Raw genomic sequence first — 417015 nt, forward strand, 5'->3', positions numbered from 1 at the left:
AGAAAAAAGACCCGGCTGTACGAGATCCTCGACACGGACGAGTTCGCACCGTATCGGAGCCGACTCGCCGACCGCGTCCCGGCCGTGCGCCGATACGCCGAGCGCGGCCGGGTCGTCGTGGCCTTCGCCGCGTGCGGCATCAGCTTCGGCCTGAGCGCACACGGCTTCGCCGCCGGGGTGCGCCTCCCCTTCCTGGACGGGGACCCCGCGCTGTGGGTCCTGGTGTGGTGGCCCGTCTGGGGTCTGCTCGCGCTCTGTGCGGCGGCATGGCCCGACGAGCGCACCCGGCGCTGGCGGCGCTTCAACCGATACTGCCGGCGAGTGGCCGACACCGCCCTGGAGGGCCTCCCGGACCGGACCCGCCGCGCTCTGGGCAAGGGGGCGTTCCGGCGTACCCCGCCCCGTCCTCGGCGCGCGCAGGGACCGGCCCGGTCGAAGCGTGACGCTCCGCATCAGGGTGGGGGGAGCGGCTGGTCCGACGACACCGGTACGAGCTCGTGCGGTGGCGGCTGCGGTGGCGGCGACTAGGGCCTGTCCTCGCCGGACGCCTTGACGAGGTCGTTCGCGGCGACGAGGCCGAGCCCGGGCGCGGCCTCGCGCAGCGCCTTCACCGCGCGTACCTGGTCATGGACCGGATCGGCGTCCGCCTCGCGCAGGGTCCGCCGTACCCATTCCCCCGTCCGCTGCTCGTCCGTCAGCGCCCGGTGGCGTTCGACGATCCGCAGCGCCTCCTGGAGCCCGGCCCGCGTCGACGGGTCGGCCGTTTCCAGCGCGGTGACGAGGTCCGCGTGGACGTCGTCGGCGTCGTGGAGGAGTACGAAGGGAAGGGTGCGCTTGAACACCATGGAGTGATGGGTCCTTTCTTCGGCGGTGCGATGAAAACATCGTATTCGCCGCCTTGGTGCACTCGGCGGGCGACGGTCTCCGTACGCCGCGTTCCTCTTCACGCCCCCGCGAGGTTCTCCTCGGCCGGGGGCAGCGCCCGGCACAGGGCGTCCAGTGCGCCGGGGTAGTCGCGTTCGGGCGGGGTGGCGTAGCCGACGACGAGCCCGTCCCGGCCCGCCGGGGCCAGGGGATGGCGGTACTCGTCCAGCCCTTCGACCGCCAGCCCCTGCCAGGCCGCCGCCTTCACCACCGCCCGCTCGCTCCCCGGCGGCAGCTCCAGCACGGCGTGCAGCCCGGCGGCGACCCCGCCCACCCGGACCTGCGGAGCGCGCTCGGCGAGCACCTCCACCAGCCGGTCGCGGCGACGGCGGTGCCGCTGCCGCATCCGCCGCACATGGCGGTCGTACGCGCCCGAGGCGATGAAGTCCGCGAGGGTGAGCTGCTCGGTGGCGCTCGACCACTGCTCCCGCTCGCCCTTCGCCGCCGCGATGTCGTCCACCAGCGCGTCCGGGAGCACCATCCAGCCGATCCGCAGCGCGGGGGAGAGGCTCTTGCTCACCGACCCCAGCAGCGCCACCCGCTCCGGATCCAGCGACTGGACGGCCCCCACCGGCTGCCGGTCGTACCGCAGCTCCCCGTCGTAGTCGTCCTCCACCACCAGCCCGCCCGTGGCCCGCGCCCAGTCCACGACCGCGGCCCGCCGGCCGGACCCCAGCGGACCGCCGGTGGGGAACTGGTGCGCCGGAGTGAGCAGTACGGCCCGCTCCCGGCCGAGCCCGGACACCTCGGCCCCCTCCGCGTCGACCGCGAGCGGCGCGGTCTCCACCCCGGCGCCGGTCAGCAGTCCCCGGTGGAAGGGGAGTCCGTACGCCTCGACGCCCCACCGCCCGCCGACCGTCCGCGCCAGCAGCCGCAGCGCGTGCGCCACGCCCGAGCAGAGCACGATCCGCTCCGGATCGGTCCGCACCCCGCGCGCCCGCGCCAGATACCCGGCGAGCGCCTCGCGCAGCTCCGCCCGCCCGCGCGGATCACCGGGCCCGAACGCGTCGTCGGGCGCGGCGTTCAGCGCCCGCCGCGCCGAGGCGATCCAGGCGGTACGGGGGAAGGCCGCCGGGTCGGGCTTCCCCTGCACCAGGTCGTACACCGGCCTGCCGACCCGGTCGGGGGCGGTTCGCACCCGTACCGGCGCGACGGGCTCGGCCCGAGCGGCGACCCGGGTGCCCGAGCCCTGGCGGGCGGTCAGCCAGCCCTCGGCGACCAGCTCGGCGTAGGCGTCGGCGACCGTGTTGCGGGCGACGCCCAGATCGGCGGCGAGCGAGCGGTAGGGCGGCAGCCGGGTGCCGGGGGCCAGCCGGCCGCCGCGTACCGCCTCGCGCAGCGCCCGCATCAGCACCGCCCGCCGGCCGCCCGGACCCGACAGCTCCAGATGGAGATCGGCCCCCAGGACCTCCGCCGAATTGACCCATGAATCTTCCATGAAAATGCACCCTACGACCGGTCGCCCGCGATCCTAGATTGGTACCCATGACGACGACACAGAACCCCGCCACCCCCGCCGCCCGCATCGACTTCGCCCGCCGGGCCCCCAAGGTCTTCCGCGCGGTGATCGGCCTGGACGCGGCGGCCCGCGAGGGCCTGGACCCGACCCTCGTGGAGCTGGTGCAGATCCGCTCCTCGCAGCTCAACCACTGCGCGTACTGCCTGCACCTGCACACCGGCGACGCCCGCAAGGCGGGGGAGAGCGAGGAGCGCCTGCACATGACGGGCGTCTGGCGCGAGGCCAGGCACTTCTTCACCGAGCGGGAGCAGGCGGCGCTGGCCCTCACCGAGGCGGTCACCCTCATCGCCGACGGCGGCGTACCGGACGCGGTCTACGCGGAGGCGGCTGCCCACTTCGACGAGCGGGAGCTGGCCCAGCTGCTGGCCCTGATCGTCACCATCAACACCTGGAACCGGATCGCGCTCGCCACCGGCAAGGTCGCGGGCACCGACGAGCGCTGAGCCCGGTCGGCCCGGTCGGCCTCAAGGCCCGAGCTCTTGGTTCTCAGCCTCAGCCTCAGCCTCAGCCTCAGCCTCGGCCGAGGGCGTCCCGTACCGCCTCCGGTGTGCGCGCCACCACCGCCGTGCCGTCCTCCGCGGTGATGATCGGCCGCTGGATCAGCTTCGGATGCCGCGCCAGCACCGCGATCCACCGCTCGCGCGCGGCCGGCTCCCGCGCCCACTCCTTCAGCCCCAGCTCCTTCGCCACTGGCTCCTGGGTACGGGTGATCTCCCACGGTTCGAGCCCGAGCCGCTCCAGTACGCCGCGGATCTCCTCCTCGCTCGGCACATCCTCCAGATAGCGCCGCACGGTGTACCGGGCGCCCTCCGCGTCGAGCAGTTCGAGCGCGCCCCGGCACTTGGAACAGGCGGGATTGATCCAGATCTCCATGCCGCCACGGTACCGCCCCGAAGCCCATAAACACCGTCTGGCCAGGGCCGATTGTCAGTGCCTGGAAGTAGAATGGGGAGTAGTTCGGGAGGGTCCCGCCACCGTGCCTGGAGGTTTGCCGATGGCCGTAACCAGAGTCATGACGAAGCCGACTGAACCAACCACGACGACCACGACGACGACCACCGTGCGCACCACCCGGACGGTGCGCACCACCCGCGCCGCCGGGTGCGCGCCCCTCGCCAAGAAGCCGCTTCCGGCCGGCCGGCCGCGCGAGTGGTATGTGACGCACAACCGCAGGCTGAAGGCGATGCGTCTGGCGATCGCCCTGCTCGACTCGGGGGTCCACCCCCCGGCGACGGCGGACAACCGGCGGATCCGCGAGGCCGCCGATCTGATCGGAGTGCACCCGCCGTCCGACGCCACCTGCCGGATGGTGCGGGCGCTGATCCGCTACGGCCGCTGATTCCTTTCCGCACTCCCGCACGCTCAGCCGCTGCCGCCCCGGTGTCCCCGGGCGGCAGCGGCTGTGCGTGGAAACCCCCTCAGACGGGCTGTTCGGCCGCCCAGGTCACCCGCACGGCATCGCCCACCGAGAGGACGCCGTGCCGCAGGACGGCGGCCTTCGCCCCGAAGCTCACCTTGTTCTCGTACTCCGGCTCCCGCCGGTAGGTGGCGAGCGTCCGGATCGGCTCCGGCCCCGAGCGCACCCCGGTGACCTGGTCGACCATCGGGACCGCGCATCGCATCGCCCGTACCGAGTGGGCGAGTTCGGCGGTGCCGATCACCAGCCTGCGCATCCGGTCCTCGTCGTGCGGCTCGGCGCAGCCGTCGAGCACGATGTTCGGCCGGAACCGGTCCATCGGCACCGGCCGGCCGCCCCCGGCCACGATCCGGGCGTTCAGATCGTCCAGCGAACGCCGGGAGGCGATCAGCAGGGCGTGCGCGTCGGCGAAACCGACCTTGCCGGGCGTCTCGCCCCAGCCGTCCCGGTCGAAGCCGGGCGGCACCCGTACCAGCCGGGACGGCTTCCCGAGCACCTCCGAGAACCACTCGGCCGCCGTGTCCCCCTGATCCGGGACCTCGCCGACGGACCGCCCGAACAGGGTCACCGCCCGCCGCTCGGCATCCGGTTCGACCTCCACGACGACGCTCTCCACCCCGTCGGCGGACAGCCGCAGCCGGGCCCCGCCGTCGAGCACCTCGGGCCGTACGGCCGCCAGCGAGGGCAGCGTCCGCTGACTGCGGAAGGAGCCGTCCTCGGCGTCCACCGCCATGAAGACACGGTCGTGCAGCAGGCCCATCTCTCCGACGGAGGCCGAGTTCACCGCCGTACCGGCGCAGCCCTTCACCGGGTAATAGATCAGCTCTCGTACCGTGATCGCGGGGTCAGAGGCGGGCACGGAGACGCTCCTTCACGGGCGGCCATTCGTCGGCGAGGATCGAGAAGTACACCGAGTCCCGCCAGCTTCCGTCCGGCCGCCGCCGATGCCTGCGCAGCACTCCCTCGCGCCGCGCGCCGAGCCGGGCGATGGCCGCCTGCGAGCGCTCATTGAGATGATCGGTCTTCAGCTGCACCCGGCCCATGCCCAGTTCCTCGAACGCGTGCGTCAGCAGGAGCAGCTTCGTCTCCGTGTTGACCGCGGTACGCCAGTACTCCCGGCCGTACCAGGTCCAGCCGATCTCCAGCCGCTCGTCCACCGCGTCGACGTCCAGGAAGGTGGTCCAGCCGACGGCCCGCCCGCCGGCCAGATGCATCACGGCGAAGGGGACGTACTTCCCCCGCTCGGCCTCGGCGAGCACCTCGTCCAGCCGCTCGCCCAACTCCTCCCGCGTGCGCGGAGTCGGCCCGCCCTGCCAGCGCCAGATCTCGTCGTCCCCGCCGCCGGCGTCGAAGAGATCGGGCAGATGGGCCCTGGTGAGCGGTTCCAGACGGACATGGTGGCCGGTGAGAACGGTCGCGGAGGGCGGCGTGGCGGACATGGCTCAAACGCTAGCCGCTTCCTGTACTAGCTGCAAACATTTTTCACACTAATACAAAGGTGATTGCCTCGGTGCCTCGGTCCCTCAGCGCCTCCGTGCCTCCGTGCCTCAGTGGTCGATTCCGTCGATCAGCTCCCGCGCCCCCTGCCGCAGCAGCGCCACCGCCACCGACGTCCCGAGCGTCGCCGGATCGAGCGGCCCCGCCCACTCGTGCGCGTTCAGCACCCGCTTGCCGTCCGGCGTGAAGACCTTCGCCCGCAGCGACAGATCCCCGCCGCTCTCGGCCCGCGCGTACCCCGCGATCGGCGAATTGCAGTGCCCCTGGAGCACATGCAGAAACATCCGCTCCGCCGTCGCCTCCCGGTACGCCGCCCGGTCGCCGAGCCCGCTCACCACGTCGATCGTCGCCTCGTCCCCCTCCCGGCACTGGAGCGCCAGAATCCCCGCCCCGATCGGCGGGCACATCACCTCCGGCGAGAGCACCTCACTGATCACATCCGTACGCCCGATCCGCTCCAGCCCCGACACCGCCAGCAGCAGCGCGTCCGCCTCCCCCGCCGCCAGCTTCTCCAGCCGCCGATTCGCGTTCCCCCGCATCGGCACACACTCCAGCCCCGGATGCGAAGCCGCCAGCTGCGCCACCCTCCGTACCGACGACGTCCCGATCCGCGTCCCGTCCGGCAGCTCGTCCAGCGTCAGCCCCCCACCGTGCACCAGCGCGTCCCTGACGTCGTCCCTCTCCAAAAACGCCGCGAACACCGTCCCCGCCGGCAACGGCCGATCCGCCGGCACATCCTTCACACAGTGCACCGCCACATCCGCCTCCCCCGCCAGCAAAGCCGCGTCCACCTCCTTCGTGAACGCCCCCTTGCCCCCCAGCCGCCCCAGATCCCCCATCCACCGATCCCCCGACGTCGTCACCGGCACCACCTCCGTCCGGACCCCCGGCCGGTACCTCCCCAACTCGGCCCGCACCCGCTCGACTTGCGCGAGCGCCATGGGGGAGGAACGGGACACGATCCGAATCAGCTCAGGCTCAGACATGCCGCACACCCTAGGGGGTACGAGGCGCTCCCCGGCTCATTCCGGCGACACCCGGGCGACGGGCGCGCCGCCTCCCCGGCAGGGGGCCGCCGGCCGTTCGTTCAGCCGTTCGTCCGGCCGTTCGCCGTCGTCTGTCGCGGCAGTAGAATCTCCGCCACGCGAAGCGAGGGGGCGAAGTGGCTTCACAGATAGTCTCGTACGAACTGGACGACGGAACGGTGGTCCGGTTCGAGGCCGAACCGGCCGGTGACTGGCATCCCGTGGCCGCCGACGACATCGTCGGCCGCGTCCGGGACGCCGCCGGTCCGGCGGTCGACGCCGCCCGAGCGGTACTGCACCGGGTCGCCGAACTCCGCCCCGACCAGGTCGAGGTGAAGTTCGGCCTCAAGGTCAACGGCACGGCCAACTGGATCGTGGCCAAGGCCGCGACGGAGGCCAATTTCGAGGTCACCCTGACCTGGCAGCCACGGCCCGAGCCGGACCGGGAACCGCCTCGGGCATGAACGCGCCCCCGTCGGGCGGCCGACCCGGCCGCGACACCTGGGTCGCGTCCATCCACCTGACCGAACGGGACGGGAAACCGCTCGGCACCGGCATCCTCATCGACGGACGGCGGGTACTGACCTGCGCTCATGTGGTGGAGACGGCCTGGAAGAGACAGCCGGAGCTCTGGATCGCCCTCCCCAAGGCGGAGGAGGCCGTCACCGGCCGCGTCCGGATCTCCGGGATATCGCTGCCGCCGGATCCCGACCACGAAGTCCAGGACGTCGCCGTGCTGCGCCTCGCCGAAGAGGTGCCCGCCGCCCTGGCGGCGCGGCTGCGGCGGCCGACCGCCGAGGCTCTCGTCGGCGCGGCCTGGCGGTCGTTCGGATTCCCCGACGGCGTTCTCGGGAACTCCGCCGGCGGATCGGTGGGCGAGGCCCTCGGATACGGATGGATACGCCTCGACACCAGCGAACTCCGGTACCCGGTCAAGGGCGGGTACAGCGGAGCGGCCGTGTGGTCACCGGACTATCAGGCCGTGGTCGGCATGGTGGGCCAGGCGCACGCCACGACCGGCGACGCCCGCGCCCTGACCATCCGTGCCCTCGACCGGTTCCTGCCCGACCAGCAACTGCGCCGGCTCACCGACCGGTCGGCGGAAGGCGACCCCGAGACCGCTTCGGCCTCATGGGACTGGTCCCTCGGAGCCGACCCCGAGACCGGACGGCACTGGAACCCGCGTGCGCGGGGCGTGAGCACGGAAGCCGAACGGGGCTTCCGCTTCCGGGGCCGTGCCACCGCGCTGCGGTCCATCGCCCAGTGGCTGGAAGGAGCCCCGCCACGACGCCAGGTCCTGGTGGTCACCGGGGCACCCGGCGTCGGCAAGTCCGCGGTCCTGGGCCGGATCGTCACCACGGCCGACGAAGGGGTCGCCGCGTCGCTGCCGCCCGGCGACACCGCCGTACGCGCCCCCCTGGGCTCTGTCTCCTGCGCGGTGCACGCCAAGGGCAAGACCGCCCTGGAGGTCGCTCAAGAGATCGCGCGCGCCGCTTCGGCACCGCCGCCGGCCCAAGTCCTCGATCTGCTCCCCTCGCTGCGGGAAAGCCTGAGACAACGCCCCGAACGCCCCTTCACCCTGATCGTCGACGCCCTGGACGAAGCCGGCACCCCCGACGAAGCGCGCGCCATCATCCGCCGGATCGTGGTCCCGCTCGCGGAGACCTGCGCGGACCTGGGCGCACGCGTGGTCGTCGGCACCAGGCGCCGGGACCCTGCGGGCGACCTGCTGGGAGCCTTCGGGCGTACGGCCCGGCTCATCGACCTCGACACGCCGGAGTTCTCCACCCCCGAGGATCTCACCGCGTACGCGCTGACCACCCTCCAGCTGCACGGCGACGAACGCCTCGGCAACCCCTACGCCGACACCGCCGTCGCTCTCCCCGTGGCCGCCCGCATCGCCGGTCTCGCCGACGGGAATTTCCTGGTCGCGGGCCTTGTGGCCCGCGCCCATGGAGTCCATGACGAAGAGGCCGTCCACCCGGAGAGCATCGTCTTCCCCGTCACCCTGGACGCCGCACTCCGCGAGTATCTGCGCCTGCTGCCCGACGTCGGCACTCTCCCCGCCGAGAAAGCCCTCACCCCGCTCGCCTACGCCGAGGCTCCCGGGCCGACCATGGCCCTCTGGCGCACCGCCCTGAACGCCCTCTTCGGCACCGCTCCCCCCGAGAGCGACCTCTTGGCGTTCGCCCGCTCCTCCGCCGCGAACTTCCTGGTCGAGACCGCCCGAGAGGGAGCCGGCGACGCCACCTTCCGGCTCTTCCACCAAGCACTCAACGACTCCCTGCGCGCCGCCCGCGCCGACGTCGCCTCCACCACGGGAGACGAACGCGCCCTCGCGTACGCCTACATCGCCGAGGGCACGAGAACGGGCTGGGCCGATGCCCCCGCGTACCTCCTCCGCTCCCTGCCCCTCCACGCCGGCCGAGGAGGAGCGATCGACCGCCTCCTGGCCGAGGACGACTACCCCCTCCACGCGGATCTGCGCCGGCTGATCCCCCAGACCCGCCTCGCCACGACCGACCACGGCCGCGCCCGCGCCCGGCTCCTGCGACAGACCCCCCGCGCCCTCGACGCCCCCGCCCCCGAGCGCGCCGCCCTCTTCAGCGTGACCGAGGTACAAGAACGCCTCGGCACCACCTACCGCACCGGCACCGCCGCCCGGCCCTATCGAGCCGTGTGGTCCACCGCCGCCCCGTCCAGGGAAGTCGCCGTCCTCGAAGGCCACACCAAACAGGTCACCGCCCTCTGCTTCCTCCGCCCCGGCGGCCGCAACCTCCTCGCCAGCGCCGGCGAGGACGCCATCCGCCTCTGGGACCCCGACACCGGCGACGCCCTCCGTACCCTCAACGGCTACTCGGGCTGGATCAGTTCACTCTGCGCGGTCGAGACAGCCGATCGCACCCTCCTGGCCGGCGCGGGCCAGGAGGGCACGGTGTGGCTCTGGGACCCGGACACCGGAGAAATCCTCCACACCCTGAGAGGACACGACGCGCCGATCGATCAGCTGTGCACTGTCCACACCACAGACCGCGCACTCCTCGTCAGCCGTGGACGCGACCGACGCGCCATCGTCTGGGACCCGGCCACGGGCAACACCGTGCGCGTCTTCCGGACCCGGAGCCGCGACATCAGGGCCATGTCCCCCATCGAGTTCGAGGGCCGCGCCGTTGTCGCCCTGCTGACAGCGCATTCGGAGAACCGCTCCCAGGTCCGGCTGTGGGATCCCGTGACAAGCGAAACCGTCCGCACTTTTCTCACTGGCAGTGCCCTGCATAAGAAGCTGGCGGCAGTGCCGTGTCAGGGCCGCTCTCTCCTGGCCATCAGCGAAGGCGTCACGGAGCACGCGACCATAACCCTGTGGGATGCCTCGACCGGCCGGGTTTTTCGCGCACTCGATGATGCTGAACAGGATTCCCCCTATAGCGTTATGGGCGTCCGGGTAGCGGGCGAATCTTTCGTGGTCGCCGGTTATGGCCATGAGGAGAGAGGCCAAGTCGTCGTCTGGAACTCGGCGACCGGTCGGCGGACCCACCGGCTGGAGGGCCACGGCGGCTGGGTGGGCGCCCTGTGCGCCGTGGAGTCGGGGGGAGAGACACTCATCGCGAGCGCGGGGCAGGACTGCACAGTGCGCCTGTGGGACATCCGCCGTTCCCCCGAGTCGGACCTGTTCGACGGTCCAGGCAGCTGGATCGCCTCTATGTCCGTGCTGGAAGTCAACGGGTGGGCGGCTGTGGCCAGCAGCGGAACACCTGGGGCGGTCCCCCTCCACGATGCGGCCACCGGCACACTCATCGACCGGATCAGCACCCTCCACGCTCGGGTCGTCAGTCTCCACACCACGAGCATCAACGGTCGCGCGGCCCTGGCCATCGCCAGCAGTGACGCGGAGGAGGGCGCGATTCAACTCTGGGACTCCACCACTGGCGAGGTGGTCCGCACTCTGGCGGTCCCAAAGATCGGCACAGTGTGCCCGGTCGAGATCGGCGGACGTCCCTGTATCGCCATCGCCAGCAGAAACAAAGGGGTCAATGAACTCTCTCTGTGGGATTTCTCCACAGACGAGATCATCTCCCGCATCACAGGTGAGGAGGAACTGATACAGGATCTCTGCGCACTGGAAGCCGGTGGTCGTGTCCTCGTCGCCGTATTGAAGGAAACCGTTGAGTTTCGCCCTGGAGGATTCCACGAGGGTGCCCTCCACTTCTGGGACCCGATCCTCGGCGAACTGGGCCGACCCACAGCGATTTCCGACGCCGCCTTCGGATTCCTCTGTGTCCTTGAGGCCGGGGAGCGGGCCATTCTGGCAATTGCCACACATCGGAGAGACAACAATCACGACCAAGTGGGCACCGGGGCGGTGTGTGTGATCGACCCTGTCAGCGGCCGAATTCTCCATGACCGGGAACTCCACAACGGGTGGGTCAACTCCATCAGTCCCGTGAAGTTCGGCACCTGGTCCGGCATGGCGAGCGCTGGCCAGACCGAGAGATCAGTCCGGCTGTGGTCCGCCGACGGCCTGCGAAAGAGGATGGACATCCCCGTCCGCCGCGAGGTCTCCTCCGTCGTCCAGGCCGACGGTCATCTCGTCTTCGGCCTGGGCGACGGCGGTCTGATGGCCGTACGCCTCACCGAGGAGGCCTGAGCAGCGGCGAGGGCCGCCACCCCGACGGGGGTGGCGGCCCTCAAATACTGTGCTGTGGCCTGCGGCTTAGAGGTCGAAGTACAGCTCGAACTCGTGCGGGTGCGGGCGCAGCTGGATCGGGGCGATCTCGTGGGTGCGCTTGTAGTCGATCCAGGTCTCGATGAGGTCGGAGGTGAAGACACCGCCGGCCTGGAGGTACTCGTTGTCGGACTCGAGGGCGTCGAGGACGGCGGGGAGCGAGGTGGGGACCTGGGGGACGCTCGCGTGCTCTTCGGGGGAGAGCTCGTAGAGGTCCTTGTCGATCGGCTCGGCGGGCTCGATCTTGTTCTTGACGCCGTCGAGGCCCGCGAGGAGGAGGGCGGAGAAGGCGAGGTAGGGGTTGGAGGAGGGGTCCGGGGCGCGGAATTCGACGCGCTTGGCCTTGGGGTTGGAGCCCGTGATCGGGATCCGCATCGCGGCGGAGCGGTTGCGCTGGGAGTAGACCATGTTGACCGGGGCCTCGAAGCCGGGCACGAGGCGGTGGTAGGAGTTCACCGTGGGGTTGGTGAAGGCCAGGAGCGAGGGGGCGTGCTTGAGGATGCCGCCGATGTAGTAGCGCGCGGTGTCGGAGAGACCGGCGTAACCCTGCTCGTCGTAGAAGAGCGGCACGCCGCCCTGCCAGAGCGACTGGTGGACGTGCATGCCCGAGCCGTTGTCGCCGAAGATCGGCTTCGGCATGAAGGTGGCGGTCTTGCCGTTGCGCCAGGCGACGTTCTTCACGATGTACTTGAAGAGCATCAGGTCGTCGGCGGCGGCGAGGAGGGTGTTGAACTTGTAGTTGATCTCGGCCTGGCCGGCCGTGCCCACCTCGTGGTGCTGGCGCTCGACCTGGAGGCCCTGACGGTCCAGCTCCAGGGAGATCTCCGCGCGGAGGTCGGCGAAGTGGTCCACCGGCGGGGCGGGGAAGTAGCCGCCCTTGTAGCGGACCTTGTAGCCGCGGTTGTTCTCGACCGCACCGGTGTTCCAGGCGCCGGCCTCGGAGTCGATGTGGTAGAAGCTCTCGTTCGCGGAGGTGTTGAAGCGGACCGAGTCAAAGACGTAGAACTCGGCCTCGGGGCCGAAGTACGCGGTGTCCGCGATGCCGGTGGAGGCCAGGTACATCTCGGCCTTCTTGGCGATGTTGCGCGGGTCGCGGCTGTACTGCTCGCCCGTGATCGGGTCGTGGATGAAGAAGTTGATGTTGACCGTCTTGTCCCGGCGGAAGGGATCGACACGGGCCGTCGACAGGTCGGCGCGGAGCGCCATGTCGGACTCGTGGATCGCCTGGAAGCCGCGGATCGAGGAGCCGTCGAAGGCCAGCTCCTCGGTCGGGTCGAACGCCGCGGCCGGGATCGTGAAGTGCTGCATCACGCCAGGCAGGTCGCAGAATCGAACGTCGATGAACTTGACGTCCTCGTCGGCGATGTACTTCTTGACGTCGTCGGCGTTCTGGAACATCCAACTCCTCCTACTCCCGTCCCGGGCGGGGCGGGTTTGTACAGCTCGGTCGTGCGGCCAGTGCGGTGGCGCGCGCAGCCCCGACCTTAGGCAGACGGGATTTCTCCAGCATGACCCATTTGTTTCGCACAAGTTAACCGGGGCGGTACGGGGCGGCGGCCCGGCGCGCCGGGGCGTTCCGCCCGGAAGCGGGACCGGGCGGAAGGAGGGGAAACCGGGCGCAGTACCGTGGACGGGTGGACAACAGGCAAGTAATCGGATCGTGGCTCTCGGGGCCCCGCGCGGCGGCCGAGGAGATGGGCGCCGACTTCGGGCACCGGGGCAAGCGGCTCGGTCTGCCGGAGGCAGGACCGGGCTCCGTGGCCCCTCTCGGACGGCGCTTCGGCGCCCTTTTCATCGACTGGGGGCTCTGCTTCCTGATCGCGTACGGACTTCTCGCCGACGGCGACCGGCAGGCCGCGGGAAACTGGGCCCTGGCCGTCTTTCTCGTACTGAACCTGCTCACCGTCGGCACCGTCGGCTTCACCCCCGGCAAGCGCATCCTGGGCCTCGCCGTGATCTCCGCGGACGGGGGCAGGCTCGGCATCGGGCGGGTCGTGGTGCGCAGCGTGCTGCTCTGCCTCGCGATCCCGGCCCTCATCTGGGACCGCGACGGGCGCGGGCTGCACGACCGCCTCTCCCGTGCCGTACAGGTGCGGATCTAGCAGGAGACGCGGAGACGCTGGAGACAGCGAATGGCTGAGGGGCTCCCGGAATCCGGGAGCCCCTCAGCCATTCGTCAGTCAGTCGGACGCGCGGACGCGTCAGCGGGTCTTCGGGCCGCCGCGCGGCATCCGCATGCCCTTGGGCATGGGCCCCTTCGGCATGGGCATATTGCTCATCAGGTCGCCAAGTGCCCGAAGTCGGTCGTTCGCCGCCGCCACCTGCGCGCCGGAGAGCACTCGCGGCAGCTTCAGCATGGTCGTACGGACCTTCTTCAGCGGTACCTGGCCCTCTTCGGTGCCCACGATGATGTCGTGCACCGGCACGTCCAGCACGATGCGCGCCATCTTCTTCTTCTCGGCCGCCAGCAGAGACTTCAGCCGGTTCGGGTTGCCCTCGGCCACGAGCACGATGCCGGCCCGGCCGACGGCGCGGTGGATCACGTCCTGGCTGCGGTTCATCGCGACCGCCGGGGTGGTGGACCAGCCGCGTCCCACGTTCTGGAGAACGGCGGCGGCGGCGCCGGGCTGGCCCTCCATCTGGCCGAAAGCCGCCCGCTCGGCGCGGCGGCCAAAGATGATCGCCATCGCGAGGAACGCCAGGAGGAAGCCCAGAATGCCCAGATAGATGGGGTGGCCGACCCAGAAGCCGATCGCGAGGAAGACACCGAAGGTGACGATTCCCACAGCCGCGATGATCAGACCGACCTTGGGGTCGGCCTTTCGGGTCATCTTGTAGGTCTGAGCGATCTGCTTCAGTCGCCCCGGGTTCGCAGCGGCGTCAGCGCCGTCTGATTTTGCCTTCCTCGCCATAACCGGAAGTTTACGTGGCCTGTGGGGCGGTACCAGCCACGGCCTCCAGTACGTGCTGGGCCTCGGCCCGGTCCCTGGCCCGGCCGCGGTCCTCCAGGACCGCCGACCAGGCATTGCGGCGCGCGGTGCGCTGTCCGCCGCCGAGAAGCAGGGACTCCACGGCGCGCAGGGCGCCGGTGATGGACGGGCTGGCGGTCGGTGCGGTCTGCATGGCGGAGGCCCCCCTCTGGATACCTGAGATCCGGACACATTCGGACACTGGGATCAGGTTTACCCGTTGGTGTTACCAGGGGGTGACCGACCGGTCAAACGTGGATGAAACCATGACGCCGCGCCGCATCGTGCCCGGTGAACACAGACGCGGCCCGTACGCCGCCCCGACCTGCGGGGGGAGTGCGGACCGCGCCATGACCAGCCCTTACCGGGCGGTAGTCGCTTGTGCCCGAATTCACACGGTGGTGGCCGGCTGCACGGTGCCGGCCGACTGGCCGCGCCGCTCCATGGCCTGGCCGAAGAGCCGGCCCGCCCGGTACGAGGAGCGGACCAGCGGGCCCGACATCACACCGGAGAAGCCGATCTGGTCGGCCTCGTCCTTCAGCTCCACGAACTCCTGCGGCTTCACCCAGCGGTCCACCGGCAGATGGCGCGCCGACGGACGCAGATACTGCGTGATCGTGATCAGCTCACAGCCGGCGTCGTGCAGCTGCCGCAGCGCGTCGGTGATCTCCGCGCGCTCCTCGCCCATGCCCAGGATCAGATTGGACTTGGTGACCAGCCCGGCCTCACGGGCGCGGGTGATGACCTCCAGCGAGCGGTCGTAGCGGAAACCGGGACGGATCCGCTTGAAGATCCGGGGCACGGTCTCGACATTGTGCGCGAGCACCTCGGGCCGGGACGAGAAGACCTCGGCCAGCGCCGCGGGCATCGCGTTGAAGTCCGGTATCAGCAGCTCGACCTTGGTGTGGCCGCCCTCGCGCTCCGACGTCATGGAGTGGATCTGGCGGACGGTCTCCGCGTACAGCCACGCGCCGCCGTCCTCCAGGTCGTCGCGGGCGACGCCGGTGATGGTGGCGTAGTTCAGGTCCATGGTGACGACCGACTCACCGACCCGGCGGGGCTCGTCCAGGTCCAGCGCCTGCGGCTTGCCCGTGTCGATCAGGCAGAAGTCACAGCGCCTGGTGCACTGGTCACCGCCGATGAGGAAGGTCGCCTCGCGGTCCTCCCAGCATTCGTAGATGTTGGGACAGCCCGCCTCCTGGCACACCGTGTGCAGCCCTTCGCCCTTCACGAGCGCCTGCATCTTGGTGTACTCGGGGCCCATCTTCGCCCGGGTCTTGATCCACTCGGGCTTGCGCTCGATGGGGGTCTGGGCGTTCCGGACCTCCAGGCGCAGCATCTTGCGTCCGTCGGGTGCGACAGCGGACACGTCGGCGCCCCTTTCTGCTATCGCGGCATTCGATTCTGCGGCGCACACCAGGGTACGCCCGTCAATTGTTCGGCCCTACGTCCGGCCAACCCCTACTCGCCGGGGCGCATTCCTCATCACACGCTCTACACGGCGCTCTCCACCCGCCTCGGGCGGAGATCGGCGTTCTCCAACACCGACCTCAGCTGTCGCTCCACCACCGGCAGCACCTCCGCGATGGTGATCTCGCGGCCCAGCTCGTTCGCCAGCGAGGCCACCCCCGCGTCGCGGATCCCGCACGGCACGATCCGGTCGAACCAGGTGTTGTCCGGGTTCACATTGAGGGAGAAACCGTGCATCGAGACACCCTTGGCGATCCGGATGCCGATCGCGGCGAGCTTGCGGTCCTCACGGCGCTGGCCGGCGTTGGAGGGGGCGTACTCCGGGCCGTTCAGCCTGGGGTCGAACTCCTCGTCCGTGAGTCTCGGGTCGAAGTCCAGCGACAGCCCGCCGAGCGCCGGGCGCTCCTCGACCGGGTCGCCCAGCACCCACACCCCGCTGCGGCCCTCGATCCGGCTGGTCTCCAGGCCGAACTCGGCGCAGGCCCCTATCAGGGCGTCCTCCAGCCTGCGGACATGGGCGACGACATCCACCGGACGCGGCAGCTTGAGGATCGGATAGCCCACCAGCTGCCCCGGGCCGTGCCAGGTGATCTTGCCGCCGCGGTCCACGTCGATGACGGGCGTGCCGTCCAGGGGGCGCTCGCTGTCCTGCGTACGCCGTCCGGCCGTGTACACCGGCGGGTGCTCCAGCAGCAGACAGGTGTCCGGGATCTCGTCGGCGAACCGGGCCGCGTGCACCTCGCGCTGCCTCTGCCACGCCTCCTGGTACTCGACCGCTTCCTCGCCGAAGCCCAGCCGGACGAACCGCAGCTCACTCACGGCACTGCCTCCCTAAGAACCTTCACCGTGCACTTGTCGCGCCCAGCCACTGTACGGCGGTGAACCCGGCCGTGACGGCCGAGGGCGGGCCGTCAGTGTTCACCCGGTTGCTCACACGATCGGATGAATGTGCGGCCGACCCGGCAGTACGCAGGGCAAAGGCCGCTAAATTCGCGCCGTTCCATGAGGGCTGCGACTGGCCCGGAAGGCAGGAGACCGCACAGCTGATGACGGAACGACCCTCGCAGCGCATCCCCAATCGGCAGCTCGCCGCACTCATCCAGGAAGCCGGATTCTCCAACGCGGGCCTCGCCCGCCGAGTCGATCAGCTCGGGCTGGAACACGGTCTCGACCTGCGCTACGACAAGACCTCCGTGACCCGCTGGCTCCGCGGCCAGCAGCCGCGCGGCACCACGCCCGCGCTGATCGCCGAGGTGTTCACCCGACGGCTCGGCCGCCGGCTCTCCGCCCAGGACCTGGGCCTGGACGCCTGCGCACCCGTCTACGCCGGTCTGGAGTTCGCCGCCACGCCCGAGGAGGCGGTGGACATCGTCAGCGGGCTCTGGCGCAAGGACTCGGGCAGCCACGCGGAGCTGCGCAAGATCGCCTTCACCCCGGCGGGCCTCGTGGTGCCCAGCCGGGACTGGCTCATCGGCCGGGCCGACGAACGGGTCGGCCGGGCCGCCGAGCAGGCCACCGGGAGAGTCCCCGCACAGGGCGCGCCCGGAGTGCCCCGCCCCCGGCCCGCCGAGCGCGGCACCGACCGGAGCCCCGGACAGCGGGTCTCCGGCGGAGACATCGCCGCGCTCCGATCGGTCGGCGAACTCTTCCGCACCCTCGACCACGCCTACGGCGGGGGCCACGCCCGCCAGGCCCTCGTCCGCTATCTGGAACACGAGGCCGAGCCGATGCTGCGCGGCACCTACGGGGAGGTCACCGGCCGCAGACTCTTCGCGGCCGTCGCCGATCTGACCCGGCTCGTCGGCTGGACCTCGTACGACATCGCCGCCCACGGACTCGCCCAGCGCTACTTCGTCCAGGCGCTGCGGCTCGCCCAGGCCGCCGGGGACCGCGCGTACGGCTCCTACGTCCTCGTCACCATGGCCCGCCAGGCCGTCTACCTCGGCCACGGGCGGGAGGCCGTCCAGCTCACCCGGGTCGCCCAGCAGGGTGTGGGCCCCGCGGCCCCGCCGGTGGTCCAGGCGCTGCTGCACGCCGTGGAGGCGCGCGGACACGGGGTCCTCGGCGACGCCAGGGCCTGCACGGCCTCCCTGGTCCGCGCCGAACGGGCGCTGGGGGCCGCCAGGCCCGGGGACGACGTGCCCTACTGGGCGCGATTCTTCGACGAGGCGCAGATGGCGGACGAGTTCGGGCACTGCTACCGCGACCTCCAGCAGTACCGCCAGGCCGTCCAGCACGCCGAACGCTCCCTCCAGCTCCGCCCCTCGGCCCTGGCCCGCAGCCGGCTCTTCTGCCGCGTGGTGCTCGCCTCCGCCCGGCTGGGCCTCGGCGAGCTGGACCAGGCCTGCGCGCTGGGGGCCGAGGCGGCCCTCCAGGCGGCCGACATGAGGTCGGCCAGGGCGCTGGAGTACGTACGCGACTTCGAGCGGAGGCTGGAGCCGTACCGGGACGCGGCGGCGGTGCGGGGGTATCGGGATCGGGTGGCGGCGCTGGGGTAGCGCCTCCGGCGGGGTCCGGTGTGGGGCCGCACGTCCGGTGCGGGTCCAGGTCGGGGCTCCGCCCCGAACCCCGCGCCTCAAACGTCGGCGGGGCTGGGATTGGCTTCTCTCGCCCTGAGTCCCGCGCCTCAATCGCCCCCTGGTTTTGCCGGGGTCCAGGCGGGGGAGCGGCCGCTGAGGGCGATGACGTGGTCGAGGAGGGGGGCGTCGGCGGGGACGGGGACGGCGGGGCCGAAGTTGGTGCCGCGGAGTGGGTCGTCGTCCCCGGCGGCGGCCAGCAGTTCGTACGAGACGCGCAGGCTCGCCTCCGGCAGGGCGTAGGGCTGGCCGGTGGCGCGGGCGAGGTCCCAGCCGTGGACGATCAGCTCGTTCAGGGCGACCTGGCCGGCCACCCGGGCGGGCAGGGTGACGCCACCGGCGCGGGTGGTGCCCTCCCAGGCCCCGGGGCCGGACCAGGCCGTCGCCAGCTCCCCGAGCCGCTCGGGCAGGGCGGTCCGCCAGTCGTCGTCCAGTGTCGGCAGGGCGCTGTCCGGGGCGGTGTCCGTGGTGGGTCCCAGATCCTTCAGGGCGGTGTCCCGGAAGGCCGACGCCAGCCCGGTGAGATGCCCGAGCAGCTCTCGTACCGTGTAGCCGGGGCAGGGCGTCGGCTCCCCGAGCCGCCCGTCCGGCACCCCGTCGAGCAGACGGGCCACGGCGTCGGCGGCGGGCCGGAGGTCGGGCGGCGGGTTCTGTGCGGTCGATTCCATACGCTGATGACTTCCCGGCCGGGAAGAATCATCACGGTGCATCCGCCGCTCAGGCCGCCCGGGCGCGCGGGCGGGGCTCGCGGGGGCGGAGGGCGAAGTCCTGGAGGACGGCGGTGGCCGCGCGGCGGGCGGAGAGCAGGGCTCCCTGGACCGTGCTGGTGCCCCGGTGGTCGCCGCACACATAGAGGCCCGCGAGCACGCGTACGGGCCGGTGCAGGTCGTACGGGGGCTCCATGGCCGGGACGGCGTACGGGTCGTGGTGGACCGCCAGCAGCTCCCAGTCGTCCGTCGGCGTCCCGTACACCCGCGCCAGCTGCGCCGACGCCCGCCGCGCCAGCTCCCGCGAGGGCGCGCCCAGTACCGTCGAGGTGATCAGCGCCCGGCCGTCCGGCGCTCGGCCCGGATCCACCTCGCTCATCACCGCCGTGTGCGACACCGGGCCCCCGCCGTCCGCGTCCAGCACCAGCGCCGCGCCCGTCGGCGGCGGGCACGGGGCCGTGTGGTGCACCACCGTCACCGGGTGGAACGCCGGCACCCGCAGCCCCGGCAGCAGCTCGGCCGCCTCCCGCGCCCCGGTCGCCAGCACCAGCGCCCGGCAGGACAGCTCGCCGTGCTCCAGGGTGCGCACCCGGTTGATCGCGGTGTCCGTCACCCGTACGCCCGTCAGCACCGTGCCCTCCGGCAGCGCAGCCGCCAGCCGCGCCGGCAGCTCGGCCGAGCCGCCGGCGGGGACGCACAGCCGCCCCCGGGCGAAGCCGCGCAGCGCCAGATCGGCGCAGCGGCTCGATGTTGTCAGCTCCGGATCGCACAGCAGCGCGGACAGCAGCGGGCGCAGCACGCCCTGGACCGTACGGGGCGGCAGGCCCCGCACCGACAGCGCCTCGGCGGCCGTACGCTCCGGGCGGGCCGCCAGCCGCTCCGCCGAGGTGCCCGCGAGCCGGACGAGCGAGGCGCGGAGTCTCGCCTCGTCCAGCGGCCGGGGGGCGCTTGCCAGGGCGCGTGCCACCGTCAGTGCGCCCCTCGCGCTTCCGGGCTCTCCGGTGCGGCGGACCGTCTCCCCGAAGCGCTGGAGCCGCCCCCCGCTGTGCACGAGCACCCCCGGCGAGAACGGGCGCAGCCCCACATTCACCAGGGCGGCCACCCTGCGCAGCTCGCTGTACGAGGTGCTGAGCAGCTGCCCGGTGTGGTCCAGCCGGAAGCCGTCGGTCTCCTCGGTCGTCAATCTGCCGCCCGGACGGGGGGCGGCCTCCAGAACGCTGACACTGACGCCGGCTCTGATCAGCCGGTGGGCGGCGGCGAGGCCGGAGATGCCGGCCCCGACGATGATGACGTCCGCATGATCCGCACTGTGAGCGGTGCTGATGAGCACGTGCCCTCCCGGAGGTCGGCGCGGCGGGGGCGGCGCGGGGCCGCCCGGAGAGCCGGGGTTCGCACTGAGGGTAGGGAGGGGGTGGGGGGTGGGGGTGCGCGCATGGGGTGGGGCAACGGAGCGCGGGGGGCGCGTTGCGCCTCCGGCGGGGGCCGGTGTGGGGCCGCACGTCCGGTGCGGGTCCGGGTCGGGGCTCCGCCCCGAGCCCCGCTCCTCAAACGCCGGAGGGGCTGATTTTGCTAGTGGCGGGCCAGGGCGGCGGTGAGGGACTGGGTGATGGTGGGGAAGGCGAAGGTGAAGTGGGAGGAGAGGAGTTTGGTGGGGAGGGCGCGCTGGCTGCCGAGGATGTCGGAGGACATGTCGCCGAGGGCGAGGCCGAGGAGGGCGCCGGGGACGGGGAGGAGGGTGGGGCGGTGGAGGAGGCGGCCCATGGCGGCGGTGATCTCGCGGTTGGTGGCGGGGGAGGGGGCGGTGCAGTTCACCGGGCCGGAGAGGGCGGGGGTGTCGAGGATGTGCCGGAGGGCGGCGACCTCGTCGTGGTGGGAGATGAAGCTCCAGTACTGGCGGCCGTCGCCCAGCCGGCCGCCGAGTCCGGCGCGGAACAGGGGGAACAGCCGGGCCCAGGCACCGCCCTCGCGGGAGACGACCAGGCCGGTGCGGGCGAAGACGGTGCGGATGCCCGCCTCCTCGGCGGGGGCGGCGGCCTCCTCCCACTCGACGCAGACGTTGGGGAGGAAGCCGTCGCCGGGCGGCGCGCTCTCGTCCACCGCGCGGTCGCCGGTGTCGCCGTAGTAGCCGACCGCGCTGCCGCACAGCAGCACCTCGGGCGGGGTGTCCAGCCGGGTGACCGCCTCCGCGAGCGCGGCGGTGCCCAGCACCCGGCTGTCCCGGATCTCCCTGCGGTACGCATCGGTCCAGCGGTGGTCGCCGATGCCCGCGCCGGAGAGGTTCACCACGGCTGTGCAGCCGTCGAGCCCGGCCGTGTCCACCGTCTGCCGGAGGGGGTCCCACTCGACCTCGGCCGCCGACCGCGCGGGGCGGCGGACCAGGGCCACCACCTCGTGGCCGTCCGAGCGCAGTGAGCGTGCCAGTGCTGAGCCGATGAGTCCGGAGGAGCCCGCGATCGCGATCCGCATGAAAACATCCTGCCCCCTGGCCACCCCGTGACACAGTTGTCCCATGCGGGAGACACGGGAGGCGGCACCGGTGACGCCGATACGGACGAGGCAGGGCCTGCCCGACGACGAGCAGGCGCTGAACCGGCTCGACCACGACAGCTGGTCGACCCTGCACGCGGTGCTTCCGCGTCCGGTGCTCGGCGCGCCGTTCTTCGACCGGCATCCGCCCGGTGAGTTCATCGTCGCCGAGGACGCGGCGGGCACGGTCGTCGGCTACACCCGGATCACCCCGCCCACCCCGCTCGCCTGCAATCGGCATGTGCGCCAGGTGCAGGGGCTGGCCGTCGCCGCCGCCGCGCGCGGGCAGGGGGTCGGCCGGGCGCTGGTGAGGGCGGCGTGCGAGCGGGCGCGCGAGGAGGGCGCGGTCCGCGTCACGCTGCGGGTGCTGGGGCACAACGCGCCGGCGCGCGCCCTGTACGAGTCCGAGGGCTTTGAGGTCGAGGGCGTGCTGCGGGGCGAGTTCTGGATCGCCGGCCGGTATGTGGACGACGTGATGATGGGCCGCGCCCTGCTCTGATTCCTGCAGCGGACGGTCAGTCGTTGCCGAAGCGCTCCCACAGCCGGGGGAAGCGGCCCGCCAGCGCACCCTCGTCGTCGAAGTCGAAGGGGGTGCCCGCAGGCTCCGCGCTCTGCGCGGTGATCCCCAGATCCGGTGCCACGACCCCGGTGAGCTGCTCATACGCCTCGTCCGCCGCGTACCCCAGCTCCTCGCCGTCGCCGTCGATGTCCTCGTCGAAGTCGTCGAGCAGCTCGGCGAGCGCGTCCGGCTCGTGCAGCGCGCCCTCGAAGATCTCTCGGCCCTGGCCGATCAGCCAGCAGCGGAAGTAGTCGAAGACGTCGTCGCTCGCGCCGTCGAGCAGCACGGCCGCGGCGCCCCACAGATCCCAGGTGTAGGCGCGGTTGTAGCGGGCCTCGAAGTGGCGCGCGAAGTCCAGCACGGAGTCCGGGTCCAGCCGCATCAGCCGCTCGACCAGCAGATCGGCGTGTTCCTCGGGGTCGCCCTCGGCGGCCTCGCGGGTGGTGTCCACGATCTCCCAGAACTCCGTCTCGTCCATCACGGGTCCAGCATCGTGGCTGGAGGGGGCCCGCGCACGCGGAGCCGCCGAAATACCGGTCCCGGGAATCCGCCGGGAATGGCGGACAGAAGATGTCGGGTATCCGTGCGACGGTCGCTCCCATGAAGGAAACGACGAAGAAGAAGACGACCGCCGGACCGCTGTCGGGGAGGGTGGCGCTCGTCGCCGGAGCCACCCGGGGCGCGGGGCGGGCCATCGCCGTACAGCTCGGAGCCGCCGGCGCGACCGTCTACGCCACCGGTCGCACCACCCGTGACCAGGTCAGCGAGATGGGCCGGGCGACGGAGACCATCGAGGGGACGGCCGAGCTGATCGAGGCGGCGGGCGGCCGGGGGATCGCCGTCCCCACCGACCATCTGGAGCCCGAGCGGGTGCGGGAGCTGATCGCCCGCGTGGAGCGGGACCACGGCCGGCTCGACATCCTGGTGAACGACGTCTGGGGCGGGAACTCCCTGCTCGACTTCGACACCAGGATGTGGGACGTCGATCTGGACAGGGGGCTGAGGATGCTCGATCTCGGCGTCCGCAGCCACATCATCACCAGCAGTATCGCCCTGCCCCTGCTGGTGCGCCGCCCCGGCGGGCTGGTCGTCGAGGTCACCGACGGCACCTCCCGCACCAACAAGGACTTCCGCGAGAACTTCTACTACGACCTCGCGAAGAACGGCCCGATCCGGATGGCGTACACCCTCGGCGAGGAGCTGAAGTCCGTGGGCGGCACGGCGGTGGCCGTCACCCCCGGCTTCCTCCGCTCCGAGGAGATGCTCGACTTCTTCGGGCTCACCGAGGAGAACTGGCGCGAGGGCATCGAGAAGCAGCGCCACTGGGCGCTCTCCGAGTCCCCGGCCTACCTCGGCCGGGGCGTCGCCGCGCTCGCCGCCGACGGGGAGCGGGCCCGCTGGAACGGGCGGTCGCTCGACAGCGGACAGCTCGCGAGGGAGTACGGCCTGACGGACACGGACGGCAGCCGGCCGGACGTGTGGGGCTTCCTGCTCGCGGAGAGGGCGGGAGGGACGCCGGACCTCGCGGAGTACCGCTGACGAGCGGATCAGGTGCTCTCCTCCGTATGCCGGTACAGCTCCGCCGCCCGCCGCGCCGACTCCCCGAACCGCTCCCGCAGCTCCGCCGGCTCCAGCACCTCCAGCTCCGGCCCGAGCCCGTACAGCTGCGCGTACGCCACCTCGTGGGACTCCACCGGCAGCGTCAGGGTCACCCGGCCCCGCCCGTCCGGCTCGCCCGCCGCCGCCAGCGCGGCGCGGGCGGCGGCGCGGTCCACGGCGTACGGCAGCCGCCGCGCGCCCTCCTCGCTCACCCGTACGACGATCTCGGACCGGAGGAGCGAGCGGGCGAACTGGGCCGCCCGCTCGTCCCAGAAGCCCGGCAGATCGAACTCCTCGTCCCGCTCGAAGCACCCGCCCTCCGGCTCGACCGAGCCGAACCGGTCCAGCCGGTACACCCGGAAGGAGCCCTCCACCCGGGCGCACAGATACCAGACCCCCGCCTTCAGCACGAGACCGTACGGCTCCATCTCCCGCGTCACGTCCGCGCCCCGGCGGTCGCGGTACGCGGCCACGATCCGCCGGTCCTCCCAGACCGCCTCGGCGACGTCCGCCAGCAGCGGCGGGGTCTCGGGCTCCTGGTACCAGCCCGGGGCGTCCAGATGGAAGCGCCGGGCCGCGCTGCGCGGGGCGTCGCTGAGCGAGGGCAGCAGCGCCGCCGACACCTTCAGCCGGGCCGCCGACGCCGCGTCCTCCAGACCCATCTCGCGCAGCGCGCCCGGCAGACCGGAGAGGAAGAGCGCCTCCGCCTCACTGCGGCCCAGACCCGTCAGCCGGGTGCGATAGCCGCCGATCAGCCGGTAGCCGCCCGTCCGGCCCCGGTCCGCGTAGACCGGGACCCCGGCCTCGGAGAGCGCGAGCGCGTCCCGGGTGACGGTCCGCTCCGAGACCGCCAGCTCACGGGCGAGCTCCGGACCGGTCATCGAGGGCCGGGACTGGAGCAGAAGCACCATCTTGATCAGCCGGGCAGCGCGCATCCCCCCATGATGACCGCCCCGCGCCCGGCCGTCAGACCAGCCGCTCCTGAAGCTCGGTGACCCACCGGGAGCGGTCCTCGGGGCATTCGAGGGTCACCTCGCGCGCGTACCCCGCCGCCCGGTGCCCGCCCGCGTCGATCCAGCGGGCCAGGGTCTGGGCCGTGGCCAGCACCTCGTCCATCGAACCCCGGTGCACGATCGTCGCGGCGCGCTCCAGCGCCGGGAGATCGACCACCGTGAAGCCGTCCGCCGGGCCCGGGGGCACCGAGGACGAGACCGTCACGGCCGCGTGCACCAGGATCGCGCCCTCGCCCTCCGGCGCGTCCTCGTAGTGGGCGATGCCGGGCCCGACGGGCGTGATCCCCGCCGCCTCCAGCCGCGCGAACAGCTCGCCGTACAGCGGACCGATCACCGGGCCGATGTGCTCGGGCGCGTAACTGGCGGAGACGGCGGTCAGCTCGGCCACCCGCACCGGGGGAACGCTCTTCACAATGACGTCGTCGCTGGGCATGTGCCCCTCGCTCTCGATCGAACGGAGCCTCGCCTCGACCTGGCCCAGCCTGGCCGCCGCCTCGGCGGCCGTCTGCTCCAGCTCGGCCCGCCGCAGCATCAGCATCCCGCGCAGCTCCTCCGTGCTCACCCGCTCCTCAAGGATCCGCCCCACCTGTTCCAGGGTGAAGCCGAGATCCTTCAGGGCGATGATCCGGTTGAGCCGCGCGAGCTGCGCCGCCGCGTAGTGGCGGTAGCCGCTGAACGGGTCGACGCGCTCGGGGCGCAGCAGCCCCAGCGCGTCGTAGTGCCGCAGCATCCGGGGCGAAACCCGGCCGTGCCTGGCGAAGTCTCCGATGGTGAACATGATGTCCTCACTCCAGGGCTTCACACGGGGTCAAGGTCAACACGGAACCCGGGAAACAGCCCGGAAAACAGCGATCACCCCGGGCCGCCGTCGCGAGGACGGCGGCCCGGGGTGATCACCTCATGGCTGTACGAGGTGCGTACGGGGTGCTCAGAGGCCGTAGCGCTCCCGAGCCTCCTTGACCACCGAGGCCGGGACCTCGCCGCGCCGCGCCAGCTGCGCCAGCGCCGCGACGGTGATCGACTGCGCGTCCACGCCGAAGTGGCGGCGGGCCGCCACCCGGGTGTCCGAGATGCCGAAGCCGTCGGTGCCGAGCGAGGACCAGTCCTGCTCCACCCACTGGCTGATCTGGTCGGGGACCTGACGCATCCAGTCGCTCACCGCGAGGACCGGGCCCGGGGCGCCTTCCAGCGCCTTGCGGATGTACGGGGTGCTCTGCTCGCCCCGCAGCAGCGCCTCGTCCGACTCCAGCGCGTCCCGGCGCAGCTCGCCCCAGGAGGTCGCGGACCAGACGTCGGCCGTGACGCCCCACTCGTCGGCGAGCAGGCCCTGGGCCTCCAGGGCCCAGTGGATCGCCGTGCCGGAGGCCAGCAGCTGGAGCCTGGGCGCGCTCGCGGAGGCGGGCACGCCCTCCTTGAAGCGGTACAGGCCCTTGAGGATGCCCTCCTCGACGCCCTCGGGCATCGCGGGCTGCGGCTTGGGCTCGTTGTAGACGGTGAGGTAGTAGAAGACGTCCTCAGGGTTCTCGCCGTACATCCGGCGGAGACCGTCCTTGACGATCACGGAGATCTCGTACGCGAACGCCGGGTCGTAGTTGAGCGAGGCCGGGTTGGTGGCCGCGATCAGGTGCGAGTGGCCGTCCGCGTGCTGGAGGCCCTCACCGGTCAGCGTGGTGCGGCCGGCGGTCGCGCCGACGATGAAGCCCTTGCCGAGCTGGTCGGCGAGCTGCCACATCTGGTCGCCGGTGCGCTGCCAGCCGAACATCGAGTAGAAGATGTAGAACGGGATCATCGGCTCGCCGTGCGTCGCGTACGACGTGGCGGCGGCGATGAAGTCGGCCATGGAGCCGGCCTCGGTGATCCCCTCGTTGAGGATCTGGCCGTCCTTGGCCTCCCGGTAGTACATCAGCTGGTCGCGGTCGACCGGCTCGTACGTCTGGCCCAGCGGGGAGTAGATGCCGGCCGACGGGAAGAGGGACTCCATACCGAAGGTACGGGCCTCGTCGGGGACGATCGGGACCCAGCGCCTGCCGGTCGTCTTGTCCCGCATCAGGTCCTTCACCAGGCGTACGAACGCCATGGTGGTGGCCATCTCCTGCTTGCCGGAGCCCTTCTCCAGGGCCTTGAAGGCGCGCTCCTCCGGGGCGGGCAGCGCGACGGCGTGCACCCGGCGGGCCGGGGCGGGGCCGCCGAGGGCCGCGCGGCGCTCCTGGAGGTAGCGGACCTCGGGCGAGTCGGCGCCGGGGTGGCCGTAGGGCACCACACCGCTCTCGAAGGCGCTGTCGGCGATCGGGAGGTCGAGCAGGTCGCGCATGCCCTTGAACTCGTCGATCGACAGCTTCTTCATCTGGTGGTTGGCGTTCTTCGACTCGAAGCCCTTGCCCAGGGTGAAGCCCTTGACGGTCTGCGCCAGCACCACGGTCGGCGCGCCCTCGTGGGCGAGCGCCGCGCGGTAGGCCGCGTACACCTTGCGGGCCTCGTGGCCGCCGCGGGAGGTGTAGAAGCACTCGGCGATCTTCGCGTCGGTCAGCAGCTTCGCCAGCTCGGCGAGGGCCGGCTCCGCGCCGAAGAAGTGCTCGCGGATGTACGCGACGTCACGGGTGGCGTACGTCTGGAACTGGGCGTCCGGGACGGCGCGCAGCCGGCGGACCAGCGCGCCCGTGGTGTCGAGCTGGAACAGCTCGTCCCAGGCGGAGCCCCACAGCGTCTTCACGACGTTCCAGCCGGCGCCGCGGAACTGCGCCTCCAGCTCCTGGACGACCCGGAAGTTCGCGCGGACCGGGCCGTCGAGGCGCTGGAGGTTGCAGTTGATGACGAAGGTCAGGTTGTCGAGGCGCTCGCGGGCCGCCAGCGCCAGGGCAGCCGTGGACTCGGGCTCGTCCATCTCGCCGTCGCCGAGGAAGGCCCAGACGTGCGACTGCGAGGTGTCCTTGATGCCGCGGTTGTGCAGATAGCGGTTGAACCGCGCCTGGTAGATCGCGGAGAGCGGGCCCAGACCCATGGAGACGGTGGGGAACTCCCACAGCCAGGGCAGCCGGCGCGGGTGCGGGTACGAGGGCAGACCCTCGCCGCCCGCCTCCTGGCGGAAGTTGTCGAGGTGGGCCTCGGTGAGCCGGCCGTCGAGGAAGGCGCGGGCGTAGATGCCGGGGGAGGCGTGGCCCTGGATGTAGAGCTGGTCGCCGCTGCCGTCCGCCTCCTTGCCCCGGAAGAAGTGGTTGAAGCCGGTCTCGTAGAGCCAGGCCGCGGAGGCGAAGGTGGCGATGTGGCCGCCGACGCCGAGCCGGGAGCCGCGCGTCACCATGGCGGCGGCGTTCCAGCGGTTCCACGCGGTGATCCGCGCTTCCAGCGCCTCGTCACCGTCGAGTGCGGGCTCGGCGGCGGTGGGGATGGTGTTGACGTAGTCCGTCTCCAGCAGCCGGGGTATGGGAACCCCGGCGGTCTCGGCGTGCTGGAGGGTACGGCGCATCAGGTACGCGGCGCGATGGGTGCCGGCGTGCTGGGCGACGGCGTCGAGGGAGGCCGCCCACTCGGCGGTCTCCTCGGCGTCGCGGTCCGGGAGCTGGTCGAGCTCGCTCGGAAGCTTGGCTACGGGGTCGGTCATGTCGCCGCCTTCCGGACTGGGGGGAAAGTTAAAGGGGCCATGTCTGGCAGGACAGGGCGACGGGCCGGGTGAAGCCCAAAGGTGACTGTAAGCCGCTGATCGATGATCGATCAAAGTATTCGGAGGTAAAAGTTCTCCGGAGAGCGAAATTGGCATTCCGTGCCCCGAAACAGGGCACCGGGTGCCGTAGTGGCGGTACCGGTCACGGTCGGGGCGCGCAGCCGAGGACATGGGCCTTGACCAGGGCCCCGATGGCCGGGTCGCAGCGCTGGAAGGCCTCCACGAGCGCCTGGTGCTCCTCGGCGTACGACTGCTGCACGGTGCCCAGCCAGCGGATCGACAGGGCCGTGAAGACCTCGATGCCCAGCCCCTCCCAGGTGTGCAGCAGCACCGCGTTCCCGGCCGCGCGGACCAGCTCCCGGTGGAAGCCGACCGTGTGCCGCACCTGGCCGGCCGAGTCGCCCGCCCGGTCCGCCGCGTACAGCGCCGCGACGTGCGGCTCCAGCGCCGAGCAGTCCCGGGCCAGCCGGTCGGCCGCCAGCTCGGCGGCGATCTGCTCCAGACCGGCCCGTACGGGATAGCTCTCCTCCAGGTCCGCCGCCGTGAGGTTGCGGACCCGGACGCCCTTGTTGGGCGCGGACTCGATCAGCCGCAGGCTCTCCAGCTCCCGCAGCGCCTCCCGGACCGGCGTCTGGGAGACCTGGAGCTCGGTCGCGATACCGCGCTCAACGATCCGTTCACCCGGCTTCCAGCGTCCGCTGACGATCCCCTCCACGATGTGCGCGCGGATCTGCTCGCGCAGCGAATGGACGACGGGCGGGGTCATGTGGGGGCTCCTTCAGGGCGGGTACAGCCCACCGATTATCCCCTTCGTGGGGGTAGGGCATGTCTGCCCTGCGGGGTGGCGGGCGGGAAGAACGCGAGACGCCCCGCCCGGAGTGTTCCGGGCGGGGCGTGGTGTCACATGGCCGACTGGGTCTACAGACCCAGCTCGATCTCGAACTCGCCTGCTTCGAGGATCGCCTTGACCGTCGTCAGGTAACGGGCGGCGTCCGCGCCGTCCACCAGACGGTGGTCGTAGGAGAGGGACAGGTAGGTCATGTCCCGGACGCCGATGACGGTGCCCTCGGCGGTCTCGATGACCGCCGGGCGCTTGACCGTCGCGCCGATGCCCAGGATGGCCGCCTGGTTCGGCGGCACGATGACCGTGTCGAAGAGCGCGCCGCGCGAACCGGTGTTGCTGACCGTGAAGGTCGCGCCCGCGAGGTCGTCGGGGCGGATCTTGTTGGAGCGCACGGCCCCGGCCAGCTCGGCGGTCTTCTTGGAGATGCCGGCGATGTTCAGGTCGCCCGCGCCCTTGATGACCGGCGTCATCAGACCCTTCTCGGAGTCCACGGCGATGCCGATGTTCTCCGAGTCGAAGTACGTGATGGTGCCTTCGTCCTCGTTGATCCGGGCGTTGATGATCGGGTGGACCTTCAGCGCCTGGGCGGCGGCCTTGACGAAGAACGGCATCGGGGAGAGCTTGACGCCCTCACGGGCCGCGAAGCTGTCCTTGGCCTGGGCGCGCAGCTTCATCAGCTTGGTGATGTCGACCTCGACGACCGAGGTCAGCTGCGCCTGGCTGTGCAGCGCCTTCATCATGTTGTCGCCGATGAGCTTGCGCATCCGGGTCATCTTGACCGTCTGACCGCGCAGCGGGGACACCTCGAGGGCCTTGGCGGCCTTCGGGGCGGCGGCCGACGGAGCGGCGGCGGGAGCGGCCGGAGCCTGGGCGGCGGCCTTGGCGGCCTCCGCGGCGGCGACGACGTCCTGCTTGCGGATGCGGCCACCGACGCCGGAGCCCTTGACCTCGGACAGGTCCACGCCGTTCTCCGTGGCGAGCTTACGGACCAGGGGGGTCACGTAGGCGTCGCCCGAGGAGACGGCCGGGGCCGGAGCCGGGGCGGCGGGCGCGGGGGCGGGTGCGGCTGCCGGAGCGGGGGCCGGTGCGGCGGGTGCGACCTGGGTCGGAGCCGGAGCCGGAGCCGGAGCCGGAGCCGGAGCAGCCGGAGCCGCGACGGGTGCCGGAGCGGCCGGGGCCGGGGCCGGGGCGGCGACAGGCGCGGGGGCGGCGGCGGGTGCCGGGGCGGCCGGTGCGGCGGGAGCGGCCGGAGCCGCGCCCGGAGCGCCGATCACGGCCAGCTTCGCGCCGACCTCGGCGGTCTCGTCCTCGCCGACCACGATCTCCAGCAGCACACCGGCGACGGGCGCGGGGATCTCGGTGTCGACCTTGTCCGTGGAGACCTCGAGCAGCGGCTCGTCGGCGTCGACGGAGTCGCCGACCTCCTTGAGCCAGCGGGTGACGGTGCCCTCGGTGACGCTCTCGCCGAGCGCCGGGAGGACCACGTCCGTGCCGGTGGCACCGCCGGCCGGGGCGGCCGGGGCCTCGGCCTGGACCGGGGCCGGGGCGGTGGGAGCCTCGGCGGCCGGTACGGCCTCCGCGACGGGCGCGGGGGCGGGGGCGGCGGCCGGCTCGGCGGCGGGGGCCGGAGCCTCTTCGGCGGCCGGGGCCGGGGCCGCCGCGGGGGCGCCCGATCCGTCGTCGATGACGGCCAGCTCGGCGCCGACCTCGACCGTCTCGTCCTCGGCGACCTTGATGGACGCCAGGATGCCGGCGACCGGCGAGGGGATCTCGGTGTCGACCTTGTCGGTCGAGACCTCGAGCAGCGGCTCGTCGGCCTCGACGCGCTCGCCCTCGGCCTTGAGCCAGCGGGTGACAGTGCCCTCAGTGACGCTCTCACCGAGCGCCGGAAGGGTTACGGAAACCGACATGGTTTCAGTTGCTCCTTACGAAAGTGCGGAAGTGGTCGTCGCGCGCCAGGGGCTCAGTCATGGGCGTGCAGAGGCTTGCCCGCGAGCGCCAGGTGGGCCTCGCCGAGCGCCTCGTTCTGCGTCGGGTGCGCGTGGATGAGCTGCGCGACCTCGGCCGGCAGAGCCTCCCAGTTGTAGATCAGCTGAGCTTCGCCGATCTGCTCGCCCATCCGGTCACCGACCATGTGGACGCCGACCACGGCACCGTCCTTGACCTGGACGAGCTTGATCTCGCCCTGGGTCTTGAGGATCTTGCTCTTGCCGTTGCCGCCGAGGTTGTACTTCAGGGCCACGACCTTGTCCGCGCCGTAGATCTCCTTGGCCTTGGCCTCGGTGATCCCGACGGACGCGACCTCGGGGTGGCAGTAGGTCACCCGGGGCACGCCGTCGTAGTCGATCGGAACGGTGGTCAGACCGGCGAGCCGCTCCGCCACCAGGATGCCCTCGGCGAAGCCGACGTGCGCGAGCTGGAGCGTCGGGACCAGGTCGCCGACGGCCGAGATCGTGGGGACGTTCGTCCGCATGTACTCGTCCGCGAGGACATAGCCGCGGTCCATCGCGACGCCCTGCTCCTCGTAGCCGAGGCCGGCGGAGACCGGGCCGCGGCCGACGGCGACGAGCAGCACCTCGGCCTCGAAGGTCTTGCCGTCCGCGAGGGTGACGCGGACGCCGTCCTGGGTGTACTCGGCCTTCTCGAAGAAGGTGCCCAGGTTGAACTTGATGCCGCGCTTGCGGAACGCGCGCTCAAGAAGCTTGGAGCTGTTCTCGTCCTCGACCGGGACCAGGTGCTTGAGACCCTCGATCACGGTGACGTCGGCCCCGAAGGACTTCCACGCGGAGGCGAACTCGACGCCGATGACGCCGCCGCCCAGCACGATCGCGGACTGCGGGACGCGGTCCAGCTTCAGCGCGTGGTCGGAGGAGATGATCCGGTTGCCGTCGATCTCCAGACCCGGCAGCGACTTCGGCACGGAGCCGGTCGCCAGCAGGATGTGACGGCCCTCGACACGCTGGCCGTTGACGTCGACCGAGGTCGGCGAGGAGAGGCGGCCCGCGCCCTCGATCACGGTGATCTTGCGGGAGGCGATCAGACCCTGGAGTCCCTTGTACAGGCCCGAGATCACCTCGTCCTTGTACTTGTGCACGGCCGCGACGTCGATGCCCTCGAACGTGGCGCGGACACCGAACTGGGCCGACTCGCGCGCCTGGTCGGCGATCTCGCCGGCGTGCAGCAGAGCCTTCGTCGGGATGCAGCCGTGGTGCAGGCAGGTGCCGCCGACCTTGTCCTTCTCGATCAGGGCGACGTCGAGACCCAGCTGAGCTCCGCGCAGCGCCGCAGCGTAACCGCCGCTACCGCCGCCGAGGATCACTAGGTCGAAAACGGTGCTGGCGTCGTTCGCCACGTCACGTCCTCCATGCATGTGCGCCGGGCACCGGGGCCCCCTCACCCGGGGGAAACCGGCCGTTCGGCTGGTGTGCGGCCGATGTCTCGTCGGCCCTTAGGTCGGGCCCTGTCCTGCCGAGGACCCATCTTCGCACTTGTTGCGGAAAGACGGGACGCGGGGCCGGTCTCTTGTGGCGTCTGATCGATCACCTCAGGAGTTACTCACAGGTAATAACATTCCGGCGGCCGGGCCGATTCCACCGGAAGGGATGTTTCATCCACAGCGAACGGCGTTTTCGGGACACGCCGACCACGCCGGACCGCGCCGGACCGCCCGCTCACGCGGTACGGCCCCGCCCGAGCCGGGGCGGGGCCGTACCGAGAGGCACCGTGAGGCACCGAGGGTGACTCCGGGTGACTAGCCCAGCTCGCCGTCGGCGATCCGCTCGGCCAGCCGCACCAGGGTGCGCACCGAGGAGCCGGTGCCGCCCTTGGGGGTGTAGCCGAACGGCGCGCTCTCGTTGTACGCCGGGCCCGCGATGTCCAGGTGCGCCCAGGCGATGTCCTCGCCCACGAACTCCTGGAGGAAGAGGCCGGCGACCAGGCCGCCGCCCATCCGCTCGCCCATGTTGGCCATGTCGGCGGTGGGGGTGTCCATGCCCTTGCGCAGCTCGGGCGGGAGCGGCATCGGCCAGGACTGCTCGCCGGCCTCCTCCGCCGTCTCGTGGACCGCGGTGCGGAACGCGTCGTCGTTGGCCATCACGCCGAAGGTGCGGTTGCCCAGCGCGACCATCATCGCGCCGGTCAGCGTCGCCACGTCCACGATCGCGTCGGGGTGCTCCTCGGAGGCCTTCCACAGCGCGTCCGCCAGCACCAGCCGGCCCTCGGCGTCGGTGTTGAGCACCTCGACCGTCTTGCCGCTGTACATCCGCAGCACATCACCCGGGCGGGTGGCCGAGCCCGAGGGCATGTTCTCGGCGAGCGCGAGCCAGCCGGTGACATTGACCGCGATGCCCAGCCGGGCGGCGGCGACGACGGCCGCGAACACGGCGGCGGCGCCGGCCATGTCGCACTTCATCGTCTCGTTGTGCCCGGCGGGCTTCAGCGAGATGCCGCCCGAGTCGTAGGTGATGCCCTTGCCCACCAGGGCGAGGGTCTTGGCGTCCTTGTGGTGGGTGTAGCTCAGCTTCACCAGGCGCGGCGGGTTCTGCGAGCCCTGGCCGACGCCCATGATGCCGCCGAAGCCGCCCTTGAGGAGGGCCTTCTCGTCGAGGATCTGGACCTTGATCCCGTGCTCCTTGCCGGCGGCGGCGGCCAGCACGGCGAAGGCGTCGGGGGTGAGGTCGTTCGGCGGGGTGTTGACCAGGTCGCGGGCGCGGTTCAGCTCCTCGCCGATCGCGACGGCGCGCTCGGCGGCGGCCTTGAACGCCTTGTCGCGCGGCTTCGCGCCCAGCAGGGCCACCTCGGCGAGCGCCTGCTTGGGACCGCCGCCCTTGGCGGCCTTCTTCCCGCCGCCCTGGTACGCGGTGAAGGCGTAGGCCCCCAGCAGCGCGCCCTCGGCCACGGCCCCGGCGTCCTCCGCGTCCTCGATCGGCAGGGCGAAGCCGGCCTTCTTGGACCCGGTCAGCACCCGGGCGGCGGTGCCCGCGGCCCGGCGCAGGGTCTCCAGGCCGTAGGTCTCGTCCTTGCCCGGCAGGGTTCCGAGGCCGACCGCGAGGACGACCGGGGTCTTGAAGCCGGAGGGCGAGGGAAGCTTCGTCACCTCGCCCTCGGAGCCGGTGGCCCCGAGGGTCTCCAGTACGGCGGCGAGCTTTCCGTCGAACGCCTTGTCCACGGCCTCCGCGCCCGGCGCGACCACCGGGCCCTTGGCGCCCTTCGCGATGCCGACGACGAGGGCGTCGGCGCGCAGCGTCGCAGCGCCGGCAGTGCTGAGAGTGAGAGCAGTCACGGTGGTGAAATCTCGCTTCCGTTGAGTTTCCAGGGCCTTTGGGGGCCGTTGGGGGGATAGGTCAACACCCCGCCAGGGGAAAAGCGTACGCGCGGTCACGTATCCCGATCACGGCGGAGCCGCTTCCCCGCCCGGCCCGGGCCGCCCCCGGAGGCGCTGAGCGGCCGTTCAGCCCAGGGCCAGCGCCACCAGCGCGACCGTCGCCGCCGTCTCGGCGAGAGCGCCGAACACATCGCCCGTCACCCCGCCGAACCGGCGCGCACAGTGACGCAGCAGCAGCTGGGCCCCCGCGAGCCCGGCCAGGACCGCGACCGCCTGGTGCACCGCGCCGTACCCGCCCAGGAGCGCGCCGGCGCCCGCGCAGCAGGCGGTGACCAGCGCGGTGACGGCCAGGGCGGTGCGTACGGGGACGGTCTCGGCGACCGCCGAGCCCAGGCCCCCGGGGCGGGCGGCGGGGATCCCCGGGCGGGCTGCGAGGGTGAGGGCGAGCCGTGCGGTGACCCCGGCGGTCACGGCGGCGAGCGCGCCGTGGGCCCAGCCTCGGTCGTACAGCTGCGCGAGGGCGGCGACTTGGGCGAGCAGGACGAACAGCAGAGTGATCACGCCGAACGGTCCGACGTCCGACTGCTTCATGATCCGCAGCGCGTCCTCGGCGGGCTTCCCGCTGCCCAGGCCGTCCGCGGTGTCCGCGAGCCCGTCCAGATGGAGCCCCCGGGTGAGAACGGCGGGCACGGCGACGGCCGCGACGGCGGCGAGCGCGGACCCGGCCCCCAGCAGCTGGAGCGCCCCGCCCGTGACCGCGGCCGCCAGACCCACCACCAGACCGGCCAGCGGGGCGCAGAGCATGCCCGCCCGCGCGGCCTCGCGGTCCCAGCGGGTGAGGCGGACGGGCAGCACGGTCAGGGTGCCGAAGGCGAAACGTATCCCGGTCAGACCGCTCACACCGCTCACACCGCTCACTTCACTCGCTCGGGAATCGCCGGGAGCCGCCCGGGGCGGGCGGTCCACCGGCGAAGCGTAGCCCGCCCCTCTCCCCCCACAAGCGGTAAATTGCGCATACCTTTCACAAGGGGGCATTTCGCTATGGGGCGCTGGTTCCAGGAGAACATCACCGAGGCGGGGAAGCTTCCGTTGCTGCTCGCCCTCGCCTCCTTCGTCCTCACCTTCCTCATCACCCGCACCATCACCCGGCTGATCAGGGCGGGCATCGGCCCCTTCCGTGACATCACCGCGGGCGGGACCCACATCCACCACGCGGTGCCCGGGGTGGTGCTCACCGTCGTCGGCGGCTTCGGCGCGGTGGGCAGCGGACGGCAGGGGGTCACCGCCGCCCTCTGCGCGGTCGTCTTCGGGATCGGCGCGGGCCTGCTCCTGGACGAGTTCGCGCTGATCGTCCACATCGACGACGTCTACTGGACCGAACAGGGCCGCCAGAGCGTGGAGGTCGTCGTCCTCACCGCCGCCCTCGTCCTGCTGGTGCTCAGCGGCTTCTCCCCGCTCGACGTCGACTCGCTCAGCCCCGCCGAGCGCCAGGACCGCGCGAACCTCGCCCTCACCCTGGGCCTCAACTTCCTTCTCGTGCTGATCACCCTGGCCAAGGGCAGGCCGAGAACGGCGATCATCGGCACGCTCGTCCCCTTCGTGGCCCTCTTCGGCGCGCTCCGGCTGGCCCGCCCCGGCTCGCCGTGGGCCCGCCGCTGCTACCGCTCCCGGCCGCGGGCCCGGGCCAGGGCGCTGCTGCGCGCCTACCGCCACGACCGCCGCTGGGACGGGCCCCGCCGCCGGTTCCAGAATCTGCTCGGCGGTACGCCCGACCCGCCCGCCGCCCGGGAGTGACGGCCTCTCCCGAAGCCTCCTCGGTTCAGCGCCGGGTCCCCAGATGTCTGCGGTGCAGCCACTTCGGCAGGCCGGGGGCCTCCAGGAAGCCTTCGGCGCGGCCCGCCGCCACCCCGATGCGCAGCAGGTCGGCGCTCTTCTCGAAGAGCAGGAAGCGGGGCTCCCAGATGGGCCGGTACTTGGCGTTGGCGCGGTAGAGCGACTCGATCTGCCACCAGCGGGAGAAGAAGCCGAGCAGCGAGCGCCAGAGCCGCAGCACCGGGCCCGCGCCGAGCCGGGAGCCGCGTTCGAAGACCGAGCGGAACATCGCGAAGTTCAGTGAGACCTGGGTGACCCCGAGTCCGCCCGCCCGCTGGAGCAGTTCGATGACCATGAACTCCATCAGGCCGTTCTCGGAGTCCCGGTCACGCCGCATCAGATCGAGCGAGAGCCCGCCGGGGCCCCAGGGCACAAAGCTCAGCACGGCCCGCAGGACGCCCTCGCCGTCGGTGCATTCGAGCATCACACAGCGGCCGTCCCCGGGGTCGCCCAGCCGTCCGAGCGCCATGGAGAAGCCGCGCTCGGTCTCCCCGTCGCGCCAGTCGTCGGCGCGTTCGAGGAGCACCGCCATCTCCTCGGCCGGGATCTCCTCGTGGCGGCGGACGCGCACCTCGTACCCGGCGCGCCGCACCCGGTTGTACGCCTGGCGCACGGTCCGCATGGCCCGCCCCTCCAGGGTGAACTCGGCGATCTCCACGATCGCCTCGTCGCCCAGCTCCAGCGCGTCGAGACCGTGCCGGGCGTAGACGGTGCCGGCCTCCTCGCTCGCCCCCATCACGGCCGGGGACCAGCCGTGCTCGCGCGCCTGGGCGAGCCAGGGCTCGATCGCGCCCGGCCAGGCCTCCGGGTCGCCGATCGGATCGCCGGAGGCGAGACTCACCCCGCCGACCACCCGGTAGGCGACGGCGGCCTTCCCGGTGGGGGACCACACCACGCTCTTCTCGCGGCGCAGCGCGAAATAGCCCAGCGAGTCGCGCTCGCCGTGCCGGGCGAGCAGGGCGCGCAGCCGCTCCTCGTCCTCCTCGGTGAGCGGATCGACGGTACGGCGGGAGCGGAAGGCCGCGTACCCCACGGCGAGCAGCAGCGCGGTGGAGGCGGTGTTGATGACGACGTCGACCCAGCCCGGGGTCTCGATGCCGGTGATGTGGTTGTCGTTGGCCGCGAGCGAGATCAGCCGGAGCACCCCGTACCGCCAGCGCTCCAGGAAGGTGGAGCCGGTGTCGGCGGTGTTCGTGACGGTGACCAGCAGGGCCGCCAGCAGTGAGGTGACCAGCAGTCCGACGGTGGCGACGGCCGCCGCGAGCTTGGGGTTGGAGCGGTCGCCGATCGCGTAGAACTCCCGCCGGCCCAGCAGCAGGGAGGCGACGAAGGCGGCGGTCAGGGCCAGTGAGACCCAGTTCTGCGGATGCCGGCGGAAGCCGTCCTCAAGTGCCAGGGCGAGGGCGAAGAGCAGCAGGAAGCCGCCGCCGAGCACCAGGTTGAGGATCCAGGCGGCCCGCTTGCGGCGGCGCATGGTGACCGCGAGGAAGAGGGCGAGGACACCGGAGGCGAAACCGGCGGTGAGCAGGTACGGGGTGAAGTACTCGTCCACGTTGTGGCGGCGCAGGTCCTGGCCGAGCGAGACCCAGACGGCGCTCAGGACATTGATGAACGCCGCCCCGCGCAGGTACCAGACGGCGAAGGAGGCGGCGCGCCGGGAGCGGGCGGTGCTCCGGGCGGCGGGGCCGGGCGCGGGCTGCGAGTTGCTGGACAAACGGACCTCTCCCATGAAATGCGATGATATGGGGCATCGCTGGGCGTGAGAGGTGAGGGTACGGCCGCCACCGGACCGGCGGCGGCCGTACCGACGTGTCCGTCAGTCCGTGTCGATCCCCGTCGGAGCCGAAGCCGCGTCGGACCCCGGTTCCGTTTCCTGCTCCTGCTCCTGCTCCTGCTCCTTCGCCGGTTCCGGAGCAGGACGCTCCGGCAGCTCGGCCCCCAGCGCGGCCGCCGCCCGGACGAGGGGGAGCGCGAGCAGCGCCCCGGTCCCTTCCCCCACAGTGACGCCGTGGTCCAGCAGCGGGTTGAGCGCCATCCGGTCCAGCGCCTTGGCCTGCGCCGGCTCACCGCTCAGCTGCCCCGCCAGCCACCAGTCCGGCGCACGGAACGCCGCCCGCTGAGCGACCAGCGCGCACGCGGCCGAGACCACCCCGTCCAGGATCACCGGCATCCGGCGCACCGCGCTCTGGAGCAGAAAGCCGGTCATGGCCGCCAGATCCGCGCCGCCCGCCGCCGCCAGCAGCTCCAGCTGATCGCCGAGGACCGGCCGGGCCCTGCGCAGCGTGTCCCTGATCGCCGCGCACTTGCGCATCCACGCCAGATCGTCGATGCCCGCGCCGCCCCGCCCGGTGACCACCGAGGCGTCGGTGCCGCAGAGCGCGGCGATCAGCGCCGACGCGGGGGTGGTGCCGCCGACGCTCAGATCGCCCAGAACGATCAGATCGGTCCCGGAGTCGGCCTCCTCGTCGGCGAGGGCCATCCCCAGCCGCACCGCCCGCTCGGCCTCGTCCGCGCTCAGCGCGTCCTCGACGTCGATCCGCCCGCTGCCGCGCCGCACCCGGTGGCGGACGATCTCCTCGGGCAGCAGCGCCGGATCGCAGTCCAGCCCGGCGTCCACGATCCGCACCGGCACACCGGCGGTCCTGGCCAGCACGGCCACCGGGCTCGCGCCGTCGAGCACGGCGCGGACCAGCAGATGCGCCGTGCCCGCCGCCCGGCCGGAGACGCCGAGACCGGCGACCCCGTGGTCACCGGCGAACAGCAGCACCTTCGGCTGCCCGACGGGCTTCACCGGCACCGACGCCTGGGCGGCCGACAGCCATTCGCCCAGCTCGTCGAGCCGGCCGAGCGCGCCGGGCGGCACGGTCAGCCGCTCTCTGCGTTCCTCGGCGTCCCGCCGGACACCGCTGTCGGGACGCTCGATCAGTTCGGAGAAGTCATCGAGATTCAGCCTGCTCATTCGCCGAACAGTACCGGGTGCGCGCGGGCTCAGTTCCGGAGTACCAGAGCCTGCCCGGCGACCACCAGCAGCACCTGTTCGCACTCGGCCGCGAAGGCCGCGTTGAGCCGGCCCAGCTCGTCCCGGAAGCGGCGGCCCGACGCGGTCGCCGGCACCACCCCCGAGCCCGCCTCGTTGGTCACCGCCACCACCGTGCGCGGGCTCTGCCGCACGGCGGCGATCAGCTCGGCGACCCGCTCCCGCAGGGCGCGCTCCCCCCGGGCCCGCCACTCCTCGTCGTCCCACGCGCCGGCCCGATCCATCGCGTCGGTGAGCCAGAGCGAGAGACAGTCGATCAGCAGCGGGGAGCCGTCCTCGGCGAGCAGCGGGGCCAGCTCGCAGGTCTCGGAGGTACGCCAGGACCCGGGCCGCCGCTCCCGGTGCAGCTCCACCCGGTCCGCCCACTCCGCGTCGCCCTCGCGCCGGCCGCCGGTCGCCACGTACAGCACATCGGGGAAGGCCTCCAGCCTGCGTTCGGCCTCCACCGACTTCCCCGAGCGGGCCCCGCCGGTCACCAGTGTCCGGCGCGGTACGTCGGGCACCGCGTGGTACTCGCCGACGATCAGCGTGGTGCCGTCGGGCACGGTGCGCGCCCCGGCGGCGGCCAGCCTGCGGTCCAGCTCCGGCCCCCCGGGCACATCGTGGTCGATGTGCACCGCGATGAGATCGGTCGTCGCCCCGATCGCCCCCGACGCGCGCAGCCTGGCGATCGCGTCCGGCCGGCCCACCACGTCCGCGACCACCATCTCGTACGCCGCCAGCCCCTCCGCCAGCCCGGCGGGCGCGCCGCCCGGCGGCAGATACAGCAGCCGGTCGCCCTCCGGCGAGGTCACCTCGTACCCCGTCCCCGGATTGTCCATCGCCACGGCCCGCACCCGGTGCCCGCTGATCAGCGTCAGCACCCGCCCGTCCGGCACCCGGCCCGCCGACGGCAGCCCCGCCGGCACATCCACGGCCGGCCCGTCGTGCGGATGCGTCAGCAGCACCTGCCGTACCCCCACGAGCGAATGTCCGGCCCGCGCGGCGGCCAGCGCCGCCCCCGGCGTCAGATCCAGCAGCAGCGCCCCGTCCACCAGCAGCGCGGTCGCGGCCCGCGCCCCGGGCCCGCGAGCGGCGGCGCACACGGCGCACGGGCAGTCGGGCCGGGGGAGACCGGCCGGGGCGCCGGTACCGAGCAGTGTCAGTTCCACACCCTGATCCTCCCGCTTCCCCGCGCCCCCCGCGCCCCCGGCTACGCTGCGTGCGGGACAGAGATCACCTCAGACCCCCAAGGAGGCGGACATGGCATGGACGTGGCAGTTCGAGAAGTCCGACGGGACAAAGGTCCAGCCGGCGGTCGAGCCGGAGGAGTTCACCACACAAGGAGACGCCGAGTCCTGGATCGGTGAGCACTGGAAAGACCTCCGCGACGGCGGCGCCGACCAGGTCACCCTCTCCGAGGACGCCACCCGGATCTACGGCCCCATGAGCCTCCACACCGCCGAGTAACCCTCTCCTGCTCCGGCCCGGCCCCCCACTGTTGGGGGCTGGGCCAATAAATGAAGCCTCGCTCGGTCCACTCCCTGCGAAGCCAGGGGGAGTTTGAGGCGCGGGGGTTCGGGGGCAGCGCCCCCGACAACGGCCCGCACCATGACACCGGGTCCCCGAGAGCCCCAGGCTCTCAGACTTCTCCCAGCGTCACCTCCGCCGTCCTCTCCTCCCCGTCCCGCACATACCCCACCACCACCTTCTCCCCCGGCTCGTCCGACGCCAGCGCCTCCGCCAGCCCGGTGATCGACGTGATCTCCGACGACCCCACCTTGGTGATGATGTCGCCGGCCCGCAGCCCCGCCTTGTCCGCCGCCCCGCCCTTCACGACCTCCACCACCGCCGCCCCGGCGGGCTGGTAGCTGTCGTCGAGCACGGTCCGCGCGGTGATCTCCAGCGCGGCCCGTCCCGAGTGGGTGACCTTCCCGTTCTGGATGATCTGGTCGGCGACCGTCGTCACCATCGACACGGGGATCGCGAACCCGATCCCGGGCGCGGCCCCCTCGCCCAGCTCCGGATCGGTCGCCGCCAGGGTGGGGATCCCGATCACCTCGCTGTCCAGATTGACCAGCGCGCCCCCGCTGTTCCCGGGGTTGATCGCGGCGGACGTCTGCACCATGTTCCCGATCGTCGCGCCGGTCCCGCCGTCGGTGGCGCTCTCGCTCACCGTGCGGCCGATCCCGGAGACGATCCCCTGCGTCACGCTGCTGGACAGCCCGAGCGGCGACCCCATGGCGAGGACGATCTGCCCCACGGCCACCTTCGACGAGTCGCCGAAGGCCGCGGGCTTCAGCCCGGCGGGAACCCGTTCCAGCTTGATGACCGCCAGGTCCTGCTCCGGGTAGGAGGAGACGAGCTTCGCGGTCAGCGGTTCCTCGCCCGTCGCGACGGTGACCAGGAACGACCGCCCTTCGCCCACCACATGGGCGTTGGTGATCACATGGCCCTTGCTGTCGTAGACGATGCCCGACCCCAGGCTGTTCCCGGCCTCGATCTGCACCACGGACGGCAGCACGTTCTTGATGACGGTCTCGTAGTCGGTCTGGAGCTCGTTCACCGAGGAGGGCGGGGCCGCCCGGGTCGAACTCTCCATCCGCTGCCACGAGGACGCCTCGGTGCGCTCCGGCGCGGGAGTGCCCGAGCAGCCGCCGATGAGGACCGCCGCCGCACAGACCCCCGCGGCCGACGGCAGCAGCCGCCGCCGGAGACCGCGGCGGGCGGTGCCGCGCGAGAGGGGGCGAGGGGATATCTCCATGACCGGAGTATCCCTTTCGCCCCTGTATGTCGGCATGTTGGGCGCCGCCGAACCGGTGACCGGGACCCCTCGGTGTCTACGGACATCCGGCTGCGGAGATCCGACGACCGGCGGTTCAGACCGCGCTCTCGGGCACCGTCGCCAGGAACTGCGTCGCCGCCAGCTCCCCGTACAGCGGATCGCCCGCCACCAGCTCCTGGTGCGTCCCCACCGCGCGCACCCGCCCGGCGTCCATCACCACGATCCGGTCCGCCAGGGTCACCGTCGACAGCCGGTGCGCCACCACCAGCACCGTCACCTCCCGCGACACCTCCGCGACCACGTCCCGCAGCGCCATCTCATTGACCGCGTCCAGCTGGCTGGTCGCCTCGTCGAGCAGCAGCAGCCGGGGCCGCCGCAGCAGCGCCCGCGCTATCGCCACCCGCTGGCGCTCGCCGCCGGAGAGCTTGGAGCCCCGGTGTCCCACCACCGTGTCCAGCCCCTCCGGCAGCCGGTCGACCAGCGCGTCGAGCCTGGCCCGTACGAGCACCTCGCGGATCTGCCCGTCCGTGGCGTCCGGCGAGGCGAAGACCAGATTCTCCCGGAGCGTTCCGGCCAGCACCGGGGCGTCCTGCTCCACATATCCGATGGACGCGCGCAGCTCGGCGGTCGGCCAGTCGCGCACATCCCGGCCGTCGATCAGGATCCGGCCGCCGTCGGCCTCGTAGAACCGCTCGATCAGCCCGAACACGGTCGTCTTGCCGGCCCCCGAGGGGCCGACGAACGCGGTCATCCCCGCGCCGGGCACCTCGAAGGAGACCCCGTGATGGACCGGCGGAAGATCGTCCCGGTAGCGGAAGGAGACGTTCTCGAACGCGACCGAAGCCGCCTGCCCGGTCTTCCCCGCCGGGGTGGTCCGCCCGGTGCTCTCGGCGCTCTCGGTCTCCTCCGTGCTCTCGGTCTCCTCCGTCTCCAGGCGCTCCGCCTCCACGATCCGCGCGATGGCCGCCGAGCCCTCCTGGTACTGGGTCGCCGCCTCCACCAGCTTGGACACCGGGTCGATCAGATAGAAGAGGAAGAGCAGGAACGCGACCAGCGTCGAGACGGAGATCGCACCGGAGGCCACCCGCGCCCCGCCGATGCCGAGCACCGCGAGGAAGGAGACCTGCACCGCGAGCCCCACCGAGGACCAGGCCACCGACTCCCACTTCGCGGAGCGGACGCCGTGCCGCCACGCGTCCTCGGCCGCCGCGCCGATGATCGCGGTCTCGCGCTCCTCCGCGCCGGACGCCTTGAGGGTGCGGAAGGCCCCGAAGGCCCGCTCCAGCCGGGTGGAGATCTCGCCGACGGCCTCCTGCGAGCGGGTGGCGGCCTGGGCGATCTTCGGCATCACGAGGCCGACGCACCCGCCGATCAGCACGATCACCCCGAGGGTGACGCCGAGCAGCACCATGTCCATCATGCCCATCATCACGACGGTGGCGACGGCGGTGAGACCGCCGGTGCCCGCCGCGACGATCGACTGGGTGGTGACCGCGCGCAGCAGGGTCGTGTCCGAGGAGATCCGGGACATCAGATCGCCGGGCTGGGACCGTTCCATCTCCGGCAGCTTGAGCCGCAGCAGCCGTCCGATCAGGGTGCGGCGGGCGGCCAGCACCACGGATTCGGCGGTACGGCTCAGGATGTATCCGCCGGTCGCCTCGATCACCGTGCCGAGCACCACCAGCGCGGTGAGCGCGATCAGGATCCCGGTGACCGACTCGTCCTGGCTGAGGCGGTCCACCAGTTCCTTGGCGGCCAGCGGCTGCATCAGCCCGGTGACCGCGCCGACCAGCGCGAAGACCGCGCCGAGCGCGACCAGTCCGCGGTGGGGACGGAAGTGGGCGTACAGCGCCCGCCAGGTCTCCCCGGCGGAGAGCCCCGGGGTCGTGGGGCCGTTCTTCTCGGTCGTCGTCTCGTTCTTCTCGGCGGTCTGGGCCGGGATCTCTGCTCTGCTCACTTGAGGGGGGACGCGAGGGAGCCGCCGTTGCCTGACTCCCTCGCGGAAATCACCGAAATCACCGGTGGGGCGGACGGGACTTCAGGAATCCCGGGCCCCGCACAGATGCAGCAGCGCCGCCACCCTGCGGTACGGGTCGGTCCGCCCGGCCCGGTCCTCGGCGGCCAGCAGCCGCTCCAGCGTGTCCCCGTCCGGCACGGGCGCGTCCGCGCCCCAGCCGGTGAAGACCCGTACGCCGTACCAGGCGTGCAGCGGGGCGGCGATCCCGGCGAGCGTCGCGGTGAGCGCCTCCAGCCGGTCGGCGCGCACCGCCGCGCCGCGCCGGTCGGTGCCGGGGTCGGCGTCGAGCGCGGCCAGCGCCCCGTCCCAGTCCCCGGCCAGCCCCGGCCCGAGGGCCAGCGCGTCGGCGTTCCGTACGAGGAGGGAGAGCAGCCCGCGCGGGGCGAGCATCCGGGCCATCCCGGCGAGCGTGGCGTCCGGGTCCTGTTCCTGCGACTCCATCAGCACACGGTGGCAGAGCACCACGTCGAACGCGCCGGGGAGGAAGTGCACACCGGTGTCGCGGCAGTCGCCCTCGACCAGCCGGACCCGCTCCCGGATGCCCTCGGGCTCGGTCGCCAGGGCCTCCCGCGCCGCGCCGACCAGGGCGGGGTCGGACTCCAGCCCGGTGACCTCGTGCCCGGCGCGGGCCAGCCGCAGCGTCTGCACGCCCCGGCCCATGCCGACGTCGAGGATCCGCAGCCGCTGGCCCACCGGGAAGCGGGCCGCTATCTGCTCGTCGAGCCGCCGGGCGAGCAGCTCCTGCCGGACGGCCTCCAGCAGACCGCCGGGGGCCTCCCCGGGGCCGTCGGCGAACGGGGTGGCCACCGGGGTGCCCGGCACCGCGTCCACGGCGCCGGGAGCTTCCGTACTCAGGGCCGCTCTCCGCGCTTGACCTGCGGCTTCGGCAGCCGGAGCCGGCGCATCTGGAGCGTACGCATCAGGCCGTAGGCCACCGCGCCGCGCTTGGGCTCGTCCGGGAAGCGCAGATTCAGCTGCTTCTTCAGCCGGAGGCCCAGACCGATCGAGTCGATCACGATCATCGCGATGACACCGAGCCAGATCAGCAGCGCGATGTTCTGGAGCTGACCCACCTGGATCATGCTCAGGATCAGGATCAGCACCGCGAGCGGCAGGAAGAATTCCGCGACGCAGAAGCGGGAGTCCACGTAATCACGGGCGAAGCGGCGCACCGGACCCTTGTCGCGCGTCGGGAGATAGCGCTCGTCACCACTGGCGAGCGCCTCCCGCTGCCGCGCCAGGTCCGCGCGCCGGGCGTCGCGCTGGCGGCGCATGGCCGCCTTGCGGTCCAGCGGCTGGGTGGCGGCACGGCGGCGCTGGGTCTGGGCCTCACTCCGCTTGGGGGTGGGGCGGCCCTTCGGGGCCTCGGGGTCACGGGACTGCTGGGAGAGGTCGGCCGTCACCTTGTCGGTGGGGACCTTCTCTGTCTTGGCACGGCTACGGAACACAAAGCCCAAGGGTACGGGGTGGGGCGCGGGTACCCAACGCCGGAGGGGAACGATCCGGCAACGCCCCGTCCCCCCGGCGGCCCGGAATCCGGCCGGTGACAGCCGTACACAGGCCGGTGACAACCGTACAAAGGTGGGTATAGGGCAAGGAAAGCCACGAGAAAATGGTCATGCTTCCGTGTTTGCCCCGGGTCTCCTGAGGGGTTCCCTGACGGTCGTCTACTCCTTGCGCCGGATCAATGGCACCGCGCAGTCGTCCTTGGGGATGAGCGCATCCGCGTCCGAACAGTGCGGTAATGGATGCAGGGCCCGTACTGTGGGTTCTGGAGTGCTGAAGCTGTAGTCCGTCAGAAGGGGGCGCGCGAAGCCCATGAGCGGTGTCATGAAGCGTATGGGGATGATCTTCCGCGCGAAGGCGAACAAGGCCCTGGACCGGGCCGAGGATCCGCGCGAGACCCTTGATTACTCGTACCAGAAGCAGTTGGAGCTGTTGCAGAAGGTGCGCCGGGGAGTGGCCGATGTGGCGACCTCCCGCAAGCGCCTCGAACTCCAGCTCAACCAGTTGCAGGGGCAGTCCGCCAAGCTGGAGGACCAGGGCCGCAAGGCGCTGGCGCTCGGCCGGGAGGATCTGGCGCGCGAGGCGCTCTCCCGCCGTGCCGCCCTCCAGCAGCAGGTCAGCGATCTGGAGACCCAGCACCAGACGCTCCAGGGCGAGGAGGAGAAGCTCACCCTGGCCGCCCAGCGGCTCCAGGCCAAGGTCGACGCCTTCCGCACCAAGAAGGAGACCATCAAGGCCACCTACACCGCCGCCCAGGCGCAGACCCGGATCGGCGAGGCCTTCACCGGCATCTCCGAGGAGATGGGCGATGTGGGTCTGGCGATCCAGCGGGCCGAGGACAAGACCGCCCAGCTCCAGGCCAGGGCCGGCGCGATCGACGAGCTGCTGGCCTCCGGCGCGCTCGACGACCCGACCGGGACGGCCAAGGACGACATCGCCGCCGAGCTGGATCGCATCTCCGGTGGTACTGATGTAGAGCTGGAGCTCCAGCGGATGAAGGCCGAGCTGGCGGGCGGCTCCGGAGCCTCGAAGCAGGCCATCGAGGGCGGCGACGGCACCGGCCAGGACGCCCAGGGACAGCGGAACGGCACCAGGCCCAACTTCGACAAGCAGTAGGGACTCGTCATGATCGTACGGATCATGGGGGAGGGGCAGGTGAGGCTGGCCGACGGCCACCTCGCCGAGCTCGACAAGCTCGACGACGAGCTGCTGGCCGAGGTGGAGCGGGGGGACGAACCGGGCTTCCGGCGGACCCTCACCGCTCTGCTGGACCGGGTCCACGACCTCGGCGAGCCTCTTCCGGACGACGCGCTGGAGCCGTCCGGGCTGATCCTCCCGGGTCCGGACGCGACCCTGGCGGACGTCCGGGCGATGCTCGGCGACGAGGGCCTCATCCCGGACCCGGCCGGCTGACCGCCCACCGGGGCCGCACCGGGACCGCACCAGGACTGCCCGCCCACCACCCGTTCGCACCCGTCCCGCCCACCCGGCGGAGCGGGTGCGACACGCCGTAACCTTGCCCGACGTGACCTCACTCGCCACCGGGCTCGCCCGCACCCAGCGCTGGCTCCGCTCCCACCCGATGGCCTTCGACGGCGCGCTCGCCGTCGTCGTGCTGGTTGCCATGATCGTCGGCTCGCTCGCCGTCAGCGGGGTGCACGGACCCCAGTTCGGCAACCGCACCCCCGACGTACGCAGCGTGCTCCTGATGGTCGTCGTCTCCGTCGCGCTGGTGCCGCGCCGCCGCAACCCGATGGGCGTCCTGATCTTCACCAGCGCGCTGTCCGCCCTGGAACTGAGTTTCGGCGACCCCTCCGCCCCGGTCGCCATGAGCGCGGTCATCGCCCTCTACACCGTCGCCTCCCGCACCGACCGGCCCACCACCTGGCGCGTCGGACTGCTCACCATGACCGGGCTCACCGGCAGCGCGATGTTCTTCGGCTCCACCCCCTGGTACACCCAGGAGAATCTGGGCATCTTCGCCTGGACCGGCATGGCCGCGGCCGCCGGGGACGCCGTCCGCAGCCGCCGCGCCTTCATCGACGCCATCAAGGAACGCGCCGAACGCGCCGAGCGCACCCGCGAGGAGGAGGCCCGCCGCCGTGTCGCCGAGGAGCGGCTGAGGATCGCCCGCGACCTCCACGACGTCGTCGCCCACCACATAGCCCTGGTCAATGTGCAGGCCGGCGTCGCCGCCCATGTCATGGACAAACGCCCCGACCAGGCCAAAGAGGCCCTCTCGCACGTCCGCGAGGCCAGCCGCTCCGCCCTCAACGAACTCCGCGCCACCGTCGGACTGCTCCGCCAGTCCGGCGACCCCGAGGCCCCCACCGAACCCGCCCCCGGCCTCGGTGTGCTCGACGAACTGGTCACCACCTTCCGCCAGGCGGGGCTGCCGGTCGAGGTGGCCCGCGCCGACGACGGCATCCAGCCGCCCGGCGCGGTCGACCTCGCCGCGTACCGGATCATCCAGGAGGCGCTGACCAATGTGCAGAAACACGCGGGACCGGGGGCCCGGGCCGAGGTGAGCGTCATCCGGGTCGGCCGCACCCTGGAAGTCACCGTCCTCGACGACGGCGGCCCCGAGGACGCCCCGGCCCTCACCCCCGTACCGGAGACCGCCCGGGAGAGCGCCCCGGAGACCGAGGGCGGCCACGGCCTCCTCGGCATGCGCGAGAGGGTCGGCGCGATCGGGGGCCGCCTCAGCGCGGGCCCCCGGTACGGCGGCGGCTTCCGGATCCAGGCGATACTGCCCCTCACGGCCCGGACGGGAGACGACGGATGACGATCAGGGTGCTGCTCGCCGACGACCAGACGCTGCTGCGCAGCGCGTTCCGGATCCTGGTGGACTCGGAACCCGACATGGAGGTGGTCGGCGAGGCCGCGGACGGCGCGCAGGCCGTCGCCCTCGCCCGCTCGGAACGCGCCGACGTCGTCCTGATGGACATCCGGATGCCCGGTACGGACGGACTCGCCGCCACCCGCGCGATCACCGCAGATCCGGAGCTGGCCGGGGTCCGCGTCGTCATGCTCACCACCTTCGAGGTGGACGAGTACGTGGTCCAGTCGCTCCGCGCCGGAGCCTCCGGCTTCCTCGGCAAGGGGGCCGAACCCGAAGAGCTGCTCAGCGCGATCCGCGTCGCCGCCGGCGGCGAGGCCCTCCTCTCCCCGGCCGCCACCAAGGGGCTGATCGCCAAATTCCTCGCCCAGGGCGGCGACTTCGACGACGACCAGCGGTCCGAGGCGTACTCCCAGCGGCTCGCCGCGCTCACCGTCCGCGAACGCGAGGTGCTCGTCCTGGTCGCCGGGGGCCACTCCAACGACGAGATCGCCGAACGCCTCCGGGTCAGCCCGCTCACCGTCAAGACCCATGTGAACCGGGCGATGGCCAAGCTGAGCGCCCGCGACCGCGCCCAACTCGTCGTCATAGCCTATGAATCGGGTCTGGTCCGCCCAAGGGTGGAGTGAATCTCCCGCGCTGTGTACTGCGGTTGCGGTATGAGCGGCATAAGGAAACGGGACCTGGGGCCGACGGACGGGCCCTTCTCATGGCTGATCGTATAAACGCGGGCCCCGATCCCGCCCGCCATGCCTGCCGCGCACGCCACAGAAGAGAGTCCCCAATGTCCTGGCTGTCGAAATTCAGCCTGTCGCAACGCGCCCTCATAGCGCTGATCTCGATCGTGGCGATCGCCTTCGGAGCGATCGCCATACCCCAGCTCAAGCAGCAGCTTCTGCCCTCCATCGAACTTCCGATGGTCTCCGTGATCGCCCCCTACCAGGGCGCGTCTCCCGATGTGGTCGAGAAGCAGGTCGTCGAGCCGCTCGAAAGCTCCCTCGAGGCTGTCGACGGCATCAAGGGGATCACCTCCACGGCGAGCGAGGGCAGCGCCGTCATCATGGCCAGCTTCGAGTACGGGGACGGTGCCAAGCAGCTCGTCGCCGACGTGCAGCAGGCGGTGAACCGGGCCCGCGCCCAGCTGCCCGACGACGTCGACCCCCAGGTCGTGGCCGGCTCCACGGACGACATCCCCACCGTCGTCCTCGCCGTCACCTCCGAGAACGACCAGCAGGCCCTCGCGGACCAGCTGGAGCGGACCGTCGTCCCCGCCATCGAGGACATCGAGGGCGTCGCCCAGGTCTCCATCGACGGCGTCCAGGACCTCCAGGTCTCCGTCACCCCCGACGACCGGGCGCTCGCCGCGGCGGGTCTGAACACCGCCGTACTCGCCGAGGCGCTGAACGCGGGCGGCGCGACCGTCCCCGCCGGCTCCTTCGACGAGGACGGCAAGAGCCGCACCGTCCAGGTCGGCGGCGGCTTCACCAGCGTCCAGCAGATCGAGAACCTGCGCCTGGCCCCCGCGCCGCCCGCCAAGGGCGGACCCGTACGCCTCGGCGACATCGCCACGGTGAAGCAGACGCCGTCCACCGCCGTCTCCCTCACCCGCACCAACGGCAAGCCGAGCCTCGCCGTCCTCGCGACCATGGACAACGACGGCAGCGCCGTCGCCATCTCCGAGGCGGTCCAGGAGAAGCTGCCCGAGCTGCGCAAGGACCTCGGCGACGGCGCCGAGATCAGCGTCGTCTCCGACCAGGGCCCGGCCGTCTCCAAGTCGATCTCCGGCCTCACCACCGAGGGCGCGCTCGGCCTGCTCTTCGCCGTGATCGTGATCCTGGTCTTCCTCGCCTCGCTCCGCTCCACCCTGGTCACCGCGGTCTCCATCCCGCTCTCCGTCGTCCTCGCGCTGATCGTGCTCTGGACCCGGGACCTCTCGCTCAACATGCTCACCCTGGGCGCGCTCACCATCGCCATCGGCCGGGTCGTGGACGACTCGATCGTGGTCCTGGAGAACATCAAGCGCCACCTCGGCTACGGCGAGGAGCGCCAGGCCGCGATCATCACCGCGGTCAAGGAGGTCGCCGGAGCGGTCACCGCCTCCACGCTGACCACCGTCGCCGTCTTCCTGCCGATCGGGCTCACCGGCGGCATGATCGGCGAGCTGTTCGGCTCGTTCTCGCTCACCGTCTCCGCCGCCCTGCTGGCCTCGCTGCTGGTCTCGCTGACCGTGGTGCCGGTGCTCTCGTTCTGGTTCCTCCGCGCGCCCAAGGCCGTGCGCGGCATGGACCCGGACGAGGCCCGCCGTGTCGCGGAGGAGAAGGAGGAACGCAGCAAGCTCCAGCGGGCGTACGTCCCGGTGCTGCGCTTCGCGACCCGCCGCCGGATCACCAGCGTGGTCCTCGCCGCCGTCGTCCTGGCCGGCACCTTCGGCATGGCCGGACTGCTGAAGACCAACTTCTTCGACCAGGGCGAGCAGGAGGTCATGTCCATCAAGCAGGAGCTGCCCCCGGGCACCTCCCTGGCGGCCTCCGACGCCGCAGCCGCGAAGGTCGAGAAGGTCCTCGCGGGCATCGACACGATTGAGAACTACCAGGTCACCATCGGTTCCTCCGGCTTCATGGCGGCCTTCGGCGGCGGTACGGGAGCCAATCAGGCCTCGTACCAGATGACGCTGAAGGACGCGGGCGACTACGAGCGGACCCGCGACCGCATCGACACCGAACTCGGCGCGCTCAAGGGCATCGGCGACACCACGATCGCGGCGGGCGACGGCTTCGGGAACCAGGACCTGAGCGTCGTGGTGAAGGCCGCCGACCCGGAGACCCTCCAGAAGGCCGCCGAGGCGGTGCGGAAGAAGGTCGCCGGACTCGACGATGTCACCGACGTCCAGAGCGACCTGGCCCAGAGCATCCCCAGGATCTCGGTCAAGGGCAACGACAAGGCCGTCGAGGCGGGCTTCAGCGAGGCCGCCCTCGGCATGGCCGTCGGCCAGGCGGTCCGGGGCACCCCGGCCGGCAAGGCCGTGCTCGGCGACACCGAGCGCGACATCGTCATCACCTCGGCCAAGCCCGCCAAGACCATCGAGGAGCTGCGGAAGCTGCCCCTCGGCCCGGTGAAGCTCGGCCAGATCGCCGAGGTGAAGCTCGCGGCGGGCCCGGTCTCGATGACCCGGATCGACGGCGCCCGCGCCGCGACCATCACCGCCAAGCCGACCGGCGACAACACGGGCGCGGTCTCCACCGCGCTCCAGGCCGAGCTGAAGTCCCTCGACCTCCCCGAGGGCGCGACCGCCGCCATCGGCGGTGTCTCCGAGGACCAGGACGAGGCCTTCGGCTCGCTCGGCCTGGCGATGCTGGCGGCGATCGCGATCGTCTTCATGCTGCTGGTCGCCACCTTCCGCTCGCTGATCCAGCCGCTGATCCTGCTGGTCTCCATCCCCTTCGCGGCGACCGGCGCGATCGGCCTGCTGATCCTCACCGGCACCCCGATGGGCGTCCCGGCACTGATCGGCATGCTGATGCTGATCGGCATCGTGGTCACCAACGCCATCGTGCTGATCGACCTGATCAACCAGTACCGGGCCCAGGGGTACGGAGTGGTCGAGGCGGTCGTCGAGGGCGGGCGGCACCGGCTGCGCCCGATCCTGATGACGGCCCTGGCGACGATCTTCGCCCTGCTGCCGATGGCGCTCGGCGTCACCGGCGAGGGCGGCTTCATCGCCAAGCCGCTGGCGGTCGTCGTGATCGGCGGTCTGATCAGCTCCACGCTGCTGACCCTGCTGCTGGTGCCGACGCTGTACGCGATGGTCGAGCTGCGCAAGGAGCGCCGGGCGGCCAAGAAGGCCGCCAAGCGCGGCGGGCCCCCGGCCGGCCCGCGCGACCCCGGCGCGCCGGCGGCGGCGGAGCCCGCCCCCGCCAACGCCTGACCGAGCACGGACGCCCGGCCCGGACCCCCCCCGTGGGGGGGTCCGGGCCGGGCGCTTTTCCGGAAGGGACGGCCTACGGCAGCGCGAGCATCCGCTCCAGCGCCAGCTTCGCGAAGCTCTCGGTCTCCCGGTCGACCTGGATCCGGTTGACCAGCGAGCCCTCGGCGAGCGACTCCAGGGCCCACACCAGATGCGGCAGATCGATCCGGTTCATGGTCGAGCAGAAGCAGACCGTCTTGTCGAGGAAGACGACCTCCTTGTCGGGGTGCGCGTTGGCCAGCCGGCGCACCAGGTTCAGCTCGGTGCCGATCGCCCACTTCGACCCGGCGGGAGCCGCGTCCAGGGCCTTGATGATGTACTCCGTCGAGCCGACCTCGTCCGCCGCCGCCACGACCTCGTGCTTGCACTCGGGGTGGACCAGCACCCGCACCCCCGGAATCCGGGCGCGCACATCCTCGACCGACTCCAGCGAGAACCGGCCGTGCACCGAGCAGTGGCCGCGCCAGAGGATCATCTTGGCCGCGCGCAGCTGCTCGACGGTGAGCCCGCCGTTCGGCTTGTGCGGGTTGTAGAGGACGCAGTCGTCCAGCGAGAGGCCCATGTCCCGGACCGCGGTGTTCCGCCCGAGGTGCTGGTCGGGCAGGAAGAGCACCTTCTCGCCCTGCTCGAAGGCCCAGTCCAGGGCCCGCTTGGCATTGGACGAGGTGCAGATGGTGCCGCCGTGCTTGCCGGTGAACGCCTTGATGTCCGCCGAGGAGTTCATGTACGAGACGGGGACGACCTGCTCGGCCACCCCGGCGTCGGTCAGCGTGTCCCAGCACTCCGCGACCTGCTCGGCCGTGGCCATGTCCGCCATGGAACAGCCGGCGGCGAGGTCCGGCAGCACGACCTTCTGGTCGTCGGAGGTGAGGATGTCCGCGGACTCCGCCATGAAGTGGACACCGCAGAAGACGATGTACTCGGCCTCCGGCCGCGCCGCCGCGTCCTTCGCCAGCTTGAAGGAGTCGCCCGTGACATCGGCGAACTGGATGACCTCGTCACGCTGGTAGTGGTGACCCAGGACGAAGACCTTCTCCCCGAGCTTCTCCTTGGCGGCGCGGGCGCGCGCCACCAGGTTCGGGTCGGAGGGGGAGGGCAGATCGCCGGGGCACTCCACGCCGCGCTCGCTGCGGGGGTCGGCCTCCCGGCCGAGCAGCAGCAGAGCGAGCGGGGTCGGCTGTACATCGAGCACGTCCTGCGACTCCGTACGGGTCTGGGCGGTGGTCACGACACACACCCTTTCTATTTTCTGTACAGACCTTTTCGTCTATTTGACGTTATCTATCATAACCGCTTCATGTCACTTTGACGATGCCCATAGCGTCGATGTGACGCACCCCCGGTCCGCCGTGCGGCACCCCCGGCGGGAGCGGTGTGCGAGCATGAAAGGGAAAGAACGCCTCCGGCCCCGGAATGAATCCGCGGCCGAGCCGGTTGCCATTGTCGGCAAGCAGTCTCCGTATTCCCCCGCCTCCGCTGGGGAGACCCATCCCGGGAGTGATGAAGCAGATGTCCGTATCGGACGAGACCACCACCGTGAACGACGGCATCCTCCTCTCCGACGCCGCCGCGGCCAAGGTCAAGGGCCTGCTGGACCAGGAAGGCCGGGACGATCTGGCGCTGCGCGTCGCCGTTCAGCCCGGTGGCTGCTCCGGCCTGCGCTACCAGCTCTTCTTCGACGAGCGTTCGCTCGACGGCGACGTCGTGAAGGACTTCGACGGCGTCAAGGTCGTCACCGACCGGATGAGCGCTCCCTACCTCGGCGGCGCCTCCATCGACTTCGTGGACACCATCGAGAAGCAGGGCTTCACCATCGACAACCCCAACGCCACGGGATCCTGCGCCTGCGGGGACTCCTTCAGCTAAATCCTCGCGCTGAACGGCGGAAGGCGGCGACCCCCGGTCCAGGGGGCCGCCGCCTTCCGCCGTTCGGCGTTGGGGTCGGATCCGGTCAGCCGGACGCCCGGGCGACCTTCTCGCCGCTGTCCGCGTCCACGACCTCGCGACCGCCCAGCGGCTTCTCCAGCGTCACCGTCTTCCTGATCTCCTTCGCCAGGGCGATGCAGGCCTCACCGGGCTTCTGCTCCGGCTCGATGATCCGCACCCGCACCCGGTCGCCGCTCTCCGCGGCGGTCACCCGGTACTCGCCGCACACCCCGCCCCAGAAGGTGACGGTCAGCGCCCGTCCCTCCGCGCTGTACGACAGGATCCGGCCGTCGCCCGTGGCCGGGGCCTCGGCGGAGGGGCTCTCCGGCGAGGGCACGTCCTTCGGCGGCACCGACGGCTCCCGCAGGAACGCGGGCTCCACCGCGGGCTCGGCCACCGTGTACGCGGGCATCGAGCCGCCCGGCTCCGCCCGGAACAGCCAGGACGGCACCAGCACCGGCCGCCCGTCCGCGTACTGCGCGGAGAGCGCGAAGGACGCCCCGGTCACCTTGATCACTTTCTTGGCGGGCGGCGCGGCCGGAGCGGTCCCCGCCTCGCAGGGGCCCTCCTCCACCGCGGCCGTCCCCGCCCCGCCGCCGTCCAGCGGCACCGCCGACGCGCAGGCCCGCGGCCCGCACGGGACGTCGTGCCCCGAACCGCCCCCGCCGCCCGGCAGCCGGGGCGCGCAGCGGGGATCCCGTACGGCGGAGTCGGCGCCCGGGCCCGCGTTCAGCCGCTCCAGCGTCTCGGCGGCGGAGAGCACCGGGTACTCCTCGCCCCTCACCGGCGGCTTCAGATTGCCGGCGGCGCGCACCACCCGCCCGTCCGCGTCGATCTGGAGATCGGTCGACCAGCCGTACGTCGCCAGCCCGCCGACCACCGGATCGGCGTTGACCACCCGGAGCGAGCCGATCGTCTGCCGCGCGTCCAGCTTCGCGCCGTCCTGGCCGAGCGCCTTCAGCACCGGGGCGGCGGCCTCCTTCGCGGTCCGCTCGTCCGGCGGGGTCCCGGTGTCGCCGGTGCTGTCGAGCTCCGGGCACTCCTTGCCGCCCCGGCAGTTGTCGCCGCCGGGGGAGAGGCTGTACGTCCAGCTCCCCGGCGCGGCCGTGTCGACCCGGAGCACGGGATCGGCGCCGTCGCCACTCGCCCCGATCGTCCACTGGGGGCCCGCCGAGCGAGGCGTCCCCGGCAGCTCCAGCGCCTCGGCGAGCCGGGCCACCTCGGGCCCGGAGACCGTGCCCGTCGCCCGGTGGACCGGGGCCCGCTCCGGGCCGGCCGGCAGCTCGCCCTCGACCGTGTACCGGGGCCCTCCCGAGGGGTCCGGCTCCCCGGGCGCGATCCTGCCGCCGTCCCGCTCGCCCGAGCCGATCCCGAGCCGGGGCGGGGTACTGTCCGGCGCGCCGCTCTTGGCGTCCGCACGGCCCCCGTCCCCGCTCGCGCCGAACCCCGCCGAGGCGAAGTAGGCACTGCCGCCCCCCGCGATCAGCACCGCCGCGGCCACGGCCGCGATCAGCCGGGGACGCCTGCGGGGTGGACCGTCGTGCGTGTTCTCCGTACTGCTCACCGCATCGCTCCTTGTCTCCGTCCCGGCGACCCGGGGCGTGGGTGGGACGGAGCAGAGGCGCGCCCGGTTCCCCGGACGCGTCTGACGGCGCCGGCGCCGTGCGGAACTCCCTCAGTCGCCGTACTCGGACATGGCGTCGACCAGCCGGGCCGAGGCCGCCGAGACGACTACACCACGGATACGGGACGCGGGCACGGGCACGGGCGCGGCGGTCGCGGGAACCACCCAGTGGGGTGCCATCCGGACGCAGTCACCCCGCAGCTGGGACAGAGTGAATTCGGACTCGCGTACGACAGGGGAACGGCGAGAGTTCGTCATATCTGCACCGTACGCACCAGGGAACACGGTAAAAAGACCTACTATCGGGTAGTTTCGCCCCATCGGCTGTCCCACCGGGAACGGGTAGCGTTAAGCGTCATCCACACCCCGCCACAGGAGCGCATCGCCGTGCGAATCGCAGTCACCGGCTCCATCGCAACCGACCATCTCATGACCTTTCCCGGTCGTTTCGCCGATCAGCTAGTCGCCGACCAGTTGCACACGGTCTCCCTCTCGTTCCTCGTCGACACCCTCGATGTGCGCAGGGGCGGTGTCGCGGCGAACATCTGCTTCGGCATGGGCCAGCTGGGCACCGGCCCGATCCTGGTCGGCGCGGCCGGCTCGGACTTCGACGAGTACCGCGCCTGGCTCGACCGCCACGGCGTGGACACCGGATCCGTGCGGATCTCCGAGGTGCTGCACACCGCGCGCTTCGTCTGCACCACCGACGCCGACCACAACCAGATCGGCTCCTTCTACACCGGCGCGATGAGCGAGGCCCGCCTCATCGAACTCCAGTCCGTCGTCGAGCGCACCGGCGCGCTCGACCTGGTGCTGATCGGGGCGGACGACCCCGAGGCGATGCTGCGCCACACGGAGGAGTGCCGCTCGCGGAACATCCCCTTCGCCGCGGACTTCTCGCAGCAGATCGCCCGGATGAGCGGCGACGACATCCGCACCCTCCTGGAAGGCGCGACCTACCTCTTCTCCAACGAGTACGAGAAGGGGCTCATCGAGTCCAAGACCGGCTGGAGCGACGACGAGATCCTCGCCAAGGTCGGCCACCGGGTGACCACGCTCGGCTCGCGCGGAGTCCGCATCGAGCGCATCGGCGAAGAGGCCATCGAGGTCGGCTGCCCGGCCGAGGACGCCAAGGTCGACCCCACCGGAGTCGGCGACGCCTTCCGCGCGGGCTTCCTCTCGGGTCTCTCCTGGGGCGTGGGCCACGAGCGCGCCGCCCAGGTCGGCTGCATGCTCGCCACTCTGGTCATCGAGACCCTGGGCACCCAGGAGTACACCCTCCGCCGCGCCCACTTCATGGACCGCTTCAAGAAGGCCTACGGCGAAGAGGCCGGCGCCGAGGTCGAGCGCCACCTCGCCTGACGCCCTCACGCACGATTTCCCCCCGGGCCCGGCGGCCCGGGGGGAGGCTCCGCGTCGAAGACGCCCTACTCGGCGCGCCGCACCACATGGGCCGCGCCCCGCTCCCTCTCCTCGGCCCCCAGGTACTCCTGGCCCCGCATCCCGCACCACGCCGGGATGTCCAGCCGGGCCGCCTCGTCGTCCGAGAGCACCGTCACCGTCCCGCCGACCGGCACCCGGCCGATCACCTTCGCCAGCTCGATCACCGGGATCGGACACCGCTTCCCCAGCGTGTCCACCACCAGCGACGGCGGACCCGCTTCCGCGCCGCCCGCCGCCCCCGCGCCCACCGGCGCGCCGAGGCGCTCCCGTACCGAGGAGACCGCCCCGGGCAGCACCGCCAGAAAGCGGTCCACCTCCTCGGCCGGGGTGCCCGGCGGCAGCGACACCCGGACATTGCCCTCGCTCAGCACCCCCATCGCCCGCAGCACATGGCTCGGTTCGAGCGTGCTGGAGGTGCAGGACGAGCCCGACGACACCGAGAAACCCTCCCGGTCCAGCTCGTGCAGCAGGGACTCGCCGTCGGCATAGAGACAGGAGAAGGTGACGAGATGGGGGAGCCGGCCCACCGGGTCGCCCACCACCTCGGCGTCGGGCACCAGCTCCGGCACCCGGGCGCGGATCCGGTCCACCAGGGCCCGCAGCCGTACCGCCTCCTCCCGCGCCTCGGCCCGGACCGCCCGCAGGGAGGCCGCCGCCGCGACGATCGCCGGGATGTTCTCGAAGCCGGGGGAGCGCCCCGACTCCCGCTCGTCCGCCGGTCCCCGCGGCGCGAACCGCACCCCCTTGCGGACCGCCAGCAGCCCCACCCCGGCCGGGCCGCCCCACTTGTGCGCGCTCGCGGTCAGCAGCGACCAGTCACCGCCGACCGGGCCCCAGCCCAGCGACTGGGCGGCGTCCACCAGCAGCGGCACCCCCGCCTCCCGGCAGACCCCGGCCACCTCGGCCACCGGCTGCTCGGTGCCCACCTCATGACTGGCCGACTGGAGACAGGCCAGCGCCACCCCCTCGCCCAGCGCCCCGGCCCAGTCGGACACCGCCACTCGGCCGTACCGGTCGACGGGCACCCGGACCGCCTCCTCGCCCGCCGCGTGGAGCACCGAGGAGTGCTCCACCGCCGAGACCACCACCCGCCGGCCGATCCGCCGGCGGCCCGCCACCGCCCCCGACACGCCGAGGTGGACCGCGTGCGTCCCGGACGGGGTGAAGACCAGCTCGTCCGGCCGGCACCCGACCGCCTCGGCCGCCGCCTCCCGGGCCGCGTCCAGCAACAGCCGGGCCCGGCGGCCCTCGCGATAGAGCCTGGCCGGGTCGGACCAGCCCTCGTCGAGGGAGGCGGCCAGGGCCTGGCGGGCCACCGGGTGCAGAGGGGCTGAGGACGCGGCATCGAAGTAGGACACCGCGCCACGCTAACCCCCGGCGGCCGAGGGAGCGTCAGATGCCCGTCCCAGGCTCCGAAAACCTTGGCGAATACCCGAGCGATTCCGAGGGGAAAGCCCACGTTATCCAGGGGGATTCCACCCCTTCGGGGGGGCGGACGGCGCGTTGGGCACCCTCCCCGCGCGACCCCAAATAGCGTCCAGTAGGGTTTGGTCCGCATAAACATCCAAACCCCTGCCCGCGTCAGGGCCGGCGACCGACCAGCGAGACGGCCGCATCCCGTCGCGCGGGCCGAGACTCTCGGGAAGGCGCTACGTGAGTCCCAACGGCTCCGACCGCTCGTCGCGGCGCCCGATGCGGCGGAAGCTGCCGCAGGCGCTGACTGCGGGCCTGATCCTGGTTACCGCGACCGGCTGCGAATACACATGGGAAGACTTCCCACGCCTCGGCATGCCCACCCCGGTCACGGAAGAGGCGCCGATCATCCTCTCCCTGTGGCAGGGATCCTGGGCTGCGGCGCTCGTCACGGGCGTTCTGGTGTGGGGTCTGATCCTGTGGAGCGTCATCTTCCACCGGCGCACCCGCACCAAGGTGGAGGTACCTCCGCAGACCCGGTACAACGTGCCCATCGAAACGCTGTACACGGTGGTCCCCCTCATCATCGTCTCGGTGTTCTTCTACTTCACCGCACGTGACGAGTCGAGGCTGCTCTCCCTCTCCAAGGAGCCCGTCCACAACATCAATGTGGTCGGCTACCAGTGGAGCTGGGGCTTCAACTACATCGAGGATGTAGAGGGCTCCAAGGGCGATGCCAAGACCGACAAGCACCTGAACGCGATTCCGGACAAGTACATCAAGGACCTCCCGGCCAACGCCGGCGGCGTCTACGACTACGGAATCCCGGGCACCCGCAATCCTCAGAACGGAAACCCGGGCCCGACCCTGTGGCTCCCCAAGGGGGAGAAGGTCCGTTTCATCCTGACCTCCCGTGATGTGATCCACTCCTTCTGGGTGGTTCCCTTCCTCTTCAAGCAGGACGTCATCCCCGGGCACACCAATGCCTTCGAGGTGACGGCCACGAAGGAGGGCACCTTCATGGGCAAGTGCGCCGAACTCTGCGGCGTCGACCACTCCCGGATGCTGTTCAACGTCAAGGTCGTCTCCCCGGAGCGCTACCAGCAGCATTTGAAGGAGCTGGCCGAGAAGGGGCAGACCGGCTACATCCCGTCCGGCATCGCTCAGACGGACCCGGCCAAAAACGCGGAGAAGAAGCAACTGTGAGCATCCTCAACGAATCTCAGGGTGCCGCCGCAGCAGCTGACGACTCATACGAGAACGAGCTGCCGGTACGGCGCAAGCAGCCGGGCAATGTGGTGGTGAAGTGGCTCACCACCACCGACCACAAGACCATCGGTACGCTTTACCTGATCACTTCGTTCGTCTTCTTCTGTGTCGGCGGAGTGATGGCGCTCGTCATGCGCGCCGAGCTGGCCCGTCCGGGCACGCAGATCATGTCGAACGAGCAGTTCAACCAGGCGTTCACCATGCATGGCACGATCATGCTGCTGATGTTCGCCACCCCGCTCTTCGCCGGGTTCGCGAACTGGATCATGCCGCTGCAGATCGGCGCGCCCGATGTGGCGTTCCCGCGGCTGAACATGTTCGCCTACTGGCTCTACCTCTTCGGTTCGCTGATCGCGGTGGGCGGCTTCCTCACCCCGCAGGGCGCGGCCGACTTCGGCTGGTTCGCCTACTCCCCGCTGTCGGACGCGGTCCGCTCGCCGGGCGTCGGCGCCGACATGTGGATCATGGGTCTGGCTCTCTCGGGCTTCGGCACCATCCTCGGCTCGGTCAACTTCATCACCACGATCATCTGCATGCGCGCACCCGGCATGACGATGTTCCGTATGCCGATCTTCACCTGGAACGTGCTGCTGACCGGTGTTCTGGTCCTGCTCGCCTTCCCCGTGCTCGCCGCCGCGCTCTTCGCGCTGGAGGCGGATCGGAAATTCGGCGCACACATCTTCGACGCGGCCAATGGCGGCGCGTTGCTGTGGCAGCACCTCTTCTGGTTCTTCGGCCATCCAGAGGTGTACATCATCGCCCTGCCGTTCTTCGGCATCGTCTCGGAGATCATCCCGGTCTTCAGCCGCAAGCCGATGTTCGGTTACTCGGGCCTGGTGGCCGCCACGATCGCCATCGCCGGTCTCTCGGTGACGGTGTGGGCGCACCACATGTATGTGACGGGCGGCGTGCTCTTGCCGTTCTTCTCCTTCATGACCTTCCTGATCGCGGTACCGACCGGTGTGAAGTTCTTCAACTGGATCGGCACCATGTGGAAGGGGTCGCTCTCCTTCGAGACGCCGATGCTCTGGACGATCGGCTTCCTGATCACCTTCACCTTCGGTGGTCTGACCGGTGTCATCCTGGCCTCGCCGCCGCTGGACTTCCACGTCTCGGACTCGTACTTCGTGGTGGCGCACTTCCACTACGTCGTCTTCGGCACCGTCGTCTTCGCGATGTTCGCCGGCTTCCACTTCTGGTGGCCGAAGTTCACCGGCAAGATGCTGGACGAGCGCCTGGGCAAGATCACCTTCTGGACGCTGTTCATCGGATTCCACGGCACCTTCCTGGTCCAGCACTGGCTGGGCGCGGAGGGAATGCCGCGGCGTTACGCGGACTATCTCGCGGCCGATGGATTCACCGCACTGAACACGATTTCGACCATTAGCTCGTTCGTGCTCGGAGCCTCGGTTCTTCCCTTCATGTACAACGTCTGGAAGACGGCGAAGTACGGAAAGAAGATCGAGGTGGACGACCCGTGGGGTTACGGCCGTTCGCTCGAATGGGCGACTTCCTGCCCGCCGCCGCGGCACAACTTCCTCACTCTTCCGCGGATCCGTTCCGAATCCCCGGCCTTCGACCTGCACCACCCCGAGATCGCGATTGTCGACCAGCTCGAAAATCGCGGTGAGGTCGACAAGGCTCTCGTCGGCGGGAAGGGTGCGGCGAAGTGAAGATCCAGGGAAAGATGTTCCTGTGGCTCAGCGTGTTCATCCTCGCTGTGGCCATCCTCTACGGCGTCTGGTCGAAGGAGCCCGCGGGCACCACCGCGCTCTTCCTCGCGTTCGGCCTGACCGTCATGGTCGGCTACTACCTGGCCTTCACGGCCAGGCGGGTGGACGCCATGGCCCAGGACGACCAGGAGGCCGATGTCGCGGACGAGGCCGGCGAGGTGGGGTTCTTCTCCCCGCACAGCTGGCAGCCGCTCGCGCTGGGCATCGGTTCGGCGTTCGCCTTCCTCGCCGTGGCCGTGGGCTGGTGGCTGATGTACTTCTCGGCCCCGCTGATCCTCTTCGGGATCTTCGGCTGGGTGTACGAGTACTACCGCGGCGAGAACCAGAACCAGTGAGCCCCCGGCTCCACTGATCGCCGCACCGCCCGCGCGAACCCTCGCGCGGGCCGCGCAGACGGTCCGGGCCCGGATCCCCCGCTTCACTCGTGCGGGGGATCCGGGCCCGCCCGTTTGTACGCACTCAACGCGCCGCTGTGGTGTGATTTTCATACCGTGAAGCTATGAACCAGACGCCGCGCCTCAGCTCAGTTCTCCGCTGCACCCTGCTGGTCCTGGCCCTGGGGTCGGTCGTCACCGCGTGCGGTGAGACGAAGAGCCACCCGCTCTCGGCCAAGCCCTTCGACGCCGCGCGCCAGATCGTCTTCAACACCCCGCAGGGTTCCGCGAAGGCCAGCCCCGACAAGCCCCTCGAGGTCACCGTCGCCGAGACCGAGCGGACGGGCGCCCGGATCACCGATGTCACCGTCGTCGACGACTCGGGCCACCATCTGGCGGGCGAGCTCGCCGCCGACGGCAGCCGCTGGCGTTCCACCGGAGCCCTGTCGGCCGGCGCGAAGTACACCGCCAGGGTCGCCACCGAGGACAAGAAGGGCGCTCCCGGCACCCGTACGCTCGGTTTTGAGACATCCCCGGCCAAACGGCAGCTGACCGTGGGTTTCGGCCCGGAGGAGGGCACCTACGGCGTCGGGCAGCCCATCATCGCGGAGCTCAGCGCGCCGATCGAGGACCGCGAGGCCAGATCCGTGGTCGAACGCGCCCTCAAAGTTGACTCGAAGCCGTCGGTCGACGGCGCCTGGCACTGGGTCAACGGCGAGGTGCTGCACTTCCGGCCCAAGGACTACTGGCCGGCGGGCGCGAAGGTGACCGTCTCCAGCAACCTCCAGGGCGTCAAGGTCTCCCACCAGCTGTACGGCGGTGCCTCCGACCCCCTCAAACTCACCATCGGCGACCGGGTCGAGGCCTACACCGACGCCTCCTCGCACTGGATGACCGTGCTCCGCAACGGAGAAGTGATCAACACCATTCCGATCACCACCGGGAAGCCCGGCTTCTCCACCCGCAACGGCACCAAGGTGGTGCTCGGCAAGGAGTACTTCGTCCGGATGCGCGGCTCCAGCGTCGGCATCGGCGGCTCCGAGGCCTACGACCTGCCGGTCTACTACGCCACCCGGGTCACCTGGAGCGGCGAGTACGTCCACGCCGCGCCCTGGTCCATCGGCTCCCACGGCTACGCCAACGTCAGCCACGGCTGCACCGGCATGTCCACCGGCAACGCGGCCTGGTTCTACGAGACCGTGCGCGAGGGCGACCTCGTCCATGTCATCAACAGCGTCGGCGACGAGATGGACACCTTCGGCAACGGCTACGGGGACTGGAATCTCTCCTGGGCCGACTGGCGCAAGGGCAGCGCCCTCGTCGGCGCGGTCAGGGACGGCAGCAGCGCCACCGACGTGGCACGGCTGCGACCCCGTATCTGAGCCCCCCCTGAGCCCCCCGAGTCCCGCGGAGGCCCCCTGGAGCCCTCCTGGCGCCCCTGAGGGCCCGCGACGGCCCGTCAGACCGCCGTGCCCGCGCGGGAAGGCGTCAGGCCCCCACACCGAGCCTCTCGCGCAGCAGGGCGGCCAGCGCGTCCGCGAACTCCACCGGGTCCACCGGAAGCGTCACAGCGGCCTCCGCGCGGCTCCAGGTGGCCAGCCAGGCGTCCTGGGGGCGGCCGATGAGCAGCAACACGGGCGGGCAGTCGAAAATCTCGTCCTTGATCTGCCGGCAGACGCCCATCCCGCCCGCGGGCACGGTCTCGCCGTCCAGCACACAGACGTCGACCCCGCCCTCCTCCAGCCGCTCCAGCACCGCCGGGAGCGTCGCGCACTCGATGAAGGCGACGGGGGGGACATCGGCCGCGGGCCTGCGCCCGGCCGCGAGCCGTACCTGCTCACGGGTGTTGGCGTCATCGCTGTAGACCAGCACGGTGGCGGTCGGCTGCATTGTTCCTCCGCGTCGTTGGGTCCCTCTGGATCAGGTACCGGTGGCCCGGATGCTACTCGCTCACCCTGTTCGCAAACAGCGGTTCGGACACCCTGGCGATGGGCCGTTCGGGCCGGACGGGGGCGGCTGACACACCGAACGGCACCCCCCGGAGTGAGGGCGGGATAAGCGACCGACATAATGTCGGTCGTGGCGACAGCAACGACAGTAGAAACCGGGCACGCGCACCCGTCGGTCAATCGGCCGAACCTCGTCAGCGTCGGAACCATCATCTGGTTGAGTTCCGAGCTGATGTTCTTCGCGGCCCTCTTTGCGATGTACTTCACTCTGCGCTCGGTAACGGGTGCCGAGTTCTGGTCCTCGAAGGCCGACCTTCTGAACTTCCCGTTCTCGGCGACGAACACCACGATCCTGGTGCTCTCCTCTCTCACCTGCCAGCTCGGCGTATTCGCCGCCGAGCGCGGCGATGTGAAGAAGCTCCGCACGTGGTTCATCATCACGTTCATCATGGGCGCGATCTTCATCGGCGGTCAGGTCTACGAGTACACCGAGCTGGTCCAGCACGGGATCTCCCTCTCGTCTGACCCCTACGGCTCGGTGTTCTACCTGACCACCGGCTTCCACGGACTGCATGTGGCAGGCGGACTCATCGCCTTCCTGCTGGTCCTGGGCCGGACGTACGCGGCCAGGAGATTCACCCACGAGCAGGCAACCTCCGCCATCGTCGTGTCCTATTACTGGCACTTCGTCGATGTCGTCTGGATCGGCCTCTTCGCCACGATCTACATGATCAAGTAACGGGCGTGGGCGTTCGCGCCCGAAGCAGACACAGTCCAGAAGCATCGACGCAGAAAATCCTGACACCGGGGTAATCCGTGAAAAAGCTCTCCGCACGACGACGCCATCCGCTGGCGGCGGTCGTCGTCCTACTCCTCGCGCTGGCGGCCACCGGGGGGCTGTACGCCGCGTTCGCGCCTGCGGACAAGGCACAGGCCGAAGAAACCTCCCAGTCCCTCGCCATCGAGGAGGGCAAGAAGCTGTACACCGTCGGCTGCGCGAGCTGCCACGGAACCGGCGGCGAGGGCACCACTGACGGTCCCTCCCTCGTCGGCGTCGGCTCGGCCTCCGTCGACTTCCAGGTCGGCACCGGCCGTATGCCGGCGCAGCAGCCCGGTGCGCAGGTGCCCAAGAAGAAGGTCATCTACTCCCAGGCCGAGATCGACCAGCTCGCGGCGTACGTCGCCTCGCTCGGTGCCGGTCCGATCACGCCGACCGAGGACCAGTACAGCCCCAAGGGCGCCGACGTCGCCAGGGGCGGCGATCTCTTCCGTACCAACTGCGCCCAGTGCCACAACTTCACCGGCAAGGGCGGCGCGCTGACGGAGGGGAAGTACGCCCCCACCCTTGAGGGCGTCAGCAACAAGCATCTCTACGAGGCCATGCAGACCGGCCCGCAGAACATGCCTTCCTTCCCCGACGGCGTCATGCCGGAGAAGGAGAAGAAGGAGATCATCGCCTACGTCGAGACCATGAACGACCCGGACAAGGCGTCGAGCCCCGGCGGTCTGACGCTGGGCGGGCTCGGTCCCGTCAGTGAGGGTCTGTTCGCCTGGATCTTCGGTCTGGGTGCGCTGATCGCAACCGCCGTCTGGGTCGCGGCCCACACCGCTAAGGCCAAGAAGTCATGAGTAGCCAAGACATTCCAGAAGAGAACCTGCCGGCTGAGCAGGGCACCGCGCACGGCGCGGCAGGGCACGGCGGCACCGCCGTGGCCCAGCGTGTGGACGAGGACCCGTTCCACGATCCCGGACTGCCGGCCCACAAGCCGCGCATCCAGGACATCGACGAGCGGGCCGCCCAGCGCTCCGAGCGCACCGTGGCCCTCTTCTTCACGCTCTCGATGCTGTCCACGGTGGCGTTCATCGCCGCCTTCGTGGCCTTCCCCGTCGACAAGCTCGTCTACATCTGGCCCTTCGGCCGGGTGAGCGCGCTGAACTTCTCGCTGGGCTGGACGCTCGGCGGGGCCCTCTTCTTCATCGGGGCGGGCGCGGTCCACTGGGCCCGCACCCTGATGTCCGACGAGGAGGTCGCGGACGAGCGGCACCCCATCGAGGCCTCGCCCGAGGTCAAGGCCAAGGTTCTGGCCGACTTCGCGGCGGGCAACGAGGAGTCCGGCTTCGGCCGTCGCAAGCTGATCCGGAACACGATGTTCGGCGCGATGGCGCTGGTCCCGCTCACCGGAGTGGTCCTTCTGCGCGACCTCGGTCCGCTGCCGGAGCGCAAGCTCCGGGTGACGCTCTGGGCCAAGGGCAAGCAGCTCATCAACATGAACACGCATGAGCCGCTGCGTCCCGAGGACATCACCGTCGGCTCGCTCGTCTTCGCCATGCCCGAGGGCCTGAAGGACGACAGCCACGACTTCCAGAAAGAGATCGGCAAGGCCGCCCTGATGATCGTCCGGATCCGTCCGGACGACATCAAGGACAAGCGAGAGCTCGAGTGGTCCCACGAGGGCATCGTGGCCTTCTCCAAGATCTGCACCCATGTCGGCTGCCCGATCAGCCTCTACGAGCAGCAGACCCACCACGTGCTCTGCCCGTGTCATCAGTCCACCTTCGACCTCTCCGACGGAGCCCGGGTCATCTTCGGCCCCGCCGGTCACCCCCTTCCGCAGCTGCGGATCGGTGTGAACGCGGAGGGCAACCTCGAAGCGCTCGGCGACTTCGACGAGCCTGTCGGTGCGTCCTTCTGGGAGCGCGGATGAGTACTGCAACTGAGACCAAGCGCCCCGAGCGCAAAGCACCCGCCGGTGAGCGGGTCGCCGACTGGGCGGACGGCCGGCTGGGGATCTACTCCCTGGCCAAGGCCAACATGCGCAAGATCTTCCCGGACCACTGGTCCTTCATGCTCGGTGAGATCTGCCTCTACAGCTTCGTGATCATCATCCTCACGGGTGTGTATCTGACGCTGTTCTTCACCCCGTCGATGAACGAGATCGTCTACCACGGCAGCTACGTCCCCATGCAGGGCGTACGCATGTCCGAGGCCTACGCCTCGACGCTGGAGATCAGCTTCGACGTCCGCGGCGGTCTGCTCATCCGGCAGATGCACCACTGGGCCGCGCTGATCTTCGTCGCCGCGATGATGGTCCACATGATGCGCGTCTTCTTCACGGGCGCCTTCCGCAAGCCGCGCGAGGTCAACTGGCTCTTCGGCTTCCTGCTGCTCTTCCTGGGCATGTTCACCGGTTTCACCGGTTACTCGCTCCCGGACGACCTGCTCTCGGGCACCGGCGTCCGCTTCATGCAGGGCGCGATCCTGGCCGTGCCAGTCGTGGGCACGTACATCTCGATGTTCCTGTTCGGCGGGGAGTTCCCAGGTCACGACTTTGTGTCCCGGTTCTATTCGATCCACATCCTGCTGTTGCCGGGCATCATGCTCGGACTGTTGGTGGGCCATCTGATCCTGGTCGTCTACCACAAGCACACGCAGTACGCGGGTCCCGGCCGTACCGAGAAGAACGTCGTCGGCATGCCGCTGCTGCCGGTCTACATGGCCAAGGCGGGAGGCTTCTTCTTCCTGGTCTTCGGCATCATCGCGGTGGTCTCCGCCGTCGCCACGCTGAACCCGATCTGGGCACTCGGCCCCTACCGGGTCGACCAGGTCTCCACCGGCGCGCAACCCGACTGGTACATGGGCTTCGCCGAGGGTCTGATCCGTGTGATGCCAGGCTGGGAGATCAACGCCTTCGGCTACACACTCGCCCTGGGCGTACTCATCCCGCTGATCGCCTTCCCGCTGGTGCTGGGCGCGATCGGGGTCTACCCCTTCATCGAGTCCTGGATCACCGGGGACAAGCGCGAGCACCACATCCTGGACCGCCCGCGCAACGCCCCGACGCGTACGGCCTTCGGTGTGGCCTGGCTGACCGCGTACTTCATCATGTTGATCGGCGGTGGCAACGACATCGTCGCCACGCACTTCAACCTGTCGATCAACGCGATCACCTGGTTCGTCCGGATCTTCTTCTTCGCCGGACCGGTCATCGCCTTCATCGTCACGAAGCGCATCTGCCTCGGGCTCCAGCGCCGCGACAGGGACAAGGTGCTGCACGGACGCGAGTCCGGCATCATCAAGCGACTGCCGCACGGTGAGTTCGTCGAGGTCCACGAGCCGCTCAGCCAGGGTGAGCTGTACCGCCTCACCGCGCACGAGCAGTACAAGCCGATCGAGATCGGCCCGACCGTGGACAAGAACGGCGTGGAGCGGAAGGTCTCGCTCGTCAAGAAGACGCAGGCCAAGCTCAGCCAGAGCTTCTACGGCGAGGGGAACCAGATTCCCAAGCCCACCGCCGAGGAGTACAAGGAGATCACCAGTGGCCACGGCCACCACTGATCGCCTGATCTGATCGTTACGATCGCCACAGCCAAGAGCCCCGTCCAGGCAATGGACGGGGCTCTTGGCCGTCCCCGGGGCTGGATAGGGTGGAGACCTACCCCTTATCCCCAGATGGACCCTGGAGCGGACCATGAACGTTGTGACCCCGGCAGGCGGCGACAGCGTGGCGGACCTCTCCTGGCCCCTCGTGCTGAACTCCCTCCTCGACCAGCACGACCAGAGCGCGGACGCCACCGCCTGGGCGATGCACCAGATCCTCAGCGGCGCGGCCACCGACGCGCAGATCGCCGGGTTCGCGGTGGCGCTGCGCGCCAAGGGCGAGACCGTCGCGGAGATCTCCGGCCTGGTCCGGACGATGTACGAGCACGCGCGGCTCATCGAGGTGCCGGGCCCCAGCGTCGACATCGTCGGCACCGGCGGCGACGGCGCGAAGACGGTCAACATCTCCACGATGTCCGCGATCGTCGTCGCGGGGACCGGTACGAAGGTCGTCAAGCACGGCAACCGGGCGGCGTCCAGCGCCTCGGGGGCCTCGGACGTCCTGGAGAAGCTCGGCGTCAATCTGGAGCTGACCCCCCAGCGGGTCGCCGAGGTCGCGGAGGAGGCGGGCATCACCTTCTGCTTCGCGGTCAAGTTCCACCCGGCGCTCCGCCATGTGGCGGCGGCCCGCAAGGAGCTGGGCATCCGCACCACCTTCAACTTCCTCGGCCCGCTGACCAACCCGGCCCGGGTGAAGGCCCAGGCCACCGGTGTCGCGGACGCCCGGATGGCACCCATCCTCGCTGGCGTGCTCGCCGAGCGCGGATCCTCCGCGCTGGTGTTCCGGGGCGACGACGGGCTGGACGAGCTGACGACGACGGCGACGTCCCGGGTCTGGGTGGTACGGGACGGCTCGGTGCGGGAGCAGTCCTTCGACCCGAGGGACATCGGGATCCCGCTGGTCCCGGTGGAGGCCCTGCGGGGCGCGGACGCCTCGTACAACGCGGAGGTGGCCCGCCGCCTCCTCGCCGGGGAGAGGGGGCCGGTCCGTGACGCGGTCCTGCTCAACTCGGCGGCGGCGCTGGTGGCCCTGGCGCCCTCGGACGCCTCGCTGGAGGACCAGCTCGCGGCGGCGGTCACCCGCGCCGCCCACTCCATCGACTCCGGCGCCGCCGCCGCCGCCCTCGACCGCTGGGTCGCCGCCACCAGCGCCTGACGCCTTCCCGCGCGCCCAGGGCCCCCGCCGGCTTCCCAAGCCCGCGGGGGCCTCTCCGTGTGCGGACCGTCTTGGGATGCGGAACGGTCTTGCGCTGTCGCGTTCCGCTGGCATACGGTTCCGGCAGGTCATGAGCGACAGCGACTACGGCCCCGGCCCGCTGTCCGGCAACCCTCCGTCCGTGGCGGGGTGCCCCGGGTGAAGACCAGGCCGTAGGCAGCGAGGTCTGCGGCAAGCGCGGACCCCTGCACGCCCTGGGGTCCTGGTCCTCAAGGGAGCAGTCTCGTGAGCAAGCGAATGCGATAGGGCTGTACGCCCCTTCTTCAGCACACCCTCCACGCGCGGCCTCCGCCGCGCTCCCCGAGGTAATCCCCGGCACGCCGCACGGCGATTCCGCACATCCGCGGCCGGGTCCAAGAAGCCATTCCGCCTGTCCTGCCGGGAGATATCGCCATGTCCGCACGCCCGAACACCGCCGTCGACACCACCGTGAGCACCCCCCTCGCCGTCCTCGGCCGCGATGTGACGGTCCCCCTCGTCACCGGCGGCGAAGTCACCTACGCCGCCCTGGACTACGCGGCCAGCGCCCCCGCCCTCCAGCGCGTCTGGGACGACGTCGCCGCGTACGCGCCCTACTACGGCAGCGTCCACCGGGGCGCGGGCTACCTCTCCCAGCTCTCCACCGACCTCTTCGAGAACAGCCGCCGCACCGTCGCCGAGTTCCTCGACTGCCGCGAGGGCGACCAGCTGGTCTTCACCCGCTCCACCACCGACTCGCTGAACCTGCTGGCCGCGGCGCTCCCCGCCGGCTGCCAGGTCTTCGTCTTCGAGACCGAGCACCACGCCTCCCTGCTCCCCTGGCGCGACGCCGAGGTCACCTACCTCAACGCCCCCCGCACCCCGGCCGAGGCCGTCACCACCCTGGAGCGCGCCCTCGCCGACCGCGACCCCTACGGCCCCGCCCTGGTCTGTGTGACGGGCGCGTCCAATGTGACCGGCGAGCTGTGGCCCGTACGGGAACTCGCCGCCGCCGCGCACGCCCACGGCGCGCGCATCGTCCTGGACGCCGCCCAGCTCGCCCCCCACCACCCGCTCTCCGTCCGCGAACTCGACGTCGACTGGGTCGCGTTCTCCGGACACAAGCTCTACGCGCCCTTCGGCTCGGGCGTGCTGGCCGGCCGCGCCGACTGGCTCCAGGAGGCGGACCCCTACCTCGCCGGCGGCGGCGCGTCCCGCAAGGTCGCGCGCCGCGCCGACGGCGGTGTCGAGGTCGAGTGGCACTCCACCGCCGCCCGCCACGAGGCCGGTTCGCCCAATGTCATCGGCGTCTACGCCATAGCCTCCGCCTGCAAGGCCCTGACCGAGGCCGGTTTCGACGAGCTCGTCGCCCGTGAGCAGCGGCTGGTCGGCCTGGTCCGCTCCGGTCTCGCCGAGGTCCCCGAGGTCAGGGTGCTCTCGCTCTTCGGCGACGACGCCCCCAGGGTCGGCGTGATCTCCTTCGTGGTGGAGGGCTGGAACAGCTCCCACTTCGCCGCCGCGCTCTCCGCCGAGTACGGCATCGGCGTCCGCGACGGACTCTTCTGCGCCCACCCCCTGGTCCGCACCCTGCTCGGCAGCGACCCGCAGGACCCGGGGGAGTGCGGCGCGCCGGAGAGCGAGCCGGGCGAGCGCTCGCTCAACGCGATCCGGGTCAGCTTCGGCGCGGGCACCCCCGAGGAGCACGTCGAGCGCTTCGTCCGCGCCGTCAAGGAACTCGTCGCCCAGGGCGCGCGGTGGAACTACCGCACCGAGGACGGCCGGTGCGTCCCGGACACCGCCTCCGCGTGAACCGGTAGCCGGGTCCCGATCAGAATCATCCGCAGGGCACGCTCGGTCGCGTCGGTGAGGAACTCCCCACCGCGCCCGAGCGCCTCCGTGAGCGAGACCGGCGCGGGCAGGATCGAGCTGTACGCGTCCACCCCCGAGGAGCGCACCAGATGCGCGCCCTCCCCGATGGTGCCCGCCAGCGCCAGCACCTCGCGCCCGTAGAGCTTGGCGCGCCTGGCCACCTCGGCCGGCACCTTGCCGCGCGGGGTCTGGTGGTCGAGCGCGCCCTCGGCGGTCAGCACCAGATCGGCGCGGGCCAGCCGGGCGTCCAGGTCCAGATGGTCCAGGAGGACGTCGAAGCGCGGCAGCAGCGCGGCGCCGAGCGCCGCGAGCCCCGCGCCCAGACCGCCGGAGGCCCCGGTGCCGGGCCCGTCGTACAGATCGGTGCGGACCGCCAGATCCCGGGTGAGCACGGCCGCCCACCGCTCCAGGCCCGCCGCGAGCAGCTCGACCTGCGCGGGCGTCGCCCCCTTCTGCGGCCCGAAGACCCTCGCCACCCCGCGCTCGCCGCACAGCACGTTGAACGGGTTGCAGGCGACCCGGATCTCGGTCCGCGCCAGCCGGGGATCGAGCCCGGAGGCGTCGATGCGCGCCAGCCGGACCAGCTCCCGGCCGCCGCGCGGCAGCTCCCGGCCGCTCTGGTCGAGCAGCCGCGCGCCGAGCGCCTGGAGCGCCCCGGCCCCGCCGTCCGAGGTGCCGGAGTCGCCGCAGCCGACGAGGATCCGCCGGACGCCGGTGTCGAGCGCGGCCGAGATCAGCTCGCCCACGCCATAGGTCGTCGTCGCGCCGGGATCGCGCAGCTCACGCGGTACGAGGGAGAGGCCGGCGACCGCCGCCATCTCCACCACCGCGGTCTCCTCCCGGTCGCCCAGGAGCGCGAAGTGGGTGTCGATCGGCTCGCCCGTCGGCCCGGTGGCCCGCAGCCGCACCAGCCGTCCGCCGGACGCGGAGGCCAGCGCCTGCGCCGTGCCCTCGCCGCCGTCGACGAGCGGGATCAGATCGATCTCGGCGTCGGGCACCACCCTGCGTACGCCCTCGGCGATGGCCTCGGCGGCCGACTGCGCGGAGAGGGACTCCTTGAAACCGCTGGGGGCGATCGCGAATCGGGTCAGCATCGTATGAACTCCTGACAGAGGGTTGAACAGAGGGTTGAGGTTCGGGGGCGGCCGTCAGCGGAGCGGTACGCCGATCAGCGGCCAGACGGCGACCGCGAACAGCAGCACCAGCGCCGCGGTCATCGGGGCCAGCACGGCGGAGAGCCGGAGCAGATCGCGCGGGGTGTACGTGGGGGTCCCGGGGATCTCGGCGAAGAGGGTGACCGGCTTCGCGGAGGCGGGCAGGGTGTGGCAGAAGCCCGCGGCGGCGGTGGAGGCGAGGGCGGCGGCGACCGGGTTGACCCCCGCGCCGACGGCCGCGGCTACCACCAGCGGCACCAGGACCGAGGATCTCGCCGACCGTGACTGGAGCACCAGGTGCGCCATGGTGGAGACACCCACCACCACCGTGAGGAACAGCCACGGCGGCAGATCCAGCGGCACCCCGCCGACCAGCCACTTCGCGGCCCCGGAGTCGGCGAGCGCCACACCCATCGCCATGGTCGCCGCCATGAACAGCAGCAGCGACCACGGCACGGTCTTGAGCGCGTCCTTGAGCCGTACGGTGCCCAGCGCCGGCGATGCCGCCACTATGGCCCCGATCAGCGCCACCACGGCGGGCGGCACCCGGTGCAGCGGCTCGCTGCACCACAGGACGACCACCGTGCCCAGCAGCAGGGCGCACCGGGTCTCGGCGGCCTCCAGCGGTCCGGTGACCGGCTTGTCGCTGTGCTTCTGGATCTCCTCGGCGGTGATGTGCACCGGACCCCTGCGGTCCTCGCGGCGGGTCGTGGTGAACAGCACCGCCTCCGCCGCCAGATGGGAGGAGACCACGGCCAGCGGCAGTCCGATCATCAGCCACTCGGTGAAGCCGATGCGCTCCCCGGCGGCCTCCCACAGCACCGACACGGTGATCAGATGCGCTCCCGCGCCGATCAGCGTGGCGACCGCCGACAGCAGGATGACGGTGGGGAAGAGCAGCGCCAGCATCACCACCAGCCGCTTGCGGTCCGACAGGGCCTTCGCCAGCGCCAGGAAGACCGGCATGGCGAGCGCGGCCCGCCCCGAGGTCGCGGGCACCGCGAAGGCGGTGACCACCAGCGCCGCGGTGGTGAGATGGACCAGCTGCCGCACCGTGCGCGCACCGCCGACCAGGAAGGCGGCGGCCCGCCCGGCGAGCCCGGTCCTGGCCACCGCGGCGGCCAGCACGAAGGCGCAGATCAGCAGCCACACGGTGTCGTCGCCGAGGGTGCCGAAGAGCTCGTCGCTGCTGATCACCCCCGTCGCGGTCAGAGCGAGCCCCGCGCCCAGGGCGATATAGGTGTCGTCGATCGGCGTGCCGATCCAGGCGCAGGTCGCCAGGGCGAAGACGGCGAGGGTGATACGGGCGTCCCCGCTCAGCCCCGGGAAGTTTCCGGGGACGATGAGCAGTGCGCAGATGCTCAGGGCCACGCACAGGGTCGCCGCTTGTCGCAGGTTCAAGGTCACATGGAAGAGATTTCACCCGGGCGGTGAGGGCTCCATGAGCACTTGATGAAAGGAACTTCACGCGGCGGGCCCGGGGACGAACGGAAGAAGCCCGGGGCTCCTCCGCCCCGGGCCCGTCCCGTCTCGTCCCCCACCGTCCGCCCGCTCACTCGGGCAGCCGGTATCCCATCCCCCGTACCGTCTCGACCCGTCCGGCCCCCAGCTTCTTGCGCAGGGCGCGGACATAGACGTCGACGATGTTGGAGCCGGGGTCGAAGTCGTACCCCCAGACGTGCGACAGGATCTGCTCCCGGGAGAGCACCTGCCCCGGGTGGCGCAGAAACAGCTCCAGCAGGACGAACTCGCGTGCGGTGAGATCCACCGTCCGCTCGCCCGAGCGGGCCCGCCGGGTGCGCAGATCGAGCGTCAGCTCGCCGTTGCGCAACACCGTGACCTCGGGCGCGCCCGCCGCGGTGCGCAGCCGCAGCCGCACCCGGGCGAGCAGTTCCTCGAAGCGGAAGGGCTTGGTCATCCAGTCGTCCGCGCCGCCCTCCAGGCCGGCCACGGTGTCCCGTACCGAGTCCCGTGCGGTGAGCACGATCACCGGCACCGAGACCCGGGCCTCGCGCAGCTGGCGCAGCACGGTGAAGCCGTCCTTGCCGGGCAGCCCGATGTCCAGCACGACCAGATCGAAACCGCCGGTCACGGCGTAGTCGTAGGCGGCGTCGCCGTCGCCGACGACGGTGGTGGTGAAGCCGTTGGCCCGCAGCCCCTTCTCCACGAAGGAGGCGATGCGTTCCTCGTCCTCGACGATGAGTATCCGATTCACAGGGTCGCTTCTCTCTGGAGTGCGAGGACGAAGGTGGCGCCGCCGCCTTCGGTGGGGCGCAGTTCGACCCGTCCGCCGTGGCCCTCGGCGATGGCCTTGACGATGGCGAGCCCGAGCCCCGCGCCGGTGGCGCGCGCGCCGCGCCGGGCGGTGCCGCGCCGGAACCGTTCGAAGATGACCTCGGCGTCCTGCGGCTGGACGCCGGGGCCGGTGTCGGCGACGTACAGCTCGATGCCGTCCTCCCGGCTGCGGGAGCCGATGGAGACCCGTTGGCCGGGGACGGTGTGCTGGACGGCGTTCTGGGCGAGCTGGACCATGGCCTGGGTGATCCGCTGCGCGTCGACGTGCACCTCGGCGTCGGCGACCCCGGCGAGGGTCCACTCCCGTTCGCCGAGCGCGCGCGCCTTGACGAAGACGTCGGCGGTCAGCTCGCCGAGCTGCACCGGCTCCGCGGAGACGAAGTCGGGCCGTTCGGCCTTGGCGAGCAGCAGCAGGTCCTCGACGATGCGGCTCATCCGGTCCAGCTCCTCCATGACGATCCGTACGGTCTCCTCCCGGTCGACCGGATCGTCGCCCATCAGCTCCAGATGCCCGCGGATGATGGTGATGGGGGTGCGCAGCTCGTGGCCGGCGTCGTCGACGAACTCCCGCTGCGCGGCGAAGGCCCGTTCCAGCCGGTCCAGCATCGCGTTGAACGTTTCGGCGAGCGCCGCTATGTCGTCGCGGCCCTCGACCGGGATCCGCCGGGTCAGATCCTGTTCGGTGAGCTGGGCGGCGGTGGTGCGCACCAGCCGTACGGGCTGGAGGATGCGGCCGGCGACGGCCCAGCCGACACCGGTGGTCATCAGCAGGGCCACCCCGGAGATGGCCAGCAGCATCAGGAAGATGTCGTTGGCCTTGTCCTGCTCCCCCTTGGGGTGGATGGCGACGACGAAGGCCGCCGACTCGTGGCCGGGGCCGGAGTCGATCACCACCTTGGCCCAGCGGACCTCGCCCTGCGGGCGGTTCAGGGTGCCGGTGGCGTGCGGGGACTCGAAGACGGCGGCCAGTGAGGCGGAGTCGTCGGCGAGCGGCTTGTAGGCCCTGGCCTCGCGCTCCTGCGCCTTGCTGGCCGGCCCCATGCCGGCCCGGCCGACCAGGCCGAGCAGTTCCTCGTCCGGGTCGGCGTACTGGCGGGCGAGGAAGACCCGCAGCAGCGGGTTGGGGTCGCTGAACTTCTTGCCGTCGCTGGGGTCGACGCCCTGGGCGACGAAGTTGGCGAACTCAGCGGCCTCCTGGACCAGGAGGCCGTTGATCCGATGGTCCACATCGCGTAGCAGTACGGAGCGGGTCGCCGTGGCCACCGCGCCCAGGGCCACTGCCATGACGAGCAGCAGCCAGAGCAGGATGCGCAGCCGTGCGGAGACCCAGCGGCGTACGGGGTCAGCCGTCGTCACCGAAGTCGTCGCCGCCCGGGCCGTCGTCGCCCTGTCCGTTGCCGTCGTCGTCGTTGTCGTCGCCGCTCGGGGGGTTCTCGCGCACCGGGGGCCCGGAGACGGTCTCGTCCACCGGCTGGGAGGGGGTGTCGGAGCCGGGGCCGGGCTGCTGGGTGCTGACCGTCTCGTCGCTGGGGACGGGGCGGGGGGAGGAGGGCCCCGAGTCGGCGGGGCGGGGCTCGGTGGGCTCCTCCGGGGTCACCGAGGAACCGGACGAACCCGCCGGGGTGCCCGTCGGGAGCTCCACCTTCGGGGGAACCTTGCGGTCGTCCGGGCTGTCGGTGAGGGCGTAACTGGTCACCGCGATACCCAGGGGGATCGCGACGACCGCGGCGAGTGCCGCTATGCGATGAGAGAAGACCATGTGTTCGATACTGGCCAGATCATGAGAGAAGCTGGATGAGACGAAGATGAGGAAGTCTTCATCTTGGGGGTTCGGGGCTCAGGAATCCAGCCCAATCGCGAACGCCGCCTCCAGATCGTGCTGCGAGTAGGTGCGGAAGGCCACATGGGTGTCGGTCGCCTCCACCCCGGCGATCTTGCTGATGCTGCCCGGGATCACCTCGGCCAGATCGTCGTGCCGGGCCACCCGGACCATCGCGATCAGGTCGTACGTACCGGTGACGGAGAAGACCTCGCTGACGCTGTCCAGGGCGGCGATCGACTCCGCGATCTCGGGGATCCGGTCCACGCTGGTCTTGATGAGCACGATCGCGGTGATCACGGCTTGCTTTCTCCCTCGGTGGCCGCTGCTGGGGACTTCACTCTAGCCCCACGTCCAAAACGTCCCCATGCGTAGAGGAATCCGGCCCCGAATCCCACCAGATGCGCGAGATACGCCACTCCCGGCCCGCCGCTCCCCGCCCCCGAGGCCGCCAGCCACTGGAGCGCGAACCAGAAGATCAGCACGATCCAGGCGGGGAAGCGCAGCGGCAGGAAGAAGAGGAACGGGAAGAGACTGGTGACCCTCGCCCTCGGGAAGAGGAAGAGAAAGGCCCCGAGCACCCCCGAGATCGCCCCCGACGCTCCCACCAGGGTCTGGTCGGACCCGGCGTTGGCCGCCGCGTAGGCACAGAGCGCCACATAGCCCGTGACCGTGTAGAAGAGGATGAACTCCGGCTGACCGAGCCGTTCCTCGGCCATCGCGCCGAAGACGTAGAGGAAGAGCATGTTGCCGAGGAGATGCAGCCAGTTTCCGCTGACGAAGAGCGCGGTGAAAGGTGTCAGCAGAGTGCCGGGGTCGCCGCTCATCAGTTCGGCGGGGATCACCCCCCAGCGCTCGAAGTACGCGCTCTGGGCCGCCAGCAGCGCGTCCCCCGTCCCGTAGGACGGATTGAGCCCCGAGACCGGGGAGACCAGGAAGACCGCGCAGCAGACGGCGATCACGCCGTATGTCACGGTGGGCCCCGTCGCCGCACCCCGGATCGCGCCCAGGGCCACACCCCGCCAATCGACCATGGACAGATGATGGCGTAGTGGAATGGAACGGTACAGAGTGCCTCGCCGTGTCCCCGGATACCCGCGAGGCCATAGAGTTACGGGGAGTACACCCGCAGTTCGACGGCGCACCGCGGCAACCGGAAAACCGCACAACGGAAGAGGACGCGACTATGACGACGGTTCCCTCGCCGACCGCTGACACCCGCTGGCGTTGCACACTCTGTGGCAATCTCACCCGTTTCGATGTCACCCGCTCGTCGAAGGTCGTCGAATACGTCCATCTGGACCTGGCCGGAGAGCCCAAGGTCGAGGAGCGCGAGGTGCTCAGTGAGACCATCGAGTCCGTGCGCTGTCGCTGGTGCAACGCCGTGGACAAGATCGAGTTGGTGGACCGGCCGGGCGCGGACTCCTGACGGAGCCCGCGCGAAGGGTAGTGGGCCCCGCGCGAGCGCGGGTGTTCCGGGTAGTGGGGTGACGGATTGTGGAGCAGCCTGACAGCGGCGCCGAACCGGCCGGTGCGGCCGGTGACGCCGCCGAGGCGCTCGACCGGCCGTTGCCGGAAGGCGTCCGGCGCCGAGTGGTGGCACTGGTCTCGGACGCCTTCGGCGGTCTCACCGTCGGAGAACTCCCGGCCCAGTTGCGGCAGTACGCCCGGTTCACGCCCTCCCGGCGCGCCAAGTTCGCGGGCAACGCGATGGCGGCGGCGCTGGAGAGCGACCCGCTCTTCCGGCAGCGCATCGGGGAGCGGCTGACCCAGGTCCAGTCCGAACTGTGCGCCGCGCTCGCGGCCGGCTCCCCGCCGGCCGCGGCCGACCCCCTCGATGTGGCCGCCGCCGCCTATGTGCTGAGACCCACCGGCTGGGTGAAGCTGGTGGCCGCCGCGGGCGAGGAGGCCCAGCGCGCGGACGCCGAGCGCGCCGACGAGGCGGGCCGGCGCGAGCTGGAGCGGCTCCGCGAGGAGCTGACGGAGGCGCGCGGGCTCACCAAGAGCGAGACCGAGCGGCTCCGCACCGAGCTGGACGCCTCCCGCAAGGAGGCGGAGTCGCTCCGCCGCAAGGTGCGCAGCGCCCAGAGCGACATCAAGCGCGGCGAGGCGGCGCTGCGCCGGGCCGCCTCCGAGATCGAGACGGCCAGGGCGGAGTGCTCCGCCCAGGTGTCGGCGGCCGAGAGCGAGACCCGGCGGCTCAGGGCCCGTCTCGTCGAGGCGGAGGCCGCCGTGGAGGCGGGCCGCCGGGCGGCCCGGGAGGGCCGCTCGATCGAGGACATGCGGCTGCGGCTGCTGCTGGACACCGTGCTGGACGCGGCCCAGGGGCTCCGCCGTGAACTGGCGCTGCCGCCGGTCTCCGTCCACCCCGCCGACACGGTCGACGCCGTCGAGCCCGGCCGGATGTCCCCCAAGGACATCGCGGCCCGCGCGCTCTCGGAGACCGATCCCGCCCTCCTCGACCAGCTGCTGGCGCTGCCGCAGGCGCATCTGGTGGTCGACGGCTACAACGTCACCAAGACCGGCTATCCGACGATGCCCCTGGAGAAGCAGCGGCTGCGGCTGCTCGGCGGGCTCTCGGTGCTGGCCGCGCAGACCGGCGCGGAGATCACCTGTGTCTTCGACGGGGCCGAACTGGCCGCGCCGGTCCTCCTCGCGCCGCCGCGCGGGGTGCGGGTGCTCTTCTCCAAGCCGGGGGTGACCGCGGACGAGCTGATCCGTCAGCTGGTCCGCGCCGAGCCGCCGGGGCGGCCCGTCGTGGTGGTCTCCACCGACCGCGAGGTGGCCGACGGGGTGGCCAAGGCCGGTGCCAGACCGGTCGCTTCGGCGCTGCTGCTGAGGCGGCTCTCCAGGGTCTGACCGCCCGTCGGCCGTCGCCTCGGCCGTCGCCTCGACCCTTGCGTCAGCTCCTGTGGTCAATCGGGGCTGATGTCAACTCCCATGCCCAATGACCGTATTCGTTCGCATCTGAACGGGACGTAGCGTCAAATGCTCATCACTACGGGTGTGAAACGGGTAAAGAATGCGTGTCCGACCGAGATTTTTCCCCACAGGATTTGAAGTGATCACAAGTGGGTCACTAGTGTCGGGCCTCGAACCTTCGCGCGGTTGATCACCCATCCGGGGTGGCAGCGGAGGACCGCCGAGTCCGTGCGCCTCAGCCGTTTCCCGGGAGCTGTGGGCGCGGAGCCGGGAAACGCCTTCACTCCCGGCAGGCGGCTTCGAGGAAGAAGGAGCCGTCCTTCGTGGCGTCCCACCGTCGTCCCAAGCAGCCGAGCCGCGCCCGAGTGACCGTGCTCACCGCGACCGCGGCCGCCGCCGTCGCCCTGACCTCCCAGACCGCTCAGGCCGATCCCAAGCCGAGCAAGGCCGAGGTCAAGGAGAAGGTCGACAAGCTCTACGACGAGGCCGCGCAGGCCACGGAGAAGCTCAACGGCGCCAAGGAGCAGCAGGGCAAGCTCCAGAAGCAGGTCGACAACCTCCAGGACAAGGTCGCCCGGGGTCAGGACGACCTCAACGAGCTGCGTGACAGTCTCGGTTCGGTGGCCAGCGCGCAGTACCGCTCCGGCGGCATGGACCCGGCCCTTCAGCTCTTCCTCTCCTCGGACCCGGACGACTACCTCGACAAGGCCTCCGCGCTGGACCAGCTCGGAGCCAAGCAGACCGAGGCGATCACCGAGATCCAGGACAAGCAGCGGACCCTCGCGCAGCAGCGCAAGGAGGCCCAGGGCAAGCTCGGCGACCTCTCCGACACCCGCAAGGAGCTCAGCTCCAAGAAGCAGGAAGTCCAGTCCAAGCTGGGCGAGGCGCAGAAACTCCTCAACACCCTGACCGCGGCGGAGCGTGCCGCGCTCAAGAAGGAGGAGGACGAGAAGGCCGCCAAGGCCCAGCAGGCCGCGGAGAAGGCCCAGGCCGCCGAGAGCGACCGCGCCACCGGCGGCGACGAGGACCGCGCCAGCCGTACCGCCGACCGCCCGTCCACCGAGAAGGCCAAGCCCGCCTCGGGCCGCGCCTCCTCCGCGTACGCCGCCGCCCAGAGCGTGCTCGGCAAGCCCTACGTCTACGGCGCGTCCGGCCCCAGCTCCTTCGACTGCTCCGGCCTGACCTCCTGGGCCTTCGCCCAGGCCAACATCTCCATACCCCGCACCTCCCAGGCGCAGACCGGCATCGGCACCCGGATCAACTCCCAGAGCGATCTGCAAGTCGGCGACCTGGTCTTCTTCTACTCGGACCTGCACCACGTCGGCTTCTACGCGGGCAACGGACAGGTCCTGCACGCGCCGCGCACCGGCACCGTGGTCCGGTACGAGGCCATGAGCAACATGCCGTACATGTTCGGGGTCCGCGTCTGACCCTCCACGGTCCGGACCCCGGGCGCGGCCGTTCATGCCGCCCATTCGGGGGAATTCCCGATCCGCTCGCTGACGCCGCGCCCCGCCGGTGACCTGTGGTCTCCCGGCGGGGCGCGGTTGTGCGCGCCGGGCGATGTCTTTGGTCACCGTGTGGTCGCCCGACTACTGTCTGCCGCGCAACAGCCCTCGTACGGCGTTCGCGTCCGCTCCGTCGTGCACGGTGTGCCGCACCCGTACGCATTCCTCGCACATGCGGAAGGGAGCGCGGTCAGTGGCGTCCCATCGACGGCCCTCACAGTCCGGTCTCACTCACAGTGCCAAGGTCACCGTCCTGTCCGCCGCCGCGGTCGCGACGGCCGCCGCGGCGTTCGGAGGCGTGCCGGCGAGCGCGGATCCGCACGGCGGCTCCGCACAGACGGCACAGGCGCGGGTGGACCGGCTGTTCGAGGAGGCGGAGAGCGCCACCGAGCGGTACAACGCGGCGGACGAGCGGTCCGTGAAGCTGCGCCGGACGCTCTCCCGGGCCCAGGACGGCGTGGCGCGCGGCCAGGAGAACGTCAACCGGATGCGGCAGGCGCTCGGTTCGGTCGCGGGCGCGCAGTACCGCTCCGGCGGCATGGAACCCGCGCTCATCCTGCTGTTCTCCTCCGACCCCGACAGCTATCTCTCCAGGGCCGAGGCGCTGGAGCGCCTCGGCGAGCGCCAGAACGCCGTACTGCGGGAGTTCCGCGTGGTCCACCGCGAACTGGTCCAGGAGCGCTCGGAGGCCGCCCGCGCCCTGGCCGAACTGGAGCGCACCCGCGCCGCCGTGGCCCGCAGCAAGCGCGTCGTGGAGCGCAAGCTCGCCGAGGCGCAGCGGCTGCTCAACACCCTCACGGCGCGCGAGCGGGACAAGTTCACCCGCTCCTCCCGCTCCGACCGGGACCGGGCCGCCCCCGGGGCCGTCGGCGCGCAGGCCGCCTCCTCCCGGGCCGCCGCCGCGCTCGGGGCGGCCCGGGCCGCCGTCGGACGCCCCTATGTGTGGGGCGCCAACGGGCCCTCCGGCTTCGACTGTTCGGGCCTCACCCAGTGGTCGTACGCCCAGGCGGGCGTCGCACTGCCGCGCACCTCCCAGGCGCAGCGCAACGCCGGCCGTCAGGTCTCGCTCGCCGAGGCCCGGCCCGGTGATCTGATCACCTACCGATCCGACGCCAGTCATATCGGGATGTACGTGGGCAATGGCCAGGTTCTGCACGCCCCCTACCCGGGGGCCTCGGTCCGCTACGACCCGGTCGGGATGATGCCGGTCTCCGGGGTCACGCGCGTCTGACCGGTGCCGGGGTTCCGTACGATCGGCAGGGTGGCGGACGACAGGCGCGCGCGGCGCGCGAGGGGACGTGCCGGGGTGGGCCTCGCGCTCGTCGCGGCGGTGCTGGCCCCGGTGCTGCTCGCGGGCTGCGGCGAGGCCCCCGGGGACCGGGCGGGCGCCCCGGCGGAGATCCGGCGGGTGCTGGACGCCCGGGCCGCCGCCGTGCTCGCCCGCGACGAGCCCGGCTACCTCGCCGCGCTGGACCCCGGCGCGGACCGGCTCCGCACCGAGGAGCTGCGGCTTTTCCGCAATCTGACGGAGGTGCCCCTCGCGTCCTGGGAGTACCGCCTCGGCGAGGTGCGGCAGCACGGCGGGCGGGCGACCGCCGAGGCCGAGCTGCGCTACCGGATCTCCGGCTACGACTCGGGCCCGGTCACCGCCCCCCGCACCCTGGAGCTGGCCCGCCGCGACGGCCGCTGGCACCTCACCGCCGACCGCGCCGCCGACGGCGGCGTCCAGCAGCTCTGGCACCAGGGCCCGGTCCGTGCGGTACGCGGCGAACGCAGCCTGATCCTCGGCGTCGGCCACGACGAGGCCCGCCTCACCGCCCTCGCCCGCACCGCCGACCGCTCGGTCCCCGCCGTCTCCGACGCCTGGCCCACCCGCTGGGCCGGCCGGGTCGTGGTGCTCGCCCCCCGCTCACTGGAGGCCATGGGGGCCCTGCTCGGCGCCCCCGCCGCCGGATACCGGGGCATCGCCGCCGTCACCACCGGCGAGACCGGCGCGACGGGGGACGCCCCCGCGGACCGCGTCATCGTCAACCCGGCGGCCTACGACGCCCTCGGCGATTTCGGCAAGCGCGTCGTGATCACCCACGAGACCACCCATGTCGCGACCCGCGCCCACACCTCACCCGCCACCCCCCTGTGGCTCTCCGAGGGCTTCGCCGACTGGGTCGCCTACCGCGACACCGGCCGCACCGCCGTCCAGACCGCCCCCGAACTCCACCGCGCCGTCCGCCGCGGCGACCTCCCTCCCGCCCTCCCCGCCAACGACGACTTCGCCTTCGGCGGCTCCCCCCAGACCCTCGCCCGCGCCTACGAGAGCGGCTGGCTCGCCTGCGAACTCATCGCCGACCACTGGAGCGAGACCCACCTCACCGACTTCTACCGCGCCCTCACCCAGGCCCCCAACCCCACCACCGCCCTCCCCTCCGCCCTCACCACCGTCCTCTCCACCACCCCCGAAGCCTTCACCGCCCTCTGGCACGACTACCTCCGCCAACGCCTGTCCGACAGATAAGAACCACCCCCGCCGGGACAGTCGATCTCCACCTGGCCAGGTAAAAATCAGCCCCGCCGGGGCGTTCAATAAACGGGTGCCTCAATTTCAGCCTCGCCGGCGTTTGAGGCGCGGGGGCTCGGGGGCAGCGCCCCCGACCAGGACCCGACACTCACGGACCGGCCGAGCCCCCGCCCCGCCCCCCTCACCCCACAGCCGCAAACACGCCACCACCCCTGCCCCCACCAACACCCCATTCCGCACCCCCACCACCCCCACCCCCAGCACATCCCCCTCCACCACATGCGAGAACCAGATCGGAAACTCCAGCCCCGTCACCCCCGTGGCCCCCACCACCATCCCCACCGGCAGCGCCATCCTGCTCGCCCGGAACGTCATGCACACTGCCCCCAGCCCCACCAGCCACACCATGTACTGCGGGCTGATCACCCGGCTCGTCGTGGTGAACAGCAGCACCCCGGTGAAGGCCGCGTCCGCCGCCGTCGCGGGCCCGAAGACCCGCGCCCGCCACCGCCAGAGCAGCAGCCATCCGAGCGCCCCCGCCGCGAGCGCCAGGGCCAGCGCCGACACCAGCGGGACGTACGGGCCGAGGAACTCCACCGAGCCGTAGTGGAGCATCACCCGCCCCTCCCACCCCAGCCACCGGCCCGCGTGGAAGACCAGCGCCCCCAGCGACTCGACCTCCGTGCCCCGGTCCCGCTGCGCGGTCAGAAAGCCGAGCGAGCCGGGCATCGACACCAGGAACACCAGGGCCAGCCCGCCCCCCACGGCCGCCGCCGCCCCCACCGCCCGCCGGGTGACCGCCCCGCGCTCCAGCCCCGTCAGCAGCAGCACCGGCCAGACCTTGAGCAGTGCCCCGAACCCCACCAGCGCCCCCAGCACCCGGGGCCTGCGGACCCCGGCCAGCAGCGCGGCCACCGCGACGGCGGTCACCATCAGGTCGTAGCGGGCGTACACCGTGGGCCCGAGGAGCGGCACCCCGGCCGTCCACACCCACACCCCGCAGGTGCGCCGCCCGGCCCGGCCGCCCGCGTACCGCAGCAGCCCGTACACCAGCGCGTCGCAGGCGAGCGTCAGCAGATAGAAGGTCCCGGCGTAGCCGAGGAAGGGCAGGGGCACCGCGCCCGGGGCCAGGATCACGAGCGCCGCGCCGGGCGGGTACTGCCAGGTGACGTCGGAGCGGGGGAAGACGCCGGTGCGCAGGATCTCGTACCAGCCCTGGTAGATCACCGAGACGTCGGCGGTGACATCCGGCCCGGGGTAGGGGATCGCCTTGAAGACGCACAGCAGCAGTGCCGTCCGGGTGAGGACCCACACCGCGAGCCGGGCACGGCCGGAGGCGTCCGTCATGAGCGGCTCATCCATTCCTGTGGATCACGAGGTGCCCATGATGCGGCGCGGCCCCGGGCCGCCGCGATCGGACAGGGCCGTTCGGAGCCCCGCTCCGACTTCGGTACTGTCGGCGGACCATGCACAAGACCTTGATCGTGACCAACGACTTCCCGCCCCGCCCCGGTGGAATCCAGGCGTTCCTGCACAATATGGCTCTCCGGCTGGACCCGGAGCAGCTGGTCGTCTACGCCTCCACCTGGAAGCGCGGCCGTGAGGGCCTGGACGCGACCGCCGCCTTCGACGCCGAGCAGCCGTTCACCGTGGTGCGCGACCGTACGACGATGCTGCTCCCCACCCCGCGCGTCACCCGCACGGCCGCCGGGCTGCTCCGCGAGCACGGCTGCGAGTCGGTGTGGTTCGGCGCGGCGGCCCCGCTCGGACTGATGGGACCGGCCCTGCGCCGGGCGGGCGCGCGTCGGCTGGTCGCCACCTCGCACGGCCACGAGGCGGGCTGGGCCCAGCTGCCCGCCTCCCGGCAGCTGCTGCGCCGGATCGGCGAGGGCACGGACACGATCACCTATCTGGGGGAGTACACCCGCTCCCGGATCGCCGCCGCGCTGACACCGGAGGCGGCAGCCCGCATGGTCCAGCTGCCGCCGGGCGTCGACGAGAAGACCTTCCACCCGCACTCGGGCGGCGACGGGGTGCGCGAGCGGCTCGGCCTCAGCGACCGTCCCGTGGTGGTCTGCGTCTCCCGGCTGGTGCCGCGCAAGGGCCAGGACACCCTGATCCTGGCGATGCCCGAGATCCTGTCGAAGGTCCCGGAGGCGGTGCTGCTGATCGTGGGCGGCGGACCGTACGAGAGCGAGCTGCGCAAGCTCGCCCGGGAGACCGGGGTCGACGCCTCCGTGCGCTTCACCGGGGCGGTGCCCTGGGCCGAGCTGCCCGCCCACTACGGAGCCGGCGACGTCTTCGCGATGCCCTGCCGCACCCGCCGGGGCGGCCTGGACGTGGAGGGCCTGGGCATCGTCTATCTGGAGGCCTCGGCCACCGGCCTCCCGGTCGTCGCCGGAGACTCGGGCGGGGCCCCGGACGCGGTGCTGGAGGGTGAGACCGGCTGGGTGGTACGCGGTGGTTCGGCCGGGGAGTCCGCCGAGCGGATCGTCGCACTGCTCCAGGACCCGGAGCTGCGCCGCCGGATGGGCGAGCGGGGCCGTGGCTGGGTCGAGGAGCGATGGCGCTGGGACCTGCTGGCCGAGAAGTTGCGTACGCTCCTCTGAAACCGGCCGGGCAGCTGTACATGACACGCCGCTGAGCTGCGTAAAGCCATTTTCTGACGGGAATTCAGCCTCCTCGCCCCCAGGGATGGGCAGCGGGCCGGTTCTCGCCCATGATCTCTTCATGACCTCACATCTGACGCGCCGTCACCTCCTGGGCGCCGCCGCCCTCCAGACCGCCGCCGTCCTCGGCTTCACCCGGGTCGGCCTCTCCTCCGCCTCCGCCGTGGAGCCCCCGGCCACCGAGCGCGCCCCCGCCGTCGTCGTCGGCTCCGGGTACGGCGCGGCCGTCGCCGCGCTCCGCCTCGGCCAGGCCGGAATCCGTACCGTCGTCCTGGAGATGGGCCGGCTCTGGGACACCCCCGGCCCCGACGGGAAACTCTTCTGTCCCACCATCAGGCCCGACCGGCGCTCGATGTGGTTCCGCACCCGCACCGAGGCCCCCCTCGCCTCCTTCCTCTGGCTCGATGTGGTCAACCGGAAGATCGACCCCTACCCGGGGGTGCTGGACCGCGTCGACCACGGCGACATGTCCGTCTACGTCGGCCGGGGCGTCGGCGGCGGCTCCCTGGTCAACGGGGGCATGGCGGTCACCCCGCCCCGCGACTACTTCTCCGAAGTCCTGCCGCAGGTCGACGCGGAGGGGATGTACGGCACCTTCTTCCCGCGCGCCCGCCGCATGCTCGGCGTCAACGACATCGACCCCGCCTGGTTCGAGTCCACCGAGTGGTACCGCTACTCCCGGGTCTCGCGCGCCCACGCCCACCGGGCCGGTCTGAACACCGTCTTCGTCCCCAACGTCTACGACTTCGACCACATGCGGCGCGAGGCCTCGGGCCAGGCCCCCAGGTCGGCGCTGGCGGGCGAGGTCCTCTACGGCAACAACCACGGCAAGCGCTCCGTCGACAAGACCTATCTCGCCGCCGCCGTCGCCACCGGCAATGTCACCATCGAGACGATGAGCCGGGCCCGTGCCGTCAACCGGGGCCGCGAGGGATACGTCCTCACCGTCGACCGCTCCGACATCCACGGAAAGGTGATCGAGACCAAGGAGATCGCCTGCACCCGGCTCTTCCTCGGCGCGGGCAGCCTCGGCACCACCGAACTCCTGCTGCGCGCCCGGGAGACCGGCGCGCTCCCCGACCTCGACGCCGAGGTCGGCCGGGGCTGGGGGAACAACGGCAATGTGATGACCGCCCGCGCCAACCACCTCTGGGACACCGTCGGAGCCAAGCAGTCCACCATGCCGGTGATGGGCATCAACGACTGGGACAACCCGGTCAACCCCGTCTTCGCGGAGATAGCCCCGCTGCCGATGGGCCTCGAACACTGGATCAGCCTCTATCTGGCGATCACCAAGAACCCGGAGCGCGGCCACTTCACCTACGACGCGGCGACCGACTCCGCCAGGCTCAACTGGCACCGCTCGCAGAGCGAGCCCTCGGTCAGGGCCGCCAAGTCCCTCTTCGACCGGATCAACCGGGTCAACGGCACCGTCTACCGCCACGACCTCTTCGGCCGCAACCGGGCCTTCGCCGACGACTTCACCTACCACCCGCTCGGCGGCTGTGTGCTCGGCCGGGCCACCGACGGCCACGGCCGGGCCAAGGGACACCCGGGGCTGTATGTCGTGGACGGCTCGCTGGTGCCCGGCTCCATCGGGGTCAACCCCTTCGTCACCATCACCGCCCTCGCCGAGCGGAACATGGAACGGATCATCCAGGAGGACATCGCGGCAGCCTGAGACGGGCCGTCCGGAACGAGCGGAAGGGCCCGGGGCGGCGGCCCCGGACCCTTCCGCCCGTACGTGTACGGTCAGCCGCGCCCGCCGGACGTGTCCGTCCGGTAGATCGCCTCGATCTCGTCGGCGAAGTCCTTCGCCACCACATTCCGCTTCAGCTTCAGCGACGGGGTGATGTGACCGGCCTCCTCGGTGAAGGACGAGGCGAGCACCCGGAACTTGCGCACCGACTCCGCCTTCGAGACGGCCGCGTTCCCGTCGTCCACCGCCCGCTGCACCTCGGCCAGCAGCTCCGGATCGTCGCGCAGCGTGGCCGCCGTCGCACCCGCCGGCTTGCCGCGCCCGGCGGCCCACCGGCCGAGGAACTCCTCGTCCAGGGTGATCAGCGCGCCCACGAACGGCCGCCCGTCGCCCACCACCATGCACTCCGCCACCAGCGCGTGCGCCCGGATACGGTCCTCGATCACGGCCGGAGCGACGTTCTTGCCGCCCGCCGTCACCAGGATCTCCTTCTTCCGGCCGGTGATCGCGAGATAGCCGTCCTCGTCCAGGGTGCCGATGTCCCCGGTGTGGAACCACCCGTCGGCCAGCGCCTCGGCGGTCGCCTCCGGGTTCTTCCAGTACTCCTTGAAGAGATGCTCGCCGTGGAGCAGCACCTCACCGTCGTCCGCGATCCGCACCACCGAGCCGGGCAGCGGCTGGCCGACCGTGCCGATCTTCTGCCGGTCCGGCGGATTGAACGCGGTCGCCGCGCAGGACTCGGTCAGCCCGTACCCCTCCAGCACCGTGAAACCGACGCCCCGGAAGAAGTGCCCCAGCCGCTCGCCCAGCGGAGCGCCGCCCGAGATCGCGTGCTCGATCCGCCCGCCGAGGACCGCCCGCATCTTGCTGTAGACCAGCTTGTCGAAGATCCGGTGCTTGATCCGCAGCCCCAGCGAGGGCCCCCGCGCGCCGTCCATGGCCCGGCTGTAGTCGATCGCCGTCTGCGCGGCCTTGTCGAAGATCTTGCCCTTGCCGTCGGCCTGCGCCTTGGAGCGCGCGCCGTTGTAGACCTTCTCGAAGACCCTCGGCACGCCCAGGATCAGCGTCGGCTGGAAGGTCGCCAGATCATCGGTGAGATTCCGGATGTCCGCGACACAGCCCAGCCTGATCGGGGCCATGATCGCGGCCACCTCGACCAGCCGGCCGAAGACATGGGCGGCGGGCAGGAAGAGCAGCACCGAGCACTCACCGGTGCGGAAGAGGGGCTTGAGCCGCTCGACCGCGTTGCCGCACTCGGCGAAGAAGCTCCGATGGGTCAGCACACAGCCCTTGGGCCGGCCCGTGGTGCCCGAGGTGTAGACGATCGTCGCCGGATCGTCCGCCTTGGCGACCGCGCTCCGCTCGTCCACGGTGGCGTCCGGGACCTCCGCGCCCGTGGCGACCAGATGATCCACCGCGCCCGACTCGATCTGCCAGACCTCGCGCAGCTCCGGCAGCCCCCCGCGCACCGACTCCACGGCGGCGGCGTGCGCGTCGCTCTCCACGATCGCCGCGACCGCGCCCGAGTCCGAGAGGATCCACGAGACCTGCTCGGCCGAGCTGGTCTCGTACACCGGCACGGTCACCGCGCCGGCGCTCCAGATCGCGAAGTCCAGCAGCACCCACTCGTACCGCGTACGGGACATCAGAGCCACCCGGTCCCCGGGCGACACCCCGGCCGCGATCAGGCCCTTGGCCGCCGCGCGCACCTCCGCGAGGAACTCGACCGAGGTGACATCGGTCCAGACGTCGCCCACCTTCCGTCCCACCACCGCCACATCGGGGTGCTGGACGGCGTTGCGGCGGATCAGATCCGTCAGATTGCCGTCCGAAGGGACCTCGTACAGGGCCGGAAGGCTGAACTCGCGCAAGACTGCTGCTCCTCATCGGGCGCCGGCGCCACGGCTCTGTGTGTGATGCACCGGTTTGCGGTCCAAGATCGGGCAGATGCTCGTCCGGAGGCGAGCACGGCGGGACTGCCCGGACGTTACCCACCAGTACCGCTTACGGATAGGGGGCTCCGGCCAGATGTTCTCTGCGTCACACGTGTATGACAGTACTTCGCGCAGGGTAGTCCACACCCCCGCTCCGCAGGAAGAACGACCGGCCCGCACCCCCTGTCCAGCGGCGTCACGGGCGACAGGGAGTGTCTTCGAAGTGGCGTCGTCCTCCCGTAGGGAGGGTCTGGCGGGGTCTGGTGCGTGCGATCGCAAGGCGGAGGAGGGAGTCGACGCGGAGCGTCGGCGACCGACGACAACGCGGCGAGCGGGCGTGCCAGGGCACGCCAGGCAGGCGAGACTTCGAAGACACGACCTAGGGTGATCGTCATGCGAGGCACCCGAGTGAATGTGGTCAGCGATGTACACGGCAACGTCCAGGCTCTCGCCCGCGCCGGCGAGGGCGCGGACGCGCTGATCTGTCTCGGCGATCTGATCCTCTTCCTCGACTACGCCGACCACTCGCGCGGGATCTTCCCCGACCTCTTCGGCGTCGAGAACGCCGACCTCATCGTCTCCCTGCGCACCGCCCGCCGCTTCGACGAGGCCCGCGAGCTGGGCCGCCGCCTCTGGGCCGAACTCGACGTGGACCGCGACACCGCCATCGAGTCCGCCGTCCGCGTCCAGTACGCCGAACTCTTCGCCGCCTTCCCCACCCCCACCTACGCCACCTACGGCAACGTCGACATACCCGCCCTCTGGCCGGAGTACGTCCGCCCCGGCATCACCGTCCTCGACGGCGAGCGCGTGGAGATCGGCGGCCGGGTCTTCGGCTTCGTCGGCGGCGGGCTGAGCACCCCCATGCGCACGCCCTACGAGATCTCCGACGAGGAGTACGCCGCCAAGGTCGAGGCCCTCGGCGAGGTCGACGTCCTCTGCTCGCACATCCCGCCCGAGGTGCCCGAGCTGACCTACGACACCGTCGCCCGCCGCTTCGAACGCGGCAGCCCCGCCCTCCTGGACGCCATCCACCGCACCCGCCCCCGCCACGCCCTCTTCGGCCATGTCCACCAGCCGCTCGCCGCCCGTATGCGCGTCGGCGCGACGGAGTGCGTGAACGTCGGCCACTTCGCCGCCACCGGCCGGCCCTGGACCCTGGCCTGGTGACCTCGCCCGGCCCCGGTCCGGGCCCCAGGGCTGCGGCCCGGCCGCCGGGCGGGGCGCGATAGCCTGCACACCACACCATTCATCCCCAGGGCAGTACCGCACTGTTGAGGAGCCGCAGCGATGGCGGAACACACCAGCTCAAGCATCACCATCGAAGCGGCGCCGGCCGACGTCATGGGAGTGATCTCCGACTTCGACCGCTACCCCGACTGGACCGGCGAAGTGAAGCAGGCCGAGGTCATCTCCCGGGACGGCCAGGGCCGCGCCGAGCAGGTCAGGCTCGTCCTGGACGCCGGAGCCATCAAGGACGACCACACCCTCGCGTACACCTGGAACGGCGCCAACGAGGTCAGCTGGACCCTGGTCAAGTCCCAGATGCTGCGCGCCATCGACGGCTCGTACACCCTCACCCCCGTCGGCGGCGGCGACCGCACCGAGGTCACCTACCGGCTCACCGTCGACGTCAAGATCCCCATGCTCGGCATGATCAAGCGCAAGGCCGAGAAGGTCATCATCGACCGCGCCCTGGACGGCCTGAAAAAGCGCGTCGAGAGCGGACCCGCCGCCTGATGCGCAAGGTCCTCGTCACCGGCCTCGGCGGCGCGGGCCGCACCACCGTCGCCGCGGCGACCGCGCTCGCCGCCGCCGGACCGGGCAGACGCGTCCTGCTTCTCTCCACCGACCCGCCCGCCGCCCTCGGCACCCCCGCCGAAGGCACCCCGACCCGGGTCGCCGAAGGGCTCTGGGCCGCCCGCGTCGACCCCGGAGCGGACTTCCGCACCGAATTCCTCTCCCTCCAGAAGCGCCTCTCCGCCGGACTCGACCTCCTCGGCACCGCCAGGCTCGCCGAGGAGGAGCTGACCGAACTCCCCGGCAGCGACCAGTTCGCCCTGCTGCGCGCGCTCACCGCCGCCGAGACCGGCGGCTGGGACCTGGCCGTGCTCGATCTGCCGCCGGTCCGCGAGACCATCGCCCTGCTCGCGCTCCCCGCCCAGCTGCGCCGCTACCTCCGCCGGCTGCTGCCGCCCGAACGCCAGGCCGCCCGCGCGCTGCGCCCGGTCCTCGCCCAGCTCGCCGGGGTCCCGATGCCCGCGAGCTGGCTGTACGAGACGACCGGCCGCTGGGACGACGAGCTGGCCGCCGCCCAGGCGCTGATCGAGTCCCCCGGGACCACGCTGCGCCTGGTCGCCGAACCCGGACCGGCCGCCGCCGCCGCCCTGCGCACCGCCCGCACCGGGCTCGCCCTGCACGGAGTGCGGGTGGACGCGCTGGTGGCGAACCGGGTGCTGCCCCGGCACTCCGCGGACACCTGGCTCGCCGCGCTCGCCGCCCAGCAGGAGAAGACCCTCCAGGAGTGGGGTGCGGAGTGGGCCGGGCAGTGCCCGGTGCGCGAGCTTCCGCACCTGGGCCGCGACCCGCACGGCCCGGACGATCTCACGGCCCTCGCCGCCGCCCTCCCGCCGCTCCCCGGCGACCCGCCGGACCAGGCGGACGGCCTCGGCATCGAGGACCGGCGGACCGAGGACGGCACCCTCGTCTGGTCGCTCCCGCTGCCCGGGGCGGAGAAGAAGGACCTCGGCCTGGTCCGGCGGGGCGACGAGCTGATGCTGCGCGTCGGCCCCTTCCGCAGGATCGTTCCGCTGCCCTCCGCGCTGCGCCGCTGCGCCGTCTCCGGAGCCGCGCTCTCGGACGGAATGCTCAGGGTCCGTTTCACCCCCGACCCCGGGCAGTGGCCCCGCACCCCGTGACACCGCGTGCCCCGGGGCGCTGAACGGTCCGCGCCCGTTCGGGTACCGTCGAGCGTACGAGAGACCACAGCCGACCACCTGTGCAGGAGTACGCCATGAGCGATGCCACCGAGCGCCCCGACGTCGACGCCGACGCCTGGGCCGAGGCGTGCGCGGAAGACCTCGCCGCCGAGAGGGCGCGCCGCCGCGCCGAGCACGGCGAAGTGCCCGGCTCCGCCGCCGAGGAGCTGCGCAAGCTGCTCGGCACGGTCGCCGACAAGGTCTCCGAGTTCCAGACCTCGCTGCCGGGGATGGCGGCGCAGACCGCCGTGCGGCAGTTCGTCAGCCAGGCCAAGTCCGCCGTCGAGCCGGTCATCGAGCGCAACCCGCAGGTCTTCGACCACCTCGCCGCCGCCGGGGGCGAGCTGCTCGCCGCCTACCGCTCCGCCGTCGAGGGCCATGAGCGTCGCTGGACGCAGGGCAGCGGCGGCACCGGCACCGGTACCGCCGCCGGCGCGGACAGCGGCTCCGAGGGATCCGCCGCCCCGGGCCCCCGCACCCCGCGCGACGAGGACCCGGGCCCCGGCGAGAAGATCGATCTCGACTGACCGGTACGGGCTTTCCTCTCTTGATCAAGAGGGGTGCCGCCCTCGGGTACGGTTGGCCGCAGCGGGGCTCGACCGGGAACTGAGGGACACATGGGACTCACCATCGGCGTCGACATCGGCGGCACGAAGATCGCGGCGGGCGTGGTCGACGAAGAGGGCGCCATCCTCGAAACGCACACGGTGCCCACACCGGCCACCCCGAGTGGCATCGTCGACGCGATCTGCGCGGCCGTCGCCGGAGCCGGCAAGGGCCATGACATCGAGGCCGTCGGCATCGGCGCGGCGGGCTATGTGGACGACAAGCGCGCCACCGTCCTCTTCGCGCCCAACATCGACTGGCGGCACGAGCCCCTCAAGGACAAGGTCGAGCAGCGGACCGGGCTGCCGGTCGTCGTGGAGAACGACGCCAACGCCGCCGCGTGGGGCGAGTACCGCTTCGGAGCGGGCCAGGGCCACGAGGATGTCATCTGCATCACGCTCGGCACCGGCCTGGGCGGCGGGATCATCATCGGCAACAAGCTCCGGCGCGGACGCTTCGGCGTCGCCGCCGAGTTCGGCCACATCCGCGTCGTCCCGGACGGGCTGCTCTGCGGCTGCGGCAGCCAGGGCTGCTGGGAGCAGTACGCCTCGGGCCGCGCCCTCGTCCGGTACGCCAGGCAGCGGGCCAACGCCACCCCGGAGAACGCGCGGATCCTCCTCGGCCTCGGCGACGGCACCCCCGACGGCATCGAGGGCAAGCACATCAGCGCGGCTGCCCGGCAGGGCGACCCGGTCGCGATCGACTCCTTCCGTGAACTCGCCCGCTGGGCCGGGGCGGGACTCGCGGACCTCGCCTCCCTCTTCGACCCCTCCGCCTTCATCGTCGGCGGGGGAGTCTCCGACGAGGGTGAACTCGTGCTGGACCCCATCCGCAAGTCCTTCCGCCGCCGGCTGATCGGTGCGCAGTGGCGTCCCCACGCCCAGGTGCTGGCGGCACGGCTGGGGAACAGGGCGGGGATGGTCGGCGCGGCCGACCTGGCCCGTCAGGGGTGAGGGTTTGCCGGGCCCCCGGACGGGCTCGCTGTGCGCGTCCTGGTTGTTTGCGTCGGCCGTGCCCGGTGCGGACCCAATGACCTGGGACGGACTGAGTCCGGGGCGGTGCGGGCATGGTGAGCGTTCTGCCTGAGTCCGGTGTCGCGGCGGACGGTTCCGCCGTGGTCCGGGTGCTCAGTTACAACGTGCGGTCGCTCCGGGACGACGAGGAGGCGCTGGGGCGGGTGATCCGGGCCTGTGGGCCGGACCTGGTGCTGGTGCAGGAGGCCCCGAGGTTCTTCCGGTGGCGGAGGCACGCGGCGAGGCTGGCGGCCGGGAGCGGGCTGCTGGTGCTGGGAGGCGGGGCTCCGGCGGCGGGGCCGTTGTTGCTCTGTTCGCCGAGAGTGGCGGTGGAGCGGACGGAGGATGTGCTGCTGCCGCTCACCCCGGGGCTGCACCGGCGGGGGTTCGCCACGGCTGTCGTACGGGTCGGGGGAGCGCGGATCGGGGTGCTCGGCTGCCATCTGAGCCTGCGGGCCGAGGAGCGCCTCGCTCAGGCCGGGCTGCTGCTGGAGCGGCTCGCGGCGATGGGGGTGCCGCACACGGTCGCCGCCGGGGACCTGAACGAGACCCCGGGCGGCCGGGGCTTCCGGCGGATCGCCGCGGAGCTCCAGGACTGCTGGGCGCTCGCCCCCTGGGGAGGCGAGCACACCTTCCCGTCCGAGGCCCCGGACCGGCGCATCGACGCGGTCTTCGCGAGCGGGGGCATCGAGGTACTGGGCTGCGGGGTCCCGCTGGACCTTCCCGGCGTCAGCAGGGCGGACCTCGGCGCGGCCACCGACCACCTTCCGGTGCTGGCCGCGCTGAAGGTGCCCGCCGTGCTCTGACCCGGCCCGCCGGTCCCCGAAACCGGTCCCGAACCGGTCCCGCGGCCGTTCTCAGACCACCGCGCCCCGGCCCGGGTCCTCATGGTCCTCGTCGTCGCCGCTGGACATCCGGGCCACCAGGGTCACGAAGCCGCCCAGGAAGCCTCCGACGCACAGCGAGGTCAGCCACCAGGTCATGTCCCAGCGGAACAGCACCGCGAACAGCATCAGCACCGGCCCGCCGATCACCCCGAGCCAGGCGAACTTGGCCGTGGTGTCCGCCTCCGGCAGCGGGGGCGGCTCCGGGGGTACGAAGTGCCCCTCGTCGCTCGCGTCGAGATCGTCGTCCTTGGGCGGGGAGAGCTGGAAGTCCCTGGGGCCGCCGCCGCCCACGCCGGGGGCGAAGATCACCGAGCTGCCGAGCGCGGGCCCGTCCGGACCGGGCTCCGGCTCGGGATCGGGCTCGGGCCGGTTCTTCGGTGTCTTGTTCACCTCGCCCTCGAGCAGGGCGAGGTCCTCCACCGACTTGAACGGCTTGGCGCCCGGCGGGTCCACCGGCTCCTCGCCGTAACCCGCGACGATGGCGGCCCAGGCCGCCTCCTCGTCAATGGGCTGCGGCTCACGGTCCGCGTCATGCTGCTCAGCCACCGGCGCTGCTTCCCTTCGTCGCGACACTTGGAGCGAACCGGCCGACGAACGCGTGACTCTCCTCGAAAATCCGCTCCGCATCGTGGTCCAACGTCGCGACGTGGTAACTCTGTTCCAACAGAACCTCCTTGACATCCGTCGAGGAGACCCGGCCGAGGATCCGGGCGGAGTCCGAGGGCGGCACCACATGGTCCTCGGGGCTGTGCAGCAGCACCATCGGCTGGGTCACCTGGGGCAGCTCGGAGTCGACCAGCCGCAGGAAATTCCGCAGGGAGTGGGCGGCCCGCACCGGCACCCGCTCATAGCCGACCTCGGTGGTCCCGGGCCTGGCGATGTCATGGGCCAGCCCCGGGGCCGTACGCACGAAGTGCCGGAGCACGGGCAGCGCCACGGAGGCCACGCCGTGGACCTTGTTGGCCGGATTGACCACGACGATGCCGCGCACCGCGTCCCCGTGCTTCGCGGCCAGCCGCAGCGTCAGCGCGCCGCCCATGGAGAGCCCGAAGACGAAGACCTGGGAGCAGCGCGCGAGCAGCTCGCGCAATTCCCGGTCGACCTCCGCGTACCAGTCCTGCCAGCCGGTGAGCTGCATGTCCTGCCAGCGGGTGCCGTGCCCGGGGAGCAGCGGCAGGGACACGGTCAGCCCGCGCTCCGCCAGATATTCGGCCCAGGGGCGCAGCGACTGCGGTGAACCGGTGAATCCGTGACAGAGAAGGACGCCGACCTCTCCGCCCTCATGGCGGTACGGCTCGGCTCCGGGAAGGACCGGCACCGGGGTCTCCTGTTCTGTGCGTGACGTGGGGCGTAATGCGGGGACGGAAAGCTCCAGGGTGTATCTCACCGTACGCGACCGCACTGACACCGACCAGGTCCGGAGGGCCTCCGGCGCGGGGATACCCGCTCACCTCGGGTTAAGGTCTGTTCGACAGCAATAGGAGGCATTCGAGTTGATCTACGGTGCAATGAAGTTCTCTCTTGGGGGCTCGCTCAAGCTTGCCTTCAGGCCCTGGGTGGAAGGGCTGGAGAACATTCCCGTCGACGGCCCGGCGATCCTCGCGAGCAACCATCTCTCGTTCTCGGACTCCTTCTTCCTGCCGGCGGTCCTCGACCGCAAGGTCACCTTCGTGGCCAAGGCGGAGTACTTCACCTCGCCCGGGGTGAAGGGCCGGCTCACCGCCGCCTTCTTCAAGGGCGTGGGGCAGCTCCCGGTGGACCGCTCGGGCGCGCGGGGGGCCGCCGAGGCGGCGATCAAGGCGGGCATCGAGGTCGTCGAGCGCGGCGGGCTCTTCGGCATCTACCCGGAGGGCACCCGCTCCCCGGACGGCCGGCTCTACCGGGGCAAGCCGGGCGGTCTCGGCCGGGTCGCGCTGGCCACCGGAGCCCCGGTCATCCCGATCGCCATGATCGACACCGAGAAGGTGCAGCCGCCCGGCAAGGTGGTTCCCAAGCTGATCCGCCCGGGCATCCGCATCGGCAAGCCCCTCGACTTCAGCCGGTACCACGGCATGGAGGAGGACCGTTACATCCTGCGCTCGGTGACCGACGAGGTCATGTACGAGATCATGAAGCTCTCCGGCCAGGAGTACGTCGACATCTACGCCACGGTCGCCAAGCGCCAGGCGGCCGAGGCCGAGAAGGCCGCGAAGGCCGCCGCCAAGGCGGACAAGGCGGAGAAGCACGAGCGGTCGCACCAGCACGGCGACAGTGGCAGCGACGGCAACAGGGACCGCCCCGCCGCCTAGCGGCACACACCGTCCGGGGGGACGCATGGGGAATTCGGCCAAGCGCGAGCGGGTCGTGCGGATGTCGGTGGAGCAGCCGCTGTGGCGTGCGCTCACCGCCTATCGCGTACTGACCATGAGCTACGCGGTCCTGCTCTTCGCCTTCGACCCGGAGCGCTTCGAGCGCCCCTGGGTCGCGGCCGGTTTCCTCGCGGTGATGGTCCTGTGGACGCTGGCCACCCTCCGCAGGGTGTCCGGCGCGGACCGCTGCACCAAGCGGTTCCTCGGGATCGATCTCACCATCGCGCTCACCGGCATCCTGCTCACCCCGGTCGCCGACGCCCAGGCCCAGCAGTTCGACGGCCCGACGCTGCCGTCGATCTGGACGGCCGGGTCGGTGCTGGCGTTCGCGATCAAGGGCGGCTGGCGGTGGGCGGGCTTCGCCTCCTCCTTCGTCGCCGTGGCCAATCTGATCCAGCGCGGTGAGCCCAGCCGGGACACCATCCACAATGTGCTGCTGGTCTGGGTCGCCTCCATCGCCATCGGCTATGTGGTCGAGGTCGCCCGCGCCTCCGAGCGCACCCTCGCCCGCGCCCTGGAGATCGAGGCCGCCACCCGGGAGCGGGAGCGGCTCGCCCGGGACATTCACGACAATGTGCTCCAGGTGCTCGCCATGGTGCAGCGGCGCGGCACGGCCCTCGGCGGCGAGGCGGCCGAGCTGGGGCGGATGGCGGGGGAGCAGGAGATCGCGCTGCGCGCCCTGGTCTCCAGTGGGCAGAGCGCCCCGGTCCGGGCCCCCGCCGACGGCGAGGCGGACGGCGGCGCCCGCACGGTCCTGGTGGACGAGGAGCCGGTGCCCGAGGACGACGCCGTCCACGATCTGCTGCCGCTGCTCGCGCGCAGCGCGGGCCCCCGGGTGACGCTCTCCGAGCCGGGCGCGCCCGTGCCGCTGCCGGCCGCCGCCGCGCGGGAGCTGGTCGCCGCCGTGGGGGCCGCGCTGGACAACGTCGAACGGCACGCGGGCGGGACGGCCAGGGCCTGGATCCTGGTCGAGGACTACCCGGACGAGGTGATCGTCACGGTCCGTGACGACGGTCCGGGCATCGCCGAGGGGCGGCTCGCCCAGGCGGAGGGGGAGGGGCGGCTCGGAGTCGCCCTCTCGATCCGGGGGCGGCTGCGGGAGCTCGGCGGCTCGGCCGAGCTGTTCTCGATCCCGGGCCAGGGCACGGAGGTCGAACTGAGGGTCCCGAGACCCGCCGGGGCGGCCGGGAGGAAAACGAAGACGGAGCAGTCCCGGGGGAAGGCGGACGAGAGATGACGGACCAGACGGACGGACACCCGGTCAGGGTGATGGTCGTGGACGACCACCCGATGTGGCGGGACGCGGTCGCCCGCGATCTGACCGCGGCCGGTTTTGACGTGGTGGCGACGGCGGGTGACGGCCGGCAGGCGGTCCGCAGGGCCAGGGCCGCCGTGCCGGAGGTCCTGGTGCTCGATCTGAACCTCCCGGAGCTGCCCGGGGTGCGGGTCTGCAAGGAGCTGGTCGGCGAGCTGCCCGGACTGCGGGTCCTGGTGCTCTCCGCCAGCGGCGAGCACGCGGATGTGCTGGAGGCGGTGAAGTCCGGCGCGACCGGCTATCTGCTGAAGTCGGCGAGTACGGACGAACTGGTCGACGCCGTGCGGCGGACCGCCGTCGGCGAGGCGGTCTTCACCCCCGGCCTGGCGGGCCTGGTGCTCGGCGAGTACCGCAGGCTCGCCTCCGAGCCCGCCCACTCCGCCGACGAGCCCAAGGCCCCCCGGCTGACCGACCGGGAGACCGAGGTGCTCCGGCTGGTCGCCAAGGGGCTCTCGTACAAGCAGATCGCCGAGCGGCTGGTGATCTCCCACCGCACCGTGCAGAACCATGTGCAGAACACCCTCGGGAAACTCCAGTTGCACAACCGCGTGGAACTGGTGCGCTATGCGATAGAGCGCGGACTGGACGACGCCGACGTCTGACCACTCCTTCGGCTGTACGCCATGCCGAATGCCATCCTCCGTTCGGCTGAATTGCCGAGGGTGCCCGAAGTCGCTACGGGACTGGTCCGGGGCGGAACCGCCCCCGCAAACCACCCATTCGGGAAAGAAAATGACCTCCCGCGCCATGCCGGAGTGACCTGGATCACCATTAGCGTGACCGTCACAGGCCCATCAGGCGAAGGGAGTATCCAATGCGCGTCGGAGTGCTGACCGGGGGCGGCGACTGCCCCGGTCTCAACGCCGTGATCCGCGGCGTCGTCCGCAAGGGCGTCCAGGAGTACGCGTACGAGTTCGTCGGCTACCGCGACGGTTGGCGGGGGCCTCTCGAAGCCGACTCGGTCCCGCTCGACATCCCGGCCGTACGCGGCATCCTGCCCCGTGGCGGCACCATCCTCGGCTCGTCCCGCACCAACCCGCTCAAGGCGGAGAACGGGATCCGCCGCATCAAGGACAACCTCGCCAAGGACGAGGTCGACGCGCTGATCGCGATCGGCGGCGAGGACACCCTCGGCGTCGCCGCCCGGCTGCACGACGAGTACGGCGTCCCCTGCGTCGGCGTCCCCAAGACCATCGACAACGATCTGTCCGGCACCGACTACACCTTCGGCTTCGACACCGCCGTCTCCATCGCCACCGAGGCGATCGACCGGCTCCACACCACCGCCGAGTCGCACATGCGGGTCCTGGTGGTGGAGGTGATGGGACGGCACGCCGGCTGGATCGCCCTGCACTCCGGGCTCGCCGGCGGGGCCAACGCCATCCTCATCCCGGAACAGCGCTTCGACGTCGCCCAGGTCTGCGACTGGGTGACCTCGCGCTTCAAGGCCACGTACGCCCCGATCGTCGTCGTCGCCGAGGGAGCGATGCCCCAGGACGGCGACGTGGTCCTCAAGGACGGCACCCTCGACTCCTTCGGGCATGTGCGCCTCTCCGGTGTCGGCGAATGGCTCGCCAAGGAGATCGAGAGGCGGACCGGCAAGGAGGCCCGCACCACCGTCCTCGGCCATGTCCAGCGCGGCGGCACACCCAGCGCCTACGACCGCTGGCTCGCCACCCGCTTCGGACTGCACGCCATCGACGCGGTACGGGAGGGGGACTTCGGCAAGATGGTCGCCCTCCGGGGCACCGACATCGTCCGGGTGCCCATCGCCGACGCCACCGCCCGGCTCAAGACGGTCGACCCCGCGCTCTACGCCGAGGCCGGAATCTTCTTCGGCTGACGCACCGGCTCTCCCCGAGGCGCTCCCGAGCTGTGGGCCGTATATTCGCGAATGTCCGGTATCGCAGATGCGCGGCCCACAGCACACCCGCGAGGAACCGCCCTCCGGGAACACGGGAGACGTCGTGGACATCCTCGCCTTCGGGGTACAGGCCGACGAGCGGCCGCTGATCGAGAAGGCCTTCGCAGGGCTCCACGACGTCCGCTGCGTCGAGGTCTTCCTCACCGAGGACACCGCCCCCATCGCGGCCGGCCACGAGGCCATCTCCACCAGCGTCAACGCCGACCTCGGCGCGGCCGTCCTCCAGACCCTCGCCGTCGGCGGCACCTCGATGATCGCCCAGCGCTCCACCGGCTTCAACAACATCGACCTCGCCGTCGCCGAACGCCTCGGCATCTCCGTCGCCCGGGTCTCGTACTACTCGCCCTACTCGGTCGCCGAATTCGCCTGGACCCTGGCCATGGCCGTCAACCGCCGGATCGTCCGCGCCTCCGCCCGCACCCGCGACTTCGACTTCCGCCTCGACGGACTCCTCGGCCGGGATCTGCACGGCCGCACGGCCGGAGTCCTCGGCACCGGGAAGATCGGCGAGGCCTTCGCCCGGATCGCCCACGGCTTCGGCATGCGGCTGCTCGGCTGGGACCTGACCGAGAACCCCGCCTGCACCGCCCTCGGCATGACCTACACCGACAAGGACGAACTCCTCGCCACCGCCGACCTGATCAGCCTCCATGTCCCGCTGCTGCCCGCCACCCACCACCTCATCGACCGCGAGGCGCTGCGCGCGATGAAGGACGACGCCATCCTCGTCAACTCCAGCCGGGGCGGCCTCGTCGACACCGACGCGCTCGTCGGCGAGCTGCGCCGGGGCCGTTTCACCGGGGTGGGGCTCGATGTGTACGAGGCCGAGGCCGGGCTCTTCTTCCTCGACAAGTCCCTGGAGGCGATCCAGGACGACACCCTGGCCCGGCTGATGACCTTCCCCCATGTGCTGGTCACCTCCCACCAGGCGTACTACACGAAGGACGCGGTCGGCCAGATCGTCGAGGCGACCGTCCGCAATGTCACCGACTACGCGGCCGGCCGCCGCACCGAGAACTTCCTGGTGCCGGCGGCCGACCCGGCGTCATGAGAGGGGCAGCGCCGCCCTTCCCAGCAGCTCCGACACCACCCGGGGACCGTCCAGCGTCAGCACCGACTCCGGGTGGAACTGCACCGAGGCGAACCCGGCCGCCCGCAGCGCGTGCACCTCGCGGGTCACCGGATCGCACGCCACCTCCACCCCGCGCGCCGCCAGGGCCGCCTCCTCCGGCTCCTCGCAGCGCGCCGTGAAACTGTTGTAGAAGCCCACCGTCTCCTGGCGCCCGAAGAACCCGATCCGCTCCTGCGCCCCCTGGTACGGGGCCTCCTTCCGCACGATCCCGAGCCCCAGCTCCGCCGCGATCAGCTCATGGCCCAGACACACCCCCAGCAGCCCGTGCCCGTGCCCCCGGAGCAGCTCGGCCGTGAGACCGCGGAGAAAGCGCATCTTCGGATCGTCCGCGTCCGCCGGATCGCCGGGACCCGGCCCCAGCACCACCGGCCCGAGGTGGCCGAGCGCGGCCGAGCGCAGCCCCGGCTCGTCGTACCGCCGCACCGTGACCTCAAGCCCCGTCGAGCGCAGCAGATGCGCCAGCATCGCGGTGAAGGTGTCCTCGGCGTCGATCACCAGGGCGTGCCCCCGTACCTCGTCGCCGCGTTCCCCCATCCGCAGCCAGAACGGCGCGAGCGAGGCCCGCCGCCCGTCGAGGGCGGCCCGCACCCGGGGGTCGTCCGCGAGCCCGGCCGGCTCCGCGCCCCGGACCGCGGCCCCGGGCGTCACACCCAGCGCGGCCAGCACCCCGGCCGCCTTGGCGTGGGTCTCGGCGACCTCGGAGGCCGGGTCCGAGTGGCGTACCAGCGTCGCGCCGACCGCCACCCGCAGACCTCCCCGGGCGTCGATGTCGGCGGTACGGATCAGGATCGGCGAGTCCAGGCTCTGCCCGCCGTTCGCGTCCCGGCCGATCAGCGCCAGCGCCCCCGCGTAGTAGCCGCGCCCGCCGCTCTCGTGCCGCTCGATCACCCGGCAGGCGTTCTGCACCGGCGATCCGGTGACGGTCGCCGCGAACATGGTCTCCCTGAGGACCTCCCGCACATCGAGCGAGGACCGGCCGCGCAGCTCGTACTCGGTGTGAGTGAGATGGGCCATCTCCTTGAGCCGGGGCCCGACGACCACCCCGCCCAGGTCGCCGACCGTGCACATCATCTTCAGCTCCTCGTCCACCACCATGGACAGCTCGTCCCGCTCCTTGGGGTCGTCGAGGAAGCGCAGCAGCGCCTCGGGGGTGGGGCCGCCGGCCGGGTGCCGGAAGGTGCCGCTGATCGGGTTCATCACCACCGTCCCGCCCTCCCCGGACGCGCCGCCCCCGCCGCTCATCCGCACATGGACCTCCGGGCTCGCGCCGACGAGGGTGCGCTCGCCGGTGTGCACGACGAAGGTCCAGTACGCGCCGCGCTCACCGGCCAGCAGCCGCCGGAAGAGCGCCAGCGCGTCGGCCCGTCCGAAACCGTCGATCCGCCCGGTGAAGGTGCGCCGGATGACGAAGTTCGCCCCCTCGCCCCCGCCGATCTCGTCCGCGACGACCCGGCGGACGATCTCCTCGTACTCCCCGTCCCCGACGTCGAACGCGCCGCCCGCCACCCGCACCGGGTGCGCGGGGAGCGCCGCGGCCACCCCGGCCAGCGGCAGTACGGCGGTCTCGGACGGGAGCAGCACGCTCAGCGGGGTCCCGTCGTCCCGGACGTCGAAGCCGCGCTCCCTGATCTGCCGGAACGGGATCAGGGCGAGCGCGGGCCGCTCGCCGACGGGGATCTCGGCGAGCGTCTCGTACGTCAGCACCGGGCCGGTCAGCAGCTCGACGGTGTCCTGGTCGTGCCCCGGGGTGCGCCGGTGCAGCAGGGCGAAGGGGCGGTCGTCGGAGAGGAGGCGGGCGACGGCGGCAGCGGCCTCGGTCTCGGTGTCGATTGCCGGGAGAGACATCCGGTGTGTTCCTTCCAGTGGGGGAGGAACGGCCGGTTTCCCTGGGAAACACCGAAGGCCGCCCCTCGGGCGGCCTTCGCGAAGTCTTCAGTGAGTACGCGCGATCAGTGGGCCGCCGGATGAGCGGTCCACCACCAGTTCTGGTTCAGCTGGATCTGATCGGGGTGCGCGAACATGCGGCGAACCCTACCCCACCCGCCACACGGTGCCCGGAGCGATGGAATGTGCGTCTCATTTACTGGTCCGTTTGGGGTATGCGCGGTGTCACCACGTACTGTGGTCCGTGTGACCGTGAACGCTAAGACTCCCCCCGCAGGTGGCAACACCTGGCGAGACCTGCCCGCGGCGCAGCAGCCCGAGTACCCGGATGCCGAGGCTCTGCGCGATGTGATCGCCGAGCTGGAGAGCTATCCGCCGCTCGTCTTCGCAGGCGAGTGCGACCAGCTGCGCGCCCGGATGGGAGCCGTCGCCAGGGGCGAGGCGTTCCTCCTCCAGGGCGGCGACTGCGCCGAGTCCTTCGACGCCGTCGGCGCGGACCAGATCAGGGCCAAGCTCAAGACCCTGCTCCAGATGGGCGCGGTCCTGACCTACGCGGCGTCCGTGCCGGTGGTCAAGGTCGGCCGTATCGCCGGCCAGTACTCCAAGCCGCGCTCCAAGCCGACCGAGACCCGCGACGGCCTGACGCTCCCGACGTACCGGGGCGACTCCGTCAACGGCTTCGAGTTCACCGAGGCGGCCCGGATCCCGGACCCCGAGCGGCTGAAGCGGATGTACAACGCCTCCGCGGCGACGCTCAACCTGGTGCGCGCCTTCACCACCGGCGGTTACGCGGACCTGCGCCAGGTGCACGCCTGGAACCAGGACTTCGTGCGGTCCTCGCCCTCCGGCCAGCGGTACGAGCAGCTGGCCCGTGAGATCGACAACGCGCTGAACTTCATGGAGGCCTGCGGCACCGACCCGGCGGAGTTCCGCACGGTCGAGTTCTACGCCTCCCACGAGGCGCTGCTGCTCGACTACGAGTCGGCGCTCACCCGCACCGACTCCCGCACGGGCAAGCTGTACGACGTCTCCGGCCACATGGTCTGGATCGGCGAGCGCACCCGCCAGCTGGACGGGGCGCACATCGAGTTCGCGTCCAGGATCAGCAACCCGATCGGGATCAAGCTGGGCCCGACCACCACGGTGGACGAGGCGCTCACCTACATCGACCGGCTGGACCCCGACCGTGAGCCGGGCCGGCTGACCTTCGTCGTCCGCATGGGCGCGGACAAGGTCCGGGACAAGCTTCCGGAGCTGGTCGAGAAGGTCACCGCCTCCGGCGCGACCGTGGCCTGGGTCACCGACCCGATGCACGGCAACACCTTCGAGGCCGCCTCCGGCCACAAGACCCGCCGCTTCGACGACGTGCTCGACGAGGTCAAGGGCTTCTTCGAGGTCCACAAGGCGCTCGGCACCCACCCGGGCGGCATCCATGTCGAGCTGACCGGCGACGATGTCACCGAGTGCGTGGGCGGCGGTGACGAGATCTTCGTGGACGATCTCCACCAGCGCTACGAGACCGCCTGCGACCCGCGGCTCAACCGCAGCCAGTCCCTGGACCTGGCCTTCCTGGTCGCCGAGATGTACCGCGACCAGTGATCTTGTCGGGCCCGGCGCACCGCCGGGCCCGATGATCTTCTGAGCGCACACGGTGGGGCACGGATCGATGTGATCCGTGCCCCACCTTGCTTTTGACTGCTTTTACGGCACCCTCAAGACGGGTAAGGTTAGGTTAGCCTCACCAGGTAAGTGGCAGGGGCTGCGACCGACAGTCCCCTCGGGAGGTGAACCGCGTGTACGTCTGCTCATGCTTCGGCATCACGGAGAAGCAGGTCAAGGAACACGCGGCGGCCGGAGCCTGCACCCCCCGCCAGATCGCCTCCGCCTCCAAGGCGGGCACCGACTGCGGATCGTGTGTGCGGACGATCCAGTCCCTCCTCGGGCGGGGCGGCTGTCCCCGGCGCGAGCTGCTGGACCAGGGGAAGCCCGCGCTCACCGTCGCCGGCTCGGACGTCGCCGACGTCACGGACGCCGTCGGCCTCGGGCGGCTGGACGCCGCGGCCTGAGGTCCGGCCCTTCGGCCCGGTCCGGCCCGGCTCAGCTCTCCGGCTGCTCGATCTGCTGCGCGAGATAGAGCGGCTCTCCCAGCGACTCGATCAGCTCCAGCTGGGTGTCGAGATAGTCGATGTGATGCTCCTCGTCCTCCAGGATCGACTCGAAGATGTTCGCCGATGTGACATCGCCCTTGGCGCGCATGACATCGATTCCGCGCTTGAGCCGGTCGATCGCCTCCACCTCGACCTGCCGGTCCGCCTGGAACATCTCGGTGACCGTCTGGCCGACACGCACATGGAACAGCCGCTGATAATTCGGCAGACCGTCGAGGAACAGAATGCGTTCCGTCAGCACGTCCGCGTGCTTCATCTCGTCAATGGATTCGGCGCGCGTGTATTTGGCGAGCTTGGTCCAGCCTTTGTTCTCCTGAATGCGATAGTGGAGCCAGTACTGGTTGATCGCCGTCAGTTCGCCGGTCAGCTGCTCGTTGAGAAACTCGATGACCTCGGGGTCGCCCTGCATCGCGGGTGCTCCTTCCACGCGTATGGCCTCGGGGGCAGATGCGCGCATCCTTGCATTGCCATCGGGAGCCGTCCAGTAAGTGCCTCCTTAGTAGGAGTTGCCCGAATCGGGCCAGACCTGGTCATGACCACCCCTCCCGGTCTGTCACCATTGAGTCATGGGTCAGCCGGAGAGCCGGGAATACGGCGTACCAGAGGAGTCAGCGCTTCCTCCGGGGCAGCGGCTGCAACGCGGCTGGCCGGTCACCCATTACGGGCCCGTGCCCAAGTTCAAGCCGGACCGCTGGGAGTTCAGGGTCTTCGGGGCCACGGCCGACGGCGAGAAGCACTGCTGGAGCCACGAGGAATTCTCGGAGCTGCCCTTCTCCACCGTCGTCGCCGATCTGCACTGCGTCACGAAGTTCAGCATGCTGGGGGCCGAATGGGGCGGTGTGCCCGCGGCCGCGATCGCTGATCTCGCGCCGCCCGCACCCCATGTCACCCATGTCATGGTCTGGGCCGAGTACGGCTACAGCGCGAATATGCGGCTCGCCGATTTCACCTCCGAGCGCGCCATGTTCGCCACCCACAAGGACGGCGAACTGCTCACCGCCGAGCATGGATTTCCGCTGCGGCTCGTCGTTCCGCATCTGTACGCCTGGAAGGGGCCCAAATGGGTCCGGGGCGTCGAGTACATGACCGCGGACCGGCGGGGCTTCTGGGAGGAGCGGGGATATCACAACCTCGGCGACCCCTGGCGGGAACAGCGGTACTCGTACCAGGAGGAGCCGGGCGACGGCCCGGAGCTCTGAGACCCCCGGGCCGTACGGGCCGGGGCCCGGCGGGGCTCAGCCGCGCAGCGCCTTCAGCCGCGCCACGTCCGCCGCGTGCCCCTCCGGGCCGCCGGGCGTCTCGATGATCAGCGGTACGCCCTCGGTCGCGGGGTGCCGCATCAGCTCCCCGAAGGGCTCCGCGCCGATGTGACCCGCCCCGATATTGGCGTGCCGGTCCTTGCGCTCACCGGCCGCCTCCTTGGAGTCATTGGCGTGGATCAGCTTCAGCCGCCCCTCGCCGACCGTCCGCACCAGCAGATCCAGGGTGTCCGTCACCCCTCGCGGAGCCGAGAGATCGTGCCCGGCCGCGTGGATGTGGCAGGTGTCCAGACAGATCCCGAGCCGGGGGTGGGAGTCGAGCGCCTCGAAGTACGGGCCGAAGTCCTCCGCCCGGGAGCAGAGCGAAGCGCCCTGCCCGGCCGTCGACTCCAGCAGCAGAAACGGATCGTCGTCATGGGTCAGCTCGTCCAGCAGCGGCAGCACCAGCTCCCGCACCTGGGCGAGCGCGACCGCACGGGTGCGGCCCCCGGTCGCGGAGCCGGTGTGGACCACCACCCCCCGCGCGCCGATCTCCCGGCCCCGGCGCAGCGAGTGGCGCATGGACTCGACCGACCGCTCGGCGGTCGCCTCGCTGTGCGAGCCGAAGTTGATCAGATAGGGGGCGTGGACATAGACCGACAGCCCCTCCTCGGCGCACCCGGCACGGAAGGCCTCGTCCTGTGCCGGGTTCCCGGCGGGCGTCGCCCAGCCGCGCGGATTGGCCACGAAGACCTGGAGGCTCTCCGCCTTGAGGTCGTGGGCGTAGCCGAGGCCGGTGGCGGCCAGACCGCCCGCCACGGGCACATGTCCGCCTACAGGGTTGCGCATGGCTGTCTTCGCAGTCCTTCGATGATGTCCGCGGTGGCCGGCCGTCCCCGGAGCGGGGATCACAGGCCCTTGATCCTGATGGTGACCGTGCTGCCCTCGGCGGCCCGGCCGCCCGCCTCGGGGGACTGCCCGGTCACGGTGTCCCCGAGGTAGGGGAAGCTCGTCTCGGCCTCCACCGTGAAGCCCGCCGACTCCAGGGCGCTCCTGGCGTCGTCCTCGCTCTCGCCGGTGACATCGGGCACGACGACCATGCGCGGGCCCTTGGACACCGTCAGGGTGACGGTGTCGCCCGCGCCCAGCCGCGCGCCGCCCGCCGCCGACTGGCGGGCCACGGTCCCCGCCTCCTTCGGCGAGTCCACCCGGCCCGGAGCGACCTCGACCGTGAAACCCGCGCCCTCCAGCTCGGCGGTCGCCTCGGCCACCCCGTCCCCGGTGACGTCCGGGACGGCGATCGGCGCGCCCCGGCTGACCACCACGGCCACGGCGGAGTCCGGCCCGCGCCGGGCCCCCGCCGCCGGTTCCGTACGGATCACGGAGCCCTGCGGGACCGTGTCGCTGAACTCCTCGGAGACCGCTCCCGGCGCGAGGCCGGCGTCCTTCAGCCGCCGCTCGGCGGCGTCGAGCGGCTCGCCCTTGAGGGAGGGCACCCGGACGGTCTCCGGGCCGCGCGAGACGATCAGCGTCACCGAGCCGTTGCCCCGGATGCGCTCGCCCGTCGCCGGATCGCTGCCGAGGACCGAGCCACGCCCCACGGTCTCGCTGAACTCCCGGCGCACCTCGCGCACGTCGAGCCCCGCGCCCTCCAGCTTCCGCCGGGCGTCGTCCTCGGCCGTGCCGATGACGGCCGGGACCCGGGTGAACTGGCCCGTGTTGATGTACCAGACGCCCGCGCCGGTCACGAGGACCGCCACCAGGGCCAGCACGACCGCCAGGACGCCCCTGCGGGGGAGCCCCCCGAGAGCGGTCCGGCGGCGCGCCGCGCCGCGCGGCCCGGCGTCGGCCGCGGGCCGGGGGAGCAGGGCGGTGTGCCCGGCCCCCGGCTCCTCGCCGGGCAGCGGTCGCGCGATGACGTCCGTACGCTCGTCCTCCGGCCCGGCGGACCGCCCGGCCTCCCGCTCCCGGGCGCGCGGCGGCACCAGGTCCAGCTGCTCCTCGGTCAGCTCCGCGCGCGCCCGGTGGGCCCGGGCCAGCAGCTCCACCGCGTCCGGCGGGCGGACCTCCGGATCGCGGGCGGTGGCCGAGGCCACCAGCTCGTCCAGCGCGACCGCGAGCCCCGGGACGGCCGCCGAGGGGGCCGGCACATCCTCGTTCAGATGGCGGTGGAGGACCCGGGCCGGGGTGTCGCCGGAGTGCGGCTTGACGCCGGTCAGCATCTCGTAGAGGACGATCCCGCAGGCGTACACATCGGTACGGGTGCCGGAGCCGCCCTCCTCGATCTGCTCGGGCGCGAGATAGGAGACCGTGCCCAGCACGGCCCCGGTGGTGCTGGTGACCGAGCCGACGGCCCGGACGAGACCGAAGTCGGCGACCTTCACCCGGCCGTCGTCCCCGATCAGCACATTCTCCGGTTTCACATCCCGGTGGACGAAGCCCGCCCGGTGCGCCGCGCCCAGCGCGGCCAGCACCGGCTCCAGGATGTCGAGCGCCGCCCTGGGCCGGAGCGCGCCGCGCTCGCGCAGCACGTCCCGCAGGGTGCAGCCGGCCACGTACTCCATCGCCAGATAGACGTAGGGGCCGTCCGTGCCCTGGTCGAAGACACCCACCACATTGGGGTGCGCGAGCCGGGCGACGGACTTGGCCTCGCGGATGAAGCGCTCCACGAAGGAGGCGTCGGCGGCCAGCGCCGGATGCATCACCTTGAGCGCCAGCTCGCGGTCGAGACGGGTGTCGACGGCCCGGTAGACCGTGGCCATGCCGCCGACGGCGACGCGCGCGTCGACGCGGTAGCGGCCGTCGAGCACCTGCCCGACAAGAGGGTCCTGGAGGGTCGTGTCCACCCCGCGATTCTACGAGCCGCCGCGGACACTCCCCGTCCCGCCGGGCCTCCCGGGGCCGTACGGTGACGGCCGGGGGCCCGTACGCGCTCAGAAGGCCGGTCGCTCCGGGTCCAGCGCCGCCAGTCCGGCGACCGGGGACGAGGCCTCGGCGAAGTGCCGGCGCGGGATGCGGCCCGCGCGGTGCGCGAGCCGGCCGGCCTCCACCGCGTGCCGCATCGCCTCCGCCATCAGCACCGGCTCCTGGGCGCGGGTGACGGCCGAGGCGAGCATCACGGCCGCGCACCCCAGCTCCATGGCGAACGCGGCGTCGGACGCCGTGCCCGCGCCCGCGTCCAGGATCACCGGGACCCCGGCCCGCTCCGTGATCAGCGAGAAGTTGTGCGGATTGCGGATGCCGAGCCCCGAGCCGATCGGCGAGCCCAGCGGCATGATCGCGGCGCAGCCCACGTCCTCCAGCTTCTGGGCGAGCACCGGATCGTCATTGGTGTACGGCAGTACGGTGAAGCCGTCGTCCACCAGCGTCTCCGCCGCGTCCAGCAGCTCGATCGGATCGGGCAGCAGGGTCCGCTCGTCCGCGACGACCTCCAGCTTCACCCAGTCGGTGCCCAGCGCCTCGCGCGCCAGCCGCGCGGTCAGCACGGCCTCGCCCGCGGTGAAACAGCCCGCGGTGTTGGGCAGCACCCGGATGCCGAGCCGGGTGAGCACGGAGATCACCGAGCCCTGGACGGTGGGGTCGACGCGGCGCATCGCCACGGTCGTCAGCTCGGTGCCGCTGGCGGTGAGCGAGCGTTCCAGCAGACTGAGGCTGGGGGCGCCGCCGGTGCCCATGATCAGCCGGGAGTCGAAGGCGGTGTCGGCGATGACGAGCCGGTCGTCGGACATCGCGGTCAGCCCCCCTGCACGGCGGTGAGGACTTCCACCCGGTCGCCCTCGCCGAGCGGGGTGCGCGACCAGTGGCCGCGCGGCACGACCGACTCGTTGACGGCGGCGGCGATGCCCGCCCCGGCGGTGGTCAGCTCCGCGATCAGGGTGTCCAGGGTGGTTCCGGGGGTGAGTTCACGCCGTTCGCCGTTGACGGAGACAGAGACGGCCACGGGCACGGTGCTCATACGGGCTGCTCCTGGGAGAGGGAAGAGAAGCGGCGGGGGGTGAAGGGGCCGGCTTCCGGCGGAAGCGCCCCGCCGGCCAGCGCGGCGGCCAGCACATCGCCGGTGACGGGGGCGAGCAGCACCCCGTTGCGGTGGTGCCCGGTGGCCAGCTGGAGTCCGGGCAGCTCGGTCGGGCCGAGCAGGGGCGCGTTGTCGGGGGAGCAGGGGCGCAGTCCGGCCCGGGTCTCGGTCAGCGGCAGCTCGGTGATGCCCGGCACCAGCTCATGGGCGTCGCGCAGCAGCTCGTACACCCCGCCCGCGGTGACGGTGGTGTCCCAGCCCAGCTCCTCGCTGGTCGCGCCGACGACGAGTTCGCCGTTGGTCCGGGGCACCAGATAGACATGGCTGCCGCGGACCACGGCCCGCACGGTCCGGGAGAGGAAGGGGCCGAAGGCGACGGGCACGGTCAGCCGCAGCACCTGGCCCTTGACCGGCCGGACCGGGGGCAGCACCTCGGGCGGGACGCCCGCGAGACGTCCGCTGAGGCTGCCGCCCGCCAGCACCACCTGACCGGCGGCGAGTTCGCTCCCGTCGTCCAGTACGGCTCCGGCCGCCCGGCCGCCGACGACCGAGAGCCGCTCGGCCCAGGCCCGGCGGAACGCCACCCCGGCCCGCTCGCAGGCGGTGACCAGGGCGGCCGTCAGCCGGCGCGGATCGACCTGATGGTCGCCGTCGACCCGCAGCCCGCCGCGTACGCCCGGTGCGAGCATCGGCTCCAGACGGCGGCACTCACGGCCGCTCAGCCACTGCGAGTCCAGTCCCGAGCGCAGCTGGAGGGCGTGCAGTTCGCGCAGATGGGCGCGGTCGTCGGCGTCGAGGGCGACGGAGAGGGTCCCGCAGGCGCGGTAGCCGACCTCCTGCCCGCTCGCCTCCTCCAGCTCGGCGACGAAGGCCGGGTAGCGGCGCGCGGATTCGAGGTTCAGGGCGAGCAGGGTCTCCTCGCCGTAGTGCAGTTCGGTGACGGCGGCCAGCATTCCGGCGGCGACCTGCGCGGCCCCGCCGCCCGGCCGCGGGTCGAGGACGGTGACGTCCATCCCGCTCAGCGCGGCGCGCCAGGCCGTGACCAGCCCGATGATCCCGCCCCCGACGACGAGGACGTCCGGTGATCGCGGCGGCCGGCCCTCTTCGGGCTCGGTACGACTGCCCGGGATACGCGACATGAGTGGTCGGCTCCTCCCTTCGCCGGCATGACCCGGATCAGGTTCGTACGGTCGGAGGCCGTCCAGCCTCCCTCTCAGCCCGGTGCGTCCGGGCTCCCGCGAGTGCTTTACGGTGGCCACCCTAACCCCAGGGCCCGACCCGCAGAAAGGCGCGGTGGGGCCGGGCGGGGCTCCGGGCATTCGGGCCGCGGGCTCCGGACTTGGGACTTCGGCGTGAGGGAGCACGGCAATGGCAAGGTCGCTCGACGGACTCGTCCTCGCACCGGTCGCCGACCAGGCACCGGGCCAGGTGGGCACGGGCACCCGCTTCCGCTATCACGAGCGGGACGGCGCGGTCTGGGCCGAGTACGCGGGAGGTGACGTGGTCCGGGGCCATCTGGTGGGCACCCGCGCGGGCGACCGTCTCGACTTCCGCTACGTCCAGCTGACGGCCGACGGAGCGACCTCCTGCGGCCACTGCGTCTCGACCGTGGCCGAACTCCCCGACGGCCGGGTGCGGCTGGCGGAGACCTGGGAGTGGGAGTCCCGGGAGGGCAGCGGCACCAGCGTGGTCGAGGAGCTGCCCGGCGGCGGCGAGACAGGGCCTTTTTCTGGCGATATGTCAGCTGCGTAAGGTTGAACCCGTGAATGATGCGACTGAGCAGCGGAGTCAGGGGCGGGCGCGGCGCGTGGTCGTCGTCGGCGCGGGCATGGCGGGCGTACAGACCGCCGTCGCCCTGCGGGAACAGGGTTTCACCGGGCGGATCACCCTGATCGGGGCCGAACCCCACCAGCCCTACGACCGGCCGCCGCTCTCCAAGGCCGTCCTCCTCGGCACCGCCGAGGGATCCGCCTTCGACGTGGACTTCGAGGCGCTCGACGTCGAACTGATCCTCGGCCGCGCGGTGACAGGCCTCCGGCCCGGCGACCGTGAACTGGACACCGAGGCCGGACCCGTCCCGTACGACGCCCTCGTCATCGCCACCGGCGCGGAGCCCGTCACCCTCCCCGGCGTCGAAGCCGTCCCCGGCGTCCATCTGCTGCGCACCCTCGACGACGCCGCCAGACTCCGTCCCGTCCTCGCCGCCCGCCACGACATCGTGGTCGTCGGCGCGGGCTGGATCGGCGCGGAGTTCGCCACGGCCGCGCGCGCGGCCGGCTGCGCGGTCACCGTGGTGGAGGCGGCCGACCGCCCTCTGGCCGGCTCGCTGCCCGCCGAGGTCACCGCCCCCATGACCGGCTGGTACGCGGAGCACGGCGTCGAACTGATCACCGGCGCCCGGGTCACCGCCGTCGAGCCCGGCACGGTCGTGGTCGACGAGGGGACCGGAGCGCCGCCCCGGCGGCTGCCCGCCGACGCCGTCGTCGTCGGCATCGGGGCCCGGCCGGCCACCCGCTGGCTCGCCGGCTCCGGCATCGCCACCGACCCGGGCGGCGCGATCACCGCCGACGAGTCCCTCCGTACCTCCCTCCCCGACGTCCACGCCGTCGGGGACTGCGCCTCCTTCCCCTCCGCCCGCTACGGCCGGCGGCTGCTCGTGCACCACTGGGACAACGCCCTCCAGGGCCCCCGGACCGTCGCCGCCAATGTGATCGCGGCGGGCGCGGGGGAGCCGCCGGTGCGCTACGACCCGGTGCCCTACTTCTGGTCCGAGCAGTTCGGCCGCTTCGCGCAGTACGCGGGGGACCACGCCGACGCCGACACCACCCTGTGGCGCGGCGGGCCCGGCGAGGCCGCCTGGACGGTGCTGTGGCTGCGCGACGGGGCCCTCGTCGCCCTGCTCGCCGTGGACCGCCCCCGCGATCTGGCCCAGGGCCGCAAGCTGATCCTCTCCGGGGCCCGGCTGGACGCCCGGCGGGCCGCCGACCCCGCCGTACCTCTGAAGGCCGCGTCGGCCGGAAGCTGAAACGAGTCGGTGAAACGGCTCTGACCAGGTACGATTCCAGGATTCCGGATTCCCGGACACAGATCGGGGCGGAGCCCGGCTACCGACTGTCAGTCCCAGATGGCAGGCTTGTCCCGTGACCGAGATTGACGCAAAGATCGATGCCCTCGTACCCGCCTGGCTCACCCTCCCCGACATCGCCGAATTCCTCGGCATCGAGGTGACGCGTGTGCGCCAGCTGGTCAAGGAGGGCCAGCTGATCGCCGTGCGCCGCGGTGAGAACAGGGCGCTCCAGGTGCCCGCCGCCTTCATCGACGGAGACAAGGTCGTCAAGGGCCTCTCCGGCACCCTGACGCTCCTGAGGGACGACGGCTTCACCGACGCGGAGATGCTGGAGTGGCTCTTCACTCCGGACCCGAGCCTGCCGGGCACGCCCGCGCAGGCGCTCACCGAGAACCGCGGCACCGAAGTGAAGCGCAGGGCCCAGGCCCTCGCCGTCTGAGAACCGCGCCCATACCCGGCCGGCGCAGCCGGCACACCACAGCGGTGTGCGGGCGGGCCCGCCGCGCCCTGCGCGGCGCGCGCCCGCCCGCATCCCGTCGACACCCCGGGGGACCCAGGGCCTCTCGTTCGGATCAGGCTGGGCTCGCGTGCCCTGGCATCATGCTCCCCCTGTGCCTTCGGCCCGGGAGGTGCCCCCACGCGGCGTTGTCGTCAGTCGCCTGCGGCCCCCTGGGCTTCGCCCGGGAGGTATCCCCTCCGCGTGGGCTTCTTCCTCCGCCTGGGGGCACCACCCGCGCCGGAGGCCCAGGGGGAGATCCACGGCATCAGAACCCGCTCCCTGATCCAGCCTGATCCGAACGAGAGGCCCTCGCCATGCCCACGAAGCGCCCGTCGCTCGCCGACGCCCGGCTCTACCTCTGCACGGACGCCCGCAAGCGCCAGGGAGACCTGGCCGCGTTCCTCGACGCGGTCCTCCCCTCCGGCGTCGACATCGTGCAGCTGCGCGACAAGGGCCTGGAGGCCGCCGAGGAGCTGGAGCAGCTGCGGATCCTCGCCGACGCCTGCCGTCGGCACGGCACACTGCTCGCGGTGAACGACCGGGCGGACGTCGCCCACGCCGCCGGGGCCGATGTGCTCCATCTGGGCCAGGGCGATCTGCCCGTCCCCGCCGCCCGCGCCATCCTCGGCCCGGCCCCCCTGGTGGGCCGCTCCACCCATGCCCCCGCCGAGGCTGCCGCCGCCGCCGTCGAGCCGGGCGTGGACTACTTCTGCACCGGCCCCTGCTGGCCCACCCCGACCAAGCCCGGCAGGCACGCGCCCGGACTGGACCTCGTCCGGTACACCGCCGCGCTGGGGACCGACCGCCCCTGGTTCGCCATCGGCGGCATCGACGCGGACAACCTCGACCAGGTGCTGGACGCGGGAGCCCGCCGGATCGTCGTCGTGCGGGCGATCACCGAGGCGGCCGACCCGGCCGCCGCCACGGCCGCCCTCAGCAAGCGGATCAGGGCCCGCGACCTCGGATGAGACATCGGGGCCCATCACCGCACACCATCTGATACCAGCCGTTACCAGGCGTGGTGATCAAGCCTATTCGTGAGCGCCGTGTGTCCGATTGGTGGACTTGTGTTGGGGGGCTCCCCCGACCCTCGGTAACCTGCGGGTATGGCCCTCGGAACCTCTTCGATCAGGACGGACCGCGCACTGACCGTGCGCGAACTGCTCGCGACCGGCAAGACCTCCTACTCCTTCGAGTTCTGGGCGCCCAAGACCGAGAAGGGCGAGCGCAACCTCTGGAACGCGCTGCGCCGGATCGAGGCGGTCGCCCCGAGCTTCGTCTCCGTGACCTACGGCGCGGGCGGTTCCACCCGTGCCGGCACGGTCCGGGCCACCGAGCAGATCGCCGCCGACACCACCCTGACCCCCGTCGCCCACCTCACGGCGGTCGACCACTCCGTCGCCGAACTCCGCAACATGATCGGCCAGTACGCCGATGCGGGAATCCGCAACATCCTCGCCGTCCGGGGAGACCCGCCCGGCGACCCCATGGGCGAGTGGGTCAAGCACCCCCAGGGCGTCGGATACGCGGCCGAACTGGTCCGGCTCATCAAGGAGTCCGGCGACTTCTGCGTGGGCGTCGCCGCCTTCCCCGAGATGCACCCCCGCTCCCAGGACTGGGACAGCGACATCCGCCACTTCGTCGACAAGTGCCGGGCCGGGGCCGACTACGCCATCACCCAGATGTTCTTCCGTCCCGAGGACTATCTGCGGCTGCGCGACCGCGTGGAGGCGGCGGGCTGCGAGACTCCGATCATCCCGGAGATCATGCCCGTCACCAGCGTCAAACAGCTCGAACGCTTTGCCCGGTTGAGCAATGCCGCGTTCCCGGATGGACTGAAAGAACGGATCCTCAGCGTCAAGGACGATCCTGCCGCTGTACGCTCCATGGGAATAGAGTTCGCGACCGAGTTCTGTGCGGAGCTGCTCTCCGAGGGTGTTCCCGGGCTGCACTTCATCACGCTCAACAACTCCACCGCGACACTGGAGATATACGAGAATCTCGGACTGCACCAGCAGTCCTGATCGGCTCCGCCGCCCCGCCCCGGGGCGGGGGCCGAGGGAGAGGGGCGGGCATGGGCTGGACGGTCCTCTACATCGCATTCGGCGTGGTGGCGCTGTGGCTGCTCGGTGAGGTGCTGCTGCAGTACAAGGCGCGGCTGCGCTGGCGGCTGCTGGCCTTCGGCGGATTCCTGGGCGTGGTCCTGGGTGTGCTGATCCCCTCCGTGGTGGTGATCGGGCTCGGCGCGATCGCCTTCGCGGTCGGGCAGACCTGTGTGACGCTCTCCTTCCGCCGGGGCTTCTCCACCGGCTGGGCGATCGGCGGCCGGTCCGGCGCGAGCCGCCGCCGCAAGGACGGCGACGAGGAGGAGGGGCGCGAGCCCGCGCTCCAGGTCTCCGGCCTGGAGGAGACCGGGGTCCTCTCCTACGACCCGCCCGCCGTCGACGACTTCGGCTCCGCGAGCTTCGGCCCCGAGCCGGTCTACGAGCCCCAGCCGATGCCCGACGACACCAACGGATACGGCGTCTACACCGGCCCCGGCCCCGGCCCCGAGGCGGCACCCGTGCCCGACCAGGGCGGCCAGGGCGACGGCTACGGCCAGTACGACCCCTACTACGGCGACCAGCCGCAGCATCAGCCGCCCGGCCAGGACGAGTTCGCCGCCGGGCAGCAGCAGTACGCGGCCTACTCCGACCCCTATGTGGGCGGCCAGCAGTACAACGCCTTCGAGAGCTACGACAGCTTCGGCAACCCGCAGCAGTACGGCGCGGACGCGTACTACCCGCAGCAGTCCTACACGGACACCCCGCCCGGCGGGGTCTGGGTCCCGCAGCAGCGGGACACCGAGCAGCAGCAGGACCAGCCCGCGCCCCAGGGCTACGGCCCCGAGCACGACGAGGGCCAGTACCGCTACTGAACCCGGGCCGCCGGGGCCCGTCCGGTCCCCGGCGACCGCTGTGAGGGGCCCCTTACCGCGAGCCCTTGAAGTCCGCGCCTTCCACGATCAGTCCGGCCACCAGCGCGCCGGACATCCCCGAGTGCGCCAGCCCGCCGCCCGGATGGGCCCGGCCGCCCGCCAGATGGAGCCCCGGCAGCCGGGTGGTGTTCGCCGGGCGCAGATGCCGCCCGCCGGGCCCGGCCAGCGCGGGCGCGGGTATGCCGCCCGTCTCGGCGGGGGTCAGGATCTCGTGCCACAGCACCCGCTCGCGCAATGCGGCGGGGCTCTCGCCCAGGGACCGGGCGGCGGCGTCGATCAGTGTCTCCGCGCAGCGCTCCCGCAGCGCCTTGTCGCTCCAGTCGACCCCGGTCCCGGCCCCGCCGCCGTCCCCGTGGCCGGCGACCGTCGCCGAGACGGTGATCGCCTCATGGTCCCCGTCCGGACGGGTCCGCGGGTCGTCGGGCCGGAGCACGGTGACGGTGGGCAGCTCGGCGACCCGGCCGCCGAACACGGCCGCGGCCTCGACGCCGGTGTCCGGCGCGTGCACCACACCGCGGTGCACGGCCGACGCCGGTCTGGCCCCCCGGACTGCCAGCAGCACCGAGAGTCTGCCGGGCAGCGGTCCGCCGCCCGACTCCTCCGGCGGCCGGACATCGCCCTCGCCCCACAGCTCCCGGCCGGGGGCCGTCGCAGGGGGCCCGCCGCCCGCCACCACATGATCGGCCTCGGCCGTCGAGCCGTCCGCCAGCACGACGCCCGCCGCGCGGCCGTCCCGCTCCAGGACCGAGACGACCTCCGCCCCGAAGACGAACTCCACCCGCCGGGTCGCGCACCGCTCGTACACCGCGCGGGCCAGCTCCCGCAGCCCGCCCTCCACATACCAGCTGCCGAACGTCTGCTCCATGTACGGCAGCAGCGCGGCACTCGCGGGCGCGTGCCGGGGATCCAGCCCGTACCCCAGCACACACCCCTCGAAGAGCGCCGCCAGCCGGGGATCCTCCAGCTCCCACGCGCCCACCTCGGCGACCGTGGCCGCCTGCCGGGTGCGCAGCAGCCTGCGCCGCCTCGGGGCGGGGTAGGGATCGCGCTCCAGCACCCGCCAGTCGGGCCACAGGGGCTCCTCCAGCAGCGGCCGCCGCGAGCGGTCCCAGGCGTCCCGGGCCCGGCCCAGGAAAGCGCCCCAGCGCTCGCCCGCGCCGCCGCCGAGCGCCGACTCCAGCGCGGTGACGATGCCCGCCCGCGAGGCGTCGGGCAGCGCCGCCTCGGAGCCGTCGGCGAAGAGATGCCTGCTCGCCGGGTCGACCTGGACCAGCGAGACGCAGCGCTCCAGCGGCTCCCGGCCGGTCTTCAGAAAGAGATCCCGCCAGACGGCGGGCAGATGCAGCAGCCCCGGCCCGGTGTCGAAGACGAAGCCGTCCCGCTCGAAGGAGCCCACCGCGCCGCCGTACGTCGCCGAGCGCTCGTACACCGTCACCCGGTGGCCCGCGACGGCCAGCCGGGCAGCCGCCGCCATCGAGCCCATCCCCGCGCCGATCACCGCAATCCGTGCCATGCCGACGACTCTATCGACCGCCACCGACAATCCCTCCCCGGGCCCGGGAAGGGCCAGGTCAGCACTGGTCAGCCCAGGATCGGCCGGTCGCGCGCCAGACGGTCCAGCAGCTCCTGCGCCGCCGGGTCGGCCGGGGTCTGGACGAGCAGCAGCACCCCCGCCTCGGCCACCGGGCGCAGCAGCGAGAAGGTCAGGCGCAGCACGTCCGTACCGCCCGGGACGCCGTCCGAGGCGCGCGCCTCGACCGTGGTGGGCGGGAAGTTCGCGACCGTCCGGCACTGCCACCGGTCGGCCGCGTCGGGCCGTGCCCGGTGCAGCAGCCGGGTGATGTCCGAGGCGCGCGGGTCGTCCGGGACATGCCCGGCGGCGGTGCGGAACTGCTCGTACAGGCCGCGCAGCAGCGGTTCGCCGTCCACGAGCCGGTAGTCGCCCGGAGGGCCGGAGGCCAGCTGGAGCAGGAGGTTGCGCCGCTCCTCGGGGAGGTCCTCCGGGTCGCCCCACAGCCGGCGGTGGGCCGCGTTGGCGGCCAGGATGTCCAGCCGCTCGTCCAGGATCAGCGCCGGGGCCGTCCCCCAGCCGTGGATCAGCCGCAGGGTCTCCGGACCGACGCCGTCCGGCCCCGGTCCGGCGGGCGGCGCGACCGGCAGGAACCCGGCCAGCGCGAGGGCGTGCCGGTGCGCGTCCGGCTCCATCCGCAGCGCCCGGCAGACCGCGTCGACGACCTGCCGCGACGTGGCCACCCTGCCCTGTTCCAGCCAGGTGTACCAGGCGACGCTGACCCCGGCCAGCGCGGCGACCTCCTCGCGCCGCAGCCCCGGGGCGCGCCGCCGGCCGCCCCCGGAGAGACCGACGTCCTGGGGGCCGATCCGCTCTCGTGAGGCGCGCAGATGAGCGCCCAACTCGCGGCGCAGGGACCCCTCCATGCCGATGATCCTATGAGTCTCGCTCACCCCATGAACGGTGGCCTGTCTGCGGCGGCCGGTCAAGGAGAGCCTGGCGGCATGACAGCGAACAGCACGAACCGGCCGCCCTCCCCGGTGTGGCGGCGGCGCAACGACTCCTCCGACCTCACCGAACCCCGTGTCCTCGTCCGGGTCTTCCTCCCGCTCGGCGGCCTGGACGCCGGCATCGACTTCTACGAGCGCCTCCAGGGGACGGAGGCCGACGCCAGGTTCTCCTTCGGCGCGCTCCGGCTCGCGACGGTCGGCGCGTTCCTCCTCATCGAGGGCGGCGAGGAGGAGGTGCGGCCCTACCGCGCGACGGCCGGGACCCTGCTGGTGGCCGATGTGCGGCCGTACCACGACCGTCTCCTCGCGGCGGGCGCGGAGATCACCGTCCCGCTCCAGAAGGTCCCCACCGGCATGGGATTCAATGTCCGGCACCCCGACGGGACCGAGGTCGAGTACGTCCACCACCGGCCCACCAGCACCGGCGACTGAGTCCCTCCCGAGCGTCTCCGGGCCGCCCGGAGGCGCTCACTCCGGAGGCCGGGTGATCTCCGGCGCGCCCACCTGGTCCGCCAGCCGCCGCTCCTCCCGGCGCTGGGCCCGGCGTCGCAGGAACCGCCGGATCCGCGAGGCGAGGAAGAACAGCGTGACGATGCCCAGCACCAGCAGCGTCCCGGCGATGATCGCCGCCGCCACCGGGTTGAAGAGGGCGAAGGCGAGGATGCCGCTCGCCCCCACGTCCTCCGCCGTGCTCAGGGCGACATTGCTGAACGGCTCCGGCGAGGTGTTGACCGCCATCCTGGTGCCGGCCTTCACCAGATGGCTCATCAGGGCGGTCGTGCCGCCCACCGCCCCGGCGGTGATCTCCGGCAGCGAGCCGTTCTCGCCGGCCAGCAGCGCGGCCACCACCGCGCCCGCCACCGGCCGGATCACGGTGTGGACGGTGTCCCACACGGAGTCGACGTACGGGATCTTGTCGGCCACCGCCTCGCACAGGAAGAGCACCCCGGCGACGACCAGGACATCGGTCCGCTGGAGCGCCTCGGGCACCTCGTCGGTGATCCCGGCGGCCCCGAACAGACCCAGCAGCAGAACCGCCGCGTAGGCGTTGATCCCGCTGGCCCAGCCGCTCGTGAAGACAAGGGGGAGTACGGACACGGGGGCGATCGTAACCAGTGGGGACCGGGGAACGGGCGGCAGCGCGCGGCTGAGTACGGATACCTATACCTAGCCCCGCGAATGAGTACGCGCGCGGATGGGACGCCCCCGGCCGGGACGGAAGAGTGGAGCACACCGAGGGGGACGCGGCACCGGAACCGCCGACACGGGGCGGCGGAACGGCGCGGCTCCCCCGGAGTGACGGGGGAAGCAGGACGGGGTGCCTCCCGAGAGGGAGGTCCCCGGCACCACAGGGGGGTGACCCGGGGGAACACATCCGGGACACGGGGGGAGCACGGGGGGGACGGGGGAGGAGTACGGGGGAAACGGAAAGCGCCGGTCCGGCGGAGACTCGGGGGAGTCCCGCCGGACCGGCGCTTTCCGTTTCCCGCGGGCCCTGGACCCGTACATACCCGTCAGCGCCCGCCGACCCGCCCGTGCAGCAGCCGCGACAGCGCCGAGTGCACATCGTCCAGCGACCGCTCCCGCTGGAACGACTGCCAGTCCAGCGCCGCCACCAGCACCATCCCCACCAGCGCCGCGGCGGTGAGCGGAATATCGATCTCCTCGCTCAGCTCACCGTTCTCGACGGCCTCCCGCAACACCGTCTCGACCACCGCCACCGCCTGCTGACGCACCACCAGCAGCGTCGACTGCCAGGCCCGGTTGGTGCGCCACAGCTCGGCGACGAAGAGCTGGGTGAAGGCCGGATAGCGGTCGATGAAGGCCAGTCCGGCCCTGATCATCTCGTCCAGCGCCTCGACCTTGGTGCCGCCGCGCGCCGCCGTGTCGTCCGCAGCCGACTGCAAGGACGCCGTCAGCAGACCGACGCCGTACCGCAGCAACTCCTCGAACAGCTCGGTCTTGCTCTTGAAGTTGTAGTAGACCGTGCCCTTGGCGACCCCCGCGCGCTCGGCGATCTCGTCCACCGTGGTGGCGGAGAAGCCCTGCTCGGCTATGAGCGTCACGGCGGCCTCGTAGAGCTTCGCCCGGGTCGCCCGGCGTCTGGTGCTGCTGCTGTCGCTCGCGTCCATGGCGCCGATTGTCACAGGTCTCGCGGGTTTCACGGGCTCCGTTCCACCGAGGGACCCACCGAGGGACCTACCGTGGGACCCGTCGCGGGCCGGCCCGCTCACAGGCTCAGCTCGGGATGGAGCCGGTCCAGCGTCCACACCTGCTTGCGCCGCGCGGACAGCGCGGTGAGCGCCAGCGCCCCCGCGGTGAAGGCGAGCAGTACCGCGCTCGCCTGCCACACCGGGTCGAGCCCGCCGCCCGTGATCAGCCTGCGCAGGGCCTCCACCACATGACTCATCGGCAGGAACGGGTGGATCGCGTTGAAGAACGCCGGGCTGGTCTGGACGGGATAGGTGCCGCCCGCCGAGGTCAGCTGGAGCATCAGCACCGCCAGGACGAGAATCCGCCCGGCCGCGCCGAAGCGGGCGTTCAGCCACTGGATGATCGAGGCGAAGCAGCCGATGACAAGGGCGAGGAAGGCGACCGTGCCGCCCGCGTGCGCCATCCGGAGCCCCAGCGACCAGTGCAGCACCGCCATCAGCGCACCGACCTGCACCAGCCCGATGGCCACCACCGGCAGCCAGCCCGCCAGCGCGATCCGCCAGGCCGAGCCGCCCGCCGCGAGCGCCCGCCGGTTCATCGGCGCGATGATCATGTACGCGACCATCGCGCCCACCCAGAGGGAGAGCGGGATGAAGTACGGCGCGAACCCGGTGCCGTAGTTGGGGGCCTTGTTCAGGGTCTGGCTCGCCAGCTGGACCGGGTCGGCCATCACCTCCGTACGCCGGTCACGGTCCTTCTCGTCGTAGTCGGGGATCTTGGCCACGCCGTCGTGCAGTCCGCCGGCCAGCTCGGCGGAGCCGTCGGCGAGCTGGAACAGACCGCCGTCCAGGGCTCCGGCGCCCTTCTTGAGCTTGTCCACCCCGCTGTCGATCTCACTGGACCCCGACTGGGCCCCGGTCAGCCCGGTGCGCAGCTCGGTCAGTCCCCGCGAGATGCTCCGCGCGCCCGAGTCGAGCGCGCCGACCTTGTCAAGGGCGCTCGCCAGATCGCTCTCCAGCCCGGGCGAGCGCGCGGCGAGGGCCGTCGACTTCTTCTCCAGGTCGGCGACGCGGGCGTCGAGCGCGCGCAGCTCGTCCTGGTTGTCCTTGACCAGGGCGCTGACGCCCGCCGCCGCCGTGGCGGTTTCGGCGGCCAGGGCCGTGGCGCGCTCCAGCGCCGGGCAGGCGACGGGAGCGGCCGTGTCCTTGACCGTGTCCTCCGCCGTGTCCTCCGCCGTGCCCTCCACCGGGGTCTTCGCCGGAGCCTTCGCCGGGTCGACGCACTGCGCCCGGTGGACGGCCGCCAGTTCGTCGGAGGCCTTCTGCGCCCGGGTCGCCGCGCCGGGGGCGGCCGTCGTCAGCTCGCCGAGTCCGGAACGGATGGTCTTGGTGGCCTCGGTGACCAGCCGGGCCGCCTCGCCTATCGACTTGCCGTCGTTCTTCAGATAGGGGCGGACGCCGTCGGCGATGCCGTTGACGCGCTCGTTGGCCGCCCGGGTGCCGTCGGCGAGCTGCCGGGCGGCGGCCTCCAGATCGCCCGCGCCCCTGTTCAGCTCGGCGAGCCCGCCGGTCAGCCTGCCGGTGTTGTCCTTGGCGTTCCGCAGGCCGTCGGCGAGCTTCTTGGAGCTCTCCTTCGCGTCCCCGATGCCGCCCTTCAGATCGTCGGCGCCCTTCGCCGCGTCCTCGGTCGCGCCGTGGATGTCGGAGAAGGAGATGAAGATCCGGTCCAGGAACGACCGCGACGCCTTGGTCGACGCGGCGGTGCGCACCTCTGCGAACACCGTCCGCGAAACCTGCCCGACGATGTAATTGTTGGCGTCGTTGGTGCGGACCTGGAGGGCGCCGGTCTCCGGGCTGTCCCCGGAACTGGACGCGACGCGCTCGCTGAAGTCCTTCGGCATGGTCAGCGAGAGGTAGTACGCGCCGTCCTCGACGCCCTCGCGGGCCTCGGCGGCGCTCACCTCGTGCCAGTCGAAGACATCGCTGTCACGCAGCTTCCCGGCGATCTCGTCGCCGGCCGTGACCTTCTTGCCGTCGGCGGTGGCCCCCTTGTCGTCGTTGACGAGGGCGACGGGGATCCGGTCCAGCTGTCCGTACGGGTCCCAGAACGACCACAGGTACAGCGCGCCGTACAGCAGCGGCAGCAGCACGATCGCGACCACCGCCGCCCGGGGCAGCCTGCCCCTGCCGAATCGCCTCAGCTCAAGCGCGGCCAGTCTCGGCGAACGCATCGGCCGTCCCCTCCCCCTCGTGTGTCGCGGTGCCGATGACCTCGGCGGTGTCGGTGCTGTCGGCGGGTCCGGCCGGTCCGGTGTCGCCCGCCCGGACGACCACGGCCCCCTCCGGGGCCTGGCTGCACACCGTCAGCACGGTCGTCCCCGAGGCGGCGACCGAGCGCAGCAGGTCCCACGCCTCCACCCGGTCGGCGTCGGAGAGCTTCAGATCGGCGTCGTCCACGCCGAGCAGCCGGGGGCGGCCGATGAGCGCGAGCGCGACCGACAGCCGCAGCGCCTCCATCCGCTCCAGCTCGCGTATGGGCGTACGCCCCGCCCTGGCCAGGGAGGCCGGGTCGAGACCGGCCCCGGCCAGCGCCTCCTCGATCCGCCCCCGGGCCGCGGCGACCCGCTCGGAGCGGGGGCGCAGCAGGGCGCGGAGGGAGCCGTCGAACCGGCGCTGGAGCAGGGCGCGCTCCCGCAGATGCTCGTCGACGGTCAGCGCGGGGTCGAGTTCGCTCACCGACGGCACCGGGCCGAGCGCGCTGATCCGGCGGAGCGCGGCCATTTTGCGCGGCAGCGGCAGCCCGCCGACCTCGGCACGGCCCTCGGCGGGACGCATCCGGCCGGTGAGCGCGAGCAGCAGACAGGTCCGGCCGGAGCCGGAGGGGCCTTCGATCGCGATGAGCGAACCGGGCCCGGCGTCGATGTCGACCGAGCGGAACGCCCAGCCGCGCGGGCCCTTGAGGCCGAACCCCTCCGCGAAGACGGCCGCCCCGTGCGGGCTGTCCACGTACCCTCCCCATTTTTATACTGACCAGTCAGTGCAAAAGTTAGCGCCGGATCGACAGTTGAAGCAAAAGCGCAGGTCAGGGCCGATTGTCAGTGGGGTCCCGCACGATGGACACATACGGCCACAGTGCCGTCACGCGACGACAGGAGGTTCGTCATGGCAAGCGACCACATGGCTGCCGCTCACCGGCACCGTGCCACCGGCCCTGTCCCCTCACCGACCGGGCCCGCGAGCGATGTGCACCCCGTCGCGCGGCGCGCCTCGGCGCCGCCCGCGGCCCTCACCCTCCTCGCCCAGGCCCGCGCCGGTCTCGCCGAGGCCGCCGCCCTGACCGTGCCCAACGAGCGGTATGCCACCGCCCATCTGGCCGCCCTGCGCACCGCCGCCGCCGTGCTCGCCGCCCGGGGGTATCCCGACAGCCCGCCCGCCGCCGCCCGGGGCGGCGGGACCCCTGTCCGCCGGGGCCGCCGGGCGGGCATCCGCAGCGCCTGGGAGCTGCTGCCCGAGTCCGCTCCCGAACTGGCCGAGTGGAGTGCCCACTTCGCCGCGGGCGCGCCGCGCAGAGCCCGCGCCGAGGCCGGCATACACGGCGCGGCGAGCGGCGGCGAGGCCGACGATCTGCTGAGGGACGCGGGGATGTTCCTCCGGCTGGCCGAGCGTCTGCTGGCCCTCGGGCCCGCCCTGCCCCGGCCCCGGGCCGACCCGGCGGCCGGGTGAATCCTCGGCCGCCCGGGACCCCCGGCGGCCGAGGGGCGGGACGCGGCGGCGGCCTCCCGGAGGGAGGCAATAGGGTGGGTGATGTCCTCAGCCGCATGAGAGCCTCCCTCGCGAGAGGCGCTCGACGAGAGCCCACCGTCCACCGCGAAAGCCCCCGACCTGCGGTCCCCGGACCCCGGTCGCGGTTCCACGCCCGCCCCGCCCGCCCCCGAGCGGCCCGGGGCGCCACCGCCCGAGGAGTCAACTGCCGTGCCGGACCCGTCCGCCCGCGGGGCAAACCCGCCGCGCCCGCCCCGCGCCTCCCTGCGTACCTCCGTGGTCTGGGAGGTCCTGAAGGACGCACTCGACCGCAGGGTCAAGGCCACCGGGAGGGACGCCCTGGACGTCCTCGACACCGGAGGCGGCAGCGGGTCCTTCGCGGTGCCCGTCGCCCAGCTCGGCCACCGGGTCACCGTGGTCGACCCCAGCCCCAACGCGCTCTTCGCGCTGGAGCGCAGGGCCGCCGAGGAATCGGTCGCCGACCGGGTCCGGGGTGTCCAGGGCGATGTGCACGGCCTCTTCGACGTGGTGGAGCGCGGCGGCTACGACGCGGTGCTCTGCCACGGGGTCCTGGAGTTCGTGGACGACCCGGCCGAGGGCGTCAGCAACGCCGTGGCCGCGCTGCGGCCCGGCGGCGCGGTCAGCCTGCTCGCCGCCGGGCTCGGCGGCGCGGTCATCGCCCGGGCCCTCGCCGGGCACTTCGCCGAGGCCCGCCAGGCGCTCACCGACCCGGCCGGCCGCTGGGGCGACGCGGACCCGATCCCCCGGCGCTTCACCGCCGAACAGCTCACCGAACTGGCCGAGCGGGCCGGAGTGGAGGTCGGCGCGGTGCACGGAGTGCGCGTCTTCGCCGACCTCGTTCCCGGTGTCCTGGTGGACACCGAACCGGGCGCGCTGGACGCCCTGCTCAAGCTGGAGGCCGCCGCCGCCGAGCTGCCCGCCTTCCACTCGGTCGCCACCCAGCTGCACGTACTGGGCGAGAAGCGCGGCTGATCAGCGGCGCAGCCGCAGATGGAGTACGCCACAGACCCCCCGATCGTGTCCTTCGCCCCGTATGATCGAGGGACACCATCCGGCATGACGGATCGGAGGTTGGGGAATCTAGGCCTCAGCAGCCAAAGTCGCCGTGGCGGCCCAAACTGTCGAAGTGGCTAGAGGGCGGGTTTCACGGGGGCGATTCCCTGCCTATCCTGAAAGGGCCGCAAACGGTCGCCCCCGCGGCCGACGACTAGGAGGACTCCGTGCCGCTCTCGGAGCACGAGCAGCGAATGCTCGAGCAGATGGAGCGAGCGCTGTACGCCGAAGATCCCAAATTCGCTACAGCGCTTGAGGGAAGCGGGCTGCGTACGTACACCCGGCGACGGGTCTACCAGGCGGTTGCAGGCTTCCTGGTGGGTATCGCGCTCCTCATGGCCGGAATGGTCGCGCAGATCATCTTGATCAGTGTGGTGGGATTCCTCGTCATGCTGGGCTGCGCGGTCCTGGCGGTCACCGGATGGCGCAAAGCGCCCAAGCCGGGTGAGCAGCAGACCCTGGGGGAGACGGCGGGCACAGCAGCCCGTCGACAGCCCCGTCAGCGCAAGTCGATGATGAACCGGATCGAGCAGCGGTGGCAGCGCCGCCGCGACGAACAGGGCCACTGAGACACCGCGGTCGCCCGGCCCGGCAGCCCGGACACCCTCCGGTACGCCTTCGACCGGCCCGCGCCATGCCCTCACCTCCGGCCGTGCCCAGCGCACGCCGGAGCGCCCCAGGGGCCATGCCGTGACGCCGTTCCGACCGCCGCCGATCAAGGCGTTCCCGAAGGGAACACTCCCGCGCCGAACACTGTGAGCCTCACCGGTCACAGGGGTTCGGCGCTCCGTGTTTCTGCGGCGGCCGTGTTCGCCGGATGCCTGGGTGCTCGCGAGGCGGCTGTGCCTGCGGGACGGCTGTGGGGCCGACGCTCCGGGCGTCGGCCCCACAGCCACTCTCTTCCGTCGGCTCAGCCCTGCCGGCCGGCCGTGCCGGGCCGCAGCGCCGCCCATCGCTCCCGGCTCCAGCGGCTCCACCGCTCGGTGAACGCCGCCCACCAGGCGGATCCGGCCCAGATCACCCGGACGGCTGAACGCGGCAGCAGCAGTGCCCGCAGCCGTGCCCTGCGGCCCGCTCCGGCCCGCAGCCCGCTCCGGACCGTCCTGGCGTCCTCGGCGAGCCCGGCGATCGGCCCGGGCCGGGCCGCGTAGAGCACCTGCTCGACCGCTCCGGCGACCCGGTGCGCGGCGGCCGCCGCCGCACCGTCCAGCCCGCCCAGCTCCACGATCCGGCCGGCGGTCCGGCGCGGGGTCAGCGAGTCGTCCGGCCCGATGCCGTGGTCCCAGGCCGTGTCCAGCACCTCCCGCCAGGCCGCCAGCGCCCGCGCCCGGACGTCCTGGGGCGTGCGCCCCGACGAGCCCAGCCGGCGCGCGGTCACCCGCCGCCGCCACAGCAGCGGCAGCAGGATCAGCAGCACGGCCGCCGCCACGCCCAGGCCGATCAGCAGCACCGTCCCCAGCGAGCCGTCCGAGCCCGTGGTAGTGGTCTCCTCGGTCGGAACCGCAGGGCCGCACTCATTGAGCCGCCGCAGCTCGGGCGGGCAGCTGTCCGAGGCGGTCGGAGCCGCCGACGGCTGGTCGGAGGCCGTCTCGGTGGGCTCCGCCGGGTCGCTCGGGCCGCCCGCCACGACGTCCTCCAGCGTGTGGTCCGGCTGGGTGCCCCGGCTCGGCGTCGGCTCGAACCGCGTCCAGCCGACGCCCTCGAAGTACAGCTCCGGCCAGGCGTGCGCGTCCTTCGTGGTCACCGACATGGTGCCGTCGCCCCGCGCGGTGCCCGGGGTGAAGCCCACCGCGACCCGGGCCGGTATGCCCAGCGTCCGGGCCATCGCGGCCATCGAGAAGGAGAAGTGGATGCAGAAGCCCTGCTTCTGCCGGAGGAAGCGCGAGATGGCGTGGACGCCCGTACCGGAATCGACCTCGGTGTCGTAGGTGAAGCCGCCGTCCTCGGCGAACCACTTCTGGAGCCGTACCGCCCGCTCGTGGTCGTTCTTCGCCCCCTTGGTGACCCGCTCCGCCGTCCGCTCGACCACGGAGGGGAGATTCTCCGGCAGCTCGGTGTACTCGCGCAGCAGATCGGCGGGCGCGGGCGGCGCGCTCGCCAGCTGCTCGGGCTCCGGCTTCACCGCGAGGCTGGAGACGCTGTACTTCGCGCCCCGGGAGTCCTCGCCCCGATACCCGACCAGGGTCCGCCCGGCGGGCTCGAACCGCCAGCGCCCGCCGATCCGCACCTGGGTCGCCGGGTAGGGCAGCGGCAGCCAGCTCTGCCGGTAGTAGTCGGCGGCCGTGATGGTCGTCCTGACCGGCTCGGTGGCCACCGCCGTGCTCAGCCCCTCCGGCTGGGGGAGCCGGTCCGGCACCTCCGTGACATCGCGGTCCGAGGACTTCCAGGTCGTGCCGTCGAATCTGTCCAGCGCCACTATCCGGAGATAGAAGTCGTCGGTGTCCTTCGCGTCGGTCCGGTAGCGCAGCACCTCACGGCTGTCCGGCTGATTCAGGTTGTCCCGCAGGGACACCAGCGGATTCACCGCGGAGATCGTGCCCCCGCCGCCGCCCGAGCCGCTCCCCGACGCACCGCCCACGTCCTTCAGCAGCCCGCCGTCCAGCGCGGGCAGCGCGGCGGGCACCGCGAGCGCCACCCCCAGCGCCAGCACCCCGATGCGCCGCCCGGCCCGGAGCGAGGCCCGCGGACCCGCGCCGGGCGCGTTCGCCGCGCGCGGCAGGGCCGAGGGCGAGCCGAAGACCCTGCCCCACCGGGAGAGCCGGTCCCGGCCCTCCGCCAGCAGAAGCAGCAGATAGCCGCCGGCGGCCACCAGGAACCAGAACCAGTTCGCCTCGCCGCCGGCCAGACCGGCCGCCACCGAGTACAGCGCGAGCAGCGGCAGACCGGCCGGCGCGGCACTGCGGAAGGTGACCGCGACCGCGTCCACCATGAGCCCGATCAGCAGCACCCCGCCGACCACCATCAGCGAGATGCCGTCCGACAGCGGGGCCGGAATGGCGTACTTCCCGATGTCCTCGCCGCCGGCGGACAGCAGCTCCGCGAACCGCTGGAACGCCTCGGGCCCCGGCACCAGCCCGAGCACCGCGTACTCCCGGGCGAAGACCCAGGTCAGCAGCGCCAGGGTGACAAGGGCCTGCACCAGCACCGTCAGCGGCCCGGCGAGCGACGTCCGCCGGGCCAGTGCTCCCGCACCGCTCTGGATCCCCAGCAGGAACGCCGCCTGCACCAGCCAGCCGACGCCGCTGATCAGCGGCAGCATCGCGCAGGCCGCCATCAGTGTGGCGGCGTACGCGCACAGGGCCAGCCGCACCCGCCCACTCATGATCCATCCCCACCGTTCATACCCGGTCTCCCGACGCCGCCGGCCGTGCCGCCCGGGGGCTCGCCGCGCCGGCTGTCGGCCTGCTGCCACAGCGCGGGCAGCGAGGCCCCCGGGGGGACGGCCAGCGCCGTCCAGCCCGCCTCGCGCAGCACTCTCAGCCGTTCCTCGACGGGACCGGTCCCACCGCCGGCCCAGGTCCCGCTGTCCATCACAAAGGCCACCGCCGCGCCGCTGCGCCGGTTCATCCGCGCCACCAGCGCCGCCTGCTTCTCGTCCAGATCGCCGAAGAAGGCGATCAGCAGCCCCTCCTCACCCGTGCGCAGCACATCGTGGGCGCGGGTGAGGCCGTATCCCTCGGAGTGGTCCACCATCGCGAGGGCGTCCATCATCAGCCCGGCGGAGTCCGCCGCGTCCTGGGGCGTGCCCGGGGAATCCTCCGGGCCGGCGCCGGGCACCGAGGTGCCGGTGTCGGTCAGCAGCCGGACCGCGAAGCCCCGCTCGGCGATGTGGACCAGGGTGGACGCCGCACCCGAGACTGCCCATTCGAAGGCCGAGTCCGGGCCCACCCCGTGGTAGGCGACGGCCCGGGTGTCGAGCAGCACCGTGCAGCGGGCCCGGCGCGGCTGCTCCTCGCGGCGCACCATCAGCTCGCCGTGGCGCGCGGTGGAGCGCCAGTGCACCCGGCGGAGATCGTCCCCGTAGCGGTAGGCGCGCGGGATCACGTCGTCGTCCCCGGCCAGCGCCAGCGAGCGGCGGCGGCCGTCCCCGTACCCCGAGGCGTCGCCCGTCAGCCGGACGGGCGGCAGCGACTCGGTCCGGGGTATCACCGTCAGGGTGTCGAAGTCGCTGAACGAACGGGTCAGCTCGCACATGCCGAACGGATCGCTCAGCCTCAGCTGGAGCGGGCCGAGCGGATAGCACCCGCGCAGATCCGAACGGACCCGGTAGGACACCTCGCGCCGTCCGCCCGCCTCCATCCGGTCGAGCACGAACCGGGGCCGGGGCCCCAGCACATAGGGCACATGGTCCTGGAGCATCAGCAGCCCGGTGGGCATCCGCGAGACATTGTCCATCCGCAGATGCACCCGCGCCTCGGACCCGGCGGGCACCCGCGCGGGAGTGAGCCGTCTGCTCCCGGCGACCCGGTAGCGGGTGCGGTAGAGCACGATCACGCTCATCAGCGGGAGCACCGCCAGCAGCAGCCCCACCCTCAGCAGATCGCTCTGCCCCAGCACATAGGCGCACACCGCCGCCGCCGCTCCGGCGGCGAGGAACGACCGGCCCCGGGTGGTCAGTCCGCCCAGGGCGGCCCGCAGCCCGGCCGGATTCCCGCCCTTGCCGCCCTTCCCGTTCTTTCCGCTCCTCCCGCCGTCCGCCGCGGCCGGCCGCCCCCCGGCGGACATCACAGCCGCCGTGCGCCGGGCCGCTGGCCGTAGACCTGCTGGGGTCCGCGGGCCGCCCCGTAGGGGGCCTGCGAGCCCTCGGCGGTCGGGACCGGGGTGCGCTGGAGGATCTCCTGCACGACCTGCTCCGCCGTCCGCCGGTTGAGCTGGGCCTGTGCCGTCGGCAGCAGCCGGTGCGCCAGCACCTGCACCACCAGCGACTGGACGTCGTCCGGCAGGGCGTAGTCCCGGCCGGACAGGGCGGCGGTCGCCTTCGCGGCGCGCAGCAGATGCAGGGTGGCGCGCGGCGAGGCGCCCAGCCTCAGATCGGGGTGGCTGCGGGTGGCGGACACCAGCTCCACCGCGTACCGGCGCACGGGCTCGGACACATGCACGTGCCGCACGGCGTCGATCAGCTTCACTATGTCGTCCGCGTGCGCCACCGCTTCGAGGTCGTCGAGCGGCGAGACGCCGCCGTGCACATCGAGCATCTGAAGCTCGGCCTCGGCGCTCGGGTAGCCGATGGAGACCCGGGCCATGAAGCGGTCGCGCTGTGCCTCGGGCAGCGGATAGGTGCCCTCCATCTCCACCGGGTTCTGCGTCGCCACCACCATGAACGGGCTCGGCAGCTCGTGTGTCGCGCCGTCCATGGTGACCTGGCGCTCCTCCATCGACTCCAGCAGCGCCGACTGGGTCTTGGGCGAGGCCCGGTTGATCTCGTCGCCGATCACGATCTGGGCGAAGATCGCGCCCGGCTTGAACTCGAACTCGCGCCGCTGCTGATCGAAGATCGACACACCGGTGATGTCGGACGGCAGCAGATCCGGTGTGAACTGGATGCGCCGCACCGAGCAGTCGATGGATCTCGCCAGCGCCTTGGCCAGCATGGTCTTCCCCACGCCGGGGACATCCTCGATGAGCAGATGCCCCTCGGCGAGGAGCACGGTCAGCGAAAGCCGTACGACCTCAGGCTTGCCCTCGATCACACGCTCCACCGACCTGCGGACGCGATCCGCTGTGGCGGTCAGATCTGTGAGGCTCGCTCGATTGTCATAGGTCGTCACCCGGCCCTCCTCGGCCCTTTCACACACGGGCCGAGTCTCCGAACGGCCCGGCCCACCCCGAATCACGCGCACAGGCTCCGGACAGTTCCGGAGCCGTGCCGTGTCATCGCATTGTTGTTGGCGTTCCGTGCCGTGTCACTCGCCTGTGGATAACCCAGGGGGAGTTGTCGGGTTGGTAAGGATTTCTCCCGGTGTTCGATCGGCGGAGACGCCGATCAGCCCGTCGGGTCGATCTCCCGCAGCTCCCCCTGCTTCACATCGAAGACAAAGCCGCGCACATGGTCGGTGTGGAGCAGGAACGGCGAGGTCCGCACCCGCTGCATGGACTGCCGTACGTCCTGGTCGACGTCCCGGAACGCCTCCACCGCCCACGGCGGACGCTGTCCCACCTCGTCCTCCAGCTCATGCCGGAAGTCCTCGGTCAGCGATTCCAGACCGCAGCCGGTGTGATGGATGAGGATCACGCTGCGGGTGCCCAGCGCCCGCTGGCTGATGGTGAGCGAGCGGATCACATCGTCGGTGACCACACCGCCCGCGTTGCGGATGGTGTGACAGTCGCCCAGCTCCAGGCCGAGCGCGTCGTGGAGGTCGAGCCGCGCGTCCATGCAGGCGACCACGGCCACCCGCAGAACAGGACGCGCGTCCATGCCCGGGTCCTTGAACCCGGCCGCGTAGCGCCGGTTCGCCTCGACGAGACGATCGATGACCGTGTCACCCGCAAGCGCCTCGGCGTCGGGGGAGTGATGCGCGGAAGTCGTCATGGAGACGACGTTAATGTGCGCGACCCCGGCGGGCCTGCTGTGAGAGGGCACAAAGAACATCAACCCGGCTTGTTGTGAGGTAACCCACAAGGGTGCGGCCATGACGCCCGTTCGAGTGAAGCAACCGTCGTCCGCCCGGCCCCGCCACGCCGTCGGCCGGTTGATTGACCGGAAAGGCCGGTGCACTAAAGTGACGCGCAGTTCACTGAATCATCCTGCACGTTTCCAAGATTTCCCCGCGTGTGCGGCGGTACGCACCGCGTGTGCGGCGTACGCACGGCACCGTCCCGCCTCCGCGCGGCCGGGCCCGCGCGCCGGACCTGAGAGGGCCCTTTGAGCAATACCCGACACGTCCCGGTGATGCTCCAGCGGTGCCTGGACCTCTTGGCCCCCGCCCTGCGGAGCCCGGGGTCGGTCGTCGTCGACTGCACCCTCGGGCTCGGCGGACACAGCGAGGCGCTGCTCACGCAGTTCCCCGGCACCCGGCTGATCGCCCTGGACCGGGACAAGGAGGCGCTGCGCCTCTCCGGCGAGCGGCTCGCCCCCTTCGGCGACCGTGCCACCCTGGTCCACGCGGTCTACGACGAACTCCCCGACGTCCTCGGCAGACTCGGCGTCCCCCGGGTCCAGGGCGTCCTCTTCGACCTCGGGGTCTCCTCGATGCAGCTGGACGAGGCCGACCGGGGCTTCGCCTACGCCCAGGACGCCCCGCTGGACATGCGGATGGACCAGACCACCGGCATCGGCGCGGCCGAGGTCCTCAACACCTACCCGCCGGGCGAGCTGGTACGGATCCTGCGGATGTACGGCGAGGAGAAGCAGGCCAAGCGGATCGTCTCCGCCGTCGTGCGCGAACGGGAGAAGGAACCCTTCACCAACAGCGCCCGGCTGGTGGAACTGATCCGCGACGCGCTGCCGCAGGCCGCCAAGCGCACCGGCGGCAACCCCGCCAAGCGCACCTTCCAGGCGCTGCGCATCGAGGTCAACGGCGAGCTGAGCGTGCTGGAGAACGCGATCCCGGCGGCGGTCGGGGCGCTCGCGGTCGACGGCCGGATCGCCGTGCTCTCCTATCAGTCGCTGGAGGACCGGCTGGTCAAGCAGGTCTTCGCGGCGGGCGCGGCCGTCACCGCCCCGCCCGGGCTCCCCGTGGTGCCGGAGGAGTACCAGCCGCGGCTGAAACTCCTGACCAGGGGCGCCGAACTGCCGACCGGGGAAGAGGTCGCCCAGAACCGCCGGGCCGCCCCCGCCCGGCTGAGGGGAGCACAGCGCATCCGGGAGGACGTGCGGTGAGCCCCGCGGCCAAGCAGCTCAAGGGGCGGGCCGCCCGGCTCGCCCGGCTGATGCCGGCGGGGCCCAGCTCCGCCGCCCGCACCCCCTTCGTGCTGCTGGTCGTGGTCCTGCTCGGCGGCGGGCTGATCACACTGCTGCTGCTGAACTCCTCGCTCAACGCGGGCTCCTTCGAACTGAGCGAGCTGAAGCGCGAGACCACCGAACTCACCGACGAGCAGCAGGCGCTCCAGCGCGACGTCGACAGCGGACTGGCCCCCGACGCACTGGAGCGCCGCGCCCGTGAGCTGGGCATGGTCCCCGGCGGCAACCCCGTCTTCCTGGATCCGGACGGCACCGTGCAGGGCGAACCGGGCGAGGGCACGGCCTCGCCGTCGCCCGCCGCCGCGACCGCGTCGCAGGGCACCCCCGCCGCGACCGAGGAAGCCACGGCCCCCGCGACGAACACCGGCACCCTCACCACCGGCTCCGGCCCCGGCTCCGGCTCCGCGACGGGCACCCTCACCACCACCGCCGGTACGAGCGGCACCGCCGGCTCCCCGACGACGGGAACCGGGATCCCGGGCCCCGCCCCCGCGCCCGACCAGTCCTCGACGCCCACCGGCAGGTGACCCAGTGCCACCCAAGGAACGATCCGCGCGGCCCTCGGGACGTACCGCCCCGCCCCGGGGACGCGTCCCCGGCCCCGCCCGCCGCCCGCCCGCCCGCCCCGGGGCCCGCGGACCCAAGCCCCCGCCGCTGCGCCTGGGCAGCCCCCGCCCCCGGCTGCGCCTGGTCAGCCTCGGTCTGACCCTGGTGATGCTCGCCTTCGTCGTACGACTGCTCCAGGTGCAGGCCGTCGACGCCGACGCCTACGCCGCCAAGGCGCAGAAGCACCGCTACATGAGCGTGGTGCTCGCCGCCGAGCGCGGCGAGATCACCGACCGGACCGGCACCGCGCTCGCCACCAGCGTCGACGCGTACGACATCACGGCCGACCCGAAGCTCTTCACCCCCGAGGAGAGCAAGTCCCCGAACGCGCCCGAACAGGCGGCGGCCCTCCTCGCGCCCATCCTCGGCAAGGACGCGGGCGACATCGCCGAGCAGCTGGCCACCCCGAACTCCCGCTACACCGTGCTGGCCCGCCGCCAGACCCCCCAGGTCTGGAAGCAGATCAAGGACCTCAAGGGCGTCTTCGCCGAGAAGGCCAGGACCGACCGGGCCAGGGGCGGCCCCGGCGCGAACGTCCTCGCGGGTGTGCTCAACGAGTCCAGCAGCAAGCGCGTCTATCCGAACGCCGACCTCGCCGCCGGGATACTGGGTTACGTCAACGCCGAGGGCCGGGGCGGCGGCGGCGTCGAGTCCATGCTCGACAAGACGCTCGCCGGCAAGGACGGCGAGATCACCTACGCCCAGTCCGGCGGCCGTCGCGTGCCCACCGCCGACGGCACCCGCGAGACCCCGGCCGTGCCCGGCTCCGACGTCGAGCTGACCATCGACCGCGACATCCAGTGGGCCGCCCAGCGCGCGATCAGCGAGCAGGTCGGCAAGTCCAAGGCGGACCGGGGCTATGTGATAGTCCAGGACACCCGCACCGGCGAGGTGCTCGCCATGGCCAACGCGCCCGGGTTCGACCCCAACGACATCTCCCGCGCCGACGCGACCGCCATGGGCAACGCCGCGCTTCAGGACGCCTTCGAGCCGGGCTCCACCGCCAAGGTGATGTCGATGGCCGCCGTCCTGGAGGAGAAGGCCGCCAACCCCGGCACCCACGTCGTCGTCCCCAACCGGCTGCACCGGGGCGACCGGCTGTTCAAGGACGACATCGACCACCCCACCTGGTACCTGACGCTCAACGGCGTACTCGCCAAGTCCAGCAACATCGGCACCATCCTCGCCACCGGACAGCTCGGCAAGACCCAGCCCGAGGCGAACAAGGTGCTCCACTCCTATCTGCGGAAGTTCGGCATCGGCAGCCCCAGCGGGCTCGGCTACCCGGGAGAGACCCCCGGCATCCTCGCCCGGCCCGACAAGTGGTCCACCTCGCAGCAGTACACGATCCCCTTCGGCCAGGGCCTCTCCATCAACGCCATGCAGGCCGCCTCCGTCTACCAGACCATCGCCAACGGCGGCGTACGCGTGGAACCCACCCTGGTCCGCGGCACCAGGGGCCCCGACGGGGAGTTCACCCCCGCCCCCGAGCCCCAGCGGACCCGGGTGGTCAGCGAGGAGACCGCCACGACGCTCTCCACCATGCTGGAGTCCGTCGTCGGCAGCGAGGAGGGCACCGGCACCAAGGCCCGGATCCCCGGCTACCGCGTCGCGGGCAAGACCGGCACCGCCAACCGCGTCGACCCGGAACTCGGCCGCTACCGCGGCTACACCGCCTCCTTCGCCGGATTCGCCCCCTCCGACGAACCCCGGATCACCGTCTACTGCGCCATCCAGAACCCGACCAGGGGCAGCTACTTCGGCGGCCAGATCTGCGGTCCCGTCTACCAGCAGGTCATGCGGTTCGCGCTGAAGTCCCTCCAGGTCCCGCCGACCGGCAACCCCCCGGCCAGGCTCCCCGTCACGTTCAAGCCCGGCGGATGAGGGGCCGGCCCCGGACGCACGACACCACACCCACGCACGACATCGAGCGACCGGCGGGGCCGCGCGGCCGACGGCCGGAGCGCGACCCGTCCGGGAACGACCCGAGGAACCACCAGTGACAACGATCACCCCCGATTCAGGGAACCACCGCCCCACCCCGCCCGCACCCTCCCACAGGGCTCCGTCGGCCCCGGCGGAGCACGCCCCGGACACCACCCCCTCTTTTGGCTCCGGGCCGGGTACGCCCGGTACGCTCACCGCCGTGCCACACGCTGATCAGTACCGAACCGCCCCGCAGGACGTCCCCGCGAAGCAGCAGGGAGCGCCTCGTCCGGACCGGCCCCACCCGACCCCGCTGGGGGACCTGGCCGCCCGGCTGGGGGTGAAGAACCCCGCCGCGGACGGGGCCACGGTCACCGGCATCACCCACGACTCGCGGGCGGTACGCCCGGGCGACGTCTACGCGGCCCTCCCCGGCGCCCGCCTCCACGGGGCCGACTTCGTGGCCCAGGCGGCCGGCCTCGGGGCCGCCGCCGTCCTCACCGACCCCGCCGGCGCCGAGCGCGCCGCCGCGACCGGACTGCCGGTCCTCGTCACCGGGGACCCGCGCGGACGCATGGGCGAACTCGCCGCCGAGATCTACGGGCGGCCCGGCGAGCGGCTGCTCCAGATCGGCATCACCGGCACCTCCGGCAAGACCACCACCGCCTATCTCATGGAGGGCGGCCTCCGGGCGGCCGGCCGCACCACCGGCCTCATCGGCACGGTCGAGACGCGGATCGGCGAGGAGAGCCTCAAGTCGGAGCGCACCACCCCCGAGGCCACCGACCTCCAGGCCCTCTTCGCCGTGATGAACGAGCGGGGCGTCGAGGCCGTCGCCATGGAGGTCTCCAGCCACGCCCTGGTCCTCGGCCGGGTCGACGGCTGCGTCTTCGACATCGCCGTCTTCAACAACCTCAGCCCGGAGCACATGGAGTTCCACTCCGGCATGGAGGACTACTTCCAGGCGAAGGCCCAGCTCTTCACCCCCGCCCGCAGCCGGCGCGGCGTCGTCAACCTCGACGACGCCTACGGCCGCAGGCTCGCCGCGGAGGCCTCCGTACCGGTCGTCACCTTCTCCGCGGAGGGCCACCCGGACGCCGACTGGCGCGCCGAGGAGGTGGAAGTGGGCTCCCAGGGCTCCTCCTTCACCGTCGTCGGCCCCGCCGGCGAGCGGGTGAGCGCCCGGGCCCCGCTGCCCGGCCCCTTCAACGTCGCCAACACCCTGGCCGCCGTCGTCACCCTCGCCGTCGCCGGAGTCGCCCCGCAGACCGCCGCCGACGGCATCGCCGCCGTCCCCGGCGTCCCGGGCCGGCTGGAGCGGGTGGACGAGGGACAGCCGTACCTCGCCGTGGTCGACTACGCCCACAAGACCGACGCCGTCGAATCGGTGCTGCGCTCGCTGCGCAAGGTCACCAAGGGCCGGGTGCACATCGTCCTGGGCTGCGGCGGCGACCGCGACACCACCAAGCGCGGCCCGATGGGCGCGGCGGCGGCCCGCCTCGCCGACACCGCCGTGCTGACCTCCGACAACCCGCGCTCGGAGGACCCCCTCGCCATCCTCGCCGCCATGCTCGCGGGCGCCGCCGAGGTGCCGGTCCACGAGCGCGGCGACGTACTGGTGGAGGCCGACAGGGCCGCCGCCGTCAGGGCCGCCGTCGCCCGCGCCGAGCCCGGCGACACCGTGCTCATCGCCGGAAAGGGGCACGAGCAGGGCCAGGACATCGCCGGGGTGGTCCGCCCCTTCGACGACCGCCAGGTACTGCGCGAAGCCATTCGCGCGTCCCTTCACCCGAAACCCCAGGGATGACCCAGTGATCGCCCTCTCCCTCGCCGAGATCGCCGAAATCGTCGGCGGGCAGCCCCACGACATACCGGATCCAACGGTGCGCGTCACCGGCCCCGTGGTCACCGACTCCCGCGAGATCCGGCCGGGCGCGCTCTTCACCGCCTTCGCGGGCGAACGCGCCGACGGCCACGACTTCGCCGCGCGCGCGGTCGCCGACGGCGCGGTCGCCGTGCTGGCCACCCGCCCCGTCGGCGTGCCCGCGATCGTCGTCGACGACGTCACCGCCGCCCTCGGAGCGCTCGCCCGCGAAGTGGTCGAACGCCTCGGCGCGACCACCGTCGCCCTCACCGGATCCGCCGGGAAGACCAGCACCAAGGACCTGATCGCCCAGCTCCTGGAGCGCAAGGGCCCCACCGTCTACCCGGCCGGGAACCTCAACAACGAGATCGGACTGCCGCTCACCGCCCTGCGCGCCGACGAGAGCACCGAACACCTCGTCCTGGAGATGGGCGCGCGCTACGTCGGCGACATCCGCTATCTCACCGGCCTGGTACCGCCGAGAATCGGACTCGTCCTCAATGTCGGCAGCGCCCACGTCGGCGAGTTCGGCAGCCGCGAGCGGATCGCCGAGGCCAAGGGCGAGATGGTCGAGGCCCTGCCCGAGGACGGCGTCGCGGTCCTCAACGCCGACGACCCCCTCGTACGCGCCATGGCCTCGCGCACCAAGGCCCGGGTGACCTACTTCGGCGAGTCCCCGGACGCCGACATCCGTGCCGAGAATGTCCGGCTCACCCAGCAAGGTCGGCCCGCCTTCACGCTTCACACCCCTACCGGGTGCGGCGATGTGACCATGCGGCTGTACGGTGAGCATCACGTGTCGAACGCGCTCGCCGCGACCGCCGTCGCCCATGAGCTGGGCATGTCCGCCGACGAGATCGCCCGCGCGCTCTCCGAGGCCGGCACCCTCTCCCGCTGGCGCATGGAGGTCACCGAGCGTTCGGACGGCGTGACGATCGTCAACGACGCCTACAACGCGAACCCCGAGTCCATGAGGGCGGCGCTGCGCGCGCTGGCCGCCATGGGCCAGGGAGCGCAGTCCCGGGGGGGACGAACGTGGGCGGTGCTCGGCCTGATGGCCGAGCTCGGTGACGAAGCGCTCGCCGAGCACGACGCCGTCGGACGGCTCGCCGTCCGGCTCAACGTCAGCAAGCTCGTCGCAGTCGGGGGCAGGGAAGCGTCCTGGCTGCGACTGGGCGCATATAACGAGGGTTCGTGGGGTGAGGAGTCGGTGCACGTGTCCGACGCACGGGCGGCGATCGACCTGTTGCGCAGTGAACTGCGTCCGGGAGACGTCGTGCTGGTGAAGGCTTCGAGATCGGTGGGGCTCGAACAGGTCGCGCAGGCCCTGCTCGACGACACGAGCGCGCCTTCGGATGGGCGGGGTGCCGGCCGATGAGGCAGATCCTCTTCGCGGGAGCCATCGGGCTCTTCCTGACGCTCATCGGCACGCCGCTGCTGATCAAACTCCTGGCCCGCAAGGGATACGGGCAGTTCATCCGGGACGACGGCCCGCGCACACACGGCAGCAAGAAGGGCACGCCCACCATGGGCGGCATCTCCTTCATCCTCGCCACCCTGATCGCCTACGCGCTCGCCAAGGTGATCACCGGCGAGAAGCCGACCGTCTCGGGCCTCCTGGTGCTCTTCCTGATGGCCGGCATGGGTGTGGTCGGCTTCCTGGACGACTACATCAAGATCGTCAAGCAGCGTTCGCTGGGTCTGCGGGCCAAGGCGAAGATGGCGGGACAGCTCATCGTCGGCATCGCCTTCGCGGTGCTGTCCCTCCAGTTCGCCGACCAGAGAAACCTCACTCCGGCCTCCACCAAACTGTCGTTCATCACGGACTTCGGCTGGTCGATCGGCCCGGTGCTCTTCGTGGTCTGGGCGCTCTTCATGATTCTCGCCATGTCCAACGGCGTGAATCTGACGGACGGTCTGGACGGCCTCGCCACCGGCGCCTCGGTGATGGTCTTCGGTGCGTACACCTTCATCGGCCTCTGGCAGTTCCAGGAGTCCTGCGCCAGCGCCGCCCAGCTGACCAACCCGGCGGCCTGTTTCGAGGTACGGGACCCCCTCGACCTCGCGGTCGTGGCCTCCGCCCTCATGGGAGCCTGCTTCGGCTTCCTGTGGTGGAACACCTCGCCCGCCAAGATCTTCATGGGCGACACCGGCTCGCTCGCCCTCGGCGGCGCGCTCGCCGGTCTGGCCATCTGCTCCCGCACCGAACTGCTGCTGGCGCTCCTCGGCGGACTCTTCGTCCTCATCACCATGTCCGTCGTGATCCAGGTCGGCTCCTTCAAGATGACCGGCAAGCGGGTCTTCCGCATGGCACCGCTTCAGCACCACTTCGAACTCAAGGGGTGGTCCGAAGTCCTTGTGGTGGTCCGGTTCTGGATCATCCAGGGCATGTGCGTCATCGTGGGCCTGGGGCTCTTCTACGCGGGCTGGGCCGCGGCCAAGTAAGCGGGAAGTGAGCGACGAGTGAGTACGGAGCGGTGTCAGTGAGTACGGAGCGGTGTCAGTGAGTACGGAGCAGTGGCGGGGCAAGCGGGTCACCGTGGCCGGTCTCGGAGTCTCCGGGATCCCCGCGGCGAAGGTGCTGCACGGTCTGGGCGCGCTGGTCACCGTCGTCAACGACGGCGACGACGAGCGCTCCCGGAGCCAGGCGGCCGAGCTGCGGGCGCTGGGCGTCACGGTGCGCCTCGGCGACGGGGCCACCCTGCCCGAGGGCGCCGAACTCGTCGTCACCACCCCCGGCTGGCAGCCGGACAAGCCCCTCTTCACGGCCGCCGCCGAGGCGGGCGTGGAGATCTGGGGCGATGTGGAGCTGGCCTGGCGGCTGCGGGACAGCCGCCCCGGCCGGACCCCGGCCCCCTGGCTCGCGGTCACCGGCACCAACGGCAAGACCACCACCGTGCGCATGCTCGCCGCGATCCTTGAAGCGGCGGGCCTGCGCACGGCCGCGGTCGGCAACATCGGCGTCTCGCTGCTCGACGCCGTCCTCGGCAACGAGGAGTACGACGTGCTCGCCGTCGAACTCTCCAGCTACCAGCTCCACTGGTCGCCCTCGCTCCGCGCCCACTCCGCCGCCGTGCTCAACCTCGCGCCGGACCACCTCGACTGGCACGGCTCGATGGCGGCCTACGCCGCCGACAAGGGCCGGGTCTACGAGGGCAACACCGTCGCCTGCGTCTACAACGCGGCCGACCCCGCCACCGAGGACCTGGTGCGCGAGGCCGACGTCGAGGAGGGCTGCCGGGCGATCGGCTTCACCCTCGGCACCCCCGGCCCCTCCCAGCTCGGCGTGGTGGACGGCATCCTGGTCGACCGCGCCTTCGTCGAGAACCGCCGGGAGCACGCCCAGGAGCTGGCCGAGGTCGCGGACGTCGACCCGCCGGCCCCGCACAACATCGCCAACGCCCTCGCGGCGGCGGCGCTGGCCCGCGCCTACGGCGTCCCCGCCTCGGCGGTCCGCGACGGGCTGCGCGCCTTCCGGCCCGATCCGCACCGGATCGAGAAGGTCGCCGACCTCGACGAGGTCGCCTACATCGACGACTCCAAGGCCACCAACACCCACGCCGCCGAGGCCTCCCTCGCCGCCTACGACCCGATCGTGTGGATCGCCGGCGGACTCGCCAAGGGCGCGTCCTTCGACGAGCTGGTCCAGAAGTCGGCGAAGCGGCTCCGCGGGGCCGTGCTGATCGGCGCGGACCGTGCGCTGATCAGGGAAGCGCTCGCGCGACACGCCCCACAGGTCCCGGTCGTGGACCTCGACCGGACCGACACTGGGGCGATGCCGGCGGCGGTCGCGGAGGCGGCCCGGCTCGCCCGGCCCGGGGACACGGTCCTGCTGGCCCCGGCCTGCGCCTCGATGGACATGTTCGTCAATTACAACAAGCGGGGCGAGGCGTTCGCGGAGGCCGTTCACGCACTCGCCGACGAGCGCGCCTGACCGGCCCGTCCGCGCGCCGTGCCGGGCGCCCGGGGAACGGCCCCGGGACCCCGGCACACCTCGGGCACGACTGGAGGGGACAGCGTCCATGCCGGCCGACGACACCACCGCCGCCACGGGAGAGGGCCGTACCCGGTCCGCGTTCCCGGCTGCCCGCGTCCGCACCGTACGGACACCCGCCCGTACGGCACGGACACCCGCCCGCACCGCACGGGAGCTGGCCGAGGAGCTCGCCCGGCGGGCCCGGGCCCTCGTCCCGGCCCCCGCCCTCGCGGGCGTCCCCTCCGGAGCCCCCGCGCACCGTCCCGGACCCGCCCTGCGCACGGCGGGCCCCGCGCGCGGCGGCGGCCGGGCCCCCGCCCGGGGTACGAGCCGCACCCCCGCCTCCTCGGGACCGCCGCGCGGGCGCGGCGTGCGCCGGGCGTACGAACGGGTCCGCAGGGCCTGGGACCGCCCGCTGACCGCGTACTACGTCATCCTCGGCAGCGCGATGCTGATCACCGTGCTCGGGCTGGTGATGGTCTACTCCGCCTCGATGATCAAGGCGCTGTCGCTCTCCCTCCCCGGCTCCTACTTCTTCCGCAAGCAGTTCCTCGCCGCCGTCATCGGCACCGGACTGCTGCTGCTCGCCTCCCGGCTGCCCTCCCGGCTGCACCGGGCCCTGGCCTACCCGCTGCTGACGGTGACCGTCTTCCTGATGATCCTCGTCCAGATCCCCGGGATAGGGGAATCGGTCGGCGGCAACCAGAACTGGCTCTCCCTCGGCGGCCCCTTCCAGCTCCAGCCCAGCGAGTTCGGCAAGCTCGCCCTGATCCTGTGGGGAGCGGACCTGCTCGCCCGCAAACAGGACAGAAGACTGCTGAACCAGTGGAAACACATGCTGGTCCCGCTCGTCCCGGTCGCCTTCATGCTCCTCGGCCTGATCATGCTCGGCGGCGACATGGGCACCGCGATCATCCTCACGGCCATCCTCTTCGGACTGCTCTGGCTCGCCGGAGCACCCACCCGGCTCTTCGCCGGTGTGCTCTCCGTCGCCGCGCTGGTGGGCTTCATGCTCATCAGGACCAGCGAGAACCGGATGTCACGGCTGATGTGCGTCGGAGCCATCGATCTCGGCCCGAAGGGCGAATGCTGGCAGGCCGTCCATGGAATCTACGCTCTGGCGTCCGGCGGATGGTTTGGATCCGGACTGGGTGCCAGTGTGGAAAAATGGGGTCAACTCCCCGAACCCCACACCGATTTCATCTTCGCCATCGCCGGTGAGGAACTGGGGTTGGCGGGGACGCTGTCGGTGCTCGCCCTCTTCGCGGCTCTAGGCTATGCGGGTATCCGCGTGGCCGGACGCACGGAGGACCCCTTCGTGAGGTACGCGGCGGGAGGTGTGACCACCTGGATCATGGCCCAGGCCATGGTCAACATCGGTGCGGTGCTCGGTCTGCTGCCGATCGCCGGTGTGCCGCTCCCGCTGTTCTCCTACGGAGGGTCGGCCCTGCTGCCGTCCATGTTCGCGATCGGACTGCTGATCGCCTTCGCGCGAGAGGATCCCGCCGCGAAGGCGGCCCTGGCCATGCGGAGGCCAGGGGTGAGATGGAAGACGATGAGACGGCGCGTCAAGAAGCGTCCGTCCGGAGAGCGGTGAATTTCGGTGCATGTCGTACTCGCCGGTGGGGGGACCGCCGGCCACATCGAGCCCGCGCTCGCCCTCGCGGACGCCCTGCGCAGGCAGGACCCCACCGTGGGGATCACGGCCCTCGGCACGGAACGCGGACTGGAGACCAGACTCGTCCCCGAACGCGGCTACGAGCTGGCCCTCATCCCCGCCGTGCCACTGCCCCGCAAGCCGACCCCGGAGCTGATCACCGTCCCCGGACGGCTGCGCGGCACCATCAAGGCCGCCGAGCAGATCCTGGAGCGCACCAAGGCGGACTGCGTCGTCGGCTTCGGCGGCTATGTGGCCCTGCCCGGCTATCTCGCCGCCAAGCGGCGCGGAGTGCCGATCGTGGTCCACGAGGCCAACGCCCGCCCCGGGCTCGCCAACAAGATCGGATCCCGGTACGCGGCCGGGGTGGCCGTCGCCACCCCCGACAGCAAGCTGCGCAACTCCCGCTACATCGGCATCCCGCTGCGGTACACCATCGCCACCCTCGACCGCGCCCGGGTGCGCCCCGAGGCGCGCGCCGCGTTCGGCCTGGACCCCAATCTGCCCACCCTGCTGGTCTCCGGCGGCTCCCAGGGAGCGCGCCGGCTCAATGAGGTCGTCCAGCAGGCCGCGCCCGCGCTCCAGCGCTCCGGCATCCAGATCCTGCACGCGGTCGGCCCCAAGAACGAACTGCCGCACGTGGACAACATGCCCGGAATGCCGCCGTACATCCCGGTACCTTATGTGGACCGGATGGACCTCGCCTACGCGGCGGCCGACATGATGCTCTGCCGCGCCGGCGCGATGACCGTCGCCGAGCTCTCCGCCGTCGGGCTGCCCGCCGCCTATGTCCCGCTGCCCATCGGCAACGGCGAACAGCGGCTCAACGCCCAGCCGGTGGTCAAGGCGGGCGGCGGACTGCTGGTCGACGACGCCGAACTGACGCCCCAGTGGGTCCAGGGCAATGTCCTGCCGGTGCTCGCCGATCCGCACAGGCTGTACGAGATGTCCCGCGCGGCCGCCGAATTCGGCCGCAGGGACGCCGACGACCTGCTGGTCGGCATGGTGTACGAGGCGATCGCGGCACGCCGGCAGGCGTGAGGCGGCGCGGTCCGGGGGAGTCCCGGACCGCGGGGCGCCGCTGACGGAAGGAGACCGGAGCGTGGCCGGACCCACCACCGCCGAACGCGGGGCGCGCACCCCCTCACGCCGTCCGCGAGGGGCCTCCGGTCCGCCCTCCGGCGCACCGGGCGGGCGTCGCCTCCCGCGCCTCCCCGGCCGTCGCGTCCTGCTGATCGCCCTGGCGGTCGTGGCGCTCCTGGGGGGTGCGCTCTGGGCCCTGTACGGGTCCTCCTGGCTGCGCGTGGAGCGGGTGAGGGTCACCGGCACGGACGTCCTGATGCACCGGCAGGTGACCGGGGCCGCCGGGGTGCCCATGGGCGCGCCGGTGGTCTCCGTCGACACGGACGGCATCGAGGACCGGCTGCGCACCCGGCTGCCCCGCATCGACTCGGTGGAGGTCTCGCGGTCCTGGCCGAGCGGCATCACCCTGCGGGTGACCGAGCGAAAGCCCGTGCTGCTCCTGGAGAAGGGCGGGCGGTTCATCGAAGTGGACGCCGGGGGCCATCGGTTCGCCACGGTGGACAAAGCACCCAAAGGCATCCCGCTGCTCGAACTGGAGGCGGCCGGCTCCCCGAGTCTGCGCCGGTTCGGCCCGGACCGGCTGACCGAGGAGGCGGTACGCGTCCGGAGCGAGCTGCCCGCCAAGGTCGCGGCGGACGCGCGTACCGTCGCGGTCCGTTCATACGACTACATTGTCGTGGAGTTGACCGGGCGGCGAACCGTTCTCTGGGGGAGCCCCGAGGACGGCGAGGCCAAGTCCCGGGCGCTCACCGCGCTGATGAAGGCCGCGCCGAAGGCCCGGCACTTCGATGTGAGCGCACCCACCGCCCCTGCGGCGTCCGCGAGTTGACTCGCGAATGCCCTGGCCGGGGCCCTGGCTGGTCAGCGCAATGGCTGATCACATAGGGTGAAAAGAAAAACGGGAGGTTCGGCGTGTTCGTTGAACACGCGCCACTTGCCGACTTAGTGTCCTGTCCGGAGAGTCCAACGAACAGACACACTGGTAACCCTAAACTTCAACGTTAGGGTTCGGGTCGGCGTTTCGGACCGTCCCATCGGCATCCGTCGTCATGGCGCGCAGACCGCGCGGTGACGACACGTATCTCGAGGCGAGAGGCCTTCGACGTGGCAGCACCGCAGAACTACCTCGCAGTCATCAAGGTCATCGGTGTCGGCGGCGGTGGTGTCAATGCCATCAACCGAATGATCGAGGTCGGCCTCAAGGGCGTCGAGTTCATCGCCATCAACACCGATGCTCAGGCACTGTTGATGAGCGACGCCGACGTCAAGCTCGACGTCGGCAGGGAACTCACCAGGGGCCTCGGCGCCGGAGCCAACCCGGCCGTCGGCCGCAAGGCGGCAGAGGACCACCGTGAGGAGATCGAGGAGGTCCTCAAGGGGGCCGACATGGTCTTCGTCACCGCCGGAGAGGGCGGCGGCACCGGCACCGGCGGCGCGCCCGTCGTGGCCAACATCGCCCGCTCGCTGGGCGCGCTGACGATCGGCGTGGTCACCCGCCCGTTCACCTTCGAGGGCCGCCGTCGCGCCAATCAGGCGGAGGACGGCATCGCCGAGCTCCGCGAAGAGGTCGACACCCTCATCGTCATCCCCAACGACCGGCTGCTGTCCATCTCGGACCGCCAGGTCAGCGTGCTGGACGCGTTCAAGTCCGCCGACCAGGTGCTGCTCTCCGGCGTCCAGGGCATCACCGATCTGATCACCACACCGGGTCTGATCAACCTCGACTTCGCCGACGTCAAGTCCGTGATGTCCGAGGCCGGATCCGCCCTCATGGGCATCGGCTCGGCCCGCGGCGACGACCGCGCGGTGGCCGCCGCCGAGATGGCGATCTCCTCGCCGCTCCTGGAGGCGTCCATCGACGGGGCGCGCGGAGTGCTGCTCTCCATCTCGGGCGGCTCCGACCTGGGGCTCTTCGAGATCAACGAGGCGGCCCAGCTGGTCAGCGAGGCGGCGCACCCCGAGGCCAACATCATCTTCGGCGCCGTCATCGACGACGCCCTCGGCGACGAGGTCAGGGTCACGGTCATCGCGGCCGGGTTCGACGGCGGACAGCCGCCGGCCCGCCGGGACACCGTCCTCGGCTCGGCCTCCGGCAAGCGCGAGGAGCCGCAGGCTCCGCCCGCCCGCGCCGAGAGCCCGCGCCAGACCGGCGGCCTCGGCACGGTGCCGGTCCGCGAGGAGCCCAAGCCCGAGCCCGCCCCGCTCTCCAACGACCACTCCTCGTCCGCCCAGGTTCCCCCGGCCCGTCCCTACGCGGACACCTCGGTCGAAGAGCTGGATGTACCGGACTTCTTGAAGTGACCGTGGGGCACGACGCGATACACGCGAACGGCGCGCACTTCGCCTTCACCGACCGGTGGGGCGGGGTGAGCGCCGTTCCGTACGAGGAGCTCAACCTCGGCGGCGCGGTCGGCGACGAGCCCGGGGCCGTACGCGCCAACCGGGCGATCGCCGCCCGGGCGCTGGGGATCGACCCGGAGCTGGTGGTCTGGATGAACCAGGTCCACGGCAAGGACGTCGCCCGGGTCGAAGGACCCTGGGGGGACGCGGCCGTTCCCTCGGTGGACGCGCTGGTCACCGCCCGGCGCGGACTCGCGCTCGCGGTGCTGACCGCCGACTGCGTCCCGGTCCTGCTGGCCGATCCGGTCGCCGGAGTGGTGGCCGCCGCCCACGCGGGCCGGCCCGGCATGGCCGCCGGGATCGTCCCGGAGACGGTCGCCGCGATGGTCTCGGCCGGCGCCCGCCCGGACCGGATCATGGCCCGCACCGGCCCCGCGGTCTGCGGCCGGTGCTACGAAGTCCCCGAGAGGATGCGGGCGGAGGTGGCCGCGGCCGAACCGGCCGCCTGGTCCGAGACCGGCTGGGGCACCCCGGCGGTCGACGTCGTCGCCGGAGTCCACGCCCAGCTCGCCGCCGCCGGGGTGCGCGACCGCCGGGCCTCCCGGTTCTGCACCCTGGAATCCAAGGACCACTACTCGTACCGCCGCGACCGCACCACCGGGCGACTCGCCGGATATGTCTGGCTGACACCGCTCTCCGGGGAGACGGAAGCCCCTTCCCCCGCAGAAGAGAGCGCAGCATGACGGAGCACGACGCCACCGGTCGGAACGCCGCCGGTCGGAACGCCGACGACCCTGAGGTCCGGCGCGCCGAACTGGCCGCGAACCTGGCACTCGTGGAGGAACGTATCGCCTCCGCCTGCGCCGCCTCCGGCCGCGCGCGCGAAGAGGTGACGCTCATCGTCGTCACCAAGACCTACCCCGCGAGCGACGTCCGTCTTCTGCATGAACTCGGTGTGAGGAATGTCGCCGAGAACCGCGACCAGGACGCCGCTCCGAAGGCGGCCGAATGCGCCGATCTCGATCTGAAATGGCACTTTGTCGGTCAGCTTCAGACCAATAAAGTCCGTTCCGTGGTTGGTTATGCCGATGTGGTGCAGTCGATCGATCGGATGAAACTGGTCACGGCGCTCTCCGCCGCGGCCGTCCGTGCCGGCCGGGAGCTGGGCTGTCTGATCCAGGTCGCGCTGGACGCGGACGCCGGCGCACGCGGGGAGCGCGGCGGGGTCGCGCCGGACGGAATCGGTGAACTGGCCGCCGCGATTGACGGCGCGTCAGGGCTGCGCCTCGACGGGCTGATGACCGTCGCGCCCCTCGCCGGGGAGTACGCGGGACGGCAACGGGACGCTTTCGAGCGGCTGATGGAATTCTCATCCGGCCTGCGCGTCGGGCATCCTGCTGCCAACATGGTTTCGGCGGGGATGAGCTCGGACCTTGAGGAAGCCGTGGCGGCGGGGGCGACACATGTGCGCGTCGGCACTGCGGTACTCGGAGTCCGTCCCCGGCTCGGGTAACGTCGCCAAGAAGTCGGACCACAGCAGAAAATATGGTCATTACCGCAGCAAAGCGGGCAGACCCAGTGGATCGCGGGCACTTGGTGACAAAGGCCGATCCACCACAGAGCGGAGGACTCAGAGCATGGCCGGCGCGATGCGCAAGATGGCGGTCTACCTCGGCCTCGTGGAGGACGATGGGTACGACGGCCGGGGTTTTGACCCCGACGACGACTTCGAACCCGAGCCGGAGCCCGAGCGGGAACACCGCCGGCACCAGCCCCCGCATCAGGTCGAACGTGAGGAACCGGTACGGGCGGTGCAGCCGCCGCCGCAGCGCGAGCCGATGCCCGTTCCCGCTTCGCTACCCGCAGAAAACGGACGTCCGGCGCGAATCGCCCCCGTGGCGTCCATCACACCTGAACGTCCGAGCCTGGAGAAGAACGCGCCGGTGATCATGCCCAAGGTTGTGTCCGAGCGGGAGCCCTACCGCATCACCACATTGCACCCCCGGACCTACAACGAGGCCCGTACCATCGGGGAACACTTCCGCGAGGGGACTCCGGTGATCATGAATCTGACCGAGATGGACGACACCGACGCGAAGCGACTTGTCGACTTTGCCGCGGGACTTGTCTTCGGTCTGCATGGCAGCATTGAGCGGGTGACACAGAAGGTGTTCCTGTTGTCGCCTGCTAACGTCGATGTCACGGCGGAGGACAAGGCCCGTATCGCAGAGGGCGGTTTCTTCAACCAGAGCTGAGAAGCATCAACACCGGGACGACCCGGCCGCACGGCCGGACCACGAGAGCACAGGGGAGAAGCGCGGGATGGGCGTCGCACTACAGGTGGTCTACATCGCGCTGTTGTGTTTCCTCGTCGTGCTGATTTTCCGGCTGGTCATGGACTATGTCTTCCAGTTCGCCCGTTCATGGCAACCCGGTAAGGCGATGGTGGTCGTCCTTGAGGCCACCTACACTGTCACCGATCCACCGCTCAAGCTTCTTCGGCGGTTCATCCCGCCGTTGCGTCTCGGGGGCGTGGCACTCGACCTGTCCTTCTTCGTTCTGATGATCATCGTCTACATCCTGCTCAATATCGTGGGTCGCTTCGCGAGATGAGGGAGGGAACTGTGGACGATACGGTCTTGCCGACTGCCGACGACTACGTAGAGGTGAAGAAGAGATGCCGCTGACTCCTGAGGACGTGCGGAACAAGCAGTTCACGACCGTCCGCCTCCGAGAAGGCTATGACGAGGACGAGGTCGATGCCTTCCTCGACGAGGTCGAGTCTGAATTGACCCGTTTGCTCCGTGAGAACGAGGATCTGCGGGCCAAGTTGGCCGCCGCTACTCGTGCGGCCGCGCAGAACCAGCAACAGCAGGGCATGCGCAAACCCCCGGAGCCGCAGGACGGCCGCGGGGGACCGGGCGCACCGGTGCCCGCCGCCATATCGGGCCCCCCCGTCCAGCAGCAGCAGCCCCCGCAGATGGGTCCCCCCCAGCTGCCCGGTGGAGCTCCTCAGCTGCCGGCGGGTCCCAGCCACGGCAACCCGATGGGTGGCCCCGGTGGCAACATGCAGGGCGGTCCGATGCAGGGCGGCAACCCGATGGGCGGCCCCATGGGCGGTCCCATGCAGGGCGGCAACATGCAGGGCGGTCCCATGGGCGGCCCGATGCAGGGCGGCAACATGCAGGGCGGCCCGATGGGCGGCCACCAGCAGATGCAGCAGCCCGGTCAGGGCCCCGGCGGCGACAGCGCCGCCCGAGTCCTCTCGCTGGCTCAGCAGACCGCCGACCAGGCGATCGCGGAGGCCCGTTCCGAGGCCAACAAGATCGTCGGCGAGGCCCGTTCGCGCGCCGAGGGCCTGGAGCGGGACGCCCGCGCCAAGGCCGACGCGCTGGAGCGGGACGCGCAGGAGAAGCACCGCGTCGCGATGGGTTCCCTGGAGTCCGCGCGCGCCACGCTGGAGCGCAAGGTCGAGGACCTGCGGGGCTTCGAGCGTGAGTACCGCACCAGGCTGAAGTCGTACCTGGAGAGCCAGCTGCGTCAGCTGGAGACCCAGGCCGACGACTCGCTGGCCCCGCCGCGCACCCCGTCGGCGGCCTCCCTGCCGCCGTCCCCCTCGATGGCGTCCGCGGGCGCCCCCTCGATGGGTCACGCGATGGGCGGCGCTCCGTCGATGGGCCAGTCCATGGGCGGCAACCCGTCGATGGGCGGCGGTCCTTCGTACGGCGGCCAGCAGCAGATGTCCCCGGCGATGACCCAGCCGATGGCTCCGGTCAGGCCGCAGGCTCCGCAGCCGATGCAGCAGGCGCCCGCGCCGATGCGCGGTTTCCTGATCGACGAGGACGACAACTGAGCGGTACGCGCGCGCTGAAGTGAGCGCGTAGCCGTCGGCAGACATGGGGCCGGGCCCGGGACGAATGTCCTGGGCCCGGCCCCATGTCGTGTGCCGTACCGCTTCCGGTTCAGGGCACATGTGTGGGGGCCGGGACCCTCCTCGGGTCCCGGCCCCCACAGGTGTGCGGAGCTACACCTTGCGCAGATGGAAGGTGAGCGCCAGGGGCTCGTCGGTGAAGGCCTCGCCGAAGCCGTCGTCCGGGGCCGATCGGGTGAAGTCCGTGGCCAGCACCTCGTCCGCGATCAGGGGCGCGTGCGCCGTGAGCGCCTCGGCGGTGGAGTCGTCGGAGGACGTCCACACCACCGAGATCCGGTCGGCCACATCGAGACCGCTGTTCTTGCGGGCCTCCTGGATCAGCCGGATCGCGTCACGGGCCAGCCCCGCCAGCCGCAGTTCCGGGGTGATCTCCAGATCCAGCGCGACCGTCGCGCCCGAGTCCGACGCCACCGACCAGCCCTCACGGGGAGTCTCGGTGATGATGACCTCGTCCGGGGAGAGCGTCACGCTCTCGCCGTCGACCTCGACGGAGGCCGTGCCCTCGCGCAGCGCCAGTGACAGCGCGGCGGCGTCCGCCTCCGCGACCGCCTTGGCCACGGCCTGGACGCCCTTGCCGAAACGCTTGCCCAGCGCCCGGAAGTTCGCCTTCGCCGTCGTGTCGACCAGCGAGCCGCCCACCTCGGAGAGCGAGGCGAGCGAGGAGACGTTCAGCTCCTCCGTGATCTGTGCACGCAGCTCCGGCGGGAGCGCGTCGAAGCCCGTCGCCGCGACCAGCGCGCGGGACAGCGGCTGGCGCGTCTTCACACCGGACTCGGCGCGGGTGGCCCGGCCCAGCTCGACCAGCCTGCGCACCAGCGTCATCTGGCGGGAGAGCACCGGGTCGATCGCGTCCAGCTCCGCCGCCGGCCAGGTCGACAGATGCACCGACTCCGGCGCGTCCGGGGTGACCGGGACCACCAGGTCCTGCCAGACCCGCTCGGTGATGAAGGGCGTCAGCGGGGCCATCAGCCGGGTCACCGTCTCGATGACGTCGTGCAGCGTGCGCAGCGCGGCCGGGTCGCCCTGCCAGAAGCGGCGGCGCGACCGGCGCACGTACCAGTTCGACAGATCGTCCACGAAGGAGGAGAGCAGCTTTCCGGCCCGCTGGGTGTCGAAGCTCTCCATCGCCTGGGTGACCTGGTCCACCAGCGCGTTCAGCTCGCTCAGCAGCCAGCGGTCCAGGACCGTCCGCCCGGCCGGGGCCGGGTCGGCGGCCGAGGGGGCCCAGCCGGAGGTGCGTGCGTACAGCGCCTGGAACGCCACGGTGTTCCAGTACGTCAGCAGGGTCTTGCGCACGACCTCCTGGATCGTGCTGTGCCCGACCCGGCGCGCGGACCACGGCGAGCCGCCGGCCGCCATGAACCAGCGGACCGCGTCGGCGCCGTGCTGGTCCATCAGCGGGATCGGCTGAAGGATGTTCCCCAGGTGCTTGGACATCTTCCGGCCGTCCTCGGCGAGGATGTGCCCGAGGCAGACGACGTTCTCGTACGAGGACTTGTCGAAGACCAGGGTGCCGACCGCCATCAGGGTGTAGAACCACCCGCGGGTCTGGTCGATGGCCTCCGAGATGAACTGCGCCGGGTAGCGCTTCTCGAAGACGTCCTTGTTCTGGTACGGGTATCCCCACTGCGCGAACGGCATCGCGCCGGCGTCGTACCAGGCGTCGATCACCTCGGGGACGCGGGTCGCGGTGCCGGAGCACTGCGGGCAGTCGAAGGTCACCTCGTCGATGAACGGCCGGTGCGGGTCCAGCGAGGACTGGTCGGAGCCGGTCAGCTCGGTCAGCTCGGCGCGCGAGCCCACACAGGTGAGGTGGTTCTCCTCACAGCGCCAGATCGGCAGCGGGGTGCCCCAGTAGCGGTTGCGGGAGAGCGCCCAGTCGATGTTGTTGTTCAGCCAGTCGCCGAACCGGCCGTGCTTGACCGTGTCGGGGAACCAGTTGGTGTTCTCGTTCTCCTCGATCAGCCGGTCCTTGACCGCGGTGGTGCGGATGTACCAGGACGGCTGCGCGTAGTAGAGCAGCGCGGTGTGACAGCGCCAGCAGTGCGGGTAGCTGTGCTCGTACGGGATGTGGCGGAAGAGCCGGCCGCGCTCCTGGAGGTCGGCGGTCAGCCGCTCGTCGGCCTTCTTGAAGAAGACCCCGCCGACCAGCGGCACGTCCTCCTCGAAGGTGCCGTCCGGGCGGACCGGGTTCACGACCGGCAGGCCGTAGGCGCGGCAGACCTTGAGGTCGTCCTCGCCGAAGGCGGGGGACTGGTGGACCAGGCCGGTGCCGTCGGAGGTGGTGACGTAGTCGGCGTTGACGACGTAGTGCGCCTCGGCCGGGAACTCCACCAGGTCGAAGGGGCGCTCGTACGTCCAGCGCTCCATCTCGGCGCCGGTGAAGGACTGGCCCGTGGCCTCCCAGCCCTCGCCGAGCGCCTTCTCCAGCAGCGGTTCGGCGACGACGAGCTTCTCCGTGCCGTCCGTGGCCACCACATAGGCGACCTCGGGGTGCGCGGCGACGGCGGTGTTCGACACCAGCGTCCACGGGGTGGTCGTCCACACCAGCAGCGCGGCCTCGCCGGCCAGCGGTCCCGAGGTCAGCGGGAAGCGGACGAAGACCGAGGGGTCCACGACCGTCTCGTACCCCTGCGCCAGCTCGTGGTCGGAGAGACCGGTGCCGCAGCGGGGGCACCAGGGCGCGACCCGGTGGTCCTGGACGAGCATGCCCTTGCCGAAGATCTCCTTCAGCGACCACCAGACCGAGTCGATGTACTCGGGCTTCATGGTCCAGTAGGCGTCGTCCATGTCGACCCAGTAGCCCATGCGGTCGGTCAGCTCGGCGAAGGCGTCCGTGTGACGGCTCACCGACTCCCGGCACTTGGCGTTGAACTCGGCGATGCCGTACGCCTCGATGTCCTTCTTGCCGGAGAAGCCCAGCTCCTTCTCGACGGCCAGCTCGACCGGCAGCCCGTGACAGTCCCAGCCGGCCTTGCGGGCGACGTGGTAGCCGTTCATGGTGCGGAACCGGGGGAAGACGTCCTTGAAGACGCGGGCCTCGATGTGATGGGCGCCGGGCATGCCGTTGGCGGTCGGCGGGCCCTCGTAGAAGACCCACTCGGGGCGGCCCTCGGACTGGGCGAGGCTCTTGGCGAAGACCTTGCTCTCGCGCCAGAAATCGAGCACGGCGTGCTCCAGCGCGGGCAGGTCTACCTGGGCGGGCACCTGGCGGTACTGGTACTGCGGGGGTGTCATCGAGGCTCCTCCGGCGGACTGCGATCTCTTCCGTCGGAGGGACGAGAGCCGGATCTGCTCCCGCGGTACCACCCTCCTTGGCGGCGCGCGAGGCGCACCGCCCCCTCATTGGGGTAGCGACGCCGGCTCTACTCACCTCGCGGTTTTCTTCCGGCGGCTCCGGGGTGATTCTTCACATCGCGCTCGCCCCCGGGCTCGCACCGTCCCCGGGTCGCTCATGGCTGCGTACGACGCTACTCGTCCCCATCCAAGCCTTTCGCTCCGCCCAGTGTAAGGGGCGCGGCCCCGGACGGCCGACCGGATAAATCTTCGGGACCTCTTCCCGGCGGCGGCCGGGAGCCCGGCGGGCCGGGGGCGCGGGGGCGGTCGCCGTACGCCGTACGGGGAGGGGCGGGCGACCCGGATGGCCGGACGCGCGCCGGTGGAGTCCCCGGGCGGGCCGAGCGCCGGATTACCGGGCGGGGAGCTGGGCACAAGGCTTGCGAGTCCGATTCGCCGGGGGCCGCGGCGGGCGGCGGCACGGCGTGCACCGTTTGCCGCGGCTCCGGGGCCGATTTATCGTCCCAGCACGATTCGCGTGCAAGATCACAATATGTGAAGGGGCCGCGGCCATGGTGGCGAAGAAGACCGCCGAGAGCGATCCGGCGTCCACGAGTTCCACCGCGGCCTCTGCTCCGGCCGGGGAGGGGGAGGCGGCTGCCGCCGGGGAGACCGGGGCGAAGAAGGCCCCTGCGAAGAAGGCCCCGGCCAAGAAGGCCGCCGCGAAGAAGACGGCGGCGCGGAAGGACGCGGAGACCCCGCCGCCCGTCGCGCACGCCGAACCGCCACCGGCGGCGAAGAAGGCCGCGGCCGGGAAGACGGCGGCCAGGAAGACAGCGAAGACAGCGAAGACAGCGAAGACAGCGAAGACAGCGAAGAAGGCCGCGCCGGCGGCCCGTGAGGCGGCCGGGTCGGCCCGGCAGACAGGAGCCAGTACGGTGCGAGCCAAGAAGACCTCGGTCGCCGGAGGCGGCCCCGCCGGGGTGCCCCCGGCCCGCGCGGCCGCCGCGAGCGCCCCGGGCGAGCTGGCGATCCGCCCCGGTGAGGACCCATGGACCCCGGAGGAGGTCGCCGAGGCCCGTGCCGAGCTGGAGAGCGAGGTGCTCCGGCTCAACGCCGAGCTGACCACCTCCGAGGCTGCCCTCGCCAATCTGATGCGCGACACCGGCGGCGGCTCGACCGGCGACGACGCCGACACCGGCACCAAGAACATCACGCGGGAGCACGAGCTGTCGCTGGCGGCCAACGCCCGGGAGCTGCTGGAGCAGACCGAGCGCGCGCTGCTGCGCCTCGACGCCGGCACCTACGGCGTCTGCGAGAACTGCGGCAAACCCATCGGCAAGGCCCGTATGCAGGCATTCCCCCGCGCCACACTCTGTGTGGAGTGCAAGCAGAAGCAGGAACGCCGGGGCTGACTCCGTACGTGTGTGCCGTACCCTCGTGGTCAGTCAGGCACCTAGGTTGAGGGACTCACGTGACAGAGGCGGAGCGCGCCATCGGTACGCCAGATGTTGACGACGAGGCTGCGGCTCCCGCCGAGCAGCCCAAGGGACGGCGCAGGGTCGCCGTCCTGGTGTCGATCGCGATCGTGGCGTACCTGATCGACCTCGGCACCAAGATGCTCGTGGTGGCCAAGCTGGAGCACCATGCCCCCATCGAGGTCATCGGCGACTGGCTGAGGTTCGAGGCGGTACGGAACGCGGGCGCGGCCTTCGGCATCGGCGAGGCGTTCACGGTGATCTTCACCGCCATCGCCGCCTCGGTGATCGTGGTGATCATCCGACTGGCGCGCAAGCTCTACAGCCTGCCCTGGGCCGTCGCGCTCGGTCTGCTGCTCGGCGGGGCGCTCGGCAACCTCACCGACCGGATCTTCCGGGCTCCCGGGGTCTTCGAGGGCGCGGTCGTCGATTTCATCGCCCCCGCGCACTTCGCCGTCTTCAATCTCGCGGACACCGCCATCGTCTCCGGCGGCATTCTCATCGTGATCCTCTCCTTCAAGGGGCTCGACCCGGACGGCACCGTCCACAAGGACTGAGCCGGTCGGGTGCCGGGACAAGGCATACTCGACGGGTGAGTACCCTTCCCGAGATCCGCACCCTGCCCGTACCCGACGGCCTTGAGGGCGAGCGCGTCGACGCCGTCATCTCCCGTATTTTCGGGTTCTCCCGCACCAAGGCGGCCGAGCTGGCCGCCGCCGGGAAAGTGCTGGTCGACGGCGCTGCCGTCGGGAAGTCCGAGCGAGTGCACGGCGGCGCGTGGCTGGAGGTCGAGATGCCCCAGGCCCCCGCGCCCGTCCAGCTCGTGGCCGAGCCGGTCGAGGGCATGGAGATCGTCCACGACGACGACGACATCGTCGTGATCATGAAGCCGGTGGGCGTCGCCGCCCACCCCAGCCCCGGCTGGACCGGGACCACGGTGATCGGCGGCCTCGCCGCCGCGGGCTACCGGATCTCCACCTCCGGCGCCGCCGAGCGCCAGGGCATCGTGCACCGGCTGGACGTCGGCACCTCGGGGCTGATGGTCGTGGCCAAGTCCGAGCGCGCCTACACCCTGCTCAAGCAGCAGTTCCGGGAGCGCACCGTCGACAAGCGCTACCACGCGCTGGTGCAGGGCCACCCGGACCCGATGAGCGGGACGATCGACGCCCCCATCGGCCGCCACCCCCGCCACGACTACAAGTGGGCCGTGACCGCCGAGGGCAAGCCCTCGGTGACGCACTACGACCTCCAGGAGGCGTTCCGCGCCGCCTCCCTGCTCGACATCAAGCTGGAGACCGGGCGTACCCACCAGATCCGGGTCCACATGTCCGCCCATCACCACCCCTGTGTGGGCGACCTCACCTATGGCGCGGACCCGACGCTGGCGAAGCGGCTGGGCCTGACCCGGCAGTGGCTGCACGCGGTGCGGCTCGGCTTCGAGCACCCGGCCGACGGCCAGTGGGTGGAGTTCGAGAGCGGCTACCCCGAGGATCTCCGCCGGGCGCTGGAGATCATCGCGGCGGAGAGTGCGTGACACCGGGCGTCTCCCGCTCGGTGCGGATCGCCGACGGCCCGGCTGACCGGGCCTCCTGCTTCGCCCTGCGCGAAGAGGTCTTCATCGCCGAGCAGCGGGTGCCCGCCGAGATCGAGTACGACGCCTTCGACGAGCCGGCCGCCGACACCGTGCATGTGCTGGCGGTGGACGGGGACGGCACCCCGCTCGGCACCGCCCGGCTGCTCCACGGCCCCGGCGCGGCGGGCCGTACCGGCGGCGATCCCGCGCTCGGCGTGCTGGGCCGGCTCGCGGTCACCGCGTCCGCCCGGGGCCTGGGCATCGGGGTCGCGCTGGTCCGCGCGATCGAGGAAGCGGCCCGTGAGCGGGGGCTCTCGGCGGTCGATCTGCACGCCCAGACCCACGCGCTCGCGTTCTACGAGCGGCTGGGGTACGCGGCGTACGGCGAGGAGTTCTCCGAGGGCGGCATCGGCCACCGGGGGATGCGCCGGGCGCTCTGAAGCCGCTCCACGGGTGGCAAAGCGGCATTTCAGGTGAATTGAACACATTGCATGGCAGGCTGATGGCCTGATTGTGGTGGTTCATTCCCCGGAGGGCGTCCCCGTGGACCAAGTCGCACTGCTGCTGGCGCTGCTGCTCGGAGCCGTGGTGACCGTGCCGCTGGGGGAGCGGCTCGACCTTCCCGCGCCGGTGCTGATGACCCTCGCCGGGGCCGGGGTGGCCTTTCTGCCCTTCGTGCCGACCGTCGAGGTCCCGCCCGAGTTCATCCTGCCGCTGGTGCTGCCGCCCCTTCTGTACGCGGCGGTCCAGCGGACCTCCTGGCGGCAGTTCACCGCCAATGTACGGCCCATCCTGCTGCTCGCCGTCGCCCTGGTCTTCGTCACCACGGCCGCCGTCGCCGCCGTCGTCCAGGCTCTCGTGCCCGGTCTGCCGCTCGCCGCCGCCGTCGCGCTCGGCGCGCTGGTCGCGCCCCCCGACCCGGTCGCCGCCACCGCCGTCGCCGGCCGGCTGGGGCTGCCCCGCCGGCTGGTCTCCATCCTGGAGGGCGAGGGGCTCTTCAACGACGTCACCGCGATCGTGCTCTACCACGTGGCGATCGCCGCCGTGGTCAGCGGCACCTTCTCCTGGCCCGCCGCCGGGGCGCAGCTCGTGCTCTCCGCCGTGGTCGCCGTCGCCGTCGGACTCGCCCTCGGCTGGCTCTCCAACAAGCTGATGGGCTGCCTCGGCGACGCCACCCTCCAGGTCGGGCTCTCGCTGATGGTGCCCTTCGTCAGCTATGTGCTCGCCGAGGAGCTGCACGGCTCCGGCGTGCTCGCCGTCCTCACCACCGCCCTCTTCCTCGCGGAGCACGCCGCCGACGCCGACGACGTCATGGGACGGCTGGCCGGGCGGACCTTCTGGGAGATCATCGACACCCTGGTCACCGGCGTCGCCTTCGGGCTGATCGGCCTCGAACTCCACACCGTCTTCGGCACCGTCGACGGCCGGCTGTCCGAGCTGCTCGTCTGGGGAGGGATCGTCACCGCCACCGTCGTCGGCGTACGGCTGCTGTGGCTGCTCCCCGCCACCTGGCTCGCCAAACGGCTGCACCACCGCCGCGACTACGACGAGGACATCCCCGTCAGCTGGCGCGAGACCGTGGTGATGTGGTGGTCCGGCATGCGCGGCGTCGCCTCGGTGGCGCTCGCGCTCGCCATCCCGCTGACGATCGACGGCGGCGGGCCCTTCCCGGCCCGCTCCGAGATCGTCTTCATCGCCTTCGTGGTGATCCTCGCCACCCTGGTGATCCAGGGCCTCACCCTGCCCTGGCTGGTGCGCCGGCTGGGGGTCCGTGCCGACGCCGGGGCCGAGCGCGAGCTGGAGCACACCCTGGCCGTACGGGCCGCCCGCGCCGCCCGGCACCGGCTGAGGGAGATCGAGGAGGTGGAGGAGCTGCCCGAGGACGTCGGCGAACGGCTGCTGCGCGGTGCGTACGAGGTGGGGGCGAGGATCAGCCCGGACATCCTCGACGAGGACCGCCGGGACTGGTACGCCAAACGGGTCGAGCGGGCCAGGACGGTCCGCCGGATCCAGCGGGAGATGCTGTCGGCCGCCCGCCACGAGGTGCTGGCGGCCCGCAGCGAACCGGGGGCCGACCCCGAGGTGGTGGACCGGGTGCTGCGGCGGCTTGACGTGCACAGCCTCCGCTGAGACCGCCCTCGGCTCTTCCTCCCCGCGCCCGTCAGCCGCGCCCGGTGCGCGGCTCCTCCGCCGCCGGAAGGCTCTCCTTCGCCCGCCGCCCGGCGGGCTCCACCGCCGGGCCCGTCGCCACCTTCGGCAGCGCGTACGGATGGTGCTCGTGCAGCCAGGCCACCAGCTGCTCGCGCACCGCGCACCGGACGGTCCAGATGTCGTCGGCGTCCTTGGCGGTCACCACGGCCCGCACCTGGATCGTGGTCGGCGTGGTGTCCGTCACGGCGAGCGACCAGTCCCGGCCGTCCCACGCGGGACACTCCTCGACGATCCGGTGCAGCTTCTCCCGCATCAGCGGCACCGGGGCGGAGTGGTCCAGATGGAAGAAGACCGTCCCCGTCATCTGCACCCCGCCGCGCGACCAGTTCTCGAACGGCTTGCTGGTGAAGTACGACACCGGCATGGTGATCCGCCGCTCGTCCCAGGTCCGCACGGCGAGGAAGGTGAGGGTGATCTCCTCGACCGTGCCCCACTCCCCGTCGACCACCACGGTGTCCCCGATCCGCACCATGTCGCCGAAGGCGATCTGGAGCCCGGCGAAGAGATTCCCCAGTGTCGACTGGGCCGCGATGCCCGCGACGATGCCCAGCACACCGGCCGACGCCAGCATCGAGGTGCCGACGGTCCGCATCGCGGGGAAGGTCAGCAGCATCGCGGAGACCGCCACCACACCCACCACCGCGATGACCACCCGCTGGATCAGGGTGACCTGGGTACGGACCCGGCGCAGCCGGGCGGGATCGCGGGTGGTGGCCGCGTACCGGCTGTAGACCGACTCCACGACGGCGGTGGCGATTTTGACGACCAGCCAGGCGGAGGCCCCGATCAGCACCAGGGTCAGCAGCTGTCCGATGCCCCTGCGGTACGGGACGAGAGCGGCGATCTCCGCCTGCCGGTAACTCCCTCTCAGCAGCGCGGTGAGCAGCACCACCCGCAGCGGGACGCGGCAGCGGCGCAGCAGACCCCACAGCGGGGTCTCCGGGTGCCGGGCGTCGGCCCGGCGGAGCAGCAGGTCGACCAGCCATCCCACGAACAGCGTGAGGACGACCGAACCGCCGATGACGATCAGAGGGCGCAGTACGTTCTCCATGTTTCGAACGTAACCTGACCGCATGCACATCATGCTTTTTCATTCCACATACGGCCTCCGTCCCGCCGTGCGCTCGGCCGCCGAGCGGCTGCGGGCGGCGGGGCACCAGGTGTGGACGCCCGACCTCTTCGAGGGCCGTACCTTCGACACCGTCGAGGACGGCATGGCCTTCAAGGACGGGCTGGGCAAGGACGAACTGCTGAAGCGGGCGGTCCTCGCCGCCGCGCCCTACTCCGACCGGGGCGTGGTCTACGCGGGGTTCTCGCTGGGGGCCTCGATCGCGCAGACCCTGGCGCTCGGCGACGAGAAGGCCCGGGGGCTGCTGCTGATGCACGGCACCTCGGACATCGCCGAGAGCGCGTCGGTGGACGAGCTTCCCGTACAGCTGCACATCGCCGACCCCGACCCCTTCGAGCCGCACGACTGGCTGACCGCCTGGTACTTGGGCATGGGCCGGGCGGGGGCCGAGGCGGAGGTCTACCGGTACCCGGGCGCGGGGCATCTCTTCACCGACCCGGAGCTGCCCGACTACGACGAGGAGGCCGCGGAGACGGCCTGGCGGGTGTCGCTCGGTTTCCTGGAGACGCTGGAGTCCTGAGGCGGGAGCGGGGGCGGGCGAGGGGTCCGGCCCCCGCCCGCCCCCGTGGTGTCAGGCCTTGAGGGCCTTGTCGACGGCGGCCCGGAAGGACTCCGCGGTCATCGGGGTCTGGTCGGTGCCCGCGCCGTTGATCTTCTTGCCGTCCATCATCACCGTCGGGGTGCCCTTGACACCGCTGTCGTCGAACGCCGCCGACATCTTCATCGCCCAGGCGTCGAACGTGCCGTTCTTGACGTCCTTCTCGAAGGCGGCGTTGTCCTTCAGCTTCGGGACCGCGTCGGCGATCTTCAGCAGGTAGGAGTCCTCGGCGAAGACGTCCTTGCTCTCGGCCGGGAAGAACTCCTTGGAGTACAGCGCCGCCTTGTACTCCATGAACGCCTCGGGTCCGACATTGAGCGCCGCGCCCAGCGCGCTGAGCGCGTTCTTGGAGCCCTCGCCGCCGTCCCCGTTGTCGAGGAAGGTCGCGCCGACGTACTTCATCTTGTACTTGCCGGCGGCGACGTCCTTCTTCAGCTCCTCGCCGACCGCCTGCTCGAAGTTGGCACAGGAGGGGCAGCGGGAGTCCTCGTACACCGCGAGCGTCTTCTTGGCGTCCGCCTTGCCGATGACGACCTCGGTGCCGTTCTTGCCGCTGGTGTTCTTCGGCGCGGTGACGTTCTTGGCGTCCTTCGCCGCGTCCCAGGCGGTGGGCTCGTTCGCCTGCATCACGGCGTAGCCGATGCCGCCCGCGAGGGCGAGGACCGCGACCGTGGTGCCGGCCACGATCAGCTGCCGGCGGGCCCGCTCCTTCTTGGCCACCCGCTCGCGCTCCTCGCGCAGCCGCTCACGGGCCGCCGCCTTGTTGGCCTTGCTGTTGCGTGCACTCATGGTGATTCACTCCGGAAAGATGACGTATCAGGGGATACGGACGAAAGACGGGGGACTGCGCGGACCGCCGGGCCCGCGAGAGGGTGCCGCGGGGCGGCACCGGGCCGGGCCGCGGTGTACGCGAAGGGGTACGGCTCGGGTCGGGAGCCGTGACGGAGCGGCTCGGCTCAGCCGAGAGCCGCGGCCGGACACGGGGGAGGGCCCCGCCGCCCGACGGAGTGCACCAGCGCGCGTGTGCGGGAGACGGCGGGCCGGGTCAGGGCCCGCACCCGGCGGCGCACCGCGGGATGCGCGGTCGCCACCACGGCGACCGCGATCAGCAGCGGCCGGAAGGCGAGCGCGCCCACCGTCCGCAGCAGCGCGGCGAGCGCCGCCTCGCCGTGCCAGAGCCAGGCCGCCGCGAGCAGCCCGACACCGACATGGGCCGCCAGCAGCAGCCAGGGCAGCGCCGGATCATGGGGAGCCGCCGTCAGGGCCGCCGCACCGGGCTGCGCGGCGCTCACCCCCGGCAGTCCGCCGCCGACCCCGCCGCAGAGCACATCGAAGCCCAGCGCCCGCAGCGAACCGGCGACCGGTCCGCCGCCGGGGCCGTAACAGAGGTCCTGACCGCTGGTGAAGACCGTGTCGGCGGCCAGCTCCAGCGGCACGAGCAGGCTCGCGATCCGCCAGAACCCGCGCTCACGGCCCGACAGCGCGTACGCCACGGCGAAGACACCCGCCGACAGACCGGCGACCGTCGTCCACGGCAGCGGGACGCCCGAGAGCAGCACATGCGAGGCGGCGGACAGCGTCACGACCAGTGCCGTGAAGATCGCCGCCCGCACCGCTCTGAGCTGTGCTCCCGATACGTCCATCGCCATCCGAGTGTGTCATGCCTCCGTGAGAGGGGGCTTAAGACATCCTTCCGCCTTCCGGGGGCCGCTCACAGCCCCGGTATCCGGCCATTGCGGAAGAGGTCGACGAATATCTGGTGATCGGCCCGGGCCCGCGCTCCGTAGCCGTGGGCGAAGTCCACCAGCAGTCCGGCGAAGCCCTCCTCGTCGGCGGCGATCGCCGCGTCGATGGCGCGCTCGGTGGAGAACGGCACCAGGGAGTGGCCGCTGCCGTCGTCCGCCGCGCCGTGCATGGTGGCCGTGGCCCGGCCCAGGTCCGCGACGACAGCGGCGATCTCCGCGGGGTCGTCGATGTCCGACCAGTCCAGGTCGACCGCGTACGGGGAGACCTCGGCGACCAGCTGGCCCGCGCCGTCCAGCTCGGTCCAGCCCAGCCAGGGGTCGGCGTGGTCCTGGAGGGCCCGCTGGGAGATCACGGTGCGGTGGCCCTCGTGCCGGAAGTATCCGCGTACGGCCGGATCGTCGATGTGCCGGGAGACCGCCGGGGTCTGCGCCTGCTTGAGATAGATCACGACGTCGTTCTCCAGGGCGTCGCTGTTGCCCTCCAGCAGGATGTTGTACGAGGGCAGACCGGCGGAGCCGATGCCCACGCCGCGTCTGCCGACGACGTCCTTCACCCGGTAGGAGTCGGGCCGGGCGAGGCTGGACTCGGGGAGGGTCTCCAGATAGCCGTCGAAGGCCGCGAGCACCTTGTACCGGGTGGCGGCGTCCAGCTCGATCGCGCTGCCGCCGGCGGCGAAGCGCCGCTCGAAGTCCCGGATCTCGGTCATGGAGTCCAGCAGCGAGAACCGGGTGCGCGCGCGGGCGTGCCGCAGGGCGGCCAGCAGGGGGCCCTCGGCGGTGTCCAGGGTGAAGGACGGGACGTCGTCGTCCTTCGCGCCGCTCGCCAGGGCGTGGATCCGCTCGCGGTAGGCGGCGGCGTAGGTCCGCACCAGCTCGGTGATCTGGTCGTCGCTGAACGCCTTGGTGTAGCCGATCAGCGCCAGCGAGGCGGCCAGCCGCTTCAGGTCCCAGGTGAAAGGCCCGACATAGGCCTCGTCGAAATCATTGACGTTGAAGATCAGCCGGCCGTTGGAGTCCATGTAGGTGCCGAAATTCTCCGCGTGGAGATCACCGTGGATCCAGACCCGGCTGGTGCGCTCGTCCAGATAGGGGCCCTGGTGGATCCCCTCGTCGCCCCGGGCGGTGTGCTCCCGCTCCAGATCGCTGTAGAACAGCCCTGCGGTGCCCCGGTAGAAGGCGAACGCCGAGGCGGCCATCTTCCGGAACTTGATCCGGAAGGCGGCCGGGTCGGCGGCCAGGAGCTCGCCGAAGGCGGTCCCGATCACGGTGAGAATCTGCTCACCGCGCTCTTCGGCCGTGACCTCGGCGGGGTGCGGTACCGACATCGCTGTGTGCCTCCTGGGGCAGTACGGGGGGGATCCCGGGCAGGGCCCGGGGGACAAGGCGTTCCACCCCTCTCCAACGCTCGGCGGCGGCCGGGAGTGCCCCCTCATCGGGCATCTGTGCGGACGGTCCCGCGGACCTTCGCGGAGCGCCACGGTTGTCGGTCGGGAGTCGTAGACTTCCGAGCTGTCTCCCCAGACACTCCCGCCGCCTGCCGTCGCCCGCTCCTCTGGAGGCCCCCGCCGTGACCAAACCGCCGTTTACGCATCTGCATGTGCACACCCAGTACTCGCTGCTGGACGGCGCGGCGCGGCTGAAGGACATGTTCGACGCGTGCAATGAGATGGGCATGTCCCACATCGCGATGACGGACCACGGCAATCTGCACGGTGCGTACGACTTCTTCCACCAGGCGAAGAAGGCGGGGGTGACGCCGATCATCGGGATCGAGGCCTATGTGGCCCCGGAGTCCCGGCGGACCAAGCGGAAGATCCAGTGGGGACAGCCGCACCAGAAGCGCGACGATGTGTCCGGTTCCGGTGGTTATACGCATAAGACGATCTGGGCGGCGAACCAGACGGGTCTGCACAACCTCTTCCGGCTCTCCTCGGACGCCTACAAGGAGGGCTGGCTCCAGAAGTGGCCCCGGATGGACAAGGAGACGATCTCCCAGTGGTCGGAGGGGCTGATCGCCTCGACCGGCTGTCCCTCGGGCGAGCTCCAGACCCGGCTGCGGCTGGGCCAGTTCGACGAGGCCCTGAAGGCGGCCTCGGAGTACCAGGACATCTTCGGCAAGGAGCGCTACTTCCTGGAGCTGATGGACCACGGCATCGAGATCGAGCGCCGGGTGCGGGACGGCCTGCTGGAGATCGGGAAGAAGCTCGACATCCCGCCGCTGGTCACCAATGACTCCCACTACACCTACGCCGGCGAGGCGACCGCGCACGACGCGCTGCTCTGCATCCAGACCGGCAAGAACCTCTCCGACCCGGACCGCTTCCGCTTCGACGGCACCGGCTACTACCTGAAGACCACCGAAGAGATGTACGCGGTGGACTCCTCGGACGCCTGGCAGGAGGGGTGCCGCAACACCCTGCTGGTCGCCGAGCAGATCAACACCGAGGGCATGTTCCAGGCCCGGAACCTGATGCCGAAGTTCGACATCCCCGAGGGCTACACCGAGACCACCTGGTTCCGCGAGGAGGTCCGGGTCGGCATGGCCCGCCGCTTCCCCGGCGGCGTCCCCGAGGACCGCCAGCGCCAGGCGGAGTACGAGATGGACGTCATCATCGAGATGGGGTTCCCGGGGTACTTCCTCGTCGTCGCCGACTTCATCATGTGGGCCAAGAACCAGGGCATCGCGGTCGGCCCCGGCCGTGGCTCGGCGGCCGGCTCGATCGTCTCGTACGCGATGGGCATCACCGACCTCGACCCGATCGAGCACGGACTGATCTTCGAGCGCTTCCTCAACCCCGAGCGCGTCTCCATGCCCGACGTCGACATCGACTTCGACGAGCGCAGGCGCGTCGAAGTGATCCGCTATGTGACCGAGAAGTACGGCGCCGACAAGGTCGCCATGATCGGCACCTACGGAAAGATCAAGGCGAAGAACGCCATCAAGGACTCCGCCCGGGTGCTCGGCTACCCGTACGCGATGGGCGACCGGCTGACCAAGGCCATGCCCGCCGACGTCCTCGGCAAGGGAATCGACCTCTCCGGCATCACCGACCCCTCCCACCCGCGCTACAGCGAGGCGGGCGAGATCCGGGGGATGTACGAGAACGAACCGGATGTGAAGAAGGTCATCGACACCGCCAAGGGCGTCGAGGGCCTGGTCCGCCAGATGGGTGTGCACGCCGCCGGCGTGATCATGTCCAGCGAGACCATCACCGACCACGCGCCGGTCTGGGTCCGCCACACCGACGGCGTCACCATCACCCAGTGGGACTATCCGCAGTGCGAGTCGCTCGGCCTGCTGAAGATGGACTTCCTGGGCCTGCGCAACCTCACCATCATGGACGACGCCGTCAAGATGGTGAAGGCGAACAAGGGCGTCGAGCTGGAGATGCTCGCCCTCCCGCTGAACGACGCGCCCACCTTCGAACTGCTCTGCCGCGGTGACACCCTCGGCGTCTTCCAGTTCGACGGCGGCCCCATGCGCTCGCTGCTGCGGCTGATGAAGCCCGACAACTTCGAGGACATCTCCGCCGTCTCGGCCCTGTACCGGCCGGGCCCGATGGGAATGAACTCCCACACGAACTACGCGCTGCGCAAGAACAAGCAGCAGGAGATCACCCCGATCCACCCGGAGCTGGAAGAGCCGCTCCGGGAGGTCCTCGACATCACCCACGGCCTGATCGTCTACCAGGAGCAGGTCCAGAAGGCCGCCCAGATCATCGCCGGGTACTCGCTCGGCGAGGCCGACATCCTCCGCCGGGTGATGGGCAAGAAGAAGCCCGAGGAGCTGGCGAAGAACTTCACGATCTTCCAGGCCGGCGCGCGGAAGAACAACTACTCCGACGAGGCGATCCAGGCCCTGTGGGACGTGCTGGTCCCGTTCGCCGGATACGCCTTCAACAAGGCCCACTCCTCCGCGTACGGACTGGTCACCTACTGGACCGCCTATCTCAAGGCGAACTACCCGGCCGAGTACATGGCGGCGCTGCTGACCTCGGTCAAGGACGACAAGGACAAGTCGGCGGTCTATCTCAACGAGTGCCGCCGCATGGGCATCAAGGTGCTCCCGCCGAATGTCAACGAGTCGGAGTCGAACTTCGCCGCCCAGGGCGACGACGTGATCCTCTTCGGCCTCACGGCGGTCCGCAATGTCGGAACCAACGTGGTCGACTCGATCATCCGTTCCCGCAAGTCCAAGGGGAAGTACTCCTCCTTCCCCGACTTCCTCGACAAGGTCGAGGCCGTGGTCTGCAACAAGCGGACCGTGGAGTCCCTGATCAAGGCCGGCGCGTTCGACGAGATGGGCCACACCCGCAAGGGACTGGTCGCCCACCACGAACCCATGATCGACAACGTGGTCGCGGTCAAGCGCAAGGAGGCCGAGGGACAGTTCGACCTCTTCGGCGGCATGGGCGACGAGGACGCCGGGGACGAGCCGGGCTTCGGGCTCGACGTCGAGTTCTCCGACGTGGAGTGGGAGAAGTCCTATCTGCTCGCCCAGGAGCGGGAGATGCTCGGGCTCTATGTCTCCGACCACCCCCTCTTCGGCATCGAGCACGTCCTCTCCGACAAGTCGGACGCCTCGATCTCCCAGCTCACCGGCGGTGAGCACGCCGACGGCGCGGTGGTGACCATCGGCGGCATCATCTCCGGCCTCCAGCGCAAGATGACCAAGCAGGGCAACGCCTGGGCCATCGCCACCGTGGAGGACCTGGCCGGCTCCATCGAGTGCATGTTCTTCCCCGCCACCTATCAGCTGGTCTCCACCCAGCTGGTCGAGGACACCGTCGTCTTCGTCAAGGGACGCCTCGACAAGCGCGAGGACGTGCCCCGTCTCGTCGCCATGGAGCTGATGGTCCCCGACCTCTCCAACGCCGGGACCAACGCCCCGGTCGTCGTCACCATCCCCACCGTGAAGGTGACCCCGCCCATGGTCACCAGGCTCGGCGAGATCCTCAGCCACCACAAGGGCAACACCGAGGTCCGGATCAAGCTCCAGGGCCCCCGCTCGACCACGGTGCTCCGGCTCGACCGGCACCGGGTCCAGCCCGATCCCGCGCTCTTCGGCGATCTGAAGGTGCTCCTCGGCCCGGCCTGCCTGGCCGGCTGACCGGCACCGGGGAACCGGCCCGGCACCACCGCCGGGAACACCACGCGGAAGGGGCGCGCCCGCATCGACGGGCGCGCCCCTTCCCTGTGCCGCGGCGGCGCCGCGGGGTCGGTCAGTTGTGCCCGAATCGACGCTGGTGCTTACGGGCGACGTCCGCCGGGCTGCCCTGCGCCGGAGAGGGGGGCGGGTTCTGCGTCTGCGACTCGTAGGCGGTGGACTTCGCCTGCTCCTTGCCGCGCTCCGCGGCGGACGACCGGTCCTGCTGATGACTGCCCTTGCGATTCTTGTTCTTGGCCATGGTGTGCCTCCATCAGAGTTCTCGGGGCTGGAACCGCGACCAGACTCACATATGGGGCGTTGAGTCGCATTTTGGATCATTGCCCTGGGTAAGGGGCCCTTGTTATGAGCCCTGAGAAAACTTCCGCCACGCCGATGATCGAGTTCCGGCCGTCAACCCTGACGCGGTCGGGCAGACTCGACGGAAACCCGGAACAATCCCCGGTCCGGAACCGACACCGGGGAGCACACGTCTCCCCGATTCCCGGCTCCGCCGGACCGCTCGGCCGATCACGACTGTTTCCGCTGTTTCCGCCGCTTCTTTTCACAACTCTTCAAGATCAGTCTTTTCAAGATCCGCAAGCATTCCGATATCTCAGTCCCCAAGACCTCTATGTACCCGAAAGAGGGTGGAGCGCGTGGACCGCTGCGTTGTGCTGGTGGACGCCGGCTATCTGCTCGGGGCCGCCGCGAGCCTGCTCGCCGGGGAACCGACGCGTTCCCGGATCACCGTCGATCACGCCGCCCTCATCCAGGGCCTGCGTGAGCTCGCCGAGGCCGACACCGAACGCCCCCTGCTGCGCATCTACTGGTTCGACGGCGCCCCCGACCGCGTACCCCAGCCGGAGCACCGGCGGCTGCGGGTGATGCCCCGGGTGACGGTCCGCCTCGGCGCGCTGACCCGCAGCGACGGCCGCTGGGCGCAGAAGGGGGTGGACGCGGCGATGCACGCCGAGCTGACCGAACTCGCCAGAAACCGCGCCTGTTCGGACGTGGTGCTGGTGACCGGGGACGGCGATCTGCTGCCCGGTCTGATGTCCGCGAAGGAACACGGCGTCGCCGTGCACCTCTGGGCGGTGCAGGCCGCCGACGGCGACTACAACCAGTCCGAGGACCTGGTCGCCGAGGCCGATGAGCGCCGGGTGCTGGACCGGGCGTGGATCACCACCGCCGTACGGGCGAAGGAGCTGGGCGCGGTCTGCGCGCCGCCGCCGGTGCCCCGGCCCGAGATCGCGGCCATCCTCTCCGCCCCGCTGCCCGAGTCGGCCCTCGCCGCCGCCCAGGCGGCCGCCCCGGACGCGGTGCGCAACGGCTCACGGCCCGCCGCCGCCAACGGTGCGGAGCCGGGCCCGGTCCCCGCCGCGGCCAAGGGGGTGCCCACCCCCAAGGATCTCGCCGGCCTGCGCGCGCCGGGGGCGCACGCCCCGCAGCCCCCGCCCAGTGCCACCCTGCGCTGGTCCTCCGACAAGGGCTGGGTGGAGCGGCCCGGCGGTCCGCTGGGGGAGCCGCCCGAGACCGCCTCCCTCCCCACCCTCGCCCAGCTCACCAGCGCCGAGCAGCGCTGGGCCGACCGCGAGGAGGACATCACCACCGTCGGCGGCGACCCCTTCGAGGTGGGCCAGGTGTTCGCCCGCCGCTGGATGGAACGCCTCGGCGAGAACGGGCATGTGCAGAAGCTGTCCACCATGTACCCGAGGATTCCGCACCGGATCGACGGCGAACTCCTGCGGTACGCGGCCCGCTTCGGTCTCCTCGCCCACAAGGACGATCAGATCGACGAGCACGACCGTTACGCGATCAGAGCGGGGTTCTGGCGGGAGATCGATGTGAGGGCGGCAGCTGAGCACGCCCCCGTAAGCGAGCAGAGCTGAGGACCCCGTACTCTCGTACCTCGTGAGTACGGTGTGCGTGGTGCGGCGACTGGTCAAGACGTACCCTGCCGCGCGCGCCCGCCGAGGGGTTCCGGCGACGCCCGAGGTGCGGGCCACGGACGGCATCAGCCTGGAAGTGCGGGGCGGTGAGATCTTCGGACTGCTCGGCCCCAACGGAGCCGGCAAGTCCACCCTCGTGCGCCAGCTGACCGGTCTGATGCGCCCCGACTCGGGCGGCGTCGAGGTGCTCGGTCACGACCTGGTGCGCCACCCCGAGCGGGCCGCCCGGCTGATCGGCTATCTCGGCCAGGAGTCCACCGCGCTCGACGAACTGACGGTGGCGCTCGCCGCCGAGACCACCGGCCGGCTGCGCGGGCTCACCATCAAGGACGCCCGCGCCGAGCGCGACGCCGTCCTCGACGAGCTGGGTCTGACCGAGCTGGCCGGCCGTCCGCTGAAGAAGCTCTCCGGGGGCCAGCGGCGGCTCGCCTGTTTCGCCGCCACGCTGGTGGGGGAGCGTCCGCTGCTCGTCCTGGACGAGCCCACGGCGGGCATGGACCCGATCGCCCGGCGGGCGGTGTGGGCCGCGGTGGACCGGCGAAGGGCCGAACACGGCACGACCGTCCTGCTGGTGACCCACAATGTGATCGAGGCCGAGACCGTGCTGGACCGGGTCGCGGTGCTGGACCGGGGACGGGTGATCGCCTGCGACACCCCCGGCGGACTGAAGGAACGGGTCGCGGGCGAGGTGCGGGTGGAACTGGTGTGGCGGGAACGGGCACCGATGGAGGTGCCGGAGGTGGCGGCCCTGCGCGACTTGGCGCAGGAGTCGGGCCGCCGCTGGGTGCTCAGGCTGGCGCCGGACGAGGCGCGTGCGGCGGTCGCCGCGGTGACGGGCGGTGCGGCCTTCGCCGCGCTCGACGACTTCACCCTCGCGACGCCCAGCCTGGAGGACGTGTATTTGGCGCTCGGGGGGAATGCGACGAAGGGGCTGGTCAAGGCGTGAGCATCGTGCCCATGGAGGCGGTGTCCGGACGGACGCGGAGCAGAGGCCGGGGCACGGAGGCGGCGTCGGCGCCGGCGCCGCTCGCGCCCCGGGCCCGGCTGCTGCCCGCGATGGGCGCGATCTACCGCGCCCAGCTGTCGCGGGCCCGGGTGGCCCGCATCCCGCTGCTCTTCGTGGCGACCTTCCAGTCCGTCGGGATCATGGTCCTGATGCGGGGCGTCGTCGACGGCGGCGCGGAGGCCCGGGCCGTGGTGGCCGGTTCCTCCGTGCTGGTGGTGGCCTTCGTCGCGCTCAATCTGCTCGCCCAGTACTTCGGACAGCTGCGGGCCAACGGCGGGCTCGACCACTACGCGACCCTGCCGGTGCCGCCCGCCGCGGTGGTGCTCGGCGCGGCGGGGGCGTACGCCTCCTTCACCGTGCCCGGCACGATCGTCACGGCGGTGACGGGCAGCATGCTCTTCTCGCTGCCGATGACGCATCTGTGGGTCCTGGTGGCGGTGATCCCGCTCGCCGGGGCCGCGCTCGCCGGACTCGGCGCGGCGCTCGGACTGCTCGCGCCCCGTCAGGAACTGGCCACTCTCCTCGGCCAGCTCGGCATGTCGGCCGCCCTGCTGCTGGGGGTGCTGCCCGCCGACCGGATGCCCGGAGTGATCTCGTACGCCCGTGATCTGCTGCCCTCCACCTATGGCGTCGAGGCCCTGGCCAGGACCTTCTACGCCAACCCGGACTGGACGGCGGTCGCGCGCGACCTCGCGGTGTGCGCGCTGGTCGGCGTGGTCTCACTGGCGGTCGCGACCTGGGCGTACCGGCGGGCGGCGGTCCGGTAGGCCCGGTCCGGTGAGGCGTGGTCGGCGCTCGCCTGGCACGATGGCCGGGTGACCGCACCTCTGACGCCGCCCCCGCCGAACGACAACCCCTGGGCGGCCCCGCCGCCCGCCCCGGCGGCCGAGGTCCCCGGCTACCCCGGGGGCCCGCGCGCCGAGCTGCGGGACGCCGCCCTGGTGGCGCTCGTCGTGACGGTGCTGGGCGTGGTGCTGGGGCTGCTGTGGCTCTGGCTCGCCCCCCGGGTGCCGCTGATCTCCAACGGCGAGGCGGTGTTCCTCAAGAACACCGAGAGCGAGAGCGCGGTGGGCGCGGACGGTGTGTTCGCGCTGCTGGCGGCGGCCCTCGGGGTGCTGAGCGGCGCGGCCGTCTATCTCTTCCGCCGGTGCGGCGGCATCCCGCTGGTGATCGCGCTGGCGCTCGGCGGGGTGCTGGCCTCGGTGCTCGCCTGGCGGCTGGGGGTGTGGCTCGGCCCGACGGCCGATGTGGCGGCCCACGCCAAGGAGGCGGGCCGGGGCGTGACCTTCGACGCGCCCCTCAAGCTCGGCGCGAAGGGCATGCTCCTGGCCTGGCCCCTCACCGCCATGCTCACCCACCTCTGCCTCACCGGCCTCTTCACCCCCAGGGACCCCGAGCCCTCCCCGCCGCAGGACTGGATTCCCCCGGGGCCGACGGCGCGCTGACCCCCGGCCGCCCGGCCTTCCCGGCGGCGGCTACGCGGGCCGCCGCCCGTGGTTCGCCTTACGGGTACGCCACTTCCGCTTGCGGGTGCGCTTCGACACGGCCCCTCCTCGGACAGGTCTCCCTGTTAGGGACTTACCCGAGAAGCGGGCCCGCGTCGAGCCCTCAGGCGCGGCCGATCCGCGCCAGGACCGCGCCCGTCAGCCCCGCGAGATCGCCGGGCGACAGCTCGACCTCCAGGCCCCGCCGTCCCGCCGAGACACAGATGGTGGGGTGCGCGGAGGCGGATTCGTCCAGCACCGTCCGCAGCCGCCTGCGCTGTCCCAGTGGCGAGATACCGCCCCGGACATAACCGGTCGTGCGCTCCGCCGCCGCCGGGTCCGCCATCACCGCCCGCTTGCCGCCGACCGCTGCCGCCAGCGCCTTGAGGTCGAGCTGTCCCGCGACCGGGACCACCGCGACCGTCAGTTCGCCGTCCACCTCGGCGACCAGCGTCTTGAAGACCCGCTCGGGCGAGACCCCGAGAGCCTGGGCGGCCTCCTCGCCGTACGAGGCGGAGGCGGGATCGTGCTCGTAGGCGTGGACCGTGAACTCCGCGCCCGCCGAGGTCAGCGCCACCGTCGCCGGCGTGCCGCCGGCGTTCCTGGCCTTCTTCGCCACTTCACCGGCTCCTGTTCGCGTGAGGTTCGGTCGGGGTCGGGCCGGCCGGTCGGGGTCGGTCCGGCCCGTCGGGTCAGTTGGGGTTGGTCGGCTCCTGCGTCAGATTCACCGCGGGCAGCGACGGGAGATGGCGGATGACCGCCGTCTCCGAGCGCAGCAGCCCCAGCTCCTCGCGCAGCCGCGCGGCCGTGTCCGGGGCCTCCAGCAGCCGCTGCTTCACCGGGACGTCGAGGACCGCCGCCGCCGCGACCAGGTAGGACACCACCGACGGGTCGTCCGGCAGGTCCGCGCCGGTGGTCAGGGTCCGCTCCCGGGCCCCGGCCAGCCGCTTCTGGTAGCTCCTGAAGGCCCGCAGCACCCCTTCGGCGAGCGCTCCCGCGTCCTCCCCGGTCTCCTCCGGGATCTCCTCCACCTCGGCCGTCAGAAACGGCCCACCGGCGTCGACGGAGAGCAGCCGCACCCGGGTCGTCCCGGTGGCGAGCACCTCGAAGCTGCCGTCCGCGCGCTCCCGCACGGTCGCCGCGTCCGCGACGCACCCCACCGGGTGGAAGGCCCGGAGCGGATCGTCGCCGAAGCCCGCGGCCGGTCCCGGTTCCGGGAGCGCGGCGGGGTCCGGCAGGCCCGGCCCGGTCGCCGCGACCTCGCGGCCGTCGCGGATGGCGACCACCGCGAAGAGCCGGGGCTCAGAGTCGTCCGTCTTGAGCAGTTCGCGCATCATGGCGCGATAACGCTCCTCGAAGACATTGAGGGGGAGTACGAGCCCGGGGAACAGCACCGAGTTCAGCGGAAAGAGCGGCAGTCGTGCGGTGGTCACAACCGACTAGCCTAATGGCCCGCGAACCCGCCGCGCCCGGTCCGTGACCGAAGCGGGGTCGCCGAAGCCACCTGGATCCGCACACCGTCCCGTGTGTCGAGGAAGCGGCCGAGCGGATCGTCGGAGAAACGGTTCCACGGGAACGAGGTGGCGTACGGTCCCACCAGCCGGAACTGTTCGAGCGCCGGCTGCCAGCGGCCCCGGCGCGCCAGGACGTACGCGGTGAGGTTCCGCACCTCGGCGGGCCAGGGATCCGCCGCCGGATGGCCCGCGGAGAGGGCGATCGCCAGATCGGCTGCCGCGTCGACGCGCTCGGCCTCCACGGAGTGGGCGAGCCGCACCGGCCCGGCGCCGCCCCGGGGGGTCTCGTACTCCATCCGCGCGAACGCGGCCCGCACCGGCAGCGCCCGTATCAGCGAGCCCGGCAGGGCGTCGGCGGCGGCCTTCTCTGCGAAGTCGAAGCACTCGCGGTGCGAGCCGTACCACTGCGCCGAGAGATAGCGCAGGGCGGCCACATGGCACCCGTAGTGGTGCGGGGAGCGGCGCACGGCCTGCTCCCACAGCGCCTCGAACGCCGTGTGCGGGGTGTGCACGCCCCGCGCGTGGTCCAGCGCGATCCGCCAGGGCACCGGGTCGCCGGGGGCCGCGTCGGCCGCCGCGTCGATCAGCGGGCCGAGCTCCCGGAGCTGTTCGGCCCGGGCCGGGGAGTCCCAGGCCCGGCGGATCGCCAGCTCCGCCTTGACGATCAGCGCGTCCGGGTCGCGCGGCACGGCGGCCAGCCAGGAGGAGAGCCATTCGCCCCGGGAGTGGGCGAAGACGGCCAGCCGGGTCACATAGCGGTCGCGGCTCTCCCACTGGGCCGCCTCCCGGGTGGCCGCGAGCAGTTCGGCGGCCGGTTCGAACTCCCCGCCCGCCGCCGCGACCAGCGTCGGTCCGATGCGTTCGTCGGGCGCGTCGAGCAGCACCGCCCCGTCGGGCGGCAGACCGTCGGCGAGCCGGGGCGTATGGCGGATCATGCGAGCGGTGCGCAGCAGAGCTCGAAGCAATGACATGGTGCGGACCATTGAAAACCGCAGGTGAGGGCCGCGCCAGAGGGCTGCTGTGAAGCTTTGGTGGCGGCGTAAAGGTTGTCCTGTCAAAGGCCAAGAGACTGTAAAGAAACACGCGGGGGCCCGCCGCCGAAAGGCCCCCGCCCGCTCACCCCCGGCTCAGCAGCCGCGTCGCCCCCGCCGCCACGGTCGTCGCCAGGATCCATCCCAGCATCACCAGCACCGCCCCCGCCCACTGCCAGTTGCCCTCCAGCCGCCAGAACCCGTCCTGCCCCAGGTTGATCACCGGGATCAGCAGATCGAGCGCGTACAGCGCCGCGTTCCACTGGGGGTGCTCGTCCTTCTTGATGGGATCGGGGTCCACCTGGGAGAAGGCCAGCGCCCCCGCCGCCCACAGCACCCCCATCCACAGCGCCGCCCGCCCGGGGCGGTAGCCGTACGCCACCGTCCAGTCCTGGAGGAACCCCCACAGCTTGGCCGCGAGCGGCAGCGTCTCGCGGCGGCGGCGCTGCTTGGCCAGCAGCACCTCACGGGCGTCCGCGTCCTCCCCGCTGTTGCGGAGCACGGTCGCCAGCCGCTCGTACGGCTCCGGCGAGTACTCGGGGGTCGCCGACGCCACCCACTCCAGCCTGCGGGCCAGCGGGAACTCCTCGTACGGCACCAGGTTCTCGTAGACGAACCCGCCCATGGCGAGCCCGCCGGGGCCCGGCCAGCTCGCCGCCTTGTCGACCAGGGTGATCACCTTCGCGCCGTTCAGCACCACCCGCCCCTCCTCGGGGCGCCGGGCGTTGAACCGCAGCTCCGGGCTGACGATCCGGCGCAGCGACAGCTCCTCGCCCTGGCTCATCACGAAACGGGCCCGGTGCAGATCGATCGCGTCGCCGAACCGGCCGTCGTCCAGGCGCACCCCGCCGTAGCACTCGAAGGACTGGAGCCGGGTGTTGCGCCGGTGCGCCTCGGCCAGGCCGATCCCGAACGGGGGAGTGGTATTGGGGTCGCCGGTGGTCTCGCTCACCCACGCGCCGGTCATGTACAGCGTCCGCTCCACGGTGAGCTGGGGGGCGTTGAGCGCGCGGCGCTCGGCGGCGGCGCGCAGCCGGCTCCCGCGCAGGCTCAGCGAGACCCCGACCTTCGCCCCGCGCAGACTCACCTCGCCATAGGTCTCGATCAGCTCGGCCTGGAGATCCTGCGCCACCGAGAGCCCGTCGGCGGTGATCGCCCGGCCCCGCCGGTCCGGCCGCACATGGATCTGGTTGATCAGCAGATCCGTGCCTATCTGGGCGTCGGTGAGCCGGATCCCGTGCTCCACCCGGCAGCGCGGCAGATGCAGATCCCCCTCGGTCCGCAGCCGGGCCGCCTCCAGCCGGGGAATGGCGCAGCCCACCATCCGCACGGTGGTGAAGTGCGCCTCGGGCAGCCACACCTCGCTCTCGAAGCGGCAGCCGTACAGCTCGACATAGGGCGAGACGCTGCCGCCCGCGAGCTTGAGGGTGCCGGTGATCGCGGCCCCGCGCAGCTTGAGCGCCGCGACCCGCCCGGGGTGCGGTGAGGGCCCGCTCAGCAGCAGCCGCGCCACGATGGTGGCGCGCACACTCCGCTCGGGTCCCCAGGGCCGGGGGGAGAAGGGATCGTTCAGCAGCGGATCGGGATCGCTCAGGTCGTAGGTGCTCCCGTTCCGGAACGCGTTCCACATCCGCTGCTCGGTCGGGCTCAGCCCGTCCGGGGGCCCGTCGTCCGGCGGCTCGGTCAAGGATGTTTCCTCCGCTTTCTCTCTCTGTGCACTTCTCGTCGCGCAGCGTGTTCTGTCGTCGTTCTTCCCGCTGGGTGACCGGGTGAACGCTAGTGGCCTTCCGATCTTGGTAAGAGTCCGTCAGCGTGTATCAGCCAGTGATACGGGGAACGGCAGCCGAATCCGGTCTGCGAGAATTGACCCTGTGATCTCCCGAATCGATCTGCGCGGCGATGCCCTCCCCGAGGGGGCCGCCCTGCGCGCCCTGCTGCCCCGTGCCGAGTTCGACGTGGAAGCCGCCCTGGAGAAGGTGCGGCCCATCTGCGAGGACGTGCATCATCGCGGCACGGAGGCGCTGATCGAGTACGCGCGGAAGTTCGACGGCGTCGCCCTGGAGCGGGTCCGGGTGCCCGCCGCCGCGCTCGCCGAGGCGCTGGCGGGGCTCGACCCCGAGGTCAGGGCCGCCCTGGAGGAGTCCATCCGGCGGGCCAGGATCGTCCACCGCGCCCAGCGCCGGAGCGAGCACACCACCCAGGTCGTGCCCGGCGGCACGGTCACCGAGAAGTGGGTCCCGGTCGACCGGGTCGGGCTCTACGCCCCCGGCGGACGCTCCGTCTACCCCTCCTCCGTGATCATGAACGCGGTCCCGGCGCAGGAGGCCGGCGTCGAGTCCGTCGCGCTCGCCTCCCCGCCGCAGAAGGAGTACGGCGGCCTGCCCCACCCGACGATCCTCGCCGCCTGCGCCCTCCTCGGCGTCGACGAGGTCTACGCCGTCGGCGGCGCACAGGCCGTCGCGATGTTCGCGTACGGCACCGAGGGCCCCGACGGCTGCGCCCCGGCGAACATGGTCACCGGCCCCGGCAACATCTGGGTCGCCGCCGCCAAGCGCTACTTCACCGGGCGCATCGGCATCGACACCGAGGCCGGCCCGACCGAGATCGCGGTCCTCGCCGACGAGAGCGCCGACCCGGTGCACGTCGCCGCCGACCTGATCAGCCAGGCCGAGCACGACCCGCTGGCCGCCGCCGTCCTGGTCACCGACTCCGTCGAGCTGGCCGACGCGGTCGAGCGGGAGCTGACGCCCCAGCTCGCGGCCACCAAGCACGTCGAGGACCGGATCCTGCCCGCCCTCTCCGGCCGGCAGTCCGCGATCGTCCTGGTCGACGGCGTCGAAGAGGGGCTGCGCGTCGTCAACGCGTACGGCGCGGAGCACCTGGAGATCCAGACCGCCGACGCCGCCGCCGTCGCCGCCCGGGTGCGCAACGCCGGAGCGGTCTTCGTCGGCCCCTGGTCGCCGGTCTCCCTCGGCGACTACTGCGCCGGCTCCAACCACGTCCTGCCGACCGGCGGCTGCGCCTGCCACTCGTCGGGACTCTCCGTCCAGTCCTTCCTGCGCGGCATCCACATCGTGGACTACACGCGCGACGCCCTCGCCGAGGTGACCCACCACGTCGTCACCCTGGCCGAGGCGGAGGACCTGCCCGCGCACGGCGCGGCGATGAAGGCCCGCTTCTCGTGGAAGGTGCCCGGCCAGTGACCACCGACTCGACGAGGACCGACCCGGTGGAGACCGGACCCCTGGAGACCGGACCCCTGGGGATCGACGACCTGCCCGTCCGCGAGGAGCTGCGCGGCAAGTCCGCGTACGGCGCGCCCCAGCTGGACGTCCCCGTCCAGCTGAACACCAATGAGAACCCCTACCCGCTGCCCGAGGCGCTGGTGGCGCGGATCGCCGAGCGGGTCACCGAGGCCGCGCGCGGGCTCAACCGCTACCCCGACCGGGACGCCGTCGAACTCCGCACCGAGCTGGCCCGCTATCTCACCCGTACCGCCGGGCACCGGGTCGCCACCGAGAACATCTGGGCCGCCAACGGGTCCAACGAGGTGCTCCAGCAGCTGCTCCAGACCTTCGGCGGCCCGGGGCGCACCGCGATCGGCTTCGAGCCCTCGTACTCGATGCACGCGCTGATCTCCCGGGGCACCGGCACCGGCTGGATCTCCGGCCCGCGCAATGACGACTTCACCATCGACACGGCCGCCGCGGTCCGGGCCATCGCCGAGAACCGGCCCGAGGTCGTCTTCATCACCTCCCCCAACAACCCCACCGGCACCGCCGTCGCCGCCGAGACCGTGATCGAGCTGTACGAGGCGGCCCAGGCCGCCGGTCCCTCGATGGTCGTGGTCGACGAGGCCTACGTCGAGTTCAGCCACCGGCCCTCGCTGCTGCCGCTGCTGGCGGGCCGCCCCCATCTGGTGATCTCCCGCACGATGTCCAAGGCGTTCGGCGCGGCCGGACTGCGCCTGGGCTATCTCGCGGCCTGCCCCGCCGTGGTCGACGCCGTACAGCTGGTGCGCCTGCCGTACCACCTCTCCGCCGTCACCCAGGCCACCGCGCTCGCCGCGCTGGAGCACACCGACACCCTGCTCGGCTATGTCGAGCAGCTGAAGACCGAGCGCGACCGCCTGGTCGCCGAGCTGCGCGCCATCGGGTACGAGGTCACCGACTCCGACGCCAACTTCGTGCAGTTCGGACGGTTCCCCGACGCGCACGCGGCCTGGCAGTACATCCTCGACCGGGGCGTCCTGGTCCGGGACAACGGAGTGCCCGGCCGGCTGCGGGTCACCGCGGGCACCCCCGCAGAAAACGACGCGTTCCTCGACGCGGTCCGTGAGTTGAAGAAGGAGCAGAGCGCATGAACCGCGTGGGCAGGGTGGAGCGCACCACCAAGGAGACGTCCGTCGTCGTCGAGATCGACCTCGACGGCAGCGGAAAAGTCGATGTGTCGACCGGGGTCGGCTTCTACGACCACATGCTCGACCAGCTCGGCCGCCACGGCCTGTTCAACCTCACGGTGAAGACCGAGGGCGACCTCCACATCGACTCGCACCACACCATCGAGGACACCGCCCTCGCCCTCGGCGCGGCCTTCAAGCAGGCCCTCGGCGACAAGGTCGGCATCTACCGCTTCGGCAACTGCACCGTGCCGCTGGACGAGTCCCTCGCCCAGGTCACCGTCGACCTCTCCGGCCGCCCCTACCTCGTGCACACCGAGCCCGAGAACATGGCGCCGATGATCGGCTCGTACGACACGACGATGACCCGGCACATCCTGGAGTCCTTCGTCGCCCAGGCCCAGATCGCGCTGCACGTCCACGTCCCCTACGGACGCAACGCGCACCACATCGTGGAGTGCCAGTTCAAGGCGCTCGCGCGGGCCCTGCGGTACGCCGCCGAGCGCGACCCCCGCGCCGCCGGAATCCTCCCCTCCACGAAGGGTGCGCTGTGAGCGGCGGCCTCTCCACCATCCTGATCGTCCTCGGCCTCTTCCTCCTCGGCGGCGTCTACTCCTTCGTCAAGCAGGGGCTGCCCAGGGGCGTCATCGTGCTGCTCTCCATCGGCGCGTCGATGTGCCTGGTCGCCGGCGTCCTCCGATTGAGCGTGTGGTCATGAGCGCACCGAAGAAAGTCGTCGTCCTCGACTACGGGTTCGGCAATGTCCGCTCCGCCGAGCGGGCCCTGGCCCGGGTCGGCGCGGACGTCGAGATCACCCGCGACTTCGACGCCGCCATGAACGCCGAAGGACTGCTCGTCCCCGGCGTCGGCGCGTTCTCCGCCTGCATGGACGGACTGCGCCGCGCCCGCGGCGAATGGATCATCGGCCGCAGGCTCTCCGGCGGACGCCCCGTGATGGGCATCTGCGTCGGCATGCAGATCCTCTTCTCCCGGGGCATCGAACACGGCGTGGAGACCGAGGGACTCGACGAGTGGCCCGGCACGGTCGGCCCGCTCAAGGCCCCGGTGGTCCCCCACATGGGCTGGAACACCGTGGACGCCCCCGCCGACAGCACCCTCTTCGCCGGGATCGACCCCGACTCCCGGTTCTACTTCGTGCACTCCTACGCGGCGCACGACTGGGACCTGGAAGTCACCAACCCCGCCATCCGCGCGCCCCGGGTCACCTGGGCCACCCACGGCGAGCGCTTCGTCGCCGCCGTGGAGAACAGCGCGCTGACGGCGACGCAGTTCCACCCCGAGAAGTCCGGCGACGCCGGCGCCCAGCTGCTGACCAACTGGATCGGAACACTGTGACCAAGCTCGAACTCCTCCCCGCCGTCGACGTCCGCGACGGCCAGGCCGTCCGTCTCGTGCACGGGGAGTCCGGTACGGAGACCTCCTACGGCTCCCCCCTCGACGCCGCCCTCGCCTGGCAGCGCGCGGGCGCCGAGTGGCTCCACCTGGTCGACCTCGACGCCGCCTTCGGCACCGGCGACAACCGCGCGCTGATCGCCGAGGTCGCCGGCGCGATGGACATCAAGGTCGAGCTCTCCGGCGGCATCCGAGACGACGCCTCGCTCGCCGCCGCCCTCGCCACCGGCTGCACCCGGGTCAACCTCGGCACCGCGGCCCTGGAGACCCCCGAGTGGGTCGCCAAGGTCATCGCCGAGCACGGCGACAAGATCGCGGTCGGCCTCGACGTACGCGGCACCACCCTGCGCGGCCGGGGCTGGACCCGCGACGGCGGCGACCTCTACGAGACCCTCGCCCGCCTCGACTCCGAGGGCTGCGCCCGCTACGTCGTCACCGACATCGCCAAGGACGGCACCCTCCAGGGCCCCAACCTGGAGCTGCTGAAGAACGTCTGCGCCGTCACCGACAAGCCCGTCGTCGCCTCCGGCGGCGTCTCCTCGCTGGACGACCTGCGCGCCATCTCCTCCCTCGTCGCCGTCGGCGTCGAGGGCGCGATCGTCGGCAAGGCGCTCTACGCCAAGGCCTTCACCCTGGAGGAAGCACTCGCGGCGGTGTCGGAGTGAGCGCCGTACGACGCGTCTCCACCGGCGCCCCCTGGGAGGAGCTGTTCGGCTACTCCCGGGCCGTCGAACTCCCCGGCGGCCTCGTGCTGGTCTCCGGCTGCACCTCCGTGATCGACGGCGAGATCGCCGACGGCACCCCCTACGACCAGGCCGTGAACTCCTTCAACGTGGCGATCGCCGCGCTGAAGCAGCTGGGTCTCGACGCCTCCCACGTCGTACGGACCCGGATGTACCTCACCCACGCCCGGGACGTGGACGAGGTCGGCCGCGCCCACAAGGAGCTGTTCGACGAGGTGCGCCCCGTCGCCTCCATGATCATCGTCTCCGGCTTCGTTGACCCCCGGCTCGTGGTCGAGGTCGAGGTCGAGGCCCACCGGGGTGATTCCGCATGACGCTCGCCGTCAGGGTCATCCCCTGTCTCGACGTCGACGCCGGCCGGGTCGTCAAAGGCGTCAACTTCCAGAATCTGCGCGACGCGGGCGACCCCGTCGAGATGGCCAAGCTCTACGACGCCGAGGGCGCGGACGAGCTGACCTTCCTCGACATCACCGCCTCCTCCGGCAACCGCGAGACCACCTACGACGTGGTGCGCCGCACCGCCGAGCAGGTCTTCATCCCGCTCACCGTCGGCGGCGGGGTCCGCTCCGCCGACGATGTCGACCGGCTGCTGAGGGCGGGCGCGGACAAGGTCGGCGTCAACACGGCGGCCATCGTCCGCCCGGAGCTGATCCAGGAGATCGCCGAGCGCTTCGGCCGCCAGGTGCTGGTGCTCTCCGTCGACGCCCGGCGCACCCCGGAGGGCACCTTCGAGGTCACCACCCACGGCGGTCGCCGGGGCACCGGGATCGACGCCGTCGAATGGGCGCACCGCGCCGCCGAACTGGGCGCGGGCGAGATCCTGCTCAACTCGATGGACGCCGACGGCACCAAGGACGGCTACGACACCGAGATGATCGCCGCGGTCCGCCGGCACGTCACCGTCCCCGTGATCGCCAGCGGCGGCGCGGGCCGGCTGGCCGACTTCGCCCCGGCGGTCGCGGCGGGCGCGGACGCGGTGCTGGCCGCCTCCGTGTTCCACTTCGGCGACCTCCGGATCGGCCAGGTCAAGGACGCGCTCCGCGAGGCCGGACACCCGGTCCGCTGACTTTGGGAAGACTCCCCGGGCCCGGCTCCACCGGCCCGGGGAGCCGACCCCGGCCGGTCGCCGATATCGCGCCACCGCACTCTCCGCCCGCCCTGGCCACAAGGCCGAAAGTGGTGTTCTTCGAGCTCCGGGGCCGGGCTAGCGTGCTGTGGGATCCCACGTGCGCAGTCAGCGCGCGTGAACAGCGAGGAGCAGTATGGCGGCCCGGCCCATCGCCGATCTCATGGAACTCAGTCCGGACTTCTTCCGTGACCCCTACCCGGTCTACGCCGCGCTCCGCGCGCGCGGCCCCCTCCACCACGTACGCACCCCGGCTGATGTGGAGCTGTGGCTCGTCGTCGGACACGAGGCCTGCCGCACCGCGTTCACCGACCCCCGGCTCAGCCGGGACTGGCTCAGACCGGGCGCCATCAATGAGGCCATGAGCGTCGGAGACGATCTGCCCGCCCTCGCCAACATGCTGATGTCCGACCCGCCCGACCACACCCGGCTGCGCCGGCTGGTCGCCAGGGTGTTCACCCCGCGCCGGGTCGAGGAGATGGCCGAGCGCGTCCAGCAGATCGCCGATGAACTGCTCGACGCGATGGCCGCGGAGCCGGAGCGCCGGGCGGACCTGGTGATGTCCTTCGCCTTCCCGCTGCCGATGACGGTCATCTGCGAACTGCTCGGCGTGCCCGAACTCGACCGCGTCTCCTTCCGCGCCTGGTCCAACGAGGTCGTCGCGCCCACCAGCCCCGAGATCCAGGCGAACGCCTTCCGCGAGATGGCGGCGTACCTCCAGGAGTTGGTCGTCGCCAAACGCGCCAGGCCCGCCGAGGACCTGCTGAGCAGTCTGATCCACACCGTCGACGAAGGCGGCGACCGGCTCTCCCCCGACGAGCTGATCGGGATGGCCTTCCTGATCCTGGTCGCCGGGCACGAGACCACGGTCAATCTGATCGGCAACGGCGTGCGCGCGCTCTTCGCCCACCCCGGACAACTCGCCGAGCTGCGGGCCGACCCGGGACTCCTCGAAGGGGCGGTCGAGGAGATGCTCCGCTACGACGGCCCGGTGGAGACCAGCACCATGCGCCTCGCCCTGGAGGACGTGGAGATGGGCGGGGAGACCATCCCGGCCGGGGCCACCGTGCTCATCGGCGTGGCCGACGGGAACCGGGACCCGGCGCGCTTCAAGGACCCCGACCGGTTCGACATCCACCGGGAGACCCGGGGGCATCTCGCCTTCGGCCACGGGCTGCACCACTGTCTGGGCGCGCCGCTGGCCCGGCTGGAGGGCCGCATCGCGATCCGGGGTCTCCTGGACCGCTTCCCCGACCTCGCCCCGGACGGCGACGAGGCGGCCCTCTCCTGGCTGCCGGGGATGCTGATACGAGGCGTGCGGGAGCTGCCCGTCCGCTGGTGAGCGCCGCTGGTGCCCGCCCGGTCCGCCGGGCGGGCACCGCGCGGGGGCGGCCGGGTCAGAGCGGCATGCCCAGCGGGGCCTTGACGACCCGCTCCACCGCCTCCGCCTCGCCCGCCAGATCCACCTGGGCCGCGTCCTGCCGCCCGAAGGCGAAAACTGTCAGCTCACCCGGCTCACCGGTCACCGTCACCACCGGCGTCCCCCGGTGCGCCACCGCCGTCTGACCGTCCGGACGGCGCAGCACCAGCCCCACCGGCGACTTCCGGCCCAGCAGCCGCGCCGCCTTCTCCAGCCGCGCCCACAGCGCGTCCTGGAACACCTTGTCCAGCGGCCGAGCCGTCCAGTCCGGCTGCGCCCGGCGCACATCCTCCGCGTGGACGAAGAACTCCACCGTGTTCGCCGCCTCGTCCACCTGCTTGAGGGCGTACGGGGAGAGCCTCGGCGGCCCGGTGCGGATCAGCTGGATCAGTTCCTCGTAGGGCTTGGCGGCGAACTCCGTCTGCACCCGTTCGAGACGGTCGCGCAGCGCGGAGAGCAGGAGCCCGGCCGCGGCGTCGGCGCGGCGCTCGCGGACCACCACATGGGCCGCGAGATCCCGGGTCGTCCAGCCCTCGCACAGGGTCGGGGCGTCTGGGCCCGCCGCTTCCAACAGATCGGCGAGCAGAAGCCGTTCACGTTTGGCATGGGTCGACATACGGCCAGCGTACGGCGACCGCCACCGCTCCGCCCAGCGGATACCTCCTGTTCACCCCCCCGCGGACCCCGCCCGGCCCCTCGCCGACCCGCCGGACCCGCCCGGCCCGGTCCGCCCTGTGGACGCCCTCGCCGCCCGCCCGCCGGGGCGCGGCACAATGGACGCCATGACCAGCAGTGTCCCCGCCAGCTCCCTGGATCCCGCCGTCGCCGCCCGCCTCAAGCGCGACACCGGCGGTCTCGTCGCCGCGATCGCCCAGCAGTACGACACCGGTGAGGTGCTCATGCTCGGCTGGATGGACGACGAGGCCCTCCACCGCACCCTCACCACCGGCCGCTGCACCTACTGGTCCCGCAGCCGCCAGGAGTACTGGGTCAAGGGCGACACCTCCGGCCATGTCCAGCACGTCAAGTCCGTCGCCCTCGACTGCGACGGCGACACCCTGCTCGTCAAGGTCGACCAGGTCGGCGCGGCCTGCCACACCGGCGACCGCACCTGCTTCGACGCGGGAACCCTCCCGCTGGGCTAGTAGGGTCAACCGCCATGGACCTGGAGACCTTCCGCAAGCTCGCCGTCGACCGGCGTGTCATCCCCGTCAGCCGCCGACTGCTCGCGGACGGAGACACCCCGGTGGGGCTCTACCGCAAGCTCGCGGCCGAGCGCCCCGGCACCTTCCTCCTGGAGTCCGCCGAGAACGGGCGGTCGTGGTCCCGGTACTCCTTCGTGGGCGTCCGCAGCGCCGGCACGCTCACCGAGCGCGACGGCCAGGCCCACTGGCTGGGCACCCCGCCCGTCGGGGTCCCGCTGGACGGCGACCCGCTGGCCGCCCTGCGCGCCACCGTCGAGGCCCTGCACACCCCGCGCGACCTGGCCTCCGGCATGCCGCCCTTCACCGGCGGCATGGTCGGCTACCTCGGCTACGACATCGTCCGCAGACTGGAGAAGATCGGCCCCGGCGAGCACGACGACCTCCGGCTCCCCGAGCTGACCATGCTGCTCACCTCCGATCTCGCCGTACTCGACCACTGGGACGGCACGGTCCTGCTGATCGCCAACGCGATCAACCACAACGATCTCGACACCGGACTCGACGAGGCCCACGCGGACGCCGTCGCCCGGCTGGACGCCATGGAGCGCGACCTCGCCCGTCCGCTGGTCTCCGTGCCGGCCGTACTGCCCCCCTCCGAGCTGCCCGAGTTCTCCGCGAAGTGGGGCGGCGAGCAGTACCAGGACGCCGTCGAGGACATCAAGGAGCGCATCCGGGCCGGCGAGGCGTTCCAGGTGGTGCCCTCCCAGCGGTTCGAGACCGAGTGCAGCGCGAGCGCGCTGGACGTCTACCGGGTGCTGCGGGCCACCAACCCCAGCCCGTACATGTACCTCTTCCGCTTCGACGGCTTCGACGTCGTCGGCTCCAGCCCCGAGGCCCTGGTCAAGGTCGAGGACGGGCACGCCATGGTCCACCCCATCGCCGGCACCCGCCCCCGGGGCGCGACCCCGCAGGAGGACCAGGCCCTCGCCGACGAGCTGATGGCCGACCCCAAGGAGCGCGCCGAGCATCTGATGCTCGTCGACCTCGGCCGCAACGACCTGGGCCGGGTCTGCGCGCCGGGCACCGTCGAGGTGGTCGACTTCATGTCCATCGAGCGCTACTCCCATGTGATGCACATCGTCTCCACCGTCACCGGGAAGGTCGCCGAGGGCCGCACCGCCTTCGACGTGCTCACCGCCTGCTTCCCGGCGGGCACCCTCTCCGGCGCCCCCAAGCCTCGCGCCATGCAGATCATCGACGAGCTGGAACCGGCCAGGCGCGGACTCTACGGCGGCTGCGTCGGCTATCTGGACTTCGCCGGGGACTCCGACACCGCGATCGCCATCCGTACCGCCCTGCTGCGCGACGGGACCGCGTACGTGCAGGCCGGAGCCGGTGTGGTGGCCGACTCCGATCCGGTCGGCGAGGACACCGAGTGCCGCAACAAGGCGGCGGCCGTGCTCCGCGCCGTCCACACCGCGAACCGGCTCTAGGCCGTGTCTTCGAAGTCCCGTCCGCCTGTCGTGCCCCGGCACGCACTCCCCCTGGGCCTTCGGCCCGGGGGAACCCCCACTACGGGAGGACGACGCCACTTCGAAGACACTCCCCAGGGCCATACCGGCCGGTAGCCCCAACCGGCCGACGAACGCCCGGGGCCATAAGGGATAGTGGGGTATGTGAGTGCTGTTCCCGTACCCCAGCCCCGCGCCGCCGCGGCATCGGCCGCCGCGAACGGCGACCGCCGAAGCCTCGCCGCGGCGCTGCTCCTCGGAGCCGTCGGCGCGACCGTCGTCCTTCTCGCCTCGGGCCAGATCTGGGCCGAGGGCCGGGCCGCCGTGGCCGGCGGAGCCCTGCCGCTGGACGCCAGCGGCAGCGAGGTCACCGGTGTGCCCACCGCCCTCGCGATCGTCGGCCTGGCCGCGCTCGTCGCCGTCTTCGCCGTGCGCGGCAGAAGCCGCCTCCTGGTCTCGGCCCTGCTCGCGCTGAGTGGCGCGGGTGCGGCTGCCGCCGCGTACGCCGGGGCCTTCGACCGCGAGACGCTGGAGCTGGAGGCCGCGAAGACCGTCGGCCACTCCTCCGCCACGGTGGAGGCCCTCACCCATACGGCCTGGCCCTACGCGACCGCCGTCGGAGCCGTGCTGATCCTCCTCGCCGGCCTTCTCGCGCTCCGCTACGGCGCCCGCTGGCCCGCCATGTCGGGCCGGTACGAGCGCGACGGATCGCCCCGCGCCCGCACCGCCCCGGCCGCCGTCGACCCCGACCGGCCCGAGGACCTGTGGAAGGCGCTGGACCGGGGCGAGGACCCCACCGGCTGACCGGCGCGCGGCCCCGCCGTCGTACGGTGATCCCCGCGCCCCGCCGCACCCGCCCCCGGGCGCGTGCCGACGCACGGCGTGCGGGAGAATGAGGCCGCGAGCCCGGAGCGTCCCGGGCAGCGGCTCAACGGCACGGAACCGGCCCCTCCAGGGGAGCACCGGCACCGCGCCGCCACGGACTTCACACGAGGAGCAATTCATGTCGGCCACCGCCCACGGACACACCCCGGCCGCCTGGACCGGCGTCATCATCTCGTTCATCGGCTTCTGCGTCTCCGGTGTCTTCATGGTCGCCGCCAACCCCCTCGGCTTCTGGGGCGGCATCGTGATCGTTCTCGTCGGCGGCGTCGTCGGCCTGGCGATGAGCCGTACCGGCCTCGGCATGCCCAAGAAGTCCGCCGAGCAGCTCGAGGCCCGTGAGCAGGCCACCCTGGCGGCCCGCGCCCACGAGCGCGCCGTCTGAGCCTCCGGGAAGCGGAAACGCGGACCGGCGGGACCGGTCCGCGCCCCCGCCCGCCCGTTCGCGCCGCACGGGCCGCAGGCGGCGGTCGCGGAGACAATCACGGGGTGAAAGCCATGACCTCATCCGGCACCCCCGGGCCGCCGCCCGGCCCCGGCACCTTCGGGCCGCCCCCCGCGCCCGCCCCGCTCGCCCGCAGGCTCGCCCCGCCGCTGGCCGTGCTGGCCCCGGTCGTCGCGGCCTTCGCCTATGTCGGCGCGGTCGACCCCCATGAGCCCGGCCACTATCCGGTCTGCCCGCTCCTGAGCCTCACCGGTCTGTACTGCCCGGGGTGCGGCGGGCTGCGCAGCGCCCACGCCTTCGTCACCGGCGACTGGGCCGCCGCCCTGGGGGCCAACGCGGTCGCCGTCGCCGGATATCTCGTCTTCGCCGTTGTCTGGGTGATCTGGCTGATTCACGCCGTACGGGCCCGCCCCCTGCGGCTCTCTCTCGCACCGGCCTGGTGGTGGTCGCTCGGCGTGGCCGCACTGCTGTTCAGCGTGGTGCGGAACCTCCCCTTCGGCTCTGCCCTGGCCCCCTGACGTCTCAAAGGGTGAACCGCCCCCGGTCCCACCCAGTGGGACAGCCGTCAACCGGATGCGAGGCCGGGGCCCCGCTGCGGATACCATCGACATGGCTGATCCTTAACCATCAATCGTTCCGGAAGGGGGCCGCTCGGGTGAGTGTGCTCGACGAGATCATCGAAGGCGTACGCGCCGACCTCGCGGAACGGCAGGCGCGCGTGAGCCTCGACGAGCTCAAGGAGCGCGCGTCCCAGGCTCCCGAGGCCCGGGACGGCGTCGCCGCGCTGCGCGGCGAAGGCGTCCAGGTCATCTGCGAGGTGAAGCGCTCCAGCCCCTCCAAGGGCGCGCTCGCCGCGATCGCCGACCCGGCCGCACTCGCCGCCGACTACGAGGCGGGCGGCGCGGCCGTCATCTCCGTGCTGACCGAGGAGCGCCGCTTCGGCGGTTCCCTCGCCGACCTGGAGGCCGTGCGCGCCCGGGTGGACATCCCCGTGCTGCGCAAGGACTTCATCGTCACCGCCTACCAGCTCTGGGAGGCCCGTGCGTACGGTGCCGACCTGGTGCTGCTGATCGTGGCAGCCCTGGAGCAGGAGGCCCTGGTCTCGCTGATCGAGCGCGCCGAGTCGATCGGGCTGACCCCGCTGGTCGAGGTCCACGACGAGGACGAGATCGAGCGGGCGGTCGCCGCCGGAGCGAAGATCATCGGTGTCAACGCGCGCGATCTGAAGACCCTCAAGGTCGACCGCTCGACCTTCGAGCGCGTCGCCGAGGACATCCCGGCCCACATCGTCAAGGTGGCCGAGTCCGGTGTGCGCGGTCCGCACGACCTGATCGCCTACGCCAACGCCGGAGCCGACGCCGTACTCGTCGGCGAGTCCCTGGTCACCGGGCGTGACCCCAAGGGGGCCGTCGCCGACCTGGTCGCCGCCGGAGCCCACCCGGCCCTGCGCCACGGCCGGAGCTGAGCCGCCGCCGTGCCCGCCGTCCTGAGCCGTCCGCGACCCGTCCCGGGTGAGGGGTACGCGCGCCTCGCGCGCGGCTGCCGCCCCCGGGGCTGCCGCGCGCCGGCCAGGCGGGTGCACGGCCGCCGGGTCCGCTATGTGATCGGCTCGGAGCCCGGCCAGGTCAACGGCATGCGATGGCGACGCGCGGCCACCGCGCACCACTGACACCGATTCGGCCCGGGGAGCCCTCCCCCTTCCGGCCCGCACGCGGCACGCCCGCGCGCGGGCGGAGCCTTCGCGAGGGCGACACCCGGCCGGCCCCTCCGTTCGTTCCCGGACATCCGGCCGTCCGGCGGGACCATGTCACCGTGCGCACACCGTGTCCCTTGCACCTTTCAGACTTCAGGGGCTTCGCGCCCCGCCCGAGGAGTACGTCGGATGTCTTCTGACTTCTTCATTCCGGACCCTGACGGTCAGGTCCCCACCCCCGCCGGCTACTTCGGCGACTTCGGGGGCAAGTTCATCCCCGAGGCCCTCGTCGCCGCCGTCGACGAGGTCGCCGTCGAGTACGAGAAGGCCAAGGCGGACCCCGCCTTCGCCGCCGAGCTGAACGACCTCATGGTCAACTACGCGGGCCGGCCGAGCCCCCTCACCGAGGTGCCCCGGTTCGCCGAGCACGCGGGCGGGGGCCGGGTCTTCCTCAAGCGGGAGGACCTCAACCACACCGGCTCCCACAAGATCAACAACGTTCTTGGCCAGGCGCTGCTCACCCGGCGCATGGGCAAGACCAGGGTCATCGCCGAGACCGGAGCGGGTCAGCACGGCGTCGCCACCGCGACCGCCTGCGCCCTCTTCGGCCTGGAGTGCACCATCTACATGGGCGAGATCGACACCGAGCGCCAGGCGCTCAACGTCGCCCGGATGCGGATGCTGGGCACCGAGGTCATCCCGGTGAAGTCCGGCAGCAGGACCCTCAAGGACGCCATCAACGAGGCCTTCCGCGACTGGGTCGCCAATGTGGACCACACCCACTACCTCTTCGGCACGGTCGCCGGACCGCACCCCTTCCCCGCCATGGTCCGCGACTTCCACCGGGTGATCGGCGTCGAGGCCCGCCGCCAGGTCCTGGAGCGCGCCGGACGCCTCCCCGACGCGGCCGTCGCCTGCGTCGGCGGCGGTTCCAACGCCATCGGGCTCTTCCACGCCTTCCTCCCGGACCCCGGCGTCCGGCTCGTCGGCTGCGAGCCCGCGGGCCACGGCATCGAGAGCGGCGAGCACGCGGCCACCCTGACCGCGGGCGAGCCGGGCATCCTGCACGGCTCCCGCTCGTACGTCCTCCAGGACGAGGAGGGCCAGATCACCGAGCCCTACTCGATCTCCGCCGGACTGGACTACCCGGGCATCGGCCCCGAGCACTCCTACCTCAAGGACGCGGGCCGCGCCGAGTACCGCGCGGTCACCGACGACCAGGCGATGCAGGCGCTGCGGCTGCTCTCCCGCACCGAGGGCATCATCCCGGCCATCGAGTCCGCCCACGCGCTCGCCGGAGCGCTGGAACTCGGCCGCGAGCTGGGCGAGGAGGGGCTGATGGTCGTCAACCTCTCCGGGCGCGGCGACAAGGACATGGACACCGCCGCCCGCTACTTCGGGCTGTACGACGGGGAGGAAGCGAAGTGAGCGGACAGGTACGGCTGCTGAACGACACGCTCGCGGCGGCGAAGGCGGAGAACCGGGCGGCGCTCATCGCCTACCTCCCGGCCGGATTCCCGACCGTCGACGGCGGCATCGAGGCGGTCAAGGCCGTCCTGGACGCCGGCGCGGACGTGGTGGAGGTGGGGCTGCCGCACAGCGACCCCGTCCTGGACGGCCCGGTCATCCAGACCGCCGACGACATCGCCCTGCGCGGCGGCGTCAAGATCGCCGATGTGCTGCGCACGGTCCGCGAGGCGCACGCCGCCTCGGGGAAGCCGGTGCTGGTGATGACGTACTGGAATCCGATCGACCGCTACGGCGTGGAGCGGTTCACCGCCGAGCTGGCCGAGGCGGGCGGCGCGGGCTGCATCCTGCCCGACCTGCCGGTCGAGGAGGCGGGGGTGTGGCGCGAGCACGCCGAGAAACACTCCCTGGCCACCGTCTTCGTCGTCGCGCCGAGCAGCAAGGACGCCCGGATCGCCCGGATCGTCGAGGCCGGTTCGGGTTTCGTCTACGCGGCGTCGCTGATGGGCGTCACGGGCACCCGTGCCTCGGTGGGCGCCCAGGCCCAGGATCTGGTGGAGCGGACCCGCGCCACGGCCACCGACCTTCCCGTCTGCGTGGGGCTGGGGGTCTCCAACGCCGAGCAGGCCACCGAGGTCGCCGCCTTCGCCGACGGGGTGATTGTCGGATCGGCCTTCGTCAAGCGGCTGCTGGACGCCCCGGACGGCCCCTCGGGCCTGCTCGCCGTGCGCGAGCTGGCGGCCGAGCTGGCCGAGGGCGTACGACGGGGGCGCGCCGGAGCGTAGGACGCGCCGCTCGTACATGATCGCTCGTACGGGTGGTTGTGGAACCGGGGAGGCGCGTACGCGCCTCCCCGGTTCGTTTGCGGGGTGTGAGCGACAACAATCAGGAACGGCAGGGGACCGCGCGAGAGCGCCTCCAGAGGGAACGCGAGCGGGAGAAGGCCCGGGAGAAGCGGCGGCGGACGCTGATCGTCTCCGCGGCGGTGGTGGCGGTCCTCGGACTGGCCGCCGTGGTCGGGGTGATCGCGGCGACCGCGGGCTCCGGCAAGGACGGCGGGTCCCAGGCCGGTCCGCTGCTGGCGCCCTCGGGCGTGGAGGGCAAGGACCAGCTGTCCTTCCCGGTCGGCGCGAGCGACGCCCCGTCCACGCTCACGGTGTGGGAGGACTTCCGCTGCCCGGTCTGCGCGCAGTTCGAGAATGTCATGAGGGACTCCATCCAGGAGCTGGAGAAGTCCGGCCAGCTGAAGGTCGAGTACAACCTCGCCACCATCATCGACGGCAACATGGGCGGCACCGGCTCCCTGCGCGCCGCCAACGCGGCGGCCTGCGCCCAGGACGCCGGCAAGTTCTCCGAGTACCACGACGTGCTCTTCCGGAACCAGCCGCAGGAGTCCGACGACGCCTTCGGCAAGAACAGCAGGCTGATCGAGCTGGCGGGCAAGGTCGAGGGGCTGGACACCCCCGCCTTCCGCAGCTGTGTGCAGGACGGCGCGCACGACTCCTGGGTCGCCAAATCGAACAAGGCCTTCGCCGAGGGCGGCTTCCGGGGCACCCCGACGGTGCTGCTGAACGGGGAGTCGATCTTCCCGGACAAGGCCGGGCTCCAGATCTCGGCGGCCAATCTGGAGAAGTGGGTGGCCGAGGCGAACAAGGGAAAGCGGCCCGGGACCCTGACCCCGACGCCGTCCGCGTCCGCCACTCCTGCCACGGGCTCCCCGTCGGCGACACCGGCCGCGACGGCTCCCTGAGCGAAGCCGGGCCATGGGGCCAGGACGACGGGGCCGGGGGCGGCCGGCGGGCCGCTCCCGGCCCCCGTGCCGCCCCGGCCCGTTATCCAGACGTTGCCCGGGTGGGTTGCCGTGTCCGGCGCCGGGCAGGGTAGCGTCGGACCTGCCATGGAACTTGCCTACATTCCCAGCCCGTCGAGCGGCGCGATCCAACTCGGACCGCTTCCGCTGCGCGGCTACGCGCTCTGCATCATCATCGGCGTCTTCGTGGCCGTCTGGTACGGCAACAAGCGATGGGTCGCCCGGGGCGGCAAGGCCGGCACGGTGGCCGACATCGCTGTCTGGGCCGTGCCCTTCGGCCTGATCGGCGGCCGGCTCTACCACGTGATCACTGACTACCAGCTGTACTTCAGCGAGGGTCAGGACTGGGTGGACGCCTTCAAGATCTGGGAGGGCGGCCTCGGTATCTGGGGGGCGATCTCCTTCGGCGCGGTCGGCGCCTGGATCGGCTGCCGCCGCCGTGGAATCCCGCTCCCGGCCTGGGCGGACGCCCTCGCGCCCGCCATCGCCTTCGCCCAGGCGATCGGCCGCTGGGGCAACTGGTTCAACCAGGAGCTGTACGGCAGGCCGACGGATCTGCCCTGGGCGCTGGAGATCAGCGAGGGGCCGAACCGGGAGGCGGGGCTGTACCACCCCACCTTCCTCTACGAGTCCCTCTGGTGTGTGGGCGTCGCGCTGCTGGTGATCTGGGCCGACCGGCGCTTCCGGCTGGGCCACGGCCGGGCCTTCGCCCTGTATGTCGCCGGGTACTGCGCGGGCCGCGGCTGGATCGAGTACATGCGGGTCGACGAGGCGCACGAGATCCTCGGACTGCGGCTCAATGTGTGGACCTCGATCGTGGTGTTCGTGCTCGCCGTGGTGTACATCGTCGTCTCGGCGCGGCTGCGGCCGGGCCGCGAGGAGATCGTGGAGCCCGGACAGCCGGGTGCCGACGGCACTGACGGCACTGACGGCACCGACGACGGCTCTGACGGAGAGAGCGCGGACGCCTCCGACGAGGGCGCGGACGCGGACACCAAGCCGGCCACCGGGCCGAACCTGGACAAATCAACCGGGTCCGCCGCGGCCTCGGCCGACAAGGCCTGATACGCGCGCTGTGGAACGGCGAGTGGCCGCCGGGGGGCTCCCCCGACGGCCACTCGCCGTTTCGCTACGCGGGCCCTTCGCGCCGGGCCGCGGAGAGGGTGCGCCGGGCCGCCGCCACGATCGCCGCGTCCACGAAACGGCCGTCGGGCAGGGCGAGGGCCCCTTCGTCCCCGGCGGCGGCCTCGACGATCTGCTCCGCCGCCTCGATCTCCCCCGGGGTGGGGCGGAAGGCCCGTTCGATGACCGGCAGCTGCCGGGGGTGGATGGCGGCCCGGCCCAGGAAGCCCAGCGCGCGGGCGTGGGCGCAGGAGGCGTAGAGCGCGTCCATGTCCCTGATGTCGGGGAAGACGGACTGGACCGGCGGCGCGAGTCCGGCCGCGCGGGCGGCGACCACGATCCGGACCCTGGGCCAGTCCAGCGAGGAGCCGTCCCGTACCCCGAGGTCGGCGCGGAGGTCCGCCTCGCCGATGGAGATGCCCCGCACGGCGGGGTGGGCGGTGGCGATGGCGTAGGCGTGCTCGATCGCGAGCGCGGACTCCAGCAGCGGATGCAGGGGGACCCCGGGGGCGAGTTCCGCGATCCGGTGGATGTCAGTGGGGTGTGCGACCTTGGGTACACGCAGGGCGCAGAGGCCGGGAAGTCCGGTCAGCGTCTCGACGTCCTGGGGGGAGTTGATGCGGACATGGACGGGCAGTGTCTGGCGGGACATGAGGAGTTCCGCCGTCGCGGCGAGCGCGTATTTCTTGCGCTCGGGGGCGACCGCGTCCTCAAGGTCGACGATCACGACGTCCGCGCGCGAGCCGATCGCCTTGCGCACCACGTCGGGGCGGTCGCCCGGGGCGTAGAGATAGGTGAGGGGGATGGTCACAGGGCCCCCTGCTCACGGAGTGCGGCGATCTCCGCCCCGCTCAGGCCGAGTTCGGTGAGCACCTCCTCGGTGTCGTGGCCGTGCGGGCGGCCCGCCCAGCGGATAGCGCCGGGAGTCTCCGAGAGCCGGAAGAGGACGTTCTGCATACGGATCGTCCCCAGCTCGGGGTCGGCCACCTCGGTGATGGTGTTCAGCGCGCGGTACTGAGGGTCGTCCATCACCTCGCGGATGTCGTGGATCGGGGCGATCGCGGCCTCGGCCTTCTCGAAGGCGGCCAGCGCTTCGGCCCGGGTGCGGCGGGCGATCCAGCCGCCGACCGCCGTGTCCAGCTCGTCCGCGTGCCCGGCCCGCCCGGTCCCGGTGGCGAACCAGGGCTCCTCGGTCAGCTCGGGCCGGCCGACCAGCCGCATCACGCGTTCGGCGACGGACTGGGCGGAGGTGGAGACGGCGACCCAGTGACCGTCGGCGGTGCGGTAGGTGTTGCGCGGCGCGTTGTTCAGGGAGCGGTTGCCGGTGCGTTCCTGGACATGGCCGAGCTGGTCGTACCAGAGCGGCTGGGGGCCGAGCACGGTGAGGATCGGTTCGATGATCGCCATGTCCACCACCTGGCCCCGGCCGGTGGCGGCGCGGGCGGCGAGGGCGGTGAGCACCGCGTAGGAGGTGGCGAGGGCGGCGATCGAGTCGGCGAGTCCGAAGGGGGGCAGGGTCGGCGGGCCGTCGGGTTCGCCGGTGACGGCGGCGAACCCGCTCATGGCCTCGGCCAGGGTGCCGAAGCCGGGGCGGTGGGAGTACGGGCCGAACTGGCCGAAGCCGGTGACCCGGGTCAGCACCAGCCCGGGGGCGACGGCGCTCAGCTCGGGCCAGCCCAGGCCCCATCTCTCCAGGGTGCCCGGACGGAAGTTCTCGATGACCACATCGGCGGTGGCGGCCAGCCGGAGGAGGGTGTCACGGCCGCCGGGGGCGGACAGGTCGAGGGTGATGGCGCGCTTGTTGCGGCCGAGCAGCTTCCACCACAGACCGACGCCGTTCTTGGCGGGCCCGTGCCCCCGGGAGGGGTCGGGGCGGCGGGGGTGCTCGACCTTGATGACCTCCGCGCCGAAGTCGCCGAGCAGGGTGGCGGCGAGCGGCCCCGCGAAGAGGGTCGCCAGATCCAGGACGCGCAGGCCCTGAAGGGGAGTGGGAGCGAGAGGAAGGGCCTGGGTCATGGGGTGCCGCCGATCTCGGGCGGCGAGGTGCCGGTCATGGGCGGATCGCCTCCTGGTGGGTGAGCCGGGCGAGGGCGTCGAAGCCGATGCCGTCGAAGCCGGTGACGGAGGTGGCGAGCCGGTTCTTCAGCGGGGCGGTCCAGCGCTCGGGGAGGGCCTCGGGGGCCCCGGCGAGCAGCCCCGCGACGGACCCGGCGGTCGCCCCGTTGGAGTCGGTGTCCCAGCCTCCGGAGACGGCCCGGCAGACCGAGCCGGTGAAGTCGCCGTCGGCGTGGGTGAGGGCGGCGGCGAGCAGCGCGGCGTTGGGGACGGCGTGGACCCAGTGGCGGTCGCCGTGGGCGGTGTGCAGCCGGTCCACGACCGTGTCGAAGCGGGGTTCGGCGCGGGCCGCCGCGATGCCGGAGCGGACCGCGCGGGCGAGCCGGGAGTGCGGGGGCACCACGGTGAGTCCGGCGGCGAGCGCGCCGTGCACATCGTGGCCGCCGCCGGCCGCCGCCGCGATGGCGGCGGCGATGAACATCGCGCTGTGGACGCCGCTCGCGGTGTGGGTGAGGACGGCGTCGCGATGGGCCTGCTCGGCGGCGGCCCCCGGGTCGCCCGGGTGCGTCCAGCCGTGCACATCGGCCCGGATGGCCGCCCCGATCCACTCCCGGAAGGGGTTGTGGCGGCGCGCGGTGAGCGGGGGTTCGATCCCGGAGAGGAGATTGCGGTAGGCGACGCGCTCGGCGGTGAAGACGCGTCCGGCGGGGAGTTCGTCCAGCCACAGCCGGGCCACGTCGGCGGTGCGGAAGCCGCGTCCGTGCCGCTGGAGCAGCAGGAGGTTGAGGAGCGGGTAGTTGAGATCGTCGTCCTCGGGCATGCCGTCGATGTTCTCGGCGAGGGAGGTGGGGGCGGAGCGCCGGTTCCAGGGGTGCGCGCGGGCGAGTTCGGCGGGGACGCCCCGGCCGGTGAACCAGGTGGTGAGCGGCCAGTTCCCGGTGGCCCGGCCGAGAGCGCGGATGGCGTGCAGCGGAAGCTTCTCCACCGGCTTCCCCAGCAGACAGCCCACGGCCCGCCCCAGCCATGCGGCGTGCAGCGCCTCCACGGCGGGCCCCGCCGCCGCCCGCGCGCGCGGAACACGGGGCTCCGGCGGCTCCGGCTCCGGGGTGGGCCAGTCGGGGCAGGCGGCGCGGATGGCGGGGAGGTCGGTGGGTTCCAGGGCCGCCAGCGGGCTGGGGAGTTCGGCCAGTTCGTCCAGGAGCCGGAGCGCCAGGGCGCGCAGGGCCGGGGCGGCGGGGCGCGGTGAGGCGCCCGCCGCCGGGGGCGGGGGAGGGCCGCCCGCCGCCCGCCACACGGCGGCGATCCCCGACGCGTCCCGGCCGTCCTCCGCCGCCTGGCGCAGCTCGTGCCCGACCAGGTCCTCCGGCTGGACCCAGGTCAGCCGCAGCGCCCCGGTCACCGGGCGTCGTCCGCCGTCAGCAGGGCGAGAGCGTCCTCATGGGCCCGGCGGCGCGCCCGGTCGCGCGCGAAGACCTCGCGGGTCACCGAGGCCAGCTCCCTCGCGGGGGCGTGCAGATCGAGCCGGCTGGCCTCGGCGACCGGCTTCGCCCACTCCCGGGGCACCGAGGCCTCGCCCCCGAGCGCCCCGGCGATCGCCCCGGCCATGGTGGCGGTCGAGTCGCAGTCCCGGCCGTAGTTGACCGCGCCCAGCACCGTACGGCGGTAGTCGCCCCCGCCGATCAGCAGCATGCCGAGCGCGATCGGCAGCTCCTCGACGGAGTGCACCCGGGAGGGGCGGCGGGCCGCGAGCGAGGGGGCGCGGTACTCCGGGCCGACGGTGTCGAAGGGGGCGATCGCCGCCCGCAGCGGGGCGAGCGCGGGCTCGAAGTCGGTGTGCCGCACGGCGACGCCCGCCACCGCCTCGATCGCGGCCCGGGTGCCGTCCTTCGCCAGACCGAGCGCCGTGTCGATGACGGCCGCGGGCGTCGCCCCCGGCGCACAGGCCGCCGCGACGGCCGCCGCGAAGACCCCCGCCGCCTCGCGTCCGTACGAGGACTGGTGCGCGCCCGCGATGTCGAGGGCCTCGGCGTAGGCGGCCCGGGGGTCGGCCGCGTTGACCAGTCCCACCGGGGCCATGTACATGGCCGCGCCGCAGTTGACGATGTTTCCGGAGCCCGCCTCGCGCGGGTCGTGGTGGCCGTAGTGGATCCGGGTCACCAGCCACTTCTCGGCGAGAAAGAGCCGCTGGACGGGGAGCGCCTCGGCCTCCAGCTCCGGGATCCAGCGGGGGGTGGTGATCAGGTCCGGCACCAGGTGGTCCGCGACGGCGTGGGCGTCGAGGTGGTCGCGGACCCTGGCGTACACCCTGATCAGGGCATGGGTCATCAGGGTGTCGTCGGTGACGTGCCCGTCGCCCTTGTGGTACGGGGCGAGCGGGCGGGCGGTGCGCCAGTCCTCGCCGTGCCAGGGGCCGACGATGCCGCGGATCCGGCCGCCGTGGCGCTCGGCGATCTGCTCGGGGCTGTAGCCCTCGACCGGGCCGCCGAGCGCGTCGCCGACGGCGGCGCCGATCAGACTGCCGGTGATCCGGTCATCGAGTCCCGGAACGGTGGGTGAAATCAGCGTCATGCCGGAATTGTCCACCCGGGGTGGCCGGTTCCGTGTCTGCCAGCCTCTCGGCGAGTTTCACCAGATCCGTCCCCGCGAGCCGGGGCAGCGCACAGCCCGCGAGGGTCCGGCAGGCCTCGCGCCAGCCGGCCGGGATCGCGTCGCCGCCGCCGAGCGCGCCGGTCAGCGCCCCGGCGAGGGCGGGGGCCGAGTCGGCGACCCGGGAGAGACAGGCGGCGGTGGGCACCGCCTCCGACACCCGGCCCCGGGCCGCCGTGGCGACGGCGAGCGCGACCGGCACGGTCTCGGCCGCCGCGATGCCGTAGCTGTAGACGTGGTCCACGATCTGATGCTCCAGCAGCGGCACCAGGTCGAACGCGGCGGCGGAGTCCCGGGCGAGCCGGACCGCGTGCTGGGCGTTGCGGCCGATCTCGGTACCGGCGGGCAGCTGGGCGAGGGCGGCGTCCACCGCGTCGTCGACCGCCGCGCCGCCGAGGGCCGCCGCGACGGCCGCCGCCATGGCGCGCGCGCCGTGCACCCCGTCGCCGTCCTGGGTGTAGCGCGCGTCGAACTCGGCGAGGGTGGCGGCCGACGCGGGGTCCCCGGGGTGGACGACCGCGAGCACGACCGCCCGTACACAGGCGGCGTCGTCGAAGTAGTGGGGGTTGTCGTGGCCGGTGGCGGGCGGGCGCAGTCCGGTGGCCAGATTGCCGAGGCCGGCGCGTACGGAGATCCGGGCGCGCAGCGGGAGCACGGCGGACTCCACCTCGGGGGCGCGGGCCGCGGCGGCGGCGACCTCGCCCGCGAGGGAGTTCCAGGCGAGATCGACGGCGGCGCGCATCCGGCGGCCGGGGGTGAGTCCGGCGAAGAGCGGCCCGGCGGCGGTGAGCACGGTCTCGGCGGTGAAGGCCGCCCACTCGGCGTCGTCGGAGGGTCCGAGCCGCAGCGGCTCGGGCGGCTGGTTGAGGGCGATGGGCACGGGGAGGGTGGTGGTGGCGTTCTGCTCGGCGAAGGTGTCGAGCTCCCGGGTGAGCCGGCGGGTCCACTCCGGCATCCGGGCCGCCCGGTGCCGGGCGGCGGGCCACCCGGCCGCGTCCCCCGCCGCCAGCCCCAGCAGCAGCCCCTCGACCGGCCGCGTCCACCCCTCCCGCCGCCCGGCGCTCCCCGGGCCGGACTCCAAGGGCTCCAAGGGCTCCAAGGGCTCCAGGGGATCCAAGGGATCCGGGGCCGGGCCGGTCGTCGCCGCGCTGGTCATGACGCGGCCCCGGGCCGGTCCTCGCCGGGGGCCAGCAGATCGGCGACGTCGAGGACATGGTGGCCCCGCATGGCGGGCAGACAGCTCCCGCGCACCGGCCCGATCGCCGCCGACCACTCGGGAGGGATCGCCCCCACCCCCGACACCGCGCCCGCCAGCGCCCCCGCGACCGCCGCCGTGGTGTCGGCGTCCCGGCCCATGTTGACGGCGGTCAGCACCGACGCGCGGAAGTCGCCGCGCGCGGCGGTGAACGCGCCGAAGGCCAGCCCCACCGCCTCCGGGGCCAGATCCGTCCAGGGATAGCCGCCGATCACCACCGAGGAGCGCACCGCCCGCTCCATCGTGAGGACGTCCGGGTAGTCGCGCTGGGCCGTCACCACCCCCCGGCGCAGCGAGCGGGCCGTCCAGGAGTCCATCGGGATCACCGAGAGCGCCGCGCCGATCACCCCGGCCGGGCCCGCGCCCGCCATCGCGGCGGCCACTCCGGCGGCCACCGCCTGGCCGCCGTAGATCCCCTCGCCGTCGTGGCTGACCGTGCCGTCGATCGCCACCAGCCGGGCCGCCTCCAGGGGCCGGCCCGCCGCGAACACCCCGAACGGGGCCGCGCGCATCGCCAGACCGTCGCTCCAGGCGTGCCGGTGCTGGGCCGAGATGGGCGCGGCGAGCCCCCGCCGCAGATTCTCCAGGGTGCCGCGCTCGCTGAACCCCGCGCCCCGGAACGGCCCCTCGTCCAGATCCGCGATCCAGTGGTGCCACGCCGCCTCCACCTGCGCGACGGTCAGCTCCGAACCGTGCCGGGCCAGCAGCAGCCCGGAGAAGATCGCGTACTCGGTGTCGTCCGTGCCCGCCGGATCGTCCGTCACGAAGCCCTCGATCCGTCCCCATCTGCGGCGGATCTCGGACGGCCGCAGATTCTCCGCCGGCGCGCCCAGGGCGTCGCCCACCGCGAGCCCCAGCAGCGCTCCGTACGCCCGCTCCCGGGGCGAGGGGCCGGCCGCCGGCGGCGGGAGGGCGGGCCCGTGCCCGGCCGGACCGGGGGGACTGCCTGCGGTCAACTCCATGGGGCGGACCCCTTTCGCGCGCGAGCCAGGTCGTCTGGATCTGTGCCCCGGGGGGCCCGCCGCGAGTCGAAGAAACCTTTCTGTCACCCCCTCGACGCCAGGTAAGTACGGCCTGCCTTGCTGGCAGGCTCCTTACTTCGTGCGTATTTTCGGTGGTGTTCGAGGGGTGCGCCGCGATCAGCCGCGCACAGGGAAAGGGGAGAGCTGTGTCCATCATCGAGGCCGGGGCGTCGCTGCACGAGGCCCACCGGGACAACCACACCCACCGTGATGTCAACGGCGGCTGGCTGCGTCCCGCGGTCTTCGGCGCGATGGACGGACTGGTCTCCAACCTGGCCCTGATGACCGGTGTCGCGGGCGGTTCGGCCTCCCAGCAGACCATGGTGATCACGGGTCTCGCGGGGCTGGCGGCGGGCGCGTTCTCGATGGCTGCGGGCGAGTACACCTCCGTCGCCTCCCAGCGGGAGCTGGTCGAGGCGGAACTGGAGGTCGAGCGCCGGGAGTTGCGCAAGCACCCGGTCGACGAGATGGAGGAGCTGGCCGCGCTGTACGTCGCACGGGGCGTGGAGCCCGCGCTCGCCCGCGAGGTGGCGATGCAGCTCTCCAGGGATCCGGAGCAGGCGCTGGAGATCCACGCCCGCGAGGAGCTGGGCATCGATCCGGACGATCTGCCCTCCCCGGCCCTCGCGGCCGTCTCCTCCTTCGCCGCCTTCGCGCTGGGCGCGCTGCTGCCCGTACTGCCCTATCTGCTCGGCGCGACCGCGCTGTGGCCGGCGGTGCTGCTGGCACTGGCGGGACTGTTCGGGTGCGGGGCGCTGGTGGCCCGGGTGACGGCCCGGGGCTGGTGGTACAGCGGGATGCGGCAGCTGCTCCTGGGCGGTGCCGCCGCGGCGGTGACCTACGGGCTCGGCATGGCCTTCGGCGCGGCCCTCTGACGCCCCCCGGCCTGCCGGAGGCCGCCGCCGGGACTACGGCCGGGGCTTACCGCCGGGCCCGCACCGGGCCCGCACCGGGCCGCCGCCCGGCCGTCTCCGGGTGTCCACGGCCGCGCCCCGGGGGTTTCGCCCGTGTTCCGGCCGGGTAAAGCCCCGGACCCCGCCTCCTCCGCTCCGGAGGGGGCGGATTCCCTGGATTCCTCACCCGTCCGTCGTGCTTTTTTATGCAGGGCGCGGCGGGCGGGATCCAGCCCTGGGGCGGTTTATCCGGCCCGAGGGTGAGACACTATGCAAGACACTGCAAAAGTAGCCGTAACTCGTCGGTTTCAGATCCCTGATCACCGGGCATGAGCCGAAGGCGCCGCGGGCAATGAAGCCTGCTCTGCGAAGGCCCTGCGGACACCCGATCTGTCCGTTGGCGACCCACCTGTACCGCTCAGCGCGGTGTCCGCATACTGGAATGAGTTATCCGCTTCCTGGAAACCTTTCCATCATGTAACCTGCACGAAATTTCGCGGAGGGCCAACGTCGTCCCTCGGTACTGAACATGCCACGACGACGACGGGAGAGCCGATGCGTTCCGACGCCTGGTCGCCCATGGACGGTCGACCCGCCCCCCAGGGGATGTACGACCCCCGTAACGAACACGATGCCTGCGGTGTCGGGTTCGTGGCCACCCTGACCGGTGTTGCCAGCCATGAGCTGGTGGAACAGGCGCTGACCGTACTGCGGAACCTGGAGCACCGAGGTGCCACCGGCTCCGAGCCCGACTCGGGGGACGGCGCGGGAATCCTGTTCCAGGTGCCCGACGCGTTCCTGCGCGAGGTCACCTCCTTCGAGCTGCCCGAGGCCGGCGCGTACGCCGTCGGCATCGCCTTCCTCCCCGAGGAGGAGACCTCCGGGGCCGTCTCACGCATCGAGACGATCGCCGCCGAAGAGGGGCTCGCCGTCCTCGGCTGGCGCGAGGTCCCCGTCACCCCCGATCTCCTCGGCAACGGCGCCCGCGCCACCATGCCTGTTTTCCGCCAGATATTCGTGGCCGACAGCACCGGCGAAGGGCCGGCCGCCACCGGGATCGCGCTCGACCGGAAGGCCTTCGTCCTCCGCAAGCGCTCCGAGCGCGAGGCCGGGGTCTACTTCCCCTCGCTCTCCGCCCGCACCGTCGTCTACAAGGGCATGCTCACCACCGGCCAGCTGGAGCCGTTCTTCCCGGACCTCTCCGACCGCCGGCTCGCCTCCGCCGTGGCCCTCGTCCACTCGCGGTTCTCCACCAACACCTTCCCGAGCTGGCCGCTGGCCCACCCGTACCGCTTCGTCGCCCACAACGGCGAGATCAACACGGTCAAGGGCAACCGCAACTGGATGCGCGCCCGCGAGTCCCAGCTGGCCTCCGGCCTCTTCGGCGCCGCCGAGCTGGACCGGATCTTCCCGGTCTGCACGCCGGACGCCTCCGACTCCGCCTCCTTCGACGAGGTCCTGGAACTGCTCCACCTGGGCGGTCGCTCGCTGCCCCACGCGGTGCTGATGATGGTCCCCGAGGCGTGGGAGAACCACGACTCCATGGACCCGGCCCGGCGCGCCTTCTACCAGTACCACTCCACGATGATGGAGCCCTGGGACGGCCCGGCCTGCGTCACCTTCACCGACGGGGTCCAGGTCGGCGCGGTCCTGGACCGCAACGGGCTGCGCCCGGGACGGTACTGGGTCACCGACGACGGCCTGGTCGTCCTCTCCTCCGAGGTCGGCGTCCTCGACATCGACCCCGCGAAGGTCGTCCGCAAGGGCCGCCTCCAGCCCGGCCGGATGTTCCTCGTGGACACCGCCGAGCACCGCATCATCGAGGACGACGAGATCAAGGCCTCGCTGGCCGCCGAGCACCCCTACGCGGAGTGGCTCGACGCCGGGACCATCGAGCTGGAGGATCTGCCCGAGCGGGAGCACATCGTGCACACCCACGCCTCGGTCACCCGCCGCCAGCAGACCTTCGGTTACACGGAGGAGGAGCTCCGCATCATCCTCGCGCCGATGGCGAGGACCGGTGGCGAGCCCCTCGGATCCATGGGAACCGACTCCCCGATCGCGGCGATCTCCCAGCGGCCCCGGCTGCTCTTCGACTACTTCACCCAGCTCTTCGCCCAGGTCACCAACCCCCCGCTGGACGCGATCCGCGAGGAGCTGGTCACCTCCCTGCTCTCCACGCTCGGACCGGGCGGCAATCTGCTGGAGCCCAACGCCGCCTCCTGCCGCAGCGTCACCCTCCCCTTCCCGGTGATCGACAACGACGAGCTGGCCAAGCTCGTCCACATCAACGCCGACGGCGACATGCCCGGGATGAAGGCCGCCACCCTCTCCGGCCTCTACCGGGTCGGCGGCGGCGGCGACGCGCTCGCCGCCCGTATCGACGCCATCTGCGCCGAGGCCGACGCGGCCATCGCGGACGGCATCCGGCTGATCGTGCTCTCCGACCGCCACTCCGACGCCGAGCACGCGCCGATCCCCTCCCTGCTGCTCACCTCCGCCGTCCACCACCACCTCATCCGCACCAAGCAGCGCACCCAGGTGGGCCTGCTGGTCGAGGCGGGCGACGTCCGCGAGGTCCACCATGTCGCGCTGCTGATCGGCTACGGCGCGGCAGCCGTCAACCCGTATCTGGCGATGGAGTCCGTCGAGGACCTGGTCCGCGCGGGCACCTTCATCGAGGGCGTCGAGCCCGAGCACGCCATCCGCAATCTCATCCACGCCCTCGGCAAGGGCGTGCTGAAGGTGATGTCCAAGATGGGCATCTCCACCGTCGCCTCCTACCGGGGCGCGCAGGTCTTCGAGGCCATCGGCCTGGACGAGACCTTCGTCGAGCGGTACTTCAACGGCACCGCCAGCAAGATCGGCGGCGCGGGCCTCTCCGTCGTCGCCGACGAGGTCGCCGCCCGCCACGCCAAGGCGTACCCCGCCTCCGGCATCGCCCCGGCGCACCGCGCGCTGGACATCGGCGGCGAGTACCAGTGGCGGCGCGAGGGCGAGCCGCACCTGTTCGACCCGGACACGGTCTTCCGGCTCCAGCACTCCACCCGCAACCGCCGCTACGACATCTTCAAGCAGTACACGGACCGGGTGAACGAGCAGTCCGAGCGGCTGATGACGCTGCGCGGCCTCTTCGGCTTCAACTCCGGCCGGACCCCGGTCCCGCTCGACGAGGTCGAGCCCGTCTCCGAGATCGTCAAGCGGTTCTCCACCGGCGCGATGTCGTACGGATCGATCTCCCGCGAGGCCCACGAGACCCTCGCCATCGCCATGAACCAGCTCGGCGGCAAGTCGAACACCGGCGAGGGCGGCGAGGACCCGGACCGGCTCTACGACCCCGCCCGGCGCTCCAGCATCAAGCAGGTCGCCTCCGGCCGCTTCGGCGTCACCAGCGAGTACCTCGTCAACGCCGACGACATCCAGATCAAGATGGCGCAGGGGGCCAAGCCCGGCGAGGGCGGCCAGCTCCCCGGCCACAAGGTCTACCCCTGGGTCGCCAGGACCCGGCACTCCACCCCCGGCGTCGGACTCATCTCCCCGCCGCCGCACCACGACATCTACTCCATCGAGGATCTCGCCCAGCTGATCCACGACCTCAAGAACGCCAACCCGAAGGCCCGCATCCACGTCAAGCTGGTCTCCGAGGTCGGCGTCGGCACCGTCGCCGCCGGCGTCTCCAAGGCCCACGCCGACGTGGTGCTCATCTCCGGGCACGACGGCGGCACCGGAGCCTCCCCGCTCACCAGCCTCAAGCACGCGGGCGGCCCCTGGGAGCTGGGACTCGCCGAGACCCAGCAGACCCTGCTCCTCAACGGTCTGCGCGACCGGATCGTGGTGCAGACCGACGGCCAGCTCAAGACCGGCCGCGACGTCGTCGTCGCCGCCCTGCTGGGCGCCGAGGAGTTCGGCTTCGCCACCGCCCCGCTGGTCGTCTCCGGCTGCGTCATGATGCGCGTCTGCCACCTGGACACCTGCCCGGTCGGCATCGCCACCCAGAACCCGGTGCTGCGCGACCGCTTCTCCGGCAAGGCCGAGTACGTCGTCAACTTCTTCCGGTTCATCGCCGAGGAAGTCCGCGAACTCCTCGCCGAGCTGGGCTTCCGCACCATCGAGGAGGCCGTCGGCCACGCCGAGATCCTCGACACCGAGCGGGCCGTCGACCACTTCAAGGCCCAGGGCCTCAACCTCGCCCCGCTCTTCCACGTCCCCGAGCTGCCCGCCGGGGCGGTGCGCCACGCACTGATCGAGCAGGACCACGGGCTGGCCAAGGCGCTCGACAACCAGCTGATCAGGCTGGCCGTCGACGCGCTGAGCGCGGACAGCGCCGAGAGCGCCCAGCCGGTCCGCGCCCAGGTCCCCATCCGGAACATCAACCGGACCGTCGGCACCATGCTGGGCCACGAGGTGACCCGCAGGTTCGGCGGCGCGGGCCTGCCCGACGACACCGTCGACATCACCTTCACCGGCTCGGCGGGCCAGTCCTTCGGGGCCTTCCTGCCGCGCGGAGTCACCCTCCGGCTGGAGGGCGACGCCAACGACTATGTCGGCAAGGGCCTCTCCGGCGGCCGGATCGTCGTCCGTCCCGACCGGGGCGCCGACCATCTCGCCGAGTACTCCACCATCGCGGGCAACACCATCGCCTACGGAGCCACCGGCGGCGAGCTGTTCCTGCGCGGGCGCACCGGCGAGCGCTTCTGCGTCCGCAACTCCGGTGCCACCGTGGTCTCCGAGGGCGTGGGCGACCACGGCTGCGAGTACATGACCGGCGGTCACGCGGTCGTCCTCGGCGAGACCGGACGCAACTTCGCGGCCGGCATGTCCGGCGGCGTCGCCTACGTCATCGACCTCGACCGGGACAACGTCAACTCCGGCAACCTGGGCGCGGTCGAGACCCTCAACGACGCCGACCGGCAGTGGCTGCACGACGCCGTGCGCCGCCACCAGGAGGAGACGGGCTCCACCGTCGCGGAGAAGCTGCTCGCCGACTGGCCCGCCGCCGCCGCCCGCTTCAGCAAGATCATCCCGACCACGTACAAGGCAGTGCTCGCCGCCAAGGACGCCGCTGAGCTGGCCGGTCTCTCCGAGCAGGAGACCACCGAGAAGATGATGGAGGCGGCGACCCATGGCTGACCCCAAGGGCTTCCTGACCACCGGGCGCGAGGTCGCCGAGACCCGCCCGGTGGGCGAGCGACTCAAGGACTGGAACGAGGTCTACGTCCCCGGCTCCCTGCTGCCGATCATCAGCAAGCAGGCCGGCCGCTGCATGGACTGCGGCATCCCCTTCTGTCACAACGGCTGCCCGCTCGGAAATCTCATCCCCGAGTGGAACGACTACGCCTACCGCGAGGACTGGGCGGCGGCGAGCGAGCGGCTGCACGCCACCAACAACTTCCCGGAGTTCACCGGGCGGCTCTGCCCCGCGCCCTGCGAGTCGGCCTGCGTGCTGGGCATCAACCAGCCCGCCGTCACCATCAAGAACGTCGAGGTCTCCATCATCGACAGGGCCTGGGACTCCGGCGACGTCACCCCGCGCCCCCCGGAGCGGCTCTCCGGCAAGACCGTGGCCGTCATCGGCTCGGGCCCGGCCGGTCTCGCCGCCGCCCAGCAGCTCACCCGGGCCGGCCACACCGTCGCCGTCTACGAGCGCGCCGACCGCATCGGCGGACTGCTGCGCTACGGCATCCCCGAGTTCAAGATGGAGAAGGTGCACATCAACCGCCGCATCGAGCAGATGCGCGCGGAGGGCACCAAGTTCCGCACCGAGGTGGAGATCGGCCGTGACATCGACGCGGCCAAGCTGCGCAGGCGGTACGACGCGGTCGTCATCGCCGCCGGCGCCACCGTCTCCCGCGATCTGCCCGTCCCCGGCCGTGAGCTGAAGGGCATCCACTTCGCGATGGAGTACCTGCCGCTCGCGAACAAGGTGTGCGAGGGCGACTTCATCGCCCCGCCGATCACCGCCGAGGGCAAGCACGTGGTCGTCATCGGCGGCGGCGACACCGGCGCCGACTGCGTGGGCACCGCCAACCGCCAGGGCGCGCTCTCCGTCACCCAGCTGGAGATCATGCCCCGGCCGGGCGACGAGCGGAGCGCGGGCCAGCCGTGGCCCACCTTCCCGATGCTCTACAAGGTCACCTCCGCCCACGAGGAGGGCGCCGAGCGGGTCTACTCCGTCTCCACCACCCACTTCGAGGGCGACGAGGACGGCCGGGTCCAGGCGCTGCACCTGATCGAGGTGGAGTTCAGGGACGGCAAGCTGGAGCGGAAGGCGGGCACCGAGCGGGTGCTCCCCGCCCAGCTGGTCACCCTCGCGATGGGCTTCACCGGCACCGACCGCGCCAACGGACTGGTCGAGCAGTTCGGCCTGGAGCTGGACGAGCGCGGTAATGTGGCCCGTGACGCGGAGTTCGCGACCAACGTCGACGGTGTGTACGTCGCGGGGGACGCGGGCCGAGGCCAGTCACTGATCGTGTGGGCCATCGCCGAGGGCCGTTCCGCGGCTCGCGGAGTGGACCGCTATCTGACCGGTGCGAGCGAACTGCCCGCCCCGATCCGTCCCACGGACCGCGCGCTCACCGTCTGACGCCGGACCGCCACAGACGTCCCGTACAAAGGCGTGCGGAACTGACAACGGCGCCTGCCCCGTCCCCGACCGGATGGGCAGGCGCTGTTGCGCGTCCTCAGCCGGAGACCTCAGCCGGCTCCGGCTCCCGCTCCCGCTCCTGCTTCCGGCCCGGCTCCGGCTCGGCGTCGTCGGTACGGGGGCGCAGCAGCCGCCCCGCCAGCACCGCCGCGAGGAGCAGGGCCACCCCCACCCCGCCCAGCAGGCTCTGCCAGGCCGAGGTGAACTCGCCCGCGATCTCCGCTCCCCGGCCCGTCACCACCAGATCCGCCCGTGCCCGGTCGCCGGTCCCGGACTCCACCAGCGTCGTCAGCGCCGCGCCGAAGCCCGTCAGCACCAGCGTCCCCGCCACGCTCCGGCCCGTGCTCAGCAGCCCGGACGCCATGCCCATCCGCTCGGCGGCGACCGAGCCCAGCGCCTGGGCGTCGATCTGGCCGAGTCCGAGACCGCTGCCCGCCCCGATCAGCAGCAGCGGGAGCGCGAGCCGGGCGGGCCCGGCGTCCGGGGCCAGCGTCAGCGCCAGCGAGACGTTGCCCACGGCCGACAGCAGCAGCGCCGCCACCGCGAGGTACCGGGCCGGCAGCCCCCGGGCGACCAGCAGCCCGCCGACGGTCGGCAGCGCGAACACCGGCACCGTCATCAGCAGCATCAGCAGCCCCGCGTCGCCGGCCGTCAGACCGCCGGTGCCCTGGAGATACGTCGGCAGGAAGACCAGCACCCCGGTCGAGCCCAGCACGATCGACATCGCGGCGAACAGCCACCCGGAGAACAGCCGGTCGCGGATCAGCGACAGATCCAGCACCGGATGGTCGCTGTGCCGCTCCACCGCGACGAAGACCACGAGCAGCACCGCGCCGGCCGTCAGCGGCCCCAGCACCGACAGGCCGCCCCAGCCGGCCCCCGCGCCCCGGGTGAGCCCGAACATCAGCAGCGCCAGACCGGCGACGAAGGAGACCACCCCCGGACGGTCCACCTTCGGCCGGGCCTCGGCCCTCGACTCCGGAATCAGCCGCGTGAGCAGCAGGATCAGCGTCCCGGCGAGCCCGAAGGCCAGAAACGAGGCCCGCCAGCCGAACATCCCCACCAGCGCGCCCGACAGCGTCGGCCCGATCGCTATCCCGACGCCCGCGATGGTGCCCACCAGCGCGAAGACCCTGGCCCGCGCCGCCCCCTCGTACATCGTCGCGAGAATCGTGACCCCGACCGTCATCACCGCCGCCGCGCCGACCCCGGCGACCGTCCGCGCGATGTCGAGCACGAGGATGCTCTGCCCGGCCGCCGAGGCCAGCGTCCCCGCCGTGTACAGCCCCACCCCGGCCGCGTACACCGCCCGCCGCCCGAACAGATCCCCCAGCGAGCCCGCCACCAGCATCACCGAGGACGCCGCCAGCACATACCCGGTCACCACCCACTGCAACGCCGCCCCCGAGGCGTCCAGGTCCCGCCCGATCTCGGGCAGGGCGACGGAGGTGCCGGTCATCGCCATGGGCAGGGTGAAATAGCCGAAGAGCACGGTGAGCAGGCCGAGTGCGGGGCGGGTCAGCTGTCGTGAGGTCATGCCCCGCACTCTTCATCCTCAACTAAGGTTGAGGTCAAGGCTCTTCGGTGGCCTCCGCCCGATCAGTCCCCGGCCACCCAGTGGTTGTGCACCTCGGAGACCGTCGGGGGTTCGCCGGACGGAGTCATGTTCTGGCGTTCGGCCACCGGCATCATGCGGGTGAAGAAGTCGTCCATGGCCTGCTGTGACTCCCAGAGGTCGAACACTTCGAGGCCCGAGGCCGAGGGCACGCAGACATGGGCCAGGCAGCCCGCGTAGGTGTCGCCCGGGAGCGCCTGGAGTTCGGCGTTGAGGGCGTCGTACTGGTCGGTGGTGACGCCGGGGAGAGAGGCGTGCATGAAGATCGCCACGGGATCCTCCTGGAGGGGCGGGACGACGGGCCTCCCCGCCGCCGCGGTGGCGGCCTCGGTCCTGCTACCAGGACAGCACTTTCGTTCACGGGATGCCAAACCTGACAGAAGATGTCGGGATTGCGCGATGGGATCCCCGGATGACGGAGACTTCGACTTCATGGGCGGACTTCGAGCGGTAACCGCCACCATGTGCTCGCCACGCTCCGCGAGGACGGATCCCCGAGGGGGACCGGCTGGTGATCCGCCCCTGGCGTCCCGGCGGGCCGCTCGTGACCGTGACCGCGACTGAGTCCCGGCCGGGTCAGCCGTCCGCGGCCAGGGGCGCGAGGGCCGCCAGCAGCTCGGCGCGGCAGCGGGCGGGCGTGCCCCAGGCGTCGCGCAGCGGGCGGGCCTTGCGGAGGAGACGGGAGAGGTCCAGCTCGTCGGTGTAGCCGATCGCGCCGTGCAGCTGGAGGGCGGTCAGGGCGGCGGCGTACGCGGCCTCCCCGGCGGCGGTCTTCGCGGCGGCGATGTCCACGGGGGTGAGGGTGAGCGCCGCGCCGAAGACGAGCGGACGGGCGAACTCCAGGGCGATGTGCGTATCGGCGAGACGGTGCTTGACCGCCTGGAAGGACCCGATCGGGACGCCGAACTGACGGCGCTCCCGCACATGCGCCACCGTCCGCCCCAGCAGCGCCAGCCCCAGGCCCAGACACTGCGCGGCGGTGAGCAGCCGGGCGTACGCCCCGGCCAGGGCGGCGGCCCCGGCGACCGGCCCGCCCCCGGCGAGCACCGTGCCCCCGGCGGCCGGGACCGCCGACCGTCTGGCCGGATCGGTGGCGGTCCTGAGCGGCCCGTGCCCGGGGGCCGCGCGCAGCACGGCCGCCCGCCCCGGGCCGTCGTACGAGACCGTCAGCACCGTCCGCGCCGCGTCCGGGTCCAGCGCGTACACCCCGCCGCCCGGCAGCACCAGCGTCGCGGGCTCCCCGGCGAGCACCCCGGACAGCGCCCCGGTCACCGCCCCGGGCATACCGTGCCCGGCGAGACGGCCCAGCAGCACCCCCGCCGCCACCGTCTCCACCAGCGGCCCGGGCACGGCGTGGCGGCCCAGCTCGACACAGGCCACCGCCAGCTCCACCGGCAGCCGGCCGAGCCCGCCGGCCGCCTCCGGCACGGCCAGCGCGAACACCCCCGCGTCCGCCAGCCGCCGGAACAGCCCCAGGCCGGGGCCGTGGTCGCCCGCCGCCCAGGCGGCGGCGGCCGACGGGACCCCCGCCGACGACAGCGAGGCGTCCAGCGAACGCCCGAAGGCCCGCTGCTCGTCCGTCAGCGCGAAACGCATCAGCGGCGTCCCTTCGGCAGTCCGAGCAGCCGCTCGGCGACGATGTCCCGCTGGATCTCATTGGTCCCGGCGTAGATGGGCCCGGCCAGGGCGAAGAGATGCCCCTCGGTCCACGGGGAGCCGGCGAAGCCGCCCTCCTCGCCCAGCAGATCGAGCGCCGTCTCATGGATCGCGAGATCCAGCTCCGACCAGAAGACCTTGTTCATGCTGGACTCCGCCCCGATCGCCTCGCCCCGCGCGAACCGGGCCGCCCCCGCCGAGGCGAACAGCTGATACGCGCGCGCCCCGATCACCGCGTCCGCCACCCGCGCGGCCAGCGCGCCGTCCGCCGCCCGCTCGCCCGGCGGGGCGTCCGCCGCCCCCGCCGAGGCCCGCCACCGCCGTACGAGCCGGTCCGCCGCCGCCAGGAACCTCCCGGGCGACCTAAGGGTCAGCCCCCGCTCGTTGCCGGTCGCCGACATCGCGATCCGCCAGCCCTGCCCCTCCTCCCCGATCAGATCCTCGTCCGGCACGAAGACCCGGTCGAGGGTGAGTTCGGCGAACGCGGGCCTCCCGTCGAGCCGCCCGATCGGACGGACCGTCACCCCCTCGGCCGCCAGGCCGAACATCAGAGCGCTCAGCCCCTGGTGCGGCCGGGCCGCCCCCGGGTCCGTACGGAAGATCCCGAAGGCGCGGTCGGCGAAGGCGGCCCGTGAGGACCAGGTCTTGTGGCCCGTCAGCAGCCAGCCCCCGGCCGTCCGCACCGCCCGAGACCGCAGCGCCGCGAGGTCCGACCCGGCCTCCGGCTCCGACCACGCCTGAGCCCAGATCTCCTCGCCACTCGCCATCGGCGGCAGCACCCGGGCCCGCTGCTCCTCGGTGCCGTGGTCGAAGAGCGTGGGCGCGAGCAGGCAGATCCCGTTCTGCGAGACCCGGCCGGGCGCGCCCGCCGCGTGGTACTCCTCCTCGAAGAGCAGCCACCGCACCAGATCCGCGCCCCGCCCCCCGTACCGCTCGGGCCAGGAGACCGCCGACCAGCGGCCGGCCGCCAGCTCCGCCTCCCACGCGCGGTGCGCCGCGAAGCCCTCCCGGGTCTCCAGCGACGGCAGCGGCGTCCGGGGCACCCGGGCCGCGAGCCACTCCCGGGCCTCGGCCCGGAATTCCTCGTCCTCGGGGGAGTGGCGCAGATCCATGCGTACACACATCCTTCCCTAACAAGTGTTTGGTAGGTTAACGTGCGAAGGTGGCCGACGACAGTGCGAGGACGCGCGAGGAGCCCGGCGGTACGGGAACGGCAGAGCCGCCCCCGTACGTCCCCGGGCACGGCCTCCTCGCGGGCCGCACCGCCGTGATCACCGCCGCCGCCGGCACGGGCATCGGCGGCGCGACCGCCCGCAGATTCCTTCAGGAGGGCGCGCGGATCGTCGTCAGCGACGCCCATCCGCGCAGGCTGGCCGAGACCCGGGCCGCCCTCGCCGGGGAGTTCGGCGATCGCGCGGTCGCCGCCCACCTCTGCGACGTCACCGACGAGACCCAGGTCGGGGCGCTCTTCCGGCGGACCGCCGAGGAGCACGGCGGACTCGACATCGTCGTCAACAACGCGGGGCTCGGCGGCACCGCGCCCCTGGTCGAGATGACCGACGCCCAGTGGGACCGGGTCCTCGACGTCACCCTGAACGGCACCTTCCGCTGCGTCCGCGCCGCACTGCGCTCCTTCCGGGCCGCCGGCCGGCCCGGAGTGATCGTCAACAACTCCTCCGTGCTCGGCTGGCGCGCCCAGGCGGGCCAGGCCCACTACGCCGCCGCCAAGGCCGGGGTCATGGCCCTCACCCGGTGCGCCGCGATCGAGGCCGCCGGGTACGGCGTACGGATCAACGCGGTCGCCCCCAGCCTCGCCCGCCACCCCCATCTGGAGAAGGTCGCCTCCGCCGCACTCCTCGACGAACTCGCCGCCAAGGAGGCCTTCGGCCGGCCCGCCGAGCCCTGGGAGATCGCCAACGCCATCGTCTTCCTGGCGAGCGGCTACTCCTCGTACCTCACCGGCGAGGTGCTCTCCGTCAGCGGCCAGCACGCCTGATCAGCGGTCGGCGAGCCTGAGCGGAGAGGAGAATGGGCCCGTGCCGAACACGAAGAAGACCCAGGCGAGCGCCCCCTCTCCCGAGCGCCGCCGCGAACTCCTCGCCGTCGCGGCCGAGGTGTTCGCCGCCCAGGGCTACGACGCCACCACCGTGCGCCGGATCGCGGACGAGGCGGGCCTGCTCGCCGGCAGTCTCTACTACCACTTCGACTCCAAGGAATCGATGCTGGACGAGATCCTCGCGACCTTCCTGGACGAGCTGTGGCAGGGGTACGACACCGTCCTCGCCGCCGCCCTCGGCCCCCGGGAGACCATCGAGGCCCTGGTCACCGAGTCCTTCCGGGAGATCGACCGGCACCGCGCCGCGGTCGCCATCTACCAGCGCGAGAACCGGCGTCTGGCCGAGCTGCCCCGCTTCCGCTATCTCGCCGAGTCGCAGCGCAGATTCGAGCACGTCTGGCTCGGAACGCTGGAGCGCGGGGTCGCCGAGCGGGTGTTCCGCGCCGATCTGGACGTACGGCTGACCTACCGGTTCGTCCGCGACACGGTGTGGGTCGCCGCGTCCTGGTACCGGCCGGGCGGCCGGCACGGCCCCGAGGAGATCGCCCGTCAGTATCTGTCGATGGTGCTGGACGGGATCGCCGTACGGTAGTCACCCACCGAGGAGTCCCCATGGGCGAGGCCTACATCCTGGACGCGGTACGCACCCCGGTCGGCCGGCGCGGCGGCGCTCTCGCCGCCGTCCACCCCGCCGATCTCGGCGCGCATGTGCTCGCCGAGCTGGTCCGCCGCTCGGGGGTGGACCCCGCCGCCGTCGACGACGTCGTCCTCGGCTGTCTCGACACGGTGGGCCCCCAGGCCGGCGACATCGCCCGGACCGCGTGGCTGGCGGCCGGGCTCCCCGAGGAGGTGCCCGGGGTGACCGTCGACCGGCAGTGCGGATCGTCGCAGCAGGCGGTGCACTTCGCCGCGCAGGCCGTGCTCTCCGGCACCCAGGACCTGGTCGTCGCGGGCGGCGTCCAGAGCATGTCCACGATCCCGATCGCCTTCGCCTCCCGGCGGGCGGCCGAGCCGCTGGGGCTGACCGAGGGCCCCTTCGCGGGCAGCGCGGGCTGGCGGGCCCGCTACGGCGACCGGCCCGTCGACCAGTTCCACGGCGCGGAGCTGATCGCCACGGAATGGGGCATCACCCGGGAGGACCAGGAGGAGTTCGCCCTCCGCTCCCACCGGCGGGCCCTCCGCGCCCTCGACGAGGGCCGCTTCGACCGCGAGACGGTCGCGTACGGCCCCTGCACCGCCGACGAGGGACCGCGCCGCGACACCGGCGCGGCGAAGATGGCCGGGCTCCGGCCGGTCGTCGAGGGCGGCACGATCACGGCCGCCTGCTCGTCCCAGCTCTCCGACGGGGCCGCCGCGCTGCTGATCGCGAGCGAACGCGCCGTACGGGAGCACGGACTCACCCCCCGCGCCCGCGTCCACCATCTCTCGGTCCGGGGCGAGGACCCCATCCGGATGCTCTCCGCCCCGATCCCGGCGACGGCGCACGCCCTGCGGAAGACCGGCATGTCCATCCACGACATGGATCTGATCGAGGTCAACGAGGCCTTCGCCCCCGTGGTGCTGGCCTGGCTGAAGGAGACCGGCGCGGACCCGGAGAAGGTCAACGTCAACGGCGGGGCGATCGCGCTGGGCCACCCGCTGGGCGCGACCGGCACCCGCCTCATGACCACGCTCCTGCACGAACTGGAGCGCACCGGGGGCCGGTTCGGCCTCCAGACCATGTGCGAGGGCGGCGGCCAGGCGAACGTCACCGTGATCGAACGGCTCTGAGCCCCCGGGGCCGCCGCCCGCCGCCCCCGCACGGTCGGTTCAGCGCCTCACACGCCCTCGCCGGCGGGCAGCCCGATCGGGTTCGGGAAACGGAGCGTCCGCGCGACGGTCTCCGCCAGGGGGCCCAGGGACCCGGTGAGTTCCCCGAGGTTGACCCCGGCCCAGGGGCGGGCCGCCGCGCGGTCCGTGGCCTCCTCGATCTCCGCGAGGGTCCGCCGGCCCTCCTCCGTCGCCCGCCCGTCCGGGGCCAGCAGCCCCCGCTCCACCAGCCGCCGGGCCGCCGCGTCCCACTCGGGATCCGTCCAGCCCCGGTAGGGCTGGAGCTCACTGCGCGGCAGGTCGATCCCGACCCGCAGTGTGAGGATCTCGCAGCCGTCCAGATCCGCCGCGACCTGCGCCGCCACATGGCCGTCGCCCCGGTGCTCGCGCAGGATCGTGGCGGCGTGCCAGAGCCGGTCCAGCGAGTCCTCGGGCCACGGCAGCGCGACATTGGCGGCGGTCAGCGGACGCCCGGTGCAGTCCGGCGCGACGGCGGCCCCGGCGAGCAGCTCCGCCGCCCGCTCAACCTCCTTCTCCTGGCCCGCGAGCAGCCGGGTGAGCGCCGCCCGGGCCCCCGCCCGGCGTACCTCCAGCGCCCGCTCGGGGCTGACGGTCTCCCAGACCGAGGGCAGCGCCTGGGCCACCATCGAGGGGGCGAACGAGCAGAACGCGGCCGTGACCGGCTCCGGGGCCGACACCCCGAGCGGCGCGGACCGCCCGGCGAAATAGCCGCGCCAGAAGCCGCGCAGCCCGGCCTCCTCGAACCCGGTGACGGCCTCGGGGGAGAAATAGGTGACGGCGTGGATCGGTTCGAACAGGGCCCACAGACGGCGGGGCGTGATGACGGCGGTGTCAGCGATGGCTTCCATGCGCGGCATTTTGCCGGGCCCCGCGAACGCCCACGGACCCCTCGCGCGGGGGGAGGGCCGCGCCGGGGCGGGGGGCCCGGCCCCCGGCGGACGGGGCCGAGACAAGCAGATAAGAACGCCGGAACCTCAGCCGGGCAGGCCCCGGCCCTGCGGCCGTGTCCACGGGCCGCCCGCGCGGGCGGCCCGCCGGGCCCCGTCCCGGCACCCCGTGCCGGAGCTGTGTTCGTGGTGGTCAACCGACCCCGTTACACCTGTCCGGGGGACACGGCAGCGCCCGTACCGTCTCCGCAGCCTCCGCCATGATCCGCCCCAGCAGCTCGGCACAGCTCGGCAGATCCTCGATCACCCCCGCCACCTGCCCCGAGGCCATCACCCCCAGATCGGCGCGCCCCTGCACCATCGAGGCGCGCAGCAGCATCGGCGCGTTCGCGGCGAGCAGCGTCTGCGCCCAGGTCAGCTCCCTGCCGTGCCGTGTCGCCAGTCCCTCGCGGACCATCGACGCCCACGAGAGCCCCGACAGCTCCCGGAAGGCGGCGGCGTGACGCACCGCCCGTACCAGCGTCCGCGCGCGGCCCCGGCTCTCCAGGGAGCGGACCAGTTCGGTACGGAGCATCCGGTGCGGCAGCCCGTCCACGGCCCGGGTCACCGTCACATCCGCCACCGTCGCCGCCAGATAGCGGGCCTTGACCGCGTCCGGCACCGGGGAGTCGGAGGTGAGCAGGAACCGGGTGCCCATCGCGATCCCCGCCGCGCCCAGCGCCAGCGCCGCCACCAGCCCCCGCCCGTCGCGGAAGCCGCCGGCCGCGACGACCGGGACGGAGACGGCGTCCACCACCTGCGGCAGCAGTACGGTCGTGGCCACCTCGCCGGTGTGCCCGCCGCCCTCCCCGCCCTGCACGATCACCGCGTCGGCGCCCCAGGCGACCACTTTCTCCGCGTGCCGGCGCGCGCCGACGGAGGGGATCACCACCACGCCCGCGTCCTTGAGTTCGGCGATCAGCTCGCGGGAGGGGGCGAGCGCGAAGGACGCCACCCGCACCCCCTCGTCGATGACGATCCGCACCCGCTCGCGGGCGTCCGTCGCGTCCGCGCGCAGATTGACGCCGAAGGGCAGCCCGCCGGTGCGGGACCGCACCTCGCGCACGGCCCGCCGCAGCTCCTCGGCGGTCATCGTCGCCGAGGCCAGGATCCCGAGCGCGCCCGCGCGGGCGGCGGCGGAGACCAGCCGGGGCCCGGCCACCCATCCCATCCCGGTCTGGACGACCGGATGCCGTACCCCGGTCAGCTCGGTGAGCGCCGTCCTCATCGCGCCACCGGCCCGATCTCCCGGTCCCGCAGCCCCTTCGGGTCGAGGACCTCGCGGATCAGCCGCAGCTCCCCGGGGCCGGGGTCGCGGGTGTACGGGAGGGGCTCGGGGACGGTCAGCGCGAAGCCGGTCGCGGCCCGGACCCGCTCCAGGGTGACCCCCGGGTGCAGGGAGGCCAGCCGCATCGAGCGGTCGGGCGTCTCGAAGTCGAAGACCCCCAGGTCGGAGACTACGCGCGGGATCCGGTGGTAGCGGCTCGCGCTCGGCCCGGCCGCCGCCGCCCGGTCGTACCCCACCCCGCAGACCATGTCGACCCGCGCCACGAAGACCCGGGGCGAGTGCCGGGGGACCCAGTAGCTCACCGGGTGGTTGAGGGTGTTGACGGGCGCGCCCCGCACCCCGAGCAGCTGGCGCCCGGGGGGCTCCCCGCCGCCGATGCGGGAGATGTTCTGGTTGCCGTGCCGGTCGAGCTGGCTCGCGCCCATCATCACGTGCCGCCGTCCGCCGCCGGCCAGCTCCAGATGCCGGCGGTACGGCAGCCAGCCCTCCACCGAGCCGTCCTCCCCGGTCAGCAGGGCCTCGCCGTCGGTCAGAAGGAGATCGGGGGAGAAGGTCAGCCGGGCGAGCCGGGCCCCGAGGGACGGGATCAGACCGATCGGGCTCGCCAGCACCTCCCCTGCGCCGCGCCAGGCCTCCGCGCAGGCGACGACGCAGTGCTCGGCGCGCGACACGGCGCTCCCGCCCCTGTTCCGGCCCCTGTTCCGGTTGTTCTCGTCTCCGGTCATCGGATCCGCTCCTGGTGCCAGCTCTCGACGGCGGCCTGGTACGTCTTCTCGTCGCCCCGGAGGAACCTCTCGGCGAAGGCGTCCCACGGGGTGGTCGCGTACATCCGCTGGAACGCCTCGTCCCGGCCGTGGCCGGGGGCGCAGGAGGTGAAGTGCGCGCCGTGCGGGGTCTCCACCACGCCGGTGACCGAGTGCCGCCCGATCAGCAGGGTCTGCGGCACCGCGCCCGCGAAGCCGTCCACCAGCCGCTCGCAGGAGAGGTACGCGCGCTCCGCCGCCGCGCAGAACAGATCGTCGAAGTAGGGGTCGGGGCCGAGGTACTGGCCGTTGCCCCGCCGGTCGGCCCGGTCGAGATGGACCAGCGCCGCGTCCATCCGCAGGGCGGGCACGGCGACGAACTCCTCGCCGTCCTCGTACGGCGAGACGACCGTGCGCAGCTCCGGGGCGACCCGCATGACGTCCGAGCCGAGACCGGCCCGTACCGGCAGGAACGGCAGCCGGTTGGCGGCGGCGCGCAGCCCCCACAGGAACATGGCCTCGTCGATCTCGGTCAGGGCGAGGCCGCCGCGCTCGCGGGCGGCGCGGTAGTGCGGTTCCAGGGGCACGGAGTCGAGGGTGACGAAGGGGGCGATCAGCCGGCGGATCCGGCCGGCGGCGGCGAGGTGGCCGATGTCGGGGCCGCCGCAGGAGATCACGGTCAGATCGGTGATGTCGGTCCTGAGCAGCGCCCGCACCAGGGCCATCGGCTTGCGGCGCGAGCCCCAGCCGCCGATCCCGATCGTCATCCCGCTGCGCAGCTCTCCCACGGCCCGCTCGGGCGTCATGGTCTTGTCGCTCATGCCGGAGTCCCCTTCCCGAAGGTGTCGCGGACCCGTGCGGCGGTCCCGTCGAGGGCGGCCTCGAAGGTGAAGCCCTGCTCGTAGCGGTAGTCGCGGCGGACGTCCGCCGGGTCGATGCCGTTGAGGGCCGCCTTGGCCAGCCGGATCAGGGTGCCGTCCTTGCGGGCGATCTCCGTCGCCAGTTCCAGGGCCGCGTCCGCGAGTTCGCCGGGCGGCACCACCCGCCAGACCGAGCCGTGCCGGTGGAGTTCGGCGGCGGTCGCGGTGCGCGAGGTGTAGTACAGGGCGCGCATCAGATGCTGGGGGACCAGCCGGGCCAGATGGGTGCCCGCGCCGAGCGCGCCCCGGTCCAGCTCCGGCAGTCCGAAGACGGCGTCGTCGGCGGCGACGATCGCGTCCGCGTTGCCGACGAGCCCGACGCCGCCGCCGAGACAGAAGCCCTGGACGGCGGCGACGACCGGCACCTCGCACTCGTACACGGCGGCGAACGCCTCGAAACAGCCCCGGTTGGCCCCGAGCAGCGCGCCCTGGCCCGGGTCGCGCCGGATCTCCTTCAGGTCCACGCCCGCGTTGAAGCCCCGGCCGGCGGCGGCCAGCACGACGCAGCGGATGCCCGGGTCGCGGCCCGCCGAGCGGACCGCGTCCGCGAGGGCGTGCCAGCCGCGCACGGGAAGGGCGTTGACGGGCGGGTAGTCGGCCGTGATGACGCGGACGCCGTCGGCGGGGTTCGCGGTGGAGACACCCATGACAGGATCAGCTACCTTTCCACCAAACGTTTGTTAGGTGGGGAAGGTAGCAGCCGATGGAGCTGTACGGGAGGGTCGCCGTCGTCACCGGCGGTACGCGCGGAGTCGGCGCGGGCATCGCGCGGGCCTTTCTGCGCGCGGGCGCGACGGTGGTGATCTGCGCCCGCAGACCGCCCGAAGCGCCCCTCTCCGGGGCCGAGTTCCTCCCGCTGGATCTGCGCGACCCGGCCGCCCTCGGCCCCTTCTTCGACGCGGTCGCCGAGCGGCACGGCCGGCTCGACACCCTCGTCAACAACGCGGGCGGCACCCCGCCCCGACTGCTCGCCGACGGCACGGCGGCCCAGCACGCCCGGGTCCTCGAACTCAACCTCACCGCCCCGCTGGCCGCCTCGCTCGCCGCCCGCCCCCATCTGCGGGCGGCGCGCGGCTCGATCGTGATGGTCGGCAGCGTCAGCGGCGGCCGGGCCTCGCCGGGCTCGGCGGCGTACGGCGCGGCCAAGGCCGGGCTGGAGTCCCTGGCCCGCTCGATGGCCGTGGAGTGGGCCCCGGAGATACGCGTCAACACCCTGGTCCTCGGGATGGTCCGCACCGAACTCGCCCGGCTGCACTACGGGGACGAGGACGGCGTCGCGGCCGTCGGCCGCACGGTGCCGCTGGGGCGGCTCGCGGAGCCCGCCGAGGCGGGCGAGGCGGCGGTCTTCCTCGCCTCGGCGCGGGCGGGCTATGTGAGCGGGGCCGCGCTGCATCTGCACGGCGGCGGGGAGCGCCCCGCCTTCCTCGACGCCGCGACATGTCGACAAAGAGGTGAAGGTGACATGAGGGGAGAGCCGGGATGACGGGCAGGACGGGCATCTGCGCGGGCCGGGTGGTGGCGGTGACCGGGGCCGGCCGGGGGCTGGGCCGCGCCCACGCCCTGGCGTTCGCCGCCGAGGGGGCCGCGGTCGTCGTCAACGACCTGGGGGCCGCCCGGGACGGATCCGGGGCCTCGGGCGGCCCGGCGCGCTCGGTGGCCGCCGAGATCGAGGCGGCGGGCGGCCGGGCGGTGGCCCACGACGGCGACATCGCGACGGAGCACGGCGCGTCCTCGCTGATCGCCACGGCCCTGGAGAGCTACGGCCGGCTCGACACCCTCGTCAACAACGCGGGCTTCCTGCGCGACCGGATGCTCGTCAACCTCGCCGACGAGGACTGGGACGCGGTGCTCCGCGTCCATCTCACCGGCCACTTCCTGCCGCTCCGGCACGCCGCCGCCCACTGGCGCGCCGAGTCCAGGGCGGGCCGCCCGGTGGCCGCCCGGGTGGTCAACACCACCTCGGGCGCGGGCCTCCTGGGCAGTGTCGGCCAGGGCAACTACGCGGCGGCCAAGGCCGGGATCGTCGCCCTCACCCTCGTCGCCTCGGCCGAACTGGCCCGCTACGGCGTCCAGGTCAACGCGATCGCCCCGGCGGCCAGGACCCGGATGACCGAGGAGGTGTTCACCGCGCTGACCGCGCCGCCCGAGGACGTCTCCCCGCTGGTCGTGTGGCTCGGCTCCGCCGCCAGTACGGGGGTGACCGGCCGGGTCTTCGAGGCCGAGGCCGGCCGGATCACCGTCATGGAGGGCTGGCGTCCGGGCCCCACCGCCCGGAACCCGGCCCGCTGGACCCCCGCCGGCGCGGGCGAGGCCGCCCGCCGCCTCCTGGCCGGCGCCGCGCCGCCCCCTCCCGTCTACGGCGTCCGCTGACCCGCCTCCGGGGGCGTGCGCGTGCCGCCGGGGGCGACGGGTGCGGACACGGTTCCGGCCGCGTGCGCGCCCAGCCGCTCCAGCACGTCCGCCCCGAACGCCCGCAGCGCCGGATCCTCGCCCGCCGCCCACTCCGCCGCCGCCGCGCGGGTCTCCTCGTCGCCCCGCCCGCCCAGGGCCAGCACCGGCTCCCGCCAGTTGTCGTTCCCCCGCTCCCCGTCGCGCAGCGCCCGCGCGGCCAGCTCGGCGCGGGGCGTCCTGATGCCCAGCGAGACCTCCAGGGCGGTCGCGATCGCCGCGTGCCCGGTCTGCCGGTCCGCCCCCGCGCCCGGCACCCCGTCCCGCAGCAGTTCGACCACGACGGTCGTCCCGCCGTCCTCCGCCACCCGCCGCGCGACCAGTTCGTGCCCCTCCCCGTACGCCTCCACCAGCCCGGCGCGCAACTCCCCCTCGACATCGCGAATCAGCCACTCGTGGGCCTCCGCCAGCGCCGCCCGCCGGTCCGTCTCGCCCACCCCCCGGTCCAGCAGCGCCCGTACGACGGGCCACGAGCCCCGGCGGGCCGCCAGCACCAGCGGCGGCACCCCGTGCCCGTCGGGCAGCTCCGGGTCCGCGCCGAACTCCAGCAGGGCGCGGACCGTCCGCCCGTTCCCCCGGGTCACCGCCCAGACCAGCGCGGTCAAGCCGTGCGCCTCCCGGAGATCGGGCCGCGCCCCCGCCGCGAGCAGCGCCCGTACGGTCTCCTCGTGGTCCCAGACGGCCGCCCCGCACAGCGGCAGATCGCCGCCGCCGTCCCCGTCCCCGTCCCCGTCCTCCTCCGTGTCCCCGCTCGCCCGGTCGGGATCCGCCCCCGCCGCCAGCAACAGCCGGACGATTCCGGTCCGGTTGTCTGTGGCCGCCCGGTACAGGGCGGTCTCGCCGTCCTCGTCCGCCGTCCCGGCCGGGACCCCGGACCGCAACAGCCTTACGACGGCGTCCTCGTCGCCCTCGTGCACGGCCTCGAACAATCTCTCCACCCCGGTGCTCATGCGAGGAGCGTAGGGAAGCGGGCTCAGTCGCCGCATTCGAGAATCGTCCGGCACAGCCCGCACCGCGCCCTCACCCGTCCCCGGGCCGGCGCCCGGATGCGCTGGTGGCAGGTGGGGCAGGCGAAGGAGACCCGGGGCCCGTCCGGCCCCGGCTCCACGGTGTAACCCGCCTCCCCGGACACGACGGCCGCCCCGCGTTCGGCCGCCCGCCGCAGATCCCTGGCGTAGCGGTGGCGGGCCGCCCACCCCGCCGTCGTCAGCGGCGGCCGGCGGGCGTCCCGCAGCGCCAGGGCGCGGCCCCTGGTGTACGCGGTGTACGCCTGCGGGCTGGTGAACCAGGGCGAGGGGTCCTCGCCGAACGCGAGCGCCCGCCCGGCCAGTACGTAGCCGAACTCCTCGGGGGTGAGATACCCGAGCTTCTGGCTGGTCAGCCGGTCCTCCCGGAAGGCGTCCAGAAGCAGCCAGCCCGCCCCGAGATAGGCCGTCACGGTGTCGGTGAGGATCTCGTTGTCCCGGGTGCCGGGGAAGGAGAGGTCGAGCCGGTGCAGCAGCACATGGGTGATCTCATGGGCCAGCGCCGCGCCGATGTCCCGGCGATGGACGCGGAAGCGGTCGTTCAGCTCGATGAAGTACTCCGGCCCCGCCGTCAGCTCCACGCTCGCCGCGTGGTCCATCTCCCGGAAGCTCACGATCATCCGGGCGTCCGGCAGCCGCAGATGCCGCACCAGGGAACGGGCCACGGACTGCGCGCCGAGGTGCAGATCCTCGTCGTCGCCGAAGGCCACGTCGGCGGGGAGCACGCTGGGCGCGTACGACAGCACCCCGTCCGGCGAGAGCCGCCGGTAGAGGGCGGTGATCGCCGCCCGCACCGTTTCGAGATGCGGATAGCCGTGCACGACCTCGCTGTCCCGCGCCCCCATGCCCGTACCCACCCCCGTCCCCCCGTACCCCGGCCGGTTCCCCGCAAGCGTAGCCATCCCCCGCGCACGGTGGCCGAAATCTGCTCCTTGTGGCGCGCCGGGCGCACTCCCCATAATCCCGATCATCGCCTTGTCGGGCTCATGTCAGACGGCTACCCCCGCCCTGCCATGGCCCGACCCGGGCGGCCCACCTCAACCCCCCATGAAGGGCAGGCCGTTGAAGCTTCTCAGTGCGCTCAAGCGAACCGCAGTCGTCGGAGCCGTCATGCTCGCGGCCGCCGCCACTCTCCAGCCCGTCGCCACGGCCGCCGCCGGCGCGGCCCCGCCCGTCGTCGGCGGAACCCGGGCCGCCCAGGGAGAGTTCCCCTTCATGGTCCGGCTCTCCATGGGCTGTGGCGGCTCGCTGCTCACCCAGCAGATAGTCCTGACCGCCGCGCACTGCGTGAACGGCTCCGGCAACAACACCAGCATCACCGCCACCGCCGGTGTCGTGGACCTCCAGAGCACCAGCGCGATCAAGGTCAAGTCCACCAAGGTCCTCCAGGCCCCCGGCTACAACGGCACCGGCAAGGACTGGGCGCTGATCAAGCTCGCCTCGCCGATCAACCGGGCCACCCTGAACATCGCCGACACCAACGCCTACGACAGCGGCACCTTCACCGTCGCCGGCTGGGGCTCGGCCCGCGAGGGCGGCGCGCAGCAGCGCTACCTGCTCAAGGCCCAGGTCCCGTTCGTCTCGGACGCCTCCTGCGGCCAGTCCTACCCGGGCCTCGTCGACGAGGAGGAGATCTGCGCCGGCTACACCCAGGGCGGCGTCGACACCTGCCAGGGTGACTCCGGCGGCCCGATGTTCCGCCGCGACAACAACAACGAGTGGATCCAGGTCGGCATCGTGAGCTGGGGCCAGGGCTGCGCACGGCCCAACTACCCCGGCGTCTACGCCGAGGTCTCCCACTTCGCGGCGGACATCCGCGCCGCCGCCGCCACCCTGTAACCCCTCGGGGAACCCCTCCCCGTAACCCCTTCGCACCACCGGCGGGGCAGGTACCGGACGCGTCAGTCCCGCACCTGCCCCGCCTTCCGTCCCCCGGGCGCGCACCCTCTCCCGGCGCGGACCGGCCCGTACGGGAATCCCGTCACACCGAGGAGGACGAGCGTGCACGCGAGCGATGCCGGTCCCCGCCGCAGGACCGTGGTGGCGGCCACCGCCCTGGCCACCGCCTCGGCCGCCGTCGGCGCGCCCGCCTCCGCCTCCGCCGCCTCCGCCGTCCCCGCCGGGACCGGCCTGATCACGCTGCGCTCGCCACAGCTGGAAGTCCTGGTCGACCGAGGCTTCCCGAGCGTCGTCTCGTACACCGACCGGTCCACCGGGGCCAGGCTGTACGGCCGGACCGCCCCGGTCACCTCCCTGCTCGTCGACTCCGTCGCCCGCACCCCGGGCCGGATCACCGCCCGCGCCCGCCGCGACCGGGCCGCGTACACCCTCGCCCTCGGCCCCACCGAGATCGACGTGGAGATCCGCGTCGAGGGATGGCGGGTCCACTGGCGGGTCACCCGCATCGCCGACACCGACGCGCTGCGCGTCGGCACCCTGGAGATCCCCGGCCTGGCACTGCTCTCCGTACGCGCCGCCCAGCCCGGCGCGGCCCTGCGCGCCGCCCGGATCCAGCTCGACAAGGCGGGCGACGGCGACACCACGATCGTCCTCGCCGACACCGGCACGAACCTCCCCCCGGCCGAATCCGGGCCGATCGGCTGCGCCTACGCCGTCCTCTCCCACGACCTCCTCGGCGGCGCGATCGAGACCAACACCTGCTACGACAAACCCACCGGCGCGGCGGGCACCACCTGGGAGAACGGCCGGCTCCAGCGGCGGACGACCGTCCGGGACGGAGAGCTATCCGTCAGTCTCGCCCCCGGCCAGTGGACCCACCGCGCGGCGACCTCGCCCGTCGGCGCGGTCGAGCCCCTCCCGTACGCCACCGTCGTCATCACCCGCGACCGCAACGGCGACGGCGTCGTGGACTGGCAGGACGCGGCCATCGCCTTCCGCGACATCATGGTCAGCCCGCTGGGCGCGGAGGAACAGCATCTGAGGGTCGTCCCGCACATCCCCTTCAACTTCGCCTCCCAGGCCACCAACCCCTTTCTCGCCACTCTCGACCAGGTCAAAAGGATCTCGCTGGCGACGGACGGACTGCGGCAGTACACCCTGCTCAAGGGCTACCAGTCCGAGGGCCACGACTCGGCGCACCCCGACTACGCGGGCAACCACAACAAGCGGGCGGGCGGCCTCGACGACCTCAACACCCTGCTCCGCCGGGGCCGCCGGTGGGGCAGCGACTTCGGCGTCCATGTGAACGCCACCGAGTCCTACCCGGTCGCCCGCGCCTTCTCCGAGACCCTGGTCGACAAGACGAACCAGCAGTGGGACTGGCTGGATCAGTCCTACCGCATCGACCAGCGCCGCGATCTGGTCAGCGGCGACATCGTCCGCCGCTTCGCCGCGCTGCGCGCCGAGACCGACCCCGCGCTGAACACGCTCTACATCGACGTCTTCCGCGAGTCGGGCTGGACCTCGGACCGGCTCCAGCGCGCCCTGCGCGAGCAGGGCTGGCGGATCACCACCGAGTGGGGCCACGGCCTGGAGCGCTCCTCGCTCTGGGCGCACTGGGCCACCGAGACCGACTACGGCCCCGACACCGCGCGCGGCGTCAACTCCCGGCTCGTCCGCTTCATCCGCAACCACCAGAAGGACGTCTTCGCCGACCGCTGGCCGACCCTGCTCGGCATCCCCCGCACCGGGAACTACGAGGGCTGGGTCGGCAAGACCGACTGGACCGTCTTCTACCGGCTGATCTGGACCGACTCCCTGCCCGCCAAATACCTCCAGGCGTATCCGATCAAGCGCTGGACCGAGCACGAGATCACTTTCTTCGGCCCGGGAGCCGTCTCCGTCTCCGACACCGGGGGAGTCCGCCGGATCGAGACCGACGGCCGGACGGTCTACGGCGGAGGCGTCTACCTCCTCCCCTGGGAGCCGCGCCGGGCCCAGGACCCCGACCGGCTCTACCACTACAACCCCGGCGGCGGCAGCAGCACCTGGCACCTGCCGCGCGGCTGGTCCGGCGCGTCGGAAGTGGTGCTGTACCGCCTCACCGACCAGGGCCGGGTGTACGAGCGCGAACTCGCCGTCCGGGCCGGCCGGATCACCGTCGACGCCCGGCCCGACCAGCCGTACGTCGTCCACCGCACCCGCGCCGACGCGCTCGGCGACCCCGGCTGGGGCGAGGCGACGCCCCTGCACGACCCCGGCTTCCACTCCGGCACCCTCGACGGCTGGCGGACCCGCGGCCCCGCCTCCGTACGCCGCAGCGCCCTCGGCGACTACGAACTGGTGATCGCGGCGGGCGCGGCGGCCTCCGTGGGCCAGCGGCTGGACCGGCTCCCGCCCGGCGAGTACGCGGCCTCCGTCCAGGTCGAGATCGGCGAGCGCGCGGGCGAACGCCGCCGGGCGAGCCTGGAGATCCGCACGGCCGACGGGGTGACCGCCGTGAACTGGACCGACGTCTCCACCGCCGGCAACTTCGTCGCCGCCGACCGCAAACACGGCACCCGCTTCCAGCGCATGTTCACCCACTTCACCGTCCCCGAAGGCGGCGGCCCGGTCACCCTCGCCCTGCGCGCCGAGGCCGGCGAGGCCCGGATCCGCTTCGACAACCCGCGCGTCGTCCCCGCGAAGCGCCCCGCCCGCGAACCCGGCCTCCTCGCCCGTGAGGACTTCGAGAACGTCCCCCAGGGCTGGGGCGTCTTCGTCAAGGGCGACGCGGGCGGTGCCACCGACCCGCGCACCCACATCGCCCAGCGCCACGCCCCCTTCACCCAGCGCGGCTGGAACGGCAAGGCGATCGACGACGTCCTCGACGGCGCCGAGTCCCTCAAATCCCGCGGCGAGAACCAGGGCCTCGTCTACCGCACCGTCCCCCACACGGTCCGCTTCGTCCCCGGCCGCCGCTACCGCGTCTCCTTCCGCCACGAGAACGAGCAGGCCGGACAGTACGCCTGGGTCACCGGCACCAGCACCGGCGCCGCCGACCGCGAGCTGATCCGCGACCCTCTCCCCGAGGCGACCTCGCCTGCCCTCCGGCAGTACGAGTTCACCGCCCCCGACGACGGCGATACCTGGGTGGGCCTGCGCAAGACCGGCACTTCCGGCACCGCCGAATTCGTCCTCGACGCCTTCGAGGCCCGCGAGATCCGATCCCCGGCCGGGCCCCGGCCTCCCCGGACCCCGGAGTCCCCCGGCGGCGTACCCGGACTCTGACCGTCCGCCGACGATATCCACCCGTTCCACGTAAGCTCGGCATCCATGACCACCAGGGACTTCGACACAGACATCCGCGCCGAGCTGGACCGGCTGCGGGGGAGCATCGACAACATCGACGCCGCCGTCGTCCATATGCTCGCCGAGCGTTTCAAGTGCACCCAGCAGGTCGGCCTGCTCAAGGCACAGCACCAGCTGCCGCCCGCCGACCCGGAGCGCGAGGCCCGCCAGATCGAGCGGCTGCGCCAGCTCGCCGAGAGCGCGAAGCTCGACCCCGCGTTCGCCGAGAAACTGCTCAACTTCATCATCGCCGAGGTCATCCGCCACCACGAGACGATCGCGGCCAACCCCGACGCCCCCGATCCGCGCCACGGCGGCTGAGCCCCCGCTCGTGCCCCCGGGCTCCCGTGCGCTCAGAGCGGAACCGATACCCCGTGTGCTCGGCGGCTCTCATCAGGCAGCATGGCCCTCATGTCCGTACTCACGCGCGACGAAGCGCAGAACCGAGCCCAGCTTCTCGACGTCCACCGGTACATGATCGACCTCGATCTGACCACGGGGGCCGAGGCTCCTCCCGAAGCGTCCGCGACCGGGGAAGAGGTCTTCGGCTCCCACACCGTCATACACTTCACCGCCCGCGCGGACGGGGACACCTTCGTCGAGCTCAAGCCGGCCGTACTGCGCTCCATCACGCTCGACGGACAGCCCCTCGACCCCGCCCTGCTCGACGGGAACCGCTTCCCGCTGCCCTCCCTGAGCGCGGGCGAGCACCGGCTGAGCGTCACCGCGGACATGCGCTACTCGCGCACCGGCGAGGGCATGCACCGCTTCACCGACCCCGCCGACGGTGAGACCTACCTCTACACCCAGCTCTTCCTGGACGACGTCCAGCGCGTCTTCGCCGCCTTCGACCAGCCCGACCTCAAGGCCGTCTTCGAGGTGACCGTGAAGGCCCCCCAGGGCTGGACCGTCCTGGGCAACGGCATCGCCGCCCACGACGGCGACGGCACCTGGACCTGCGCCCCGACCCAGCCGCTCGCCACCTACCTCGTGGCCGTCGCGGCAGGCCCCTGGCACTCGGTGCGCACCGAGCACGCCGGGCTCCCCTTCGGCCTGCACTGCCGCCGCTCGCTCGCCGAGCACCTCGACGCGGACGCCGAGGAACTCTTCGAGATCACCCGCCAGTGCTACGACCGGTACCACGAGAAGTTCGACGAACCGTACCCCTTCGACTCGTACGACCAGGCGTTCGTACCCGAGTTCAACGCGGGCGCGATGGAGAACCCCGGCCTGGTCACCTTCCGCGACGAATTCGTCTACCGCTCCGCCGTCACCGACACCGAGCGGCAGACCCGCGCCATGGTCATCGCCCACGAGATGGCCCACATGTGGTTCGGCGACCTCGTCACCATGGTCTGGTGGGACGACCTCTGGCTCAACGAGTCCTTCGCCGAGTACATGGGCTTCCAGACCCTCACCGAGGCCACCCGCTTCACCGACACCTGGGTCGACTTCGCCGTCAACCGCAAGGGCTGGGGGTACGACGCCGACGAGCGGCCCTCCACCCACCCCGTCGCCCCCGACCCCGACGCCGTCCCCGACACCGCGTCCGCGATGCTCAACTTCGACGGCATCTCCTACGCCAAGGGCGCGTCCGCGCTGCGACAGCTGGTCACCTGGATGGGGGAGAAGGACTTCCTCGCCGGGATCAACACCCACTTCGCCCGCCACAGGTTCGGCAACGCCACCCTCGCCGACTTCATCGACTCCCTCGCCCGGGCCACCGACCGCGATGTGCACGCCTGGGCCGAGTCCTGGCTGCGCACCACCGGCGTGGACACCCTGCGGCCCACCGTCACCGAGGCCGGCGGCTCCTGGTCGCTCGCCGTCACGCAGGACGGCAGCCGCCCGCACCGCGTCGCCGTCGGCGCGTACGACGTCGACCCGGTGGACGACACCCGGCTGATCCCCCGGGGCCGCTTCGAACTCGACGTCCCCCACGGCGAGTCCGGCACCCACCCGGGCCGCCGCCCCGCCCTCGTCGTCCTCAACGACAACGACACCGCCTACGCCAAGGTCCGCTTCGACGCCGCCTCCTGGGACGCCGCCGTACGCCTGCTCTCCCGCGTCCCCGACCCGCTGACCCGCGCCGTCGTCTGGAACGCCGCCCGCGACATGGTCCGCGACGGAGAACTCGCCCCCACGGCCTATCTGGAGGCCGCCGCCGCCCATCTGCCCCGCGAGTCCGACCTCGCCATCGTCCAGGGCGTGCTGGGCTTCGCCTCCTCCCAGATCGCCGACCGCTTCTGCACCCCCGACCGCCGCCCCGCCGCGCTCGGCGCGATCCGCGAGATCTGCCGCGCCCTGCTGCGCCGCACCGAGGACGGCAGCGACCCCGGTCTGCGCCTCATCGCCGTCCGCCACTGCATCACCGCCGCGGCCCAGCCGGAGACCATCCAGGAGTGGCTCTCCGACGGCAGCGTCACCGGCGGCCCCGAACTCGACCCCGAGCTGCGCTGGCGCATCCTCTACCGGCTCGCCGTCCTCGGCGCGACCGACGAGCGCGCCATCGCCGCCGAACTGGAACTCGACCCCAGCGCCACGGGCCGCGAGGGCGCCGCCCGCTGCCGCGCCGCCCTGCCCGACCCGGCGGCCAAGGCGGCGGCCTGGGAGCTGCTCTTCACCGACGACTCCCTCTCCAACTACCTCTTCACCGCCACCGCCCAGGGCTTCTGGCAGCCCGAACAGGCCGATCTGGTACGGGAGTACGTCCCCCGCTACTTCCCCGCCGCCGTCGCCCTCGCCGCCCGCCGCGGCCCCGCCATCGCCGAGGCCGCCGGCCGCCACGCCTTCCCCCTCTCCGCGGTCGACCCCGACACCCTCGCCCTCGGCGAGCGCTGCCTCCACGACACCGACATGATCCCCGCCCTCCACCGCCGCCTCGCCGACCAGCTCGACGACCTCCGCCGCGCCCTCTCCATCCACGAATCCCGCTGACCCTCCCCGGGGGCGGTGTGCCCACACCCACCGCCCCCGCCCCGCCCTCGCGGCGGAGTCGGGCATTTCCCCCACCTCTCCGGCGCGAAGAAGGCCGATTTCAGCCTCGCCGGTGGTCCCCCCGGCGAAACCAGGGGGAGTGCAAGGCGCCGGGTCCGCCGGCGAGTCCGGGCAATCTCAGCCCCGCCGGCGATTGAGGCGCGGGGTTCGGGGCAGCGCCCCGACCGCGACCCGACGCCGCACGCAAGGTGCGAAATACCCCGATACCACCCGCACCCCCACTCGTTGAACACCACACACGGCCCCCTCCACCCCCAGGAGGAGCCCCGCGTCCAACGAGGAGCCCCCCACCCCGCACTCCCCGCCCCCGAGGGCAGTGCCGTGCAGCGCCGTGACGCGCCCGGCCGCGGCCGAAGACGCCCCGGAGCGCCCCGGCACAACTGATCGAACTCGTGGAAGGCAGCACCCCCCATGACCGCCATGCCCGCAACCGAACTCGACCAGCCCCACGACCTCGTCGGCATCGGCGTCGGCCCGGCCAATCTCTCCCTCGCCGCGCTCGCCGACGGCGTCCCGGGAGGGCTCGCCACCGCCTTCTTCGAGCAGCGCCGGAACTTCAGCTGGCACTCCGGCCTGCTGATCGACGGAGCGACCCTCCAGGTCCCCTTCCTCGCCGACCTGGTCACCCTCGCCGACCCCGCCAGCCCCTGGAGCTTTCTGCGCTATCTGCGCTCCCGCGAACGCCTCTACCCCTTCTACTTCGCCCAGAACTTCCACATCCACCGCGCCGAGTACGACGCCTACTGCCGCTGGGTCAGCGACAACCTCCCCGGCCTCCACTTCGGCCACCGGGTCGACACGGTGCGCTGGAACCCCGGGACCGAGCTGTTCGAGGTCGACTTCACCCAGCTCGGCCTCGACGGCGAACCGGAGACCGCCGCCCGCGCCCACGCCCGTAACGTCGTCCTCGGCGTCGGCAGCGAACCGTATGTCCCCGAAGCGCTCAGACCCCTGGTCAGCTCCCCCTCCGTCGCGGTCCTCCACTCCAGCGACTACCTCGCCAACCGCGACCGGGTGCTCGCCTGCGAACATGTCACCGTCATCGGATCCGGGCAGTCGGGTGCCGAGGTCTTCCTCGATCTGCTCCGCCGCCGCACCCCGGGGGCCGAGGCGATCCACTGGCTCTCCCGGACCGAGTCCTTCGCGCCGATGGAGTACTCCAAACTCGGCCTGGAGCACTTCACCCCCGACTACACCCGCTACTTCCACGCCCTGCCCGAGCAGACCCGCGACGAACTCGTCCCCCGGCAGTGGCAGCTCCACAAGGGCATCGACGCCGGCACCATCGCCGCCATCCACGACGAGCTGTACCGCCACACCCTGCACGGCGGCTGGCCCGACGCCGTGATCACCCCCGGTGTCACCGTCCGCACCGCGGGACGGATCGCCACCACCAAGGTCGAACTCCATCTGGAGCACCGCCAGCAGTCCGCCCGCTCCTGCCTCACCACCGACGCCGTCGTCCTCGCCACCGGCTACCGCGACCGCCCGCCGGGCCCGCTGCTCGCCGGACTCACCCCGTATCTGCGCCACGACTCCTCCGGCCGCCTCCGCGTCGACAGCGACTACCGGCTGATCCTCGACAGTGAGGTGACCGGATCCGTTTATGTGCAGAACGCGGAGACCCACACCCACGGCGTCGGCGCGCCCGACCTCGGCCTCACCGCCTGGCGCGCCGCCGCCATCCTCAACTCGCTCACCGGCAAGGCCCCCTACCCGATGCCGCGCCGCACCGCCTTCACCAGCTTCGGCATGAACCGCCCCGTCGGCCCGGAGCTCCCCGACCGGCCCCCCGCCCGCCTCGCCCGCACCACCTGAGGCCGCCTGGCCCGCGCGGGGATGCGACAGTGTGCGTACGCCCACACCGTACGAGGGAGCCTTCCGTGACCATCGACGCATCCGCCCCCGCAGCCCCGCACGGAACACCCGCCGCGCCGTACGGCACTCCCGAGACGCCCCGGGTGGCGGTCATCGGAGAGGCCCGGCTGGAGGTCGACCCGGAGATCGCCCGGCTCGGCGTCGTCGTCAGCGCGCGCGGCGTGGACCGGCGGGGCGCGCTGGAGGACCTCACCCGCCGCAACGGGGCCGTACTGGACCTGATCAAGTCCTATGGCGAGGCGGTGGAGAGGCTGGAGACCGGAGCGTTCTCCATCAGCCCCCAGCTGGCCCGGCACGGGCGCGGCGAGCGGGTGAGGGCGTACCACGGCAGTGTCCGCGTCACCGCCGAGCTGGGCGACTTCACCGCGCTCGGTGAACTCACCACCCGGCTCGCCGATCTGGAACTCACCTCGGTCGAAGGCCCCTGGTGGGCGCTGCGCCCGGACTCGCCGGCCCATGGCGAGGCCCGTCGCACGGCGGTGCGGGAGGCCGTGCGGCGGGCCCGTGAGTACGCCGGGGCGCTGGGGGCGCGGCTGGCCGCCCTGGTGGAGCTGGCGGATCTCGGCGCGGAGAACGGGACGCCGTACGGCGGCCCCGGGGGCGGGACGATGCGCATGGCCGCCTACGCGGGGACGGAGTCCGTCAAGTCCGCCCCCGCCCTCGATCTCGAACCGCAGCGGCAGACGGTCCACGCACAGGTCACCGCGCGCTTCACGATGACCCCGCCGGAGCTGTGAGCCACACCGGAGACATGCCCGGGGTACGGGGTTTCCCGGCAGGGGAATTGCTCATCGGAGCGACCCTGCGCACAATTCAACACTTGTCAACAACCTTTCATTCAGAGGTTGTTGAGTAGTCATGCGTTGCCAATTCCCTACCGGCTGGTAAGGCATAGTCTCGGTTCATGCGCCGAGCGAAAATCGTCTGTACCCTGGGCCCAGCCACCGACTCGTACGACCAGATCAAGGCATTGGTCGAGGCCGGAATGGATGTGGCCCGCTTCAATCTCAGCCATGGCTCGTACGCGGATCACGAAGAGCGCTACCACCGTGTGCGCAAGGCCTCCGACGAGACCGGTCGCAGCGTCGGCGTACTGGCCGATCTTCAAGGCCCGAAGATCCGGCTCGGCCGATTCAGCGAGGGCCCCGTACTCCTTGAACGCGGCGACGAGTTCGTCATCACCGTCGAGGACGTCGAGGGCGACCGGGGCCTCTGCGGCACCACCTACCCGGGTCTGGCCGGCGATGTCACCGAGGGGGAGCGCATCCTCGTGGACGACGGCAAGGTCACCCTTGAGGTGACCTCGGTCGACGGCCCCCGGGTGCGTACCACCGTCGTCGAGGGCGGGATGGTCTCCGACCACAAGGGGCTGAACCTCCCCGGCGTCGCGGTCTCCGTGCCCGCCCTGTCGGAGAAGGACATCCAGGACCTCCGCTGGGCGCTGCGCATCGGCGCGGACGTCATCGCGCTCTCCTTCGTCCGCAGCGGCCGGGACATCGAGGACGTCCACCGGGTGATGGACGAGGAGGGCCGGCGGGTCCCGGTCATCGCCAAGGTCGAGAAGCCGCAGGCCGTCGAGAACATCGACGACATCGTGGCCGCGTTCGACGGCATCATGGTCGCCCGGGGTGATCTCGGTGTGGAGATGCCGCTGGAGCAGGTGCCGATCGTCCAGAAGCGGGCGATCAAGCTCGCCCGGCGCAACGCCAAGCCGGTCATCGTCGCCACCCAGATGCTGGACTCGATGATCGAGAACTCCCGTCCCACCCGCGCCGAGGCCTCGGACGTGGCCAACGCGGTCATCGACGGCACCGACGCGGTGATGCTCTCCGGCGAGACCAGCGTGGGCAAGTACCCGGTGGAGACGGTGCGCACGATGAGCCGGATCGTGACGGCGGCGGAGGAGGACGTGCTCGCCAAGGGCCTGCCCCCGCTGAACGAGCGGAACAAGCCCCGTACCCAGGGCGGCGCGGTGGCCAGGGCGGCGGCGGACATGGGCGACTTCCTGGGCGCGAAGTTCCTGGTGGCCTTCACCCAGTCCGGAGACACCGTCAAGCGGCTCTCCCGCTATCGCTCGCCGATCCCGCTGCTGGCCTTCACCCCGGACCCGGCCACCCGCTCCCAGCTCAATCTGACCTGGGGCGTCGAGACCTTCCTCGGGCCGAGGGTGGAGTCCACCGACGCCATGGTGGCCCAGGTGGAGGAGGAGCTGCTGAGGATCGGCCGCTGCGAGCCGGGCGACATCGTGGTGATCACGGCGGGCTCCCCGCCCGGAGTGGCCGGCTCCACCAATCTGGTCCGGGTGCATCACATCGGCGAGGACGAACTGCCCGGATGAATGCGCTGAGGCCCCTCGAAAGAGGGGCCTCCGTCGTGACCTTGGAAATCCAGGTAAAGTACCCCGGGTGGGATTCGAACCCACGCTGGATGGTGTTTGAGACCACTGCCTCTACCGCTGGGCTACCGGGGTGCCCTTGGAAACGAAGGGTGGCGGGCACCCTTCGTGCCCCAACCATACAGGAGCTGGGTAGTCTCATGGGGAGCACCCTGCCTTGGAATGAGGAGTCCCGTGAGCGCCCCCGACTCGCCCCAGCCCGCCTCCGACGACGACCCGTCGCATGTCGACAAGGACACGTCGCACATTCCTCCGCTGACGACCCGTGTGGTGATCGCGGAGGACGAGGCCCTCATCAGGCTCGATCTCAAAGAGATGCTGGAGGAGGAGGGGTACGCGGTCGTCGGCGAGGCCGGAGACGGCCAGCGGGCCGTCGAACTCGCCCGTGAGCACCGCCCCGATCTGGTGATCCTCGATGTGAAGATGCCCGTACTCGACGGTATCTCCGCGGCCGAGAAGATCGCCGAGGAGTCCATCGCACCCGTGCTGATGCTGACCGCCTTCTCCCAGCGCGATCTGGTCGAGCGGGCCCGTGACGCCGGTGCGATGGCCTACCTGGTGAAGCCGTTCAGCAAGAGCGACGTGGTGCCCGCCATCGAGATGGCCGTCTCCCGCTTCACCGAGCTGAAGGCCCTGGAGAAGGAGGTCGCCGACCTCTCCCAGCGGCTGGAGACCCGCAAGCTGGTGGACAGGGCCAAGTCCATCCTCCAGACCGAGTACGGCCTCAACGAGCCGGCCGCGTTCCGCTGGATCCAGAAGACCTCGATGGACCGCCGGCTCTCCATGCAGCAGGTCGCCGAGGCGGTCATCCAGGACGCCGAGGAGAAGAAGGCGGCCAAGGGCCAGTAGCCCTTCCCCCGCTCCCTGCACGGCAGGGCCCGCGCCCCCTCGGGAGCGCGGGCCCTGCCGCCGGTTTCCGGCGGGGTGCGGATCCGGATCAGTCCTCGCCGAGATAGGCCTTGCGGACCGACTCGTCCACCAGCAGATCCCGGCCCGCGCCGGACAGCACGATGCTGCCCACCTCCATCACATGCCCCTGATCGGCGAGCGAGAGCGCGGCCTGCGCGTTCTGCTCGACCAGCAGAATCGTGGTGCCCTGCGACCGCAGCTCGCCGATGGTCGACATGATCTTCTGCATCATGATCGGGGAGAGCCCCATCGAGGGCTCGTCCAGCATCAGCAGCTTCGGCCGGGACATCAGCGCCCGCCCCATGGCAAGCATCTGCTGCTCGCCGCCGGAGAGGGTGCCCGCCGCCTGATGGCTGCGCTCGCCCAGAATCGGGAACAGCTCGTAGGCCCGCTGGATGTCCTGGGCGATCCCCGCCTTGTCGGACCGGAGAAACGCCCCGAGCTGGAGATTCTCGGTGATCGTCAGCCGGGGGAAGATGTGCCGCCCCTCGGGGGAGTGCGCGAGCCCCAGCGCCACGATCCTGTGCGCGGGTACGGAGCCGAGCGGCTTGCCGTCGAAGACGATCCGGCCGGCGGAGGGCTTCAGCAGCCCCGAGAGCGTACGCAGGGTGGTGGTCTTCCCCGCGCCGTTGGTGCCGATCAGGGTCACCACCTGACCGGCCTCGACCTGGAAGGAGATGCCCTTCACGGCCTCGATCTTGCCGTACGCGACCCTGAGGTCCTCGACCTCCAGCAGTGCGCTCACTGAGCTTCCCCCTCCGGGCTGGTGGTGCCGCCGGTCCCGGTGGCGCTGTGTGCTTCGGCCGCCTCGACCTCGGCGACCTCCTCCGCGCCCGGCGCGCCCTCGAAGGGAGTGCCGAGATAGGCCGCGACGACCCGCTCGTCGCCCTGGACCGCCTCGGGGGTCCCCTCGACCAGCTTCTCGCCCTGGACCAGACAGGCCACCCGGTCGCAGAGATTGAAGATGAAGCGCATGTCGTGCTCGATGACGAGGATCGCGATCCCCTGGTCCCGGATGGCGAAGATCAGTTCCTCGGCCGCCCGGGTCTCCTGCGGATTCATCCCGGCCGTCGGCTCGTCCAGCAGCAGCAGCCCCGGGTCGCTCGCCAGCGCCCGCGCGATCTCCAGCTTGCGCTGCTCGCCGTAGGGCAGATTGCGGGAGAGATGGTCGGCCTTGTGCGCCAGCCCGATGAACTCCAGCAGCTCCATGGCGCGTTCGTGCGAGGCGGCCTCGGCCCGTTTGAAGCCGGGGCCGCGCACCAGCGCCGACCAGAGCCCCTCCTTGGTCCGGGTGTGCCGCCCCACCAGGACGTTCTCCAGGACCGTCATATTGGAGAAGAGCCGGATGTTCTGGAAGGTACGGGCCACTCCCGCCTGGGTGACCAGATGCGGCTTGGGCGGCAGCACCCCGCCCCGGTAGCTGACCCTGCCCTCGGAGGGTACGTAGAGGCCGGTGAGGCAGTTGAAGAAGGTGGTCTTGCCGGCGCCGTTGGGGCCGATGAGACCGACGATCTCGCCCGCCCCCACCGTGAGATCCACCGAGCGTACGGCGACCAGTCCGCCGAACTTCATGGTGACCCCGGTGGCCTCCAGCACGGGCACGGCGGACGTACCGCCGATGGTGCTCGTCATGGTGTTCACGCCCCCGCCTTGGTGATGCCGACGCCGGACCCGGACAGCCCCTTGTCCGGCGCGTCGGACTGATCGGACTCGTGGTACTCCAGCTGCGCGCGGCGGTTGGCGATCAGACCCTCGGGGCGGAACCGCATCAGCAGGATCAGCGCGATGCCGAAGCCCAGGAGCTGGTAGTCCTGGAGGAACTGGAGCTTCGCCGGGATCATGTACAGCAGCGTCGCGCCCAGCAGCGGACCGCTGACCGTGCCCATGCCGCCGAGGATCACGGCCGCCAGCAGGAAGGCCGAGTTGGGCGGGACCGGCCCGGCGAACTGGTACATCTCGGGTACCACGGTGTGCTGGACATGCGCCTGTACGGTTCCGGCGAGACCGGCCAGCGTCGCCCCGAGGGCGAAGGCGATCAGCTTGACCCGGAAGCCGTTGATGCCCATCGCGGTCGCCGCGGTCTCGTCCTCGCGGATGGCGACCCAGGCGCGGCCGATCCGGGAGCTGCCCGCCCGGCTGAAGACCACCACGACCAGGACCATCGCCAGCAGCATCAGCAGGTAGTAGTTGGCGTAACTGCCCAGCTCGATGCCGAACACGGTGTGCGATTCCCCGAAGTTGTAGCCGAAGAACTCCAGATCGGGGATGTTGGGGATGCCGTTGGGGCCGTTGGTGATCTGCGGCCCGGAGACGCCGTCGAGATTGCCCATCGCGATCCGGAAGATCTCTCCGAAGCCGAGGGTGACGATGGCGAGATAGTCGCCGCGCAGCCGCAGGGTCGGCGCCCCGATGACCACTCCGAAGATCAGCGAGACCACCGCGCCGGTGAGCACGGAGGCCCAGAACGGGAACCGCACGTCGAAGGCGGAGGCCGTCGACCCGGAGACCAGCGCGGCGGTGTACGCGCCGACGCCGAGGAAGGCGACGTACCCGAGGTCCAGCAGTCCGGCCAGGCCGACGACGATGTTCAGACCCAGGGCGACGGTCGCGAAGATGAGGATGTTGACCGCGATGAGCGTGTACGTGTCGGTGTTCTGGGTGAACGGGAAGGCCGCGGCGGCGGCGAAGGCGGCGACGACGGTGACCTGGCGGTGCTTGGCGGTGAGCGCCGACAGCCGGGCGATCGCGCCCGCCTTGATGAGCCCGCCCACGGCGAATCCGGCGGTGATCAGATACCCGATGAAGAGTTCGGGGTCCTCGGTGTCGATGCCGTAGGTGATCGCGTACATGCCGATGCCGAAGACCGCCACGATGATCAGGATCTCGGCCCAGGAGGGGAGTTCCCGGGCGCGCGGGGCCTGACGGGTGTCGTCGGGGAGGAGGAAGGCGGCCAGCGGGACGGCCGAGGCCGCCGCCGCGACGAAGCCGCCGGGTTCGAGGTTGACCAGCCCGCCGAGCTGGACGGCGATCGCGAGGACGGTGTACCAGACGGTGCCGAACGCGCCGAGCGCCAGCAGCCGCAGCGCCTTGGCGGCCCCGGCGGGGGCGAGCCACCGCAGGCCCTTGAGGTCCAGCGCGGCCAGCGCGTACAGGGCCACCAGCGCGCCCGCCACCAGGGTCAGCACCTGGAGGCCGGCGGGGTAGCCGTAGACGGTCAGATCGCCGGGGAACTCGCTGGTGTAGGTCCAGGCCAGAAAGGTGCTCACGACGGTGGCGAGGCCGCCGGCCGCGGTCAGCCGGAGCAGCGCGGTGGTGCGGGAGGAGCGGTCCGCCGCCGGGGCGGCCGAGGCGTCCTTGGTGTCCTTGCTGAGATCCGTGGTCATCCTGATCACGCCCGATCCGCGACGCGCTCGCCGAGCAGACCCTGCGGCCTGACGAGGAGCACGACGATGAGAAGTACGAATGCCCACACGTTGGACCAGGCCCCGCCGCCGAGCTGCTGCATGCCGGGGATCTCCTCGATGTAGGCGATCGACAGCGACTCCGCGAGCCCCAGGACGACCCCGCCGACCATGGCCCCGTAGATGTTGCCGATGCCTCCCAGGACCGCGGCGGTGAACGCCTTCAGCCCGAGGATGAAGCCCATCTCGAAGTTGATCTGGCCCTTGTCCAGTCCGTACGCGACGGCCGCGACGGCGGCGAAGGCCGCGCCGATGGCGAAGGCCATCACGATGATCCGGTCGGTGTTGATGCCCATCAGCTTGGCGGTGTCCGGGTCCTGGGCGGTGGCCTGCATGGCGCGTCCGCTGCGGCTCTTGGAGACGAAGACGCCCAGGATCAGCATGCACAGCGGGGCCAGCACCAGCACGAAGGCGTCGGCGCGCTGGAGGATCAGATCATCGGTGATCCGGAAGGACTCGCCGGTGAACTCCGGGAAGCTCCTGGCCTTCGTGGCGTCCGGGTAGAAGCTCCAGACGAGCTGCTGGAGGACGATGGAGAGACCGATCGCGGTGATCAGCGGGGCGAGTCTGGGGGCCCCTCGCAGGGGCCGGTAGGCGAACCGTTCCGCCGCGGTCGCCACGGCGACGGAGGCGATGGCACCGCCGACGATCATTGCTGGTATCGCCAGCAGCAGCGAGGTTCCGCCGGGGAGCCACAGATAGATGGTGAGGGCGCCGAAGCCCCCGATCATGAATATCTCGCCGTGGGCGAAGTTGATGAGCTGCACGATGCCGTAGACCATGGTGTACCCGATGGCGATGAGACCGTAGAGGGCACCAAGAGCGAGGCCGTTCGCCAGCTGTTGCGGCAGTTCGTTCACCGCAGAGCCTCCGATGAGCGTGTCGGATATGACTCCGCGCGAGGGCGCTGTTTGCGCCCTCGCGCGGCTGGTGCGGAAGTGGGGCGGCCGGGGCCGCCGGTCGTCAGTCCTCGAAGGTCGAGCTCTTGACGTCCTTCCACTTGCCCGCCGTCACGGTGTTGACGGTGAGCTGCTTGTTCGTGGTGTCGCCGAACTCGTCGAAGCCGACCTGGCCGGTCACACCGGAGAAGGTCACCTTGCCCATGGCCTCGGTGACCTTGGCGCGGGCGTCGCTCGGGACCTTGCCGCCGTTCTCCGTGACGACGTTCTTGACGGCCTGGACGATCGCCCACGCGCCGTCGTAGGCGTAGCCGCCGTACGCGCCGTACGGGTCCTTGTAGTTCTGGGCCGCGTAGTCGGCGATGAACTTCTTCGCGGTGTCGAGCTTCTCGATCGGGAAGCCGACGGAGGTCGAGATGTCACCGTCGTTGGACTCGCCGGAGGCGCTGATGTACGCGGGGTCGTACAGCGCGTCGCCGCCCATCGTCGGGACCTTCGCGCCGACCTTCTTCACCTGGTCGGAGAGGAGTCCGCCCTCGGGGTGCTGGCCGCCGAAGTAGACCGAGTCCGCGCCCTTGGACTTGACCTTGTCGGCGGTGCTGGAGAAGTCGGTCTCCTTCACGGTGACATGGTCGGTGCCGACGACGGTGCCGCCGAGACGCTTGAACTCCTCGGCGAAGATCGCGGCGAGGCCGGCGCCGTAGGTCTGCTTGTCGTCGACGACGAAGACCTTCCGCTTCTTGGCGTCGTTGTACAGGTACTGGGCCGCGAACTTGCCCTGGATCACATCGGTGGTGGTGGTGCGGAAGTACGTGGGGAAGGGCCGCTTCTTCTCGTTCTTGGCCCAGTTGTCGCCCTGGGAGAGGGCCGGGTTGGTGTTGGCCGGGGAGACCTGGGTGAGGTTGGCCTTGGCGAAGTCGCCCTGCATGGACTGGGCGACACCGGAGTTCAGCGGCCCGACGACGCCGAGCACCTCCTTGTCGCCCACGAGCTTCTGGGCGTTCGCCTGACCCGAGGCGGGAACGGCCTGGTCGTCATAGGACTCGATCTTGAATTCGACGCCCGGGACCACGTTCTCCTTGTTCGCGGTCTTCACCGCGAGGTCCACGGAGTTCTTGATGCCCTGGCCGAGCGGGGACAGGGAACCCGTCAGCGGGGCGTCGACGCCGATGACCACGGTGGTTTTCCCGCCGCTGTCGCCGGAGCCCTTGTCGTCGTCGCGCGATCCGCAGGCGGTGAGTGTGAGCGCTCCCGTGGTGACCACGGCGCTGAGTATGAGCAAGGAACGGTTTCGCACGATAAGTCCTTTCCCTGGCGCGGCCCCTCCCCTGAGGTGCCGTTTGGTCGCCGGGCCGTACGGATGTACACGGGCCGTGCTGACTGCGCCCGGCGGCGCGGTGACTGGCCGTGACTCTAGGCGCAGCCGCCGGAGCGGGTCACTACGGACGTCAGGATGTGACGCTCTTGTTATGCCAAGGCCAACGGTTGCCGGTGGGAGTGGGGCAGAACGGGCGTCCGGGCGCTTTAAACATGCATTCAAAATCCTCGAACTCCCAGTTCCGCTAAGGCCCTTGAAAGGATCTTGCTACTGACGGCGGACGCCGTTCCGGGGGCGGGGGAGGGGTGCCGTCCGGGGAGCGGACAGTCGCCCGGGGCCCTGATCGGCCGAACGGGAAATGGTTACGGAAGGTGACTGTTCATGGGGGTGGCCGGTGGCCGCCCCGGCTCTCGCGACGGGTCGCCGGGCGGTTGGCCGGTTGTTGGCCGGCGGCCGGTCGGCGGGTGCGCGCCCGAGGCTCCCGGGGCTTCGCGGCGGGCGTCCCGATCGCCCGCGAGGGGAGGCTTTACGGCCTCGATGGGCGGCTGGGGTTGTGTCGCGAGCGCCGGGACGCGTCTTATGGGGCTGGGGAGTTGGGCGGGCGGCGGAGTCCGGGCCGCCCTCGGTGTGGTGTGTGAGGGGAGGGAGTCGCGGATGGTTCGGCCGGCTGGGCATGTGCTGTGAGGGAGTTGTGGGTGCGAGGTGAATCATCACACTCGGTGATGTGATGGGGTGTCATGGGTGATGGCCCGGCGGTCGACGGGCCGCCCCGTGCGCACGCGTTCTGACGTCTTCTCCATGCAGGGAGCTGTGATGCAGGGAACTGTGCTGATGACCTACGCGGCCTTCGCGTGCCCGATTCTGCTCTTCGGCGTCTTCGCGGTGGCGCTCGTCGGGAAAGCGCGCGGCAGGGCGGCGTTCCAGGAGTTCGCCGCCTCGATCACCGCGCTGCGGCTGCTGCCCGCGCGGGTCTCACGGGCGGCGGCGGTCCTGGTGACCGCCGTGGAGGCGGCCGTGGTCGTGCTGCTGGTGCCGTCCTCGACGGTGCTCGCCGGATTCGCCCTGGCGGTCCTGCTGCTGCTCGCCCTCACCGGGGGCATCGTGCTCGCTCTGCGCCGGGGGCGGAGCGCGCCCTGCCGCTGCTTCGGCGCCTCGGTCACCCCGCTGGGACCCGTCCATGTCGTGCGCAATCTGCTGCTGGCCGTCGCCGGGGCCGGCGGTCTCACGGCCATGGCCGCCGGAGCCTCCGCCGGCTGGCCCCCGCATCCCGGCGGAAGCCTCATCGCCGCCGTCTCGGCGGCCGTCGTGCTGCTGCTCGTGGTCCGGCTCGACGATCTGACCGCGCTCTTCGCCCCGGCCCCGGCGGCCCCTTCGCGCACGGGGCCGCCGGGGCCGGGGTCCTGAGCCGGTCAGTCCTTCTCGCGGGTCCGTCCGGTGTCGCCGGCCGACACCTCGCGGATCAGACAGGTGAGCCGGGCGGTGCAGATCCGCCGCTCCTGCTCATCGGTGATCACGATCTCGTACGTGGCCGTCGTCCGGCCCCGGTGCAGCGGGGTGGCCACCCCCGTGACCAGTCCGGAGCGCGCGCCCCGGTGGTGGGTGCAGTTGAGGTCCACCCCGACCGCGATCCTGGTGCTGCCTCCGTGCAGCATCGCCCCGATCGACCCGAGGGTCTCCGCCAGCACGGCGGAGGCCCCGCCGTGCAGCAGCCCGTACGGCTGGGTGTTGCCCTCCACCGGCATGGTCCCGACGACCCGCCCGGCCGAGGCCTCCACGATCTCGACGCCCATCCGGTTGCCGAGATGACCGGCCGAGAAGAGCGCGGGGAGATCCACCCCGAGCGCCGCGTACTCATCGACGACCTCTTGCGGGAACTTCACAGCTGACTGCTCACCCATGGGCCCGGCTCCGATCCGATTGCGTTTGCGTGCTGTCGGCTCCGTCATATCATCCGGCTGAGCGAACGCTTAGGTCGAGGCCGCTCTCGGCCGGCCCGCCCCGGAGATCCGTCGCGCCGGAGATCCGTCCGGCCCGGTCACGGCCGCTCGAACCGGACCACCACCGACTTGCTCGCCGGGGTGTTGCTGGTGTCGGCGGTGGAATCCAGCGGCACCAGCACATTGGTCTCCGGGTAGTACGCCGCCGCGCAGCCCCGCGCGGTCGGATAGTGCACCACCCGGAAACCGGGGGCCCGCCGCTCCACGCCGTCCTTCCACTCGCTGACCAGATCGGCGTACGAGCCGTCCGCGAGCCCCAGCTCCCGCGCGTCCTCCGGATGCACCAGGACCACTCGCCGGCCCCCCTTGATGCCCCGGTAGCGGTCGTCCAGACCGTAGATCGTGGTGTTGTACTGATCGTGCGAACGCAGGGTCTGGAGCAGCAGCCGGCCCTCGGGGACCCTCGGATACTCCACGGGGGCCGCCGTGAAGTTCGCCTTCCCGGTGGCCGTCGGGAACCGCCGCTCGTCACGCGGCGCGTGCGGCAGCGTGAAACCCCCCGGGCGGGCGATCCTCGCGTTGAAGTCCTCGAAGCCCGGCACCACCCTGGCGATACGGTCGCGGATCGTCCCGTAGTCCCGCTCGAACTCCTCCCACGGCGTCCTCGACGCCGGCCCGAGCACCGCCCGCGCCAGCCGCGCCACGATCGCCGGCTCGGAGAGCAGCGAGGGCCCGGCCGGGGCGAGATTGCCCCGCGAGGCGTGCACCATCCCCATCGAGTCCTCGACCGTGACCACCTGCCGCCCGCCCGCCTGGACGTCCTTGTCGGTGCGCCCCAGCGTGGGCAGGATCAGCGCCCGGCGGCCCGTCACCGCGTGGGAGCGGTTCAGCTTGGTCGAGACGTGCACCGTGAGCCGCGCCCGGCGGATCGCGGCCTCGGTCACCTCCGTGTCGGGGGTCGCCGCGACGAAGTTCCCGCCCATGGCGAAGAAGACCTTGGCCTCCCCGTCGCGCAGCGCCCGGACGGACCGCACGACGTCCAGGCCGTGGTGGCGCGGCGGCGCGAAACCGAACTCCTTCTCCAGAGCGTCCAGGAACGCCGGCGCGGGCCGCTCGAAGATCCCCATGGTCCGGTCGCCCTGCACATTGGAGTGCCCCCGCACCGGACAGACGCCCGCGCCGGGCCGGCCGATCGCGCCGCGCAGCAGCAGGAAGTTGACCACCTCGCGGATGGTGGCCACCGAATGCTTGTGCTGGGTCAGCCCCATCGCCCAGCACACGATGGTCCGTCCCGACTCCAGCACCATGGCCAGCGCCCGCTCGATCTCCGAGCGCTCCAGTCCCGTCGCGGCGAGCGTCTCCTCCCAGTCCGCGGCGCGGGCGGCAGCCCGGAACTCCTCGAAGCCGTGGGTGTGCTCCCGTACGAACTCCCGGTCGACGGCGGGCCCGCCCGCGGTCCTCTCGGCCCCTGAGGCCCCCGCGGTCCCGGGCGCGTCCGGGGCCTCGTGCTCGCGCTCGTCCTCGGCCAGGATCAGCTTGTTCAACAGCCGGAACAGCGCCTGGTCGCCGCCGATGCGGATCTGGAGAAAGAGGTCGTTGAGCGCGACGCCCCTGATCATGCCGAGCGGCGTCTGAGGGTTCTTGAACCTCTCCATGCCGGCCTCGGGCAGTGGGTTCACCGAAATGATCTTCGCGCCCGCCGCCTTCGCCCGCTCCAGCGCGGAGAGCATCCGGGGATGGTTGGTACCGGGGTTCTGGCCCGCCACGATGATCAGATCCGCCTGGTGCAGATCCTCCAGGGAGACACTGCCCTTGCCGACGCCGAGCGTCTCGGTGAGCGCGGAGCCGGACGACTCGTGGCACATGTTGGAACAGTCGGGGAGATTGTTGGTGCCGAACTCCCGGGCGAAGAGCTGGAACAGGAACGCGGCCTCGTTGCTGGTCCGGCCCGAGGTGTAGAAGAGCGCCTCGTCGGGGGAGGAGAGCGCGGTCAGCTCCTCGGCGATGATCTCGAAGGCCCGCTCCCAGGTCACCGCTTCATAACGGTCCCCGCCCGGCGGCAGATACACCGGCTCGGTGATCCGCCCCTGCTGCCCCAGCCAGTACCCGCTGCGTCCGGCCAGGTCCGCGAGCGGGTGCTCGGCGAAGAAAGCGGGGGTGACCCGGCGCAGGGTCGCCTCCTCGGCGACCGCCTTCGCGCCGTTCTCGCAGAACTCCGCGGTGTGCCGCCGGTCCTCCTCCGGCCAGGCGCAGCCCGGACAGTCGAAGCCGTCCTTCTGATTGACCTTGAGCAGGGCCCGGGCGGCGCGCCGCACCCCCATCTGGCGCTGGGCGACCCTCAGCGTGTGCGCCACGGCGGGCAGCCCCGCCGCGGCGTGCCGGACCGCCGAGACCCGCGGCGCGTCCTGGACCGGATCACCCTCGGGCGGCTTGCCTGCCATCGTGTCCCCCTTCGGCGCGGAGTACCTGTGCGGGCGGCCCGGGAGTCCCTCCGCCACCCACTCACGGATACTGCCACGCCCCTCTGACAACCCACCCGCCCCGGCGCGAGTGAACGGCGATGTCAGTGGTCCGTGGCAGGATCGTCCCCGTGGCTGAGACAGCATCGAAGCGAACCCCAGACGAAAACCGTCCGCGCCTGCTCCTCATGGACGGGCACTCCCTGGCGTACCGGGCGTTCTTCGCGCTGCCCGCGGAGAATTTCTCGACCGCGAGCGGTCAGACGACCAACGCCATCTACGGCTTCGCGTCGATGCTGGCGAACACGCTGCGCGACGAGGCCCCCACGCATTTCGCGGTGGCCTTCGACGTGTCCCGCAAGACCTGGCGCTCCAAGGACTTCCCCGAGTACAAGGCGAACCGATCGGCGACCCCCGACGAGTTCAAGGGCCAGGTCGAGCTGATCGGCGAGCTGCTCGACACGATGAACGCCGAGCGCTTCGCGGTCGACGGCTTCGAGGCCGACGACATCATCGCCACCCTCGCCACCCAGGCCGAGGCCGCCGGCTTTGACGTGCTGATCGTCACCGGCGACCGGGACTCCTTCCAGCTCGTCAGCGATCACGTCACCGTGCTCTACCCCACCAAGGGCGTCTCCGAGCTGACCCGGTTCACCCCGGAGAAGGTCCAGGAGAAGTACGGACTCACCCCCCAGCAGTACCCCGACTTCGCCGCGCTGCGCGGCGACCCGTCCGACAACCTCCCGGGCATCCCGGGCGTCGGCGAGAAGACGGCCACCAAGTGGATCAACCAGTTCGGCTCCTTCGCCGAGCTGGTCGAGCGCGCCGACGAGGTCAAGGGCAAGGTCGGACAGTCGCTCCGCGACCATCTGGAGGCGGTCAAGCTCAACCGCCATCTGACCGAGCTGGTGCGCGACGTCGAGCTGCCCCGCTCCGTCGCCGAGCTGGAGCGCGCGCCCTACGACCGCAGCGCGCTCCGGGGCTTCCTCGAAGTCCTGGAGATCCGCAACCCCAACCTCAGGGACCGGCTGCTCGCGGTCGACCCCGGGGCGCGGGAGGAGGAGGCCCCCGCGCCCGACGCGGGAGTCCAGCTGGACGGCACCGCGCTCGCCACCGGTGAGCTGGCTCCCTGGCTGGAGCGGCACGCCGGGCAGCCCCTCGGCGTCGCCACGGTCGCCACCTGGGCCCTGGGCGTGGGCCAGGTCGCCGAGGTCGCCCTGGCCGCCGCCGACGGAAGCGCCGCCTGGTTCGACACCACCCGGCTCGACGAGACCGACGACCGGGCCTTCGCCGCCTGGCTCACCGACCCGGCCCGGCCGAAGGTCATGCACAACGCCAAGGACGCGCTGCGGGTCTTCCCCGAGCACGGCTGGCACCTCGACGGCATCGCGATGGACACCGCGCTCGCCGCCTATCTCGTCAAGCCCGGCCGCCGCTCCTTCGCGCTGGACACCCTCTCCATCGAGTACCTCCACCGCGAGCTGGCCCCGGCCGCCGCCGACGGCCAGCTGGCCTTCGGCGTCGACGAGCACGCCGAGGCCGACGCCCTGATGGCCCAGGCCCGCGCCGTGCTCGACCTCGGCGACGCCTTCGGCGAGCGGCTGACCGAGGTCGGCGCGGTCGAGCTGCTCCACGAGATCGAGCTGCCCACCTCCCTGCTGCTGGCCCGGATGGAGCGCCACGGCATCGCCGCCGACCGCCCGCATCTGGAGGCGATGGAGCAGCTGTTCGCCGGAGCGGTGCAGCAGGCCGTCAAGGAGGCCCACGCCGCCGTCGGCCACGAGTTCAACCTGGGCTCGCCCAAGCAGCTCCAGGAAGTCTTCTTCGGCGAGCTGAACCTCCCCAAGACGAAGAAGACCAAGACCGGCTACACCACCGACGCCGACGCGCTCGCCTGGCTCGCCACCCAGACCGAGCACGAGCTGCCGGTCATCATGCTGCGCCACCGTGAGCAGGCCCGGCTGCGCTCCACGGTCGAGGGCCTGATCAAGACGGTCGCCGCCGACGGCCGGATCCACACCACCTTCAGTCAGACGGTCGCCGCCACCGGCCGTCTCTCCTCGACCGAGCCCAACCTCCAGAACGTGCCGGTCCGCACCGACGAGGGCCGCGCCATCCGCCGGGGCTTCGTCGTCGGCGAGGGCTTCGAGTCGCTGATGACGGCCGACTACAGCCAGATCGAGCTGCGGGTGATGGCCCATCTCTCCCAGGACGAGGGCCTGATCGAGGCGTTCACCTCGGGCGAGGATCTGCACAACACCGTGGCGTCCCAGGTCTTCGGCGTGGAGACCTCGGCGGTCGACGCCGAGATGCGCCGCAAGATCAAGGCGATGTCCTACGGCCTGGCGTACGGCCTGTCGGCCTTCGGTCTCTCCCAGCAGCTGAACATCGAGGCCGGTGAGGCCCGTGCCCTGATGGACACCTACTTCGAGCGGTTCGGCGGCGTCCGCGACTATCTGCACCGCGCCGTGGACGAGGCCCGCGCCACCGGGTACACGGCGACGATGCTCGGCCGCCGCCGCTATCTCCCGGACCTCAACAGCGACAACCGCCAGCGCCGCGAGGCCGCCGAGCGCATGGCGCTCAACGCGCCGATCCAGGGCACCGCCGCCGACATCGTCAAGATCGCGATGCTGAAGGTGGACGGGGCGCTGCGCGAGGCGAAGCTCTCCTCCCGGCTGCTGCTCCAGGTCCATGACGAAATCGTGCTGGAGATCTCCCCGGGCGAGCGCGAGGAGGTCGAGGCGATCGTGCGCCGGGAGATGTCCTCGGCGGCTTCGCTGAGCGCGCCCCTCGATGTGTCGGTGGGCGTCGGGACCGACTGGGAGTCCGCCGCGCACTGACCGACGGCCGTACCGACTGCCGTTTCGCCGTGCGTCCGGCCCGCCGCGCCCCGTTCTCCACCGGGACGCGGCGGGCCGTCGGCGTCAGACGTGCTCGGGTGTCCGCGCGGCGCGGAGCCTCATGGCCCCGCCGTACAGCACCAGTCCGACCGCGAGTCCCGCCCCGGCCCCGAAGCAGGCCGTGGGAATGAGGTCGAGGAGCGACTCCATCCCGTCGGCCCGCACACACCGGTCGACGAGGCCGATCAGCGCGCACGCGGCCAGCAGGGCGGCGGCCCGCCGGCGGTCCCGGGCGTCGAGGACGGGCACGGACGGCGGCGGTACGGACGGGGGCTGCCGGCGCAGCGCCGTCAGCGTGAACCATCCGATCACCGCGAGGGAGAGCGCGGAGGATCCGTACTGCGCGAACTTGTGGACCCCGAACCCGGCCACCGTCTCGTTGAGCACCGGTATCAGCCGGGTGCCCCAACGGTCGTGGTGGGTGAAGGAGTCCCAGAAGACATGGCTGGCCGCGCCGAGCGCCGCCGAGGCAGAGAAGCGGAGGGCGTATCCCAGGCTCCGGGCCCCGGGCCGCCCCCGCAGCCAGGAGTGCACGGGGCCCCGCAGCCGGCCGGGCAGCAGTGCCACCAGGGGGTCCCGCATCATCAGCCAGAGCGCCGCCAGCGCGGCGGTGATGGCCACGTCGACGGTGAGCACGCCGAGCGGCGCATGGGTGAACCGCCCGAACTCCATGGCCCCCGGCACGGCGGTGGCCGCGAAGTACGTCATGTCGGGGGAGAGCGAGCCCAGCACCAGGGCCGAGGCGACGAGCGGTCCGCGACCGGTCCCGTTCCTTCGGACGCCCGGCAGGACGGCGACGACATGGCTCAATGTGAACGGCATACCTCAAGGCCCCCTGTGACCCATGTTGATCGACTGACGGCCGGTCATTGACCGGTCTTGTGCAGATGTGGATCTATCGGTGATCGGTCTCGCCCAGTATGGGCGAACGGGTTGATCCGGAACTCTGGCCTCCGCGCGGTGGCGAACTGGTGAAAAACGGTCAGGGCGAGGTGTTCCGGGGGCGATGGTTGCCGTAGGGTCACCTGGATATAGCCGTTATCGCACTGGGGAGCGCGGACAGCCGCTTTCGGGGAGGGGAAAGACGTATGGCAGCGCAATTCGGGCGACGTCTGCGCAAGGGGGCGACCACCACCGCCGTGGCCGCGGTCGCCGTCGCGGCACTCTCCGCGTCACAGGCGCCCGGGATCACCTCCACCCCACTCGGTAGCGGCGGCGAGGACAACCCGGGTCAGGGCGCGGCCGACACACAGCTCTCGCCCGACACCTCCGTCACCGGCGACTCCCCCTATTACACGGACCTGCCGCCGCTGAAGACCCCCGACAAACCCGGGGCGTCCATCAACCTCCCGGCCGGCGGCCCCTCGGAGTCCGGCATACCCGCCACGGTCCTCGCGGCCTACAAGAAGGCCGAGAAGACCATCTCGGCCTCGGACCCGGGCTGCCATGTGCCCTGGCAGCTGCTCGCGGCGATAGGCAAGGTGGAGTCCGGGCAGGCGCGCGGCGGGAAGGTCGACGCCAACGGCACCACCTTCTCCCCGATCGTCGGACCCGCCCTGAACGGCGTCGGCTTCGCCAACATCTCGGACACCGACGACGGCGAGTACGACGGCGACACCACCTACGACCGCGCGGTCGGTCCGATGCAGTTCATCCCCACCACCTGGGCGACCTGGGGTCAGGACGCCAACGGGGACGGGCGCAAGGACCCCAACAACATCTACGACGCCGCCCTCGCCGCCGGCCGCTACCTCTGCGCGGGCGACCGCGACCTGAGGCAGGCGGACGATCTCGACCGGGCGATCCTCGGATACAACCAGTCGCGGGAGTATCTCCGCACGGTCCTCTCCTGGTTCGAGTACTACAAGAACGGCACCCACGAGGTCCCGGACGGCAAGGGCTCGCTCCCCGACTCCACCACCCCCGACTCGGGCTCCGGCTCCGGCTCGGACTCCCCGAAGACCGGATCGCCCTCCCCGTCTCCCAGCCCGGACTCCCCGCGCCCCGAGGAGAAGCCCCGGCCGGACCGGCCCGGCGACGGTTCGGACAAGCCCACCCCGCCCACCACCAAGCCGCCGACCAAGCCCCCCACGAAGCCGCCGACCAAGCCTCCGACCACTCCGCCCACGACCCCGCCGGAGCTGTCGCCCGTCGCCCGCATCGAGAACGCGGGCACCGGCGAACTGACGGCCATGGCCGGACTCGACTTCGCCGAGAAGGTCACCGTCCGGGTGGAGAACTCCCAGGGCAAGGGCGTCGAGGGCCAGAAGGTGCGGTTCGAGATCCTCGGCGGCACCGACACCCGCTTCCAGGGCGGCCGGAAGGCCGTGGTCCTCGCCACCGGCGCGAACGGCAAGGTCACCGCTCCCGCGCTCACCGCCGGCGACAAGGTCGGGGCATTCGTCATCCGCGCCACCGTCGCCGACCGCAAGCTGCCCGCCGTCGACTTCGGGGCCAAGGTCACCCCCCGCGCGGCCGACAAGCTCACCCGGACCGACGACAAGCCCCTGACGGCCGTCGCCGGTGCCGACTTCGCGGAGATCCTGGAGTTCAAGGCCACCTACAAGGGAGCCGTCGCCTCCGGCGTCGGGGTCACCGCCACACTGCTCAAGAGCGCCGACGGCGCGGCGGTCAACGACAAGGGCCCCTACTTCAAGGGCGCCGACGGCAAGCCGGTCCGCGTGATCTCCGACCTCATCACCGACGCCGACGGGGTCGTCACCCTCCCGAAGCTCTTCGCGGACGATCAGCCCGGCACCTATCTGCTCAGCATCACCCCCTTCGGCGGAAAGCCGGTGACCGTCGAACTCACGGTCACCAAGCCGGCCGAGCCCGCCGCCACCCCGCAGCAGACACCCGCCGGCTGATCCGCCCCCCCTCTCTCGCCGCGCCGTTCCCCCGCCCTCCCGAGCGGGGGAACGGCGCTGTCTGTTCTCATCTCGCCGTCCGGTTGCTACGGTGCCCACCCCCTGACGCCCTGTCAGATCCAGATGGGTCCCACCCCCGGGAGGCCGAGCATGCGCGCCCTCACCGCCGCCGCCATCGGGCTGGCCGCCGCCATAGCCCTCGTCCTCACCGTCACCGCCGTCGGCACACCACCGGGCGAGACCTCCCCCGAGCCGCTCCTGACCACCGTCCCCGGCCCCAAGAAGTAGGAGGACCGGACCGTGCGCCGCCGCGCGAGTCTCGTACTCCTCGCCCTCGCCGTCTTCTTCGCCGCGCTCTCCCCCCTGCTGCGCTGGTACGCCTTCCCCCGGCTGGCGAAGGTTCCGCCGGGCCAGTACCAGGAGGTCGTGATGGAGGCGAGGCCCGCGACCCTCCTCGACTACTCCACCCTGCGCGCCGAGCGGGTCGAGAAGCTCACCATCGTCCAGACCCTCAAGGGCAACGTCGAGGAGTCCGAGAGGATCGAACGCGGCACCGGCCGCGATGTCGTCGTCTGGGACTCGCTCTCCCATGTCCAGGGCCCCGACGGCGCCATGGTCTCCCAGATCCCCGAGCGCTACATCTTCGACGCCCACAGCCAGGCCCCCGTCCACGCCCCCGGTGAATCGGTCGACGGCACCCCGGTCCGGCGCGACGGCATCCAGTTCAAATGGCCCTTCCTGACCGAGAGACGGGACTACTCCTACTTCGACGCCCAGACCCGCACCGCCGCCCCCATCCACTACCGGGGCGTCCGCGCCTTCCGCGGCCTCGACGTCTACTACTTCGAACAGACGATCCCCTGGACCAAGGTCCCGTTCCCGAAGAAGACGCCCGTCCCCGGGATCGACGCGAGCACCCTGGAGAAGCAGACGGGCACCACCCGCTGGTACACCACCCGGCGCATGTTCTGGGTCGACCCCGTCACCGGAGCCCCGGTCAACGGCGAGGAGATCCACCGGGAGGAGCTGCGCGGCGGCACCCTCCTCGGCGGCCGGGACAGGGTCACCGCCTTCGCGGGGCATGTGAAGATGCGCCCCGACTATGTGGACCACACCGTCGGACTGGTGAAGTCCCAGCGCCCGCTGATCCTGCTGCTGACCTCCTGGCTGCCCCGGACCTTCCTCGCCCTGGGCGGCGGCCTGCTGGCGCTCGCCCTCCTCCTGGAGGCCCGCGCCCGCCCCCGCCCCCGCGCCGCGGACGCCGCAACGGCCCCCGCACCCCTCTGAACGCACCCCCGCCCCCACCCTTCCCCCCGTACTCCTCACCCGGACGGGCCGACCGTCACCCCTTGCCGGCCCCGGCGGCCCGCCCGCCGCCCCGGGCCCCCTCCTGACGGGCCTTGGTGTACTTGGTCGCCTCCGCCGACGACGGGTCCTCCGGCCAGGGATGGCGGGGATACCGGCCCCGCAACTCCGCCCGGACCGACCGGTATCCATCCCTCCAGAACGAGGCAAGATCGGCGGTCACCGCCGCCGGCCGCCCGGCCGGCGACAGCAGATGCACCACCACCGGCACCCCCGCCACCCGAGGCGTCTCCCGCAGCCCGAACAGCTCCTGGAGCTTCACCGCCAGCACCGGCTGCTCCCCGCCGTACTCCACCCGTATCCGCGAGCCGCTCGGCACGGTGATCCGCTCCGGAGCCAGCTCGTCCAGCCGCCCCGCCGCACCGCTCGCCCACGGCAGCAGCCGCTGCAAGGCCTGCCCCGCCGCGATCCTGGCCAGATCGGCCCGCCGCCGGGCGCGCGACAGCTCCGGTTCGAGCCAGTCGTCCGTCCGCTCCAGCAGCGCAGCGTCGCTCACATCGGGCCAGGGCGGGCCCACCACCCGATACAGGAAGGCGAGCCGCTCCCGCAGCCCCCTGGCCTCACGCGTCCAGTGCAGCAGCTCCGGCCCGGCGCTCCGCAGCCCTTCGAGGAGCGCCTCCCGCACCAGCGCCGGGTCCGGACTCCGCAGCGCCCGTGCCGACAGCTCGACGGCCCCGAGCCGCCGGACCTCCCGGGCGACGACATCCCCTCCCTCCCAATGGACCTCCTCACCCGATTCGAGGAGATGCGCGGCGGCCGTGCGCGCGGTCTCCTCGCCGATCACGGCCGCCAGCCGCACCCGCGCGGAGGCGGCCGTCACCGGCCGGTCCGCGACGGCGACCGCCAGCCAGGGCGCGCCCCGGAGCCCCGATCCGGCCCCCACCTCGGCCCCGGTCCCGGAAACCATGAGGAAGGAACCCTCTCCCCGGGCCCTGGCCACCCGTTCCGGAAAGGCCAGCGCGGTGATCAGACCGGTCACGGCGTCATCGCCGGAGCCCTGTCCCTGTCCCTGTCCCTGTCCCTCCCGAGCCTCCCGCCCCTGGGCCGTACCCCCGTCCGCCGTCCCTTCCGGGCCCCCCGCCCGACCGCTCGCGGCCGGGGGGAGGGAGGACATCAGCCGCCGAGCCTCCGCGCGCCACCGGGCCGCGTAGGCGTCCCCGCCCCGCCGGGCCGTGCGCCAGGCCCCCGCGAGATCGTCGCCGTACTCCCTCGGGGGCTCCTCGCTGAGCAGGGCGACCGTCTCGGCGGCGGCGCGGACGCCGACCTCGGGGGCGCCGTCGATCAGGGCCCGGGCCAGCCGGGGATGGACCCCGAGGCGGGACATACGTACCCCCCGCTCCGTGGCCCGGCCGTCCCGGTCCACCGCGCCGATCGAGGCCAGCACCGAACGCGCGGCGGCCATCGCCCCGGCGGGCGGCGCGTCCAGCAGCGCCAGCCCCGCCGCCGACGGATCCCCCCAGCAGGCGACCCGCAGCGCGAACGCGGAGAGATCGGCGATTTTGATCTCGGGTGAGGGGAAACGAGGGCGGCGCACATCATCGGCCGCCGCCCAGCAGCGGTACACCGTGCCGAACGCCTCCCGGCCGGCCCGTCCCAGCCGCTGGGTCGCCCCCGCCGCCGAGACCGGCACGGTCGCCAGTGAGCCGAGCCCCCGCGCATGGTCCGTGCGCGGCTCACGCGCCAGCCCCGAATCGACCACGACGCGCACCCCGGGCACCGTCAGACTGGACTCCGCCACCGAGGTGGCCAGCACCACCCGCCGCCGGCCGGAGCCGCCCCTCAGCACCGAGTCCTGCACCGCCGCCGGAGCCCGCCCGTGCAGCTGGAGCACCTCCGCCTCCACGCCCGCCAGCAGCCCCGCCGTTCGCGCGATCTCCCCCGTGCCCGGCAGAAAGCACAGGACATCGCCCTCGTGCCGGTCGAGCGCCAGCCGCACCGTCGCCGCGACATGCCGCAGCAGCGCCGGGTCCACCCAGGTCCCGTGGGCGGGGCGGATCCCCCCGGGCGGCGGGGCGAAGAAGAACTGCGAGCCGTGCCCCTCGCCCGCGCCCCGCACCACGGGCGCGGGACCCGATCCCTCCAGCACCGTCATCAGATCCGCCCAGGCCTCGGCGTCGCTCGTCGCCGAGGCCGCTATGAGCTTCAGCTCCGGCCGCAGAGTGGCCCGGACATCCACCAGGAAGGCCATCGCCGTGTCGGCGTCGAGATGGCGCTCGTGGCACTCGTCCAGCAGCACCACATCCACGCCGGCCAGCTCGGGATCGCGCTGAAGCCGCTGGAGGAGCACCCCGGTGGTGACCACCTCGACCCGTGTCGCCGGCCCCACCCGCCGCTCGCCGCGCACCGTGTAACCGACCGCCTCACCGGTCTCCTGGCCCAGCAGCCAGGCCATCCGGCGGGCGGCCGCCCGGACCGCCATCCGGCGGGGCTCGGCGACCAGCACCCGCCGCCCGGGCCCCTCGCCGACCAGGCCGGCCAGGGCCAGCGGGACGAGTGTGGTCTTGCCGGTCCCCGGCGGCGCGTACAGCACCGCCGTGCCGCGCTCGTCCAGGGCGGCGAGCAGGCCGGGCACGGAGTCGCGCACCGGGAGACGGTCGAGCGCTTCGGTCTGGATCATGCACTCAGTGTCGTACGGCCCGGCGCGCCCTGCGGCCGGTCATCCACAGCACCGATATGCCCATCGGTTCATATGACTGGACGGGAGGGATCCCGCCACCCCGGCCCGCGCCACCGCCGTCAGTCCCGTACGCACACGAAGATCGCTGTCCCCGGGATCAGATTCCCCCGCAGCGGGGACCAGCCGCCCCACTCCTGGCTGTTCCAGGCGGGCCACTCCGGCTCCACCAGGTCCACCAGCCGGAAACCGCCGGCCACCACGTCCCGCACCCGGTCCCCGACGGTCCGGTGGTGCTCCACGTACACGGCGCGCCCCCGCTCGTCCTGCTCCACATAAGGGGTGCGGTCGAAGTAGGAGCCGGACACGCTCAGCCCCTCGGGTCCCGGCTCGTCGGGGAACGCCCAGCGGACGGGGTGGGTCACCGAGAAGACCCAGCGTCCGCCCGGCCGCAGCACCCGGTGGACCTCGGCGAACACCGTCACCGGATCCGCCACGAAGGGCACCGCGCCATAGGCGGAGCAGGCGAGGTCGAAGGATCCGTCCCGGAACGGCAGCGCCGTGGCGTCGGCCTCCACCAGTGGCAGGCCGTCGCCGATCCGCAGCGCGTGCTGGAGCTGGCGGTGCGAGAGGTCGAGCGCGACCGGCCGCGCGCCCTGCTCGGCGAGCCAGCGCGAGCACTGGGCCGCGCCCGCCCCGATCTCCAGCACGTCCAGCCCCTTGAGGGACTCCCGCGGGCCCAGCAGCTCCGCGTCCGCCTCGTCCAGCCCCTCCGGCCCCCAGACGAATCGCTCGTCGCCCAGGAACGCGCCGTGCTCGCTCTGGTACTCATCGGCGTTCCGGTCCCACCAGCCGCGGCTCGCCCGGCTGCTCTCCGTCTCGTCCGCCTCACGGCGGGTGGCCTCGGGTCCGGCTTCCTCGATGTATTGGCTCATCTTCACCGTCGTTGTAGTTTGCGTTCAGCCCGGGCAGGGACAGCCGTAGTGGCCTCCGCAAACACGAATTGTGCCGGGTATGCGACGTTCTGCCCCGGGTGTGCGCCTTCGCGCATTGACCGTCTCCGGCTGCCCCCGTATGCTACAAGTTGCGCTGCGGGCCTGCGCGCCTCAGACAGAGCAGGTCGCGCTTGCAACTGTATGTATGTCCCCTCGGTTCACGAGGTGCCTCCAGACGGTGCGTTTCCGGATCCTCGGAAGCGATGTCTGGCCGGTGTCTCCACGACTGTCCGGCTTGTACAGCTGCGATACGGGCTCTCGGCGTAGCAGTACCTACGACTTCAATGTCCGTACCGGAGCCCTTTCCCACATGACGAGCAGCACCGAGACCACCGCCACTCCGCAGGTAGCGGTCAACGACATCGGTAACGAGGAAGCCTTCCTCGCCGCGATCGACGAGACGATCAAGTACTTCAACGACGGCGACATCGTCGACGGCGTCATCGTGAAGGTCGACCGGGACGAGGTCCTGCTCGACATCGGTTACAAGACCGAAGGTGTCATCCCGAGCCGCGAGCTCTCGATCAAGCACGACGTCGACCCGAACGAGGTCGTCAAGGTCGGCGACGAGATCGAGGCCCTTGTCCTTCAGAAGGAGGACAAGGAAGGCCGCCTGATCCTCTCGAAGAAGCGCGCCCAGTACGAGCGTGCCTGGGGCACCATCGAGAAGATCAAGGAAGAAGACGGCATCGTCACCGGTACCGTCATCGAGGTCGTCAAGGGCGGCCTCATCCTCGACATCGGCCTGCGCGGCTTCCTGCCCGCCTCCCTGGTCGAGATGCGTCGTGTCCGCGACCTCCAGCCCTACGTGGGCAAGGAGCTCGAGGCCAAGATCATCGAGCTGGACAAGAACCGCAACAACGTGGTCCTGTCCCGCCGTGCCTGGCTGGAGCAGACCCAGTCCGAGGTCCGCCAGACGTTCCTCACCACCCTCCAGAAGGGCCAGGTCCGTTCGGGCGTCGTGTCCTCGATCGTCAACTTCGGTGCCTTCGTGGACCTGGGTGGCGTCGACGGACTCGTTCACGTCTCCGAGCTGTCCTGGAAGCACATCGACCACCCGTCCGAGGTTGTCGAGGTCGGCCAGGAAGTCACCGTCGAGGTCCTCGACGTCGACATGGACCGCGAGCGTGTCTCCCTGTCGCTGAAGGCGACCCAGGAAGACCCGTGGCAGCAGTTCGCCCGTACGCACCAGATCGGCCAGGTCGTTCCCGGCAAGGTCACCAAGCTGGTTCCGTTCGGCGCGTTCGTCCGCGTGGACGAGGGCATCGAGGGTCTGGTCCACATCTCCGAGCTGGCCGAGCGCCACGTGGAGATCCCGGAGCAGGTCGTCCAGGTCAACGACGAGATCTTCGTCAAGGTCATCGACATCGACCTCGAGCGCCGTCGCATCAGCCTCTCGCTGAAGCAGGCCAACGAGTCCTTCGGTGCCGACCCGGCCTCGGTCGAGTTCGACCCGACCCTGTACGGCATGGCCGCGTCCTACGACGACCAGGGCAACTACATCTACCCCGAGGGCTTCGACCCGGAGACCAACGACTGGCTCTCCGGCTTCGAGACCCAGCGCGAGGCCTGGGAGACCCAGTACGCCGAGGCGCAGACGCGCTTCGAGCAGCACCAGGCTCAGGTCATCAAGTCCCGCGAGGCCGACGAGGCCGCTGCTGCCGAGGGTGGCACCGCCGCTCCGGCCGCCGCGCCCACCGGCGGTTCGTACTCCTCGGAGTCGGACGACAACTCCGGCGCCCTGGCGTCGGACGAGGCGCTTGCCGCCCTCCGCGAGAAGCTGGCCGGCGGCCAGAGCTGACGCTCTGCACCGGTTGACGGATAGCTGAGAAGTAAGGCCCGCTCCCCCTGGGGAGCGGGCCTTACTTTTTTTGCCGCTGTTCCCACCCGTGAGCGTGTGGCCCCGAAGCTCGTACGGGAGAGGGGAATGCCTCTGTGTCACCGCGTGTTGTCGCCTGTGAACACGAGGAGGAGCGGTAATCGTGCTTGATCCGCAGGGATTGTACGAATGGGAGCCGAAGGGCCTCGCAGTCGTCGACATGGCGCTCGCGCAGGAGTCGGCAGGCCTGGTCATGCTGTACCACTTCGACGGATACATCGACGCGGGCGAGACCGGCGAGCAGATCGTCAGCAGTCTGCTCGACACGCTGCCGCATCAGGTGGTGGCCCGGTTCGACCACGACAGACTGGTCGACTACCGCGCCCGCCGCCCACTGCTGACCTTCAGACGCGACCGCTGGGCGTCGTACGAGACCCCGGGCATCGAGGTCCGTGTCGTCCAGGACGCCACCGGAGCGCCCTTCCTGCTGCTGTCGGGCCCGGAGCCCGACGTCGAGTGGGAGCGTTTCGCGGCGGCCGTCGCCGAGATCGTGGAGCGTCTCGGCGTCCGCCTCTCGGTGAACTTCCACGGCATCCCCATGGGCGTGCCGCACACCCGCCCGGTCGGCATCACCCCGCACGGCAACCGCACCGACCTCATGCCGGGGCACCGCAGCCCCTTCGACGAGGCACAGGTGCCGGGCAGCGCCGAATCGCTGGTCGAGTTCCGTCTGATGGAAGGGGGCCACGACGTCCTCGGAGTCGCCGCCCATGTGCCCCACTACGTGGCACGTTCCTCCTACCCGGACGCGGCGCTGACCGCGCTGGAGGCGGTCACGGCCGCGACCGGTCTCGTTCTCCCCGGCGTCGCGCACTCGCTGCGTACCGAGGCGCACCGCACACAGAATGAGATCGAGCGCCAGATCGGCGAGGGCGACGAGGAACTCGTCGGACTGGTGCAGGGGCTTGAGCACCAGTACGACGCCATGGCGGGGGCCGAGACCCGGGGCAGCCTGGTCGCGGAGCCGGTGGACCTGCCGTCCGCCGATGAGATCGGCCTGGAGTTCGAGCGATTCCTCGCCGAGCGCGAAGGCGATGCCTGACCCCGGGACCCGCCCTCTTCACGCCGGAGCCGGAGGCTAAGCTGCCGCTCATGCTGTCCGTAGGCCTGACCGGTGGAATCGGCGCCGGCAAGAGCGAAGTGTCCCGGCTGCTCCAGTCGTACGGAGCGGTCCTGATCGACGCCGACAGGATCGCCCGCGAGGTCGTCGAGCCCGGCACGCCAGGGCTCACGGCCGTCGTGGCACGCTTCGGGCCGGGCATCCTGGCCCCCGACGGCTCGCTGGACCGGCCCAAGCTGGGAGCCATCGTCTTCTCGGACCCGGCGCGGCTCGCCGAACTCAACGCGATCGTGCACCCGTTGGTCGGGGCGCGCTCGCAGGAGCTGGAGCGGTCGGCGGGGCCGGGCTCGGTCGTCGTCCATGACGTCCCGCTGCTGACGGAGAACGACCTCGCGAAACGGTACGACCTGGTCGTCGTCGTGGACGCCGACCCCCGGACCCAGTTGGAGCGGCTGGTCGAACGGCGCGGAATGACGGAGTCCGATGCCAGGGCCCGGATGGCCGCGCAGGCCACCAGGGAGCAGCGCCGCGCCATCGCCGATCTGATCATCGACAACGACGGTCCGCTGGAGAGTCTCGAACCCCAGGTCCGTGCTGTATGGGCGGAGCTGAGGCGGCGGGCGGCGGGATGACCGTTCGCCGCCCCGGCGCAGTGCGCCGGGGCGGCCGCCGGGTGTCAGACATCCGTCAAGCCACCGCCGGTCCGGGCCCCGCTGGTCGACGGCCACCAGCGGGCCGCCGTCGACCGGGGGTTCGTGATCGCGGGGCTGCTGCTCACCCTGATCGGGGCCGCGCTGGCGATCTCCGGAGGCTGAATCGGCCCCCGGCGGGCCGCTCGTCCGGGGCGTCTCGCGGCCCGGGCCGCGACCGGGTGGAATACCCCTGCCCGTACCTGTGTTGGAACCGTGCAGCGAGGGGAAGGATCGAGCCGTGCCCAAGAGCAACCCGGAGACACACGTCATCGACTTCCGCGCGGCCGAGCGGCTGCTCGCCGCGAAGGATCCGCGTGGTGCCGTGAAGCTGCTGGACTCGGTCATCGCGGCCCATCCGGAGAACACGGCTGCTCGGCTGCTGCGTGCCCGCGCCTTCTTCGCCGCGGCCCAGCTCCGTCCCGCGGAGCTGGAATTCGAGCTGGTCCTGGAGCGTGAACCGGACAACGCCTTCGCGCACTTCGCACTCGCCCGCACCTTCGAGCGGGCCGGCCGCCCCGAGCAGGCGCGGCGTCACTTCCGGCTGGCGGCCGCGCTGGACCCCAAGCCGGAGTATCTGCGGGCCGCCCGCTTCGACCCGGAGGCCTGACCCGGCACGGGGTGCCCCGGTCCGGGTCCGTGAGGGCCCTAGGCACCGGGCCGCGGCCCGGGCCGCCGGTGCGGCCGGTCCTCGTGGACCGGCTCGTACGGCGGGATGTCCCGGCCGGGCTGGTAGTGCGGCCCCTGCCGGATGTGCCGAACGACGATCACCAGATCCACGATCACGATCAGCAGCACCGCGCCGCACACCGCCGCCCAGCCCGGATAGCCCGCGAGAGCGAAGCCCACCGTCCCGGCCGTGCTCCAGATCAGCCCCCATACGCTCAGCCAGAACCGCATCCGCAGAGCACTGCGCGCGGTCACCGGCTCACTTCCTGTGCGCATGCGCGTCTCCTCCTCCCCTCCAGGATGCGACGGTGTCCGGAACCGGGCCTCGCCGGGGACGTTCCGTACTCGTACCGCCCTTCGGGGAACGGCGGCCCCGCGCCGCCCGTTCAACGGGACATGAGCGGACCGATGCGCGAAGGGCACCGGGGTACCGGGCCCGGAATCATCACTCCTGACGGTTGCGCGGTCGAGTTGTACGGCCGACTGCGTGTGGGCCCGGAGCCGGACATCATCGCGGCGGCCGTTCCGGCCGGGGCGACCATACTCGAACTGGGCAGCGGTGCGGGCCGGGTGACGCATCCACTGGTGGAGCGGGGGTTCGCCGTCACGGCGGTGGACGAGTCGCCGGAGATGCTGGAGAGAATCCGCGGCGCGCGGAGCACGGTGGCCGCCCCGATCGAGCGGCTCGCGCTGGAGGAGAAGTTCGACGTGGTGACGCTCGCGTCGTTCCTCATCCACACCAGCGATCCCGAGGTACGGCAGGGAATGCTCCGGACCTGCCGCAGTCATGTCAAGAAAGACGGATGCGTGCTGATCCAGCGCGAGCCGGCGGACCGGCACACCGGTCTGCCCAGTGAGCGCGTGGACCCGTCCGGATACACGGTGCGGATCGTGTCGTCCGACCCCGTGGGCGACGGAGTGTTCTCGGTGTACGTCGAGTACCTCTTCCCGGACGCCGTCTGGACGCAGACCTTTCTGTCCCGGTCGCTGAGCGAGGAGGCCTTCGCGCGGCATCTGGGCGAAGCGGGCCTGTCCGTGGACACGGTGCTGACCGACGACGGCACATGGGTGAGGGCGCGGCCGATGGCGTAGCGCGCGGTCGTCCCCGAGCGGCGGCCCGGGGAGGACCGGTCCCGCTGCCGCCGCTGTCGGTCGGACTCTGGCCTCACCCGCCATACCGGGCATACCGTGGTATTGGGTGTCCAGCTCGATCGAAGGGGGTGCCCTGATGCTCGAATTGCTGGTGATCTTGGCTGTGGCGCTGGCGTGCTGCGCCCTGGTGTATTCGGCGACGGCTGCCAGGGTGATCAAGCAGTACGAGCGGGGCGTGGTGTTCCGGCTGGGACGGCTCCACGGCGGGATCCGAGGCCCCGGGTTCACCATGATCCTTCCCGTCGTGGACCGGCTCCGCAAGGTCAATATGCAGATAGTGACGATGCCGGTGCCCGCCCAGGAAGGCATCACCCGGGACAACGTCACGGTCCGCGTCGACGCGGTGGTCTACTTCCGGGTGGTCGAGGCGGCGGACGCGATCATCGAGGTCGAGGACTACCGTTTCGCGGTCTCGCAGATGGCGCAGACATCGCTGCGCTCGATCATCGGCAAGAGCGACCTGGACGATCTGCTCTCCAACCGCGAGAAGCTCAATCAAGGACTGGAGCTGATGATCGACAGCCCGGCGATCGGCTGGGGAGTGCAGATCGACCGGGTGGAGATCAAGGATGTCTCGCTGCCCGAGGCCATGAAACGGTCGATGGCACGGCAGGCCGAGGCCGACCGTGAGCGCAGGGCCCGAGTGATCAACGCGGACGCGGAGCTTCAGGCGTCGAAGAAACTGGCCCAGGCGGCCGGGGTGATGTCACAGGAGCCGGCTGCGCTCCAACTGCGGCTGCTCCAGACCGTGGTCGCGGTCGCCGCCGAGAAGAACTCCACGCTGGTGCTGCCCTTCCCCGTGGAGCTGCTCCGCTTCCTGGAACGCGCCCAGCAGCCCGCACGGCCTCCACGGCCGCCGGACGGACGACTCCAGCGGCTCGACGTCCCCGGCACACCGGATCCGGATCCGGATCAGACCTCGGACCCGGCCTTGGATGCCTCCGAGACGGACGGGCCGAATCGTGCCCTGGACGCTCCCGAGGCGGAGGAGCGGGAGCGATCGGCCCCTGGCCTCGCACCCGCCTCCGGCGGCCGGGCGGAGGGGACGGGACGGCCGCGAAGCGATCGGCGACCGCCCCCGGCGGCGTAGAAAACCCGCCGGGCCCGCGCCCCGACGATCCGCCAGACAGCCCCCGACCAGGCAGAACACCGCCGAGCGTCGGCATTGTCAGACCCCACCCGTAGAGTCGTACCGCTCCAGTGGCCGGCAGACGAACGACGGATGGGAGGCGCCCGGATGACAGCGGAGACATCGCGTACACCGCACACCCGTGCGGCTGTCTTTCTGCCCGCGGCACTGCCGCGCGAGGGTCGGATCGCCTTCTGGGACCCGGACGGCGAGCCGTCGGACGACGCCACCGGCGAGATCACCGTCGTCCGCGGCACACCTTCGGGGCGGACCCCGGACACCGCCCCCGCCGGGGACATCACCAGCCACACCGTCCCGGCCCTGCTCCTCCCCGTCACCGAGGCCCTGCCGCTGCTGATGCGCGCCCGGCACCACCCGGCCGCGCATCCCGCCACGGCCTGCTGGGGCGCGGCGGCGCTGCACGCCGTCCATCTCGTGGCACGCGGCAGACTCCTGCCCGGACTGACGGCGACCGACCACGACGCCTGGCGCGCGGGCCCGCTGGACGCCGACGACATCGCCCAGCTGAGGGCGATCGCCGCCGCCATGCCGTACGAGGCGTACGCCACGCCCGTGGAGCCGGAGCCGGGCCAGGAGCAGGAGCAGGAGCGGCCGACAGTGCTTCTGCCCGACCCGGAGACGCTGGTACGGGCCTTCTTCGACGCGGTGGCCGACACCCTGCCCCGCACCCCCGCCGCGGCCCTGGCGGCAGGCCGCCCCTTCGCGGCGAGCGAGCCCCAGCGGCTGCCCGGGGCACGGGAATGGGCCGCCGAGGCGGCGGCGGGCATGGACGCCGGGGTGCGCGTCTCCCTGCGCCTGGACCTCTCGGCCTTCCAGCTCTTCGACACCGCCACGGCGGGAGAGGGGACCGAGGACGCGGCCAGGACCGCCGTGCGCGCCGCCGGCGCCGCCGTCGTCCAGGTGCACAGCCTCGCCGATCCGACGCTCGTCATCGACGCCGCCCGGCTGTGGTCCGGCGAGGGCGACGAGAGCTTCGGCCCGCGCGCCCGCATCGACGCGGTGCTCGCGCTGCGCCGCGCCGCCCGGGTCTGGCCGCCGCTCGCCGGGCTGCTGGAGCGCGATGTGCCCGATGTACTGCCCCTCGCCGAGGACGAGCTGTACGAGCTGCTGGGCCCCGGAGCCGCCCGGCTCGCCGCCGCCGGAGTCGTCGTCCACTGGCCCAGGGAGCTGGCGCGCTCGCTCTCCGCCACCGCGGTCGTCCACCAGCCCGCACCCGGCTCGGCCACCGACGGCACCCCCTTCTTCGACAGCGGGGAACTCCTCACGTTCAACTGGCGTCTCGCGCTCGACGGCGACCCGCTGACCGAGGGCGAGATGGACGCGCTGGCCGAGTCCCACCGCCCGATCGTCCGGCTGCGCGACCAGTGGGTGGTGATCGACCCCGATCTCGTGCGCAAGGCGCGCAAACGGGAGCTGGGCCTGCTCCAGCCGGTGGACGCGCTCGCGGTGGCGCTCTCCGGAACCGCCGAGGTCGACGGCGAGACGGTGGACGCCGTCCCCACCGGAGCCCTGGCGGTCCTGCGCGACCGGCTCGTCGAGGGAGCCGCCCCCGTCCCGGCCCCCGAGGGCCTCACCGCCACTCTGCGCGACTACCAGCTGCGCGGGCTGGCCTGGCTGGACCTGATGACCTCGCTGGGTCTCGGCGGCTGCCTCGCCGACGACATGGGCCTCGGCAAGACGGTCACCGTGATCGCGCTCCATCTCCACCGGAACCGCCCGGCCCCGACGCTCGTCGTCTGCCCCGCCTCCCTCCTCGGCAACTGGCAGCGCGAGATCAACCGCTTCGCGCCGTCCGTCCCGGTCCACCGCTTCCACGGCCTGGACCGGACACTGCCGGGAGCCGCCGACGGCGGCTTCGTGCTCACCACCTACGGCACGATGCGCACCAGCGCGGAGCGGCTCGCCGGGCAGAGCTGGGGCATGGTCGTCGCCGACGAGGCGCAGCACGTCAAGAATCCGTTCTCCGCCACGGCCAAGGCCCTGCGCACCATCCCCGCGCCGGCCAGGGTCGCGCTCACCGGCACCCCCGTGGAGAACAACCTCTCCGAACTCTGGGCCCTGCTCGACTGGACGACCCCGGGGCTGCTCGGCCCGCTCAAGGCGTTCCGCGCCCGGCACGCCCGGGTGGTGGAGCTGGGCGAGGACGAGGAGGCGGTCGAGCGGCTGTCCCGGCTGGTCCGGCCCTTTCTGCTGCGGCGCAGGAAGTCCGATCCGGGCATCGTCCCCGAGCTGCCGCCCAAGACCGAGTCCGACCATCCGGTCGCCCTCACCCGCGAGCAGACATCGCTGTACGAGGCGGTCGTACGGGAGATGATGGCCGCCATCGGAGGCGCGGAGGGCATCGCGCGCCGCGGACTGGTGATGAAGCTGCTGACCGACCTCAAGCAGATCTGCAACCACCCCGCGCAGTTCCTGAAGGAGTACGGCCGGACGGCGGCCGGCGGCACGGGCCTCCGGCTCGCCGGCCGCTCGGGCAAGCTCGCCCTCCTCGACGAACTGCTGGAGACCATCCTCGCCGAGGAGGGCTCGGTCCTGATCTTCACTCAGTACGTCTCCATGGCCCGGCTCCTGTCGGCCCATCTCACCTCCCGGGCGATCCCGTCCCAGCTTCTCCACGGAGGCACCCCGGTCGCGGAGCGCGAACGCATGGTGGACCGGTTCCAGTCCGGCGGAGCGCCGGTCTTCATCCTGTCCCTCAAAGCGGCGGGCACCGGACTGAACCTGACCAGGGCGGGCCATGTCGTCCACTACGACCGCTGGTGGAACCCCGCGGTCGAGGAACAGGCGACGGACCGTGCCTACCGCATCGGCCAGACCCAGCCCGTCCAGGTGCACCGGCTGATCGCGGAGGGCACCGTGGAGGACCGGATCGCCGAGATGCTCGCCGCCAAAAGGGCCCTGGCCGATGCCGTCCTCGGCTCGGGGGAGGCAGCGCTCACCGAGCTGACCGACCGTGAGCTGGCCGATCTCGTCTCCCTGCGGAGGCCCTCATGACACCCCGGGACCCCGGAGCCGAGCCCGCGGGGGCTCCGCCGCGCCCGCGGCGCGATGCCTCCCGGCGCGGCCGCCGCACCGGCTCCCCGGCCGCCCGTACCGATGACCGCCGTCGCACCTTCCCCGCCCTGGAGCCCCTCCCGCGCTCCGGTTCCGCTTCCAGCTGGTGGGGAAACGCGTGGGTGGAGGCGCTGGAGGAGACCGCTCTCGACCCCGCGAGACTCGCCCGCGGCAGGGCCTACGCGGGGCGCGGCCAGGTGGACGCGATCACCGTCACCCCCGGCCGGGTCACGGCGTACGTCCACGGCACCAGACCCCGCCCGTACCGCACGGAGATCCGTCTCCGCACGCTCTCCGACGACGACTGGGACGACTTCCTCGACGCCGCCGCGGCCCGCCCCGACCACATCGCCGCCCTGCTCGACAAGGACGTGCCCCACGCCCTCGTGGACACGGCGCGGCTGCTGCCGGAGGCCGGCGATCTGATCCCCGACTGCTCCTGCCCCGACGACGGCTACCCCTGCAAGCACGCCGCCGCGCTCTGCTACCAGACCGCGCGGCTGCTGGACGAGGATCCGTTCGTCCTCTTCCTGATGCGCGGCAGGGGCGAGCGCGAGATCCTGGCCGCCCTCGCCCACCGCAACGCCACCCGGTCGGCGGCCGAGCGGACCGCCGCCACCGCACCGCCGCCCACGATTCCGGCCCACGAGGCACTCGCCCCCCGCCGTCTCCCTGTTCTGCCGCCCCCGTTCCCGGCCCCCGCCCACCCGGGCCGGCCGCCCGCCTACCCCCACGCGGCGGCCGCGCCGGATCCGCTCGCCCTGGATCTCCTCGCCACCGAGGCGGCCACTCGCGCCCACGCGCTTCTCGCCACCGGCGTCGACCCCATCGCGGAACTCACCGTCTGGCAGGACGCGGTGCGGCTGGCCGCGGCCCACCCCGGCTCCGGGCTCACCGCCTCGACCCGCGCCCTCTACCGCGATCTCGCCGGAGCGACGGGCCGCACCCCCACCGATCTGGCCCGCGCCGTCGCCGCCTGGCGGCAGGGAGGCATGGCCGCCCTCGACGTACTGGAAGAGTCCTGGGATCCGCCCGCGGGCCCCTTCGACCGGGCGCGACCCGCCCTGACGGCCGCCGACTTCCCCGACTTCCGTCCCTGGCGCAACCATCTCTCCACCCGCTCGCTCCAGCTCCGCTTCGGCCGCGACGGACTCTGGTACGGATACGAGTCGGACACCGGACGCGAGGACTGGTGGCCCCGCGGCACACCGGACGCCGACCCGGTCGGAGCGCTCACCGCCCTCATCGGCAGATGACCGTCCCGTCTCGGCCGGAAACCGCTGCGGCGGTGACCGTGCCGCACGGAACCGCCGAGGACATGGCGGCCGAGACGAGTTTCAACGACTGGATCCGGCCATTCGCCTCTCGCCCTCCCGGAGACCGCCGGACTCCCGGGCGGATGGGCGGCCGTGAACGCGCGTACAGGTGTGCCAGGCGCGTTGGAGGCATTGAGCACTCGATGGAGTGAAAGAGGGCCTCCGCGTGGGCCGAAGGGGTGGTGGAACTCGTTGTCCGGAGTGCGGGCGGACAGCTCGCGCAGATCTCCGGAAAGCAGGAAACCCATGAGGCAACTTCACCGAAGGGGACTGGCCGCCGTGATGCTCACGGGTGGCGCGCTCGCGATGGCCGGTCAGGCACATGCCGACTCGGTCGCGAACGGCGGCACGGCCGGTTCCCCCGGAGTGATCGCGGGCAATGCGGTTCAAATCCCGGTGCACCTCCCGCTCAATGTGTGCGGGAACACGGTGAACGTCATCGCGCTGCTCAACCCGGCCTTCGGGAACACCTGCGAAAACATCTCACAGGGCGGCGGGAACGGCGGCAGTTCGAACGGCGGCGGAGCGATCGCCCAGGGCGGCGCGGCGGGCTCCCCGGGAGTCGTCTCCGGCAATGGCGTGCAGCTCCCGGTCGATGTGCCGGTCAATGCCACCGGCAACTCGGCCAATGTGGTCGGACTGCTCAACCCGGCCTTCGGGAACAGCTCGGCGAACATCTCCGAGCCGCCCCCGCTGCCCACGCCCGTGACCCCGCCGAAGCCGGTCACCCCGCCCGCGCCCGTCACGCCCCCGAAGCCCGTGACCCCGCCCAAGCCGGTCACCCCGCCGAAGCCCGTGACCCCCGCGAAGCCCGTGACCCCGGCCAAGCCGCAGGACCCGCCGTCCGTCACGCCGATCAACTCGGGCCCGTCACCGGCCTCCGGGCCGGCCAAGGTGCTCGCGGCCACCGGAGCGGGATCGATCGGCTACGCCGTTCCGGCGGGCGCGGCCCTGCTGCTGGGCGGTGTGGCGCTCTACCACCGGGGCCGTCGTATCCGGCGTGCCGAGGGCTGAGCCCCCGCAGTGCGGCGGCACCCGGGGTCATCTGACGCTCGGGGCCGCCGTCCCGATGAACTCCGACAGGGTCTCGCGCGCCTGCTCGGAACGCTGTGAACGATCGTCCTCGTCCGAGGCCTCGTGCATGCAGTTGGTCACTTCGAAGGCGGCGGAGGCCAGAGCCAGCGTCTGAGGCTCGTCGCACACCAACTGAACCCGGATCAGCGCCTGATGCGCGCTGGAGCGCAGCCGGTAGGAATCGATCCGGGCCTCTTCCGCCTCGGCGCTGCCGGGAGACCGCTGAGCCCGGTACCAGCGGTCGTTCTGACCGCGCCGATAGTCCACCAGGGCCCCCGCGAAGGCGCTGTACGCGGAGATCCGCTCCTGGCGCAGCTGTTCGGCGCGGGTGAGCACCGCGGTGCGCTCGGTCGTCCGGCGTTGGAACACATGGGTGACCACCGCGCCGAGCAGTGTGCCTATGACCGCGATGACGGCTGTCTCCATGGTGCTTACTTCCCAGGGGATTGAAGGGCTGAGCGGGCGGAAGCGCCGAGCCGCCCGCGATGCGCGGGAGCTCTGAGCGATCGTTCGGACGGGCGGACGGTCCTACCGGCTTGATCGCGTGGCGAGACCCATCAGATCATCGCAGTGGCGAAGTCCGTCAAGGCCATGGCGCACCCCAACCCGACGGTCGCCCGCCGAGGTTCCCGCCGGCCCGATCCGCCCCACCCGCTCTCCGTGCCCGTACCCGCCCGGACGCCGCGCGCGGGGGCGATCCCGCCGCGCGCCCTCCGTTTCCCGTGTGCCGATCCCGCCGCACGCTCTCCGTCTGGCCGGATCTCTTTCCGGCCGGTCGCGGCTTCGGTAGCGTGCCCGTCTTCGGCGGCAGGTCATCGGCGGGCGTTCGCAGGGGAACTCCCGCCCCATGCCGGAGAGTTGGAGGATTTCATGGGGCTCAAGAGCAGGCTGGGAAGAGCGGGGCGTCTGAGGCGCATATGGGGAGCGATGCTTCTGGCCGCCTGTCTCGGGCTGATAGCGACGGTACCGTCCGCCGCCAATGCCACCCCCGGAAGCGGCGTCACCGGCACGGTGCTCGCACAGGGCGTCTCGGAGAAGAAATTGAAGCTGAAGGCCAAGGGGCCCACCGAGGTCATCGTCCGGACGATCACCATCGACCCCGGCGGTTCCACCGGCTGGCACTACCACGACGGCCAGCTCCTCGTCCTCGTCCAGTCCGGGACGCTGACCCGGATTCTGGAGGACTGCTCGGTCGAGGTGACCCCGGCCGGCACGGCGTTCGTGGAGCCGGCCGGTCCGGAGCACCGGCACAACGGGCGGAACCTCGGGACCGAGCCGGTGGTGCTCTATCTGACCTATGTGCTGCCGAAGGGCAGCCCGCTCTCCGTGAACGTGGACGCACCGTCCTGCGCGGGGGAGTGACCGGCGTCCGGGGCGCGGCGGCCCCCGGCGGGCGGGACCGGCCTGCCGCCGGTCAGGACGACCGCCTCCGCACCCGCCCGGCAGCCTTCGGCCGCGGCGGCCACGGCGTCCCCGCCCGCGAGCCGGGCTGCCAGAAACGTCCCCGTGAAGGCGTCGCCCGCACCCGTCGAGTCCACCGGACGCACGGTGGGAGCGGTCACATGGACCGGCGGCGCACCGGACTCCGCCACCAGCGCACCGTCCGCGCCGAGGGTGACGACGACCAGCGGCACCCTTCGGCCGAGGGCGGCGGCCGCGTCGGCCGGATCGGACCGGCCGGTGAGAAGCCGTGCCTCGTCGGCGTTGGGCAACAGGACGTCCACCGCCTCGTACTCGGCCATCAGCCGGTCCGTGCCGAGGGCGTCGATGAATCCGGCGGAGGCGGGGTCGGCGCTCACCGGAACACCGCGCGCCCGTGCCGCCCGCGCGGCGAGCCGGGCCAGCGCATGGCCTCCGCCGGAGAAGAACAGATAGCCGGAGAGATGGAGATGACCCGCCCCGGCCAGCAGTGAGGGCGACCAGTCGGCGGGGCCGGAGCGGGCGGCGGCCCCGCCGTCGGCGAGAAAGGTGCGTTCGGCGGCGGCGTCGACCAGGGCGATGACGGTCGACGTCGGGGCCGCCTCGTCGACGACGAGCACCGGGCGCACCCCGGCCGCCCTCAGCCGCTCCTCGTGCCATCCGGCGTCCGCCGCGCCGACCCGCGCCAGGAGACGTACGTCCGCCGTCCCCCGGCGGGCGGCCCAGCAGGCCACATTGGCACCGGCTCCGCCGGGGAGGATCCGGATCCGGGCGGCGGTGTCGGTGCCCCGGACCGGCGGAGCGGTGTGCCGGGCGATCACATCGGTCACCACCTCACCGATGACGAGCAGCGCGGGCGGGCCTCCCTCCCGCCCCGCTCCGGCCTCGGCCCCTGTGGCCGAAACCCGTTTCGCGAACTCGCCGCTCACAGCGCGGCCGCGACCCGCGCCGCCAGGCGGGCGTTGCCGCGCACCGCCGCCACATTCGCCTCCAGTGAGGCTCCTCCGGTCCGCCGGGCCAGCGACTCCAGCAGGAACGGGGTCACGGACTGCCCGGTGATGCCCCGCTCGCGGCACTCGTCCAGCGCCTCGCCGAGCACCCGGTCGTGCAGCTCCGGGGCGAGCTGCTCCGACTCCGGCACCGGCCGGGCGACGATCAGCGCCGACTCCGGAGGGCCCAGCGCCTCCCGGGCGCGGATCATTTCGGCCACCTCCTCCGGGCTGTGCGCCGTCCAGTCCACGGACTCCCCGGACGAGGTCAGACAGAAGCCGGGGAAGCGGTCCGTCCGGTATCCGACGACTCCCACCCCCAGCGTCTCCAGGCGTTGCAGTGTCGCGGGGACGTCCAGGACCGACTTCACCCCCGCGCACACCACCGTGATCCCGGTCTCCGCCAGCACCCGGAGATCGGCCGACTCGTCCTGCTCATGGGTCCACTCCCGATGGACGCCGCCGATCCCGCCGGTCGCGAAGACCCGGATCCCGGCCCGTGCCGCCAGGAACGCGGTCGCCGACACGGTCGTCGCCCCGCTCACCCGCTGCGCCAGGGCGGGGGCGAGGTCCCGGCGGCCGAGTTTCCGTACGTCCTCGTCCTCGGCGATCCGCTCCAGCTGCCGTCTCTCCAGGCCGATGCGGACCCGGCCGTCGAGGACGGCGATCGTGGCGGGCACCGCGCCGTTGGACCGTACGCACCCCTCCAGCTCCAGCGCGACGGTCAGATTGCGGGGGCGTGGCAGACCATGGGCGATGATCGTCGACTCCAGGGCCACGACGGGGCGGTGCGCGGCGAGCGCCTCCCGTACTTCCTCGGACACCTCGGTGAGCGGCATGTCCCATCCTTGGCACGGCGGCGGGACGCCCAAACCCCGCTTCCCACGGCTGTGGCGGAGACCGATCGGCCCGGCCCGGGGGTGCGGCGGTTTCCTCGGGACGGGCCTCGCCGGGTCAGCCCACCGCCCGGCGGACCGTGAGCGCGGCCATCGGCAGCAGAAGCAGAGCACCGGCCAGATTGAGCCAGCCGTAACCCGCCTGGGCGACGATCAGTCCGGCCAGTACGCCGCCGACGCCCGCCGCCGTGTTCATGGCCAGGTCGGACAGGCCCTGCGCGGCGGCGCGGGCGGGCGGCGGCACCGAGTCGGTGAGCAGCGCCGAACCGGCCACCACCCCGGCCGACCAGCCGAGCCCCAGCAGAAACAGCCCGGCGGCGACCTGGGCATGGCTGGGCCCCGCCGTACCGGCGAGCAGCGCGGAGACCGAGAGCAGTCCCGCCGCGAGTCCGATCACGGCCAGTCGCCCGATCCGGTCCGCCAGCCATCCCATCAGTGGCGAGAACGCGTACATGCCGGCGATATGGCCGCTGATGACCAGGCCGATCAGCTCGATGCCCGCGCCGTGGTGGCTGAGCGCCAGCGGGGTCATCGACATGATCGCCACCATCGCGGCGTGCGACACGGCGAGGGCGACCACCGCGAGCCGGGCCATCGGCGACGCGCGCACGGCCCGTGCCCCGGCCCGCAGCGAGCGGCCCTCGGGGCGGTGGTCGCCGGGGGCCAGGGCGCGGGCGGTGATCAGCGGGTCGGGACGCAGCAGCAGCTGCACCACCGCGGCGGAGACCAGGAAGACCCCGGCCGCCCAGACGAACGGCCCCGCCTCCGCCGGAATGTCCGGGCCGGAGACGGTACGGCCGGCCGGAGCCGCGATATTGGGTCCGAGCACGGCACCGACGGTGGTCGCCCAGACGACCAGGGAGATCGCCTGACCACGCCGCTCGGGCACGGCGAGATCGGCGGCGGCGAACCGCGCCTGAAGGGTCGCCAGGGAACCGGCCCCGAACGCGGCCATGCCCGCGAGCAGCAGGGGAAAACTCTCGACGACGGCCCCGAACACCACCAGGGCCGCTCCCAGCGCCCCGATCAGATAGGCGAGCACCAGCCCGGGCCGCCGGCCGCGAGTGTTCATCACCGAGGCGAGCGGCACGCTGAGCAGGGCCGTGCCGGCGACCATCGCGGTGGGCGCGAGCCCGGACAGCCCCGCCGAACCGCTGACCCGCTCCGCCAGCACGGCGGCCAGCGCGATGCCGATCGCGACCCCCAGCCCGCCGAGGATCTGGCTCACCACGAGGACCGCGGTGATACGGCGTCGCAGCGCGGACAGTCCGTCCCCGGCCTCCGGCGTCCCGGCCGGGGCCGGGTCGGCCGGCCCCCGGGCCCGGGTCGAAGGGCCGTCCGTCTCGCGGGCGTCGGGTATTCCGGTCGGTTCAGATCTCGTGCTCACTCGCGCAGTCTGTCCCGGCCCGCGCCCCCGGGCCAAAGCGCTTTCCCCGATCCGCGCAGATCCCGTGCGCCCCGGGCGGGGCCGGCGCGACGGCGGGGAGGGCGGGGACGGCTCAGAACAGTGGCTCCGGAAGCACCCCTTCCAGCGCCAGCAGCTTCCGCTTGGTGTCCAGCCCACCGCTGAAGCCCCCCAGCTTTCCGCCCGTCTCCACCACGCGATGGCACGGCACCACCACCGGCAGGGGATTGGCGCCCATCGCCGCCCCCACGGCCTGTGCCGCGCCCGGCCGGCCCACCCGGGCCGCCAGATCGCCGTATCCCACCACGGTGCCGTACGGCACTCCGGCGGCCAGCTCCCGGAGCACCTCGCGGTTGAACCCGCCCGACAGCGACCAGTCGAGCGGCAGCGTGAAATCGCGCAGCTCGCCCTCGAAGTACGCCGCGAACTGGCGTATCGGCTCGGCGAGCGGGCCGGACGCGTCCCGTACGCCCTCGCCGCCGAGCCGCTCGGCGAGCCGGCGCAGCTCCCTGTCCCGGACGGCCGGTTCGGCGTGGAAGGCGACGGTGACCAGGCCCTTGCCGGTGGCGGCGAGAAGCAGCGGCCCGACATCCGCGGTCACGACGGTCCACACGAAGCTGTTCATGTGAACCACCGTACGACCGGGCACTGACAACACCCGCGGTTCAGCGCACGGCGTCGCGCACCACATCGGGTCGGTCGGTGATGATCCCGTCCACGCCGAACGCCTCGGCGCGCTCCGCGCCCGCCGCGTCGTTGACGGTCCAGACGTGTACCCGGAGCGGCTCGCCGTGCGCCCCCCTGAGCCGTTGCACCGCGGCCACGTAGTCGGCGGTGATCCTGGTGTGCGAGGGGTTGATCTGATCGGTGAACGCCGCGTACGAGGGCAGTTCCGCGACCGCCGGATTCCCCAGGAGGCCGGTGACGACGTCCGGGCGCTGCCGGTGCACGGCCCGCACGCTGTCCGCTCCGAAGCTCTGGACGACCAGTCCGCGCCGGGTGTGGGAGCGGTCGAGCCAGCCCTCCTCGCCCAGGGTCAGCAGGATGTCCCTCTCGATGCCCGGGTACAGCTCCGGGCGCTTGATCTCCAGCAGCAGCCGCTGGCCGTTGCGCTCGACCCGGCTCAGATACTCCCGGAGGGTCGGCACCCGGGCGCCGGCCCAGCGGGGGCCGAACCAGCCGCCCGCGTCCAGGGTGGCGATCTCGGCCGCGGTGAAGTCCCGGACCCGCCAGGGCGCGCGTCCCGGGAAGCGCTGTTCGGCATCGGTGGTGCGTGCCAGGGTCTCGTCGTGGACGACGACCAGCTCACCGTCGCGGGTGCGCTGGACGTCGGTCTCGACCCAGGCGAAGCCCATCCGGCCGGCGAGGTCGACGGCCGCGAGGGTGTTCTCGGGCGCGTAGCCGGACGCGCCCCGGTGGGCGATCACCAGCGGGGCGCTGTTCACCGCCGCGGCAGGCCGCTCGGAGGCCCGGGCGGCGGGGCCCGACAGCAGTGCGACGGTGGCTCCGAGAGCGGCGACGGCCGCCGCGAGAGGATGTGCGTGCACCATGACTCCTCGGGGCCTCTCGGCCGAAGATGTGGTGAGAGTGACATTTCTGATGAGTCGAATGCCTGCGAGAAGTGTCGCCAAAATATGCATAGATCACACCAGATCGCCTCAGGTGATGGTTTCTGTATAGATGGAGCGTCGGCCAAATCTTTGACAAATCGTGTGCAGGTCGTACTCTCGCCCACTGAACAGACGTTCCACCAGCGGTCAACGGTGTCACCGCCAGGGGACCGCAGGATCACGGGACGAAGGACGTACGGCATGCAAGGAACCCTCGACGGCTTCACCTACGGCCTTGTGACCCCGGTGGCGGCCTTTGTGATGGCGTGTCTGGGCGCGGCCCTCGGCCTCCGCTGCACCACGAGGTCGGTACGGACCACCGGTTCGTTCAAGCCCGGCTGGCTGGCCCTCGGCGCGATCTCGATCGGCTCGGGCATCTGGACGATGCACTTCATCGCCATGATGGGGTTCAGCATCAACGAGGCCCCCATCACCTACGACCGGCCGATCACCTTCGCCAGCCTCGGCGTCGCGATCGTCATGGTCGGCATCGGGATCTTCATCGTGGGCTACCGGGGCGCGACCATGATGGCGCTCGGCACCGGCGGCACCATCACGGGCCTCGGGGTCGCCTCCATGCACTACCTCGGCATGGCCGGAATGCGCTTCCAGGGCCGCGTCGAGTACAGCACCCCGATCGTCATCCTCTCCGTGGTGATCGCCGTCGTCGCCGCCACCGCCGCGCTCTGGGCGGCCGTCTCCATCCACGGCTTCCTCGCCAGCCTCGGCGCGAGCCTGGTGATGGGCGTCGCGGTGACCGGAATGCACTACACCGGCATGGCCTCGGTCAGCGTCCATCTGCACGGCACGGTCGGCTTCGGCAGCGGCGACTCGCCGACCAGCCTGCTCGCGCCGATGCTGCTCGGCCCCACCGTCTTCATGCTGCTCGCCGGAGTGGTGGTCATGTTCGACCCGCTGCTGGTGATGGGCGAGCCCGAGTGGGAGAAGACCGGCCACGCCACGCCCCCGCAGCCCGGCATCCCGGCCCAGCCGGGTCCCCTGTACGGACAGCAGCCCCAGGCGGCCCCGCTCTACGGACAGCAGGCCCCGCTGTACGGGCAGCAGCCAGGAGGCCACGGACAGCAGTCCGCGGACTGGTTCCCCGAGCCGCCCCCGCGCCGCGACCAGCCCTATTCCGACGGCTGGTAACCCCACCCCTCCCTCTCTGACCAGGCCCGATGCCAACCGGCAGCGGGCCTGGTCCGTGTCGGCGGCACGGCCTTCGAACCCGCGCGGCGCACGGTTGTCAGTGCGGGGTCGTACGGTGGTTCCATGCGGCCCGTTTCCAAGATCGAACGTACGGTGGCGCCTTTCGAGGTCGTCAGCTCCTACCAGCCCAGCGGTGATCAGCCCACGGCCATCGCCGACCTGGAGCGGCGCATCCGCGCGGGCGAGAAGGACGTGGTCCTGCTCGGCGCGACCGGCACCGGAAAGTCGGCGACCACCGCCTGGATGATCGAGAAGCTCCAGCGCCCCACCCTGGTCATGGCGCCGAACAAGACCCTGGCCGCGCAGCTGGCCAACGAGTTCCGCGAGCTGCTCCCCAACAACGCCGTCGAGTACTTCGTCTCGTACTACGACTACTACCAGCCCGAGGCGTACGTCCCGCAGTCCGACACCTACATCGAGAAGGACTCCTCGATCAACGAGGAGGTCGAGCGGCTGCGCCACTCCGCGACGAACTCCCTGCTGACCCGGCGCGATGTGATCGTGGTCGCCTCCGTCTCCTGCATCTACGGACTGGGCACCCCCCAGGAGTACGTCGACCGGATGGTGCCCCTCAAGGTCGGCGACGAGATCGACCGCGACCAGCTGCTGCGCCGCTTCGTCGACATCCAGTACACCCGCAACGACATGGCGTTCTCGCGCGGCACCTTCCGGGTCCGCGGCGACACCATCGAGATCTTCCCGGTCTACGAAGAGCTGGCCGTCCGCATCGAGATGTTCGGCGACGAGATCGAGGCCCTCTCCACCCTCCATCCCCTCACCGGCGAGATCCTGAGCGAGGACCGGTCGCTGTACGTCTTCCCCGCCAGCCATTACGTCGCGGGTCCGGAGCGCCTGGAGAAGGCGGTCAACGGCATCGAGGCGGAGCTGGAGCAGCGCCTGGCCGAGCTGGACAAGCAGGGCAAGCTCCTGGAGTCCCAGCGGCTGCGGATGCGCACCACGTACGACATCGAGATGATGCGGCAGATCGGCTCCTGCTCCGGCATCGAGAACTACTCCATGCACTTCGACGACCGCGACCCCGGCTCGCCCCCGAACACCCTCCTCGACTACTTCCCCGAGGACTTCCTGCTGGTCATCGACGAGTCCCATGTCACCGTCCCGCAGATCGGCGCGATGTACGAAGGTGACGCCTCGCGCAAGCGGACCCTGGTCGACCACGGCTTCCGGCTGCCGTCCGCACTCGACAACCGGCCGCTGAAGTGGGAGGAGTTCACCGAGAGGATCGGGCAGACGGTCTATCTGTCGGCCACCCCGGGGAAGTACGAGCTCTCCCGGGGCGACGGCTTCGTGGAGCAGATCATCCGCCCCACCGGCCTGGTCGACCCCGAGGTCGTCGTCAAGCCCACCGAGGGGCAGATCGACGACCTGGTGCACGAGATCCGGCTGCGCACCGAGAAGGACGAGCGGGTGCTCGTCACCACCCTCACCAAGAAGATGGCCGAGGATCTCACCGACTACTTCCTCGAGCTGGGCATCCAGGTCCGCTATCTCCACAGCGACGTCGACACCCTGCGCCGGATCGAGCTGCTGAGGGAGCTGCGCGCCGGCGAGTACGACGTCCTGGTCGGCATCAACCTGCTGCGAGAGGGCCTCGACCTGCCCGAGGTGTCCCTGGTGGCGATCCTCGACGCCGACAAGGAGGGGTTCCTCCGCTCGGGCACCTCCCTGATCCAGACCATCGGCCGTGCCGCGCGAAACGTCTCCGGCCAGGTCCATATGTACGCGGACAAGATCACCGCGGCGATGGAGAAGGCGATCGAGGAGACCAACCGCCGCCGCGAGAAGCAGATCGCCTACAACACGGAGAGGGGCATCGACCCCCAGCCGCTCCGTAAGAAGATCAACGACATCGTCGCCACCATCGCGCGCGAGGAGATCGACACCGAGGAGCTGCTCGGCACCGACTACCGCAAGCCGAAGGCGGAGAAGCCCGGCAAGGGCGGCAAGGCGCCGGTGCCCGCGCTGGGCGGAAAGGCCCGCCGGGGCGAGGGCGCCGAACCGACCGACCGCCCCGCCGCCGAGCTGGCCGCGATCATCGAGGAGATGACCGCGCGGATGCGGGCCGCCGCCGCAGACCTCCAGTTCGAGGTCGCCGCCCGCCTCCGGGACGAGGTCGGCGAGCTCAAGAAGGAACTGCGGCAGATGAAGGAGGCGGGCCTCGCCTGACGCCCTCCCCGGCGGGCGGCGGCACCTCGGCGAGGAAGGGGGCAGCGCGTGAAGGGCCGCACCTTCAGGACCTCGTCCCGTTGGTCCTGCCGCAGCTGTGGGCCGCCTCGGACGGCCGGCCCCGGGTGCGCCACGCGTGGCGGTATCGGCCCCCGCTGATGCCGCCGGGCGGTGCGGCACCCGGCCGACGGCCGTCCCGGGATGCCGCCGCCCGGCGCGCCTGGGACGCTTGAGGCGCTTGAGGCGGTGGAAACCGCTCCGGAGTCAACGCTTGCGAGGCCCTAAAAAGCTCGGTTGACCAGGAGATTTGAATATCTCTTTGCCAACCTCTTTATCTTTGCTTGGGCGCTCCTGTACGCTCATCACAGCGGAGGGGAGTATTCCCGACTGCGACGTACTCGTCAGTACGGACCACCATTGGTCCCGGGGCGTCGGCCCGAGCGGCTAGGACCGCCCGGGTGGAAGAGACCTCCGGCAGCGACGACGCTGATCAAAGAGCCGTACGACGCCGGAGGCGCAGTGGACGTTTCATTGACCCTTTGGGTGCTCACCATTCTCGGTTTGAGCGCCCTCATCGGAGCCGACTTCTTCATCGGGCGCAAGCCCCATGACGTGTCGATCAAGGAAGCCGGAATCTGGACGATCGTCTGGATCGTTCTGGCGGTGCTCTTCGGCATCGGCCTGGCCATCTTCGGTACCAGCCAGGCGTCCGGAGAGTTCTTCGCGGGCTTCATCACTGAGAAGTCACTCAGCGTCGACAATCTCTTCGTCTTCGTTCTGATCATGGCGAAGTTCTCGGTGCCCTCCCACCTTCAGCAGCGGGTGCTGCTGATCGGTGTGCTGATCGCCCTGGTCCTGCGGGCCATCTTCATCGCGGCCGGCGCGGCGATCATCGCCAACTTCTCGTGGGTCTTCTACATCTTCGGCGCGTTCCTGATCTACACCGCCTGGAAGCTCGTCCAGGAGGCGCGTGCCGGCGAGGACGAGGACGACTGGGAGGAGAACCGTCTCCTCAAGTCCGTCGAGAAGAGGTTCGGCGTCGCCGACCAGTACCACGGCACCAAGCTGTTCATTCAGCAGAACGGCAAGCGCATCATGACCCCGCTGATGGTGGTCATGCTCGCCATCGGCACCACCGATGTGCTGTTCGCGCTCGACTCCATCCCGGCGATCTTCGGCCTCACCCAGGACCCGTACATCGTCTTCACGGCCAACGCCTTCGCCCTGATGGGTCTGCGTCAGCTGTACTTCCTCATCGGCGGACTGCTCAAGAAGCTGGTCCACCTCAGCTACGGCCTCTCGGTCATCCTCGGCTTCATCGGCGTCAAGCTGGTGCTGCACGCACTGCACGAGAGCGGGGTCCACGTCCCCGAGATCTCGATTCCGTTCTCGCTGTCGGTCATCGGCGGTGTTCTGGTCATCACCACGATCACCAGCCTCATCGCCTCCAAGAAGCAGGCGCAGCGCGAAGCCGCCGAGGCGGCCGAGCGTGGCGACACCGGCGAGGGTCCCGGCGACACTCCCAAGGACAAGGACAGCGTCGAAGCCTGACGCACCGCGTTCCCCGGGGCGGGGGCGGACGGCACTTGCCGTCCGCCCCCGCCCTCTTTCGCGCCCGTCCGCCCCCGCCCTCTTTCGCGCCCCGGGCCGGCGCGGTCATGGCCTCCCCGCCCCTTCGAGCTCCGGGCCGGCACTCCGAGGCCGGTGCTCGCGGCAGGCCTTCATGGCCTTCTCCAGGGTGCTCCGGCTGCCGTCACGCTTCCGCTGCTTGATCGTCACCCGGCCCTTCACCGGGTCCGCCACCTCCACCCCGTGCTCCCGCATGCACCGGGCGAACAGCACGGCCGTCTCCTCGGGACCGGGGCTCGGCTCCGAGCCGGCCCGCGCGCTCCCGGAACCTTTCCCGCCGGGCTCCGTGCTCCCGGTGGCCGGGGCGGGCCTCTCCTGTTCGCCGCCGCCTCCGCAGCCGGTCAGGGTCACCGTCAGAGCTGCCGTCAGCGTCAGCGGCAGTGCCTTCAGGGCAGTACGGGTGCGTATGCGCATCGTCGCGTCTCCTCCTGCGGGGCCGGTGGGATTCCGGCCGCTCGGGGGTGATGCAACGCAGTGAGTGGTTTCCGCGCGGTTTCCATGCCGCCCGGGGACGCCTCAGCGGCGTCCCCGTCGGCTCCCGCGCGGGGCGGCGGTCACCAGCCGCGGGCGCGCCATTCGGGCAGCTGCGGGCGCTCGGCGCCCAGGGTGGTGTCCTTGCCGTGTCCGGGGTAGACCCAGGTCTCGTCCGGCAGCGCGTCGAAGAGCTTGGTCTGGACGCCGCCGATCAGCTCGGCGAAGGCCACGGGGTCGGCGTTGGTGTTGCCGACCCCGCCCGGGAAGAGACAGTCGCCGGTGAAGACATGGGGGTGACCGTGCGGATCGTCGAAGATCAGCACGATCGAGCCGGGGGTGTGGCCCACGAGGCGGCGCGCGGTCAGCTCCACCCGGCCGACCCGGATCACATCGCCGTCGTGGACCGGCACATCCGTCGGCACCGGGATGCCCTCGGCGTCGTACGCCCCCGCGTAGGTGCGCGCGCCGGTGGCGGCGACCACTTCGGCGAGCGCCTGCCAGTGGTCGCCGTGGCGGTGGGTGGTGACGACGGAGGCGATGGAGTCCGCGCCGATCAGGGTCAGCAGCGTCGTCGCGTCGTTGGCCGCGTCGATCAGCAGCTGCTCACCGGTGGCCCGGCAGCGCAGCAGATAGGCGTTGTTGTCCATCGGGCCGACCGAGACCTTGGAGATGATCAGGTCGGTCAGCTCGTGCGCGTCCGCGGGGCCGCCGGTGGTCACCACTCCGCTGTACGTCATGGGGGAAGCCTATAGCGGCGGCAGCGTCGGCAGCAGGGGTTCCGGAGCCTCGGCGAGGACCAGCAGACCCGCCCCCGGGCGGCGGCCGGCGAGCCAGCCGACCAGCTCGGGCACGGGGCCGCCGACCGTCAGGGGCGTGCCCCGGTCGCCGCCGGTGGACCAGCGGCCGAGACCGCCGTCGGCGACGAGGCTGGTCGGCGGGGTGTCGGCGTGTCCGGCGAACCGCTGGGCGAGGAAGCCGATCTCGCGCAGCAGGAAGTCCTGGGGGAGGTCCTCCAGCTCATGGCCGATGTCCAGGTCGACATGGTGCAGCTCGATCTCCACGAGTCTGCGGAACGGGAGACGGGCCGCCGTGTCGGTGACCCCGTTGCGCAGGGTGACCGTACGGCTCCAGTCGGCGGGCAGGGCGGCCACGGCCCGGAGCCGGGCGTCGCTGTCGCGCAGATCGGCGAGCTGGACGTCGAGCGGGCGGCCCGCGCCGCGCTCGATGTCCTCGTCGCGCGCCGCGGCGCTCCGGTACATCGGGCGGCCCTGGAGAACATTCGCGAGCGCGTCGGCGTTACGGGAGAGATGGGCCAGCACATGTCCCCGGGACCAGCCCGGGAGCCGTGACGGCGCGGCGAGCCGTGCGTTGTCAAGGGAAGCGACTGCGGTGAGCAGCCGTTCGGTGGCCTTGTGCAGTGAGGCCAGGTCACGCTGGTGGTCGATCATGCGGCCGACGATAGTCGCGCCACACGTTCGGGTGAAGGTGGTTGCCGACCACCGTAATTCGAATGTACGTGCTATAGCCTGGAGCGAGGCATCCTTGGTTGTCGGGGCCTCTCCCCGCCAAGCCCAGCCGTCTCAGGACGCAGGACTCCAGAACCGCAGAACCGCAGGAATCCCAGGACTGTCAGGACCCGACCCTCAGACTTCAACAGGGTCCTCACTCCTCAAGAATCTGAAAGAAAGGTGCGGACCCGGCGTGGCCGACCGTCTCATCGTTCGTGGCGCTCGTGAGCACAATCTCAAGAACGTCTCGCTCGACCTCCCCCGTGACTCGCTCATCGTGTTCACGGGGCTCTCCGGGTCGGGCAAGTCCTCGCTCGCCTTCGACACGATCTTCGCCGAGGGCCAGCGCCGCTATGTGGAATCGCTGTCCTCGTACGCCCGCCAGTTCCTGGGGCAGATGGACAAGCCGGACGTCGACTTCATCGAGGGCCTCTCCCCGGCCGTCTCCATCGACCAGAAGTCGACCTCGCGCAACCCGCGCTCCACGGTCGGGACCATCACCGAGGTGTACGACTACCTCAGGCTGCTCTTCGCCCGGATCGGCAAGCCGCACTGCCCCGAGTGCCGCCGTCCGATCTCCCGCCAGTCGCCCCAGGCGATCGTGGACAAGGTGCTGGAGCTGCCCGAGGGCAGCCGCTTCCAGGTGCTCTCGCCGCTGGTGCGCGAGCGCAAGGGAGAGTTCGTCGACCTCTTCGCCGACCTTCAGACCAAGGGGTACAGCCGGGCACGGGTGGACGGGCGGACCATCCAGCTCGCCGAGCCGCCGACACTGAAGAAGCAGGAGAAGCACACCATCGAGGTGGTCGTCGACCGCCTCACCGTCAAGGGCGGTGCCAAGCGCAGGCTGACCGACTCGGTCGAGACCGCGCTCGGCCTCTCCGGCGGCATGGTCGTGCTCGACTTCGTGGATCTCCCCGAGGACGACCCCGAGCGCGAGCGGATGTACTCGGAGCATCTCTACTGCCCCTACGACGATCTCTCCTTCGAGGAGCTGGAGCCCCGCTCCTTCTCCTTCAACTCGCCCTTCGGAGCCTGCCCCGACTGCACCGGCATCGGCACCCGGATGGAGGTCGACCCCGAGCTGATCGTGCCCGACGAGGAGAAGTCCCTCGACGAGGGCGCGATCCACCCCTGGTCCCACGGACACACCAAGGAGTACTTCGGACGGCTGATCGGCGGGCTCGCCCAGGCGCTCGGCTTCTCCACCGACATGGCCTGGGCCGGACTGCCCCAGCGGGCCCGGAAGGCCCTGCTGTACGGCCACAAGACCCAGGTCGAGGTCCGCTACCGCAACCGGTACGGCAGGGAGCGGGCCTACACCACCCCCGCCTTCGAAGGCGCCGTCCAGTTCGTCCGCAGGCGGCACCAGGAGGCCGAGAGCGACTCCAGCAGGGAGCGCTTCGAGGGCTATATGCGCGAGGTGCCCTGCCCCACCTGCCAGGGCAGCCGGCTCAAGCCCATCGTCCTCGCGGTCACGGTGATGGACAGGTCCATCGCCGACGTCTCCGCCATGTCCATCAGCGAGTGCGCCGAGTTCCTCGGCAGGCTGAAGCTCAACGCCCGTGACAAGAAGATCGCCGAGCGGGTGCTCAAGGAGGTCAACGAGCGGCTGAAGTTCCTGGTCGACGTCGGCCTGGACTATCTCTCGCTCAACCGCGCGGCCGGCACCCTCTCCGGCGGCGAGGCCCAGCGCATCCGGCTCGCCACCCAGATCGGCTCCGGTCTCGTCGGCGTGCTCTACGTCCTGGACGAGCCGTCCATCGGACTGCACCAGCGCGACAACCACCGGCTCATCGAGACCCTCGTACGCCTCCGGGACATGGGCAACACGCTCATCGTCGTGGAGCACGACGAGGACACCATCAAGATCGCCGACTGGGTCGTGGACATCGGCCCCGGCGCGGGCGAGCACGGCGGCAAGGTGGTGCACTCCGGCCCCTTGAAGGAGCTGCTCTCCAACGAGGAGTCCATCACCGGGCAGTACCTCTCCGGAAAGAGGTCCATCCCGACGCCCGAGCTGCGGCGGCCCGCCGACCCCGGCCGGCTGCTCACCGTCCACGGCGCCCGGGAGAACAATCTGCGGGACATCGACGTCTCCTTCCCGCTCGGAGTGCTCACCGCCGTCACCGGGGTCTCCGGCTCCGGCAAGTCGACGCTGGTCAACGACATCCTCTACACTCACCTCGCCCGTGAGCTGAACGGCGCGAAGTCGGTGCCCGGCCGGCACACCCGGGTCGACGGCGACGACCTGGTGGACAAGGTCGTCCATGTCGACCAGTCGCCCATCGGCCGTACCCCGCGCTCCAACCCCGCCACCTACACCGGCGTCTTCGACCATGTCCGCAAGCTCTTCGCGGAGACGATGGAGGCCAAGGTCCGCGGCTATCTCCCCGGCCGCTTCTCCTTCAATGTGAAGGGCGGCCGCTGCGAGAACTGCTCCGGCGACGGCACCATCAAGATCGAGATGAACTTCCTGCCGGATGTCTACGTCCCGTGCGAGGTCTGCCACGGCGCGCGCTACAACCGGGAGACCCTGGAGGTCCACTACAAGGGCAAGTCCATCGCCGAGGTGCTGGACATGCCGATCGAGGAGGGCCTGGCGTTCTTCGAGGCAGTCCCCACGATCGCCCGTCATCTCAGGACGCTCAACGAGGTCGGCCTCGGCTATGTCCGTCTCGGACAGTCCGCGCCGACGCTCTCCGGCGGTGAGGCGCAGCGGGTGAAGCTCGCGAGCGAGCTCCAGAAGCGCTCCACCGGCCGCACGGTCTATGTGCTGGACGAGCCGACGACCGGTCTGCACTTCGAGGACATCAGCAAGCTGATCACGGTGCTCTCCGGCCTGGTCGACAAGGGCAACACGGTGATCGTCATCGAGCACAACCTCGATGTGATCAAGACCGCGGACTGGGTCGTGGACATGGGTCCCGAGGGCGGCAGCGGCGGTGGCCTGGTCATCGCCGAAGGCACCCCCGAGGAGGTCGCCGGGGTCCCGGCCAGCCACACCGGGAAGTTCCTGCGGGACGTCCTGGACCCGGAGCGGGTCAGCGACGCCACCGGGCCCTCCCGCCGGACCGCCGGGAAGGCCGCCCCGCGCAAGACCACCGCCCGCAAGACGGCGGCGGGCACGGCGACGGCGAAGAAGGCGGCGAAGAAGACCGCCGCGGCCGAGGCCGCCGTGAACGACACGCCCGTCAAGAAGGCGGCCGCCAGGAAGACCGCCGTACGGAAGACGGCCGCCGCCAGGAAGACGGCGACGGCGCGCACCCGCAAGGCCTGAGGCCGGGCCGGGCTGCTCCCCGGCTTCCCGCTTCCCGTACGGACCCCGTCCGGGAAGCGGGAAGCCGGGCAAGCAGGGGCTCCGGGGGAGCCGGGGGCTCGCTCAGCCGCGCAGCTCGTCCGCGTACGGCGGCTCCGCGCCGGGGCGGGAGCAGGTGATCGCGGCGGCGCGGGCGGCGAAGCCCAGCAGCTCCCGCCAGGCGGGCCCGTCCAGCGCCGCCAGTCCGTCGGCCGACAGCGCGCCCCGGGAGTCCAGGGCGTGCAGCAGGGCCGCGTTCACGGTGTCCCCGGCACCGATGGTGTCCGCCACGGTCACCGGGACCGCCGGAACCGAGACCTCCGTCCCGCCCCTGGTGCGTACCGTCAGCCCCCGCGAACCCCGGGTGAGGACCACGGCGGCGGGGCCCCGGGGGCCGTCCGGCACCCCGCCCAGCCAGCGGGCGTCGTCCTCCGACAGCTTCAGCAGCGTGACATCCGGCAGCCAGCTCGCGAACCGCTCGCGATAGGCGTCCGGATCCGGGATCAGCCCCGGCCGGACATTGGGGTCGAGCAGGGTGAAGAGCCCGCGCCGGGCCTCCCGCCGCAGCAGCCGCTCGTACGCGCTCGCACCCGGCTCCAGCACCAGCGAGCAGGTGCCGAACGCCACCGCGCGCGCCGGGGCCGGCAGTGCGGACGGCAGCTCGAAGAGCCGGTCCGCACTGCCCTCGGCGTAGAAGCCGTACCCCGCGGAGCCGTCCGCGCCCACGGCGGCGACCGCCAGCGTCGTCGGCTCCGGGCCGCGCGCCACCAGCGAGGTGTCGACGCCCGCCGTGCGCAGCCCGGCGAGCAGCGCCTCGCCGAAGCCGTCCGTGGACATCCGGGAGCAGAAGGCGGCCCGCGCGCCGAGCCGCCCCAGCGCCACGGCGGTGTTGTACGGCCCGCCCCCGGGCCGGGGCAGCAGCGCCGGCAGGGGCCCGCCGCCCCCGGGTCCGTCCCTCAGCGGGACCAGGTCGATCAAGGATTCTCCGGCGACGACGATCACGGCTCCGAACGTAGCCCATCGCCGCCGCCGCGCGGGAGCGAGCCCGCCCGCCGGCCGGCGGCGGCCCGTCGGTATTGTCAGGGTCTGCCGCCATCGCGGTGCCGATGGCGGCCCAGCGGCGCGACCGCTGCCGCCACCGCCCCAGACCAGCACTCTGAACAGTGGAGTTCTCATGTCCGGCCTCTCGCCCGCCGCCCGCCGCACCGTGCTGAAAGGCGCGGCCCTCGCCGGAACAGCCGGCCTCGGGGCCGCCGCGTGCGCCCCCGGGGAAAGAGCGGCCCGTCCCAAGAACCCCGTCCCGACCGCGCCCGTCGATCTGGGCGAGGCCGACGCCGTGCCGGTCGGCGGCGCGATGCTCTACCGCGAGCAGCGGCTGCTCGTCAGCCGGCAGGCCGAGGGGCAGTACAAGGCGTTCAGCGCCCAGTGCACCCACGGCGGCTGCGTACTGACCAAGATCATCGCCAATGAGGGCAAGTGCCCCTGCCACGGCAGCCGCTTCGATGTGAACACCGGCAAGGTGGTGTCCGGCCTGGCGACCGTGGACCTCCCCGAGGTCCAGATCAAGACCGAGGGCGGCATGCTCATCGCGGGCCCCGACGCCTGAAGCTCCCGACGTCTGACGGACCCGACTGACGGCCCCGGCCGGGAATCAGTCCCAGTCCCAGTCGATCCCCAGGATCCCCGGCCGTACGCCCTGCTCGACCAGATGGACCGTACGGTGCCGCCCGCCGAGCGTCAGATCCGTCCGCGCGCCGCGCGGCGCGCCCGTGGTGGCCTGGGCGAACCGTCTGCACCGCACCGGCAGCGCCTGCTCGTCGAAGCGGACCCGCAGGACGTACTGCCCGCCCGCGTAGGTGAAACCCCGGACGTACTCGGTGCTCGGCCCGCCGGTCCCGTCCTCGAAGCCGTACCCGAAGAAGTGCGTCTCGCCCGCGCGCAGCCGCGCGTCGAAGAGCAGCTCCGCGACGACCACACCGGTCTCCCGGTGCCAGCGCACCCGCCCCGTGCGGCAGTTCTCCAGCGCGGTCACCCGCACCCGGGCCGGATCGCACCCCGGGTCGCCGTGGTGGATGGCGAGATAGCGGTCCACCCCGTCCCGGTGGGCCCGTACGGCGTGCTGGGACTCGCGGCCCAGCAGCTCCCGGTCCGCGCCTATCCGCACCCGCTCGTGGTGGCCCACGGTGTGCAGCCCGCCGTCCGAGGGCGCTTCCAGATCCGCCAGCAGCCGCTCCACCGTGGCCGACATCTCCATCAGCGAGCGGTACGAGCGCGCCGCCGGGCGCTCCACGTCCCCGCGCCCGCCGCCCTCGCCGGCGCCGAGCAGCCGGGTCAGGGAGTTCCCCGGGAGTTCGAGGACCTCCTCCAGGGCGCGCACCGCCCGCAGCGACTCGGGGCGCTGGGGCCGCCGCGCCCCCTGCTGCCAGTAGCTGAGGCTGGTCACCCCGACCTTGATGCCCCGGTGCGCCAGATGGTGCTGCACCCGCTGGAGCGGCAGCCCCCGCACCGCGAGCGCCGCCCGCAGCGCGAGATGGAACGGGCCGGTGTGCAACACCTGCGCCAGATCGGCCTCGGTGTGGCCCATGGGAATCCTCCAGTGGCGTCGGGCGGCACTGCGCGTCAAGTCGGCGGGGGAACTTCCGTGAACGTTCACGACGGGGCCGGTCCCGGCGGGCGGTGGGCGATGGCGGCCCAGGTGGGACAGGAGGGGCGCGTTCACATCCCGCCCGCCGCGTTCACAGCTCCGTACCACCCGCATTGAAGCGTGTTGACCTGCTCCCGACAAGGACTGATGCTCAACCGCAGCGTCCGGACGCGCTCCTCCACCCCCACCCTTCCCTCAGGGAGGAACGCGATGCGCAGTATCAGAAGACGGCTCGCCGCCGTGGCGGCGGTCCTCGCCGCGATTGTCACCCTGCCACTGTCCTCGGCCACCGCCGCCACCCCCGGCGACCGGTCCGAACGGCTCGCCGCCACGGCGTCCGCCGAATCCGGCGACGTCGGGGCCCTGGCCTGGAAGCGGCTCAATCTGACCATGCAGGCACAGCTCAAGACCAACTGGTGCTGGGCCGCGGGCGGCAACACCATCGCCGCCTACTTCGGCAAGAACTACTCGCAGAACCAGTTCTGCAACGCCTCCTTCAACCGCCAGCAGGGCACCGAGTGCCCCAACAACCAGGCGACGCTCGGGAATGTGCAGACCGGGCTGCGCTGGGCCGGGGTCAGCCCCGGCTCCTACATAGGCGACTGGCTGCGCTACTCGGCCGTGCAGACCGAGATAGACGCCAACCGTCCGATCGAGACCCGGATCCAGTGGTCCAGCGGCGGCGGTCACATGCATGTCATCTACGGCTACGACACGGCCAACAGCTGGGTCTACTGGGGCGATCCGTGGCAGACCAGCGACCGCTACAACTGGGCCTCGCACTCCTGGTACGTGAACAACAGCTCTTTCTCCTGGACCCACTCGCTCTACCGGATCGGGGCGTGAGCGCGATGAAGCGGACCTCGCGAATCGCCGGAGCCTCCCTCGTCGCCTGCCTCGCGCTCGGCGGCCTGGGCACGGGCACCGCCAACGCGGCCACCGGAGCCGGGGAAGCCCCCGCACCCTCGGCCAAGGACCTGGCGGCGGCGCGCGGCGCGGCCACCGCCCCCGCCACGATGGAGACGCTCTCCCGCTTCTTCGCCCGCGACGGCGCGGTGGCGCGGTCGGCGGCCTCGCCCCGTGCCGAGGGGGCGACCGTCCCGCTGCGCACCCTCGCACCGGAGTTCGTGGCCGGGAAGGCGGGCGCGCCCGTCGCCCGTACCGAGTTCCTGGCGACCCAGGCGCTCTCGTCGGACGGTCAGCGGGCGTCGGTGTGGGCCGCCCGCCAGGGCTCGACCTGGCAGGTGGTCAACATCGCCACCGGTGACGACGAGTTCCGCTACACCCGGCAGGGCGAGCGCAGGCTCCCCGGCGGCACGGTCTTCCGCGAGCCGCAGATCGACGCCTGGTACGTGAGCAAGGGGACGAAGGTGCTCCCGCTGGACGAGGACGCCACCCGGGCGGTCGGCGCGAAGGGCACCACCCTCGCCGCCTACCGGGACCGGGTCCGGGCCGCCTACGCCGACAAGCTGCCCGGCTCCGGCTACGCGAAGAAGGGCGTGGCCGGCGGCTACGGCCCCGCCGGCTCGGCACCCCAGAACGCCGCGGGGCAGGAGGCCGCGCCCGCCGCCCCCGCCGGGGCCGACCGGGCCGTCCGGGCGGCTTCCCCCGAACCGGACAACGCCGCGCTGACCGTCACCTCGGTCGCGGCGGGGGCCGGCGGGGTCCTCGCCCTCGCCCTCTGCGCGCTCACCGCGCTGCGGCTGCGCCGCCGCGCCTGAGCCGCGACAGGCCGCGACCGGGCCGCGCCCGAGCCGCGCCCGAGCCGCCCCTGAGCCGCACCCGTGACTCCCGGCCACCCCGGGAGACGAGCCCCCTCCAGGGAACGAGCGCCCGCCGCCCTCACCGGCGGCGGGCGCTCGCCGCGCTGCCGCCGTGCCGACCTGCGAGACCGCCGGAGAGGATCGCGCTGTCAGTCCCCGCAAGTAGGGTGGACGACATGGCAGACCCCTCCAGCTACCGTCCCAGGCCGGGAGAGATCCCTGACTCCCCGGGGGTCTACAAATTCCGCGACGACCACCGCCGGGTGATCTACGTCGGGAAGGCGAAGAGCCTGCGCCAGCGGCTCGCCAGCTACTTCCAGGACGTGGCGAATCTCCACCCGCGCACCGCCACCATGGTCACCACCGCCGCCTCGGTGGAGTGGACGGTGGTCTCCACCGAGGTCGAGGCGCTCCAGCTGGAGTACACCTGGATCAAGGAGTTCGACCCCCGGTTCAACGTCAAGTACCGCGACGACAAGAGCTATCCCTACCTCGCCGTCACCCTCGACGAGGAGTTCCCCCGGGTCCAGGTGATGCGCGGGGCCAAGCGCAAGGGCGTGCGCTACTTCGGCCCCTACGGCCACGCGTGGGCCATCCGCGAGACCGTCGATCTGATGCTCCGTGTCTTCCCCGTGCGCACCTGCTCCGCCGGAGTCCTCAGGAACCACCAGCAGAAGGGCCGCCCCTGCCTCCTCGGTTACATCGGGAAGTGCTCCGCGCCCTGCGTCGGCCGGGTCACCTCCGAGGAGCACCGCGAACTGGCCGAGGAGTTCTGCGACTTCATGGCCGGGCGCACCGGGGCGTACATCCGCCGGCTGGAGAAGCGGATGACGGAGGCGGCCGAGGAGATGGAGTACGAGCGGGCCGCCCGGCTCCGTGACGACATAGAAGCCCTCCGGCGCGCCCTGGAGAAGAGCGCGGTCGTGCTCGCCGACGCCACCGACGCCGACCTGATCGCCGTCGCCGAGGACGAGCTGGAGGCCGCCGTCCAGATCTTCCACGTCCGGGGCGGCCGGGTGCGCGGGCAGCGCGGCTGGGTCACCGACAAGGTCGAGGCGGTGGACACCGCCGGCCTGGTCGAGCACGCGCTTCAGCAGCTGTACGGCGAGGAGCGCGGCGAGGCGGTCCCCAAGGAGGTCCTGGTGCCGGCCCTCCCGGAGGAGGCGGCGGCGGTCAGCCAGTGGCTCGGCGAGCGGCGCGGCTCGCTGGTCTCCCTGCGCATCCCCCGGCGCGGCGACAAGAAGGACCTGATGGAGACGGTCCAGCGCAATGCCCAGCAGGCGCTGGTGCTGCACAAGACCAAGCGCGCCAGCGACCTCACCACCCGCTCCCGGGCGCTGGAGGAGATCGCCGAGGCCCTGGACCTGGACTCCGCGCCGCTGCGGATCGAGTGCTTCGACATCTCCCACCTCCAGGGCGAGGACGTCGTGGCCTCGATGGTGGTCTTCGAGGACGGGCTTCCGCGCAAGAGCGAGTACCGCCGCTTCCAGATCAAGACCTTCAGCGGCCAGGACGACGTCCGCTCCATGCACGAGGTGATCAGCCGCCGCTTCCGGCGCTATCTCGCCGAGAAGGACAGAACGGGGGAGTGGATCGGCGCGGACACCCCCGGGGAAGCGGACACCACCGCGGGCCCGCCCTCGGGCCCGGCCGCCCCCGAGGGCGCTCCCGGCGCCGTCGCCCGGGCCCTCCAGGACGAGGGGCGGCCCAAGCGCTTCGCCTACCCGCCCCAGCTCGTCGTGGTCGACGGCGGCCAGCCCCAGGTCGCCGCGGCCCGCCGCGCCCTCGACGAGCTGGGCATCGACGACGTCGCCGTCTGCGGGCTCGCCAAACGGCTGGAGGAGGTCTGGCTGCCGGACCAGGACGACCCGGTCGTCCTGCCCCGCTCCAGCGAGGGGCTCTATCTCCTCCAGCGGGTCCGCGACACCGCCCACGACTTCGCCATCCGCTACCAGCGCTCCAAACGCACCAAGCGCATCCGCACCAGTCCCCTGGACGCGGTCCACGGCCTCGGCGAGACCCGCAAGCAGACGCTCATCAAGCATTTCGGCTCGATCAAGCGGCTGCGACAGGCGACAATCGAACAGATCTGCGAAGTACCCGGCGTGGGCCGGAAGACCGCGGAAGCCGTGGTCACCGCCCTCGCCCAGGCGGCCCCGGCCGCCCCTGCCGTGAATACGGCAACAGGAGAGATCATTGAAGAGAACGACGGGGGCAGCACATGAACGAGCACGACACAGACGGAGCAGCAGACGTGAGTACGGGCACCACCACCGAGCCCGGCGGGACCGCCGAGGCGGCCATCCCCGAGCTGGTCATCATCTCGGGAATGTCCGGCGCCGGGCGCAGCACGGCCGCCAAATGTCTTGAGGACCTCGGCTGGTTCGTCGTCGACAACCTGCCGCCCGCGCTGATCCCCACCATGGTGGAGCTCGGCGCGCGCTCACAGGGCAATGTCGCCCGGATCGCCGTGGTCGTGGACGTCCGGGGCCGCAGGTTCTTCGACAACCTCCGCGAGTCCCTGGCCGACCTCGCCGCCAAGCAGGTCACCTGCCGGATCGTCTTCCTCGAATCCTCCGACGACGCCCTGGTCAGGCGCTTCGAGTCGGTGCGCAGGCCCCATCCGCTCCAGGGCGACGGCCGCATCGTCGACGGCATCGCCGCCGAGCGCGACCTGCTGCGCGAGCTGCGCGGCGACGCCGACCTGGTCATCGACACCTCCAGCCTCAACGTCCACGAGCTGCGCGCCAAGATGGACGCCCAGTTCGCGGGCGACGAGAAGCCGGAGCTGCGGGCCACCGTGATGTCCTTCGGGTTCAAGTACGGACTGCCCGTCGACGCGGACCTCGTGGTGGACATGCGCTTCCTGCCCAACCCTCACTGGGTCCCGGAGCTGCGCCCCTTCACCGGTCTCAACGAGGAGGTGTCGAACTATGTCTTCAACCAGCCGGGGGCCAAGGAGTTCCTCGACCGCTACACCGAGCTGCTCCAGATGATCGCCGCGGGCTACCGCCGCGAGGGCAAGCGGTACGTGACCGTCGCCGTCGGCTGTACGGGCGGCAAACACCGCTCGGTGGCCACCTCCGAGAAGCTCGCCGCCGCGCTCGTCGCGGCCGGCATCGAGACCGTGGTCGTCCACCGGGACCTGGGGCGCGAGTGACCGCACGCTCCCTGCGCCTGCGTCGGCTGCGCAGATCCGTCACGCCCACCAGCCGCAGACGCGGCGCACAGCCCAAGGTGGTCGCCCTCGGCGGCGGCAGGGGGCTCTCCGCCTCGCTGGCGGCCCTGCGCCGGATCACCGGCGATCTCACCGCCGTCGTCACCGTCGCCGACGACGGCGGCTCCAGCGGCCGGCTCCGGGAGGAGCTGGGCGTGCTGCCCCCGGGGGATCTGCGCAAGGCGCTCGCGGCGCTCTGCGGCGACGACGACTGGGGACAGACCTGGGCCCGGGTGATCCAGCACCGCTTCCAGTCCCAGGGCGAGCTGCATGAGCACGCGGTCGGCAATCTGCTGATCGTGGCCCTCTGGGAGCAGCTGGGCGATCATGTCCAGGCCCTGGATCTGGTGGGCCGGCTGCTCGGTGCGCACGGCCGGGTGCTGCCCATGTCGGCGGTGCCGCTGGAGCTCCAGGCGCTGGTGCGCGGCCATGATCCGACGCGCCCGGACGATGTCGACATCGTGCGCGGTCAGGCGACGGTCGCCCTCACCCCCGGGGACGTCCAGTCCGTGCACCTCGTGCCGAACGATCCGCCCGCCGTTCCGGAGGCCGTGGCCGCCGTGCTTGACGCCGACTGGGTGGTTCTGGGGCCCGGATCCTGGTTCTCCTCGGTGATTCCCCATCTGCTGGTGCCCGAGCTGCTGGACGCGCTGGTGGAGACCAAGGCCCGCCGGGTTCTCTCCCTCAATCTCGCCCCCCAGCCAGGCGAGACAGAAGGTTTTTCCCCGCAGCGTCATTTGGAGGTTTTGGGACGACACGCGCCTAAACTCACCCTGGACGTGGTGCTGGCCGACGAGGCCGCCGTGCCCGACCGCGATTCTCTCGCCGACGCCGCCAAACGCCTCGGCGCCGCGGTCGAGCTGGCCCCCGTGGCCTCGCCCGACAGCGTTTCCAAGCACGATCCGGAGCTGTTGGCCGCCGCGTACGACCGTATTTTTCGGATGCATGGAAGGATCGGCCCATGGCGATGACGGCAGCGGTGAAGGACGAGATTTCCCGGCTCCCCGTCACCCGGACCTGCTGCAGAAAGGCGGAGGTCTCGGCGATCCTGCGGTTCGCGGGCGGGCTGCACCTGGTGAGCGGGCGCATTGTGATCGAGGCCGAGCTGGACACCGGGATCGCCGCGCGCCGGCTCAAGCGCGACATCCTGGAGATCTTCGGCCATACGTCCGAGCTGATGGTGATGGCTCCGGGCGGGCTGCGCAGAGGCTCGCGGTACGTCGTGCGCGTGGTCGCGGGCGGCGACCAGCTGGCCCGGCAGACCGGGCTGGTCGACGGCCGGGGCCGCCCCATCCGGGGGCTGCCGCCGCAGGTCGTCTCCGGGGCCACCTGTGACGCGGAGGCCGCGTGGCGCGGTGCGTTCCTCGCCCACGGCTCGCTGACCGAGCCGGGCCGCTCCTCCTCGCTGGAGGTCACCTGCCCGGGCCCGGAGGCGGCCCTCGCGCTGGTCGGGGCCGCGCGGCGGCTCTCCATCGCGGCGAAGGCCCGCGAGGTGCGGGGCGTGGACCGGGTCGTCGTCCGTGACGGCGACGCGATCGGCGCGCTGCTGACCCGGCTCGGCGCCCATGAGTCGGTGCTGGCCTGGGAGGAGCGGCGGATGCGGCGCGAGGTCCGCGCCACCGCCAACCGGCTCGCCAACTTCGACGACGCCAATCTGCGGCGCTCGGCCCGGGCCGCGGTGGCGGCCGGGGCCCGGGTGCAGCGCGCCCTGGAGATCCTCGGCGAGGAGGTGCCCGAGCATCTCGCGGCGGCGGGGCGGCTCCGGATGGAGCACAAGCAGGCCTCGCTGGAGGAGCTGGGCGCGCTGGCCGATCCGCCGCTGACGAAGGACGCGGTGGCGGGGCGGATCCGCAGACTGCTGGCCATGGCGGACAAGCGGGCGCAGGACCTGGGGATTCCGGGCACGGAGTCCAACCTCACCGAGGAGATGGCCGACGGCCTGGTCGGCTGAGCCCCGGGGCCCCGCCCCACGGCCCCACCCCCAGGCCTCCGGGCCCGCACCCCTGACCGGGCGACCCCACCCGCCCGGCCCGGGCCGCACCTTCACCGAGCACACGATCACCGAGGCCGCCCGGGAGCGCGTCGAGGCCGACCCCCGGAGCACCGGGATCGTCGGCACCGCCTTCCGCGGCACGGCCCCGGCTCCGCACCGGAGACCAGGGCGCTGGACGCCTTCCGGAAGCGCAACGGCTCCCGGCGGCGGCCGGCCCGCCCGCTCGGCCTGACCGGGACCACCGCTTCGGACGGCCCGAGGCCGCACCTCCGCCCCAGCTTCGGCACCGAGCCCGGCCACGGCGACCGCCGTGATCGAACACTCCGCGGCGAGTGACCACCGGGTGCGCCCGAACGGTCGCCCAGAGTGGCTTTGCCCGCTCATTAGGGAAGGCCTCCGCGCAGGTGAGGACCGTCTGACGGCCCTACCGGGTGGTACGGGTCACGGGGGCCCCTTCCGGGCCCTCTGATGTCACCTGGAGGCCCTCAGAGAGGTAGGGTCGTAAGCGGTCGGGGACATCCCATACAACTCGCCGGCAGTCAAAACCCGGCGTACCAACGAGGAGATCGGTTCGTGACGATCCGCGTAGGCATCAACGGCTTTGGCCGCATCGGTCGTAACTACTTCCGCGCGCTGCTGGAGCAGGGTGCTGACATCGAGATCGTGGCTGTCAACGACCTGGGTGACACTGCGACCACGGCGCACCTGCTGAAGTACGACACCATCCTGGGCCGTCTCAAGGCCGAGGTCAGCCACACCGCCGACACGATCACCGTGGACGGCCGCACCATCAAGGTGCTCTCCGAGCGCAACCCCGCGGACATCCCCTGGGGCGAGCTGGGCGTCGACATCGTCATCGAGTCGACCGGCATCTTCACCAAGAAGGCCGACGCCGAGAAGCACATCGCCGGCGGTGCGAAGAAGGTCCTCATCTCGGCTCCGGCCAAGGACGAGGACATCACCATCGTGATGGGCGTCAACCAGGACAAGTACGACGCGGCCAACCACCACGTCATCTCGAACGCGTCCTGCACCACCAACTGTGTGGCGCCGATGGCGAAGATCCTCGACGAGAACTTCGGCATCGTCCGCGGTCTGATGACCACGGTCCACGCCTACACCAACGACCAGCGCATCCTGGACTTCCCGCACTCCGACCTGCGTCGCGCCCGCGCCGCCGCGGAGAACATCATCCCGACCACGACGGGTGCCGCCAAGGCCACCGCCCTGGTCCTCCCGCAGCTCAAGGGCAAGCTGGACGGCATCGCGATGCGCGTTCCGGTTCCCACCGGCTCGGCCACCGACCTGGTCGTCGAGGTCTCCCGCGAGGTCACCAAGGACGAGGTCAACGCCGCGTTCAAGAAGGCCGCCGAGGGCGAGCTCCAGGGCATCCTGGCCTACACCGAGGACCAGATCGTCTCCTCGGACATCGTCAGCGACCCGGCCTCGTGCACCTTCGACTCCTCCCTGACCATGGTTCAGGAAGGCAACTCGATCAAGATCCTCGGCTGGTACGACAATGAGTGGGGCTACTCCAACCGCCTCGTGGACCTCACGGTCTTCGTCGGCGAGCAGCTCTGAACACGATTTTGAAAGCTCAGTGATGTGAGCGACGGGGCTCGACCAGCGCACACCGGCGCTGCTCGGGCCCCGTGGCACGTCCAGCCATCCGAGGAGTCCCGTCCATGAAGACGATCGACCAGCTTCTTGCCGAGGGGGTCGCGGGCCGCCGGGTATTCGTCCGCGCCGACCTCAATGTGCCGCTCGACGGCACTGTGATCACCGACGACGGCCGTATCCGCGCCGTCGTGCCGACCGTCGCCAAGCTCGCCGAGGCGGGCGCGCGCGTCGTCGTCGCCTCCCACCTGGGCCGCCCCAAGGGCGCTCCGGACCCGGCCTTCTCGCTGGCCCCCGCCGCCGCGCGGCTCGGCGAGCTGCTCGGCGCCGAGGTCGCCTTCGCGACCGACACCGTCGGCCCCTCCGCCACCGAGACCGTCGCGGGCCTCGCCGACGGCCGCGTCGCGGTCATCGAGAACCTCCGCTTCAACCCCGGCGAGACCAGCAAGGACGACGCCGAGCGCGCCGCCTTCGCCGAGCAGCTCGCCGCCCTGGCCGATGTGTACGTCGGCGACGGCTTCGGAGCCGTGCACCGCAAGCACGCCTCCGTCTACGACCTCCCCGCCCGGCTCCCGCACGCGGCCGGTCATCTGATCGCCACCGAGGTCGGTGTGCTGAAGAAGCTCACCGACGACGTCCGGCGGCCGTACGCGGTCGTCCTCGGCGGCGCGAAGGTCTCCGACAAGCTCGGTGTCATCGACCATCTGCTGGACCGGGCCGACCGCATCCTCATCGGCGGCGGCATGGTCTACACCTTCCTCAAGGCCCAGGGCCACGAGGTCGGCCGCTCGCTGCTCCAGGAGGACCAGATCCCGGTCGTCCAGGAGTATCTGGCGCGCGCCGCGGAGAAGGGCGTGGAGTTCGTCCTCCCCGTCGACGTCCTGGTCGCCTCCGGCTTCCCGGACCTGAAGACCAAGGCCCCGGCCCACCCCACCACGGTCACGGTGGACGCCATCCCGGCCGACCGGCTCGGGCTGGACATCGGCCCCGAGACCTCCAAGCTCTACGCTTCAAAGCTCGCCGACACGGCCACCGTCTTCTGGAACGGCCCGATGGGCGTCTTCGAGCACCCCGACTACGCCGAGGGCACCAAGGCCGTGGCCCAGGCGCTCATCGAATCCCCGGCCTTCACCGTCGTCGGCGGCGGGGACTCCGCCGCCGCCGTGCGGATCCTGGGCTTCGACGAGAATGCATTCGGCCATATTTCGACCGGTGGCGGCGCGAGCCTCGAATATCTCGAGGGCAAGACGCTTCCCGGGCTCGCCGCACTGGAGGACTGAAAACTCTCATGACCACTCGCACCCCGCTCATGGCGGGCAACTGGAAGATGAACCTCAACCACCTTGAGGCCATCGCCCACGTCCAGAAGCTCGCCTTCGCCCTGGCGGACAAGGACTACGAGGCCGTCGAGGTCGCCGTACTCCCGCCGTTCACCGACCTGAGGTCCGTGCAGACCCTGGTCGACGGCGACAAGCTGAAGCTCAAGTACGGCGCTCAGGACATCTCGGCGCAGGACTCCGGCGCGTACACCGGGGAGATCTCCGGCCTGATGCTCGCCAAGCTCAAGTGCGCCTATGTCGCGGTCGGCCACTCCGAGCGCCGGCAGTACCACGCCGAGTCCGACGAGATCTGCAACGCCAAGGTGAAGGCCGCGTTCCGGCACGGCATCACCCCCATCCTCTGCGTCGGCGAGGGACTGGACGTCCGCAAGGCCGGACAGCAGGTGGAGTACACCCTCGCCCAGCTCGACGGCGGCCTCAAGGACGTCCCGGCCGAGCAGGCCGAGACCATCGTGATCGCGTACGAGCCCGTCTGGGCGATCGGCACCGGCGAGGTCGCCACGCCCGAGGACGCGCAGGAGGTCTGCGGAGCGATCCGCGGCCGGCTCGCCGAGCTGTACTCGCAGGAGCTGGCCGACAAGGTCCGCATCCAGTACGGCGGCTCGGTCAAGTCCGGGAACGTCGCCGCGATCATGGCGCAGCCCGATGTGGACGGCGCCCTGGTGGGCGGCGCGGCGCTGGACGCCGAGGAGTTCGTCAAGATCGTCCGCTTCCGCGACCAGTGAGCACCGGCCGGGGCGAACACGCTCAGTGCGCGTCCGCCCCGGACAGGTCCACGCCCGTACGGCCACTGGGCACGCTCAGTGAGGGCCTTTCGCGACCGGTGAGTATGCCGTAGCGCGGATCCGTCGTACCCTTGCGGGGGCCTGAGGCTTTTCACCGAGCCCGGGCCCCCGTCGTCCGTAGATGTTCCAAGAGATTTGCCAGGAAGTAGGGTCCAGCCGTGGTTATGGGGTTCTCGATCGCCCTGATCGTCTTCAGCCTGCTGCTGATGCTGCTGGTGCTGATGCACAAGGGAAAGGGCGGCGGCCTCTCCGACATGTTCGGCGGCGGTATGCAGTCGTCAGTCGGCGGCTCCTCGGTCGCCGAGCGCAATCTCGACCGGATCACTGTGGTGGTCGGTCTGCTGTGGTTCGCATGCATTGTCGTACTTGGTCTGCTGATGAAGCTGGACAGCTGACCCACAGGCTTTCCCGTCCGGGCGGGGAGGTAACTCCAATACCTGGACGCGCGTTGGGCCTTACGTAGACTGAGGCACCGCGGCGCAGCCGCTGTGAGACGCTGTACAGCACCATCACGCAGGGAGTTACGACCGTGGCAAGTGGCAACGCGATCCGGGGAAGCCGGGTCGGGGCGGGGCCGATGGGCGAGGCCGAGCGTGGCGAGTCCGCGCCGCGTCTGCGCATCTCCTTCTGGTGCTCGAACGGGCACGAGACACAGCCGAGCTTCGCCAGCGACGCGCAGGTCCCTGACACCTGGGACTGCCCCCGCTGTGGGTTCCCGGCAGGCCAGGACCGGGACAATCCCCCGGACCCACCCCGCACGGAACCGTACAAAACCCATCTCGCCTATGTGCGGGAGCGTCGCAGCGACGCGGACGGCGAGGCGATTCTCGCCGAGGCGCTGGCCAAACTGCGGGGCGAAATCTAGGACTTACGGTCCGGCCGGGACACTTTCGAGTGCCCGGCCGGACTTTTTTCGCGCCCCGCGCACCCCGTGCGCCCCGTCCCCGCGCCGTGCGCCGGGGCAATTCGGCCGGGCCGCGCCGACCCCGATATTCCCGCTTCGCTCATAGCCGACGCCGCTCCGCCTTCACCACACCTCCATGTTTGATCAATTAGGTTGGAGGGGGCGAGAAGGCAGCCAGGTACAAGAGAAGCGAGCTGATGTTCCAGTGAACGCAAGCGGCCGTAAGCGGCTCAACCAGACTCCCGAGTGGACCGCGCTCGGCGAACACCGAGAGCGGATCGGGCGGACCACGCTGCGGGAGCTGTTCGCGGCCGACCCCGACCGGGGCGAGGAATACACCCTGCGCGTCGGTGACCTGCGTATCGACTACTCCAAGCAGCTGGTCACCGCCGAGACGCTGACGCTCCTGCGCGAGCTGGCGCTCGCCACCGAGGTGGCCGGGCTGCGCGACGCGATGTTCCGCGGCGAGAAGATCAACACCACCGAGGACCGCGCCGTCCTCCACACCGCGCTGCGCGCCCCCCGGGACGCCGTGATCGAGACCGACGGCGAGAACGTGGTCCCCGGGGTGCACGCCGTCCTCGACCGGATGGCCGTCTTCTCCGAGAAGGTCCGCTCCGGCGAGTGGACCGGACACACCGGCAAGCGCATCAGGAACATCGTCAACATCGGTATCGGCGGCTCCGACCTCGGTCCGGCGATGGCGTACGAGGCGCTCCGCGCCCACACCGCCCGGGACCTCACCTTCCGCTTCGTCTCCAATGTGGACGGGGCCGACCTCCACGAGGCGGTACGGGACCTGGACCCGGCCGAGACGCTCTTCATCGTCGCCTCCAAGACCTTCACCACCATCGAGACCATCACCAACGCCACCTCCGCCCGCGACTGGCTCCTCGCCGGGCTGAGCGCCGGTCAGGACGCCGTCGCCCGGCACTTCGTGGCGCTGTCGACCAACGCCGGCAAGGTCGAGGACTTCGGCATCGACACGGCCAACATGTTCGAGTTCTGGGACTGGGTCGGCGGCCGGTACTCGTACGACTCCGCCATCGGCCTCTCGCTGATGATCGCGATCGGCCCGGAGCGCTTCCGGGAGATGCTCGACGGCTTCCACCTCGTCGACGAGCACTTCCGGACGGCCCCCGCGGAGGCCAACGCGCCGCTGCTGCTCGGTCTGCTGGGCGTCTGGTACGGCGCCTTCTTCGACGCCCAGTCCCACGCGGTGCTGCCGTACTCCCACTATCTGAGCAAGTTCACCGCCTATCTCCAGCAGCTCGACATGGAGTCCAACGGCAAGTCCGTCGACCGCGAGGGCAACCCGGTCGACTGGCAGACCGGACCGGTCGTCTGGGGCACCCCCGGCACCAACGGGCAGCACGCCTATTACCAGTTGATCCACCAGGGCACCAAGGTCATCCCCGCCGACTTCATCGGCTTCGCCCGCCCGGCCGGCGACCTCCCGCCCGGACTGCTCGCCCAGCACGATCTGCTGATGGCCAACTTCTTCGCCCAGACGCAGGCGCTCGCCTTCGGCAAGACCCCGGAGGAGGTACGGGCGGAGGGCGTCCCCGAGGAGCTGGTCGCGCACAAGACCTTCCGGGGGAACCACCCCACCACCACCGTCCTCGCCGAGGAGCTGACCCCCTCGGTGCTCGGCCAGCTGATCGCGCTCTACGAGCACAAGGTCTTCGTCCAGGGCGCGATCTGGAACATCGACTCCTTCGACCAGTGGGGCGTCGAACTGGGCAAGGTCCTCGCCAAGAAGATCGAGCCCGTGCTGACCGGCGCGGCCGGGACCGAGGGGCTCGACAGCTCCACGGCCTCCCTCGTCGCCGCCTACCGCACCCTCAGAGGGCGCTGAGCCGGATGACCGAGGGGGAGGGGACGGTCCGGCTCCGGCCGCCGGAGAACGCGCTCGACCCGAGGGCCGTGAGCTGGTGGCGTACGCGAACGCTGGCCGTCACGGCCACGGCCGCGGGAACGCTCGCCGTACTCGGCTGGCTGATCGCCCCCGCCCGGCCCTGGCTGCTCTGGCCGGCGGCCGCGGTGGCCGTGCTCGGTCTGCTCCAGGCCGCCGTCGTCCCCGCGTGGCGCTACCGGGTGCACCGCTGGGAGACCACCGACGAGGCCGTCTACGTCCGCACCGGGGCGTTCCTCCAGCAGTGGCGGATCGCCCCGATGTCCCGGATCCAGACCGTGGACACCCTGCGCGGCCCGCTGGAGCGCTCGTACGGACTGGCCACGGTCACCGTCACCACCGCCTCCGCCAAGGGGGCGGTCACCATCGCCGGGCTCGACCACGAACTGGCGGCGGAACTCGCCCGCCGGCTGACCCGGATCACCCAGGAGACACCGGGGGACGCGACATGAACGAGGCGGGGGAGCCGGGCGGACCGAGCGGGCCCGGGGGGCCGGGAGAGCAGGGGCAGCCGGGAGAACCGGGCGACGGCTGGCGGCGGATAGACAAGAAGGCCCTCCTGGTCACCGGCGCGGTGATGGGCTCCGTCGCCGCCGGCCTCTGCCTCCCCATCCTGCTGGGGCTCTCCGGCGGCTCCTGGCTCGGCCCCCGGGCCCGGCGCGGCACCGGACTGCTCCTGCTGCTCGCCGGGGCCGCCCTGCTGGTGCTCGGCCCCGTCGCGGCCGAGTACATCAACTGGCGCAAGACCCGCTACCGCGTCGGACCGGACCGCGTCGAACTCCACACCGGGCTGTTCTTCGCCAAACGGCGCTCCCTCGCCCGCGAGCGGATCCGCACCGTCGACCTCACCGCCAACCCGCTGCTGCGCGTCCTCGGCCTGGTCAAGGTACGCATAGGCACCGGCGAACAGTCCGGCGGCGGCGAATCCACCCTGGTCCTCGACCCGGTCACCCGGTCCGAGGGAGAGCGCCTGCGCGCGGAGCTGCTGGTCCGGGCCGCCGCCCCGGGCGGCCACCGCGAGGGCGTCCTCGCCACCGTCGATCTGGGCTGGATACGGTACGCACCGCTCTCCTTCGTCGCCCCCGCCCTGGGCGGCGCGGCGGCCGGAGCGGTGATGCAGATCAGCGACTGGTTCGGGGTGCAGCACGAGGTCATCGTCGGCGTCGGCGACTTCTTCCGCGACACCTCCGTCACCATGATGATCCTGACGCTGGTGCTCGCCGCCCTCCTCGCGGGCGTCGTCGGCTCACTCGGCCTCTGGGTCGAGATGTGGTGGAACCACCGCCTGGAGCGCGAGCCCGGCGGCACCCTGCGGGTCCGCCGGGGGCTGTTCACCGTACGCTCCATCTCGATCGAGGAGCGCAGACTGCGCGGCGTCGAGCTGGTCGAGCCGCTGGGCGTACGGCTGGCGGGCGCGGCCCGGGTCGACGCCGTCGCCACCGGCATCGGCAGGGACGACCAGGACAAGCACGCCGACCTCCATGTACTGCTGCCGGCCGCGCCGCGCCCCCGCGCGGCGGCCGTCGCCGCGACGGTGCTGCGCGAGCCCGTCACCCCCACCGACGCCCCCCTCACCCGGCACCCCGGGGCGGCCCGCGCCCGCAGGCTGCGCCGGGCCCTGGCGGCGGCCCTGATCCTGCCCGCCCTGCTCACCGGCCTCGGCCTCTGGCTCACCCCCGTACTGCTCCACATCGCCGCGGGCTGCGCCGCCGTGGCCCTCCCGGCGGCCGTGCTGCTCGCCCTGGACGCCTACCGGAGCCTGGGCCACACCCTCAGCGGCGACTACCTCGTGGCCCGCTCCGGCACCTTCCGCCGCTCGACCGTGGCGCTCCAGCGCGCGGGGGTCATCGGCTGGGTGGTCAAGCAGTCCCTCTTCCAGCGCCGCGCGGGCGTCCTGACCGTCACCGCGACCACCGCCGCCGGAGCGGGCGCGTACGCGGTGCACGACGCGGACGACGCCGAGGGCCTCGTCTTCGCGAGCCGGGCCGTGCCCGGACTGCTGGAACCCTTCCTGGAGACACGGCCTCGGACACCGCCGCCGGGGCGGTAGGAGAACGACGGAGGCCCGGAACGCCGAACGGCGTTCCGGGCCTCCGTCGATCGGGCTAGGCCAGCGCCGGGGGGTACAGCGCGCGCGGCAGCTCGGCCGCGGCGGCGGAGTCGAGCAGCCACAGCGTGCGGGCGCGGCCTCGCGCTCCCGCCGCCGGGGCCTGGATCTCGCCCGCGCCGGAGAGGGCCATCGCCACGGCGTCGGCCTTGTCCTCGCCGGCCGCCAGCAGCCACACCTCGCGCGCCGCCCGGACGGCCGGGAGCGTGAGTGAGATACGGGTGGGCGGGGGCTTCGGGGCCCCGTGGACGCCGACCACCGTGCGCTCGGTCTCCCGTACCGCCGGAAGCTCCGGGAAGAGCGAGGCGACATGGGTGTCCGGGCCCACGCCCAGCATCAGCACATCGAACGTCGGCACCGGACCGTGGTCCTCCGGACCGGCCGCCGCGGCGAGTTCGGCGGCGTAACCGGCGGCGGCGGCCTCCACGTCCGCGCCGTACACGCCGTCCGACGGGGCCATCGCGTGCACCCGCGCCGGATCGACCGGGACGCTGTCGAGCAGGGCCGCGCGGGCCTGGGTCACATTGCGCTCCGGGTCCCCCTCGGGGAGGAACCGCTCGTCGCCCCACCACAGGTCCAGACGCCGCCAGTCGATCGCGTCCCGGGCCGGCGAGGACCCGAGCGCGGCCAGCAGGGCATTGCCGTTGCGACCGCCCGTCAGCACCACCGACGCCGTGCCGCGCGCGGCCTGGGCGTCGACGATCCTGGTGATCAGACGGGCCGCGGCGGCCTGCGCCATCAGCTCCTTGTCGTGGTGGACGACCAGCTGAGGAGTGCTCACTTGGCCGCCGCCTTCTTGGCGGGGGCCTTCTTCGCCGCCGCCGGGGCCTTCCCGGCCGGAGCCTCCGAAGCCTCCGGAGCGGCCACGGCCGCCGCGGCGGCCGGAGCGGCCGGAGTCTTCGCCGCCGGGGCCGGGGTGGCCACCCACTGCGAGGGCCCGTCGTCGCCCAGCCGGTCGACCCCGTACCGCAGGGCCGAGGCATAGGTGTCGTCCGGGTCCAGCCGGCGCAGCTCCTCCGCGATCAGCTCGGAGGTCTCCCGCCGCTTCAGCGCGACCGCCCGGTCCGGCTGCCCCTGGATGGAGAGGTTCGCCAGCGAACCGTCCGCCCGGTCCAGCACGACGGGACCGGCGCTGGTCTCCATCCGTACGGCGGTGAGCCCGGGCCCCGAGGACAGCGCCCGGCCGACCGGCACCCCCAGCCGGTCCGCCAGCCACATGGCCAGCAGCTCCACGCTCGGGTTGAACTCCTCGCCCTCCACCTCCACCGAGGTGACCTCGCAGACCACCTGGTCGAGCGCGGCGGCGAGCATCGAACGCCAGGGCGTGATCCGGGTCCACGAGAGATCCGTGTCACCGGGGGTGTACGCCTCGGCGCGCGCGGACAGCTCCTGGATCGGCTGCTCGGAGGCGTAGGTGTCGGTCACCCTGCGCTGCGCCAGCGCGCCCAGCGGGTCCTTGGCCGGGTCGAGCGGCGCGGCCACCGGCCACCAGACGACGACCGGGGCGTCCGGCAGCAGCAGCGGCAGGACCACCGACTGGGCGTGCTCGGTGACCTCCCCGTACAGCCGCAGGATGACCGTTTCGCCGGTGCCCGCCTCCGCGCCCACGCGCACCTCGGCGTCCAGGCGCGCCTGCGCCCGGGCCCGGGGGGTGCGCGAGACGCGCTTGATGACGACGAGGGTCCGCGAGGGGTGCTCGCGGGAGGCCTCATTGGCGGCGCGGAGCGCGTCGTACGCGTTCTCCTCGTCGGTGACGATGACCAGGGTCAGCACCATGCCGACGGCCGGGGTGCCGATCGCCCTGCGCCCCTGCACCAGCGCCTTGTTGATCTTGCTGGATGTGGTGTCCGTAAGGTCGATCTTCATGGCCGGCGCCAGCTCCGTCCGTCTCGTGCGAGCATTTCGTCCGCCTCGACCGGACCCCACGTCCCCGACGCGTACTGCGCGGGCTTGCCGTTCTTCTCCCAGAACTGCTCGATCGGGTCGAGGATCTTCCAGGACAGCTCGACCTCCTCGACCCGGGGGAAGAGGTTGGAGTCGCCGAGCAGCACATCGAGGATGAGCCGCTCGTACGCCTCCGGGCTGGACTCGGTGAAGGACTCGCCGTAGGCGAAGTCCATCGACACGTCGCGCACCTCCATCGAGGTGCCCGGGACCTTGGAACCGAAGCGCAGGGTCACGCCCTCGTCCGGCTGGACCCGGATGACCAGGGCGTTCTGCCCCAGCTCCTCGGTGGCGGTGTGGTCGAAGGGGGAGTGCGGGGCGCGCTTGAAGACCACCGCGATCTCGGTGACCCGCCGGCCCAGCCGCTTGCCGGTACGGAGGTAGAACGGCACCCCGGCCCAGCGCCGGTTGTCGATCTCCAGCTTCACGGCCGCGTAGGTGTCGGTCTTCGACGCGGGGTCGATGCCGTCCTCCTGGAGATAGCCGACGGCCTTCTCGCCGCCCTGCCACCCCGCCGCGTACTGCCCGCGCACGGTGTTCTCGCCCAGGTTCTTCGGCAGCCGTACGGCGCCCAGCACCTTGGTCTTCTCCGCCGCGAGCGCGTCCGCGTCGAAGGAGGCGGGCTCCTCCATCGCGGTCAGCGCGAGCAGCTGGAGAAGGTGGTTCTGGATGACGTCACGCGCCGCGCCGATGCCGTCGTAGTACCCGGCCCGGCCGCCGATGCCGATGTCCTCGGCCATCGTGATCTGGATGTGGTCGACATAGGACCGGTTCCAGATCGGTTCGAACAGGGTGTTGGCGAACCGCAGCGCCAGAATGTTCTGGACGGTCTCCTTGCCCAGATAGTGGTCGATCCGGAAGACCTCGTTCGAGGGAAATACCTCGTGCACCACCTTGTTGAGCTCCACCGCGGAGGCCAGGTCGTGCCCGAAGGGCTTCTCGATGACCGCCCGTCGCCAGGAGTTCTCCTGCTGATCGGCCAGCCCGTGCTTCTTCAGCTGCTGGACGACCTGCGGGAAGAACTTCGGCGGCACGGAGAGGTAGAAGGCGAAATTGCCGCCCGTCCCCTGCGCCTGGTCCAGCTCGGCGATGGTCTTCTTCAGGGTCTCGAAGGCCTCGTCGTCGTCGAAGTCGCCCTGGACGAAACGCATCCCCTGGTTGAGCTGCTGCCAGACCTCCTCACGGAAGGGGGTACGGGCATGAGCCTTGACTGCGTCATGGACCTCCTGCGCGAAGTCCTCGTCCTGCCACTCCCGGCGGGCGAACCCGACCAGGGAGAAACCCGGCGGCAGCAGTCCGCGGTTGGCCAGGTCGTACACGGCGGGCATCAGCTTCTTGCGCGACAGGTCGCCGGTGACACCGAAGATGACCAGGCCCGACGGCCCCGCGATACGCGGGAGCCGTCGGTCTGCGGCGTCACGGAGTGGATTGGCGTCGCCAATACCGGACACGGTGGTCAGCCCTCCGAAGGGGCGAGGCGCTTCAGCTCCGCCTCGGTCGACTTGAGCAGGTCGTTCCAGGCCGACTCGAACTTCTCCACGCCCTCGTCCTCCAGCTGCTGGACGACCTGGTCGTAGGAGATGCCGAGGGCCTCCACGGCCGCGAGCTCGGCGCGCGAGGCGTCGTAGGTGCCGCGCACCGTGTCGCCGATGATCTGCCCGTGATCGGCGGTGGCCTCCAGGGTCGCCTCCGGCATGGTGTTCACCGTGCCGGGCGCGACCAGGTCGTCCACGTACAGCGTGTCCTTGTAGGCCTTGTCCTTCACACCGGTCGAGGCCCACAGCGGACGCTGCTTGTTGGCGCGCGCCCGGTCCAGCTCCGCCCAGCGCTCGGATCCGAAGACCTCCTCGAACGCCTCGTACGCCAGCCGGGCGTTGGCCAGACCGGCCTTGCCGCGCGCGGCCTTGGCCTCCGGCGTGCCCAGCGCGTCGATGCGCGCGTCGATCTCGGTGTCCACCCGAGAGACGAAGAAGGAGGCCACCGAATGGATCTTCGAGAGATCCAGACCGCGGTCCTTGGCCTTCTCCAGACCCGCCACATAGGCGTCCATCACCGCGCGGTAGCGCTCCAGCGAGAAGATCAGCGTCACATTGACGCTGATGCCGAGGCCGATGACCTCGGTGATCGCCGGCAGACCCGCCTTGGTGGCGGGGATCTTGATGAGGGTATTGGGGCGGTCCACCAGCCAGGCCAGCTGCTTGGCCTCGGCCACCGTCGCCGCCGTGTTGTGGGCCAGACGCGGGTCCACCTCGATGGAGACCCGGCCGTCCTGGCCCTCCGTGGCGTCGAAGACCGGCCGCAGAATGTCGGCGGCGTCGCGCACGTCCGCCGTCGTGATCATGCGAATGGCTTCCTCGACGGTCACCTTGCGCGCGGCCAGCTCGGTGAGCTGCTGCTCATAGCCGTCGCCGCTGCTGATGGCCTTCTGGAAAATCGACGGGTTGGTGGTCACACCCACCACATGCTGCTGGTCGATCAGCTCGGCCAGATTGCCGGACGTGATCCGCTTGCGCGAGAGGTCGTCCAGCCAGATCGCGACGCCTTCGTCGGAGAGGCGCTTCAGTGCATCAGTCATAAGAATGGCAACTCCTGATTGGAACGGTATACCGGCGTCAGCGCGCGGAGGCTTCCAGAGATTCCCGTGCGGCGGCGGCGACCGCGTCCGCGGTGAATCCGAACTCACGGAACAGCACCTTGCCGTCCGCCGAAGCGCCGAAGTGCTCCAGGGAGACGATGCGTCCGGCGTCGCCCACGAAACGGTGCCAGGTCAGACCGATACCGGCCTCCACCGCCACCCGCGCACGCACGGCCGGGGGCAGCACCGAGTCCCGGTACTCCTGGTCCTGCTCGTCGAACCACTCCACCGAAGGCATCGAGACCACCCGGGTGGGCACCCCGGCGGCCTGGAGCTGCTCGCGCGCCTCCACGGCCAGCTGCACCTCGGAGCCGGTGCCGATCAGCACCACCTCGGGCGCGCCGCCCTCGGCCTCGAACAGCACATAACCGCCGCGGGCGGCGTCCTCGTTGCGCTCGTACGTCGGCACGCCCTGACGGGTCAGCGCCAGACCGTGCGGAGCGCCCACACCGAATTCCTTCGTGTACCGCTTCAGGATCTCGCGCCAGGCGATCGCGGTCTCGTTGGCATCGGCCGGACGGACGATGTTCAGCCCCGGAATGGCGCGCAGCGAGGCCAGGTGCTCCACCGGCTGGTGGGTCGGACCGTCCTCGCCCAGACCGATCGAGTCGTGCGTCCAGACATAGGTCACCGGCAGGTGCATCAGCGCGGAGAGCCGCACCGCGTTCCGCATGTAGTCGGAGAAGACCAGGAAGGTGCCGCCGTAGATACGGGTGTTGCCGTGCAGCGCGATGCCGTTGATCACGGCGGCCATCGAGTGCTCGCGGATGCCGTAGTGGATCGTGCGGCCGTACGGGTCGGCCTCGGGCAGCGGGTTGCCCTTCGGCAGGAACGAGGACGTCTTGTCGATCGTCGTGTTGTTCGAGCCCGCGAGGTCGGCGGAGCCGCCCCACAGCTCGGGCACGACCGCGCCCAGCGCCTGGAGGACCTTCCCCGAGGCGGCGCGGGTGGCGACGCCCTTGCCGGTCTCGAACTCCGGGAGCTTCTCCTCCCAGCCGGCCGGCAGCTCGCCCGCGCGGATCCGGTCGAACTCGGCGGCGCGCTCCGGGTTGGCGGTGCGCCAGGCGGCGAAGGTCTTGTCCCACTCGCCCTTGGCCTCACGGCCCCGGTCCAGCGCGGCCCGCGTGTGCGCGATGACCTCGGCGGAGACCTCGAAGGACTGCTCGGGGTCGAAGCCCAGCACCCGCTTGGTGGCCGCGACCTCCTCGTCGCCCAGCGCCGAGCCGTGCGCGGCCTCGGTGTTCTGCGCGTGCGGGGCCGGCCAGGCGATGATCGACCGCGCCGCGATGAAGGAGGGGCGCTCGGTCTCGGCCTGCGCCGCCTTCAGCGCGCGGTACAGACCCGCCGGGTCCAGATCGCCGTTGGCCTGCTGCTCGACACGCTGGACGTGCCAGCCGTACGCCTCGTAACGCTTCAGGGTGTCCTCGGAGACCGCGGTCTCCGTGTCGCCCTCGATCGAGATGTGGTTGTCGTCCCACAGCAGCACCAGGTTGCCCAGCTTCTGGTGCCCCGCCAGCGAGGACGCCTCGGCGGAGATGCCCTCCTGGAGGCAGCCGTCACCGGCGATGGCCCAGATGGTGTGGTCGAACGGCGAGGTGCCGGGCGCGGCGTCCGGGTCGAACAGGCCGCGCTCGTAGCGGGCGGCCATCGCCATGCCCACGGCATTGGCGACACCCTGGCCCAGCGGTCCGGTCGTCGTCTCGACACCCACGGTGTGCCCGTACTCCGGGTGACCCGGAGTCTTCGAGCCCCAGGTCCGGAACGCCTTGAGGTCGTCCAGCTCCAGCCCGAACCCAGCCAGGTACAGCTGGATGTAGAGGGTGAGCGACGAGTGGCCGGCGGAGAGGACGAACCGGTCGCGCCCGGTCCAGTCCGCGTCTGCGGGGTCGTGTCGCATCACTTTCTGGAACAGCACATAGGCGGCGGGCGCGAGGCTCATGGCCGTACCGGGGTGGCCGTTGCCGACCTTCTGTACGGAATCCATGGCCAGGACTCGGGCGGTATCGACGGCCCGCTGGTCCAGATCGGTCCAGTCGAGGTCTGTGGTGGTCGGCTTGGTGCTCACCCTGGGTCAGGGCTCCTCTCCACATGTCTCCATGTAACGCCCCGGTGACACGGAAGCACCGGGCGCTGTCGAGCCTACCCGCGCCATGAGCTATGGCCTGTCCAAGCTGCGACGGGCGGGCGGACCGACGGCGGCTCAACACGACCCCACCCCCGTGCGGGGCGACGCATGCCCAGCCTCTAAAGTGTGGTCGTACGCGCAAGTCGTATCCGGGCCTTCAGGCATCTCCTCATGCGCCCCGGGGCTTGCTGGAGTCTCTGTCAGGGGTGTACGTGACGGCCGTCGAATCCCGTCCAGCGGGGGGGCTTGGGACGAGCCCGGGCAACCGGCCGTTCGGGGCCCGCGTCAAGGCATTCGTGGCGCTGACCAAGCCGCGGATCATCGAACTGCTGCTGATCACCACGGTGCCGGTGATGTTCCTCGCCGCCCAAGGGGTGCCCGATCTGGTGCTGGTGCTGGTCACCTGCTTCGGCGGATATCTCTCGGCCGGCGGTGCCAACGCGCTCAATATGTACATCGACCGCGACATCGACGCGCTGATGGACCGCACGTCGCAGCGTCCGCTGGTCACCGGGATGGTCTCGCCGCGGGAGGGCCTGGTCTTCGGCCTCACCCTCGCGGTCGTCTCCACCCTCTGGTTCGGTCTGCTGGTCAACTGGCTCTCCGCCTGGCTCTCGCTCGGCGCGCTGCTCTTCTACGTCGTGATCTATACGATGATCCTGAAGCGGCGCACCTCGCAGAACATCGTGTGGGGCGGTATCGCGGGCTGCATGCCGGTCCTCATCGGCTGGTCGGCCGTGACGAACTCGGTCTCCTGGGCCGCCGTCATCCTCTTCCTCGTCATCTTCTTCTGGACGCCGCCGCACTACTGGCCGCTGTCGATGAAGGTGAAGGAGGACTACGCGCGAGCCGGTGTCCCCATGCTGCCGGTGGTCGCCTCCAACAAGGTGGTGGCCCGCCAGATCGTCCTCTACAGCTGGGTCATGGTCGCCGTCTCCCTGCTGCTCACCCCCCTCGGCTACACCGGCTGGTTCTACACGGCGGTGGCCCTGGCGACGGGCGGCTGGTGGCTCTGGGAGGCGCACGCGCTCCAGGCCCGCGCCAAGTCCGGGGTGACCGGCGGCAAGCTCAAGGAGATGCGGCTGTTCCACTGGTCCATCACCTATGTCTCGCTGCTCTTCGTCGCCGTGGCCGTGGATCCCTTCCTGCGCTAGCCGGCTTCGTCGCTCGAGCCCCCCGTCCTCTGGCCGGGGGGCTTACTCATGAGTAGCATCCGGTTCATGCCCATTACCCCGCATGCCGAGCGCAAGGCCGCCAGGCTCGCCAAGGAGATCGCCTCCTTCTCCCGTGCCCACGGCGGAGCCGAGGCCCAGCTCGCGTACCTCGGCCAGGCCGGCACCCGTATCGTCCTCGTCGGCGCGGACGGCGCCTGGGGAGACCTCGTCGCCCCGGACCACGCCGTCGCCGCCTCGGCGGTGGAGAAGGCCGGTGTCACCGTCCACGAGTCCTTCGACGGAGAGTTCGCCGCCAAGGTCCGCACCGGGCCGTACGAGTGGTCCCGGATGGCCGGGATCCAGCTCGGCGGCCCCTCGAACGGCTGAGCGCGCCCCGGGAAATCGCCACACAGAAGTAATAAAAGAAGCGGATTCCGCGCCGTCACCGGCAGGGAATCCGCTTCTTTCGGGGCTTCGGGGCTTCGGGTCTCAGACGTTGGAGAGTACGGGACCGGCCGGGGCCGGCACCGTGACCGCGGCCCGCGGGCGCTCCCGCAGGCTCAGGGCCAGGCGCACCACCGCGATCCACATCAGCGCGGAGCCGAGCATATGGGCGCCGACGAGGATCTCGGGGACCCCGGTGAAGTACTGGAGATAGCCGATCCCGCCCTGCGCCAGCAGCAGGATCAGCAGCTCACGGGCGCGCGCCCGGATGTCGTCCGGCGCGTCCACCACGCGCAGCACCAGCCACATCGCCACCGCCAGCGCGCAGACCAGCCAGGCGGAGGCGGCGTGCAGCTGAGCGGCGGCGGCCCAGTCCCAGGGCATGCGCTCCACATCGCTGCTGTCGCCGGCGTGCTTGCCCGAGCCCGTCACCGCCGTGCCCAGAGTGATCAGCGCCACCGAGGCGGCCACGATCGCCCAGGAGAGCCTGCGGACCGGGCGCGGGACCCGGGGGCGCGGTTCCGTGTCGCCCTCGCCGGCCCGGTGCCAGGTGATGACGGCGACCGTCAGCAGACCGTTGGCGAGCAGGAAGTGCCCGGCCACCGTCCAGGGGTTGAGCCCCGCCCACACGGTGATGCCGCCCAGGACCGCGTTGGAGGCCACGATCCAGAACTGGAGCCAGCCGAGCCGGGTCAGCCCGCGCCGCAGCGGCTTGGTGGAGCGGGCCGCGATGATGGCCCAGCCGACCGCCGCCGACAGCACATAGGTCAGCATCCGGTTGCCGAACTCGATCGCGCCGTGCCACCCCTGCTCGGCCGTGGCGAAGAGACTGTCGTCCGTGCACTTGGGCCAGGTGTCGCAGCCGAGACCCGAACCGGTGAGCCGGACGGCCCCGCCGGTGACGATGATGAGCACGCTCATCAGGACGGCGGAGAGCGCGGCACGCCGGACCGTCTCGGGTCGGGGCGTCCAGCGCCGGGCGATGAGAGCGAGGGGGGTCAGCACGGGAACAATCGTAGGCGGGGCCTTGTGCATGTTTTCACTAGGGGTGCGATTCCCCTGGTGAACGAGGCGTGGTCCGGCGTGCCGGGCCACATCTCGGGCGCTACTCCCAGCGGAAGAGGCGGCCCGCCGCGCCGAGGCCGAGCACCGCCCAGACGGCGAGGATGCCCAGCTCGCGCCAGGGCAGCGCCGCGCCCTCGCTCAGCACCTCGCGCAGTCCTTCCGAGAGCGCGGAGATCGGCAGCAGCGCGAGGACCGACTCCACCCCGTCCGGGAACTTCTCCAGCGGCACCATCACCCCGCCGCCCACCAGCAGCAGCAGGAAGACCAGATTGGCGGCGGCGAGCGTCGCCTCGGCCCGCAGGGTTCCGGCCATCAGCAGCCCCAGACCGCTGAAGGCGGCGGTGCCGAGGGCGAGCAGCAGCAGCACCGAGAAGGGGTCGCCCTTCGGCGACCAGCCGAGCGACAGGGCGATCGCCGTCAGCAGGGCGATCTGGATCAGCTCGGTGACCAGGACGGACAGCGTCTTGGCGGACATCAGGGCCCAGCGCGGCAGCGGCGAGGCGCCGAGCCGCTTGAGGACCCCGTACCGCCGCTCGAAGCCGGTCGCGATGGCCTGGCCGGTGAAGGCGGTGGACATCACGGCGAGGGCGAGCACCCCCGGCGCGAGGAAGTCGACCGGCTCGCCGGCACCGGTGTCGATGATGTCGACGGTCGAGAACAGCACCAGGATCAGGGACGGGATGACGACGGTGAGCAGCAGCTGTTCGCCGTTGCGCAGCAGCATCCTCGTCTCGAACGCGGTCTGCGCCGCGATCATGCGGCCCAGCGGAGCCGCCCCGGGCTTCGGGGTGTACGTACCGGCGCTCATCGGCGCAGCTCCTTGCCGGTCAGTTCGAGGAAGACGTCTTCCAGGGTGTGGCGCTCGACCGAGATGCCCTCGGGCATCACTCCGTGCTGCGCGCACCAGGAGGTGACGGTGGCGAGCAGCAGCGGGTCCACCCGGCCCGCTATCCGATAGGTGCCGGGGGTGGGCTCGGCCGCCTCGGTGCCGTCGGGGAGGGCCTTGAGCAGGGAGTTCACATCGAGTCCCGGCCGGCCGGTGAAGCGCAGGGTGTTCTCCGCCCCGCCCCGGCACAGCTCCTCCGGGGTGCCCCGGGCGATCACCCGGCCCGTGTCGAGGATCGCGACGTCGTCGGCGAGCTGCTCGGCCTCGTCCATGAAGTGGGTGGTCAGGATCGTGGAGACCCCGTCGGCGCGCAGTTCGCGCACCAGCTCCCAGGTGGCGCGGCGGGCCTGGGGGTCGAGCCCGGCGGTCGGCTCGTCCAGGAAGACCAGCTCGGGGCGGCCGACGACGGCCATCGCCAGCGCGAGCCGCTGCTGCTGGCCGCCGGAGAGCCGGCGGTAGGCGGTGCGGCCGCAGCTCTCCAGGCCCAGCCGCTCGATCAGCTCGTCCACATTCAGCGGGTGGGCGTGCAGCTTCGCCATGTGGCGGAGCATCTCCTCGGCGCGCGCGCCCGAGTAGACGCCGCCGGACTGGAGCATCACCCCGACCCGGGAGCGCAGCCGGGGCGCGTCGGCGACCGGGTCGAGTCCGAGGACCCTCACGGTGCCGGCGTCCGCGCGGCGGTAGCCCTCGCAGATCTCGACGGTGGTGGTCTTGCCGGCTCCGTTGGGGCCGAGGACCGCGGTGACCTTGCCATGGGCGATGTCGAGGTCGAGGCCGTCGACCGCGGTCTTCGATCCGTACCGCTTGACCAGGCCCCGGATCCGTACGACGGGCTCGCTGCGCATGCCCGGAAGTCTAGGCGGGCGCGCGGGGCGCTCGGAGCGCGGCCCCCGGTGACCCCGAGCGCGGCTGGCAATGCCCCGCCGAGGGGTGTAAACGGGCCGTACGGCCGATAGTCGACGGAGCGTCCGGATGACTTTTCCGCTGTGGTCCCCGCCCCCGGGTGCCGGCCGCCGATGGGCTCCCGGAGTCGAGAATCCGGGTAAAATACCTGCTCAGAGCCGGTCTGAGCGTCATTGGGCCGACCCCCTCCTTAGGTAACCCTAAGTGACGAAGCGCACCGCGCCGGGGGGCCTGCGGCGGTTGTCACTGCTCAATGAATTACGCAACAATGGTGTTGTGAAAAACGTCGGCGAGGGTTCTCACGAGGAACTCGCGACCGGATCGCGCGCCGATCACTCGACGCGCGACCGGGTCGCGCGTTCCGTGCTGGACCACGGCCCGTCCACCGTGGCCGATCTCGCCGCCCGTCTCGGGCTCACTCAGGCGGCCGTCCGCCGCCACCTCGACGCACTCGTCGCCGAGAATGTCGTCGAACCCCGTGAGCAGCGGATCTACGGAGCCCGCACCCGAGGCAGGCCCGCCAAGGTCTTCGTCCTGACCGCCTGCGGCCGGGACGCCTTCGACCAGTCGTACGACTCCCTCGCCGTCGACGCGCTCCGCTGGATCGAGCGCGCCGCGGGCGGGGGAGCGGCCGGCGAGGAAGCCGTCGCCGCCTTCGCGAGGCACCGGGCCGAGACACAGGCCGCGCCCTATCGCGAAGCGGTGGAGGCGGCGGCCCCCGAGGACCGCACCGAAGCACTGGCGAAGGCCCTGAGCGCGGACGGGTACGCTGCTACGGCGCGCAGCGCCCCCACCCCCCAGCAGGGCGAGCAGCTCTGCCAGCACCACTGCCCGGTCGCCCATGTCGCCGAGCAGTACCCCCAGCTGTGCGAGGCGGAGACGGAGATCTTCTCCCGCCTGCTCGGGACCCATGTGCAGCGTCTGGCCACCATCGCCCACGGCGACGGAGTGTGCACGACGTTCATTCCGCGCAGCAACACCACACCATCAGCATCTGCAAGCACGGCCGGGAGGAACCCCGCATGACTCTCCCCACGGAGACCGCCCACCCCGAACTGGAGGGGCTGGGCACGTATGAATTCGGCTGGGCCGACTCCGACGCGGCAGGCGCCGCTGCCAAGCGCGGTCTCTCCGAGGAAGTCGTCCGCGACATCTCGGGGAAGAAGAACGAGCCGGAGTGGATGCTGAAGCTGCGTCTCAAGGGCCTGCGTCTGTTCGACAAGAAGCCCATGCCCAGCTGGGGCTCGGACCTGTCGGGCATCGACTTCGACAACATCAAGTACTTCGTCCGCTCCACGGAGAAGCAGGCGGCCTCCTGGGAGGACCTGCCCGAGGACATCAAGAACACCTACGACAAGCTGGGCATCCCCGAGGCCGAGAAGCAGCGCCTGGTCGCCGGTGTCGCCGCGCAGTACGAGTCCGAGGTCGTCTACCACCAGATCCGTGAGGACCTGGAGGAGCAGGGCGTCATCTTCCTCGACACCGACACCGCGCTGAAGGAGCACCCCGAGCTCTTCCAGGAGTACTTCGGCACGGTCATCCCGGTCGGCGACAACAAGTTCGCCTCGCTGAACACCGCGGTCTGGTCCGGCGGCTCGTTCATCTACGTGCCCAAGGGCGTCCATGTGGACATCCCGCTCCAGGCCTACTTCCGTATCAACACGGAGAACATGGGCCAGTTCGAGCGGACGCTGATCATCGTCGACGAGGACGCCTACGTCCACTACGTCGAGGGCTGCACCGCCCCGATCTACTCCTCCGACTCGCTGCACAGCGCGGTCGTGGAGATCATCGTCAAGAAGGGCGGCCGCTGCCGCTACACGACGATCCAGAACTGGTCGAACAACGTCTACAACCTGGTCACCAAGCGCGCCGTCGCCTACGAGGGCGCGACCATGGAGTGGGTCGACGGCAACATCGGCTCCAAGGTGACCATGAAGTACCCGGCCGTCTACCTGATGGGCGAGCACGCCCGCGGCGAGACCCTGTCCATCGCCTTCGCGGGCGAGGGCCAGCACCAGGACGCCGGCGCCAAGATGGTCCACATGGCCCCCAACACCTCCTCGAACATCGTCTCCAAGTCGGTGGCCCGGGGCGGCGGCCGGACCTCCTACCGCGGTCTCATCGAGATCGGCGAGGGCGCGCCCGGCTCCAAGTCCAATGTGCTCTGTGACGCCCTGCTGGTGGACACCATCTCCCGCTCGGACACCTACCCCTACGTCGACGTCCGCGAGGACGACGTCTCCATGGGCCACGAGGCGACCGTCTCCAAGGTCTCCGAGGACCAGCTCTTCTATCTGATGAGCCGGGGCCTGACCGAGTTCGAGGCCATGGCGATGATCGTCCGGGGCTTTGTCGAGCCGATCGCCAAGGAACTGCCGATGGAGTACGCGCTGGAGCTCAACCGGCTGATCGAACTCCAGATGGAGGGCTCGGTCGGCTGACCCGGCCGTACCCCGGCGGGGCGGGCGAGACGAACGCCTGCCCCGCGAGCGACTGATTTCTTGACCCAGAAGGCAGAGAGAGAGCACGACGACAGCCATGGCTGAGGCTCAGAACATCCCGGCGGGATCCACCACCGCCGGCGCGATCGCGGTGGCCGCCGAATCGACCGTCGCCACCCGTATGAGTGCGCCCCCGTCCTTCGACGTGGCCGACTTCCCGGTACCGCACGGCCGTGAGGAGGAATGGCGCTTCACCCCGCTGGAGCGCCTCGCCGGTCTGCACGACGGCTCCGCCGTCGCCACCGGCGCGGTCAAGGTCGCCGTCGACGCGCCCGAGGGCGTCACCGTCGAGACCGTCGGCCGCGACGACGCCCGCCTCGGCAGGGCCGGCACCCCCGTGGACCGGGTCGCGGCCCAGGCCTACACCTCCTTCGAGCAGGCGTCGGTCGTCACCGTGCCCAAGGAGACCGTCCTCACCGAGCCGATCCGCATCGCGGTGCACGGCGAGGGCGGCGTCGCCTTCGCCCACCAAGTGATCGAGCTGGGCGCGTTCGCCGAAGCCGTCGTGGTCATCGACCACACCGGCGACGCCGTGCTCGCGGGCAATGTCGACTACCTCCTCGGCGACGGCGCGAAGCTCACCGTGGTCTCCGTCCAGGACTGGGACGACAAGGCCGTCCACGTCGCCCAGCACAACGCGCTGATCGGCCGGGACGCCTCCTTCAAGTCCGTCGTCGTCACCTTCGGCGGCGATCTGGTCCGGCTGCACCCCCGGGTCGCCTACGCGGCCACCGGCGGCGAGGCCGAGCTGTTCGGCCTGTACTTCACGGACAAGGGCCAGCACCAGGAGCACCGCCTCCTGGTCGACCACAACAACCCGCACAACAAGTCGAACGCCGTGTACAAGGGCGCGCTCCAGGGCGAGGGCGCGCACGCGGTCTGGATCGGCGACGTCCTCATCCGGGTCACCGCCGAGGGCACCGACACCTATGAGATGAACCGCAACCTCGTCCTCACCGACGGCGCGCGGGTCGACTCGGTGCCGAACCTGGAGATCGAGACCGGCGAGATCGTCGGCGCCGGCCACGCCTCCGCGACCGGCCGCTTCGACGACGAGCAGCTCTTCTATCTGATGGCCCGCGGCATCCCGGAGCAGGAGGCCCGCCGCCTCGTCGTCCGCGGCTTCTTCGCCGAGCTGGTCCAGCAGATCGGCCTGCCGGACGTCGAGGAGCGCCTCCTCGCCAAGATCGAGGAAGAGCTGGAGGCGTCGGTCGCATGAGTTTCGTCCGTGCCTGTGGCCTGAGCGAGCTGGACGAGGACACCCCCAAGCGGGTGGAACTCGACGGCGTTCCCGTCTCGGTCGTCCGCACCGAGGGCGAAGTCTTCGCGATCCACGACATCTGCTCGCACGCCAATGTCTCGCTGTCGGAGGGCGAGGTGGAGGACTGCCAGATCGAGTGCTGGCTGCACGGCTCCGCCTTCGACCTCCGCACCGGCAAGCCGTCCGGACTGCCCGCGACGCGCCCCGTCCCCGTATACCCCGTACAGATCCAAGGGGACGATGTGCTCGTCTCCGTCACCCAGGAGTCCTGAGTCACCCATGGCAACGCTTGAAATCCGCGACCTGCACGTCTCCGTCGAGGCCGAGAACGGCCCCCGGGAGATCCTCAAGGGCGTCGACCTGACCGTGAAGCAGGGCGAGACCCACGCCATCATGGGCCCCAACGGCTCCGGCAAGTCGACCCTGGCGTACTCGCTCGCCGGCCACCCCAAGTACACGATCACCGGTGGCCAGGTGACCCTGGACGGCGAGGACGTCCTGGAGATGAGCGTGGACGAGCGGGCCCGCGCCGGCCTCTTCCTCGCCATGCAGTACCCGGTCGAGGTTCCGGGTGTCTCGGTCTCCAACTTCCTGCGCACCTCCGCCACCGCCATCCGCGGCGAGGCCCCCAAGCTGCGCACCTGGGTGAAGGAGGTCCGCGAGGCCATGGAGCGCCTCAACATGGACCCGGCCTTCGCCGAGCGCAATGTCAACGAGGGCTTCTCCGGCGGTGAGAAGAAGCGCCACGAGATCCTTCAGCTGGAGCTGCTCAAGCCGAAGGTCGCGATCCTGGACGAGACCGACTCCGGCCTCGACGTCGACGCGCTGCGGATCGTCTCCGAGGGCGTCAACCGGGTCCGTGAGTCCGGTGAGGTCGGCACCCTGCTGATCACCCACTACACGCGCATCCTCCGCTACATCAAGCCCGACCACGTGCACGTGTTCGCGGGCGGCCGGATCGCCGAGTCCGGCGGCCCCGAGCTGGCGGACAAGCTGGAGGCGGAGGGCTACGAGTCCTACGTGAAGGGTGGCGTATCCCAGTGAGCGATGCCCGGAAGGGGCTCACCGGCCTCCTCGACACCGAGGCGATCCGCAAGGACTTCCCGATCCTCGACCGGGTCATCCACGGTGACAAGAAGCTCGTCTACCTGGACAGCGCGGCCAGCTCGCAGAAGCCGCGCCAGGTGATCGACGCGCTCAGCGGTTACTACGAGCAGCACCACGCCAACGTCCACCGGGGCATCCATGTCCTCGCCGACGAGGCGACGGCGCTGTACGAGGGCGCCCGGGACAAGGTCGCGGCCTTCATCAACGCGCCCAGCCGCGACGAGGTGATCTTCACCAAGAACGCCTCGGAGTCGCTGAACCTGGTCGCGAACATGCTGGGCTGGGCCGATGAGCCCTACCGGGTGGACCGCGACACCGAGATCGTCATCACCGAGATGGAGCACCACTCCAACATCGTCCCGTGGCAGCTGCTCGCGCAGCGCACCGGCGCGAAGCTGAAGTGGTTCGGCCTGACCGACGACGGCCGTCTCGACCTCTCCAACATCGAGGAGATCATCACCGAGAAGACGAAGATCGTCTCCTTTGTGCTGGTCTCCAACATCCTCGGCACGGTCAACCCGGTCGAGGCGATAGTGCGCCGCGCCCAGCAGGTCGGCGCGCTGGTCCTGATCGACGCCTCCCAGGCGGCCCCGCACGCCCCGCTGGACGTGCAGGCCCTCCAGGCGGACTTCGTGGCCTTCACCGGCCACAAGATGTGCGGTCCGACCGGCATCGGCGTGCTGTGGGGCCGCCAGGAGCTGCTGGAGGACCTCCCGCCGTTCCTCGGCGGCGGCGAGATGATCGAGACCGTTTCGATGAACTCCTCCACCTACGCGCCCGCGCCGCACAAGTTCGAGGCCGGTACGCCGCCGATCGCCCAGGCCGTGGGCCTCGGCGCGGCGGTGGACTACCTCAACGCCATCGGCATGGAGAAGATCGCCGCTCATGAGCACGCGATCACCGAGTACGCGGTCAAGCGCCTCCTGGAGGTGCCCGACCTGCGGATCATCGGCCCGGTCTCGGCCGAGGACCGGGGCGCCGCGATCTCCTTCACGCTCGGCGACATCCACCCGCACGACGTGGGCCAGGTGCTGGACGAACAGGGCATCGCGGTCCGGGTCGGCCACCACTGCGCGCGGCCGGTCTGTCTGCGGTACGGAATTCCTGCGACCACACGGGCGTCGTTCTATCTGTACTCCACGCCCGGTGAGGTCGACGCACTGGTCGACGGGCTGGAGCACGTCCGTCAATTCTTCGGGTAGAGCGGAGCCACTGTGAAGCTTGATTCGATGTACCAGGACGTCATCCTCGACCATTACAAGCACCCTCACGGGCGCGGTCTGCGGGACGGCGACGCCGAGGTGCACCATGTGAATCCCACGTGCGGCGACGAGATCACCCTGCGTGTGAAGTACGACGGCTCGCGCGTCGCGGACGTGTCCTACGACGGCCAGGGCTGTTCCATCAGCCAGGCCAGCGCGTCCGTGCTGAACGAGCTGCTGGTCGGCAAGGAGCTGGCCGAGGCGCAGAAGATCCAGGCGACCTTCCTGGAGCTGATGCAGTCCCGGGGCCAGATCGAGCCCGACGACGCGATGGAGGAGGTGCTGGAGGACGCGGTTGCGTTCGCCGGCGTCTCCAAGTACCCGGCGCGAGTGAAGTGCGCGCTGCTGAGCTGGATGGCGTGGAAGGACGCGACCGCCCAGGCTCTGGGAGACGGCGCTGAGAGGAAGACGGCATGACGGAGAACACGGGAGCGGCGCTGAAGCCGGCCTCGGAGGAAGAGGTCCGCGAGGCCCTCTACGACGTGGTCGACCCCGAGCTGGGGATCGACGTGGTCAACCTCGGGCTGATCTACGGCATCCACATCGACGACTCCAATGTCGCGACGCTGGACATGACCCTGACCTCGGCGGCGTGCCCGCTCACGGACGTCATCGAGGACCAGGCGAAGTCGGCGACGGACGGCATCGTCAATGAGCTGAAGATCAACTGGGTCTGGATGCCCCCGTGGGGCCCGGACAAGATCACCGACGATGGGCGCGAGCAGCTGAGGGCGCTGGGCTTCAACGTCTGAGCGATCGGCGTCGCGGCGATCGCCGTCCGGGCGATCCGGCAGCGCCGCAGTGGAACGGCCGCACCCACCAGGACCTCCTGGTGGGTGCGGCCGTTCCGCCGTTTCCGCTCCCCCTCCCGACTCCGAGGTCCGACCCGCCCATGCCCTTCACGCTGTGCCACCCCGCCGCCGTGCTGCCGCTGCTCAGGCCGCCGTTCGTGCCCGCCGCCCTGGTCGCCGGGTCCCTCGCGCCGGATGTCCCGTACTTTCTGAGCGGAGCGGTGCCGGTGACCGCCCAGTCCTGGTACGCGCCGTTCGTCAACGCCACCGAGACGCACGAGATCGCCGGAGCGCTCCTGCTGGACCTTCCCCTGACCGCCGCGCTGCTCGCGGTGTACTGGCTGGTACGGCGGCCCGTGGCCGCCCTGCTGCCCCGCCGGGCCGCCGTGGCACCGGTCCGGGGCCGTGATCCGCTCGCATGGGCCCGCCGCGCCGGATGGCTTCTGCTGTCGGCGCTGATCGGGGTGGCCACGCATCTGGTGTGGGACTCCTTCACCCACTGGGACGGCGAGGCCGTCGTCCGGATCGCCCTCCTCCGCGCCGAGGTGGCCGACGGGCTGACGGTGGCCCGGCTGGCGCAGCACCTCAGTACCGCCGTCGGCGCGGCCCTGATCGCGCTCTGGCTCTGGCGTCGCCGGAGCGCCCTCACGGCCCCGCCCGCCGACGGCGGTGCCGGTGGCGGCGGTCTGCCCCGCTGGGCCCGCCGCTCGATACCGGCGGCGCTGGCCGCCGCGACCCTCGCGGGCGCGCTGGTGCGCTGGTCCCGGCACACGGCCGAGAACCCCCACGGCCTCCCGCTGGAGAACACCCTCGCGGTCCTCGCCACCGGGGGCGGCGCGGCCTTCGCCGCGGCCCTCGTCTGCTACGCCGCCCTCTGGTGGCTGACCGGCCGCGGGCGGGTCGCCCGGCGCTGATGCGTACGCCCGTACACAACCATGTGTACACTTGTACGCATGGGATACGGACTACTCGCCGCGGCGATAGCGGCAGAGGTAGCCGGAACCACGGCCATGAAGTACAGCGAGGGATTCACCAGGTTCTGGCCCTCACTGCTGACCGTCGCCGGTTATCTGATCGCCTTCACGCTGCTGGCGCAGACACTCAAGACACTCTCGGTCGGCACCGCCTACGCCATCTGGGCGGGGGTCGGCACCGCCGCCGTCGCCACGATCGGCATGCTCTTCCTCGGCGAGGGGGCGAGCCCGGCCAAATTCGCCGGCATCGCCCTGGTGATCGCCGGAGTCGTGGTCCTGAACATGGGAGGCGCGCACTGATGACCCGCCGCTACGACCCGGACCGGCGACAGCGCATCATCGACGCCGCGGTCCGGGTCGTCGGACGCGGCGGGATCGACGCGCTCAGCCATCGCACCGCCGCCGCCGAGGCCGATGTGCCGCTGGGCTCCACCACGTACCACTTCGCCTCCCTGGACGAACTCCTGGACGCCACACTGCGCCAGGTCAACGAGAACTTCGCGGCGGCGGTGGTCGACAGCGAGGCGCTCATCGCCCCGGGGGCCGATGTCGCCGCCGAGCTGGCCCGGGTGATGGGCCGGTGGCTGGCGGGGGACCGGGCCAGGGTGGAGCTGGAGTACGAGCTGTATCTCGCCGCCCTCCGCCGCCCCGCCCTGCGGCCCGTCGCCGCCGAGTGGACCCGGGGCATCGTGGACGCCCTCGCCCCGCACACCGACGCCCCCACCGCGAGGGCGCTGGTGGCGATGGTCGACGGGATCTCTCTCCAGGTCCTGCTGACGGACACCCCGTACGAGGAGGAGTACGCCCGGGAGATGCTGGCCCGGCTGCTGGGGCCGGGGGCCGCCCGCGGCGGGCGGCCGTGAGACCGGTTGGCTCCCGGGGCGGACGCCGCGTTAGGTTCTCCCCATGACCGATACCACCGCTCCCCGCACCAACGGCGCCGTCGCCGCCGGCCTCGCGACACTCACCGCCGACGGCACCGTTCTCGACACCTGGTTCCCCGCCCCCCGGCTCGCCGCCGAGCCCGGCCCCGCCGGAACCGAGCGGCTCACCCCCGAGCGGGCCGCGGAACTCCTGGGCGCGGGCGCGGCCCGGGCGATCGGCCCGGACGCCCGCCGCGGCGTCGAGGTCGTCGCCGTGCGCACGGTCATCTCCTCGCTCGACGACAAGCCGCTCGACGCGCACGACGCCTACCTCCGTCTCCACCTGCTCTCGCACCGGCTGGTCCGCCCGCACGGCCAGAGCCTGGAGGGCGTCTTCGGGCTGCTCGCCAATGTCGCCTGGACCTCGCTCGGCCCGGTCGCCGTCGACGACATCGAGACGGTCCGGCTGAACGCCCGCGCCGAGGGTCTGCACCTCGCCGTGACCAGCATCGACAAGTTCCCCCGGATGACGGACTACGTCGCACCCAAGGGCGTGCGCATCGCCGACGCCGACCGGGTCCGCCTCGGCGCGCACCTGGCCGAGGGCACCACCGTGATGCACGAGGGCTTCGTCAACTTCAACGCGGGCACGCTCGGCACCTCCATGGTCGAGGGCCGGATCTCCGCCGGTGTGGTCGTCGGCGACGGCTCCGACATCGGCGGCGGCGCGTCCACGATGGGCACCCTCTCCGGCGGCGGCAATGTGATCATCTCGATCGGCGAGCGCTGCCTGATCGGCGCGGAGGCCGGGGTCGGCATCGCGCTCGGCGACGAGTGCGTGGTCGAGGCCGGTCTCTATGTCACCGCCGGCACCCGGATCACCCTGCCGGACGGAGCGATCGTCAAGGCGCGGGAGCTGTCCGGCGCGAACAACATCCTCTTCCGCCGCAACTCGGTGACGGGCGCGGTCGAGGCACGGCCGAACAACGCGGTCTGGGGCGGACTGAACGACGTCCTCCACAGCCACAACTAGCCACCGGCGTCTGTCCGGGCCGTCAGCTCCTCGTACGCCCGGAACAGCCCGTCGGCCGCCTCCCGGCCGGCGGGCTGGAGCGGGGCCCGTACCGCCCCCGCGCGCAGCAGCGCCTTCGCGGTCACCGCGCCCGGCAGCCCCGCCGCCATCATCAGCTCCGTCAGCGGCAGCACCAGCCGGTTCAGCTCCGCCGCCCGTGCCGTGTCGCCCGCGTCGAAGGCGTCGAGCACCGCCCGCAGCGGCTCCGGGGCGACATTGGCGACCGTACTGACGAACCCCGCGCCGCCCACCGCGTACAGCGGCAGATTCAGCTCCTCGCAGCCGGAGTAGTACGCGAGCGAGGTGCGCCCGATCACCTTGGCCGAGCCGAGCAGGTCGTACGCGCAGTCCTTGACGGCCACCACGCGGGGGTGGTCCGCGAGCCGCAGCACGGTCTCCACCTCGATCCGGGTGCCGGTGCGGCCCGGGATGTCGTACAGCATCAGCGGCAGCCCGGTCGCGTCCGCCACCGTGCGGAAGTGCGCCTCCACCGCCGCCTGCGGCGGGCGGCTGTAGTACGGGGTGACCACCAGCAGCCCGTCGGCCCCGGCCCGTTCGGCCGCGCGGGCCAGCTCCACCGTGTGCCGGGTGTCCGCGCTGCCCACGCCCGCCACCACGGGCACCGACTCGCCGACCGCCTCCCGCACCACTCCGATCAGCGCGGACTTCTCGGCGTCGGAGGTGGTGGGGGACTCGCCGGTGGTCCCGTTGAGCACCAGCCCCTCGCAGCCCCGGGCCACCAGACCGGCCGCGTGCCGGGCGGCCGTGCCGAGGTCCAGCGCGCCGTCCGCGGTGAAGGGGGTGATCATGGCGCAGAGTGCCCGGCCGAACGGGCGTGGTGTGGTCATGACCAAAGTCTCGGCCCCCATGACTCTGAAGGTCTACTTAGTTCTTCTTCCGTCCATGGTCAAGCAACGCTGAAAGGTTGATCAACTCGCTTGACCTCAAGTGAACTTGATGTCTGAGGCTGGTGTCCGGTGGCGCACCGCAGGGGCGCGCCCGACCGGAGGGGAACCCCGCCATGCCCGAGTCAGTGATCGTCCGTCCCGGCGCACGCCCCGGGCCGAACCGCCCCGACGCGGGCGTCATCAAGGTCTCCACCTGGGACGTGGGCGACCCCGCGCGGCAGCGCGCCGCCCTGGACGCGATCCGGCGGGCCTGGCTCGGCCGCGACTGGCCGGACGGGGGGCTGCTCTCGTACACCGTCCACCTCGGCGAGGACGGCCGGACCCTGCTGCACTACTCGCAGTGGGCGGACGAGGACGCCTACCGGCGCTTCTTCGACACCCACCGGGACCGGAGGAACGAGGAGATCGACGCCGCCGTCCCCGGGATCCGGCGGCTCGCGCTCGACTCGTACGAGCTGTACCGCAGCCACACCTCCCGCGCGGACGACCCCCGGGTGCCCGGCTGCGTCGTGATCGTGGAGGTCGAGTTCGAGGGCCCGGACCCGGAGCGGCAGCGGGAGTGGGTGGACACCGTCCTGAGCGCGCTGGCCTCGGACCCGGTGCTCGCTTCCGGCGGCGGCGCTCCGGAGGGCGGCGGCGAGCGCGATCCCCGTACGGCCGGGATCTCCGGCTTCTTCCACCTGGGCACCGACGGCCGGCGGGTGCTCAACTACGCCGAGTGGGAGAGCGCCGAACTCCACCGCGCCGCCCTCGCGACCCCGGGCTTCGCGGTCGGCTCGCCCACCGAGGAGTGGGAGCGCGTGGAGAACCACCCCGGGGTGCGCGGGGTGCGGGTGAACCGGTACACGCCCGGACTGAGCATCGGTCCGGGCGTGTGACACCGATGATTACGGGCGGAAGCGCAGCACCTGCGGGTCGTGGTCGCTGTTCTGGTCCGTGAACTCGGCGTTGATGTGGACGCTGTCGTAGCTGAAGTCGTCGATCGAGGGACTGGTCAGTATCTGGTCCAGCACCTGGCTGTTGCCCTGGTAGACATAGGAGTAACGATCCGCCCTGGGCAGCGACTTCACCGCCGCGTACAGCGCGCCGCCCGCGGTCAGCTCCTTCGTCGTCGCCGAGAACTCAAAGTCGTTGATGTCGCCGACGACCAGCACGTCCGCGCGCCGGTCGGTCTTGAGCACTTCCTTGACGAAGGTGTTCACCGACCGGGCCTGCGCCACCCGCTGGACCTCGGAGGAACGGTTCGGCGGCTGGCGGTGGGAGGTGAGGGCCTCGTCGCCGCCCTTGGAGCCGAAGTGGTTGGCGATCACGATGACCGGGCGGCCCCGGAAGGTGAACTCGCCCGCGAGCGGCTTGCGGCTGGACTCCCAGGCGCTGTTCCCCGGGTCGATCCGGCCCGGGGAGAGCGTCAGGGCCGCCCGGCCCCGCTCCCGTACGACGCCGGTCGCCGTGGTGGCGTCGCCGCCCGCGCGGTCGGTGAACGCCACCCGCTCCGGGTTGAAGAGGAAGACCTGGCGGATGTTGCCGCCGGGCTGGCCGCCGTCCTTGTTGTTCTCCGGGGAGACGGAACGCCAGTCGTACGCCGGGCCGCCCGCGGCGACGATCGCGTCCGTGAACTTCTTGACCGTCTTGTCGGCGGCGACCGTGCCGTCGTTCTTCGATCCGCTGTCGTCCTGGATCTCCTCCAGGGCCAGGATGTCGGGCGAGGCCAGATTCTCCACCACGGCCCTGCCCAGGGCGTCGAACTTCTCCTGGGGGTCGGACGGGTCCAGGTTCTCCACGTTGTACGTGGCCACCGCCAGTTCGCCGCGCCGCTGCGGCCGGGTCCTCTCGGCCTGAAGACCCCGGTCGGCGACCGTGCCGAGGGTCCGCGCGACCAGGGTGTAACCGCCGTACTGGCTGAAGTCGAGCGGGCCCTCGGTCCGGCCGGTCAGCACATCGCCGACGTTCGCCTTCGGGAAGGGCTGCTCGGCGGTCGGGATCAGCGACTGGATCTGGAGCCTGCCGGAGTTCTGGGAGGCGTACGAGCCGTACCGCGCGCCCCCGCGCACCGTGGGGTTCTCGTACGGCTTGACCGTCACCCAGAGCGCGGAGAAGGGGTCGGTCGCGCCGACGATCCGGGAGGTGTCGACGCGGACATTGACGCCCTCCAGGGACTCGTAGTAGTCGAGGGCGTACGCCTTCGGCCTCAGCGGGAGCGCGTTGACGCTGCCGCCCGCCGCGGGGTCGCCGGCCGGGGCGTAGGCGGAGGGCACCGAGCGGGCGGAGACGGTGACCGGGGCGGGCAGTTCGTTGCCGGCGGAGACCACGGTGACCGTCGGCCGGGTGATCTGGGTCAGCGACTGATTGCCGGAGGCCGTGCCGCCGGGGACGAACTCGGTGACCGTGCCGGAGACCAGCACCTCGTCGCCGGTCCTCACCGGCGGGGTGGAGCCGGAGCCGGTGAAGACGAAGACGCCCTCGCTGGTCGCCGGGTCGGCGTCGGGGGCGCTGTCCTGGAACCAGAATCCGCGCGAGGAGCCGTAGCCCCGCACGCCGGTGACGATGCCGGGGACGTCGGCGACCGGCCGGCCGGCCAGCGGGGAGATCCGGGTGGCGCCCTGGATGTCATGGATCCGGACGCCGGCCGCGGCGTCGCCCGCCGGCTCGGCCGACGCGGCGGAGCCGGTGAGCAGTCCGGCGGCGAGCGCGGAGGCGACGAGGGCCGCGAGGGCGGCGGTTCTCGGTACGGCGGAGGAAGGCATCGGGTTCTCCGGGATCGGGGTGGTGGGCCACGGGGTGGGTGGTGCGCGCTCCGCACGATGTGGCGCGAAGACGGCTCTACGCGCGTCAATCTCTTGGCTGGGCGGTGGACTTGTCAAGAGCTGCCGGATGTACGGCGGAAGGCGGGCGGCCGAAGAGCCGTACGCGCCGGGCCCGGGCGGCCGGCCGCGACGGTGCGGGCGGTGCGCGCCGGGTGTCCGGCCGGGCCCGCCCCGGGGGTGTCCGGTAAGCGTCCGACCGGGTGTCCGAGAACATCGGCAGGGCGTGGGGGAAGCGCGACCGGGCGGCGAAACCCGGTGAAATACGTCTACGCTGGAGAGCGCTCAGAGGCCCTGCCCACCCCCCTGTACGTCCCGATGTACGTCCCGAGGAGAAACAGCCAGATGCCCCAAGACGGTCCCTCCCTGCCGCCCGTACGGCTGCGCTCGGACGCGGAGCTGGCGCGGGACGCGCTCGCCGCCCCCCTGCTGACCAGGGCCGTGAGGCTCGCCCGCTGGGCAGGCCCCGGGACGCTGGTGGACGCGGGCGGCGAACTGGCCGAGGAGCAACTGGCCGCCGCGGCCGAGGAGCTGGGCCTGGGGGCCGACGAGGACGGCCCGGCGTTCGCGAGCGAGGCCTGGCGCACCGCCGTCGACGCCGGACTGGTGGAGGTCCGGGACCCGGAGGGGGACACCGGGCACGGCACGGCCGGCCCCGGCGAGAATCTCGCGCTGCTGATCTCCGGCGGCCCGCAGGACGTCCTCGCCATCTGGCTGGAGGCGCTGGAGGCCGTCCACGCGGACGCCATCGCCCCGCTGCTCGACGATCTCACCGACGCGATCGGCGAGGACGGCGAGATCGACCTCGGGATGCTGGAGTGGGACCCCGAGGCGGAGGCCGAGTTCCTCGACGGGGTCCTCGGCAATCTGTATCTGCTCACCGTCACCGACGACGGCCCGGTCGAGCAGCCGGTGCCGCTCCCCGCGCTCGCCGCCTCGATGATCGTCCCCGACGACATGGGCGAGCCCACCGACGATGTGCTGGAGCAGGTCTCGGACGCGATGATGCGGCTGGACGACCAGTTCCGGCTGCTGGAGCCGATCGGGCTGGTCGAGTACCAGCCGGTGGACGACGCCCTGATGGCCGAGGACGACGAGGGCGGCCCGGTCGACGACGACGAGGACGTCTCCCGGTACGGACTGGTCCGGCTCACCCCGCTGGGGCTGTACGGGATCAGGGCGCGGATGCTGGACGCGGGCATCGACGCGCCCGCCGTGGGCGAGCTGGCGGACAAGGGCGCCGACGCCCTCCTCGACGGGCTCGCCCACTACCCCGAGCGGGCCGCCCGCGCCGAGACGGAACAGTGGCTGGCCCGCCGCGAACCCGCCCCGGCCGCCCGCGAACTCCTCGCGGCGGCGCGCGGCTCGGACCACGGCGGCCCGCTGCGGCGGCTCCTCTGCCAGCAGGCGCTGGCCCTGGTGGGCCCCCAGGCCGAGGCGGAGGTCCGCGCGGTGCTCGACGATCTCGAACTCGGCGGTCTCGCCCGGGTCTGGCTCGCCGAGCACGGCGCCGCCGACGTGCCCCCGCCGCCGGAGGCCATGATCTTCTGGCTCTCCGTCGACACTCTCGCCGCCCAGCTCGACGCGGACGGCGAGTCGGACGAACTCCGCGCCCTGGTCGAGGGCCTCACCGGGCAGCACACCGGCTTCTTCGACGCCGCCTGGCGCGTCGACCACCCGGCCACCGCCGACGTCCTGGAGGCCATGGGCCGCCTCCACCCCGACAAGCGCGCCGCCAAGGAGGCCCGCAAGGCCGCCTTCAAGGCCCGCTCCCACCGCCCCGCCTGAGGCGGACCCGAGAGGGCCCCGACCGGCTGGTCGGGGCCCGGTCGCGTCGGCGATCACCCCCGCGCGGGCGCGCTTTCGCGCGCCGGAGCGCATAACTCAAGCCACGCTCTGGCCAGTTTCACTCCTTTGGTGTTCAAACCCCTCGTTCACGAGGGAGGAATCGTTTGCTCACCGTTCCCCGACGGTAACCAGGGCACCGGTCACCCGCCGGCCCCGAGCCATTCGTGCCCCTCAGGATCACCAGGTACCTCAGGAGAGACTCGATGCCGCTCACCCGCAGAGAATTCAGCAGGCAGTCCGCGTTCACCGGTGCGGGCGTCGCCCTCACCGGCACCGTCGCGGCGCTCGCCACCGCGCCAGGGGCGCTCGCCGCCGAGGATGTCACCGGGCGCGGTGGCGGCGGCGACGGGCGCGAGCCCGGGTACGGCCCGCTGCTCCCCGATCCCGAGGGCCTGCTCGCGCTGCCCGCGGGCTTCTCGTACCGGGTCGTCACCCACAGCGGGGTGACCCGGCTGGAGTCCGGCGAGTTCACCCCCTCGCACCACGACGGCACCGCCGCCTTCCCCGGCCCCAGGGGCGTCACCCTCCTCGTCGCCAACCATGAGCTGCGCGGCACCCGCGAGCGCTGGCGGTACCCGGTGCCGCTGGCCGAGGGGCATGTCTACGACCCCGCCGCGTCCGGCGGCTGCACGGTGGTCGAGGTGCGCACGGGCGGCGAGGTCGCCCAATGGGTCGGCGTGGCCGGGACGTCCACCAACTGCGCCGGCGGCGGCACCCCGTGGGGCACCTGGCTCACCTGCGAGGAGAGCGAGGAACTCGCCGGCCAGAACGGGATGACCAAGGACCACGGCTATGTCTTCGAGGTCGACCCCTACGACCGCCGGGCCAACCGGGACCCCCGCCCGGTGAAGGCCTTCGGCCGCTTCGCCCACGAGGCCGTCGTCATCGACCCCAGGAGCGGCCACGCCTACCTCACCGAGGACGCGGGCGCTCCGCACGGCCTCTTCTACCGCTGGGTCCCCCCGGAGGGCTTCCGGCACGGCCGCGGCAGGCTGCGCGGGCTGGCCGACGACGCCGGGGTGCTCCAGGCCCCCCGCTGTTTCGACTCCGGGGGCCGCTTCGTCGACGACCTCTCCCGCGCCACCAGGATCGGCACGGTCTACGGCGTGGACTGGACCGACGTACCCGACCGCGACGCCCGCACCACCCCCGTGCGGAAGCAGTTCGCCGACGGAGCCGTCACCCGGGGCCGCAAGCTGGAAGGCATGTGGTGGGGCGACGGCGGGGCCTACTTCGTCTCCTCGTACGCCCGCTCCGACAGCCCCGGCCCGCACTCCGGCCAGGTCTGGTTCTACCACCCGAGGCGGCGCACCCTCACCCTGAAGGTCCTGCTCGGAGCCGGGGCCGACACCACCCGGGACAGCGCCGCCGGGAGCGCCGACTACGACGGCCCCGACAACATCACCGTCTCCCCGTACGGCGGGCTGATCATCGCCGAGGACGGCGACGGCGCGCAGCACCTCTTCGGCGCGACCGACCGGGGGCGCACCTACCCCATAGCCCGCAACGAGCGGAACATAGGCACCGAGGAGGAGCCGGAGTACAGCGAGTTCGCCGGGGTGGTCTTCTCGCCCGACGGCGGGACGCTGTACGCGAACATGCAGAGCCCGGGCATCATGCTGGCGATCACCGGACCGTGGCGGCGGCACTCCCACCGCGACTGACCCCCGCCCGGCGGCCGGGACCTCTCCGCCCGGAACGCCGGGTCGCCCGATGGGGTGGAGCGCGCGAGGGGCCCGGCGGACCCGGACCGGGCGGGTGCTCCCGCGCCCCGGGCCGTGTGACCACCGGACCCGGGCGGCCCGGAGCGTGCGCGGCCCGGCGGCCCGAACGGAGGGAACGGCCATGGATCCGGTGTACGAGGAAGGCGGCCGGCCGGGATGATCGACCTGGTCACCCATGGCGGGATCGCGTGGGGCCGGGCCGTGCTCCGCACCCCTTCGAGAGGCTCTTCCGGGCCCGGCGCGCGCCTCGCGCGGCTCCGGGCCGCACCTATTCTGAACTGGTGTTCAGTTGCCGTTCGCCTTGCGGGGACAGGCCCGTACGGCCCTGTTTCCGGTTGCGATCTGACCACGGTCTCACCCGGGCGTTGTCGCTTTGCGCCCGGAGAGACCATACTTCCAGTAATGACGAAGTCAGCCGGATCCCGGCGCCACCTGCCGTCCAGTCCCTTCAACCGCAATGCCCCGGCAGCCCCGCCGATCGAACAGTGGGCGGTGGGCGACCGGGTATCACACGATCAATTCGGCCTGGGAAGGGTCATCGCGGTCGAGAACGACAACGCCGCGGTGCTCGTCGACTTCTCCGGGCGGAAGGGCAGAATCCTCAGCCCTTTCGCCAAGCTGGCCAAGCTCTGAGGACCAATCCCCCGCCGGGGCCCGCTGCCGTGATGCACAGGGCAGCGGGCCCCGGCGCTCTGCCGGGGCGTTTGTCAGAGCGCCTGGGCGGCGGGCTTCACCATGCCGCGCACGGTGCGTGACTTCACGAAGTCGCCCATGGCGGTCATCTCCCACTCGCCGGAGAACTGCCGGATGAGCTTGGCCATCATGACCCCGGTCTGCGCCTCGGCCGAGGTGAGGTCGAAGCGGACCAGCTCCTCGCCGGTCGCCGCGTCCATCAGCCGGCAGTAGGCCTTGGCGACCTCGGTGAACTTCTGGCCGGTGAAGGAGTTCACCGTGAAGACCAGCCCGGTGGCCTCCGCCGGGAGCCGGCCGAGATCCACGGTGATCACCTCGTCGTCGCCCGCGCCCTCACCCGTCAGATTGTCGCCGGAGTGCTTGACCGAGCCGTTGAGGATCGCCAGCTTTCCGAAGTAGCAGCTGTCCAGGTGATTCCGGTTGGGCCCGTAGGCGATCACGGACGCGTCGAGGTCGATGTCCTTGCCCCGGTAGGCGGGCTCCCAGCCGAGCCCCATCTTGACCTTGGAGAGCAGCGGCTTGCCGCCCTTGACCAGCGAGACCGTCTGGTTCTTCTGGAGGCTGACCCGGCCCTTGTCCAGATTGATCTTCCCGGAGCCGGGTGCGGGGGCGGCCGGCGGCGGGGGAGCGGCGGCCGGGGTGGAGGCCATCGCCCGCGCGGGCGCCGGGGGAGCGGGCGGCGCGACAGGGGCGGGCGCGGGGGCCGCGGCGGGCTCCTCGTCGACCGAGACGCCGAAGTCGGTGGCGATGCCCGCCAGCCCGTTGGCGTAACCCTGGCCGACCGCGCGGGCCTTCCAGACGCCATTGCGCAGATAGATCTCCACGACGACGAGAGCCGTCTCACTGCCGAGCCGGGGCGGGGTGAAGGTGGCGAGCACGCCTCCGGTGCCGGCGTCGCGGACGGTCGCGGTCGGCTCGATGCCCTGGAAGGTCTGCCCCGCGGCGTCCGGACTGGCGGTCACGACGATCTTCTCGATGCCGGCCGGGACGGCGGAGGTGTCCACCACGATCGCGTCCGGGGCCGAGCCCCCGCCGGAGCGGTGGGTGACGCCGGGGCCGGTCGGCTGGTTGTAGAAGATGAAGTCGTCGTCGGAGCGCACCTTGCCGTCGGCGGTGAGCAGCAGGCCCGATACGTCGAGCCGCACCGGGGCGGCGACGTCCACCGCGATGCGCGCGACGGAGAGAGGGATGTTCGAGCCGGGGGTCATTGCGGTCATGCCGGGGTAACGAGCGAAGCCGCTCCGCCGTTCCCTCACCGTTTTCCCCCCGCCCCCACAAACCGCCTTTCGGCCCAACGCCCGCCCGGTCGCCCCCGGCCGCCCCGGCCCAGCGGCCCCGCCGCCGTCGGCGTGCTCCCCGAGGCCCCCGCCCGAATCGGGCGGACGGCCTGGGATCCGGTGTTCCGCGGTCTCACTTCAGCGCGGCGGCCATCATCTTCTGGGCCACGGGGGCGGCCAGCCCATTGCCGCTGACCTCGGAGCGGGGACCGCCCGCGTCCTCGATCAGGACCGCGACCGCGACCTGGCGGTCGCCCGCCTCGGCGTACGAGGTGAACCAGGCGTACGGCGTCTTGCTGTTGTTCTCGCCGCGCTGGGCCGTGCCCGTCTTGCCGCCGACCTCGGCGCCCGGGACCCGGGCGTTGGTGCCGGTGCCGTCCTCCACGACGGTGACCATGGCGCTGCGGAGCTGCTCGGCGGTGGACTTCGAGATCACCCGCCGGGAGTCGCCCCCGGGGGACTCCAGCGTCTCGCCCGCGGAGTCCACCACCTCGGAGACCATGTGCGGGGACTCCAGCACCCCGTCGTTGGCGATCACGGCGGAGACCATCGCGATCTGGAGCGGGGTCGCGGTCACATCGAACTGGCCGATGCCCGTCATCGCCGTCTGCGCCTTGTCGAGGCCGCTCGGGAAGACGCTCTCGTACGCCCGCACCGGAACGTCCAGCTCCTTGTCGTTGAAGCCGAACCGCTCGGCGGTCTCCCGCACCTTGTCCTGGCCGAGGTCGACGGCCAGCTTGCCGAAGACGCTGTTGCAGGAGTAGCGCAGGGCGGTGCGGATCGAGGCGTTCTCGCAGGGGGCGGACGCGATGTCGTTGGGCAGATCCCGGACGGTGCCGGGCAGGATGTACGGCACCGGGCTCTTGGTCGGCTCGTCCACCGAGCCGTACAGACCCTCCTCCAGCGCCGCCGCCGCGACCACCAGCTTGAAGGTCGAGCCGGGGGCCAGCGGCTGCCGCAGCGCCCGGTTGACCAGCGGTTTGTCCGGGTCGTCGAGAAGCTTCTCCCACGCGGCGGAGTCCGAGGTGCCGGCGATCTTCGACGGGTCGTACGAGGGGGTGCTGACCATGGCGAGGATCTCCCCGCTCGCGGGGTCGAGGGCGACGGCCGCGCCCTTGGCGTCGCCGAGGGCGCGGTAGCCGGCCTTCTGCACGGCGGGGTCGATGGTGGTCAGCACATCGCCCGGCTTCTGCTGCTTGTTGGTCAGCTCGTCCAGCGGATTCCGGAACCGGCTGTCGGTGCCGTCCAGCACCTCGCGGTAGATGCCCTCCAGCTGGGTCGAGCCGTACGCCTGCGAGCTGTAGCCGGTCACCGGCGCGTACAGACCCCCGTCGGGGTAGGTGCGCTTGTACGCGTAGTCCGCGCCGCCGGTCCGCGCCGAGCCGGTGACGGGCGAGCCGCCGACGACGATGTCGCCCTGTGGCTGCGCGTACTGGGCGATCTTCGTGCGCGGGTTGCGGTCGTGGTCGGCGAGGGCCTTGGCGTCGTACGCCTGGAGCCAGGTGGCCCGCACCAGCAGGGCGAGCACCAGCAGCAGGCTGAAGACTGCGGAGTGTCTGATCGTCTTGTTCATCCCACCGGAGGACGAACGGCAGGCGGCGGCCCGTTCCCCCTCTCATGCGATTCTCAGGACTTCCTCATGTCGCACAGGCCCCCACAGCCCCAGCGGCTACCGGCCGAGGAAACCCGACTCGTACGCCGCTATCACCGCCTGGGTGCGGTCCCGCGCCCCCGTCTTCGCCAGCACCGCCGCGACATGCGACCTCACCGTCGCGGCCCCCACCCCCATCCGCCCCGCCATCTCCGCGTTCGTCAGCCCCGTCGCCACCCGGGGCGGCGGGGCCGCGCGCCGTACTCGGAGGCCAGCGCGCGCACCGCCGACGGGAAGAGCAGCGAGTCGCTCCGGGCGACCAGCCGCACCGCCTGGACCAGCTCCTCCGGGGCCGCCCGCTTCAGCAGAAAGCCCGCCGCGCCCGCGCGGAGCGCCTCGTACACATAGGAGTCGTTCTCGAAGGTCGTCACCACCACGATCCGGGGCGGACCGGGCAGGGAGGCGAGGATCCGCTCGGTGGCGCGGATGCCGTCGATCTCCGGCATCCGCACATCCATCAGCACCACATCGGGCCGCAGCTCCCGTACGACGGAGACCGCCTCCGCGCCCGTCGTCGCCTCGCCCACCACCGTCAGGCCGGGCTCCGCCTCCAGGATCACCCGGAGCGCGGTGCGCACCATGCGCTCGTCGTCGGCGAGCACGATCCGCACGGCGTCGCTCATCGGCCGCCGCCCCGGGGGGCGCCCAGCGGCAGTCCGGCGCTCAGCCGCCAGACCTCGCCCACCGGCCCGGCCGAGGACTCCCCGCCGAGCAGGGCGGCCCGCTCGGCGACGCCGCGCAGCCCCCGGCCGCCTCCCGGGCGCACCACCGGGGCCCTGCCGGACAGCGGATTCTCCATGACGATCTCCAACTCCTCGCCGCGCAGGGCGATCACAAGGGACACCGAGGACGCCCCGGAACGCGTACAGCCGCCTCCTCATGCCCCTCATGCCCCCTGTCCCCGCGGCGGCGGTCCGATGATCATTTCGCCCGGCGTGGGCGAGTGCGAACAGAGCGGAGCAGGACGGGACCGGGCCGGGCGGGGCGGGGTTCATGCCGTTCAGCCTTCCCCGCCGCCGCCGGGCCGCGCCTCCCGCTCGGTGACGATCCGCCTCCGCCGGGCGGGGGAGAACGCGTCCCGGGGCCGGGAGGAATCCGGCGGGCCCCGGAAGCGTTGAGCGGGGGACGGCGGGGGCGCGCCCCGCCGCGACACCCCTTGGAGAGAAACAGCATGCGCGTCGAGATCTGGAGCGACATCGCCTGTCCCTGGTGCTACATCGGGAAGGCCCGCTTCGAGAAGGGACTCGCGGACTTCGCCCACCGCGACGAGGTCGAGGTGGTCCACCGCTCCTTCGAGCTGGACCCGAATCGCGCCAAGGGCGATGTCGGCTCCGTCGTGGACATGCTGGCGCTGAAGTACGGCCGTACCCGCGAGGAGGCGGTGGCCATGGAGGAGCACGTCGCCTCCAACGCGCACTCCGAGGGCCTCGCCTACCGCGCCGAGGGCCGCGACCACGGCAGCACCTTCGACATACACCGCCTGCTCCACCTCGCCGCCGCGCGCGGGGTCCAGAACGAGCTGCTGGACCGCGCCTACCGGGCGAACTTCGCCGAGGAGCGCTCGGTCTTCGACCCCGCCGTCCTCCTCGCCCTCGCGGTCGAGTCCGGCCTCGACGAGACCGAGGCGCGCGCCGTCCTCGCCGACGGGAGCGTGTACGCCGACGAGGTGCGCGCGGACGAGCGCGAGGCCGCCGAGCTGGGGGCCAACGGCGTCCCCTTCTTCGTCTTCGACCGCCGGTACGGCCTCTCCGGCGGCCAGCCCGCCGAGCTGTTCACCAAGGCGCTGGAGCAGGCCTGGCAGGGCCGCGAGCCCGTCCCGGCGACCGTCCCGGAGACCGTCGGCGCGGACGCCCCGGCCTGCGACGCCGACGGTGCCTGTGAGGTCCCCGGGCACTGAGCCGCCGGGGCCGCGCGCCGTTTCCGGCACGGTTGACCGGCGGCCGGGCGCGGCCCAGGGTGGGACGCATGGAGACCTTGGGCGGTACCGAGTTCGCGCCGGACACGACGTATCTGAACACTTCCTCCACCGGGCTGCTGCCGGCGCGGGCCGTCACCGCCATGACGGCCGTCGTCCGGGACCTGGTGGCCGGCCGGCCGTCCGGTGTCGCGTACGACGACGCGCGGGTCGCCGGGGCCCGGCGGGCCTTCGCCCGGATCGCCGGGGTGGGCGCGGACCGCGTCGCCGCGGGCGGCTCGGTCGCCGGGCATGTCGCGCTGATCGCGAACTCGCTGCCGCCGGGGGCCGAGGTCCTCCTCCCGGAGGGGGAGTACACCTCGGTCGTCACCCCGTTCACGGTCCGGGGCGATCTCAAGCTCCGGTACGCGCCGGCGGCGGGGCTCGCGGACGCGGTGCGCCCGGGGACCGCGCTGGTGGCGTTCTCCGCGGTGCGGTCCTCGGACGGCCGGATCGCCGATCTGCCGGCGGTACGGGCGGCGGCGGCGGCGCACGGGGCCCGTACGCTGCTCGACGCGAGCCAGGCGGCGGGGTGGCTGCCGCTGAACGCGGGGGAGTGGGACTTCACCGTCACCGGGGCGTTCAAATTCCTTCTCTGTCCCCGCGGGGTCTCCTTCCTCACGGTCACCGAGGAGGCGCAGCCTGCGGTGCCGCCCCTCCACGCGGCGTTCTTCGCGGCGGAGAGGGGCGCGGAGGTGCTGTACGGCCCGGTCGAGCGGCTCGCCGCGTCGGCCCGGCGCTTCGACGACGCGCCGTCGTATCTGTCGTACAGCGGGGCCGAGCGGTCGCTGGAGCTGGTGGAGGAGATCGGCGTGGCGGCGATCCACGCCCGTGCGACCGGGCTGGCGAGGCGGTTCCGGGAGGGGCTCGGGTCGCTGGGGCACGAGCCGGTGCCCGGGGAGTCCGCGGTCGTCGCGGTGCCGGGGCTGGGGGGCCGGGCCGAGGGGCTGGCCCGGGAGGGCGTCATCGTCTCGGACCGGGCGGGGAATCTGCGGGTGGCGTTCCACCTCTACAACACGTCGGCGGAGGCGGACCGGCTGCTGGATCTGCTGACCGGCTGACCGGCCGACCGGCCGACCGCGGGTCTCCCGAAGGGCTTACGTGACCGGGCCCGGGCCGGGGCCCGGGCCGGGGCCGGGGCCTGGACCTACGGGCCTTCCGGTCCCGGGCAGTCCGCCGTCTGCGCGCAGAGGTTCGACTCGACCTTCCCGAGCAGCCGGGTCAGCTCCTCGCACTCGCCCGGCTCCAGCCCGGTGAGCGTCCGCACCTCCAGCTGCGACCACGCCCGCTCCACCGCCGACCGCAGCGCGCAGCTCTCGTCCGTCGCCTCCACCAGGACCGCGCGCCGGTCGGCGGGGTCGGGGGCGCGGCGGACATGGCCCGACTGCTCCAGCCGCTGGAGCATCTTGGTCACGGTGGACGGGTCCAGCTCCAGCGTCCTGATCAGATCGGACTGACGCACCGGGCCCGCGTCCCACAGATGCATCATCAAGAACTCCTGCCCCGGGTAGAGCCCCAGCCCTCTGAGCACCTTGGCGGCGGCCACCCGGTGCAGCCGGGCGACACGGGAGACGGCGTGGCTCACCGGGCCGCCCAGACAGGACTCCGCCGAGGGCGCGCCGGGGCCGGAGGCGGTGTGTATCGGCTCGTCGCAGCCGGTGAACGGCGGCGGCGCGCCGCCCACCGGGTCGAGCGTGGCCTCGGACTTCATCGGGCCTCCTCGGAAGAGAGTCGGAAGGGATCGTCAAGAGAGCTGTCTGGTGAACAGTCTGGGGGACAGTCCCGCTTCCGTGTCTCTCCCTGTGGCCGGATCTCTCTCCCCAGATTTTACCTTGGCCGACCAAGTAAGTGCGTTACAGTGGTGTCCCGGCCATTGATTGGTCGACCACATATATTTTCGGGAGTACCCCATGACCACCGTCTTCGACCCCCTCGTGCTCCGGGGCGCACGGCTCTCCAACCGCGTCGCGATGGCTCCGATGACCCGCAGCCGCGCCTTCGGCCCGGGGCTGTCCCCCACGGAGTCGACGGTGGAGTACTACGCGCAGCGGGCGGGAGCCGGGCTGATCATCACCGAGGGCATCCAGCCCTCCGTCACCGGTCAGGGCTACCCCGACACCCCGGGGCTGCACAGCGACGAGCAGGTCGCGGCCTGGCGCGAGGTCACCGACGCGGTGCACGCCAAGGGCGGGACGATCTTCGCCCAGCTGATGCACTCCGGGCGCATCGGCCACCCGGTGATCTTCCCCGACGGCCGGGCGAGCGTCGCCCCCTCCGCCGTCACCCCGGCCGGGCAGCTCTACACCGGCGAGGGGATGCTGGACTTCGTCGAGCCGCGCGCCCTGCCCGCCGAGGAGATCCCCTCCGTCATCGGGGAGTACGTCCACAGCGCCCGCAACGCCGTCGCCGCCGGATTCGACGGCGTGGAGCTGCACGGCGCGAACGGCTATCTCATCCAGCAGTTCCTGTCCACCAACACCAACCTCCGCACCGACGAGTGGGGCGGCTCCGTCGAGAACCGCATCCGCTTCGCGGTCGAGACGGTCAAGGCCGTGGCCGAGGCCATCGGCGGCGAGCGCACCGCCATCAGGCTCTCGCCCAACAACGCCTACAACGACATCGCCGAGACCGACGCCCACGAGGTCTACCCGGCGCTCGTCCGCGAGCTCCAGCCGCTGGACCTGGCCTATCTGCACATCACCGAGACCAGTGAGAGCGCCCGGGAGGTGACCATCGCGATCCGCGAGCGGTACCGGGGCGTCCTCGTGCTCAACCCGGCGACCGAGGGCCCCACCGACCACCGCGCGCTGCCCCTGGTCGAGGACGGCATCGCCGACGTACTCGCCTTCGGCGCGCTCTTCCTCGCCAACCCGGACCTCCCGGAGCGACTGCGCGCCGCCGGCCCGTACAACACCCCGGACCCGGCCTCCTTCTTCGGCGGCGGTGACGAGGGATACCTCGACTACCCCGTACTGACCGAGGCCTGAGCGGGCCGGGGGGCGGGTCCGGTCCGACGGGGGTGGACCGGACCCGCCCCCCTCGACGCCTTCAGCGTACGGGGGTGAAGTCGCGCGCCCCGATGAACTCGGGCCGGGGCACCGGCGCGGCGAAGGGCCGTACCGCCGCGTTCTCCACGCTGTTGAAGACGATGAAGACATTGCTGCGGGCGTACGGAGTGATGTTGTCCCCCGAGCCGTGCATGCAGTTGGAGTCGAACCAGGTCGCCGAGCCGGCCCGGCCGGTGAAGAGCCGGATGCCGTGCTCATCGGCGAACCGGGTCAGCGCCGTGTGCGAGGGGGTCCCCGCGTCCTGCATCCGGAGCGACTTCTTGTAGTTGTCCTTCGGCGTCTCGCCCGCGCACCCCAGGAACGTCCGGTGCGAACCAGGCATGATCATCAGCCCGCCGTTGGTGTCCCGGTTCTCGGTCAGCGCGATGGAGACCGAGACGGTCCGCATGTTCGGCAGCCCGTCCTCGGCGTGCCAGGTCTCGAAGTCCGAGTGCCAGAAGAAGCCCGAGGCCCCGAAGCCCGGCTTCACATTGATGCGGGACTGGTGGACGTACACGTCCGAACCGAGGATCTGCCGCGCCCGGCCCACCACCCGCTCGTCGCGCACCAGGGCGGCGAAGACCTCGCTGAGCCGGTGCACCTCGAAGACCGAGCGCACCTCCTGGGAGGCCGGCTCCACGATCGCGCGCTCCCCGGCGCGTACGGCGGGGTCGGCGATCAGCCGGTCCATCTCCGCCCGGTAGAGCGCGACCTCCTCGTCGGAGATCAGCTCATCGACGGTGAGGAAGCCGTCCCGCTCGTACTCCAGCAGCTCGGACCGGAGGATCGGCCCCGGCGCGCCCGGGGCCGACCAGACGACCGGGTCCAGCCGGGCGGTCACCGCCTCGCTCGCGCCTCGGGTCGGGTAGGGATCGGTGCGTACGGCGGCGGTCATGCTCAGCCCTCCTCGGTGATCAGGGGATAGACGCCGTTCTCGTCGTGGTCCTCCCGCCCGGTGACGGGCGGATTGAAGACACAGACACAGCGGAAGTCGGTACGGGGCCGGAGAGTGTGGCGCTCATGGCCGTCCAGCAGATACATCGTGCCGGGGGAGATCACATGGATCTCGCCGGTCTCGTCGTCGGTCAGTTCGGCCTCGCCCGACACGCAGAGCACCGCCTCGATGTGGTTGGCGTACCACATCGACGTCTCGGTGCCCGCGTACAGCACGGTCTCGTGGAACGAGAAGCCGACCTTCTCCCGGGCGAGCACCAGACGCTTGCTCTCCCAGGTGCCGGAGGCGGACCTCACATGGCGTTCGGTGTTCTCGATGTCCCGCAATGAACGGACGATCACGGTGCGATGCCGCCTTTCTCCCGTGGCTCTCGGTGTCGGTGTGTGTCTGTGCGTGTGGCCGCTCAGGCCGTTTCGCGGACGCAGCGGGCCAGGATCCGCAGCCCCTCGTCCAGCTCCTCGGGCGAGACGGTGAGCGCCGGCAGCAGCTTCACCACCTGGCTCTCCGGACCCGAGGTCTCCAGCAGCAGCCCCAGCTCGAAGGCCCGGGCGCAGATCGCCGACGCCCGCGTCCGGTCGGTGAACTCCAGCCCCCACACCAGTCCCCGGCCCCGGAAGCGCGCGCCGGAACCGGTGTCCTCGGCGGCGATCGCCAGCAGCGCCCGCTCGACCTGCTCGCCCCGGGCGAGGGTCTGCTTCTCCATCTGGCCGTCGGCCCAGTAGGCGTTCAGCGCCGCGGTGGCGGTCACGAAGGCGGGGTTGTTCCCCCGGAAGGTGCCGTTGTGCTCGCCCGGCTCCCAGATGTCCAGCTCGGGCTTGAAAAGACAGAGCGACATGGGCAGTCCGTAGCCGCTGATGGACTTCGACAGGGTGACGATGTCCGGGGTGATCCCGGCCTCCTCGAAGGAGAAGAAGCCGCCGGTGCGACCGCAGCCCATCTGGATGTCGTCCACGATCAGCAGCATGTCCTGGCGCTCGCACAGCGACTGGAGCGCCCGCAGCCACTCGGCCCTGGCGACATTGATGCCGCCCTCGCCCTGCACGGTCTCCACGATCACCGCGGCCGGTTTGTTGAGCCCGGAGCCCTGGTCCTCCAGCAGCCGTTCGAACCAGAGGAAGTCCGGGACCCGGCCGTCGAAGTAGTTGTCGAACGGCATCGGGGTGCCGTGCACCAGCGGGATCCCGGCCCCGGCGCGCTTGAAGGCGTTGCCCGTGACGGCGAGCGAGCCCAGCGACATCCCGTGGAAGGCGTTGGTGAAGGAGACCACCGACTCGCGGCCCTTCACCTTGCGGGCCAGTTTGAGCGCGGCCTCGACGGCGTTGGTGCCGGTCGGGCCGGGGAACATGACCTTGTACGGCAGATCGCGGGGGCGCAGCACGATGTTCTGGAACGCCTCCAGGAAGGCGCGCTTGGCGCTGGTGGCCATGTCCAGGCCGTGGGTGATGCCGTCGCGTTCGATGTAGTCGATCAGCGCGCGCTTCAGCACCGGGTTGTTGTGGCCGTAGTTGAGCGAACCGGCTCCGGCGAAGAAGTCGAGGTAGCTGTGGCCGTCCTCGTCGTGGAGACGGCTGCCCTGCGCGCGGTCGAAGACGGCGGGCCAGCCGCGGCAGTAGCTGCGTACCTCGGACTCCAGGGTCTCGAAGACGCTCAGGGCGGGCGGGGTGATGGTCACTGCGGTCTCCAGATGCGATTCGGTCGGTGACGTCAGACGGAGAGGGGGCCGATCCGGTACAGGACTTCCGGCTGGTGCGGCACGGCCGGCGGACCGCCGTCGGCGGAATCCCCGGAATCCTTCGGGAACAGCGCGCCGTCGAAGAGGACTTCCCGCTCCAGCGGCAGGCCATGGCGCTCGGCATAGGCGACGAAGAGCCGGTCGGAGGCGGTGTTGTCCGGTGTCACGGTCGTCTCCACCTCCCGTACGCCGCGCTCTTTGGCGACCCGGGCGGTCAGCGCGTCGAGCAGCGTCCCGGCCAGGCCCCGCCCCCGGTGCGCGCGGTCGACGGCGATCTGCCAGACGACGAGGGCCCTCGGGCGGTCGGGCCGGATGTATCCGGTGACGAAGGCGACCGGCTCGCCGTCCGGGTCCCGTGCCACCAGCGAGGTGGCCGCGAAGTCACGACACCACAGCAGATAGCTGTACGAGGAGTTGAGGTCCAGGACCTCGGAGTCGCGGGCCATGCGCCAGATCGCGGCTCCGTCCTCCACTCGTGGCGCTTCGATGGTTGTGAATTCGCTCGGGCGGTCGGCTCGTACAAGGTCTTCTTGTGCGGCGGTCATGCTTGAGCAATTTACCCAGCAAATTCAGAAAATGCATGGTCCGCAAGGGTTGGGTGAATCGATGCCCTGTGTTATCGCGCGGGCAGGAGGGAGTCCTCGAACGTGCAGCGCTTTAGGGTGCTTTGTGACGCATATAAGCCGCTAAACGGGCACCGTGTGGGGTCGGTCACATATGCGTGGAGAGCTTCTTCGTCTTGTTGGGATTTTAGCGTTTGCACCCGGAGAACCGGGGCAGACGAAGAGGTATATGCATACGGGAAGCTGCCAGAAAAGACAGCTTCCCGTATTGATGAATTCAGTGGGCGTCAATTCCCTTCAATGATTCCGGGCTATGCCCAGGCGGCGGAGACCGCCCGCCCGGCCGCCGCCAGATCGACCTTCGCGCCCGTCTCCGCGAGGGCCCCGCCGAGCGCCGACAGCGAGGAGCGCACCGCGCCCCGGGTCGCGTCCACCCCGTAGTGGTTGACCCGGATCATCTCCCGGGACAGCGCCCCGCCGCCCGCGATCAGCGGCAGCGAGGGATCCGCCGCCAGCGCCCGCGCCACCAGCTCGGAGGCGTCCACCCCGGCGGGCGTGCGCAGCGTCGTCGCCACCGGGGCGGCGTCCCGGGCGTCGCGCACATACGGCTCCAGCCCGCCGCCCAGCGCGGTGACGCCCGCCCGGGTCGCGGCAGCCGCCGACGCGTGCCGGGCCAGCGTCGCCGCCAGGCCCTCCGCCTCGATCCGCTCCACACAGGCCTGGAGCGCCAGCATCTCCAGCTGCGCGGGCGCGTGCGGCAGCGCCTTGCGGCCGGTGTCGATCCACCGCTCCTTCCAGTCCAGCAGCGAGAGGTACGACCGCCGGGGCGCGGCCGGGTTCGCCGCGAACCGCTCCCAGGCGCGCTCGCTGACCGACACCGCCGACACCCCCGCCGGGCCGCCCATCGCCTTCTGCGCGCCGATCACGCACAGATCGACGCCCCACGCGTCCGGCAGCAGCGGCTCGGCGGCCACCGAGGCCACCGCGTCCAGCATGAAGAGCGCGCCGTGCCGCCGCACCACCTCGCCGATCTCGGCGACCGGGTTGGTGTTGCCCGTCGCCGCCTCCGCGTGCACCAGCGAGACGAAGTCGATCTCCGGGTGCTCGGCGAGCGCCCGCTCCACCTGCTCGGCGGTCACCGCCGTGTCGAACGGCACCGCCAGGTCCACCACCCGCGCACCGCAGTCGCGCAGCCAGTTCCCGAAGGTCTGCCCGTACGGCCCGGTGACGACATTCAGCGCGGTCGAGCCCGGCCGGGCCCCGGAACGGATGCAGCCCTCCAGCGGAAGCAGCGCCTCCCCCTGGGTGATCACCACATCCCGCTCGGTGTCCAGCAGGGCGGCGACCCGCTCTTCGATGCCCGCGAAGTGCGCGGCGGTCAGCGGGGGCAGATCCAGAAGCGGATGAGTCACGGTGGAGCCTTCTTCGGAATGGGTGGTCTCGGCCGGGCCTGTCCGGCCTCCGGCGAGCCTACCCACGCCCTCCCGGCGGCCCCGGCCCGCACCCGCCGGCACCGCCGCGCCCCCTCGTACAGTGCCGGTATGAGCGATCACACGGTGGTGCATGTGAAGGGGCGGGTGCTCGCCGGCCCGGCGGACGTACGGGACGAACTGTGGGTCGTCGGCGGGCGGATCACCTACCGCAGGCCGCCCGGGGCCGCCGACGGGATCACCGTGCGCGGCTGGGCGCTGCCCGGACTGGTCGACGCCCACTGCCATGTCGGCCTCGACGCGCACGGCGCGGTGGACGACGCCACCAGCGAGCGGCAGGCGCTCACCGACCGGGACGCCGGCACCCTGCTGATCCGCGACGCGGGATCGGCCGCCGACACCCGCTGGATCGACGACCGCGAGGACCTCCCGAAGATCATCAGGGCCGGCCGCCACATCGCCCGCACCCGCCGCTACATCCGCAACTACGCCCATGAGATCGAGCCGGACGACCTGGTGGCGTACGTCGCCCGCGAGGCCCGGCGCGGCGACGGCTGGGTCAAGCTCGTCGGCGACTGGATCGACCGCGAGGCGGGCGATCTGACCGCCTGCTGGCCGCGCGGCGCGGTCGGGGCGGCGATCGCCGAGGCGCACCGGCTGGGCGCGCGGGTGACCGCGCACTGCTTCGCCGAGGACTCGCTCAGAGACCTGGTCGAGGCGGGCATCGACTGCGTCGAGCACGCCACCGGACTCACCGACGAGACCATCCCGCTCTTCGCCGAACGCGGGGTGGCCATCGTGCCGACCCTGGTCAACATCGCCACCTTCCCGGCGCTGGCGGACGGCGGCGAGGCGAAGTTCCCCCGCTGGTCGGCGCATATGCGAAGGCTCCACGAGCGCCGCTACGACACCGTCGGCGCGGCCCACGACGCGGGCATCCCCGTCTTCGTCGGCACGGACGCGGGCGGCTCGCTTGCCCACGGCCTGGTCGCGGCCGAGGTCGCCGAGCTGGTCAAGTCCGGGATCCCGCCCGTCGAGGCGCTCTCCGCCGCCACCTGGGGAGCCAGGGCCTGGCTGGGCCGCCCCGCGCTGGAGGAGGGCGCGCCGGCGGACCTGGTGGTGTACGACACCGACCCCCGGGCCGACGTCCGCGCGCTGGCCGCGCCGCGCCGGATCGTCCTGAACGGGCGGATCGTGGGCTGAGAGCCGGGCCGCCGCTCCGGCCGCCGGGGCCGGGGCGGGGTTCCGGGCCGGGCCCCGGGCGGACGGGTGCCCGGCCGTCGCCCTGTTGACCGGCCGTGACCTCCGGGTCCGGCCCCTCGTTGAAGCTCTTCCGCCCGCGCCCCGCCGCCCGCCGAAGCTCCCCGCGCACGCCCCCGAAGCGGCCCGGCGCGCCCCCGCCACGCCGCGGTGGCGGGGCCACCGGGGAACACCCGTACCCCGGGAATCGAATACAGACCCGGAAACCCCCCTTTGGAGTGAACTAACCCCAGGTATCTGTCAGTTCACTCTCGGTGCGTAAAGATTCCGGTGTCTCAGTCGCCACCGGCCGCGGTCCCTGCGGACGGGAGGGCGACGCCATGTCTCCCGTGGGGGTTCCACCACCGTGAACAGCAACACCTTCCGCATGCCCACGCGCCGCTGCGCCGCCGTCACCGCCGCCGCCGCGCTGGCCGCGTCGCCCGTGGCGATGGCAGGCCCGGCGCAGGCCACCGGGGGCGGCGCCGAGGGAAGGGCGGGCGCGGTCATCCTGCGCGCCGGGCTCGAAGTGTCCCTGCTCGACAAGACCGTACGGGTGCCGCTCGCCGCCTCTCTCAACGCGGTGCGGGCCCCCGCCACCGCCGAGCGGACCACGCTGAGCGTCCAGCTGGACGGAGTCGACGGGGGCAGGCCCTTCTCGATGCTGCGCGCGGACGTGGCCTCCACCCGGGCGGAGGCCGACAAGAAGCGGGCCGAGGGGTACGCCAATCTGGCGCACGCCCGGGTGCGGCTGCCCGGACTGCCGCTGCTCTCGCTCGTCGAGGTGGAGAAGGCCACCTCCAAGGCGGTCTGCGAGACCGGCCGGCAGCCCGTCGCCGAGTCGAACCTCCTGGGCACGGTGAAGGTGCTCGGCAAGAGGGTCACCCTCTCCACCGGCGGCCCCACCCGGCTCCAGGTGCCCGGCGTCGGCGAGGTGACCCTCGACCTCTCCCACACGCACACCACCTCCCGGACCGCCGCCGCCACCGCCCTGAAGCTGAAGGTCGCGGTCAACCCGCTCAGCCTCAATGTCGCCGAGGTGAACGGCACCGTCACCCTGGTCGAGGCGACCTGCGAATCGCCCAGGGCCCTCGCCCCGCGCACCCCCCAGGAGCCCGCGAAGGAGCGGCCGAGCGAGTCCGAGAGCGAGTCCACGCCGGGCCTCGCCGCCCAGAGCGCCGGTGAGCGGCCCACCGAGAACCTCGCCGAGACCGGCGGCGACTCCGGCACCAAGTACCTCGCGATCGGCGCGGCGCTGCTGCTCGCCCTCGGCGGCGGCGCGATCGCCCTCGCCCGCGGGCGTGCCAAGGCCCGCGGGCGCGTCTGAGCCACCCCCCGGCCCGGATCCCCGGGCACGCGGCGGGCGGGAAGCGGTCCCCGGCCCCCGCCCGCCGCGACACGGCCCGATCGGTCACCGCCTGATCGGTCACCGCCTGATCGGTCACCGCCTGGTCACGTCACCGTCCCATCAGTCACCGACCACCGCCAGCGCCTGGTCCAGGGCCTGGAGGAAGCGGTTGGTCGTGACCCGGTCGCGCACCGCGATCCGCAGCCACCCCGGGCCGAGCCCGGGGAAGGTGTCACCGCGCCGCACCGCGAAACCGAGACAGCGCAGCTGCTCACGGACCTCGGCGCCCTTCCGCACCCGGATCAGCACAAAAGGAGCCTCGGCCTCGGCCACGACCCGTACCTCGTCGAACTCCGCCAGCCCGGCCAGCAGATGCGCGCGCTCCACCGCGATCAGCCGGGCCGCCTGGTCCGCCTCCTTCAGCGCGGCCGGACCCATACAGGCCTCGGCCGCCGCCAGCGCCGGAGTGGAGACCGGCCAGAGCGGCTGAGCCCGCTCCAGTGCCGTGATCGTCTCCGGGTCGGCCATGACATAGCCGATCCGCAGGCCCGCGAGCCCCCAGGTCTTGGTCAGGCTGCGCAGCACCACCAGCCCCGGGACGTCCGTACGGCCCGCGAGCGCCTCGGTCTCCTCGGGCACCGCGTCCATGAACGCCTCGTCGACCACCAGCAGTCGGCCGGGACGGGCCAGCGAGGCGATCTCCTCCGCCGAGTGCAGTACGGAGGTGGGGTTGGTCGGATTCCCGATCACCACCAGATCCGCCGACTCGGGCACGGCGGCGGCATCCAGCCGGAAGCCGTTCTCCTCGCGCAGCAGCACCCGGTCCACCTCGTGGCCCGCGTCCCGCAGCGCCGCCTCCGGCTCGGTGAACTGCGGATGCACCACCAGGGGATGACGGACCGGCAGCGCGCGCGCCAGCAGGACGAACGCCTCGGCGGAGCCCGCGGTCAGCAGAACCCGCTCCGGCGGCAGCCCGTGCCGCGCCGCGACGGCCGACCGCGCGGCACGGCCGTCCGGATAGGCGGCGAGCGAGGCCAGCGAGCCGCCGACACACTCCCGCAGCCACTGCGGCGGAGTGTTCGCCCGGACGTTGACCGCGAGGTCGATCAGCAGGGCACCGGTGTCGCGTATCTCCGCGTCGCCGTGGTGCCGCAGGTCGTGTGGGCCGTCAGTGTGCATGAGCATGGCTGCCGTGCTGGTGTCCGGTGTGGCGTCGGCCGGGCGGAAGAGGGCTCTTCCCCGGCGCGGTCGCGCGATGTCTCCTGCGGCCGGGCCCGGCCACGGGGCCGCACGGCGGTGGGGGCGGCGGGAGGAATCCGCCGGCGGTCGGCGGTGGGGGCGGGGTGGTCACGCGTTCTCCTCGGTGTGGGGGTGGTACGGCGGAGTGTGCGACGGCGGCCCGCCGCACGACGGGTCCCCGTCCGGAGCACGGGCGGTCTCCGTGCCGGCCTCGGGCTCGTCCCGTCGTGGCTGAAATCGTACGAACACACTGGCTGTGCTCCCGTACGGGTGCGCGGCCCGGCACCGGGGGAAGCGGGCCGGACCGAGCGGCGCGCGGGCGCTTCGACCGCCGCGAACGACCGGAAGCGGTCGTACGGGCGCATGCGCTCGCGGCCGCGCCGGGCTGGGTGCCGCGCGGATTCATGGCTGCCACCGATAGCCGTACGGGGTCACCGCACGGCCCGCGATGACGCGGGTGGCTGTGTTGCCGGCCGTCACGTCGGTCATCATGTCCACCGTCGGGGGATCCACTCCGGCCAGTGTCGCCACATGGCTTGATTCATACGGTCGAGCGGTGCTCCGGGCCAGGGCCGCCGGAACGCCGGGCGGCCGGTGCTCCGCCGCCGCCGGGAGTCCCTGGAGCGCCGCCGGGCCGGGGCCGGTCACGAGGACCGTGTGCCCGGCGGCGGAGGAGCCCCCGGGGGAGCCCCCGGCGGGCTCGAGCACCCACGTCCCCGGGCCGAGCGGCCCGCCGGGCCACTCCGGGCACGGCCGGGAGCCGTCGTACCGCACCCCGTCGGAACTCCATGCCGACAGCGGACCAGCCGCGCCGGGCCCGGGGGTGAACACCAGGAGGCCACCGGGCGAACTCCGCCTCACCACCGCGCAGGTCGCCCTCGCTGCCCGGCCCCGGGGGCTCGACACGCGCTTCGGTACGAGGAGTTCCCCGCCGCCCGCGAGCGCCGAGGCCTCCGCGACCGAGGGGGTCCCCACGGCGGCCAGGGCCGCGCCGGACGGATTCGGCACCGCCACCCGGGCGAGCCGCTCCGCCGGGTGGGCCGCCAGCGGCACACCGAGGGTCTTCGCCGCGGCCACGATGCCCGGCTCGGAGGCCTTCGCCCCGGCCGTCGCCAACTCCCGCACGCTCAGCCCGGACAGCCCCGCGTCCCGCAGCGCCTCGGCCACCAGGGCGAGGACCTCGTCCTCAAGAACGCCGCGCGAAGCGCCCACCCCCACCACCAGCGAGGGCGGTCGCAGCACCGCCGTACCCGGACCGAACGGCAGGACGAGATCGGTGACATGGAGCGCCGCCGCCTCGGCCGGGGCCGCCGCGCCCCCGCCCGCCGGGGGGCCCAGCAGCACCGCGTACCGCGAGGGATCCGCCGGGAGACGGGCGAGCACCGGCGCGGGGAGGCGGCCGGCCGGACGGCCGACGGCGGCGCCGGGCTCGGCCATGAGCAGGGGTCCTCTCGCGTCAAACGGGTGAATCGGGCGGGTCTTCCGGCGGAATGTGCGCGGAGCCGGGTCAATCCGCTAGCAAGGGCGCATGGCGGTGTTCGTCGCGCTCGGCGCGTTCCTGATGACGCTGTTCGGCGGCTGGACGGCGCAGCGCGTCACCGACCGCCGGCATCTGGTGCTGGGGCTGGCCGGCGGGCTGATGCTCGGCGTGGTCGGGCTCGATCTGCTGCCCGAGGCGCTGAAGGCGGCGGGGCAGGAGGTGTTCGGTGTGCCGCTGGCCCTGCTGCTGTTCGTGGGCGGCTTCCTCACCGCGCACATGGTGGAACGGCTGCTGGCCGCCCGCCAGGCCGCCCATGGCGCGGGGGAGGGGAAGGTGCCGCAGGTGGGGCTGACCGCGGCGGCGGCCATGGTCGGCCACAGCCTGCTGGACGGCATCGCGATCGGCGCGGCCTTCCAGGTGGGGGAGGCCATGGGGCTGACCGTGGCGCTCGCCGTCATCGCCCATGACTTCGCGGACGGGTTCAACACCTACACACTCACCAGCCTCTACGGGAACACCCGGGCCAAGGCCGTCGCGATGCTGGTCGCCGACGCCTTCGCGCCCGTCGTCGGAGCCGCGTCCACCCTGCTGTTCACCATTCCGGTGGGGCTGCTCGGCGGCTACCTCGGATTCTTCGGCGGCGCGCTGCTCTATCTCGCCGCCGCCGAGATCCTGCCCGAGGCGCACCACACCCACCCGGCCCGCTCCACCCTGCTCTGCACGGCGGCGGGCGCGGGCTTCATCTGGCTGGTCGTCGGCGTCGCCGAGTGAGGGGCTCGCCGCCGTGCGGGCGCGCGAGGGCGGAGAGAGTGCAGAAACGATTCTGTAGGGCCGGTGGGGCCTCGCCCGGCCGACCGCCACCACCGCTCCCGGCGTTCTCACCGCGCGCACTGAGCCACGAAACGGCGGGCCACCCCGGGCTCTGCCGCCCAGTGCGTATGCAGATAACTCGCGTGCACACCCCGCTGGACGAACCCCTCCACCCGGCGCTCCGGCCGGTGCATCCCCCAGGCCGGGGTCAAACCCGCGCCGGGCTCGATCACCGTCCGGTGGAACTCGTGGCCCCGCAGCCGGGTCCCCGTCGCCGCGAGACAGCTGTCGGCCACCGCCACCGCCTCCCGGTACCCCAGCGTCAGCCGCTCGCCCATCCGCGCGTCGGCCTCCAGCACCCCGCACATCGGCCGCCCGTCCAGGGACCGCGCGAGATACAGCAGCCCCGCGCACTCGGCCGCCACCGGCCCGCCGTCCCGCGCGAACGCCTCGACCACCTTGCGCAGAGACTCGTTGGCCGACAGCTCCGGCGCGTACACCTCGGGGAACCCGCCGCCTATCACGATCCCCGAGGTCCCCTCGGGAAGCCGCTCGTCCCGCAGGGGATCGAAGGCGACGACATCGGCCCCGTACGCGGTGAGCAGCTCGACATGCTCGGCGTAGGAGAAGGTGAACGCCGGGCCGCCGGCGACGGCGACCACCGGACGCCCGCCCCGCGCCCCATTGGGCAGCGCCTCCGCCGCGGGACCCCAGGACTCCCCGCCGGCGCTCCACGCCTTTGAATCCAGCGGGGGAGCGGAGCGGGCGAGCGCCAGCAGCCCCTCCAGATCGCACCCCTGCCGCACCAGCTCGCCCATCGCCGCCACGGAGGCGACGGCCTCCGCGGCCCGCTCGGCCACCGGCACCAGGCCGAGATGGCGCGAGGGGGTCGCCACGGCGGCCCGCCGCCGCACCACCCCCAGCACCGGGACCCCGACCTCCTCCAGCGCCTGCCGCAGCAACTCCTCGTGCCGGTCGGACGCCACCTTGTTGAGGATCACCCCGCCGACCCGGACCTCCGGGTCCCAGGAGACGAAGCCGTGCACCAGCGCCGCCACCGACCGCGACTGCGAGGAGGCGTCCACCACCAGTACCACCGGGGCCCGCAACAGCTTCGCCAGCTGCGCCGTGGACGCCAGCTCACCGGCTCCCGACGCGCCGTCGTACATCCCCATCACCCCCTCGACCACGGCCACGTCGCACCCGGCCGCACCGTGCGCGAACAGCGGAGCCATCAGCTCCGTGCCGCACAGATAGGCGTCCAGATTCCGGCCCGGCCGGCCGGTGGCGAGCGAGTGGTAGCCGGGGTCGATGTAGTCGGGGCCCACCTTGTGCGGGGACACGGCCAGCCCGGTGGCGGCGAACGCCGCCATCAGACCGGTCGCGACGGTGGTCTTGCCGCTGCCCGACGAGGGCGCGGCGATCACAAGACGTGCTACCACTCGATGCCCCGCTGCCCCTTCTGCCCCGCGTCCATCGGGTGCTTGACCTTGGTCATCTCGGTCACCAGATCGGCGAATTCGATCAGCTCGGCCGGGGCGTTGCGGCCGGTGATCACCACATGCTGGTTCCCCGGCCGGTCACGCAGCACCGAGATGACCTCGGCCGTGTCCACCCATCCCCAGTGCAGGGGATAGGCGAACTCGTCGAGGACGTAGAGCTTGTAGCGCTCGGCGGCCAGATCCCGCTTGACCTGCTCCCAGCCCTCCCGGGCCGCCTCCTCGTTGCTGAACTGCCGGTCGCGCTGCACCCACGACCAGCCCTCGCCCATCTTGTACCAGTCGACCGCGCCGCCCTCGCCGGACGCCCCCAGCACCTTCAGCGCGTTCTCCTCGCCGACCTTCCACTTCGCCGATTTGACGAACTGGAACACCCCGATCGGCCACCCCTGGTTCCAGGCCCGCAGCGCGAGCCCGAACGCGGCCGTCGACTTCCCCTTGCCGGTGCCCGTGTGCACGAAGACCAGCGGGCGGTTCCGCCGCTGACGCGTGGTGAGTCCGTCGTCCGGAACGACGGACGGCTGTCCCTGTGGCATTTACGCGGCCTTTCTGTCGGACCCGGCGGACCGGGCGCTCTTCACCAGTCCGGCGATCGCGTCCGCCCGCAACTCGTCGAGTGTGACGGCCGATCCCTGAAGATCGGCCGCGAGGGTGCCGGCGAGCCCCAGCCGGACCGGCCCGGACTCGCAGTCCACCACGATGGCGGCCGTGCCCCCGGCGGCGTGCAGCCGGGCCGCCCGCGAGGCCAGCCCCACCGGGTCGGGGCCGCCGGTGGCCCGCCCGTCGGTCACCACGACGAGCAGCGGCCGGCGCGAGGGATCGCGCATCCGCTCCACCCGCAGCACGTCGTGCGCCTTGAGCAGCCCCGCAGCCAGCGGGGTGCGCCCGCCGGTCGGCAGCAGATCGAGCCGGGCCGCCGCCGCGTCCACCGAGGACGTCGGCGGCAGGGCCAGCTCGGCCTCCTTGCCCCGGAAGGTCACCAGCCCCACCTTGTCCCTGCGCTGATAGGCGTCCAGCAGCAGCGAGAGCACCGCGCCCTTGACCGCGCTCATCCGCTGCCGGGCCGCCATCGACCCCGAGGCGTCCACCACGAAGAGGACGAGATTGGACTCCCGCCCCTCCCGCGCGGCCTGCCGCAGATCGTCCCGCCGCACCACCAGACCGGGTCCCCCGCGCCCCCGCGCCCGCTGATGCGGGGCCGCCGCCGCCACCGTCGCCGAGAGATGCAGCTTGGTGAGGGCCCCCCGGGGCCGCCGCGCACCGGTGGTGCGTCCGTGCTCGGCCCGGGAGCGCGAACGGCGGCCCGCCGCGCCCTCGCCCATCCCCGGCACGCTCAGCATCTTCGTACGGAACGGCTCACCGGCGCCCACCGGCCGCTGCTCACGACCGCCGCCCACCGGCACACCGCCCTCGCCGGACTCCGGCGACTCCTTCGGCTCGGGTGACTCGCCCTGCGGCGGAATCCCGGGGTCCTCCTGCGCGGGGGGCTCGGGGGCCTCGGGGCCCTGCCGCGGAGGCGGGCCGCCGCCGGGACCGCCGCCGTCCGGGCCGCCGTCCGGTCCCTGGCCGGGATCGGGATCGGGGTCCTGGTCGGGGTCGGGCTCCGGATCGGGCTCGGGCTCGGGCTCGGGCTCGTCCGCGCCGAACTCCTCCAGGGTGCGGTCCAGCTTCTCCTCGTCCAGCCCGGGCGCGTCGAACGGGTTGCGCCGCCGCCGGTGGGGCAGCGCCAGCAGCGCGGCCTGCCGCACATCCTCGGCGAGGACGTCCCCGCGCCCGGCCCAGGCGGCCAGCGCGCAGGCCGTACGGGCCATCACGATGTCGGCCCGCATGCCGTCCACCTCGAAGGCCGCGCAGGTCGCCGCTATCTGACGGAGCGCCGCGTCCCCCAGCGTCACCTCGGGCAGCAGCGCCCGCGCCGCCATGATCCGCTCCCGCAGCGCGCTCTCGTCCCCGTCCCAGCGGGCGGCGAAGCCCGCCGGGTCGTCGTCGTACGCCAGCCGCCGGCGGACGACCTCGACCCGCTGGTCGGGCTCGCGGGAGGCCACGACCTCCACCGTCAGCCCGAACCGGTCCAGCAACTGCGGTCGCAGCTCGCCCTCCTCCGGGTTCATCGTCCCCACCAGCAGGAAGCGGGCGGCGTGCCGCACCGAGACACCCTCGCGCTCCACATAGGACGCGCCCATCGCGGCGGCGTCCAGCAGCACGTCCACCAGATGGTCGTGGAGCAGATTCACCTCGTCCACATAGAGGATTCCCCGGTGCGCGTCCGCGAGGAGCCCCGGCTCGAAGGCCTTGACCCCCTCCGCGAGCGCCCGCTCGATGTCCAGCGCGCCCACCAGCCGGTCCTCGGAAGCGCCGATGGGCAGCTCCACCATGCGCGCGGGCCGCGCCGCCGCCCCGCCCGCCTCATGGGGCCCGTCGGGGCACTCCGGGTCGGGCGCGGCCGGGTCGCAGGAGAACCGGCACCCGGCGACGACCTCGACAGCGGGCAGCAGCGCGGAGAGGGCCCGCACGGCGGTCGACTTGGCGGTCCCCTTCTCACCCCGCACCAGCACCCCGCCGACCCGGGGCGACACGGCGTTGAGCAGCAGCGCGAGCCTCAGATCGTCCTGCCCGACGACAGCGGTGAACGGGTAGGGCGTGCTCATACGGGCTCCTCGGTCGACACGGACGGATACGGGAACGCGGTCACACCGGCCGGGCCGGCCCCGGGGTTCGGGCGCGGCACGCCGCCACCGGCCCCCGGCGGATCCGCTTCGGCGGTCGGGAACATCGGCACACTGCTCATGCGGGGGCTCCAGGTCGTCCGGGCGCTCCGGCCGTCGCGCGCACCGGGGGTGCGGCGGGCGCTCCGGGCGCGATGAAGGGAAGGTCCGAGGGCGCGCCCCGCTCGATCAGCCGCAGGAGCGCGTCCGTGTCCGCGTGTTCTTCGATCAGATCGCCGAGCCGGTCCAGCTGTTCTTCGCGCAGCGCGCCGAACGACGTGTCCGGAGCGGGCACGAAGCGCCTGCCGGCGGCGCTCGCGACCCGTCTCAGGAACTGCCGCCGGAAGCCGTCGCTCTCCAGTGAGCCGTGCCAGTGGGTGCCCCACACCTCACCGACCCGGCATCCGCTCAGAAAGGCCTCGCCGCCCAGCACTTCGGCGACGCCGTGGTGGATCTCGTACCCCTCCACCCGCTCGCCCAGTGCCGTGCCCGTCGGCCTGGCCAGGGTCTTCTCGGCCGCGAACCGCACCCGTACGGGCAGCAGCCCCAGACCGGTCACGGAACCGGCCCGTGACTCGACCTCGTCCTCGATGTGCTCGCCCAGCAGCTGAAAGCCGCCGCAGATCCCCAGCACCGGCCGCCCCTCGGCGGCCCTGCGAGCCAGCTCCCTCGCCAGCCCCCGCTCCCTCAGCCACTCCAACGCGCGGACCGTGCCCCGGGTTCCCGGTACGACGACGAGATCCGCGTCGGCCAACTCCTCGGGCCGGTCCACGAATCGGACGATCACCCCCGGCTCGGCAGCGAGCGCGTCCACATCGGTGAAGTTGGACATCAGCGGCACCGCGCAGACCGCGACCCGCAGCACGTCCTCGCCGACCGGCGGGGCCACCACCGACTCGCGCACGGCCCCGCGCAGCGAGACCCGCAGCCCGTCCTCCTCGTCGATGCCGAGCCCGTGGGTGTACGGCAGCACCCCGTAGGTCCGCCGCCCGGTGAGCCCTTCGAGCATGTCGAGACCCGGCTCCAGCAGCGAGACGTCGCCGCGGAACTTGTTGACCAGGTATCCCGCCACCAGCCGCTGGTCCTCGGCGCTCAGCAGCGCCGTCGTCCCGAAGAAGGAGGCGAAGACCCCGCCGCGGTCGATGTCCCCGACCACGAGCACCGGCAGCCGGGCCGCCCGGGCGATGCCCATGTTCACGATGTCCGTACGCCGCAGATTGATCTCCGCCGGGCTGCCCGCCCCCTCGCAGATCACGGCGTCATAGCTGCTCCGCAGCTGTTCCAGGCACTCCACCACGGGGCCGAACAGAGCCTCCTGCCTGCCTCCGTGGTAGCCGCGCGCGCTCAGCTCGCCGACGGGCCTGCCCATCAGCACGACCTGGCTGCTGCGGTCGCTGCCCGGCTTGAGGAGCACGGGGTTCATGAGCGCGCTCGGCTCGACCCGGGCGGCCTGCGCCTGCATCGCCTGGGCCCGGCCGATCTCCGCGCCGTCGCGGGTCACGAAGGAGTTGAGGGACATGTTCTGTCCCTTGAAGGGGGCGACCTTCACCCCCTGGCGCACCAGCCAGCGGCAGATTCCCGCCGTGACCACGCTCTTGCCCGCGTCGGACGTCGTGCCCGCGACGAGCAGTCCGCCTCCCTTGCGTCCCGGCCCGGTCATCGGTTTCCTCCCTGTCGGCGGCGCGCCGCCGAGATCCGCCGGAACGCCAGCCGTCCGGCCGCGCTCGCCACGAGGGCGAGCAGACTCACCCGGCGCGAGAGCCGCACCGCGCGCTCGATGTCCGTGACGTCCACGGGACGGCCGTCGCCGTTGAGCACCGGCCGGTGCTCGATCCGGCCGCCGTAGGCGAGGGTGCCGCCGAGCCGCACCCCGAGCGCTCCGGCGAACGCGGCCTCCACCGGGCCGGCGTTGGGGCTCGGGTGCCGGTGCGCGTCGGCCCGCCAGGCGCGGGCCGCGCCGCGCCGGTCGGGGCCCGCCAGCACGGCGAGCGCGGCCGTGAGCCGCGCCCCCGGCCAGCCGGCCAGATCGTCCAGCCGGGCCGAGGCCCAGCCGAAGGCCCGGTAGCGGGGGGACTTGTGGCCCACCATCGCGTCCAGGGTGTTGACGGCCCGGAAGCCGACCAGTCCGGGCACGCCCGCGAGCGCTCCCCAGACCAGGGCTCCGACGACCGCGTCGGAGGTGTTCTCGGCGACGGACTCCACGACGGCACGGGCGATCTGCTGCTCGTCCAGGGAGTGCGGGTCACGGCCGCACAGATGCGGCAGCCGCTCCCGGGCCCGCGCCACGTCCCGCGCGGTGAGGGCCGCTCCGACGGTGCGGGCCTCGCGGCCCAGCGAGGTGCCGCCGACGACGGTCCAGGTGGCGGCGGCGGTCAGCGCGACGGAGAGGGCGGGACGGCCGCGGACACCACGGCTGAGCAGCGCCCCGGCGGCGGCGGTGCCTCCGGCGCACACGGCGGTGTGCAGCGCGCCCCACCCTCGGTGGTCACGCCACAGCACCCGCTCGACGGCGCCGGCGGCCCGTCCGAACGCGGCGACCGGATGGCCTCGGCGGGGGTCGCCGAGCAGCAGGTCGCCGATCAGGCCGGCGGTGGCGCCGTACGCGAATATTCGGTCGGCACGCATCGTTCAGGCCGGCGTCTCGTTCCGGGGGGCCGACAGGGGCGGCGGGGGAGTGCGAGGCGTACTCGGGGCGGGGGCTGAACCGTGGCCGGGCATGGCGATATGTCCTCACTCAGGGTGTCCGCGCCCTGGTTCGACGTGATCGGCGGCGAGAGTTCCTGGCTTCCGGGATCGCTCCCGGTGACAGTGGCGGGACCGCGCCGGATTCGCACCGGCTTCCTCTGCTGCCGCCGTAATGGCCCCGGCAGTCCACCACGCTGCGAGAACAGCCGTCAACCTGCCGTTGACCTGCGGCGGGACAGTGTGCTCAGCCCCACATCGGAGATCGGCGCGGACCGGGCTCCGGACGGCGTTCCGGGACAGACGAAACCGGGCCGGAACACCCCTGGGGGGTGTTCCGGCCCGGTTTCCGGAACTGCGGCCGTCAGGTGACGATCAGATAGATCCCGTAGGTGACGGCGGCCGCGCAGAGCGCGAAGCAGAGGTAGGCGCCACCGCGGAACAGGGCCACGGAGCCTCCGCCGGTCTGTCCGGCGGCCGACGGCTGCTTGCTGAGACCGATGATCCCGAGGGTGAACAGACCCACCAGGACGACAGTGGCCACGAGGCTCACACCGAAGACGGAGCCGAGAGCTACCCAGTCGATTTTCATGCTGATCTGTCCTTACACCGCGGCCGGGCTGGCCGGGCCGGATTCGGGGGCTGCGGCGGAGGGGGCCGCGATGGTCGTCTTGAGGCCGTCCTGCGCGGTGACGGTGTCCTGCGCGGGGGTGCCGGCCGGCGGCGGGGTGACGGCGTTGATCGCGGTGGTGACCACGCCGGGCTCGTCGCTCTCGTCGTCGTCCACGACGTTGGTGTGGTCGATGATCTGGCGGCGCGAGTACAGCCAGATGGCGGCGGACGAGCCGACCAGGAAGATGGTGACCGCGGCGATGCCCCAGTCGCCCTGCCGCATCACGAACTCCGAGCCCGCGGCGACCAGACCGGCGGCCGGCAGGGTCAGACCCCAGGCGACGAACATCCGGGTGGCGGTGGACCAGCGGACCACGCCGCCCTTGCGGCCGAGGCCCGCGCCCATCACCGCGCCGGAGCAGGAGTGCGTGGTGGAGAGGGAGAAGCCCAGGTTGGAGGAGGCGAGGATGACGCTGGCCGCGCTGGACTGGGCGGCGAAGCCCTGCTGCGGCTGGAGGTCGGTCAGGCCCTTGCCCATGGTGCGGATGATGCGCCAGCCGCCGAGGTAGGTGCCGAGGGCGATCGCGACACCGGCGGAGACGATGACCCACATGGGCGGGTTCGAGCCGGGGACCAGGATGCCGCCGGTGACCAGCGCCAGCGTGATGATGCCCATCGTCTTCTGGGCGTCATTGGTGCCGTGCGCCAGGGAGACCAGGCCGGCGGAGGCGATCTGCCCGGCGCGGTAGCCCTTGGAGGTCGCCTTGTCGTCGGTGTTCTTGCCGAGCTTGTACGTCAGCCGCGAGGCGAGGTACGCGCCGATGCCGGCGACCAGCGGGGCGGCGATCGCGGGGATCAGCACCTTGGTGATGACCGTGCCGCCGTTGACTCCGCTGAAGCCGACCGAGGCGATGGTGGCACCGATCAGACCGCCCATGAGGGCGTGCGAGGAGCTGGACGGCAGGCCGACCAGCCACGTCAGAAGATTCCAGAGGATGGCGCCGACGAGCGCCGCGAAGATCACTTCTGGGGATATGCCTGACTCGTTGACGATGCCGCTGGAGATCGTCTTGGCGACCTCCACCGACAGGAAAGCGCCGACGAGGTTGAGCACGGCGGACATCGCCACCGCGGACTTGGGCTTCATCGCGCCGGTCGAGATGGTCGTCGCCATCGCGTTGGCGGTGTCGTGGAAACCGTTCGTGAAATCGAACACGAGAGCCGTCACGATCACAATCGCGAGCAGCAGCGTGATGTGTTCCATTTACCCAGGCAATCTATGGACGTCAGTGGCCTGGTGAACGTAAGTAACCTGGGTGAACGGAAGGTGAACTGAGGCCGGATTCAGGGTGTCCCCATGTGAGGTTTTGGGCTCCGCTTTCGCTTCCGGAGCGCTTGACCGGCCCTTGTGCCCGACCCCACGCCCCGCAAAGTGCCTTACATCACTCTTTCGGATAATCTGTCCGATCCTCCCCTCCGTGGCTCCGCTGTGGCCCTCTGTGACGGCGAGCCGTCTCCTGACAGGATCGCCGCATGACCGAACAGGTGTCCCAGAGAGCGATCGAAGACGCGTGGCGGGACGTGGTGACCACCGCCCGCAGAACGGCGGCCGAGGGCCTTGTGGTGGGCACCTCGGGCAATGTCTCCGCCCGGGTCGGCCCGCTGATCCTCGTCACCCCCAGCGCGGTCCCCTACGACCGGCTCACCGCCCAGGACACGACCGTCGTCGACATCGAGGGAAAACGCGTCCTCGGCGACCTCGAACCCACCAGCGAACTGCCGCTCCATCTGGAGATCTACCGGCACACCGACGCCCTCGCGGTGGTCCACACCCACGCCGTGCACGCCACGGCCGTCTCCACCCTCGTCCCCGAGCTCCCGCCCGTCCACTACATGACCGCCGCGCTCGGCGGCCCCGTCCGCGTCGCCCCGTACGCCCTCTACGGCACCGAGGCCCTCGCCTCCCACATGCTCCGCGCCCTGGAGGGGCGCACCGCCTGCCTGCTCCAGAACCACGGCACCGTCGCCCACGGACAGAGCCTGGACCAGGCCTACGACCGCACCGCCCAGCTGGAGTGGATGTGCCGCCTCTGGCTCACGGCGGCCTCCGTGCCCGGCCACACGCCCTCCCTGCTCTCCGAGAGCCGGCTCGCGGAGGCCGCCGAGCGCCTGAGCGGCTACGGCCGCCCGCGCTGACCCCGCGCGCCCGGAGCCGCTCCACCCCGGACGGTCCCCGCCGCGCACCGGCGGGGACCGCCCCGACCGGGGCCCGACACCGGCGGACGCCGTCCACTGGCAGGGCCGTACCACCGCGCCGACACTGGAACGGTGCGCCCGGCTACAGCGACGGCAGCGGCCGTCACCACCCTGATCGGCGTCGGCGCGGCCGCGATCGCGGCCGGCCGCTACGCGAGCGACGCGGTGCTCAGACCCGAGCCCGGCCGGCCGCTCCCCGGCGACCCGAGACTCACCGTGCACGCCGCCGACGGCGACCGGATCACCCTGACCCGCTCCCTCGCCTCCCGCCGCCCCGGCACCTATGGACTCGACGGCCCGGGCGTCCACGCCGTCGTCGGCCCGGTCCTCGACGGAACGCAGCCCTCCGCCGACACCGTCGTGCGCCGGCTGGAACACCCTGGCGACGGCGGTCTGCGCCCCGGCGTCAGAGTCCGGCTGAACCCCCGGCTCCACATCGGCGACCCGACCTCCGCGCTCGGCATCCGGCACACCGACGTCAGCGTCCCCGGCGAACTCGGACCCATCCCCGCCTGGTCCGTGCCGGGCCCCCGCACCACCTGGGTCATCGCCGTGCACGGCCTGGGCACCACCCGCGAACACCCCATGAACCTCCTTCCGTTTCTCCACGGCCGACGCATTCCGGTACTGGGGATCGCCTACCGGGGCGACCCGGACGCCCCCCGCTCCCCCGACGGACTCGGACACCTCGGCGAAGCCGAGTGGCGCGACCTCGACGCCGCCCTCCGCTTCGCCGTCGGCAACGGCGCGCGCCACGTCGTCCTGTACGGCTGGTCCACCGGTGCCACGATGGCGCTGCACGCCGCCGCCGGCTCCGCCCTGCGCGACCGGATCACCGGGCTCGTCCTCGACTCCCCGGTCCTCGACCAGGACGCCACCCTGCGCGCCCTCGCCGCCGCCCGGCGCACCCCCGCGCCCCTGCTCCCCCTCACGGTCCGCGCCGCCCGGGGCAGGGCCGGGCTGTACGACGGCCGGCGGCCCGCCCTGGCGGCCGACGCCAGGCTGCTGAAGGTGCCCACCCTGATCTTCCACGGCCCGGACGACGCCATCGCCCCCTGGCACCCCTCCCGGGAGCTCGCCGCCCGCCGCCCCGACCTCGTCCACCTCCACACGGTCCGCAACGCACCCCACGCGGCCATGTGGAATGCCGACCCGGCCCGCTACGAAGAGGCCCTGCGCCGCTTCCTCACCCCCTTGATGTGACACCCCGCCCGGACCTCCGCACCGCCCCCGGGCCTTCGCGCCGACCGCCCCGACCCGCCCGGGCCCCCGCCCGCCGACGGGCCCGCGAGGCCCGCCGACCCGTCATTCATCGGGTTCCGTTTGGGCTTTCGGCCCGTCAGCGGGAAGACTGCTCCCTGTGACGTCCCGAAAGCCTGATGAGCAATTGGCGCGCAACTCCAGACTCCGTCTTGTCCGCCCGCGACCGCTGGCCACCGCCCGGCGGGCCGTGACGACCCGGCGTACCCGCTCGGCCCCACGGCCTCCGGAGGGCACTCCGCCCCCCGCCGAGCTGGCCCGCCAGGCGAGAGAAGTCCTCGTCGACGCCGTACGGATCGCCCGCTGGGCGGCCGTCGAGCGGGACCCCGGCACGGCCTCGCTCGCCTCCCCGGCGCGCGAACGGGCCGCCGCCGCACTCGATCTGACCCCCCTCCAGGTACGCGCGGGATGGGACCGCGCCCGACTCGCCGGACTGGTCGAACTGCACGGCGGCACAGCCCGCCCCGGCTGGCGGCTGCGTGCCTGGGACCGCGACGACATGGCCGTGCTGCGCGGCTGGGTCGCTCTCTTCGACGCCTGGTCCCTGGCCCACCCCGCCCCCGGCGACGTGGCCCCGGCCGCCGTCGCCGAGGTCGTGGAAGCCGTCCCCCAGCTGCTCTCCCTCCTCCAGCTCTCGGCCGGCCCCGTCCTGGTCCCCGCCCTCCTCGACCTCCTGGAGCAGCGGGTCGAGGAACTGCGCGAGGAACGCTGCGAAGTCCCCTACGGCCCGCAGTCGCAGCCCCTCCCCATGCCCGCGGGCGGCCCGCCCGCCGCCCCGGACCCCTCCGACGACGGCCCGCCCGCCGCCACCGGACCCACCGGATCCACCGCACCCCGCCCGGAAACCGTCTCCTCCCTCCTCGGCTGGGCCCTGGAGGGCCTCTCCGCCGTCGGCGCGCTCACCCTCGACCGAGGCAGGTCCGCCACCCTGACCCCGCTCGGCAACTGGGCGGTCTGGGTCAAGCTGGAGCAGATCTGCGTCGCCGCCCAGAGCCCGGCCGGCAATATCGAGCAGTCCGCCGAGGACATGCTGCGCGGCTGCGCCCGGCTCACCCCCGGGCCCGCCCGCGCCGAGTACCGCGCCTGGCTGGCGGCGCGCACCGTCTCCAGCTCCGTCACCGAACTCCTCGGCGTCGCCAGGGGCGAGGACGCCCTGCTGCGCGGCCTCGCCTTCGAAGCGCTCCGCGTCGTCGGCGCGCCCGCCGAGGCCGAGGTCCGCTCCGTCGCCCAGGAGCCGTCACTGCGTCCGTACGCCCTGCTGTGGCTCGCGGAGTACGAGGGGGCGGACCCTGAGGACGTCCACGACGTCCTCACCCGCGAGGAGGCCACCTGGCTCTGGGTGGACACCGCAGCGGCCGTCGCCGACCACGGTGAGCCCCAGCTGCTGCTGCGCCATCTCGACTCGGCCGTCCAGGGCACGGTCCCGGCCCTCCTGGAGGAGGTCAGGGCGGGCGGCCACCCGCGCACCGTCCAGGTCCTGGTGGCCCTGGCCGCGGCCCACCCCGACCCCGCCCTCGCGAAAGCCGTCCGCCGGGCGGCCTTCCAGGTCCACACCGGCGGGGCCTAGCACAGGCCCTGCCTCCCGCCGTGGTGGCTGCCGGGCCCGGCAGCCACCACGGCGCCGGGCGCGGGCGGAAGCCCGCGGGACGGCCGTCAGGGCGCGGGGGCCTCGGGTATGTAGTCCCCGAAGCTCCACACATTGCCCTCCAGGTCCCGCACCAGATAGTCCCTGGCGCCGTACTCCTTGTCGCTCGGCGCGGTCACGACGTCCGCCCCGTGCTCCACCGCCCTGCGGTGATGGGCGTCCACATCGTCGACATGGACGAACACCCCGCCGGGCCCGCCGCCGGCCGTCAGCCGGTCGAAGGCACCGCCCGTGCCCCTGCTGCCCACCATCACCATGCCGTTGCCGTACGTCAGCTCGGCGTGCGCGACCAGGCCCTCGCCGTCCTCGTACACCGCGTGCTCGGTGAAGCCGAAGGCCTCGGTCAGCTGCCGGATCGCGGCCCTGGCGTCCGCGTACAACAGCGACGGACAGATGCTCGGCGATCCTCCGCCGGACGACTCCGCCATCTCCCTCACTCCTTCCGGCCCGCCCTCCACCCGCGGTCCGCCCGTGTGCGAACCGCCGGGATGTGAACTGTGTCTCAGTCTGGCACCCGCCACTGACAATGCCCGTCCGCAGCGCGTATCCCCAGCTCAAAGCCTTGACTCAAAGCCTTCCGAGGAGAGCGGCGGGTCAGCGGAAGGTGTCGCAGCGCGCCATGTCCCCGCTCCGGTACCCCACGTCGAACCACTGCTGCCGCTGCGCCGCCGAGCCGTGCGTCCATGTCTCCGGGGTGACCCGCCCCTGGTACCGCTCCTGGATCCGGTCGTCCCCGACCGAGGCCGCCGCGTCCAGCCCGTCCCCGATGTCCGCCTCCGTCAGACTGGTCAGCAGCGGACGCCCGGTCTTCTCGTCCGGCGTCGTCGTCGCGTGATGTGCCCACACCCCCGCGTAACAGTCCGCCTGGAGCTCCACCCGTACGGAATTGCTCGCCGCGCCCTGCCGCCCGTCCTGGGCCCTGCGCAGGGTCCCCATCAGGTTCTGCACATGGTGTCCGTACTCGTGCGCCACCACATACGCCTGCGAGAAGGGGCCGCCGGCCCCGAAGGTGTTCCGCAGATCGTCGAAGAACCCCAGGTCCAGATAGACCTGCCGGTCCGCCGGGCAGTAGAACGGCCCCACCGCCGAGGTCGCCGTCCCGCACGCGGTGTTCACCCGGCCCGTGAACATCACCGTCCGGGCGTCCGAGTAGCGCCCCTGCCGCCGGGGGAACTCCGCCCGCCAGAAGTCCTGCACGCTGTTGACCACCGCGACGATCCGGCAGTCCTCCCGCGTATTGGCGTCCGAGCCCCGCAGACAGGCCCGGCCCACCTCCGCCTGCGTCGACGCGGTCGCGACCGGCTCCGGCTCGCCGGAGGAGAGCCCCAGCTGATCGGGGCCCACTCCGAAGATCAGCCCCAGGATCAGCGCGATGACCCCCGCCACACCTCCGCCGACGGCCGCCCTGCCGCCCGGGAGACGGCTCCCGCGCACATCCCTGACCTCGGACGTGTCCAGATCGGCGTCGTCGTCGAACTGCATGGGCCACCGCCGTCGGATCCGGTGCGACGGACGGCTGCCTTGCCGCCCTGCGCCGAGTATCGACCGCCCCGCCGGCCGTCGCCCCTTTTGTTCCCCCGCCCGCGCCGAGCACGCGGGGCCGCCTCCGCACCGCTCCCGCACCGCCCCCGCGACCGGCCCGGGAATACCACTTGCAGTGCCCCGTTAGACTGGCCCCATGGCCATTCTCCTTGTGCATTAGACGGCATCGCAGCCTCATAAGCCCGTCCTTCCGCCGTCCACACCGCCCTGGAGTATGTCCGTGATCACCGCTTCCGGTATCGAGCTGCGCGCCGGTGCCCGCATCCTCATCGAGTCCGCCTCCTTCCGCATCGCCAAGGGCGACCGCGTCGGCCTGGTCGGACGCAATGGCGCGGGCAAGACCACCCTCACCAAGTGCCTGGCCGGCGAGGGCATCCCCGCCGCCGGCACCATCACGCGCTCCGGCGAGGTCGGCTACCTCCCCCAGGACCCGCGGACCGGCGATCTCGACACCCTCGCCCGCGACCGCATCCTCTCCGCCCGCGACCTCGACTCCGTGCTGAGGAAGATGCGGGAGAACGAGGACCGGATGGCGAACGGACAGGGCGCCACCCGCGAGAAGGCGATGAAGAAGTACGAGCGCCTGGAGACGGAGTTCCTCACCAAGGGCGGGTACGCCGCCGAGGCCGAGGCCGCCACCATCGCCGCCGCGCTGGGCCTTCCCGACCGGGTGCTCGGCCAGCCCCTCCACACCCTCTCCGGCGGCCAGCGCCGCCGGGTCGAGCTCGCGCGCATCCTCTTCTCGGACGCCGACACCCTCCTCCTGGACGAGCCGACCAACCACCTCGACGCCGACTCGATCGTCTGGCTGCGCGACTACCTGAAGAGCTACCGAGGCGGCTTCATCGTCATCTCCCACGATGTCGAACTGGTCGAGACGGTCGTCAACAAGGTCTTCTACCTCGACGCCAACCGCTCCGCCATCGATGTCTACAACATGGGCTGGAAGCTCTACCAGCAACAGCGCGAGGCCGACGAGAAGCGCCGCAAGCGCGAGCGCCAGAACGCCGAGAAGAAGGCCGCCGCCCTCAACTCGCAGGCCGACAAGATGCGCGCCAAGGCCACCAAGACCGTCGCCGCGCAGAACATGGCCAAGCGCGCCGAGCGGCTGCTCGCCGGTCTGGAGGAGGTGCGGGCCATCGACAAGGTCGCCAAGCTGCGCTTCCCGGAGCCCGCGCCCTGCGGCAAGACCCCGCTCACCGCGGAGGGCCTGTCCAAGTCGTACGGCTCGCTGGAGATCTTCACCGATGTCGATCTCGCGATCGACAAGGGCTCCAGGGTCGTCATCCTCGGCCTCAACGGCGCGGGCAAGACCACCCTGCTCCGGCTGCTCGCCGGGGTAGAGAAGCCCGACACCGGCGCGGTCACCCCGGGCCACGGCCTCAAGCTCGGCTACTACGCCCAGGAGCACGAGACCCTGGACCCCGAGCGCACGGTCCTGGAGAACATGCGCACCTCCGCGCCCGACCTCGATCTGGTCGAGGTGCGCAAGACGCTCGGCTCCTTCCTCTTCTCCGGCGACGACGTCAACAAGCCGGCCGGAGTCCTCTCCGGCGGCGAGAAGACCCGGCTGGCGCTGGCCACCCTGGTCGTCTCCTCCGCCAACGTCCTGCTGCTGGACGAGCCCACCAACAACCTCGACCCCGCCAGCCGCGAGGAGATCCTCGGCGCGCTGCGCACCTACAAGGGCGCGGTCATCCTCGTCACCCACGACGAGGGGGCCGTCCTGGCGCTGGAGCCGGAGCGGATCATCCTGCTGCCGGACGGTGTGGAGGACCTGTGGGGCGCGGACTACGCGGATCTGGTCGCCCTCGCCTGATCTTCGCCCGGCGCTTGCGGCGGCCCGGCCAGGCCGCTGATCCACTCCGTATGGATCATTCGGCTCACAGGTGATCCATCATCTGGGTGAGGGTGTCTCGTACCCCGGCGAAGCTCTCAACACAAGATCATTTTTAGCGGGCGGGCCGGGGGATTCCTCGGCCCACCCTTGTTGACCTGCGGTTTCTCTGAGTGGAGCGAGCGTGGCCCGGGACCGCCGGTGTGCTGAATAAGCCATTCCGGTCATGGCGCGCGTTTGATTCCCGGCAAAGGTCCTTCCATGGACCTTGTCGAATGGGTGGCCAGGAACGGCGCAAGGGGTGATCATGAGAAGTCCAGAGCGCACTTCCCATGAGGAGGCACGGGTGGCCGAGACTCTGAAGAAGGGCAGCCGGGTGACCGGCGCCGCGCGCGACAAGCTCGCGGCAGACCTGAAGAAGAAATACGACTCCGGTGCGAGTATCCGGGCGCTGGCCGAAGAGACCGGTCGCTCCTATGGATTCGTCCATCGGATGCTGAGCGAGTCCGGAGTCATCCTACGAGGACGCGGCGGAGCCACGCGAGGCAAGAAGGCCGCATCGGCCTGATCCTGACGATCAGGGCTCCCCGCCGGTTCGAGAGATGTCCGCCCGGTCGGCCGAAGGGCCGTCCGGGCAGGCATCGGAAGCGGACCACCGACCGCCGGTCGCCGAAGGCTGACCGGTGGAGGGTGGTTACTGTGCAGTCGCTTAGCTAGTCTGCGTCTGCACAGACACCGCATCACCCGAACCGGAGGCGCCCCATGACTTCGCCCGGCTCCGCGCACGAACTCGTGCTGGACAAGGACGGCGTACGGCTCACCGTCGAGGACACGGTCGCCACGGTGACCCTGACCAATCCGGCCAAGCGCAATGCCCAGTCCCCCGCCCTGTGGCGGGCGCTGGCGCACACGGGTCGGTCGCTCCCGGGCACCGTGCGCGTCGTGGTGCTCCGCGGTGAGGGCAAGTCCTTCTCCGCCGGGCTCGACCGGCAGGCGTTCACGCCGGAGGGCTTCGACGGCGAGCCGTCGTTCCTCGATCTCGCACGGGCCTCCGACACGGACCTCGACGCCGCCATCGCCGAGTACCAGGAGGCTTTCACCTGGTGGCGCAGGAGTGACATCGTCACGATCGCGGCCGTCCAGGGCCATGCGATCGGCGCGGGATTCCAGCTCGCCCTCGCCTGCGACCTCCGGGTCGTGGCCCAGGACGTGCAGTTCGCCATGCGCGAGACCAGCCTCGGACTCGTCCCCGACCTCACCGGCACACACCCGCTGGTGGCGCTGGTGGGGTACGCCCGCGCGCTGGAGATCTGCGCCACGGGACGCTCGGTGCACGCCGAGGAGGCCGAGCGCACCGGGCTCGCCAATCTGGTGGTCCCCGGCGCGGACCTCGACGCCTCCGTACGGGATCTGACCGCCGCGCTCCTCGCCGCGCCCCGCGACGCCCTCATCGAGACCAAGGCGCTGCTCCAGGGCGCGACCCGGCGTTCGTACGACGACCAGCTCGCCGCGGAACGAGCGGCGCAGGCGCGCCGGCTCCGGGATCTCGCGGGCATCGGCGACTGACCCCGCCGGTGACACCGGCCGGGCCCACCCGGGCGGGTCCGGCACGGCTGCCCCGCGTCACCCCGACGCGTCGGTGACCACCACCGCCACCGGGCGGTCGTCACCCAGCGCCGAGGCCACCGAGGCCCTGACCGCGCGCACCACGGCCAGCGGACGCCGTCCGGACACGATCGCCACCTCCACCCGGACATCGCCGGGCCTCACGCGCACCGCCGCGCCCAGGACCGATGTCAGCCGGGCGACCCCGGGGACCGAGGCCACCGTCCGGGCGAGCGGCTCCCGGTCGGACTCCTCCTCGGCGGCGGCCTCAGGGCCGCTCGGAGCAGGACGGTCCGGAGCGCCGGGCACCGTCTCCACCAGCGCGGTCACCCGTAGATCCACCGCCTCGACCGCCAGGTCCAACGCGTCCGTCGCGGCCGAGAACAGCGCCTCGCGCAGGGCGTCCGCGACGGCGGGCAGCGGCCGGGGCACCGCGGCCCCCGCCGCCTCGTGTCCCGGCCCGTACGCCGCCTCGTACACCGCCTCGAACTCGGCCTCGATCCGCAGCGCCCCCGGCGGCAGCGCGCTCGGTGGCGGCGGCACCGCCGGAACACCCGCCTCCGCCGGATCCGCCAGTGCCAGCCGCACCTTCCCCAGCTCCGCCCCCGCGATGCCGGCCGCCGCGCGCCGCAGCACCGCGACGGCCGCCCGCTCGGTCAGCCAGGCCCCGTCCCCGGGCCCGCCCAGCGGAAGGAGCCGGCCGAGACCGAGACGTACGCGTACCGCGTCAGCAGTGGTCATCCCCCCAGCCTGCCGCATCCCCGGGGCGAGAGCGGGCAACCGCGCTTAGTGTGGGCTGGAGGGTGTCCGCGGGATCAGCCCGATTCCGGAGCGGCCCCGGACGGACCGCAGGCTCCGGGAGAACCCCGGGCGACGGTCCCGGGTCTCCGGAAGCCGGGCATCCGGCGCGGCACGACCTGGCAACCCCGGAAAGGACGCAAGGCGATGACCGAACGAAGCGGCAATGAGCCCTCCGGCGGCTCGGGCGAGGAGCCGAGGGAGCTGAGGAAGTCGTCGAGCGGCAAACGGGGTGGCGGGGATCCCGGCTCGCGCGGCCGTACGACGATCGCCGACGGCGTCGTCGAGAAGATCGCCGGACTCGCCGCCCGCGATGTGGTCGGTGTGCACGCCATGGGCAGCGGCCTCTCGCGCACCTTCGGCGCGGTCCGCGACCGGGTGCCTGGCGGTGCCAAATCCAATGTCACCCGAGGGGTGAAGGCCGAGGTCGGCGAGGTGCAGACCGCTCTGGACCTGGAGATCGTCGTCGACTACGGCGTCTCCATCGCGGATGTCGCCCGCGCGGTGCGCGAGAACGTGATCTCCGCCGTGGAGCGGATGACCGGTCTGGAAGTCGTCGAGGTCAACATCGCGGTCAGCGATGTGAAGCTCCCCGACGAGGAAGAGGACGAGCCGGAACCCCGTCTGCAGTAGCCCCGAAGCCCGAGATGAGGAGGCTCAGATGAGTATGGCTATGGTCGGCATGGTGGCCGGCATGGCGCTCGGCTTCGCCGGGTACTTCGGTGGCTTCGGCGCGTTTTTGCTGGTGGCCGCCCTTGGCGCGGTCGGCTTCGTGGCCGGGCGCTTTCTGGAGGGCGATCTCGAACCCGGAGAGTTCTTCCGCGCTCGTGGCCGTGACCGCGGCGACCGGCCCCGGTGACGCGCGGTGGCCACGGAGCGCACCGGCGACGGATCCCGCGGGGCCGGAGGCGACCGGGCGGATGAGCGGACCGGGGCCCGGATCGACGCCCGGGACCGGGGCGCGACCGTCATCGCCGACCGGGTCGTGGCGAAGATCGCCGCACAGGCGGCCAGGGAGGCGGTCGGCGTCCCGGAGGGCGGCGTCCCGCCCCGCGCCGCGGTCGTGGTCCGCCACGACGCCGCCCGGGTGCGGATCAGCCTGGAGCTCGACTACCCGTCCGACATCGGCGCGCGATGCGGCGCGGTGCGCCGGCGCGTGGCCGAACGGGTGAGCGCCCTGGCCGGAATGGCGGTCCCCGAAGTCCTGGTCCTGGTCGAGCACCTGCACTCGCCCCACTCCCGCGACACCGCCCCGGGGAGCCCCCGATGACCCGGCCCCCCGAACCGCCCGAGCCCCCCGAGCCGGCCGGACTGTCCGAGCCCGGATCTCCCGGCGGCCCCGAGCCGGACCCCTCCGCCGGCCCCTTCCTGGTGCCGAACACGAAGGCCGGCCGCTTCTGGTCGGTACGCCGGGTTCCGGCAGCGCTGCTCGCCGCAGCGGTGCTCGGCGGCGCGGGCGTCCTGCTCTACGACATCGCGGCGGTACGGGCGGACCACCCCGCCATGCGCTGGCGTCGCGTCGCCGCGGCGAGGCTGGCCGAGTGGCGTCTCGAAGACCCCTGGGTGCTCGCGGGCGCGGCCGTCGCGGCCGTCCTCGGCGTCTGTCTGATCGTCCTCGCCCTCACCCCGGGCCTGCGCCGGCTGCTGCCGATGCGCCGCGACGAGCCCTCCGTACGAGCGGGCCTCACCCGGGAGGCGGCGGCGCTGGTCGTGCGGGACCGGGCGATGGAGGTGCCGGGAGTGCGGTCCGTACGGGTGCGGATGGGCCGTTCGAAGGTCTCGGTGCGGGCCGACTCCCACTTCCGGGAGCTCGATGACGTACGGACGGATCTGGACGGGGCGCTCGACGAGGCGATCGCCGGCCTCGGTCTCGCCAAGCGGCCCTCGACGTCCGTACGGGTCACCCGACCGCCCGTCAGAAAGAGGTGAAGCGGAATGCTCCCGGTGGTCAACCGTCTGCTGCTCGGACTCGCGGGCGTGGTGCTGGTGTGCGGGGGAGGGGCGGTCCTGGCCGCCGGCACGGGGCTCTCCCTGCCGTCCTGGTGGCCCTGGCACGGGCCCCGCGACGTCCTGCTGAGCGCCGCGGACCGGGAGCGCTGGCGCGACGAGAGCTGGTGGTGGCCCGCGGTGATCGCGGGGCTCGCGATCCTGGTGCTGCTGGCGCTGTGGCTGCTCCTGGCCCAGCTGCGGCGGCCCCGGCCGGCGGAGATCCTCGTCGACAGCGGCGACGGGGAGGGCGCGCGGCTGAGAGGGCGGGCGCTGGAGGAGGCGCTGCGGAGCGAGGCCCAGTCGCTGGAGGGGGTACGGGGGGCACGGGTCCGGCTGACCGGGCGGCGGGGCAGGCCCGGCGCGCGGGTCGGGCTGTCGCTGGAGCCGTTCGCCTCTCCGGGCGGAACGCTGGGGCGGCTGACGTCGGAGGCGGTGGCGCACGCCCGGGAGTCGGTGGGGGCGCGGACGCTCCCCGTGGAGGTGCGCCTCAAGGCGGCGAAACACCAGGCGCGCCGGGTGAGTTAGACGCTGTCCGGCCGGGGAGCGAGCACGGCGGTGCTGGCGGAGGCGATGCACACCAGTTCGGCCTCGTCCGCCCCGGACTGGGCGGCGACCCTTATCCCGTAGATGACGGCCACGAAATACCAGGCCAGATCTTGCGCGTCCATCGGGGAGTTGATGATCCCCGCCCGCTTCCCGTCGTTGATCACGGACCGGAGCAGGAACAGACGCCGCTTCAAATCCTTGTCGAGGATCTCGGCCACGAGCGGGTCTTTCGATGCCAGCCCGGTGATGGTGTTCACGGTGAAGCAGCCGGATCCGTAGCCACTCCTCCGGCTCTCCATCTCCGCTTCCACAATGACCGCGAGGAGTCTGCGGATGCGCTCGACCGCGTCGTATCCGTCTTCGCTCAGCACTGCGATCTGTCGGTCGGTCATGGTGTCGACATAGTGACTGAGGGCTCGGCGAAAGAGATGTGCCTTGGATTTAAAGGTGTTGTAGACGCTACTGCGTCTGAGGTCAGTGGCTTCGCACAGATCCTCGGTCGAGGCGCCTTCGTAGCCTTTCGTCCAGAAGACGCGACACGCGGCCTCCACGGCTTTGTCTTCGTCGAACAATCGCGGTCGCCCCATACCGTCAGCATACAGCTTCTGGAATGCATGGAACAATATTCCGTCAAATGGGACGGAGCTCGAACATGGAGGTCAAACGGTGCGTTCATTCCCTTCCCGCGGCTCCGGCCGACTCGCCGGCCCGTGCGGTCGGTGAGTCGGCCGGAGCGCCATGGTCCCCCCGGTCTACGCCGGTTCGAGCACGGTGGCGGAGAGCACGGTTCCGTCCGTGAGCGCGCGGTGGGCCTGCGCGGGCACCTCGCTGCCGCCCCATTCGACCGTGAGCAGCCGGAGCCACCCGTCGCGGCACGCGACGAACAGACCGTTCTCCAGCTGCCTCACCGTCCCGGCGGGCTCAAGGTCCACCCCGGCCGGGGTGGTGTCGTCCGAGGAGAGGATCGTCACGCGGTCACCGCCGGGAGTTTCGGCGAATGCTCCCGGATTCCGGTACCCGGCCCGGATGTGACAGCTGACCTTGTGGACCGAGTGTGCGAAGTCCAGGCGGAATTCATTCTCCGACGGGCGGGTGAAGTACGTGCGCTCGGAGGGATCCTGCGGAATGCGGTGGAAACTGCCGGACACCAGCTGGGGAATGAGATCCAGCAGCATCAGCACATTGGCGCGTTCCTGGATCGTGCGTAATTCCAGGGCGGTCTCGCGACCGGTGAGCGGTGTGCGGTGCTGGGTGAGGATGGGGCCGGTGTCGAGCCCGGCCGCCATCTCGATGGCGGTGACGGCACCGTCCGTCTCGCCATTGCGGACCATCCAGTAGAACGGGGCCAGTCCCGCGTAGCGGGGAAGTGCGCTCGGATGGAAATTGACACAGGTCACCTTCGGGGTGCTGAGCAGATCCTCCTTGAGGATGCGCTGGAAGTTCCCCACGATCAGATAGTCGGGCTCCAGGTCTCTGATCCGCTGAACGAAATCCGGGTCGTTGACCTTCTCCGGACGCAGGACGGGTACGCCGAGGTTTTTGCCGCGCTGTTCCAGGTCGACCTGTTCGGTGTCGGCGGTGAAGTAGTCGCACAGGCGGTTGACGGGGCTTGTGACCACCGCCACCAGATTCACGAGGGGATGTCCATGAAGCATGTCCAGGAAAGGCGCGCCAAGCTTGGAGTTGACCTCCGAGAACAGCACGACCCGTATCGGCGGTTTCATTGGGGGAGTCCTTCCGTAGGTGCCTGTGTGTGGTCTGGAGGAAGGGGGAGAAGGAGGGGCGGAAGCCCGGTCAGGCGTAGCGGCCCGGGGCGATCACGCGGTGTGGGTCGATGGCCTCGCGCAGACGCCGGGTGAGGGCGAGGGCCTGGGGGTCGAGCAGACGGTCGGTCCACTGCCCGTGATCCACGTCGAGGCGGTAGGGGAGGTATCCGGCCGCCGTGAACAGCTCGTAGAGCTTGTCGAGAGCGGCGTGCGCGCGCGTGGTCCCGTCGTCCGTACGTGAGAACCGGAGGGACACCACCAGGTCGATCACGTCGGAGTCGAGCGCGTTGACGGTGGCCCCGGTCCGGATGCCGGTCTCCGCGCCGACCTTTTCGAGGATGCGGAGCGCGGCGGCGATGTGCTCCCCGCTGAAAGGCACCAGAGGGAGGAAGAAGAGCCAGCCGCCGCCCTGGTCGTCGACGCGGGGCGCGTGCTGGCCGACGGCGGAGCGGAGCATCTCCTCGTGGTGGACCACGCTGCCGGAGTACCCGTGCTGGACGACACGGGCGACCACGTCGTCGGCGGCCGGGGGCTCCTTGTCGGAGCGGGCGATGCCGGTGAACAGCTTCGAGGTCTCGGCCAGTTCGAAGACCGCCTCGGTCAGGGCGTCCACCACCGCGGCGGTGCCGCCGAGGGAGATGTGGGCGAGGTAGCCGCCCTGCGCCGTGCTGGTTCCGTACGAGGCGGCGGACGTGGTGTCGTAGATCTTGAGAACGCCGTGGACAAGCCCCTGGGCGTGCCACCGCCGCAGTTCGTCCACGGCGGCAACAACGTTGTCATACTCGAAGCCGAGGCGCAGGACGCGCTGTGTCTCGGGGCGGGGGAGGAGCCGTACCACTCCGGCGGTGACGATTCCGTAGTTGGACTGGGTGAACAGGTGCAGCAGCGAGGGCCCCAGTCCGTAGGGGTTCACCGCGGTGTCCACTCCCCGCCGCGGCCACCAGCCGACCCGGACCCGCTCCCCGTCCGGAAGGACGACCTCCAGGCCCACCAGGTCCTCGGTGCGCTGTCTGCGCAGACCCACCCCCCGGTCCAGGGCGTTGCCCAGGACGCTGGAGTAGCCGGACGAGGCGGTGACGTTCAGCATGCGCTGTGTGCCCGCGAGCTCCCGCGACAGCCGGCGCTGGGTGACGCCGGGTTCGATGACGGCCCATCCGTGGTCGGTGTCGAGGTCCCTGATGCTGTCGAGGTCGTCGAGTTCCACGCGTACGGCGTCGTGGCCGGCGGCTTCGCGCGAGCCGAGGCCCCAGTTCCTGCCGGTGGAGACGGCGTGCAGCGGCGGGGTGTCCTCGCGGGCGAAAGCGCGCACGATCGCGGGGACCTGGTCGGCGCGGGCGGGGCGGATGACGGCCGGTACACGGCGGGAGGCGAACATGGAGACGTTCGCCCCCGGTGGAACGGGGTGGACGACCCGGGCGGTGTCACCCCCGACCGCCCTTTCGGACTCCATCAGTGCGGTCGCCAAAGCAGTTTCGGGCATGACGAAATCCTCCTCCGTCGGCAATGGGGTTCTGATGTCCCGCGGGCCGGGTCAGGGCCTCGTGGGGGCGGTGCCGTTCAGATAGACGTGTTCGAGCGCTTCGTCCCGCCCTTTGTGCACGAGGGCCATCAGTCTGATCACACGCGGCATTTCCCCGTCCCATCGAGGTTCTGCCGAGCAGAGACAGGGGGCGTCGACGGATCCCCGCTCGACGATGGCGAGGGGCGGGATATTGGCGGTCAGATCCGAAGTCATGGTGAAGAAAAGGGCTTCGACATCGGTGGACTCCAGGCCGTTCTTTCCCATCACCGCATCGACGAGGGTGACAGTGGCCTGTGCGATGTCCTCATGCGTATTGGCAGAGACCTGAATGGCACCGCGGATCGCACGAGTGGTGGAACTCATTCTGCCGTGGTAGTGCTGCCTCGGTGGAGCGTCAAAGCCTGGAGCGTCAAAGCTCTCTGGCCGGTCTCCACGGGCGCGCGCCGGGGCGCAATCGCATTCATCCGCGTGTCCTGCTCTCTGCGTGTGCGCTCTTGACCAGATCCTCTGGATGGTGACCCCGATCCCTGAAGGGATCATTGGCAGGCCCGAGCGTTTTGAAACGAGCGGTCCAGTAGCTCGAATCTAGCAGGCTTCGAACAGGGGCACCAGATCTCTCCTCCCGTCTCCGGGGCAACTCGCCGACGGCTGGCGGAAGTTGACAGAGCGGCGGTCCGGTGGACCGCCGCACACGGGAACGGCCCGGGAATCAGAAGCCGTGGCGGGTGCCGCCGTCGACCGGGAGCATCACGCCGGTGAGGTAGGAGGCGGCCGGGGAGAGGAGGAAGGCCGCGACCGTGCCGAACTCCCCGGGGGTGCCGTACCTCCGCAGCGGGATGAGTGATTCGTTCGCGGCCCGCGCCGCGTCCGCGTCGCCGGAGAGGGCGTCCAGTTCGCGGACACGGTCGGTGTCGATGCGGGAGGGGAGGAGGCCGATCACCCGGATGCCCCGGGGGCCGAGTTCGTCGGCGAGCGACTTGGCGAACCCCGCCAGGCCGGGGCGGAGCCCGTTGGAGATCGTCAGGCCGGGGATCGGCTCATGGACGGAGCCGGAGAGCACAAAGCCGATCACCCCGCCCTCGCCCAGCTCCGCCGCCGCGGCGCGGGCCGTCCGCACCGCGCCCAGGAACACCGAGTCGAACGCCGACCGCCACTGCTCGTCCGTGTTGTCGGCGGCGTACCCCGGGGCCGGTCCGCCCACGCTGATCAGCACCCCGTCGAACCGGCCGAAGTGGGCGCGGGCCGCCGCGATCAGCCGGTCCGCGGCCGTCGGGTCGGCGTTGTCCAGCGCCAGGCCGACCGCGTCGGGGCCGAGTTCGGCGGCGGCGTCCAGGACGGTCCGCTCGTCGCGCCCGGTGATGACGACCTTCGCGCCGTCGGCGACCAGCGCCCGCGCGGAGGCGTTGCCCAGCCCTCGCGAAGCCCCGGTCACGACATAGACGCGGTCTTTCAGTCCAAGATCCATGGGGCTATCCTGCCGCCTCCTCCCGGTCCAGCGCGAGAGCGGTCGTCACCAGGGCGATATGGCTGAACGCCTGGGGGAAGTTCCCGAGCTGCCGGCCCGAGGCCGGGTCGTACTCCTCGGCGAGCAGCCCGACATCATTGCGGAGAGTGAGCAGCCGCTCGAACAGCTCACGCCCCTCCTTCGCCCGGCCCGTCATCCGCAGCGCGTCCGCCAGCCAGAAGGAACAGGCCAGGAACGCGCCCTCGCCCCCCGGCAGCCCGTCCACCGACGCGCCCTCGGAGCTGTAGCGGCGCACCAGCCCGCCTCCCGCGCCCAGTTCCGCCCGGACCGCGTCCACGGTGCCGGCCACCCGGGGGTCCTCCGGCGGCAGAAAGCCGACCCGGGGGATGAGCAGGGTCGCCGCGTCGAGTTCGGCGGAGCCGTAGGACTGGGTGAAGGTGTTGCGCAGGGGGTCGTACCCCTTCTCGCAGACCTCCCGGTGGACCTCGTCCCGCATCGCCCGCCAGCGGTCGGCGTCCCCGCGCAGCGAGGAGTCCGCCTCCAGGGTGCGCACCGCCCGGTCGGCGGCCACCCAGGCCATCACCTTGGAGTGCACGAAGTGACGCCTGGGGCCCCGGATCTCCCACAGTCCCTCGTCGGGTTCGCGCCACTTCGACTCCAGGAAGCCGAGCAGGCTGAGCTGGAGGTACCAGGCGTGCCGCTGGGTGGGCAGCCCCGCCTCGCGGGCCAGGAAGAGGGAGTCCATCACCTCTCCGTACACATCGAGCTGGAGCTGCTTCACCGCCGCGTTGCCGGTGCGTACGGGGGCGGAGCCCGCGTATCCGGTCAGCCACGGCAGCTCCGTCTCCGGCAGCCGCCGCTCCCCGCCCAGCCCGTACATGATCTGGAGGTCGGCCGGATCGCCGGCCACCGCCCGCAGCAGCCAGTCCCGCCAGGCGGCGGCCTCGTCCTGGTAGCCCGCGTCGAGCAGCGCGTCCAGGGTGAGGGTGGAGTCCCGCAGCCAGCAGAAGCGGTAGTCCCAGTTCCGTACGCCGCCGATCTCCTCCGGGAGGGAGGTGGTGGGCGCGGCGACGATCCCGCCGGTCGGACCGTAGGTGAGGGCCTTCAGGGTGATCAGGGAGCGGACCACGGCATCCCGGTAGCGGCCCTCGGTCCGGCAGCGGTTCGCCCACTCGCCCCAGTCCCGCAGACCGGACTCCAGCGCCTCGAACGGGTCCAGCTCCCCGGGGCGCTCCAGGTGCGAGGGGTGCCAGGTCAGGACGAAGGCCACCTTCTCGCCCCCGCCGACGGCGAACGAGGAGACGGTGCTGAACTGCTGGCCCCAAGTCTTGACCGGCGGCTCGCTGCGCAGCCACACCGAGTCGGGTCCGGCGACCGCCACCCGGCGGCCGTCCGCGCGCCGCATCCAGGGCACCACCGAGCCGTAGTCGAAGCGCAGCCGCAGTACGGACTCCATCTCGACCGAGCCGCTGACGCCCTCCACGATCCGCACCACGGAGGGGGCCTCGTCGCGCTGCGGCATGAAGTCGACGACCTTGACCGTGCCGGTGCGGGTCTCCCACACCGACTCCAGGACGAGCGAGTCGCCCGCGTAACCGCGCCGGGCGCAGGGGCCCGCGCCCTTGGGCGCGATCCGCCAGTGGCCGTTCCCCTCGTCGCCGAGGATGGCCGCGAAGCAGGCGGCGGAGTCGAAGCGGGGCAGGCAGAGCCAGTCGATGGAGCCGTCCGTGCCGACCAGCGCCGCCGTCTGAAGATCGCCGATCAGGGCGTAGTCCTCGATGCGTAGGGTCACGCAGTGGCGCATTCCCGCCCGGTGGGCGGACCAATCAGACGGGCTGCGGCTGTCAGGCGTTCGCCGGGGAGGGGGCCGGTTCCGACGCGGCGCCGGCCGCGGCGGCGGCCCGCCGGTCGCGCACCTCGCGGCGGACCAGGATCACCCAGCCGACGGGGACTCCGGCGACGAACAGCCACCACTGGATCGCGTACGCCATGTGCGCGCCGATGGAGTCGTGCTCGGGCTCGGGGATCAGCTCCGGGAGCGTCCCGGGGGGCTTCGGGCCGGTCTGCTCCAGATAGCCGCCGAGCACGGGCTTGCCGAGCGCCTCGGCCCGCTGCTCGCTGTTGATCAGCATGACCTGGCGGTCGGGCAGACCGGCGAGGTCCTTGATGCCGCTGCCCTTCGTGGTCTCGTCCGCCTTGAGCCGGCCGGTGACGGTCACCGTCCCCTTGGGCGCGGGCGGCACCTCGGGATAGGCCCGCTGGTTGACCGCCAGCGGGATCCAGCCCCGGTTGACCAGGACGATCCGCCCGTCGGTGAGCACCAGCGGGGTCAGCACCTGGGCGCCGACCTTCTCGTCGACGTTGACCCGGCGGCGTACGACGACCTCGCCGCTCGTGTCGTAGACCCCGGTGGCGGTGATCGCGCGCCAGTAGTCCGAGCGGGGGACGGTGTGTCCGGGGGAGGTCAGCTCGGTCACCGGGACCGGCTCGTGGTCCAGGTTCCGGGCGATCAGCGCGTTCTGCTCGACCCGGCGCTCATGCCGGTGGAACTGCCAGAACCCCAGCTCGACCATCGTCGGGATGAGGACGAGGCTGATGAGGGTGAGGGACACCCACTGCCGGGTCAACAGGAAGCGGTACACGGCGTCGACCGTACCCTTCGCCCCGGTCCGTGCTTTCGGTGGGTCCCGTCCACGGGCTCCTCCCCCGGCTCCATGGGCCCGCTATCCCGGTGTGCCGGGGCCGTCCGAGGGCGTCACATCGCGCAGCAGCTGGGTGAAGGCCGCCTCGTCCATCACCGGGGTGCCGTAGGACTTCGCCTTGACGGTCTTGGAGGTGACGGCCCCGGGGTCGTTGGTCACCAGCAGGCTGGTCAGCCGGGAGACGCTGGTGGCGATGTGCAGCCCGGCCTCGATCGCCCGGTCCTCCAGCAGCTCCCGGTCGATGGAGGTGTCGCCGGAGATCGCCACCCGCATGCCCTGCTTCAGCGACTTCCCCGCCTCGTACCGTCCGGGGTTGGGGTAGGGGCAGGCGGGCCGCTTGCGCGAGGGGCGCCAGCTGCCGGGGCCGTACCGCCCGGCCGAGGAGTGGGGACCTGAGGGCTGGTAGCCGACGCGCGGGGTGGCGGGGGAGTCCGACCACTCGGTCAGCGGCCGGCACTCCAGCAGCGGCAGCCGCACTCCGTCCCGGGCGGCCGTGTGCAGGCTCGGACGGAACGCCTCCGCCAGTACGCGCGCGTCGTCCAGCGCGTGGTGGGCGCGCTGCTGGACGACGCCGAAGTGCGCGGCCAGCGACTCCAGCTTGTGATTGGGGAGCGGCAGCGCCAGCTCCTTGGAGAGCGCGATGGTGCACAGCCGCTGCCGGGTGGGCGCGGCGCGCTGGGCGCGCGCGTACTCCCGGGCGATCATGGACCAGTCGAACACGGCGTTGTGGGCGACGAGGACCCGGTCCGCCAGCCGCTCGGAGAACTCCTCCGCGATCTCGCCGAACAGCGGCGCGCCGTCCAGCACATCGCTGGTCAGGCCGTGGATCCACACCGGTCCCGGATCGCGCTCCGGGTTGACCAGGGTGTACCAGTGGTCCTCGACGTCGCCGAAGGCGTCGAGCCGGTACACGGCAGCGGAGATTATCCGGTCGTCGCGGGCGAGTCCGGTGGTCTCCACGTCGACGACCGCGTACCCCTGGGGATACGCGGGCGGCCACGCCGTCGCTGCTGCGGTGCTGTCGTCGAGCATGGTCACAGAGAATACGGCCCCTCACTGACAGTTCCCGAGCCGCCTGCCCCGTACACCCCTTATGTGCGCGTGTGTCCACCGGTCACCGTGCTGACGGCTCGTCTCGCATACTTATCGGTAACAACCTCTGGCCCTGCCCCGCGCACCGCCTCTACGGTGCACCCATGCCGAACACGCCCGATGCCGAGCACCTGTTCAACCGGTCCGAGCCGGTCCGGAGCGCCCCGGTCCCAGCCCCGGCCCCGCGTCCCGCCGCCCTCTCCCGGGACACCCTCGGCAATGTCCTGCTCGCCGCCTTCGCCCTCGCGGTCCTCGCCGACCTCGTCTCGCTCCTCGCGGGCGCGGAAGCCGGCCACTGGATCGCCAAGCCGCTCCTGATGCCGCTGCTCGCCGCGTACGCCGCCGTACGAGGAGGCCCCCGCCTCCTGATCGCCGCGCTGCTCCTGGGCTGGGCCGGCGATGTCTTCCTGCTCCTCGACGCGGAGTGGGCCTTCCTCGCGGGCATGGGGTTCTTCGCCACCGGGCACCTCTGCTACCTGACGCTCTTCGGCCGCCGCCGGCCGCACCGGGCGCTCGGGCCGCTCTACGCCGTCCTGCTCGTGGCCGTCGTCGCCCTGATGTGGCCCGGTCTCCCCGCCGGACTGCGCGTCCCCGTCGCCGGATACGCGGTCCTGCTGGCCGCGACGGCCTGGCGGGCGGGCGGCCTCGGGCCCGCCGCGGGCGCGGGCGGCGCGCTCTTCCTCATCTCGGACCTGCTCATCGCCACCGAGCTGGCCGAGTGGCCGAGGCCCCCCGCGCCCGACTTCTGGATCATGTTCCTCTACAGCGCGGCCCAACTGCTGCTCACCCTCGGGGTGCTGGCCGCATTCCGGCGGTTTGACCGCGCGGAGGCCGCTGAAGGGCGTCACGGCCGAGAAGAGTGACGAGGAGAGCCGACGAGGAGAGCGACGAGGGGAGCGACGAGGGGAGGGGCCGGACGCGACTGCCGCGCCCGGCCCCTCCCCCTGTCCGCTGTCCGCTGTCCGTCCGGAGCGGAACCGGACGGATCTCAGGGACTGGCTAGCGGCGAACGGCGTCCAGAGCGTCGGCGACACCCTCGCCGTAGAAGCCGTTCTTGTTCTTGCCGCCCTCGCACACCGCGTCCACGACGCCGTCGGCGTTGTAGTCGTACGGGTTGGTGCACTCCTGCTTGTCCGCCTGCTCGGCCAGCAGCGCCTTCAGCGCGGCCGGGGAGGCGCTCCGGTTCGTCGACTTCAGGAGCGCGAGCACACCCGCCACGTGCGGCGTGGCCATCGACGTACCGGCCTTGTAGGAGTACTTGCCGTTGACGGTGGTGGAGAGGATCCGGCCGTCCGTGGCGGGAGCGTCCGGCTTCTGGTAGGCCGTGCGGTCGCCGCCGGGGGCGGAGATGTCGATGACGCCGTCACCGTAGTTGGAGAACGAGGACTTCAGGTTCTTCGCGCCCAGCGAGGCGGTGGTCACCACACCCGGGAGCTGCGTCGGGATGTCCAGGCACTCGCTCGGGTTCACCAGCCGGTCGCCCGGGGTGGTGTCGTTGGGGCTGGTGGTGTCCTTCAGCTCGTCCGACGCGAGGTCCATGGCGCTGTTGCCGGCCGCGGCGACGTTCACCGAGCCCTTGCGCTCCGCGTACCGGGTGGCACGGGTGACGGACTCGACCAGGGCCGTCTGGTCCGGGTCGTTCTTGCAGTTGAACAGCCACGGGTCCACGTAGTAGCTGTTGTTGGTGATCTCGACGTCGTTCTCGGCGGCCCACATGAAGCCGCAGACGACCGCCTCGGTGTAGAAGAATCCGGCGGGGGTCGACACCTTGATGCCGGAGACCTTCACGCCCGGGGCGACACCGGTGATGCCGACCCCGTTCTTCGCCGCGGCGATCGTGCCCGCGACATGGGTGCCGTGGTCGCTCTCGCCCGGGGCCGGACGCCAGGAGCCGGGGGTGGTGTCCGGCTTGCCGCTCACACAGTTCGCCGAGGCGGCCGTGTCGAAGTTGGGCGCGAGGTCGGGGTGGGTGTCGTCGACGCCCGTGTCGATGACCGCGACCGTGACCCGCTTGCTGCCCAGGGTCTTCTTGTGCGCCTGGTCCGCCTTGATCGCGGGCAGGCTCCACTGCAGCGGCTCCAGCGGGTCCTGCTCCGCCTCCGCCTTGGCCGCCGAGGCCACGGCCTCCTGGGCGGTCAGCGGACGCTCGGCACCGGTGGAGGTGTCGGTGGCGGGGGAGATCGGAGCCGTACGGGTCGCGCCCGCCGACTCGACGCCCCGCACGGTGCGGATCGTCTGGGCGAACGCCGGGTTCTGCGAGTGGACGACGATGACGCCTATTCGGTCGTAGTCGATCACTATCGACCCGCCGGCCTTGGCTATCTCCTGCTTCACCGACTTCGCGGTCTTCCGGCTGTTGCCCTTGACGTTGACCACGTACGACAGCTTGGGCCCGTCGGTGACCACCGCACCGGGCGTGGTGGCGGGGGCGGCGGCGACGGCCGACCCGGCCGGAACGAAGCCGAGCGAGGCCGTGAGCGCCAGACCGACGGGCAGCGCGAGGGCACGTCGGCGCCTGGTTCCCAGCTGAGCCATGGGTTCTCCACATCATCCGTGAGGGCCGCCCGGACACCGGCTGCGCCGGACGGGTACATGACCAGCGAAGTTATCGCCGATCTTGATCGTCATCAATGAGTTGGAGAGGAAAACCTGAACCGAAAGTGTCGATCGTGAAGAAAAAAGACCGATGTTGAACCCGCCCGGCGTGCTCTCCGTGCCGTTGTCAGGGGGTGGAGCAACATCAAACCGCCCCGCAGCACAGGCTCGAACGAAGGCCCGACTTGTCCATCCCCACCGCTCCCGCGTCACGAGGAGAGTCCGTGACTACCGACGCACCGCCACCGCCCGACGGCCCCAGGGACACCAGCCCCGCGCAGCCCACGACCGAGCAGTTCGTCGCCATGCAGCGGAGCCCCGAGTTCGCCGAACTCCGGCACACCTACCGCTCCTTCGCCTTTCCGCTGACCGTCGCGTTCATCCTCTGGTACCTGCTCTACGTACTGCTCTCGAACTACGCCGGCGGCTTCATGGGCACCCGGCTCTTCGGCAACATCAATGTCGCCCTCGTCCTCGGCCTCGCCCAGTTCGCCACCACCTTCCTCATCGCCTGGCTCTACTCACGCCACGCCGCGAACCGCCTCGACCCCAAGGCGGAGGCCATCAAGGCACGGATGGAGGCCGAACTGTGACCAGCGCACTCCACCTCGCCGCCCAGAGCGCGACCACCGAACACCGGCCGCTGATCATCGCCCTCTTCGGGGCCTTCGTCGTCGCGACCCTCTTCATCACCGTCTGGGCCGGCCGCCAGACCAAGAGCGCCGCCGACTTCTACGCCGGCGGACGCCAGTTCACCGGCTTCCAGAACGGGCTGGCGATCTCCGGCGACTACATGTCCGCCGCCTCCTTCCTCGGCATCGCCGGAGCCATCGCCCTCTTCGGCTACGACGGCTTCCTCTACTCCATCGGCTTCCTGGTCGCCTGGCTCGTCGCCCTGCTGCTGGTCGCCGAACCCCTGCGCAACTCCGGCCGGTTCACCATGGGCGACGTCCTCGCCTACCGGATGCGCCAGCGCCCGGTCCGAACCGCCGCGGGCACCTCCACCATCGTCGTGTCGATCTTCTATCTGCTCGCGCAGATGGCCGGCGCCGGCGTCCTCGTCTCACTCCTCCTCGGCATCACCAGCGACAGCGGCAAGGTGCTGATCGTCGCCCTCGTCGGCATCCTGATGATCCTGTACGTCACCATCGGAGGGATGAAGGGCACCACCTGGGTCCAGATGGTCAAGGCGGTCCTCCTCATCGCGGGAACGCTCCTCATCACGTTCCTGGTGCTGCTGAAGTTCAACTTCAACATCTCGGACCTGCTCGGCACCGCCGCCGCCAAGAGCGGACACGGGCAGGCCTTCCTGGAGCCCGGCCTCAAGTACGGCTCCACCGAGATCTCCAAGCTCGACTTCATCTCCCTCGGCATCGCCCTGGTCCTCGGCACCGCCGGACTGCCGCACATCCTCATCCGCTTCTACACCGTGCCCACCGCGAAGGCCGCCCGTAAGTCCGTCAACTGGGCCATCGGCATCATCGGCGCGTTCTACCTGATGACCATCGCGCTCGGCTTCGGAGCGGCGGCCATCGTCGGACCCGGGGAGATCACCGCCTCCAACAAGGCGGGCAACACCGCCGCCCCCCTGCTCGCCCTCCACATCGGCGGCACCGACTCCACGGGCGGCGCGATCCTGCTCGCCGTGATCTCCGCCGTCGCCTTCGCCACCATCCTCGCCGTCGTCGCCGGCCTCACCCTCGCCTCGTCCTCCTCCTTCGCCCACGACATCTACGCCAATGTCATCCGCAGGGGACAGGCCACCGAGAAGGAAGAGGTCCGCGCCGCCCGCTGGGCGACCGTCGCCATCGGCGTCGTCTCCATCGCCCTCGGCGCGCTCGCCCGCGATCTCAACGTCGCCGGCCTCGTCGCCCTCGCCTTCGCCGTCGCCGCCTCGGCAAACCTGCCGACGATCCTCTACAGCCTCTTCTGGAAGAAATTCACCACCCAGGGCGCCCTGTGGTCGATCTACGGCGGACTCATCTCCTCCGTCGTCCTCGTCCTCTTCTCGCCGGTCGTCTCCGGCAAGCCCACCTCGATGTTCAAGAACGCCGACTTCTACTGGTTCCCGCTGGAGAACCCCGGCCTGGTCTCCATCCCGCTGGGCTTCCTGCTCGGCTGGCTCGGCTCCGTGCTCTCGAAGGAGAAGCCCGACAGCGGCAAGTACGCCGAACTGGAGGTCAAGTCCCTCACCGGCACCGGAGCCCACTGATCCGCCGGCCGCCCGGCGGGGGGAGTGCCGTAGTGTCCTGCGACACGCTCCCGCCGGCCCGCTTCCGGGGTCCGGCCCCGGCCCGGCCCCGTCCCGATTCCGGTCCGGTTCCGGTCCGGAGCCCGGCGATGTCAGTGGGCTGACGTAGGCTCGAAGAGGAGAGCGTGGAAGGGGAGGGACACGGTGCTGCTGGACACCTATGGCCGGGTCGCCACCGATCTGAGGGTCTCACTGACCGACCGGTGCAATCTGCGATGCGTCTACTGCATGCCCGAAGAAGGGCTCCAGTGGCTCGCCAAGCCCGATCTGCTCACCGACGACGAGATCGTCCGGCTGATCCGGATAGCCGTCACCCTCCTCGGCGTCACCGAAGTCCGCTTCACCGGCGGAGAGCCGCTGCTGCGCCCCGGACTCGTCTCCATAGTCGAGCGGTCCGCGCGGCTGTCGCCCCGCCCCCGGATGTCGCTGACCACCAACGGCATCGGCCTCAAGCGCACCGCCGGCGCGCTCAGGGCCGCCGGCCTCGACCGGATCAATGTCTCACTCGACACCCTCCGGCCCGAGGTCTTCCAGCGGCTCACCCGCCGCGACCGCCACCAGGACGTGCTGGACGGCCTCCGGGCCGCCCGGGACGCCGGACTGACCCCCGTCAAGGTCAATGCGGTGCTGATGCCCGGCCTCAATGACGACGAGGCCCCGGAGCTGCTCGCCTGGGCGCTGGCCGAGGGATACGAGCTGCGCTTCATCGAGCAGATGCCGCTCGACGCCCAGCACGGCTGGAAGCGCGAGGGAATGATCACGGCAGGCGACATACTGCACACCCTCCGCGCCCGCTTCACCCTCACCCCCGAGGGCGGCGAGGAGCGCGGATCGTCCCCCGCGGAGCGCTGGCTGGTGGACGGCGGACCGCACCGGGTCGGAGTGATCGGCTCGGTCACCCGCCCCTTCTGCGCGGCCTGCGACCGCACCCGGCTCACCGCCGACGGCCAGGTCCGCACCTGCCTCTTCGCCCAGGACGAGACGGATCTGCGGGCGGCCCTGCGCTCGGACGCGCCCGACGAGGAGATAGCCGGAATGTGGCAGGCGGCGATGCGGGGGAAGAAAGCGGGCTCGGGCCTGGACGACCCGTCGTTCCTTCAGCCGAGCCGGCCCATGTCAGCGATCGGAGGCTGAGTCCGGCCCGGTCTCCCGGGCGGCCTCCCACTCCTCCAGCTCCACGACGTCCTTCAGGAAACCGCGTACACCGAGGAACCCGGAGAGGTGTTCACGATGCTCGTCACAGGCCAGCCAGGTCTTGCGGCGCTCCGGTGTGTGCAGCTTCGGATTGTTCCAGGCCAGCACCCACACCGCCGGGGCACGGCAGCCCTTGGCCGAACAGATCGGGGACTCGTCGCTCACGTGCGCAATGCTCCACTACATGGCGACGCCGGGCAGCCACGGGGGGAGCTGCCCGGCGTCGGTCCGTCGCTCCGACGGGGGATGCGGAGCGCGTACGAAGTATGTCACGGGTAACCGGGTGTGGTGCACCGGAACTTCACGAAAGAGTCTGAGCTTTTCCTGAGGGAAGGGAGCCCGGTTCGGCCGTCGATCAGCCGGCCCGCCGGCCCTCGGTACCGCCCCCGGATCCGCCGACGGACGCCCCGTCGGGTGCGCCGTTCCGCACGCCCGATTCCGGGTGGGATTCCGCCTCGGGTTCCGCCTCGCGGTCCGGCGCGGCTCTGTCCGCCGTCGTTTCCGCGACCGGCGGGATCACCGGACGCATCGGCTCACGGATGAAGGACGAGGGCAGCGAAGGGACGTTCTCCCGGCCCGCGTTGGCGATGACGACGGCCACATACGGCAGGAGGACGCCCAGCACCAGCGCCACGATCGCCACATGACGTTCCACATTCCACAGTGTGGCGGCCAGAACCACGGAAACGGTCCGCACCGACATCGAGATCACATAGCGCCGCTGCCGCCCGCGAACGTCGTCCGCGAGCCCCTGCCGGGCCCCGGTGATCCGGAAGACCTCGCCGTTCGTCTGCTTCCGCATCACATTCCACCGCCTGGTTTCCCTGTCGGACGCTCCCCGGTCCGGACGGGTTCCACGGTACGCCGCCCCCGCGACCGCCACGAGGGCGGGGGCGGCCACCGGACGCGTGCTCGCCCTCCGCCGCCGCGCGTATGGCGGTGTCCGACATGCGCGGTAGCCCGAATGGGCCGAGACTGACGGCGTAACTGCTCACGCGGAGCCGTACGAGGAGGCAGCCATGGGCTGGTTGTGGGCGATCATCGTGGGATTTGTGCTGGGCCTGATCGCCAAGGCGATCCTGCCCGGGAAACAGCACCTTCCCTTGTGGCTGGCCACCATCTGCGGCATCGGCGGCGCGGTGCTCGGCAACTGGGCCGCCGGCGGAATGGGCATCGAGGAGACCCCCGGCTTCGACTGGGGCCGCCACGCCCTCCAGCTGGTCTTCGCCGTCGTCCTGGTCTTCCTCGGAGACCGGGCCTGGATCGCGATGCGGGGCAACCGGCAGCGCACCTGACCCGCATAGGCACCGGTCCGGCACCAGCGCCGGCACCCGGTACGGCGGCCGGGCGGATCACTCCGCCCGGCCGCCGCGCCATGTCCGGGCCCGGGTCCGGGGAAGCCCGAGCCGGATCCGGCTCGAGCTTCCCGGCTCACCGGCTCAGCCGATCTCGATCGCGGCGAGGTTCTTCTTGCCCCGGCGCAGCACCAGCCAGCGCCCGTGCAGCAGCTCCTCGGCCGCCGGCACCGCGTCCTCGGCCGTGACCTTGACGTTGTTCACGTAGGCCCCGCCCTCCTTCACGGTCCGCCGGCCCGCCGACTTGCTGGCCACCAGGCCGACCTCCACCAGCAGATCCACCACCGGGGCCAGCTCGGCGACCTTGGCGTGCGGCAGCTCGGAGAGCGCCGCCCGCAGCGTCGGCTCGGTCAGCTCGGCCAGCTCACCCTGCCCGAACAGCGCCTTGGACGCGTACACCGCGGCCGCGCAGTCCTCGGAGCCGTGCACCAGCGTCGTCAGCTCCTCCGCCAGCGCCCGCTGGGCCGCCCGCGCCTGCGGACGCTCCTCGGTCAGCCGCTCCAGCTCCTCGATCTCCTCGCGGGACTTGAAGCTGAAGATCCGCAGGTACTTCGACACATCGCGGTCGTCCGCGTTCAGCCAGAACTGGTAGAAGGCGTACGGAGTGGTCCGCTCGGCGTCCAGCCAGACCGTCCCGCTCTCCGTCTTGCCGAACTTGGTGCCGTCCGCCTTGGTGATCAGCGGGGTGGCCAGCGCGTGCACCCGGGCGTCCGGCTCGGCCCGGTGGATCAGATCGGTGCCCCCGGTCAGATTGCCCCACTGGTCGCTGCCGCCGGTCTGGAGGACACAGCCGTACCGGCGGTACAGCTCCAGGTAGTCCATGCCCTGGAGGATCTGGTAGCTGAACTCGGTGTAGCTGATCCCCGCGTCGGAGTTCAGCCGCCGGGCCACCGCCTCCTTGGCGATCATCTTGTTGACCCGGAAGTACTTCCCGACGTCACGCAGGAAGTCGATCGCCGAAAGCCCCGACGTCCAGTCCAGATTGTTGACCATGGTCGCCGCGTACGGGCCCTCGAAGTCCAGGAACCGCTCGATCTGGCCCCGCAGCCGCTCGACCCAGGCCGCGACGGTCTCGGGCTCGTTCAGCGTGCGCTCGGAATTGGGCTTGGGGTCGCCGATCAGTCCCGTCGCGCCGCCGACCAGACCCAGCGGGCGGTTCCCCGCCAGCTGGATCCGGCGCATGGTGAGGATCTGCACCAGATTGCCCAGATGGAGACTGGGAGCGGTCGGGTCGAAGCCGCAATAGAACGTGAGAGGACCGTCCGCGAACGCCTTGCGCAATGCGTCCTCGTCAGTGGATTGGGCGATCAGCCCGCGCCACTGCAGCTCGTCGACGATGTCCGTCACGTCTCTCGTGTCTCCTCGGATGTGTTCTGCTGAATCGGGAAAGCGCCTCTCGGCCCCTCCGAGGTTATACGCCCTGGCTGATCGAACTCATATTGAAATCGGGGACCCGCAGCGCGGGCATCGCGGCACGGGTGAACCAGTCGCCCCACTCACGGGGCAGCGTCTTCTCGGTACGGCCCGCCTCGGTGGCCCGGGAGAGCAGATCGACCGGCGACTCATTGAACCGGAAATTGTTCACCGCGCCGGTCACCTCGCCCTTCTCCACGAGATAGACCCCGTCCCGGGTCAGCCCGGTCAGCAGCAGCGTCGCCGGATCCACCTCCCGGATGTACCAGAGGCAGGTCAGCAGCAGCCCGCGCTCCGTCGCCGCGACCATCTCCTCCAGCGAACGCCCGCCCCCGCCGTCCAGGATCAGATTCCCGGCCCCCGGCGCGACCGGCAGCCCGGTCAGGGCCGCGCTGTGCCGCGTGGTCACCAGATGTTCCAGCCTGCCCTCGCGCACCCAGTCCGTCCTGGACAGCGGCAGCCCGTTGTCGAAGACGGAGGCGTCGTCGCCGGAGGCGTGCGCGATCACGAACGGAGCGGACTGGAGCCCCGGCTCCTCCGGGTCGCTGCGCAGAGTCATCGGCAGCCGGGACAGCGTCTCCCCGACCCGGGTGCCGCCGCCCGGCCGCGAGAAGACCGTACGGCCCTCCACCGCGTCCCGGGCCGTCGACGACCACAGCTGGTAGATCAGCAGATCCGCCACCGCGGTGGGCGGCAGCAGCGTCTCGTACCGCCCGGCGGGCAGCTCGATCCGCCGCCGGGCCCACTCCAGCCGCCGCGCCAGCTCGGCGTCCAGCTCTCCCGGGTCCACATCCGTGAAGTCCCTGGTGGCACGCCCGGCCCAGGCCGAGCGCGCGCCGTCCGGGGACTTCGCGTTCAGCTCCAGCGTCCCGTTCGGCTGGTCGTGGCGCAGCCGCAGCCCGGTGGAGGTGCCCAGATAGGTGGAGGTCGTCTCATGGCTGGCGAAGCCGTACAGCTCCCGCCGGCCGGCCCGGGCCCGCGCGAAGGACTCGCCGAGCGCGGGCGCGAACTCCCCGAAGACCGCGGAGGAGGTCTCGGCCGGTGCGTCCCGGAAGCCGGGGCTCTCCGGCACACCGGTGACCAGCGGCCGGGCGTCCTCGGCCGGCTCCGAGGCACGGGCGGCGGCCTCGGCGGCGCGCACCAGCGATTCGAGATCCGACACGGTGACGGCCGAGCGGGAGACCACCCCGGACGCGGTGCCCTCCGCGCCGTCGACCGTCGCGATGACGGTGAGGGTCCGGCCCCGGGTGACGCCGTTCGTGGTCAGCGCGTTCCGCGCCCACCGGAGATTGGCGGAGGAGTGCTCGTCGGCGATGACGACGCAGCCGTCGGCCGTCGAGAGTCCGAGGGCGCGCTCGACGATGTCGTACGGCTTGCTGGTGCGGCTCATCGACCGGCCTCCTGTGTCGTATTGAGGATGTTCACGCCCCGGAACAGGGCCGAGGGGCAGCCGTGGGAGACCGCCGCGACCTGGCCCGGCTGGGCCTTGCCGCAGTTGAAGGCGCCGCCCAGGACATAGGTCTGCGGGCCGCCGACCTGCTCCATCGAGCCCCAGAACTCCGTCGTCGTCGCCTGGTACGCGACATCCCTGAGCTGCCCGGCCAGCCGGCCGTTCTCGATCCGGAAGAACCGCTGCCCGGTGAACTGGAAGTTGTAGCGCTGCATGTCGATCGACCACGACCGGTCGCCGACCACATAGATCCCGCGCTCCACCCCGCCGATCAGATCGTCGGTCGACAGCCCGCCGGGGGCCGGCTGGAGCGAGACGTTCGCCATCCGCTGCACCGGCACATGGCCGGGGGAGTCCGCGTACGCGCACCCGTTGGAACGCCCGAGCCCCGTCAGCCGGGCGATCCGCCGGTCCAGCTGATAGCCGACCAGGGTGCCGTCCCGCACCAGGTCCCAGGACTGCGCCTCGACGCCCTCGTCGTCGTACCCGACGGTGGCGAGCCCGTGCTCGGCGGTGCGGTCGCCGGTCACATTCATCGCGGAGGAGCCGTACGCCAGCTTCCCCAGCTTGTCGAAGGTGGCGAAGGAGGTCCCCGCGTACGCCGCCTCGTACCCCAGCGCCCGGTCCAGCTCGGTGGCGTGGCCGACCGACTCATGGATGGTGAGCCAGAGGTTCGAGGGGTCCACGACCAGGTCGTACCGCCCGGCTTCCACGCTCGGGGCCCGCATCTTCTCCGCGAGCAGCTCCGGGATCCGCTCCAGCTCCGAGTCCCAGTCCCAGCCGGTGCCGGTCAGATACTCCCAGCCCCGGCCCACCGGAGGCGCGATCGTGCGCATCGAGTCGAACTCGCCGGTCGTCTCGTCCACGGCCACCGCCGTGAGCTGGGGGTGCAGCCGCACCCGCTGCTGCGTGGTGACGGTGCCCGCGGTGTCCGCGTAGAACTTGTTCTCCTGAACGGTCAGCAGCGAGGCGTCCACATGGGCGACCCCGGCGGCGCCGAGCAGCCGCCCGCTCCACTCGGCGAGCAGCGCCGTCTTCTCCTCGTCGGGCACCTCGAACGGATTGATCCGGTACGAGGAGACCCAGGTCTTCTCCGAGTGCACCGGCTCGTCCGCCAGCTCCACCCGCTCGTCGGAGCCGGCCGCCGCGATCACCTTCGCCGACAGCTTCGCCATGGACACCGCGCGGCTCGCCACCTTCGCCGCCGCGTCCATGGTCATGTCCACCCCGGAGGCGAAGCCCCAGGCCCCGCCGTGCACCACCCTGACCGCGTACCCCAGGTCCGTGGTGTCCGAGGAGGCGGCCGGTTTGGCGTCCCGCAGCCGCCAGGACGCGCTGCGCACCCGCTCGAACCGGAAGTCCGCGTGCTCGGCCCCCAGGGCGCGGGCCCGCGCGAGCGCCGCGTCGGCCAGGGCGCGCAAGGGCAGCGCGAGAAATGTCGGATCGATGTCATGGGGCACAGGTGCCCTCCCCTTCTCGGCCAAGGCCAACGCGACTCCTGAACCGGCAGTGAATCATGCGCCGCCGCACCCCGACGGCACCCGGTCGCGCACGGTCGGTGACGCCGGACGCCGAGGAGGGGAAGAGGGGGAGAGGGGGAGGGGCGGAGGAGGGGGGATCGGCAGCGAGCCGGACAGGGCGGTCGGGGTGGAAGGCGGCATACCGTGCGGGCTTTCTGTAGAGACCCGACAGGGAGTCGAGTGAGGCGCTGTCACGACCGATTCCCCGCGGGCGGGACGGGACCGATAGTTTCGGGGGTACCACGACTGCTATCGAAAGGGTGATCCGTTGAGCCGCTCGGTTCTCGTCACCGGAGGAAACCGGGGCATCGGCCTCGCCATCGCCCGCGCGTTCGCCGACGCCGGTGACAAGGTCGCGATCACATACCGCTCGGGCGAGCCCCCCGAGGGCTTCCTGGCCGTCCGTTGCGACATCACCGACGGTGAGCAGGTGGAGCAGGCCTACAAGGAGATCGAGGAGAAGCACGGTCCCGTGGAGGTGCTCGTCGCCAACGCCGGCGTCACCAAGGACCAGTTGCTGATGCGGATGTCCGAGGAGGACTTCGTCTCGGTGCTCGACACCAACCTCACCGGCACCTTCCGCGTGGTCAAGCGCGCCAATCGCGCGATGCTCCGGGCGAAGAAGGGCCGGGTCGTCCTGATCTCCTCCGTCGTGGGGCTGCTCGGCTCCGCCGGACAGGCCAATTACGCCGCCTCCAAGGCCGGCCTGGTCGGCTTCGCCCGTTCCCTCGCCCGTGAACTCGGCTCGCGGAACATCACGTTCAACGTCGTCGCCCCCGGCTTCGTCGACACCGACATGACCAAGGCGCTCACCGAGGACCAGCGTGCGGGCATCGTCTCGCAGGTCCCGCTCGGGCGTTACGCGCAGCCGGAGGAGATCGCCGCCACGGTGCGCTTTCTCGCCTCCGACGACGCCTCGTACATCACTGGAGCCGTCATCCCCGTTGACGGCGGATTGGGCATGGGTCACTGATCACCATGAGTGGAATCCTCGCCGGCAAGCGCATTCTCGTCACAGGCGTCCTCACGGACGCGTCCATCGCCTTCCACGCCGCCAAGGTGGCGCAGGAGGAGGGCGCGGAGGTCATCCTGACCGGCTTCGGCAGGCTGAGCCTGGTGGAGCGCATCGCCAAGCGGCTGCCCAAGACCCCGCCGGTCATCGAGCTGGACGTCACCAACCAGGAGCACCTGGACGGACTCGCGGACCGCATCCGTGAGCACTCCAGCGACGACAGCGGTCTCGACGGCATCGTGCACTCCATCGCCTTCGGGCCGCAGGGCGCGTTCAACTTCCTGGAGGGCGAGTGGGACGACGTCTCGACCGCCGTGCAGGTCTCCGCGTACTCCTACAAGTCGCTCACCACGGCCTGCCTGCCCCTGATGGAGCGCGGCGGCTCGGTCGTCGGTCTCACCTTCGACGCGCAGGTCGCCTGGCCGAAGTACGACTGGATGGGCGTCGCCAAGGCCGCCCTGGAGTCGACCAACCGCTACCTCGCGCGTGACCTGGGCCCCCGGGGCATCCGCTGCAACCTGATCTCGGCGGGCCCGCTCAAGTCCATGGCCGCCAAGTCCATCCCCGGCTTCGAGGACCTGGCGGACGTGTGGAACCACCGCGCGCCCATCGGCTGGGACCTGGCCGACCCGGAGCCCGCGGGCCGTGGCGTGGTCGGTCTGCTCTCCGACTTCTTCCCGCGTACGACGGGCGAGATCGTCCATGTGGACGGCGGCGTTCACATGATGGGCGCCTGAGCGACGCCCTCCGCCCGGACCGGATTCGTTCCGTACGGTGCCGACGCCCCGTCCTCCGCAGTGCGCGGGGGGCGGGGCGTCGCCCGTTCGGCCCTCCGGGCGCGCGGCCGGCCGCCGCCGGGGCCAGGGTGGAGAGGCAACCCCCCCCCTTGTGGTGCAGCCGAGGCGCGATCGCGCCTCGGTACGGCCGAGGAGGTACTGCTCATGCGAATGATCCGGTGCTCAGCCCCCGTACTGGCCGCGGTGACGCTTCTGCTGTGGGCGACCCCCGAGGCGGTGTCCCTGGAACCGGGCCCGGAGCCGCGACGGTACGAGGCGGACTGCCGTACCGAGATCGACGGCTCCCGTGTCACCGCCCACTGCCACAATCCGTATCCGGGGACGGACCGGGTGCGGCTGCACATCGAGTGCGAGCGCTGGTGGGACATCGATGTGGACAGCGCGCCCGCCGAGGTCTATCCGGCGGGGTATGTGACGCTCACCGACCGCTGCTGGAAGGAGATCCGCGCGGTCTGGGTCACCCATCAGCCCCTGCCGTCCTCCTGACCCCGGTCCTGGCCCTGACCCTGACCCCGGTCCCGGTCCGGAGCGCGGTCCTGATCCGCCGCCGGGCCGTCGGCCGGTTCCCCGGCCCCCAGACAGGCGAAGGGATAGCCGGCCGCCTCCGCCGCCGCTGCCTCCCCGTCGCCCGCGCGGATCGCCTCGACCAGCCGGCCGTGGTCCATGGGGCGCTCCGGGCGCAGCGCCGGCCCCACATCGTCGCGGAGCCAGTCGCGCAGCAGATCGCCCAGGTCCGCGTACAGCTCGCCGAGCACCTCATTGTGCGAGGCGGCCATCACCGCGAGGTGGAAGGTGGCGTCGGCGGCGACGAAGCGTTCCGTCTCGCCCGTGGCCCAGGCCTCCTCGCGGCGGGCGAGCAGGGTGTCCAGCTGGCGCAGATCGCGTTCCGTGCGGCGCTCGGCCGCCAGCCGCGCGGCCGAGGACTCCAGCGTGGAGCGCACCTCGGCGATGTGCCGGGGGCTCGCGTCGGCGAACCGCCGGTGCATCACCCCCGCCAGTTCGCTGGTCGCCAGAACATAGGTGCCGGAGCCCTGCCGGATGTCCAGCAGCCCGTTGTGGGCCAGGGCGCGGACCGCCTCGCGCACGGTGTTACGGGCCACCCCCAGCCGCTCGACCAGTTCCGGTTCGGTGGGGATACGGGAGCCGACCGGCCACTCGCCGGAGGTGATCTGGTTCCGCAGCTGGGCGATCACCTGGTCGGTGAGCCCAGAGCGCCGGGGAGAGGTCAGGGTCATCGTGCTCCTTGATGCTCGGTCGGGTGCCGCTGCCGCCGGGCGTCCCGGCCAAAGAATAAGGTCCGAGAGGGGACAGCCAATCATCCTATGATTGGTCTTATGTCTTCTGAGGCCAACCCCGACACGCGGACCGCGCAGACCACCGCCACGGCCCCCGCCCGGCCGGCCCCGCCACCGGGGCCCGCCGCCGACGGGGGCGGCCGTACGGTCTGGCTCACCCGGCTGGTGATGATCGGGATCGTCCTCGCCGCGTTCAACCTCCGGCCCGCCATCACCAGCCTCGGCGCGCTCCTGGAGGAAGTCCGCACCGGACTCGGGATGAGCGGCACGGTCGCCGGACTGCTCACCTCCGTACCGGCCCTGTGCTTCGCCCTCTTCGGACTCGCCGCGCCCCGGCTGGCCCGGCGCTTCGGCCCCGGAGCGGTCGTCCTCGCGGGCATGATCGCCATCACGGCCGGACTGCTGATCCGGCCCTTCGCCGGCGGCACCGCCGGATTCCTCGCCGCCAGCGCGCTCGCCCTGATGGGCATCGCCGTCAGCAATGTCCTGATGCCGGTGATCGTCAAGCGGTACTTCCCCGACCGCGTCGGCTCGATGACCGGGCTCTACTCCATGGCCCTGGCTGTCGGCACCTCGGCCGCCGCCGCCGTCACCGTGCCCCTCACCCAGGCGCTCGGCGGCGGCTGGCGCGTCGGCCTCGGCTTCTGGGCGCTTCTCGCCGCCGTCGCCGTACTGCCCTGGCTGGCACTCGTCCGCGACCGGCGCGGCGGCGCGCTCTCCTCCTCCGCCCCTGCTTCCGTCCCCGTCCCGGCGGCCGGCGGGGGTACGGACCGGCGCGCCCCGAGGATCACCCGCAGCCCCACCGCCTGGGCGCTCGCCTGTTTCTTCGGCCTTCAGGCCACCGGCGCGTACATCACCATGGGCTGGATGCCGCAGATCTTCCGCGACGCGGGAGTCCCGGCCGGGACCGCCGGGGTACTGCTCGCGACGACCATGGTGATGGGCGTCCCCCTCGCCTTCGTCATCCCCCGGCTCGCCACCCGGCTGAGCAGCCAGGGCCCGATCGTCGTCGTCCTGGGACTGTGCGGACTGACCGGGTACGCGGGCCTGCTCACCGCGCCCGCCGCCGGAGCCTGGGCCTGGGCGCTGCTGCTGGGCATCTCCAACTGCGCCTTCCCGCTCGCCCTCACCATGATCGGCCTGCGCTCCCGGACCCCCGCCGGAGTGGTGCGGCTCTCCGCGTTCGCGCAGTCCACCGGCTATCTGATCTCCATCCCCGGCCCGCTGCTGGTGGGCGCCCTCTACCAGCACAGCGGCGGCTGGGAACTGCCGATCACGCTCATGGCGGGGCTGCTCGTGCCGCAGATCGTCTTCGGCGTCCTGGCCGGAAGGGACCGGACGATCGAGGACGAGACCGGGATGCGAGACTGAGCGCATGCCAGTCCTTGACCCGAGTCCGCAGAACGGCCAGAAGAAGCTCCTCCTCGTGTTCGGCACGATGATCGGCATCTTCGTGGTGATGGGCGTGATCGCCTCCATCGCCTCCCCCTAGGCCGTGTCGTCGAAGACACGGCCTGGCGAGGCCCCGGGCGGCCGATGGTGGTGCCTGCACCACCATCCCCTAGGGGGTCAGGTTCAGGGAGAAGTGGGTGGCCCACCGGGTGGGCCCCCGCCGCTGTGATCCGTAGCGTTTGACACACATCGAACGCGGACCCGAGATCACAGCTGACGGAGGCGACCATGGCGGTCCACCCGCCCACCCCTGCCCGTGCCGAGGGCCGAGCGGGAGCGGGGATCCGGCTCCCCTGGTGGGCGCTGACCCTTCCGGTGCTCGCCTTCGCCGCTCTGCTGGTCCTCATATCCGACCCGGCGCAGGCGCGGGAGGCCGGTGCTGAGCCCGCCATCGGCGTCTTCCTGGAGTATCTGACGCTGCTGCTGCTCCGCTGAGCCGTACCGGCGCACCGCCGTCGGCCGCTCCCCTCCGCCGTCCGCCGCCGCGTCCACCTCGCGGACGGAGCCCGTCAACACCCCGCGCCCACTGGCGCATTTCATGCGAAGCTGGGGTGCATGAGCGTCGTCACACCCTCCGGGGGGAAAGCCCCCGGATCTTCCGAATCCCGCAGGATCGTGCTTCTCCGACACGCCAAGGCCGACTGGTCGGACGAGTCCGACCACGACCGCCCGCTCGCCGACCGGGGGCGACACGACGCACCCGTCGCGGGCCGCAGGCTCGCCGAGACCGGCATCGTCTTCGACCTGGCCCTGTGTTCGACGGCCACCCGCACCCGCGAGACATGGAAGCTCGCCGTGCACGAACTGCCGACGCGTCCGAGAACGGTCTATGAGGACCGGCTGTACGAAGCCTCCCTCGGCGAGATCATCGCACTGCTGAACGAGACCCCGGACGAGGTGAGCGATCTGCTGGTCATCGGCCACAACCCCGGAATGCACGCGCTCGCCGACGCCCTCGCCGGGGAGTCCGAGGGAGATCTGCTGCCCCGGATGAACCGCAGCGGCTTTCCGACCTCGGCCTTCGCCGTCGTCCAGTTCAGCGGCTCGTGGAAGGGCCTGGAGCACGGCGTGGGCCGGCTCTCCGACTACTGGACGCCGCACGAGTGACGTCGCGGGAGTGATACACCCGAGTGATCCGCGCGGGTGATCCCGTACGAGCGGCGAAGAAGGGCCCCGGCGCACAGGGCGTGCGCCGGGGCCCTCCCCTTCCCCTCGTGAGCTTCAGTGCTCGGCGTCCTCGCCGTCCGCCGCCTCGACCTCTTCACGCGTGATGCCCAGCAGATAGAGCACGGTGTCCAGGAACGGCACATTCACCGCCGTGTGCGCCGCCTCCCGGACCAGGGGCTTCGCGTTGAACGCGACCCCGAGCCCCGCCGCGTTGAGCATGTCCAGATCGTTGGCCCCGTCGCCGATCGCCACCGTCTGAGCGAGCGGAACGCCCGCCTCCGCCGCGAATCGGCGCAGCAGCCGCGCCTTGCCCGCGCGGTCGACGATCTCGCCGGTCACCCGGCCGGTGAGCTTCCCGTCGACTATCTCCAGCGTGTTCGCCGAGGCGAAGTCGAGCCCCAGCCGCTCCTTGAGGTCGTCGGTGACCTGGGTGAAGCCGCCGGAGACCACTCCCACCTGGAATCCGAGCCGCTTGAGGGTACGGATCAGGGTCCGCGCCCCGGGAGTCAGCCGCACCTCGGCGCGGACCTTCTCCACCACGGAGGCGTCCAGCCCCGCGAGCAGCGCCACCCGGGCGTGCAGCGACTGCTCGAAGTCCAGCTCCCCGCGCATCGCGGCGGCCGTGACCCCGGCGACCTCCTCCTCGCACCCGGCGTGCGCGGCGAACAGCTCGATGACCTCGTCCTGGATGAGCGTGGAGTCCACATCCATCACCACCAGCCGCTGGGCGCGGCGGTGCAGCCCCGCCGACACGACGGCCACATCGACGCCGATCTCGGAGGACTGGGTCGCCAGCGCGGTGCGCAGCACCTCCGGCTCCGCGCCGGAGACCGCGAACTCGACGGCGGTCACGGGATACTTGGCGAGCCGGAAGATACGGTCGATATTGCCGCCGACGGAGGTGATCCTCGCCGTTATGGCCGCCGTGGCCTCCGCGGTGAGCGGGTGGCCGAGCACGGTGACATGGGAGCGGCCGCTGCCGCGCGGCCGGTTGTCGCCGACCCCCGAGATGATCTCGGCCTGGAGCCCCAGGGCCTCGGCCCAGCTGTGCACGGTGGCCCTCAGCTCGCCCTCGTCCGCGCCGGCCGCCGTGGGCGCGGTGACCAGGGCGCACAGGACGAGCCGGCCCCGGGAGACGACCTGCTCGATGTCGACGACATCGACGGAGTAGGCGGCCAGAGTGTCGAAGAGCCCGGCGGTGAGCCCTGGACGGTCCTTCCCGAAGATCTTCACGAGAAGGGTGCGTACGTCGGAGTTCTGTGAAGCGCTCATGGTTCCCCCACCGTAACCGGCGAATGTCACGGCGAGACGCGCCGTCCCGATGGGCGGACATCCCGGAACCGGGTCAGGGCGCGTGACCAGCGGCGGGACCGAGGCGAGCGCGCCGCCGGAGCCGGGCGGACACTCTGTGTCACACCACAGGCTCGTCCGGGCCGAGTAGCAGGTACGTAACCGAGCCTGAAATAGTTCCTCCCGATGTTCACCATCCCTAGACTCCCGGTGACGGGGGTATTCCGGGGGACAAGTAGTGGGGCATGGAGTGCGGGAACTCGTACTGGAATTGAACGGAACGACATGGACGCTCGATCCGTCCGGTTCGTACACACTGGGGCGTGACCCGCAGGGTGACATGGTGCTGGACGACGCCCGGGTCTCCTGGCGGCACGCCACCGTCAGCTGGGGCGGGCAGAGTTGGGCCATCGAGGACCACGGCAGCACCAACGGCACCTATGTCGGGGGGCGGCGGATCCACCGGGCGGACATCGGCCCCGGCGTGACCGTACGGCTGGGCAACGCCGTCGACGGCCCGCGGCTGAACCTGCCCGGCGGAGAGGCCCCGCGGGGCCGCCACGACGCCGCACCGGGACAGCACGCCTTCCCGCAGCAGGCCCCGCAGCAGCAGTACCAGTACCAGCAGGCCCCCCACGCCGCCCACGCCCAGCCCACCCAGGCCCCGGCACAGGCCGCCCACGCGCAGGCCCCGCACGCCACAGCCCCGTACCAGGGATACCAGCAGGCACCGCAGGCCCCCGGCGCGAACGCCGCCCCCCAGCAGCACCCCGGCCCCCGGCACGCGGCGTCGGGGCCGGCGGACCAGCCGCAGCAGCAGGCCCCCCGGCGGCCGGAAGCGGCCACCCCGGCCGCGCCCGCCCCCGGAGACCGCGGCCCCACCACCTTCCACCAGCTCTCACTCGGCCGGGTCATGCGCATAGGCCGCGCCCTGGAGAACGAGCTGGTCGTCTCCGACCTCCAGGTCTCCCGGCACCACGCCGAGTTCACCGCGACCCCCGACGGCCGCTTCCAGATCAGCGATCTGGGCTCCCACAACGGCACCTATGTCAACGGCCAGCCGATCGCCAAGTCGGGCACCGTCGTCATCGGGGCCGACGACATCGTCGGCGTCGGCCACTCCGCCTTCCGCATCGTCGGCGACCGCCTCGAGGAATTCGTCGACACCGGAGAGATCTCCTTCTCCGCCCGCCACCTCACGGTCACCGTCGACGGCGGGAAGCAGATCCTGCGCGACGTCTCCTTCGGCGTGCCCGAGAAGTCCCTCATCGGCGTCATAGGCCCCTCCGGATCCGGCAAGTCCACCCTCCTCAAGGCGCTCACCGGCTACCGGCCCGCCAACCAGGGCGACGTCCTCTACGACAACCGCAGCCTCTACAAGCACTTCGCCGAGCTGCGCCAGCGCATCGGTCTGGTCCCGCAGGACGACATCCTGCACAAGGAGCTCACCGTCCGGAAGGCGCTGCGGTACGCGGCCAAACTCCGCTTCCCCGGCGACACCGCCGAGGCCGAGCGCGAGGCCCGGATCGAGGAGGTGCTCCGCGAGCTGAAGCTCGACATCCACAAGGACAAGAAGGTCACCTCGCTCTCCGGCGGCCAGCGCAAGCGCGTCTCGGTCGCCCTGGAGCTGCTCACCAAGCCCTCGCTGATCTTCCTGGACGAGCCGACCTCCGGCCTCGACCCGGGCATGGACCGCGATGTGATGCAGCTGCTGCGCGGACTGGCCGACGACGGCCGTACCGTCCTGGTGGTCACCCACTCCGTGGCCGAGCTCCAGCTCTGCGACAAACTCCTGGTCATGGCCCCCGGCGGAGCGGTCGCCTACTTCGGACCCCCCGAGGAGGCGCTCAACTTCTTCGGCTACACCACCTGGGCCGATGTCTTCTCCGCCTTCGAGAACTACCGCGACTACGACTGGTCCGGCCGCTGGCGCGGCTCGCAGCACTACCAGATGTACGCGGCCGACATCGACGCCGTCGCGCCGCAGCCGGTGGCCGTCCCCCCGCAGCGGATGCGCCCGCCGAAGCCGCAGAGCTGGGGCGCCCAGCTGTGGACCCTGATGCGCCGCTATGTCTCGGTCATCGCCTCGGACAAGGGCTTCCTGGGCCTGATGGTGATCCTGCCCGCCGTGCTGGGCCTGGTCAGCGTGGTCATCCCGGCCGACTTCGGCCTCGCCGCGCCCGACGACGGAAAGTCCCGCTTCAACGGCGACGCCGGCACGATCATGCTGATCCTCACGGTCGGCATGTGCTTCTCCGGGGCCGCCAACTCCGTACGAGAACTGATCAAGGAACGGGTGATCTACGAACGGGAGCGGGCCACCGGTCTCTCCCGCTCCGCGTATCTGATGTCCAAGGTGATCGTCCTCGGACTGATCACCGCCTTCCAGGGCGTCATCCTCTGCGGCATCGGCTTCGCGCCGCGCGCCCTCCCCGCCGAGGGCCTGATCATGCCCCCCGCCGTCGAGCTGTGCCTGGTGGTCATCGCCCTCGGCTTCACCTCGATGATGTTCGGCCTGGTGATCTCCTCGCTGGTGCGGACCGCCGAGAAGACCATGCCGCTGCTGGTGATGTTCGCGATCGTCCAGGTCGTCTTCACCGGCATCCTCTTCAAGGTGTACGGATCGCTCGGCCTGGAGCAGTTCGCCTGGCTGATGCCCTCCCGCTGGGCCATCGCCGGCGCGGGGACCACCCTGGACCTCGGCGTGCTGATGCCCCCGTGGGACCCGAAGAACCCCGGCGACCTCGACCCGCTCTGGGAGCACTCGGCGGGCCAGTGGGGCCTCAATGTGACCGTGCTGCTCGCGATGGGCGTCATCTGCGGCGTCGTCGTCGCCCGGCTGCTGCGCCGCCACGAGCCCGAGGTCATGCGCAAATAGCCGCGCCGTATCGCGCACACGACGAAGGGCGGCATCCCCTGATCGAGGGGGTGCCGCCCTTGCGCGTCTGTGTGTCAGCGTCCTTCAGCAGGCTCAGTAAGCGCCGAAGACGTTGTCGATCGAGCCGTAACGGTCGGCGGCGTAGTTGGCCGCGGCCGTGATGTTGGCGACCGGGTGGTACAGGTCGAACGGGGTGCCCGGGACGTGGTAGGCGTTGAACGTCGGCTGGATGACCTGGAGCAGGCCCTTCGACGGCACGCCGTTGATGGCGTTGATGTCCCAGTTGTTGATGGCGAGCGGGTTGCCGCTGGACTCGCGCATGATGTTGCGGTGCAGCCCGTCGTACGTGCCCGGGATGCCGTGCTTCTTCATGATGGAGAGCGCCTCGCGGATCCAGCCGTCCAGGTTGTTCGGGTAGACGGCGGTGCGAGCGGCCACGGTACGGGTGGCCACGGTCTCCTCGGTGGCGCGCTTCTCGGCGGCACGCTCGGCGGCGGCCTTCTTGGTCGCGGCGTCGAGCTTCGCCTTCGCGTCGGCCTTGGCCTTCGCGTCGGCCTTCGCCTTGGAAGCGGCCTTCACCGCGTCGCGGACCTGTATCTCGATGGCCGACTTCTGGCTGTCGAGGTTCAGCGAGGCGGGCTTGCCGGCGGCCTGCGCCTGCAGCGCCACCGGGGAGGGCTCGGCGACGGCCTTGGTGTCGGCGGAGCCGTTCACGGGAACGAGGGTCAGGGTCACGGCTGCGGCACCTGCGGCGGCGATACCGGCGATCGAGACCTTGCGGGCCTTGGTCATACGGGTACTGCGAATGCGGGAAGCAGACATACAGACGTACCTCTTCGAATCGGGAAGTCGCTTCAGGCCGTGGAGGCGGCGCTGCGCTCCAAGCGGCGGCGACTGGGCAATTCTTAGCGGCAGCAAAATGGTCTGGCAAAGGTGTGACGTACTATCCCCGATAGTGGATCACGCTCTCGCCGAAATGCCGTTCCGATTACTCCACACCCGCTCACACGGCCTTTATCTCTCCACTAAAGAGGTTCGTAAGTGATGTGCGTCCTATGTGCGGGCTCACATCGGGCCCCCACTGATATCACAATGCGTTGCTTGAGCAATGCAATGTGTCAGGGTTGTCATCCGGAAGTACGAGAAGGGCGCCCCCGAACTCATTCCAGAGGCAGAGAAAACCCCTCCCGCGCCCCTCCCGCACCGCCGTCACCCCCGGTCGAGCAGCGCGGGAGCCGCGTACCGCCCGCTCACCGGCCGCCGGTCCAGCAGCCGCAGAAAGCCCGGAACCACAGACTCCGGCGTCGGCCGCACCTCATCGTCGTCGGCCGGCACCGCCGCCTCGTACAGATCCGTGTCCATGTCCCCCGGATCCACCGCCCACACCCGCAGCCCCGGCTCCTCCACCGCCAGCACCGCCGCCAGCTGGTCCAGCGCCGCCTTCGAGGCCCCATAGCCTCCCCAGGTCTCGTACGCCTCCGCCGCCGCCTCCGAGCTGATCACGATCACCGTCCCGGCCCGCGACCCCCGCAGCAGCGGCAGCGCCTCCTGCACCAGCCCCAGCGCGGCCACCACATTGGTCTCCAGCGCCGCCCGCAGCCCCGCCAGCGGCTGCGAGTCCAGCCGCACCAGCGGCTCCGCCCCCAGCACGCTCGCATTGCTCACCAGCAGATCCAGCCCGCCCAGCCCGTCCGCAGCCGCCACCAGCGCCGCCCGGTGCCCCGCGTCCGTGACATCGCCCGCCACCGCCACCACCCGGGTCCCGTGCCCGCGCAGCCCCTCCGCGGTCCGCTCCAGCACCTCGGCGGTCCTGGCGCTCACCACCAGATCCCAGCCCCGCCCCGCGAGCGCGGCCGCGAGCGCGCGCCCCAGCCCCTTGGAACCACCCGTGATCACCGCTACCGGCATGCCGTCCATTCCCCTCTGTACGGCCGGCGCGCTCCGTGCGGATCCCGCTGTACCGCTCCCTCCGCGCCGACGAACCCCACGGTAGAAACGGAACCTCGCGCACCACCTCGTCCCCGGGACCCCACCCGGCACATCACTTGGACCTAGGACCTCAGTCCTGGGCCATGCCGTCCCCGGCCCGATACGGACCGTCACACCCCGCCGGTACGGTGAGGTCATGAGCCACCCACCCAGCTCCGGCCTCGCCGCCGTGAGCTCCGCACTCCTCGCGATGAGCAGACACCTGGAGGTGCGCGACGTACTGAAGACGATCGTCGCCTCCGCCCGCGAGCTGCTCGACGCGGAGTACGCGGCCCTCGGCGTCCCGGACGACCACGGCGGCTTCGCCCAGTTCGTGGTCTCCGGAGTCAGCGAGGCCCAGTGGAAGGCCATCGGCCCCCTGCCCCGCCAGCACGGCATCCTCGCCGCCATGCTCCGCGACGCCAGGACCGAGCGGCTCGCCGACGTCCGCAAAGACCCGCGCTTCGAGGGCTGGCCGGAAGCCCACCCCGACATGTCCGACTTCCTCGGACTGCCGATCAAGGACGGCGACGAGACCATCGGCGCCCTCTTCCTCGCCAACAAGCGCTGCTCCCGCCCCGAGGGCGGCTGCGCCTTCACCGAGGAGGACGAGGAACTCCTCTCCATCCTCGCCCAGCACGCCGCGATCGCCCTCACCAACGCCCGGCTGTACGAACGCAGCCGCGAGCTGACCATCGCCGAGGAACGCTCGCGCCTCGCCCACGAACTCCACGACGCCGTCAGCCAGAAACTCTTCTCGCTCCGGCTCACCGCCCAGGCCGCCGCCGCCCTCGTCGACCGCGACCCCGGCCGCGCCAAGGGCGAACTCCAGCAGGTCGCCGCCCTCGCCGCCGAAGCCGCCGACGAGCTGCGCGCCGCCGTCGTGGAGCTGCGCCCCGCCGCCCTCGACGAGGACGGCCTGATCAACACCCTCCGCACCCACATCCAGGTCCTCGACCGGGCCCACTCGGCCAGGGTCACCTTCGACACCTGCGGCACCAAGGCGCTGCCCGCCGCCCAGGAGGAGGCCGTCCTCCGAGTCGCCCAGGAGGCCCTGCACAACGCCCTGCGCCACTCCGGGGCCGACCGCGTCGACGTCGTCCTCGCCCGCCGGGGCCACGGCGCCGTCCTCAGCGTCACCGACAACGGCTCCGGGTTCGAACCCCGCACGGTCCGCCGGGCCGGCCGGCACCTGGGCCTGGTCTCCATGCGGGACCGGGCCGGCGGTGTGGGCGGCAGCCTCACCGTGCATTCCGCGCCCGGCAAGGGCACCACGATCGAGATGGAGGTCCCCGGTGGATGACAAGGTGATCAGGGTCCTGCTGGTCGACGACCACCAGGTGGTCCGCCGGGGGCTGCGCACCTTCCTGGAGGTCCAGGGAGACATAGAGGTCGTCGGAGAGGCGGGCGACGGCGCCGAGGGGGTCGCCCGTGCCGAGGAGCTGAAGCCCGACGTCGTCCTGATGGACGTGAAGATGCCCGGCACCGACGGCATCGAGGCGCTCCGCAAACTGCGCGACCTCGCCAACCCGGCGAAGGTGCTGATCGTCACCAGCTTCACCGAGCAGCGCACCGTGGTCCCCGCCCTGCGCGCCGGAGCCTCCGGCTATGTCTACAAGGACATCGACCCCGAGGCGCTCGCCGGGGCCATCCGCTCGGTCCACGCGGGCCATGTCCTGCTCCAGCCGGAGGTCGCCGGAGCCCTCCTCACCCAGGAGGACACCGGCGCGGGCTCGGGCCGCGGCGGGACCCTCACCGAGCGGGAGCGCGAGGTCCTCGGCCTGATCGCGGACGGCCGCTCCAACCGCGAGATCGCCCGCGCCCTCGTCCTCTCCGAGAAGACCGTCAAGACGCATGTCTCGAACATCCTGATGAAGCTCGACCTCGCCGACCGCACCCAGGCGGCGCTCTGGGCGGTACGTCACGGTCTGGCGGGGTGAGCGAACGGCTTCACCCGGGTTCCCGACCGGTCCGAGATTCATACTGTCGGGTGTATGTCACCCGCTCGGCGCACCCTGATCGCCGCGCAGGCGTTCTCCATGGCGTGCCGCGGCGACTAGCCGCGGCGAATGTCCAGGAGGATTGAAGAAGTGAAGAACCTGAAGAAGGCCGCCGCCCTCACCATGATCACCGGCACTCTCGTCGCCGCCGGCGCCGGCATGGCCTCCGCCAGCACGGGATCCCACGCCTTCGGCGAGGCTGTCGCCTCCCCGGGCGTGGCCTCGGGCAACCTGATCCAGGTCCCGGTCCACGTCCCGGTGAACGCGGTGGGCAACACGGTCAATGTGATCGGCCTCGTCAACCCCGCGTTCGGCAACCTCGGCATCAACGCCTGACACGCCTTCCCCCGGCGAGCCGACCGCACCCGTCTCGCCGGGGTCCCGCCCCACCGCCCGCGCGGAGGATTCAGGCCTCCCGCTCCCGCTCCTCCACATACGCGTTGTACGCCGCCACCTGCGCCCGCCGCGCCACCCTCTCCACCGGCCGCAGCGCCTCCCCGCGCGCCGCGATCTCCGAAGCGCTCACCGCGCCGCCGTGCCCGCTCTCCCGCGCCGCCGACACCAGCAGCCCCACCCGCTGAGCCAGCTCCAGCACCCGCACCGCACGCGGCGGATACCCCGGAGCCAGCGCCTCCCGGCCCCGCTCGGCCCGTGCCCGGTACGCGTCCACCGCCGCCTCCGCGACCGGCCCCGAAGCCGCGACGTCCAGCCGCGACAGCACCCGGGTCGCCTCCCGCAGCGCCTCCGCCAGCTCCCGCTCCGCCTCCCCGAGCGAGGGCACATCGGCCGGCGGGGCCTCACGCACCGGCAGACAGTGCCAGACGACCTCCACATGGACGTCCTCCGCGCCGGGCCCGCCGCCCGCCTCGCGGACCTCCGGCACCAGCCCGTACGCCGCTCCATGGCCGACGACGGCCTCCGCCGCCTCCAGCGCCCGCGCGTTGAACTCCGCGGGCCCGCTGAGCCCCAGCGGATGGCCGGGCACGGGCAGCGCCACCCGCCAGCCGGTCACCCCGAGCCTCCGCAGCCGCCCCAGCGCCAGCGTGAGCCCGACCGGCCCCGCCTCACCGGGCAGCCCTTCCACCCGGTGCACCGAGTCGTCCCCGACGATCGCGCTCGCGGCGTCGTCGGGTGATGCGACTCCGGCCAGCAGGGCGTTCCCCCATGCGGCCAGCCGTCCTGATCGTGGTTCCGAAATCATGTCCCCAGCCTAAGGATCAACTCCAAGGAACGGACCGGTGGACGGGGTCACCCGACCGGTGGCGTAGGTTTTCCCTGAAGGCTGTGCCCACAGGCACACAAGGCCTCCACACACCTCAAGACGATTGCATGGGGAGACAACGCGCTCATGAGCGAAGTACTGGAGCTGGTGGACGTATCCGTGGTCCGCGACGGACGCGCTCTGGTGGACGACGTCTCCTGGTCGGTCAAGGAAGGGGAGCGCTGGATCATCCTCGGCCCCAACGGCGCCGGCAAGACGACCCTCCTCAACCTCGCCTCCAGCTATCTCTACCCGAGCACGGGCACGGTCAAGATCCTCGACGAGCGCCTCGGCGCAGTCGACGTCTTCGAGCTCCGCCCCCGCATCGGCATGGCCGGCATCGCCATGGCGGAGAAGCTCCCCAAGCGTCAGACCGTGCTCCAGACGGTGCTGACCGCCGCGTACGGCATGACCGCCACCTGGCACGAGAACTACGACCCGGTGGACGAGGAGCGCGCCCGCGCCTTCCTCGACCGGCTCGGCATGACCGACTACCTGGACCGCAGGTTCGGCACCCTCTCCGAGGGCGAGCGCAAGCGCACCCTGATCGCCCGCGCGATGATGACCGACCCCGAGCTGCTGCTGCTGGACGAGCCGGCGGCAGGCCTCGACCTCGGTGGCCGCGAGGACCTGGTGCGCCGGCTCGGCCGGCTGGCCCGGGACCCGTACGCCCCCTCCATGATCATGGTCACCCACCATGTCGAGGAGATCGCGCCGGGCTTCACCCACGTTCTGATGATCCGTCAGGGCAAGGTGCTGGCCGCGGGCCCCGTGGAGATGGAGCTGACCTCCCGCAACCTCTCCCTCTGCTTCGGCCTCCCGCTGGTGGTCGAGCGCGTCGGGGACCGCTGGACCGCCCGAGGCCTCCCGCTTGGCTGAAAACCGTCAGTAATGACCGGGGCGGGGCCTCCTCCCGCCGTCGGCTGTCCACACCCCCTGTCCTGACCCGACCGGCGGACCTACCATGACCATGTGGAAATCGACGCATGGGTGTGGTGGCTGATCGCCGCGGTCGGACTGGGCATTCCGCTGGTCCTCACCGCGATGCCCGAGTTCGGCATGCTGTCCGCGGGGGCGGTCGCCGGTGCCGTCGTCGCCGCCCTGGGCGGTGGAGTGGTCGCCCAGGTCCTCGTCTTCGCCGCCGTCTCCGTCGCCCTGATCGTGGTCGTCCGGTCGATAGCGGGACGCCAGCGGGCCGGGCGTCCCCAATTCGCCAGCGGGGTGGACGCCCTGAAAGGCCGTCAGGCCGTCGTGGTGGAGCGCGTCGACGGAACGGGCGGCCGGATCAAGCTCGCCGGGGAGATCTGGTCCGCCCGCGCGCTCGACGCGGACATGACCTTCGAGGCCGGCCAACAGGTCGACGTCGTGGAGATCGACGGCGCCACCGCGATCGTCATGTGACCAGCCCGCCGCCGGGCCCACCGTCCCCATCCGAGCCAAACTGCCGAACGGGCCGCATACAAGCCCGCGGTCTGGGAAACTCGATCATCAGATTCATCCCGCCATCAGAGACATCCGGCAGCGAAGGGCACAGGGAAACCGATGCAACCGATCATCATCGTCCTGATCATTCTGGTGGTGCTGGTCTTCATCGCCCTGATCAAGACGATCCAGGTCATCCCGCAGGCCAGCGCCGCCATCGTCGAACGCTTCGGGCGCTACACCCGCACCCTGAACGCGGGACTCAACATCGTCGTCCCGTTCATCGACTCCATCCGCAACCGCATCGACCTGCGTGAGCAGGTCGTCCCCTTCCCGCCCCAGCCGGTGATCACCCAGGACAACCTGGTCGTCAACATCGACACCGTCATCTACTACCAGGTGACCGACGCCCGGGCCGCCACCTACGAGGTCGCCAGCTACATCCAGGCGATCGAGCAGCTCACCGTCACCACCCTCCGCAACATCATCGGCGGCATGGACCTGGAGCGGACCCTGACCTCCCGCGAGGAGATCAACGCGGCCCTGCGCGGAGTCCTCGACGAGGCCACCGGCAAGTGGGGCATCCGCGTCAACCGCGTCGAGCTCAAGGCGATCGAGCCGCCGACCTCCATCCAGGACTCGATGGAGAAGCAGATGCGCGCCGACCGGGACAAGCGCGCCGCGATCCTCACCGCCGAAGGCATCCGCCAGTCGCAGATCCTCACCGCCGAGGGCGAGAAGCAGTCCGCCATCCTCCGCGCCGAGGGCGAGGCCAAGGCGGCCGCGCTGCGCGCCGAGGGCGAGGCCCAGGCCATCCGTACCGTCTTCGAGTCCATCCACGCCGGAGACCCCGACCAGAAGCTGCTCTCCTACCAGTACCTCCAGATGCTTCCCAAGATCGCCGAAGGCGATGCCAACAAGCTCTGGATCGTGCCCAGCGAGATCGGCGACGCCCTCAAGGGCCTCTCCGGAGCCTTCGGCAACCTCGGCAGCGGGATGTCCGGTTTCAACACCGGAACCGAGCGCGAGCGCGAGCGCCGCGAAGAGCCCCCGCTCGACTGACCCCGACCCACTTCCGGCATGATCGGTGCACTCGGCACCGATCATGAAGGGGCACACTGTGACCATCTGGGAGATGCTCGCCGTCTTCGTCGCGGGCATCAGCGCCGGTGCCATCAACGCGGTCGTCGGCTCCGGAACCCTGATCACCTTCCCGGTGCTCCTCGCCACCGGAGTCGCCCCGGTCACCGCCACCGTCTCCAACGCCCTCGGCCTGGTCTCCGGAGCGATCAGCGCGGCGATCGGCTACCGCGCCGAGCTGGTCGGCCAGCGCCGCCGGGTCATCCGGCTCAGCATCGTCGCAGCGATCGGCGGCATCACCGGTGCCGCGCTGCTGCTGACGCTGCCCTCGACCGCGTTCGAGACGATCGTCCCCATCCTCGTCGCACTCGCCCTCGTCCTGGTGATCCTCCAGCCCCGGATCGCCCGGGCGGTCCAGCGCCGCCGCGAACTCAAGGGCGAGCCCGAGCACCCCGACGGCGGAGTGCTCCTGATGGTCGGACTCCTCCTCGCCAGCGTCTACGGCGGTTACTTCACCGCCGCGCAGGGAGTCCTCTACGTCGCCCTGATGGGCATGCTGATCAACGACAGCCTCCAGCGCATCAACGCCGTCAAGAATGTCCTCGCGGCCGTCGTCAACAGCATCGCCGCGATCTTCTTCCTCTTCGTCGCCGAGATCGACTGGACGGCCGTCCTGCTGATCGCGGTCGGCTCCGCCATCGGCGGCCAGCTCGGCGCAGCCTACGGCCGCAAGCTTCCGCCGACCGCGCTGCGCGCGCTCATCGTCGCCGTCGGCACGGTCGCGATCGTCCAGCTGCTGATCCGCCGCTTCGGCTGACGCACCGGAGCCCGCCTCCGTCACACCGACGGAAACGGGCTCCCTCCCAAGACGACTGCTCCCTAGGCCGCCGACCGCGAGGCCAGCCAGGCGGGCAGCTCGGCCCGCTCACCCGACCGCATCCCGAGGAGCATCGCGTCGGCCGGCGAGGGTATGAACGGATCGCGCAGAAGCGGCATCCCCGCCTGCTCCGGCGTACGGTCCGCTTTGCGGTGATTGTCCTCCGCGCAGGAGGCAACCGTATTGAGCCAGCTGTCCGCACCCCCGCGCGAGCGCGGCACCACATGGTCCACCGTCGTCGCGCGCCTGCCGCAGTACGCGCACCGGTGTTGGTCCCGGACCAGCACACCCCGTCTCGACCACGGTGCCTGTCTTCGGAACGGCACCCGGACGTATCGGCAGAGCCTGATGACCCGGGGCACCGGGAGTTCAACCGCCGCCGCACGCATCCGGAGCCCGGGGTGGGCCTGCTCGACGACGGCCTTGTCCTGGAGCACCAGAACCACCGCTCGATGGAGCGTCACCGTCGACAACGGCTCGAAGCTCGCGTTGAGTACCAGGGTGTCCCGCATCCCGACCGCCTCCGTTCGCCGGCCCGCCCCCTGGCGGGCTTGGATCAACTCTGGCCGGGCGAGCCGGGATGGACAACGCAATATCCGTGCCGCCCGGACCCCGTGAAGGACCGGCGACAAAAAAACTGCCCTGCTCTGATCTCTCCAAGACCAGAGCAGGGCAAACAAAGGGCGAACGGCACCCGGCGGGTTCAGCTCTCCGCCGGACCCTCGTACTCACCGATCAACTGAGCGCGTCCGAGGGTGTGGAACCGCAGATTGAAGCCCACCACGGCGGGCGAGGCATCCGCGTCCGGCCCCAGCTTCTCGCTGTCCACCGCGTACACCGTGAACACATAGCGGTGGTTCTCCCCGGCGGGCGGCGCGGCTCCGCCGAAGTCCTTCGTCCCGTAGTCGTTGCGGACCTGGACCGCCCCGGCGGGCAGTCCCACGAACGAGCCGCTGCCCGCGCCCGCGGGCAGCTCCGTCACCGAGAGCGGGATGTCGAAGAGCACCCAGTGCCAGAACCCGCTGCCGGTGGGCGCGTCCGGATCGAAGCAGGTCACCGCGAAGCTCTTGGTCCCGGCCGGGAACCCCTCCCACCGCAGCTGCGGAGAGAGGTTGCCCGCCGAGTGGACCTGAGCGTCGCTCAGCACCGCTCCCGGCGCGAGGTCCTCGCTCACCACGGAGAACGAGGGCACCTCGGGATGGAAATCGTGTGGCAGCGGCGCTCTCTTCAACTCGGCCACGTTCTGAACCTCCGGTTCGCTGCTGTTCCTCTTCAGTCTTCTGCCGGACCCGACACTAGATCCGTGGACTAGAACCAGTTGCGCCGGCCGCCGACATCGGCGAGCCACTGGTTGAGATAGGCGGCCCAGTCGGTCGACCGGTAGTCGTGGTGACCGACGGTGAAGGACTTGTAGGAGTCGCTGCCCTCGCCGAACAGGCCCGGCTTCTTGTCCATCTCCAGGACGACGTCCATCTCGCGCTGGTCGGAGATGAAGGTCAGCTCGACCTGCTTCAGCCCGCGGTACTGCTCCGGCGGGTAGAACTCGATCTCCTGGTAGAAGGGCAGGTCCTGGCGGGTGCCCCGGATCCGGCCGCGCTCCAGGTCCGCGCTCTTGAAGCGGAAGCCGAGCTGGTCGAAGGCGTCCAGAATCGCCTGCTGGGCCGGCAGCGGGTGCACATTGATCGGGTCCAGGTCGCCCGGGTCCACCGCGCGGGCGATCTCCAGATTGGTGTACAGCCCGATGTTCACCCCGCGCAGCGACTGCCCGCCGATGCTGTTGACCGGGGTCTCCCAGGGGATCTCCAGCCCGAACGGCACCACATGCACCGCTCCGGCCTTCACGTCGAAGGCGCCACTGCCGACCTGCTGCTTGAGGAAGGTGACGGTCTCCGTGACCTCCTGGTCGTCGACCTCGGCCTCGACCTTGGCCCGCAGCCCGACGGTGATCGACTCGATCCGCTGGTCGACCTTTCCGCCCTCGATGCGCACCTCGCCCTGGACGACACCGCCCGGAACGACGTTCTCCTCGGAGAGCACCGTATCCACCGATGCGCCACCGGCACCGAGGCTTGCGAGCAGCTTCTTGAACGCCATGTCCACTCCTTCTCTGTCCTGCTCCGTACATACGCTCCACGGAGGCCCCCGGTTCCCCGGTAGCCTCGGGCGCCATGATCGAGGACTCCGACCGTACGCCGTTGCCCCGGGCCTTCTTCGACCGCCCTGTACTGGAGATCGCTCCGGAACTCCTGGGCCACACCCTCATACGCCGTACCGACGAGGGCCCCATCGAACTGCGCATCACCGAGGTGGAGGCGTACGCGGGCGAGCTGGACCCCGGGTCTCACGCGTACCGGGGCAAGACCGCCCGGAACGAGGTGATGTTCGGTCCGCCCGGACACGCCTATGTCTACTTCACCTACGGGATGTGGCACTGCCTGAACGTCGTGTGCGGGCCTGAGGGCCGGGCGAGCGGAGTCCTGCTGCGGGCCGGCGAGATCCTCGTGGGCGCGGACCTGGCCCGCAAACGTCGACTCTCGGCCCGGAATGACAGAGAACTGGCCAAAGGGCCCGCACGCCTGGCCACCGCCCTCGATGTCGACCGTGCCCTGAACGGCACCGACCTCTGCGCAGACGCCATGGCTCCCCTCTCTCTTATGCAGGGCAGCCGCCTCCACCCTGACCAGGTGTGCAGCGGACCCCGGACGGGAGTCGGCGGGGACGGGGCCCATCAGCCCTGGCGCTACTGGATCGACGGCGACCCCACGGTCAGCCCCTACCGGGCCCACGCACCGCGCCGCCGGGCAACTTGACTCGATCATGCGAGCCGCCTAACGTAGCCCGAGCCGCTTGAGACGGGCCCTGCTGTTCAGCAACCCAAAGTGGCCACCCATTACTGAAGATGAACCCCCAAACGGGTGTGGTTTCGGCATGCCGGAATCCATTGGGAAGACTCGATTATGAGTCGCAGCGGGAATCAGCTAAAGTAGTGAACACGCCGAAAGGCAAAAGGCCGGTCCAACTGGCCACTGGATCTGAAAATCCAAACCGGAAACGGAATGGGAAAAGGATCTGGTAGAGTTGGAAACGCAAGACCGAAGGGAAAGCCCGGAGGGCCTGGTGAAAAGGGCCTGAAGGAAGCGTCCGTTCCTTGAG

General features: G+C 71.8%; 380 protein-coding genes, 1 tRNA gene, 1 pseudogene and 3 riboswitches (1 of these 385 cut by a window edge). Of the genes and pseudogenes, 212 read left to right on the plus strand and 170 right to left on the minus strand.

Translation table 11 applies throughout. The annotated features are described in order from the left end of the window. Window positions 1–528, plus strand: the 3' portion of a protein-coding gene (locus tag ABD371_RS10200) for a DUF2207 domain-containing protein (RefSeq protein ID WP_344475107.1). Its footprint begins 333 nt before the window's first position; the window shows 528 of its 861 coding nt (coding positions 334–861); its start codon lies beyond the left edge, outside the window; the stop codon is at window positions 526–528. Here ABD371_RS10200 and ABD371_RS10205 read toward each other — a convergent pair. After that, a complete protein-coding gene (locus tag ABD371_RS10205; protein ID WP_344475108.1) occupies window positions 525–845 on the minus strand; it encodes a hypothetical protein in 321 nt (106 codons plus the stop codon). The genes ABD371_RS10200 and ABD371_RS10205 overlap by 4 nt on opposite strands. A 98-nt stretch (window positions 846–943) precedes the next feature. Then, on the minus strand, window positions 944–2362 hold the full coding sequence (gene pdxR, locus ABD371_RS10210) for a MocR-like pyridoxine biosynthesis transcription factor PdxR (protein ID WP_344475109.1): 1419 nt from the start codon (window positions 2360–2362) through the stop codon (window positions 944–946). Between the two features lie 47 nt (window positions 2363–2409). Here pdxR and ABD371_RS10215 point away from each other — a divergent pair, with 47 nt between their 5' ends. Next, on the plus strand, window positions 2410–2886 hold the full coding sequence (locus tag ABD371_RS10215; protein ID WP_344475111.1) for a carboxymuconolactone decarboxylase family protein: 477 nt from the start codon (window positions 2410–2412) through the stop codon (window positions 2884–2886). Between the two features lie 67 nt (window positions 2887–2953). Here ABD371_RS10215 and ABD371_RS10220 read toward each other — a convergent pair whose 3' ends face one another. Beyond that, window positions 2954–3316, minus strand: a complete 363-nt coding sequence (locus ABD371_RS10220) for an ArsC/Spx/MgsR family protein (RefSeq protein WP_344475113.1) — start codon at window positions 3314–3316, stop codon at window positions 2954–2956. Between the two features lie 139 nt (window positions 3317–3455). On the opposite strand from ABD371_RS10220, the gene ABD371_RS10225 reads away from it, so the two are divergent. Then, complete coding sequence (locus ABD371_RS10225; RefSeq protein WP_344475115.1) at window positions 3456–3782, plus strand: hypothetical protein; 327 nt, start codon at window positions 3456–3458, stop codon at window positions 3780–3782. Between the two features lie 79 nt (window positions 3783–3861). Here the strand turns inward: ABD371_RS10225 and ABD371_RS10230 are convergent, their stop codons facing one another. From ABD371_RS10230 to hemC, 3 genes are all read right to left on the minus strand, one after another. Continuing rightward, entirely contained in the window at window positions 3862–4719 is an 858-nt protein-coding gene (locus ABD371_RS10230; protein ID WP_344475117.1) for an MOSC domain-containing protein, read from the minus strand. After that, complete coding sequence (locus tag ABD371_RS10235) at window positions 4706–5299, minus strand: GNAT family N-acetyltransferase (protein ID WP_344475119.1); 594 nt, start codon at window positions 5297–5299, stop codon at window positions 4706–4708. Before ABD371_RS10235 ends, ABD371_RS10230 begins: the two co-directional genes overlap by 14 nt. Window positions 5300–5407: 108 nt before the next feature. After that, window positions 5408–6343, minus strand: a complete 936-nt coding sequence (gene hemC, locus ABD371_RS10240; protein ID WP_344475121.1) for a hydroxymethylbilane synthase — start codon at window positions 6341–6343, stop codon at window positions 5408–5410. 176 nt (window positions 6344–6519) lie between these two features. On the opposite strand from hemC, the gene ABD371_RS10245 reads away from it, so the two are divergent. Together ABD371_RS10245 and ABD371_RS10250 are read left to right on the plus strand one after the other, a co-directional pair. Next, a complete protein-coding gene (locus ABD371_RS10245; RefSeq protein WP_344475123.1) occupies window positions 6520–6846 on the plus strand; it encodes a CU044_2847 family protein in 327 nt (108 codons plus the stop codon). Then, the gene (locus ABD371_RS10250; protein WP_344475125.1) at window positions 6843–11027 is read left to right on the plus strand and encodes a trypsin-like peptidase domain-containing protein; all 4185 of its coding nucleotides are present in this window, start codon (window positions 6843–6845) and stop codon (window positions 11025–11027) included. Before ABD371_RS10245 ends, ABD371_RS10250 begins: the two co-directional genes overlap by 4 nt. A 66-nt stretch (window positions 11028–11093) precedes the next feature. On the opposite strand, the gene glnA is transcribed toward ABD371_RS10250, so the two are convergent. Beyond that, window positions 11094–12503 (minus strand): type I glutamate--ammonia ligase, encoded by a 1410-nt coding sequence (gene glnA, locus ABD371_RS10255; RefSeq protein WP_344475127.1) that lies wholly within the window; start codon window positions 12501–12503, stop codon window positions 11094–11096. Window positions 12504–12739: 236 nt separating this feature from the next. Between glnA and ABD371_RS10260 the strand changes: the two genes are divergently transcribed. Beyond that, window positions 12740–13207: an RDD family protein gene (locus ABD371_RS10260; RefSeq protein WP_344475129.1), complete on the plus strand. Its 468-nt coding sequence runs from the start codon at window positions 12740–12742 to the stop codon at window positions 13205–13207. A 99-nt stretch (window positions 13208–13306) separates the two neighbouring features. On the opposite strand, the gene ABD371_RS10265 is transcribed toward ABD371_RS10260, so the two are convergent. The 4 genes from ABD371_RS10265 to lipB form a co-directional block, all read right to left on the minus strand. Continuing rightward, a complete protein-coding gene (locus ABD371_RS10265; RefSeq protein WP_190121809.1) occupies window positions 13307–14017 on the minus strand; it encodes a DUF4191 domain-containing protein in 711 nt (236 codons plus the stop codon). A 10-nt stretch (window positions 14018–14027) separates the two neighbouring features. Continuing rightward, window positions 14028–14228, minus strand: coding sequence for an SCO2195 family GlnR-regulated protein (locus ABD371_RS10270; RefSeq protein ID WP_190121808.1), 201 nt, complete (start codon window positions 14226–14228; stop codon window positions 14028–14030). Window positions 14229–14465: 237 nt separating this feature from the next. Beyond that, window positions 14466–15443: a lipoyl synthase gene (lipA, locus tag ABD371_RS10275; protein WP_344475133.1), complete on the minus strand. Its 978-nt coding sequence runs from the start codon at window positions 15441–15443 to the stop codon at window positions 14466–14468. A gap of 125 nt (window positions 15444–15568) precedes the next feature. Beyond that, window positions 15569–16363 carry a lipoyl(octanoyl) transferase LipB gene (gene lipB, locus ABD371_RS10280; RefSeq protein WP_344475134.1) on the minus strand — a complete coding sequence of 265 codons (795 nt, stop codon included), beginning with the start codon at window positions 16361–16363 and terminating at the stop codon, window positions 15569–15571. 227 nt (window positions 16364–16590) lie between these two features. Here lipB and ABD371_RS10285 point away from each other — a divergent pair, with 227 nt between their 5' ends. After that, on the plus strand, window positions 16591–18042 hold the full coding sequence (locus ABD371_RS10285; protein ID WP_344475136.1) for an NsdA family TPR-like regulatory protein: 1452 nt from the start codon (window positions 16591–16593) through the stop codon (window positions 18040–18042). 128 nt (window positions 18043–18170) lie between these two features. Here ABD371_RS10285 and ABD371_RS10290 read toward each other — a convergent pair whose 3' ends face one another. From ABD371_RS10290 to ABD371_RS10300, 3 genes are all read right to left on the minus strand, one after another. Continuing rightward, the gene (locus tag ABD371_RS10290; protein WP_344475138.1) at window positions 18171–18788 is read right to left on the minus strand and encodes a TIGR03086 family metal-binding protein; all 618 of its coding nucleotides are present in this window, start codon (window positions 18786–18788) and stop codon (window positions 18171–18173) included. 49 nt (window positions 18789–18837) lie between these two features. Then, window positions 18838–20157 carry an NAD(P)/FAD-dependent oxidoreductase gene (locus tag ABD371_RS10295; RefSeq protein ID WP_344475140.1) on the minus strand — a complete coding sequence of 440 codons (1320 nt, stop codon included), beginning with the start codon at window positions 20155–20157 and terminating at the stop codon, window positions 18838–18840. A 239-nt stretch (window positions 20158–20396) separates the two neighbouring features. Beyond that, window positions 20397–21293, minus strand: a complete 897-nt coding sequence (locus ABD371_RS10300) for a TIGR01777 family oxidoreductase (protein WP_344475142.1) — start codon at window positions 21291–21293, stop codon at window positions 20397–20399. A gap of 43 nt (window positions 21294–21336) precedes the next feature. On the opposite strand from ABD371_RS10300, the gene ABD371_RS10305 reads away from it, so the two are divergent. Continuing rightward, complete coding sequence (locus tag ABD371_RS10305) at window positions 21337–21852, plus strand: GNAT family N-acetyltransferase (protein WP_344475144.1); 516 nt, start codon at window positions 21337–21339, stop codon at window positions 21850–21852. Between the two features lie 16 nt (window positions 21853–21868). Here the strand turns inward: ABD371_RS10305 and ABD371_RS10310 are convergent, their stop codons facing one another. Continuing rightward, a complete protein-coding gene (locus ABD371_RS10310) occupies window positions 21869–22390 on the minus strand; it encodes a DUF4240 domain-containing protein (RefSeq protein WP_344475739.1) in 522 nt (173 codons plus the stop codon). 122 nt (window positions 22391–22512) lie between these two features. Here ABD371_RS10310 and ABD371_RS10315 point away from each other — a divergent pair, with 122 nt between their 5' ends. Next, a complete protein-coding gene (locus ABD371_RS10315; RefSeq protein ID WP_344475146.1) occupies window positions 22513–23451 on the plus strand; it encodes an SDR family oxidoreductase in 939 nt (312 codons plus the stop codon). 8 nt (window positions 23452–23459) lie between these two features. On the opposite strand, the gene ABD371_RS10320 is transcribed toward ABD371_RS10315, so the two are convergent. The 8 genes from ABD371_RS10320 to cobS all read right to left on the minus strand — a co-directional run bounded on the left by ABD371_RS10320 (window position 23460) and on the right by cobS (window position 35258). Further along, the gene (locus ABD371_RS10320; RefSeq protein WP_344475148.1) at window positions 23460–24446 is read right to left on the minus strand and encodes a helix-turn-helix transcriptional regulator; all 987 of its coding nucleotides are present in this window, start codon (window positions 24444–24446) and stop codon (window positions 23460–23462) included. A gap of 31 nt (window positions 24447–24477) precedes the next feature. Next, window positions 24478–25302, minus strand: coding sequence for a MerR family transcriptional regulator (locus ABD371_RS10325; protein ID WP_344475150.1), 825 nt, complete (start codon window positions 25300–25302; stop codon window positions 24478–24480). A gap of 150 nt (window positions 25303–25452) precedes the next feature. Beyond that, on the minus strand, window positions 25453–28122 hold the full coding sequence (gene aceE / locus ABD371_RS10330; protein ID WP_344475152.1) for a pyruvate dehydrogenase (acetyl-transferring), homodimeric type: 2670 nt from the start codon (window positions 28120–28122) through the stop codon (window positions 25453–25455). Window positions 28123–28324: 202 nt separating this feature from the next. Continuing rightward, window positions 28325–28948: a GntR family transcriptional regulator gene (locus ABD371_RS10335; RefSeq protein ID WP_344475154.1), complete on the minus strand. Its 624-nt coding sequence runs from the start codon at window positions 28946–28948 to the stop codon at window positions 28325–28327. A 152-nt stretch (window positions 28949–29100) separates the two neighbouring features. After that, entirely contained in the window at window positions 29101–30936 is a 1836-nt protein-coding gene (sucB, locus tag ABD371_RS10340; protein WP_344475156.1) for a 2-oxoglutarate dehydrogenase, E2 component, dihydrolipoamide succinyltransferase, read from the minus strand. Window positions 30937–30989: 53 nt separating this feature from the next. After that, complete coding sequence (gene lpdA / locus ABD371_RS10345) at window positions 30990–32378, minus strand: dihydrolipoyl dehydrogenase (RefSeq protein ID WP_344475158.1); 1389 nt, start codon at window positions 32376–32378, stop codon at window positions 30990–30992. 399 nt (window positions 32379–32777) lie between these two features. After that, window positions 32778–34307, minus strand: a complete 1530-nt coding sequence (locus tag ABD371_RS10350; RefSeq protein ID WP_344475160.1) for a leucyl aminopeptidase — start codon at window positions 34305–34307, stop codon at window positions 32778–32780. A gap of 168 nt (window positions 34308–34475) precedes the next feature. After that, entirely contained in the window at window positions 34476–35258 is a 783-nt protein-coding gene (gene cobS, locus ABD371_RS10355; protein ID WP_344475162.1) for an adenosylcobinamide-GDP ribazoletransferase, read from the minus strand. 132 nt (window positions 35259–35390) lie between these two features. On the opposite strand from cobS, the gene ABD371_RS10360 reads away from it, so the two are divergent. Then, window positions 35391–36143 (plus strand): hypothetical protein, encoded by a 753-nt coding sequence (locus ABD371_RS10360; RefSeq protein ID WP_344475164.1) that lies wholly within the window; start codon window positions 35391–35393, stop codon window positions 36141–36143. A gap of 25 nt (window positions 36144–36168) precedes the next feature. Here ABD371_RS10360 and ABD371_RS10365 read toward each other — a convergent pair whose 3' ends face one another. The 3 genes from ABD371_RS10365 to ABD371_RS10375 form a co-directional block, all read right to left on the minus strand. Further along, a complete protein-coding gene (locus tag ABD371_RS10365; protein WP_344475166.1) occupies window positions 36169–37950 on the minus strand; it encodes a phosphatidylglycerol lysyltransferase domain-containing protein in 1782 nt (593 codons plus the stop codon). An 87-nt stretch (window positions 37951–38037) separates the two neighbouring features. Further along, window positions 38038–39171 carry a nicotinate-nucleotide--dimethylbenzimidazole phosphoribosyltransferase gene (cobT, locus tag ABD371_RS10370; protein ID WP_344475741.1) on the minus strand — a complete coding sequence of 378 codons (1134 nt, stop codon included), beginning with the start codon at window positions 39169–39171 and terminating at the stop codon, window positions 38038–38040. 38 nt (window positions 39172–39209) lie between these two features. Next, window positions 39210–40409 (minus strand): bifunctional adenosylcobinamide kinase/adenosylcobinamide-phosphate guanylyltransferase, encoded by a 1200-nt coding sequence (locus tag ABD371_RS10375; protein WP_344475168.1) that lies wholly within the window; start codon window positions 40407–40409, stop codon window positions 39210–39212. 91 nt (window positions 40410–40500) lie between these two features. Here ABD371_RS10375 and ABD371_RS10380 point away from each other — a divergent pair, with 91 nt between their 5' ends. Then, window positions 40501–40707: a hypothetical protein gene (locus ABD371_RS10380; protein WP_344475170.1), complete on the plus strand. Its 207-nt coding sequence runs from the start codon at window positions 40501–40503 to the stop codon at window positions 40705–40707. A 172-nt stretch (window positions 40708–40879) separates the two neighbouring features. Here the strand turns inward: ABD371_RS10380 and ABD371_RS10385 are convergent, their stop codons facing one another. From ABD371_RS10385 to ABD371_RS10400, 4 genes are all read right to left on the minus strand, one after another. Continuing rightward, window positions 40880–42001, minus strand: coding sequence for a S1C family serine protease (locus tag ABD371_RS10385; RefSeq protein WP_344475172.1), 1122 nt, complete (start codon window positions 41999–42001; stop codon window positions 40880–40882). Window positions 42002–42116: 115 nt separating this feature from the next. Then, complete coding sequence (locus ABD371_RS10390) at window positions 42117–43979, minus strand: ABC transporter ATP-binding protein (protein ID WP_381733428.1); 1863 nt, start codon at window positions 43977–43979, stop codon at window positions 42117–42119. 81 nt (window positions 43980–44060) lie between these two features. After that, on the minus strand, window positions 44061–44801 hold the full coding sequence (locus tag ABD371_RS10395; protein WP_344475745.1) for a class I SAM-dependent methyltransferase: 741 nt from the start codon (window positions 44799–44801) through the stop codon (window positions 44061–44063). Window positions 44802–44890: 89 nt separating this feature from the next. After that, window positions 44891–45487, minus strand: a complete 597-nt coding sequence (locus ABD371_RS10400; protein ID WP_344475174.1) for a DUF3043 domain-containing protein — start codon at window positions 45485–45487, stop codon at window positions 44891–44893. Window positions 45488–45869: 382 nt separating this feature from the next. Between ABD371_RS10400 and ABD371_RS10405 the strand changes: the two genes are divergently transcribed. From ABD371_RS10405 to ABD371_RS10425, 5 genes are all read left to right on the plus strand, one after another. Beyond that, entirely contained in the window at window positions 45870–46661 is a 792-nt protein-coding gene (locus ABD371_RS10405) for a PspA/IM30 family protein (RefSeq protein WP_344475176.1), read from the plus strand. Between the two features lie 9 nt (window positions 46662–46670). Beyond that, window positions 46671–46958: a PspA-associated protein PspAA gene (gene pspAA, locus ABD371_RS10410; RefSeq protein WP_344475178.1), complete on the plus strand. Its 288-nt coding sequence runs from the start codon at window positions 46671–46673 to the stop codon at window positions 46956–46958. Between the two features lie 112 nt (window positions 46959–47070). Further along, the gene (locus ABD371_RS10415; RefSeq protein ID WP_344475180.1) at window positions 47071–48330 is read left to right on the plus strand and encodes a sensor histidine kinase; all 1260 of its coding nucleotides are present in this window, start codon (window positions 47071–47073) and stop codon (window positions 48328–48330) included. Continuing rightward, entirely contained in the window at window positions 48327–49013 is a 687-nt protein-coding gene (locus ABD371_RS10420; RefSeq protein WP_344475182.1) for a response regulator, read from the plus strand. The genes ABD371_RS10415 and ABD371_RS10420 overlap by 4 nt, the downstream gene beginning before the upstream one ends. A gap of 155 nt (window positions 49014–49168) precedes the next feature. Beyond that, complete coding sequence (locus tag ABD371_RS10425; RefSeq protein WP_344475184.1) at window positions 49169–52309, plus strand: efflux RND transporter permease subunit; 3141 nt, start codon at window positions 49169–49171, stop codon at window positions 52307–52309. A gap of 73 nt (window positions 52310–52382) precedes the next feature. Here ABD371_RS10425 and nadA read toward each other — a convergent pair whose 3' ends face one another. After that, on the minus strand, window positions 52383–53576 hold the full coding sequence (nadA, locus tag ABD371_RS10430; RefSeq protein ID WP_344475186.1) for a quinolinate synthase NadA: 1194 nt from the start codon (window positions 53574–53576) through the stop codon (window positions 52383–52385). A 281-nt stretch (window positions 53577–53857) separates the two neighbouring features. Between nadA and ABD371_RS10435 the strand changes: the two genes are divergently transcribed. Further along, window positions 53858–54214: a HesB/IscA family protein gene (locus ABD371_RS10435; protein ID WP_190121780.1), complete on the plus strand. Its 357-nt coding sequence runs from the start codon at window positions 53858–53860 to the stop codon at window positions 54212–54214. 85 nt (window positions 54215–54299) lie between these two features. On the opposite strand, the gene ABD371_RS10440 is transcribed toward ABD371_RS10435, so the two are convergent. Together ABD371_RS10440 and ABD371_RS10445 are read right to left on the minus strand one after the other, a co-directional pair. Continuing rightward, complete coding sequence (locus ABD371_RS10440; RefSeq protein WP_344475189.1) at window positions 54300–55838, minus strand: hypothetical protein; 1539 nt, start codon at window positions 55836–55838, stop codon at window positions 54300–54302. 111 nt (window positions 55839–55949) lie between these two features. Continuing rightward, a complete protein-coding gene (locus tag ABD371_RS10445) occupies window positions 55950–56156 on the minus strand; it encodes a hypothetical protein (protein WP_190121778.1) in 207 nt (68 codons plus the stop codon). Window positions 56157–56285: 129 nt separating this feature from the next. Here ABD371_RS10445 and ABD371_RS10450 point away from each other — a divergent pair, with 129 nt between their 5' ends. After that, window positions 56286–57260: a carbohydrate kinase family protein gene (locus ABD371_RS10450; protein WP_344475191.1), complete on the plus strand. Its 975-nt coding sequence runs from the start codon at window positions 56286–56288 to the stop codon at window positions 57258–57260. A gap of 65 nt (window positions 57261–57325) precedes the next feature. Here ABD371_RS10450 and ABD371_RS10455 read toward each other — a convergent pair whose 3' ends face one another. Then, the gene (locus ABD371_RS10455; RefSeq protein ID WP_344475193.1) at window positions 57326–58699 is read right to left on the minus strand and encodes a cysteine desulfurase/sulfurtransferase TusA family protein; all 1374 of its coding nucleotides are present in this window, start codon (window positions 58697–58699) and stop codon (window positions 57326–57328) included. A gap of 295 nt (window positions 58700–58994) precedes the next feature. On the opposite strand from ABD371_RS10455, the gene ctaC reads away from it, so the two are divergent. The 4 genes from ctaC to ABD371_RS10475 all read left to right on the plus strand — a co-directional run bounded on the left by ctaC (window position 58995) and on the right by ABD371_RS10475 (window position 63512). Next, on the plus strand, window positions 58995–59960 hold the full coding sequence (gene ctaC / locus ABD371_RS10460) for an aa3-type cytochrome oxidase subunit II (RefSeq protein WP_190121775.1): 966 nt from the start codon (window positions 58995–58997) through the stop codon (window positions 59958–59960). Then, window positions 59957–61696 carry an aa3-type cytochrome oxidase subunit I gene (gene ctaD / locus ABD371_RS10465; RefSeq protein ID WP_190121774.1) on the plus strand — a complete coding sequence of 580 codons (1740 nt, stop codon included), beginning with the start codon at window positions 59957–59959 and terminating at the stop codon, window positions 61694–61696. Before ctaC ends, ctaD begins: the two co-directional genes overlap by 4 nt. Continuing rightward, entirely contained in the window at window positions 61693–62091 is a 399-nt protein-coding gene (locus ABD371_RS10470; protein ID WP_190121773.1) for a cytochrome c oxidase subunit 4, read from the plus strand. The genes ctaD and ABD371_RS10470 overlap by 4 nt, the downstream gene beginning before the upstream one ends. Before the next feature lie 164 nt (window positions 62092–62255). Then, a complete protein-coding gene (locus ABD371_RS10475) occupies window positions 62256–63512 on the plus strand; it encodes a L,D-transpeptidase (protein WP_344475196.1) in 1257 nt (418 codons plus the stop codon). A 106-nt stretch (window positions 63513–63618) separates the two neighbouring features. On the opposite strand, the gene ABD371_RS10480 is transcribed toward ABD371_RS10475, so the two are convergent. Next, entirely contained in the window at window positions 63619–64020 is a 402-nt protein-coding gene (locus ABD371_RS10480) for a response regulator transcription factor (protein WP_190121771.1), read from the minus strand. 180 nt (window positions 64021–64200) lie between these two features. Here ABD371_RS10480 and ctaE point away from each other — a divergent pair, with 180 nt between their 5' ends. The 6 genes from ctaE (at window position 64201) to ABD371_RS10510 (ending at window position 71440) form a co-directional block, all read left to right on the plus strand. Further along, window positions 64201–64818 (plus strand): aa3-type cytochrome oxidase subunit III, encoded by a 618-nt coding sequence (gene ctaE, locus ABD371_RS10485; protein WP_190121770.1) that lies wholly within the window; start codon window positions 64201–64203, stop codon window positions 64816–64818. Window positions 64819–64895: 77 nt separating this feature from the next. Beyond that, a complete protein-coding gene (gene qcrC, locus ABD371_RS10490) occupies window positions 64896–65708 on the plus strand; it encodes a cytochrome bc1 complex diheme cytochrome c subunit (RefSeq protein ID WP_344475199.1) in 813 nt (270 codons plus the stop codon). Then, on the plus strand, window positions 65705–66784 hold the full coding sequence (gene qcrA / locus ABD371_RS10495) for a cytochrome bc1 complex Rieske iron-sulfur subunit (RefSeq protein ID WP_344475201.1): 1080 nt from the start codon (window positions 65705–65707) through the stop codon (window positions 66782–66784). Before qcrC ends, qcrA begins: the two co-directional genes overlap by 4 nt. Next, window positions 66781–68415 carry a cytochrome bc1 complex cytochrome b subunit gene (gene qcrB, locus ABD371_RS10500; protein WP_344475203.1) on the plus strand — a complete coding sequence of 545 codons (1635 nt, stop codon included), beginning with the start codon at window positions 66781–66783 and terminating at the stop codon, window positions 68413–68415. The genes qcrA and qcrB overlap by 4 nt, the downstream gene beginning before the upstream one ends. A gap of 133 nt (window positions 68416–68548) precedes the next feature. After that, a complete protein-coding gene (gene trpD, locus ABD371_RS10505) occupies window positions 68549–69613 on the plus strand; it encodes an anthranilate phosphoribosyltransferase (protein WP_344475205.1) in 1065 nt (354 codons plus the stop codon). A gap of 126 nt (window positions 69614–69739) precedes the next feature. Continuing rightward, window positions 69740–69857, plus strand: a riboswitch (SAM riboswitch). Window positions 69858–70066: 209 nt separating this feature from the next. Then, on the plus strand, window positions 70067–71440 hold the full coding sequence (locus ABD371_RS10510) for an aminotransferase class V-fold PLP-dependent enzyme (RefSeq protein WP_344475207.1): 1374 nt from the start codon (window positions 70067–70069) through the stop codon (window positions 71438–71440). Here the strand turns inward: ABD371_RS10510 and ABD371_RS10515 are convergent. From ABD371_RS10515 to ABD371_RS10545, 7 genes are all read right to left on the minus strand, one after another. Continuing rightward, window positions 71392–72594: a glycerate kinase family protein gene (locus ABD371_RS10515; protein WP_344475208.1), complete on the minus strand. Its 1203-nt coding sequence runs from the start codon at window positions 72592–72594 to the stop codon at window positions 71392–71394. The genes ABD371_RS10510 and ABD371_RS10515 overlap by 49 nt on opposite strands. Before the next feature lie 54 nt (window positions 72595–72648). Continuing rightward, complete coding sequence (locus tag ABD371_RS10520) at window positions 72649–74061, minus strand: SLC13 family permease (RefSeq protein ID WP_344475209.1); 1413 nt, start codon at window positions 74059–74061, stop codon at window positions 72649–72651. 145 nt (window positions 74062–74206) lie between these two features. Next, entirely contained in the window at window positions 74207–74869 is a 663-nt protein-coding gene (locus ABD371_RS10525) for a response regulator transcription factor (protein ID WP_344475211.1), read from the minus strand. Continuing rightward, entirely contained in the window at window positions 74866–76305 is a 1440-nt protein-coding gene (locus tag ABD371_RS10530) for a sensor histidine kinase (RefSeq protein ID WP_344475213.1), read from the minus strand. The genes ABD371_RS10525 and ABD371_RS10530 overlap by 4 nt, the downstream gene beginning before the upstream one ends. Further along, a complete protein-coding gene (locus ABD371_RS10535; protein WP_190121760.1) occupies window positions 76292–76708 on the minus strand; it encodes a hypothetical protein in 417 nt (138 codons plus the stop codon). The genes ABD371_RS10530 and ABD371_RS10535 overlap by 14 nt, the downstream gene beginning before the upstream one ends. Window positions 76709–76786: 78 nt before the next feature. After that, window positions 76787–77068: an Lrp/AsnC family transcriptional regulator gene (locus tag ABD371_RS10540; RefSeq protein ID WP_190121759.1), complete on the minus strand. Its 282-nt coding sequence runs from the start codon at window positions 77066–77068 to the stop codon at window positions 76787–76789. After that, the gene (locus tag ABD371_RS10545) at window positions 77065–77802 is read right to left on the minus strand and encodes a rhomboid family intramembrane serine protease (RefSeq protein ID WP_344475216.1); all 738 of its coding nucleotides are present in this window, start codon (window positions 77800–77802) and stop codon (window positions 77065–77067) included. The genes ABD371_RS10540 and ABD371_RS10545 overlap by 4 nt, the downstream gene beginning before the upstream one ends. Window positions 77803–77954: 152 nt before the next feature. Here ABD371_RS10545 and ABD371_RS10550 point away from each other — a divergent pair, with 152 nt between their 5' ends. From ABD371_RS10550 to ABD371_RS10570, 5 genes are all read left to right on the plus strand, one after another. Beyond that, window positions 77955–78197 carry a hypothetical protein gene (locus ABD371_RS10550; RefSeq protein ID WP_190121757.1) on the plus strand — a complete coding sequence of 81 codons (243 nt, stop codon included), beginning with the start codon at window positions 77955–77957 and terminating at the stop codon, window positions 78195–78197. Window positions 78198–78265: 68 nt separating this feature from the next. Continuing rightward, window positions 78266–79627 carry an NYN domain-containing protein gene (locus ABD371_RS10555; RefSeq protein ID WP_344475218.1) on the plus strand — a complete coding sequence of 454 codons (1362 nt, stop codon included), beginning with the start codon at window positions 78266–78268 and terminating at the stop codon, window positions 79625–79627. 386 nt (window positions 79628–80013) lie between these two features. After that, window positions 80014–81120 carry a C40 family peptidase gene (locus tag ABD371_RS10560; protein ID WP_344475220.1) on the plus strand — a complete coding sequence of 369 codons (1107 nt, stop codon included), beginning with the start codon at window positions 80014–80016 and terminating at the stop codon, window positions 81118–81120. A gap of 271 nt (window positions 81121–81391) precedes the next feature. After that, window positions 81392–82429: a C40 family peptidase gene (locus tag ABD371_RS10565; RefSeq protein ID WP_344475222.1), complete on the plus strand. Its 1038-nt coding sequence runs from the start codon at window positions 81392–81394 to the stop codon at window positions 82427–82429. A gap of 30 nt (window positions 82430–82459) precedes the next feature. Then, a complete protein-coding gene (locus ABD371_RS10570; RefSeq protein ID WP_381733444.1) occupies window positions 82460–83710 on the plus strand; it encodes a hypothetical protein in 1251 nt (416 codons plus the stop codon). Between the two features lie 87 nt (window positions 83711–83797). On the opposite strand, the gene ABD371_RS10575 is transcribed toward ABD371_RS10570, so the two are convergent. Next, on the minus strand, window positions 83798–85060 hold the full coding sequence (locus tag ABD371_RS10575) for a glycosyltransferase family 87 protein (RefSeq protein ID WP_344475224.1): 1263 nt from the start codon (window positions 85058–85060) through the stop codon (window positions 83798–83800). Between the two features lie 119 nt (window positions 85061–85179). Between ABD371_RS10575 and ABD371_RS10580 the strand changes: the two genes are divergently transcribed. Beyond that, a complete protein-coding gene (locus ABD371_RS10580) occupies window positions 85180–86322 on the plus strand; it encodes a glycosyltransferase family 4 protein (RefSeq protein ID WP_344475226.1) in 1143 nt (380 codons plus the stop codon). 121 nt (window positions 86323–86443) lie between these two features. Then, on the plus strand, window positions 86444–88063 hold the full coding sequence (locus tag ABD371_RS10585) for a GMC oxidoreductase (RefSeq protein WP_344475228.1): 1620 nt from the start codon (window positions 86444–86446) through the stop codon (window positions 88061–88063). 71 nt (window positions 88064–88134) lie between these two features. Here ABD371_RS10585 and ABD371_RS10590 read toward each other — a convergent pair whose 3' ends face one another. After that, a complete protein-coding gene (locus ABD371_RS10590) occupies window positions 88135–89952 on the minus strand; it encodes an AMP-dependent synthetase/ligase (protein WP_344475230.1) in 1818 nt (605 codons plus the stop codon). A gap of 477 nt (window positions 89953–90429) precedes the next feature. Between ABD371_RS10590 and ABD371_RS10595 the strand changes: the two genes are divergently transcribed. The 6 genes from ABD371_RS10595 (at window position 90430) to ABD371_RS10620 (ending at window position 95418) form a co-directional block, all read left to right on the plus strand. Continuing rightward, entirely contained in the window at window positions 90430–91185 is a 756-nt protein-coding gene (locus ABD371_RS10595; RefSeq protein ID WP_344475749.1) for a metallophosphoesterase family protein, read from the plus strand. A 120-nt stretch (window positions 91186–91305) separates the two neighbouring features. Then, entirely contained in the window at window positions 91306–91755 is a 450-nt protein-coding gene (locus tag ABD371_RS10600) for an SRPBCC family protein (protein WP_344475232.1), read from the plus strand. Further along, on the plus strand, window positions 91755–92933 hold the full coding sequence (locus tag ABD371_RS10605; RefSeq protein ID WP_344475234.1) for an ArsA family ATPase: 1179 nt from the start codon (window positions 91755–91757) through the stop codon (window positions 92931–92933). The genes ABD371_RS10600 and ABD371_RS10605 overlap by 1 nt, the downstream gene beginning before the upstream one ends. Before the next feature lie 95 nt (window positions 92934–93028). Then, a complete protein-coding gene (locus ABD371_RS10610; protein WP_344475236.1) occupies window positions 93029–93520 on the plus strand; it encodes a DUF5304 domain-containing protein in 492 nt (163 codons plus the stop codon). Between the two features lie 90 nt (window positions 93521–93610). Beyond that, entirely contained in the window at window positions 93611–94552 is a 942-nt protein-coding gene (locus ABD371_RS10615) for an ROK family glucokinase (RefSeq protein WP_344475238.1), read from the plus strand. Between the two features lie 113 nt (window positions 94553–94665). Further along, window positions 94666–95418: an endonuclease/exonuclease/phosphatase family protein gene (locus ABD371_RS10620; protein ID WP_344475240.1), complete on the plus strand. Its 753-nt coding sequence runs from the start codon at window positions 94666–94668 to the stop codon at window positions 95416–95418. A gap of 51 nt (window positions 95419–95469) precedes the next feature. On the opposite strand, the gene ABD371_RS10625 is transcribed toward ABD371_RS10620, so the two are convergent. Continuing rightward, window positions 95470–96045, minus strand: coding sequence for a hypothetical protein (locus ABD371_RS10625; protein WP_344475242.1), 576 nt, complete (start codon window positions 96043–96045; stop codon window positions 95470–95472). Next, window positions 96038–96817 (minus strand): alpha/beta hydrolase, encoded by a 780-nt coding sequence (locus ABD371_RS10630; protein WP_344475244.1) that lies wholly within the window; start codon window positions 96815–96817, stop codon window positions 96038–96040. The genes ABD371_RS10625 and ABD371_RS10630 overlap by 8 nt, the downstream gene beginning before the upstream one ends. Window positions 96818–97007: 190 nt before the next feature. Between ABD371_RS10630 and ABD371_RS10635 the strand changes: the two genes are divergently transcribed. From ABD371_RS10635 to ABD371_RS10655, 5 genes are all read left to right on the plus strand, one after another. Then, window positions 97008–97787, plus strand: coding sequence for a lysophospholipid acyltransferase family protein (locus ABD371_RS10635; RefSeq protein WP_344475246.1), 780 nt, complete (start codon window positions 97008–97010; stop codon window positions 97785–97787). 25 nt (window positions 97788–97812) lie between these two features. Next, on the plus strand, window positions 97813–99084 hold the full coding sequence (gene macS, locus ABD371_RS10640; RefSeq protein WP_344475248.1) for a MacS family sensor histidine kinase: 1272 nt from the start codon (window positions 97813–97815) through the stop codon (window positions 99082–99084). Further along, entirely contained in the window at window positions 99081–99764 is a 684-nt protein-coding gene (locus ABD371_RS10645; RefSeq protein ID WP_344475250.1) for a response regulator, read from the plus strand. The genes macS and ABD371_RS10645 overlap by 4 nt, the downstream gene beginning before the upstream one ends. 212 nt (window positions 99765–99976) lie before the next feature. Beyond that, the gene (locus ABD371_RS10650; protein ID WP_344475252.1) at window positions 99977–101005 is read left to right on the plus strand and encodes a 6-phosphofructokinase; all 1029 of its coding nucleotides are present in this window, start codon (window positions 99977–99979) and stop codon (window positions 101003–101005) included. 124 nt (window positions 101006–101129) lie between these two features. Further along, window positions 101130–102137: a 2-hydroxyacid dehydrogenase gene (locus tag ABD371_RS10655; protein ID WP_344475751.1), complete on the plus strand. Its 1008-nt coding sequence runs from the start codon at window positions 101130–101132 to the stop codon at window positions 102135–102137. On the opposite strand, the gene ABD371_RS10660 is transcribed toward ABD371_RS10655, so the two are convergent. Both ABD371_RS10660 and ABD371_RS35850 read right to left on the minus strand, forming a co-directional pair. Further along, the gene (locus tag ABD371_RS10660; RefSeq protein ID WP_344475253.1) at window positions 102132–104063 is read right to left on the minus strand and encodes an anthranilate synthase family protein; all 1932 of its coding nucleotides are present in this window, start codon (window positions 104061–104063) and stop codon (window positions 102132–102134) included. The two genes, ABD371_RS10655 and ABD371_RS10660, sit on opposite strands and share 6 nt — an antisense overlap. A 104-nt stretch (window positions 104064–104167) precedes the next feature. Continuing rightward, window positions 104168–104239, minus strand: coding sequence for a trp operon leader peptide (locus ABD371_RS35850; protein WP_373305617.1), 72 nt, complete (start codon window positions 104237–104239; stop codon window positions 104168–104170). 109 nt (window positions 104240–104348) lie between these two features. Between ABD371_RS35850 and ABD371_RS10665 the strand changes: the two genes are divergently transcribed. Further along, complete coding sequence (locus ABD371_RS10665) at window positions 104349–105701, plus strand: class II 3-deoxy-7-phosphoheptulonate synthase (RefSeq protein WP_344475255.1); 1353 nt, start codon at window positions 104349–104351, stop codon at window positions 105699–105701. A 185-nt stretch (window positions 105702–105886) separates the two neighbouring features. Beyond that, entirely contained in the window at window positions 105887–106168 is a 282-nt protein-coding gene (locus ABD371_RS10670) for a (2Fe-2S)-binding protein (protein WP_344475257.1), read from the plus strand. 31 nt (window positions 106169–106199) lie between these two features. Here the strand turns inward: ABD371_RS10670 and bfr are convergent, their stop codons facing one another. Beyond that, entirely contained in the window at window positions 106200–106679 is a 480-nt protein-coding gene (gene bfr, locus ABD371_RS10675) for a bacterioferritin (RefSeq protein WP_190125954.1), read from the minus strand. Between the two features lie 157 nt (window positions 106680–106836). Here bfr and ABD371_RS10680 point away from each other — a divergent pair, with 157 nt between their 5' ends. Beyond that, window positions 106837–107469, plus strand: a complete 633-nt coding sequence (locus tag ABD371_RS10680; RefSeq protein ID WP_344475259.1) for a sulfite oxidase-like oxidoreductase — start codon at window positions 106837–106839, stop codon at window positions 107467–107469. A 36-nt stretch (window positions 107470–107505) separates the two neighbouring features. Here the strand turns inward: ABD371_RS10680 and ABD371_RS10685 are convergent, their stop codons facing one another. From ABD371_RS10685 to thiO, 5 genes are all read right to left on the minus strand, one after another. Continuing rightward, complete coding sequence (locus ABD371_RS10685) at window positions 107506–108357, minus strand: deoxyribonuclease IV (protein ID WP_344475261.1); 852 nt, start codon at window positions 108355–108357, stop codon at window positions 107506–107508. Window positions 108358–108416: 59 nt separating this feature from the next. Beyond that, the gene (gene pknB, locus ABD371_RS10690; protein WP_344475263.1) at window positions 108417–110354 is read right to left on the minus strand and encodes a Stk1 family PASTA domain-containing Ser/Thr kinase; all 1938 of its coding nucleotides are present in this window, start codon (window positions 110352–110354) and stop codon (window positions 108417–108419) included. A gap of 87 nt (window positions 110355–110441) precedes the next feature. After that, entirely contained in the window at window positions 110442–111236 is a 795-nt protein-coding gene (locus ABD371_RS10695) for a thiazole synthase (RefSeq protein ID WP_344475264.1), read from the minus strand. A 5-nt stretch (window positions 111237–111241) separates the two neighbouring features. Further along, complete coding sequence (gene thiS, locus ABD371_RS10700) at window positions 111242–111463, minus strand: sulfur carrier protein ThiS (protein WP_344475266.1); 222 nt, start codon at window positions 111461–111463, stop codon at window positions 111242–111244. Continuing rightward, window positions 111460–112662, minus strand: a complete 1203-nt coding sequence (gene thiO, locus ABD371_RS10705; RefSeq protein ID WP_344475268.1) for a glycine oxidase ThiO — start codon at window positions 112660–112662, stop codon at window positions 111460–111462. The genes thiS and thiO overlap by 4 nt, the downstream gene beginning before the upstream one ends. Continuing rightward, window positions 112659–112772, minus strand: a riboswitch (TPP riboswitch). Its footprint overlaps the gene before it by 4 nt. Window positions 112773–112891: 119 nt before the next feature. On the opposite strand from thiO, the gene ABD371_RS10710 reads away from it, so the two are divergent. The 6 genes from ABD371_RS10710 (at window position 112892) to ABD371_RS10735 (ending at window position 118006) form a co-directional block, all read left to right on the plus strand. After that, a complete protein-coding gene (locus ABD371_RS10710) occupies window positions 112892–113275 on the plus strand; it encodes an avidin-fold protein (protein WP_344475270.1) in 384 nt (127 codons plus the stop codon). Between the two features lie 10 nt (window positions 113276–113285). After that, window positions 113286–114548, plus strand: a complete 1263-nt coding sequence (locus ABD371_RS10715) for an NAD(P)/FAD-dependent oxidoreductase (protein WP_344475272.1) — start codon at window positions 113286–113288, stop codon at window positions 114546–114548. 115 nt (window positions 114549–114663) lie between these two features. After that, the gene (locus ABD371_RS10720; RefSeq protein ID WP_344475274.1) at window positions 114664–115029 is read left to right on the plus strand and encodes an Rv2175c family DNA-binding protein; all 366 of its coding nucleotides are present in this window, start codon (window positions 114664–114666) and stop codon (window positions 115027–115029) included. 374 nt (window positions 115030–115403) lie between these two features. Next, on the plus strand, window positions 115404–116057 hold the full coding sequence (gene thiE, locus ABD371_RS10725; protein WP_344475276.1) for a thiamine phosphate synthase: 654 nt from the start codon (window positions 115404–115406) through the stop codon (window positions 116055–116057). Between the two features lie 138 nt (window positions 116058–116195). Then, window positions 116196–117113 carry a methylenetetrahydrofolate reductase [NAD(P)H] gene (gene metF / locus ABD371_RS10730; protein ID WP_344475278.1) on the plus strand — a complete coding sequence of 306 codons (918 nt, stop codon included), beginning with the start codon at window positions 116196–116198 and terminating at the stop codon, window positions 117111–117113. Window positions 117114–117163: 50 nt separating this feature from the next. Beyond that, a complete protein-coding gene (locus tag ABD371_RS10735; RefSeq protein ID WP_344475280.1) occupies window positions 117164–118006 on the plus strand; it encodes a hypothetical protein in 843 nt (280 codons plus the stop codon). Between the two features lie 52 nt (window positions 118007–118058). On the opposite strand, the gene ABD371_RS10740 is transcribed toward ABD371_RS10735, so the two are convergent. Then, window positions 118059–119579, minus strand: coding sequence for a phytoene desaturase family protein (locus tag ABD371_RS10740; RefSeq protein ID WP_381733458.1), 1521 nt, complete (start codon window positions 119577–119579; stop codon window positions 118059–118061). Between the two features lie 68 nt (window positions 119580–119647). Beyond that, complete coding sequence (locus tag ABD371_RS10745; protein ID WP_344475282.1) at window positions 119648–120529, minus strand: helix-turn-helix domain-containing protein; 882 nt, start codon at window positions 120527–120529, stop codon at window positions 119648–119650. Between the two features lie 51 nt (window positions 120530–120580). Between ABD371_RS10745 and ABD371_RS10750 the strand changes: the two genes are divergently transcribed. Further along, window positions 120581–121018 carry a VOC family protein gene (locus ABD371_RS10750; protein ID WP_344475284.1) on the plus strand — a complete coding sequence of 146 codons (438 nt, stop codon included), beginning with the start codon at window positions 120581–120583 and terminating at the stop codon, window positions 121016–121018. A gap of 36 nt (window positions 121019–121054) precedes the next feature. Here the strand turns inward: ABD371_RS10750 and ABD371_RS10755 are convergent, their stop codons facing one another. The 4 genes from ABD371_RS10755 to ABD371_RS10770 all read right to left on the minus strand — a co-directional run bounded on the left by ABD371_RS10755 (window position 121055) and on the right by ABD371_RS10770 (window position 125745). Further along, window positions 121055–121684 (minus strand): DUF4126 domain-containing protein, encoded by a 630-nt coding sequence (locus ABD371_RS10755; RefSeq protein ID WP_344475286.1) that lies wholly within the window; start codon window positions 121682–121684, stop codon window positions 121055–121057. A gap of 416 nt (window positions 121685–122100) precedes the next feature. Next, window positions 122101–122718: a TetR/AcrR family transcriptional regulator gene (locus ABD371_RS10760; protein WP_190125969.1), complete on the minus strand. Its 618-nt coding sequence runs from the start codon at window positions 122716–122718 to the stop codon at window positions 122101–122103. A 98-nt stretch (window positions 122719–122816) separates the two neighbouring features. Then, window positions 122817–124970, minus strand: coding sequence for a YhgE/Pip family protein (locus ABD371_RS10765; RefSeq protein ID WP_344475288.1), 2154 nt, complete (start codon window positions 124968–124970; stop codon window positions 122817–122819). Further along, window positions 124942–125745 carry an ATP-binding cassette domain-containing protein gene (locus ABD371_RS10770; RefSeq protein WP_344475290.1) on the minus strand — a complete coding sequence of 268 codons (804 nt, stop codon included), beginning with the start codon at window positions 125743–125745 and terminating at the stop codon, window positions 124942–124944. Before ABD371_RS10770 ends, ABD371_RS10765 begins: the two co-directional genes overlap by 29 nt. Before the next feature lie 156 nt (window positions 125746–125901). On the opposite strand from ABD371_RS10770, the gene ABD371_RS10775 reads away from it, so the two are divergent. The 3 genes from ABD371_RS10775 to ABD371_RS10785 all read left to right on the plus strand — a co-directional run bounded on the left by ABD371_RS10775 (window position 125902) and on the right by ABD371_RS10785 (window position 128144). Then, window positions 125902–126462, plus strand: a complete 561-nt coding sequence (locus tag ABD371_RS10775) for an SAV_6107 family HEPN domain-containing protein (RefSeq protein ID WP_344475292.1) — start codon at window positions 125902–125904, stop codon at window positions 126460–126462. A 249-nt stretch (window positions 126463–126711) separates the two neighbouring features. Continuing rightward, window positions 126712–127494, plus strand: a complete 783-nt coding sequence (locus ABD371_RS10780; protein ID WP_190125973.1) for a class I SAM-dependent methyltransferase — start codon at window positions 126712–126714, stop codon at window positions 127492–127494. Between the two features lie 248 nt (window positions 127495–127742). After that, window positions 127743–128144 carry a DUF3040 domain-containing protein gene (locus ABD371_RS10785; protein ID WP_344475295.1) on the plus strand — a complete coding sequence of 134 codons (402 nt, stop codon included), beginning with the start codon at window positions 127743–127745 and terminating at the stop codon, window positions 128142–128144. 341 nt (window positions 128145–128485) lie between these two features. Here ABD371_RS10785 and ABD371_RS10790 read toward each other — a convergent pair whose 3' ends face one another. The 4 genes from ABD371_RS10790 to ABD371_RS10805 form a co-directional block, all read right to left on the minus strand. Then, the gene (locus tag ABD371_RS10790) at window positions 128486–130897 is read right to left on the minus strand and encodes a transglutaminase TgpA family protein (RefSeq protein ID WP_344475296.1); all 2412 of its coding nucleotides are present in this window, start codon (window positions 130895–130897) and stop codon (window positions 128486–128488) included. Then, window positions 130894–132300, minus strand: a complete 1407-nt coding sequence (locus ABD371_RS10795) for a DUF58 domain-containing protein (protein ID WP_344475298.1) — start codon at window positions 132298–132300, stop codon at window positions 130894–130896. The genes ABD371_RS10790 and ABD371_RS10795 overlap by 4 nt, the downstream gene beginning before the upstream one ends. Then, a complete protein-coding gene (locus tag ABD371_RS10800) occupies window positions 132300–133343 on the minus strand; it encodes an AAA family ATPase (protein ID WP_344475300.1) in 1044 nt (347 codons plus the stop codon). The genes ABD371_RS10795 and ABD371_RS10800 overlap by 1 nt, the downstream gene beginning before the upstream one ends. Before the next feature lie 215 nt (window positions 133344–133558). Then, entirely contained in the window at window positions 133559–134104 is a 546-nt protein-coding gene (locus ABD371_RS10805) for a beta-class carbonic anhydrase (protein WP_344475302.1), read from the minus strand. A 333-nt stretch (window positions 134105–134437) separates the two neighbouring features. Between ABD371_RS10805 and rsmH the strand changes: the two genes are divergently transcribed. The 16 genes from rsmH to ABD371_RS10885 all read left to right on the plus strand — a co-directional run bounded on the left by rsmH (window position 134438) and on the right by ABD371_RS10885 (window position 152780). Beyond that, on the plus strand, window positions 134438–135394 hold the full coding sequence (gene rsmH, locus ABD371_RS10810; RefSeq protein WP_344475304.1) for a 16S rRNA (cytosine(1402)-N(4))-methyltransferase RsmH: 957 nt from the start codon (window positions 134438–134440) through the stop codon (window positions 135392–135394). Then, entirely contained in the window at window positions 135391–136002 is a 612-nt protein-coding gene (gene ftsL, locus ABD371_RS10815) for a cell division protein FtsL (protein WP_381733467.1), read from the plus strand. Before rsmH ends, ftsL begins: the two co-directional genes overlap by 4 nt. A 4-nt stretch (window positions 136003–136006) precedes the next feature. Next, window positions 136007–137965, plus strand: coding sequence for a peptidoglycan D,D-transpeptidase FtsI family protein (locus tag ABD371_RS10820; RefSeq protein WP_425575804.1), 1959 nt, complete (start codon window positions 136007–136009; stop codon window positions 137963–137965). A gap of 262 nt (window positions 137966–138227) precedes the next feature. Then, complete coding sequence (locus ABD371_RS10825; protein ID WP_344475307.1) at window positions 138228–139814, plus strand: UDP-N-acetylmuramoyl-L-alanyl-D-glutamate--2,6-diaminopimelate ligase; 1587 nt, start codon at window positions 138228–138230, stop codon at window positions 139812–139814. A gap of 4 nt (window positions 139815–139818) precedes the next feature. Further along, window positions 139819–141249 carry a UDP-N-acetylmuramoyl-tripeptide--D-alanyl-D-alanine ligase gene (locus ABD371_RS10830; RefSeq protein WP_344475309.1) on the plus strand — a complete coding sequence of 477 codons (1431 nt, stop codon included), beginning with the start codon at window positions 139819–139821 and terminating at the stop codon, window positions 141247–141249. Further along, on the plus strand, window positions 141246–142316 hold the full coding sequence (gene mraY / locus ABD371_RS10835; protein WP_344475311.1) for a phospho-N-acetylmuramoyl-pentapeptide-transferase: 1071 nt from the start codon (window positions 141246–141248) through the stop codon (window positions 142314–142316). Before ABD371_RS10830 ends, mraY begins: the two co-directional genes overlap by 4 nt. Window positions 142317–142374: 58 nt before the next feature. Beyond that, complete coding sequence (murD, locus tag ABD371_RS10840) at window positions 142375–143805, plus strand: UDP-N-acetylmuramoyl-L-alanine--D-glutamate ligase (RefSeq protein WP_344475313.1); 1431 nt, start codon at window positions 142375–142377, stop codon at window positions 143803–143805. Between the two features lie 88 nt (window positions 143806–143893). Continuing rightward, window positions 143894–145444 (plus strand): putative lipid II flippase FtsW, encoded by a 1551-nt coding sequence (gene ftsW / locus ABD371_RS10845; RefSeq protein WP_344475315.1) that lies wholly within the window; start codon window positions 143894–143896, stop codon window positions 145442–145444. Window positions 145445–145450: 6 nt separating this feature from the next. Further along, window positions 145451–146545 (plus strand): undecaprenyldiphospho-muramoylpentapeptide beta-N-acetylglucosaminyltransferase, encoded by a 1095-nt coding sequence (gene murG / locus ABD371_RS10850; RefSeq protein WP_344475317.1) that lies wholly within the window; start codon window positions 145451–145453, stop codon window positions 146543–146545. Between the two features lie 61 nt (window positions 146546–146606). After that, window positions 146607–147416, plus strand: coding sequence for a cell division protein FtsQ/DivIB (locus tag ABD371_RS10855; RefSeq protein WP_344475319.1), 810 nt, complete (start codon window positions 146607–146609; stop codon window positions 147414–147416). 275 nt (window positions 147417–147691) lie between these two features. Next, entirely contained in the window at window positions 147692–148888 is a 1197-nt protein-coding gene (gene ftsZ / locus ABD371_RS10860) for a cell division protein FtsZ (RefSeq protein WP_190125986.1), read from the plus strand. Beyond that, window positions 148885–149670 (plus strand): peptidoglycan editing factor PgeF, encoded by a 786-nt coding sequence (gene pgeF, locus ABD371_RS10865; RefSeq protein WP_344475322.1) that lies wholly within the window; start codon window positions 148885–148887, stop codon window positions 149668–149670. Before ftsZ ends, pgeF begins: the two co-directional genes overlap by 4 nt. Further along, a complete protein-coding gene (locus tag ABD371_RS10870) occupies window positions 149667–150440 on the plus strand; it encodes a YggS family pyridoxal phosphate-dependent enzyme (RefSeq protein ID WP_381733476.1) in 774 nt (257 codons plus the stop codon). The genes pgeF and ABD371_RS10870 overlap by 4 nt, the downstream gene beginning before the upstream one ends. Window positions 150441–150564: 124 nt before the next feature. Next, on the plus strand, window positions 150565–151182 hold the full coding sequence (locus tag ABD371_RS10875) for a cell division protein SepF (RefSeq protein ID WP_344475324.1): 618 nt from the start codon (window positions 150565–150567) through the stop codon (window positions 151180–151182). Between the two features lie 67 nt (window positions 151183–151249). Then, a complete protein-coding gene (locus ABD371_RS10880; RefSeq protein WP_190125990.1) occupies window positions 151250–151540 on the plus strand; it encodes a YggT family protein in 291 nt (96 codons plus the stop codon). Between the two features lie 64 nt (window positions 151541–151604). Then, window positions 151605–152780 carry a DivIVA domain-containing protein gene (locus tag ABD371_RS10885; RefSeq protein WP_344475325.1) on the plus strand — a complete coding sequence of 392 codons (1176 nt, stop codon included), beginning with the start codon at window positions 151605–151607 and terminating at the stop codon, window positions 152778–152780. 171 nt (window positions 152781–152951) lie between these two features. On the opposite strand, the gene ileS is transcribed toward ABD371_RS10885, so the two are convergent. Next, complete coding sequence (gene ileS / locus ABD371_RS10890; protein ID WP_344475327.1) at window positions 152952–156095, minus strand: isoleucine--tRNA ligase; 3144 nt, start codon at window positions 156093–156095, stop codon at window positions 152952–152954. Between the two features lie 611 nt (window positions 156096–156706). On the opposite strand from ileS, the gene ABD371_RS10895 reads away from it, so the two are divergent. The 5 genes from ABD371_RS10895 to ABD371_RS10915 all read left to right on the plus strand — a co-directional run bounded on the left by ABD371_RS10895 (window position 156707) and on the right by ABD371_RS10915 (window position 161315). Next, window positions 156707–157549 (plus strand): TraR/DksA family transcriptional regulator, encoded by an 843-nt coding sequence (locus ABD371_RS10895; protein ID WP_344475329.1) that lies wholly within the window; start codon window positions 156707–156709, stop codon window positions 157547–157549. A gap of 59 nt (window positions 157550–157608) precedes the next feature. After that, window positions 157609–158169 carry a signal peptidase II gene (gene lspA / locus ABD371_RS10900; protein ID WP_344475331.1) on the plus strand — a complete coding sequence of 187 codons (561 nt, stop codon included), beginning with the start codon at window positions 157609–157611 and terminating at the stop codon, window positions 158167–158169. A 35-nt stretch (window positions 158170–158204) separates the two neighbouring features. Further along, a complete protein-coding gene (locus ABD371_RS10905) occupies window positions 158205–159146 on the plus strand; it encodes an RluA family pseudouridine synthase (RefSeq protein WP_190125995.1) in 942 nt (313 codons plus the stop codon). Then, window positions 159143–159625 (plus strand): GNAT family N-acetyltransferase, encoded by a 483-nt coding sequence (locus ABD371_RS10910; protein ID WP_344475333.1) that lies wholly within the window; start codon window positions 159143–159145, stop codon window positions 159623–159625. Before ABD371_RS10905 ends, ABD371_RS10910 begins: the two co-directional genes overlap by 4 nt. Before the next feature lie 103 nt (window positions 159626–159728). Then, window positions 159729–161315, plus strand: a complete 1587-nt coding sequence (locus ABD371_RS10915; RefSeq protein WP_344475335.1) for a Na+/H+ antiporter — start codon at window positions 159729–159731, stop codon at window positions 161313–161315. Window positions 161316–161346: 31 nt separating this feature from the next. On the opposite strand, the gene ABD371_RS10920 is transcribed toward ABD371_RS10915, so the two are convergent. Next, the gene (locus tag ABD371_RS10920; protein ID WP_344475337.1) at window positions 161347–162447 is read right to left on the minus strand and encodes a mechanosensitive ion channel family protein; all 1101 of its coding nucleotides are present in this window, start codon (window positions 162445–162447) and stop codon (window positions 161347–161349) included. A gap of 22 nt (window positions 162448–162469) precedes the next feature. Here ABD371_RS10920 and ABD371_RS10925 point away from each other — a divergent pair, with 22 nt between their 5' ends. Further along, on the plus strand, window positions 162470–163045 hold the full coding sequence (locus tag ABD371_RS10925) for a dienelactone hydrolase family protein (RefSeq protein WP_344475339.1): 576 nt from the start codon (window positions 162470–162472) through the stop codon (window positions 163043–163045). 51 nt (window positions 163046–163096) lie between these two features. Here the strand turns inward: ABD371_RS10925 and ABD371_RS10930 are convergent, their stop codons facing one another. From ABD371_RS10930 to ABD371_RS10940, 3 genes are all read right to left on the minus strand, one after another. Then, a complete protein-coding gene (locus ABD371_RS10930) occupies window positions 163097–163912 on the minus strand; it encodes a DsbA family protein (protein WP_344475341.1) in 816 nt (271 codons plus the stop codon). A gap of 167 nt (window positions 163913–164079) precedes the next feature. Then, on the minus strand, window positions 164080–164766 hold the full coding sequence (locus ABD371_RS10935; protein ID WP_344475342.1) for a hypothetical protein: 687 nt from the start codon (window positions 164764–164766) through the stop codon (window positions 164080–164082). Window positions 164767–164834: 68 nt separating this feature from the next. Beyond that, window positions 164835–166193: a DUF2252 domain-containing protein gene (locus ABD371_RS10940; protein ID WP_344475344.1), complete on the minus strand. Its 1359-nt coding sequence runs from the start codon at window positions 166191–166193 to the stop codon at window positions 164835–164837. Window positions 166194–166435: 242 nt separating this feature from the next. Between ABD371_RS10940 and dnaE the strand changes: the two genes are divergently transcribed. After that, window positions 166436–169978 (plus strand): DNA polymerase III subunit alpha, encoded by a 3543-nt coding sequence (gene dnaE, locus ABD371_RS10945; RefSeq protein WP_344475346.1) that lies wholly within the window; start codon window positions 166436–166438, stop codon window positions 169976–169978. A 112-nt stretch (window positions 169979–170090) separates the two neighbouring features. On the opposite strand, the gene ABD371_RS10950 is transcribed toward dnaE, so the two are convergent. Next, window positions 170091–170276, minus strand: a complete 186-nt coding sequence (locus ABD371_RS10950; RefSeq protein ID WP_190126003.1) for a hypothetical protein — start codon at window positions 170274–170276, stop codon at window positions 170091–170093. A 388-nt stretch (window positions 170277–170664) separates the two neighbouring features. Here ABD371_RS10950 and ABD371_RS10955 point away from each other — a divergent pair, with 388 nt between their 5' ends. From ABD371_RS10955 to ABD371_RS10970, 4 genes are read left to right on the plus strand one after another with little or no spacing between them, the layout of a single operon-like run. Continuing rightward, window positions 170665–171906 (plus strand): NYN domain-containing protein, encoded by a 1242-nt coding sequence (locus tag ABD371_RS10955; RefSeq protein WP_344475348.1) that lies wholly within the window; start codon window positions 170665–170667, stop codon window positions 171904–171906. Between the two features lie 40 nt (window positions 171907–171946). Then, window positions 171947–172912 (plus strand): ABC transporter ATP-binding protein, encoded by a 966-nt coding sequence (locus ABD371_RS10960; protein WP_344475762.1) that lies wholly within the window; start codon window positions 171947–171949, stop codon window positions 172910–172912. An 11-nt stretch (window positions 172913–172923) separates the two neighbouring features. After that, on the plus strand, window positions 172924–173739 hold the full coding sequence (locus ABD371_RS10965) for an ABC transporter permease (RefSeq protein WP_381733603.1): 816 nt from the start codon (window positions 172924–172926) through the stop codon (window positions 173737–173739). A 48-nt stretch (window positions 173740–173787) separates the two neighbouring features. Continuing rightward, on the plus strand, window positions 173788–174417 hold the full coding sequence (locus ABD371_RS10970; protein WP_344475352.1) for a DUF2567 domain-containing protein: 630 nt from the start codon (window positions 173788–173790) through the stop codon (window positions 174415–174417). 163 nt (window positions 174418–174580) lie between these two features. Here the strand turns inward: ABD371_RS10970 and ybaK are convergent, their stop codons facing one another. The 4 genes from ybaK to ABD371_RS10990 form a co-directional block, all read right to left on the minus strand. Continuing rightward, entirely contained in the window at window positions 174581–175075 is a 495-nt protein-coding gene (ybaK, locus tag ABD371_RS10975; RefSeq protein ID WP_344475354.1) for a Cys-tRNA(Pro) deacylase, read from the minus strand. A 73-nt stretch (window positions 175076–175148) separates the two neighbouring features. Beyond that, window positions 175149–175889 carry an LON peptidase substrate-binding domain-containing protein gene (locus ABD371_RS10980; RefSeq protein ID WP_344475356.1) on the minus strand — a complete coding sequence of 247 codons (741 nt, stop codon included), beginning with the start codon at window positions 175887–175889 and terminating at the stop codon, window positions 175149–175151. Between the two features lie 11 nt (window positions 175890–175900). Beyond that, window positions 175901–176953 (minus strand): hypothetical protein, encoded by a 1053-nt coding sequence (locus ABD371_RS10985; RefSeq protein ID WP_344475358.1) that lies wholly within the window; start codon window positions 176951–176953, stop codon window positions 175901–175903. A gap of 133 nt (window positions 176954–177086) precedes the next feature. Continuing rightward, entirely contained in the window at window positions 177087–178688 is a 1602-nt protein-coding gene (locus ABD371_RS10990) for an oxidoreductase (protein WP_344475360.1), read from the minus strand. Between the two features lie 184 nt (window positions 178689–178872). Between ABD371_RS10990 and hisD the strand changes: the two genes are divergently transcribed. From hisD to ABD371_RS11035, 9 genes are all read left to right on the plus strand, one after another. Further along, entirely contained in the window at window positions 178873–180204 is a 1332-nt protein-coding gene (hisD, locus tag ABD371_RS10995; protein ID WP_344475362.1) for a histidinol dehydrogenase, read from the plus strand. 41 nt (window positions 180205–180245) lie between these two features. Continuing rightward, window positions 180246–181364, plus strand: a complete 1119-nt coding sequence (locus tag ABD371_RS11000; protein WP_381733605.1) for a histidinol-phosphate transaminase — start codon at window positions 180246–180248, stop codon at window positions 181362–181364. Then, the gene (gene hisB / locus ABD371_RS11005; protein WP_344475364.1) at window positions 181361–181954 is read left to right on the plus strand and encodes an imidazoleglycerol-phosphate dehydratase HisB; all 594 of its coding nucleotides are present in this window, start codon (window positions 181361–181363) and stop codon (window positions 181952–181954) included. The genes ABD371_RS11000 and hisB overlap by 4 nt, the downstream gene beginning before the upstream one ends. Continuing rightward, a complete protein-coding gene (locus ABD371_RS11010; protein WP_190126012.1) occupies window positions 181951–182118 on the plus strand; it encodes a hypothetical protein in 168 nt (55 codons plus the stop codon). The genes hisB and ABD371_RS11010 overlap by 4 nt, the downstream gene beginning before the upstream one ends. Beyond that, window positions 182115–182756, plus strand: a complete 642-nt coding sequence (hisH, locus tag ABD371_RS11015) for an imidazole glycerol phosphate synthase subunit HisH (RefSeq protein ID WP_344475366.1) — start codon at window positions 182115–182117, stop codon at window positions 182754–182756. Before ABD371_RS11010 ends, hisH begins: the two co-directional genes overlap by 4 nt. Beyond that, window positions 182753–183478: a bifunctional 1-(5-phosphoribosyl)-5-((5-phosphoribosylamino)methylideneamino)imidazole-4-carboxamide isomerase/phosphoribosylanthranilate isomerase PriA gene (gene priA / locus ABD371_RS11020; protein WP_190126014.1), complete on the plus strand. Its 726-nt coding sequence runs from the start codon at window positions 182753–182755 to the stop codon at window positions 183476–183478. The genes hisH and priA overlap by 4 nt, the downstream gene beginning before the upstream one ends. Next, window positions 183475–183870 (plus strand): RidA family protein, encoded by a 396-nt coding sequence (locus ABD371_RS11025; RefSeq protein WP_344475368.1) that lies wholly within the window; start codon window positions 183475–183477, stop codon window positions 183868–183870. Before priA ends, ABD371_RS11025 begins: the two co-directional genes overlap by 4 nt. Then, window positions 183867–184622 carry an imidazole glycerol phosphate synthase subunit HisF gene (gene hisF, locus ABD371_RS11030; RefSeq protein ID WP_190126016.1) on the plus strand — a complete coding sequence of 252 codons (756 nt, stop codon included), beginning with the start codon at window positions 183867–183869 and terminating at the stop codon, window positions 184620–184622. The genes ABD371_RS11025 and hisF overlap by 4 nt, the downstream gene beginning before the upstream one ends. A gap of 196 nt (window positions 184623–184818) precedes the next feature. After that, entirely contained in the window at window positions 184819–186024 is a 1206-nt protein-coding gene (locus tag ABD371_RS11035; protein WP_344475371.1) for a cytochrome P450 family protein, read from the plus strand. 55 nt (window positions 186025–186079) lie between these two features. On the opposite strand, the gene ABD371_RS11040 is transcribed toward ABD371_RS11035, so the two are convergent. After that, window positions 186080–186718, minus strand: coding sequence for a TIGR03085 family metal-binding protein (locus ABD371_RS11040; protein WP_344475373.1), 639 nt, complete (start codon window positions 186716–186718; stop codon window positions 186080–186082). Between the two features lie 157 nt (window positions 186719–186875). Between ABD371_RS11040 and hisI the strand changes: the two genes are divergently transcribed. The 11 genes from hisI (at window position 186876) to lgt (ending at window position 196120) form a co-directional block, all read left to right on the plus strand. After that, window positions 186876–187247, plus strand: a complete 372-nt coding sequence (gene hisI, locus ABD371_RS11045; protein WP_381733608.1) for a phosphoribosyl-AMP cyclohydrolase — start codon at window positions 186876–186878, stop codon at window positions 187245–187247. A 14-nt stretch (window positions 187248–187261) separates the two neighbouring features. Then, window positions 187262–188740, plus strand: a complete 1479-nt coding sequence (locus tag ABD371_RS11050) for an anthranilate synthase component I (RefSeq protein WP_344475377.1) — start codon at window positions 187262–187264, stop codon at window positions 188738–188740. Window positions 188741–188914: 174 nt separating this feature from the next. Continuing rightward, window positions 188915–189562: a TIGR02234 family membrane protein gene (locus tag ABD371_RS11055; RefSeq protein WP_344475379.1), complete on the plus strand. Its 648-nt coding sequence runs from the start codon at window positions 188915–188917 to the stop codon at window positions 189560–189562. A 199-nt stretch (window positions 189563–189761) separates the two neighbouring features. Next, a complete protein-coding gene (locus ABD371_RS11060) occupies window positions 189762–190025 on the plus strand; it encodes an HGxxPAAW family protein (RefSeq protein ID WP_344475381.1) in 264 nt (87 codons plus the stop codon). Window positions 190026–190138: 113 nt separating this feature from the next. Continuing rightward, window positions 190139–190603 (plus strand): DUF2752 domain-containing protein, encoded by a 465-nt coding sequence (locus ABD371_RS11065; RefSeq protein WP_344475383.1) that lies wholly within the window; start codon window positions 190139–190141, stop codon window positions 190601–190603. 137 nt (window positions 190604–190740) lie between these two features. Further along, a complete protein-coding gene (gene trpC / locus ABD371_RS11070; protein ID WP_190126024.1) occupies window positions 190741–191550 on the plus strand; it encodes an indole-3-glycerol phosphate synthase TrpC in 810 nt (269 codons plus the stop codon). A 9-nt stretch (window positions 191551–191559) separates the two neighbouring features. Then, window positions 191560–191754, plus strand: a complete 195-nt coding sequence (gene trpM / locus ABD371_RS11075) for a tryptophan biosynthesis modulator TrpM (RefSeq protein ID WP_344475385.1) — start codon at window positions 191560–191562, stop codon at window positions 191752–191754. Between the two features lie 213 nt (window positions 191755–191967). Further along, window positions 191968–193206: a tryptophan synthase subunit beta gene (trpB, locus tag ABD371_RS11080; RefSeq protein WP_344475387.1), complete on the plus strand. Its 1239-nt coding sequence runs from the start codon at window positions 191968–191970 to the stop codon at window positions 193204–193206. Continuing rightward, a complete protein-coding gene (gene trpA, locus ABD371_RS11085) occupies window positions 193203–194030 on the plus strand; it encodes a tryptophan synthase subunit alpha (protein WP_344475389.1) in 828 nt (275 codons plus the stop codon). The genes trpB and trpA overlap by 4 nt, the downstream gene beginning before the upstream one ends. A gap of 86 nt (window positions 194031–194116) precedes the next feature. Then, window positions 194117–194995: a DsbA family protein gene (locus ABD371_RS11090; protein ID WP_344475391.1), complete on the plus strand. Its 879-nt coding sequence runs from the start codon at window positions 194117–194119 to the stop codon at window positions 194993–194995. 147 nt (window positions 194996–195142) lie between these two features. After that, window positions 195143–196120, plus strand: coding sequence for a prolipoprotein diacylglyceryl transferase (gene lgt, locus ABD371_RS11095; RefSeq protein WP_344475393.1), 978 nt, complete (start codon window positions 195143–195145; stop codon window positions 196118–196120). A 64-nt stretch (window positions 196121–196184) separates the two neighbouring features. On the opposite strand, the gene ABD371_RS11100 is transcribed toward lgt, so the two are convergent. Genes ABD371_RS11100 through ABD371_RS11125 form a run of 6 tightly spaced genes read right to left on the minus strand, consistent with a single transcriptional unit; the run spans window position 196185 to window position 203095 of the window. Beyond that, entirely contained in the window at window positions 196185–196988 is an 804-nt protein-coding gene (locus tag ABD371_RS11100) for an HpcH/HpaI aldolase/citrate lyase family protein (RefSeq protein WP_344475395.1), read from the minus strand. Then, a complete protein-coding gene (locus ABD371_RS11105; protein WP_344475397.1) occupies window positions 196985–198193 on the minus strand; it encodes a CaiB/BaiF CoA transferase family protein in 1209 nt (402 codons plus the stop codon). Before ABD371_RS11105 ends, ABD371_RS11100 begins: the two co-directional genes overlap by 4 nt. Before the next feature lie 34 nt (window positions 198194–198227). Further along, the gene (locus ABD371_RS11110) at window positions 198228–199631 is read right to left on the minus strand and encodes an ADP-ribosylglycohydrolase family protein (protein ID WP_344475399.1); all 1404 of its coding nucleotides are present in this window, start codon (window positions 199629–199631) and stop codon (window positions 198228–198230) included. Further along, the gene (locus tag ABD371_RS11115) at window positions 199628–200800 is read right to left on the minus strand and encodes an ADP-ribosylglycohydrolase family protein (RefSeq protein WP_344475400.1); all 1173 of its coding nucleotides are present in this window, start codon (window positions 200798–200800) and stop codon (window positions 199628–199630) included. Before ABD371_RS11115 ends, ABD371_RS11110 begins: the two co-directional genes overlap by 4 nt. Further along, window positions 200763–202034 (minus strand): ADP-ribosylglycohydrolase family protein, encoded by a 1272-nt coding sequence (locus ABD371_RS11120; RefSeq protein WP_344475402.1) that lies wholly within the window; start codon window positions 202032–202034, stop codon window positions 200763–200765. The genes ABD371_RS11115 and ABD371_RS11120 overlap by 38 nt, the downstream gene beginning before the upstream one ends. After that, complete coding sequence (locus tag ABD371_RS11125; RefSeq protein ID WP_344475404.1) at window positions 202031–203095, minus strand: ADP-ribosylglycohydrolase family protein; 1065 nt, start codon at window positions 203093–203095, stop codon at window positions 202031–202033. The genes ABD371_RS11120 and ABD371_RS11125 overlap by 4 nt, the downstream gene beginning before the upstream one ends. A 206-nt stretch (window positions 203096–203301) precedes the next feature. On the opposite strand from ABD371_RS11125, the gene ABD371_RS11130 reads away from it, so the two are divergent. The 3 genes from ABD371_RS11130 to ABD371_RS11140 all read left to right on the plus strand — a co-directional run bounded on the left by ABD371_RS11130 (window position 203302) and on the right by ABD371_RS11140 (window position 210631). After that, on the plus strand, window positions 203302–204030 hold the full coding sequence (locus ABD371_RS11130; RefSeq protein ID WP_190126035.1) for a VIT1/CCC1 transporter family protein: 729 nt from the start codon (window positions 203302–203304) through the stop codon (window positions 204028–204030). Window positions 204031–204603: 573 nt separating this feature from the next. Continuing rightward, the gene (gene gltB, locus ABD371_RS11135) at window positions 204604–209178 is read left to right on the plus strand and encodes a glutamate synthase large subunit (protein WP_344475406.1); all 4575 of its coding nucleotides are present in this window, start codon (window positions 204604–204606) and stop codon (window positions 209176–209178) included. Then, entirely contained in the window at window positions 209171–210631 is a 1461-nt protein-coding gene (locus ABD371_RS11140; protein WP_344475408.1) for a glutamate synthase subunit beta, read from the plus strand. The genes gltB and ABD371_RS11140 overlap by 8 nt, the downstream gene beginning before the upstream one ends. 97 nt (window positions 210632–210728) lie before the next feature. Here the strand turns inward: ABD371_RS11140 and ABD371_RS11145 are convergent, their stop codons facing one another. From ABD371_RS11145 to ABD371_RS11160, 4 genes are all read right to left on the minus strand, one after another. Next, on the minus strand, window positions 210729–212228 hold the full coding sequence (locus ABD371_RS11145) for an MFS transporter (RefSeq protein ID WP_344475410.1): 1500 nt from the start codon (window positions 212226–212228) through the stop codon (window positions 210729–210731). 62 nt (window positions 212229–212290) lie between these two features. Further along, window positions 212291–212578 carry a hypothetical protein gene (locus ABD371_RS11150; protein WP_344475412.1) on the minus strand — a complete coding sequence of 96 codons (288 nt, stop codon included), beginning with the start codon at window positions 212576–212578 and terminating at the stop codon, window positions 212291–212293. A gap of 304 nt (window positions 212579–212882) precedes the next feature. Continuing rightward, complete coding sequence (locus ABD371_RS11155) at window positions 212883–213902, minus strand: acyl-CoA dehydrogenase family protein (protein ID WP_344475414.1); 1020 nt, start codon at window positions 213900–213902, stop codon at window positions 212883–212885. After that, on the minus strand, window positions 213902–215074 hold the full coding sequence (locus ABD371_RS11160) for an acyl-CoA dehydrogenase family protein (RefSeq protein ID WP_344475417.1): 1173 nt from the start codon (window positions 215072–215074) through the stop codon (window positions 213902–213904). Before ABD371_RS11160 ends, ABD371_RS11155 begins: the two co-directional genes overlap by 1 nt. A gap of 50 nt (window positions 215075–215124) precedes the next feature. On the opposite strand from ABD371_RS11160, the gene ABD371_RS11165 reads away from it, so the two are divergent. Genes ABD371_RS11165 through ABD371_RS11175 form a run of 3 tightly spaced genes read left to right on the plus strand, consistent with a single transcriptional unit; the run spans window position 215125 to window position 217788 of the window. Then, a complete protein-coding gene (locus ABD371_RS11165; protein ID WP_344475419.1) occupies window positions 215125–215958 on the plus strand; it encodes an SDR family oxidoreductase in 834 nt (277 codons plus the stop codon). Between the two features lie 40 nt (window positions 215959–215998). Continuing rightward, the gene (locus ABD371_RS11170; RefSeq protein WP_344475421.1) at window positions 215999–216610 is read left to right on the plus strand and encodes a TetR/AcrR family transcriptional regulator; all 612 of its coding nucleotides are present in this window, start codon (window positions 215999–216001) and stop codon (window positions 216608–216610) included. A 20-nt stretch (window positions 216611–216630) separates the two neighbouring features. Further along, entirely contained in the window at window positions 216631–217788 is a 1158-nt protein-coding gene (locus ABD371_RS11175; protein WP_344475423.1) for an acetyl-CoA C-acetyltransferase, read from the plus strand. Window positions 217789–217835: 47 nt separating this feature from the next. On the opposite strand, the gene ABD371_RS11180 is transcribed toward ABD371_RS11175, so the two are convergent. The 5 genes from ABD371_RS11180 to ABD371_RS11200 form a co-directional block, all read right to left on the minus strand. Then, complete coding sequence (locus tag ABD371_RS11180; RefSeq protein WP_381733506.1) at window positions 217836–218705, minus strand: SCO6745 family protein; 870 nt, start codon at window positions 218703–218705, stop codon at window positions 217836–217838. A gap of 223 nt (window positions 218706–218928) precedes the next feature. After that, window positions 218929–220002, minus strand: coding sequence for an NAD(P)H-dependent flavin oxidoreductase (locus ABD371_RS11185; protein ID WP_344475427.1), 1074 nt, complete (start codon window positions 220000–220002; stop codon window positions 218929–218931). Beyond that, entirely contained in the window at window positions 219999–220787 is a 789-nt protein-coding gene (locus ABD371_RS11190) for a CoA-transferase subunit beta (protein WP_344475429.1), read from the minus strand. The genes ABD371_RS11185 and ABD371_RS11190 overlap by 4 nt, the downstream gene beginning before the upstream one ends. Continuing rightward, window positions 220784–221626, minus strand: coding sequence for a CoA transferase subunit A (locus ABD371_RS11195; RefSeq protein WP_344475431.1), 843 nt, complete (start codon window positions 221624–221626; stop codon window positions 220784–220786). Before ABD371_RS11195 ends, ABD371_RS11190 begins: the two co-directional genes overlap by 4 nt. Beyond that, window positions 221623–222372 (minus strand): enoyl-CoA hydratase family protein, encoded by a 750-nt coding sequence (locus ABD371_RS11200; RefSeq protein ID WP_344475433.1) that lies wholly within the window; start codon window positions 222370–222372, stop codon window positions 221623–221625. The genes ABD371_RS11195 and ABD371_RS11200 overlap by 4 nt, the downstream gene beginning before the upstream one ends. 56 nt (window positions 222373–222428) lie before the next feature. On the opposite strand from ABD371_RS11200, the gene ABD371_RS11205 reads away from it, so the two are divergent. Next, a complete protein-coding gene (locus ABD371_RS11205; protein WP_344475435.1) occupies window positions 222429–223208 on the plus strand; it encodes an SDR family oxidoreductase in 780 nt (259 codons plus the stop codon). Further along, window positions 223205–224095, plus strand: a complete 891-nt coding sequence (locus tag ABD371_RS11210) for an SDR family oxidoreductase (protein WP_344475437.1) — start codon at window positions 223205–223207, stop codon at window positions 224093–224095. Before ABD371_RS11205 ends, ABD371_RS11210 begins: the two co-directional genes overlap by 4 nt. On the opposite strand, the gene ABD371_RS11215 is transcribed toward ABD371_RS11210, so the two are convergent. Next, complete coding sequence (locus ABD371_RS11215) at window positions 224080–225123, minus strand: ankyrin repeat domain-containing protein (protein WP_344475439.1); 1044 nt, start codon at window positions 225121–225123, stop codon at window positions 224080–224082. The two genes, ABD371_RS11210 and ABD371_RS11215, sit on opposite strands and share 16 nt — an antisense overlap. A 23-nt stretch (window positions 225124–225146) precedes the next feature. After that, entirely contained in the window at window positions 225147–226043 is an 897-nt protein-coding gene (locus ABD371_RS11220) for a hypothetical protein (RefSeq protein WP_344475765.1), read from the minus strand. A gap of 202 nt (window positions 226044–226245) precedes the next feature. Between ABD371_RS11220 and ABD371_RS11225 the strand changes: the two genes are divergently transcribed. The 7 genes from ABD371_RS11225 (at window position 226246) to pyk (ending at window position 237640) form a co-directional block, all read left to right on the plus strand. After that, window positions 226246–227037 carry a serine protease gene (locus tag ABD371_RS11225; protein ID WP_344475441.1) on the plus strand — a complete coding sequence of 264 codons (792 nt, stop codon included), beginning with the start codon at window positions 226246–226248 and terminating at the stop codon, window positions 227035–227037. A 162-nt stretch (window positions 227038–227199) separates the two neighbouring features. After that, window positions 227200–230367 carry an endo-alpha-N-acetylgalactosaminidase family protein gene (locus tag ABD371_RS11230; protein ID WP_344475443.1) on the plus strand — a complete coding sequence of 1056 codons (3168 nt, stop codon included), beginning with the start codon at window positions 227200–227202 and terminating at the stop codon, window positions 230365–230367. Between the two features lie 45 nt (window positions 230368–230412). Further along, the gene (locus tag ABD371_RS11235) at window positions 230413–230748 is read left to right on the plus strand and encodes a chorismate mutase (RefSeq protein ID WP_190126053.1); all 336 of its coding nucleotides are present in this window, start codon (window positions 230413–230415) and stop codon (window positions 230746–230748) included. Between the two features lie 90 nt (window positions 230749–230838). After that, a complete protein-coding gene (pepN, locus tag ABD371_RS11240; RefSeq protein WP_344475445.1) occupies window positions 230839–233364 on the plus strand; it encodes an aminopeptidase N in 2526 nt (841 codons plus the stop codon). A gap of 471 nt (window positions 233365–233835) precedes the next feature. Further along, window positions 233836–235242, plus strand: coding sequence for a lysine N(6)-hydroxylase/L-ornithine N(5)-oxygenase family protein (locus ABD371_RS11245; RefSeq protein WP_344475447.1), 1407 nt, complete (start codon window positions 233836–233838; stop codon window positions 235240–235242). A gap of 65 nt (window positions 235243–235307) precedes the next feature. After that, window positions 235308–236039 (plus strand): SIMPL domain-containing protein, encoded by a 732-nt coding sequence (locus tag ABD371_RS11250; RefSeq protein ID WP_344475449.1) that lies wholly within the window; start codon window positions 235308–235310, stop codon window positions 236037–236039. Window positions 236040–236206: 167 nt separating this feature from the next. Then, complete coding sequence (gene pyk / locus ABD371_RS11255) at window positions 236207–237640, plus strand: pyruvate kinase (protein ID WP_344475451.1); 1434 nt, start codon at window positions 236207–236209, stop codon at window positions 237638–237640. Between the two features lie 59 nt (window positions 237641–237699). Here pyk and ABD371_RS11260 read toward each other — a convergent pair. Continuing rightward, window positions 237700–237772, minus strand: a tRNA-Leu gene (locus ABD371_RS11260). A gap of 99 nt (window positions 237773–237871) precedes the next feature. Between ABD371_RS11260 and ABD371_RS11265 the strand changes: the two genes are divergently transcribed. Beyond that, window positions 237872–238546, plus strand: coding sequence for an ANTAR domain-containing response regulator (locus tag ABD371_RS11265; RefSeq protein WP_190124692.1), 675 nt, complete (start codon window positions 237872–237874; stop codon window positions 238544–238546). Between the two features lie 88 nt (window positions 238547–238634). On the opposite strand, the gene ABD371_RS11270 is transcribed toward ABD371_RS11265, so the two are convergent. The 5 genes from ABD371_RS11270 to ABD371_RS11290 all read right to left on the minus strand — a co-directional run bounded on the left by ABD371_RS11270 (window position 238635) and on the right by ABD371_RS11290 (window position 244263). Further along, a complete protein-coding gene (locus ABD371_RS11270; protein WP_344475454.1) occupies window positions 238635–239351 on the minus strand; it encodes an ABC transporter ATP-binding protein in 717 nt (238 codons plus the stop codon). Further along, complete coding sequence (locus ABD371_RS11275; RefSeq protein WP_344475766.1) at window positions 239348–240238, minus strand: ABC transporter ATP-binding protein; 891 nt, start codon at window positions 240236–240238, stop codon at window positions 239348–239350. The genes ABD371_RS11270 and ABD371_RS11275 overlap by 4 nt, the downstream gene beginning before the upstream one ends. 5 nt (window positions 240239–240243) lie before the next feature. Next, on the minus strand, window positions 240244–241989 hold the full coding sequence (locus ABD371_RS11280) for a branched-chain amino acid ABC transporter permease (RefSeq protein WP_344475767.1): 1746 nt from the start codon (window positions 241987–241989) through the stop codon (window positions 240244–240246). A 5-nt stretch (window positions 241990–241994) separates the two neighbouring features. Then, window positions 241995–242927, minus strand: a complete 933-nt coding sequence (locus tag ABD371_RS11285; RefSeq protein WP_190124696.1) for a branched-chain amino acid ABC transporter permease — start codon at window positions 242925–242927, stop codon at window positions 241995–241997. 103 nt (window positions 242928–243030) lie between these two features. Beyond that, window positions 243031–244263, minus strand: coding sequence for a branched-chain amino acid ABC transporter substrate-binding protein (locus tag ABD371_RS11290; RefSeq protein WP_344475456.1), 1233 nt, complete (start codon window positions 244261–244263; stop codon window positions 243031–243033). 834 nt (window positions 244264–245097) lie between these two features. Between ABD371_RS11290 and ABD371_RS11295 the strand changes: the two genes are divergently transcribed. Then, the gene (locus ABD371_RS11295) at window positions 245098–245688 is read left to right on the plus strand and encodes a MauE/DoxX family redox-associated membrane protein (protein ID WP_344475459.1); all 591 of its coding nucleotides are present in this window, start codon (window positions 245098–245100) and stop codon (window positions 245686–245688) included. A 5-nt stretch (window positions 245689–245693) separates the two neighbouring features. Here the strand turns inward: ABD371_RS11295 and ABD371_RS11300 are convergent, their stop codons facing one another. Both ABD371_RS11300 and ABD371_RS11305 read right to left on the minus strand, forming a co-directional pair. After that, entirely contained in the window at window positions 245694–246182 is a 489-nt protein-coding gene (locus tag ABD371_RS11300; protein WP_344475461.1) for a PaaI family thioesterase, read from the minus strand. Window positions 246183–246319: 137 nt separating this feature from the next. Further along, complete coding sequence (locus ABD371_RS11305) at window positions 246320–248662, minus strand: FdhF/YdeP family oxidoreductase (RefSeq protein ID WP_344475463.1); 2343 nt, start codon at window positions 248660–248662, stop codon at window positions 246320–246322. A 206-nt stretch (window positions 248663–248868) separates the two neighbouring features. Between ABD371_RS11305 and polA the strand changes: the two genes are divergently transcribed. Next, window positions 248869–251523, plus strand: coding sequence for a DNA polymerase I (polA, locus tag ABD371_RS11310; RefSeq protein ID WP_344475465.1), 2655 nt, complete (start codon window positions 248869–248871; stop codon window positions 251521–251523). A gap of 84 nt (window positions 251524–251607) precedes the next feature. Here polA and ABD371_RS11315 read toward each other — a convergent pair whose 3' ends face one another. Next, window positions 251608–252405 (minus strand): DUF4184 family protein, encoded by a 798-nt coding sequence (locus ABD371_RS11315; protein ID WP_344475467.1) that lies wholly within the window; start codon window positions 252403–252405, stop codon window positions 251608–251610. Window positions 252406–252671: 266 nt separating this feature from the next. Here ABD371_RS11315 and ABD371_RS11320 point away from each other — a divergent pair, with 266 nt between their 5' ends. The 3 genes from ABD371_RS11320 to pgfA all read left to right on the plus strand — a co-directional run bounded on the left by ABD371_RS11320 (window position 252672) and on the right by pgfA (window position 255737). Continuing rightward, window positions 252672–254450 (plus strand): lytic transglycosylase domain-containing protein, encoded by a 1779-nt coding sequence (locus ABD371_RS11320; protein WP_344475470.1) that lies wholly within the window; start codon window positions 252672–252674, stop codon window positions 254448–254450. Window positions 254451–254600: 150 nt separating this feature from the next. Further along, a complete protein-coding gene (locus tag ABD371_RS11325) occupies window positions 254601–254738 on the plus strand; it encodes an SPW_0924 family protein (protein WP_344475472.1) in 138 nt (45 codons plus the stop codon). Window positions 254739–254750: 12 nt separating this feature from the next. Then, window positions 254751–255737, plus strand: a complete 987-nt coding sequence (pgfA, locus tag ABD371_RS11330; RefSeq protein ID WP_344475474.1) for a cell envelope lipid trafficking protein PgfA — start codon at window positions 254751–254753, stop codon at window positions 255735–255737. A gap of 55 nt (window positions 255738–255792) precedes the next feature. Here the strand turns inward: pgfA and hrpB are convergent, their stop codons facing one another. Then, complete coding sequence (gene hrpB / locus ABD371_RS11335; RefSeq protein WP_344475476.1) at window positions 255793–258432, minus strand: ATP-dependent helicase HrpB; 2640 nt, start codon at window positions 258430–258432, stop codon at window positions 255793–255795. A 119-nt stretch (window positions 258433–258551) separates the two neighbouring features. Continuing rightward, the gene (locus ABD371_RS11340; protein WP_344475478.1) at window positions 258552–259364 is read right to left on the minus strand and encodes a class I SAM-dependent methyltransferase; all 813 of its coding nucleotides are present in this window, start codon (window positions 259362–259364) and stop codon (window positions 258552–258554) included. Between the two features lie 370 nt (window positions 259365–259734). Between ABD371_RS11340 and rpsA the strand changes: the two genes are divergently transcribed. The 4 genes from rpsA (at window position 259735) to ABD371_RS11360 (ending at window position 263662) form a co-directional block, all read left to right on the plus strand. Further along, window positions 259735–261225 (plus strand): 30S ribosomal protein S1, encoded by a 1491-nt coding sequence (rpsA, locus tag ABD371_RS11345; protein ID WP_190124707.1) that lies wholly within the window; start codon window positions 259735–259737, stop codon window positions 261223–261225. Window positions 261226–261406: 181 nt separating this feature from the next. After that, a complete protein-coding gene (locus ABD371_RS11350) occupies window positions 261407–262345 on the plus strand; it encodes a PAC2 family protein (protein WP_344475481.1) in 939 nt (312 codons plus the stop codon). Between the two features lie 50 nt (window positions 262346–262395). Continuing rightward, window positions 262396–262995 (plus strand): dephospho-CoA kinase, encoded by a 600-nt coding sequence (gene coaE / locus ABD371_RS11355; RefSeq protein ID WP_344475483.1) that lies wholly within the window; start codon window positions 262396–262398, stop codon window positions 262993–262995. A gap of 298 nt (window positions 262996–263293) precedes the next feature. Next, window positions 263294–263662: a tetratricopeptide repeat protein gene (locus ABD371_RS11360; RefSeq protein WP_190124711.1), complete on the plus strand. Its 369-nt coding sequence runs from the start codon at window positions 263294–263296 to the stop codon at window positions 263660–263662. 38 nt (window positions 263663–263700) lie between these two features. On the opposite strand, the gene ABD371_RS11365 is transcribed toward ABD371_RS11360, so the two are convergent. After that, window positions 263701–263997: a DUF6343 family protein gene (locus tag ABD371_RS11365; RefSeq protein ID WP_344475486.1), complete on the minus strand. Its 297-nt coding sequence runs from the start codon at window positions 263995–263997 to the stop codon at window positions 263701–263703. Between the two features lie 132 nt (window positions 263998–264129). On the opposite strand from ABD371_RS11365, the gene ABD371_RS11370 reads away from it, so the two are divergent. The 5 genes from ABD371_RS11370 (at window position 264130) to ABD371_RS11390 (ending at window position 271407) form a co-directional block, all read left to right on the plus strand. Continuing rightward, a complete protein-coding gene (locus tag ABD371_RS11370; protein WP_344475488.1) occupies window positions 264130–264813 on the plus strand; it encodes a class I SAM-dependent methyltransferase in 684 nt (227 codons plus the stop codon). 136 nt (window positions 264814–264949) lie between these two features. Next, entirely contained in the window at window positions 264950–265963 is a 1014-nt protein-coding gene (locus ABD371_RS11375) for a slipin family protein (protein WP_344475768.1), read from the plus strand. A gap of 147 nt (window positions 265964–266110) precedes the next feature. After that, the gene (locus tag ABD371_RS11380) at window positions 266111–269017 is read left to right on the plus strand and encodes a DEAD/DEAH box helicase (RefSeq protein WP_344475490.1); all 2907 of its coding nucleotides are present in this window, start codon (window positions 266111–266113) and stop codon (window positions 269015–269017) included. After that, window positions 269014–270333, plus strand: a complete 1320-nt coding sequence (locus tag ABD371_RS11385; RefSeq protein WP_344475492.1) for an SWIM zinc finger family protein — start codon at window positions 269014–269016, stop codon at window positions 270331–270333. The genes ABD371_RS11380 and ABD371_RS11385 overlap by 4 nt, the downstream gene beginning before the upstream one ends. A 306-nt stretch (window positions 270334–270639) precedes the next feature. Next, window positions 270640–271407, plus strand: a complete 768-nt coding sequence (locus ABD371_RS11390) for a chaplin (protein ID WP_344475494.1) — start codon at window positions 270640–270642, stop codon at window positions 271405–271407. A 27-nt stretch (window positions 271408–271434) separates the two neighbouring features. On the opposite strand, the gene ABD371_RS11395 is transcribed toward ABD371_RS11390, so the two are convergent. Beyond that, window positions 271435–271893, minus strand: a complete 459-nt coding sequence (locus tag ABD371_RS11395) for a hypothetical protein (protein WP_344475496.1) — start codon at window positions 271891–271893, stop codon at window positions 271435–271437. Between the two features lie 501 nt (window positions 271894–272394). On the opposite strand from ABD371_RS11395, the gene ABD371_RS11400 reads away from it, so the two are divergent. Then, window positions 272395–272829: a cupin domain-containing protein gene (locus tag ABD371_RS11400; RefSeq protein ID WP_344475498.1), complete on the plus strand. Its 435-nt coding sequence runs from the start codon at window positions 272395–272397 to the stop codon at window positions 272827–272829. Here the strand turns inward: ABD371_RS11400 and ABD371_RS11405 are convergent. The 5 genes from ABD371_RS11405 to ABD371_RS11425 form a co-directional block, all read right to left on the minus strand. Continuing rightward, entirely contained in the window at window positions 272763–273815 is a 1053-nt protein-coding gene (locus ABD371_RS11405; protein ID WP_381733523.1) for a carbohydrate kinase family protein, read from the minus strand. The two genes, ABD371_RS11400 and ABD371_RS11405, sit on opposite strands and share 67 nt — an antisense overlap. Then, entirely contained in the window at window positions 273812–274714 is a 903-nt protein-coding gene (locus ABD371_RS11410) for a pseudouridine-5'-phosphate glycosidase (protein WP_344475500.1), read from the minus strand. The genes ABD371_RS11405 and ABD371_RS11410 overlap by 4 nt, the downstream gene beginning before the upstream one ends. A 115-nt stretch (window positions 274715–274829) precedes the next feature. Next, window positions 274830–276038: an MFS transporter gene (locus tag ABD371_RS11415; protein WP_344475771.1), complete on the minus strand. Its 1209-nt coding sequence runs from the start codon at window positions 276036–276038 to the stop codon at window positions 274830–274832. Window positions 276039–276270: 232 nt separating this feature from the next. Beyond that, window positions 276271–276801 (minus strand): methylated-DNA--[protein]-cysteine S-methyltransferase, encoded by a 531-nt coding sequence (locus ABD371_RS11420; protein ID WP_344475502.1) that lies wholly within the window; start codon window positions 276799–276801, stop codon window positions 276271–276273. A gap of 40 nt (window positions 276802–276841) precedes the next feature. Then, on the minus strand, window positions 276842–277723 hold the full coding sequence (locus ABD371_RS11425) for a glycerophosphodiester phosphodiesterase (protein WP_381733526.1): 882 nt from the start codon (window positions 277721–277723) through the stop codon (window positions 276842–276844). A 264-nt stretch (window positions 277724–277987) separates the two neighbouring features. Between ABD371_RS11425 and ABD371_RS11430 the strand changes: the two genes are divergently transcribed. The 3 genes from ABD371_RS11430 (at window position 277988) to ABD371_RS11440 (ending at window position 282733) form a co-directional block, all read left to right on the plus strand. Beyond that, entirely contained in the window at window positions 277988–278935 is a 948-nt protein-coding gene (locus tag ABD371_RS11430; protein WP_344475504.1) for an MHYT domain-containing protein, read from the plus strand. 123 nt (window positions 278936–279058) lie between these two features. After that, on the plus strand, window positions 279059–281182 hold the full coding sequence (gene uvrB, locus ABD371_RS11435; protein WP_344475506.1) for an excinuclease ABC subunit UvrB: 2124 nt from the start codon (window positions 279059–279061) through the stop codon (window positions 281180–281182). Between the two features lie 519 nt (window positions 281183–281701). Beyond that, on the plus strand, window positions 281702–282733 hold the full coding sequence (locus ABD371_RS11440; RefSeq protein ID WP_344475508.1) for a TerC family protein: 1032 nt from the start codon (window positions 281702–281704) through the stop codon (window positions 282731–282733). 105 nt (window positions 282734–282838) lie between these two features. Here the strand turns inward: ABD371_RS11440 and ABD371_RS11445 are convergent, their stop codons facing one another. The 3 genes from ABD371_RS11445 to ABD371_RS11455 all read right to left on the minus strand — a co-directional run bounded on the left by ABD371_RS11445 (window position 282839) and on the right by ABD371_RS11455 (window position 284733). Further along, entirely contained in the window at window positions 282839–283225 is a 387-nt protein-coding gene (locus tag ABD371_RS11445; protein WP_344475510.1) for a hypothetical protein, read from the minus strand. Between the two features lie 140 nt (window positions 283226–283365). Further along, window positions 283366–284022, minus strand: a complete 657-nt coding sequence (locus ABD371_RS11450) for an MBL fold metallo-hydrolase (RefSeq protein ID WP_344475512.1) — start codon at window positions 284020–284022, stop codon at window positions 283366–283368. A 9-nt stretch (window positions 284023–284031) separates the two neighbouring features. Next, entirely contained in the window at window positions 284032–284733 is a 702-nt protein-coding gene (locus ABD371_RS11455; RefSeq protein WP_344475514.1) for a maleylpyruvate isomerase family mycothiol-dependent enzyme, read from the minus strand. A gap of 253 nt (window positions 284734–284986) precedes the next feature. Here ABD371_RS11455 and uvrA point away from each other — a divergent pair, with 253 nt between their 5' ends. Further along, entirely contained in the window at window positions 284987–288070 is a 3084-nt protein-coding gene (gene uvrA / locus ABD371_RS11460) for an excinuclease ABC subunit UvrA (protein ID WP_344475516.1), read from the plus strand. Window positions 288071–288172: 102 nt separating this feature from the next. On the opposite strand, the gene ABD371_RS11465 is transcribed toward uvrA, so the two are convergent. Beyond that, complete coding sequence (locus tag ABD371_RS11465; protein ID WP_344475518.1) at window positions 288173–289090, minus strand: carbohydrate kinase family protein; 918 nt, start codon at window positions 289088–289090, stop codon at window positions 288173–288175. Between the two features lie 172 nt (window positions 289091–289262). Here ABD371_RS11465 and ABD371_RS11470 point away from each other — a divergent pair, with 172 nt between their 5' ends. Then, window positions 289263–289694: a Rieske (2Fe-2S) protein gene (locus ABD371_RS11470; protein ID WP_344475520.1), complete on the plus strand. Its 432-nt coding sequence runs from the start codon at window positions 289263–289265 to the stop codon at window positions 289692–289694. Window positions 289695–289739: 45 nt separating this feature from the next. Here the strand turns inward: ABD371_RS11470 and ABD371_RS11475 are convergent, their stop codons facing one another. After that, a complete protein-coding gene (locus ABD371_RS11475; protein ID WP_344475522.1) occupies window positions 289740–290672 on the minus strand; it encodes a hypothetical protein in 933 nt (310 codons plus the stop codon). A 270-nt stretch (window positions 290673–290942) separates the two neighbouring features. On the opposite strand from ABD371_RS11475, the gene ABD371_RS11480 reads away from it, so the two are divergent. The 14 genes from ABD371_RS11480 (at window position 290943) to ABD371_RS11545 (ending at window position 306316) form a co-directional block, all read left to right on the plus strand. After that, complete coding sequence (locus tag ABD371_RS11480; protein ID WP_344475524.1) at window positions 290943–291578, plus strand: papain-like cysteine protease family protein; 636 nt, start codon at window positions 290943–290945, stop codon at window positions 291576–291578. Between the two features lie 5 nt (window positions 291579–291583). Beyond that, complete coding sequence (locus ABD371_RS11485) at window positions 291584–292453, plus strand: hypothetical protein (protein WP_344475776.1); 870 nt, start codon at window positions 291584–291586, stop codon at window positions 292451–292453. Window positions 292454–292671: 218 nt separating this feature from the next. Further along, on the plus strand, window positions 292672–294720 hold the full coding sequence (gene uvrC, locus ABD371_RS11490; protein ID WP_344475526.1) for an excinuclease ABC subunit UvrC: 2049 nt from the start codon (window positions 292672–292674) through the stop codon (window positions 294718–294720). Continuing rightward, window positions 294717–295655 (plus strand): RNase adapter RapZ, encoded by a 939-nt coding sequence (gene rapZ / locus ABD371_RS11495; RefSeq protein WP_190124735.1) that lies wholly within the window; start codon window positions 294717–294719, stop codon window positions 295653–295655. The genes uvrC and rapZ overlap by 4 nt, the downstream gene beginning before the upstream one ends. Next, the gene (locus tag ABD371_RS11500; protein WP_344475527.1) at window positions 295652–296683 is read left to right on the plus strand and encodes a gluconeogenesis factor YvcK family protein; all 1032 of its coding nucleotides are present in this window, start codon (window positions 295652–295654) and stop codon (window positions 296681–296683) included. Before rapZ ends, ABD371_RS11500 begins: the two co-directional genes overlap by 4 nt. Next, a complete protein-coding gene (gene whiA, locus ABD371_RS11505; RefSeq protein WP_153487707.1) occupies window positions 296674–297663 on the plus strand; it encodes a DNA-binding protein WhiA in 990 nt (329 codons plus the stop codon). The genes ABD371_RS11500 and whiA overlap by 10 nt, the downstream gene beginning before the upstream one ends. Window positions 297664–298278: 615 nt before the next feature. Continuing rightward, window positions 298279–299286 carry a type I glyceraldehyde-3-phosphate dehydrogenase gene (gene gap, locus ABD371_RS11510; protein ID WP_190124737.1) on the plus strand — a complete coding sequence of 336 codons (1008 nt, stop codon included), beginning with the start codon at window positions 298279–298281 and terminating at the stop codon, window positions 299284–299286. A gap of 104 nt (window positions 299287–299390) precedes the next feature. Beyond that, a complete protein-coding gene (locus ABD371_RS11515; RefSeq protein ID WP_344475533.1) occupies window positions 299391–300602 on the plus strand; it encodes a phosphoglycerate kinase in 1212 nt (403 codons plus the stop codon). A gap of 8 nt (window positions 300603–300610) precedes the next feature. Beyond that, window positions 300611–301387, plus strand: coding sequence for a triose-phosphate isomerase (gene tpiA / locus ABD371_RS11520; protein ID WP_344475535.1), 777 nt, complete (start codon window positions 300611–300613; stop codon window positions 301385–301387). A gap of 224 nt (window positions 301388–301611) precedes the next feature. Further along, complete coding sequence (gene secG / locus ABD371_RS11525) at window positions 301612–301842, plus strand: preprotein translocase subunit SecG (protein ID WP_018848634.1); 231 nt, start codon at window positions 301612–301614, stop codon at window positions 301840–301842. Window positions 301843–301976: 134 nt separating this feature from the next. After that, window positions 301977–302312 carry an RNA polymerase-binding protein RbpA gene (locus tag ABD371_RS11530; RefSeq protein WP_003957010.1) on the plus strand — a complete coding sequence of 112 codons (336 nt, stop codon included), beginning with the start codon at window positions 301977–301979 and terminating at the stop codon, window positions 302310–302312. A gap of 244 nt (window positions 302313–302556) precedes the next feature. Beyond that, entirely contained in the window at window positions 302557–304209 is a 1653-nt protein-coding gene (gene pgi, locus ABD371_RS11535) for a glucose-6-phosphate isomerase (RefSeq protein WP_344475537.1), read from the plus strand. A gap of 5 nt (window positions 304210–304214) precedes the next feature. Beyond that, the gene (locus ABD371_RS11540; RefSeq protein ID WP_344475539.1) at window positions 304215–304718 is read left to right on the plus strand and encodes a PH domain-containing protein; all 504 of its coding nucleotides are present in this window, start codon (window positions 304215–304217) and stop codon (window positions 304716–304718) included. After that, window positions 304715–306316: a PH domain-containing protein gene (locus tag ABD371_RS11545; RefSeq protein WP_344475541.1), complete on the plus strand. Its 1602-nt coding sequence runs from the start codon at window positions 304715–304717 to the stop codon at window positions 306314–306316. The genes ABD371_RS11540 and ABD371_RS11545 overlap by 4 nt, the downstream gene beginning before the upstream one ends. A 55-nt stretch (window positions 306317–306371) precedes the next feature. On the opposite strand, the gene pgl is transcribed toward ABD371_RS11545, so the two are convergent. The 5 genes from pgl to tkt are packed head-to-tail and all read right to left on the minus strand — an operon-like array spanning window position 306372 to window position 313017. Beyond that, window positions 306372–307154: a 6-phosphogluconolactonase gene (pgl, locus tag ABD371_RS11550; protein WP_344475543.1), complete on the minus strand. Its 783-nt coding sequence runs from the start codon at window positions 307152–307154 to the stop codon at window positions 306372–306374. Then, window positions 307151–308239 (minus strand): glucose-6-phosphate dehydrogenase assembly protein OpcA, encoded by a 1089-nt coding sequence (gene opcA / locus ABD371_RS11555; protein ID WP_344475545.1) that lies wholly within the window; start codon window positions 308237–308239, stop codon window positions 307151–307153. Before opcA ends, pgl begins: the two co-directional genes overlap by 4 nt. Further along, window positions 308236–309759, minus strand: coding sequence for a glucose-6-phosphate dehydrogenase (gene zwf, locus ABD371_RS11560; protein WP_344475781.1), 1524 nt, complete (start codon window positions 309757–309759; stop codon window positions 308236–308238). The genes opcA and zwf overlap by 4 nt, the downstream gene beginning before the upstream one ends. A 14-nt stretch (window positions 309760–309773) precedes the next feature. Next, a complete protein-coding gene (gene tal, locus ABD371_RS11565) occupies window positions 309774–310892 on the minus strand; it encodes a transaldolase (RefSeq protein ID WP_190124744.1) in 1119 nt (372 codons plus the stop codon). A 37-nt stretch (window positions 310893–310929) separates the two neighbouring features. After that, window positions 310930–313017 carry a transketolase gene (gene tkt, locus ABD371_RS11570; RefSeq protein WP_344475547.1) on the minus strand — a complete coding sequence of 696 codons (2088 nt, stop codon included), beginning with the start codon at window positions 313015–313017 and terminating at the stop codon, window positions 310930–310932. Window positions 313018–313289: 272 nt separating this feature from the next. On the opposite strand from tkt, the gene ABD371_RS11575 reads away from it, so the two are divergent. Together ABD371_RS11575 and ABD371_RS11580 are read left to right on the plus strand one after the other, a co-directional pair. Then, a complete protein-coding gene (locus ABD371_RS11575; RefSeq protein WP_190124746.1) occupies window positions 313290–314231 on the plus strand; it encodes a heme o synthase in 942 nt (313 codons plus the stop codon). 66 nt (window positions 314232–314297) lie between these two features. Next, window positions 314298–314618, plus strand: a complete 321-nt coding sequence (locus ABD371_RS11580; RefSeq protein WP_344475550.1) for a hypothetical protein — start codon at window positions 314298–314300, stop codon at window positions 314616–314618. Between the two features lie 102 nt (window positions 314619–314720). Here ABD371_RS11580 and ABD371_RS11585 read toward each other — a convergent pair whose 3' ends face one another. The 3 genes from ABD371_RS11585 to ABD371_RS11595 all read right to left on the minus strand — a co-directional run bounded on the left by ABD371_RS11585 (window position 314721) and on the right by ABD371_RS11595 (window position 317471). Then, a complete protein-coding gene (locus tag ABD371_RS11585) occupies window positions 314721–315710 on the minus strand; it encodes a COX15/CtaA family protein (protein WP_344475552.1) in 990 nt (329 codons plus the stop codon). 70 nt (window positions 315711–315780) lie between these two features. Continuing rightward, window positions 315781–316548, minus strand: coding sequence for an ABC transporter permease (locus ABD371_RS11590; RefSeq protein WP_344475554.1), 768 nt, complete (start codon window positions 316546–316548; stop codon window positions 315781–315783). After that, entirely contained in the window at window positions 316545–317471 is a 927-nt protein-coding gene (locus ABD371_RS11595; protein WP_344475556.1) for an ABC transporter ATP-binding protein, read from the minus strand. Before ABD371_RS11595 ends, ABD371_RS11590 begins: the two co-directional genes overlap by 4 nt. 334 nt (window positions 317472–317805) lie before the next feature. Here ABD371_RS11595 and ABD371_RS11600 point away from each other — a divergent pair, with 334 nt between their 5' ends. The 12 genes from ABD371_RS11600 to dapD all read left to right on the plus strand — a co-directional run bounded on the left by ABD371_RS11600 (window position 317806) and on the right by dapD (window position 327324). Beyond that, window positions 317806–318555: a helix-turn-helix transcriptional regulator gene (locus ABD371_RS11600; RefSeq protein ID WP_344475783.1), complete on the plus strand. Its 750-nt coding sequence runs from the start codon at window positions 317806–317808 to the stop codon at window positions 318553–318555. Continuing rightward, a complete protein-coding gene (gene sufB / locus ABD371_RS11605; protein ID WP_344475558.1) occupies window positions 318552–319973 on the plus strand; it encodes a Fe-S cluster assembly protein SufB in 1422 nt (473 codons plus the stop codon). Before ABD371_RS11600 ends, sufB begins: the two co-directional genes overlap by 4 nt. Before the next feature lie 97 nt (window positions 319974–320070). Next, the gene (sufD, locus tag ABD371_RS11610; RefSeq protein ID WP_344475560.1) at window positions 320071–321252 is read left to right on the plus strand and encodes a Fe-S cluster assembly protein SufD; all 1182 of its coding nucleotides are present in this window, start codon (window positions 320071–320073) and stop codon (window positions 321250–321252) included. After that, window positions 321249–321566 carry a non-heme iron oxygenase ferredoxin subunit gene (locus ABD371_RS11615; RefSeq protein ID WP_190124754.1) on the plus strand — a complete coding sequence of 106 codons (318 nt, stop codon included), beginning with the start codon at window positions 321249–321251 and terminating at the stop codon, window positions 321564–321566. The genes sufD and ABD371_RS11615 overlap by 4 nt, the downstream gene beginning before the upstream one ends. Window positions 321567–321573: 7 nt before the next feature. Then, complete coding sequence (gene sufC, locus ABD371_RS11620; RefSeq protein ID WP_190124755.1) at window positions 321574–322338, plus strand: Fe-S cluster assembly ATPase SufC; 765 nt, start codon at window positions 321574–321576, stop codon at window positions 322336–322338. Beyond that, complete coding sequence (locus ABD371_RS11625; RefSeq protein ID WP_344475563.1) at window positions 322335–323603, plus strand: cysteine desulfurase; 1269 nt, start codon at window positions 322335–322337, stop codon at window positions 323601–323603. Before sufC ends, ABD371_RS11625 begins: the two co-directional genes overlap by 4 nt. A 12-nt stretch (window positions 323604–323615) precedes the next feature. After that, a complete protein-coding gene (gene sufU / locus ABD371_RS11630; RefSeq protein WP_190124757.1) occupies window positions 323616–324080 on the plus strand; it encodes a Fe-S cluster assembly sulfur transfer protein SufU in 465 nt (154 codons plus the stop codon). Continuing rightward, window positions 324077–324415 carry a metal-sulfur cluster assembly factor gene (locus ABD371_RS11635; RefSeq protein ID WP_190124758.1) on the plus strand — a complete coding sequence of 113 codons (339 nt, stop codon included), beginning with the start codon at window positions 324077–324079 and terminating at the stop codon, window positions 324413–324415. The genes sufU and ABD371_RS11635 overlap by 4 nt, the downstream gene beginning before the upstream one ends. 140 nt (window positions 324416–324555) lie before the next feature. Then, entirely contained in the window at window positions 324556–325368 is an 813-nt protein-coding gene (locus ABD371_RS11640; RefSeq protein WP_344475566.1) for a DUF4184 family protein, read from the plus strand. A 39-nt stretch (window positions 325369–325407) separates the two neighbouring features. Then, window positions 325408–325728, plus strand: coding sequence for a DMT family transporter (locus ABD371_RS11645; protein WP_344475568.1), 321 nt, complete (start codon window positions 325408–325410; stop codon window positions 325726–325728). After that, on the plus strand, window positions 325728–326291 hold the full coding sequence (locus ABD371_RS11650; protein ID WP_344475570.1) for a TetR/AcrR family transcriptional regulator: 564 nt from the start codon (window positions 325728–325730) through the stop codon (window positions 326289–326291). The genes ABD371_RS11645 and ABD371_RS11650 overlap by 1 nt, the downstream gene beginning before the upstream one ends. 43 nt (window positions 326292–326334) lie before the next feature. Next, the gene (gene dapD, locus ABD371_RS11655) at window positions 326335–327324 is read left to right on the plus strand and encodes a 2,3,4,5-tetrahydropyridine-2,6-dicarboxylate N-succinyltransferase (RefSeq protein WP_344475572.1); all 990 of its coding nucleotides are present in this window, start codon (window positions 326335–326337) and stop codon (window positions 327322–327324) included. Here dapD and dapA read toward each other — a convergent pair. Beyond that, complete coding sequence (dapA, locus tag ABD371_RS11660; protein WP_344475574.1) at window positions 327321–328211, minus strand: 4-hydroxy-tetrahydrodipicolinate synthase; 891 nt, start codon at window positions 328209–328211, stop codon at window positions 327321–327323. The genes dapD and dapA overlap by 4 nt on opposite strands. Before the next feature lie 173 nt (window positions 328212–328384). Between dapA and ABD371_RS11665 the strand changes: the two genes are divergently transcribed. Further along, entirely contained in the window at window positions 328385–329149 is a 765-nt protein-coding gene (locus ABD371_RS11665; protein ID WP_344475576.1) for an antibiotic biosynthesis monooxygenase, read from the plus strand. A 9-nt stretch (window positions 329150–329158) separates the two neighbouring features. On the opposite strand, the gene ABD371_RS11670 is transcribed toward ABD371_RS11665, so the two are convergent. Continuing rightward, window positions 329159–331015 carry an endonuclease/exonuclease/phosphatase family protein gene (locus ABD371_RS11670; protein WP_344475578.1) on the minus strand — a complete coding sequence of 619 codons (1857 nt, stop codon included), beginning with the start codon at window positions 331013–331015 and terminating at the stop codon, window positions 329159–329161. Between the two features lie 402 nt (window positions 331016–331417). Between ABD371_RS11670 and ABD371_RS11675 the strand changes: the two genes are divergently transcribed. The 3 genes from ABD371_RS11675 (at window position 331418) to ABD371_RS11685 (ending at window position 335277) form a co-directional block, all read left to right on the plus strand. Then, complete coding sequence (locus ABD371_RS11675; protein ID WP_344475579.1) at window positions 331418–332860, plus strand: hypothetical protein; 1443 nt, start codon at window positions 331418–331420, stop codon at window positions 332858–332860. A gap of 263 nt (window positions 332861–333123) precedes the next feature. Beyond that, window positions 333124–334584 carry an alkaline phosphatase PhoX gene (locus ABD371_RS11680; protein ID WP_344475581.1) on the plus strand — a complete coding sequence of 487 codons (1461 nt, stop codon included), beginning with the start codon at window positions 333124–333126 and terminating at the stop codon, window positions 334582–334584. A 462-nt stretch (window positions 334585–335046) separates the two neighbouring features. Beyond that, window positions 335047–335277 (plus strand): hypothetical protein, encoded by a 231-nt coding sequence (locus ABD371_RS11685; protein ID WP_190124768.1) that lies wholly within the window; start codon window positions 335047–335049, stop codon window positions 335275–335277. Window positions 335278–335351: 74 nt separating this feature from the next. On the opposite strand, the gene ABD371_RS11690 is transcribed toward ABD371_RS11685, so the two are convergent. The 4 genes and pseudogenes from ABD371_RS11690 to ABD371_RS11705 all read right to left on the minus strand — a co-directional run bounded on the left by ABD371_RS11690 (window position 335352) and on the right by ABD371_RS11705 (window position 339109). After that, window positions 335352–336545: a TerD family protein gene (locus ABD371_RS11690; RefSeq protein WP_344475785.1), complete on the minus strand. Its 1194-nt coding sequence runs from the start codon at window positions 336543–336545 to the stop codon at window positions 335352–335354. 202 nt (window positions 336546–336747) lie between these two features. Next, window positions 336748–338187, minus strand: a complete 1440-nt coding sequence (locus tag ABD371_RS11695; protein ID WP_344475584.1) for a peptidoglycan D,D-transpeptidase FtsI family protein — start codon at window positions 338185–338187, stop codon at window positions 336748–336750. Window positions 338188–338283: 96 nt separating this feature from the next. After that, window positions 338284–338888, minus strand: a pseudogene (locus ABD371_RS11700) (response regulator). Beyond that, entirely contained in the window at window positions 338885–339109 is a 225-nt protein-coding gene (locus tag ABD371_RS11705; protein ID WP_344475586.1) for a hypothetical protein, read from the minus strand. The pseudogene ABD371_RS11700 and the gene ABD371_RS11705 overlap by 4 nt, the downstream one beginning before the upstream one ends. Before the next feature lie 327 nt (window positions 339110–339436). Between ABD371_RS11705 and ABD371_RS11710 the strand changes: the two genes are divergently transcribed. Together ABD371_RS11710 and ABD371_RS11715 are read left to right on the plus strand one after the other, a co-directional pair. After that, a complete protein-coding gene (locus ABD371_RS11710) occupies window positions 339437–340162 on the plus strand; it encodes a DsbA family oxidoreductase (RefSeq protein WP_344475588.1) in 726 nt (241 codons plus the stop codon). Window positions 340163–340230: 68 nt separating this feature from the next. Beyond that, window positions 340231–341280, plus strand: a complete 1050-nt coding sequence (locus ABD371_RS11715) for an aminotransferase class V-fold PLP-dependent enzyme (RefSeq protein WP_344475590.1) — start codon at window positions 340231–340233, stop codon at window positions 341278–341280. Between the two features lie 86 nt (window positions 341281–341366). On the opposite strand, the gene ABD371_RS11720 is transcribed toward ABD371_RS11715, so the two are convergent. Continuing rightward, on the minus strand, window positions 341367–341930 hold the full coding sequence (locus ABD371_RS11720) for a MarR family winged helix-turn-helix transcriptional regulator (RefSeq protein ID WP_344475593.1): 564 nt from the start codon (window positions 341928–341930) through the stop codon (window positions 341367–341369). Window positions 341931–342129: 199 nt separating this feature from the next. Here ABD371_RS11720 and ABD371_RS11725 point away from each other — a divergent pair, with 199 nt between their 5' ends. Further along, on the plus strand, window positions 342130–343206 hold the full coding sequence (locus ABD371_RS11725) for an alkene reductase (protein WP_344475595.1): 1077 nt from the start codon (window positions 342130–342132) through the stop codon (window positions 343204–343206). 61 nt (window positions 343207–343267) lie between these two features. On the opposite strand, the gene thpD is transcribed toward ABD371_RS11725, so the two are convergent. From thpD to ABD371_RS11750, 5 genes are all read right to left on the minus strand, one after another. Next, window positions 343268–344161: an ectoine hydroxylase gene (thpD, locus tag ABD371_RS11730; RefSeq protein ID WP_344475598.1), complete on the minus strand. Its 894-nt coding sequence runs from the start codon at window positions 344159–344161 to the stop codon at window positions 343268–343270. A 2-nt stretch (window positions 344162–344163) separates the two neighbouring features. Continuing rightward, window positions 344164–344562 carry an ectoine synthase gene (locus ABD371_RS11735; protein ID WP_190124777.1) on the minus strand — a complete coding sequence of 133 codons (399 nt, stop codon included), beginning with the start codon at window positions 344560–344562 and terminating at the stop codon, window positions 344164–344166. Window positions 344563–344624: 62 nt separating this feature from the next. Then, the gene (ectB, locus tag ABD371_RS11740) at window positions 344625–345893 is read right to left on the minus strand and encodes a diaminobutyrate--2-oxoglutarate transaminase (RefSeq protein WP_344475602.1); all 1269 of its coding nucleotides are present in this window, start codon (window positions 345891–345893) and stop codon (window positions 344625–344627) included. 32 nt (window positions 345894–345925) lie between these two features. Continuing rightward, the gene (ectA, locus tag ABD371_RS11745; RefSeq protein WP_344475603.1) at window positions 345926–346498 is read right to left on the minus strand and encodes a diaminobutyrate acetyltransferase; all 573 of its coding nucleotides are present in this window, start codon (window positions 346496–346498) and stop codon (window positions 345926–345928) included. A 329-nt stretch (window positions 346499–346827) separates the two neighbouring features. Next, the gene (locus ABD371_RS11750; protein ID WP_344475605.1) at window positions 346828–347928 is read right to left on the minus strand and encodes a pyridoxal-phosphate-dependent aminotransferase family protein; all 1101 of its coding nucleotides are present in this window, start codon (window positions 347926–347928) and stop codon (window positions 346828–346830) included. Between the two features lie 129 nt (window positions 347929–348057). On the opposite strand from ABD371_RS11750, the gene ABD371_RS11755 reads away from it, so the two are divergent. Beyond that, complete coding sequence (locus tag ABD371_RS11755) at window positions 348058–349149, plus strand: amidohydrolase family protein (RefSeq protein WP_344475607.1); 1092 nt, start codon at window positions 348058–348060, stop codon at window positions 349147–349149. Window positions 349150–349552: 403 nt separating this feature from the next. After that, window positions 349553–350512: an SCO1860 family LAETG-anchored protein gene (locus ABD371_RS11760; RefSeq protein WP_344475609.1), complete on the plus strand. Its 960-nt coding sequence runs from the start codon at window positions 349553–349555 to the stop codon at window positions 350510–350512. Window positions 350513–350653: 141 nt separating this feature from the next. Here the strand turns inward: ABD371_RS11760 and cobC are convergent, their stop codons facing one another. Together cobC and ABD371_RS11770 are read right to left on the minus strand one after the other, a co-directional pair. Further along, complete coding sequence (gene cobC / locus ABD371_RS11765; RefSeq protein WP_381733557.1) at window positions 350654–351718, minus strand: Rv2231c family histidinol phosphate aminotransferase CobC; 1065 nt, start codon at window positions 351716–351718, stop codon at window positions 350654–350656. Between the two features lie 456 nt (window positions 351719–352174). Then, window positions 352175–353209 (minus strand): cobalamin biosynthesis protein, encoded by a 1035-nt coding sequence (locus ABD371_RS11770; RefSeq protein WP_344475611.1) that lies wholly within the window; start codon window positions 353207–353209, stop codon window positions 352175–352177. Between the two features lie 91 nt (window positions 353210–353300). Here ABD371_RS11770 and ABD371_RS11775 point away from each other — a divergent pair, with 91 nt between their 5' ends. Further along, window positions 353301–354023 carry a ZIP family metal transporter gene (locus ABD371_RS11775; protein WP_344475613.1) on the plus strand — a complete coding sequence of 241 codons (723 nt, stop codon included), beginning with the start codon at window positions 353301–353303 and terminating at the stop codon, window positions 354021–354023. Window positions 354024–354130: 107 nt separating this feature from the next. Here the strand turns inward: ABD371_RS11775 and ABD371_RS11780 are convergent, their stop codons facing one another. The 8 genes from ABD371_RS11780 to ABD371_RS11815 all read right to left on the minus strand — a co-directional run bounded on the left by ABD371_RS11780 (window position 354131) and on the right by ABD371_RS11815 (window position 362824). Continuing rightward, window positions 354131–355504: a cobyrinic acid a,c-diamide synthase CobB gene (locus tag ABD371_RS11780; protein ID WP_344475615.1), complete on the minus strand. Its 1374-nt coding sequence runs from the start codon at window positions 355502–355504 to the stop codon at window positions 354131–354133. Continuing rightward, a complete protein-coding gene (gene cobO / locus ABD371_RS11785) occupies window positions 355498–356097 on the minus strand; it encodes a cob(I)yrinic acid a,c-diamide adenosyltransferase (RefSeq protein WP_344475617.1) in 600 nt (199 codons plus the stop codon). The genes ABD371_RS11780 and cobO overlap by 7 nt, the downstream gene beginning before the upstream one ends. Beyond that, a complete protein-coding gene (locus tag ABD371_RS11790; RefSeq protein ID WP_344475619.1) occupies window positions 356098–358209 on the minus strand; it encodes a putative cobaltochelatase in 2112 nt (703 codons plus the stop codon). It abuts the gene before it with no gap. After that, the gene (locus ABD371_RS11795; protein WP_344475621.1) at window positions 358206–358349 is read right to left on the minus strand and encodes a hypothetical protein; all 144 of its coding nucleotides are present in this window, start codon (window positions 358347–358349) and stop codon (window positions 358206–358208) included. The genes ABD371_RS11790 and ABD371_RS11795 overlap by 4 nt, the downstream gene beginning before the upstream one ends. Further along, window positions 358346–359926: a cobyric acid synthase gene (locus ABD371_RS11800; RefSeq protein WP_344475623.1), complete on the minus strand. Its 1581-nt coding sequence runs from the start codon at window positions 359924–359926 to the stop codon at window positions 358346–358348. The genes ABD371_RS11795 and ABD371_RS11800 overlap by 4 nt, the downstream gene beginning before the upstream one ends. Continuing rightward, window positions 359923–360891: a cobalamin biosynthesis protein gene (locus tag ABD371_RS11805; RefSeq protein WP_344475625.1), complete on the minus strand. Its 969-nt coding sequence runs from the start codon at window positions 360889–360891 to the stop codon at window positions 359923–359925. Before ABD371_RS11805 ends, ABD371_RS11800 begins: the two co-directional genes overlap by 4 nt. Window positions 360892–361021: 130 nt before the next feature. After that, a riboswitch (cobalamin riboswitch) is annotated at window positions 361022–361157 on the minus strand. A 155-nt stretch (window positions 361158–361312) separates the two neighbouring features. Continuing rightward, window positions 361313–361540 (minus strand): hypothetical protein, encoded by a 228-nt coding sequence (locus ABD371_RS11810; protein ID WP_344475628.1) that lies wholly within the window; start codon window positions 361538–361540, stop codon window positions 361313–361315. A 12-nt stretch (window positions 361541–361552) separates the two neighbouring features. After that, window positions 361553–362824 (minus strand): inorganic phosphate transporter, encoded by a 1272-nt coding sequence (locus ABD371_RS11815; RefSeq protein ID WP_344475631.1) that lies wholly within the window; start codon window positions 362822–362824, stop codon window positions 361553–361555. Window positions 362825–363093: 269 nt separating this feature from the next. Here ABD371_RS11815 and ABD371_RS11820 point away from each other — a divergent pair, with 269 nt between their 5' ends. The 3 genes from ABD371_RS11820 to ABD371_RS11830 all read left to right on the plus strand — a co-directional run bounded on the left by ABD371_RS11820 (window position 363094) and on the right by ABD371_RS11830 (window position 366643). Beyond that, the gene (locus ABD371_RS11820; protein ID WP_344475633.1) at window positions 363094–363756 is read left to right on the plus strand and encodes a class II aldolase/adducin family protein; all 663 of its coding nucleotides are present in this window, start codon (window positions 363094–363096) and stop codon (window positions 363754–363756) included. A gap of 132 nt (window positions 363757–363888) precedes the next feature. Beyond that, complete coding sequence (locus ABD371_RS11825) at window positions 363889–365019, plus strand: alpha/beta hydrolase (RefSeq protein ID WP_344475635.1); 1131 nt, start codon at window positions 363889–363891, stop codon at window positions 365017–365019. Between the two features lie 157 nt (window positions 365020–365176). Further along, window positions 365177–366643 carry a hypothetical protein gene (locus ABD371_RS11830; RefSeq protein ID WP_381733565.1) on the plus strand — a complete coding sequence of 489 codons (1467 nt, stop codon included), beginning with the start codon at window positions 365177–365179 and terminating at the stop codon, window positions 366641–366643. Window positions 366644–366729: 86 nt separating this feature from the next. Here the strand turns inward: ABD371_RS11830 and ABD371_RS11835 are convergent, their stop codons facing one another. Beyond that, on the minus strand, window positions 366730–367149 hold the full coding sequence (locus ABD371_RS11835) for a VOC family protein (RefSeq protein WP_344475637.1): 420 nt from the start codon (window positions 367147–367149) through the stop codon (window positions 366730–366732). Between the two features lie 166 nt (window positions 367150–367315). Then, window positions 367316–368203, minus strand: a complete 888-nt coding sequence (ypfJ, locus tag ABD371_RS11840; RefSeq protein ID WP_344475639.1) for a KPN_02809 family neutral zinc metallopeptidase — start codon at window positions 368201–368203, stop codon at window positions 367316–367318. Window positions 368204–368483: 280 nt separating this feature from the next. On the opposite strand from ypfJ, the gene ABD371_RS11845 reads away from it, so the two are divergent. The 3 genes from ABD371_RS11845 (at window position 368484) to ABD371_RS11855 (ending at window position 371666) form a co-directional block, all read left to right on the plus strand. After that, entirely contained in the window at window positions 368484–370082 is a 1599-nt protein-coding gene (locus ABD371_RS11845) for an ABC-F family ATP-binding cassette domain-containing protein (protein WP_190124797.1), read from the plus strand. A 364-nt stretch (window positions 370083–370446) separates the two neighbouring features. Further along, a complete protein-coding gene (locus ABD371_RS11850) occupies window positions 370447–370668 on the plus strand; it encodes a helix-turn-helix domain-containing protein (protein ID WP_030163146.1) in 222 nt (73 codons plus the stop codon). A 194-nt stretch (window positions 370669–370862) separates the two neighbouring features. Continuing rightward, window positions 370863–371666, plus strand: coding sequence for an enoyl-CoA hydratase/isomerase family protein (locus tag ABD371_RS11855; RefSeq protein WP_344475643.1), 804 nt, complete (start codon window positions 370863–370865; stop codon window positions 371664–371666). 57 nt (window positions 371667–371723) lie between these two features. Here the strand turns inward: ABD371_RS11855 and ABD371_RS11860 are convergent, their stop codons facing one another. Next, window positions 371724–372446 carry a hypothetical protein gene (locus ABD371_RS11860; protein WP_344475646.1) on the minus strand — a complete coding sequence of 241 codons (723 nt, stop codon included), beginning with the start codon at window positions 372444–372446 and terminating at the stop codon, window positions 371724–371726. Between the two features lie 204 nt (window positions 372447–372650). Here ABD371_RS11860 and ABD371_RS11865 point away from each other — a divergent pair, with 204 nt between their 5' ends. From ABD371_RS11865 to amaP, 5 genes are all read left to right on the plus strand, one after another. Continuing rightward, complete coding sequence (locus tag ABD371_RS11865; RefSeq protein WP_344475648.1) at window positions 372651–373136, plus strand: Asp23/Gls24 family envelope stress response protein; 486 nt, start codon at window positions 372651–372653, stop codon at window positions 373134–373136. 28 nt (window positions 373137–373164) lie between these two features. Continuing rightward, window positions 373165–373362 carry a hypothetical protein gene (locus ABD371_RS11870; RefSeq protein WP_190124800.1) on the plus strand — a complete coding sequence of 66 codons (198 nt, stop codon included), beginning with the start codon at window positions 373165–373167 and terminating at the stop codon, window positions 373360–373362. An 81-nt stretch (window positions 373363–373443) separates the two neighbouring features. Then, the gene (locus tag ABD371_RS11875; RefSeq protein ID WP_344475791.1) at window positions 373444–373773 is read left to right on the plus strand and encodes an Asp23/Gls24 family envelope stress response protein; all 330 of its coding nucleotides are present in this window, start codon (window positions 373444–373446) and stop codon (window positions 373771–373773) included. Continuing rightward, the gene (locus ABD371_RS11880) at window positions 373770–374432 is read left to right on the plus strand and encodes a DUF6286 domain-containing protein (protein ID WP_344475651.1); all 663 of its coding nucleotides are present in this window, start codon (window positions 373770–373772) and stop codon (window positions 374430–374432) included. Before ABD371_RS11875 ends, ABD371_RS11880 begins: the two co-directional genes overlap by 4 nt. A gap of 6 nt (window positions 374433–374438) precedes the next feature. Further along, the gene (amaP, locus tag ABD371_RS11885; RefSeq protein ID WP_344475654.1) at window positions 374439–375017 is read left to right on the plus strand and encodes an alkaline shock response membrane anchor protein AmaP; all 579 of its coding nucleotides are present in this window, start codon (window positions 374439–374441) and stop codon (window positions 375015–375017) included. On the opposite strand, the gene ABD371_RS11890 is transcribed toward amaP, so the two are convergent. The 8 genes from ABD371_RS11890 to ABD371_RS11925 form a co-directional block, all read right to left on the minus strand. After that, window positions 375014–375610 (minus strand): TetR/AcrR family transcriptional regulator, encoded by a 597-nt coding sequence (locus tag ABD371_RS11890; RefSeq protein WP_344475657.1) that lies wholly within the window; start codon window positions 375608–375610, stop codon window positions 375014–375016. The genes amaP and ABD371_RS11890 overlap by 4 nt on opposite strands. Window positions 375611–375790: 180 nt before the next feature. Next, window positions 375791–376762 (minus strand): methionyl-tRNA formyltransferase, encoded by a 972-nt coding sequence (locus ABD371_RS11895; protein WP_344475659.1) that lies wholly within the window; start codon window positions 376760–376762, stop codon window positions 375791–375793. A 70-nt stretch (window positions 376763–376832) separates the two neighbouring features. Next, complete coding sequence (locus tag ABD371_RS11900) at window positions 376833–378284, minus strand: FAD-binding oxidoreductase (RefSeq protein WP_344475661.1); 1452 nt, start codon at window positions 378282–378284, stop codon at window positions 376833–376835. A gap of 51 nt (window positions 378285–378335) precedes the next feature. Further along, a complete protein-coding gene (locus ABD371_RS11905; protein WP_344475663.1) occupies window positions 378336–378689 on the minus strand; it encodes a chorismate mutase in 354 nt (117 codons plus the stop codon). 346 nt (window positions 378690–379035) lie between these two features. After that, window positions 379036–379791, minus strand: coding sequence for an SDR family oxidoreductase (locus tag ABD371_RS11910; RefSeq protein WP_344475665.1), 756 nt, complete (start codon window positions 379789–379791; stop codon window positions 379036–379038). 4 nt (window positions 379792–379795) lie between these two features. Further along, window positions 379796–381583: a glycoside hydrolase family 15 protein gene (locus ABD371_RS11915; protein WP_344475667.1), complete on the minus strand. Its 1788-nt coding sequence runs from the start codon at window positions 381581–381583 to the stop codon at window positions 379796–379798. A gap of 52 nt (window positions 381584–381635) precedes the next feature. Further along, entirely contained in the window at window positions 381636–382433 is a 798-nt protein-coding gene (locus ABD371_RS11920) for an SURF1 family cytochrome oxidase biogenesis protein (protein WP_344475669.1), read from the minus strand. A gap of 81 nt (window positions 382434–382514) precedes the next feature. Next, entirely contained in the window at window positions 382515–383525 is a 1011-nt protein-coding gene (locus ABD371_RS11925; RefSeq protein ID WP_344475671.1) for a DEDDh family exonuclease, read from the minus strand. 164 nt (window positions 383526–383689) lie between these two features. Between ABD371_RS11925 and ABD371_RS11930 the strand changes: the two genes are divergently transcribed. Beyond that, a complete protein-coding gene (locus ABD371_RS11930; protein WP_344475673.1) occupies window positions 383690–384448 on the plus strand; it encodes a lysoplasmalogenase in 759 nt (252 codons plus the stop codon). A 136-nt stretch (window positions 384449–384584) separates the two neighbouring features. Here the strand turns inward: ABD371_RS11930 and ABD371_RS11935 are convergent, their stop codons facing one another. Continuing rightward, window positions 384585–386120 carry a S8 family serine peptidase gene (locus ABD371_RS11935; RefSeq protein ID WP_344475675.1) on the minus strand — a complete coding sequence of 512 codons (1536 nt, stop codon included), beginning with the start codon at window positions 386118–386120 and terminating at the stop codon, window positions 384585–384587. A 284-nt stretch (window positions 386121–386404) separates the two neighbouring features. Here ABD371_RS11935 and ABD371_RS11940 point away from each other — a divergent pair, with 284 nt between their 5' ends. The 3 genes from ABD371_RS11940 (at window position 386405) to moaA (ending at window position 389565) form a co-directional block, all read left to right on the plus strand. Continuing rightward, window positions 386405–386773 carry a DUF485 domain-containing protein gene (locus ABD371_RS11940; RefSeq protein ID WP_344475677.1) on the plus strand — a complete coding sequence of 123 codons (369 nt, stop codon included), beginning with the start codon at window positions 386405–386407 and terminating at the stop codon, window positions 386771–386773. After that, window positions 386770–388392 (plus strand): solute symporter family protein, encoded by a 1623-nt coding sequence (locus ABD371_RS11945; RefSeq protein ID WP_344475679.1) that lies wholly within the window; start codon window positions 386770–386772, stop codon window positions 388390–388392. The genes ABD371_RS11940 and ABD371_RS11945 overlap by 4 nt, the downstream gene beginning before the upstream one ends. Before the next feature lie 183 nt (window positions 388393–388575). Beyond that, on the plus strand, window positions 388576–389565 hold the full coding sequence (gene moaA / locus ABD371_RS11950; protein WP_344475681.1) for a GTP 3',8-cyclase MoaA: 990 nt from the start codon (window positions 388576–388578) through the stop codon (window positions 389563–389565). Here the strand turns inward: moaA and ABD371_RS11955 are convergent. Next, window positions 389548–389790, minus strand: a complete 243-nt coding sequence (locus tag ABD371_RS11955) for a hypothetical protein (protein ID WP_344475683.1) — start codon at window positions 389788–389790, stop codon at window positions 389548–389550. The genes moaA and ABD371_RS11955 overlap by 18 nt on opposite strands. 190 nt (window positions 389791–389980) lie before the next feature. Further along, window positions 389981–390427, minus strand: coding sequence for a DUF3099 domain-containing protein (locus tag ABD371_RS11960; protein ID WP_344475684.1), 447 nt, complete (start codon window positions 390425–390427; stop codon window positions 389981–389983). 217 nt (window positions 390428–390644) lie between these two features. On the opposite strand from ABD371_RS11960, the gene ABD371_RS11965 reads away from it, so the two are divergent. Then, the gene (locus ABD371_RS11965; RefSeq protein WP_344475685.1) at window positions 390645–390920 is read left to right on the plus strand and encodes a GlsB/YeaQ/YmgE family stress response membrane protein; all 276 of its coding nucleotides are present in this window, start codon (window positions 390645–390647) and stop codon (window positions 390918–390920) included. 144 nt (window positions 390921–391064) lie between these two features. On the opposite strand, the gene tyrS is transcribed toward ABD371_RS11965, so the two are convergent. From tyrS to ABD371_RS11980, 3 genes are all read right to left on the minus strand, one after another. Continuing rightward, window positions 391065–392327, minus strand: coding sequence for a tyrosine--tRNA ligase (gene tyrS / locus ABD371_RS11970; RefSeq protein ID WP_344475686.1), 1263 nt, complete (start codon window positions 392325–392327; stop codon window positions 391065–391067). 64 nt (window positions 392328–392391) lie between these two features. Next, window positions 392392–393783, minus strand: coding sequence for a metallopeptidase TldD-related protein (locus ABD371_RS11975; RefSeq protein ID WP_344475687.1), 1392 nt, complete (start codon window positions 393781–393783; stop codon window positions 392392–392394). After that, on the minus strand, window positions 393780–395303 hold the full coding sequence (locus tag ABD371_RS11980) for a TldD/PmbA family protein (protein ID WP_344475689.1): 1524 nt from the start codon (window positions 395301–395303) through the stop codon (window positions 393780–393782). The genes ABD371_RS11975 and ABD371_RS11980 overlap by 4 nt, the downstream gene beginning before the upstream one ends. 328 nt (window positions 395304–395631) lie before the next feature. On the opposite strand from ABD371_RS11980, the gene fabG reads away from it, so the two are divergent. The 3 genes from fabG to ABD371_RS11995 all read left to right on the plus strand — a co-directional run bounded on the left by fabG (window position 395632) and on the right by ABD371_RS11995 (window position 397658). Then, on the plus strand, window positions 395632–396336 hold the full coding sequence (gene fabG / locus ABD371_RS11985; protein WP_344475691.1) for a 3-oxoacyl-[acyl-carrier-protein] reductase: 705 nt from the start codon (window positions 395632–395634) through the stop codon (window positions 396334–396336). Window positions 396337–396341: 5 nt separating this feature from the next. Continuing rightward, entirely contained in the window at window positions 396342–397112 is a 771-nt protein-coding gene (gene fabI, locus ABD371_RS11990) for an enoyl-ACP reductase FabI (protein WP_344475693.1), read from the plus strand. 204 nt (window positions 397113–397316) lie between these two features. Further along, entirely contained in the window at window positions 397317–397658 is a 342-nt protein-coding gene (locus ABD371_RS11995; RefSeq protein WP_344475695.1) for a hypothetical protein, read from the plus strand. Here ABD371_RS11995 and ABD371_RS12000 read toward each other — a convergent pair. Next, complete coding sequence (locus tag ABD371_RS12000) at window positions 397637–398407, minus strand: FadR/GntR family transcriptional regulator (RefSeq protein WP_344475696.1); 771 nt, start codon at window positions 398405–398407, stop codon at window positions 397637–397639. The two genes, ABD371_RS11995 and ABD371_RS12000, sit on opposite strands and share 22 nt — an antisense overlap. Window positions 398408–398506: 99 nt before the next feature. On the opposite strand from ABD371_RS12000, the gene ABD371_RS12005 reads away from it, so the two are divergent. From ABD371_RS12005 to ABD371_RS12020, 4 genes are all read left to right on the plus strand, one after another. Next, entirely contained in the window at window positions 398507–399838 is a 1332-nt protein-coding gene (locus tag ABD371_RS12005) for a CynX/NimT family MFS transporter (RefSeq protein ID WP_381733585.1), read from the plus strand. A gap of 4 nt (window positions 399839–399842) precedes the next feature. Beyond that, entirely contained in the window at window positions 399843–399959 is a 117-nt protein-coding gene (locus ABD371_RS12010; RefSeq protein WP_344475700.1) for an SGM_5486 family transporter-associated protein, read from the plus strand. A 188-nt stretch (window positions 399960–400147) separates the two neighbouring features. Continuing rightward, window positions 400148–400354, plus strand: coding sequence for a hypothetical protein (locus tag ABD371_RS12015; protein WP_190124825.1), 207 nt, complete (start codon window positions 400148–400150; stop codon window positions 400352–400354). 120 nt (window positions 400355–400474) lie between these two features. Continuing rightward, the gene (locus ABD371_RS12020; protein WP_190124826.1) at window positions 400475–401026 is read left to right on the plus strand and encodes a SixA phosphatase family protein; all 552 of its coding nucleotides are present in this window, start codon (window positions 400475–400477) and stop codon (window positions 401024–401026) included. Window positions 401027–401140: 114 nt separating this feature from the next. Here the strand turns inward: ABD371_RS12020 and serB are convergent, their stop codons facing one another. After that, the gene (gene serB / locus ABD371_RS12025) at window positions 401141–402358 is read right to left on the minus strand and encodes a phosphoserine phosphatase SerB (protein WP_344475702.1); all 1218 of its coding nucleotides are present in this window, start codon (window positions 402356–402358) and stop codon (window positions 401141–401143) included. 256 nt (window positions 402359–402614) lie between these two features. Here serB and ABD371_RS12030 point away from each other — a divergent pair, with 256 nt between their 5' ends. After that, the gene (locus ABD371_RS12030; RefSeq protein WP_344475704.1) at window positions 402615–405254 is read left to right on the plus strand and encodes an ABC transporter ATP-binding protein/permease; all 2640 of its coding nucleotides are present in this window, start codon (window positions 402615–402617) and stop codon (window positions 405252–405254) included. A gap of 93 nt (window positions 405255–405347) precedes the next feature. Here ABD371_RS12030 and ABD371_RS12035 read toward each other — a convergent pair whose 3' ends face one another. Both ABD371_RS12035 and ABD371_RS12040 read right to left on the minus strand, forming a co-directional pair. Further along, the gene (locus ABD371_RS12035) at window positions 405348–406076 is read right to left on the minus strand and encodes a transglycosylase SLT domain-containing protein (protein WP_344475706.1); all 729 of its coding nucleotides are present in this window, start codon (window positions 406074–406076) and stop codon (window positions 405348–405350) included. Between the two features lie 387 nt (window positions 406077–406463). After that, window positions 406464–407162 (minus strand): SDR family NAD(P)-dependent oxidoreductase, encoded by a 699-nt coding sequence (locus ABD371_RS12040; protein WP_344475708.1) that lies wholly within the window; start codon window positions 407160–407162, stop codon window positions 406464–406466. Between the two features lie 217 nt (window positions 407163–407379). Between ABD371_RS12040 and ABD371_RS12045 the strand changes: the two genes are divergently transcribed. The 3 genes from ABD371_RS12045 (at window position 407380) to ABD371_RS12055 (ending at window position 409558) form a co-directional block, all read left to right on the plus strand. Next, complete coding sequence (locus ABD371_RS12045) at window positions 407380–408525, plus strand: GAF domain-containing sensor histidine kinase (RefSeq protein WP_344475710.1); 1146 nt, start codon at window positions 407380–407382, stop codon at window positions 408523–408525. After that, window positions 408518–409162 carry a response regulator gene (locus tag ABD371_RS12050; protein ID WP_190124832.1) on the plus strand — a complete coding sequence of 215 codons (645 nt, stop codon included), beginning with the start codon at window positions 408518–408520 and terminating at the stop codon, window positions 409160–409162. The genes ABD371_RS12045 and ABD371_RS12050 overlap by 8 nt, the downstream gene beginning before the upstream one ends. Before the next feature lie 150 nt (window positions 409163–409312). Further along, on the plus strand, window positions 409313–409558 hold the full coding sequence (locus ABD371_RS12055) for a chaplin (protein ID WP_190124833.1): 246 nt from the start codon (window positions 409313–409315) through the stop codon (window positions 409556–409558). Window positions 409559–409628: 70 nt separating this feature from the next. Here ABD371_RS12055 and ABD371_RS12060 read toward each other — a convergent pair whose 3' ends face one another. Then, on the minus strand, window positions 409629–410423 hold the full coding sequence (locus tag ABD371_RS12060; protein ID WP_344475713.1) for a hypothetical protein: 795 nt from the start codon (window positions 410421–410423) through the stop codon (window positions 409629–409631). 147 nt (window positions 410424–410570) lie between these two features. Between ABD371_RS12060 and ABD371_RS12065 the strand changes: the two genes are divergently transcribed. From ABD371_RS12065 to ABD371_RS12080, 4 genes are all read left to right on the plus strand, one after another. Further along, entirely contained in the window at window positions 410571–411362 is a 792-nt protein-coding gene (locus ABD371_RS12065) for an ABC transporter ATP-binding protein (protein ID WP_344475715.1), read from the plus strand. A 93-nt stretch (window positions 411363–411455) separates the two neighbouring features. Next, window positions 411456–411884, plus strand: coding sequence for an NfeD family protein (locus ABD371_RS12070; RefSeq protein WP_344475717.1), 429 nt, complete (start codon window positions 411456–411458; stop codon window positions 411882–411884). A 141-nt stretch (window positions 411885–412025) separates the two neighbouring features. Next, on the plus strand, window positions 412026–412967 hold the full coding sequence (locus tag ABD371_RS12075; RefSeq protein WP_344475718.1) for an SPFH domain-containing protein: 942 nt from the start codon (window positions 412026–412028) through the stop codon (window positions 412965–412967). 58 nt (window positions 412968–413025) lie between these two features. Next, complete coding sequence (locus tag ABD371_RS12080; RefSeq protein WP_344475720.1) at window positions 413026–413802, plus strand: sulfite exporter TauE/SafE family protein; 777 nt, start codon at window positions 413026–413028, stop codon at window positions 413800–413802. Between the two features lie 62 nt (window positions 413803–413864). On the opposite strand, the gene ABD371_RS12085 is transcribed toward ABD371_RS12080, so the two are convergent. The 3 genes from ABD371_RS12085 to ABD371_RS12095 all read right to left on the minus strand — a co-directional run bounded on the left by ABD371_RS12085 (window position 413865) and on the right by ABD371_RS12095 (window position 415956). Continuing rightward, on the minus strand, window positions 413865–414374 hold the full coding sequence (locus ABD371_RS12085; protein ID WP_344475722.1) for an HNH endonuclease: 510 nt from the start codon (window positions 414372–414374) through the stop codon (window positions 413865–413867). A 191-nt stretch (window positions 414375–414565) separates the two neighbouring features. Then, complete coding sequence (locus ABD371_RS12090; protein WP_344475725.1) at window positions 414566–415102, minus strand: YbhB/YbcL family Raf kinase inhibitor-like protein; 537 nt, start codon at window positions 415100–415102, stop codon at window positions 414566–414568. Window positions 415103–415170: 68 nt separating this feature from the next. Further along, window positions 415171–415956 carry a sporulation protein gene (locus ABD371_RS12095; protein ID WP_344475727.1) on the minus strand — a complete coding sequence of 262 codons (786 nt, stop codon included), beginning with the start codon at window positions 415954–415956 and terminating at the stop codon, window positions 415171–415173. A 74-nt stretch (window positions 415957–416030) separates the two neighbouring features. Here ABD371_RS12095 and ABD371_RS12100 point away from each other — a divergent pair, with 74 nt between their 5' ends. After that, window positions 416031–416672: a DNA-3-methyladenine glycosylase gene (locus ABD371_RS12100; RefSeq protein ID WP_344475729.1), complete on the plus strand. Its 642-nt coding sequence runs from the start codon at window positions 416031–416033 to the stop codon at window positions 416670–416672. Window positions 416673–417015: the final 343 nt, after the last annotated feature.

Source organism: Streptomyces amakusaensis, from assembly GCF_039532665.1.
GTDB classification, from domain to species: domain Bacteria; phylum Actinomycetota; class Actinomycetes; order Streptomycetales; family Streptomycetaceae; genus Streptomyces; species Streptomyces amakusaensis.

Coding starts and splice junctions, on each gene's coding strand:
- ABD371_RS10205 (WP_344475108.1), bottom strand. CDS start 845: ATGGTGTTCAAGCGCACCCTTCCCTTCGTACTCCTCCACGACGCCGAC.
- pdxR (WP_344475109.1), bottom strand. CDS start 2,362: ATGGAAGATTCATGGGTCAATTCGGCGGAGGTCCTGGGGGCCGATCTC.
- ABD371_RS10215 (WP_344475111.1), top strand. CDS start 2,410: ATGACGACGACACAGAACCCCGCCACCCCCGCCGCCCGCATCGACTTC.
- ABD371_RS10220 (WP_344475113.1), bottom strand. CDS start 3,316: ATGGAGATCTGGATCAATCCCGCCTGTTCCAAGTGCCGGGGCGCGCTC.
- ABD371_RS10225 (WP_344475115.1), top strand. CDS start 3,456: ATGACGAAGCCGACTGAACCAACCACGACGACCACGACGACGACCACC.
- ABD371_RS10235 (WP_344475119.1), bottom strand. CDS start 5,299: ATGTCCGCCACGCCGCCCTCCGCGACCGTTCTCACCGGCCACCATGTC.
- hemC (WP_344475121.1), bottom strand. CDS start 6,343: ATGTCTGAGCCTGAGCTGATTCGGATCGTGTCCCGTTCCTCCCCCATG.
- ABD371_RS10250 (WP_344475125.1), top strand. CDS start 6,843: ATGAACGCGCCCCCGTCGGGCGGCCGACCCGGCCGCGACACCTGGGTC.
- glnA (WP_344475127.1), bottom strand. CDS start 12,503: ATGTTCCAGAACGCCGACGACGTCAAGAAGTACATCGCCGACGAGGAC.
- ABD371_RS10265 (WP_190121809.1), bottom strand. CDS start 14,017: ATGGCGAGGAAGGCAAAATCAGACGGCGCTGACGCCGCTGCGAACCCG.
- ABD371_RS10270 (WP_190121808.1), bottom strand. CDS start 14,228: ATGCAGACCGCACCGACCGCCAGCCCGTCCATCACCGGCGCCCTGCGC.
- ABD371_RS10285 (WP_344475136.1), top strand. CDS start 16,591: ATGACGGAACGACCCTCGCAGCGCATCCCCAATCGGCAGCTCGCCGCA.
- ABD371_RS10290 (WP_344475138.1), bottom strand. CDS start 18,788: ATGGAATCGACCGCACAGAACCCGCCGCCCGACCTCCGGCCCGCCGCC.
- ABD371_RS10300 (WP_344475142.1), bottom strand. CDS start 21,293: ATGCGGATCGCGATCGCGGGCTCCTCCGGACTCATCGGCTCAGCACTG.
- ABD371_RS10305 (WP_344475144.1), top strand. CDS start 21,337: ATGCGGGAGACACGGGAGGCGGCACCGGTGACGCCGATACGGACGAGG.
- ABD371_RS10310 (WP_344475739.1), bottom strand. CDS start 22,390: ATGGACGAGACGGAGTTCTGGGAGATCGTGGACACCACCCGCGAGGCC.
- ABD371_RS10315 (WP_344475146.1), top strand. CDS start 22,513: ATGAAGGAAACGACGAAGAAGAAGACGACCGCCGGACCGCTGTCGGGG.
- ABD371_RS10320 (WP_344475148.1), bottom strand. CDS start 24,446: ATGCGCGCTGCCCGGCTGATCAAGATGGTGCTTCTGCTCCAGTCCCGG.
- ABD371_RS10325 (WP_344475150.1), bottom strand. CDS start 25,302: ATGTTCACCATCGGAGACTTCGCCAGGCACGGCCGGGTTTCGCCCCGG.
- aceE (WP_344475152.1), bottom strand. CDS start 28,122: ATGACCGACCCCGTAGCCAAGCTTCCGAGCGAGCTCGACCAGCTCCCG.
- ABD371_RS10335 (WP_344475154.1), bottom strand. CDS start 28,948: ATGACCCCGCCCGTCGTCCATTCGCTGCGCGAGCAGATCCGCGCGCAC.
- sucB (WP_344475156.1), bottom strand. CDS start 30,936: ATGTCGGTTTCCGTAACCCTTCCGGCGCTCGGTGAGAGCGTCACTGAG.
- ABD371_RS10360 (WP_344475164.1), top strand. CDS start 35,391: ATGGGGCGCTGGTTCCAGGAGAACATCACCGAGGCGGGGAAGCTTCCG.
- ABD371_RS10365 (WP_344475166.1), bottom strand. CDS start 37,950: ATGGGAGAGGTCCGTTTGTCCAGCAACTCGCAGCCCGCGCCCGGCCCC.
- ABD371_RS10380 (WP_344475170.1), top strand. CDS start 40,501: ATGGCATGGACGTGGCAGTTCGAGAAGTCCGACGGGACAAAGGTCCAG.
- ABD371_RS10385 (WP_344475172.1), bottom strand. CDS start 42,001: ATGGAGATATCCCCTCGCCCCCTCTCGCGCGGCACCGCCCGCCGCGGT.
- ABD371_RS10405 (WP_344475176.1), top strand. CDS start 45,870: ATGAAGCGTATGGGGATGATCTTCCGCGCGAAGGCGAACAAGGCCCTG.
- pspAA (WP_344475178.1), top strand. CDS start 46,671: ATGATCGTACGGATCATGGGGGAGGGGCAGGTGAGGCTGGCCGACGGC.
- ABD371_RS10420 (WP_344475182.1), top strand. CDS start 48,327: ATGACGATCAGGGTGCTGCTCGCCGACGACCAGACGCTGCTGCGCAGC.
- ABD371_RS10425 (WP_344475184.1), top strand. CDS start 49,169: ATGTCCTGGCTGTCGAAATTCAGCCTGTCGCAACGCGCCCTCATAGCG.
- ABD371_RS10435 (WP_190121780.1), top strand. CDS start 53,858: ATGTCCGTATCGGACGAGACCACCACCGTGAACGACGGCATCCTCCTC.
- ABD371_RS10445 (WP_190121778.1), bottom strand. CDS start 56,156: ATGACGAACTCTCGCCGTTCCCCTGTCGTACGCGAGTCCGAATTCACT.
- ABD371_RS10475 (WP_344475196.1), top strand. CDS start 62,256: ATGAACCAGACGCCGCGCCTCAGCTCAGTTCTCCGCTGCACCCTGCTG.
- ABD371_RS10480 (WP_190121771.1), bottom strand. CDS start 64,020: ATGCAGCCGACCGCCACCGTGCTGGTCTACAGCGATGACGCCAACACC.
- ctaE (WP_190121770.1), top strand. CDS start 64,201: ATGTCGGTCGTGGCGACAGCAACGACAGTAGAAACCGGGCACGCGCAC.
- qcrA (WP_344475201.1), top strand. CDS start 65,705: ATGAGTAGCCAAGACATTCCAGAAGAGAACCTGCCGGCTGAGCAGGGC.
- qcrB (WP_344475203.1), top strand. CDS start 66,781: ATGAGTACTGCAACTGAGACCAAGCGCCCCGAGCGCAAAGCACCCGCC.
- trpD (WP_344475205.1), top strand. CDS start 68,549: ATGAACGTTGTGACCCCGGCAGGCGGCGACAGCGTGGCGGACCTCTCC.
- ABD371_RS10510 (WP_344475207.1), top strand. CDS start 70,067: ATGTCCGCACGCCCGAACACCGCCGTCGACACCACCGTGAGCACCCCC.
- ABD371_RS10515 (WP_344475208.1), bottom strand. CDS start 72,594: ATGCTGACCCGATTCGCGATCGCCCCCAGCGGTTTCAAGGAGTCCCTC.
- ABD371_RS10535 (WP_190121760.1), bottom strand. CDS start 76,708: ATGGTCTTCTCTCATCGCATAGCGGCACTCGCCGCGGTCGTCGCGATC.
- ABD371_RS10545 (WP_344475216.1), bottom strand. CDS start 77,802: ATGGTCGATTGGCGGGGTGTGGCCCTGGGCGCGATCCGGGGTGCGGCG.
- ABD371_RS10550 (WP_190121757.1), top strand. CDS start 77,955: ATGACGACGGTTCCCTCGCCGACCGCTGACACCCGCTGGCGTTGCACA.
- ABD371_RS10575 (WP_344475224.1), bottom strand. CDS start 85,060: ATGACGGACGCCTCCGGCCGTGCCCGGCTCGCGGTGTGGGTCCTCACC.
- ABD371_RS10580 (WP_344475226.1), top strand. CDS start 85,180: ATGCACAAGACCTTGATCGTGACCAACGACTTCCCGCCCCGCCCCGGT.
- ABD371_RS10585 (WP_344475228.1), top strand. CDS start 86,444: ATGACCTCACATCTGACGCGCCGTCACCTCCTGGGCGCCGCCGCCCTC.
- ABD371_RS10600 (WP_344475232.1), top strand. CDS start 91,306: ATGGCGGAACACACCAGCTCAAGCATCACCATCGAAGCGGCGCCGGCC.
- ABD371_RS10605 (WP_344475234.1), top strand. CDS start 91,755: ATGCGCAAGGTCCTCGTCACCGGCCTCGGCGGCGCGGGCCGCACCACC.
- ABD371_RS10610 (WP_344475236.1), top strand. CDS start 93,029: ATGAGCGATGCCACCGAGCGCCCCGACGTCGACGCCGACGCCTGGGCC.
- ABD371_RS10615 (WP_344475238.1), top strand. CDS start 93,611: ATGGGACTCACCATCGGCGTCGACATCGGCGGCACGAAGATCGCGGCG.
- ABD371_RS10620 (WP_344475240.1), top strand. CDS start 94,666: ATGGTGAGCGTTCTGCCTGAGTCCGGTGTCGCGGCGGACGGTTCCGCC.
- ABD371_RS10635 (WP_344475246.1), top strand. CDS start 97,008: ATGAAGTTCTCTCTTGGGGGCTCGCTCAAGCTTGCCTTCAGGCCCTGG.
- macS (WP_344475248.1), top strand. CDS start 97,813: ATGGGGAATTCGGCCAAGCGCGAGCGGGTCGTGCGGATGTCGGTGGAG.
- ABD371_RS10645 (WP_344475250.1), top strand. CDS start 99,081: ATGACGGACCAGACGGACGGACACCCGGTCAGGGTGATGGTCGTGGAC.
- ABD371_RS10650 (WP_344475252.1), top strand. CDS start 99,977: ATGCGCGTCGGAGTGCTGACCGGGGGCGGCGACTGCCCCGGTCTCAAC.
- ABD371_RS10660 (WP_344475253.1), bottom strand. CDS start 104,063: ATGTCTCTCCCGGCAATCGACACCGAGACCGAGGCCGCTGCCGCCGTC.
- bfr (WP_190125954.1), bottom strand. CDS start 106,679: ATGCAGGGCGACCCCGAGGTCATCGAGTTTCTCAACGAGCAGCTGACC.
- ABD371_RS10680 (WP_344475259.1), top strand. CDS start 106,837: ATGGGTCAGCCGGAGAGCCGGGAATACGGCGTACCAGAGGAGTCAGCG.
- ABD371_RS10685 (WP_344475261.1), bottom strand. CDS start 108,357: ATGCGCAACCCTGTAGGCGGACATGTGCCCGTGGCGGGCGGTCTGGCC.
- ABD371_RS10695 (WP_344475264.1), bottom strand. CDS start 111,236: ATGTCCGACGACCGGCTCGTCATCGCCGACACCGCCTTCGACTCCCGG.
- thiS (WP_344475266.1), bottom strand. CDS start 111,463: ATGAGCACCGTGCCCGTGGCCGTCTCTGTCTCCGTCAACGGCGAACGG.
- thiO (WP_344475268.1), bottom strand. CDS start 112,662: ATGTCGCGTATCCCGGGCAGTCGTACCGAGCCCGAAGAGGGCCGGCCG.
- ABD371_RS10710 (WP_344475270.1), top strand. CDS start 112,892: ATGGCAAGGTCGCTCGACGGACTCGTCCTCGCACCGGTCGCCGACCAG.
- thiE (WP_344475276.1), top strand. CDS start 115,404: ATGCCCACGAAGCGCCCGTCGCTCGCCGACGCCCGGCTCTACCTCTGC.
- metF (WP_344475278.1), top strand. CDS start 116,196: ATGGCCCTCGGAACCTCTTCGATCAGGACGGACCGCGCACTGACCGTG.
- ABD371_RS10735 (WP_344475280.1), top strand. CDS start 117,164: ATGGGCTGGACGGTCCTCTACATCGCATTCGGCGTGGTGGCGCTGTGG.
- ABD371_RS10740 (WP_381733458.1), bottom strand. CDS start 119,579: ATGGCACGGATTGCGGTGATCGGCGCGGGGATGGGCTCGATGGCGGCG.
- ABD371_RS10750 (WP_344475284.1), top strand. CDS start 120,581: ATGACAGCGAACAGCACGAACCGGCCGCCCTCCCCGGTGTGGCGGCGG.
- ABD371_RS10760 (WP_190125969.1), bottom strand. CDS start 122,718: ATGGACGCGAGCGACAGCAGCAGCACCAGACGCCGGGCGACCCGGGCG.
- ABD371_RS10765 (WP_344475288.1), bottom strand. CDS start 124,970: ATGCGTTCGCCGAGACTGGCCGCGCTTGAGCTGAGGCGATTCGGCAGG.
- ABD371_RS10775 (WP_344475292.1), top strand. CDS start 125,902: ATGGCAAGCGACCACATGGCTGCCGCTCACCGGCACCGTGCCACCGGC.
- ABD371_RS10790 (WP_344475296.1), bottom strand. CDS start 130,897: ATGAGTGGGCGGGTGCGGCTGGCCCTGTGCGCGTACGCCGCCACACTG.
- ABD371_RS10795 (WP_344475298.1), bottom strand. CDS start 132,300: ATGTCCGCCGGGGGGCGGCCGGCCGCGGCGGACGGCGGGAGGAGCGGA.
- ABD371_RS10805 (WP_344475302.1), bottom strand. CDS start 134,104: ATGACGACTTCCGCGCATCACTCCCCCGACGCCGAGGCGCTTGCGGGT.
- mraY (WP_344475311.1), top strand. CDS start 141,246: ATGAGGCAGATCCTCTTCGCGGGAGCCATCGGGCTCTTCCTGACGCTC.
- ftsW (WP_344475315.1), top strand. CDS start 143,894: ATGCCGGCCGACGACACCACCGCCGCCACGGGAGAGGGCCGTACCCGG.
- ABD371_RS10870 (WP_381733476.1), top strand. CDS start 149,667: ATGACGGAGCACGACGCCACCGGTCGGAACGCCGCCGGTCGGAACGCC.
- ABD371_RS10875 (WP_344475324.1), top strand. CDS start 150,565: ATGGCCGGCGCGATGCGCAAGATGGCGGTCTACCTCGGCCTCGTGGAG.
- ABD371_RS10880 (WP_190125990.1), top strand. CDS start 151,250: ATGGGCGTCGCACTACAGGTGGTCTACATCGCGCTGTTGTGTTTCCTC.
- ABD371_RS10885 (WP_344475325.1), top strand. CDS start 151,605: ATGCCGCTGACTCCTGAGGACGTGCGGAACAAGCAGTTCACGACCGTC.
- ileS (WP_344475327.1), bottom strand. CDS start 156,095: ATGACACCCCCGCAGTACCAGTACCGCCAGGTGCCCGCCCAGGTAGAC.
- ABD371_RS10895 (WP_344475329.1), top strand. CDS start 156,707: ATGGTGGCGAAGAAGACCGCCGAGAGCGATCCGGCGTCCACGAGTTCC.
- ABD371_RS10920 (WP_344475337.1), bottom strand. CDS start 162,447: ATGGAGAACGTACTGCGCCCTCTGATCGTCATCGGCGGTTCGGTCGTC.
- ABD371_RS10925 (WP_344475339.1), top strand. CDS start 162,470: ATGCACATCATGCTTTTTCATTCCACATACGGCCTCCGTCCCGCCGTG.
- ABD371_RS10930 (WP_344475341.1), bottom strand. CDS start 163,912: ATGAGTGCACGCAACAGCAAGGCCAACAAGGCGGCGGCCCGTGAGCGG.
- ABD371_RS10935 (WP_344475342.1), bottom strand. CDS start 164,766: ATGGACGTATCGGGAGCACAGCTCAGAGCGGTGCGGGCGGCGATCTTC.
- ABD371_RS10940 (WP_344475344.1), bottom strand. CDS start 166,193: ATGTCGGTACCGCACCCCGCCGAGGTCACGGCCGAAGAGCGCGGTGAG.
- ABD371_RS10950 (WP_190126003.1), bottom strand. CDS start 170,276: ATGGCCAAGAACAAGAATCGCAAGGGCAGTCATCAGCAGGACCGGTCG.
- ABD371_RS10965 (WP_381733603.1), top strand. CDS start 172,924: ATGGAGGCGGTGTCCGGACGGACGCGGAGCAGAGGCCGGGGCACGGAG.
- ABD371_RS10985 (WP_344475358.1), bottom strand. CDS start 176,953: ATGGTCCGCACCATGTCATTGCTTCGAGCTCTGCTGCGCACCGCTCGC.
- hisB (WP_344475364.1), top strand. CDS start 181,361: ATGAACCGCGTGGGCAGGGTGGAGCGCACCACCAAGGAGACGTCCGTC.
- hisH (WP_344475366.1), top strand. CDS start 182,115: ATGAGCGCACCGAAGAAAGTCGTCGTCCTCGACTACGGGTTCGGCAAT.
- hisF (WP_190126016.1), top strand. CDS start 183,867: ATGACGCTCGCCGTCAGGGTCATCCCCTGTCTCGACGTCGACGCCGGC.
- ABD371_RS11035 (WP_344475371.1), top strand. CDS start 184,819: ATGGCGGCCCGGCCCATCGCCGATCTCATGGAACTCAGTCCGGACTTC.
- ABD371_RS11040 (WP_344475373.1), bottom strand. CDS start 186,718: ATGTCGACCCATGCCAAACGTGAACGGCTTCTGCTCGCCGATCTGTTG.
- hisI (WP_381733608.1), top strand. CDS start 186,876: ATGGACGCCATGACCAGCAGTGTCCCCGCCAGCTCCCTGGATCCCGCC.
- ABD371_RS11050 (WP_344475377.1), top strand. CDS start 187,262: ATGGACCTGGAGACCTTCCGCAAGCTCGCCGTCGACCGGCGTGTCATC.
- ABD371_RS11060 (WP_344475381.1), top strand. CDS start 189,762: ATGTCGGCCACCGCCCACGGACACACCCCGGCCGCCTGGACCGGCGTC.
- ABD371_RS11065 (WP_344475383.1), top strand. CDS start 190,139: ATGACCTCATCCGGCACCCCCGGGCCGCCGCCCGGCCCCGGCACCTTC.
- trpB (WP_344475387.1), top strand. CDS start 191,968: ATGTCTTCTGACTTCTTCATTCCGGACCCTGACGGTCAGGTCCCCACC.
- lgt (WP_344475393.1), top strand. CDS start 195,143: ATGGAACTTGCCTACATTCCCAGCCCGTCGAGCGGCGCGATCCAACTC.
- ABD371_RS11105 (WP_344475397.1), bottom strand. CDS start 198,193: ATGACCCAGGCCCTTCCTCTCGCTCCCACTCCCCTTCAGGGCCTGCGC.
- ABD371_RS11115 (WP_344475400.1), bottom strand. CDS start 200,800: ATGACGCTGATTTCACCCACCGTTCCGGGACTCGATGACCGGATCACC.
- ABD371_RS11120 (WP_344475402.1), bottom strand. CDS start 202,034: ATGACCAGCGCGGCGACGACCGGCCCGGCCCCGGATCCCTTGGATCCC.
- ABD371_RS11125 (WP_344475404.1), bottom strand. CDS start 203,095: ATGGAGTTGACCGCAGGCAGTCCCCCCGGTCCGGCCGGGCACGGGCCC.
- gltB (WP_344475406.1), top strand. CDS start 204,604: ATGCGTTCCGACGCCTGGTCGCCCATGGACGGTCGACCCGCCCCCCAG.
- ABD371_RS11140 (WP_344475408.1), top strand. CDS start 209,171: ATGGCTGACCCCAAGGGCTTCCTGACCACCGGGCGCGAGGTCGCCGAG.
- ABD371_RS11145 (WP_344475410.1), bottom strand. CDS start 212,228: ATGACCTCACGACAGCTGACCCGCCCCGCACTCGGCCTGCTCACCGTG.
- ABD371_RS11155 (WP_344475414.1), bottom strand. CDS start 213,902: ATGCGTTTCGCGCTGACGGACGAGCAGCGGGCCTTCGGGCGTTCGCTG.
- ABD371_RS11160 (WP_344475417.1), bottom strand. CDS start 215,074: ATGGATCTGCGCCACTCCCCCGAGGACGAGGAATTCCGGGCCGAGGCC.
- ABD371_RS11175 (WP_344475423.1), top strand. CDS start 216,631: ATGGGCGAGGCCTACATCCTGGACGCGGTACGCACCCCGGTCGGCCGG.
- ABD371_RS11180 (WP_381733506.1), bottom strand. CDS start 218,705: ATGCCGCGCATGGAAGCCATCGCTGACACCGCCGTCATCACGCCCCGC.
- ABD371_RS11185 (WP_344475427.1), bottom strand. CDS start 220,002: ATGAGGACGGCGCTCACCGAGCTGACCGGGGTACGGCATCCGGTCGTC.
- ABD371_RS11190 (WP_344475429.1), bottom strand. CDS start 220,787: ATGACCGGAGACGAGAACAACCGGAACAGGGGCCGGAACAGGGGCGGG.
- ABD371_RS11195 (WP_344475431.1), bottom strand. CDS start 221,626: ATGAGCGACAAGACCATGACGCCCGAGCGGGCCGTGGGAGAGCTGCGC.
- ABD371_RS11200 (WP_344475433.1), bottom strand. CDS start 222,372: ATGGGTGTCTCCACCGCGAACCCCGCCGACGGCGTCCGCGTCATCACG.
- ABD371_RS11205 (WP_344475435.1), top strand. CDS start 222,429: ATGGAGCTGTACGGGAGGGTCGCCGTCGTCACCGGCGGTACGCGCGGA.
- ABD371_RS11210 (WP_344475437.1), top strand. CDS start 223,205: ATGACGGGCAGGACGGGCATCTGCGCGGGCCGGGTGGTGGCGGTGACC.
- ABD371_RS11215 (WP_344475439.1), bottom strand. CDS start 225,123: ATGAGCACCGGGGTGGAGAGATTGTTCGAGGCCGTGCACGAGGGCGAC.
- ABD371_RS11220 (WP_344475765.1), bottom strand. CDS start 226,043: ATGGGGGCGCGGGACAGCGAGGTCGTGCACGGCTATCCGCATCTCGAA.
- ABD371_RS11225 (WP_344475441.1), top strand. CDS start 226,246: ATGAAGGGCAGGCCGTTGAAGCTTCTCAGTGCGCTCAAGCGAACCGCA.
- ABD371_RS11235 (WP_190126053.1), top strand. CDS start 230,413: ATGACCACCAGGGACTTCGACACAGACATCCGCGCCGAGCTGGACCGG.
- pepN (WP_344475445.1), top strand. CDS start 230,839: ATGTCCGTACTCACGCGCGACGAAGCGCAGAACCGAGCCCAGCTTCTC.
- ABD371_RS11245 (WP_344475447.1), top strand. CDS start 233,836: ATGACCGCCATGCCCGCAACCGAACTCGACCAGCCCCACGACCTCGTC.
- pyk (WP_344475451.1), top strand. CDS start 236,207: ATGCGCCGAGCGAAAATCGTCTGTACCCTGGGCCCAGCCACCGACTCG.
- ABD371_RS11275 (WP_344475766.1), bottom strand. CDS start 240,238: ATGACGAGCACCATCGGCGGTACGTCCGCCGTGCCCGTGCTGGAGGCC.
- ABD371_RS11280 (WP_344475767.1), bottom strand. CDS start 241,989: ATGACCACGGATCTCAGCAAGGACACCAAGGACGCCTCGGCCGCCCCG.
- ABD371_RS11295 (WP_344475459.1), top strand. CDS start 245,098: ATGCAGGGAACTGTGCTGATGACCTACGCGGCCTTCGCGTGCCCGATT.
- ABD371_RS11300 (WP_344475461.1), bottom strand. CDS start 246,182: ATGGGTGAGCAGTCAGCTGTGAAGTTCCCGCAAGAGGTCGTCGATGAG.
- ABD371_RS11305 (WP_344475463.1), bottom strand. CDS start 248,662: ATGGCAGGCAAGCCGCCCGAGGGTGATCCGGTCCAGGACGCGCCGCGG.
- polA (WP_344475465.1), top strand. CDS start 248,869: ATGGACGGGCACTCCCTGGCGTACCGGGCGTTCTTCGCGCTGCCCGCG.
- ABD371_RS11315 (WP_344475467.1), bottom strand. CDS start 252,405: ATGCCGTTCACATTGAGCCATGTCGTCGCCGTCCTGCCGGGCGTCCGA.
- ABD371_RS11320 (WP_344475470.1), top strand. CDS start 252,672: ATGGCAGCGCAATTCGGGCGACGTCTGCGCAAGGGGGCGACCACCACC.
- ABD371_RS11325 (WP_344475472.1), top strand. CDS start 254,601: ATGCGCGCCCTCACCGCCGCCGCCATCGGGCTGGCCGCCGCCATAGCC.
- hrpB (WP_344475476.1), bottom strand. CDS start 258,432: ATGATCCAGACCGAAGCGCTCGACCGTCTCCCGGTGCGCGACTCCGTG.
- ABD371_RS11340 (WP_344475478.1), bottom strand. CDS start 259,364: ATGAGCCAATACATCGAGGAAGCCGGACCCGAGGCCACCCGCCGTGAG.
- rpsA (WP_190124707.1), top strand. CDS start 259,735: ATGACGAGCAGCACCGAGACCACCGCCACTCCGCAGGTAGCGGTCAAC.
- coaE (WP_344475483.1), top strand. CDS start 262,396: ATGCTGTCCGTAGGCCTGACCGGTGGAATCGGCGCCGGCAAGAGCGAA.
- ABD371_RS11365 (WP_344475486.1), bottom strand. CDS start 263,997: ATGCGCACAGGAAGTGAGCCGGTGACCGCGCGCAGTGCTCTGCGGATG.
- ABD371_RS11370 (WP_344475488.1), top strand. CDS start 264,130: ATGCGCGAAGGGCACCGGGGTACCGGGCCCGGAATCATCACTCCTGAC.
- ABD371_RS11375 (WP_344475768.1), top strand. CDS start 264,950: ATGCTCGAATTGCTGGTGATCTTGGCTGTGGCGCTGGCGTGCTGCGCC.
- ABD371_RS11380 (WP_344475490.1), top strand. CDS start 266,111: ATGACAGCGGAGACATCGCGTACACCGCACACCCGTGCGGCTGTCTTT.
- ABD371_RS11385 (WP_344475492.1), top strand. CDS start 269,014: ATGACACCCCGGGACCCCGGAGCCGAGCCCGCGGGGGCTCCGCCGCGC.
- ABD371_RS11390 (WP_344475494.1), top strand. CDS start 270,640: ATGAGGCAACTTCACCGAAGGGGACTGGCCGCCGTGATGCTCACGGGT.
- ABD371_RS11395 (WP_344475496.1), bottom strand. CDS start 271,893: ATGGAGACAGCCGTCATCGCGGTCATAGGCACACTGCTCGGCGCGGTG.
- ABD371_RS11400 (WP_344475498.1), top strand. CDS start 272,395: ATGCTTCTGGCCGCCTGTCTCGGGCTGATAGCGACGGTACCGTCCGCC.
- ABD371_RS11410 (WP_344475500.1), bottom strand. CDS start 274,714: ATGCCGCTCACCGAGGTGTCCGAGGAAGTACGGGAGGCGCTCGCCGCG.
- ABD371_RS11420 (WP_344475502.1), bottom strand. CDS start 276,801: ATGAACAGCTTCGTGTGGACCGTCGTGACCGCGGATGTCGGGCCGCTG.
- ABD371_RS11430 (WP_344475504.1), top strand. CDS start 277,988: ATGCAAGGAACCCTCGACGGCTTCACCTACGGCCTTGTGACCCCGGTG.
- uvrB (WP_344475506.1), top strand. CDS start 279,059: ATGCGGCCCGTTTCCAAGATCGAACGTACGGTGGCGCCTTTCGAGGTC.
- ABD371_RS11445 (WP_344475510.1), bottom strand. CDS start 283,225: ATGCGCATACGCACCCGTACTGCCCTGAAGGCACTGCCGCTGACGCTG.
- ABD371_RS11450 (WP_344475512.1), bottom strand. CDS start 284,022: ATGACGTACAGCGGAGTGGTGACCACCGGCGGCCCCGCGGACGCGCAC.
- ABD371_RS11455 (WP_344475514.1), bottom strand. CDS start 284,733: ATGATCGACCACCAGCGTGACCTGGCCTCACTGCACAAGGCCACCGAA.
- ABD371_RS11470 (WP_344475520.1), top strand. CDS start 289,263: ATGTCCGGCCTCTCGCCCGCCGCCCGCCGCACCGTGCTGAAAGGCGCG.
- ABD371_RS11475 (WP_344475522.1), bottom strand. CDS start 290,672: ATGGGCCACACCGAGGCCGATCTGGCGCAGGTGTTGCACACCGGCCCG.
- ABD371_RS11480 (WP_344475524.1), top strand. CDS start 290,943: ATGCGCAGTATCAGAAGACGGCTCGCCGCCGTGGCGGCGGTCCTCGCC.
- ABD371_RS11485 (WP_344475776.1), top strand. CDS start 291,584: ATGAAGCGGACCTCGCGAATCGCCGGAGCCTCCCTCGTCGCCTGCCTC.
- uvrC (WP_344475526.1), top strand. CDS start 292,672: ATGGCAGACCCCTCCAGCTACCGTCCCAGGCCGGGAGAGATCCCTGAC.
- rapZ (WP_190124735.1), top strand. CDS start 294,717: ATGAACGAGCACGACACAGACGGAGCAGCAGACGTGAGTACGGGCACC.
- whiA (WP_153487707.1), top strand. CDS start 296,674: ATGGCGATGACGGCAGCGGTGAAGGACGAGATTTCCCGGCTCCCCGTC.
- ABD371_RS11515 (WP_344475533.1), top strand. CDS start 299,391: ATGAAGACGATCGACCAGCTTCTTGCCGAGGGGGTCGCGGGCCGCCGG.
- tpiA (WP_344475535.1), top strand. CDS start 300,611: ATGACCACTCGCACCCCGCTCATGGCGGGCAACTGGAAGATGAACCTC.
- secG (WP_018848634.1), top strand. CDS start 301,612: ATGGGGTTCTCGATCGCCCTGATCGTCTTCAGCCTGCTGCTGATGCTG.
- ABD371_RS11540 (WP_344475539.1), top strand. CDS start 304,215: ATGACCGAGGGGGAGGGGACGGTCCGGCTCCGGCCGCCGGAGAACGCG.
- ABD371_RS11545 (WP_344475541.1), top strand. CDS start 304,715: ATGAACGAGGCGGGGGAGCCGGGCGGACCGAGCGGGCCCGGGGGGCCG.
- opcA (WP_344475545.1), bottom strand. CDS start 308,239: ATGAAGATCGACCTTACGGACACCACATCCAGCAAGATCAACAAGGCG.
- tal (WP_190124744.1), bottom strand. CDS start 310,892: ATGACTGATGCACTGAAGCGCCTCTCCGACGAAGGCGTCGCGATCTGG.
- ABD371_RS11580 (WP_344475550.1), top strand. CDS start 314,298: ATGCCCATTACCCCGCATGCCGAGCGCAAGGCCGCCAGGCTCGCCAAG.
- ABD371_RS11585 (WP_344475552.1), bottom strand. CDS start 315,710: ATGCACAAGGCCCCGCCTACGATTGTTCCCGTGCTGACCCCCCTCGCT.
- ABD371_RS11590 (WP_344475554.1), bottom strand. CDS start 316,548: ATGAGCGCCGGTACGTACACCCCGAAGCCCGGGGCGGCTCCGCTGGGC.
- ABD371_RS11595 (WP_344475556.1), bottom strand. CDS start 317,471: ATGCGCAGCGAGCCCGTCGTACGGATCCGGGGCCTGGTCAAGCGGTAC.
- sufB (WP_344475558.1), top strand. CDS start 318,552: ATGACTCTCCCCACGGAGACCGCCCACCCCGAACTGGAGGGGCTGGGC.
- sufD (WP_344475560.1), top strand. CDS start 320,071: ATGGCTGAGGCTCAGAACATCCCGGCGGGATCCACCACCGCCGGCGCG.
- ABD371_RS11615 (WP_190124754.1), top strand. CDS start 321,249: ATGAGTTTCGTCCGTGCCTGTGGCCTGAGCGAGCTGGACGAGGACACC.
- sufC (WP_190124755.1), top strand. CDS start 321,574: ATGGCAACGCTTGAAATCCGCGACCTGCACGTCTCCGTCGAGGCCGAG.
- ABD371_RS11635 (WP_190124758.1), top strand. CDS start 324,077: ATGACGGAGAACACGGGAGCGGCGCTGAAGCCGGCCTCGGAGGAAGAG.
- ABD371_RS11640 (WP_344475566.1), top strand. CDS start 324,556: ATGCCCTTCACGCTGTGCCACCCCGCCGCCGTGCTGCCGCTGCTCAGG.
- ABD371_RS11645 (WP_344475568.1), top strand. CDS start 325,408: ATGGGATACGGACTACTCGCCGCGGCGATAGCGGCAGAGGTAGCCGGA.
- ABD371_RS11650 (WP_344475570.1), top strand. CDS start 325,728: ATGACCCGCCGCTACGACCCGGACCGGCGACAGCGCATCATCGACGCC.
- dapD (WP_344475572.1), top strand. CDS start 326,335: ATGACCGATACCACCGCTCCCCGCACCAACGGCGCCGTCGCCGCCGGC.
- dapA (WP_344475574.1), bottom strand. CDS start 328,211: ATGACCACACCACGCCCGTTCGGCCGGGCACTCTGCGCCATGATCACC.
- ABD371_RS11665 (WP_344475576.1), top strand. CDS start 328,385: ATGCCCGAGTCAGTGATCGTCCGTCCCGGCGCACGCCCCGGGCCGAAC.
- ABD371_RS11670 (WP_344475578.1), bottom strand. CDS start 331,015: ATGCCTTCCTCCGCCGTACCGAGAACCGCCGCCCTCGCGGCCCTCGTC.
- ABD371_RS11675 (WP_344475579.1), top strand. CDS start 331,418: ATGCCCCAAGACGGTCCCTCCCTGCCGCCCGTACGGCTGCGCTCGGAC.
- ABD371_RS11680 (WP_344475581.1), top strand. CDS start 333,124: ATGCCGCTCACCCGCAGAGAATTCAGCAGGCAGTCCGCGTTCACCGGT.
- ABD371_RS11685 (WP_190124768.1), top strand. CDS start 335,047: ATGACGAAGTCAGCCGGATCCCGGCGCCACCTGCCGTCCAGTCCCTTC.
- ABD371_RS11690 (WP_344475785.1), bottom strand. CDS start 336,545: ATGACCCCCGGCTCGAACATCCCTCTCTCCGTCGCGCGCATCGCGGTG.
- ABD371_RS11695 (WP_344475584.1), bottom strand. CDS start 338,187: ATGAACAAGACGATCAGACACTCCGCAGTCTTCAGCCTGCTGCTGGTG.
- ABD371_RS11710 (WP_344475588.1), top strand. CDS start 339,437: ATGCGCGTCGAGATCTGGAGCGACATCGCCTGTCCCTGGTGCTACATC.
- ABD371_RS11715 (WP_344475590.1), top strand. CDS start 340,231: ATGGAGACCTTGGGCGGTACCGAGTTCGCGCCGGACACGACGTATCTG.
- ABD371_RS11720 (WP_344475593.1), bottom strand. CDS start 341,930: ATGAAGTCCGAGGCCACGCTCGACCCGGTGGGCGGCGCGCCGCCGCCG.
- ABD371_RS11725 (WP_344475595.1), top strand. CDS start 342,130: ATGACCACCGTCTTCGACCCCCTCGTGCTCCGGGGCGCACGGCTCTCC.
- thpD (WP_344475598.1), bottom strand. CDS start 344,161: ATGACCGCCGCCGTACGCACCGATCCCTACCCGACCCGAGGCGCGAGC.
- ectA (WP_344475603.1), bottom strand. CDS start 346,498: ATGACCGCCGCACAAGAAGACCTTGTACGAGCCGACCGCCCGAGCGAA.
- ABD371_RS11755 (WP_344475607.1), top strand. CDS start 348,058: ATGAGCGATCACACGGTGGTGCATGTGAAGGGGCGGGTGCTCGCCGGC.
- cobC (WP_381733557.1), bottom strand. CDS start 351,718: ATGCTCATGCACACTGACGGCCCACACGACCTGCGGCACCACGGCGAC.
- ABD371_RS11770 (WP_344475611.1), bottom strand. CDS start 353,209: ATGGCCGAGCCCGGCGCCGCCGTCGGCCGTCCGGCCGGCCGCCTCCCC.
- ABD371_RS11775 (WP_344475613.1), top strand. CDS start 353,301: ATGGCGGTGTTCGTCGCGCTCGGCGCGTTCCTGATGACGCTGTTCGGC.
- cobO (WP_344475617.1), bottom strand. CDS start 356,097: ATGCCACAGGGACAGCCGTCCGTCGTTCCGGACGACGGACTCACCACG.
- ABD371_RS11790 (WP_344475619.1), bottom strand. CDS start 358,209: ATGAGCACGCCCTACCCGTTCACCGCTGTCGTCGGGCAGGACGATCTG.
- ABD371_RS11795 (WP_344475621.1), bottom strand. CDS start 358,349: ATGAGCAGTGTGCCGATGTTCCCGACCGCCGAAGCGGATCCGCCGGGG.
- ABD371_RS11800 (WP_344475623.1), bottom strand. CDS start 359,926: ATGACCGGGCCGGGACGCAAGGGAGGCGGACTGCTCGTCGCGGGCACG.
- ABD371_RS11805 (WP_344475625.1), bottom strand. CDS start 360,891: ATGCGTGCCGACCGAATATTCGCGTACGGCGCCACCGCCGGCCTGATC.
- ABD371_RS11810 (WP_344475628.1), bottom strand. CDS start 361,540: ATGAAAATCGACTGGGTAGCTCTCGGCTCCGTCTTCGGTGTGAGCCTC.
- ABD371_RS11815 (WP_344475631.1), bottom strand. CDS start 362,824: ATGGAACACATCACGCTGCTGCTCGCGATTGTGATCGTGACGGCTCTC.
- ABD371_RS11820 (WP_344475633.1), top strand. CDS start 363,094: ATGACCGAACAGGTGTCCCAGAGAGCGATCGAAGACGCGTGGCGGGAC.
- ABD371_RS11835 (WP_344475637.1), bottom strand. CDS start 367,149: ATGGCGGAGTCGTCCGGCGGAGGATCGCCGAGCATCTGTCCGTCGCTG.
- ypfJ (WP_344475639.1), bottom strand. CDS start 368,203: ATGCAGTTCGACGACGACGCCGATCTGGACACGTCCGAGGTCAGGGAT.
- ABD371_RS11855 (WP_344475643.1), top strand. CDS start 370,863: ATGACTTCGCCCGGCTCCGCGCACGAACTCGTGCTGGACAAGGACGGC.
- ABD371_RS11860 (WP_344475646.1), bottom strand. CDS start 372,446: ATGACCACTGCTGACGCGGTACGCGTACGTCTCGGTCTCGGCCGGCTC.
- ABD371_RS11865 (WP_344475648.1), top strand. CDS start 372,651: ATGACCGAACGAAGCGGCAATGAGCCCTCCGGCGGCTCGGGCGAGGAG.
- ABD371_RS11870 (WP_190124800.1), top strand. CDS start 373,165: ATGAGTATGGCTATGGTCGGCATGGTGGCCGGCATGGCGCTCGGCTTC.
- ABD371_RS11880 (WP_344475651.1), top strand. CDS start 373,770: ATGACCCGGCCCCCCGAACCGCCCGAGCCCCCCGAGCCGGCCGGACTG.
- amaP (WP_344475654.1), top strand. CDS start 374,439: ATGCTCCCGGTGGTCAACCGTCTGCTGCTCGGACTCGCGGGCGTGGTG.
- ABD371_RS11895 (WP_344475659.1), bottom strand. CDS start 376,762: ATGAAACCGCCGATACGGGTCGTGCTGTTCTCGGAGGTCAACTCCAAG.
- ABD371_RS11900 (WP_344475661.1), bottom strand. CDS start 378,284: ATGCCCGAAACTGCTTTGGCGACCGCACTGATGGAGTCCGAAAGGGCG.
- ABD371_RS11905 (WP_344475663.1), bottom strand. CDS start 378,689: ATGAGTTCCACCACTCGTGCGATCCGCGGTGCCATTCAGGTCTCTGCC.
- ABD371_RS11910 (WP_344475665.1), bottom strand. CDS start 379,791: ATGGATCTTGGACTGAAAGACCGCGTCTATGTCGTGACCGGGGCTTCG.
- ABD371_RS11925 (WP_344475671.1), bottom strand. CDS start 383,525: ATGCTCGACGACAGCACCGCAGCAGCGACGGCGTGGCCGCCCGCGTAT.
- ABD371_RS11930 (WP_344475673.1), top strand. CDS start 383,690: ATGCCGAACACGCCCGATGCCGAGCACCTGTTCAACCGGTCCGAGCCG.
- ABD371_RS11935 (WP_344475675.1), bottom strand. CDS start 386,120: ATGGCTCAGCTGGGAACCAGGCGCCGACGTGCCCTCGCGCTGCCCGTC.
- ABD371_RS11960 (WP_344475684.1), bottom strand. CDS start 390,427: ATGCGGAAGCAGACGAACGGCGAGGTCTTCCGGATCACCGGGGCCCGG.
- ABD371_RS11965 (WP_344475685.1), top strand. CDS start 390,645: ATGGGCTGGTTGTGGGCGATCATCGTGGGATTTGTGCTGGGCCTGATC.
- ABD371_RS11975 (WP_344475687.1), bottom strand. CDS start 393,783: ATGAGCCGCACCAGCAAGCCGTACGACATCGTCGAGCGCGCCCTCGGA.
- fabI (WP_344475693.1), top strand. CDS start 396,342: ATGAGTGGAATCCTCGCCGGCAAGCGCATTCTCGTCACAGGCGTCCTC.
- ABD371_RS11995 (WP_344475695.1), top strand. CDS start 397,317: ATGCGAATGATCCGGTGCTCAGCCCCCGTACTGGCCGCGGTGACGCTT.
- ABD371_RS12000 (WP_344475696.1), bottom strand. CDS start 398,407: ATGACCCTGACCTCTCCCCGGCGCTCTGGGCTCACCGACCAGGTGATC.
- ABD371_RS12005 (WP_381733585.1), top strand. CDS start 398,507: ATGTCTTCTGAGGCCAACCCCGACACGCGGACCGCGCAGACCACCGCC.
- ABD371_RS12010 (WP_344475700.1), top strand. CDS start 399,843: ATGCCAGTCCTTGACCCGAGTCCGCAGAACGGCCAGAAGAAGCTCCTC.
- ABD371_RS12015 (WP_190124825.1), top strand. CDS start 400,148: ATGGCGGTCCACCCGCCCACCCCTGCCCGTGCCGAGGGCCGAGCGGGA.
- ABD371_RS12020 (WP_190124826.1), top strand. CDS start 400,475: ATGAGCGTCGTCACACCCTCCGGGGGGAAAGCCCCCGGATCTTCCGAA.
- serB (WP_344475702.1), bottom strand. CDS start 402,358: ATGAGCGCTTCACAGAACTCCGACGTACGCACCCTTCTCGTGAAGATC.
- ABD371_RS12035 (WP_344475706.1), bottom strand. CDS start 406,076: ATGTCTGCTTCCCGCATTCGCAGTACCCGTATGACCAAGGCCCGCAAG.
- ABD371_RS12040 (WP_344475708.1), bottom strand. CDS start 407,162: ATGCCGGTAGCGGTGATCACGGGTGGTTCCAAGGGGCTGGGGCGCGCG.
- ABD371_RS12045 (WP_344475710.1), top strand. CDS start 407,380: ATGAGCCACCCACCCAGCTCCGGCCTCGCCGCCGTGAGCTCCGCACTC.
- ABD371_RS12060 (WP_344475713.1), bottom strand. CDS start 410,423: ATGATTTCGGAACCACGATCAGGACGGCTGGCCGCATGGGGGAACGCC.
- ABD371_RS12065 (WP_344475715.1), top strand. CDS start 410,571: ATGAGCGAAGTACTGGAGCTGGTGGACGTATCCGTGGTCCGCGACGGA.
- ABD371_RS12075 (WP_344475718.1), top strand. CDS start 412,026: ATGCAACCGATCATCATCGTCCTGATCATTCTGGTGGTGCTGGTCTTC.
- ABD371_RS12085 (WP_344475722.1), bottom strand. CDS start 414,374: ATGCGGGACACCCTGGTACTCAACGCGAGCTTCGAGCCGTTGTCGACG.
- ABD371_RS12095 (WP_344475727.1), bottom strand. CDS start 415,956: ATGGCGTTCAAGAAGCTGCTCGCAAGCCTCGGTGCCGGTGGCGCATCG.
- ABD371_RS12100 (WP_344475729.1), top strand. CDS start 416,031: ATGATCGAGGACTCCGACCGTACGCCGTTGCCCCGGGCCTTCTTCGAC.